A 461373-nucleotide genomic window follows, 5' to 3' on the forward strand; every position below is an offset into this window, starting at 1 on the left:
CGCAGGCCGGCATCCAGCCTCCCACCGTGCGACCTTGGAGCAGCGGACCTTAGCTCGGCTCACGGGCAGATGGATCCCGGATCAAGTCCGGGATGACAAGCGAGGTTGAATTCACCTTCGTCGTCATGCCGGCGAAGGCCGGCATCCAGCCTCCCACCGTGCGACCTTGGAGCAGCGGAGCTTAGCTCGGCTCAGGGGCAGATGGATCCCGGATCAAGTCCGGGATGACGGACGATGGTGGTTTCCATTGTTTCGTCATGCCGGCGCAGGCCGGCATCCAGCCTCCCACCGTGCGACCTTGGAGCAGCGGACCTTAGCTCGGCTCACGGGCAGATGGATCCCGGATCAAGTCCGGGATGACAGATGATGGTGGTTTCCATTGTTTCGTCATGCCGGCGCAGGCCGGCATCCAGCCTCCCATCGTGCGACCTTGGAGCAGCGGACCTTATCTTGGCTCACGGGCAGATGGATCCCGGATCAAGTCCGGGATGACAGGTGAGGCTGAATTCACCTTCGTCGTCATGCCGGCGCAGGCCGGCATCCAGCCCCTCGAGCTGTCAGATACCTCGCATGCGCGGGGTATTTTTTGCAATCAAGGGCGCATTATCTGCAGTTATGCTGAATCAAACAGCAGAAAGTTTGGGAATCTGCTTGTCTCCTGACCCGCCCCCTTCGATAATGTCGCTTTTCTAGTCTCGCCGCTTTCTTTTAAGTTGGCTCAGCCCGGGGAGGCCTGTAGGCCCTGCTAAATAATCATGTCCGAACATTCACTGCCGCAAATTCCGGGAATCCGTCTCGCCAGCGTGCCCGCTAGGATCAAGAACTGGGAGCGGGACGACCTGCTGCTGGTTGCGATCGATGAGGGCGCCAGCGTTTCTGCCACCTTTACCCAGAATGCCTTCTGCGCGGCACCGGTCACGGTGGCGAAGGAGCACATCGGGGCCGGCGGAGTCCGCGCTTTGCTGGTGAATGCCGGCAATGCCAACGCGGCCACCGGTGAGCGAGGGATAGAGGATGCGAGGGCATGCTGCGAGGCTGTCGCCACGGCATTGAACATTCAACCCAAACAGGTGCTGCCATTCAGCACCGGCGTGATCGGCGAGCATCTGCCCCTGCAGCGGCTTCTGGATGGCGTGCCAAGGGCCGCCGAGCAGTTGCGCGGTGATGGCTGGGCGGCGGCTGCCAAAGCCATCATGACCACCGATACCAGGCCCAAGACCGCCAGCCGCTCTGTGGCAGTGGCGGGGCAGCAGGTCCGTATCTGCGGCATCGCCAAGGGAGCCGGCATGATCCAGCCCAATATGGCGACGATGCTGGCATATGTCGCCACGGATGCAGCGGTTCCGCAGCCGCTGCTGGATACGCTGGTGCAGGAGGCCGTTGCGGCTTCCTTCAACCGCATCAGTGTCGATGGTGATACCTCCACCAATGACGCCTGCGTGCTAATCGCGACCGGGGCCACCGGCCCCACGATTGCAGATACCCAGAGCGAAGACTTCCTGAATCTCAAGCAGGCCATTGTGGATGTCCACATCGAGTTGGCCCAGGCGATCGTCAAGGACGGCGAGGGCGCGAGTAAGTTTGTGACGGTGCAGGTCACCGGAGCAGCCAGCAGTGAAGAAGCATTGAAAGTCGCGTTTGAGGTGGGTGAGTCCCCGCTGGTGAAAACCGCCCTCTACGCTTCCGATCCCAACTGGGGGCGCCTGGTGATGGCGGTGGGTAATGCCGGGATCGAGGGCCTGGATCCGGGCAAGGTGAATATTTTCCTGGATGATGTACAGGTGGTGGAAGCTGGCGGCCGCGCGGCAACTTACACGGAAGCGCAGGGAGACAAGGTTTTCGCCAAGCCTGAATTCACCATCACGGTGGATCTCGGTCGCGGCGATAGCTGCGAGCATATCTGGACCTGCGACTTCTCCCACGACTACGTGACCATCAACGCGGAATACCGCACCTGATTCGACCATTCGGCTCCGCTCACGAATCCGTGTGCAGGCTGGCCGGGCGCCGGCGCGCCAACAATGGTCCCTATGGGCAGCCTGCACTGCATGGCTTTAGCAGCTATACCTATCAGTGAGGTCTCCACCCGCCAAACAGGAGCCAACCTGATGATGAAATTTGTCTGGGCGATTCTGATCGTGATGGCGATCCTGATGTTCGGGCGCTTTCTGGTCAATACCGTCGATACCCATGACGAGCCGATCGAGACGCACCCGCCGCAAGAAGAGCAGTCCCCCTGAGAAGATGGGCAGCAGCGTTTGTCTCCTCCCTGATAGGCCAAGGGGCGCCTGATAGCGGATTGCCACCGCAGCATTGGAGCCTGCGCCCTCGTGATCGCTTCCTAGGCGGCGATGCCGTCATCGGCGTCCTGCCTACCTCACTGTCTTGAGAAATCACCGCCGGAGCCGTATAACGTTGCCTTCCTGAACAAGGCACAGAGGTTTCCGTGAGCAAAGTCATTCACGTCGCCGTCGGCGTTATCCTTGGCCGCGACGGCCGCATCCTGATCGCCCGCCGTCCGGACCACCTGCATATGGGCGGCCGCTGGGAGTTCCCCGGTGGCAAGGTAGAGGCCGGTGAGAGTGTGCAGGAAGCGCTGACCCGGGAGTTGCGCGAGGAGATCGCCATCGACGTAGAGGCCATCCAACCGCTCACGGAGATTCGCCACGAATACCCGGAAAAAACCGTGCTGCTGGACACCTGGTGGGTGACCGCATTCAGCGGTGAGCCACGTGGCCTGGAAGGGCAGGAGACCCGTTGGGTTGCCCGCGATGAGCTGGACCATTATCAGTTCCCGGATGCCAACCAGGCGATTATCGAAGCCATCCAGCACAGTAAAGTCACCGGCTAGGCCACAGCCTAGAATCTCGAGCCGAAAAAGTGGCCTTCACCACTATCGTCATGCCGGCGCAGGCCGGCATCCCCAAAAACCACAGAAGCCTAGCCCCAGCGATAGACCGCTATCTCAGGCCTATGGCCAATGAAATCCCGGATCATCCGGGCTGAAGCGAGAGCGCGGTTCCTCCCCCCGTCGTCATGCCGGCGCAGGCCGGCATCCAGAAAACCACAGAAGCCCAGCCCCAGCGATAGACTGCTATCACAGGCCTATGGCCAATGAAATACCCGGTCATCCGGGTTGAAGCGAGAGCGCGGTTCCTCCCCCCGTCGTCATGCCGGCGCAGGCCGGCATCCAGAAAACCACAGAAGCCCAGCCACAGCGATAGGCTGCTATCACAGGCCTATGGCCAATGAAATACCGGGTCATCCGGGTTGAAGCGAGAGCGCGGTTCCTCCCCCCCGTCGTCATGCCGGCGCAGGCCGGCATCCAGAGGCCACAGAACCAGAGTCTGGCAGGAAAAGGGGATCAGAGAAGAGAGCTTGAGGAGGCTCAGAAAGGGCATCCAAGCCGGCAAAGACTCAGTGTCGGGTCTTATCGGGATCCAGATCCTCACTCAGCACATCGTCATAAACCGGCTGACCCGGAATCTTGTGCCCCTCACTGGCCCACTCCCCCAGATCGATCAACTTGCAACGCTCGCTGCAGAACGGACGAAAAGGGGAATCCGCACTCCATTCAACCAGCTTCTTGCAGGTAGGGCACGGCACTGAGGGTTTGTCGGATGCGGTTTTCTTACTGCTCATAATGCTTCAATCGTGTTTATTTGCCAGCTGCAGGTAGTGCTCGTGCAGCGTGTGCACCTGGGCTCGCAGGCTGGCCAGGTCGCCGGAATTATCCAGCACATCATCGGCACGCTTCAACCGCTCCATACGCGGCAACTGGGCGTCCATAATCTGGCGAATCTGCTCGGGATCGTTGCGGTCGCGGGAGCTGGCCCGTGCGATCTGCATCTCCTCTGGCACATCCACCACACACACGCGCTCTACCAGTGTATCTTGTCCGGACTCGATGAGCAGCGGGGACTCCAGGATCGCGTAAGGGCTGGAGGCGGACTGCAGGGCCTGAACAATTTCCTCGCGGATCAGCGGGTGCAAAAGCCCCTCAAGCCAGCGGCGCTCCGTCTCACTCTCGAAAACCAGCTGCCGCAGCCTTGCCCGGTCCAGCTCACCGCTCTCCAGCAATACGTCGGCCCCAAAATGCTCGGCAATCTGTTCCAGCGCCGGCCGCCCAGGCTGCACAACAACCCGCGCAGCCCAGTCGGCATCCACGACCGTGATGCCATGCTCCCGAAACCCATCCGCCGCGGCGGACTTACCACTGCCGATGCCACCGGTAAGGCCCACGATATAGTTAGCCATGAAGAGATTCTTCCATCGTCATCCCGGCGAAGGCCGGGATCCAGTGAACCACTGGGGTGGAGTTTAGCGGCGGACCACAAAGCCAGCCTGCGGGCCAATGGATCCCAGACCAAGTTCGGGATGATGATTCAGCACACTCACCACGCGCTCGTCACCCCGGGGCAGAGCCCGTACTGGACTTGATCCGGCACCGGGATCCAGAAACCAGCGAGCCTGAATTCTGCCAGTGGCCTACGATCCCAGCCCGGAATAAGCCAGATACCACCCCACAATCTGCTCACCCCACAGCATGGCAATCCAGCCCGCACCTGCCAGATAGGGGCCAAACGCAATCGGCAAGTTCTTGTCCCGCCCCGCGATTGCGCTCCAGGTCAAACCGGCCACCGCACCTACGGCAGCGGAGAGCAGAATAATCAGCGGCAGCATCTGCCAGCCAAACCAGGCACCGATGGCCGCCAGGATCTTGAAGTCCCCGGCCCCCATGCCCTCCTTGCCGGTCACCAGCTTGAAAACATGGTAGACAGCCCAAAGTGCCAAGTACCCGGCCACTGCGCCGATCACCGCATCCTGAAGCGGCACAAACACGCCCCAGATATTGATCACCAGTCCCGCCCATAGCAGCGGCAGCGTGATCTGGTCCGGCAGGAGTTGCTTGTCAAAATCGATCCCGGTCAGCGCGATAAGCGCCCAGGTAAACACGCAGCCCGCCAGCGCCTGCCAGGTAAAGCCCAGCTGCCAGACCACCATCACGGTCAGCAGACCGGTCACCAGCTCCACTAGCGGATAGCGCTTGGAAATCTTCGTCCCGCAGAAACCGCATTTACCTCCAAGGAGCAGGTAGCTCACAACCGGAATGTTATGCCAGGGTCTGATCTCAGCATCGCAGTTGGGGCAATGCGAGTGGGGCAGTATAAGGTTGAAGGTTTCGTCGAGCGCCTTCTTCTCACTGGGATCGGGCTTCTGGTCGAAGTAACTGTAGAAATCTCGCTTGTACTCTCGCTCCATCATAATGGGGAGGCGGTAAATAACTACATTTAGGAAACTGCCAATCAGTAGCCCCAAAAGAAAAGCGCTGCCTATGAGCAGCGCTTGGTGCGAAAGTATTGAATCAAGCATTATTACTTCTTTTAGATAACTTGGCCAAGTTGGAAGATAGGCAGGTACATAGCCACCATCAGGCCGCCAACGAGAATGCCCAGCACTGCCATAATCATGGGTTCCAGCAGGGTCGTGAGGTTGTCGACCATATTGTCGACAGCTTCCTCATAGAAGTCCGCGGCTTTACTCAGCATGTCATCCAATGCGCCGGACTCTTCACCGATAGCGGCCATCTGGATCAGCATTGTGGGATAGAGTCCGGAGCTTCGTAGTGCGGTATTGAGTGGAATACCAGTTGCCACTGAGTCGCGAATCTTGAGAGTTGCCTCCTCATAGACGCTATTACCGGTAGCCCCGGCCACAGATTTCAGCGCATCAATTAGCGGTACACCCGCAGCAAACGTGGTTGAAAGGGTGCGGGCAAAACGGGCCGCAATGGAGTTGTATGTAATTGTACCGAGAATAGGCAGCTTCAAGACAAGCCGATCAAAGAAGTGAGCTACATTCTTGTTGCGCTTCTTTGCTTCGATTGTGCCGCCAACAATGATGACAACGGTGATGAGAGCATAGAACCAGTTGGCCTGCATCCACTCGGACATACCGACTACCATCTGGGTAAAGGCAGGCAGGTCGGCGCCAAAGCTCGAGAAAGTCTCGGCAAACTGGGGCACCACCTTGATCAACAGGATAGAGGTCACGATGATCGCCACCACAATCACGGCTATCGGATAGGTCATCGCCTTCTTGATTTTGGCCTTAAGTGACTCAGTCTTCTCCTTATAAGTTGCGATGCGGTCGAGCATGGTTTCCAGTGCGCCGGACTGTTCACCTGAGGCGACCAAGTTACAGAAAAGATCATCGAAATAAACTGGGTGCTTCCGTAATGCTTCAGCGAAGGACGTACCGGAGGCGACATCATCCCTGATTTTGAAAATCAGCTCTTTGACGCCCTGATTGTCCAGACCGTCGGCAACAATCTCGAAGCTTTGAACCAGTGGGACACCGGCTTTCATCATCGTAGCCATCTGGCGAGTGAAGAGGGCTATATCGGCAGGCTTGACTTTTTTGTTACCGCCAAATAATGGCTTTGGCTTCTTCTGCACCTTGTTCGCGATAATTCCCTGTTTGCGCAGCTGTGCCTTAATCAGCGCAGGATTGGTGCCGTTGATCTCTCCCTCGACCTTGTTGCCTTTATTGTCCACGCCCTTGTAGACATAAGCGACTGCGGTGGCATTGGCCATGGTTTCGTTCCTGTTGTTATTCTGCTGCCGCATTGCCGCGGCTTATCGCCAGTAATCGTCGTATAGTCATTCCGGCGCAGGCCGGAATCCAGTGTTCAGAGCTGATTTAGTCCTGCGTCACTCGGTTAGCCTCTTCAAGGCTGGTCACACCCATCACAACCTTCCGCAACGCAGAGGTGCGCAGGTTGTTGAAGCCCTCCTTGCGTGCCTGGTCGGCAATTTGGATAGAGTTTCCCCCCTCCATGATAATTCGGGAGATACCATCGGTGATGCGAACCACTTCATACACGCCCACCCGGCCCTTGTAGCCCTTGGAGCAGTGTTCACAGCCCACCGGCTGGTAGATCTTCCATTCATTGGTAGGGATAGTTACCGAGTCAAAGCCCTCTTCTTTCAACACTTCCTCGGGCAGGTTGGCCGGCTTCTTACACTCGCCACAGAGCCGGCGAGCGAGCCGCTGGGCAATGATCAGACTCACCGAGGTGGCGATGTTGAAGGTCGGGACACCCATATTCATCAGGCGCGTCAGGGTCTCCGGGGCTGAGTTGGTATGCAGGGTGGAGAGCACCAAGTGCCCGGTCTGGGCGGCCTTGATGGCAATCTCCGCTGTTTCGAGGTCCCGGATTTCCCCCACCATCACGATATCCGGATCCTGACGCAGGAACGACCGCAAAGCATCGGCAAAGTTAAGACCCACTTTGGCATTGACGTTGACCTGGTTAATCCCTTCCAGGTTGATCTCCACCGGGTCCTCTGCGGTGGAGATATTGCTCTCCGCTGTATTGAGGATATTTAGGCCTGTATACAGAGAAACCGTCTTGCCGGAACCGGTGGGGCCCGTAACAAGGATCATGCCTTGGGGCTGGGCCAGGGCGTCCAGGTACATTTTCTTCTGGTCCTCCTCGTAACCGAGCGCATCGATACCGAGCTTGGCAGAGGAGGGGTCCAGGATCCGCAGTACGATCTTTTCACCCCACAGGGTTGGAAGACTGTTGACCCGGAAGTCGATGGCCTTGGTCTTCGATAGCTTCATCTTTATCCGGCCGTCTTGGGGCACTCGCCGCTCAGAGATATCCATCTTGGACATTACTTTAAGACGAGCGGAGATCCGGGGAGCCAGTTGAATCGGCGGCTTGGCGATCTCATGCAAAACGCCATCAGTACGGAAGCGCACCCGGTAAGCCTTTTCGTAAGGCTCAAAATGGATATCAGATGCACCGGTTCGAATGGCATCCAAAAGAACTTTGTTCACAAATCGAACAACCGGTGCTTCATCGCCACCCGGGTCATCATCTTGCGCCTGGTCCGGCTGCCCGCCCTCTACGTCGAGGGCATCCAGTTCCTCATCGTCCATGCCCTCCAGGCCTGCGCCCATATCAGAACTATTGGAAAGGTAGCTCTCGATGGCCTTGGCCAGCTTGTCGGCCTCAACCAGTACGGCATCAGTGTTGAGACCAGTATTGAAGTTGATCTCATCCAGGGCCGCGAGGTTGGTGGGGTCCGCAACCGCGACAAAAAGCCGGTTTCCTCGCTTATACAGAGGAAGAGCAAAGTGCTTGCTGATCAGGCGTTCGTCGACAATGTCTTTGGGGATGAGGTCAAAATTGTAGCCACCAAGGTCAAAGAGGGGGGAGCCGAAGGCATTGGCAGCAATAGTGGCCAGTTCACGGCTCTTGATCAGCTTGGCCTCTACGGCGTGCTGGGCGAAGGTCTGGCTTTCGCGCTTGGCTGCCTTGGTGGCAGAGGCGGCGGTTGCTTCGTCCAGTTTCTGGTCTGCTACCAGGCGCTTGGCCAGGCCGCTGAGGGGAATACTGCTCATGATTTACCGTGCTGACACTCGGTGAGGGCAGCGCTCGCTAGCGCTGACTGTTCATTTTTTATGCGATTGAGGCGCTCGATAATCTCCTTGGGACCAATAATAGGATGTAATTAGAGGAGAGCGCGTCAAGGGCCTCAATATAGCGAATTCAGTGCCTTAGGCCAATCATGTGAGGTGATGGCTGAGAGATCTATGCATTCGCTCTATCAAGCTGCCTTCTGTTGAGAGTGGGCTCGTCATACCGGCGCGGGCCGGTATCCAGAAACTGATGAGATGTAGGGCGACCGATGTAAGGGGTTACAAGTAAAGAGCGCTCAAATTCTGAGCAGAAACAGTCTATGAGTGCCCCTCTGGGCAACGAAGTGACAATTTATGTCAGAACCTTCATGTCCTCAGCAAAATTAAAAAAAATTGCTTAGAAAATGGGCTAAAAAAGTGAACTTTTGTGACATTCGCACGGTTGCGCGTATTGGCACAAACCTTGTATTGTTTAGCCCGACTTCCTCACGGGATTTCACTCGAACCACAAAATGTCTGTATGGAGACGGTTACAATGAAAAAACAACAGGGTTTTACTTTGATTGAATTGATGATCGTGGTTGCGATCATCGGTATTCTGGCTGCCGTTGCGCTGCCGGCTTACTCTGACTACACCAAGCGTGCCAAGATGAGCGAAGCGCTGGGTTTTGCTGCACAAGCTAAAGCTGCCGTGGCTGAGTCTATCCAGGCTTCTGGTACTGTACCGGCGAACAACACTGCAGCAGGTCTGGATGCTACTCCGGCCAACATTACCTCCACCTATGTTGAGTCCGTGACCGTAAACAACGGTGTAATCACAGTTGCGATTCAAGGGACCAATGACAACGCCCTTGACAACGGAAGCATTGTACTGACACCGACACAAGATGACGGCACAACTGCAGTTGCCGCTGGTTATGATGGTTCGGTAATTTGGACCTGTACCGTGAGCTCTGATGCAATCGCCAAATACTTCCCGTCTTCTTGTCGTTCTACCTGATGCTTTCAGGTATTCACGTGTAGTGTGAAAAGGCGGGCTTGGCCCGCCTTTTTTATGTGTTCTAGAAACTATTAGAAAATAATTCTTAACAGTCCCCCTTGATGCAAGGAGCTAGGGGTGCTATGGGGATGTGGTGATTAAAGGTGGGAGCGAGTAAAGTGGTGCAAAGTTATATCGCTGGGAGATTTCCCCTTTTAAGTTGGGTCAGCGCGACTGTAGCTTTGTTGTGGTTTTTCTTTAGTTTTAACCCGACGGATTTGACTCTCCCATTTAGTCCCTATGATCACAAGCGAGTTGTTCAGGTCGGATTTGTGTGTCTTGCGGTACTTATGTTTTGCTCAAAAAGCTACCGCTTGGAGCTTGGTGAGATAGTTAATGAGAGAATTTTAATTACAGTATGGGCTTGCTCACTTTTATTAATTTTCACTTCCAGTGTTGTTTCTGATAATCCCATTCACTCATTGTTTGCCAGTCTGCACTGGTTTTTGCTCTCCAGTATTCTCTGTTTTGGCTTCTATATTGCCCGTAGAGAGCTTGTCCATGTTCTACTGGCCGGCCTGTTAATATTGCAAAGCCTGATGGTGTTGAAGGCACTTCTGTTTTTACTGTTCGAGGTCGCGCTTGGAGACTCCCTCAGGGCGGCATTGCTATACCCTGGTGTGGAACACCACCGTTTCTTCAATCAAGTGCAGGTATTTATCGTTCCTCTGCTTTACCTTTGGGCGGTGCAAACGCGTTTCAGGAAGTTTGCCTATTTTTTCCTCTTTGCCAACTTGTTACTCGCATTTTCTGGTGGCGCAAGAGGTCTACTGGTAGGACTGATTGGTGGTGCTGTAATCGCGGGCTTCTTGCTTCCTCATCTGCGCCGTGAGGTGTTGAATGCGGGTGTGGTGACCTTGTTCGCGGCGCTGGCTTATCTTGGGTTGAGTCTTTGGGTGGAATTGGGAAAAAATGCCGATGTTTTACGAGCGCATACTTCCGGGCGTCTAGTCATCTGGCAGCGATTAATCGAAGCCTTGGAGCCCTCCCACTTTGTTTTAGGACAAGGCACAGAATCTTTTTCTTATCACTCCTTTAACCGCATTGAAGGGCACCCTCATAACAGCGTCTTACAGTTTCTCTATGAATGGGGCCTGTTGGCTACTCTGGGTATGATTGCAGCAGTTGGACGGATTCTCTGGCTGGGCTGGCAGAAAGCAAGGTGCGCAGTTGATGATCGAAGCCACATGGTTGTTACTGCCTCTCTGCTTGTTGCGCTGGTCTCAGCAGCCATCTATTCGCTTTTCAGTGGTGTGGTGGTTATGCCGATCCCACAAACGTTGTTTTTCCTATTCCTGGGGTTGCTTTGGGGGGCAGTTAAATATGATGCGGCTGAGGTGCCTGAAAAAAAGCCTGTCCAGATAGAAAAGGGGCTTTTCCGACCGGAGGCCATATCTACGTCTGTAATAACTGGTGTTGGCTTAGGTGCAGTGCTCGTAGTTTATGTACACTTTTGTGGTGCCTATCTGGCACAGCAGGCAGGGGCGCAGGAGGAGTTTCGAGCTCCACGATTCTGGGCTCAAGGGGCACAGTTTCGGGGCCTCGGCTAGACTCGTAATGGAAACATGCTCGGGGGCGCCATAACATTACTGTGGCTAAAAATTATCAGTTAATTCATCTTTTCTTCCTGGTTGATATCTGACCTTCTACTAGACTAAACGCGGGTTAAGGCATAGTGCCTTGAACTATTGAGTTAGAGCCTGGAAGAATTTTCATGAATGCTTACCGCGGCTACACGTTAATTGAATTGATGATCGTGGTTGCCATTGTCGGCATTCTCGCCGCTGTGGCTCTTCCCGTTTATTCAGACTATGCAAAACGCTCGAAGATGAGTGAAGTGCTCGCTTTTTCCGCCAAAGCCAAGTCGGCGGTCGTGGAGTCGTTCCAGTCAGCAGGTATTCTACCTGCCGATAATAATGCCGCGGGGCTCTATGCATTGGCGACGGATACAACTTCAAAATTCGTGGAATCACTATCGGTAGCTGATGGAGTAATTACCGTTGAGATCCAGAACTCGGGGGATGCTGATCTCAATCTCGAGAGTGTTGTCCTGAGTCCGATGGAGAGGGATGGTGTGACGCCTGTTGCGCCTGGCTATTCAGGTGTGATTGTGTGGGTCTGTCAGGTGAGTGATATTTCAATCGCGGAATATTTCCCGCCTAACTGCCGGTCTGCATTGTGATTGGAGTCTTTGCAATAAAGTAACTAGTGAAAGCTTCTGACCTCCTGAATTTTTGACCATTCGATCGATACTACCTTTTTTGCAATAACATGGATTGGCGTGGCAGAGTCGTATTCCCCGCCTTTCTGGATTGATCCGTTGACCTTTAATACCTTACCCCGTGTTAGCTCTGCTCGATATAGCTGCTGGGTATTCTCCCACACTACTAAATTCATCGCTCCTGTCTCATCCTCAAGGGTAAGAAACATCACCCCTGAGGCGCTTCCTGGGCGCTGGCGGCATGTGACCAATCCTATAACTGTAACCTGGTGGCCATCTTTGAGTTTCGGGAGTTCACTGGCCTTGAGGGCGTGGTGATACTCCTTTCGCTTGCGTAACAAGGCAATGGGGTGCTCCCTCAGGCTGAGGCCGGTACTGGAATAGTCGCTGTATGTGTCATCCTCCAGAGTGTGGGGTGGGCTGTGAAGCTCTACTGCGAAGTTTGTCGACTCTAGGCTGAGGGAGCGCCAAGCATTGTTATAGCGGTTTTCCTCCAGGCTATGGAAGGCATTGGCACTGGCTAGTAGGGTGATCTGGTCGCGGGGAAGGTTAGTTGTCTGGCGAAAGTGGGCCAGAGAATTGAAAGTTGTTTTCCCGCGGGTGGTTGCAATGGCTTCCGCGCTTTGCTGGTCGAGGCCTTTGATCAGGCGCATCCCGAGGCGCAGGCCCGCAGCCTTATCCTCCTTGGTAGTTATGGATCCCGGCCTGCGCGGGGATGACGAGATCCGGGCCTGAGAGGGTTGCTTATTGGTTACCGTGGGGCCCGGTAATTCCAGTCTGTGGTCCCACTGGCTGTAAAGCACATTGATTGGAAGTACTTTCACATTGTGTCGCTGGGCGTCATAAACTAGCTGGGCGGGGGCATAGAATCCCATCGGCTGGCTGTTTAGAAGGCCGCAGTAGAAAGCGGCCGGGTGGTGGTGTTTGATCCAGGCAGAAAAGTAGGCGAGCAGAGCGAAGCTGGCAGAGTGGGATTCGGGAAAGCCGTAAGCGCCGAAGCCTTTCATCTGCTGGAACAGCTGCTCGGCGAAGTCGGCGCGGTAGCTGTTGGCTTGCATGCCCTGAATCAGTTTGTCTTTGAAGGTATTGAGGTTGCCGTTCTTGCCCCAGCTGGCCATGGCTCGGCGCAGCTGGTCGGCCTCGCCGCCGTTGAAGCCGGCGGCGACCATTGAGAGCTTGATGACCTGCTCCTGGAAGATGGGTACCCCCAGGGTGCGCTCCAGTACTGGACGCAGGTTTTCATGCGGATAGGTGACGGGCTCCAGGCCCTGTTTACGCTTGAGGTAAGGGTGGACCATGCCACCCTGTATGGGGCCCGGGCGGACGATGGCGATCTCGATGGTGAGTTCGTAAAAATTGCGTGGCTGCAGGCGCGGCAGCATGCTCATCTGGGCGCGGGACTCGATCTGGAACACGCCCACGGTGTCGGCGCGACACATCATTTCATAGACCGCCGGGTCCTCCGGCGGGATATCTTGCAGGCGCAGCTTGGGCCCGTAGAGGCCGATATAAGTCAGTGACTTGCGCAGGGCGGTGAGCATGCCCAGGGCCAGAATATCCACCTTCATCAGTTTCAGGTCTTCGATATCTTCCTTGTCCCACTGCACGATGGTGCGATCGTCCATGGCGGCGTTCTCAATGGGCACCAGGGTATGCAGGGGCTGTTCTGTAATCACGAAGCCGCCCACATGCTGGGACAGGTGACGGGGGAAACCGTAAATCTGCCCCATCAATTCCGGCAGCATCCGCCCGGTAGCGCTGTTTGGATCGATTCCCACTTTCTGCATCTGCCTGGGGAAGTCGTCCATGGTGTCCCACCAGGCGCGCTCAGCGATGAGCTGCTCGATGGTAGCGCTGCCGATACCCAGTGCCTTGCCGATATCACGTAATGCGCTCTTGAAACGATAGGTAGTCTTGCTGGCGGCCAGGCCAGCGCGGTGGCGGCCGTACTTCTGGTAGATGTACTGGATGATTTCCTCGCGCCGTTCGTGCTCGAAGTCCACGTCAATATCTGGCGGCTCGTTACGCTCACGGGAAATAAAGCGCTCGAACAACAGGCCGATACGGTGGGGGTCGATCTCGGTGATAAACAGGCAGTAACAGACCACCGAGTTCGCCGCGGAGCCACGCCCCTGGTAAAGGATGTGTTGGCTGCGGGCGTACTGGACGATGTCATAGATGGTGAGGAAGTAGTGCTCGTATTCCAGTTCCGCGATCAGTGCGAGTTCTGTTTCTATCTGCTCGGCAATATGGGCTGCGGGTCCGTTGGGCCAACGCACTTTCTCACCGGTCTCCACCAGTTCCCGCAGATGGCTACTGGCACTTTTCCCCTTCGGTATGACTTCTGAAGGGTATTGATAGCGCAGTTCACTCAGGCAAAAGTGGCATTGCTCCGCAATCTGGATTGTATTGTCGATAGATTCTCTGGGGAAAAGTGTCGCAATGTCTTCTAGCGTACGCAGGTACCGTTCGGCGTTCTGTTCCAGCCGGTAGCCCAGCTTATCCAGAGTACAGTGATGGAAATTGGCATTGAGTACATCCTGCAGTGGCTTGCGGCTGCTGCTGTGCATCAATACGGCATTGGTGGCTACCAGGGGAAGTTCACTTTGGCGGGCAAAGTCGAGCAGTTGGTGGTTCTTCAGGTTTTGTTGACCAAGCAGCTGATTGCTAAACGCCAGGTAGAGGCGTTCCTTGAAGTGGTCCTTGATCGCACCAGGTACTTCTAGTTTCTCAGAAGGCAGCCAGATAGCGATGCACTCGTGACAGATTTCCAATAGGTCGTTCTGGTAGGTGATGTAGCGCCCTTTTTCTGCGCGCAGGCGTGAAGTCGAGATTAACTGGCAGAGTTCGCTGTAGGCAGTTCGGGTTGGGGCTATTAGGACGATTTTCTGGCAGTTCCCTTCTGCTTCGTCCCCTGGCTGTCTGGCTTTGGTAACTCTGTCCTGAGCGGCGTTGCTCTCAGATTGAAGTTTAAACAGGCTGCCACAGATTAGTTTCAGTGGTTTTTCTGGATCCCGGCCTTCGCCGGGGTGACGATGGGGATTATGGTTTGCAGTCTGGGGAGCTGGAGGCCTGTCTTCGCCGTGATCACGGCGGTTTTGGGTGAGTTGTTTGAGTTCGGCATAGGCTCGCACCACACCGGAGAGGGAACATTCGTCAGTCAGCGCGAGGGTGCTGTAACCCAGTTCGTGGGCAGTGCGAGCGAGTTCCTGTGGGTGTGAGGCACCCTGTAGGAAAGAGAAGTTGCTTTGGCAGATGAGTTCGGCGTACTGCATGGTGGGATGGTTTTGCTACTTCGTGTGGTTTAAGGGCCGTGCTACCTGGTAATTCGAGGAAGCCTGGATCCCGGCCTCCGCCGGGATGACGACAGTAGGGTTGTCATTGCCTTAGCTTCTCTATATCGGTTGGTAATGGGGTGATGGTTGTAGTTTTCGTTAGCTCGATTTGATTAGTGAGTGTTTTCCCTAAATCTCGTCATGCCGGCGCAGGCCGGCATCCAGGTTCTCAGGGGTGAGGGATTGTTGATGGCTTAGAGAATCTCTTGGTAGAGATCCCGCCACTCCGGATTGGACTCCTTAATCAATCGTATCTTCCAGGCCCTTTTCCAGTTCTTGATCAACTTCTCGCTAGTGATTGCAGTTTCCATGGTGCTGTGTTGCTCAAACCAAACCAGCGTTTTTACGCTGTATTTCTTAGTGAATCCTTCTGCAAGTTCTTCCCGGTGTTGCCAGACTCTTTTCACCAGGTCGGATGTCACGCCGGTGTAGAGTGTGCCGTTGCCTTTGCTGGCAAGAATGTAGACGGTTGGTTGTCTTTTCATTGCCCTTGAGTCCGGTGGTTTCTGGATCCCGGCCTGCGCCGGGATGACGATAATGGTTGAATTCACTTTTCTCGATTTTTGAGTCCCGAGATTCGCCGGAATGACGATGTCATGACTTGTTTGTTCAAGCGTAGATACCCTGCAGATACCACTCATCCGATGTCAGGTCCTGGTAGACCCAGTAAAGGCTGCCTTCCTCGCCGCGGGCGATGTAGTAGTCGCGGGCGTGGCGGTGGTGTTGCCACCAGTAGCCATCGATGCGTTCCGGGCCTTGTAGCAGCTGGATTTCACCGCGGTAAAAAAGCTTGTTGTCCCGCGCCTTGATGGGATCGGGGCGGGACAGGAGCCAGCTTGGCCGTGGTGCGTTCACGGGTTTTAGCTGATGTCCGCTCTGGCGGCGGCCGCTGTGGAGTACCAGGGTATCCGCGCTCTGCCAGGCCTGTTCCGGCAGGTGGCTCTCGCGCAGGGTGACGCCGGACATGGCTTCGTGACCGAGGCGCGCCTTGAGTTTGTCCAGTAGCTGGTGGCTGCACTTGAGATGGCTGTTGCCGCCGAAGAGGTCCTCATCCAGCGCATCTTCTGCCAGTGGCAGTAATTGACCGCAGGTAAGGTGCAGGGCCTGCACTTCCTGTTCCAGCTGGAAGCGCTCCAGCTGCAATTTGGTCAGCGCAATCAGGCGCTGCGGGTCCAGCTGCGGGCGGGAGATTTCTACACTCACCACCTTGCAGCCCCGCTGGCCGAAATCCAGTTTCCAGCGCAGCTGCTGGGCATACAGCTGGCGGCGCTGTAGTTGCTGGCAGAGTTCCCGCACCAGGCGGCCCGCCGGGAAAAGCAGTTGCTCGCTGTTATCCAGTGGGCTGGGGAAAAACAGTTCGCTGTGAAATTGCGGCGGTGGCTGGTAGCTGGGCACCGGATCGTGGCGGGTACCATTCAGCCGCGCCAGGTAATTGACGAAATCGCGGCCGAAACGGCTGCCCACTTCCGACAGGGGGATGGCCAGTAGTTGGCTGACCCGCTTGATTCCACAGGCATAGAGCTTGGCGATGGTCTTGTGGTCGCAATCCAGCAGTTTGGAGGGGCTGAAACTGATCCACTGACGCCACTGTTGAGCACTGGGTGGTGACTTGGCTTCCCGCAGCCACTGGCGGTGCTCTGGCAATTGGCTGAGCATATGCGCGGCACTGGGGCTATGGCCCAGCCCCATCAGTGCGCTGATGCGCATTTGTTTGAGTTCGCGCTGCAGTTGCTGGAGTAGTGGCTGCAGCCCGCCGCTGGCGCGCAGGCAGCCACTCAATTCCAGATAGAGACAGGCGGGGCGGCTCTCACCCTTGTCCATGGGCCCCGCAGCCTGCGGAGACACCACGGGCGTGAAGCTGTAACCCCACTGGGCCAGCTCTTCCAGCAGCTGTGCCTCTCTTTCATTGTCGCGGGGCAGTAATTCAAGGTCTGCACTCAGTGCACAGGCGGTGGCGATAGTGAGGCCACACTCGATACCCCTCTGGGTAGCGACCGGATTGGCATCGACGATGGACTGTTGCTCGGCCACGGCAAGGGGGCGGTCATCGTCAGCCCTGGGCTGTGCGCGGGTCAGGGCCTGCAGGGGCAGGCTGGGAAACTGGATACAGAGCCAGAGCATGGGACACTCCTGCACTTTATCGTGTGCAATTACTTCAGGTGATACCACTTCCTGTTTTGGTTTTGTTCTTTGGTTTTTTCGGTTCCGGGGTTTCTACCCATGTCCGCCTCTATTGCTGCGGTAACTACCGATCAGTGCAGCGGCTGGTCACGACGGACAAGATCGGCATTGCGGGCAAGGTGCAGGCGCTGCCCGGACGGGCCACCCAGTTGCTTGAGCAGTTGCAGGGCTAGCTGTTCACCGTTGCTCTTCAGCTGAAGTCGCAGGGCGGCCGGTGAGGGACTGGCGGCGCAGGAGCTGGGGCGAAAGTGGAAGTGCATACCGTTACCCTCGCGGGCGGCGATCTGCAGCCGGCGCAGATCCTTGTCGGCCGGAGGCGGACCGCTTTGCCAGCTGAGCAGGGCCCCACAGCAGCCGGATTGCAGGGCTTGTTCCATGGCCCAGAGCTGGTCTCGCTGGCCACGGGGGTGCAGGATCAGAAGCTTTTCCAGCCGCACACCTGCCGCCGCCAGTGCCGGCGCATAGGGAATGAAAGGCGGGTTCACCAGCACCACCATCTGCTCGCGCTGGGTCATCTCCGCCAGAGCGGGCAGCAACAGGGACAGCTCGCCGATGCCGGACTGGTCCACCAGTAGCTCTGTGGTGGCGCTACGGGGCCAGCCGTGTCCTGCCAGCAGGGCATCCAGGCCCGGGTAACCGGTGGCAATACCGTTTCTGGAGCGCTGCTGCTCATTGGCGGCTTGCCAGATATCCGCTCGCGCCAGCAGACGGTTGAGGCGCTGGCGCCTGGAGCCATGATCTAACTGTTTGTTTTCAATAACGTTTTCGGCATTGCTCACGATCTGTGCCCTCTCTTTCAGCGCCCTGCTTTAGGATTGCTGTATGGGTGTACAGTATTTACTGGCAATTTATACAGTAGTTGTTTCGGGGTCACAAGTGGCGCATGGGTGCGGTGGCGTCAATTGCCGCAGGTTCAGTGATCAGTACTGTCGGAGGGCCCGATGCGGATGCTTGTTGGGCCGGTGAAGCCATAGAACACGCTGCGAATGCGGGCCGCATACTGAACAGGCAGTAGGGCAGGTAGAGCAGGGCGGATACGCCAAGCATGGCGGCCAGGCGGGAGAGATTCTGCAGGGCCAGGGTGACCAGTGGGGTCAGGGCGTCCGCTATACGAGGCTTATGGGGTGGTTGATCTGCTCATTGTGGGATCCGCCACTGCCAGACCGCCTGGGACCAGGCGTTGTCAGGTCTTCTGGCGGCTATCTCCCCCAATAGGTGCTGACGGAAAGTGGCTGGTGGGTTCCCTCTGCAGTTGGCACTTTTTTGCACAGTTCAAACCGGCTATGATTCCGCCTCTTCGACAGACCAGAACACGCAAAGCGACGGGGGCGGTAGTGAGTATCAAATCCGACAAGTGGATCCGCAGGATGGCCGAGCAGGAGGGCATGATCGAGCCTTTTGAGCCGGGCCAGGTGCGCAAGAACGGCAATGGCGAGCGGCTGATCTCCTATGGCACCTCCAGCTATGGCTACGACGTGCGCTGCTCCAGCGAGTTCAAGATCTTCACCAACGTGCACTCCGCCACCGTGGATCCGAAGACCTTTGACGAGAACAGCTTTGTCGATGTGGAGGGGGATTCCTGCATTATCCCGCCCAACTCCTTTGCGCTGGCGCGCACTGTGGAGTACTTCCGCATTCCGCGCTCTGTGCTGACCATCTGCCTGGGCAAATCCACCTATGCCCGCTGCGGTATCATCGTCAATGTGACGCCGCTGGAGCCGGAGTGGGAAGGACACGTGACCCTCGAGTTCTCGAACACCACCAACCTGCCGGCCAAGATCTATGCCCACGAGGGCGTGGCGCAGATGCTGTTCTTCGAATCCGACGAAGTCTGTGACGTGTCTTACAAGGACCGTGGCGGCAAGTACCAGGGCCAGCGCGGCGTGACCCTGCCGCGGGCCTGATTTACTTCTGACGCCCTGAATGACTGTGTGGCGTCAAAGCGACGGGGGCGCGGATTCCGAAAACGCATGAACACGTCCCTGTGGCTCCTTCCGCACCGTCCCTGGTGCGGAAGGTTTCGGAACCCGCGCCCCCGCCCCTTCGACTTCTCCCTTACCCCACTCGCATCCGTTAGCCTTTTGCCATGAATGATCTCCCCCAACAGATCGATGTCCTGATCATCGGTGCCGGCGCCGCGGGCCTGATGTGTGCGGCTGTGGCCGGTCAGCGGGGGCGCAGCGTGCTGGTGCTGGACCATGCCAACAAGGTGGGCAAGAAGATCCTGATGTCCGGTGGAGGCCGCTGCAACTTCACCAACATGTACACCTCGCCGGAAAACTTCTACAGCGAAAACCCGCACTTCTGTAAGTCGGCGCTGGCGCGCTATACCCAGTGGGATTTTATTGCGCTGGTGGAGAAGCACGGTATTCCGTATCACGAGAAGACCCTCGGCCAGTTGTTCTGTGACAACAAGTCCAAGGACATCGTCGATCTACTGTTAGCCGAGTGCCGGGCGGCGAAAGCCCAGATTCGCACCCGTTGCAGTATCGAATCGGTACAGCCTCAGGATACGGGCTATCTGGTAGAAACCAGTCTCGGAACTGTGCGGTGCAAGTCGCTGGTGATCGCCACCGGTGGCCTGTCGATTCCCACCATGGGCGCCACCGGGTTTGGCTACGATGTCGCCCGCCAGTTTGGCCTGCGCATTGTGCCCACTCGTGCGGCGCTGGTGCCTTTCACCCAGCACAAGCGCCAGCTGCAGCGGCAGCAGGACTTGCCCGGCAGTGCACTGCCGGTGACCGCCAGTTGCGGCGAGGGCAGCTTTCACGAGCAGATGCTGTTCACCCACCGTGGCCTGAGTGGGCCGGCGGTGCTGCAGGTTTCCAGTCACTGGCGCGAGGGCGAGGCTGTCTCTTTTGATCTGGCGCCGGACCGGGACCTGGCCGAATGGCTTGCCCAGCAACGCACTGAAAAGCCGGATGCACATCTGCACACGGTACTCTGCGGGCTGTGGAGCAAGAAACTCGTTCACCACTTCCTCACCGACAAGGGCATCGAGAGTCGGCCCCTCAAGCAGTTCAGCTCACCTGAGCTGGCCGAAATCGGTGCAAAGCTTCAGACCTGGGAACTGGTGCCCGCCGGCACAGAGGGTTACCGCACCGCGGAAGTCACCCTCGGTGGTGTCGATACGGATGCAATCTCTTCCCGCACCATGGAGTGTAAGACCCACCCCGGGCTGTACTTTATCGGCGAGGTCCTGGATGTAACCGGCTGGCTGGGCGGTTACAACTTTCAATGGGCCTGGTCCTCTGCCCACGCCGCCGGCGAAGTGGTTTAAACTACCCCCATCCCAATTCAACGGTCTGGGCTAAACCGGACAGGAGGCGAGCATCCATGGGTGATGTGATTCCCTTCAAGCGCAAAACCGCCTGGCAGAAGCATAAGGGCAGCAGCCTTTGTCGTGATGGCTTCCACAAGTGGCAGGTGGTATCCGAGCGCAAGTTTGACGTGAAGCAGGGCAAGCTGGTGACGGAGTACCGCTGTGAGCGGTGTGGCAAGACCAAGACCAAATTGCTGTAGGCGCGGATCGACTATTCCCAATCACACCCGGCTCTCCAAACCGTCTTCATGCCTGCCGCGATGGTTTGTTCGAGTCGTCATGCCGGCACAGGCCGGCTTCAATATTCCTTAAAACCCTGTCAATACTCTGGATCCCGGCCTGCGCCGGGATGACGAGGGAGTAGTTGTTAGCGTCGTCGTGCCGGCGCACGCCGGCATCCATATTCCTTAAAATCCCATCAATACCCTGGATCCCTTCTGCGCCGGGATGACGAGGGAGTAGTTGTTAGCGTCGTCATGCCGGTGCAGTCCGGTATCTATGTTCCTCAAAGCTTCATCAATACTCTGGATCCCGGCCTGCGCCGGGATGACGAGGGAGTAGTTGTTAGCGTCGTCATGTCGGTGCAGTCCGGTATCTATGTTCCTCAAAGCTTCATCAAAACCCTGGATCCCGGCCTGCTCCGGGATGACGAGGGAGTAGTTGTTAGCTTCGTCGTGCCGGTGCAGGGCCGGTATCCATATTCCTGAAGGGCCATCAAAACCCTGGATCCCGGCCTGCGCCGGGATGACGAGGGAGTAGTTGTTAGGATCCTTATGCCAGTGCAGGGCCGGTATTCATATTCCTGAGGGGCCATCAAAACCCTGGATCCCGGCCTGCGCCGGGGTGACAAGGGGAGTAGTTGTTAGTGTCGTCATGCCGGCGCAGGCCGGTATCCATGCTCCTCAAAGCGCCATCAAGACCCTGGACGTCGGCTTGCGTCGGGGTGATGGGACATGCCTCTCGTATTTCAGCGGGCATAAAAAAACCGGCGCGAGCGCCGGTTTTTTCCCTGGATAGGTGTCAATCAGTTTTCTGATTTTTCGGCTTCTGAATCAGCCGCCACACCCATTTCTTCCAGCAGGTTATGGGCTCCGTCGACTTTCTCCATGACCCACAGCATATAGGCCACATCCACGTGGATGGCGCGAGTGTTGTCGTTGAAGTCCCAGTCGGCGTTGATGCTGTCGTAGGTGCCGTCAAATACCAGGCCGATCAGCTCACCCTTGCCGTTCATGGTGGCGGAGCCGGAGTTACCGCCAGTGATATCCACGGTGCTGAGGAAATTCACCGGAACAGAGTCGATCTCTCCCTTGTAGAAGCGACCGTAGTCCTCGTTCTCGATGGCGTCCAGCAGTGCCTGCGGTGCATCGAAGGGATCCTCGCCGGTGTACTTCTGCTTGATACCACGCAGGGTGGTAAACGGTACGAAGCTGTCCTTGCCATCATTGCCGTCCGCGGCTCCTTTGATGGTGCCTTCCGGCGGGGTGTAACCCTTGACCAGGCCGTAGGTCAGGCGCAGGGAGCTGTTGGCATCCGGGTAGACCGGCTTGCCCTGTTCCTTGTTATAGGCGATCAGCAGGTCCATGTATTTGGGGCGCAGCTCCGCAAAACGGCCGGTCATGGCCTTGTCCCGCTGCTCCATCGCGTAGGTGTCGTCATACATGGCCACCGCCAGCTGGATAAACGGATCTTCGCTGTTGCGGAAGTCTTGCGGGGATTTCTCCATCCACGCCAGGCGCGCGTCAGTCTCGGTGAGATCCGTGTTTTCGTACATGGCTGACAGCTTTTCCTGCAGGGCTTCACCGCTGGCGGCATCGCCGAGGAACTCGTCAAAGCTGTCGATACGCTGCTCTTCCGGCAGCTGGTTGTAGCGCTGGATAAAGTAGGTCCAGATAGCCTGATCCACCTGCGGGTGGAAGTTGCGCTCGATGCGCTTCATGCTTTCGGTGAAGCGGGTCATGTCGCGCTCCTGGTAACCCGGTTCGCGCTCCATGTTCGGCTTTTCATTTTCCAGGCTGAGGCGATACAGGCGCTGGGCTGCGCTCAGCATGGCGGAACGGCCCATATAGCGCATGACCAGATCGCGTTCCTGGGTAGACTGCTGCTCGGCGATCAGCGCCTGCAGGTCTGCAATCACGGAGGCGTACTTCTCCTTGGATTCCGGATTGGCTTCAATCCACGCCTGCAGGTCTTTTTCCAGCTGCTGCTTGCGCTCCAGCAGGTCGCTGCGTTCGTAGCCTTCCAGCATGCCGGTGAAGTTCTTGGCGTAGTTGTTCAGGCCGGCAACCAGGCTGGCATATTTCAGCTGCGCATCCTTGTTGCCCTCGCTGGCTTCACCGATCACTTCGGACCACTCCGCCAGCACTTTCTGCATGGTGGGGTAATACCAGTTGAAGTTGTTGTCCACTTCCACCGCGGTGCGATAGCGGTTGGTGCTGCCCGGGTAGCCGGCCACCATCACGTAATCGCCCTCATCGGGGCCTTTGGTGGCGACTTTCAGGTGATGCTTGGGCTTATAGGGGACGTTGTCCTCGGCATAATCCGCCGGCTTGCCGTCCGGGCCAACGTAGGCGCGCAGGAAGGAGTAATCGCCGGTGTGACGCGGCCACATCCAGTTGTCGATATCGCCACCGAACTTGCCGACGGAAGAAGCCGGTGCGTGCACCAGGCGCACATCGCGAATCGCCAGCTGTTTGATCAGGTAATAGGTGGCGCCGCCGTAGTAGCTGTAAACCTCACAGCGGTGACCCGGGTCGGACTCACAATCGGCAACCAGCGCTTTCTCTGCGTTTTCGATGGCCTTGAAGCGCTCGGCGCCGTCCATGTCATCGCTGAGCTTGCTCTTGATCTTGTCCGTAACCTCCTGCATATCCACGGTGACGTAGACACGGGAACCGGGGGCTGCGGGCACTTCTTCTTCCAGACTCTCGGCCAGGAAGCCATTGGCCAGCAGGTCGTTGTCCTCGGTGGAGTTGTAGGAGATGGAGCCGTAGGCGCAGTGATGGTTGGTGGCAACCAGGCCCTTGGGGGACACGAAGGACGCGGAACAGCCGCCGAGGCTGATGATGGCGTTCATGGGGAACTGGGTCAGGTCCGTCATGGTTTCCGGATCCAGTTCCAGCCCCAGACTCTTGAGCTTGTCGCCCAGAAGCGGCAGCTGGCTGGGCATCCACATTCCCTCGGTGGAGACAGAGGTTTCAGGGCCTTGCTGGGCTGTTTCCTGTTTGGTTTCAGTGACCGGTTTTGTCGTCTGGTCGGTCTCGGTGGGCTTGCCGTCGCAGGCGGCCAGCAGTGTCGCGGCCAGGGAGAGCCCCAGCACAGTCGATAACTTGGTTCTTTTCACGACTCATCCTTAGGATTATTGCTTATTGTGTGAACACTCTATGCGGCCGCAGCAGGCGGTCGCGAACGCCACATAATCCCACAATTGGCGGTTGGGTAAAACGCAAAAGCCGGTAACCTCGATTCAGGTTGCCGGCTTCTCTCGTCAGGTCTGGGAACTTCTGTTAAGTCCTGGAGGGGGCAATCAGCGACGGCGTTTCCACCTGCGCTCGTTGCGATCATAAATCCAGCCGCCGGCGGCACCGATGGCTGCCCCTGTCGCGACGCCGCGGGTATCTCCGCGGATGATCGCACCGGTAGCGGCACCAATGCCTGCGCCGGTAGTAACGCGCCGTTGGGAGTCGCTCATATTGGCGCAGCCGACACTGCCAAGGCTCGCCGCCAAAATGATGGCGAGACCACAATTTTGCACCGTACCTGTTCGCATCACGACCTCACATATTCTTCCTGCGAAAAACGTCGCTAGTGTAATGTGGCGGCCAGCCGGTGACGATGCGGGCTGGCCCCGATGGGCTCCCCGGGCAGCGAGGAGGCGAGCATCCCCTTACAGGTGCTACTGGAGCACCGCCCGGCTAGCGGCGGTATACGCGCCGGCCGTTACGGTCGTAGTAGTAATGGCGTTTTTTCTCGCGGTCGTAGAGCCAGCCTGCACCCGCACCGAGTACAGCGCCAGCGGCCGTGCCACCGGGGCGTCCGCCGGAGATCAGGGCGCCGGTTACCGCACCGATACCGACACCGGTGCCAATGCGTCGGTCGGTATCACTCATGTTGGCGCAGCCGGTTGTCAGGCTGCCAGCAAGCACGGTCGCAGAGACCAGGGATGTCAATCCCGCGCGCTTCAGAGAAAGATTCATCATCATTGCTCCTGATTTTTCGGTCACTGGAAACCGATTCAGAGGTGATAGAGGTAGACTTCCGGTTTGACGGAAGATAAGCGCAGGGCAGCAACCCGCGCAGACAGAAATGAGTGTATGGTTGTGCTCCGGTATTCCCCACTGCCGGCTCACAGGGTGGGGTTCACCAGTGGATGAGCGCCCAAAGCCTGGACATGACCCCGTACCCCCATGGCTTTGACGTTCAGAGATGGTGCTTTTTTGTTGAGAGTTGTTTGTGTTTGAAAAGAGAGACTTGATTGACATTGCCCGCATGCCAATGCCCTTTGGCAAGTATGCCGGTCGTGCGCTGATCGACTTGCCGGAGGAGTACCTGCTCTGGTTCCAGAAAAAAGAATTCCCCTCCGGACGGCTCGGTTACCTGATGGCCCTGACGCTGGAAATCAAAATTGAGGGATTGGAGGGGTTGATCCGGCCGTTAAAAGACGCCCGGTCGGCTGGTGGAGGGGATTAGGGCGCTGGCTGGCGATTTCTTGTAAGGCCTGATTAAAGCATCTAAAAAATCGGGCTGACCTTGGGCGGCCGTCGATGATCACGATTTGGGATGCCAGCGATCATCGTCCCCTTTCTCGTACTTTTCCTTTACCGCGGACCAGGCGACAGCATGGGCCGTTTCCTCCCGTGAGGAATCACCCCGGCGGTCCTCCGGATCTGCGTATTGCTCCCAGGCACTGTTGAACGCTTCCTTGTAAATCGATTGGGCATGCGGGGGCAGTACGCCTTTTACATTGTCCGGCAGTTCTTCACGACTTTTGTAGGGCATGGTGACTCCAGAAAAGTGGTTTTCCAGCAGTGTAGCTGTTGTCATATGAAGTTTGGGTAGGCGGCTCCCAACACTAAACTACGTAGTGCCTAGGTAAGAAGCTTCGTCACTGTTTGTAGTGCGAAGCGGCAAGAAGAAGCGGTCCGCAACGGAGCCCGGACAAGACCGTAAATAGGCCCACAGCGGGTGACCACTGGTCTGAGATGACTTCAGCGAGTGAACATGCGGTACTAACGTTCGGACAGCTTAAAGAGAGGGAGCGGTCGAAATGAATTCGGCCGCTATTCTCTTTTCTGGGGAAAACAAATTTTCAAAATGCTCAGCCTTTCAAGGCGGGATTGTCTGGCATTCTCATTCTCACCCGTTCCCAAATACGATCCTTCAGTGCTCCAGCTGTTCTTGTTCTTCTTATCCTGCATCTTGCTTCCCGGGGCTACGCCCCATGACCCCGGGTGCGGCGCTTTATTCGTCCGGACCTGGTGGAAAATAATGCGCTAACTGCAGAATAGGGCGACGGATCTGTGAATGTTGTAGCAGTTTTGTGCCGGATGGCTGGCCGCTGATGCCTCAATCTTCTAGTTTGGAATGGTAATGACATCGCTGTCATGGCTCTGCAAATAAATGACAGCGGTGTCATTTCCCGGGGTAATTGTGTGGAAACTGCCGCGCAGCCGCGCTTTAGCCGCCCCGGAAAACAATAAAAACGTTCAAGGTGAATCTCTATGAATCCCATAACCAATCCCAGCCCATGGCGTCGCGCCCTGCTGGCACTCGGCCTGATCAGCGGGCCCGCTTTCGCGGCCCCGGGGGCGCCCCAGATCGAATGGATGGAAACCAGCTTTGCCCTGGTGGAAGTGGACGATACGACCACGGCCTATGAGCAATTAGTTACCCGCCGCGACTATGCCGAGGTGCCGGTGTCCTGGACCAAGTGGTCCGGTGATGATGGCAATACCGTCCAGTATCTGCTGAATGGCGAGGTTGTACTGGAGCAGGCTGCCACCGGTAGTGGCAGCCAGAGTGGCTCTGCCACCTTGCAAGTAGACAAGGGTGGCCAGTACGACCTGCAGGTGGCGCTGTGTGATGACAGCGGCTGCAGCGCTTCCGCGGTGACCGAGATCGTGGTTGCCGATACCGACGGCAGCGGCCTGGCCCCTCTCGAGCTTACCGCTGGGGAGAACAACCAGCCCTATGCCAACACCAGTAACTCCGTGGTGGGTACCTACTTTGTGGAGTGGGGTGTTTACGGGCGTAAATTTCCGGTGGACAAGATCCCGGCATACAACCTGACCCATATTCTCTACGGCTTCATTCCAATCTGTGGTGGCGACGGTATCAATGACAGCCTGAAGTCAATTTCCGGTAGCTTTGAAGCCCTGCAGAAATCCTGCTCCGGCCGCGAGGATTTCAAAGTCAGTATCCACGATCCGTATGCGGCGGCCCAGAAGACCCAGGCCGGGCAAGATTTTTCGAGCCCTTATAAGGGCAATTTCGGTCAGTTGATGGCGCTGAAGCAAGCCTATCCGGATCTGAAAGTCCTGCCCTCCATTGGCGGCTGGACTCTGTCCGATCCTTTCTACTTCTTTGGTGATGCGGCGAAGCGCCAGACCTTCGTCGACTCGGTCGAGGAGTTCCTGCGCACCTGGAAGTTTTTCGATGGTGTGGATATCGACTGGGAATATCCCGGCGGTGGCGGTGCCAATGCCGCCCTGGGTGCCTCCGCGGATGGCGAAACCTATCGCCTGCTGATGCGAGACCTGCGCGCCATGCTCGACGGGCTCGAGCAGGAAACCGGGCGTGAATACCAGCTGACTTCTGCGGTGGGCGCCGATCCGGTCAAGGTGGCCCGTATCGATTACGGCGCTGTCGACCAGTATATGGATTACATCTTCCTGATGACCTACGACTTCTATGGCGCCTGGAGCAATGAGGTGTTGGGCCACCAGACCGCACTCTACGCCCCCAGCTGGGACCCCAGCGATGACTTCAATGTCACCAGTGGTGCCGAAGCGGTACTGAATGCCGGCCTGTCCCCGGGCAAGCTGGTGATCGGTGCTGCCATGTACGGCCGCGGTTGGACCGGCGTATCCGGCTGGAATGGTGGCGATCACATGACTGGCACAGCAACCGGTCCGGTGGCCGGCACCTGGGAAGCGGGTGTGGTCGACTACCGCGATGTTGCCGAGCGGCTGGCCAGTGGCAGCTACGAATACCATTACGACAGCACCGCGCAGGGTGCCTATATCTTCAATCCCACCAATGGCGACCTGATCACCTACGATGATGAAAATTCCGTCGCAGCCAAGGGCGCCTACGTGCGCAGCAATGGTTTTGCGGGGCTCTTCTCCTGGGAGATCGATGCGGACAACGGCGATATTCTCAACGCCATGCACGAGAGCCTCGGTCATGGCGGCGGCACCAACAACCGGGCTCCGGTTGCCAACGCCGGTGCCGACCAGGTAGTGGCTGGTGGGGATGCGGTGTCTCTGGACGGCAGCGCTTCTTATGACCTGGATGGGGATGTGCTGGTCTACGACTGGGTGCAGACCGGCGGAACCAGCGTGCAACTACAGGGCGCGGCCGGTGCCAATGCCAGTTTCGTGGCACCGCAGGTGAGTGAAGATACCTTGCTGGTATTCCAGCTCACGGTCCGTGATGCAGAGCCACTGAGCAGCAGCGATACCATCGAAGTGCTGGTGCAGGCTCCGCAGCCAAACCGGGCACCCGATGCCGACGCCGGAGCGGATCAGTCTGTGGTGACTCCTGCCAGCGTGACGCTCAACGGTAGTGCCTCGAGCGATGCAGACGGAGACAGCCTGACCTTCAGCTGGACCCAGGTCAGTGGCAGTGCGGTGTCATTGCAGAATGCCGCTCAGGCCAGCGCCAGCTTTGACGCTGCCGAGGTGAGTAACCAGGAGAGCCTCGTGTTCGAGTTGGCGGTCAGTGATGGTGTTGAGACCGATATCGATCAGGTGACCATTACCCTGTTGCCACCGCAGTCCAACACCGCCCCCGAGGTTTCTGTGCCGGCGAGCGTCACTGTGGCCGAGGGTGAGTCAGTCCAGATCACAGCCACTGGCAGCGACGCTGATGGTGACGTGCTGACATATAGCTGGAGTGCCCCCGCGTTCAATATCAGTGGTGGCGACAGCGCGACTGTGACCCTGACCGCACCCCAGGTTGGTGCCGACACGGTGCACACCGCGACAGTAACCGTCAGCGATGGTATCGACAGCGCTTCGGCCAGCGTCAGCGTTACGGTTACCAATTCCAGTGGTGGCGGTGAGCAGTGCGAACTGTCTGACCCCAATGCTTCGAGCTATCCGGCCTGGACCTCTGGTGCTACCTATACCGGCGGCGATCTGGTCAGCCACCTGGACCTGGTCTGGGAGGCAAACTACTGGACCCAGAGCGAACCGGGTTTCGACTCCGCGGATTGGTCACTCTTCAGTGACGTGGAGGTGCCCTGGAGCGCGAGCAAGGCCTATAACGGCGGTGACGAAGTCAACCACGAAGGGCTGCGCTACCGCGCCAAGTGGTGGACCCAGGGCGAAGAGCCCGGCGTCGCCGATGTCTGGGAAGAGATCGGTCCGGCGACCTGTAACTGAACACTCTCACAGGTGGTTGAAGTGGTAACGGTGGGGCGCTTCGGCGCCCTTACTGTTTATCGCCAGATTCAAGGCAATAAAAAACCCGGCACTGTGGCCGGGTTTTTTTGTCACGGGTGTGCGCCTTACTTGCGCTTGTCCGCAGGCACGTAGTCGCGCTGGGTGTAGCCGGTGTACAGCTGGCGCGGACGGCCGATCTTGTAGGGGTTGGAGATCATCTCGTTCCAGTGTGCGATCCAGCCGGCGGTGCGGCCGGTGGCAAAGATCACGGTGAACATATCGGTGGGGATACCGATCGCCTTCATGATAATACCGGAGTAGAAGTCCACGTTCGGGTACAGCTTCTTCTCGACGAAGTACTCATCTTCCAGTGCGATCTTTTCCAGCTTCTTGGCGATACGCAGCAGCGGGTCGTTCTCGGCACCCATGGCACCCAGGACTTCGTCGCAGATGCCCTGCATCACACGGGAGCGCGGGTCGAAGTTCTTGTAGACGCGGTGGCCGAAGCCCATCAGGCGGAACGGATCGTTCTTGTCCTTGGCGCGCTTGACGAACTCGTCGATGCGGCTCTCGTCGCCGATCTCCTGCAGCATGTTCAGTACCGCTTCGTTGGCACCACCGTGAGCCGGTCCCCACAGGGCCGCGATGCCGGAGGAAATACAGGCGAAGGGGTTGGCGCCGGAGGAGCCAGCCAGACGCACGGTGGAAGTAGAGGCGTTCTGCTCGTGGTCGGCGTGCAGCAGGAAGATGATGTCCATGGCCTTGGCGACCACCGGGTCGATCTTGCTGGTCTCGCAGGGATTGCCAAACATCATGTGCAGGAAGTTCTCGGCGTAGCCGAGGTTGTTGTCCGGATACATGAAGGGCTGGCCCTTGGAGTGCTTGTAGCACATGGCGGCCAGGGTCGGCATCTTGGCGATCAGGCGATGGGCGGAGATTCTGCGGTGCTCCGGATCGTTGATATCCAGGGAGTCATGGTAGAAAGAGGCGAGGGCGCCGACCACGCCGCACATCATGGCCATCGGGTGCGCGTCGTAGCGGAAGCCCTTGAAGAAGTTGACGATCGACTCATGCACCATGGTGTGGTTCATGATGGTCTCGACGTACCCTTTCTTCTCTTCTGCGCTCGGCAGCTCGCCGTTCATCAGCAGGTAGCAGGTTTCCAGGTAGTCGGATTGCTCAGCGAGCTGCTCGATGGGGTAACCGCGGTGCAGCAGCTGGCCCTTGGCGCCATCGATATAGGTGATCTTGGATTCGCAGGCGGCGGTGGACACAAAGCCCGGGTCGTAGGTAAACAAGCCCTTGCCGGTGAGGCTGCCAACGTCGACAACGTCGGGGCCGAGTGTGCCGGAGAGCACAGGCATCTCAATAGTGCCGTCGATACCATCGACCTTAAGTTGCGCTTTTTTATCGGACATTGCGGACTCCTAAAACTGTTCTTATGCCGCCTGATTCCCTGTCACTGTGGGCAGTAGCGGGCTTTTGAGCGGGGCCAAACTTAAGTGGCGCGCCCCCAATTGTCAAACTGAAACGGCCGAAACCGGCCCCTGCAAACGGCAGAATATGCGGTCACCCTTCTGTGAAGGAGAGGAATTGCCTGAATAACCCCGTTTTTTGTCCAAGTATCTTCGGTGCTGACCTCCCGCCCCGTGGAGGTTTTCAGTCACCGGGCGGTAGAGGCAGGCGCCCCGGGGCGGCCGCAGTTTCATTGTCTTTTGAGCGCCAAATGCCTATAATCCGCGCGGCCTGCGCCGAGGTACGGCCATTTTGTACAAGCCTTCATCAGGTCGAGTGCAAAGTGAGCAGCAGGCGATTCGCCCCTCCATTGAAAGCTAACGGGCGCCCGGTCGTTCAGGGCAACAAGGTGTTTTTCCTGTGAACAAAAGCAGACCTGTCAATCTAGACATTTCCACTATCAAGCTCCCCGCTGCCGCACTGGTTTCCATTCTTCACCGTATTTCCGGTGTTGTGCTCTTCGCCGTGATGGCGTTGCTGCTGTGGATGCTGGGTACCAGTCTCGAGTCCGAGCAGGGCTTCGCAAGTGTAGCCGAGACTTTCAGCAGCATCCCCGCGAAGATCATTCTGTGGGCCTCTCTCGCTGCCCTCATCTATCACCTGGTGGCTGGCGTACGTCATTTATTCATGGACCTCGGGATCGGTGAATCCCTGGAAGGCGGCCGTCGCGGCGCCGTGATGGTGTTGGTCCTGAGCGTTATTCTGATTCTGGCAGTGGGGGTATGGTTATGGTAACCACCGTTACAAGTTTCGGTCGCAGCGGTACTTTTGACTGGCTGTACCAGCGTATCACCGCGGTCATTCTCGCGGCCTATACCCTCTTTATTGTGGGTTACATCTTCCTGACTGATGACTTCGGTTATCAGTCCTGGTCTGCACTGTTCCAGAACTTCTGGGTGCGGGTCTTCAGCCTTGTGGCGCTGCTCTCAATGGTAGCGCATGCCTGGATCGGTCTCTGGTCTGTTGTGACCGACTACCTCACCAATCGCATGATGGGTCCCAAAGCGACAGTCTTTCGGGTCCTGGCTCAGATGGTACTGGGCGCGGTAGCCGTGATTTACACGGTGTGGGGCATTCAAATTTTGTGGGGTGTGTAATTTATGGCGAACATGCGAACCATTTCCTTTGACGGGATCGTAATTGGCGGTGGCGGCGCGGGTATGCGCGCTGCACTGCAGATGGCCCAATCCGGCTTCAAGACCGCGGTCATCACCAAAGTCTTTCCCACCCGTTCGCACACTGTGTCCGCCCAGGGGGGGATCACCTGTGCAATTGCCAGTGCCGACCCGCAGGACGACTGGCGCTGGCACATGTACGACACCGTCAAGGGCTCCGACTATATCGGTGACCAGGACGCGATCGAGTACATGTGTTCCACCGGCCCAGAGGCCGTGTTCGAGCTGGAACACATGGGCCTGCCATTCTCCCGTACCGAAAACGGCCGCATCTACCAGCGTCCGTTCGGCGGCCAGTCCAAGGACTTTGGTCGCGGCGGCCAGGCGGCGCGTACCTGTGCTGCGGCAGACCGTACCGGCCACGCCCTGCTGCACACCCTGTACCAGAACAACGTCAAGAACGAGACCGTCTTCCTGAACGAGTGGTTTGCCGTTGACCTGGTAAAGAACCAGGATGGCGCCGTGGTGGGTGTGATTGCCCTGTGCATCGAAGATGGCGAAGTGGTCTTCATCAAGTCCAAGGCCACCGTGCTGGCCACTGGCGGTGCCGGCCGTATCTACGCTTCCACCACCAACGCCCACATCAATACCGGTGACGGCATCGGCATGGCCCTGCGCGCCGGTTTCCCGGTGCAGGACATGGAGATGTGGCAGTTCCACCCCACCGGTATCCACGGTGCGGGTACCCTGGTGACCGAGGGTTGCCGCGGTGAAGGTGGCTACCTGATCAACAAGGATGGCGAGCGCTTCATGGAGCGTTATGCCCCCAACGCCAAGGATCTGGCCGGCCGCGACGTGGTTGCGCGTTCCATGGTGCTGGAAATCCTCGATGGTCGCGGCTGCGGCCCCAATGGCGACCATGTTTACCTGAAGCTCGACCACCTGGGTGAGGAAGTGCTGAACAGCCGCCTGCCGGGTATCTGTGAGCTGGCCAAGACCTTTGCCCACGTGGATCCGGTCAAGACCCCGATCCCTGTGGTGCCTACCTGCCATTACATGATGGGCGGTATCCCGACCAATGTGCATGGCCAGGCCCTGACCCAGGATGCCTCCGGCAACGACCAGGTTATCGACGGCTTCTACGCCTGTGGTGAGGCGGCTTGCGTGTCCGTACATGGTGCCAACCGCCTGGGCGGCAACTCGCTGCTGGACCTGGTGGTATTCGGTCGCGCTTCCGGCCTGTTTATCGAGCAGTCCCTGCGCGAGGGCATCGAGCACCGCGAGGCTTCCGAGTCGGACCTCGAGGCCGCCATGTCGCGCCTGAACAACCTCGAGCACAAGAACGACGGCGAGAAGGCATCTGATCTCCGTCGCGAGCTGCAGAACGTGATGCAGAACCAGTTCGGTGTATTCCGCCGCGGCGACTATATGGCCGAGGGCGTGAAGAAGCTGGAAGACCTGCGTGCGCGTATCGAGAACGTCCGCCTGGACGACAAGAGCCGCACCTTCAACACCGCCCGAATCGAGGCGCTGGAGCTGCAGAACCTGCTGGAAGTGGCCGAGTCCACCGCCATCGCCGCGGAGACCCGTGTCGAGAGCCGCGGTGCCCACGCCCGCGAGGACTTCCAGGAGCGCGACGACGAAAACTGGCTGTGCCACTCCATGTTCTTCCCGACCGAGAAGCGTGTCGGCAAGCGCGCGGTGAATTTCGCACCGAACACCATGGAGGCGTTCGAGCCCAAGGCCCGTACCTACTAAGAGTTTGCAGGGCGCGCGAACGCGCCCTTCATTCGGAAGCTGACATATGTTGAAAGTAAGCATTTACCGTTACAACCCGGAGACCGACAAGGCTCCCTACATGCAGGACTACGAGTTCGACACCCAGGGCAAGGACCTGATGGTGCTGGACGTGCTCGAAGCGCTGAAGGCCCAGGACTCCAGCCTGTCTTTCCGTCGCTCCTGCCGTGAAGGTGTGTGCGGTTCCGACGGCATGAATATTTCCGGCCGCAATGGCCTGGCCTGCACCACGCCGCTGTCCGAGGCAGCGCCCAAGGGCAAGCTGGTCCTGCGTCCGCTGCCGGGCCTGCCGGTGATCCGCGACCTGGTTGTGGATATGGAGCAGTTCTACGAGCAGTACAAAAAGATCGAGCCCTACCTGCAGAACGACACCCCGGCTCCGGCCATCGAGCGTCTGCAGAGCCCGGAAGATCGCGAGAAGCTGGACGGTCTGTACGAGTGCATTCTGTGCGCATGCTGTTCCACTGCCTGTCCGTCCTTCTGGTGGAACCCGGACAAGTTCATCGGGCCGGCCGGCCTCTTGCAGGCTTATCGCTTCCTGGCGGACAGCCGCGATACGGCCACCGAGGAGCGTCTGTCCAACCTGGATGACCCCTTCAGCGTTTTCCGTTGTCACGGTATCCAGAACTGCGTGAACGTGTGTCCGAAGGGCTTGAACCCGACCCGGGCTATCGGCCATATCCGCAATATGCTGCTGACCCGCGCCGTCTGATTCGGCGCCGGTGTCTCAGGGGCGGATTTCCTCCGGCTTTGCCCGGTAGGGAATACAGCAATCAGTGACGGCGCCTGAGCCGCTGCCAGAATAAAAAGGGGAGGTGACTACGGCACCTCCCCTTTTGTGAGTTGGCCAGAGGGTCGATTCGAGGGCAGTGGCAACAGGCGTTTTGTTGCAATCAGGCTTTGGCGCCGGCTGGAAGGGCGCTGGTGCCGCAGCGATGGAACCCGCTGCGGCAGGCAGGAACTTTGAGAATCGCAGTGTCGACGGGCACTGCAATGAGGTAGGCATAAACATGCACGAAAGCACCATGGAGCAGCTGTGGCGTAGCTCCCATATCTCCGGGGGCAACGCCGCCTACGTGGAGGACCTCTACGAAACCTATCTGCACGACCCGAGTGGCGTGCCGGAGGAGTGGCGCAATTACTTTGACAGCCTCCCGCGGGTGCCGGGTGGTGATGTCTCCCACGAGGCCATCCGTGCGCACTTCGAACTGCTGGGCAAGAACCGCACCCGCCCGCTGTCCGCACCCGGTGCCGGTGCCATCAATGTCGAACACGAGCGCAAGCAGGTTCGCGTCCTCCAGCTGATCAACTCTTACCGTCACCGGGGCCACAAAAAGGCCACCCTCGACCCGCTCGGCCTGATGGCCCGCGAGCAGGTGCCGGATCTGCAGTTGAACTACCACGGCCTCACCGAGGGCGACTTCGATACCACTTTCCAGACCGGCGACCTGTTCTTCGGGCAGGGCGAAGCGACGCTGCGGGAAATTGTAGAGGGCCTCGAGCGCACCTACTGCGGCAATCTCGGCGCGGAAATCATGCATCTGTCGAATCTCGACGAGCAGCAGTGGTTCCAGCAGCGTCTCGAGCGCAGCCAGGCGCGCCCCAACTTCGGCGCGGATATCCGCAAGGAAATCCTGCAGCGCCTCTCTGCTGCAGAGGGCCTGGAGCGCCATCTGGATTCCAAATACCCGGGCACCAAGCGTTTCGGTGTAGAGGGCGGTGAGAGCCTGATCCCCCTGATGGATGCCCTGATTCGCCGCTCCGGCACCTACGGTGTCAAGGAAGTGGTGATGGGCATGGCCCACCGCGGTCGCCTCAATACCCTGGTGAATATTCTCGGCAAGAATCCGTCGGACCTGTTCGAGGAGTTCGAGGGCAAGAAAACCCTGGATACCTCCGGTGATGTGAAATACCACCAGGGTTTCTCCTCCAACGTGATGACACCGGGCGGCGAAGTACATCTGGCGCTGGCCTTTAACCCGTCGCACCTGGAGATCTGTGCACCGGTGGTGGTCGGCTCCGTGCGCGCCCGCCAGGATCGCCGCAGTGACAACACCGGCGAAAAGGTCATGCCGATCAATATCCACGGTGATGCCGCGTTTGCCGCGCAGGGTGTGGTGCAGGAAACCCTGCAGATGTCCCAGACCCGCGGCTACTACACCGGCGGCAGCGTGCATATCGTGCTGAACAACCAGGTGGGCTTCACCACGAGCAAGCGCGAGGACGCCCGCTCCACCGAGTACTGCACCGACGTTGCCAAGATGATCGATGCCCCGGTGCTGCACGTGAATGGCGACGACCCGGAAATGGTCGTGCTGGCGGCACTGCTGGCGGTGGACTACCGCTACGAATTCAAGAAAGACATCGTCATCGACCTGGTGTGCTACCGCCGTCGCGGCCACAACGAGACCGATGATCCGTCCGGCACCCAGCCGTTGATGTACCAGGCGATCCGCAAACACAAGACCACCCGCACCCTGTATGCGGAAAAGCTGGTGGATGAGGGCGTGCTGGACAAGTCTGAGGCTGACAAGCTGGCCAGCGATTACCGCGACAAGCTGGATCGGGGTGAAGACGTTGCCACCGGCCTGGTCAAGGAGCCCGACGAGTCCATGTTCGTGGACTGGAGCCCCTACCTGGATCACGACTGGCAGACCCCGGGAGACACCAGTTACGCGTTGCCGAAACTGAAAGACGTGGCCACCCGCATGACCACCGTCCCGGACGGTGTCGTGCTGCAGCGCCAGGTCTCCAAGATCTATGAAGACCGCCGCAAGATGGCCGGCGGTGCATTGCCGCTGAACTGGGGCATGGCCGAGACCCTGGCCTACGGTACGCTGCTGGAGCAGGGCTACATGATACGCCTCACCGGTGAGGACGTGGGCCGCGGCACCTTCTCCCACCGCCACGCGGTGATTCACAGCCAGAAGGACGGCCAGTCCTACGTGCCACTGCAGAACATGCAGGAAGGTCAGCCGCCGTTCTACATCTACGACTCCCTGCTCTCGGAAGAGGGTGTGCTGGCTTTCGAATACGGTTATGCCACCACCACGCCCAAGTCCCTGATTATCTGGGAAGCGCAGTTTGGCGATTTTGCCAATGGTGCCCAGGTGGTGATCGACCAGTTCATCACTTCCGGTGAGCACAAGTGGGGCCGTATGTGCGGCCTGGTGATGCTGCTGCCGCACGGCTACGAGGGGCAGGGCCCGGAGCACTCCTCCGCGCGCCTTGAGCGCTTCATGCAGTTGTGTGCCGAGCACAATATCCAGGTGTGTAACGCCACCACGCCGGCCCAGATCTTCCACCTGTTGCGTCGCCAAGCCATTCGCCCGATGCGTCGCCCGCTGGTGATCATGAGCCCGAAGTGGATCCTGCGTCACAAGCTGGCCACCTCCAGCCTGGACGAACTGGCCAATGGCCAATTCCACAATGTGATCCAGGACGGGGGCGTCGATCCGGCCAAGGTAAAACGCCTGATCATCTGCTCCGGCAAGGTCTACTACCATTTGCTCGAAGCACGCATGGAGCGGGAGCAGGACGATGTCGCGCTGGTGCGCATCGAGCAGCTCTATCCCTTCCCGGATGAAGAGTTCCTGGACGCGGTTTCCGCTTTCAAGAACATCAAGAGCGTGGCCTGGTGCCAGGAAGAGCCCATGAACCAGGGGGCCTGGTATCACAGTCAGCATCACATGCGTCGCCTGCTGGCGGAAACGCATCCGAAGCTGGATCTGGAATACGTGGGCCGTCCGGCCTCTGCAGCTCCGGCTGCGGGGTATATGTCCACACACCTGGAAGAACAGAACAAGTTCATCAACGAGGCGCTGACCGTCAAGTAAATCGGCGGCAGTAATTAGTGAATAGGGCGTTACCAACACGATTCGCCCAAGAGTCAATCTCAGGAAACAGGAACAATGACGATCGAGATTAAAGCGCCAACTTTCCCGGAATCCGTTCAGGATGGCACCGTGGCCACCTGGCACAAGAAGCCCGGTGAGGCCGTCTCCCGCGATGAACTGATCGTGGACATCGAAACCGACAAGGTTGTCCTGGAAGTGGTGGCACCGGCCGACGGTGCCCTCAGCGAAATCATCAAGGACGAGGGCGATACCGTCCTCTCCAACGAGGTGATCGCCAAGTTCGAGGAAGGTGCCGGTGGCGGCGCGGCCAAGGACGAAGGCGAGGGCGAGAAGAAAGAAGCCAAGGAAGAGCCCAAGAAGGAGGAAGCCGAAGCCTCCAAAGGCGGCGAGGACCAGCTGGTAAATCCGGCTGCGCGCAAGCTGGCTGAGGAAAAGGGTGTCGACCTGAGCAAGGTCCAGGGCTCCGGTAAAGGCGGTCGCATCACCAAGGAAGATGTGCAGAAAGCCGAGAAGGCACCGGCAGCAGCCCCGTCAGCGGCGGCAGCAGAAATACCGGTTGCCGCTGGCGAGCGCGTTGAGAAGCGCGTGCCCATGACCCGCATGCGCAAGCGCATCGCCGAGCGCCTGCTCGACGCCTCCCAGTCCACCGCCATGCTCACCACCTTCAATGAGGTGAACATGAAGCCGGTCATGGACCTGCGCAAAAACTACAAAGAGCTGTTCGAGAAGATGCATAACGGCACCCGTCTCGGCTTTATGGGCTTCTTCGTGAAGGCCGCTGTTGAAGCGCTGAAGCGCTACCCGGCAGTCAACGCCTCTATCGACGGTGACGATATTGTCTACCACGGCTACCAGGATATCGGTGTGGCGGTTTCCTCACCGAAAGGTCTGGTGGTGCCGATCCTGCGCAATGCCGAGAACATGGGCCTGGCGGACATGGAAAACAATATCCGTGACCTGGGCCTGCGTGCTCGCGACGGCAAGCTGTCCATCGAGGAAATGACCGGCGGTACCTTCACCATCACCAACGGTGGTGTGTTTGGTTCCCTGCTGTCCACCCCGATCCTGAACCCGCCGCAGACCGCCATTCTCGGTATGCACAAAATCCAGGAACGCCCGATGGCCGTCGACGGCAAGGTTGAAATCCTGCCGATGATGTACCTGGCGTTGTCCTACGACCACCGCCTGATCGATGGCAAAGAAGCTGTTGGTTTCCTGGTGGCGATCAAGGAAATGATCGAGGATCCCGCGCGCATCCTGCTGGAAGTTTAAGCGCGCGAAGTAACTCGTCCTGCGGGAGCCACTGCTCCCGCGGAAACCCTGAACACACGAATATCTGGAACTGACCATGTCGGAAAAATTTGACGTAATCGTTATTGGCTCCGGTCCGGGGGGATACGTCGCGGCCATTCGCGCAGCCCAGCTCGGCCTGAAAACTGCCTGTGTGGAAAAGTGGAAGAACAAAGAAGGCAAGGGCGTTAACGGCGGTACCTGCCTGAACGTTGGTTGTATTCCCTCCAAGGCGCTGCTGGACAGCTCCTGGAAGTACCACGAGGCCAAAGACGACTTCGACATCCACGGCATCGAGACCAAGAGCGTCAAGATGGACGTGCCGAAAATGCTCGAGCGCAAGGACGATATCGTCAAGAAACTGACCGGTGGTGTATCCGGCCTGTTTACCGCCAACAAGGTGACTTCCATCTGGGGCAGCGGCAAGCTGCTGGCCAACAAGAAAGTGGAAGTGACTGACGACGAGGGCAAGACCACCGTCTACGAGGCCGAGAACATCATCCTGGCTTCCGGTTCAGTGCCGGTGAACATTCCTCCGGCCCCGGTGGACAACAAGGTGATCGTCGACTCCACCGGCGCGCTGGAATTCCCGAAAGTACCGAAGCGCCTGGGCGTGATCGGTGCTGGCGTGATCGGCCTGGAACTGGGCTCTGTCTGGAGCCGCTTGGGTTCCGACGTTGTTGTTCTGGAAGCTCTGGACGATTTCCTGTCCATCTGGGACAAGCAGATCGCCAAGGAAGCCCAGAAGACCTTCAAGAAGCAGGGCCTCGATGTGCGTCTGTCCTGCCGTGTGACCGGCTCCGACGTCAAGAAAGACGAAGTGGTTGTCACCTATGAAGACAAAGACGGCAACGAGCAGCAGGAAACCTTTGATCGGCTGATCGTATGCGTGGGCCGTCGCCCCTACACCGAGGGGCTGCTGTCTGAAGACGCGGGCGTCAAGCTGGACGAGCGTGGCTTCATCTACGTCAATGACCTCTGCATGACTTCCGCTCCCGGTGTCTGGGCTGTGGGTGACGTGGTACGCGGACCGATGCTGGCCCACAAAGCCTCCGAGGAAGGTGTCGTGGTTGCCGAACGCATCGCCGGCCAGAAACCGATGATGAACTATGACGTCATCCCCAACGTGATTTACACCCACCCGGAAATCGCCTCCGTGGGTCGCACCGAAGAACAGGTGAAAGCCGAAGGTGAGCCCTACAATGTAGGCGTCTTTCCGTTTGCCGCTTCCGGTCGCGCCATGGCTGCGAACGACACGGGTGGCATGGTCAAGATCATCGCCCACGCGGAGACTGATCGTGTGCTGGGTGCACACATCATTGGCCCGTCTGCTGCCGATCTGGTACAGCAGGTGGCGATTGCCATGGAGTTCGGCTCCAGCGCGGAAGATATCGGTATGACCGTCTTCGGTCACCCGACTCTGTCCGAGGCAGTGAAGGAAGCTGCGCTTGCAGTAAACGGCCACGCGATCCATATCGCCAACCGCAAAAAGCGCAAGTAAAAATCAGGAAGTAGGGGCGGACCACGTGTTCGCCCCGTTTAGTTCGGGCGAACAGTCCGGCGAATAGAAAGGCAGGAGCCATTCCGGTGGACCTGCCTTTACACCATTCGCGGCAATCGTTCGCCCATCATGGATGCGGGAAACGGAATACCCGACCTCTAATTTTTCAAAAGTGAATTGGTATCAACTATGAACTTGCATGAGTATCAGGGCAAACAACTGTTTGCAGCATACGGATTGCCGGTTTCCAAAGGCATTGCAGCGGAAACCCCGGCAGCGGCAGCAGCAGCGGCAGATGAAATCGGCGGCGACAAGTGGGTGGTAAAAGCCCAGGTACACGCTGGCGGCCGCGGCAAGGCCGGCGGTGTAAAGCTGGTGGATTCCAAGGCGGAGATTGAAGAGTTCGCCAAGAAGTGGCTGGGCGAGCGCCTGGTAACTTATCAGACAGACGAAAACGGTCAGCCGGTTTCCCGGATCCTCGTTGAGAGCTGCACCGACATCGACCAGGAGCTGTACCTGGGCGCGGTTGTCGACCGCTCTACCCGTCGCATTGTATTCATGGCCTCCACCGAGGGCGGTGTTGAGATCGAGAAAGTTGCGGAAGAAACCCCGGAAAAAATCCTCAAGGCCACTATCGATCCGCTGGTTGGCGCACAGCCGTACCAGGCGCGCGAGCTGGCTTTCAAGCTGGGCCTGAACCCGACCCAGGTGAAGCAGTTCACCAAGATCTTCCTCGGCCTCGCCAAGATGTTCGAAGAAAAAGATCTGGCCCTGCTGGAGATCAACCCGCTGGTGATCACCGACGAAGGCAATCTGCACTGCCTGGACGCCAAAGTCGTGATCGACAGCAACGCGCTGTACCGCCACGCTGACCTGCGTGAGATGCACGACCCGAGCCAGGAAGATGCCCGTGAAGCGCACGCGGCCAAGTGGGACCTGAACTATGTCGCCCTCGATGGCAACATCGGCTGCATGGTAAACGGTGCCGGTCTGGCCATGGGTACCATGGACATCGTTAACCTGCACGGCGGCAAGCCGGCCAACTTCCTGGACGTCGGTGGCGGCGCAACCAAGGAGCGCGTGGTCGAGGCGTTCAAGATCATCTTGTCCGATGAGAACGTAAAGGCCGTACTGATCAACATCTTCGGCGGCATCGTGCGTTGCGACATGATCGCAGAGGGTGTAATCGGCGCCGTGAAAGAAGTGGGCGTGAAAATTCCCGTTGTGGTACGCCTGGAAGGCAACAACGCAGACCTGGGTGCCAAGGTACTGAGCGAAAGTGGTCTGAACATTATCGCAGCCACCAGCCTGACCGACGCGGCTCAGCAAGTGGTCAAAGCGGCGGAGGGTAAATAATCATGTCCGTACTGATTAACAAAGATACCAAGGTCATCTGTCAGGGCTTCACCGGCTCCCAGGGCACCTTCCACTCCGAACAGGCTATCGCTTACGGCACCAAGATGGTCGGCGGTGTAACCCCGGGCAAGGGCGGCCAGGAGCACCTGGGCCTGCCGGTCTTCGACACCGTGAAAGAAGCGGTGGAAGCTACCGGTGCAGAAGCCTCCGTAATCTATGTTCCGGCGCCTTTCTGTAAGGATTCCATCCTGGAAGCGGCCAACGGCGGCATCAAGCTGATCGTGTGCATCACTGAAGGCATCCCGACACTGGACATGCTGGACGCCAAGGTTAAGTGTGACGAGCTGGGCGTGCGCCTGATCGGCCCGAACTGCCCGGGCGTGATCACTCCCGGTGAGTGCAAGATCGGCATCATGCCGGGTCACATCCACAAGCCGGGTAAAGTGGGCATCGTTTCCCGTTCCGGTACCCTGACCTACGAAGCGGTCAAGCAGACCACCGACCACGGCTTCGGCCAGTCCACCTGTGTGGGCATCGGCGGCGACCCCATCCCGGGTTCCAACTTCATCGACATCCTGGAGATGTTCGAGAAGGATCCGCAGACCGAAGCGATCGTGATGATCGGTGAGATCGGCGGTACCGCGGAAGAAGAGGCGGCAGCCTACATCAAGGAAAACGTCACCAAGCCGGTGGTTTCCTACATCGCTGGTGTAACTGCTCCTCCCGGAAAGCGCATGGGCCATGCCGGCGCGATCATCTCCGGCGGTAAGGGCACTGCAGACGAGAAATTCGCTGCGCTGGAAGACGCCGGTGTAAAAACCGTGCGCTCCCTGGCCGATATCGGCGACGCACTGAAGGAAGCAGCCGGCTGGTAATCAGCTGATTGCATTCTTTTGCGAAAGAGGCTGCCTTCGGGCGGCCTTTTTTGTAGGTCGCTGGAACTTCGCTGGAACAAGGGTGGGTGAGCTGGCCTGGACTTGTCAGGCCTGGATTATTGCTCGTAGAGCTCCAGCGGGAGCCCATCCGGGTCGCTGAAAAAGGTAAACCGCTTGCCCGTGTATTCATCGACGCGCACGGGCTCCACATCGATACCAGAATTGAGCAGTTGCTCTATCACCGGCTCAAGCGTCGAGACCCGAAAAGCTAGGTGACGCAGCCCCCGGCCTTCCGGGTAGCTGGGTCTTTCCGGCGCATTGGGGAAAGAGAACAGCTCCACCTGGCTGCCGTCAGGCAAAGCCAGATCCAGCTTCCAGGAATCCCTTTCGGGTCGATAATTCTCTGCCAAGATCCCGAGCCCGAGAATCTCCGTATAGAAGTTTTTGGACCGGGCGTAATCCGAGCAGATGATGGCGGCGTGGTGGATACCGTTAAGCATGGGGTTCCGAAACCATGAAGAAACTGTTTGAGGTCGGTGCAGCGGGGGCGCAAGATAGCCTGATCGGTGCCGGCTGGCAAACCGGACATCATTCTTACCCTGCGGCCGCCCAGGGCGGTGTAAGAATTCCACCGCAGAGACGACCAAAACGCGTAAAGCAATCGATTTTCTCTCCAGAAGATCATGGGGCTCGATTCAGGGGAGTCCGTGTGTGGGTTCGCATCTCCCCGGTTCCAGAGCGTATCGTTGTAGTTGACCGGCATTGACGGGATAAACGGGAATAGATTTTGACCAAAAAATTGTTACTGATTGCCGGGATCTCGGCGCTCGTTGTGGCTTTTTTCTTATTCGATCTCAACGAGTGGCTGACGCTGGATCGCCTCAAGCAGGGGCAGAACCAGTTTGCCGCCTGGCAGGCCGAATCGCCGTTGCTGGTGGGGTTACTTTTTACGCTGCTGTATATCCTGGTGACGGGGCTCTCGTTGCCGGGTGCGGCCATTATGTCACTGGCCGCCGGAGCACTGTTCGGACTCCTGTGGGGAACGGTGATTGTGTCCTTTGCTTCGAGTATTGGTGCCACATTGGCATTTCTTGTGGCGCGCTACCTCCTGCACGACTGGGTGCAGACTCGCTTCGCTGACCGGCTGCAGGCGATCAATCGGGGAGTAGAACAGGAAGGCGCTTTCTACCTGTTCGCGCTACGGTTAGTGCCGGTATTTCCGTTTTTCATCATCAATATTCTTATGGGCCTGACCCGTATCCGCACCTGGACATTTTACTGGGTCAGCCAGGTCGGCATGCTGCCCGCCACGGTGGTCTACGTGAATGCCGGCACACAGCTGGCGCATATCGAGAGCCTGGGCGATATCCTCTCTCCGGGCCTGGTTTTTTCCTTTGTCCTGCTTGGCACTTTCCCGCTGCTGGCCAAGTGGGCACTCAAGGCCATCAAACGCCTCAAAGCAAAAGGGGAGCATTGAACCACCATGCAGAAACCCAAGCAGTTTGACCGCAACCTCATCGTTATCGGCGCCGGTGCCGCAGGCCTGGTCAGCGCCTATATTGCGGCGGCGGTAAAGGCCAAAGTGACCCTGATCGAAGCGGGTGAGATGGGGGGCGACTGCCTCAACACGGGCTGCGTGCCCAGCAAGGCATTGATCAAGTGCGCCCGCGTTGCCCAGCAGGCCCGGGATGCCGGTCAGTTTGGTGTCAGCGTGGGGGATCCGGAGATCGACTTTCCCGCGGTGATGGCTCACGTGCGCCAGTCGATCGAGATGATTGAGCCTCACGACAGTGTCGAGCGCTACACCGGGTTGGGTGTGGAGGTGCTGCAGGGCTACGCCAAGTTGCAGGACCCCTGGACCGTACAGGTAAAAATGCACGATGGAAGTGAGCAGACACTGACGGGGCGTGCCATCGTGGTGGCCACCGGTGCGTCTCCTGTGGTCCCGCCCCTGCCGGGACTGGACCAGGTGGGTTATGTCACCAGTGAAACGCTGTGGGACCGTTTCGCAGGACTGGAGCGTGCCCCGGAGAGACTTCTGGTGTTGGGTGGCGGTGCTATCGGCTGTGAGCTGGCCCAGGCATTTGCCCGACTGGGTGTCAAAGTGATGCTGGTGGAGAAGGCCTCGCGCCTGCTGCCGGCGGAAGATGAAGCTGTTTCAGAAGTCGTCGCCGAAGCTCTTACCGGCGACGGCGTTACCGTGCTCACCGGCACCGAGGCACAGCGGTTCGAAGTGTCTGCGGCACAGGGCGCTGCCGGCAAGGCGGTGGTAAAAACTTCAGAGGGTGAGCAAACCCTCGCTTTCGATCAGCTGTTGCTGGCCCTCGGGCGCCGTCCGCGGGTACAGGGCTTCGGTCTCGAGGAGTTGGGCCTGTTAGAGGATGGCAGGCTGAAAACCGACGCTTTCCTGCGTACGGATCGTCAACACATACTGGCGGCCGGAGACCTGGTGGGGCCCTATCAGTTCACCCATATGGCCTCGCACCAGGCCTGGTACGCGGCGGTGAACGGCCTGTTCGGCGACCTGAAGAAATTCCGCGTCGACTATTCCGTGGTGCCCAGGGCCGTGTTCGTGGATCCGGAGGTGGCCAGTGTGGGCATCACCGAGCGCCAGGCCCAAGAGCAGGGAGTGGCCTACGAGGTGACCCGCTATGACCTGGAGCAACTGGATCGTGCCATCGTCGAGGGCAGCCGGCGCGGCTTCGTCAAAGTGTTGACGGCGCGGGGTAAGGACAGAATTCTCGGGGCCGCGATCGTGGGCGAGAATGCCGCAGAGCTGATCGCCGAGTTTGTGCTGGCGATGAAGCATGGTCTCGGGATGAACAAGCTGCTGGGCACCATTCATGTCTACCCCACCATGATGGAGGCCAACCGCTTCGCTGCCGGCGACTGGAAGCGGGCCAATGCCCCGAAGAAGGCGTTACAGCTGCTGGAATGGTTCCATCGCTGGCGCCGTGGCTGATAGGGCGTCCGCACAGTCAGGTAACAGTTCGCTTCGTCGCTTCGACAAATCGTCCGGCTCTTCATTGAGAAAGCCTGAAATAGCGCTGCTATTCCGGCGCTTTCTCTCCTTGCGTTGAATGGTTTGGCTGTGCTCCATTTTTACCGTGCTTCACTGGCGACACACAAAAGGCGGCCATGCATTCTTGGGCTGAGAAGCTGGCTGCCGAGTGAGATGGGTGAGGGACTGAGACGGCGACACGGTGAGATAGCACAGTGAAGCCGTTGAGGTCGGCTTCACCTGGGAGCAGGGGGGAATCGGTCAGAGTGCGGAAGCCGCAGAGGCCTCCGCCGGGGGCTTGTTCTCGGCCAGCGCTTCCTCGGCGCGGCGCTCGGCCTCCGCCTCGGCGAGGCGCTGCTCCTCAATACGGCTGCTCCAGCTCAGCAGCGCCTGGTAATGGCGAATGTTCTGTACGTAGGTGACCGGTTCCCAGCCGCGCGCGTAACCGTGCTTGGTCTGCTTGTAGTACTGGCGTTTGGCCAGCAGGGGCAGCCGCTCGCGCACATCGGTCCAGCGGTCCGGGTTACCACCGGTCTTCTCAGTCAGTACCCGTGCATCCTCAAGGTGGCCGTAGCCGACGTTGTAGGCGGCCAGAGCCATCCAGGTGCGGTCCGGCTCGCGGATGCGCTCTGGCAGTTTGGCTCGGATCTTGACGATATACCGGGCTCCACCCTCGATGCTTTCTCTTGGATCGAGCCGGTTGACGCCCAGTTCCTTCGCGGTAGTGCGGGTCAGCATCATCAGGCCGCGCACACCGGTACGAGATTTGGCGCGGGGGTTCCAGTGGGATTCCTGGTAGCTGAGCGCCGCGAGAAGGTGCCAGTCCAGCTCGTGCTGTTCGGCCACTTCCTGCATCACCTCGCGCCACTGGGGCAGGCGCTCGCGGGTGCTTCTGGCAAACGCCTTGGCCCCACCGGGGTTCAGTTGGCTGACGTGGCCGAAGAATTTTTCACGTAGTTCAGCCACCAGGCCACTGGTGTTGGCCCGCACCATGAAGCGTCGCGCGGCCACATACAGGGTGTCGTCGTTGCCCTTGGGGAAGGCCCAGGCGACCGGTTGAAACTGGGTCAGGTCGAAAGCCACATGGGTGTTGGCGAACAGACCGCGATGGACGGCGTAGGCGTTGGAATCCACTACCGCGTAGTCGAACTCGCCCTGGTCCACTTTTTCCATCAGCTCCACGGCATCCACGTCGCTGATTTCCTCCCAGCGCAGGCCGGGATAGCGCCGTGCCAGACGCTTGAACTCCTCGGCATGGGCGCTGCCGGCGACCACCGCCACGGTTTTGCCTTCCAGGTCCTCAATCGCGCGGGGGCGGGTCTCGCCGAGTCGATAGATCACCTGCTGGCGGATTTCAAAGTAAGACGGGGTAAAGCGCACCTGCTCGCGACGTGCCTGTGTCACGGTGAGGCCCGCGGCTGCCAGGTGCGCTCCTTCTTCGGGATCGGTCAGGCGGCCGAACATCTGGTCGAGGTCATGCACATCGCGGATCTTGAGCTTCACGCCCAGCTCGTCGGCAAAGGCTTTCAGCATGCCGTACTCGAAGCCGGTGTGGTTGCCGCTGGCATCCTCGTAATAGGTGGTGGGGCCGTTCTGGGACAATACGACCAGCTTGCCGGAGGCCTTGATGCGCTCCAGGGTCGTGGGCGCCTTGCTGGCCACCAGCAGCGACGCACAGCAAGCCAGCGCCAGGCCCTTGGCCAGGCGACGGCTGTAGCGCAGCATGCGGCTTTTCATGATCATACGCGTCCCCTCTAGTCCCTTAGTTGTTACTTTTATGCCTGCGATCTAGCGCGGCGGGGACCGGTGCGGGCTCATCCTGAGCAAGTTTCCCCCGGGTTCATGGAGGGGGCACCGGTCAAAAGGTGGCCAATTCTACCTCAAGGGGCCCGGCCTGCCTAATTGGCGGCCCACCCCGGCGAACTGACCCGACACTGATAGATGTGAGGGCTCTTGTCCCTAGATCAAGTTTAGCTGGGCCCGCTAGACTGATCGGGTGACAGCATGAAATACACGCCAGTTTCGCCAGTTTCCTCGCCGGCGGGCCTGTCGAAAAATTAACCGCGCCCCGGGGGCGCGGGGCAGTGTTGGAGCGGCGTGGCTTCGGGTACAATTGCGCCCTCTCCAATTCCCGGGGTCTGCACAATACTTCTGCGGTGCAGTCTCCCCAAATTCAGACAAGAGGCAAACTCCCGCGATGCTAGTTCTGCGTGGTGCTCCCGCACTGTCGAAATTCCGCCATCAAAAGCTTCTCAGCCAGCTGCGCGCCCTGCAGCCAGCCATCGAAGATGTCTACGCCGAGTTCGTGCATTTCGCCGACAGCGACAAGCTCGGTGAGAAAGAGCACGCGCTGCTGGAGCGGCTGTTGCAGTACGGCCCCACCGAGGAGAAGCACGAGCCCCAGGGCGAGCTGCTGCTGGTGGTGCCGCGTCCGGGCACTATTTCCCCCTGGTCCTCCAAAGCGACCGACATCGCGCACAACGCCGGTCTCACGCAGATCCACCGCCTGGAGCGCGGGGTTGCCTACTACCTTACCGGCGTCGAATTAACCGAAGCTGAACGCCGGGACCTGGCCTCCCAGCTGCACGACCGCATGGTGGAGAGTGTCTTCTCTGACCTGAATGAAGCCGAGCAGCTCTTCGTGGAGGAAAAAGCACGGCAGATGACCTCCGTGGATGTGCTCGAAGGCGGCCGCACCGCGCTGGAAGAGGCCAATGTGAGCCTCGGCCTGGCACTGGCAGACGATGAGATCGACTATCTGCTGACAAGCTTTGAGGAGCTGGAGCGCAACCCCACCGATGTGGAGTTGATGATGTTCGCCCAGGCGAACTCCGAGCATTGCCGCCACAAGATCTTCAACGCCAGCTGGACCATTGATGGCGAGGACCAGGACCTGTCGCTGTTCGGCATGATCCGCAACACCTACCAGAAGGGTGGCGACAACGTGCTGTCGGCCTACTCGGACAACGCCGCCGTGGTGGTGGGCTCCGAGGCCGGCCGTTTCTATCCGGACCCGGAAACCAGGGAATACGGCTTCAGCCAGGAGCCGATTCATCTGCTGATGAAGGTTGAGACTCACAACCATCCCACCGCCATCGCCCCGTTTCCGGGTGCCGGTACCGGCGCCGGTGGTGAGATCCGTGACGAGGGCGCAGTGGGCCGCGGCTCCAAGCCCAAGGTGGGCCTGACCGGTTTCACCGTCTCCAACCTGCAGATCCCGAATTACCTGCAGCCGTGGGAAGTGAACTACGGCAAGCCGGAGCGCATCGTGACTGCGCTCGACATCATGATCGAGGGCCCCATCGGCGGTGCCGCCTTCAACAACGAGTTCGGACGCCCGAACATCTGCGGTTATTTCCGCACCTTCGAAGAGGACTTCAACGGCGAGCGCCGCGGCTACCACAAACCGATCATGATCGCCGGCGGCTACGGCAATATCCGTGAGGAGCATATCGACAAGCCGGAATTCAAGCCCGGCGCCAAGCTTGTGGTGCTCGGTGGCCCGGCCATGTTGATTGGCCTCGGTGGCGGTGCCGCCTCCAGTATGGCCAGCGGTACCAGCTCCGAGGATCTGGACTTCGCCTCCGTGCAGCGCCAGAACCCGGAAATCGAGCGCCGCTGCCAGGAGGTCATCGATCAGTGCTGGCAGCTGGGTGGCAACAACCCCATCGCATTTATCCACGACGTGGGCGCCGGCGGCCTGTCCAACGCTTTCCCGGAGCTGGTGAAAGACGGCGGTACCGGCGGCAACTTCGAACTGCGTAATGTGCCCTCGGACGAGCCGGGCATGAGCCCGCTGGAAATCTGGTGTAACGAGTCCCAGGAACGCTACGTGCTGGCGGTGATGCCGGACGATCTGGAGCGCTTCGAGAAAATCTGTGCCCGTGAGCGCTGCCCCTTTGCCGTGGTGGGTGAGGCCACCGAAGACAAGCACCTGCTGCTGAATGACAAGAAGTTCGATAGCAAGCCGGTGGACCTGCCCATGTCGGTGCTGTTCGGCAAGCCGCCGAAAATGCACCGCGTCGCCGAAAAGCGCGAGGTGGAAACCAGCGAATTCAAGACCGCGGATATCGATCTCAGTGAGGCCGTGGAGCGGGTACTGCGCCTGCCCACCGTGGCCAGCAAAAACTTCCTGATCACCATTGGCGATCGCACCGTGACCGGCATGGTTTCCCGCGACCAGATGGTGGGCCCGTGGCAGGTGCCGGTGGCTGACTGTGCCGTGACCACCGTGGCCTATGACAGCTACGCCGGTGAGGCGATGGCGATGGGCGAGCGCACGCCGGTAGCCCTGCTGGACGCGCCCGCTTCCGGTCGCCTGGCCGTCGGCGAGGCGATTACCAACATTGCCAGTACCCGCATTCGCCAGCTGTCCGATATCAAGCTGTCCGCCAACTGGATGTGTGCCGCGGGCCACCCTGGCGAAGAGGAAAAGCTCTACCGGACGGTGGAAGCCGTCGGCATGGATCTGTGTCCGGAGCTGGATATCACCATCCCGGTGGGCAAGGACTCCATGTCCATGCGTACTGCCTGGGACGACAGCGGCCTGGAGAAGTCCGTCACCGCTCCGCTGTCGCTGATCATTTCCGCTTTCTCCCCGGTCACCGATGTACGCAAGACCGTGACGCCGCAGCTGAAGCCGGGCATGGACAGTGAACTGATTCTTGTCGACCTGGGTGCGGGCAAGAACCGCCTGGGTGGCTCCTGCCTGGCGCAGGTGTACAACCAGCTGGGTGACAAGCCGGCGGACCTGGACGACGCCAAGCGCCTGCGCGGCTTCTTCGAAGTGATCCAGAACGCTCTGGAAGAGGACATTATCCTCGCCTACCACGACCGCTCCGACGGCGGCCTGTTCGTGACCCTGGCGGAGATGTGCTTTGCCGGCCGCGTGGGTGTGGATGTCGATATCTACGAGCTGGGTGACGACCCCATCGCCGCGCTGTTCAGTGAGGAACTGGGTGCGGTGCTGCAGGTGCCGGTCAACGAAGCCGAGATGCTGGTGCAGCGCCTGGGCGAAATGGGCGTGCCGGCACACCAGATCGGTTACCTGAATCGTGAAGAGACCTTGCGCATTACCCGCGAGGGCAATGCACTGTTCAGTCGCTCCCGCGCCGAGCTGCAGCAGATCTGGTCCGAGACCAGCTACCGCATTCAGGCGCAACGGGACAACGCCGATTGCGCGGCGCAGGAATTTGCGGCTATCACGAAGAAGGATCCGGGCCTGTCCGTGAACCTGACTTACGACATCAACGAGGACATCGCCGCGCCCTACATCAAGAAGGGCGAGCGCCCCAAGGTGGCGATCCTGCGGGAGCAGGGCGTTAACAGCCAGGTGGAGATGGCGCATTCCTTCCACCGTGCCGGCTTCAACGCCGTCGATGTGCACATGAGCGATATTCTTGCCGGCCGCGTGACCCTCGATGAATTCAAGGGCCTGGTGGGCTGTGGCGGCTTCTCTTACGGCGACGTACTGGGCGCCGGTGAGGGCTGGGCCAAGACGATCCTGTTCAATGACCGCGCCCGCGACCAGTTCGAAGGGTTCTTCAATCGCAAGGACACCTTCGGTCTCGGTGTGTGTAATGGCTGTCAGATGTTCTCCGTGATCAAGGAGCTGATCCCGGGCGCCGGCCACTGGCCGCGCTTCGTCCGCAACCTGTCCGAGCAGTATGAGGCCCGCTTTGCGCTGGTCGGCGTCGAAGACTCGCCGTCCGTGCTGTTCAAGGGTATGGCCGGATCCTGGATGCCGGTGGCTGTGGCCCACGGTGAAGGGCGCGTGGAGTTTGCTGATCAGCAGGCACTGGAGACCTGCGAGCAGTCCGGTACCATCGCCATGCGCTACCTCAACAATCAGCAGCAGATTACCGAGACTTACCCGGCCAACCCCAACGGCTCGGTCAACGGTATTACCTCGCTGTGTTCCGAGGACGGCCGCGTGACGATCATGATGCCGCATCCGGAACGGGTCGCCCGTGCCGTCAGCAACAGCTGGCATCCGGACGACTGGCAGGAGGATTCCGGCTGGATGCGCCTGTTCCGCAACGCGCGTGTGTTTGTGGACTGAGCCCGACCGCTCCCGGTAGTGAAAAGCCCGCACACTGTTGCGGGCTTTTTTGTTTCAGGGCGATGGAACGCGCCCACACTTACGGAAGAGAGACCGGCTGGAGGGTTACACGACACAGCTTACAGTCAGCTAACTGCCCTCGTTCATGTCAGGTGGCTTACGCCGACAAATCCCGGTCCGGCAGCAAACTCGGGGGCTGGTACGGACGTATTCTTTAGGAAGTATTGGATAGGACAGTGAGGCAGTGATGACTGACAGGAAATTGGATCAGGTAAAGCCCGAGGGTGAAAGCCCGGATCTATGTTGTTCGCGCCGGCAGTGGTTGAAAGGCACTCTCGGGATGGGGGCCTTGAGTGTTGCTAGTGGTGTAGGGCTGGCCGGATTCTCCGGCTTGAGCTTTGCCGAAGCGCTCACCAAGGAAGAGCGTGACAAGATGTCACCGGATGATGTGGTCAAGAGTCTGCAGACCGGTAACAAGCGTTTTCGGGAAGGAAAAATGGAGGATCACGATTTCCTCGCGCAAAAACGTGCCAGTGCTTCCGGTCAGTATCCCGCTGCGGCGATTCTGAGTTGTATTGATTCCCGGACACCTGCAGAGATCCTGTTGGACCAGGGACTCGGTGAGGTCTTCAATGCCCGGGTAGCCGGCAATATCGTCAACGATGACATTGTCGGTAGTCTCGAATTTGCCTGCGCTGCCGCCGGCTCCAAGGTCATTCTGGTGATGGGGCACACAGCCTGTGGGGCGGTAAAAGGCGCCATTGATGGTGTCGAGATGGGTGAGCTGACAGGCTTGCTCGAGAAAATCGAACCGGCAATCGAGGCCACCAAATACGAAGGCGATCGCAGCAGCAAGAATGCCGAATTCGTCAATATGGTGGCTGCCACGAATGTGCGCCGCACCATGGATGAGATTCGAGAGAGCAGCAAGGTACTGTCGGGAATGGAAAAAGAGGGCAAGATCAAGATCGTGGGCTCGCTCTACCACCTGAGTGACGGTCGGCTGGAGATACTCGGTTGAAGCCGTCTCACTAGTTGAAATAACCATTGCAAAGCGCGGCGCCCGTCGCGCTTTTTCGTTTGCGGAGGTCCCGATTGTGCCAGTGCGGTGATCAGCCCCCGAGATGTACGCAACACTGTTCTACCTGCGGCAGCAAACTGCAGAATTCCTGCTACACTGAAAGATGGACTGACAATAAAATTTAGCGCATGGTGCAGGTCAAAGAAATCATCGACGATTACACCAGTTCACTGGCCCCGCTGAGGCGGGAGCGTGTGAAGGCCCTGCACCAATTCATCCTCACGCAATACCCCGACACACAGGTCTCCCTGCAATACCGCATGCCCACCTACCATCGGGGCAGCGGCTGGGTATCGGTAGCCAGTCAGAAGCATCATATCTCGCTCTACACCTGTGATCGGCAGCATATCCAGCCCTATATTGATCGCCACCCGGAAGTGAAGTGTGGCAAGGGCTGTCTGAATTTTCGCGATAACGATGAGATGGACTGGGCCGCACTGAATCCGGTGCTGCACTCTGCTTTCAGCAAGAACCACTAGCAAGGACCAATCAAAGGAGGTTGCTATGGCTTACAACGAAGAACTGGTCGAGAAGGTACGAGAACTACTACAGGAGAGTGATGGCCTGACGGAGAAGCAGATGTTTGGCGGTCTTGCCTTCATGCTGAACGGCAATATGGCCTGTGGCGTAGTGGGTGAGGAATTAATGGTTCGTGTAGGGCCGGATAATTATCAGGAAGCCCTGGGCGAACGCTATACCCGTCCCATGGACTACACCGGGCGGCCATTGAAAGGCATGGTATATGTCGAAGAAGACGCCATCGCTGCAGACCTCGATGAGTGGGTCAACCGCGGTGTCGAGTTCGCGGGCTCACTGCCGCCCAAGTAAAAGCACGCACGAGGGCGGCAACACAACTTACAGGCATCACTGTGAGAGCCCGGCGGTTTGCGTTCAGGCACCGCCGGGGCGAACGGATTCTTAAGACTCTCCATTTACCAGCGGTAACCTTCCCCTTTCCTCTGGCCCGCATGGCCACTCCAGGTCGAGCCGCGGGGGCAGCTAACTTGGTTCGATTACGACCGGGTCAGGCTGATTCCTGCGGATAAAAAGCTTGTCACTGTAATACCTGGTTTCGCTCCTGGCCGCTTCGGTTTCAATCGATTGTCACTTGGCTATGCTTACCGAAACTGGAGCGAGGACCCCCGTATTGCCAGCGCACTGGGAGCATTTCAGTCACGAGGCGGATATGGGGGTGCGCGGGGTGGGTGATTCGCTGGCCGAGGCGTTTGCGCAGGTCGCTCTGGCCATGACGGCAATCATTACTGATCCGTCAATGGTGAGACACACAGAGCGCGTTGACATCCACTGTGCATGTCCGGATCGGGAGCTGCTGTTGGTGGACTGGCTGAATGCGCTGGTCTACGAAATGGCCTGCCGCAATATGCTGTTTTCACGTTTTCAAATACAGATCGAGGACGGCAGTCTGTCGGCCGCTGCCTGGGGTGAGCCTGTGGAGCGCAAGCGCCACCGTCCCATTGTTGAGGTAAAAGGGGCCACCTACACCGCGCTGCGGGTAAATCAACAGAAAGACGGCAGCTGGATCGCCCAGTGCGTTGTCGACGTGTGAAAGCCGATGCCGAGTGAGTATCCCCTGAAACGACAGTCGGAATTCAGCTGGCGGATCGATCCGTTCGGCAAGATGCGGGTGCCCGGCATTGTCTACGCCGATGAGCAGTTGATCGAGGCCATGGACGACAAGGTGTTCGAACAGCTGTGCAATGTGGCCACACTGCCAGGCATTGTCCAGGCAGCTTACGCCATGCCCGATGCCCACTGGGGCTACGGCTTTCCCATCGGTGGTGTGGCTGCCTTCGACGCTGACCAGGGCGGCGTTGTCTCCGCCGGGGGTGTGGGCTTTGATATCTCCTGCGGCGTGCGCGCCCTGCGCACCGGTCTCACTGTCGATGAGATCGAGTCCCGCAGAACAGCGCTGGCGGATGCGCTCTACCGGCATGTCCCCGTGGGCGTCGGTAGCACCGGCCGCATTCATCTGAATGAAAAGGGGATGAATGCGATGCTGCTGGGAGGGGCGCGCTGGGCAGTGGAACAGGGCTACGGCGAGCCCGCGGACCTGGAGCATATCGAGGAGCGTGGCTGCATGCAGGGCGCCGACCCGGGCGAAATCTCTGCCCGTGCCCGCAAGCGCCAGCAGGACGAGATGGGGACGCTGGGTTCCGGTAACCACTATCTGGAAGTGCAACGGGTGGCAGAGATCTACGACCCGGAGATCGCCACCGCTTTCGGCCTGAGGGAAAATGACGCGGTGGTGTTTATCCACTGCGGCTCCCGCGGCCTGGGACACCAGATCGGCACCGAATTCCTGAAATACATGGTACTCGCCGCCAGCAGTCACCATATCGAGTTGCCGGATCGGGAACTGGCCTGTGCGCCTATCAATTCCGAGTTGGGGCAGGCCTATCTGGGCGCCATGCGCGCGGCCATCAACTGCGCTTTCGCCAACCGGCAGATCATCACCCATCTCACCCGGCAGGTTTTTGCCGAGGTGTTGCCACAGGCGGATCTCACGCTGCTGTTCGACGTCTCCCACAACACCTGCAAACTGGAAACCCATACGGTCGAGGGGCGCAAGCGCAAGCTGTATGTCCACCGTAAGGGCGCCACCCGGGCCTTCGGCCCCGGTCACCCGGATATTCCGGAAACTCTGCGGGCCGTGGGGCAGCCGGTGTTGATCGGCGGTTCCATGGGAACCGAATCCCACATCCTTGCCGGGTCGAGCCAGGGTGAGGAGCTGTCGTTCAATTCCGCCTGTCACGGTGCAGGACGAGCCATGAGCCGCCATCAGGCCACCAAGCGCTGGCGAGGGCGCTCAGTGGTGGATGAGCTGGGGGCCCGGGGCATCGTCATTCGCAGCCCGTCCATGCGTGGCGTAGCGGAAGAGGCCCCCGGGGCCTACAAGGATGTGCGGGCCGTGGTCGATGCGGCGCAGTCTGCCGGCCTGGCACGCAAAGTGGCCCGCGTCGAACCACTGGTGTGTATCAAGGGCTGATGAGGGAAGGCTCGACCAGCGGCGGCTCTACAATGAGAAACAGATGATCGCGTATCACCGGCGCGGATAACGTAACTGTGCCGGGGAGAAAAAAGCAGACGGAGCCAGTAATGACCACAGTGACGTTAAACAACGGCGTTGAAATTCCGCAGATCGGTTTTGGCACCGCTGCCATTGGTGAATGGCAGCAGGACGACAGTTTTGTCACCGACACCATTCTCAAGGCAATGGCCATTGGCTACCGTCACTTCGACACTGCCTCCGTGTATGGCAACGAACGCGCTTTGGGGCGCGCAATTCTCGAGTCGGGTATCCCCCGCCAGGAGCTGTTTGTCACCAGCAAAGTCTGGGATACCGAGCAGGGCTCAAAAACGAAGGAGGCCCTCGAGCGTAGCCTGGAGCGGCTGCAGCTGGAGTATCTGGATCTCTATCTCGTGCACTGGCCGGTGCCTGCCTACACCCGGGAGACCTGGGAGGTAATGGAGTCTCTCTGTGATGACAGGAAAATCCGTGCGTTGGGGCTCTCCAATTTTCGCAAGTCGGATATCGAGCAGATCGCCACCTTTGCTCGCATCAAGCCCACCTATAACCAGCTGGAGGTGCACCCGTACCTGACCCAGCAGGAGCTGGTGGACTACTGCCAGTTCCACAAGATTGCAGTGTCATGCTGGTCGCCGCTGGGCTCGGGCAGTTGGAGTGGGGTGGAGACCAAAGAGAAGCCCATCGTCGATCCCGTGATCATCGCCCTGGCAGACAAGTATGGTGTGAGTGCCGGTCAGATTATTCTCAAGTGGGATATCCAGCAGGGGCGGATTGTGATCCCGAAAGCCGAGAAGCTGGAGCACATTACCGCCAACTTCTCGCTGTGGGACTTTGAGTTGACCGATGAGGACATCGAGTCGATCAATGCCCTGAACCGCGATCACCGGTTCGGGGCGGATCCGGACAGCGCCCACGAGGGCAACAGGAAAGTTGCCGTGCCCGATTGAGGCTTAGTAAGACCGCCAGGCCAGATTTCCGGAGAGCCGTTACTCAGCCGCGCAGTGTGCCGGCGCCTCTGGCCAGAAGCTGGCCGAGTCGGATTCCCAGGGCAACCGCAATCCCGACACAAACACCACTGGCGACACCCCAGAAGTGTGTTTCGAATATCACCGCCACACCCGTCCAGCGCTCCACGACCGAGCCCATGGTGCCGAACCATTCCGAGTACACCTTGACGGAAAGCAGCAACAGCAGGAAGAGGCCCCGCCAGCGCGAGGAGCGTTCGAAGATTTCCACCGTCGCACCCAGTGCCAGCAGCGCATGAATCAAACCGGACAATCCGAGAAAGTCATCCAGCCGGTCTGCGAAGATAAAGAGAGAGAGTCCAGTCAGGAGGCTCAGCGTGACCAGCCCTATCAACACATGGTGCTGGGGCTGGCGGTTGGTGAACAGTGTCCAGCACAGCACCAGCGCCAGGCAGTTCACCAGCAGGTGGTTGAGATTGGCATGCACGAAGTGCCCGCTGACAAGCCGCCAATAGTCCCCATCGAGAATCAGCGCCCGCTCATAGCGGAACAGCTCCTCCAGATTGTAAGGGGCAAAGAAAACGGCACATGCCAGGGCGACGGTCAGGCTTGGTACGGCCCAGTGGCTGATGGTGTTCCTCAGGGTTTGAAACATTGTGAGTTCGCTCTTTTTATTCTTTTGTTCTCAGCCATTACCTGCTCAATTCAGGTTGAGACAGCGGCCGGCTTCCTCGGGAAGCTTGCTGAATGTCCATCCGGGCTGGAGGGAGTGCCATGTTCAAGCGCTCCGCGGCGCGCAAGCTGTACCAGTGAGGGCTCCCGTTCTGCCTTCTGGTTTTGCACCCGCAAGGCTTCGCGGTAGACCTTGTCGGACACGATATATTCCTCGGCCAGCTGGTTGATCTCGCTGTAGCGGGCATTCAGCTCCGCAATCTTCATCGACAGGTGTTCGAGGTCCAGTATGCCATCAAAATACAGGGCGATGAGACGCTCGCACTCACGGGCAATGGCCAGATATTCATTGCCCACCTCCCGGTGCCCCTCGTAGTTTTTCTTGAAGTTGAAAAAGGTCTGGACACCACCGAGCAGCGCAGTCAGCAGTGCCAGTGCGGCCCCGGCCCATTTGGTCCAGTCCGGCAGTTCCGCATTGATCAGGGAGAAAAACAGTGAGCCCAGGAACAGGTTGATCACCACAATTGGCACCCCGCAAAGCACATGCAGGTTGCGGCCCCGCATGGATGCGCGGAAGTGGCTGTGCTTGCACAGGTGGGCGTTCCAGCGGAGCTTGTCCAGCACCTCAACCGTATTGGGGATAGCGTTTGGTGCTTTTTCAGAAGCAGAAGCGGGGGCGGAAGGTGGATAGGTCGCCATCAATCTACCGGGTCCTTTTGGCTGCAGGCGGAAAGGCCCATTGTGCCTGCTTGCCGGGCAACTTTCAGCAGGGAGCGCAGGGGGGCTGCAGTTGGGGGGAGCGGACTGCCCGAGTCGGCAGTCCGCCCGCTTAACCGCAGCAGGTCAAGAGGTTCCGTTTCGGCCGCCGTCCCGGGGATTGGGGCACTGCGCCACGGTCTCAGGAACATGGCCACCAGCGCCGTTATCCCGAGTAGCCAGCAGTATTGAATACTGGCCACCTGCCTCAGCGACGAGGATTCAGTCCAGGGTGCAGTTTTGATATGCAGACAGATTGAGAAGGGAGGTTGTAAAGAGCCGCAGGAAGTTGACCAATAATTCTCCGGTCGGACGTCAGGGCTCTTGGCTATATCTCACTATGTGGTCTGGCCGGGGCCTCCACGTTCATTGCCCTGATTTGGGGTTACAGCGCATTTCCTCCGCCCCAAATCCCCAGGTTATCCGCACCCCTTCCCGGTTCTCCCATAAGCTCTCATTGCGGCCCTGGTACCGGGTGCCGCTGGCGCTGGGCTGGCGGTACATGAGTGAGACTCTGTCTCCGCGCTCGGCAATCAGGGTGGGTGGGTCCGTCTCGAAATAAGTCACTACCAGTTCGTTGGCCGGGTTGCCGTCACAGGCAAAGAACACAGGCCCTTTTGACGGCACCAGGCGGTAGCGGGCCTGCAGCTCGGCGATTCGCTGGTGGTAACTCTCCTCCACACAGGCTCGCCTGTTGTCGCTCTTCCAGCACTCGTTGCGGCCCTTGATCCAGCCCCGCTGTTCGGCTTTCAGCGTCGGCGGATGTTCATTGGTTGCCTTCTTGCTCGCAGCGGCGTACACCTCGGCCAGCTTGCGATCCAGGGCGGAGAGTTGCTGGTCTGCGCAGACCAGGGCCTCCATGCTGCCGCGCTGCGCCTGGCTGCAGTCGAAGGAGGGGCCGGACCTCTCCGCGGCGAGACCAGCGGTCGCAGCGACCGCACAAGAGGCCATGAGGAGGCGACAAATACCGGCGGCTACTGGGGTGGGCTTCATGGAGGGAATCCTGTAGTCAGTCCTTATTGGCAAGAATAGACGTCCCGGTGAGGGAAAAGGCGGAACCTCAAGGTCATGACCCTGCGGGTGATACCGGGCATGCCGATCGCGGCATAACTCTCATAGTGTTTTGCGGTACCCTATCCGGCTGAGAGTAGAGGATGCCCGGTTCACCAGGGCATGCCGGTCGCTCTCGCGATGAGAATGATCACAAGCATAAGAAGGCCGGTTTGCACGGCCAAAGGTAGGAACTTTCCATGGCGTTTTCGCGGCAGCACTTTATTGTCCTGGGCCCGCTTCTGGCCGTTGCCTTTTTCGCATTGCTCAATGCCATGGGTATGTCCTACCTGCCTGCGGTCACGGCTGCCATCACCCTGCTGACGGTGATCTGGTGGGTCACCGAGGCGTTGCCAATACCGGCAACTTCGCTGGTGCCTTTTGTGCTGTTGCCGCTGTTCGGGGTGGCGGACCACAAGCTGGTGGCCTCGTCACTGGGCAGCCATGTGATCCTGTTGCTGATGGGAGCCTTTATGCTCTCCAAGGCCCTCGAGAGGAGCGGTGCCCACGAGCGGCTGGCTCTTTACATGTTGCGCCTGGTGGGGGTGTCCAGTGGGCGCCGGCTGGTGCTGGGCTTTATGCTGGCGGCGGGCCTGCTCAGCATGTGGATCTCCAATACCGCCACCACCCTGATGATGCTGCCCATTGCGCTCGCCATTCTGTCCCGGATTGAAAACCGCAAGCTTACCGTGGCACTGGTGCTGGGTATTGCCTATGCCGCCAGCCTCGGTGGCGTGGGCAGCCCCATCGGCACCCCGCCCAATGTGATTTTTATGGGGATTTATGAGGAGGTCACCGGGCGCGGCTTCAGTTTCCTGGAGTGGTTATTCATCGGTTTACCGGTGGTGCTGGTGACCCTGCCTCTCATGGCCCTCTGGCTAACCCGTGGTGTAAAGCTGGAAAGCCCCATCGAACCGCCCACCATCGGGGCCTGGCGGCCGGAAGAAGTGCGCACGCTGGCAGTATTCGGCATCGCTATTCTGGCCTGGGTAACCCGCAGTGAGCCCTTCGGTGGCTGGAGCGGCCTGCTCGGCATCGAAAGCGCTGGTGACAGCACTGTTGCCCTGGCTGCCGTGGTGCTGCTGTTTATTGTGCCGGATGGCCGGGGCGGGCGCCTGATGGACTGGCAGACGGCAGAGAATATTCCCTGGGGCATGCTGCTGTTGTTTGCCGGTGGGATCGCCATTGCCAAGGGCTTCGCCGCATCCGGTCTCAGTGACATGCTGGGCAACGGCCTGTCATTCCTCACGGCCATGCCCCTGTGGCTGATGCTGGTCTTGCTGTGCCTGTCGGTGACCTTCCTCACCGAGATCACCAGCAATACCGCCACCGCCACGCTGCTGATGCCGATTCTCGCCGTTGCTGCCGAGTCCGCAGGCTTCGATCCCATGGTACTGATGATTCCCGCGGCTATGTGCGCCAGCTGCGCCTTTATGCTGCCGGTCGCCACTGCGCCGAACGCCATCGCCTACGGTACCGGTGTGATCAGGATGCAGGATATGGTGCGGGAGGGTGCGGTGCTCAGTGTGCTGGCATCGCTGATTGTCGCGGGGATGAGTTGGTTACTACTGGTTTGAAACTGGCTGTTTGATTTTTCGCGCTATGGCCCCTCGGTTGGGTAAGTTCGTTGCCGAACCGAGCAGTGAACTGACGAGGGCTCGCGTGTTAAACGGAGACCCGTGGGGGAACACATGCAGAAAAAAATATATGAAGACCTGAAAGATCAACTCCTGGCTATGCAGAGTGAGCTTTCAGTAACGGATGTCCCAGACCAGACGGCTACTGTCGAGCTGGACCAGAGCCGTGTCGGACGCCTTTCACGTATCGATGCGCTCCAGTCCCAGCAGCTTGCCATGGAGGCTGAACGGCGCCGACAGCGTCTGCGGCTTGCCGTTGATGCCGCGCTGCTGCGAATGGAGGAGGGAGACTGTGGCCTCTGTTGTCACTGTGGCGATGAAATCGCCATCCAGCGACTGCAGTTCGATCCCACAATCACCGGCTGTATCAATTGTGCTGCTTAGTGCCCCGTTGCTGGCCGCAGCTGGCCCATTTTCTCGCCAATGATCATCTTCAAATCCATCTATCCTGACCGGCTTTTGATAAGCGCACAGAAACTCCGGGGCTGATCGCCCAGTTCAATCTTCTCTCCCATCGGGGCGCCAGAGGCCTCTCAATCCCGAGGGCCGGAACTAGGCTTGCGGGTGCAGCACAGCGCAACCGAGGAAGCCGATGGGCACGTTCCTGAAAGTTGGCCCGAATACCCGTGGCAGGGACTTTGTCGTGGGGGATGTACACGGTCACTTCTCCCAACTGCAACGACAGCTGGATTCCCTTGCATTCGATACTCAGGCGGACAGGCTGTTCTGCGTAGGTGACGTCGTTGATCGCGGGGCTGAGAGCGAGGCCATGCTCGCCATGGTGGATCAAAGCTCCTGTTTCAGTGTTCTGGGTAACCATGAGGCGATGATGATCGCCGGGTTCGAGGACCCGGACAGTGCGGGTCTCCATCTCTCGAACGGTGGAGACTGGTTTTATCGCCTGCCTGAACCTCAGCGGCAGCTATATGCGGAGCAGGCGAGGGCCTGGCCCTGGGCGATAGAGATCGACACCGGTGGCGGCAGGGTCGGGCTGGTGCACGCCAATGTTCCCCGGGGTAGCTGGGGCGAGGTCACCATTCAGCTACAGAACATGGCGGCGGATTGGCAGTCAGGCGCCTCCCTGACCAGCCATGCAGTGGAGTATGCCGCCCAGAACCTGCTCTGGAACCGTACCCTGGTACTACGCCTCTATCGGGAGTTCCTTGAGGTGGAGACCAACAAACAGAAAATATTTGCCCACCAAAAAGCGTCGGGGGCCAGAGAATGGGTGGCAGAGGGAGCCCCGGACCAGCTGGCGCCATTTGAGATTGAGCAAATTGACGGCGTGTATATGGGGCACACCTATGTGCCGGTGCCGATCCAGGTGGGAAGGTGCCATTTTCTTGATACCTATCGGGGTGAACCGGGTGAGGCGTTGAGCATTGTCTGCATCAACGCCCCTCAATGAACCGATTAGCGTAGCGACAGGCCGGTCAGGCGCCAATCAGCCCCTGGCCGCACACGCGAATGGTGTTGCCATTGACGCCGACAGCGCCCGGTGAGGAGAGAAAGCCGATCAGCTCCGCCACATCCCGGGGCTGGCCGCCCTGTTTGAGTGAGTTGAGCCGCCGGCCCGCCTCGCGGGTGAAAAACGGCATGGCGTCGGTCATCGCGGTTTCGATAAACCCTGGCGCAACGGCGTTGGCGCAGATTCCCCGCTCTGAAAGTGTCGACCCCAGTGCAGCGACATACCCTATCAGCGCCGCTTTGGTAGTGGCGTAGTTGGTCTGGCCGAAGTTACCGGCCACTCCGCTCATGGAGGAGAGGTAGACCAGTCGCCCGCAATCCCGAATCAATTGTGCGTTCAGAAGCGCTTCGTCGATGGCGATGATGGCCGCCAGGTTGACCTGCATCACCTGCTGCCAGAAGTGTTCTGGCATTTTGCCCAGTGTCTTGTCGCGGGTAATGCCAGCGTTGTGCACCAGAATATCGAGGCCACCAAAATTCTCCTGGATAAATTTCACCAGTCTTTGCGGTGCATCGCTCGCAGAGATATCCAGAGCCAGTGGGGTTGCCCCCAGGTCTTTACAAACCCTCTGCAACTCTTCATCAGCGGCGGGAATATCGAGGCCAATTACTGTGGCGCCTTCCTGATGCAAGCGCCGGGCAGTGGCGAGACCGATACCGCGTGCGGCACCGGTCACCAGGGCGACCTTGCCCGCCAGCAGTTGCTCGCGCGGCAGTACCCCCGGTGTCCTGGTTTTGGCCGTCACGGTGATGGTCTGGCCGGAGACATAGGCAGTCTGGGGGCCGCAGAAAAAGCGCAGCACCATGTCCAGCCTGTCTGCTGCATCGGGAGCCACATAAGCGAGGTTGACGGTGATGCCCCTGGGGCCCAGCTCCTTGCCCAGCGAGCGGCTGAATCCTTCCAATCCGCGGGCAACGCCGCTGGCGACAACGCTTTCTGCTTGTTCGGGTGGTGGCGCCAGCATCAGGACCCGGCCATTCACGGCAATGCGTCGCACCAGTGGCTGCAACTGTTCATAGATAAGCGTGTAGTCCTCCACCGACTGCAGGCCAGTGGCATCTACCACCAGAATTTCCGGGCGCTGCGCTTCCCCGAGCTCGCCAGTCAGCTTGATAGTGGCACCGGCCTGCTCAAGTGTCGTGCGGACGCTCTCCTGCACATAGCCGCCGCTGCTGGTGGCCAGCACCGCGGTCTTGCCTTGAAAAAGCTCAGCCGTGTAGGCGCCTTCCTCGCGCAGCAGGGTCACGGGGTTGGGCAACCCCAGAGTTTTGGCCAGCCAGCCGGTCAGGGGGTTGCTGTTTAATTGCTTCAACAGGTCAGACATAAACTGTGATATCGCTTTCTCGTTATTTTTCCAGAATGGCGGTTACCGCCTGGCCGCCGGCGGCACACACGGAGATCAGCCCACGGCCGGAGCCTTTTTCATTGAGTATTTTTGCCAGGGTGCCGACGATACGCCCGCCGGTGGCAGCAAAGGGGTGTCCGGTGGCGATTGAGCTGCCTTTTATATTGAGCCTGCTGTGGTCGATGCTGCCCAGGGCCTGATCGAGCCCCAGTTTCTCGCGGCAGAATTCATCGGATTCCAGTGCGGCAAGTGTGCACAACACCACTGCGGCAAAGGCCTCGTGAATCTCGTAGAAATCAAAGTCCTGAAGTGTCAGGCCGCGCTTGGCCAGCATGCGCGGAATGGCATAGGCTCCGCCCATCAGCAGGCCCTCGCTGCCGTCCACGTAGTCCACGGCCGCAGCTTCCCCCGAAGTGATATACGCGAGAATCGGTAGGTTTCTCGTCTTGGCCCACTCCTCAGTTGCCAGAAGCACGGCAGAGGCGCCATCGGTGAAGGGGGTGGCGTTGGCGGCCGTAATGGTGCCATTGTCGCGGTCGAACGCGGGTTTCAGCTTCGCCATTCGCTCCAGCGTCGAATCTGCCCGCAGATTGTTGTCCCGTTTGAGGCCGTGATAGGGCATCACCAGATCGTCGAAGAAGCCCTGATCATAGGCTTTGGCCAGGTTCTGGTGGCTGGCCAGCGCCAGTTCGTCTTGTGCCTCGCGGCTGATACCAAATTTCCGGGCGGTAATCTGGGCATGCTGCCCCATGGTCTTCCCGGTACGCGGCTCCGCCCCAGTGGGCATCTCCGGCACCAGGTGTTTGGGGTTTAGCAGTTTGACGGCCGCCTTGAGCCGATCCCCGGTATCCCGTGCGGCGTTGAGCTTCACCAGCGCGCGACGGAGGTCGTGATTGGCCCCCATGGGAATATCCGAGGTGGTGTCGGTACCGCAAGCAATACCGCAGTCGATCTGCCCCAGGGCAATCTTATTGGCCACCAGAATAGTGGCCTCGAGACTGGTGCCGCAGGCCTGCTGGATATCATATGCCGGTGTGTGCGGATCGAGCCCGGAGCCGAGTACGGATTCACGCACCAGGTTCCAGTCGCTGGCATGCTTCTGCACCGCGCCGCCGGCGACTTCGCCGAGCTTCTCGCCTTTCAGGCCGCACTTGTCGATGAGCCCCCGCAGGGTATCGGTGAGCATGGTCTGGTTGCTGAGGTCTGCATAGGCCGTGTTGGAACGGGCGAAAGGAGTACGGTTGGCGGCGACGATAGCGACGCGACGGGGTTCACCGATCAGCATGGGCGTTTCCCTCTGATGAGTAGTTGCTGTGCTCTGTTTCAGCTTAGGGTATACGTTGCCGTGACCAGGGGGCAGGTTAAAGTGAGACAGGCCTGCTGGCGGATTCTCTCAACGCTACCCGGTTCGTTTGCTCCGCTTGTGTCTGTGGAGTCCGCACCGGTGCAAGCCGTGGACGCGGGGGCATCTCAGGACGGCATTTGCGGCATAATTGCCATCGTGACAGAGGAGTAAGCAACCGTGCGTCAATTCAATGACATAGAAGCCCCTGTGATCGAGCGCTTTGGCGGCCGCAAAGCGCTACAAGCGCAGCTGACCAGGCCCAGTTCACCCTCCACCCTGCGCAAGATACCGGATGACCGCTGGTTGTCAGAGGCGTCCCGTGCGGTCATGCAGGCGGGCTTCAACTGGACCGTGGTGAGGAACAAATGGCCACGTATCGAAGAGATCTTCCACGGGTTTGATCTGCACCATTGTGCCTTCATGCCCGATGAGGGACTGGAAGAGGTAATGAAGCAGGATGGCATGATTCGTCACTGGGCAAAAACCAAGGCCATCCGTGACAACGCCATATTTTTTCTTGAGCTGTCACGGGCCCACAATGGCCTCGGCAACTATTTTTCCGGCTGGGATCCGGCCAGCTATACAGACAACCTTCGTGCATTGCAGAAAGGCGGGTCGCGCCTCGGGGGGCGGACCGGGCAAGTTTTCCTGCGGCGCATGGGGGTGGATACACCAATATTTTCTCCCGATATGGTCCGGGCACTGGTGCGCGAGGATGTGGTGCTGAAGGCACCCACTTCGAAGCGGGACCTGGCCGCGGTTCAGGCGGCACTATCCCGGTGGCAGGAAGAATCCAAACGCAGCCTCAATGAAATCAGCCAGATCCTGGCTTACTCCGTCGGCTAGTAGAGAGCGACTTAACCTTCTTGATGGTTGCTTACCTGGACTTATCCTTAACCGGCCGGGACTTCGCCAGCAGCGCACGGAACGGCGCCTGAACGGTTAACGGATAACGGCTAGAGAGCAGGGCAGTCACTGGCGTGACTGTCCTGCTCACCATGGGACTGCCCCATCGGCGAATACGATAAATCCTATCTACCGCTCTCAGCCTGTCTACTGATAGGCTTTTCCCTAGTGCCTAGTTTTAGCTGAACCCAAACGCTTCTATCGCTTTCAGGGAACCCATGAACAATTCACTTCGCCTGGCCGCACTGCTAGTTAGCCTTTTTACCAGCTTTCAGGCCGTCGCATTTTCTGACATCAGCGCGTGTGGTGGGGCATTGCCTCCAACCCGCATAGTCGATGAGCAACGAGAATTTACCTTCGACAAGGGAGAGGGACGCTACCGGGTGGAGTTCAACTACACCGGGGAAAACTGGACGCATGCTGATGTGGCGGCGATCAAGGTGGATACCGACAAGCCGATTGCCATACTGCCCATGCAGTACACCAAGCCCGGCCGTATGATGCCTGGGGCGACAGTCGGTGGTGAATCCATCGGGCAGCAGTGGAACCTGATCACCCAGGCCGAGCTGGCAAAGCGGCTGTGTAAACTGGGGTTCGTGGTCTTTACCCCTTCGATCAGCGACTACGGTGAGTACCTGGATGGCTACCAGGCCTTTGAGCACTTTATTGCCGGCCTGCACAAAGGCAACCGCAATATCCAGACCATATTGCTGACCGCTGACGCCCATAATCCCAATGCCCAGAACCCCCTGCCCGGGGCCCAGATGCTGGTCACCGGCACCAACCCGCGCAACAAGGCCTGGGAGTCGCTTATCCAGCGCCATATCGCGCCCTTTTATGAGCAGGTAAACCTCGGCAACCGGGGTGCGCGGGTGCGCGGTGGTCACTCTGATGTCGAGGGCTCTTCGGCGGCCTGGCATCCGTTGATCGAGCGTGCGGCGGAGTACGGCCCCACTGTCAGCATCATGGAAGTGTCCCGGGCCATCGATATCGTCGAACAGGCGGGTTCCATAGAAGCCGGTCGGGAATGGGCGGCACCGCTGTTTGATGCGATCGCATTGGCGATGAAGGAATACGCCTGTCAGGATGAATCGGTTTCTTGCGACTAAGATCCTGAACTACTGGAAACTGCGGAGGGGGATCACGCTCTTCGCAGGATGTTTGCACCGGCTATCTTTCCGGGCGAATCCAGGCAGGCCGATTAGTCATACTTGATCATGACTTCATTCCTGCGTAAGAACGGCAGTGTCCAGGGCGGGTTATAGCGGGCCAGTTCCGGTTGGCCGGTGGGCTCGAGTCCTTTCTCATCCATCCACTCGATCAGCTCAGCGGTTTTCCGTGCGATTTTGTCTTCCCCGGCCAACCCGGAAAAACGGATCACTGCATAATTGGTTTCGGGAATCTCGCGTAGCGTCACTGCCTGGTTGTTGGGGCGGGGCAGTGTTTCCATGGTGTACTGGCTGGGCATCACGAAAGAGACGCGCCACTGGCCGCCCGATTGTTCCATGCTGACCGGAGCGGTCATGCTGATCTTCTCCGATTCCGGCTCCATGCCCACCGGCGCGGTCATCGCTATTTTCTCGTTACCACCGGTACGGGCGGTGTTATTGCCGAAGATATAATCGGCCAGCAGCTTGAAGCCCCTACCTGATGCCTCATCCATCGAGCCGGTTACCTGCACTTCCGCAACAATCTTTGGCTGATAAGCGCGCAGCTCAAACGGCTTGGACTGCTCGATAACCGCATATTCCGGCTCCTCGATCGCCATGGCAATACCTGTACACAGTGATAGTAGTAATCCCAGTAAAACTCGCATAAACATTGTGCTCCATTTTCACCGGTGTTACGCAGAGTATAGGTAGCGGGGATCATTGTTCGATGCAGATTTTATGGCGTTGAACCACTGGTTCGCCATTCAAGGCGGGAGGGCGGATACAGGCCCGTCATGCGAACCCCGCCGTGAACCGGTAGCTTCAGTGAAAGCGTTGGTGGTTGAGCGTTCAGGGAAAAGGGCGCCGTTCTCTTTCGTCAGATCACCAGGTAAATGAGACGCTCAGGGCAAACGTCTTTGAGTCAAGGCCGGTCTCGCGCTGTGTGCGTGAGCCAAGGTATGAAGCTTTGAGCCCCAGTGTCGGGGTGAGTGGGTGAGCATAACTCAGCTTCCAGCCAATGTTCTCCTGCATGTCATCTTGAACAATGCCATTCACCCGGTTTTCACCACCATAGTCGTAGCCGAGGCTGATCGATGCCCATCGACCGGCAGAGAATGAGTAGACCAGGTGGGTGTGAAGGATGTAGAGCGGTTTTTGCTCAAGTGAGTTGAAGCGAATAAATTCATCATTCTTGCCGTGCAGCGCAATTTCACCAGTGAACTCGACGGACCACTGCCTTCTGGAATGTACGAGGCCCAGTTGAGGTCTCAACACAAACCGGTTCTGTCCCAGATTTAGCAGTCTGTCTTTCTGGTAGTGTCCGGTGGGAAGGCGAGCATTCAGTGCGACCCCGACAATGGTTTCACTGGTTGTGCTGGCGCGATACTCCCTGAATGCCTCTCCCCGCAATGGCGGTGCTCCATAGAGGTTCATAGCCATACGGACAAAGGTGTCCGAGGCTCCCTCCCGGGCTGTTGACGCCTCAATACCGTCCAGCCGGCCGGCCCACTTTGCACTCTGGTAACCCTGCAGCAGCTCAATTCGAGAGGACTTGTTCATCCACTCAAAAGTACGGACATATTGCACCGCCTGCGTGTCCAGATGCTGTTCAACATCCTCCAATAACAAGGTGGGGTTGAAATAGATATCTGCGTTGGTTTTCGCCAGTGCCAACGTAAGATAGTTTTCATCGATTGGCAGATGGCTCCACCGCCTGGGCTCAGGGTCCAGGGCATGGCAGGGCAGCGGTGCCAGCAAAGCGGTCAGCGCAACGACAAGAGGGAACAGCTTGCTCTGCGGAAGGGCTGTGTAGTCCTGATTGTTGGCGGATAGTCCTTGGATATTCATTTCAGCAGGCGCAGCCGCGGTGGATAGTTACAGGGTAGCTGCGGTGCTGGCTTTGTGGCTTTGCTGGGAGGCTTCCCAGAGTGCACATAAGCGGGGCCGTGAAGCGGCCCCGGGGCAACAAGGGGTAATTACTTCCGATAATCCAGCGGCGGCTCGCGATCGCCGAGCAGCGGGACGTATTTGAAATCGTCACCGCGCTTCCGCTCGAACTCCCGCTGGGCCTCTTCCACCAGAGCCGGATCCCGCAGTAGCTGGATACCTGCCAGGGTCAGGGTCTCGGCAGCCAACAGCATGCCCTTGTGGCCGATGCTGGTGCCGCCCGCAGCCACCGCCTGCCAGGTATGGGCGGAGGTGCCGGGCACCCAGGTGGCGGTACCGAAACCACCGGTAGCCACATTCCAGCTGACATCCCCCACGTCAGTGGAGCCGGACAGGGGCGCCTCGCTGGGATCGTATTCGACGATGGTTTGCTGGTCGCCGATCTCGTGACCCGGGCGGTTGGCGAGGCCATCAAGGCTCTTGGCGAATTCCAGCTCGTCGGGGGAATACTCGATACCGCCGAACTGGCGCATGCTGGCATCCAGCAGGCGGTTCAGGGTCTGGTTGGGCAGCAGGCTGTGATTGCCGTGAATCACCTCCCATTCCACGCTTGTGCCGGTGCCCTGTGCTGCAGCCATGGCGATCTGCTCCACGCGTTCCCATACCGGCTCAAGGTCTGCCGCTGTATTGTCCCGCACGTAGTAGAACACTTCGGCATCGGCGGGCACTACGTTGGGCGCACCGCCACCGTCAGTGATCACGTAATGGATGCGGGTGCTGTCCGGAACGTGCTCCCGCAGCATATTCACCATGAAGTTCATCGCCTCCACCCCGTCAAGCGCCGAACGGCCGCGCTCCGGTGCTGCGGCGGCATGGCTGGCCACGCCCTTGAAGCGGAACTTGGCCGAGCGGTTGGCCAGGGTGGACTGGGGCAGGGCCTCGTTGCGGTCGCTCGGGTGCCACTGCAGCACGGTGTCGGTACCTTCGAAAGCACCGGCGCGCACCATATAAACTTTGCCGGAGCCCCCTTCCTCTGCCGGCGTGCCGTACAGGCGGATCTCCCCGGGGGTGTCGGTTTCCTCGAGCCAGCGGCTGAGCATGATCGCCGCGGCGGTGGAGCCGGCCCCGAACAGGTGGTGGCCACAGGCATGACCCGCCGCCTGCCCCTCAATGGGGCTATGCTCGGGTACCGCGGCCTGGGAAACACCGGGCAGGGCATCCATCTCGGCCAACAGACCAATGACCGGACCACCGCGACCCTGCCGGTAGCTGGCAACAAAGGCGGTGGGGATATCGGCAATGCCGGTCTCAATCTCGAAGCCTGCCTCTGTCAGGTGGTCCTGAATCGCCGCACTGCTGCGGGTCTCCTGATAGCCCATCTCTGCCAGGTTCCAGAGATTGTCGGCCAAGCCGGTAGCCCGGGGTGTGATGCGCTCGGACTGGGTACTGACCCAGGCGGCGTCCCTGGCCAGGGAGGAGTTGTCGAGAGATGAGTCGTCGAGGGCCTGGGCCGAGTACATGGCACCAGCCAGCGCCATAATGGCCAGGGCGGCCAAACGGGGGACAGTGACGAGAGAGGCGCGAGGGCTTCGGATCATGGCGATTCCTGTTCTTATGTTATTTGTGGTCGGCGCACTTTGCTGACAAAGTAATCGTCTGCCCCATTGTGCCGAATGTTCAGCCCGGTTTCACGGCTGCAGCAAACTGACGGGACAGCCCGGTGAATGAGTGGCTGAACCGGGCAACGTGCCTCCACGTACCAGATGCAAGTAAATCTCTGCAGGGGGTCTCCAGCATGTGTGATGAACTGACCAGCAAGGAAGCAGAAGCGTATTTTCTCAAGCGGGGCCTGAGCCGTCGTGATTTCGGCCGGCTAGGCGTGGGTGCCGTACTGGCCAGCATGTTGCCGGTGACGGCCAATGCACTGGCTGTGAAGGAATCGAATGTCACTGTCCAGACGCCGGATGGTGAGGCCAATGCCTACTTCGTGCACCCCGGGAAAGGGCGACATCCCGCCGTCATCCTGTGGCCGGATATTTTCGGCCTGCGCCCCGCGTTCCGGCAGATGGGTAAGCGACTGGCGGAATCCGGTTACGCAGTGCTGGTGGTCAATCCCTACTACCGCACCATGAAAGGACAGCTGGTGCCGGATGATGCGCAGGTGATCGGCCCGGAATTACGCAAGGCCATCTGGCCCAAGGCCCGCGAGCAGGCCTCGACGCTGTCGCCGGAGACCGCCGTTACCGACGGACGCGCATTTATTCAATTCCTCGACCAGCAGCCCTCTGTGGATACCTCCAAGCCTGCCGGCACACTGGGCTATTGTATGACCGGCTCCTATGCATTCCGCCTGGCTGCGGATATGCCCGAGCGCATCGGCGCCGGGGCTTCTTTTCATGGGGGCCGGCTGGTGACCGATAAAGAAAACAGTCCGCACCGCCTGGTGCCGCAAATTCAGGCCGGCTTCCTGGTGGCGATTGCAGAGAACGATGACGAGCGTGACCCGGAAGCCAAAGTGGAGCTGCGTAAGGCATTTGATGAGGCAGGGGTGCCCGCCGAAATCGAAGTGTACAAGGGCACATTGCACGGCTGGTGCCCGCCGGATTCCATGGCCCACAATCCGAAGCAGGCGGAGCGGGCCTGGCGTGAGCTGTTGGTCCTGTTTGAGCGGAACCTCATCTGAGCCTTCCTGGCTGAGGACATTCCGGCGAGGGAAAATTACGCAGATCGACCCCGCTGTTTGTGGCCGGCCCCAGCAAGCGAGGGCCCGACTGATGCTATATCACATCTCTGATAGAGCGCGAGTGTTTCCATTCGGAGAGTAAAGGTAGTCGGCTTAACCGGGTAGCAGTGGGTATTTGAAACTTTCGAATCCATCTCCGGCGCTAACCGTCGTACCGTTAATACAGTTGGCCTCATCACTGGCCAGAAAGGCAATGACATCGGCGATCTCTTCCGGCTGGGTAAATTCGTTCCGCATCTGCTCGCGTTTGATATGGTCCCAGAGACCGATGTCTTTGTACTGGTGGAGCATCGGTGTATCCACTCGCCCGGGAGCTACCGCACATACTCGAATTTTCTGGGGGCCGTATTCCAGGGCGGCGCATTTGGTCATCATGTCTACGGCTGCTTTGCTGACGTTGTAAGTGAAGCTCAGCTCGGAAGCCATGGTGCCGTACACGGAAGAAGTGTTGATGATGACGCCGCCGCGCCCCTGTTTCTTCATGGCTTTGCCAGCGGCGAGAATGCCGTGATAGACGCCTTTCTGGTTGACGGCAGTGATGCCGTCAAAGTCCTTATCCGGATCGTGCTCAAGCAGTGGCTTGGGTGAGGCAATGCCGGCATTGTTGATGAGGATATCCACCTGCCCGAAATGGTCGACGGCCTTCTGGATCATGGCCTCCACCTGGTCGTATCTGGTTACGTCAGCGGCCACCGTAACGACCTCATCGCCGTAATCCTTTTGCAGTTTGTCGAGGGATTCCTGCGATAGGTCGACTGCGACGACGCGCGCTCCCTCGTTGACGAGCTTTCTGACGATGGAGAGCCCGATCCCTCCACAGACTCCGGTTGCTACGGCGACTTTTCCCTGTAAACGCATGACCTTGCCCCTTTGTTTATCTTGATATTGAGAGTAGATTCTCAACACAAAGGGTTGTGATTTTTGCTGCCAGTTACAGCTATTTCTGCTTGAGCCATGAATACCCCAAACAGCAGTAGGAGGCAGTCAATATACGCCCTGCGCTTTGCGGGGCTTCTCCCCAGGCAGAGCCCGCGTGCTATGCATCTTTCTGTTGGCGTGTGATTGCGTAGCTGGCAATAGCGCAGGCGGTGACCACATTCATTGACGCGTTGATCCCCCGCATCGGGATATGTACCACCTCATCGGCCATCTCCAGCAATTCAGTCGCCACGCCTTCCCGCTCTGAGCCGAGGATCAGGCAGGCCTTCTCGGAGGGGGAGATTTCCAACGCATCCAGCTCAATACTGTCGGTGCCGACTTCCAGGCATATGAGCCTGTAGCCCTGCTCACGTAACTCAGCGGCCATTGCTATCGGGCTCTCCCAATACGCGAACGGAACCGACTGCTCTGTAGAGCGCGAGAGCCTCTTGAGCTTGGGATTGGGCGGGGTGATGGAAGTGCCAGTCAGGTAAATCTTCTCGATCCCCAGCGCATCGGCAAGTCGGAAGAGTGCTCCCACGTTGGATGGGGTTCTGAAGTCCACTGCCAGATAGCACAAGGGAAAGATGTTCACTGTCGGGTAGTACTCTAAAGGCCTGACTTGAGCTATCAGGGTTCGCAAGCAGTCGGGATCGATTGCTTGAGGATTTCCAATTTAACCACAGAGTTTTCAGGGTGATAGGTACGACAGCGTCGTATTGTGTCTTTTAGCATAAGTCCATAGCCACTCATTGAGAGTTTTTGAGGGGGGTTATTCTTTTGCGCATCTTGTGCGTCAGGTTTATGAGATAGCCTTGGGACTTTAAAATTCATATATATCAATTAGATACATTTCTTTCTTGTCAAAAAATTTACCCCGATAACCGGTAGTTTTGGCACGAAAGGGTAAAACGCTCGTCTTTCTGTTTGTCTTCCTGATGCCGAAAAACGGTTTTTGACCTGATTGTGACCCATCTCGCTGCAGTTGATTGTCGTGGTGCAAATTTGTATAAATTTCCCGGCCTTACAAAATAAAAGATCTCAAACGCCCTTCCCGATAACGCCAAGCATGGATTTGCCTGATCCATATTGATTTGGGACTGACTGTAGCTAGAGCAGGGCATCAACCACTTCAGGGGATATCAATGACCAAGTTTAAGGGATGTTCCAGTCGGTCTATTCTCGCTATAGCTATTTGTAGCTGTCTCAGCCTCGGGGCAGCAGCCGTGTCTGCCGAAGAGGTGACAATTATCCAGCCCGGTGCACCAGGTGAACCCATACGGGAATTGACTGCTGAAGAAGCCATTCAAGTTGCCGTCACCAGCTACTCACCCGATGACGTGCGGTTTATGCAGGATATGATCCCCCATCATCACCAGGCGCTGCAGATGGCAGAGCTTGTCAGTGAGCGCACCAACACCCCGGAAATCGTCGACCTGGCCGGACGTATCAATGCGTCACAAAAGGATGAAATCCAGTTTATGCAGGACTGGTTGCGTGAGCGTGGCAAAAATGTGCCCAATCCCGAGCACCACCATCATATGCAGATGGACCATAAAATGGCCGGCATGGCCACGCCGGAACAGATGGAAGCGCTGGCAGAATCAGAATCTATTGCTTTCGATCGCCTCTTCCTGGAGCTGATGATTGCCCACCACGAGGGGGCGGTGACCATGGTGGAGGAACTGCAGGAGCAGCCGGGCTCGGCTTATGATCCAGTGCTGTTTGAGTTCATCTCGGATGTCACCAATGACCAGACGGCGGAAGTGGAGCGCATGGGCAAGCTTTTGGCCGGGCTTTCGGATGATCCCCGTGCGACGCTGGCCGCCGGCTACCACGACGCCGGTGCCGCGATCCTCAATCTCAATCACGAGGGGCTGCTGCCCAAACCGGCAGGCTTCTTCGATCCGGACAACATAGCTGGTCTGCCGCCGGAGATGCCGAGCGAGGATGAGAACGAGGGTGAGCAGAAGGTCGCCACAGGTCAAAGTGAGGATGAAGATCCCGAGAAGGAGTGGGAGCGCTCTCCGTTCATGGACTTTGCCAATACGGATATCGCCTTCTCTGGCGATGTAATGGTTGCAGGCAGCTACCACGGCTTCAATATCTATCGTTTGCAGGATAATGACTTACCGCAACAGCTGAGCTCGGTGGTGTGCCCCGGCGGGCAGGGGGATGTCTCCGTGGTCGGTGACCTGCTGATCATGTCCGTCGAGCAGACCCGCGCCCGTCTGGATTGCGGGTTGCAGGGTGTCAGCGAGGATGTCAGCCCGGAGCGCTTCCGCGGTCTGCGCATTTTCGATATCAGCGACTTGAAACGACCGATACAGGTAGGCGCCGTGCAGACCTGCCGCGGCTCGCACACCCATTCGGTGGTTTCCGGGCCGGATGAGGGCGGCAAGATTATTGTCTATAACTCCGGTACCGCGCCTATTCGGGATGCGGAGGAAATGCCGGCTTGTGTGGACGATACCCCGGGGGACAACCGCACTGCGCTGTTCCGCATCGACGTGATCGAAATCCCCGTGGCGGAGCCCTCCAAGGCGCGCATTGTGGATAGCCCCGCAGTGTTTGCCGATACAGAAAGTGGTGTGGTCGCTGGCCTCTGGCGTGGCGGGGACCACGGCGATGACACGCAGGAAACCAACCGCACCGATCACTGCCACGATATTACCGTGTACCCGGAGCGCAAAATTGCCGCTGGCGCCTGCTCGGGTAACGGTATCCTGTTCGATATCTCCGATCCCCTGAAACCGCAGCGTATCGATGCAGTGAAGGATGCCGGCTTTGCCTACTGGCATTCGGCCACCTTCAATAATGACGGTACCAAGGTGATCTTCACTGACGAGTGGGGCGGTGGTGGCCGCCCGCGCTGCCGTGCGCACGACCCGCTGGACTGGGGTGGCAATGCCATCTACGACATCGTGGACGGCAAGCTGGAATTCCGCAGTCACTACAAGCTGCCCGCGCCCCAGAGTGAACAGGAGAATTGTGTCGCCCACAACGGCTCGATTGTGCCGGTTCCGGGGCGGGATATATTCGTGCAGGCCTGGTACCAGGGCGGGCTATCGCTGATGGACTTTACCGATTCCGCCAACCCGGTGGAGATCGGTTACTTTGACCGCGGCCCGATCGATGAAGAGCACATGGTGCTGGGCGGCTACTGGTCGGTGTATTGGTACAACGGCAAGCTTTACGGCACGGAAATCGCCCGAGGTATTGATGTTTTTTCCCTGCAGCCGAGTCAGTACCTGACTGCCAACGAGGTGGGCGCAGCAGGGGTGGCCGATATGGGTGACCTGTTCAATCCGCAACAGCAATTCCCGGTGCGCTGGCCGGCAAAGCCGGTGGTGGCCAAAGCCTACCTGGACCAGCTGTCCCGCAGGGATGCCATCCCCGAGACGATGGCCGCGGAGTTGTACCAGGCACTGGAGAGTTCCGATTCACTGCTTGAGCAGCAGATTAAGGACAAGAAGGTTGCCGGTAAGCTGATCATGCTGGCTTCACTGGCCAGGCTGAGCAACGAAGATGAGCAGGTGGAAGAAAAGACCCGGGTGTTCACTGAGTCACTGAAGGAGATTGCCAGAGACCTGCGCTGAGCAGGTCCCTGTCGAGAGATAGGGCTGGAGAATGTGGCGTTAAAAGCGGGAGAGCTCTTCCCGCAGATCTTTTTCCAGCTCTCCCGCTTCCGTAATCCACACGCTCTTGTCGGCGCCCGGCAGGACGCCGACCTCAATGCCGTCCCGGTCCAGGCCGGCGAGCCACTTCTTCAGGAACTGGGGCAGGGCGATGCTCCTTGGGCTCAGGTCGGTGTCATCACTGGCATAAGCGGTGGCAAAGTCGGCACTGGGCCACACGGGCAAGTACTCGATGCCGCCGTGCTCGTCGGAGTGCAGCTTGAGGAAGTGCTCGTCGTTGTTGATCAGAATCCAGACCTCTCTCTCTTCCCCGACCATGTCCAGAAAGTAGTCGTAGCGGTCTTCACAGCTCAGGTCGAGGATGGCCTGCATATCGTCATTGTTCATCGTTGGGTTCAATCTTGTTGCTGAGTTGTTGCCGGGGCGTGGCGCCCGGTCCCGGGCGGAGGCCACATCATTGAAAGCGAGGCATTGCTGCGGGGCTATTTGCCCATGGAGGCGGAATGTGCATCCAGTGCCACCCTTCGGGCATGCCAGTATCTGTCCCTCCAATAGTAATCGGTCAGCCGCGAGATTGTTACGCCCTTGGACGTGGAGGCATGGAAAAACTTGCCGTCCTCGATGTAGATACCCACATGCCGGACCTTGCGGCCGGTCTTGAAGAACACCAGGTCGCCCGGGCGCAGGTCACTGCGCCGGATGGTTCTGCCCACCTGCACCTGGTATTGCGTAGAGCGGGGTATTTCGATGCCGAGACGGTCGCGAAAGGTGGCGTAAACCAGTCCGGAGCAGTCTATGCCGCCCTTGCTCAGGCCGCCCAACCGGTAGCGGGTGCCTTTCCATTCCCGATGCTGGGCGTAGAGTTCTTCTTTCACCGTCCGCGGGTCTGGCTTGATCTGGTTCTGGGCGCTGGGTGGGCGGGTTTCCTGCGGCGGCTGGCGGTACGGCGAAACGCTACAGCCGGTTGCCGTGGTAACTGCAAAAAAAGTCAGGATCAGCAGCAGTTTGTTATTCATACGATATTCCCTGGCAAGCACAAATTAGCCCTGTCCTGTGGGAGCTGGCACCTCCCAGGCTCCAGTCACCAATAAATAGCACCAGAGTACAACTTCGGCCTGAATGTTTACTGAACGGCGCCATTCAGGCGTATGGATCCCTTGCCTGTCAGTCTCGTCTTCACGGCTGCCTGATAAGATTTAGCCGCCGAAAATGACTGCATCCGGGATCTCATAGCGTTCTTCACCAACGTGGATCATATGCAGGTCCTTTTCCTTGCTGGCACGGAACTCGGGGTAGCCATCGGCCTGGCTGGTATCGGCACCGATGGCCTTACCCAAGCGGAAGAAGATGGCCCGGCTTGGGCCCGAGGGCTGCTGGATCACCACCGTGGCGTAGCCTCCGCCCGCGCGTGCGACGCCGAATTCACACTGGTTCATCGGTTGACCGGCAACCTCTGCACAGGGGATCTTGCCGCTGGCGTCGAATTCTCCTTGGCCTGCGCGCAGGGCCGAGTCATTCGGCCCTGTGGCGACTGAGCCATCCGGTGAGACGGCGGGTTTCAGGTGTTCTGCTGCGACAAAGCCCCGTGGGCCGCCCCCCAGCGGTTGCACATCACACCAGATGCGTTGTTCCTGCTGCCGGCACCCAAGGTTGTCGAGGATGGTGCCAGGGGCAAATGTGGTAGCGACCGGTGCTTCGGCTGACGGTTGTGCGCGAAGGTTGACCTCCCCTGACGCACTACTGACTTCCCAGTTACGGGCACCGCCTTCTTCCGGTGATCTTGGTATGTCGGTGCCGCTTTGCGCCAGTGCGCAGGGAGTGCACAGGCAGATGAGGACAAAACTCATGGTGATTCGCAAGGCCGGCATTTCTGCTCCCCGGAGGTATCAACAGGTGTTCCGCTCAGTGGCCTCCACATGCTGGCTGGCGTGTTCCTGCTCATCTGCCCGTTGCCAACATAGCCGCTGTAATAAATGTAGTGACTTTTCAGGGTGCCACAGAGTGAACCCCGGGTGGCGAAAACTAGTGCGTCGCTGCGGCGTGGATGCCATAGATACCGCCGCCTGCATGCTCGAACAGAAATATGTGGGGCGGGAAAAAAGTGAAGAGCGGGAAGGCCAGCAGGAAAAAAATGACCCCTGCGCGGCTGGATAGTTTCCAGAAACCTGCCGGGGAAGGGTGGAGCAGGAACCGATAGCTGACAAACTGGCCGGCGACGATTGCCGCCACAAATGTCAGGATATCCAGCGTCAAGTCGTTAGTGCCGAGGATGCTGGTATAGGTATAAAAGAGCAGGACGATAGCGGCCGGCATAATGCACAGGCCGAGGCATTTCGCCGTGACAAAATCACGGGTCTGTTTTGCCAGGTAGCGGTACTCCATAAGAGAAAATGCCAGTCCGGGCCAGAAAACCAGTTTGAGGTGTTCCCATACGCTCTCGTTGACGGGGACCAGCGCCGCCACTGCGCGAGAATTGCCACTCCACTCAAACGTAAAGTGCAACAGGCTGCCGGTGATGAGTATCCATACGGCGCCAAGGAGCTCCCAGGCCAGAATCAGTTGCTTGCGGCTTTTGGCAGGGCCCATGCTGGCCGAATGGGTCTGCTTCATATGCAGTCTCGCGCCGACCCGGCTCGCCATATTTGCTGGTTGCCGGGTTTCGGTTGAGAACCCCTGCTTCCGCGAGTCAGCGCCCCGCGCGCCCGGGTCCGGCGAAGAACCAGACAATCAGGCCGATCACTGGTAGCAACAGCACGACCAGAACCCAGATAAGTTTCTTGAGCCCGGAAGCCGAACTTTGCAGGATTTTGATGATGGCGTAGATATCCGCAATCAATATCAGTATGCCGAGGATGCCTTCCATGATTAGGTCGCTCTCCAAAAGGTGGGATGTGGTGTGTGCGCAAGTATAGATGTAGGTGACTGGTCTCAAGATCCGTGTGGCAGGAGGATGATGTGCATGGCGACAAAACGGAGTGGATTACAACCAGCCACACTGACATGCCAGGCATCACCCTACGGAACTGCGCGGGTAATGCTGGCAAGCAGTGCTGCAGAGCGCACCTAGGCGCACATCAAATTATGCCCTCGCGGCTTCCAGCTTCGCCGGGGAATACTTTTTGTAACAGTAGGCAATGCATATCCAGGCGAACAATATGGGATAAACAACCGTCTGTTCCAGCGTCAGGCCAATATTGATGCCCAGTCTGATTACAGCCATTGCTGTGAACGTGAATGCCAGGATCATGCGGATCATATGTCGACGAATCCAGTAGGATCTTTCGCGATACCGGTTTTTCAACAGGGCGAGATCCTGATACAGGATAAACCCAAAAGTAGATGCCAGCAGTATGGGACCTACGGTCGGTGCTTCCTCGATCGCCAGGAAGCGGATAAATTGCATTGCGGTAAATACGAACAGTAGCAGGGGGATAAGAGTCAGCAACTTATCCCAGAGGGCGGCCATCTTCTTATCATGATTGATCGAGTTGATAGCGCTGGGAATCAGGTAGAGCACAGCGACGGTCATCACCACCGCAAGTGGTAGAAAATCATTTGTCATGAAAACGACGGTTGATATTGCCACCAGAATCATTAGATAGGAAAAAACTTTTCCCGCCTTGATATGAAGGTCTGTTCCTTTCTTGGTTGCCAGTGCAGCAATACCAGCCGCGAATGCAATGGTGCCAAATATTACATGGATAAAATAACTGAACGGGTCAAATGGATCCCAGATCATTTCCTCCCCTCCTAATTTTTGTTTGAGCAATCTAAATTAGCGATTGGTAGGCTGGTATTCAATCAGGCTGACGCCTTAAATGGGGGATAAGAGTCAAGTTATTTATAACTGGTTTCAGTTTGGCGCTAATTCCAACCCGGTATTGATACGAACTTTTTGTTGTCTCCAGAAAAGACCGAGAGCGATAGAACAATGAGTGTGAGCAATAAGCTGATATGGATGGCGGTGAGCGTTGGGAGCCCACTCTGCAGATTGTCCAATGTCTCGATGATGGCTATCGCCATTGCCAAACCTGTGGATTCGAGCCAAGAGCCGCCGCTTATTGCAAGCGGTGGCTTTTGGGACTGCGGATGAGGAAGTGGGATCTGCGAAGTTAGCTGGAGAAGACAACACTCTGCCTGAACTCGTCACGCCCCACCCGAGTCTTATTGGCAGGTACGTCGGTGTCTTCGTAGCCGAAGGAGATACCCAGCAGGATATTGATATCGTCACCAATCTCGAAAGTCTCGCGCACCAGATCCGGGTAGTAACGCAGGGCACCCTGCGCACAGCTGGCGACCCCATGTGCTGTCATGGCTAGTATCAGGTTCTGCACGTACATACCCACGTCCAGCGCCACCGACGCCCCAAAGCGCTTATCCATACCGATAAAACAGACATGGGGCGCATCGAACAGCTCGAAGTTGCGTAGCGACGCACGCATGCGTCCCTCTTTATCATCCCGCGCAATGCCCATGTTGCTGTAGAGCTCTACGGCGCACTCCACCTGGCGCCGGCGGTAGTCGCCATCGAACTTGCCGGGATACTCGTAATCCGCGTTAAATGGCACGCCGCTGACAACCTTTTCCACCAGTTGCTCGCGGAGATGGTTCTTGAGTGCACCTGAGGCGATCCATACCTTCCATGGTTGGATATTGCAGTTGGAGGGGGCGTGCTGGGCCAAGCTGAAAACGCTTTCCAAAACCGCCTGCGGGACCGGCTGATCCAGAAAACCACGCACTGAGCGACGTTCTTTGATTGCCGTTTCCAGGCTCATCGAGCTTGCCGAGGCCGTCATAGCCGGACTGGATTTGTCGATTACAGCATCCATGGTGTCACCTCTTGTTATCTTTGCTGAGAGAGCAGGGCTACGTTGGTGGCGGCTGTGTCAGAGCATGCAAGAACACAGCGCCCGTCCAAATGTTTCATACGTTGAGCAACAGGTGCTCCCGTTCCCACGGCGAGATTTCCCGGTGGAACTGGCGCAGCTCTTCCTTTTTGACTTCTGCGTACAACTGACAGAAGTCGCCGCCAAGTACCTGGTGAACTGCCTCCGCCCCTTCGAAGATACGCAAGGCCTCGTCGAAGGTGGTGGGGATATAGGACTGGGCCTGCTGCTCGTCATCCAGCTCACCCTCTGCCGGCGCCCCCGGTTCAATTTTGTTGACCATTCCCAGGTAGCCGCAGGCCAGGCTCGCGGCAATCGACAGGTAGGGGTTGGTGTCCACACCAATCACACGGTTCTCCAGACGACGATCCTGGGCACCGGAGTGGGGCACCCGCAATCCGGTGGCGCGGTTGTCGTAGCCCCAGGCAGTGTTGGTGGGCGCGCTGGAGTTGGCCTCTGACTCGAAGCGGCGGTAAGAATTGACGTTGGGTGCAATCAACGGCATCACCTCGATCAGATGTCTTTGTGTTCCGCCGATATAGTGGCGGAAAAGGTCGGTCGCGTTGCCCTTGTCATCAGAAAAGATATTGTTGCCGCTGGCGATATCCACCACGCTCTGGTGCACATGCATGGCACTGCCGGGCTGGTCACGCATGGGTTTGGCCATAAAGGTGGCGAACATGCCATTGTTCAGTGCCGCCTCTTTGATAATGCGCTTGAAGTAGAAAACCTGGTCCGCCAGTAACAGCGGGTCGCCATGGGTGAGGTTAAATTCCACCTGGCCCGCACCATCTTCCTGAATCACCGAGTCGATATGCAGGCCGGCGGCCTCGGCATAATCATAAATAGCGTCGATCACCGGGCCGTATTCATCCACGGCGGTCATCGAGTAGGACTGCAGCGCTGTACCAGAGCGCCCGCTGCGACCCACCGGCGGCTGGATCGGCTCATTGGGATCGATGTTCGGCCGGGTCAGGTAAAACTCCAGCTCTGGTGCCACCACCGGTTTCCAGCCATGTTGTTCATATAGTCCGATCACATGCTTGAGGATATTCCTCGGTGCACAGAAAATCGGCTTGCCATCGAAACCTTGCAGGTCGTGAATGATCTGCAGCGTCGGTTGCTTGGCCCAGGGAACAGCCATAGCCGTGGACATATCCGGCACCAGCACCATATCGCTCTCCGCCCACTGGTTGGCGATATCCATTTCCACATCCTGACCGGTGATGGTCTGGTAAAAAATAGAAATCGGCAGGAAGATCGGCTTGTCCGGCGAGAAGTTTTTCAGGGGCATCGCCTTGCCGCGGGACATGCCATTCAGGTCGGGGATAATGCACTCCACCTCATCCAGTCTGCGCCCATTGCGGTAGGCCTGGAAGGCGGGGGGTAAATCGTCCAGCCAGGAACGACTAGTAGGCTGACTCATGATGACTCCGGTAAAAAATGGCTGATGGCCACAGTGGCGTGCAAAGCACTGTTCGGTGAGAGCAGCTTACCGGGTATTGGCACCTGCGCCCATGACAATGTCTCCCTTTCCCCAATTCTGGTCAGAGGTGCCTGGCAGCAGCACCCAACACTTCCGCTTCGAAGCGCTTGCGAAGGGTGTCTTCGTTGAGCGTCTCGTGCCAGAGGGCAGTCTTGTGCCCATTGTCGTAGGCGATTTCGCCGATTCTGCCGGGGTTGTATGTCAATACGCTGGAGGTGGAGTAATTGGCGATCTCGTCGGTATAGGCCTCTTCCGGTGAGATGATCGACCAACCCTTTGCCCGCAGTGTATCGGCGAGATCGCCGACAAACAGGGCTGTGATGTCCATTTCATGCATCAGCAGTACATGTTTGGGCGAGCGGCCGAGGTGGGTAATGGACAGTTGATCGTAATATTCGATGCCGGCAATCATCACATCGAGGTAGAAGTGTCGCAGCTTGGCCAGGTCCACCTCTATCCCCCTGGCTACAGCCTCCTGAAACAGTGCTTCGATATACCAGTCGTAGTTATTCAGCGTGATGTAGGCGTTCAAGTAGCCCTGCTCATCCAGGTAGTGGCGCATACCGTCGCGCTTGGCAGGAGTGTTCCCCTCCCGCAGATAGGGAAAGCGGAACCATTTTTTGAAAGTGGGGAAGATTCCCAGGGCTTGATCAGCCGCGTGTACATCATCGATATAGGCCTGTAACGCTTCCCCGTTAAAGTTCGGATGGGTATGGCTGTGGTTGGCGATAATATGGCCGGCATCGCCGTAGGCCTTCAGCCGTTGCAGCCTCTCGCCCTCCAGTTGGCTGGTGTTGGCGAAGAAGGCCACTTTACCCACCTGGTGGTCCTCCAGTTCCTGCAGCAGCTTTTGTGCCCGCGTGGGCCCGTCGTAAAAACCCGAGGCTTTTCTCGGCGCATCGTCGAAAGTGAAAGCCACCTCCCTGGCGTGACTCAGGGTACTGGCAACCACGAGCAGGGCGGTCAGTAGATGTCGCATGGCGCGGGGTCCGTTTCATTGAATTTCGGGAACGATCCGCTAACTTAACATTGCGCGCTTAACTACACATCGCAATCGGCCAGTCATCCCTATGGAACAGATCCTCTCGAACCCGATGGCCCTGCTGGTGATAGTGGGCATCGTCTCGATTGCGTGCCAGTACCTGGCGTATATGCTCAAATTACCAGCGATCCTGCCCCTGCTGCTGGCCGGCCTTGTGCTGGGGCCGATCACTGGCGTGCTCGATCCGGATGCCCTGTTCGGCGATTTACTTTTTCCCCTCGTTTCGCTGGCGGTCGCGATTATCCTCTTCGAGGGGGCCCTGACTCTCAAGTTCTCCGACCTCGCCGGGCACGGCACCATGGTGCGCAACCTGTGCACGCTGGGTGCACTGGTGACCTGGTTGATCGCCACGCCCGCTGCCTACTATTTCCTCGGTATGCCCCTGCAGCTGGCCGCGCTCTTTGGTGCCATCGTCACGGTTACCGGGCCGACGGTCATCGTGCCCATGCTGCGCACAGTGCGCCCCAATGCCCGTATCTCCAACATCCTGCGCTGGGAGGGCATTGTGATCGACCCCATCGGCGCACTGCTGGCGGTACTGGTGTACGAGTACGTAGTTGCCGCACAGGGTGCCTTCGAGCACACATTGCTGATTTTCCTGAAGGTGGTGGCGATCGGATTCGGGCTTGGCTCGCTGGTGGGGTATGGCCTTGGCGCGCTGCTCAGGAAGAACTGGATTCCGCACTACCTGCGCAATACCGCCGTACTCACCCTGATGCTCGGTGCCTACGCCGCTTCGGATCTGATGAGCCATGAATCCGGCCTGCTGACGGTGACGGTGATGGGGATCTGGATGGCCAACATGAAGGGCCTGGATGTCGATGACATTCTCGAATTCAAGGAAACCCTCAGTGTGCTGCTGATCTCCGCGCTGTTCATCCTGCTGGCGGCGCGGGTGGAGCTGTTCACGCTGACTCAGTTGGGCTGGGGTGCGCTGCTGGTGCTGGCGGCGATCATGTTTGTCGCCCGACCGCTTTCTGTGTTCCTGTCCTCACCCGGATCGGGATTGAGCTGGCGCGAGCTGGCCATGTTGAGCTGGATCGCGCCACGGGGCATCGTGGCCGCTGCGGTTTCGGCGCTGTTTGCCCTGAAGCTGGATACGTTCGGACTGCCAAAATCTGAACTGCTGGTGCCGATGGTGTTCCTGGTGATCATCGCAACCGTCGTCCTGCAGAGCCTGACCTCCAAGCCCATTGCCAAGCTGCTGGGGGTCCGCGCACGCTACCCCAACGGTTACCTGATCTTTGGTGGCAGCAAGTTTGCGCGCATGCTGGGCAAAGACCTGCTGGACAAGGACGTTCCCGTCATCATTGCCGATACCAACTGGGACGCCATCCGCGAGGCCCGTATGGAAGGTATCCCCACCTATTACGGTAATCCGATTTCTGAACACGCCAGCCTGACCCTGGACCTTTCCACTGTGGGCAAGGTGCTGGTGCTGTCCCCCTATAAGCAGCTCAATCCTCTGGTGACCTATCACTTTGAACATGTACTGGGCCAGGGCACGGTACTCGGCCTGAGCCACGGCACACAGGAGGGGCGGGCCAGCCACCAGGTTTCGGAGGAGTATGCAAAAAAGCTGGAGTTGTTCTCAGAGAACGCCACTTACAGCCGCCTGGCCAGTCTGGTCGGCAGGGGCGCAACCATTCGCACCACGCGCCTGACGGAAACTTTTACCCTCGACGACTACCGGGAAACTTACGGTAATCGCGCCACACGACTCTATGTCATAGACCCGCAGGGCAGGGTGCATATCAATACGGTTTCCCATGAATATGCCCTCAAGGAAGACTGGCAGGTTGTCAGCCTGATTGCGCCGGAGCAAATCGCAGAAAAGCCTGCAGAGGGCACATCTCTGCCGGATGGCGATATGTCGATGGGTTAGAGTGTCGATGGGTTAGAGTGTCGATGGGTGAGGGCATCGATGGGTTAGGGAAATACTAATTCCATTTCCCCAATGCATCGGCACTCTTTGGAAGTATTTTCAGGGTCTCGGCGCCCGTGAATGGACACTCAGCAGCACCACCGTGCACAGTATCAGCAGGATGCCCACGACCTGTGTGGTCGCCAGGCTCTCACCTAAAACCACCACACCGAACAGCGCCGCGGTGACCGGTTCGATCATCGCCACAATCGAGGCCACTGTGGGCGTAACCTGTTTTATGCCGATCACATAAAGCGCAAACGACAGCCCCGCACCCAGCACACCCAGCAAAATTAACAACGGCCACTCTGATGCGCCCGGCATGGCAATCGCCGGATCTGTGCCAGCAATCCGGGGTAGGAGGGTGAGGGGCACCACAGCGAAGGCAATGGAGAGAACAGCCTGCGGGCTGCCGTGGGGCGCTGCATACTTGAAGCCGAAAAGAAATACCGCATAGCAGAGCCCCGCTAGCAACCCGGTGGTCAAACCCAGCAGGGTGATGCCATCGGGGCGGGTGTGGTAAACCTGTGTCAGCAGCAGAATGCCGAGCATCACCAGGGCGATGGCGATCAGCTTACCCCGAGTGGGGCTTTCGAGCCCGCAGACAAATGATACGAGATACACAATAACCGGGGCGCTATACATCAATGTCACCGCAACGGCGACGCTGCCCTCGGCGATGCTGATGAAATAGAATGCAAAGTTACCGGCGACACCGAGGCCGGCCAGCAGGGACCAGCACCACAGCCGGGCATTGCGCAGCCCACTGTCGCGTGAACGCAGGCACAGCCAGGCAAGTACGAGTAGGAATCCGACTGCCCCCCGATAGAAGGCAATAACAAACGGGTCCCTGCCGCCGTCTATCAGCACGGCAGCGATACCGCCGGACAGGCCCCAGCACAGTGCTGCCAGGGCCACGAGTGCTGGACTGGCGCCAGCCATCTGGGTTCCCCTCGAAGACACCGTCGGTCAACAGGGTTTGCAATACAATCCGCTATGCCCGGTCAAGCTATTCCCTCTGCTTAATTCAGGTGCAACGGCTGGTGATTGCCCAGCATATAGCGGATGACATCCGTGGCATCCGTGAGCAGGCTGGCACCCGCGATCACCAGGTAGATAAAGACGTAAACGCGGAAAGGACCGGAATACTCGTCTCGCCAGAATTTTCCCAGCAGCCAGAAGTAAACGGGTGTCCAGAAAAGCAGGTGTGTCACCCCGAGTAGCCGGACATAACCCACCCAGTCATAGAGCCAGTTCATGGTGACGCCGGAAGCCACAAACGCCGCCAGGATCGCCAGGGCCTCGGGCCTGGCAGTGAAACCGCCCGTCGGCTTCTTCTTTAGGATAAAGAAAACCGCTGCCAGGTTGGTCAGGATCATCACCCGAAACCACAGGCGCAGCCACTCGGCTTCTGTTGCCGCGGCTGCAATCAGGTCCGGGGGCATGGTTTCATTCATGGGCCGTTACCTTGGTGGTTTACCGCAGTAAAGCACACTGACTGCTACTGTCGTGACCAGCCCGAACGGTCGGGCGCCCGATCACTCCCCGGTTGTACCCTGCCGATGACTATGCCGGCGCTGTCGTGGTGGCGATGACCCGGTTGATGGCGGCAGCCAGCTCGCCGGGCACCTCCTCCTGCAGAAAGTGCCCGGCCTGCGTCTCGGTCACCCGGGCATTGGGAAACAGCTCCTGGTTGCCATGCAGGGCGCGGCCGAGAATGGGATCGCGACAACCCCATACCAGTTCCACCGGACCGGCGAAGTTCCTCGCCCAGCGGTCCACCAGTGCCAGTTGTGCGATCGTCGGGTGCTCGAGCCGGGTGGGCACCATGCGCGCCAGTGCCAATGGCGCGGTCCGGTCGCGCAAATGGCGAAGGGGATACCGGTAGGCGCGCATTTCCGCTGGCCCGAGGCTGGCCGGGTTACCCTGTACTTTCGGCAGCATGGGCATCGGGAAATTGAACAGGCGAAAGGCCAGGTCGGAGATCACCGGGCGGTTGGCAAAGCGGTGGAAGGGCGTCACCCGCGGCGGTTTCGTCGGCAGCCGCAGGGAGGTGTTGGCAAAAACAGCTCCGGCAATACGTCCCGGGTTCAGCGCCGCGGCCAGGCCACTGATCGGCCCGCCCCAGTCCTGGCCCACGATCGTGATGTCCTGCAGGTCCAGTGCGCGGATCAGTTCCGAGAGCTGGTGCCCGTGAAATTCCAGGGTGTGAATGGCGGGGTCGCGCGGCTTGTCACTGAAGCCCATGCCGATCAGGTCCGGTGCGATGACCCGCACCGGCTGTTGCAGTAACTCCTGCATCACCTTGCGCCACAGGAAGCACCACATTGGATTACCGTGCTGCATCAGTACCGCGGGGCCGCAGCCCTCATCGATAAAGTGCATGCGGTAGTTGCCGCTGCTGAATATGCGGCGGCGGTAGGGCAGTTGCTCCGCCAGCCAGGCGGGCAGGGGCGGCGCTTCCGAAAACGGGGGCTGTTCCATCGCCGGACTCCTTGAGGGGCTCGTTGTCACTGTTATGCCGTCAGTGAGTCAAGCTAGCACGGTACAGGCGGCAGGTAGTTGACCGAATCGACGCCAGTGATAGACAAACAGGAATGCACCCCGGGTATGGGGTTGTATCCTTGTAATAGCCGCGAGGGCCCGCGAGCGCGCCGGTTAACTCCGGTCACTGCGCTCTTGCAGCAGGGCTAACAGCTTTGCAGTTCGGTCGGGGTCACCACCCGGGTGCGCTCGGGAAAGGGCAGTCAGTACGCTATGGCACACCACCGGGCAGTCCGGCAGCCAGCCAGCAGACCGTGCATCAACCTCTGCTGACGGTTAATTGTGTGGGTCTCTTGAGCCCTTTTGCGACGTCCTCACACCGCTCATGCCACTCACCACCGGGGTGGGGCTTTGTGCTACATTGCTCGCCCTGTTCCCACCGCCACACAGCGAGCACTCGCCATGAAACCCTGGATCGAACTCGGTACTGCCCAGATTCCCAATGGCGGCGGTGTGCTCACGCTGCGCCAGCGGGACCAGGAGTTCTCCATCTCCCTGTCCAGCCCCCGCGGCGAACTGATGAACAGCCGTCGCTTTAACAGCGAGCGCGAACTGTCGCTACTGGGCTGCACCCACCTGAAGCAACACAAGAACGCCCGTGTGGTGGTGGGCGGCATGGGCATGGGCTACACCCTCTCCGCCGCCCTGGAGGTACTGCCGGCCGATGCCGAGGTCATCGTCGCTGACCTGATTCCCGAGGTGGTGGAGTGGAACCGCGGCCCTCTGGGCGCCTGCGCCGGCCGGCCACTGGACGACAACCGCGTCGTTGTCCATATCGGCGACGTGACAGAGCTGCTGGAGAAGGGCGACAGCGACTATGATGCGGTGCTGCTGGATGTGGATAACGGCCCGGAGGGGTTGACCCAGAATGATAACAACTGGCTGTATTCCCTCGAGGGCACCAGCCGTATCTACGAGAGCCTGCGGCCGGGTGGCATGTTGGCGGTTTGGTCGGCGGGGCCAGATACCCACTACGTCAATAGACTCAGGAAGGCTGGCTTTGAGGTTGATGTGAAGACTGTACGCGAGCGCCCCGGCAAGGGGGCGCGACATACGATTTTCTTGGCAAAGAGAACATTGGCTTGATCCCCAAGGGCCAAAGAAGCTGCCGCCCTTTCTGGCGGCCTATCCGTACGGTTAGCTTTTCTTGCTTCTGCGGATATCCCTCACTAGGTAGGACTTGCCTAGGCCCCGCTTCAGCTCAAACAGGTCGATGGCCCGGAACAGGCTGCTCAGGTTCTTAAAACCGTAGTTGCGGCAGTCGAAGGACGTCCGGTTGGAGATGTTGGAGCCGACGGCGCCGAGTTCCGCCCAGCCCTCATCGTCCTCGGTGGCCTCGATGGCATGCCGCAGCAGGGTGATCAGCTTGGTGTCCGATTTGATGTTCTTGCGTTTCTCGCCGCTCTTTTCCTTGACCGCTTCGGGTTCGTCGAGGAAGAGAAACTTTGAACAGGCGTTCACGAAAGGTGGCGGTGCCTTGCGCTCGCCAAAGCCGAGAACCACCTTGCCTTCGGCCAGTGCTCTGGTCACCATCGGGGTAAAGTCACAGTCCGATGAAATGAAGCACATCACATCGATATCCTTGGTGTACATCACATCCATCGCATCGATCACCAGGGCGATATCGGAGGCGTTCTTGCCCTTGGTCAGATCGTATTGCTGCACCGGCTGGATGGCGTGTTCATGGAGCAAATCCTCCCAGGGTCGGAGCGTCGGTGACTTCCAGTTACCGTAGGCCTTGCGAATAGTGACCACGCCGTATTTGGCCACCTCGCTCAACACATCCTCGAACTTGCCTGCCGGGGCGTTATCCGCATCGATGAATAGCGCAATCTTCTGTTTGATTTCTTCCATTTTGAATCCATCGATGTATAAAGTTTAGGGGCGTTGTGCACGAACTCTCCCGGTTGTGCCTGGAGCAGGATCACGCTTCTCCATTGGCCCTGGCAATGATCCCGGGTACCAAATCAGCAGGAAACAGCGACTTGGACAAGTACTGCCGGCCGCCGGATTTGGCCACCAGAATGAGCCCCAGCTCGGTTTCAATGACGCGCTCTATATCAGGCCACGATAGCGCTGTTTGCGTATGCGCGCTCTGGGTGCGGATGCCGTCATCATCGACAGTTAACTTCACTTCACCGCCTGCACCCTTGCCCCACATCTGCCGTGCCAGCCACCAGGCGCGCCGGAATCGAATATGCAGCAGCTCCAGAATCGCCAAAGCGATCAGCAGGTAACTGGCGACCCTCGGCTGCTCGGTGAACGTTAGTAAGCCCGCCCCGGCAGAGAACAGTAATAGCGGGAACAGGTAGTTGGGCCTGGCGCCTTTACCGTGGGGTAAAGACTGGTCGAAACACTCGGCAAGGTATTCGCGGGAGAGCGTAAACTGGGTATTGAATGGTTGCACGGTAGCCACGGGTTGTTTTGGGTCGCCTGTCATGTCGGAAGTTATACCTTGCCGCAAGGATTGTCGAAAGATGTTTTGGGACCACTCCAATCTTGGCGGGCGGCTTTGATATCAAAAGTTTACCCTGACCCCAACGCTATCATTGATAGATGCCTGTACCCATGACAACGTCCATTTGGTCTTCACCCGCTCCCATGGAGAGGGGGATGGTTACCTGGATGTTGGACAGGCCCGCGTCCCTGAAGTGGCAGCGATATCCTCGCGGGTAAATCCGGTATCTTCGCCACCGCCTTCCTTCAGCCAGTCCCACTGCACCAGGTGACCACCTCTATTCAGCAGTCCAGCCAACAGCCCTACTGTTTCACGGCAGTTCGGGACAAATGCCAGGGCGGAGGAGGCGACTATGAGATCGAATCCCTCCTGGAGCTGCCGGTTCTGGTCGATCAGCTCCCGGGTCAGGCTGGAATGTATGGTATCGACATTGCCCAGTTGCTTGGCATCCAGTACGGCCAGCATTTTCCTTGAGGGATCGAGGGCGACGATACTGCCTGCCAGGGGAGAGAGGCGTTCAGTCAGCAGGCCCGTGCCGCAGCCGAAATCCAGGATCCGGGCGCCTTTGTAATCCAGGGTTTCGGTCAGGGACCGGAAAGCGCGCTCTGAATAGCTGATGACATCGCTATTGCTGTCCCATCCCTCGGCATAACTATCCCAGCTGTTGTCGGTCATTGCGGGCTGCTTCTCCAGTGATCAATGCGGGCGGAAGGGCGTTGCCAGTCGGTAAGGTGGGCAGAGGTAAAGCTATTGACAAATAGCTGTCATGGGCGGTGCTATGTGAAAGTTGCATCTGCCCCCGGTTATTCACCGTATTTTGCTGCCTCACTCAAGACATCCTCAAATTTGCCCACCGGGGCATTATCCGCGTCGGTGAAAAGTGCAATCCTCTGTCTGTTTATTCCATCCTGTATCCTCGATTATCCTGAAAAGGCGGGAGTGGTCTTTTTCGTATTTAGGTTTTTACTCTCTTGTCATATTTCCGGACAGCTAGTGCATAGGATTCTTCCAGGAGTGGGAGCAGGTTGTCGAAAGATTCCCGGTCAGGATTGAGAATGCATACCCATGACATCCAACCATAGACAGGGTGGGGCATGAGAGTGTTTAACTGTCGGAAGTTATGCCCGGTCTTAACCACACCGCCTGCTGCAGGCCTGGATGGTTTCGGGCCCAAAACAGATTCAAAGGTTGGCTTGGTGACTCCAAAGTTGAAGCGGTATACGCCCTTCCGGTCAAGACCTGAAGCCTGATCGTTTTCACCATCCTTTGCCTTGAGTGTGGCAAAGTAAACACCCCGGGGTAGATTTCTCTCCGGGTTGTAGAAGAATGACTGCTCGCCCCAGGCGTCAACGCTGATCACGCCACGATAATGATGGGAGATGTAGTTGGCAATCTCGTCTTTTTGCATGGTCTCGCAGTTTCTTGTGTTTGTTATCCGGGGCCTGTCTGTGGTTGCAGGTTCTGATTCAACCCTGAGACTTTAGGTTTGACGTCAGGCGCTTGGCATATCCTATTGTCCACTTATAAAAAAAGCGGGCATAACGCCCGCTTTCAAAACATCTCTTCCTGTGAGCGACTACTTTGTTGTAGTTGTCCTTACTTTCTTACTTCTTGGTTGTTCCCGTTACCACTGCAGCGCACCGCCGGTCTGGTATTCGATAACCCGCGTTTCGAAGAAGTTCTTCTCCTTGCGCAGGTCCATGATCTCGGACATCCACGGGAACGGGTTCTGGGCGCCGGGGAAGTGTTCCTTCAGGCCCAGCTGGCTCAGGCGGCGGTTGGCGATGAAGTGCAGGTATTCCTCCATCATGTTGGCGTTCATGCCCAGTACGCCGCGCGGCATGGTGTCGCGGGCGTAGGCCACTTCCAGTTCCATGCCTTCCAGGACCATCTGGGTCACTTCCTGCTGGAACTCTTCGGTCCACAGGTGCGGGTTTTCCAGCTTGATCTGGTTGATGACGTCGATGCCGAAGTTCAGGTGCATGGACTCGTCGCGCAGGATGTACTGGAACTGCTCAGCAACGCCGGTCATCTTGTTGCGACGGCCCATGGACAGGATCTGGGTGAAGCCACAGTAGAAGAAGATACCTTCGGTGACGGCGTAGAAGGCGATCAGGTTGCGCAGCAATTCCTGGTCGGTCTCCGGGGTGCCGGTCTTGAAGTTCGGGTCACTGATGGAGCCGGTGTGCGCGAGGCTCCATGCGGCCTTCTTGGCCACGCTAGGCACTTCGCGGTACATGTTGAACACTTCACCTTCGTCCATGCCCAGGGACTCCACGCAGTACTGGTAGGCGTGGGTGTGGATGGCTTCCTCGAAGGACTGGCGCAGGATGTACTGGCGGCACTCCGGGTTGGTGATGTGGCGGTAGATGGCCAGCACGAGGTTGTTCGCCACCAGGGAGTCGGCGGTGGAGAAGTAACCCAGGGAGTATTCCACGATGCGACGCTCGTCCTCGGTCAGACCCTCGGGGTCTTTCCACATGGACACGTCTTTGTTCATGTTCACTTCCTGCGGCATCCAGTGGTTGGCGCAGCCGTCCAGGTATTTCTGCCAGGCCCAGTCGTACTTGAACGGTACCAGCTGGTTCAGGTCGGCGCGGCAGTTGATGATGCGTTTTTCGTCCACCTGGATACGGGCGGCACCCATCTCCAGTTCCTCCAGACCCGGGGCGGGGTCCAGGTCGGCTACGGCGGCCCGTGCTGCTGCCACGGCGTCGGTTGCCGGCGCGGTGGACACAGTGGATTGGGCCGCGGGCGACGCCGGTGCGCTGTGGCTCTCGTAAGAGACAGCCGGTTCGGATACTTCTTGTTGCAGCGTTTCCGGCGCCGGTCGCGGTTCGGCGCTTTTCTTCGGTTGTTGTGACGGTTGTTCGAAGTCGTCCCAGCTAAGCATATTGTTGCCTTCCGTCTTTGAAACGTAAGAACGTTTTGTGTGTGTTCGAATGTGTTTTCGCTGCCCTCTGTGGGGCGCGATCCCCGAAATCTCTTGAGCACCTGAGCCAGTCCGCTGGCGCAACGCGCCAGCTTTCCGGTTCCTGTGAGAGGATTCTTTCTCATTTCGGCGCGGTAACTTCTGCGCCAGATCAATTGTGTGTTTTTCTTTTTGTTTCTTCTTAATTTTTCCGGCGCATGAGGTGCACCCGCACCCCGGTCTTTCTGTTCCCACCTTCGCTCCCCAGAGCAGGGCGGGGGACCGGGGCCGGTGCTGGTCTTGGCCGCTTACACGGTCTTGACGCTCTCCCCCGAGAGTTTTACTGACAGGCTTCGCAGTCCGGATCGTCCAGGGAGCAGGCCTGGGGCACTGCTGCCGGGGCCGGCTCTGCCGCCGGTGCGGCTGCTGCAGCGCTCGCACCGTTGCCACCGCTCGCACTTACCGCGTTCAGGGTGCCGCCGTTCACGGTGGATTTTTCCGTGGTGGTGGCAGCCAGGGCGCGCAGGTAGTAAGTGGTCTTCAGACCGCGGTACCAGGCCATGCGATAGGTCAGGTCCAGTTTGCGGCCGTCGGCGCCGGCGATGTACAGGTTCAGGGACTGCGCCTGGTCGATCCACTTCTGGCGACGGCTGGCGGCGTCCACGATCCAGCGCGGCTCCACTTCAAATGCGGTGGCGTACTTGGCTTTCAGGTCGGCCGGAACGCGGTCGATCTTCTGCACAGAACCCTCGTAGTACTTCAGGTCGTTGACCATCACCTTGTCCCAGAGGCCGCGATCTTTCAGATCGTGTACCAGGTACGGGTTCACCACGGTGAACTCGCCGGACAGGTTCGATTTCACGTACAGGTTCTGGTACGTGGGCTCGATGGACTGGGAAACCCCGGTGATGTTGGCGATGGTCGCGGTCGGAGCAATCGCCATCACGTTGGAGTTGCGCATGCCCTGCTTGGCTACTTTGCCGCGCAGGCTGTCCCAGTCCAGGGTGGAGCTGGTGTCCTGCTCGATAAACTGCTCGCCGCGGTTCTCCGCCAGGATCTTGATGGAGTCCAGCGGCAGGATGCCCTTGCTCCACAGGGAGCCATCGTAGCTCTGGTACTTGCCGCGCTCGGCTGCCAGGTCGCTGGAAGCGGAGATGGCTTCAAAGCTGATGGCCTCCATGGAGGTATCGGCAAACTTCACCGCTTCGTCGCTGGCATAGGAGATGCCGGCCTTGTACAGCGCGTCCTGGAAGCCCATCAGCCCCAGGCCCACCGGGCGGTGACGCATGTTGGACTGGCGCGCGGTTTCCACGGAGTAGTAATTGATGTCGATGACATTATCGAGCATGCGCACCGCGGTCTTCACGGTCTTGGCCAGCTTGGCCTGGTCCAGCTTGCCGTCTTCACCGATGTGCTGCGCCAGGTTGACGGAGCCCAGGTTACACACCGCGATCTCTTCATTCGCCTTGGTGTTCAGGGTGATCTCGGTGCACAGGTTAGAACTGTGAACCACACCGGCGTGCTGCTGCGGGCTGCGCAGGTTGCAGCTGTCCTTGAAGGTGATCCAGGGGTGGCCGGTTTCGAACAGCATGCCCAGCATCTTGCGCCACAGGTCTACCGCGCGGACTTTCTTGTGCAGCTTCAACTTGCCTTCGGCGGCCAGCTTCTCGTAGTGCTCGTAGCGCTCTTCAAAGGCGGTGCCGAACAGGTCGTGCAGGTCCGGGCAGGTGGCCGGGGAGAACAGGGTCCACTCCTTGTCCTCGAATACACGCTTCATGAACAGGTCCGGTACCCAGTTGGCGGTGTTCATGTCGTGGGTGCGGCGGCGATCGTCACCGGTGTTCTTGCGCAGCTCGAGGAATTCCTCGACGTCCAGGTGCCAGGTTTCCAGGTAGGCACAGACAGCACCCTTGCGCTTGCCGCCCTGGTTCACCGCCACCGCGGTGTCGTTGGCCACTTTCAGGAAGGGCACGACGCCCTGGGACTTGCCGTTGGTGCCCTTGATGTAGGAACCCAGGCTGCGCACCGGGGTCCAGTCGTTACCCAGGCCGCCGGCCCACTTGGACAGCATGGCGTTGTCCTGGATGGCGCCGTAGATACCGTGCAGGTCGTCCGGCACCGTGGTCAGGTAGCAGGAGGACAGCTGCGGGCGCAGGGTGCCGGCGTTGAACAGGGTCGGCGTGGAGCTCATGTAGTCGAAGGAGCTCAGCAGGTTGTAGAACTCGATCGCACGCTCGTTTTTGTTTTCTTCATTGTTGGCGAGGCCCATGGCGACGCGCATGAAGAAGATCTGCGGCAGCTCGAAACGGATGTCGTCGCTGTGCAGGAAGTAGCGGTCGTACAGGGTCTGCAGGCCGAGGTAGGTGAACTGGTGATCGCGCTCGCCCTTGATGGCCGCGCCCAGTTGTTCCAGGTCGAAGGTGGCCAGCGCCGGGTCCAGCAGTTCCAGCTCGATACCCTTTTCCACATAGGCGGGCAGGGCGGTGGCGTAGAGTTCTGCCATCTCGTGGGCGGTGGCGCGCTCGGCGACGCCCAGGAAGCGCAGTGCCTCGGAACGCAGCTTGTCCAGCAGCAGGCTGGCGGTGGCGTAGGTGTAGTTGGGCTCCTGCTCCACCAGGGTGCGGGCAGTGATCACCAGCGCGGTGTTGATGTCGTTCTCGGAAACGCCGTCGTAGAGGTTCTTCAGGGCTTCGTCGAGGATGGCTTCGCCGTTCACGTCCTTCAGGCCCTCGCAGGCCTCGCTGACGATGGTGCGCAGGCGCTCCATGTCCAGCGGGATCAGTGTGCCGTCTTCCTGCTTCACACGGATGCTGGGGTGGGCGTCGGCCGGTTGGGCGGCAGCGGCTTTCTGCTGCTCTTTCTCGGCGCGCAGGCGGGCGTGCTCCTCACGGTAGAGGACGTAGTCGCGGGCGATCTTCTGTTCACCGGCGCGCATCAGGGCCAGTTCCACCTGGTCCTGGATTTCCTCGATGTGGATGGTGCCACCGGAGGGCATGCGGCGGTTGAAGGTGGCGGAGATCTGGCCCACCAGCTCCTGCACTTTCTCGTGGATGCGGCTGGAGGCCGCGGCGGTGCCACCCTCGACGGCGAGGAATGCCTTGGTGACAGCGACGGAGATCTTGCTGTCGTCGTAAGGCACAACGGTGCCGTTGCGCTTGATGACGCGAATCTGGCCCGGTGCCGTGGCAGTCAATGAGGTGTTGCCGGCCTGTTCCTTGGTAGTGCCCTGTTTTTCTGTAGGCACGGACTGAGAGCGCCCTGTCTCTGTGTGCATGAAGATCTCCGCAAAAAAGATATGTACTGTTGTTGTTCCGCTGCTGCCCCTGTGGACAGCGCCCCCCGAACGGCGGCCGATGTTTGCGGCACGGGTCCGTCGTTTTGCCAGTGACGCCGCGGCGTAGCCGGAAGCCACTGGTATACAGGCCGCCTGATGGCCGGATTTCCCCCCGAAGGTCTACCGGCCTGTGCCTGCGGCGGAGAATCCTTTCCGCCTGTTTACCTCTGAAATCGCTTGGATAAGCTGCGTCTGACTGTTGGCGCCAACTGCCGGGTGAGAGACCCGAGACTGTGCAGTGCGCCAGGCCGGATTGTGTGCCACCAGCGTTGGGGCTGTTTCCGGCTCGCACCCCAATATATTGGGGTAGCTGCTCGACTGGGCAACAAGATAATGCGGTAAGGGGCCTAATTCAAGGCGAATAAGTCTGTGGTTTTTTGTGGATAACTTGTGGGGATTTGGTGAACGTCAGTAGTTACTCGGGCGCCAGCGCCCGCCGTTACTGGGGGTGGTTAAACCCTGTACAGGCTGTTAACAGCCGTCGGGATTTCTAAGAATTTTTTTTAATAGTTACGGCCCCTTAAATTAACCAGAGCAATAACCATTTTGCTCTGTACAGTCCTTGAGCAAAGGGGCGTCAAAATGGCGCCAAAGTACAATAAAAAATGCGCACTGCTTAATTTGTGAGCGGCGCGCATTTTTGTTGGCCTGGTTAAAAAATCAGCGACTGTTTTCCTGCAGGAACTCCATCAGTGCCTTCTGCGCGTGCAGGCGGTTTTCCGCCTCGTCCCAGACCACGGAAATGTTCTCGTCTTCCAGCAGCTCACCGCTCACTTCCTCGCCGCGGTGAGCGGGCAGGCAGTGCATGAATACGGCGCGTTCGTTGGCGTGGCTCATCAGTTCGTGATCCACGAGGAAGCCCTCGAAGGCCTTCATGCGCACCGCCTGTTCCGTCTCCTGGCCCATGGAGGCCCAGACGTCGGTTGCCACCCAGTCGGCGCCGCGCACGGCGTCCACCGGCTTGCGCACGATGGTGACGCGATCACCGGCGGCGGCGAGGACGTTCTCGTCGGGCTCATAGCCTTCCGGGCAGGCAATACGCAGCTCGAAGTCGCACTGGCGGGCGGCATTGATATAGGAGTTACACATATTGTTGCCGTCGCCCACCCACGCCACCACCTTGCCGGCGGGGCTGCCGCGGTGCTCGACATAGGTCTGGATATCCGCCAGCAGCTGACAGGGGTGAAAGCTGTCGGACAGGGCATTGATCACCGGCACCCGCGAGTAAGCGGCGAAGCGCTCCAGCACGTTGTGGCCGAAGGTGCGGATCATCACCATGTCCACCATGCGGGAAATCACCCGGGCGCTGTCCTCGATCGGCTCGCCGCGACCCAGCTGGGTGTCACGGGGGGAGAGGAACAAAGCGCTGCCGCCCATCTGCGCCATACCCGCCTCGAAGGAGACCCGGGTACGGGTGGAGGACTTCTCGAAGATCATGCCCAGCACCTTGTCGCGGAAGGGCTCGGTGGCGATGCCCTGGTTGCGCAGGGCCTTGAGTTCGATGGCGCGTTCAATCACAGCGTCCAGTTCTTCCCTGGACAGGTCCATCAGACTGAGAAAATGTCTTGTGGCCATGGTGTTTCCCCTTAATTCAGGCCGTTTCCCTAGTAAATTGTTGAATCAGTGCACTGACGGTTGCGGTAATCTCCGCACACTCTTCATCAGTGATGGTCAGTGGCGGTAACAGGCGGACCACACTACCGGCAGTAACATTGATGAGCAGGCCGGCCTCCCGGGCCCGCTCCACCAGCACCCCGCAGGGGCGGTCGAGTTCGATACCGATCAGCAGGCCGAGGCCGCGGATTTCTTTTACCGCGGCACAACCGGTCAGCGCCTCGCGCAACTGTACCAGTAGTTGCTCGCCGAGTGTTGCCGCGCGTTCAATCAGTTGTTCCTGTTCCAGCGTTTCCAGTACCGCGAGCCCGGCGCGACAGGCCAGGGGGTTGCCGCCAAACGTGGAGCCGTGGGTGCCGGCGGTAAACAGCTGTGCTGCTTTTCCCCGCGCCAGGCAGGCGCCGATCGGCACACCGTTGCCGAGGCCCTTGGCGGTGGTGACCACGTCCGGTAACAGGCCATTGTGCTGGTAGGCGAAGAGCGCGCCGCTGCGGCCGTTGCCGGTCTGGATTTCGTCCAGCATCAGCAGCCAGTCGCGGTTGTCACAGATTTCCCGCAGACGCTTGAGATAGCCCGGGGCGGGTACGCGGATACCGCCCTCGCCCTGTACCGGTTCCACCAGTATGGCGACGATATCGTCGTGGGCCACGGCCATTTTCTCGATGGCGGCCACATCGTCGAAGGGCACACGCAGGAAACCCTCCGGCAGCGGGGCAAAGCCGGCCTGCACCTTTTCATTGCCGGTTGCCGTCAGGGTGGCGAGGGTGCGGCCGTGGAAGGCGTTCTCCATCACCAGGATTTTCGGTACCGGAAATCCGCGCTCGTTGCCCAGCCGCCGGGCCAGCTTGATGGCTGCTTCATTGGCTTCGGCACCGGAGTTGGAGAAGAACACATTGTCCATGCCGGACTGGGAGACCAGCTTTTCCGCCAGCTGTTCCTGAGCGGGAATGTTGTACAGGTTGGAGACATGCAGCAGGGTGCCCGCCTGGTCCTGGATCGCACCGGTTACAGCAGGGTGGCAGTGGCCGAGTCCGCACACGGCGATACCGGAGAGCGCGTCCAGGTATCGTCGGCCGGCGTCGTCCCACACATAGCTTCCCTCTCCGCGGACCAGCGTCAGGGTCCGCTCTCCATAGTTGTGCATCAGTGCGGGCGTGGCCACGGTACGTCTCCTCTATCAGAACGGGCCTGGACGATCGGGGCCGCAGAAAGTGCGGAATGGGCGCTGTTGTCCAGCAGTTTCCCCGGCAAAGCGGGCAATACTAGCATAAGGTGAGTGTCAGGCCAGCGAATGCTGCTGGTGAGGGCCCGGCTTTCGTACCCGGCTACACACTAGGGTACAATGCCGCCCTGCGCGCAGCTGCCCAGCGCCGGTGCCGCGCCCGAACGCATCTAACGGTCCCATTACCCGAGGTTAGTCTTCCCTATGGATACACTGGAGAACATCAAGCAGCAGATCGCCGACAACGCCATTCTGCTCTATATGAAGGGCAGCCCCAACGCACCCCAGTGCGGCTTTTCCATGCGCGCCTCCCAGGCATTGATGGCCTGCGGCAAGCGTTTTGCCTATGTGGACGTGCTGTCCAACCCGGATATCCGCACCGAGCTCCCCAAGTTCGCCAACTGGCCGACCTTCCCGCAGCTGTGGGTGAAAGGCGAGCTGGTCGGTGGCTGTGACATCATCATGGAAATGTATGAGAACGGCGAGCTGAAGACCCTGGTCGACGAGGCGGCAGCTGAGAGCGAGGGCGACGCGGAGTAACGCGAAAGCGCCGAACGCCGAAACAAAAAAACCGCGGTCATACCGCGGTTTTTTTATGGCCGGAATCTGTTGTATTCAACGGCTCCCGGGGACTGCAAAAAACTTATTCGTCGGAAGCTTTTTCCATCTGCGTCTGCAGGTAGTTCTGCAGGCCCACCTTGTCGATCAGGCTCAGCTGGGTCTCCAGCCAGTCTACGTGCTCTTCCTCGGAATCGAGAATTTTCTCCAGCAGTTCGCGGCTGCCGTAGTCCCGCACAGATTCACAGTAGGCGATGCCGTCACGCAGATCTGGAATGGCCTTGGTTTCCAGTTTCAGGTCACACTCGAGCATTTCCTGGGTGTTTTCACCGATGTACAGCTTGCCCAGGTGCTGCAGGTTGGGAATGCCCTCGAGGAACAGGATGCGCTCGATCAGCCAGTCGGCGTGCTTCATCTCGTCGATGGACTCTTCGTACTCCTTGTCCGCCAGTTCCTTCAGGCCCCAGTCCTTGAACATGCGCGAGTGCAGGAAATACTGGTTGATGGCTACCAGCTCGTTGCCCAGTGCTTTGTTCAGGTGTTCGATGACTTTGGGATCGCCTTTCATAGCTGTTGCTCCTTTGGGCCCGGGAGAAGCTGCAGGTTTGCAGAGACTACGCCGGAATTTTCTGTGCTTCTGTTTTTGAGAATCGGTCTCGGGGATTGCGCTTAACTGGTCCTGAAATAATAGGGCCGGAGTCGCTTTGACGGTCGAGTTTGCGGTGACGTCCCGGCCAAGTCAAGCGTGGATGAAAACAACAGCAGGGCCATGAAAGTGCAGTTTTTTACGGGAATTTTCCCGGTAAAAACAACGAGAACGATTGTTGTTTAGATTGGTTGGCTTTGCGATCTCTTGTGTGGCCCGGGCGCGACAGGTGGCTCAATGTTGGGAGAGCCGGTAGCGAATCGAGGTGATTTTCTCTTCGGCGGCCGTGCGATCAAATTTGTCCTCGACGCTGATGGCCATATCTTCTCCGAGCCGGTCCAGGTAGGCATTGAACGCGCGGATGTCGTTTTCCCGGGTGCAGACATTGGCGAGGTCACTGAGCGCATTCAGCAGGTGAAGCATGACCACGCCGCTTTCGCGGCCGTACTCGCGGATCTCATCAAAGGCGGCATCCAGCAGGTCGGCAAAGTGCAACACTGTGGTGACAAGGCGCAGCACGCCTTTCTCATCGTGGAAACAATTGGGCAGCTCAGGGCGTTGCAACACTTTGCCGAGACCATCCACCAGCCGGTCGATACAGGAGTAGGCGGTGAACGGGTCGTTGATCCCGGGGGACAGGGCGCGCACGGCGATCTGTGCCAGTTGGTGCACGGAAAAAACCACATCCTGTTCGGCGGTGGGTAATGCGCCAAGGCTCATGCTGTCGTTGATGGCGGCGCTGATTTCGTCGCTATCCAGCCGCCGGGGCGGTTCATAGATCCGCGCGACCCGCGACCAGTGATTGATAAAGCTGCCCGGGTGCCAGTCCATGCGAATGCAGCAGTCGTGCTTTTCAGCCCAGTTCACCAGGGCGGACTTATCCATGGCCAGCAGGTAGCCGCTCTCCCGGGTAAAGACACTGAGAAAGTTGTCCCCCAGTCGTAGTTTTTCCGGCGGATAACACTGCACCCGTTTGTCGAATTTACGTTCGCTGGGATAGTGCTCATCGATGGCGGCACTGAATTCCCTGTTGATATGGAAGGTGACATTGTCCACCTGGATGGACAGGGCCACGTTGTGGATGAAATAGATCAGGAAGCCGATGCTGATCACCGAGAGCACCACGGCAGTGTGCACGGCGAGATCGTGGTTTCGGCCTTCGTCGGTGATGGCATTGATGCCGCGCAGCACCATCAGTGCATAGATAAAGGTGGCCAGGAAAATACCCAGTGCGGCCTGGGTGCCGCGGTCCCGCATAAAGTTGCGCACCAGCCGCGGCCCAAACTGGTTGGATGCCAGGGTCAGTGCGACAACAGTGATGGAGAACACGGTGCCGGCCACGGTAATGGTGGAGGCGGCGATGGTGGTGAGCAGGGAGCGGGCGCTGTCCGGGTCCTGCAGACCCATCCAGCCCAAACCGGGTAGGGTGCTGAGTGTTGTTACCTTGTCGAGGTACAGCATCAGCTGCGCCAGTCCCATGGCACCGGCGATCATCAGCGCCGGAATCATCCAGAAGCTGCCGCGCATCCGCTCGCCGATGATCAATAGCTTGTGGTGCATGCCAGCCCTCGTCGAATGCCGGGCCCGGAGTGCAGTCGGAGCAGAGGCCCATTGCAGGGTAAAGATCAGGGCTTAAAGATAGGCCAGCGCAGTTGGCTTTGCGCGCGTTAAGCGAAAGGGCAGGGGATTCAGTGCGATCGGGGCTGAGGGGGATAGGGCGCCGATCATCTCGGCGCCGGACAGGCACATCCGGCCCTGGATCAGGACGCGGAGTAGAAGAGGCCGTTGTTGCTGGCTGTCATCATGCCGGCACCCATGGTCTCTTCGATGATTTCCTGGGTCAGCTCGGCACAGCGGCCACATTGCGAGGACACGCCCAGCTGGCGGCGCAGAGCACGCACGGAAGTGGAACCGTCGTACACGGCTTCCTTGATCTGGCGGTCAGTGATGCCTTTGCAGATACATACGTACATCTTCTTCTACTCAACCTTGGCGCTGGATCGCCCAAAACATGACTTACATGGATCGTATTGAAATTGAGAATGATTGTCAACAAGATTCGCTGCGGTCACTAAATAGTCTAGGCGGGTAGATGCTGACTTGCAGGTCAGTGCTGCCGATGAGGTTTCTGGCGGCGCAACCAGCGATCGAGAGACAGTTGAAGACCCGGGGGGAGGAGTGCCAGCATTGCGCTCCGTTGTGCTTTAGCGGGTTGGCGATTCTGGCTTGTAGGCCGGTTCGCGGAGCGAAGTGGCAATGACCGGCTACTATCGACCCGATATAAAAATTTAATGGGACTCATCTGAGGCCCTGTGTATCATAGCGGACCACTATTGCACCTGATTTTGCTCATAGCGATTGTATATAAAGTAATCGCTATGGCATCTGTTTGATTAACCCATCATTGGAACGAGGAGGTTCTCATGGCAGTTCTGGTAGGTAAGCCGGCACCGGACTTCACCGCTGCAGCGGTACTGGGCAACGGCGAGATCGTTGAAAACTTCAACCTGAAAGAAGCCATCAAGGGCAAGAAAGCGGTTATTTTCTTCTACCCGCTGGACTTCACCTTTGTGTGCCCGTCTGAGCTGATCGCTTTTGATCACCGCTTTGAAGAGTTCAAGAAGCGTGGCGTAGAGGTGATCGGTGTTTCCATCGATTCTCAGTTCTCCCACAACGCCTGGCGTAACACCCCGGTGAACGAGGGCGGTATCGGCCCGGTTCAATACTCTCTGGTTGCCGACGTGAAGCACGAAATCTGCCAGGCTTACGACGTTGAGTCCGAAGGCGGTGTTGCTTTCCGTGGTTCCTTCCTGATCGACGAGGAAGGCGTTGTTCGTCACCAGGTAGTCAACGATCTGCCGCTGGGCCGTAACGTAGACGAGATGCTGCGCATGGTTGACGCCCTGGCGTTCCACCAGGAGCACGGCGAAGTTTGCCCGGCAGGCTGGCAGGAAGGCGACAAGGGTATGAACGCTTCCCCGGAAGGCGTTGCCGCTTACCTGAGCGAAAACTCCGACAAGCTGTAAGTCGTCTGCGGCCATCCGGTCGCCGATGGCGGCGGGGCATTTTGCCCCGCCTCAGCAGAAACCGCCGCAAGGCGGTTTTTTTGTTTCTGCCTTTTGCGTCCGGGGGTTGGGTGCCAGTCGCACGGGTGCAGTGCGCTGGCGCGAGTTTGCACTTACAATGTGAACTGGTAACGATGCGGGTGGCGGGAGAATTTTTCGGCGGCCTGCTAGTCTTAGTACATTACAGTGTGTTGCCATGGCGGCGCGAAGTACGGCATGAAGACTCTATCTTTCCTCACCTTGATCGCAACCGGACGCCTGACAGGCACCCGGTACTGCACCCTGATTCTGGCGCTCTTCTGTGTCTGGACGCCCGTGCGCGCGGCGGATGTGCAGTCCAAGGCCAAACAGTTCGATCGCTACTTCCGCCAGTTGCTGAAGGAAAAGGAGATTCCGGGCGGTGCCTATGTGATTGTTGACGGGAACCAGGTGGTCGCCATGGACACCTACGGCGTCCGGCTCCGCGGCAAGAAGGCCAAGGTGGATGCGCATACGGTGTTCCGGCTGGCGTCGGTCTCCAAGACTTTTGCCGGCAGCATGGCGGCGGTGCTCGCACATGAGCAAGAGTTTGACTGGCGCGACCGCGTGGTCAACTTTGTCCCGGACCTGCGTTTCAAGACCCCGGCACTGTCGAAGGAGCTGAAAGTAGAGCATCTGCTCAGCCACTCCTCGGGCCTGACACCCAATGCGTACGACAACTACCTTGAGGACGACAAGCCCCTCAGCAAGATCCTGCCCAAGTTCGCCAACATCGATCCCCGCTGCAAGCCCGGCAAGTGCTATGGCTACCAGAATGTGCTGTTCAGCCTGATCGAGGACGTGATCCTGCAGACCACCGGTGTGAGCTACGATCGACAGCTCAAGGATCGCTTTTTTGCTCCGCTGAAGATGGAAGATGCCTCTGTGGGCTGGGAAAGCTTTATGGCATCTGACAACCGCGCTGCCCCGCACGTGCAGACAGGCCGGGGCTGGCGGGCGGTCAAGGTGGAGCGCGAATACTATTACGCGGCGCCCGCTGCCGGGGTGAATGCCAGCATCTCCGACATGGCCCAGTGGCTGAAGGCACAAATGGGCTACTACCCGAAAGTCCTTTCTCCAAAGGTGATCCAGGACATCACCACCGAGCGGGTGGCGACCAAGCGCCATATGCGCCACCGTATCTGGCGTGACCACCTGTCCCACGCCGGTTATGGCCTGGGCTGGCGGCTGTACACCATGGGGGATGATCGCATCATCTACCACGGTGGCTGGGTCGCAGGTTTCCGCGCTGCGGTAGCCTATTCCGAGAAGCAGAAGATTGGTATCGCCATCCTGATGAACGCGGAATCCCGCGCGATCGCCGACCTTACCGCCAACTTCGTGATTGATATCACTGGCAACGGCAAGCTAGCCACGGCGATGGCCAACAAATAAGTCCCGGCATTCGTGTACCCGGCTCACCCTTGTGCTCGTTGGCTGACTGTTGGGCGGCCGGCTACCGGGGCTGGGGCTTCAAAACCGCATGAATACCTCCCTGTAGCTCTGTCGATGCCGTCCCTAGCATCGACAGTTTTGAATCCCCAGCCCCGGTAGCCGGCCTTCACCATGTGGTCAGGAACGGTTTTTCGCCGTGAATCCATCTGGCTTCCCATCGTCTCAACGCCAGTGCGGACCCTCCGCTGAGGCACGGTGGCCGGTGCGCGCTTTCGAAACCGTCCGCGCCAGGGACGGCGCGGCCGGAGCTACAGGGATGTATCCATGCGTTTTCGAAAGCGCGCACCGGGTGCCGTGCCGCCCCGGAGCGGGATAGAAGCATCCCAGTGCTCGAGAGCAGCCCTTGAAACCCCGCAAGCGGCCCCTATATCTGGTCCCTGTTCCGAATGAAGTGTATGGGGAGACCAATTTATGACCGTTGAGGCCCACAAAGAGAGCCACGGTTTCCAGACGGAAGCCAAGCAGCTGCTGCACCTGATGATCCACTCGCTCTACTCCAACAAGGAGATCTTCCTGCGCGAGCTGGTATCCAATGCCTCCGACGCCGCTGACAAGCTGCGCTTCGAAGCCCTCTCCAAGCCCGAATTGCTGGAAGAAGATCCCGATCTGCGCATCCGCATCGAGTTCGACAAGGATGAGGGCACCATCAGCATTACCGACAACGGCATCGGTATGAGCCGCGATGAGGTGATCGAGAACCTGGGCACCATCGCCCGTTCCGGCACCGCCAGTTTCATGCAGAACCTGACCGGCGACCAGAAGAAGGACGCGCACCTGATCGGTCAGTTCGGCGTCGGCTTCTATTCCGCCTTCATCGTGGCCGATCGGGTCGAGGTATTTACCCGTCGTGCGGGCGCCGATGCCGATCAGGGCGTGCACTGGGAGTGCAGCGGCGAGGCCGAGTACACCGTGGAAAACGTCGAGTGGCCCAAGCGCGGCACCCGCGTGGTGCTGCACCTGAAGGACGACGCCAAAGAATTTGCCGATGGCTGGCGCCTGCGCTCCATCATCAAGAAATACTCCGACCACATCGCCATTCCGGTCGAGATGCTCAAAGAAGAAGCGCCGGTGGCTGAAGGAGAAGAGGAAAAGGAGAGCAAGGCGCCTGAATTCGAGGCAGTCAACGCCGCGCAGGCCCTGTGGACCCGCTCCCGCAGCGACATCAAGTCCGAGGAGTACAGGGAGTTTTACAAGCACATCGCCCACGACTTCGACGATCCGCTGACCTGGAGTCACAACCGCGTCGAGGGCAAGCTGGATTACACCAGCCTGCTGTACATCCCCAGCCGCGCACCGTTCGACCTCTACCAGCGCGATGCCGCCCGCGGCCTGAAGCTGTATGTGCAGCGCACCTTCATCATGGACGATGCCGAGCAGTTCCTGCCGCTGTACCTGCGTTTCGTAAAGGGCGTGCTCGACTCCAATGACCTGCCCCTGAACGTTTCCCGCGAGATTCTGCAGAAGGACCGCAATACCGACGCCATCAAGAGCGCACTGACCAAGCGTGTGCTGGACATGCTGGGCAAACTGGCGAGCAAAGACGCTGATGAATACCAGAAGTTCTGGGACCTGTTCGGCAATGTGATCAAGGAAGGCCCCGCAGAGGATTTCTCGAACAAGGAAAAGATCGCCAAACTGCTGCGTTTCTCCTCCACGCACACCGATGAGCCGAAGCAGGACCAGTCCCTCGAGGATTACGTGGGTCGCATGCAGGAAGGGCAGAAGTACATCTACTACGTCTGCGCCGACAACTTTGCCACTGCCAAGTCCAGCCCCTACCTGGAGGTTTTCCGTAAAAAGGGCATCGAGGTGCTGCTGCTCACCGATCAGATCGACGAGTGGTTCGTCGGCCATATGACCGAGTTCGACGGCAAGCCGTTCCAGGACGTGGCTAAGGGCGCCCTGGACCTGGGTGAGGCCGAGAGTGACGAGGACAAGGCCGAGCGCGAAAAGGTGGAGGAGCAGGCCGGCGCCCTGGTGGAGCGGGTCAAGGAAGTGCTCAAGAATCGTGTCGAGGAGGTGCGTGCCACCACCCGGCTGGTGGACTCGCCCGCGTGCCTGGTGGTCAGTGAGCAGGACATGGGGCCGCAGATGCGCCGGATTCTCGAGCAGGCCGGTCAGGCACTGCCGGAAGCCAAGCCCATCTTCGAGGTCAACCCGTCCCACCCGCTGGTGCAGCGACTGGACCAGGAGCAGGACGAGGACCGCTTTGCGGATCTCACCAACATCCTCATGGACCAGGCCAACCTGGCGGCGGGCAACCAGCTGGCAGACCCGGCGGACTATGTCCGTCGACTCAACGCACTGCTGCTGGAGCTGAACAGCTGAATGCAGTGAGCAGTAGTGAGGGCGGCCACGGGCCGCCCTTTTTTTGTCCGTCAGATCACCAGCGGATCCATTGGTGAAAATTTACGCGAACGTCCGGGAAAAGCCGGGCTGCTGATCGGGAAATGAGCGAAGTTCGCACTTTTTTCGTTGGTTCATTGGGCTGCCCGGCGGGGAGCTCTATAATCCGCCCAACAACGACAACTTTCCCCTGACTTACCCTGGGCCTCTATGACACAGACGGAAACTTCATCGCCCGTTTCTATTGCCGTACTGGGCGGCGGCAGTTTCGGTACCGCCATTGCCAATATTGTTGCCGGTAACGGACACGACACCCGCCAGTGGATGCGCGACCCGGAAAAGGCCGCCAGCTGCCGCAAGCTGCGTGAGAACACCTTTTACCTGCCGGGGGTCCCCCTGCATCCGGAATTGAACATCACCAGCGATCTCGAGCAGGCGGTCAGCGGCTGTGGCATCGTAATTGTGGCGATTCCCAGTAAATCCTTTCGGCAGGTGGTCAAGACGGTAGCGCCGATGCTGGCGCCGGGCACCATGCTGATCTCCACCACCAAGGGCATCGAGCACGACAGCTTCCACCTGATGAGCGACATTCTGCTGGAAGAGACCAGCGATATGCGGGTGGGGGTGCTGAGTGGCCCGAATTTTGCCAAAGAGATTGTCGAGGGGCATTACACGGCCACGGTGATCGCCAGTGAGCATGAGGAGCTCTGCAAAACCATCCAGAGTGTGCTGCACTCCGAGACTTTCCGCGTTTACTCCAGCAATGATGTGTTTGGCGTGGAGCTGGCGGGGGCGCTGAAGAATATCTATGCCATCGTCACCGGCATGGCCAAGGCTCTGGGGCGGGGCGGTAACACCACCAGCCTGCTGATTACCCGCGCGCTGGCGGAGATGATGCGCTTTGCCGAGGCGATGGGGGCGGATCCCATGACATTTATCGGCCTCGCCGGTGTCGGTGACCTGATCCTTACCTGTTCCTCAGACCTGAGCCGCAATTACCGGGTCGGATACCTGGTGGGTAAAGGTATGCCGCTGGAACAGGCTATCGCAGAAATCGGTCAGGTCGCCGAAGGTGTCAACACTGTCAGGCTGATCAAGCGCAAGGCGGATGAGCTGGGAGTCTACATGCCCTTGGTTTCGGCAATTCACGCCATATTATTTGAAGAGCGCCCAATTCCCGAGGTAATCAGGGACCTGATGTCCGGCGCGCAAACTTTTGACGTGGCCTACTCGGCCAAATCTTGATGGTGATCACACATGGATAATGAAGAACTGAAGAAAAATATCTCCTCCGGCAACCAGTGGATGCGTCTGCTCTACATGGTGCTTTTTGTCATTCTGCTGGAGATTGCCGGCGTGGTCATGCTGGCGGTGATCGTGCTGCAGTTCCTGTTCGCACTGCTCACTGGCAGTGCCAATGACAACCTGCGCCGGCTGGGGGACCAGATTGCTTCTTACGTGTACCAGACTCTGCAGTTTTTGATCTACAACTCTGAGGAAAAACCTTTTCCGTTTTCCGAGTGGCCCGAGTCTGAGGTAGAGGACCTGTCCGGCTACGAGAGCGCCGAGGAAGTGGAAGGTGAAGTCGTTGCCGAGGCTGAGGCCGACGAGAGCAAGGCTGGTAATAAGGACGACGACAAGAAAGCCAAGGGCGCTGGCGCCTACGTGCCGGTCGAGCTAGACGCCGAGGAGGTGGAGAAGGCCGCCGAGGACGTTGAAAAGGAAAGCGACAGCAAGAAAGCGGGCAAAAAGTCGGGCAAGAAGGACGAGTCTGGCGACAGCGACAAGGGCTGACTGACATCCCGACTGGAGGTAAATGTGAAGCTAATGATTTTGCGCCACGGTCAAGCGGAACCGCATCGTGGTGACGATGCCTCCCGGGAGCTTACCGAGCGCGGTCGCGAGCAGGTTGCTGCCGTGTGCCGCGCCCGCGCCACCGAATTGTCTGAAGTGCGCGCGATCTGGGCGAGTCCGTTTGTGCGCACTCAGCAGACGGCTGAAATTGCGTCAAAGCAACTGGGGCTGCCCGTCAGGACCGAATCCATTCTGGTGGGGGATACGCCGCCGGGCGAGGTGCTTGATGCGCTGGCTTCCGCTGATGATTTCCCGATCCTGCTGGTCAGCCACCAGCCGCTGGTAGGCAGCCTGGTCAACGGGTTGTGTGGTAGCGGCAACCAGCATCCAATGGGCACTTCCTCCCTGGCCTGCCTCAGCGCCGAGGTGTGGGCCGATAACTGTGCCGAGCTGGAGTGGCTGCAGCACGCCCAGTAACAACCGGGTTCTCCTTTTTTTCCGGCCCCTTTAGACCAACACCGCTGAGCAGACCGGTCATTGTGGGTCCGCAGCACCGCTGGCAGCATGGCGGTTCCCTGTTGCGAGCCGTTTAGTCATGTCTGAGATTTTCCGGGAAATCACCCTCGAGTTTGATGGTCGCACCATCGCCGCCCGTCGCTATGGCAGCGAGGGTGGTGAGCCGGTGCTGGCGCTGCACGGCTGGCTGGATAATTGCGCCAGCTTCGCCCGTCTGGCGCCGCTACTGGACGGACTCGACCTTGTTGCCGTGGATATGGCCGGACACGGCCGCAGCTACCACCGTTCCGGAGATGCCAACTACAACATCTGGGAAGAGGTCGAGGATGTGATTGGCATCACCCATGCACTGGGCTGGCGTCGTTTCTCCCTGCTTGCACACTCTCGCGGTGCTGTCGCTGCCATGCTGACAGCCGGTGCCTTTCCGGACCGGATCTGTCGCCTGGCCCTGATCGACGGGCTGGTGCCGCCACCGGCAAAAGGGCAGGAGGCGCCGGAGATCCTGGCGCGGGCTATCGCCCAGCGGGCCCGCTACGGGCACCGCAAGCCGCGGGAGTTCGCCTCGCTGGACGATGCGGTGGAAGCGCGCAAAAACGGCATGTTCCGCCTGTCGACCCACGCCGCCCTGCTGCTGGTGCAGCGGGGCACCCGCGACCAGGGGCAGAGTCTCACCTGGAGCAGCGATCCGCGCCTGATGGCCACCTCCACCGCCAAACTCACCAATTCGCAGGTGCGGGCCTTCCTCGACCGCGTCACCATGCCTGTGCGGCTGGTGCTGGCCACCGATGGGATTCCGGACATGGTCGAGCGGATGGAACCGCTGCTGGCGGGGCGTGACAATATTGCGGTGCGGGAAATGGAGGGTGGCCACCATCTGCACATGGAGGAGGGGGCCTCTGAAATTGCAGAGTGGTTCGGGCCTTTCCTGCGCGGAGGTGAGTCCGGGGCGAATTAGAACGGCAGGCGTTTTGAATAGCAGCCGGAGTCGATCTCCCGGACTTCAACTGTCACTGCCGGGACGCCCTCGGCAAATTGGCACAATGTATTGAAGACGGTGGAACTGAGTGTCTCCCGGTCGCGCTCGCTGCGGCCCTCGAACAGGCGCACTTCCGCGTGGATAAAACTGCCGCCTTTTTCACCGGCGATAAAGTGGCGATACGGCATGGCGCGGGTCTTGATTGTGTGGGGCGCGAACAGGCCGGAGCGATGCATGGCTTCTTGCGCAGCGCTTACCAGGGCGGGGATGGAAATCGATTCCTCTAGGTTTTCGGCGTATTCGATAACCAGGTGGGGCATTGTCGTCAATCCTTGAAAAAGAGGCTCTCTGGCGGCGCATCCCTGTGCCGTAGTTTCCAAGCTTAGACCTCAGCGGATCAGAGAGAGGAACTCTGTGCGGGTGGCCTGCTGATCGCGGAAGGAACCCAGCATGGCGGAGGTTTTCATGACGGAATTCTGTTTCTCCACGCCGCGCATCATCATGCACATGTGCTTGGCTTCGATGATCACGCCAACACCGGCGGCGCCGGTGACGCGCTGGATGGTCTCGGCGACCTGGACGGTCAGTTGTTCCTGGATCTGCAGCCGGCGGGCGAACATATCCACAATGCGCGCTACCTTTGAGAGCCCCAGAACCTTGCCATCGGGAATATAGGCTACGTGCGCCTTGCCGATAAAGGGCAGCATGTGGTGCTCACACAGGGAGTAGAGTTCGATGTCCTTGACCAGTACCATCTCGCTGCAATCGGAGGGGAACAGGGCTTCGTTGACGACACTCTCCACTGTCTGCTCGTAACCTCTGGTGAGGTAGGCCATGGCCTTGGCGGCGCGCTCGGGGGTGTCCTTCAGGCCCGGGCGTTGCAGATCCTCGCCCATTGCTTCAATAATTCGCGCGTAATGTTCTTTCATCTGGTCCTGCTTTCAACTATCTCGGCCCGAGGGGCGGGTGCGCTACCCTAAGCGTTTGTCACCTTTGAGTAAAGATCCGGTGCGTTGGCGCCGGCGCTCCAGGACTGTTTTACTTCGCGCCACCGTCGGCGGATCACGGGACGGGGCCGCTGCGGGTCCAAGGACCCGCGCTCTACAAGGATAGAGTCAATGACCGAATTACGAGAATCGACTCCGGGATGCCCGGAAGATCTGCGGGACCTCTGCACCCTGCTGGATTTTGTGCGCTGGGGGGCCAGCCGTTTCAATGAGGCTGGCCTCTGGTTCGGCCACGGCACCGATAATGCCTGGGACGAGGCCCTGGTGCTGGTGATGCACACGCTGCACCTGCCCATGGACAGCAAGCCGGAGGTGCTCAGTGCCCGGCTCACCATGAGCGAGCGACGGGAGGTGATGGCAATCCTGAAGCAGAGGGTGGACGAGCGCCTCCCCGCAGCCTACCTCACCCACGAAGCCCATTTCTGCGATATGACGTTCTATGTCGACAGCCGGGTGCTGGTGCCGCGCTCGCCAATTGCCGAACTGATTCGCCAGGAGTTCCAGCCGTGGCTGGCCACGGAGCCATTGGCGCTCCTCGATCTGTGCTGTGGCAGCGGCTGTATTGGCATTGCCTGCGCAGAGGCCTTCCCGGAAGCGCGGGTGGACCTGAGTGACATCTCTTCCGGTGCGGTTGACGTGGCACAGATCAATATCAACCGCCATCAGCTGAACGAGCGGGTACGGGCGGTGCAGTCCGACATGTTCTCCGGCCTCGAAGGGTGCAGTTACGACCTGATTGTCTGTAACCCGCCCTATGTGGATGCCCGCGATCTCGCCGAGATGCCGGCGGAGTACCAGGCAGAGCCGGAGATCGCACTGGGTTCCGGCGACGACGGCCTCGACTTTACCCGCCGCCTGTTGCGGGAGGCTGCCAACCATCTGCAGCCGGAGGGCATCCTGGTTTGTGAGGTGGGCAACAGCTGGGAAGCGCTGGAAAGTGCCTTCCCCGAGGTGCCCTTCTTATGGCCGGAGTTCGAAGACGGCGGCCACGGGGTTTTCGTCATCAGCCGCGAAGAGCTGCTCGCCTACCAAGGCCACTTCGCAGACGAGTAATTCCTCTTCCTGCCGGCGGGGTGGGCGCAGTGTTCTGTGCTTTTTCATCCCGGCGCGGCCCTGCCGGCGTTGAATCCTCTATAATGCGCGGCTTTCAACGATAAAAAACCAGCAACGATAAAAATCCAGCAGGCGGAGATCCTCGCATATGTCGGGCAATACCTTTGGCAAGCTCTTCTGTGTCACCAGCTTTGGTGAAAGCCACGGTCCGGCACTGGGCTGTATCGTCGATGGCTGTCCGCCCGGACTGGAGATCTCACCTGAAGATCTGCAACGCGACCTGGACCGCCGCAAGCCCGGCACCTCCCGCTACACCACCCAGCGCCGCGAGGCGGATGAGGTGAAGATTCTCTCCGGCGTTTTCGAGGGCAAGACCACCGGTACCCCGATCGGCCTGCTGATCGAAAACACTGACCAGCGCTCCAAGGACTACTCCAATATCGCCGAGCAGGTGCGCCCGGCCCATGCCGATTACACCTACTGGCAGAAGTACGGGATTCGCGATTACCGTGGCGGCGGCCGCTCTTCAGCCCGCGAGACCGCCATGCGCGTTGCCGCCGGTGCCATCGCCAAGAAGTGGCTGCGCGAGCAGCTGGGTATCGAGGTGCGTGGTTACCTTTCCCAGCTGGGCCCCATCAAGGTGGAAAAGCTGGATTGGGACCAGGTGGAGCAGAATCCTTTTTTCTGCCCGGATGCGGACAAGGTGCCAGAGATGGAGGCCTATATGCAGGCGCTGATCAAGGAGGGCGACTCCATCGGCGCGCGTATCTCGGTCCACGCATCGGGCGTACCCGCCGGCCTCGGTGAGCCGATCTTTGACCGCCTGGATGCGGACCTGGCGCATGCGCTGATGAGTATCAACGCGGTCAAAGGCGTTGAGATCGGCGCGGGTTTTGGTTGCGTGGAGCAGAAGGGTACCGAGCACAGGGACGAGATTACTCCGGAGGGCTTCCTCTCCAACCATGCCGGCGGTGTGCTGGGCGGTATTTCCAGCGGCCAGGAACTCATCGCCCACATCGCCCTGAAGCCCACCTCCAGCCTGCGTATTCCCGGCAAGAGCATTGATACCCATGGCAATCCCATCGAGGTGGTGACCAAGGGCCGTCACGACCCCTGCGTGGGCATCCGCGCGACACCGATCGCCGAGGCGATGATGGCGCTGGTGCTGATGGATCATGTGCTGCGCCAGCGGGCGCAGAACGGGGATGTGAAGCCGGGTGTGGTGTCGGTTGGTGGCTGATCGTCGGTAGCATTCATCTCTGCGTAGTCAGATGCAAAGTCCGAAGCTCGCGAGCGTTTTGGGCGCCGGGGCAACCGGTGCGGCATTTTGAAAACGCGCAAGTACATCCCTGTAAGCTCCATCGGCGCCGTCCCTGGCGCCGACGGTTTCAAAATCCCGCACCGGCCACCCCGGCTTCGCATGTCGCTTTCATCTAACGTCCAGAACACGTGATCTTAGAATCGGGTCACGCCTTAACTTGCAGAGCCGGCATGGTGTTGGAATTGAAGGCAAATCGCTGGGACGAGTATTTCGAACCGTCGGCGCCAGGGAGGGCGCCGCCGGAGCGTACAGGGATGTATTAACAGCGATTCGAAATACTTGTCCCAGTGGTTTGCCGCCACCGTTGCAACAATGGGCTGAGTGGCAAACGGATGTACTGACGCCCAAAAAATAAGGCGGCCAATGGCCGCCTTTCTTGTCTGTGCCGCAAGCCGGTGAAAGCTTACAGGTGCAGGTTCAGGCCCAGGTACGGACCCTTGATTTCCAGGTCGCTTTGCAGCTCGTCCAGCTCCTGCAGGTCCAGGGACATGCTGCGATAGCCGGCCTCGATGGCGAAGTCCAGTGCCGGCACGAAGTCCCAGCGAACCTTGGCGGTGAAGTCGGTGATGGTGTCACCCTTGTAGCCGGTGCCGTTGCCCTGGGCCACGATAGACCAGCCGGTGAAGGGCAGGTCGAAGCGGGCCATACCGTAGGCCATGGGCAGGTAGCCGGACAGCTCCACATTTTCGGCCTGCAGTGCGCTGGAGACGTTCAGTTCGCCGGCATACTGTCGCGCGGTCAGGCCTATGTCCAGGTTCACCCAGTTATCCAGGATTTCGTAATAGAAAGTGGCATCGGTGTGAGTCAGGTCCAGGTCGGCGTTGACCTCGCTGCCGATCAGGAAGGTCTCGTCACCGAAGGTCACAAATTCTTCCAGCTGCGCCATACCATCGGTCTCGATGCTGCTGTGGGCAACCATGATGTTCGGAATCAGCGGGATCGGGTGTTCCAGTGCCGCCTGGATAAAGGTGATGTTGTCCTCAGCCGGATCGAACTGCTCAATGTCGAAACCGTCAGTACCAACGCCGCCGGTGTAGGAGGGCATCCATACGCCCGCGCTGGCATCAAAACCGAGGATTGTGTCCGCGCTGGCGGTGCCGCTGGCGAGGGCGACCGCGAGGGCCAGGGTTATTTTTTTCATGGTTCTCACTCCGTGTCAGATGTGGCCGGATCTTGTTGTGGCGCGCAGTTTACTAATTTTTTCGCGACAGCGCGGGGTTTAGTGCACAGATTCAGCTAATTCCGTGATCAGCTACCGGTTTCGGGCGCTTGCTGGTGGCGAGCGGTATCCAGCAGCATCTGCTGCAGGGCACTGGCGGCGTTGCTGAGGGTGCGGGCCCGGTGGTTGATGACCCCCAGGTTGCGCACCACGTTGAGCTGGGGCACTGGCAGCTCAGCGAGACTCTCGTCCACCAGGGTGCGCGGTAGCACGCTCCAGCCCAGCCCCACACCAGCCATCATCTTGATGGTCTCGAGGAAGTTGGTGGCCAGCTTGGCGTTGAGTTTGAGCCCCTGGGCATCGAATTCCCGCTTGATCAGGCGGCCGGTATAGGTGTTGAGGTCCGGCAGAATCGCCGGGTAGCGGGCCAGGTCGGGCAGGTCCAGTGTCGCCATCTGGGCCAGGGGGTGATCCGGCGCCGCCACCACGACACAGGGGTCGGGCCAGACTACCTGGGCCTCCAGGTTCGGGTATTCCTTCAGGGCCAGTGTGACCACCGCCAGTTCATATTCCCCCGCCATCAGTGCCTCATAGGCCTGTTCGGAGTCGACGAAGTCGATATCCAGGGCCACTTCCGGGTAGCGATTGCTGTACTCCTTCAGCACCGGCGGCAGGTGGTGGAGCCCGACGTGGTGGCTGGTGGCAATGCGCAGGCTGCCGCTCACATCGCCGCCGAGGCTGCGCAGCTCCCGCTCGGCATCGCTCACTTCATTGAGAATATGCCGGGCCCGGGGCAGCAGCGCGCGGCCGGCGTCGGTGAGCTGGAGTTTGCGGCCGATCCGGTCGAATAGCGGTGTGCCGAGCTGTTGCTCCAGGGCCGCCAGGCGCTTGCTCACCGCGGGCTGGGTGAGGTGCAGGTACTCTGCCGCCTCGGAGACCGAGCCCTGCTCGGCGATGCTGAGGAAGGCCTTGAGCCACTGAATTTCCATGCTGGTCGGTCTCCGGTTTCGGGTTGTGCGCCGCCTGATGGCGACGAGGGGTGGCGGGAGCTTTTCTATTCCCTTTAAGACTGCTCTTTATAATAAATATAAATTGATGTTATTCAATGCCTGCCCTTAGACTGCTCCAATCCAAAAAAGAGGAGAAACGGCCATGGCCGGGCAGACGCTCTACGACAAACTCTGGCAGGACCATCTGGTCAAGAGCCGCGAAGACGGCACCGCACTGATTTATATCGACCGTCACCTGATCCACGAGGTGACCTCCCCGCAGGCGTTTGAAGGCCTGCGCCTGGCCGGGCGCAAGCCCTGGCGCAAGGACTCCCTGGTGGCGACCCCGGACCACAATGTCCCGTCCGAGGCAGGTGAGCGCGCAGGGGGTGTGGAAGGTATCCGCGACCAGGTTTCCCGCATCCAGGTGCAGACCCTGGACGAGAACTGTCGCGACTTCGACGTGGTGCAGTTCGGCATCAACGAGCCGGGGCAGGGCATTGTGCATGTGATTGGCCCGGAAACCGGTGCCACCCTGCCGGGCATGACGGTGGTCTGCGGTGACTCCCATACCTCCACTCACGGTGCGCTGGGCGCGCTGGCCCACGGTATCGGCACCTCCGAGGTCGAGCACGTGATGGCCACCCAGTGCCTGATCCAGAAAAAAATGAAGAACATGCTGGTGCGTGTGGACGGGGAGCTTGGCCCGGGTGTCACGGCCAAGGATGTGGTACTGGCCATCATCGGCAAGATCGGCACCGCTGGTGGCACCGGCTATGCCATCGAGTTTGGCGGCTCGGCGATCCGCAGCCTGTCCATGGAAGGCCGCATGACCGTTTGTAACATGGCCATCGAAGCTGGCGCGCGCGCCGGAATGGTGGCGGTGGATCAGGTTACCCTCGACTATGTGAAGGACAAGCCCTACGCCCCGAAAGGCGCACAGTGGGACAAGGCTGTGGAAGCCTGGAGCCAGCTGCACTCCGACGACGATGCCGTGTTCGATGCAGTGGTCGAACTGCGGGCGGAAGAAATTGAGCCTCAGGTGAGCTGGGGCACTTCCCCGGAAATGGTGGCACCTGTGAGCGCCAACGTGCCGGATCCCGCTGCAGAAACCGATACGACCAAGCGCACGGGCATCGAGCGCGCGCTGGAATACATGGGCCTTACCGCTGGCCAGAAGATTACGGATATCCAACTGGACCGCGTCTTTATCGGTTCCTGCACCAACTCCCGTATCGAGGATCTCCGTGCGGCAGCGGCGGTGGCCAAGGGTCACAAGAAGGCGGAAAGTGTCAAGCAGGTGCTGATCGTTCCCGGTTCACAGGCGGTCAAGGCGCAGGCTGAAAAAGAGGGCTTGCACAAAGTCTTCATCGAAGCCGGTTTTGAGTGGCGTGAGCCTTCCTGCTCCATGTGCCTGGCCATGAATGCGGACAAGCTGGGGGCCGGCGAGCACTGTGCTTCCACTTCCAACCGCAATTTCGAAGGCCGCCAGGGCTACGGTGGTCGCACGCACCTGGTCAGCCCGAGCATGGCGGCAGCGGCGGCCATTGCCGGTCATTTCGTGGATGTGCGGGAATTGCAACGGGATGCCGCCCTGACTGCAGAGGAGATGCAACAATGAAAGCCTTTACTCAGCACAAAGGCCTCGCTGCGCCGATGGATCGCGCCAATGTTGACACGGATCTGATCATTCCAAAGCAGTTCCTGAAGTCCATCAAGCGCACCGGGTTTGGCCCGAACCTGTTCGACGAGCTGCGCTACCTGGACGAGGGTTTCCCCGGTCAGGACTGTTCCGATCGTCCACTGAACCCGGAATTTCCGTTGAACCTGCCTCACTACCAGGGAGCTTCTGTCCTGCTGGCCCGCGAGAATTTCGGCTGTGGTTCCAGTCGCGAGCATGCGCCCTGGGCGCTGGATGATTTTGGTTTCCGCGCTGTGATCGCACCGAGCTTTGCCGATATCTTCTTCAACAACTGCTTCAAGAACGGCCTGCTGCCGATCGTGCTTGAAGAGGAAGTGGTGGACCAGCTGTTTGAGGAAATGTATGCGCAGCAAGGCTACGAGCTGACCATCGATCTGGAAAAGCAGCAGGTCATCAAGCCGAACGGCGAAACGATCGGTTTCGAAGTGGATGCCTTCCGCAAACACTGCCTGCTGAACGGCCTCGATGATATCGGCCTGACACTGGAAGATGCCGACGATATCCGCGCCTATGAAGCCAAGCGCCGCGAGCAGGCACCGTGGTTGTTTGATGCGGTGAAGTGAAGTTGATAGGACATTGGCGGCTGCGGTACTGGTGAGGCTTTGCGCGACACGAGCTAGGCGCTCCCCCCTAACCCATCCATGGGGGCTTGTCGGCGAGGTCCCTCTCGCCGACAGTCTCGCAAAGCCTCATCAGCACCGCAGCCTTCGCCTTTGGTTGAAGCGCTTCGAATCGCGAAGCCTCGAAACGGCACTGAACTGAAATGCGAAGGCGCTGCTGCCGATAGTTGTTTGCGGTACCGTACGCGGCCTGGATGGCCGCGTCCGAGCCCCCAGGGATGGGTATACGGCGTGTACCGGAAACAACTATCGGCGGTAGCTCCGCCACAATATCCAGTTGCAGGGCACCACGGGATGCCCGCAGCGCAGAAAGCAGGAATAGATAGATGAGCAAGAAAATCATGATCCTCCCGGGCGATGGTATCGGCCCGGAAATCGTTGAACAGGCGGTGGCCGTACTGGAAGCCGCGGACAAGAAATTCAACCTGGGGCTCAGCTTCGAGCATGGCCTGATCGGCGGTGCTTCAATTGATGCCCACGGCGAACCGCTCACCGATGCGCAGCTGGAAGCCGCGGGTGCGTGCGACGCAGTACTGCTGGGGGCCGTTGGTGGTCCCAAGTGGGACAAGCTGGAGCGGGACATTCGCCCGGAAAAGGGGCTGCTGAAAATCCGTAGCAAGCTGGGCCTCTACGCCAACCTGCGTCCGGCAATCCTCTACCCGCAACTGGCCGAGGCTTCGTCCCTGAAGCCGGAAGTCGTGTCCGGGCTGGATATCCTGATCGTCCGTGAGCTGACCGGTGGAATCTATTTCGGTGAGCCCCGCGGCATTCGCACGCTGGAAAACGGCGAGAAGCAAGGCTTCAATACCTACGTATATAGTGAGTCCGAAATCGAACGCATTGCCCGCACGGCTTTCGAGGCCGCGCGCAAGCGTAATGGCAAGCTATGCTCAGTGGACAAGGCCAATGTGCTGGAAGTGACAGTGCTGTGGCGCGAGGTGCTGGACCGTCTTGCTCCGGAGTATCCGGAGGTGGAGCTGTCCCACATGTATGTGGACAACGCGGCCATGCAGCTGGTGCGCGCGCCGAAGCAGTTTGACGTAATGGTGACCGGCAACATGTTCGGCGACATCCTCTCCGATGCCGCTGCCATGCTCACTGGTTCCATTGGCATGTTGCCGTCGGCATCCCTGAACGAGAGCGGTTTCGGACTGTACGAGCCCTGCCACGGCTCGGCACCGGACATTGCCGGGCAGGGTGTGGCCAATCCTCTGGCGACGATTCTGTCCGCGGCGATGATGCTGCGTTACTCACTGGATATGGGCGAGGCGGCGGACGCAATCGAAAACGCCGTCAGCAAGGTTCTCGACGAAGGACTGCGCACTGCGGACATCGTTACCGATGGTGCCAGCACGGTCTCTACCGCAGAGATGGGCGCAGCAGTGGTGGCCGCTTTCTGATATTCCCGTTTCTTCTCAGAGCGCTCGACGCACTCGCGGCCCGGTCAGGCCGGGCGCAAACGAACACAGAAAGAACAGGATACTGCAATGCATAAAGTAGGTTTTATTGGATGGCGCGGCATGGTCGGCTCGGTACTCATGGAGCGCATGCTCGCCGAGGACGATTTCGCCCACATCGCCGAACCGGTTTTCTTTTCCACCTCCAACGCCGGTGGTAAGGCGCCGGACATCGGTCGTGAGGTCGCGCCTCTGGGTGATGCCTACGATCTGGATGCGCTGGCTGAGCTGGATGCCATCGTCAGCTGCCAGGGCGGCGACTACACCAAAGAGGTGTTTGGCAAGCTGCGCGAAAAGGGCTGGAAGGGCTACTGGATCGACGCGGCCTCCAGCCTGCGCATGGACGACGACGCCATCATCGTCCTCGACCCGGTTAACCGCGAGGTGATCGACAAGGGTATCGACGGCGGCGTGAAGAACTTCATTGGTGGTAACTGCACCGTGAGCTTGATGCTGATGGCCCTGGGCGGCCTGTACAAGGCCGGGCTGGTAGAGTGGATTTCCGCAATGACCTATCAGGCCGCCAGTGGCTCCGGTGCCAAGAACATGCGCGAGCTGATCTCGCAGATGGGTACTATCCGCGACAGCGTCGCCGATGAGCTGGCCAATCCCGCTTCCGCCATTCTCGAGATCGATCGCAAGGTGGCGGACACCATGCGCTCCGGTGACTTCCCCACCGCGGAATTCGGCGCACCGCTGGCCGGTAGCCTGCTGCCGTGGATCGACACCCAGGTGGAAACCGGCCAGAGTCGCGAGGAGTGGAAGGCCGAGGTGGAGTCCAACAAGATTCTCGGCACGGACAGCACCATTCCGGTGGACGGTACCTGTGTGCGGATCGGCGCCATGCGCTGCCACAGCCAGGCGTTTACCGTGAAGCTGAAGAAAGACGTGCCCATGGACGAAATCGAGCGCCTGATCGATGGTGCCAACGACTGGGTTTCCGTGGTGCCGAACGAGCGTGAGGCAACTCTGGAAAAACTCACGCCGACCGCCGTCACCGGCAAGCTGGATATCCCGGTTGGCCGCCTGCGCAAGCTGAGCATGGGGCCGGAATATCTGTCTGCCTTCACCGTCGGCGACCAGCTGCTGTGGGGTGCTGCCGAGCCCCTGCGCCGTGTCCTGCTGATCCTGCTGGGCAAGCTCTGAGCCCAACCGGGGCGATCGTCACGCTTTGACTAGCGCGGCGGTCTGCCCTAGCTTTGCGGTATCGTGTGCGCAACGGAGTGCGCACCGTAACCGGAGAGCTCTCCCATGAAACGCCTTGTCTGGTTTTTATCCCTTCCCCTTGCCCTGCTCCTGGGCGCATACGGCGTCGCCCTGATCATCAATCTGGAAGATGCCGAGCCTTCGCCCATTGCTGAGCGAATGCGGACCCTGATCGCCCAACAGCCGGAAGTCAAAGATGCCGAGAACGCCTACGTCTTTGCGCTTGGGTTTGACGGTGGAAAAGGCGCATCGGCGCTGGAATGGGGGCGGAAAAAACTGGAGTGGCTGGAGGCGGCCATCGAAGGCCCAGGCGAGGCGGAACTCAGTGATCCGCCGGGAAGCACCTGGTCTGCCTCCCGCGATCGCGCGTCCCGCTTTCGCCAGTTTGCTGCCAGCCCTGACGCCTTTCTGTCTACAGACGATGTGTTGCTGGCGGACTGGGTGGCGGATGAGAGCTGGTTGTTGGAGCGCTATCTGGAGCTGACAGAATTCCCCCACTGGCGCAGTGGGATACCGCGCAATGCGGCGGAACCCTTCGTCCCCTTCAGTGACGTGATGGAGGGGCAGAAGCTGCTGATGGGCAAGGCCCTGCTCGCTGCCGCCGAGGGAGAAGGGGAGTCGGTCAAAGCGCTGCTGGAGCGCGACCTGCGCTTCTGGCGGTTGCTGCTGGCGGAATCTGACCTTTTGATCGCCAAAATGATTGCCAGTGCAGCCGTTCAGCGCCACTTTGAACTGGGTAATCAGGTATTGCGGCGCCTGTCGGAGTCCGGCGAGTCCAGCGCGGCTGGTGTGCCTGGCTCCTGGCGTGCGCCTCTGACCCCGGAAGAGCGCTCCCTGGAGAAGGTGATGGCCGGTGAATGGCTCTATGGTAACCGCATACTCAGGGACATCATCGAGAGCGGGGAGCACGACCCGATACTCTGGCCCCTGATGAAACCGCTGTTTCAGCCGCAGGATCTCGAGAATCGCCGCGCTGAAACCCTGGTTCAGTGGGGGGCGCCGTTGGAGGTTCCCCTGGACAAGCTCTCTGCAGCGCTGGAGTCGACACGGAAAGAACTGTCGGACAAGCGCACCGGATTGAGTCTTTACAATCTGTCGGGGCGTTTGTTGTTCGAGGACGGCATGCCCTTTCCCGCCTATGGTGAGTATGTTGCCAGAGTGGCGGACCTGGAGGGCGTGCGTCGCGCCGCCGTCCTCGCTGCACGGTTGCGGGACGGTGATTCCGACAATACCGCCGAGCTGGTCAATCCGTATACAGGGGATCCATTGCCGCTGGAGAATGGCAGCGTGGTGCGCTTCACCGGTTTGACCAAGGGCGCGCGTGGCCAGCACGACTTTCCCCTCTAGGTTTGATATCGAAATTCCCAATGATTTCCCGATTGACTGTTCACGTAACAGTCAATCGGTATAATCGCCCCGCCTTATTTCCTGCCGCAATTGATGAAGTGAAGATTTATGTCGGAAGCAAACCGCGAACTGATCCTTGTCGGAGTCGACAACGCCGCATTCCCGCCCCTGCTCGAGGTGCTCGAGGAGCGCGAAATCATCGAGGCGGGCCAGCTGCGACTCCTGGATGAGGAGGAATCGGAGGTAGATCCGCAGGTCTTTGCCAACCGCAATGTGCCGGTGGAGTCCCTGGAGAAGTTTCGCTTCGAGCCGGAGCACGTAGTGGTATTGCTGAAAAGTGGCGCTGCCGCCCAGGCTGCGCTGGCGGCAGCGGAAACAGCCGGCGCCTGGGTAGTCGATGCGGCGGACAATACCCGTGGCGACGAGTCTGTGATCCTGGTGCACCCCCTGCTGAATACGGCAGATATTGCCGCAGCGGAGCGGCGGGTGCTGGCGATGCCCGGGGCCGGTGCCGCCATGGTGGCCGAGGCCCTGCTGCCATTGCGAGATCAGCTGCAGGGAGTGGAAGTAACACTGAACCAGCCGGTCTCGGCACTGGGAAAGTCTGCCGTGGATGCCATGGCTGCCCAGACCGCCCGTATGTTCAATGGACAGGAGGCGGAGATCGATCCTGCTATCGGGCATCGCCTGGCTTTCAATCATCTGAGCTCCGCGGAGGCACCGCTGGCCAGCGGTCACAACCTGGGTGAGCTGGCACTCATTCACGACCTGCGCCGGTTGCTCGGTGAGCAGATTGCCATGGATGCGACCATCAACACGGCTTCCGTGTTTCATGGCCAACTGGCCAATCTGCGCGTGGTGATGAAAGAAGAGACCGAGGCGGAGAAGGTCTCGGCCAGGCTTCGCAATGGCGCGCGGCTGAAAATGACAGAGCGGCCGTCTGCACAGCAGGCTGTGGGCGGGGAAGAAACCCTGGTGGGGCGATTGCGACAGAGCCTGCTGAGCCCGAAGCAGGTTAATTTTTGTGCAGCTTCCGACAATTTACGTCGGGATCTTGCAATGAATTGCGCCCAGGTAGCGCACTTGTTGCTAAAAAACTACTGATAATTAATACTTAGCCGCCATAGTGAAGGTTTAACCTTAACTTTATAAGTTCTTGGGGTGGCGACTTTTTAAACAGTCGTCAGCGATGAGTTTTGCGGCAATCGTGCTGCTGAACGTTTACTGTACAGTGATGGGGTTTTCTGAAGGCGCGTCTGTTTCGGAAACACCCGGTTGATTCTAACAATAAAGGGAATCGGTTATGCGTGTGCGAAAGCTGGCACTTGCGGTGGGTCTGGTCAGCGCACTGGGTGGCAACGCGGCTCTGGCGCTCGGCTTGGGTGAAGTCAAGCTGAACTCGGCTCTCAATCAGCCGCTCGATGCTGAGATCAGTTTGCTGCAGACCCGCGGCCTCGGCGATGGCGAGATCAAAGTGCGCCTGGCCAGCCCCGACGATTTCGAAAGAGCGGGTGTCGATCGCTCCTACCTGCTGACCGAATTGCGCTTCGATGTGGATTATTCCGGGCGCGAGCCTGTTGTCCGTATCAGCAGTCGCGTGCCCATTCGCGAACCCTTCCTGAACTTCCTGGTTGAGACCCGCTGGCCCAGCGGCCGCCTGCTGCGGGAATACACCCTGTTGATGGATCTGCCCGCCTTCTCTGAAACGGCGGCCAGACAGCCCGTGCGTGCCGCCGAGCGCGAGCGCCAGCAGGTTCAGCGACAGGCACCGCAACCCGCCCCGCGCCCGCAACCGGTACAGCCAGCCCAGCCTGAACCCGCAGTGGAACAGCAGCCGGCCCAGCCCGCCCAGCCGGAGGCCCGCCCCGAGCCGGTGGCTGAAGAACCGGTGGTGGAAGAACCTGTTGAGTTGCGCAGTGAGCCTGCCGCCGGTGAGCAGAGCCAGGTTTACGGTCCGGTTTCAGCCAATGAGACCCTGTGGGAAATCGCGCTGCGTAACCGTGCCAGTGGCGACTTCTCTGTCCACCAGAATATGCTGGCGATTCAGCGCCTGAACCCCGATGCGTTCATCAACGACAATATCAACCTGTTGAAGCGGGGCGCCGTACTGCGGTTGCCGAACGCCGATCAGGTTCGACAGCTGAGTCTGTCGGAGGCGGTCGCTGAAGTGGCCGCGCAGAATGATTCCTGGCGGGAGCGCACTGGTGCGCCGGAAGCCACGGGGGCGCCACTGGATGCCCGTGCTGCGTCGGAAGAAAGCACTGCCGGTGAGGCCGTCGAGGGCCGTGTGAGCCTGGCAGCGCCCGGAGACAACGAGGCCGTGCTTTCCGGGTCCGGCAGTGGCTCCGGTGAAAGTGATGCCCTGGCGGGCGAGCTGGCCGTGACGGAGGAAGAGCTCGATAAGTCACGCCTGGAAAATGAAGAACTTCAGGAGCGGATCTCCGAACTCGACGAGCAGATCGATACCATGGAGCGCCTTGTAGAGGTCTCCAATGAGGAGCTGCAGGCGGTGCAGGATGCTTCCAGCCAGGCTGAACCCTCTGCGGACCCGCTGTCCGTTTCGGATGCAGCAGGCGAGGCTGACACTGCCGAAGCGCTCGCTACCGAGGAAGCGGTTGAGCCGCTTGGAGATACTGCTGTCGAGGAGTCCGCGCAAACCGAAATTGCCGAAGACCAGCGTAACCGCGTTGTTGTCCAGACCGCGAAGGAGCCGACTCTGGTCGAGCGTCTGATGGACAATATCCAGCTGGTCGGTATCGGTATCGGCGGCCTGCTGATTGCCCTGGCAGGTTTCATCACCTGGCGCCGTCGCAAGGAGGATGAAGAGGCGATGCGCCGTGTTGAGGCCGAAATGGCTGCGGAACGCGCGCTCGCCGACGCCCCCGCCGAGTCGGCTTCCGACGATGAGTTCTCCGTCGGCAGCGGCTCTGAGATGGAAGATAACTTTGATCTCGGTGAGCTGGATGGCGTGGGCACTGACGACCCGATTTCCGAGGCTGAGATTCACCTGTCCCTGGGCCAGTACGGCGAAGCCGAGAGCAAGTTGGTGGCCGGCCTGGAACAGTCGCCGCAGAATGTTGATGCCCGCCTGATGCTACTCGAGGTGTATGCGCACCAGCAGGATGCCGACAAGTTTGACCAGCACTACCGGAAGCTGCTCGAGGTGAGTGACGGGCCTGCCGCAGACCGCGCGGCGCGCCTTCGTGAGAGCATTGCCGGTGCGGGAACCTTCGAGGCGCCGTCCTCCATGGATTTCTCCAGTGAGTCACTGGAAGCCGCGCAGCTGGACGATATCAGCGGTTCTCTCGACGACGACTTCTCTGCCGACGCATCCGTTGGGCAGGAGGACTCGTCGCTTCTCGATGATTTGACCGCTGACTTCTCCTCTGACACCGGTTCCGGCAGCGAGAGCGCTGCTGGCGATGACTTCTCTCTCGACCTGGATTCCGATTTCAGTATCGATAGCGAGTTTGACGGTCAGGAGCAGGCTGGTGAGCAGTCGAAAGCGGCCGAGCCGGGCGAGAGCGAGGACTTCAATCTCGATGACCTGGTCTCCGCTGACCTGGAGCTGGACAGCCTGGATCTCGATCTGGGTAGCGAGGAGAGCTCGGAGCACAGCGCGGAAACTGGCGGCAGTGCCGCAGGCGACGACTTCAGCTCCCTGGATCTCGACCTGGACCTGGACAGCCCCGCCGAACAGCCAGAAACTCCAGCCGGTGAAACACAGCAGCCGGTGGAGGACGACGGCGGTCTCGACTTCGATCTGGACCTGACGCCTGTGGATGGTGATAGCGGCACCGATGAGCCCGCCGCTACCGGCTCCGGGGATGATTCTGATAACGACGGTTTCGAAGACTTCAGCGATCTCGGTGGTGAGCTTGATCTGGACTCTGTCGACCTGGATGACATCAGTTCCGACCTGGGTGCGGACGAGCCTGTCAGTGAGAACCCGCAGGACTCTATCACCTCAGTTGCGACTACATCCGCAGCGACCACTGAAAGCGAGCAGCCTGCCACGGCCGAGAGCAATGAGGCGGACTTCGAGGATCTGGGTTTCGATCTGGAAAATGATCTGGATTCCGAGTTGAACCTGCTCGATGGCAGCGACGAAGTCGGTACCAAGCTCGAGCTGGCCCAGGCCTATATGGATATGGGGGACAGCGATGGTGCGCGGGATATTCTCAACGAAGTTGTTGAGGAAGGGCAGGACGAGCACCGCGACCGGGCCCGGCAGATGCTGGAACGTATGACGTAAGAGCGGCCCCGGAGTAAAAAACCTCGCACTGGCTGCGGGGTTTTTTTATGTTTGTCATTCAGGTGAGGCAGGAGCGCTAGCGTCCAATGCGTGGTGAATACCATTACAAACCCAATGGCGAGGTCCCGCCGGGGGAGGCTCTCCCGGAGGGGGTCCGTCGCGTGGCGCTCGGTATCGAGTATTGTGGGGCCAAGCTGCACGGCTTTCAGAAGCAGAAATCTGCCGCCGATACCGTTCAGGCCTGGTTGGAAAAAGCGTTGTCCAACATTGCCGCCGAGCCGGTCACCCTGGTCTGTGCCGGGCGCACCGATGCGGGTGTTCACGCCACCAACCAGGTCATCCATTTTGATACCCGTGCCCAGCGGCCCGGCAGGGCCTGGGTGCAGGGCGTCAATACCAAATTGCCTGACGAGATCCGTGTGCGCTGGGCGCGCGAGGTCCCGGCCCAGTTTCACGCCCGGTTTTCTGCCCGGGCCCGGAGTTATCGCTACCTGATTCACAGTGCGCCGACCCGCTCCGCCCATTGTGCATCGGGGGTCACCTGGACACAGCACCGGCTGGACCTGGGTGCCATGCGCGCCGGTGCGGCCCATCTGGTGGGGCGGCATGATTTCACCAGCTTTCGCGCCAGTCAGTGCCAGGCCAAGAGCCCGGTGCGGGAGCTGACGCGGTTGGATATTGCCCCTGTGGGGCAGCTGATTGTGCTGGAGGTGAGCGCCAATGCCTTCCTTCACCACATGGTGCGCAACATCACCGGTGCGCTGATGGCGGTGGGTCGCGGTGAACGCTCCCCCGCGTGGATTCGCGAGGTGCTCGAAGCGCGCGACCGCACCGTCGCAGGCGTTACTGCGCCGCCCTTTGGACTTTACCTGGTGGATGTCCAGTACCCCGGGGAGTTTCAGCTTCCTGGCAGCGAGCCGGGCCCCCTGCTTGTGCCACTGCCGCTGGGCAGCCTGCCGACCTGACTCATTTCGCGCCCGGCGTCGATCTGCTAGTATCGCCAGTTCCCTTTCCTCTGAACCACCGGTCGAGCGCGGATACAGCGATGCGAGTAAAAATCTGCGGCATTACCTGTGCCGGGGACGCCGAAATGGCGGCCGCCGCCGGTGCCGATGCACTGGGGCTGGTGTTCTACGCAAAAAGCCCCCGTCACGTCACCACTGAGCAGGCGGCGGAAATTGCCCGCAGCGTGCCCCCCTTTGTGCCGCTGGTGGGGCTGTTCGTCAATACGCCGCCGCAAGAGGTCAACGACATTCTTGCGGCAGTGCCGCTAAACCTGCTCCAGTTTCACGGCGAGGAAACTGCCCCATACTGCGAACAGTTCAGGCGTCCGTATATCAAGGCGCTGCGTATGAAACCGGAGATGGACGTTGTTGCGGCCATGGCCGCCCACCCGCGGGCGCGCGGCTTTTTGCTCGACGCCTACCGGCCCGGGGTACCAGGGGGTACCGGTGAGTCCTTCGACTGGCAGCGGGTGCCCAGGGATACTGGCCAACACATCATCCTTGCCGGCGGTCTGACGCCGGACAACGTATCGGAGGCGATTCGGGTTGCCGTTCCCGGGGCGGTGGATGTGAGTGGCGGTGTCGAAATGGCGCCTGGCAGGAAGGATCCCCAGCGAGTGGCGGCCTTTGTACGGGCAGCCCGAGAGACCCAAAATATGACGAGCGCCGGCGCTGGTGAGCGCGCGGGCGCAGGCAAGTGTGAAGGAGTAGAGAAGTGAGCGATCGCAAGCCTGTAGATTTTGCCGCATTTCCCGACAATCAGGGGCACTTCGGTCCCTACGGCGGCCGTTTTGTTTCCGAGACGTTGATCGATGCGCTGGATCATCTTCAGGAGATGTACGCCCGCCTGAAGGAGGACCCGGAGTTCCAGGCCGCCTTTGACTACGACCTGGCCCATTACGTGGGCAGGCCCTCACCTCTCTACCTGGCCGAGCGCCTGACCGAGCGCGCCGGTGGCGCGCGTATCTGGCTGAAACGCGAAGACCTCAATCACACCGGCGCCCACAAGGTAAATAATACGGTGGGCCAGGCGCTGCTGGCGAAGCATAGTGGCAAGCGCCGTGTGATCGCGGAAACCGGTGCTGGCCAGCACGGTGTGGCTACGGCTACCGTGGCGGCTCGGCTTGGCTTGGAGTGCGCTGTGTACATGGGCGCCGAGGACGTAAAACGCCAGTCGCCCAATGTCTACCGAATGAAGCTGCTGGGGGCTGAAGTGATCCCGGTGGAGTCTGGTTCCAAGACGCTCAAGGATGCCATGAACGAGGCGATGCGGGACTGGGTCACTAACGTGGACGACACCTTCTACATCATCGGCACCGTTGCCGGCCCGCACCCTTACCCGCAGCTGGTACGGGACTTCAACTCTGTGATCGGCCGCGAAGCGCGCGCGCAGAGCCTGGAGGAATTCGGTCAGTTGCCGGACGCGCTGGTTGCCTGTGTCGGTGGCGGCTCCAATGCGATGGGCCTGTTCCACCCGTTCCTGAATGATTCGGATGTGAAAATGTACGGCGTCGAAGCCGGTGGGGATGGCATCGACACCGGTCGCCATGCGGCGCCGCTCAGTGCCGGTATCCCCGGTGTGCTGCACGGTAACCGCACCTACCTGATGGAAGATGAGGATGGGCAGATCATCGAAACCCACTCAGTCTCCGCGGGCCTGGATTACCCGGGTGTCGGACCGGAACACGCCTGGCTGAAGGATATTGGCCGCGTCCAGTACGTGGCCGCGAACGATTCCGAGGCGCTGGATGCTTTCCGTGCCCTGACTCGCACTGAGGGGATCCTGCCGGCGCTGGAGTCGAGCCACGCCGTGGCCTACGCCCTGAAACTGGCGGCCACCTTGAGCCCGGAGCAGAACATCGTCGTCAACCTGTCCGGGCGCGGCGACAAAGATATCTTTACCGTAGCCGCCATTGACGGCATCGAGGTCTGAGGGGAAAAGATTGAGCGAGCAAGCAGAAAACCGTATTGACCGTCGCTTTGCCAAATTGCGCGCCGAGGGGCGCAAGGCGCTGGTGACCTATATCGTGGCCGGCGACGGCGGCATCGAAAACACCGTGCCGTTGATGCACCAGCTGGTGGCCTCCGGATCGGACCTGATTGAGCTGGGTGTGCCATTTTCCGATCCCATGGCCGAAGGCCCGGTGATTCAGAAAGGCCACGAGCGGGCGCTGGCCCACAAGGCCTCGCTGCGCCGCTGCCTAGAGATGGTGGCGGATTTCCGACGCGACGACGGGGATACCCCGGTGATCCTGATGGGTTATGCCAATCCCATTGAGAGAATGGGCGGCGAGGCTTTTGCCGAGGCGGCACAGCAGGCGGGCGTAGATGGTGCCCTGACTGTGGACTTGCCGGCGGAGGAAGCCGGCCCGCTGAGCGGGCTGCTGGCAGAGCGGAACTTGCGCAACATCTTCCTGCTGACACCCACCACCAGTGAGGAGCGCATCCGCGCGATTACCGAGCTGGCCAGTGGATTTATCTACTACGTTTCCCTCAAGGGGGTGACCGGGGCCGGCAACCTGGACCTGGATTCGGTGCACGAGAACCTGGGGCGCATCCGCCAGCACACGGATCTGCCGCTGTGCGTCGGCTTCGGTATCAAGGACGGGGCATCGGCCCGCGCGGTGAGCGCTGATGGCGACGGAGCGGTAGTTGGCAGCGTGCTGGTCTCTGCGGTTGGCGAGGCCGGCGATGCTGCCCAGGCGCGGGATCGCGTGGCTGAACTGGTTGCTGAAATTCGCGGCGAACTGGACCGCTGAGGTAGAATCGTGACCTAAGGGTTTCGGCCTGGCCAGAAAGCCAAAAATTGCGGCTGAACTGGCCAAGTGCAGAGCGGCGGTAAGTGTTTTAATTCTCTCCTTTCGAGCCATCCGGCGACAGGCAGGAATTGGCCAACACAGGATCGGGATTGGGTAACGAGATGAGCTGGTTAGAGAAAATTGTTCCCGCAGTGATTCGCACCGAGCGCCGTCCGGGCGCCAGCAAGGTGCCGGAAGGTGTCTGGAAGAAATGCGTCAAGTGTGACGCCATGCTCTACCGCCCTGAGCTGGAGCGCAACCTGGATGTGTGCCCGAAATGCGACCACCATATGCGCATCGGTGCGCGGCGGCGCCTGGACATCTTCCTTGATGACGAAGGCCGCGAGGAACTGGCTACCGATGTAGTGCCGGTGGATCGCCTCAAATTCAAGGACGTGAAGAAATACAAAGACCGTCTCACCCAGGCCCAGAAAGCCACCGGTGAGAAGGATGCGTTGATCGCCATGCGCGGCACCCTGCAGGGCAAGCCGGTAGTGGCGGTGGCCTTCGAGTTTGCTTTTCACGGTGGCTCCATGGGTTATGTGGTGGGCGAGCGCTTCACCCGCGCGGCTCAGCGCGCACTTGAAGAGCGCATCCCGCTGGTCTGCTTCTCCGCCACCGGCGGCGCGCGGATGCAGGAGGCATTGATCTCGCTGATGCAGATGGCCAAGACTTCGGCGGTGCTGGAAAAGATGAAGATGGCCGGCGTGCCCTATATCTCCGTGATGACGGACCCGGTTTACGGTGGCGTTTCCGCGTCGCTGGCACTGCTGGGTGACATCAATGCCGCCGAGCCCGGTGCTCGCGCGGGCTTTGCTGGCCCGAACATCATTGAGCAGACCATTCGCCAGAAGCTGCCCAAGGGCTTCCAGCGCAGTGAGTTCCTGCTGGACCATGGTGCCATCGACATGATTATTCCCCGCACAGAAATGCGCGACACGCTGGGGCGCTTGCTGGGTAAATTGATGAACGACTGATTTGTCAGCTCCTGCTGCCTGCCGGTTGCGTGCAGGCCGGGGGGTAACTGGTATTCGAAGAACGGGGCTCATTGAGCCCCGTTTTTCTTTGTTGCCACCGGACCCTGGCGGAGTGGTGTGGTGAGTGTTATCCGCTGGCGCAGCCGGGGAATTCTCGGGTAGGCTTTCCCACATTCCATCTGTTAGCAGAGTTGTTGCAATGAGTGAACTGCAAACCTGGCTTGAGCGCCTCGAGCGCTTGCACCCGACGGAAATTGAACTCGGCCTCAGCCGGGTCGCCGCAGTGGCCGACACGCTCGGTGTGCAGAAGCCGGCCCCGAAGGTAATCACCGTGGCGGGTACCAACGGCAAGGGTTCCTGTGTAGCGACCATGGAGGCGCTGTTGCTGGCCGGCGATCGCAGAGTCGGTGCCTACAGTTCCCCCCACCTGCTGCGCTTCAATGAGCGCATCCGTATCGACGGACAGGAGGCCAGCGATGCTGCGCTGGTGGAGGCGTTTGAGGCGGTGGAGGCGGCGAGGGGTGCAACCAGCCTGACCTATTTCGAGTTCACGACCCTGGCGGCGCTGTGGCTGTTCCAGCGCGCCGGTGTGGAGTTTGCGCTACTCGAAGTGGGGCTGGGCGGTCGCCTGGATGCGGTCAACCTGGTGGATGCCGATATTGCCGTGATCACCAGTGTGGCCATCGACCACGAGGCCTGGCTCGGCAGCGACCGCGAGGTGATCGGCCGTGAAAAGGCGGGCATCCTGCGTCCGGGCAGTCCCTTTGTCTGTGCCGACCCGGAACCTCCGCTGTCTGTATCTTCGGCGGCGGCGAGCCTGGGGGCACCGTCCCAGTTCATCGGCCGTGACTTCACTGTGGAGGGAGACCGTTACCGCTTCGGTGAGCTGGAAGTGCGGCTTCCGCCAGTCAGCCTGCCGCGACCCAGTATCGCCGGGGCGATTACCGCGCTGAGTCTGCTCGAGGGCCTCCCTGCCGGGGGGGCAGAGGGTATCCGTGCGGCGATCGAGCGCATTCAGCTGCCGGGCCGCTGCCAGCAGCTGACATGGAGGGGGCGCGAGCTGCTCCTGGATGTGGGCCACAATCCCGCTGCCGCAGCCTATCTGGCGCGGTGGCTGGCCGATCATCCGGTGTCCGGCAAGACCATCGCCCTGGTGGCCGCCATGGGCGACAAGGACCTGGAGGGCCTGTTCCGGCCATTGGTGGGGCAGGTGGTGCACTGGCAGCCGGCGGCACTGCCCGGTAATGACCGGGCGGCCGATCCCCAGAAACTGCGTGACGCCCTGCGGCAGGTAGGGGTACCGCCGACTGCTGTGGATAGCCGCAGTCCGGCGGTGGCGGAGGGGGCCGCTGCCCTGGTTGCAGACATGGGGCAGGAAGACAGGTTGCTTGTCTTCGGTTCTTTCTTTACCGTTGCGGAAGTTTTACAGCGCGTGAGAGAACACGGCGATGGCGAGTCGGAAAAATGACCTGAGCTCCACGGGGCGACTGAACGATGGCTTCAAGCAGCGCATCGTGGGTGCCCTGGTGCTTGTGGCGCTGGCCGTGATCTTCCTGCCGAGCCTGTTTGACCGCGAGGGCACGCGCTATATCGATATCACCAGTCAGATCCCGCCAGCACCGGACATCGAGCCCATCGAGATTGCCGCACCCCAGCCGGTGGAGGGGGTAGCCCCCGCGCCGGAACCGGAGGATGTATTCCAGCCCGAGCCGGTGTCCGAGCAGGCGCAGTCCACAGCATCGCAGAGCAATCCAGAAACGGCCCGTGAAGCCGCCGCCACGGCGAAATCTGGGGACGCTTCCCCCGAGTCCAAACCATCTTCCAGGCCCGCGCCCCCGGTGAGTGAGCCGGTGCTGGATGAGCGGGGCTTGCCCCGTTCCTGGGTCGTCCAGGTGGCTTCTTATCGGGAGCAATCGCGGGCGGACCGTCTGCGCGATCGCCTGCTGGGAGAGGGCTTCAAGGCCTATACGCGCTCTGCGAGTACTGACAGGGGCACTTTTGTTCGTGTTTTCGTGGGGCCCAAAGTGGACCGCGCTGATGCGGAGGCCTCCAAACAGGAGCTCGATCAGCTGCTCTCGGCACAGACGCTGGTAATGCGCCTGAAATAATGGGCCCGGCGCTGCGCCCCGGACTGCTGGCGCTGACCGCCGGTTCACTTTGTCGCCGCAGACACCACTGGTCAGGGGCCATTACTCTGTTAGAATGCGCGCTCTTCGCGGCAGCCGCCAAGCGGCAGGTAAGGTGGAATGAACTGGGCTGACTGGACCATTCTGGCAATTGTGGCCATCTCGACCCTGATCGGCCTCAGCCGGGGCTTCGTGCGCGAAGTGCTGTCCATGCTCACCTGGGTTGCCGCCTTCATCGTCGCCACCATGTTTCGTGACGAACTGGCCCCGCTGCTGTCCAATCTTGTGGATACACCGTCCCTTCAGGTCATCGCCGCCTTTGCGATTCTTTTTATCTTCACCTTGCTGGCAGGTGCCGGCCTCAATATGACGCTGTCGGCTTTTGTCGAGGCCACTGGTCTATCCGGTACAGACCGGGTGTTGGGTATGGTGTTTGGCCTTCTGCGTGGTGCTGTGGTGGTGATGGCGCTGCTGATTCTGGCTCCGGCCCTGGTGCCGGTAGAAGAGGATGGCTGGTGGCAGCAGTCGGCGCTTATTCCGCACTTTCTGGAATTTGAGGACCGCGCGCGGGATCTCGCAACGACGATCAAGGATTTGTTCGTGGAAAGTGCTTCCGGCTGAGCCGGGGCGAAAAGGGAGAGAGCCGGCGTTCGCGCCGGGCCGGTAAGATTCCGGTAGCGATGGGATGGCTGCCGGTTCGTTGAATGAATATTTTCCCGGGGTGCACCGCACTCCGCTCGACCAGTAGGGCTGAAACTATGTGTGGTATTGTCGGTATCGTCGGTAAGAGTGACGTCAATCTGCAACTCTACGATGCGCTTACCCTGTTGCAACACCGCGGACAGGATGCCGCAGGCATCGTCACTTGCGACCGTGACCGCCTCAACCAGCAGAAAGCCAACGGCCTGGTTCGCGACGTATTTCGTGCGCGGCACATGGAGCGCCTGAAGGGTAATTTTGGCATCGGCCACGTGCGCTATCCCACTGCCGGCAGTTCCGGTCCGGCCTTGGCGCAACCCTTTTACGTCAATTCCCCCTACGGCATCGCCATGGCGCACAACGGCAACCTCACCAATATGAAAGAGGTGGTCGAGGAGATCTTCCAGCAGGACCTGCGCCATATTAATACCGACTCCGACTCCGAGGTGCTGCTGAATGTGTTTGCCCACGAGCTGCACAAGCTGGGCAAGCTGCAGCCGAAGGCCGAGGATATCTTTACGGCCATGCGCGCGGTGCACAAGCGGGTTCGCGGCGGTTATGCCTGTGTCGCCCTGATCGTGGGTTACGGCATCGTTGCCTTCCGCGATCCGAACGGAATCCGTCCGCTGGTGTATGGCAAGCGCGAGACCGACAAGGGCACCGAGTACATGGTCGCCTCCGAATCCGTTGCCCTCGATGTACAGGGCTACACCGTGGTGCGGGATGTGGCTCCGGGTGAAGCCATTTACATCGAGCTCGATGGCACCGTGCACGCGCAGGATTGCGCGGAAAACTCCAGCCTGACCCCCTGTATCTTCGAGCATGTTTACTTTGCCCGCCCGGACTCCATCATGGACGGTGTGTCCGTGCACAAGGCGCGCCTGCGCCAGGGCGAGCACCTCGCCGACAAGATCCTGCGGGAGCGCCCGGACCACGATATCGATGTGGTAATTCCGATCCCGGATTCCTCCCGCTCCGCCGGCCAGATGGTGGCGCATCGGCTGGGGGTCAAGTTCCGCGAGGGCCTGGTGAAGAACCGCTATATCGGCCGTACCTTCATCATGCCGGGACAGAAGCAGCGCAAGAAGTCCGTGCGCCAGAAGCTGAACGCGATCGAGCTGGAGTTCCGCGGCAAGAATGTGCTGCTGGTGGACGATTCCATTGTGCGCGGCACCACCTGCAAGCAGATTATCCAGATGGCCCGTGAAGCCGGTGCAAACAAGGTTTACTTCGCGTCCGCGGCGCCGGCAGTGAAGTACCCGAACGTATACGGTATCGACATGCCGTCCTCGGAAGAGCTGGTGGCCCACGGCCGTACCACTGAAGAGGTGTGTGAAGTCATCGGTGCGGACTGGCTGATCTACCAGGAGCTTGAAGACCTGATCGAGAGTTCCGGCGAGGGTAACAGTGCGATCGAGAAGTTCGATTGTTCCGTATTCAATGGTGACTACGTCACCGGCGACGTGAACGAGCAATACCTGGAGCGGCTGCACGCAGAGCGCAATGACAATGCGAAAAAGAGCAAGGGCAACCACAGCCCGCTCTGATCACGCGCTATTTCGGATCGTTCAAAAAGCCCGCGCCCAGTGCGCGGGCTTTTTCGTTTGTGCGGTTTTCCCTGCAATTGTCAGGGTGTGGCGGCAATATCGTTTACAATCGGCGTCTTTGCAGTAGTCTGTAGCAAACGATAACCCGGGACGGTGCACGAATGTTTGAAGACGACGGTTACTCTCTGGATACGCTGGCGGTGCGCGCCGGCCAGACCCGCTCCGATGAGGGTGAACACTCGGAGGCGATCTACCTGACCTCCAGCTACGTATTCCCCTCCGCCGCTGAAGCGGCCGCGCGGTTTTCCGGTGAGAGCCCGGGCAATGTGTATTCCCGCTATACCAACCCCACTGTGCGCACCTTCGAACAGCGGATCGCCGCGCTGGAGCAGGGCGAGGCCGCAGTGGCCACTTCCAGTGGTATGGCGGCGATCCTGAGCCTGTGTATGGCCCTGCTGAAAAGCGGTGACAAGGTAATCTGCTCGCGCAGTGTGTTCGGCACCACGACCGCACTGTTCACCCGCTATATGGAAAAGTTCGGTGTGCGCGTCACCTTTGTTGACCTGACGGATATGCAGGCGTGGCGTGATGCCCTGGACGGGGATACCAGGCTGCTGTTCATGGAAACCCCATCCAATCCGCTGTGTGAGGTGGCGGATATCCGCGCTCTGGCCGACATGGCGCACAGCGCCGGCGCGCAGCTGGTGGTAGATAACTGTTTCTGTACCCCGGCGCTGCAGCGGCCGCTGACCCTCGGTGCCGACATGGTGGTGCACTCTGCCACCAAATACCTGGATGGTCAGGGCCGCTGTGTGGGCGGTGTGGTGGTCGGCAAGAAAGAGGTGATGGACGAGCTGGTGATCTTCCTGCGCACCGCCGGCCCGAGCATGAGTCCGTTCAATGCCTGGGTGTTTCTCAAGGGGCTGGAAACCCTCAATCTGCGTATGCAGGCACACTCGCGCAATGCGCTGGCCCTGGCCTGGTGGCTGGATGAGCAGCCCGCCGTGGAGAAAGTCAATTACACCGGTCTGCCCAAACATGCCGGCCACCTGCTGGCGGCCAGCCAGCAGTCCGCCTTCGGCGGTGTGCTCAGCTTCACCGTGCGTGGCGGCCGCGAGGAGGCCTGGAAGGTGATCGATGCCTGCAAGATTTTTTCGGTGACCGCTAACCTGGGTGACGCCAAAAGTACGATAGTGCACCCGGCCACCACGACCCATGGTCGCCTCAGTGAGGAGGAGAAAGCCCGGGCCGGGATTACCGAAAACCTGATTCGTGTCTCGGTGGGGCTCGAGGATGTCGAGGACCTGCAGCGGGACCTGGCGCTGGGATTGACGCAGCTGGTCAAATAGCGAGCGATAGGCGCCGATTGTGGCGGTCCCGGCAAAGTCAGGGGGGCCGCCACCTATGATTAAAGGTGGTGTTTGGTGTCTGGTTTTTCCACGGGATGACACACGTTGATTCCGGGAAGAGGCCGAACAGGGCAAGACGCCACCGCAATAAAAAACTGAGCAGTAATGGATTAGCCGTGCAAAAGATTATTTCCGCCATCGTCACTGATATCGGCAAAGTGCTGTTGGGCAAGGAGCACCAGGTGAAGCTGGCGCTGGCCTGCCTGCTCTCTCGCGGGCACCTGCTGATCGAGGATCTCCCTGGCATGGGCAAGACCACCCTGGCCCATGCCCTGGCCCGGGTGCTGGGTCTCTCCTACAACCGGGTGCAGTTCACCAGCGATATGCTGCCGGCAGATATCCTCGGTGTGTCGATCTTTGAGCGCGACAGTGGCAGCTTCCGCTTCCATGAGGGGCCGGTGTTCAGCCAGTTGCTGCTGGCGGACGAGATTAATCGCTCGTCCCCCAAGACCCAGAGCGCGCTGCTGGAGGCCATGGAGGAGCGCCAGGTCAGTGTCGACGGGGAAACCCGTGCGCTGCCGGAGCCCTTCTTCGTGATTGCCACCCAGAACCCGCTGCACCAGTCCGGTACCTTTGCCCTGCCGGAGTCCCAGCTGGACCGGTTTCTGATGCGCGTCAGCCTCGGTTATCCGACGCGCGAGGCCGAGCGGGCGCTCTTCCAGGGGGTGGATCCGCGGGCCGAGCTGCGCCGCCTGAAGCCGCGCATCGATGCCTCTGCCCTCAATCGACTCCAGGCGCTGGTGGGCCAGGTGAAAGCCTCGGAGAGTGTGCTCGATTACCTGGAGAGGCTTGTCTCGTTTACCCGCCAGAGCCCCGATTGTGCAGTGGGCCTGTCCCCCCGTGGCGCCCTGGCATTGCTGCACGCCGCCCGCGCCTGGGCGCTGATCGACGGTCGCGGCCACCTGTTGCCGGAGGATATCCAGGCGGTGCTGCCGTCAGTGGCTGGCCATCGCCTGCACAGTGAAAGTGGTGACGGCACCCAGCTGGTGGAGCGCCTGATGCACCAGGTTGACGTGATTGCCGCCTAGATGGGTACCGCCGAACATCCCCGGGGAACCTCCCTCCGTGGCCTGCAAGCGCGCTGGCGGGCGTTGACCACCCGCTGGCTGGAACGCCGGTCACCGGCGGCGCGCCAGGTCACCCTGAGCCACCGCAAACTCTTCATTCTGCCCTCCCGGGCCGGTCTCGGGCTCCTGCTGGTTATCCTGCTGCTGTGGTTGCTGGGCACCAATTACGAAAACAACCTGGTTTTCGCCATGGCGTTTCTGATGGCGAGCCTCTTCGCGGTGCTGCCGGTGCACACCTTTGCCAACCTCTCGGGCCTGAACCTGCGTCTGCTGTCGGCGCCACCGGCGTTCGCCGGGGACTTTGCGCGGGTGCGGATTGCTGCCGGCCGCATTGGTCGCCGCCAGCGCGAACATATCGAGATCTGCTGGCCACCGGAGGAGGGCGCGCAATTCGATCTGGTGGATACCGAGAGCAGGGAGATCGATGTCGCCCTGCCGGTAAACCGGCGCGGCCGGATTCGCGCCCCCAGATTGAGAGTGCAAAGCCGCTATCCCCTCGGGCTCTTCCGCTGCTGGAGTCATGTGGATCTCGATATCGAGATCCTGGTCTACCCGGCTCCCAGAGACCTGGGGCCGCTGCCTTTGGGAGCAGCGCCGGGTGAGGGGGACAGCCCGGAGCGCCGCCGCGGTGGCGATGACTTCGCCGGACTGCGGCCGTACCAGCCGGGCCATTCCCTCAGGCATGTTGCGTGGAAGCATTTTGCCGGTGGGCGGGACCTGCATAGCAAGGACTACGACAGTGGTGCCGATACACGGTTATGGCTCGACTGGGACCTGCTCGCCGGCAGGGATGTGGAGACGCGCCTCAGCGGCCTCTGTCACTGGGTGCTCGAGGCAGAGCGGGCGCAGATTCCCTACGGATTGCGCTTGCCGGGCAGCAACCTGTCTCCGTCATTGGGGGAGTCCCATCGGCAGCGGGCGCTGGCAGCATTGGCGGAATTTCCGCTGCAGGAGGTGTGAGTGACCCGCCCTGATTCTCTGTTACCCCGGGAAAGCCTGCTATGGATTTTTGCCGCCCAGTTCACCGTACTGTTACCGCACTTTACGCGCCTGCCACTGTGGATCATTTTCGGTTGGGCGCTGGCGGTACTGTGGCGTGTTGAGGTTTACCGGGGGCGCCGCGAGTTTCCGGGAAGGCTGGTGAAGTTACTGGCAGTTTCCGTGGCTTTGCTGGGGCTGGTTCTTTCCTATCGACGCTGGTTCGCGCTGGAGCCTATGGTGGCACTGCTGGCCGTCTCGTTTGCGCTAAAGAACCTTGAGCTGTTGAGCCGTCGCGACGCTTTCCTGAGCCTGCTGCTGGCCTATTTTGTCGCTGCCACCCTGTTCGTGTTCGAGCAGACCATCCCCTACGCGCTGTACGGCGTGCTCGCTGCGGTGGTGGTGACCGCAGCACTGTCCGCGCAGCTGGGCGGATTCAGCGCCCGCCCGCGCCGCGCCCTCGGGCTTTCCCTGCGCCTGTTGGCCCAGTCGGCCCCGCTGATGCTGTTGTTGTTTATGGTCATACCGCGGCTCGGGCCCCTCTGGGCGGTGCCGCAGAACAGTGGTGGTGCCAGTACCGGTATCAGCGACTCCATGACACCCGGCGACTTTACCCGCCTTTCCAAGTCCGACCAGCCCGCCCTGCGCATTGCCTTTGATGGACCGGTACCCGCACCGGAGCAGCGTTACTGGCGCGGACTGGTCTATTCCCACTTTGACGGGCGCCGCTGGAGCCAGGGCTTCGGTGTCGACCCGAGAGAGGGCGCGCCGGTGTCCTGGCGGAAGACTGAAAACCCCCTCCCCGAGGTGGGGCCCCGCTACCGCTACCGGGTTATCCAGGAGCCCACCCGCAATCAGTGGCTGTTCGCTATGGCGCGCCCGCATTCCGAGACGCGCGGTGTGGGCGAAACCCGCGATGACAGACTGGTGCGCTCGGTGCCGGTGTACAGTCGTTTCGCCTATGACGTGCGCTCCTGGCCCCGCAGCAGTCTTGTCCAGCGACCCGAGCTCGGTGACTTTGAGCGCCGGCGCAATCTGCAGTTGCCGGCTGAGGGCAATCCCAGGGCGAGGGCCTGGGCTCAAAACCTGGCGCAGGAGCACCAGGACGGGGCAGCGATTTCCGCAGCGGTACTCGAGTTCTTCCACCGTCGTTTTACCTATACCCTGAAGCCGCCGGCACTGGGGCAGGATTCAGTCGATGAGTTTCTGTTTGGCAGTCAGCAGGGTTTCTGCGAGCACTTTGCCGGCAGCTACGTCTTCATGATGCGCGCCGCCGGCGTGCCCGCACGGGTGGTGGCCGGTTACCAGGGCGGCGAGTGGGTCGATCAGGAAGAATATCTGCTGGTACGGCAGTATGATGCCCACGCCTGGGCGGAAATCTGGACGCCATCGCGGGGCTGGCAGCGAGTCGATCCCACAGCGGCGGTTTCCCCGGAACGCATCCGTGACGGCTTGCAGAGTGCCGCGGCAGAGGAGTTCATGGAGGATTCCCTGTTGCCGTTGCACCGCTTTTCGCTGTTGAATCGCCTGCGCCTGCAGTGGGACATGATCAACTACCGCTGGTATCAGACGGTGGTCAGCTTCGACAGTGACAGCCAGCAGAACCTGCTTAAACGGCTGCTGGGAGAGGTCTCGCCATTGCGGCTGGCTGCATTCCTGCTGATCCCGGCGGCAATCGGCCTCTGCCTGTTACTGCTCTGGCTGTGGTGGGGCGGGCGCGGCCAGCAGCTGCCCAGAGCCCAGCGCCTGTATCTCAAGTTTTGCCGACGGATGGCCGGAGTTGGTGTTCCGCGCCGGAGCGGCGAGGCGCCGCGGGATTATGCCCGGCGGATTGCTACCGAGGCGCCGCGGCTGGCTGCCATGGCGTCGGCGGTGACAGCCGCTTATGAGCGTGCGGCTTATGCCGATGACCCGAGTGCCGAGCGGCAGCTTGGCCGCCTGCTGCGCCAGTGGCGGCTCGGGGCGATGCTGGCGAACGTTGCCCCCCGGCGACACCAGGCCCAGGCCTGAACAAGGCAGCGTGATTTCCCGAACCCACTGGACCCGGTTACCGACAGGCACTATGGCGGCAAGATTGACCAGATTCCTCCTCGGCTACAGCGGCACAGCACTGGCGACCGGCCTGCAGGTGATCCTGCTGCCGTGGATTGCCGTCGCCGTGGCGGATCTGCCGGCATTGCACCTGGGGTGGGTACAGGCATCGGTATTACTGCCCAACCTGGTCTTCCTGCTGTTTGGCGGTGTGCTCGCCGACCGCCGTGATTCGGCGCTGGTGGCCGGGCTGGCTTGCCTCGGGCTCGCGGCCTGTCACGGGGGGTTGCTGCTGTATTTTTCCTATCAGATACCGGATCTGTCCGTGCTGCTGGTTTATGGCATCAGTCTGGGGGTGTGCACTGCATTCCTGCAGCCGGCGCGGGATAACCTGGTGCATCGCAGCGCCCACCGCTCGGAGGCCCGGGCCGGGCACAGCGGAGTGCAATACACCGTGACCTGGATGATGCTGGCCCAGTATGGTGGCCAGGCGGTGGGAATGTTGCTGGCCAGCCGATTTGACCAGTGGGGGCTGGAAATACTGCTGACGATCCAGGTGTCGGTGCTGCTGGTTGCTGCCGTGCTGTTATTTTCCCTGCGCCGCCGCAGCCGCGAGGTACGGCGTCAACGGCAGTTGCCCTTTGCCCTGATCCGTGAGGGCGTGGCGCAGGCATGGCAGCGTCCGGCGCTGCGGGAGTTGATCGGGCTGGTGGCCTTTAACGGCTTCGTGCATATCGGTGTGTTTCTGGTGGTATTGCCTCTGCTGGCCGAGGACTACGGGCGGGGAGCGAGCTACTACGCCACGCTGCAACTGGCTTTTATTGCCGGCACTGTGGCGGCGACGGTGATGATGTTACGCCGTGGCCAGGGGCAGGAGCCGGGCCGGGGCATTCTGATGTGTCTGCTATACAGCGCAGCCCTGCTGGTGGCGATCAGCTTCGGTCCCACTCCCCTGGGGCTGTTGATGTTGTGTGCCCTCTGGGGCGCGGTTGCGGCGGCCTCTGCGGCACTGGGGCGCGCGGTGGTGCAGATTCTGGCTCCGGAGGAATACCGCAGCCGCATTATCTCCATCTACCAGTTGGCCCTGTTCGGCTCGGCGGCAATCGGGGCCCTGGCCGCCGGGGTCGTCAGCGAGTACGCAGCGCCCCTGATGACGTTGCGCTGGGCGGGGGTTGCCAGCCTGGTGGCTTTTGTCGGGCTCCTGTTCAGCGGTGACCTGCGTCGCTACCGGGTCGAGAGTCACGATTAAACCCCGTGCGGGCTACCGCGCTTACCAGCGGTTGGTAATCCACAGGGTCTGGTAGGGCGCCAGGGTGATTTCCCCCATCATATCCTCGAATACCTGGCCGCTGATCAGGTCTTTCCACTGGTCGATTCCGATGAGATTCAGGCTCGACAGCAGGACCAGCTGCTCGCTGTCGGAAATGTTGTTGAGGCAGAAAACACTCTGGCGGCGGTCCAGGCTCTGGCGCCAGAAGCCGAAGATCTGCTCACCCAGGTGCAGGGTAAATTGCGTGGCATTGGGGTGGAAGGCCGCCTGGTCCCGGCGCAGTTGAATCAGTTCCCGCAGCCGGTAAAACACCTGGTGATGGTGGCTGTCCTTGTCTGCGAGCCGCTCGTTGAGCTCCTCTTCCTGCCAGTGACGCCGGTTGATGGCGCGGTTGTGGCCATGCTCTTCCATTCGCGCATAGTCGTTGGTGGTTCCCACCAGGCTGTGGATATAGAAAGCCGGTACGCCTTCCAGTGCCAGCATAATGGCGTGGGCGCAGATAAACCGCTCCAACTGCCACTGGTCTTCGCCGGCGGTGGTGCCGCGCAGGGCGTCATACAGAGCAATATTGATCTCGTAGGGCTTTGCACTGCCGTCGTCCAGCGCTCGCCAGGAAATTCTGCCGCCGAAGTTCTCCATGGTCTGGATCAGGGCTTCCTGCTCCTCATCGCTCAGCAGCCCCTCAACTGGTCTCAACCCGATACCGTCGTGGGAGGCGATAAAATTGAAATACGTCGTGCCGTTTTGTGCCGGCGGCATGCTCATCAACCAGTTCTTCAGGTGGTGGCAGTCGCCACTCACCAGGGTATGCACCAACAGGGGCGGCAGGGAGAAATTGTAAATCAGGTGTGCTTCGTTGGCGTTGCCGAAATAGGAGAGGTTTTCCCGGTTGGGAATATTGGTTTCGGTGATGATGATCGCATTCGGGTCGGCATGCTCGATCAGGGTGCGCAGCAGTCGCACGATCTCATGGGTTTCCTCCAGGTTGATACAGCTGGTGCCGATCTTTTTCCACAGAAACGCCACCGCATCCAGGCGGAAAATCCGCACACCCATGTCCAGGTAGAGACGGATGATATCCACCATTTCCTGGAGTACCCTGGGATTGCGGAAATCCAGGTCAATCTGGTCGTGGCCGAAAGTGCACCAGACACAGCGGGTCTCGTCACCGTTTTGCACTGACCGCAGCAGCGGCGTTGTGCGGGGTCTCACCACGCCACTCAGATCCTCGTTGGGGTGTACGGTGAAGAAGTAGTCCCTGCCCGGGTCCCTGTCCTGTTGGAAATTGAGAAACCACTGGTGCTGGGAGGAGCAGTGGTTGATCACCAGATCTGCCATCAGGTGAAAGTCAGTACTGATACGCAGGATATCATTCCAGTCCCCCAGGCTTGGATCCACTTGCCGGTAGTCGATGACCGCAAAGCCGTCATCACTGGAATAGGGAAAGAACGGCAATATATGCACGCTGTTGATCAGCATGGTGAAGTGGGTTTTCAGGAAGTGATGCAGTGTCTTCAGCGGGTGCTGGTTGTCGCTCTGAATAGTATTGCCGTAGGTGATGACGACTACGTCCGTTTCGTCCCAGAGATTTTTATGGGGCAGTGGCGTCTGGCAGTCCTCATCGAGGCGCATGACTTCAACAAACTCTCGCGCAAGGCCGCAGTCCGTCAGCTGCGGGTAGATCACTTTCAGGTGGTCGCACACCTTCTGCAGCAGCAGCTCTCTGATCGGGAGTTCGGTGCTCTGTTGACTACTCATGGACATCCTTTGCTCAGGGGCTGTATTCCTCGAAATCCGCTTCCACGGCCTCATTGAGCTCCATCAAGAACTCCGGTGCAGCACTGGTGATACGGCTCCAGCTGGGGATAAACGGCGTTTCCATCGGGTTTTCCAGAAAAGTCTGGCCAGCCTTCATCAGGTTACGGGCGAACAGCTCCACGGTCTGCTCCTCCTTGTGAATGTCAAAGTCCAGCCCATTCATGATGGCGTCGTTACGGTAGGTCTCGACAAAATCCAGCGCGATGCGGAAATAGGTGGCCTTGATACTGCGGAAGATTTCCGAGGAGAAAACGATGCCCTGGGTGGCAAGCTTGCGAAACAGCGACTTGGAAATATCGATCGACATTTTCGACAAGCCACCCTGGTCATCGTGGAATGAGACATTCTGATGCTTGTGGTCGTAGCTGTGGGCGATATCCACCTGGCACAGGCGGTTGGTGGAATAGTTGCGGTACATTTCCGACAGTACACCGATTTCCAGCCCCCAGTCACTGGGGATGCGCAGGTCGTTGATGACATCGCGGCGGAAGGAAAACTCCCCTGCGAGGGCGTAGCGGAAGCTGTCCATATAATTCAGGTAGTCGGTGTGGCCGTAAATTTTCTTCAGTGTGCGGATCAGCGGAGTGACTAGCAGACGGCAGACGCGACCGTTGATCTTTCCCGAGGCCACCCGGGAATAGAAACCCTTGCAGAACTCGTAATTGAAGTTGGGGTTGGCGATCGGGTAGAAGAGCCGCGCCAGCATGGAGCGATCATAGGTGACAATATCGCAATCGTGCAGCGCCACCGCTTCACCCCGGCGGGAGGAAAGTATGTAGCCGAGACAGTACCAGACGTTGCGCCCCTTTCCCGGTTCCAGCGGTGCCAGGCCGCGCTCCTGCAATTTTGCATCCAGGTTCCTGAGGCGGGGGCCGTCGTTCCAGAGTACCCGCACATGCTGCGGCAACTTGGTGAAATGCTGCAAGGCGTCGCGATACTGGGCCTCGTCGGCGCGGTCCAGGCCGATGACAATTTCAGAAAGATAGGGAACACGAGACAGCTCTGCGAGAATTTTCGGCAGGGCCTCCCCCTCCAGCTCGGAATACAGGGAGGGCAGGAGCAGGGACATGGGACGCTGACGGGAAAACTCGATCAGCTCCCGTTCCATTTCCTCCAGTGGGCGGCGGGATAAGTTGTGGAGAGTGGTAATACTGCCATTCTGGAAAAAGTCGGTCACAGGGCGCTCCTGGTTCTTGTACTTGCGGTGTCTCAAGCCGTTTTCTTGCCGGCAGTGCAGATACCTTGGTTTTCTCTCGTCGTTCTCTTTGTTGCTCTAGCTGGCTGTTATCTTTCTTCGTTGGAGGGGAATACCAGTTCGCCGATGACTTCCCGCCAGCCAAGCGGCCCCTCGGCAGTACTGGTGATCACCTGTCGCGTTGGTGTTACCTGCAGCTCTGGCGCGGCACGATCCACGGCGCGGATAATGACAGCCACGTCTGCGACCGCCAGCATGTCCAGGTCATTTTCGCTGTCACCGGCGCAGATCAGGGAGAGGTTTTCCCGCCCGGCCTGCTGGTAACAGCGGCGCAGGGTCTCTGTTGCCTGTCCCTTGTCTGTCGGGCCCTGCAGATGCAGAAAGCGACCTCCTTGCAGGGTAGCAAGGCCGGCTTCTCGGGCCCGCTCGCGGAAGGCGACCTTTTCGGCATCAGTACCGCGCCACAGCAGCGGCTCGGAATAGCGTCTCTGCTGGGCCAGTTCCGCCTGCTTGGTGGTCAGTCCAGTGGCCTCGACGATCTCAGCGGTGGAGGCCTGGGAGAATGCGAGGTAGGGTGCACCGTGCTTGATGGCGTCTGCCTGAAGATAGTGCACCAGGGTATCGCGGGGCGTGCCGGTTTCCAGAATCAGGAAATCACCGCTGTCTTTCGCAGAGTGAGCACCCTGCGGAATTTTGGCAAAGTAGTCCCGCGGGATCACAATGGCGGAACCATTTTCACAGATAAAAGGATGCCGGTTTTTGAGCTCGCGCCGGAGGGCGAGCATTTCGCTGCTGGTTTTGCTGCTGTTCAGCACCACGGGGATGTCAGCGGTCTCCAATGCCGCAAGCAGAGTGTCCACCGGATCATGGGAATAGTCGAAGTGATCGAGCAGGGTTCCGTCAAGATCACTCACGATCATCCAGGCGTCATTGGCCTTTTGCTTCAATCCATCACCCTGTTGCTTGTCTCGGAGTGTTGCTGTCATCACTGCCCTGTCGCTGTGCGTCAAATACAGTAATCCAAATTTAGTGCCAGAACGGCTCAGCGCCTGGAAATAGTCCTTTGATGTCGTGTCCTGCCACGAATCAGTTCCGTCAGTGACATTCGCCGTGCATCAGCCCTCTGGACTTGATGGTGAGTGCACCGGCTTGGTGAGGCAATTCCATTTTAAAAACCTGGCTGCCCCGAAGTGGGGCGCTGGTTCGAACTTGTCTGGGTAACGTTGAACATGGCGCCATTTTCCCGGTTCGCTGTTCTGTGACGGGCATTCTCCAGAGCGGGCACTTTTGCGCGACCAGTGGTTGCCTTATATTCACGCTCGCAGAGGTTATTCGCGTCAGGTGGGTCACCACCCAGCTGACAGTAGATGTGTAATCAAATAGTTCAGGGAGGAATTCAATGAGTTGGAGTAAGGCCAATATGGCTGCCGGTGCGTGCTGGGGGATTCTTGCGCACCACGAAGTGGGGCAGTTGCATCCCGAATTGCATCCCTTTGCCGGGGCTGGAGCACTATCCCTGGCCATGCTGCACTATTACAACCCCCATGCCTCGGCACTGCACCGGGAATTGCGGGCGGCCGGTTTGGCTGAGCAGTTCGTGGCCTATGTATTTCATTTTTACCGTCCCGGTTTTGAGCGTCAGTCAGACGACGGCAACCGGCAGGAACGTTTGAAAGGCCTGCAGGAGAAGCTCTATCGACTCTTTCTGCAGCCGGAGGGTAAAACCCTGGATGACCTGGCCCGTTTACTGGACGAGGAACTGGTTTTCGCCGATGAGCTAACCGGGGTGGAAGCATGATTTCGTTCAAGAACTCCGCGCGCTACGGCTTCGCCATACTGGCCGCACTGGGCTCCGCACATGGGTTGGCCGACACCGCCGATGCTGCCGGTCACAAGTCGTTTGAGTTGGTGACCCTGACCAGTGAAGAGGCGGGGCGCACTGCGCTGGGGGTAGACTTCGAAATTGATCGCATCGAGCTGGGGCCGGTGCAGTTCTCTGCCCAGGGTGTTTATTCTTTTGATGATGCGGTGCGCTCCCAGGATATGCTGAGCTTCGACTTCAGCCGTGAGTTTGCCTCAGTACAGCAGTGCTACCAGGTTGGTATGGATACCGGTGCGGATAACGACGATGCACCGGTGGTGATCGAGCCGGGAACCCTGCCTGACGGTCCGGGGCCGGTGAATAGTTGCCCCTGGGGGCGCTGGAGTTTTGGCGGCTCGGCCAGTCACGAGACCGACCAGGACTTTGACGATGGGCAGACGGTGCTGGCGTTGACCACTGCGCTGGAGATGCCCGCCGCCCATGACAATGCCACTTTTGCGCAGTTCTACGCCCTGCTGGACTTTGTACCGGGATTGCTGCGTGCGGCGAGTGGTTATCCCGCGGACCACGAGCTGGGTAGCGCGTTGCGGCCAATTGTCTCCCTTGCGCTCGGTGAAGTGGATCCCCAGCAGGATGCGCAGCGGGAGCAGCTACTGGGTGGACTGGATCGCTACTACCGGGCGGAGGGGGAGATTTCCCTCAGCACGCCGGTGGCGTTGTTCGATGGCAAACCGGTCCTGCTTGCCTACGATTACCGGTATTTCAGGGAGCTGGATGCGGATGCGGTGATTGAGGGTGCAAATCTGCATCGTAGCCGGTTACTGCAGTTTTCCCTGCGCATGCCCAGTGCAGACGATCGGGGTTATGCATTCGTAGGTTACTCATCCGGCAGGTTGCCGTTCGGCATCGAGGATGAAGTACTGGAAGTGGGCTGGAGTTACAGTCTCTGACTGCCCGGCTCCATGGTTGCTGTGAAGCAGACCGGCCCTTCCACGGGCCGGCCTGCCATTGGAACGCTTATCAGAGCGACTGTATCCAGGTGCCATCCGGCTGACGGCAGGCGGTGCCCCGGGTCGACTGCGGATTGCCACCACTGAAAACCTCAGCGGTATACGAACGACAGTATTGATCACCCTGCTGGCGCACCGGGCCCGGGGTTACCGCGTATTGCTGCTGCCCCTGGTCACCCCAGGTAATCCGCTGTCCCTCAGGAGCGAATTCCAGCGCCTGAGCCACACAAGCCTGGTTGCGGGCATCCATGCGTCGACCTACCTCGCCACCGATCAGGACTCCGGCGATAGCACCACCGATGGTAGCGGCGGTGTTTCCACGACCGTCACCGATCTGGTGGCCCAGCACGCCGCCGATCAGTCCTCCGAGTACGCTGCCCACCTTCTGGCTGTTACAGCGTGTGGTCGTGGGACGCGGGGCGGGCCGCCACTCCGGGCGATATTCGGGCTCGGGGGCGCGATCGTCAAACCAGGGCGGCAGCACGACGACGGCTGGCTGGCGATGGTAACGGACTGGGCGACATTCGCGTTCCTCCTCGTAGCTTCCGTCGCTGTACCACTCGCGCTCTACTTTGCAGTTGCCATCCCAGAACTCTTCCTCGGCGACGCGACGCTCGTGCTTGTGGTGTTTGTGCTTGTGCTTGTGTTTCTTCCAGCCACGCCCCTCGGGTGGCTCGGCCACTGCCGCAACAGCCAGCACGCAGGACAGCAGCGCAGCAGCCAGTCTGGTAACTATCTTCATGACTTCCTCGATTCTTCTGGTTCGGTCTGGCGATCTCGGTCGGCATCTGCCGGTCGGAGGCGAGGCGCACAGTTTAACAACCTGGCCAATAGTGACAGCTTCTCGATTGAGAAGTTGCGAGGGGGATCACTTAAGATGTGCGGCGTGTATCCAGGTGAGCCCGGTGATGCCCTGGCCCACCTGGCCAGTCAGGGCGCCTGACAGGGCAGGCAGCGGGCGTAGATGGCGCGGGGGTCCCGGTAACTCTGCAGTTCGGCCAGGGGTTCCAGCGCTGGCTGGAGACTGCTGAGCCAGGCGCCCAGCGGCAGGTTGGACTGGATTTCGGCGCTGACGCTGGCGCCGATATTGTCCGAGAGCGCGCGCATGAAGCGTTCACCGGGAGTCAGTTCGCGCTTGATCTCGACCAGCTCGTATTCCTCCAGTTCCGCCAGCTTGGCAGCGCCGGCGATGGCATCATTCAGGTTGCCGAGCTCGTCCACCAGGCCCAGCTGCTGGGCGGTGCGTCCGGTCCAGACCTGGCCCTGGGCAATCTTGTGCACCTCGTCGGGGGTGCTGCCCCGGGCCTCGGCGACGATACGCAGGAAGCGGTCGTAGGTGTTCTCCACACCGAGCTGCAGGACCTCGGCCGCCGGTTCGGGCAGTGCCCGATCGAGCCGCATGGTGCCCGCCAGTTCCGAGGTGCCAATGCCGTCGTTATATATGCCGATGGACTCCAGGGACTCCTCGAAAGTGGGGAAAGCGCCGAAAACGCCGATCGAACCGGTGATGGTGGAAGGCGTCGCCCAGATCTGGTCGCCGCCGGTGGCGATCCAGTAGCCGCCGGAAGCCGCCACGCTGCCCATGGAGACCACGACGGGAATATTGGCTTCCCTTGTGGCCAGCAGTTCCTGCCGGATCGCCTCTGACGCAAATGCCGAGCCGCCACCGCTGTCGACCCGTAACACCAGGGCCGCGACTTCTTTCTCCCGCGCCTGGGCGATCAGTTTGCCCAGGCTGACGCTGCCGATCTGGCCCGCCGGGGCTTCGCCATCGACAATGGTCCCGGACGCGGAGATCAGGGCGACTTTGCGGCTGCCTGGCGTGGGGGCCAGGTGCGTCAGGCGCTGGTTGCGCAGGTAGGGCAGGGCATCGATGGCTTTGTAGGTCTGGTCGTCGTCGCCGACCCCGATTTTCTCCTGCAGTGCCTTGACGGCTACCCGGCGGCTGGCCAAGTGATCCACAAGCTGGTTGGCGAGCGCAGCATCGGCCCAGCTGCCATTGTGGTCGCGCAGGTTTTGCGGCAACTCTTCGATGAAAATATCGATAGCCTGGGGCGGCAGGTTGCGCAACCCTGTTACCTGTTCGGTGTACTCGCTCCAGAGCTCGTGCAGCCAGCGCTGGTTGTTTTCGCGGGAGGCGGGGGACATATCGTCGCGGGTGTAGGGCTCGATGAAGTCCTTGTAGTCACCGACCCGGAAAACGTGGAAGTTGACCTTGAGTTTGTCGAGGGCACTCTTGAAGTAATTGCGGTAGGCACCGAAGCCGGTCAGCAGCACGGAGCCCATCGGGTTCAGGTAGACCTCGTCGGCGTGACTTGCGAGGAAATACTGGGCCTGGGTGAAGTTGTCCCCCACTGCGTAGACCGGCTTGTCAGCAGACTTGAAGCGCTGCAGGGCAGCGCCGACTTCCTCCAGCTTGCTGATGCCGCCACCCATCAGGTAGTCCAGCTCCAGCACAATAGAGGAAATGCGCTTGTCTTTTGCGGCGAAATCAATCGCGTCCACCAGGTCCTTGACCCGGGTTTCAACCGGGCCGGGCGGGCCACCCAGGAAGGCCGGCAGTCCGCGGGGTGGGGAGCGCTCGTCCACAAGGAAACCGGTCGGGGCCAGTTTCAGGGCCGCGCCCTGGGGCACAGTCAGGCGCTCTTCTTTGCCGAAAATTGCAGCGAAAATAAACAGCAGTAGCAAGAGGAACAGCAGGTTGGTGAATACCCGCCGTAACCAGGTGATGGCCCCGCCAATTGCCCCGAAGAAGCGGCGGATAAATCCCTTTCTATGGGTTGTCTCAGTCAAACCTCATCACTCCTTAGCGCATGTGGTCCCGGACCAGTGGCGCGTTGCTGCAAATTCGGCACCTTGCACTAACCTCTATGGCGAAAAGCCGCGACAGGGATAGTGAGTAACACTAATGCCGCTGTCCAAAGGGTCGCAGGTGTCCTGTTTATTGTTGTGCCGCCTGCCAGCGGCTGGTCATCATGGCCGAAAGGAATAGAGTAAGGCTCAGAACCAGCAGGACGCCATGCTGCCAGCCGCGTCCAGGCATCATTACGTCGACAACCGCGGCGCAGATGTACATCAGCAGGATAAAGCAAAGCCACAGCAAACTGCGTGAGCGCCCTTTCAATAAGCCCGGCAACACCAACAGCAGCGGCACGGTTTGCAGAATCCAGAGCTTGATGGAGCCACCCGGCAGGAACAGGTTCCAGGCTGCGAACAGCAGCATCATGCCCACATAACAAATCCAGTTGAGTCGCCAGCCGATGGCCACCTTGCGTTGCAGTTCTTCGCTCACTGTCCATCCTCCAGTCGTTGGGCCAGGTGTCCAATCCGCTTGCCCAGCGCACGGCACAGGCTGCGTTCCTCTTCACTCAGCTCGGCTCCGCCGGCGCCTGACCAGTGGGAGGCGCCATAGGGCGTACCGCCGGTCCGGGTGTGCATCAATTCGGCTTCGGAGTAGGGGATGCCGGCGATCACCATACCCTGGTGGAGAAGCGGCAACATCATCGACAACAGGGTGGTTTCCTGGCCACCGTGCAAGCTGCCAGTGGATGTGAAAACTCCAGCGGGCTTGCCGGCCAGGCTGCCGTCGAGCCACATATCTCCGGTCTGGTCGAGAAAGTGCCGCAGCGGGGCGGCCATGTTGCCAAACCGGGTCGGGCTGCCCAGCAGCAGGCCGGCGCAGTGCCGCAATTCCTCATTGGTACAGTACGGAGCCCCTTCATCGGGAACCGGAGGCTGGCTGGCCTCAGTATCCGGGGAGACCGGCGGAACGGTGCGCAGCCTGGCGGCGATACCGGATGACTCCACGCCCCTGGCGATCTCGGCTGCCATCCGGGCGGTGGAACCGGTGCGGCTGTAATAGAGGACGAGAACGTAGGCTTCGCCTCCCGCGGCGCTGTCGGCCATCAGAGCAACTCCAGCGCATTTTCAGGGGGGCGGCCCAGAACGGCTCTGTCGTCGTGAACGACGATCGGGCGCTGGATCAATTTCGGGTTGGCGACCATGGCCTCGATCAGTTGCGCGTCCGTCAGCTCCATGTTCTTGAGCTTTAGTTCTTTGTAGGCGGTTTCGCCGGTGCGCAGCAGATCGCGGGCGCCGATCCCCAGCTTTTTCAGCAGATCGGACAGGGTGCCGGCGTCCGGTGGGGTTTCCAGGTAAAGAACCACTTCCGGTTCAACGCCATTATCCTGCAGCAACTGAAGAGTCTGGCGGGATTTTGAACAGCGCGGATTGTGGTAAATCGTCCACATAGCAACGGTATCCTGTTAAGGTTTGCCGTATTCTAACCGAATAGCCGCGGCGAGTTCTAAGCTCTTCAGCATCGAGCCCGCAGTGATGCAACCGGCCCTGCAGGCCAACGCCAGCCGATGACGTTGGCGACCGATGGGCACCGGTGACGAGAACAGGGATTAAATGGCCGGCCAGGGTTTCGGGCTGAGGTACCGCACCGCACTCCGGCGGCCCTGGACAGGGCAAAAAAACGGAAAACACCATGACGGAAACGGTGCAACGCTGGCGACGCTTTCTCCTGTCGCTGTGGTCGCTCTACGGTGAAAAGAACTGCCGGCAGAGTGCCGCCGCCCTCACCTATATGACACTGTTCGCGATCGTCCCGCTGGTGACGGTCAGCTACGCAATGCTGTCCCTGTTCCCGGACTTTGCCGGACTGGAGGACAAGCTTCAGCAGCAGATCTTCTCCCACTTTGTGCCGGAGAGCGGGCGTGAGGTGCAGGAGTACATCAGCAACTTTTCTGACCAGGCCCAGCGCCTCACCGGGCCCGGTATCGCGATCCTGCTGGTGACCGCGGGCCTGATGCTGCGAAATATTGAAGATACGTTCAATGCAATCTGGGATATCCCCCGTGGGCGCAGTGGCGTATCGAGTTTTCTGCTGTACTGGGCCGTGCTCAGCCTGGGTCCGATCCTGTTGGGCGCCGGACTGGCAGCAACCACCTACCTGTTCTCGCAGCGGGTGTTCCTGTCTGAGAATGACAGCCTCGGGCTGATGCCCATTGTCCTGGGAGTATTGCCCCTGGCCTTTAACGCCGTCGCCTTCACTTTGCTGTTTATCGCGGTTCCCAATTGCCGGGTGCCGCTCAAACACGGGATTGCCGGTGGTGTCATCACCGCTTTCGCCTTCGAGCTGGCGAAGAACCTGTTCGGCATTATGGTGGCCCGCAGCTCTGTGCAGGCGATCTACGGCGCCTTTGCCTTCGTACCACTGTTCCTGATCTGGATTTACCTGATTTGGATGATCGTCCTGGCGGGATGTGTGCTGGTGCGGACCCTGTCGGTCTATCACGCGGCAAGCCAGGGGCGGCAGTATTCCGATGTGATGGCTTCCCTCGTGTTGCTGTGGGAAACATTCAAGCGCTACCAGCGCGGACAGCCGCTGCGGGATTCCGACGTTTCGCGGGCAGGGGTGAAGCCCTCGCAGTGGCGGCGTATTCGCAAGGTGCTGCAGGACAAGAAAGTCATTACCCAAACCGAGCGCAATGACTATGTCCTGCTTCGGGACCTGGACTCGATAGAACTTATGGATCTGGCGAACTGGCTGCATCCGAGCCCGATCTCCGGCCGCAGCCACCGGGATTTTCACGGTCAGCCCTGGTACGACGTGGTTGAGGCGCGGTTTACCGAGTCCCAGGACTATGCCGACGAAAAACTCTCTGTGAGCCTGGGCGACGTTTTTCGCGATGCCTGGGAGCAAGATGGTGACGATTCACCCGGCACGCCTCCGGAGCCTGGCCCTGGAAAGAAAACGAATGAGACCAAGACAAAAAAGACCGGTAGTAAACGTGGAGGAAGCAGTGGGAAATCGAAGTCTGATCCGGATTCGGTGGGCAGCCTGTCTGTTGTTAGCCGTCGCAATAAGCGGTTGTGAGCGCAATGCCGCACCGGCATTTCACACTATCAGCGGTGAAGCAGTGGAAACTTCCGGGAAAATCCTGCTGGTCAATTACTGGGCTGAGTGGTGCAAGCCCTGTCGGGAAGAGATACCCGAGCTCAATGCCTTCGCTGCCGAGCATGACAATGTCCTCGTGCTGGGGGTCAATTACGATCCGCTTCCGGCAGAGGAAATCGCCGAGCAGGCCGAGAGACTCGGTATCGAGTTCCCGGTGCTCGTCGACGATCCGGCCAGCCGCTGGCAGCGCCCGCGACCGCAAGTGCTGCCCAGCACTTTCGTGATCGGGCCGGACAATCGCTGGCGTGCGACTCTCGTCGGGCCGCAAACTGCCGACACACTGGCATCCGCACTGGACCTCAAGCCCGCATCGCACTGAGCGACTGGCCGCATAAAGCTATAACCAATGTGTATTAAGGGGTTCTCCCCGTCACTGTTAGCATGCCCGCCAAAATAAGTCTGACACCCTCGTGGATTCACCGGCGGATTGGAACTCTATGCATATCAGCTCATTGCTCCTGCTGACTGCTTTCTTCGGGGCACTATGGCCGCTCTATCGATGGCACCGCAGCCGGCAAAGCCTGGCTCCTGCAGTTTTCGCCGGCCTGTTGCTGGGTGTTTTATTCGGTGCGCTGGTGCAGCTCTCGCGAGATTGGGGGGTGCGGCCGGAGGAGCTGTTGCCCTGGATTGAGCTGGTGGGAGAGGGTTACGTCAAACTGCTCTACCTGCTGGTGATGCCCCTGGTGCTCGTGTCCATCCTCGGTGCGGTGGTCAAGATGCACCGCACGGAGTCACTGGGCAAGATCAGTTTGTCCGTGCTGGCGGTGCTGCTAGGCACCACCGCAATTGCAGCCCTGCTGGGCGTGGTGATGGCGGAGCTGTTCAACCTGTCAGCGGCTGGACTGGTGGAGGGCTCCCGCGAGGCGGCCCGCGCAGAGCTCTTGAGCGAGCGCATGGGGCGTGTCGAGGGCCTCGGCCTACCCGAGATCCTGCTGAACTTTATCCCGGAGAATATTTTTCTCGACCTGACCGGCGCCAGGGATACCTCAGTGATTGCGGTAGTGATTTTTGCCGTGCTGCTGGGGGTGGCAGCGCTGGCGGTGCGCCGGGAAAACCCGGAGCAGGGCAAAGCCATCGAGCACTTCGTCGGCCTGGCCCAGGTGTGGATCATGAAGCTGGTAAGACTGGTGATGGCGTTCACTCCCTACGGTGTCATGGCACTGGTGGCAGCTCTGATCGCCGAGTCCAGCTGGGCGGATATCATTAACCTGTTCAGTTTTGTGCTGGCCTCATTTGTGGCCATCGCCCTCATGTTTGTGGTTCACGGGGCGCTCCTGCTGGTCAATGGCATCAGTCCGTTGCACTACTTTGCCCGCGTATGGCCGGTGCTGGTATTTGCATTCAGTTCCCGCTCCAGCGCGGCTACGATTCCTCTGAATGTTGAGACCCAGATCGACAAGCTGGGCAACAGTCCCGCTATTGCCAATTTCTCGGCGTCTTTCGGTGCGACTATCGGGCAGAACGGCTGTGCGGGGATTTATCCGGCCATGCTTGCGGTGATGGTGGCGGTGCCCCTTGGGATCGATGTGATGGATCCGTTGTGGCTGCTGACCCTGGTGGCCGTTGTCGTGATCAGCTCCTTTGGAATCGCCGGTGTGGGTGGTGGCGCGACCTTTGCCGCCCTGGTAGTGCTGCCCACCATGGGGCTGCCGGTGACCATTGCCGCGTTGCTGATTTCCGTTGAGCCCCTGATTGATATGGCGCGCACTGCACTGAACGTAAACGGAGCAATGACCGCGGGGACCCTTACCCAGCGCTGGCTGGGAGCATCGGTCCCGGCTTCCGATAACCTGGCCCGCTCCAGCTAGAGCCGGCTTCCGCGACCGGGGTCGGATTTTTTCAGGCAGGGAGCGCGTATCGTAAACGCGGGAGAGAGACGATGGCAGCCCTACTCTATATGATCCCCGGCACCATGTGTGACGAGCGACTGTGGCAGGGGCTTCTCCGGCAGCTCCCCGATGTCACAACACAACACTTGGCGATTCCCGCCGGTGACACCGTAGCAGCGCTAGTGACGGGGCTGGCAGCGCGGTTGCCGGAGCAGCCGGTGGACCTGTTTGGTTTTTCCCTCGGCGGCTACCTTGCAGCAGCCCTTGCCACCACCCATCCCGATCGGATCCGCCGATTGTTCATCTGTTCCAATACCCCCTGTGCTCTGCCGGAAGATGAACTGAAACAGCGCCGCCAGTTACTCCATTGGGTAAAAAGCCACGGCTACAGTGGTATCAGCGATCGCAAGATCGCCGCCATGCTCGGGCCGGCCAGCCGCGGTCGCGCCGATATTGCAGAGACCATGCGCGCCATGGACGCCAGTCTGGGTGAGGCGGCGCTGCTCTCGCAGCTGGGGAGCACCTCTGAGCGCGAGGATTTGGCCGATGCCATCGCCGTGCTATCGCTGCCAGTGACCCTCTGCTTCGGGGAGTACGATGCGCTGGTGACCCGTTCCTGGATAGAGGCACTGCAGCGCCAGAGGGCGGACCTGCGTGTGCGGGAAATTCCTGAAGCGGGTCATATGCTGCCACTGGAGCGACCAGACCGGCTCGCGGCTGAAGTGCAGGCCTGGCTCGCTACCCCCAGCGATGCCCCCTGATTTGGTGCCCCTCGTCCATCTCCGCAACCTATTTGTTGCCTCTCTGCTGCCCCTTTCGCCGCTTTCCAATTTTTTTTGACCAATCCTGTCAACCGATTATGCGGTTGCGCGTTATCTACTCGTGTCATTACAGAAAACGGGCCCTAACGCCCACCGGAAAAGGAAAGTGATAATGAAAAACTGGAAGCAGGGTATGATTCTTCTCTCAGCGATGCTGCTGGCGGTCCCGGCAACGGCGGACGACGCCCAACAGGATGCTGCGGAGCAGCTGGACCGCCGTGGTGATCGGGTTGAAAACCGATTGGACCTCAAGGGGGACCGGGTGGAAAACCGATTGGACCGCAAGGGGGACCGGGTGGAGAATCGCCTCGATCGCAAGGGTGACCGTGTCGACAACCAGCTTGATCGCGCTTCTGACCGCGCGGCTGAGGCCGGGCGGGACAAGGCCGCCGGCTTCCTGGATCGCAAGGGCGACCGCATCGATCGAAAGCTGGATCGAAAAGGGGCAAAAATCGATCGAAAGCTCGACCGCAAGGGCGCCAGAGCGGATCGTCGACTTGACCGGAAGGGCAAGCGTGTCGATGGCAGGTTGGGTCGTCGTGCCGGGCGTGTTGGTAGCTGATAGTAAAAAATAAACAGAAACTGGGCCGGGTATGGTCCTGCACTGTGCATCTCACGGGATGCCATGGCCGGGTTGCTCGGACAACGGGTGGCCCGGTGTCATTTTTGAGGGGGCAGATGGTGATCAGTCAGGTATCGGTTGTCACGACAGAGCCAGCGCATCGCATTTCACGCTTTCCGCAGCGAGCCGGGCGGCGGTGAATCAGTTTCTGGCCTCTGTCCAGCGGCGCGCGTTCAACATGGCGAGGATGGCCGTGGGCTGCCCCGATGACGCCCTCGATATCGTGCAGGATGCCATGCTGGCGCTGGTCCGGCATTACGGAAAACGTGATCGCTCTGAATGGCGGCCGCTGTTTTTTTCAATTCTGCAAAATCGCATCACCGACTGGCACCGCCGCCACAACCGTGTTTCCCGCTGGCAGCTATTCAACGAGCGTTTCGCCTCGGCAGATGACGAGATTGCCGATCCCGGTGACCTGCCCGATCTGAACGGGGAGCGACCGGAGGAGGCCTGGGCATCGGAGCGTAGGTTGGTCACCATCGAGCGGGCACTGGAGCAGTTGCCGTTCCGCCAGCAGCAGGCTTTTCTGCTGCGCAGTGTGGAGGGCTTTTCCGTGGCGGAGACCGCACGCATCATGAAATGTAGTGAGGGCAGTGTGAAGACTCATCTTTCTCGCGCACTGAGAGCGCTTCGCAACCAGCTGGAGAATGAACAATGAATGAAGCCGACAAGCGTCATCACCGCGAGCCATCAGAGCGGGAGCTGGCCGCGCTGGCTGGCAGGGCCATGGCCCGTCGGGACGAGGAAATCGATGGCGCAATCCTGTCCCGCCTGGGGCGTGCCCGTGCTGCCGCATTGGAAGCTCGGCAGCCCGTCCTGCCGATCTGGCTGCCGGCGGGTGCTGCCGTGGCTGCAAGTCTGTTGCTGGCAATATTTCTGGTGCTGAAGCCGGCACCGGCGCTCGAAGGGGATAGTGAAGTGCTGTTTGCCGACGGCTTCCCCTTTATGTCTGCAGAAGAGTTCGATATCGATCTTCTCGAGGAGGCAGATTTTTACCAATGGCTCGCTGAGGAAGGGCTTGATGACCACTCCTGACTGGTACCGGCTGACTGCAATATCGCTATTGTTTGGTTGTCCCGCAGCGATCGCGGCGGAACCCGCTGCAAAGCCTCTGGATGCCGAATTTCTGCTGTTTCTGGAAGAGTGGGTGAATGAAGAGGGCGAGTTTGTTTCTCCGGAGGAATTCGAACGTGGTGATCGGGAATCTGAGGGTGCGCCTGGCACGCGGGAGAAACCGCTACTTGAATCGCAGCCTGGCAATGACCGCAAAACCGGCATTTCCGCAGAGCATGAACTGACGGAGTGGAGAAGTAGCCATGACTGAATACAGAAGATTTATCCGCTGTGTGCTGGCTCTCACGCTCTGTCTGGCAGGCCTGCCGGCAATGGCTGCAGACTGGCAAGAACTGGGTGAAGAGGAGCGGCGCTTGCTCCAGCACTTCGAGGGGCGCTGGGAGAACCTACCTGTTGAACAGCGTGAGCGTCTTGTCAAAGGTGCCCGCCGCTGGAGTGAGATGTCGCCGGAGCAGCGCCAGCAGGCCCGGAATGCGTTCCGTAAATGGCGCCAAATGCCACCGGAGCGGCGGGCCCGCCTGCGCAAAGCCTACCGCCGCTTTCAGGCCCTGCCCCCGGAACAGCAGCAGAAAATTCGCGAGGCGCGCAAGCGCTTCCGCGAATTGCCGCCTGAGCGCCGGGAGGCCCTGCGTGATCGCTGGCGTCAATTGACCCCGGAACAACGGCGCAACCTGCGCCAGCGATTACGTCGCGAACAGCAGTAGGGCGACAGTTCAGCTTCGATTCAGTGACTCCCCCCTAAAGTGCTCCCATCAAGACTCATATCGAGAGCCATAGGGAGATCACCTGATGCAACTGCACCGTAAATTGGCCGTGGCCGCGCTGCTGGCGGCGCTCGCCAGCGCCGGAGCCCAGGCGGGCGGCAGCGGCTATGGCGGCTACGGCGGCGACGGATACGACTTTGCCCGGGTCACCGACGTGACGCCCATCTACCGGGATATTCAGGTACGCCGGCCGCGGACGGAATGCTGGGAGGAGACCGTTGCCTATCCCGGGCCGGGTTCTGCCGCCGGCACCGTGATCGGTGGCCTGATCGGCGCAGCGATCGGTCGTGAGGTGGGTCACCACCGCAGGGGGCGCAATGGGCGAACCCTGGCAGGTGCTGCCGTAGGGGCTGCCATTGGCCACGAAGTCAGTCGTGCCGGCAGGACCAGGTATGGCACCGAGCGACGCTGCCAGGTGGTGGACGAATTTATCATGGAACGGGAGCTGGTCGGATACGATGTTCGCTATCGCTATAATGGGCGACATTATCTGACTCGCACTGACCAGCACCCGGGGGATAGAATCCGGGTCAGGGTCGACGTCACGCCGGCCTGGTAGCCCGGAAACGAGGCCTGGAAACGAGGCCGGTAAACGAGAAAGTTGTCTTGACCACGGATTACAGAGTGCCCCCTGGGAGCAAGATTGTGAAATTGAATCGCAAGCCCATACACACCGTTGCCGCAATGGCCTTCGCATTGGTGTGTGCCGCTGGTTCCGGCGCACTGCCGGCGCAGGCGACTGTCTGGCAGCCGGCGGTGGATACGGTGCGACCGGCGGCACTGCAACGGTGGAAACCGGCGCAGAGAGGGCAGGTTTCCCGGGATGAGGCCGCGGCGATCGTGAAGCGCCGTTTCGGCGGCAAGATTCTCGCGGTTTCAGAAGTGGAAAAAAACGGACGCCCCATGTACCGGGTCAAAGGGCTCTCGGAGAAAAGCCAGGTATATGTGGTCTACGTGGATAAGCGGAGCGGACGTATCGTTCGCTAACGACCGATCGCCGGGGGGAAGCATGCGCGCACTGTTGGTTGAAGACGAGGAACTGTTACGGCATCAGGTGGCGGCATCGCTGCGTGAGGCCGGCTATACGGTGGACGAGGCACCGGATGGGGAAGAGGCCCTCTATTTAGGCCGAGAGTTTTCCTACGATGTGGCGGTCATGGACCTGGGCCTGCCAAAAATCGATGGGATCCAGGTGATCAAAACCTTGCGGGGAGAGGAAAAGCATTTTCCGATCCTGATCCTGACTGCCCGGGGCCACTGGCAGGAGCGTGTCAGCGGGCTGGAAGCTGGTGGTGACGACTATCTGGTAAAACCTTTTCACACCGAAGAGCTCATTGCTCGCCTCAACGCCCTGGTGCGTCGCTCCGCTGGCTTTTCCTCGCCAGTGGTGAAGGCGGGCCCGATTTCCCTGGATACCAGTTCCCACCGCGTGACCGTCGGTGAAGCTGAGCTGGACCTCACATCCTTCGAATACAAGGTGCTGGAATACCTGATGCTGCACCCGGACGAAGTGGTATCCAAAACGGTGCTGACAGAGCATATCTACGAACAGGACTGCGACCGCGACAGCAACGTGATCGAAGTGTTCATCGGTCGCCTGCGCAAGAAATTTGACGCGGCGGGCGGGATCAAGCCGATTGAGACACTGCGCGGACGCGGCTATCGCTTCGTCGCCCCGGCCTGATCAGCGGCGGTCAGGGTCTTGGATTTTTCCGGCTGGTTGCACTCCCTCAAGGGCCGTCTCTCCCTGTTGACCACCGCAGTGCTGGTGGTTTTCCTGCTGTTGATTTCCGGTGTGCTGGAGCACGCGTTTCGCACTTCGCTTGATGCCGCGAAGCAGCGCGAGCTGCAATTGCATATCTATACCCTCCTGGTCGTGGCGGAGCCTGATGGTGATTCGCTGCGGTTTCCGCCGGTGTTGCCGGAACAGCGTTTCAACCAGCCGGACTCGGGGCTCATTGGAGCGGTGACCGATGCCCGCGGCCGGGTGATCTGGCGTTCGGAATCAGCTCTGACACTGCCCCAGTTACCCACACATCCACTGCCCCAGGGGCGCGAGGCCTTCGGCACTGTGGCCATTCCCGGGGTCGGGGACTATATGAGTTTGCGCCAGGGTATTGCCTGGGGACTCGACAACGAGCTGCAGTTTACATTCGTGGTGCTGGAAGATGCGGAACCGCTGCGGGCCCAGGTGGCCCAGTTTCGCGCAACCCTGTGGCGCTGGCTGGGGCTGGGCGCGCTGCTGTTGATCCTGAGCCAGTGGCTGGTTTTGCGCTGGGGGCTGGCGCCGCTGCGCCAGGTGGCGATGTCATTGAAGGAAATGCAGCAGGGGGGCAGTGACCGCCTGGAGGGGCGCTTCCCCAGAGAGCTGAAGCCGCTCACTGACAACCTCAACCTGTTGATCGAAAACGAGCGGCGCCAGCGGGAGAAGACCCGGCACACCCTCGCCGACCTGGCACACAGCCTGAAAACCCCTCTGGCGGTGCTGAAAGGGTTGAACTTCACCAGTGATCACCGCGCTGCTTACAGAGCGTTGATCGAACAGGTGCAGCGCATGGACAGCATCATCAGCTATCAGCTGCAGCGGGCGGTGACCAGTTCCCCCAAGTCTATTCTGCGGGGCGTCCCCGTCGCGCCAATACTGCAGAAAATTCTCGACGCCCTGGAAAAAGTGTACCGGGCGAGTCCGGTCGAGGTGGAAGTACAGTGCGAGAATGAGCCGCTGTTTTACGGCGATGAAGGCGACCTGATGGAGTTGCTCGGCAACCTGCTGGACAACGCGCACAAATACGGCAACGGCAGGATTCGCGTCCATATCGCCAATGGTGAAGATGGCCGGCGGCTGCATGTGCAGGTCGCCGATAATGGCCCGGGTATCGATACCGATGCCTGGCAGTCCATAACGCGCCGGGGCGTGCGGGCAGATCAGCAACAGCCCGGGCAGGGCATCGGGCTCGCCGTGGTGGTGGATATCGTCTCCAGCTACGAGGGTGAAATCGAGGTCAGCGCTTCCGACCTCGGCGGGGCAAAGATCTCTGTCACGGTCTGAGTGACGCACGCATTCCGCTATCCCGGGCGCTGGTGGAGAACGCCCGGTTTCAGAACCAGGCGTCCTCCATCTCGTAAGGGGTACTGTTGCCTTCCGACAGCAGCGTCAGCTGGGGCCCGGCCTGGGGCAGCTCCCATTCGCTGAAATAGCGCGCCGCCTGCAGCTTGCCGCGATAGAAGTGGCGCTCCGTGTCCGAGTCAGCGTCGGCAAGGCCGCGTTCTGCCGCCAGCGCCTGGCGCAGCCAGATCCAGGCCACCACCACGCGCCCAAAGGCGTCCAGATACAGAGTGGCATTGGCGAGTCCCCGATCGGGGTCCGCCTGTAACTGGCCCATCAGCTTTAACGTGGTTTCATCCAGTTGCTGCAGTGTTTTTTCCAGCGCCCCGGCCTGGCCGGCCAGTGACGAGCAATCCCTGGCCTCCATGACTGTCTGGCGGATGGCGCCCTGTAGCAGTTGGTATCCTGCCAGCCCCTCAGCCGGCACTTTGCGGGCGAGCAGGTCGAGCCCCTGAATTCCCTCAGTGCCCTCGTGGATGGGATTCAAGCGATTGTCCCGATAGAGCTGTTCCAGAGGGTATTCCCGGATATATCCCGCGCCGCCCAATACCTGGATGGCGATGTCATTGGCGACCACACCGTAGCGGGAGGGCCAGGACTTGATCACTGGAGTCAGCAGGTCCAGCAGCTGTGCCGCGTTGCTGCGCCCTTCGGCACCGGGTGCCGTCCGCTGGTCTTCGTGCAGGGAAGAGGCATAGAGGCACAGGGCCAGGGCGCCTTCGACATAGGCTTTCTGTGCCAGCAGCATACGGCGCACATCCCCGTGGCGAATAATCGGCACCTGCGGGGAGCGGGCATCGCGACTGGAGGGCAGGCGTCCCTGGGGGCGGGATCGCGCATACTCGAGGGCGTGGTTGTACCCCTGGTAACCGAGCACCGTCGCGCCCATCCCCACGCCGATACGCGCTTCGTTCATCATCTGGAACATATAGCCGAGACCGCGGTGCGGCTCGCCCACCAGATAGCCCACAGCGCCATCGCCCTCGCCGAAACTCAGCACCGTGGAGGTGGTATTGCGGTAGCCCATCTTGTGCAGCAGGCCCGCCAGCTGCACGTCGTTGCGTTCACCGACGTTGCCCTTGTCGTCGACCAGATTTCTGGGCACCAGGAACAGGGAGATGCCCCTGACGCCGGCGGGGGCGCCCTCGATGCGCGCCAGCACCATGTGCACGATGTTGTCGGTGAGCGAATGGTCGCCACCGGAGATATACATCTTCTGCCCGCGAATGCGGTAGCTGCCATCCCCCGCGGCCGTGGCAGTGGTGCGCAGGTCGCCCAGTGCCGAGCCCTGGTCCGGCTCTGTCAGGGCCATGGTGCCGGAAAAGCGCCCGTCCAGCATCGGCGGCAGGAAGCGGGCCTTGAGGTCATCGCTGGCGAAAGAGCGAATCAGGTTGGCGGCACCAATGGTCAGGAAGGGGTAAGCGGCGGAGGCCACATTGGCGGCGCTGACATAGGCCAGCGCGGTGCGCAGTATCACCTCCGGCAACTGCAGGCCGCCTTCCTCCTCGTCACAGTGCGCGGCGAGGAAACCTGCCTCGGCGAACGCATCCCAGGCTTGTTTGGTCTCGGGTATCAGGTGAACCCGCTCGCCATCGAAATGGGGTTCATTGGCATCCCCCTTGGCGTTGTGGTTGGCGAAGTGTTTCTCTGCGACTGTGCGTGCCGACTGCAACGTTGCATTGAAAATTTCCCGCGAGTGCTCCCGGTAACGGGGTCGCTGCAGCAGTGATTCGGTGTCGAGGAGTTCGTAGAGTAGGAAGTCGATATCCCGTTCATTGAGGAGTGGCGTATCCATAATTTGCTCTGCCTTGTTCGCCAGTGTGCAGTTTGTTACCCCACGCCCGGTGGGATGGATCATGACAGGACAGTAACGGGCGGGCGAAGAGCTGGGCAATGATGATTCAGGCCAGCCGGCAGGGCGGATAAAGACAGGCGGGCGCGGGGCCCGCCGTAGGAGATCAGTCCAGGGCCGTCTCGACAGGCGCACTGTTGTCGGCGCTGCGGCCGGGCACCACCTGCTCCCAGAGACCCTCAGCCAGCTCGTCGGCAGGCTGCTGACGCCCTGTAGCCAGCCACTGGGCGATGCTGCCGGCCACATCCGGCCAGTCGATACGCACCCCGACGGGCTGCTTGTCCAGCCAGGCACCGATGGACTGTGCATCGATCTTGGCTACCACCCTGGCCAGTTGCAGTTCGCTCAGGGCGCGGGCATTGGCCTCCTGTTCAAACTGGCCGCTCAGGGGTCGGGTCAGGATGGGCTTGCCCAGTGTCAGGGTTTCAGCGATCAGTTCGAAGCCGCTGTTGCAGATTACCGCTCGGGCATCGGCAACATCCTGTTGGAAGCCGTCGATGGAGGGAGCCTTCAGCTCCACATTGTTCGCCGTAGGCAGGTCAATTGGGGCTCCGTACACGATGAAGTGATGGGGCAGTTTGGCGAGCTCCCGGACCAGTACCTCGTGATGTTCGAAGGGCAGGTACACCAGTATGTGCTCGCCGTCACTGGCGGTTGCGTGGGGCCGGGCGATGGGGGGCAGAATCGGGTGGCCGAAATGGTACCAGTGCATTCCCAGGCTGCTCTTTGCCGGGGCGAATGCGCGCATGATGGCACGGGCCATCCAGTTGAAGCGCGGTGCCGGAATGGCGTAGTTGAATGCGTACTGGTGGCCGAGGCCGAGGCTGGCGACGCCCACGCGCTTGGCGGCCCACGCCGTTACTGGCTCAAAATCCGTGATGACCAGGTCGAAATCGTTTACCGGCAGCTCCCGCACATCACGAAGCAGTCGGCGAGGGCTGAGTTGGCGCGCCGTAGCCAGCTGATCGATCCTGCCACCGCGATGCACGAAAGTCAGACCCTCGCGCCACCAGTAGTCGCCGAAAGGTTCCATGCTGAACAGCTTTTCCGGGCTGCGGCCGGAAAACAGCCACTGTACTTCCAGTTGCGGGTGCGCTTGCAGTGCTCTGGCCATGGCCCGCGCACGGGAGATATGACCGTTGCCAGTCCCCTGAACACCGTAGAGAATTTTCAAAGCATTGCTCCGCTGATTAACAGGCCGACACTGGTGCCAAGGGCGGCACCGGCACAGACGTCGGTAGGGAAATGCACGCCCAGTCCCACTCTCGAAGCGCCCACGCCAGCCGCCCAAAAATAGCCCACCAGCCAGAGGGGGGTCAGTAATTGGGAGAGCAGGGTGACGAACAGGAAGGCCCCGGAGGTGTGCCCGGACGGCAGGCTGAACCGATCACTGGCGATAACCACTGAACGCAGGCCGGGAATTGCCTGCGGCGGCCGCAGGCGCCGGGTGGTGTTCTTGATTGTCCAGTACAGGGAGCGCTCCACGGCGAAGGCGGTTCCGCAGACCGTAAAGAATTGCACTGCCGCTGAAGCGGTGTTGACGAGCGCCAGAAGAAGCGGCGAGATCAGGTACAGCCAACCGTCCGCAGACCTGGACAGCCACAGGTAGCGCTGCCGGGAGGCGGGGCGCGCGGCTCGCTGTGCCATGTGCAGTACCAGTGACACATCGAACGCTTTCAGAGTGACAGGTAAGCTTTTCATGCCGCCAAGTTACGAACGCAATATTGCGCTGACTTGACCGATTTATGTCAGGAACATGAAATCTGGCGGTATTTACTGCGGCAGTCGCACTGCGCGAGTCGCACTGCGGCAGTCGCACTGCGGCAGTCGCACTGTGGGTTATGAGTTGGCCCGGGTTCGTGAGCCCTGCAGAAAGGGATGGGCGGAGGCCCGGCCGGATTACAACAATCAGCGCCCCGGCACCGGACCAGGCTGGATGTCAGTCGATGCCGATCTTGATCAGGCTGGAGCCGGGAAGCTGCTCGACCAGTTCGAAGCCGCACAGTTTTGACGGGGTGAAATAACCGCCCTCGCCCTGATAATCCAGCAGGAACTCCATCACCGCCAGGGAGCCGTGGACGGTCACGTCGTAGCCATTGGCGGTCTGCACCCGCCCGATCTTGCGCTCGCCACGGCGGTCGTTGCGGATTTCTCCCCACACCCAGGTTTTCTGTTCCGAGCGCTTGTCCTCGCTGGGCCCCTTGACGGACTTGTCGACCTTTTCCTTCATCCAGTTCTGGACCCAGGATAGTTTCAGCAACCAGCGGAAAGCGTTGAGGCGCTTCAGTTTCTTTGCCCGGCGGGGGCTCATGGGAATGTAGACTTCGATGTTGGGGATATTGGTGGAGTAATAGGCGGTGGCCACATCCCCCCAGGGGATCGCGACGGCAAATTTCTCGCCGCGCCCGAAATCGATAGTACGGGTCAGTTCCCCGTGGCCAATGATCTCGATGGAGCCATTGCGCCGCACGGCACCGCCGACGCCGAGGCTCTCGATGGAGGTCTTGGCGGTGCCCGGGCTGAGGCCGGAGTCAGAATCAAAGCCGAGGGTGAGGTGCGTGGCGGTGGGGATGGCCCGGTGCAATGCCGCCGCCAGACAATCGGTCGGGATCACGTCAAAGCCGGTGCCCGGGCAGAGAACGATACCGGCGGCCTTGGCCTCTTCGTGCATCGTGTGCGCGCGCTGATACACCTGCATTTCACCGGTGATGTCCTGGTAATGGGTGCCCGCGGCAATACAGGCGCGCATCATCGGCTCGGCGGTGGCGGAGAATGGCCCGGCACAGTGAATCACCACATCCATATCCCGCAGGGTGCGTTCCAGCGTCTCGCTCGCATCCAGGGGCATCGCCATCGCGGGCATGCCCAGTTCCTCTGACAGTGGCTGCAGTTTTTCCGCGCTGCGCCCGGCCAGAATCGGATGGTAACCACGGGCAACGGCCTCCCGGGCAATCAGTTCGCCCGTATAACCGTAGGCGCCGTAAATCATTATCTTTTTATTCTTCACCGGGGGACCCTGTGTGCTGGTTCGGATGGGGGTGGAAAATGGTGACGCAACCTTACTGGCGAGTCAGCGATTTAGTCAAATACCTGTAACAGAACGAAGCGGCCTTCTGTGACGCCGTTATGCTCTACTGTCTCCGTGAACATCGACAGCGGTCGTGCCCAGACACCGTAATCGCCATAGAGAGCCCGATAAACCACCAGCTGCTCTCCGCTCTCCGAATGGCGTGCTACCTCGAGCACTTCGTAGAGCTGACCCTTGTAGTGGCGGTAGATACCCCGTGGGCAGGGGTTGGTATTGGCCATGGGGCGGTCTTCAGGCCAGATGATGGGGGGACAGCTGCATCTGCGTAATGCGCTGGCCGTGCAGGGTTGCTATACCGCTATAACGGCGCTCGCCGGTGGAGGCGAACTCGAACTCGTAGTTGCGCTGCAGGCGAAACTGACCGCGGTTATCCCTGCGCAGGCGCGTGCGCACCAGCACGACGGTGTCATCCAGCAGCTGCACGCCCAGTTGCGCACAGTGTTTGGCGGCCGCCCGTCGCACCAGTTCCTTGGCGGCCATACCGCTCCAGAGATACCAGCCTCCCAGCGCCAGCAGAAAGATCCAGACAAGATCGCTCAGAGAGTAAACCATCGACATTCAGTTGTTCTGTATGATTGAGGGCACGAGAGTAACATGAAGGAGCTGTCATGCCGGGAACCATTCTGATAACCGGGTGCAATCGCGGCCTCGGCCTCGAGCTGACCCGCCAGTTTGCAGCAGATGACTGGAAGGTGGTGGCCACGTGCCGGGATCTGGATCGCGCCGAGGAATTGAAAGCGCTGGAGCGGCAGTACCGCAAGCTGCAGGTCTACACCCTGGATGTGACGGACTACCAGCAGATGGCTCAGCTGGCGGAGCGGTTACAGGGGCAACCCATCGACATACTGCTCAGCAATGCGGGCTACTACGGCCCCAAGGGCACCCTGTTTGGACGCGTTGACCGGGATGAATGGCGCAAGGTGTTGGAGGCCAATACCATCGCCCCCTATATGCTCGCGGAAACCTTCTGTGCCAATGTGGCGGCAAGCGAGCGCAAACTGATCGCAGTAATCAGCAGCAAAGTAGGCAGTATCGCCGACAACAGCTCCGGCGGTGGTTACATCTACCGGACCTCGAAGACGGCGGTCAACCAGGTGGTGAAAAGCCTCTCCGTTGATCTGGCCGAGCGGGGTATCACCGTGGTCGCACTGCATCCGGGCTGGGTGCAGACGGATATGGGCGGCCCCAGGGCGTTGATATCCCCGGAGGAGAGTGTCAGCGGCCTGAAGGAGGTACTGCTCCATGTAACGCCGGAAAAGAGTGGCTCATTTCTCAACTACGATGGCAGTGCCATCCCCTGGTAGGGCTGGGTCAGAGGCGAGGCGTAACAAAGGCAGTGCAACACTGTAATAAATCCCCCCGGAGCAGCGACAGAACGGTATGAGTCGGCAGAAGGTGCTCGACCCGTACAGTTATGGGAATGCGATGCTGTCTGCCGGGCGCTCCGGTGGGGGAGACATGAGGCCATGACGGGGCCAAAACCGGAGGAAATATCAGTGGGCGAGTACTCGGGCGGTAAAGCGGCCCCCGGCCGGAGCGATAGAGGTGGCGAGCCAGCGGTGGATGCCGTGGCCCACCTGCAGGACCCGGTCTACCTCGAGGGGCTGCGAACACAGATGCAGCGATTTGCCGTCATGCAGCTGGGAGATCGGGGCCTGGCTGAAGATGCGGTGCAGGAGGCGCTGCTGGGAGCGCTGAAGAGTGTGCGCAGCTTCAATGGCCGGGCGGCACTGAAGACCTGGATGTTCGCCATTTTGAAAAACAAAATCGCCGATCTGCTACGGGCCCGCGGTCGGCAGGTGGAAGTCCAGAGTTTGCTGCGGACTGATGAGGAACACCGGGATCTGGATGAATTGTTCAATGACCGCGGACACTGGCGTCGGGACGAACGCCCGGCGCACTGGGCGGACCCGGAGTCCGCGATCCACGACCGGCATTTCTGGCAGGTTTTCGAGGCCTGTCTCGACCGGCTGCCCGGTCAGCAGGCGCGACTGTTCATGATGCGGGAGTTCATCGAGCTTGAAACCCCGGAGATCTGTGCAGCCGCCGATGTCACAGTGAGCAACCTCAATGTCACCCTGCACCGTGCGCGCATGCGCTTGCGGGAATGTCTGGAGAACAACTGGTTTCAGGCCGGCGAGGCCGTGGAGGAAGCGTGAGAAATTGTCGTGAAATCACCCAGCTTGTGTCCGAGGCCCAGGAGCGGGAGCTCGGCCTCTCCGAGCGTATGGGGCTGCGTATGCACCTGGCGATGTGCCGGGCTTGCCGCAACTTCTCCCAGCAGATGGAAACACTGCGCAAGATCTGCCGGAGCTATGCCCGCCGGGATGTTGACGGCCGGGATGACGAGAGCCTGGAAAACGACTGACTTTTCGGGATCCCTGTTTCTCGCCTAAGCCGTCTCAGTCATCGCCTGCTGCAGTTCTATCTCGCCACGCACCAGAGCCTCTTTTTTCGCTTTTCCCCACTTTTTGATCCTCGCCTCCGCCACCAGGGCGGAAGACTTGTCGGGCAACCCTTGCTGGAATACCAGGGTCAGGGGGCCTCGACCGCGCAACGCCTTGGCGGCTTTCACTCCGCCTGCGCTGTGCTCCGCAAAACGTCGCTCCACGTCCCGGGTGATACCGGTATACAGCGCACCTCGCGCCGTGCGGACCAGGTAGATGAACCAGTTATTCAAGGGCATTTCCTCCGTTGCCGTATTGTCCGTGAATAACGGCGCATTTGAAAACCGTGCCCGACGCCGTTGCGGGCAAGCGGTAATTTTCGCAGGAGCGGGGGGGGTGAGAGGACAAGTCACTGAAAGAGTGATTGCTGTTCACCCGCGCACGGGGGCGGCGCAAAACGGCTGCAATCCAGTGACTGGCGGCGCCTGTTCAGGTCCAGCTTGCGACAGGCGATTCGAAACCGCTGTTGCAGTAACTGGGCGAAAACTCCGGTGCCGGTCTGTCGCTGGGCAAAATTGCTGTCGTAATCACGCCCACCGCGACTCTGTCGAACCAGGCTCATTACATGTGACAGTCGGTCCGGGTAATGTTCCTGTAACCACTGGCGAAAGAGCGGTGCGACCTCGTGAGGCAGGCGCAGGAGAATATAGGCGGCCTGGTCTGCCCCGGCGTCCCGGGCGGCCGCCAGGATGGCCTCCAGCTCACTGTCATTGATTGCCGGGATCATGGGGGCTGCCATCACTGCCACTGGAATGCCGGCGTCGCTCAGGGCTTCTATGGTATGCAGTCGCGCTGCCGGACCCGCCGTGCGGGGCTCAAGCTGCCGCTTCAGGGCATTGTCGAGGGTGGTGACGCTGATGGCCACCTGGCAGAGGTTGTCCCGTGCCATTTCCGCCAGCAGTGGCAGGTCGTCCAGAATCAGCTGGCTCTTGGTGACAATGGTGACCGGCTGCTGGAAACGGTGCATGACTTCCAGCAGCTGTCGGGTAATCCGCTTTTGCCGCTCCAGTGGCTGGTAGGGATCGGTATTGGAGCCGAGCGCAATCGGTTTGCAGTCGTAGCCGGGCTTGCGCAGCGCCTGTTCCAGCAAAGCCGGGCCGTCGGGTTTGAAAAACAACCGGGTCTCGAAGTCCAGACCCGGGGATAAATCAACGTAGGCGTGAGCTGGTCGCGCGTAGCAATAGATACACCCGTGCTCGCAGCCCCGGTAGGGGTTGATGGATTGGTCAAAGGGGATGTCAGGCGAGCGGTTGCTGGCGATAATGCTCTTGGCCCGTTCCGGCAGTGCTTCTGTCCGCAGCCGCCGCTGCGGTGTTTCCTCCAGCTCCCAGCCATCGCTTTCGCAGGTACTGATGTTGGTGGCAAACCGTCCGGCCAGATTGCTGACAGCGCCGCGGCCCCGGTGCTTTTGAAGGGGGTTGTCGGGGTGGTCGTTGGCCAAGGTCAATTCATTCGATAGCTGTATGAATGTACAGTTTAGGCGCCCCGGCACCATTGGTGCAAGCCCGCTGCCCGACACATACAATAGGGGCTGATCTGACGAGGGAGTGGCGGTATGGACTTGGAGGCGGTGGCGTCGATCCGCGGGTTTGCAATTCAGGTGCTGCAGGTGTTTGGGCTGATATTCGCCTTTGCACTGGTGGTGCTGGTGCTCTATGTGCTCTACATGTACCTGTCGGATGTCAGCCAGACCAAGCAGGCCATCCGGCGCAACTTTCCGGTGCTGGGGCGCTTCCGCTACAAGTTTGAGCATCTGGGAGAGTTTTTCCGCCAGTACTTTTTTGCCCTGGATCGGGAGGAGCTGCCCTTCAACCGGGCCCAGCGCAGCTGGGTCTACCGCGCAGCCAAGAACGTGGACTCTACCTCGGCATTTGGTTCCACCCGCCCGCTGAACCAGCCAGGTGACGTGCTTTTCCTCAACCACCCGTTTCCCACGCTCAAAAAGGACGCCGCCCCGCCACGGGAGGTCACAGTTGGCGAGGGCCACGCCGAGCACCCGTATACCACCAGTGCTATCGTCAATATCTCCGGCATGAGCTTCGGCGCACTGTCGGTGCCGGCGGTGACTGCCCTCTCGCACGGTGCTGCCAGGGCGGGTATCTGGCTCAATACCGGGGAGGGCGGGCTTTCCGACCACCACCTCAGCGGTGGCTGCGATATCGTCTTCCAGATTGGGACCGCCAAGTACGGCGTGCGTGATGCGCAGGGCAACCTCAGCGACGAGAAGCTGCGCCAGGTGGCTGAGAAACGCCAGGTAAGGATGTTCGAGCTGAAATTGTCCCAGGGGGCAAAGCCCGGCAAGGGCGGGATTCTTCCAGGCATCAAGGTGACCCGGGAGATTGCCCGGGTGCGGGGCATTCCGGTGGGGGAGGATTCCATCAGTCCCAACGGCCATCCCGAATTCCACACGGTCGATGGCCTGCTGGACATGGTCCACCATATCCGCACGGTCACCGGCAAGCCCACCGGTTTCAAGTGTGTCATCGGGTCCAGTGACTGGTTGCATGAAATGTGCGAGCGCATCCAGCTGCGGGGGCCCGAGTATGCGCCGGACTTCGTCACCATCGACAGCGCCGACGGTGGAAGTGGCGCCGCGCCCCAGAGCCTGATGGATTACATGGGGCTGCCCATTAACCGCAGCCTGCCGCTGGTGGTGGATCTGCTGGCCCAGTACGGTCTGCGCGAGCGAATCAAGGTCATCGCTTCCGGCAAGTTGCTGACGCCCTCGATGGTGGCCTGGGCACTGGCGATGGGCGCGGATTTCGTCAATTGCGGTCGCGGATTCATGTTTGCACTGGGTTGCATTCAGGCCATGCAGTGCAACAAGAATACCTGCCCCACCGGCGTCACCACCCACAATCCGGACCTGCAGCAGGGCTTGGATCCGGTGAACAAAGCGGAACGTGTCGCCAATTATGCCCGCAACCTGTCCTATGAAGTGGGCACCATTGCACACTCCTGCGGCGTGCGAGAGCCACGGCAGCTTCGGCGCCATCACGTGGAAGTGATCAACGAGCGCGGCCTGGCAACGCCGCTGCCGGAGCTGGTGCCGGAAGTGAAGCCCAAGTCAGTGATTGCCTCGGACAGGGGTGTCGATTGACCCGGTACAAGGAACGGCAAGCCCGGCCAGAATAAGTCGGGCTGGAACTGGTCAGGCAAAGTCAGGCCAAGTAAAAAGGAAGCATGGCAATGGAATCTGCCGATAATGTCATCACCCTGGTGGGGCAGGGGCTGTATATGGCGGTTGCGGCCGTAGTTGGCCTGGCCCTCGCCCGCATCCTGCGCACTGACAATACCCTCGGCTGCCTGATCGCCGGCGTACTCGCGGGTATGCTGCTGCCCGCTATTGATTTTGATACCGGCCTGCGCGCGCACAACATGCAGGCACTGGTCTTTTTCGTCATCCTGCCGGTGCTGATCTTTGAGGCTGCCTGGCAGATCGAGCCTGCGGTATTGAAGCGCTGGCTGGGTCCGGTTCTGCTGTTCTCTACCGTCGGTGTCCTGCTTTCAGCCGTTCTGATCGGGCTTCTGACCTACTACGGCATGGATCATGCGGAAGGGTTTCCGTGGATCGCTGCTTTTCTTACCGGCGTCATCCTTGCGGCAACCGACCCGGTCTCGGTGGTCAACAAACTTCGCACGGGGCATTCCGGCGAGGACCTGATTACGCTGGTGGAGGGGGAAAGTCTCTTCAACGATGCTGCGGCGATCGTTTTATACAGCCTGACACTGGGGGTGGCACTGCACACCGTGATGGAGGGCAGTGTCGGTACTGGCGAGGCGCTGGAAGGGGCGGGCGCGGTAACCGTATATTTCCTTGCGACTTTCTTCGGTGGACTGGCGGTGGGGTTGCTGTGTGGCCTGGTCACGGCCATTGCGGTGCTGTTCCTGCGCTCAGCCGGCGCGTCCCTGGTGGTGCTGTTACTGGCTGCGTTCGGCAGCTTTTATCTGGCAGAGCATGTGGTGCACGTCTCTGGCATCCTCGCCGTGATGACCTGTGGCATCGTTGCCCGCGCCTGCCTGCGGGAGCAGCGGGAGACTTACCTGATCCATGCGGAGCCCACCTGGGAGTGGCTCAACCTCATGTTCAGCGCACTGATTTTTGTGATCATGGGGTTGGTCATTACCTGGGAAATGTTTACCGAGCGCTGGCTGGCCATGATTATTGCCATCGCCGCGGCTGTGGGGGCGAGGGCGCTGACCATTTTCCTGCTGGCGCCGGTGGCGCGCTTTATCGGTCCGCCAATTCCCAAGGAGTGGCGGCTGGTGATGGGCTGGGGTGGATTGCGTGGGGTGGTCGCCGTCGCGCTTGTGCTGTCCCTGCCGGTTGAACTGCCTTATTGGTGGACAGTTCAGGCCATGGTGTTCGGCGTGGTGCTGTTTTCACTGCTGGTGCAGGGCACTACTTGTAAATGGTTGCTCAGCAAACCCCAGGCCACCGCCAGCAGCGAGTCCGCTAGAGACTGAGGGTAATCACCAGTTCGTCCCCCTGCACCTCGACCCGGCGCAGGACCATGCGCGCAGCCCGCTGGCGGATATCGCCAGGTTTCAGTTCGTACAGGGGCTGCAGGGCAAAATATTCCTGCAGGGCTAGTTGCAGAACTGCGCGGACCCGCTCCAGTGTCTTGCCTTCCAGGCTGCCGAGTTCCAGTTGCTCGATCTCCGCTTCCGAAAGATAGAACCTGCCCGAACTGGCGTCGTAGCGTACCAGCCCCGCGACATCCAGCTTACCGCGGTATTCCCGTCTTTTCCCCGTACTGCGCAGTTCCACCAGGATGTCCATACCGGCGCCGATGCGCCCACTCTCCTCACGCAGTTGCACACGCGGATTATCCAGCGTCACATCAAAGACCCTGAGGTAGGTCCGTGTCTGCGGCATGCGCTGTTGCAGCCTCTGTTGCAGCTGTTCCTCGGGAATACGCAGCTGGTGTTCCCTGTTGCTGTAAAACAGGTAGCCGACCACTGCCAGAAGCAGCAGGGCGATACACAAAGTGGCCAGAAATGCTTTCATTGCATCGCTATCCAGTATCCCGGTGAGTTTTCCAGCGTTGCAGTTCCCCTCGCAGCATAGTCATTGTGGACGATTGATGCGCCGGACAGTCAATAATGTGCGCAGCTTCCAATAAAAACCCGCCATCTACGACTTTAGTCTGATTCCCCCGGTCGCCCGCCCATGTCAATTCTGGTGGCGGATGGGGGTCGCTATGCAGTTTCTCCGATGGCCATCCGCAAAAGTAAAATCCGGCAGCCGGGTTCAGGGCTGTGCGGCAAAAAAATAATGAGAGAAAACACAAGGAAGACACCATGTTACACCGTCCTCTGCCGGCGCGCGCAGCCGGTACCGTCGCATTGCTTTTTTCCTGGTTCCTGGCCGCGGGTAGTTACGGCGCCTGTAACGACAACGTCGTATTGGTGCACGGCAATAGCGGCTCGCCCTCCGATTGGGACAATACGGTACAGGAACTCTATTCGCAGGGTTATTCAAGCAGCCAGATTTACCTGCCGAACTGGGGTTCGAAGTCCTGTGCTGCCTGCAACAATCACAATGGCTCTGAGGAGACACCGGTGCGTAATGCCATTGAGAGTGCCATCGCCAGTTCGTGTACCGGCAAAATCGACGTAATTGGCCACTCTATGGGAGTCACTCTGGGCGCCCAGCAGATCATCAAGGCGGGGGTGAAAAACAACGTCGATGCGTTTGTGGGAGTTGCGGGTGCCTACCGCGGACTCTGGACGTGTGGCACATACCCGTTCAATGTCTACAACAGTACCTGCGGTTACTACGGACTGTCGGTTTCCAGCCCGTTCCTGGACTGGCTGTACGGCAAGTCGATAGCTGCCCGTGTCTATTCCATCAAGAGCTGGTCGGACCAGATTGTCTGCGCCACCGGCGTGTGTACGGTGGGTGGTGTGCACTCAAGCCGGATCGCCGGGGAACGTGCGAGCTATACCTATCCGTATGGTCACTTCGGCCTGCAGTCATACACCTATGAGCGCCAGGTGTCCCTGATCCGCTAAACGGCAAACGGCATACGGAAAGGCGCCGGTATCACATGGACCGGCGCCTTTCCGACCGCCTTTGAGGGGTCAAGATCGCGCCGGTGAAACCAGCCCCAGATCCTCGCTTGGCTGGGTTTTCAGGCGCTCTCCCTTGGTGCACTGCTGGATTGTGCCGGCCAGAGCGAGCAGAACCAGGGCGACCAGCACCGGGATTACTATCCGTTTCACCCCTGGCTCCTCAGCGGATCACGCCGCAGGCTACCCGTGCTCCACCACCGCCAAGGGGTTTGGGCTGGTCGGAATAGTTGTCGCCGCCAGCGTGAATCATCAGGGAGCGCCCCTTGAGGTCGGACAGCTTCAGTCGCGGCGCCAGCACCGGGCTGTTGGCATTGCCCTTCATGTCGACGTAGATGGCCGGCAGGTCTCCGAGGTGACCGGTGCCCCAGGGAAAGCTGTGTCGGTTGGTCTTTTTCGGGTCATAGTGACTGCCCGCAGCCAGTGCCGGCACGACCTTGCCGTTTTTTTCCGCGGGCTCGCAGCTGGGATTTTCGTGCACATGAAATCCGTGCAGAGTGCCCCGCTCCGGGAGCCCCTCCAGAATGGGCGTGAAGACGACGCCATGTTTCGATTGGGTGGCCACGACCTTGCCGACACTCTTGCCTACGCCGTCTTTACTGACCGCGTGCATTTCGATCACGACGTCCGCGTGTGCAAACGCGGCCAGGGAAAGCGCCGCAGCGCCCAACAGTACTCGACAGCTCATTCTCATGGTCTGCTCCTCCGTGCCACCTGCCTGCGGGTATGCCGCAACGGCGTCTGGCGCGTAAATTGGTGTGATTAGTCTGTCCCCTGAGTCTAGAAGGTGTTGGGCAAAGTTGCCCGATTCAGGCGGAACTGGCGGTCACTGGACCAGGATGGAGGCGCAGGGTGGGAAAAGTCACCGGTCCGGCCTGTCGGCCGGCACCGGGCGGCAGAGCTTACTGCCAGTTGAGAATGACCTTGCCGGATTCGCCGGAGGCCATGGTATCGAAGCCTGTCTGGAAGTCATCGATACTGAATTGATGGGTGATGATTGGATCCAGGTTAAGGCCGGACTGGATCAGGCTCGCCATCTTGTACCAGGTCTCGAACATTTCGCGACCGTAGATGCCTTTGATGATCAGGCCCTTGAAGATCACCTGGCTCCAGTCGATGGCCATCTCGCCGGCGGGAATGCCCAGCATGGCGATCTTGCCTCCGTGATTCATGGCGGCGAGCATATCGCGGAAAGCCACCGGTACCCCGGACATCTCCAGGCCCACGTCGAAGCCTTCGCTCATGCCCAGTTCGTTCATGACGTCGGTGAGCTTCTCGCGACTGACGTTCACCGCCCGGGTTGCGCCCATTTTTTGAGCCAGCTCCAGCCGGTAATCGTTGATGTCGGTGATGACCACATGGCGGGCACCGACATGGCGAGCCACCGCGGCAGCCATGATGCCAATGGGGCCGGCGCCGGTAATCAGTACATCTTCACCTACCAGGTCGAAGGACAGCGCCGTGTGCACGGCATTGCCGAACGGATCGAAGATCGAGGCCAGTTCGTCGGAAATATTTTCCGGAATCTTGAAGGCGTTCAGGGCGGGTATCACCAGGTACTCGGCGAAGGCACCCTGGCGATCGACGCCGACGCCGTAGGTGTTGCGGCACAGGTGGCGACGGCCCGCGCGGCAGTTGCGGCAGTGTCCACAGGTAATGTGGCCCTCGCCGGAAACCCGGTCGCCGATCTCGAACCCCGCTACTTCCTGGCCCATGCCGACCACTTCACCCACATACTCGTGGCCGACCACCATGGGGACCGGAATGGTCTTCTGGGACCACTCATCCCAGTGAAAGATGTGCATGTCGGTGCCGCAAATCGCGGTCTTGCGGATCTTGATCAGCAGGTCGTTGTGGCCCGGTTCCGGTACTTCCACATCCGTGAGCCAGATGCCCGGCTCGGCCTTCAGTTTTGACAGTGCTTTCATGCGTTATCCCGTTTCTGGCGGTGATGGACCGCCAGCACAAGGCCCGGACACCGCTTGTGACGGAGTCCGGGCCGCGGTGAGTGAATCGGTTAAATGATATTGAGCTCTTTGCCCACTTCCACGAAGGCGTCGATACAGCGGTCCAGCTGTTCGCGGGTGTGAGCGGCAGACATCTGGGTGCGGATACGGGCCTGCCCCTTCGGCACCACCGGGTAGAAGAAGCCCACTACATAGATACCGCGCTCGAGCATCTTGTCGGCCATCTTCTGGGCCAGGGTGGCATCGCCGACCATGACCGGAATGATCGGGTGATCGGCACCGGCGAGGGTGAAGCCGGCCTCGGTCATGCGGCGGCGGAAGTAGGCGGAGTTCTGTTCTAACTGTTCCCGCAATTCGCCGCCTTCCATTAGCATATCCAGCACTTTCAGCGATGCGGTCACGATCGCCGGGGCGACGGAGTTGGAGAACAGGTAGGGGCGCGAGCGCTGGCGCAGCAGGTCGATGATTTCCTTGCGCCCGGAGGTATAGCCGCCGGACGCACCACCGAGGGCCTTGCCCAGGGTGCCGGTGATGATGTCGACACGGTTGATTACATCGCAGTATTCGTGGGTCCCGCGGCCGTGTTCGCCGAGAAAGCCCACCGCGTGGGAGTCGTCCACCATCACCAGGGCATCGTACTTGTCGGCCAGGTCGCAGAGCGCCTTCAGGTCGGCAATGACACCGTCCATGGAGAAAACGCCGTCGGTGGCGATCAGCTTGGTGCGGGCGCCGGCAGCGTCCGCCTCTTTCAGCTTCTCTTCCAGGTCCGCCATATCGTTGTTGGCATAGCGGAAACGCTTGGCCTTGCACAGACGCACGCCATCGATGATCGATGCGTGGTTGAGGGCATCGGAAATGATGGCGTCCTCCGGCCCCAGCAGGGTCTCGAACAGGCCGCCGTTGGCGTCGAAGCACGACGTGTAGAGGATGGTGTCCTCGGTGCGCAGAAATTCCGACAGGCGGGATTCCAGCGCCTTGTGAATATCCTGGGTGCCGCAGATAAAGCGTACTGATGCCATGCCGAAGCCGTACTGCTCGAGCCCTTCCTTCGCCGCGGCGATCAGGTCCGGGTGATTGGCCAGGCCCAGGTAATTGTTGGCGCAGAAGTTCAGCACCGGCAACTCGTTGTTGACCTGGACCTCGGCTGCCTGCTGCGAAGTGATGATGCGCTCGCGCTTGTACAGGCCATCGGCCTCGATCTGCTTCAGCTCATCACGCAGATGCTGGAAGAATTGCTCTGACTTGGACATGGTGTTCTTGTTGGCTCCTCAGATATGCGCTTGTGGCGCCCGGTAGCGGTAGCGCGGATCGCGCGCCACCACGGCCGAATACACAAGGTTAGCGTTTAACCCGCCATCTCACAGGCCTTGTGGGCCGTGACCGGACTGTCACTGGTGCGGCAGGTGGTTGCGAATTCTAACGCTTCCTCGGCAGTCTCGAACAGCAGCTGCCACAGCAGTTGGCGATCGTCCTGGCGCACGGCCCTGACCGCGGTGCGGTTGCGCTGGTTGGCGATCTCTATTTCGATGAATGCTTTGCTGGAATTCAGTGATTCGGACATGGTCCCTCCAAGTTAAAAGCTTTGGAGGGCTGACGTGGAAGCGGCGAAACACGTTTCGCGATTCCGGTTGGATTACCCGAAGTTTTCTGTTGGAAAACCGAGTCCCATCCCCTCTCCCCGTTTATCTGCGGTGAGAGAGCAACCACCTTGCCCCGGTCGGCAGGTTGGCGTTGGCGTCAGCCACTCTCTTGATGTCGGGGGGAAAGATAGCGGGGCGGGAATGGACAGTCAATATGGCTGCCCCCCGGGCGGGGGCAGCGCAGAGGTTTATGCCGGCATCTGCACGGATTTCAGTTCGATAAACTCGTCGAGGCCGGCTTCGCCGAACTCGCGGCCGTTGCCGGACCGCTTGAAACCGCCGAAGGGTGCATCGTAGTTGAACTCACCGCCGTTGACGAAGCACAGGCCCGCCTCCAGGCGACGCACTACCGGCAGCGCGCTCTCGGCATCCCTGGCCCACACGCCGCTGGAAAGGCCGTACTCACTGTCATTGGCAATGGCGATGGCCTCGTCCAGGTCCTTGTAGGGGATCAGGCAGGTCACCGGGCCAAAGATTTCCTCGCGGGCGATGGTCATGTCATTGGTGACATCGGCAAACACGGTGGGTTTTACGTAGAAGCCCTTCGGGAAGTCCGCGGGGGCTTCGGAACCGCCCGCCACAAGGCGCGCGCCCTCATCGATGCCCTTGTCGATATAGCTGCGCACGATATCTCGCTGGCGCGCGGAAGAGAGCGGGCCCATAAAGGCGTCTCCGCCCTTGCCGAGTTTGACCTCTTCCGCCACTCGCTTGGCAATCTCCACCGCTTCTTCGTAGCGATCCGCCGGCACCAGCATCCGTGTCAGGGCGGTACAGGTCTGCCCGGTGTTGATAAACACATCCTCACAACCCCAGCGCACTGCGGCCTCGAGATCCGCATCGGGAGTGACGATAAAGGGCGACTTGCCACCCAGTTCCTGGCATACACGCTTGACCGTTGGCGCGGCCGCGCGGGCCACTTCCACCCCGGCGCGGGTGGAGCCGGTGAAGGAAACCATGTCGATGTCCGGGTGAGCGGACAGGGCGGCGCCGACGATGGGCCCGGCACCCGGTACCAAGTTGAAAACCCCTGCCGGCAGGCCGACGGAATCGATGATTTCCGCCATCACGTAGTCCTGCAGTGGCGTCATCTCGGACGGCTTGGCGATCATGGTGCAACCGGCGGCAATGGCCGGGGCCACCTTGCCCACGAACTGGTGCAGCGGGTAGTTCCACGGGGTGATAAAACCGCACACACCCACGGGTTCGCGCATGATCAGGGAGTGCCCGGCCTTTTCGGTTTTTTCCATCAGCTGCGCGCGCTCTGCGTAGTAGCGGACGGAGTAAATCGGACCATCCACATGCAGCCACTCGGTGATGTGTGGCGGGCAACCCAGAGCCACGGAAACCGCCTCAATCAGCTCTTCCTTGCGGGCCTCCATGCCATCGGCAATGGCATTCAGGAAAGCGGCGCGCTCTGCAGCGGTGGTGGTGCGCCAGGACTTGAAGGCATCGCGGGCTGCCCTGACGGCTTCGTCGACATCCTCGGCAGTGCCCTGGATAACGTCACAGATCTTCTCTTCGGTCGCCGGGCAAATCACCGCGTGCAGGTCGCCGCCGCTGGAGTCCTGCCACTGGCCATTGATATACAACTTGTTGGTATGCAGTTTGCTCAAATCAGTCATAACACCATTCCGTCTGCGGCCACTCAGGGCGCGGTGATTTCAATAAAGGTCGGTGTGTTGCGGCGCAGGGCTTCGGCGATTGCCGGCCCCAGTTGCTCCGGCTGGTCGATCAGGCAGCCCTCGGCGCCAAAGGATTTTGCCAGCGCCACGAAGTCAGGCGTGCGCAGGTTGACGCCCTCCTGGGGCACTTCGGCATCATCCATGAAATCGCGGATCTCGCCATAGCCGGAGTTGTTCCACACCAGGATCGGCAGCGGCAGTTTCTGTTCCACTGCCACGGCCAGTTCCCCGAGAGTAAACATCAGACCGCCATCGCCGATCAATGCCACCACATCCCGCTCCGTGGACAGGCGCGCGCCGATCGCTGCCGGCAGGGCAAAACCCAGGGTGCCGTAGCCGGTGGTGCAGGTCACATGGCTGCGGGCCTGGTACAGCGGCAGTGCGTGGTTGGTGTTGTAGGCCAGCTGGGTGGAGTCGGTGACCAGGATGCCGTCCTCCGGCAGGGCGTCGCGCAGTGCCTGGACCCAGGCAAAGCGCTCTTCGGAACCGGGCCACCACTCTTTGCGGCAGGCCTTCAGGATCGCCGCCAACTCTTCAGCCACCGCATTCTGCCGCTCGCTATCACCCTCGGGCAGGGCGCGGTTCAGCTGGGCCAGGGTCTCGCCCGCATCCGCGCAGATAGCCAGGTCCGGGTTGCCGTTGCAGACCAGTTGCCCCGGGTCGATATCGACACGGATCAGCTTGCCCTTGAAGGCATAGTTCTCGCGCACCAGGTTGCGGTCGGTTTCCGCCAGTTCGGTGGCCACGGCCAGTACGACATCGGCATTCTCCACCCGCTCGCGCACTACATCGAAGCTCAGGTTGGCGCCGCCGCAGAGGGGGTGGCGCTCGTCGACGATGCCCTTGGCGGCGAGGGATTCGAACACCGGCGCCGCCAGTTTTTCCGCCAGCGCAGTGGCGTCGGCACCGCAAGCCTGGGCGCCACCGCCCAACAGGATCACCGGACGCTTGGCGTTTTGCAGCCACTCCACAGCGGTGTCTACGGCTGTGATGCCGGCAGCGGGCAGGGCGGGGGCCGGCGCTGCGCGATAGTCGTCGATGGCGCCGGGCATGGGCGCCGGGAACAGGTCAATGGGGATTTCGATATGCACCGGTCCGGGGCGACTGGAAGAGAGCAGCTGGAAGGCGCGGTTGATCACTTCCGGCAGCTGCTCCGCCTGGGTCAGCGTGTGCTGCCACAGGCAGTAGCCGCGGCTGACATCGCTCTGGCGCGGCAACTCGTGCAGGCGTCCCCGGCCCATACCCAGGTCCTCGCGGCGATTGACCGCAGAAATCACCAGCATGGGGATGGAATCGGAATAGGCCTGGGCCATGGCGGTGGCCGCATTGGTCAGGCCCGGGCCTGTGATCAGAAAGCAGACACCCACCTTGCCACTGGCGCGTGCGTAGCCATCTGCCATAAACGCGGCGCCCTGCTCGTGGCGGGGCGTCACATGCTGGAGATCACTGCCGGGGAGGCCGCGATACAGTTCAATGGTGTGGACGCCGGGGATACCGAAGACCTTTTCAACCTGGTATTCGCGCAGCAGGCGCATCAACACCTGGGCACAAGTGGGTGCGGAAGACATAACTGCTCTTATTCCCTGTTTGTTGCTTGTTCAGGAGCGCCGAGCCTAGCCGTCCCGCAGGAAGCGCGCAAGCGCCCGCAGACTCTGCATTTGCGGCGGGAAATTCACCGGAAAATATCGAATCCCCCGGTGCATGGACAGAAAACTTGGGGCGGCAAGCCGGCTGGGAAAATATCCCGGAGGCAGTACACTTACGGCAAACTCAGAGAGGATGGAGTTATATGGAAATCGATCAGTGGCGCCGTGAGTACCTGCGCGGTGGCCTCAACCGCGGGGACCTGAAGGACGATCCCATTGAGCAGTTCGAGCAGTGGCTGCAGGAGGTGGTGGAAACAGACCTCTCCGACCCCAGCTGCATGAGCCTGGCTACCGTCGACAGCGAGGGCCAGCCTTCCCAGCGCATCGTATTGCTCAAGGGCTATGACCAGCGCGGCTTTGCCTTCTATACCAACCTGAAAAGCCACAAGGCGCGGGAGATCGAGCAAAACCAGAGGGTTTCCCTGTTGTTCCCCTGGCAGTCCGTCGAGCGCCAGGTCATTGTCTACGGTCACGCCGAGGGGATGACCCGGGGAGAAGCGGAGGCCTATTTCCGCACCCGCCCGCGGGAGAGCCAGCTGGCGGCCTGGGCTTCGCATCAGAGTGACGCCATCGAGTCCCGCGAGAAGCTTGAAGCACTCTTTGAGGAGATGAAAAACCGCTTCGGTGAAGGGGAGATCCCGCTGCCGGAATTCTGGGGCGGTTACCGGGTAGTGCACCATGCGGTTGAGTTCTGGCAGGGGCGGGCGAGCCGACTGCACGATCGCTTTATCTACCGGCGGCAGGATGACGGCAGCTGGCAGGTGGCGCGACTGTCGCCGTGACCCGTATCGACGCAAACGCGCTCAGTCTCGACTGGGCGCGGCGCGGTTTCTCCTGTGATCTTTGGACCGATCCCCCGGGCCAGTGCTGGGAGGGATTCGTGCACGACGTGGATGAGCTGTTCATGCCCGCAGAGGGCACACTGGAAATCGAAATCGATGGCGCACTCAGCCGGCCGGGTATCGGCGAGGAGTTATTGATTCCCGCCGGCGCCAGCCATTCAGTGCGCAACATCGGCGCCACCACCGCCCGCTGGTATTACGGTTACCGCTCCTCCTGAGCGGTTTTCCTCTGCTGATCGGGTAATTCCCTGTTTTTTGCCTCTATACAGTCGAGTTCTTCGGCTGCCTTCTGATGTTGCCCCGTCGACTGCCCCGGAAGCGGTCGTGCACCAGGGTTGTGCGCAAGGGTAGGTAAGTCAGTCGTGGCAGGCGGCAAATCCGGTAGGAGGGATTTGCCGTAGAAAAAACTGCACGAATCGAGCTTATTTTCCGACGAATTATCTTCCGCTGGTCACGTGGTGGGGGTAATCTTGAAAGGGTCGACAGAAAGTCGATGGTTTTCAGCGCGGTCACTGGTCGGAGCCCCGACAAAAACAATAAACGGGGCAATGCAGTACCGATCGCGGTGAGTCCGTTGCTGCCAATAAAAATTTTTAGATGGCAATGGAGAGAGAACTATGGGACGTCAATTCAACAGCGGCAGCGCTTCCGTGATGTTGTCCACCTGTTCGGTGGCGGCACTCTGGCTGGCAAGCGGCATTGGCGCGGCTCACGCAGCCGAGGGTGCCGTGGGCACCATTATGGAAGAGGTAGAGGTCACCGCCCGCAAGCGCGCCGAAGCAGAGCGTCTGCAGGAAGTGCCTGTTGCGGCCAGCGCATTCTCCGGTGACCAGCTTGAGGCGCTGCAGACCAAGGACCTGCAGAGCCTGTCCTTCAAGATGCCGAACGTACAGCTCGACGATATCGGTACGGTAAAAAACACCGCCAACTTCACGGTCCGCGGCCTCGGCGTGAACAGCTCCATTCCCTCCATCGATCCCACCGTCGGTGTGTTTGTGGACGGTATGTACATGGGCATCAACGCCGGTGTGGTAACCGACCTGTTCGACCTGGAGGGCATCGAGATCCTGCGCGGTCCCCAGGGATTGTTGTTCGGTCGCAATGTGACCGGTGGTGCGGTGGTGATCAGAACCGCGCGTCCGACCGAGGAATTCTCCAGCAAGTTCAAGGTGTCGACCACCGACAACCTGGACTCCATCGCAGCAGCCAGTATCAATGGCGCCATTACCGATACCGTCAATGGTCGTCTCACCGCGTACTACAACAACGACCAGGGCTGGTTTGAAAACGTCTACACGGGTAACGATGAGGCTGGTGCTTCCGATACCTGGTTTATCCGCCCGAGTTTCAGTGTTGAACTGAGTGAGTCCGCCGAGCTGCTGGTGCGTATGGAGCACGGCCGCATGGATTCTGACGGGGTGGTGGCGCAGAACCGCGGTGCTCTGGCGGTGAATTTCCCGGCCTACCCTCTGTTTGGTGTCGATGTCTCCGGCTGGGATAACAGTGATGATTCCTTCGAGGTAGCCCAGAACGAGGAGGGCTTCCAGGAAGACGAGTGGTCCCAGGTGATCACCGAGTTCAACCAGGACGTGGCTTTCGGCAACGGTACCATTACCAATATTCTCGCCTGGCGTGAGTACGATGCGGTTGGCCTGGGTGATATCGACTCCCTGCCGATTACCGCCTTCCACGCCAATACAAAGGTGGAGCAGAGCCAGCTTTCCAACGAGCTGCGCTATGCCGGCCGCTTTGGCGCTACGGCACTCACGACCGGCGTCTACTGGTTCGATCAGGACCTGGTGTATCTCGAAAACCGGATTCTGCCGCTCTCGGCTCCCGGCGGGCTTAACTGGACCGGTGGCGGTAACCAGGATCACGAAGCGATGGGTGTCTTCGCCCAGGCGGATATCGACCTGAATGAATCCTGGATCCTGACGCTCGGTGGCCGCTACTCCATCGAGGAAAAAGATGCCCAGATCGCCACGATCCCGGTGAACCTGTGTACGCTGGATGGCTGTGCCGCCTATGACTTCGAGGACAGCGAATCCTGGAATGCGTTTACACCCAAGGTCGGCCTGCAGTGGAACCTGGCGGACAACGCGCAGATCTATTCGTTCTGGACCAAGGGTTTCCGCAGCGGCGGCTACAACATGCGGAATACGGGGCCGGGTGAATTGCCGGGACCGACCGATCAGGAAGAGCAGACCAGCTTCGAGATTGGCGGCAAGGCGGAGTGGCTTGACGGCCGCCTGCGCACCAACTTTGCCCTGTTCCACAACACCATCGAAGACATGCAGCGTGAGGAGAACCTGAGCAACCCGATCGTGGGTGTTGTGCAGATTATCCGCAACACTGCCGACGCCACGATCCGCGGTGCGGAGTTCGAGGCCATGGCCGTGGCCAGTGACAACCTGCTGTTTACCTTGAACGCCGGTTACGTCGATGGTGATTACGACCAAGTCCTCGGTGATATCAGTGGTGACGGTCTCGTCAATGACGTGGATCTCGGGCTGGATATTCCGCGCCTCGCGCCCTGGACTTACGGCGTCGGTCTTGTCCACGACCTTTCGCTTGGCTCTGCCGGCACCGTGACGTCGCGGATCAACTTCAACCATCGCGATGCATCGCCGTACACGGATAACAACCGCGGGCTGCTCTCCGCAGCGGATATGCTGGACTTCAGCATCGGCTATACCCCCGATGCCGGCAATTACCAGCTGGCATTCTTCGGTCGCAACATGCTGGATGAGGTCACCGAGGGCAACAATACACAGTTGCCGGTCAACCTCGGTGGTCCCGGCGCGAGTTTCACGCCGCTCAACAAGGGCAGGGTAATGGGTGTCGAGTTGACCTACGACCTGTAATCCCCCCTAAAATGAAAGCCCGGCATTGCCGGGCTTTTTTTATTTGTGAGCCCAGCTCAAACAACTTTCGGAATCTCTATGCGCTATATCGATCTGCCGCAATACGGTGAAGCGGATGTCATGCGGGTTGCTGAAATGGATGCGCCGCAGCCCGGTGACGGGGAAGTGTTGATTCGGGTGGGGGCCGCCGGTGTCAACCGGCCCGATATTGTCCAGCGTCAGGGGCTTTATCCACCGCCCCCGGGCGCCTCCCCGATCCTGGGGCTGGAGGTGGCCGGCGAGGTTGCCGCACTGGGAGACGGTGTCGAGCGCTGGCGGGTTGGCGACATGGTTTGCGCGCTGACCAATGGCGGTGGCTATGCGGAATACGTGGCGGTGCCAGCCAGCCAGTGTCTTCCCGTTCCGGATGGCCTCAGTATGGCGGAAGCCGCAGCATTGCCCGAGACGCTGTTTACCGTCTGGAGTAATGTCTTTGACCGCGCTCAGTTGCGGGCCGGGGAGGTACTGCTTGTCCATGGTGGCTCTTCCGGTATCGGTACCACCGCAATCCAGCTGGCCAGCAACCTGGGAGCCCGGGTTTTCGCCACGGCGGGGTCCGACGAGAAATGCACAGCCTGCGAGGCCCTCGGGGCTGAGAGAGCGATCAACTACCGTAAGCAGGATTTTGTCGATGTCATAGCAGAAGCCACGGACGGCCATGGAGCCGATGTGATCCTCGATATGGTCGGCGGCGACTACGTCGAGCGCAACATCCGCGTTGCGGCCAAAGACGGCCGCATTGTGAATATTGCTTTTTTACAGGGCGCGAAAGTTCAGGTGAATATGCTGCCCGTCATGGTGAAGCGCCTGACTCTGACGGGTTCCACCCTGCGCCCCCAGCCGCCTGAGGTGAAAGCGGCGATTGCCAGGGCCCTTGAGGAGACTGTCTGGCCGCTGATTGAAGCGGGCAAGCTGCGCCCCCAGATTGCGGCAACTTTTTCCATTGAGGATGTGCCAGCGGCGCACAGACTGATGGAGTCCAGCAATCATATCGGCAAGATTGTCCTGACACTGTAAAAGTGCCCGCCGGCGCTGTCTGTGCAATATCCCCCGTTGCCACGTTGGTGTAGGCCACGTACAGCTTGCTGATTTTGCGCACATAGGCGACGGGTTCGGAACCCCGTGCGTAACCGTAGCGGGCTTTCTCGAAGTAGCGTGGCTCCGACAGTTTCAGCATGGCTACTTCGACATTGTCGAACCATTTTTCCGGGTCCAGTCCGAGCTCTGCTGCCAGTCGCTGGGCGTCGTAAACATGGCCCAGGCCGGCGTTGTAGGAAGCGAGGGTGAACCAGAGTTTTTCGCTCAGCGGAATTGGATCCTTGAAGCGATTGCGGATCCACTCCATGTATTTAACACCTGCCTCAATGTTGCGGTCCGGCTCGAACAGCGGCGGGGGAAAGCCCATATCGGCGCCGGTACGGGGCATAACCTGGAGAAGCCCCTGGGCGCCTACAGGTGACACGGCTTTGGGGTTGAAGTTGCTCTCCTGCCACATCTGTGCAGTGATGAGTCGCCAGTCAAAGTCGCGTTTGAGCGAATTTTTCTTCACCAGTTCATCAAACGGTGACAGATCCTCTCCGGGGACCGCCCTTGCACTGACACGCTGTACCAGGTGTTTGTCCGGTTTGAAATACGCCGCCACGAGCCTGTCAAATTCCTTCCCGCGACTGAAACGGCGCATAAAACGGTCGACCTGCTTGAGTAGATCGCTGTTACCCTTTTTGACCATCCAGGCCTGGGGCAGTGGGTCACTGACTTGCAAGCCAATCTGCAGATCGGGCCGCAGTGCAGCCTGCATCTCAGCGATATAGCCGTCTTCGATGGTGGCGTCATACTCGCCTGCAGCCACCTTATTCAGGACCTCGGCAAACGATTCCTCGGGGGGCGCAATCTGGATTTCCACGTCCAGGCCGTTTTCCTTCAGTGTCCGGGCTGTTTCGATAAAGGACGAATACGCACGTAGAACAATCGTTCGACCGGCAAGGTCACCCAGTGCGGCGATCTGCGGTTGTTTGCGGTTACTGATAATGTTCTGCGGCGTTTCAATAAAAGGCTCGCTGAAGTCGACACCTTTCTTGCGGCGTTGTTCGGTAATGGTTGTGGATGCACCGCCGATATCCGCTTTGCCCTGGGCTACCCAATCCACCAGGTCTTCTTCATAGGGCACGACGATGACCTGGAGCTCCAGCTTGTGCTTATCGGCAAATGCCTTGGCCATCGCATAGTCGAAGCCACGCAGCGTCCCTCGCCAGATGTAGTAGCTGGTCGGGCCGTTGTAAGTGGCGAACCGCAGCACGCCGGACTTTTTGATTGCATGCCAATGGGTGGTCCGCTCGGGTATTTCGGTAACGATTGTGCGGGTGAGGAAGTTGTTGACGCGGGTCTTGAGCCTTTTTGCATCCAGCCGCATCGCCCAGGCAATATCTTCCGGCTCGCTGACTACGGCGCCCATTTTCAGGTCGTGCCGGTATTGCAGAGTGTCCTCGGCAATACCCTCATGTAGAACGGTGACCGCATTGTCGACTTTACTGACCATATCGAACAGGGTATCGCGCTCGGCATTCAGGTAAACTTCCCGCACGGTCAGGTTGGCATCCGGGTTTTCCTCAACCAGTCTCCTGGCCGTCTCTGCATAAGTGCTACCGGCGAGGACAATAAACTCGGTCCCCTTGAGGTTTTTGACATCAGTGATGTCTGGTCCGTTGACACCGGTTACCAACACGTCGGAGGCCTGCCTGATCGGCTGGCTGAAGGCAACAAGCTCTCTCCTCTCTTCGGTATCGGTCAGGTTTTCTGCCACGATATCTGCGCGCCCCTCCTGCACCATCGCAATCGCCTGCTCGGGTGTTTCGGCGATCAGCCAGCGGGGTTCCAGCTTGAGTCGCTGTGCCAGTCTCTCGGCAAGCTCCCGATGACTCTGGGTGACGATGGCTTTACGGGGCAGGTAGCCCTCATTGTCCCCGGTGAGGCTGACGAAGCGGATAATTCCGTGCTCTCGTAGCGCGCTGAGGTCCCCTGTTTCAATGTATTCGGTTTTTTGGACGGGCTCTTCTTCTGCTGGGTTCTCCTCGTAGAACTTTTCCGTATCCTCTACGGCCTCTTCGGCGATCTTTTCCGGGGTAGTCGTTGTTGCTCGTGGCGCGCTCAGGGTCGGGCCCTCAGCAGTGCTCTGCGGTGCAGGTTCCGGAGTCGAAGACTCTCTCGGCCCACCGTCACATGCACCGAGAAAGAGAGCGAGCAGCACGGCCATAAAGAGCACAATGCTGCGTTGAGACTGCGAGTAATCAGCTTTTCTACCAGTTACCATACTGCACTCCGGTAACTTCCACGGGCTGTATTTTAGGGTGACCCGAAGCAAGCCAGTGAGAGAATTGACTTTTCCGTCTTAGCGTCGAAGAGATGGCTGGCCGCAGGTTTTATTAGCGACCAATCCTGCGGTGCAGAGTCACAGAGTGGGCGGGATGCGAAGATGGTTGTCAGGATGAAGTCATCTGTCTTCTTGCGGGCCACCTCGCCGGAGGCCAGATCGGTATACGCGCGATACAGGTCCCTGATGTTGCGCACATACAGGACGGGCTCCTCACCGCGCGCGTAGCCGTAGCGGGCTTTCTCAAAGTAGCGTGGTTCCGATAGTTTGAGCATGGCGACTTCCACGTTGTCAAACCACTTGTCCGGATCCAGGTTGAGCTGCTCGGCCAGTGCCCGGGCGTCCCGCAGGTGTCCGATCCCGGCATTGTATGCGGCCAGCGCGAACCACAATCGCTCATCGGCCGGCAGTTCCTCGTCGAGACGCTCCCTTACCCAGTTGAGGTACTTGGTGCCCGCCTGCAGGGAGTCCTCCGGGTCAAACAGGGGCGGCTGGAAGCCCATTTCTTGAGCAGTCCTTGGCATGACCTGCATCAATCCCTGGGCACCCACCTGTGATTCGGCCCCGGGATCGAAATTACTTTCTTGCCACATCTGCGCGACGACCAGGCGCCAGTCAAGGTTATGCTCGAGGGCATATTTTTTTACCAGCTCATCGTAGGGAGATAGTGGATCACCCGGTTGTATCCGGGTCTTTGCTGCCTTGAGAAGTCGCGGGTTGGGTTTGAAATAATTGTTGACCATAGCCCGGTTTTCTTCGCTGGCGAGAAACGATTCCAGGAAGCTGTTGACCTGCTGGAGCAAACTGGTGTTGCCCTGAGCAACCATCCAGCCCTGGGGGAGAGGGTCAGACACGACCACACCAGCGACGAGATCAGGATAGAGTGCAGACTGCACCTCGGCGAGGTTGCTGTCTTCAAGCGTGGCATCGAATTTACCATTGGCGACGGCGCCGATGATATCTCCGAAAGAAAATTCCTCAGGCGCGGTTTTTATATCGACATCAATGCCCTGTTTTCGCAGCTGGCGAGCGGTATCGATGAAGGCGGAATTGACTTGCAAAGTCAGCTTCCTGCCATCCAGGTCCCTCAGGCTGTTGATTGGAGGGGAATCCTTGTGGCTCAGGACACGCTGTGAGGTTTCCAGAATCGGGATCGTAAACTCCACACCCTCCTTGCGACGGCGCTCTGTAATCGTTGTCACTGCCCCGGCCATGTCCACTTGGCCCGACTCGACCATCTCGGTCAGGTCTGTTGACTCCGGCACGACAATGACTTGCAGCTCGACGTCATTCTCATCGGCAAAACGCCGTACCAGTTCATAGTCCAGGCCATGGAGCGAACCTTTCCAAAGGAGATAGCCGGGGCCATTGTGGGTAGCGAAGCGCAGGATCCCCGACTCCTTGATTGACTCCCAGTCGGAATCCCGGTCCGGTACCTCGGTCACCAGGGTTTTGGTCAGGAAATTATTGATCCGGGTCTTTAATTTCTTTGCGTCTTTTCTCACAGCCCAAACCACCGGGACCGGTTCGCCAATACGGGCACCGATCTTGATTTTGTCACGAAGCCTGGCCAGGGCTTCTGCCCCGGTGCGGGGGACCAGGGCGATGACTGGCTCTTTCTTATCGATCGAGTTCAACAGTAGGGGCCAGAGTTTGGGTAAGGGCAGCTCCCGGACGCTGATATTTGCGGCCGGATTGTCGGCAGCAAAGCGCTGGATTGTCTCAGCTGGCAGGCTGCCCGCAAGTACGGTGACCTCCATGTTTTGCAGCTGGTCGGGGTCACTGATATCGGGGCCATTCTTACCTGTGATCAGCACATGCTCGTCTTCCATCAACGGCTCGGTCAGGCCAAGAATCTCACCGCGCTCCTTGGTGGCGCCAAAATTGTCAGCGATGACATCCGCTTTGCCACTGACAACCATATCCATGGCTTGCTGGGGTGTTTCGACGACCAGGAAATTTGCCTTGACCCCGAGCCTTTCCGCCAGGCGTCTGGCCAGCTCGATATTGCTCTGGCTGACAATCTGGTTTCTCGGCAGCACACCAAGGGAGTCCTCTTCAAAGCGCACAAAGTGAATCACGCCACGCTTCTGGATCTCGGCCAGGTCTTCTCCGCCAGCACCGCTGTCTGGGCGTCTCTGTGAAGTCGCATCATCGGGCCCGGTGTCACCGCACGCCGTGATGCCGGCCACAATCAATATCGTCAATATTGCCCCAAGCCAGTGGCGGAGGAGCGTGCCCGGGCGGGTATTCGCATCGACATTGACCATGGTCACCTCCCGCGCCCAGACACCCACAGCGGGCGTCTCGGGTACGGTGTTGGGAATGGCGGCGGGTGCTCGGGTGAGCAGTTGGGGGCTATTCCCGCATCCTGTGAACGCGCAGATGGTCCAAGCGGGATCGCCTGCTTACCGCCCTTTTGTCAGTGGGAAGGCTAGCGTGGCGGATGCATTGCGGCGAACCTGAGTGGGGGAGGGCTTCCCGGCCGTGGCTCAGTCTACGATCGCAGACAGTTCCCCGTCGGCCAGTCGCGCGTGGATTCGCTGGCCAGGGCGGACAGAACTCGCCCGCTTGATAACCTGCTGTTTGTCGTCGCGCACAATGGCATAACCGCGGTCCAGCACGTTGAGCGGGCTAACGTTATGCAGAAGCTGGGATTGTTGTGCCAATCGCTCCCTGCGACGCTCGAGCTGCAGGCAGATATCCCGATGCAGGCGTTCACTGAGCGCTGCCAGCTGCTGCTGGCGGTCGCGCAGTTCCCGCTCAGGGTGCAAGTGGGCAAAGGCGCTGGTGACCAGCTGTAATTGCCGTTGGCGGTCCTGCAGGTCCTGCCTGATGGCGCCCTTCAGGCGCAGCTCCAGGTGGTCCAGGCGCTGGGCGCGGTTCTGCAGCTGTTCCCGTGGGTGGCGGATGCGGTTTCCGGTCAGTTGCGCCTGCTGGCGCAGGTGGCGAAGTTGCAACTGGATTGCGCGCTGCAGGCGCTGGCGGGTGTCGGTGAAGGTTTGCAGCAACTCTGCGGCATTGGCGCTGGCGATCTCAGCCGCCGCCGATGGGGTTGGCGCACGCAGGTCCGCCGCCAGGTCGGCGATGGTGGTGTCGGTCTCGTGTCCAACCGCGGAGATGGTCGGGATAGGGCATTCCGCCAGGGCGCGGGCGACGATCTCCTCATTGAATGGCCACAGGTCTTCGAGAGAGCCACCACCGCGGCCGACGATCAGCAGGTCGTGGCGGCCCAGCTGGCCGGCGCGGCGTATTGCGGACGCAATCTGCTCTGCCGCACCCTGTCCCTGCACCTGCACCGGCCACAATTCGATCTTGGCGGCGGGGTAGCGCCTGCCCAGCACCTGGATCATGTCGCGCACGGCGGCGCCGGTGGGGGAGGTGACAATGCCGATATTGGCGGGCAGGTAAGGGAGTGGCTTCTTGCGGGCCGGGTCGAACAGGCCCTCCGCCTGTAATCTGGCTTTCAGGGCCTCCAGCTGGCGCATCAACGCTCCAAAGCCGGCTTCCTCCATATGCTCGACGATGAGCTGGTATTCGCCGCGGCCCTCGTAGAGGCTGACCCGGGCGCGAATCAGCACCTCGCGGCCGTTCTCCGGGCGAAAGCGCACACTGCGATTGCGGCCGCGGAACATGGCACAGCGGACCTGGGCCCGGGCGTCCTTGAGGGTGAAGTACCAGTGCCCGGAGCTGGGGGCGGCAAAATTGGAGATCTCCCCGCTGACCCACAGCAGCGGCACGCTGCTTTCCAGCAGGTGCTTGACCTCGCGGTTGAGGTCACTGACCGAGAGGACACTGCGTTTCGGGCCGGAGCTGGGCGGGGTCGATAGCATTTCTGACTCGCGAGGGTGAATTGGGTGGGCCAATATTGCAGTATCGGGAAACCAGGTAAAGTGCTTTGCCAACCCCGACGCCAAACCCGGTTGCAATGGTGCAAAAATGGGCTTTCGTTGCCCGGGAACTTGCGGCTATAATCGCGCCGATACCCAATCCCGCACTTTCGAGGTTTGAGTGTCCATGTCTGAATCTGGTCTGCGCATTGCGCGCGAAGCTCTCACATTTGACGATGTCCTGCTGGTACCCGGCTATTCCGAGGTGACCGCCAAGGATGTCTCCCTGAAGACCAAGCTGTCTCGCAACATCTCCCTGAATATGCCCCTCGTATCCGCCGCGATGGACACGGTGACTGAGTCGCGCCTGGCCATTGCCCTGGCCCAGGAAGGCGGTATCGGCATCATCCACAAAAGCATGTCCATCGAGGACCAGGCCCTGGCGGTCCGTGCGGTCAAGAAATTCGAAGCGGGTGTGGTCAAGGATCCGATCACCATCGAGTCCAATGCCACAGTGCGCGAACTGATTGCCCTGACCACCCACCACAACATCTCCGGCGTACCGGTGATGGAGAAGGGCAACCTGGTGGGGATCGTCACCAGCCGCGACGTGCGTTTCCAGACCGACCTGGATGCTACCGTCGCCAGCATCATGACGCCCAGCGAGCGACTGGTAACGGTTGAAGAGGGCGCCGCGCCCCAGAAAGTCCAGGAGTTGTTGCACAAGCACCGCATCGAGAAGGTGCTGGTGGTCAACAACGACCTCGAGCTGCGCGGCCTGATCACCGTCAAGGATTTCAACAAGGCGGAACAGTACCCCAATTCCTGCAAGGACGCCGATGGCCGCCTGCGTGTAGGCGCGTCTGTTGGCACCAGCCCGGATACCGACGACCGCGTCGCCGCACTGGTGGAGGCCGGTGTGGACGTGCTGGTGGTGGACACCGCCCACGGTCACTCCCGCAATGTGATCGAGCGCGTACGCCGTATCAAGCAGATGCACCCGCAGGTTGATGTGATCGGCGGCAACATCGCCACGGCTGAAGCGGCCAAAGCGTTGCTGGAGGCGGGCGCAGATGCAGTGAAAGTGGGTATTGGCCCGGGCTCCATCTGTACCACCCGCATCGTCAGTGGTGTGGGCGTGCCGCAGATCAGTGCCATTGCCGAAGTGGCGAAGGCGCTGGAAGGCACTGACGTCCCCCTGATTGCCGATGGCGGCATCCGCTTCTCCGGTGATATCGCCAAGGCCATCGTCGCCGGTGCCCACTCCGTGATGATGGGCTCCATGTTCGCCGGTACCGAGGAGGCGCCGGGCGAGGTGGAGTTGTATCAGGGCCGTACCTATAAATCCTACCGCGGTATGGGCTCCCTGGGCGCCATGTCACGCACCCAGGGGTCTTCCGACCGCTACTTCCAGGACGCCAGCAAGGGCGCCGAGAAGCTGGTGCCGGAGGGTATCGAGGGTCGTGTACCCTACAAAGGGCCCATCGCTGCCATCGTGCACCAGATGATGGGCGGCCTGCGCTCCGCCATGGGCTACACCGGCAGCGCGAGCATTGAAACCATGCGTACCCGCCCCGAGTTCGTGCGGGTAACCTCGGCGGGCATGGGCGAGTCCCACGTCCATGATGTGACCATCACCAAGGAAGCGCCCAACTACCCGGTGGGCGGCCGTTGATGGCAGCTGTGCCGCGATAGCGATATCGCGGCAACATCTATTCTTTTTCCAAGGTGAGCGGACCCCGTCGGGTCCGTTCGCAGTTTCTGGGTATAACCCCTGATCGACCGAGTAAGCCATGTCTCAAGATATTCATGCCAGCCGAATTCTGATTCTCGACTTCGGCTCCCAGTACACCCAGCTGATTGCCCGCCGCGTGCGCGAACTGGGCGTCTTCTCTGAAATCCGCGCCTTCGACATGAGCGAGGAAGAGATCCGCGAGTACAACCCGCAGGGCATTATCCTTGCCGGTGGCCCGGAGTCGGTGCCGGAGGAAGGCTCCCCCCGCGCGCCAGAGGTGGTGTACGAACTGGGTGTGCCGGTGCTGGGGATCTGCTACGGCATGCAGACCATGGCGCATCAGCTGGGCGGCGCCGTGCAGGGCAGTGATATCCGTGAATTTGGTTACGCCCAGGTAAAAGTGGAAGGCAGTTCTGCCCTGCTGCACGACATCAAAGACCACCTGGATGGCGATGGCCATGCGCTCCTCGACGTGTGGATGAGCCATGGTGACAAAGTCGTCGGCATGCCCGAGGGCTTTGAACTGATGGCGTCCACCGGATCCTGCCCCATAGCCGGCATGTACCATGCGGAGAAGAACTTCTTCGGTGTGCAGTTCCACCCGGAGGTGACCCACACCCTGCAGGGCAAGCGCATCTACGAGCACTTCGTGATCGAGATCTGTGGCTGCCAGAAGCTGTGGACGCCGGCCAATATTATCGAAGACTCCATCGCCAGGGTGCGCGAGCAGGTAGGCAGCGGCAAGGTGCTGCTGGGCCTCTCCGGCGGCGTGGACAGTTCCGTGGTGGCCGCGCTCCTGCACAAGGCCATTGGCGACCAGCTTACCTGTGTATTTGTGGACAACGGCCTGCTGCGCAAGAACGAGGGCGATCAGGTCATGGAAATGTTCGCCGAGAACATGGGCGTGAAAGTGATCCGTGCCGATGCCGAGGACCTGTTCCTGTCCCGGCTCGCGGGTGAGGATGAACCGGAAGCCAAGCGCAAGATCATCGGCAATACCTTTATCGAGATCTTTGACGAGGAAGCCGCCAAGCTCAAGGATGTGAACTACCTGGCCCAGGGCACCATCTATCCGGACGTAATTGAGTCCGCTGCTGCCAAGACCGGCAAGGCCCACGTGATCAAATCTCACCACAATGTGGGTGGTCTGCCGGAAGACATGAAGATGGAGCTGGTGGAGCCGCTGCGGGAGCTGTTCAAGGATGAAGTCCGCAAGATCGGCCTGGAGCTGGGCCTGCCCTACGACATGGTCTACCGCCATCCCTTCCCCGGGCCGGGCCTGGGTGTGCGTATTCTCGGTGAGGTGAAGAAGAACTACGCCGATATCCTGCGCGAGGCGGATGCGATCTTTATCGAGGAGCTGCACAACGCGGACTGGTACCACAAGACCAGCCAGGCGTTTGCCGTATTCCTGCCGGTGAAGTCGGTCGGCGTCGTTGGCGACGGCCGTCGTTACGAATACGTCATTGCCCTGCGTGCGGTTGAGACCGTGGATTTCATGACCGCCCGCTGGGCGCACCTGCCCTACGAGCTGATCGAGAAGGTGTCCAACCGCATCATCAACGAGATCGAGCATGTCTCGCGAGTGACCTACGACGTCTCCAGCAAGCCCCCCGCTACGATCGAGTGGGAGTAGGGCGCAGATATTCGCTCCCGGGACACCCGGGAGCGAGCTTTGAATCCCGGTTCGACTCCCCGTTCCTGTACTCCCCAGAGGACGCTTCACGGTCTGTTTTTTGATCTGAAATCGCAGCAAAGCTGTTGCCGGCTTCTTGCTGTGGACTCAAGTCAGCGACCCCTCTCTCCAGTCACGATAGTTTGCGCCGAGAAGCACCTGAGATGGTCGCCGGGCATTGACTTTCGCGAGTGACACCAACAAGCCTTTCCACAGCAAAGCGCCAGCCTGTCAAGAGCTGAATTTAGCTTCAAATGTTGTCAAGCCTGTTTTAGAGGGCTGCGTAACCTATTGATTTTTAAGCGGATATTGCCTTGATTAAATTTTCTTCACATTGAGGTTACAACGGTGTCATGGGGGCTGGCGGGGATTTCCCGGTATTTGCGCACAGAGATATCCACAGATTCTGTGGACGGCGTAGACGACGCTTCTCCATCTGTCGAATAAAAAAGCAAAGCCGGCGCGGAATTCCTCTAGCAGTCAAAAAAGATGAGTTTGGCGGCAAAAAAATACCCGGCCTGGGGCCGGGTATTGGATAGGCGTGAATGTCTGAATTGACGGGTTTGACTAGCGGAAGCGCATCTCCACGCGGCGGTTCGCAGCGCGGCCTTCCGCTGTGTCGTTGGTCGCCACCGGTTGTGTCTCTCCATAGCCGTTGGCGGACAGCTGTTCGGCGGCGACACCATTGCGAATCAGGTAGGCGCGCACGCTGTTGGCCCGCTGCTGGGACAGGCGAAGATTGAAGTTGTCGTTACCCTGGCTGTCGGTGTGGCCGGCAATTTCCACAAGGGTATCCGGCTGGCTGCGCAGTGCCTGCGACACGTTGAGCAGGGCTTCCTGCGCTGCCGGCTTCAGGTTGGCGGAGCCGGTCTCGAAGTGAATATCCGCCAGTGTGATGGTCTGGTTGGCGATCACGCAGCCATCGCTATCGACCCGGGCGCCGGGCAGGGTATCCGGACAACGGTCGTCCCGATCCATCACCCCGTCACCATCGGAGTCCCTCAGGTTGACCTCCACCGGTCCCCGGTCAACGGGCTCCGGTGCTTTTGCATAGACGGGCGGTGGTGGGCAGCGCAGTGGAATGCTGATGCCGAAGCCAAATTGCCAGTCGTTCATTCCATTCTCAAAGAAATCGTGCAGGTAGCGAACCTCTGCCCGCAGGCGGATACCACGGCGGGAGATTTCCTGGGTGGTGATACCCGCTGCCAGGTTGATAAAGGCATTGGTCTCGTCGTCTTCGTCGGGAAGGACGTCGTCATAGACGGCCCCAAAGCCGGCGAGCACGTACGGGGTATACCAATCCCGGTCCCCGAACTGGTAAGTGGTGTCAAAGCCGATGCCTGCCATATAGAAATCGGACTGGTCGGTAAACTCATCGGTTTCGAAGACATCTTCCGTTTCGAGGATTGCCCCGAACACCTGCACCTCGGAGTACCAGGGACCAGTCCAGCCCCAGCCGTAGGCAGCGCGGAGGCCGCCGTTCTGTAGTTCGGTATTGCGGTCGCGGTCGACCCGGGTGAAGTACGGCATCAGGTCCAGGTAACCATCCTCTGGGCCTTCCGCCAGGGCGGGAGCCGCAGCGGCGATGGCGGTGGAAAGCGCTAGCAAGTGGGCGAAAAATCGACGCATGGGATCATCCTTGTTGTCTCTGTTATTGCTTCCTGGCGTCAGGGCGCGAAAAATTTCCCTGAATGACTTTTTTGTTGGGACAGGTTTTCCTGAGTTATTTAGACCAATAAGGCGACAGCGCCAAGGGGCTGGCGCGGAAAATGTGTTCTTTGGCGGAATTTGCGTTGGAATGGGGTGCCTCGCCCGCCAGCTGTCCTGCGCGGGCAGTATCGAGAGAATTTACAGTTGGTGGCGGAAACTGATCAGGGCGGCGGTCACGGCGACGTTCAGGCTCTCGACGTCATTCTTCATTGGTATGCGGACGAGACGGGAGCACTGCTTGGTGACTCCTTCGCTCACCCCGCGGGTCTCATTGCCGAGCACAAAAATGGTCGGCCTGTCGCCGGGAACCGCAGAGAGTGTGTCTTGCGCATGGGATGAAAGCCCGCAGACCTCTGCACCGGAGGCGCGGAACTGTTCCAGTGTCGGCGCGAGGGAATCACAGCGGAGTATGCGGGTCTTGAACAGGGTGCCGGTACTGGCCTTGATGACCAGTGGATCGATCTGCGCACAGCCCTTGCGGGGCAGCAGAATGCCATCGATGCCACCGGCGCAGGCGGAGCGGATGATCATGCCGAGGTTCTGCGGGTTGGTGATGCCATCCAGTGCCAGAAGCTCGTAGTTTTCATGCTTTTCTTCGAGAAAGCGGGCCGAGGTACCGTAATGGGGGAGCGCCAGGTCCAGCGCGACCCCCTGATCCTGTCGGGCGTTCTTTGAGATCCGCGACAGGCCCTTCCGGTCCCAGTGGGCTATATCAATTCGGCGCTCTGTAGCCAATTGCTCCATGCGTGCGATCAGCTGGTCGCGGCGGTTGCTGTTGGCCAGGTGCAGTTTGTGCACTGGTAGAGACAGGTCCTCCAGTGCCTCCAGCACCGGCTTGCGCCCATAGATGGTCAACAGGCTGTCGTAGAAGGCCCGCTTCTGCAGGTATTCGGGGGAGTCTTTCACTGCGCGCTTCCGTTCAAGAGGGCGTTGAGTTCTTCAGCCGCATCCTTGGGCAGGTTGCCGCGGCGAGCCAACTCTACACAGGCGAGCCCGAGATGGCGATAGTTCGCCGCCAGGAGGGGCGAGGTTTGCGCCAGGGCCTCGAGCTGCTTTGCCACCGTGCCGGCATCGCCCCGGGCAATGGGGCCGGTCAGGGAAGCTGCTGGCCCCAGCTCCATATTGTTGCGGGCGGTCTGCAGGACAATCGGTTGCAGCAGTGCCCGGGCTTCTTTTTCATCAATGCCCGCGACGGCAAAACACTGCAGGCTGAGATCCATTAGGGCTGTCAGGTAGTTACAGGCAAACACCGAGCCGGCGTGGTAAAGGGTTTTGTGCTCGGAGGCGATGGTGAGGGTCCGGCAATCCAGCGCGTTGAATGCGGCACTCAATTCCGCCTGGGCCGCGGCCTCACCCTCGATAGCTACCGACGTACCGGCGAGTGTTTCCAGCGAGCGCGCCGGTTCGGCGAAACTGTGCACCGGATGTGCGCTGGCCAGGGTGGCGGAGCGGCAGGATGCCAGTACCTGTGAATCCAGTGCCCCGCTGCAGTGAAAAACGAGCGGCCGGGGGGCATCGATGGGCGATGCCGATAAAGTTTCCAGGTGAACTGAGAGCTCTTCCGCAAGGCTGCCGATCTGGGCATCACCGGAGGCAATCAGCCAGCAGTCCGCGGCGGGCATCTCGCCAATCGAGCTGGCCGCTTTGCCCGCGCCAATAAAACGCACTGCGGCAAGGGCGCTCTTCAGTGAGCGGTTGCACACCGCCCCTACCTGAAAAACCCCCCGATCCTGCCACAGGCGGCCGAGGGTGCGGCCGAGCTTGCCGGCGCCGATGATGTTGAGGGTTTTCATGCAGGCATTTTCCCTGTGTTCTGCGCGTCGCCGAATGGCCAGACAGAACCCCGTGGCGATTGCACTGCGGGGTCGTTCGCTAGTCGAGCTGCAAGAACGGGTACGGCGAGCGCTGCCCGCCGGCAGTCAGTTGCCGCCCAGGCAGTTGAGGTAGGCCGAAACCGCGTTGGCGAGGCCCATATTCAGGGCATCCACCGTCAGGGCATGGCCGATGGAGACCTCCTGCAGGCCCGGCAGGGTGCGGTAGCGGGGCAGGTTGATCAGGTTGAGGTCGTGGCCGGCGTTGATGCCGAGCCCCAGGGTTCGTGCATGCTCCGCTGCGGCGCAGTGAGCGGCAAAGATCGAGTCGAGCTGGTCGCTCTGTCGTGCCACTGCTTCGGCGTAGGGGCCGGTGTAGAGCTCGATCCTGTCTGCGCCCACTTCCCGCGCCAGGCTGATCTGCTCGAGGTCCGGGTCCATAAACAGGCTGACGCGGATATTGGCAGACTTCAGTTGTTCGATGATCGGCTCCAGCCGGGCGCCGTCGCGCTTCAGGTCAAAACCGTGGTCGGAGGTGAGCTGGTCATTGCTGTCGGGGACCAGGGTGCACTGGTCGGGGGCCGTCTCCAGCACCAGCGGCATCAGTCCGGGGTAATCCCCCATGGGGCCGGCGAAGGGATTGCCCTCCACATTGAATTCGATGCCATCGTGGCCGGCGCAGAGCTTGGCCAGGTTGCGCACATCACCTGGACGGATATGGCGCTGGTCTGGCCGTGGATGGACGGTGAGACCCTGGGCGCCGGTCTCCAGGCAGGTGCGGCCATGGGCCACCACATCCGGGAAGTTACCCTCGCGGGAATTGCGAATCAGGGCGATCTTGTTCAGGTTCACGCTGAGTGCTATCACGGCTCACCCCTCCTTCGACTGCGGGTTTTGTGCTGTGCCATCACGGCGCTTGGCTTCGAGGATCCGGACCGGCACGTTCGGCGCATTGGGGTAGGCCCGATACAGTCCCTGTGGCTCTGCAGCGATTTTTTCCACCACCTCCATCCCCTCAATGACCTTTCCAAACACGGTATAGCCCGGTTTGTCCTCGCTGGCATCCAGGTGGCTGTTGTTGGAGAGGTTGATAAAGAACTGCGAAGTAGCGCTGTCCGGACTGCTGTGCCGGGCCATGGCCAGGGTGCCGCGGGTGTTGGGCAGCCCGTTGGCGGACTCGTTGGCGATAGGCTCGCCGGTCTCTTTCTTCTGGAAGTCGAAGGTCAGGCCACCTGTCTGGGCCATAAAGCCCGGGATCACGCGGTGGAAGATCACACCGTTATAAAAGCCGCTGTCGACGTAGCCGAGAAAGTTTTCCACGGTGACCGGTGCCTTGTCCGCGTACAGCTCCACGCGGATGGTTCCGAGGTCGGTCTTCAAGTCTACTTTGGGGTTGGCGGCAATGGCGGGCAGGGCCAGCAATGTGGCGAGTACAAGCGCGCATAATAGACGCATGTTGTGTTCCTTTTCCTTGGACACGCCCCCCGGAGCGAGGGCGTGGGTGTCACGGGTAGACGGCCTCAGTTGGCCCACTCGGAGTTGCGGCGGCGCCGACGGAAGTGAGGCGCGATCATGGCGAGGATAGCACCGGCGGCCACAGACAAGGCACCGTACATATACCACTTGTGCTGCTCACTGGCTGAAAGGCGCTGGATTTCCGCCTCGGACATCACCTGCTTTTGCTTCAGTAGCTCATGCTGGTGCAGCAGTTTCTGGTGGCGCTGGTTCAGTGCCACGGCATCGGCCGACAGGGCCTGGATGTCCTTCAGTTCTTTCGCCAGCTGGGCAGCTTTTTCCTCTGCACTGGTCAGCTTGCCGGTCAGCTCCTGGTTCTCTGCCTCCAGACGACGAACCTCACCGCCCAGGTTGCCCTCCATTTTTTCAAAACGCTCGAGGTTGGCTTCGGCGCGCTGCAGTTTGATGTCAGCAGTGGGTTCGCTCACCAGGTATTGGCGGCGAAGCCAGCCTTCCTCGCCGGCGGGGGTGCGCACCTTGGCCCAGCCGTCAGCGGGGGCATCTTCGAGCAGAACCAGCTTGGTGCCGCTCGGCAGTCCCCGGTGCAGGATGCGGAATTCGTTGCCCTTGCCGGAGCGCAGGGGAACGTGCAGCTGGTCGGTAATATAACGATTGCCGCCGCTCTGTGCGGATGTGTTGAAGCTCGCTGCGAGCAGCGCAGCGGTGGCGAGTGCGGTCAGTGATTTCATCATTTTGATACAGCGTTTTTTATCGGTTTGCGATTCGGTAGCGATCAGGGCAGCACGGCCTTGAAGGGTTTCACGATGACGTTGGCATAGACACCTGCGGTGACATAGGGGTCGGCGTCGGCCCAGGCACGGGCGTCGTCCAGGGAGTCGAATTCTGCAACTACCAGGCTGCCGGTAAAGCCGGCTTCACCGGGATCTTCGCTGTCGATAGCGGGGTGGGGGCCCGCCACCAGCAGGCGTCCCTCATCCTTGAGGCGGTTCAGGCGCGCCAGGTGATCCGGCCGCGCCCCCTTGCGCTTGGCCAGGCTGTCGCTCACGTCTTCGCTGATAATGGCATACCACATGGTCGAATTATGCTCTTATGTAATGTGAAGGGTTTTAAGGGAATTACTGTACGACGATCACGTCTTCCAGTTTCAGGCCGGTCAGCTGGCCAATGCGGCGAAACAGGAAGAACAGTGCGGCCATCAGGATAATGGTGGCCGGCAATGCGATTACCGGGAAGCTGAGCGCAGTCATTTTGCCCAGCTCCGCGTTGAAGGCCTCGGTACCGGGCGGGCTCTGCAGCAGGATCTTGGCGAGGATATAGTTCAATGCAGAGGACAGGAAGAAGGATCCCGCGATCATCCAGGAAGCGTGCTGCAGCGTGCGCTCGAAGGCCAGCAGATTCCCCCGGCCCTCTAGGGCGCGGGCGATCTTTGCCGTATCGAGGATGCGATCGTTATAGAGGAGGGTGCGCACCAGCGGCCAGCGGGTGTACAGCGAGGCCATGGTGGCAATGCCCAGCAGGCCGGGGATAGCGGCCTCCTTGATCGCAATGTACTTGGCATCCAGCTCCAGCAGGCTGATTCCGCCAGTGAGCAGGATGCTGATAATGCCGAGCGCCGAGAAGAAGTTGACCTTGCCGGACTGGGTGAAGTCGCGCAGGCCGTAAACCAGCGGGAAGGCCAGCGCTACGACGATCGCCCACTTGGTGCCCAGCCAGTCATCTCCTGACAGTTTGGTCAGGATCAGGGTGGGAATAATGATGTTCAGCAGCAGGTTGAGGAGCAGGCTTTCCCGCTTCGGTTGCTGCACGGCGGTGGTCGCGTTGGTTTCGGTCATGCTCGGTTCCGGTGATAATGCCCGCGCTAGCGGCGACACCTGCCGGCCATTCCAGCCAGGTGGTGTCGGAATCGGCGGCCCGTGGCGCCGACAGTTGCGGGCGCAGCTATGACAGCAGATTTGCCCAATTGTTCAACGCGGATGTCCCGATCCGCTGCAGAGAAAGAGAGGCCGATGTGAAAGCCCTGCCGTCCACTGCTCACACGGGTCTGGTTGACCTGCACTGCCACAGTTCGGCGTCGGACGGTATTTTAAGTCCTGCACAGCTGGTGTCGAGGGCGAAATCCTGCGGTGTGACCCTGCTCGCGCTCACCGATCACGATACGGTAGCGGGCATCGGGGAAGCCCGCGCGGCCGCCGCCGGCACGGGGGTGACCCTGTTGCCGGGCATCGAATTCTCGTCTCGCTGGGGCAAGCAGCTTGTGCATGTCGTCGGATTGGGCGTGGACACCGAGTCACCCATACTGCGGCAGGCGATAGCGGCTCGGGATGCCCTGCGGGCGGAGCGGGCGGAACGGATCGCTGAGCGCCTCGAGAAGCGCGGCTTCACCGGCGCTCTCGAAGGCGCCAGGCGTCTGGCGGGGGCAGGGGTACTGGGTCGCCCCCACTTTGCCCGCTGGCTGGTAGAGGCCGGACACGTGCAGGACACCGCGCGCGCCTTCAAGCGCTACCTGGGTGCGGGAAAGTGCGGTGACGTGACCGTGGAGTGGCCGCAGCTGGAGCAGACGGTGGGCGAAATCCACGGCGCGGGTGGTTGCGCAGTGCTGGCCCATCCTCTGAAGTACGGCATGACCCGCACGCGACTCCTGCGTCTGATGACAGAGTTCCGGAGTGCCGCCGGCGATGCTGTGGAGGTGGTCTGCGGGCGCCAGAACCCGGTGCAGACGCGCGAGGTTACGCGGCTGGTGGCCGATGCGGCTCAGGCGACGAGTGGGGCCGGCACGCTGCTGTGCTCAGTTGGCAGTGACTTCCATCAGCCGGGGCAGCCCTGGCGCGAACTGGGATGTGCACAGTTGCCCGCGGACGTCGAGCCGGTCTGGAATCTGTGGCAAACTAGCGCCAACGAAACGGCCGCAACGCCCGACTGAGGCCGGTCCGGGCGGTTGCCGAGGAATTCTCAGGGGGTCACTTTGGCGCAGTTTTTCCAGATACATCCAGAAAACCCGCAGGCGCGGCTGATCAGGCAGGCGGCGGATATTGTCGCGTCCGGGGGTGTGATCGTCTTTCCCACCGATTCCGCCTATGCCATTGGCTGTCGAGTGGGGGAGAAGCTGGCAGTGGAGCGCATACGCGTCCTGCGCCAGTTGGACAAGCAGCACAACTTCACCCTGATGTGTCGGGACCTTTCGGAGCTGGCCAGCTATGCCAAGGTGGACAACCAGATGTTCCGCCTGCTGAAAGCCCATACGCCGGGCCCTTACACCTTTATTATGCCGGCCACGGCCGAAGTGCCGCGCCGCCTCATGCACCCGAAGCGCAAGACGATCGGGTTGCGGGTGCCCGAAAACGCCATCGTGCAGGCGTTGATCGAGGAGCTGGGTGAGCCGCTGATGAGCTGTAGCCTGATCATGCCCGGCGACACGCAACCGCTGACCGACCCCTATGAGATCCGTGATCTGCTGGAGCACCAGGTGGAGCTGATCATCGACGGCGGCTTCTGTGGCCTGGAGGCGACGACAGTTGTGGATCTCACCGGTGACGAACCGGAACTGATCCGTCAGGGATGCGGACCCATTGACGAGCTCACCAGCTGACGACTGTGGCGGGGCTGGGGTGTATAATCGCGCGTTTGCATTCGAGGGTAGGGCAGCGTGTCCAGTGAAGAGTTACTAGCCGAGGCAGAGCAGCAGATTCTCGCCGACGTGGCCGAAGCCGCCGAGCGGGCTGCCGAAGACGAGGCTGGAGAGGGCGCTGAAGAAGGCGCTGACGAGCCCGCGGGCGGCCCCCGCCAGGGTGAGATGCCCTTTGCCATGGTGCAGGGCGAAGCCTATACGGAGCTGCCCGCCGACCTGTATATCCCACCCGATGCGCTGGAAGTCATCCTGGAGGCCTTTGAGGGCCCCCTGGACCTGCTGCTATACCTGATCCGCCGCCAGAACCTCGATATCCTCGAGATCAATGTCGCTGACATCACCCGCCAGTACATGGGCTATGTGGAGATGATGACCTCCATGCGCTTCGAGCTGGCGGCCGAGTATCTGGTGATGGCGGCCATGCTGGCGGAGATCAAGTCCCGCATGCTGCTGCCGCGCCCGCCCGAAGCCGAGGAGGAGGAGGGCGAGGACCCCCGCGCTGCGCTCATCCGGCGCCTGCAGGAATACGAGCGTTTCAAGACTGCCGCCGAGGATATCGACGAGATCCCCCGCATGGGACGCGATGTCCACCAGGCCAGCGCCCAGGGCCCGGACCGCAACATCACCCGGCCCGACCCGGAAGTCTCCTTGCAGGAGATGCTGGTGGCGCTGTCCCAGGTGCTGCGCCGGGCTGACATGTTCGAGAGCCACCAGGTCGAGCGGGAAAAACTCTCCACCCGTGAGCGTATGACCCAGGTGCTGGATCGTATCCGCCACCGCCAGTTCGTTCCCTTTGTCAGCCTGTTCAAGGTCGAGGAAGGGCGCCTGGGGGTCGTGGTGACTTTCCTGGCGGTGATGGAGCTGGTGAAGGAATCCCTGGTAGAGCTGATCCAGAACGAGCCCTTTGGCGCCATCCATGTGCGCGCTGCGGGTCAGGAGCCGGAAGGCGAGAGCGATGGCGAAGGTGAGAGCGGGGCCGATGCCGGGGAGCTTGGCGATGGGGAGAAGTACCGCGCTAGCGAGGAACTCGACGAGATCGGGGATCCCCAGCAAGAGCCCGTGACCGGGTCCGCCGGGTCGGCGGACTGATTCGCCGCGCCGGAGAGAGTGACACAATCAAGACAATTTCTGCCGCGCAACTGCGCGGCGAACCGTGAATTAGAGTGAAGCAATGACCATTGCACCGGAATTACTGCGTCGCATTGTTGAGGGCGCCCTGCTGGCCTCGGGTCAGCCTCTGTCAGAGGACCGCCTGCTGTCCCTGATCGATGAGGGTGAGCGCCCGGAGAAGTCCATACTGCGTGAGGTGCTGCAGGAAATTGCCGACAGTTGCGGCGAGCGGGGCTTCGAGCTGCGCGAAGTTGCCAGTGGCTGGCGTTTTCAGGTGCCGGAGGACCTTGCGCCCTGGGTGAACCGCCTGTGGGAGGAAAAACCGCAGAAATACTCCCGTGCGGTGCTCGAGACCCTGGCAATTATTGCCTACCGGCAGCCTATTACCCGCGGTGATATCGAAGAGATACGCGGCGTGGCGGTCAGTTCACATATCGTGAAAACCCTGTCCGAACGCGGCTGGATCAAGGTGGTGGGTCAGCGGGATGTACCCGGCCGGCCGTCCCTGTATGCCACTACCAAAGAATTCCTCGACTACTTTAATCTGCGCACGCTCGATGACCTGCCGACTCTGTCCGAGATTCGCGATATCGACAGCCTGAACCAGGCGCTGGATCTGGGGCAGCAGACCGAAGGTGCGGGTGAGGCGAGCCCGGAGGCGTCCGAGGCGGCAACTGAAGCCGGCGGAGAAGACAGTTCAACCCGGGACGGGAGCGTCTCTGAGGGTGAGGATCTGGCAGGGGGTGAAAGTCTCTCAGAGATTGATGGCACCGCCGAAAATGTCGAGAGTGAAAGCGATCTGGTGGAAAGCGATCTGGTGGAAAGCACAGAGGCGGAGTTGGCGGAAGCTGAAGCCGAGGCGGAGCCGGTAGGTGAGTCCAGTGCGGATGAGACCGCTCGCGAAGACGCCGTGGGCGAGGATGAAGCGCTTCCGGCAACCGACAGTGCAAAGGCGCCTGCAGCCGAGCAGTCAGAAACTGTGCCAACAGCCGGATCACTCTTTGCTGAGACTTCCCCGCTAGAGAGCCCCATGGTTGAAAGCGCTATGGTTGATAGCTCCATGGGTGAAAGTTCCATGGGTGAAAGTCCCATGGGTGAGAGTCCAATCGTTGGAAGTCCCGCCGAAGTGTTCGAAGAGGAACAGCTATCTTCACCTCAGGGCGAGGAATCCAGTCGTGATGGCCTCGCCGCCGTGGAAGAGGCGATCCCCGAGGCAGAAGCAAGCGACGAAAGTGTCGTTGATGATCTGGGGGAGACCGAAGCCCCGGCGGTCACTGAAAGTGCCGCCGAAATGACGGAACAGGGTCAGTCCGCTGGCGAAGAAGATGAGCGGCGGCCGCGAAATGAATTGGAACCAGCGACCTGATGAGTGAAGAGACTGCCCCCAGGGGCGAAAAATTACAGAAGGTGCTGGCGCGCGCCGGACTCGGATCCCGTCGCGAGATGGAGCGGGCGATCGAGGCCGGACGGGTGACGGTCAATGGCCAGGTAGCAGAGCTTGGCGAGCGGGTCACCACTGAGGATCACATCGAATTCGACGGCCGCCGCCTGCCGGCGGCCGAAGAGAACCGCTGTCGGGTGATTTTGTATAACAAGCCGGTTGGTGAGATCTGTTCCCGCCATGATCCCGAAGGTAGGCCGACCGTATATGACCGTCTGCCCAGACTTCGCTCCGGGCGCTGGATCTCGGTCGGTCGCCTGGATTTCAATACCAGTGGACTGCTGTTGTTTACCAACAGCGGGGAGCTGGCCAACAAGCTGATGCACCCCTCTTCGGTGATCGACCGCGAATACCTGGTGCGAATCCAGGGTTCGGTCGATGATGAAATGAAGCAGCGTCTGCTCGATGGCGTACTGCTCGAGGATGGTGTGGCGCGGTTTACCGATATCGTCGAGAGCGGCGGTGAGGGCAATAATCGCTGGTTTTACTGTGTGGTGATGGAAGGCCGCAATCGCGAGGTGCGCCGCCTGTGGGAATCCCAGGGGGTACGTGTGAGCCGGCTCAAGCGGGTGCGCTACGGCAGCGTGTTTATTCCGTCCAATGTGCGCGTGGGCCAGTGGATTGAAATGGAGCCGAAGGAGATCGACGATCTCTGCGTTACCGCCGGCATGCCCAAATTGGGGCAGCGCCCGCTGACCCAGGCTGAACGTCAGAACCTGCAGCGACAGCGGCGCAAACTGCGCAAGCCCCCGGCCCGCCGGAAACCGTCCAAAGGTTGAGTGGCCACCAGCTTCAGCAGTAGTTTGACAGCAGCCCGGATTGGGCGGCAGGCAGGGGCCGCTGGTCCCTGCCCACATTGCCGCCAGTAATACTCAGGTCGATTCTTCCTCAACCGGTTCCTCGGCTTCCTCCTCCATTATTTCGCTCTGGATGCCCGGGTCCATGTCGCCCGGGTCTGTACCGATTTCATCATCGCCCTCCGAGCCCTCCAGAGGCAGCTCGCTGTCGGAGCCGTTATCCGCCTCGAAGTCTTCCGGCATATCCACAGCCGGTGATGTCGCCTCGGATTCCACCAGGTTTTTCAGCTTCTGTAGTCCCTGCTCGTAGGATTGGCCGATCATGCGCTTGACCATGATGCCGAACCAGCGCGCGATGGGGCTGCCGCCCAAATCGGTACTGAACCACCAGGTGACGTTGGTGCCGCTGTCCTGGCGCACCAGGCGGATTTCCGACGTGGCCATGCCCTGCGCAGCGAAGTCCAGATCCATGCGCACGAGGGAATTCTGTTCGCTGGTGACAATGGTCTGCGAGCCAGTGCCAACGCTCGGGTTTTCACTCTGCCAGCTCATGGTCGCGCCGATTCCGGACTCGGGTCCGCTGTATTCATACTCGGTGGTGGGGTCCAGCTGGTACCAGGGAGACCAGCTGTTGAAGTTGCGCAGGTTGTTGACGTATTTGAACACTGCTTCGGGTGGCTTCGAGATATAGACACTGCGCTCAACGGTCACTTCCCGCGGTAGCAGGAAGCCCGCCAGGATCAGCAGGGCAATGAAAACCAGGATGTAGAGTATCCAGCGCATAACGGTTCCCTTTTATTGGTGTTCTGGCCCGAACCGCAGCCTTTTATCAATGATCAGCGATCACTTCGTAATGTGCAATGCGGCGATCAGTGCTCGTCGAGCGTGATAAGCGGCAGCGCGATTTCCACACAGAGTCCGCCCGCGGGCACATTGCGCGCGGATATCTGGCCGCCGTGGTGGCTGATGGTGCGCTGGGCGATGGCAAGTCCCAGTCCCACCCCGCCACTGTGTCGGGTGCGGGCGCTGTCGGTGCGGTAAAAGGGCCGGAAAATGGCCTCAAGCTCACTGTCCTCGACCCCGCTGCCGGAGTCGATCACCTGTATGCGGCAGGTCTTTGCGTCGCTACCGACGACCACGCTCACCGAGCTGCCGGCGGGGCTGTACTTGATGGCGTTGCGCAGAATGTTTTCCAGCGCGGCGGTGAGGGAGCTTCCCCGTGTAGCCACCAGTAGTTCCTCTTCTGCCAGTTGCAATTTGACCTGCAGGTTTTTCTCTCGCGCCTCGAGGCCCAGATCTTCTGTGAGTGCGTTCAGCAGAGCGCGGAGTTCCACCACATCGTCCAGTGGTCTCCGATCAGCACTGGCCACAGGCAGGGAAAGCACGTCGGCGATGATCTCCTCCAGGTAGTCGGCCGCTTTGCCGATTCGGTCCAACTCCCCGTCCAGCTTGCCGTCACTTTTCTGGCGCGCGATGCCCAGTGCCACCTGCAGGCGGGCGAGGGGAGAGCGCAATTCGTGGGAGACATCCTTGATCAGCCGCCGTTGCTCAGACATGGCGGACTGCAACTGCGCCGTCATGGTGTCGAAATCTTCCGCCAGCTCTGACAGTTCGTCACCGCGCTTGGCCAGCGTCGGCGCCACGCGGTAGTCCAGTTCTCCTGCAGCCACGCGGCGGGTCGCGGTGCGCAGTTTGTCCAGCGGACGGCTCAGGTAGCGCGCCAACCAATAGCAGGCAATGCCGGAAGCCAGTATTGACAGCAGCAGCATGGGCCAGAAGTTGCGCAGGATGAAGCGCAGCAGCAGTTCTTCCTTGCTGCTGCCGGCAATAAATGCCACCCGCAGGCTGTCGCCCCCGCGCTGGGGCACGAAAAAGGCGACGGTGGGTTTGTTGTTGACCAGGCCCTGATCCTCGCGGTTGCGAAAACTCAGGACCTTGAACAGCGGTGCCATCCCGCGGGGGATGGGGCGGTCGAGGATTTCGGCGCCACTGCGATCAATGGCATATATGCGATCGCGCGCCTCAACCGGCTGTCGCTCCAGCCAGAAGCGGAAGCTCTCCGGCCCGTGACGACGGGTCATGCGCAGATTGCGGGAAAGTTGGCGGAACAGTGCAGCCGATTCCCAGCGGTCTTCCAGGCGCGGATCGCCCACTTCGCGCACCTGGGTGACATAGACAGTGGCCACCACCATCACCACCGCGGTGATCCAGGCCCCGAAGAACATTTTCCAGAAGAGGGTGCGCATCAGGCCAGGTTGCCCTTGGTCAACTTGTAGCCGGCGCCGCGGATATTGATGATCAGGTCGCGGCTGGCGCCTTGCTCAGAGAGCTTCTTGCGGATATTACTCACATGCACGTCGATGGAGCGGTCGTAGGGCATCAACCTGCGGCCCAGTGCCTGCTTGGTAAGTGTCTCCTTGCTCACGACGTCTCCGGCGTGCTCCATCAGCACCTGCAGGACAGAGAATTCGGCCCCGGTGAGGGAGAGCGGCTGGTCCTGCCAGTAGCCCTGGTGCTCATCGGGAACCAGTCTCAGGGGGCCGCTACTGAGCGTGGCGCTGCTTTCCTCGACGACTTCAGTCTGGCCGCGACGCAAGACGGCCCGCAGCCTGGCGGCCAGCTCACGGGGATCGCAGGGCTTTGGCAGATAGTCGTCGGCGCCCATCTCGAGCCCTACAATCCGGTCGACAGTATCGCCCTTGGCGGTGAGCATCAGAATGGGCAGATGGCGGGAGGGGCCGTTTTCCTCCCGCAATTTGCGCAGTACGTCAAAGCCGGTGTGCACTGGCAGCATGACATCGAGCACCAGGGCGTCGAAGCTTTCCTCCTGTGCCAGCTGGAGCCCAACGCCGCCATCATTGGCCACGGTGACATCGAATCCCTCTGCGGAGAGAAATTCCCGCAACAGGTCGGTGAGTTCCATATCATCGTCGACAAGAAGAATACGGCTCATAGCTGGCTCCAGTCTGGTGTGCGCCCATTATATGCAATCAGCTGTCGGGTCATTCGACACAGGGGGCCGCTTTTACCGTTCTTAACAGTTGCTTACAGCGCTTATCCCCGCTTCACGCGCTGCCACTCTACTATGCACCTATCGAAAACAAACCACATTGAAAGAGAAGCTGAGGAGCTGGAGATGACAATGAATCGATGGAAAACGCTCACGAGTAGCGCAATTCTGGCGGGGCTGCTGGCGGCACCGATGGTGACACTGGCCGATCACCACAAGGGGCAGGGCGAGGGCTGGAAGGAGCAGCACCACGAGCGGATGCTCGAGCGCATGGCGGAAAAACTGGAGTTGACCGAGGGACAGAAAGCGCAGTTGAAAGCCAATCGTGATGCCAACCAGGAACAGCGGATGGCCCAGCGCCAGAAGATGCGCGAGCTGCGCGGGCAGATCCGCGACGCCATTGACTCCGGGGCCGACCAGGCCACCCTGGACCAATTGGGTGCAGAATTGGGCAAACTCCAGGTCAGCCAGATGCAGGAGAGGCACCGTCGCCATCAGGAGCTGGAGTCGATTCTCACAGACGAGCAAAAGGCCAAGCTTGAGCAAATGAAGACCGAGCGCAAGGCCCGCTGGCGCGAGCGTCACAAGGCCCGCAAAGGTGGTGCGGACAGCCAGTAGTTCGCCCAGCGCTTCCTGACCGGCCTCTGGAGACCCCCGCCCCGGGCTCGCTGCACGCCCCGCAATGCGGGGCTTTTTTGTCCGTAACCGCCATTTCCAGACCGATCAGTTCCGAGCTGGTCCCCCTCCGGTCTCCGCCTTGCCGCCGTCCGCCATAGCTGGGAAAATACCGCGCCGCCGATCCACGGCAGAGCGGACTGAGGAGTGATTGTGAGCAAAATCGGCTTGTTTTTTGGCAGTGACGAAGGCAACACCGAAGCGGTGGCGCAGCGGCTTGTGGCGCGGCTCGGAGAGGATCGCGTGGACGTCCACGACATCGCTGACGTTACCCAGCTGGAGATCGAGAACTACCAGCAGCTGATTTTTGGTATCCCGACCTGGGACTTTGGCCAGATCCAGTCCGACTGGGAGGAGTTCTGGGAGGATGTGCAGGAGATCGACTTCAGTGGCAAGACCGTGGCCCTCTTCGGTCTCGGCGACCAGTTTGGCTACGGGGATTATTTCCTCGACGCTATGGGCATGTTGCACGATGTGATCGTCGAGCGCGGTGCAGCGATCGTCGGTCAGTGGCCCACCGAGGGTTACGAGTTTGAGGCTTCCAAGGCGGAGATCGAAGGCGAGGGCAAGTTTGTGGGCCTCGGCATCGACGAGGACCAGCAGGAAGAGCTCACCAGTGGCCGCCTGAATCGCTGGTGCCGCCAGATCGCTGAGGAGTTTGGCCTCGCGGGTGGCGCGGGCAGCGTCACCGAGCTGGACGACTGAGCCCCATGAAATCCTCTCTGACCTTCAAGGACTTCTGGCCCTGGCTGGCCGAACACCCCAACTGCATTCTGCGCGCCGGTACTGCGGACTCGGTTGTCTACGATGACGACGACTACCACTGGCGCTTTGGCGAGGAAGACATGCGCACCCTGCTGGTTCAGGTCATGCGCGGTAAACGTCCCGTCGCCGAGCTGTTTATCGAGCCGGAGCACATCACCTCGGTCCAGGTGACACCCGGAGAGAAGGGCGAATACAACTTCGACCTGCTGGTGGAGTGGCAGGGCCAGACTCAGGTGGCCTACTTCTTCGTGCTCACCCACGGGTTCGAGGAAAATGATAAACAGCCCGAGCCTCGCCGGGGTGGCAACCCCGGCGGTCCAAGGGGGCGGTTGCACTGACCGGACTCGAGGGAGGGCACTCTCCCTCGAAAGAAAACCCTACTGCCGGCCTGCCGATCGGCCCGAGACTGTCAACCGGTCCGGCTTTTCGCTGGAGCCCACGCCGATATGCTGGTCAAGGAATTCCAGCAGCTGGCCGTATAGCTGCATATTATTTTCTTCCGCGTAAAAACCGTGCCCCTCGTTGGGTAAAATCAAGCTTTGAAAAGGTTTTCCCGCTGCCTGCAACTGCTCGATCATGGCTTCGGCGTGTTCCACCGGTGCTCGCTCATCTTTAGCGCCATGGACAATAAACACCGGCAGGTCCAGTTGGTCCACATTGTGCAGCGGGGAGTTTTCCTTCAGAAAAGCCTCATCCCGGCTGACCACTTCCTCCAGATAAGCGACCCCCCGATCCCGTCGACGGATGTCCCCTCGCTTGTACAGCATTTCCAGATCGTAAACGCCGACGTAGCCCACGGCACATTGATATAGGTCGGGATAGCGGATCGGGTTCATCAGTGCGGAATAGCCGCCGAAACTGGCACCAAAAATGCAAACCCGCTCCGGGTCTGCATATCCTTCACGCACTGCCCACTGCACTGCCTCGGCAATATCCCGCTGAATGTGATTGCCCCAGTGGCGCGTACCAGCTTCCAGGAATTGATCGCCATAGCCGGTCGAGCCGCGGAAGTTCACCTGCAGAACCAGGTAGCCGTTCTGGGAGAGAATCTGAGCGTCACGATCATAGCCCCAGTAATCTCGCGATCGCGGACCGCCGTGGGGCATGACCACCATCGGTATATTGGCTTGTCGATTACGGGGGAAGGTCAGGTATACGCCGATGTCGAGGTCGTCTGACGAAGTGAAACTTTCGGCACGCATTGGATTCAGGTCATCCGGCTTGAGCCAGTCAGCGGACGGGAGCAGGAAACTGGCTTTCTTGGAGTTCAAATCCACCAAAAAGTAGTCGCCGGGAAGTCTGTCGCCTGAGACTTTGAGCACTGCCTTGCCGCCATCGCGGGTAACGCTGGTGAAGCGAATCCGGTGCCCCTCAAATGCCTGGAGCAGGCCACGGTAAAAAGCAGCGAAGCCCTCACTTTCGTCAAAGAAATAGGTCTCCGGATAACCGGGATCGACCGTGACCCCGAGGGGGCGGTCAGAAACTGGATGGGATATCAATCGGCTGATATCCACCTCTTCATGGCGAAAAACTGGAGTGGTCTTACCGGATTTCATGTCCAGCTTGATCAGCTGCTCGGTCGCCCCGTTTCTATCAAGGACAAGGAATGCAGTGTTGGTCTCCCGGTCGAACCCAACCGGGTAAGCTTGAGAAAGCGTCTCCTCTTCGACAGGACTCCAGCCATTGTCGGTCTTGCGGAACAGTTCGTAGTTCGTTGCCCTGTCGGTTCCGTTGGCGAACACGAGATTACCAGCGCCATCGGTAAAAGCCCGGCCGCCGACCTGGGGGAGGCCAATCACCCGATGCCGAACACCGGAATAGATGTTCACACGATAGACAGATCCGTGGCTTTCGAAATCACGGGCCCAGGGACGGGTTGAAATAAGAATCTCATTATCGTTATCGACAAGAGGGTCGATGATGGTGGCGTGTGCTCGCGTGCTTTTTGCTTTTCTGATTTTTGAGCCCGTCTGCATTTCTCCGGCCCGCCAGCCAAAGATATTTTTCCCCTGTGAGCCATCGGCGTTTATTGCGTAGAGAGAGCCATAGTTCACGGGCTGCTCAAGTGCCGCCGTGCGTGCGATGACTTCTACCACCGCGCGGTCATCAGTCGCCCAGTAGAAGTTTCCCACCTCCTCTTTGCCCCGAAAGCGCAGGGCCCCAGTGACCTCCAGAGGGGAAAGAGACATGAAAACGAGAACACGCTCGCCCTCGTGAAGCTTCTGCACGGCAATATGCTTTCCGTCCGGAGAGATTTTGACCTGCTGGACTTCAGCGTGGCGAATCAAATTCTCCAGAGGGACAGTGGCTGCCGACGAAATAGTCGGTGAAAGCATAAAAATCAGGATCAGGGAAGACAGCAGAGAGGCTGGTTGGGGCACGGCAAGCTCCTTATGCGCAAAACTTGCCTTCGATTATGCCCCCGGAGGTAAGACGTATACAGGTATCGAGCGGAACTAGGTCACACTCTTAAATTACAGCAAAATACAGGACAGTATCTGCCGATACATATCTTTCAGCTGGTCCAGGTCTGCAGCACAAACACACTCATCGACCTTGTGTATCGTGGCGTTGACCGGTCCCAGCTCAACCACCTGTGCTCCCGTCGGAGCGATAAAGCGACCATCGGAAGTGCCGCCAGCGGTGGAGAGCTGCGTGGCCTCTCCGGTGACGTGGCGAATGGCAGTTTGTGCAGCTTCCACCAGCGGGCCCTCGGCGGTGAGGAAGGGCTGGCCGGAGAGCTTGAACTGGGCATCGTAGTTGAGCCCGTGCTTGTCGAGAATCGCCCGTGCCCGCTGTTCCAGCTCCTCGGCGGTGGTTTCGGTGGAGAAGCGCCAGTTGCAGACGACCTGCACCCGACCGGGGATCACGTTGGTAGCGCCGGTGCCGCCATTGATATTGGAGACCTGGAAGCTGGTGGCCGGAAAGAAGTCGTTGCCCTGATCCCACTCCTCGCTGGCGAGTTCGGCCAGTGCCGGCGCCAATCGGTGAATCGGGTTCTCCGCCAGGTGCGGGTAGGCCACATGCCCCTGAACACCGAAGACGGTGAGCTCCAGACCCAGCGAGCCCCTGCGGCCATTTTTGATGACGTCGCCAACGCGCTCGGTGCTGGAGGGCTCGCCCACCAGGCAGCAGTCGACTTTCTCGCCCTGCTCCTCCAGCCACTCCACCACCTTTACGGTGCCGTTGGTAGCGGGGCCCTCTTCATCGCTGGTGATCAGGAAGGCGATGCGACCATTGTGGTCGGGGTGTTTTTCGACGAACTCTTCACAGGCCACCACCATGGCAGCGAGAGAGCCTTTCATGTCGGCTGCACCGCGACCGAACAGATAGCCATCCTCGATAACCGGCTCAAAGGGTGGGTGCTGCCAGTTTTCTTCGGGCCCGGTGGGCACCACATCGGTATGGCCGGCAAAGGCGAACAGCGGCCCTTCGTTACTGCCTTCTCGCACTGCCCAGAAATTTTCGGTGTCGCCCCGGCGAAGGTGGGTGGTCTCAAAGCCGATATTTTCGAGGCGTTCGACCATCAGCTTCATGCAGCCGGCGTCCTCCGGGGTAACCGAGCGCAGGCGGATCAGATCGGAGGCGAGTTGTAGAGTAGGGGTCACTGCTGTTATTTCCTTGTGGCGGAATTCTGGTTGGCAAATTCAGGCAGTCTGGGGGGCTGACTATCGGCGGACCGGCGCTGCACCCCGGGCGCTCTCTAGACGGCCGTCCCTGGCCCTCGTCGAGTTCTAGCTTATTAATTGCTGTGCAGCGCTTCGTTCAGTTCAACCGCACTCTTGTTGGTCAGGCACTCCACCGCACCGTTGGTGGAATTGCGGCGGAATAGCAGGTCGGATTTGCCAGCCAGGTCGCGGGCCTTAACGTGCTCCACCAGCTTGCCATTGTCGTCCAGAAGCGCCACCTTGGTGCCGGCGGTGATATAGAGGCCCGCCTCCACAGTGCAGCGATCCCCCAGGGGAATACCGATGCCGGCATTGGCACCGAGCAGGCAGTTGTCACCGACGGAAATCACAATATTGCCACCACCGGAGAGCGTGCCCATCGTGGAGCTGCTGCCGCCGAGATCGGATCCGGCACCGACGAACACGCCGGCGGAGATGCGTCCCTCGATCATGCCCGGGCCTTGGGTACCGGCGTTAAAGTTGACGAAGCCCTCGTGCATGATGGTGGTGCCTTCGCCCAGGTAGGCGCCCAGGCGTACGCGCGCGGTGTGGGCGATGCGCACACCCGCCGGCACTACGTAATTGGTCATCTTCGGGAACTTGTCCACGCAGGCCACGTCCAGCAATTCACCTTTGAGGCGGGCCTCCAGCTGGCGCTCCGGCAGTTCTGCCAGATCGATGGCACCCTGATTGGTCCAGGCCACATTGACCAGCTTGCCGAAAATGCCATCGAGTTTCGTCTCGTGCGGCTTCACCAGGCGATGGGACAGCAGGTGCAGTTTCAGGTAGGCATCCGGCACTGATTGCGGTGCTTCGTCGGTAAACAGCAGGGTGGCCACGAGTGGCCGCTGGGACTGGCTGAACTGGCGCAGAGTTTCCGCCTGCTCGGGAGCGCCGGCGGATTGCAGCCGCTCGGCCAGGGGGGCGAGCTGGGCCGGGTCGAGGGCGATGACGGCGTTGCTGTCGCCGGCTTTCAGTACCTCGGTAACCGCGGCAACCACCGCGGCTGGTGGATTGAGCAGGGGTTTCGGGTAGTAGACTTCCAGCCACTCGCCTTTGCTGTTGCAGGTGCCCACGCCAAACCCGAGGCTATACATCGCATTCATCAGTTCGTCCCCTTCTCTAACAGTTCTGAAAATTCTTTCTCTTTGAAGCCAAAGCGTGTCTCGTCCCCACTTTCGGTTACCGGGCGCTTGATCAATGTCGGTGTCTCGGCGGCCAGGGTGAGCGCGGTGGCGTTGTCCATTGACTCTTTCTGTTCATCAGTGAGTGCCCGCCAACTGGTGGAGCGGCGATTCAGCACATTCTCCCAACCGAAACTTTTTAGCCAGCTTTCCAGCGGTACTGAGTCCATGCCATCTTCGCGGAAGTCGTGAAAGCGATATTCGACGCCGTTATTTTCGAGCCATTTGCGCGCTTTTTTGACAGTGTCACAGTTCTTGATGCCGTAGAGAGTAATCATGCCTTCTTCGTCTTTTTCGGGTGTTTGCGGGCCGGGTAACAGGTAGTGCAGATATCGCAGACGGTGCCGTCGCAGCCTCTTGCGGTGCAGTATTCACGACCGTAAAAAATAATCTGCAGGTGCAGCTTGTTCCATTTGTCCCGGGGAAATAACCGTTTCAGGTCCTTTTCGGTCTGCGCCACATTCTTGCCACTGGTCAGTCCCCAGCGCTGCGCCAGCCGATGGATATGGGTGTCTACCGGAAATGCGGGTTGGCCAAAGGCCTGGGACATTACTACGCTGGCGGTTTTGTGACCGACGCCCGGCAGGGTCTCCAGGGCAGCCATATTTTCCGGTACCTCGCCGTGGTACTCGTTGACGAGAATCTGCGACAGCTTGCTGATGGCCCTGGCTTTTTGCGGCGAGAGTCCGCAGGGGCGGATGACCTGCTGGATCTCCTCCACAGGGACACGTGCCATGTCGGCGGGATTGTCAGCCAGTTCCCACAGGGATGGAGTGACCTGGTTGACCCGCTCATCGGTGCACTGTGCAGAGAGCAGTACCGCCACCAGCAGCGTATAGGGGTCCTTGTGATCCAGTGGAACCGGGGTCTCGGGGTAGAGCTCCTCGAGGCGCTGCAGGATATACGCCACCCGCTCTTGCTTGAGGAGATTTTTTACTGCTGTCTCCACTTTGATGCTGTTCCTATGCCGTTGGTAATCGGTGGGGGATAGTAACGGGTATCAGCCGCAGAACTGCCGGATGCGGCGGGCAGCTTCTGCGCATTCTTCGCCAGTGGCTACAAGGGCCATGCGCACGTACTCGGCTCCGGGGTTTTCACCGTTTACCTGCCGGGCGAGATAACTGCCAGGAAGGACGGTGATGTTCTGCTGCCGGTACAGCTCGCGGGCGAATGCTTCTCCATCGCCAACCCGGGGCCAGAGATAAAAGCCCGCTTCAGGCCGGGCGACATCCAGACAGCCGTCGAGAATCTCGAGTACCGTTGCGAACTTCTCGCGATAGAGCGCGCGATTATGCCGCACGTGCTGCTCGTCCTGCCAGGCGGCGATAGAGGCGTACTGGGTTGGCAGCGGCATGGCGCAACCGTGATAGGTCCGGTAAAGCAGAAACTTTTCCAGTATTTCCCCATCACCGGCCACAAAGCCAGAGCGCAGTCCCGGGAGGTTCGAGCGCTTGGAGAGACTGTGGAATACCACACAGCGACGATAGTCGGTGCGGCCGAGCTCTTCGCATACCTGCAACAGGCCAACGGGCGGACGGCCTTCGTCGAAATAGAGTTCGGAGTAGCACTCGTCCGAGGCAATGGTGAAATCGTAGCGGTCTGCCAGTGCGATCAGTTTTCTCAGGTCGGCGCTGTCGAGCAGGGCACCGGTGGGATTGCCGGGGGTGCAGAGGTACAGCAGCTCGCACTCCTGCCAGACCTGGGTGGGGACCGCATCGAAGTCGGGCTTGAAGGCCTTGTCGGCGCTGCAATTGACGAAGTACGGTTCGGCCCCGGCCAGCAGGGCGGCGCCTTCGTAGATCTGGTAAAACGGATTTGGCATTACCACCTTGCTGCCCGGGGATACCGCCGCCTGGGCGAAGGCAAAGAGGGCTTCCCGGGTGCCGTTGACCGGCAGCACCTGGGTATCAGCGCAGACGTTCCCAAGCCGGAAGCGGTGGCACAGCCAGTCCGCGATGGCATTGCGCAGCGAATCCACCCCTATGGTGGCGGGGTAGGCGGCCAACTTGTCGAGGTTGGCGGTCAGGGTCTCAGCTGCGAACGCAGGGGGCGCGTGTTTGGGTTCGCCAATGGAGAGGGCGATATGGGTTTTGTCCGCCGGTGCCACATCGTTTTTCAGCGCGGCCAGCTTGGTAAAAGGGTAGGGCTGCAGCAGCTCCAGTTTATTGTTCATCGCGCGTCCGGTCCTTAGAGGCTTCAAAAATCACTCAATGCGCCTGGTCTCTGACCTGGTGGGCATCCAGTTCGCGACAGATCGCCGCTTCCAGCTCGCGGTTTTCCGCTTCCTTCAGCAATGGCTTGCCGTCGGCATCGGTGATATGAAAAACGTCTTCCACCCGTTCGCCCAGGGTGGAGATCTTCGCATTGTGGAGCCGCAGGTCGTGGGCGATAAAAATTCGTGCAATGCGCGCCAGCAGGCCGGGGCGGTCGGCGCTGATGATTTCCAGGGTGCTGTACTGGTCGCCGGGTTCGGTGGTCAGGGTGGCGCGGCTGGCGAGTTCGAACATCTTCAGGCGGCGGGGCGTGCGCCGCTGTATGACCTTGGAGTAATCCTCAACCAGCGACAGCTCCTCCTGCAGAGTGTCGCGGATCTGTTCCAGGCGACCGGGCTCATCCAGCAATGGCTGGCCGGATTCGTCCAGGACATAAAAGGTGTCCAGGGTGTAGCCGGAGGCGGAGCTATAGAGACGCGCGTCGTGAATGTTGAGGTTGAGCATGTCGAGGCCGGTCACCACCGCGGCAAAGACGTTGGCGCGGTCAGGGGTATAGACGAACACTTCCGTGGCGCCGTCGTGCTCACCGGGGCCCGAATTGCGGGTCAGTACCAGGGTGTCGTTGGGATCGCCTTTCTGGTTGGCACACTGCAGCTGGTGGATGGCGGCGGTGTGCCAGGTAATGTTGTCGGCGCTCTCGCGGACGAAGTAGTCCTCACCCATCTGCGCCCAGATCTCGTTGACGGCCTCGTCGGCGAGCCCCATGTCGAGCAGGCGGCTGAGGGCCTGGCTCTGGGTCTCCTCGATGATCTCTTCCCGGTCGATGGGGTTTTCCAGTCCCCGGCGCAGCGCGCGATGGGTGCTTTCGTAGAGCTGGCGCATCAGGCTCGCGCGCCAGCTGTTCCACAGTTCGGGGTTGGTGGCATTGATGTCTGCGACGGTCAGTGCGTAGAGGTAATCCAGGTGTTCGCGGTCGCCCACTTCGCGGGCGAAGTCGTGGACGACCTCCGGATCGGAGATATCCTGCTTCTGGGAGACAAAGCTCATCAGCAGGTGTTTCTCCACCAGCCAGCAGACCAGGCGGCGGTCCCTGGAGGGCAGCTGATGACGACGGCAGAAGGCGTCTGCGTCGATCACGCCGAGCTTGGAGTGGTCGCCGCCGCGACCCTTGGCGATATCGTGGTAGAGCCCGGCGATATACAGGATTTCCGGCTTGCGCATGCGCGCCATGATTTCCGCGGCGATGGGAAACTTCTGCCAGGCCTCGGGGCTGCGGAAGCTGCGCATGTTGCGCACCACCTGCAGGGTGTGCGCGTCCACTGTGTATATGTGGAACAGGTCGTGCTGCATCTGGCCGGTGACCCGGCCGAACTCGGGCAGGTAGCGGCCGAGAATACCGTAGCGGGTCATGCGGGTGAGCTGGGTAGACAATCCGCGGGGTGAGCGCAGCAGTTGCATGAACAGTTCGGCGTTGGCTGGCGCGTCCCGGAACTGGTCGTCGATCAGGTGGCGCTGTTCACGGATCAGGCGGATGGTGGAGGCGCGGACACCTTCGATGTTGGGGTTCTCCGCCATCAGAACGAAGATTTCCAGCAGCGCTGAGGGCTGCTCGACAAATACGTTGGTCTGGGTCACCTCGATGGTGTCATCCCGCAGCTGGAAACGTTCATTGATCGGCGTGACCGACTGCCGTTCGCCCCGTTGCAGAATGGCCTCGTCGAGGAATTGCAGCAGTACGTCGTTCAGCTCCCGCAGGGCCATGACGATGCGGTAATAGCTGTGCATGAACTGCTCCACGGCCAGCTGGGTGCCCGTGTCCTCGTATCCGAACTGCTTGGCCAGCTCCCGCTGGTAATCGAACAGCAGTCTCTCTTCGGCGCGGCCGGCCAGCAGGTGCAGGCCGTAGCGGACGCGCCAGAGGAAGTCCTCGCCGGACTGGAGGATGGCAAATTCCTCTTCGGTGAAGAATCCCTTGCCCTGGAGCTGTTTCAGGGTGCGCACGCGGAAGTAGCGCTTGGCCACCCAGCCGATGGTCTGGATGTCGCGCAGGCCGCCGGGGGCGTTCTTGATATTGGGTTCGAGGTTGTACTCTGTGTCGCGCTGGCGGCTGTGGCGCTCGCGCTGTTCGGCGGACTTTGCGGTGAAAAACGCCTCCGCCGGCCACAGGTGTTCCGGCGCCATGCGTTCCGTCAGGTGCGCACGGAGGCGCTCGTCACCGACCACTGTGCGGCACTCCATCAGGTTGGTGGCGACGGTGATGTCCTCGGCTGCCAGTTCGAGGCAGTGGTCGACCGAGCGCACCGAGTGGCCGATATCCAGGCCCAGGTCCCACAGGAACGCCACCAGACGCTCGATGTTTTCGATGGTATGTGGGGCGGAGCTGTCGTCGGTGAGGATCAGCAGGTCGATGTCGGAGTGGGGGTGCAGTTCGCCGCGGCCATAGCCGCCTACAGCCAGCAGGACGATACCTTCGGGCCAGTCATACTGGTGCCATGCGTAATGCAGCAGGCAGTCGACAAACAGCGCCCGCTCGTGCACCAGTGTGCGCACATCCTCGCCCTCGCGGAAGCGCTGCGCCATCTGGTGATCTGCAGCGCCAACAGCGTCCTTGAAGATTTCCAGCGGCGGCTTGGCACCTTCGGCCAGCGCGCGTCGGAAGCGGGCCTGGTCGAAGAAGAAGAGGGGGCGTTCGAAGTAAGGAATACTGGCCGGCTGCATTGTTTTCCTGTTGCTGTGTCCCGCACTGGCGGGTTACATGGTGGGCCGTGGCGGCGCCGCCAGCGGCAGGCTTTGCGGGACACGCTGTGAATACATCCCTGTACGCTCTTCTGCGGCCGTCCATGGCCGCAGACGGTCCCGCAAAGACCCGCCGCAGTCAGCGCCTTCGCATCTGGTACTTCCGGTGAAGGCGCGCGGATTGCCCTATCGGGGCATTAAAAGCTCTCTTCGCTGCGAGCGGTGAGGACTTCAACACCATCTTTGGTCACGGCCATGGTGTGCTCCCACTGCGCGGACAGGCGGCGGTCCTTGGTGATGGCGGTCCAGCCGTCGCCGAGAACACGGGTGCCGGCCTTGCCGGCGTTGATCATGGGCTCGATGGTGAAGGTCATGCCCTCTTCCAGGGCCTGGCCAGTGCCCGGCTTGCCGTAATGCAGTACCTGTGGGTCTTCGTGGAAGACGTCGCCGATGCCGTGGCCGCAGAAATCGCGCACTACTGAGTAGTAGTTCTTCTCGGCATGCTGCTGGATCACGTGGCCGATGTCGCCCAGAGTCGTGCCGGGGCGCACGATCTCGATGGCCTTGTACAGGCACTCCTGGGTAATGCGCACCAGTCGCTCCGCGTGCGGGGCGGGTTTGCCAACGAAGTACATCTTGCTGGTGTCGCCATACCACCCGTCCTTGATGACGGTGACGTCGATATTGATGATGTCCCCTTTCTTGAGCACCTTGCTCTCGGCGGGGATACCGTGGCACACCACTTCGTTGACGGATGTGCAGATGGATTTGGGGAAGCCGCGGTAACCCAGGCAGGCGGGGATGCCCTTCTGGACGTTGACTATATGGTCGTGGCAGCGGCGGTCCAGCTCCTCGGTGGTGACTCCGGGGACCACATACTCGCCGATCATTTCCAGCACTTCTGCGGCCAGGCGGCCCGCGGTGCGCATCTTGGCGATCTGTTCCGGTGTCTTGATGCTTGAGGTCATAGGGATCCCTGAATTGTTGCACGGCGGCGGGCGGGGCCCGCAGGGCGCGCTATTGTAACGGATTCGGCGTCGGCGGGCATTAAATGCCGGTCCCGGTCGCGCGGAACGCTTTCCGTGCGGCCCGGTATATGGTATAAAGCGCGCCGCTTCGGGCCGGTCTGGTCCGCAGCGAATGCCAAAACGTCACACACACACCGGCACATGCGCCTGGGTGTCTCTTCCCGCGTTATCGCAGGCTGGGATTGGTGCATGGGGTGTGTGGAGGATATAACCCGGGAAGCAGCCGCCAAAACAATACGGTCAGCTTCCACGATATTGAGGTTTAGTTATGCCGCAAGTCAGCATGCGCGATATGCTGCAGGCTGGTGTCCACTTTGGTCACCAGACCCGCTACTGGAACCCGAAAATGGATCAGTACATTTTCGGTGCTCGCAACAAGATTCACATCGTCAACCTGGAGCACACTGTTCCGGCTTTCAACGAAGCCCTGCAGGTGATCAAGGGAATGGCGGCACAGAAGAAGAAGATTCTGTTCGTTGGTACCAAGCGCGCCGCTTCCAAGTCCATCAAGGAGCAGGCTGAGCGCTCTGGCCAGCCCTACGTCAGCAACCGTTGGCTGGGTGGCATGCTCACCAACTACAAGACCATCCGCGCTTCGATCAAGCGCTATCGTGACCTGGAAGCCCAGTCCCAGGACGGCACCTTCGATAAGCTGACCAAGAAAGAAGCCCTGATGCGCACTCGCACCATGGACAAGCTTGAGCGCTCCATCGGTGGTATCAAAGACATGGGCGGCCTGCCGGATGCGATGTTCGTCATCGACGTCGAGCACGAGCGCATTGCGATCCAGGAAGCCAACAAGCTGGGTATCCCGGTAATCGGCGTTGTGGACACCAACAGCGATCCCGACGGTATCGATTACGTAATTCCCGGCAACGACGACGCCATCCGCGCTATCAAGCTGTACACCACTGCCGTGGCTGACGCTGTGATCGCCGGTACCGCAGAAGCGGGCGGCGCTGCTGCAAAGGATGAGTACGTCGAAGCGAACGACGACGAAGCCGCTGCGGACTCTTAATCGAGAGAATCGCAGGGCACAGCGGTGTAACAATGAATCGTTACACTGCGAACTCGAAAAGGGGCCCGAGCATCGGCCCCTTTTTTCTAATTTTCAGTGACAGAACCCCGAGGATTGAATCATGGCGATTACCGCGTCTATGGTAAAAGAACTGCGCGAGCGCACTGGCCTGCCGATGATGGAGTGCAAAAAAGCACTGACCGAGGCGGATGGCGATATCGAAAAAGCGATCGAAGATCTGCGCAAGGCCTCCGGCCTGAAGGCTGCCAAGAAAGCTGGCCGTACCGCTGCCGATGGCGTAGTTGCTGCAAAAGTGGCCGACGATGCCAGCTACGGCGTGCTGGTTGAAGTGAACTCTGAAACCGACTTCGTTGCCCGTGATGACAACTTCAAGGCATTCGTAGAGAAGGTTGTCGAGAAGGCTTTCGCCGAGCGTCAGGAAGACGTTGCAGCCCTGATGGAAGGTGAGCTGGAAAATGCTCGCGAGGCGCTGGTTCAGAAGATCGGTGAGAACATCGGTGTGCGTCGCATCCAGGTTGTTGAGGCGCCGGTCGTTGGCTCTTACGTGCACTCCAACAGTCGTATCGCTTCCCTGGTTGCCCTGAGTGGCGGCGAGGCAGAGGTTGCCCGCGATGTCGCTATGCACATTGCGGCGGTCAACCCGCAGGTGAACAAGCCGGAAGATATGCCTGCTGACGTGCTGGAAAAAGAGAAGGAAATCATCAAGGCTCAGCCGGACATGGAAGGCAAGCCTGCCGAGATCGTCGAGAAGATGATGGGCGGCCGTATCAAGAAGTTCCTGAAGGAAAACAGCCTGGTCGAGCAGCCGTTCGTTAAAAACCCGGACGTTACTGTTGGCAAGCTGGTCAAGGATGGCGGCGCTGATGTCGTTTCTTTCGTGCGCTTTGAAGTGGGCGAGGGTATCGAGAAGGAAGACGTGGACTTCGCTGCCGAGGTGGCTGCGCAGGTCAAGTCCTCTTCCTGATTGGACCGCAAGAAGCCACTGTCCCCATTTTCGGGGGCAGTCGGCACTCAGCCGCCGGGTGGGCGGCTGACCGGACGGGGTGCTTCCGGTAGGGCTCATTCAGGGCTCTGTCGGGGCACCCCTCTGTGTAAATGACCGAAATTGTTGTAATGTTCGGCGGCAGTGCCTGACTGCGCCACAGAGGAACCGAGGATGCCCGGAGTAAAAGACCGCAAGTACAAGCGAATCCTGTTGAAGCTCAGTGGAGAGGAGCTGATGGGGGATCAGGGCTTTGGGATCAGTCCCAAAGTGCTGGACAAGATGGCCCTGGAAATTGGCCAGCTGGTGGGTATCGGTGTACAGGTTGGTCTGGTGGTTGGCGGCGGCAACCTGTTCCGCGGCGCCGCGCTGCATGCAGCCGGGCTGGACCGGGTGACCGGCGACCACATGGGTATGCTGGCAACTGTGATGAACGCCCTGGCGCTGCGCGATGCGCTTGAACGCTCCAATATTTCTTCCCGGGTGATGTCGTCGATCCAGATGAGCGGAATCGTCGACCACTACGACCGCCGTGCCGCAATCCGCTACCTGGAGCGTGGCGAAGTGTTGATCTTTGCCGCGGGCACCGGTAATCCCTTCTTTACAACCGACTCTGCCGCCTGTCTGCGCGGCATTGAGATTGAGGCCGAGCTGGTGCTGAAGGCCACCAAGGTGGACGGCGTATATTCTGCCGACCCGGTGCTCGAACCAACGGCGACCCGCTATGACCGCCTCACCTTCGATGAGGTGCTGGACAAGAAGCTCGGGGTAATGGATTTAACCGCAATCTGCCTGTGCCGGGATAACAACCTGCCCGTGCGGGTGTTCCGTATGAACAAGGCCGGCGCGCTGCTCAATATCGTAGTGGGCGGCGAAGAGGGCACGCTAATCGAAGAGGAAGTGAAACAGTGATCGAAGATATCAAAAAAGACGCTAAGACTCGCATGAGCAAGGCGCTTGACGCCCTGGGTAGCAACTTCAACAAAATTCGCACAGGCCGCGCACACCCCAGCATTCTCGATGGTGTTCGCGTGTCTTACTACGGTTCCGACACGCCGTTGTCCCAGGTTGCCAATATCAACGTCGAAGATGCGCGCACGCTCTCCGTTACGCCCTGGGAAAAGAATCTTGTGCCGGAAATCGAGAAGGCCATCATGAAGTCGGACCTGGGCCTGAACCCCAGCACTGCCGGCGCTGTGATCCGCATCCCGATGCCGATGCTCACGGAAGAAACCCGCAAGAACTTTATCCGTGAAGCCAAGGGTGAAGCGGAGACCGCACGGGTCTCCATTCGCAACATCCGCCGTGACGCCCTCGCTGAGGTCAAGGCACTGGAGAAGGAAAAGGAGATTTCTGAAGACGAGGAGCGTCGTGCTTCTGAGGAAATCCAGAAAATCACCGACAAGTTTGTGGCCGATGTAGACCAGGCGCTGGCGGCCAAAGAAAAAGACCTGATGGAAATTTGATGTCTTCCAGAGGTACCGGGGATAGGGCAGCGGCGGGGCCGAGCCATATTGCGATCATCATGGATGGCAATGGCCGCTGGGCTGCGCGCCGCGGTCTGTCCCCCTCCGCCGGCCACAAGGCCGGTGTCGAGCGCATCCGCGACCTGTTGACCGCTTGTCGGGAGCGGGGCGTGGAGGTGCTTACGCTGTTCGCGTTTTCCAGCGAGAACTGGCAGCGCCCACCCAAAGAGGTGGAGCTGCTGATGAGCCTCTTCCACTCCTACCTGGGGCGCGAAGCGCGCCGGATGAAAGAGGAGGGCGTGCGCCTGCGGGTCATCGGGCGGCGCGATCGGTTCTCCCCGCGCCTGCAAAAAGCCATTGCCGAAGCCGAGTCGGCGACGGCCGGCGGTGAGCGCGGCACACTGGTGATTGCCGCTGATTACGGTGGCCGCTGGGATATCGCCGAGGCCGCCCGCCAGATGGCGGAAGAGGTGGCAGCGGGAAGCCGTTCCCCGGACTCCATCACCGAAGAGTCGCTCGGCGGCTACATGGCGCTGGCGGACTTGCCCCCGGTGGATCTGTTGATCCGCTCCAGTGGGGAGCAGCGCATCAGCAACTTTATTTTATGGCAGTCGGCCTACAGTGAATTCTATTTCACGGATACACTGTGGCCTGACTTCGGTACGGCTGAGCTGGACGAGGCCATCCAGGCCTACCAGCGCCGGGATCGCCGCTATGGCGGTCGCAGTGACGGCGGGTTGGCAGCACAGGCCTGACGCCGGGAGAATCAGAAGAAAAGGGTTTGACGGTGCTAAAACAAAGAATAATTACCGCGCTGGTGTTGGTGGCTCTGTTTCTCGGAGCGTTGTTTTTCCTTCCCATCCAGTGGTTCACGGTGGCGACCGTGGTGGTTATCCTCCTTGGTGGGTGGGAGTGGGCCAACCTCTCTAACCTGAACCGGGCGCTGCGGTTCGTCTTCCTCGCTGCGCTGGGTGCCGCTCTCATTGGTGTGGCCCAATATGTATTTGCCATGGACTTTGCGAACCCGGACACGTCCCGGGCCCAGGAAGTCCTGGCGGTGGCCTGTGGCTGGTGGGCACTGGCGTTTCTCTGGGTGCAGAGTTACCCGGCCAGCGCCATGCTCTGGGGTAACCGCTGGGTACGCGGGCTGATCGGCCTGGTGGTGCTGGTGCCGGCCTGGCTTTCAATGGTCATCCTGCGCGGTCAGGATCATGGCGCCTGGTTGGTGCTGTTCGTGGTGGCCGTGGTGGTTGCGGCAGACGTGGGCGCCTACTTTGTCGGTCGCCGGTACGGCAAGCACAAACTGGCCCGTGAGGTCAGCCCGGGTAAGTCCTGGGAGGGTTTCTTTGGTGGCCTGGGAGCCTGCCTGATTCTGGCGATTGGTGTTTCCTTTGCCCTGTCACTGCCGCTCAAGAACAGCCTGCTGTTTTCCTTTGGCATCCTTGTCACCGCCGTGGCCTCAGTGATTGGTGATCTGGTGGAGAGCATGTTGAAGCGCCACCGGGGCATCAAAGACAGCAGCCATATGCTGCCGGGGCACGGTGGTATCCTCGATCGGCTGGACAGCCTTTCTGCGGCGCTGCCGGTGTTCACCATGGCCGCGCTCGCCAGCGAACTGCCGAAATACCTGTAACGACTTCCGCAACCCGTAGCAAGGGTCCGGATGACAGAGGCCCGAGAGGTACTGAACGAGCCTATGCCAGCTTCGCAGCAACAATCCGTCACTGTCCTCGGGTCCACCGGGTCCATCGGCGTCAGCACTCTGGATGTGCTGGCGCGCTATCCCCAGCGCTACTCCGTCTTTGCCCTGACTGCCCGCGAGCGTATTGCCGAGCTCGCCCAGCAATGCCGGCGCCTGAAGCCGCGCTATGCCGTGGTGCCAGAGGCCCGCGCGGCGGAGCTCCGGGATATGCTCTCGATTGATGGGCTCACCACGGAAGTACTCACGGGTGTTGAGGGGCTCTGCAGCGTCGCTTCGGCCACGGAGGTCGATGCGGTAATGGCGGCGATTGTGGGTGCCGCCGGGCTGCAGCCGACACTCGCCGCGGTCAAGGCCGGTAAAAAGGTCCTGCTTGCCAACAAAGAGTCTCTGGTGATGGCGGGCCCTCTGTTTATGGAGGCGCTGGCCGACAGCGATGCTGAGCTCCTCCCTATCGACAGCGAGCACAACGCAATCTTCCAGTGTTTGCCACACCCCTGTGGCGACCTGGAGGCGGCGGGTGTAGAGCGGATTCTCCTCACCGGCTCCGGCGGCCCGTTTCGCGAGCATGCACCGGACGCCCTTCACCAGGTGTCCCCGGAGGAGGCTTGTGCCCACCCGAACTGGTCGATGGGGCGCAAAATCTCCGTGGATTCCGCCACCATGATGAACAAGGGGCTCGAATTCATCGAGGCCTGCTACATGTTCAACGCGCGCCCCGAGCAGATCGAGGTGGTGGTGCACCCGCAGAGCATTGTGCACTCCATGGTGCAGTACCGGGACGGCTCCCTGCTGGCGCAGATGGGTAACCCGGATATGCGTACGCCAATCGCCCACGCCCTGGCCTTTCCGGAGCGTATCGACAGTGGCGTTGCAGCGCTGGACCTGATCAAGCAGGGCCGGCTGGATTTCGAGGCGCCCGACCCCGGGCGTTTCCCCTGTCTGCGCCTGGCCCGGGAGGCCATTGATGCGGGTGGCAGTGCTCCAACAGTGCTGAATGCCGCCAATGAGGTGGCTGTCGAGGCCTTCCTCGAGGGGCGGCTCTCCTTTACCGGCATCCCCCGATTGATCGAGCGCGTCATGAAAAACTCCCCGATCGTTGAACTGACCGGTCTGGAAGCAGTCGAAACTGCGGATCGGGAAGCCCGCGCGCTGGCGCGCGACTTTCTCGGGTCGGCCTGAGCACGCGAGGGTCCGCGAGTGCGTTATGATGTGCGCCCCGGCTGGCAGTGGTCGCCGACTCCAAGAGTGAATTAGTAGTCAAACTATGGACTTTATTCAGACAGTAATCTGGGCCCTAGTGGCTCTCGGCGTACTGGTTGCCTTCCACGAGGCGGGCCACTTCCTGGTGGCGCGCCTGTGCGGTGTGAAAGTGTTGCGCTTTTCCATCGGTTTCGGCCGCCGCCTGCTGTCCCGCTACGATCGCCACGGCACCGAGTTCACGGTATCCGCCATTCCGCTTGGCGGCTACGTGAAGATGCTGGATGAGCGCGAGGGGCCAGTGCCGGCCGAGGAGCTGGATCAGGCTTTCAACCGGAAGAGCGTGTGGGCCCGTATCGCCATTGCGGCCGCCGGGCCGCTTGCCAATTTCCTGCTCGCGATCCTGCTTTTCTGGGGTGTGTTTATGGGCGGCACAGCCGGCCCCGTCCCGATCGTGGAAGAGGTTGAGCCCGGCAGCATAGCCGCGCGCGCCGGCCTCGAGGCCGAGCAAGAGATCATCGCCGTCGACGGCGAGCCGACCCCCACCTGGCAGGCGCTGAACTGGCGTCTCGCCAATCGTCTCGGCGATACCGGAACCATCGACTTTACCGTGCGTTACCCCGACTCGGAGCTGGAGTATCACTCCTCTGTGGATATCGAACGCTGGTTGGCGGGCCGCGAAATCCCCGACCCGCTGGCCGAGATTGGCCTGACCCTGTGGACTCCTTCCGTCACCCTTACCCTGTCCCGCGTCACCGAGGGCAGTGCTGCAGAGCGGGCAGGCTTGCGTGCCGGCGATGCCGTGCTGGCCACCGACGGCCAGTCCTTTGATACCTGGGAGGACTGGACCGAGTATGTGCGCACAAGGGCCGGGCAGTCGATGCAGGTGGAGGTCGAGCGCGATGGTGAGCGCCTGTTACTGGCGGTTACCCCGGAAGCCGTGACTCTGGAGAGCGGTGAGGAAATAGGCCGCATCGGCGTGTTGCCGGTGGTGGAAACCTGGCCGGAAGAGCGGGTGCGCACTTACCATTACAGCTTTGCCGGCGCCGCCCTGAAAGGCCTGCAGGAGACCTGGGACAAGACCAAATTTACTCTCAGCAGCCTGAAGAAGTTGATCTTCGGAGATCTCTCGACCAAGAACTTGAGTGGCCCAATCACCATTGCTAAAGTGGCCGGCACCTCGGCGGAAGCCGGTTGGCAGTCGTTCCTGTCGCTGCTGGCACTGCTCAGTATCAGCCTCGGGGTGCTCAACCTGTTGCCTATCCCCGTACTCGATGGGGGACATCTCCTTTACTACGGTATTGAGGCGATCAAGGGCTCGCCCGTCTCGGAGCGGGTGCAGATGATCGGGCTGCAGGTGGGGATGATTCTGGTGCTCGGCATCATGGGCCTCGCCCTGTACAACGATATCCTGCGTCTATAGCGGCGTCCCGTGCCGGAGCGATCCGGTCACCCAACTGGAATTGCGAATAAGAAACTCGGATTTAGTCAATGAAAGATTTCCTCAAAGCGGCCTCGCTGGGCCTGGCCCTTCCCATCAGTGCCGTTGCCCAGTCGTTTGTGGTCAACGACATCCGCGTGGAGGGCCTGCAGCGGGTTTCCGCCGGCACTGTATTCGCAGCCTTGCCGGTACGCGTGGGTGATCAGATCGAGAGCCTCGAAATTCAGAGCGCGACCCGTGCCCTTTTCCGCACCGGCTACTTTCAGGATATCCAGATTGGCCGCGAAAACGGTGTACTGGTTATCACTGTGCGCGAACGCCCGGCGATTTCTAAGATCGAGATCACCGGTAACAAGGCCATCAAGACCGAAGACCTGCTGCAGGGCATGCAGGAAAACGGCCTGGCTGAGGGGCAGATTTTCAAGCGCGCCACCCTGGAAGGCCTCGCCCAGGAGCTGCAGCGCCAATACGTGGCCCAAGGCCGCTACGGCGCCAGCGTCACCACTGAAGTCAACGAGCTGCCCCGCAACCAGGTGGAGCTGAAAGTGGTGGTGGACGAGGGTTCCGTCGCCGCGATCAAGCACATCAACATCGTCGGCAACCGCGCATTTTCCGATGATGAACTGGCGGAAATCTTCGAACTGCAGACCACCGGCTGGCTCTCCTGGCTGCGCAGTGACGACAAATATTCCCGCGAGAAACTGACCGGCGACCTGGAGCGGCTGGAATCCTATTACCTCGACCGGGGTTACCTGGAGTTCCGGATTGACTCTACCCAGGTATCCCTGAGCCCCGACAAGCGCAGCGTTTTCATCACAGTCAATGTCACTGAGGGTGATGTGTACACCGTGAGCGAGGTTGACCTGGCTGGCGACCCGGTAGTGCCGGAAGAGGAAATCGAGCGTCTTTTGCTGGTGCGGGAAGGGCAGACCTTCTCCCAGGTATTGATGACGACCACCTCCGATTACATTACCAAGCGCCTGGGCAATGAGGGTTACACCTTTGCCGAGGTGAACGGCATGCCGGAGCCCAATGAGGAAGACAAGACGGTAAAAGTTACCTTCTTTATCGACCCGGGCAAGCGCGCTTACGTCCGTCGTATCAACTTCCGCGGCAACACCCGCACCTCGGATGAGGTGTTGCGCCGCGAGATGCGCCAGATGGAAGCAGCTTCCGCTTCCTCGGCCCGCATCGAGCAGTCCAAGGTACGCCTGGAGCGACTGGGTTACTTCAAGGAAGTGCAGGTGGAAACCTCTGAAGTGCCCGGCACTTCCGACCAGATCGACGTGGAATATACCGTTGAGGAACAGCCCTCCGGTACCATCGGCGGCACCGTGGGCTATGCCCAGGGCAGTGGTCTGGTGCTGGGCGCCAACGTGCAGGAAAACAACTGGCTGGGTACCGGCAAATCCGTCGGTGTGGCAGTCAACACTTCCCGCTACCAGACTGTGGCCAACTTCTCCTACACCGACCCCTATTTCACCCCGGACGGTGTCAGCCGCGGTTTCAATGTTTTTTACCAGGAGCGGGATTATTCCGAGATCAACCTGGCCAGCTATAACACCACCACGTATGGTGCCGGCCTGAGCTTTGGTTACCCGATCTCCGAGATCTCCCGGGTGGGCCTCAACTTCGGTTTCTCACACCTGGAGCTTGGCAACAGCAACAACTCGGTGAAGGAAATCAGTGAAACGCCGCGGCCGATCGAAGGGGTCGATAGTGTTGTCGTCGCTTCGGATCTCACCACTATCAATGAGGAGCTCGCTGCTGCCATTGAGGCCGGTGAAGCCCTGGACCTGAGTGAGCCTCTGGACCCGGAGCTGCTGAACACCGACCTGAACGGTTTCGTCGATGTTTATGGCGATACCTTTGATTCCTTCTCCATCACGACCTCTTATGCCCGCTCTACGCTGAACCGCGGTATCCTCGCGACCCGCGGTGCGTCACAGCGTGCATCTCTCGAGGTCGCGGTGCCCGGTGGTGACCTGGAGTATTCCAAGTTCATCTACACGGCGCAGTACTTCCGCCCGTTGACCAAGAACCTGACCCTGCGCCTGCGCACGCGTCTCGGTTATGCCGATGGCTTTGGCGATACCCCGGAGCTGCCATTCTTCGAGAACTTCTACGGTGGTGGTTTCGGCTCTGTGCGCGGTTTCGAGCGCAATACCCTGGGTCCGCGTTCGACGCCGCCTACGCCCTATAACACTACAGCATGTGCCGTGACCGCGGACGGTTTCGTCTCTCAGCAGTGTTATGTGCTAAACGAAGAGACGGGTGCGCTTGAAACTTTTGATAACCCCCGTGAGCCACAGCCTTTCGGCGGCAATATCCTTGTCGAGGGCAGCGCGGAAGTGATTTTCCCGCTTCCTTTCGTCAAAGATCAGCGCTCCATGCAGTCGACCTTCTTTGTCGATGCGGGTAATGTCTTTGACAGCAGTTGTGGCGAGACGCAGCTCAACTGTTTCGATGTCGACCTCGATTATCTGAATGTATCCGCAGGCATCGGCCTGACCTGGATCACCGGCTTTGGTCCGCTGCAGTTCTCTGTGGCAAAAGCGTTGCAGAAGAACGACGAGGACGAAGTGGAAGTATTCCAGTTTACGCTGGGTAACAGCTTCTAAAATGCAGATGCGCCTCGGGCGCATCGTTCACGAACGTGCAAAACAAACGATAAATAGAGCAAAACGGAGAATTCGACGTGCTTAAAACTTTAAAGATCACCGCAGTACTGCTCGCCGGCATCCTGGCCTCTGCTTCCGCACTGGCCCAGACCAAGGTGGCAGTCTTTAACCTGCAGGCGGCCATCATGAGCACCGAAGCTGCCAAGTCGAAGGTCAATGCCCTCAAGACCAGCTCCGAGTACTCCAAACTGCAGAGCAGCGCCGAGTCTATCCGCGCCGAGGTGCAGAAGCTGGCCGAGGACGCGCAGAAAAATGGCGTAACCTGGTCCGAGGAGCAGAAGGCCGAGCACCAGCGCAAAATGAACTTCAAGCGCTCTGACTTCGAAACCGCGGTGAAGAAACTGCGCGCGATGGAGGCTCAGGTCGGACAGGACATCCAGAAGACCATGGGTCCGAAGGCCAAGACGGCACTCGAGACTGTCATCAAGGAGCAGCAGCTGGATCTGGTTCTGGACGCCAACTCCGCCTACTTTGCCGGCCCCAAGGTCGACCTGACCGCGCTGGTCGTCGAGCGCATGAACGCCGACAATTAAGCGTCAATATACCCCTTCATGAACGACAATCTGACGCTCGCCCAGTTGGCTGAACAGCTGGGCGCTGATCTCAGGATGGCTCCGGGTACTTCCCCGGAGCTGGTCCTCACCGGTCTGAACACCCTGCAGGACGCAGGTCCCACCGAGCTGAGTTTTCTCGCCAGTGCCAACTACCGCCGCTTTCTTGTCGACACCCGCGCCGCTGCGGTGCTGGTGACCGAGGAGATGGCTGAAGCCTGTCCGGTCTCGGCGCTGGTGGTGCCTAACCCCTATCACGCCTTTGCACTGGCGACAGCCGTGTACGACCGCACGCCCACAGTGCCGGTCGGTGTCCATCCTGCGGCCACAGTGCATCCGGATGCCGTCGTGGATCCCAAGGCCAGTATCGCCGCTGGTGCGGTGATCGAGGCGCACGCGCGGATCGACGCGGGAGCCGTTGTCGGCCCCAACTCCGTAGTGGGTGAGGGCAGTCTCATCGGCGCGGGAACACGCCTGCACGCCAATGTGACTGTCTACCATGGTTGCGCTATCGGCAGTGACTGCATCCTCCACAGTCATGCGGTCATTGGCGCGGACGGCTTCGGCTTCGCGCCCCGGGGTGGCCAGTGGACCAAGATCCATCAGCTCGGCGGGGTGGAGATTGGTGATGAGGTTGAGGTGGGTGCCTGCACCTGCATCGACCGCGGAGCACTGGGTAACACGGTCATCGGGCGTGGTGTGAAGATCGACAACCAGGTGCAAATCGCGCACAATGTCCAAATTGGTGACTACTCAGCCATTGCTGCCTGCTCGGCGGTGGCGGGCAGCGCCACGATCGGCAAGCACTGCACTATTGCTGGGGGCGCCGGGGTGGTTGGCCACGTGACGGTGGCCGACAAAACCCATGTAACCGCCATGACGCTGGTAACCAAGTCCATCGACACGGCCGGGTCCTACTCCAGTGGTACGCCCTTCTCTGACAGTCGCAGCTGGCGCCGCAGTGCGGTGCGCTTTGCGCAACTGGACGACATGGCACGGCGCTTGCGGGATCTCGAGAAGCAGTTGGCCAATGCGACCACCGGTTCTGGTGAGAGCGACTGACCCGGCCAGCGGCAAAGTTACTATCTTTACGAGTTATCTTTTCGGGGCGAGAGTCCTGTCTCCTGTTTAAGTCATTTAATCGAGAGACAGTATCTTTCGCCCCGAAAGTGTTTCTGGGGACTTTTCAAATGATGGACGTTCGTGAGATTCGTCAATACCTGCCGCACCGCTATCCTTTCCTGCTGGTAGACCGCGTGGTTGAACTGGAAGAGGGTAAGTACATCAAGGGCTACAAGAATATCTCCGTCAATGAGGAGGTATTCAACGGGCACTTTCCCGAGGTGCCGATTTTCCCTGGCGTGATGATCGTCGAGGCGTTGGCGCAGGTTTCCGGAATCCTCGGTTTCAAGACATTGGGGCGCAAGCCAGAAGATGGCTATCTTTATCTTTTCGGTGGCATTGATGATGTGCGCTTCAAGCGCCAGGTGGTCCCGGGAGACCAGCTGACCCTGGAATCAGAAGTGGTTTCCGAGCGTCGCGGGATCTGGAAGTTTGCCTGCAAGGCGACAGTGGACGGTGAGCTGGCGACCACCGCCAATGTGCTCTGTGCGGTAAAGCAGGTCTGACCCCAGCTCCCGGCGGTCCTGAATGAGAGGGGCAAGAGGGGCGCTACGGGACCCCCAGATCCGTGACCGATCGGGTTCCTTTATTTTCAAACTGGGTTTAAAGTAGCCGCATTTTTCAGTTTCGAGGAACGGGACGCAGTATGCAGACAGAAATTCACCCCACGGCGATTGTCGACGAATCGGCAGTGATTGGTTCCGGGGTGCGTATTGGTCCCTACAGCATCATCGGTCCGAAGGTGGTGATCGGCGATGGCTGTGAAATCGCCTCCCACGTGGTGCTCACTGGCCCCACCACCCTGGGTCGCAATAACCGGATTTATCAGTTTTCCTCGGTCGGCCAGGACACACCTGACAAGAAGTACCAGGGCGAAGACACCACCCTGGTGGTGGGCGACAACAATGTCATCCGTGAAGGGGTCACCATTCACCGCGGTACCGTGCAGGACCGTGGCGAGACCACTATCGGCGATGACAACCTGATCATGGCTTATGCCCACGTGGGCCACGACAGTGTCATCTGCAACAATACGATTCTGGTCAACAATGTCGCCCTGGCGGGCCATGTAGAGGTGCGCGACTGGGCCATTCTCAGTGGTTTCAGCCTCGTCCACCAGCACTGCACCATCGGTGAACATGCATTTACCGGTATGGGCGCTGCGATCGGCAAAGATGTTCCCGCTTATGTCATGGTTGCGGGGAATCCCGCTGAAGCGAAAACCATCAACGCCGAGGGGTTGCGCCGTCGCGGATTTTCCCGCGAGGATATCGCGCTGATCAACAAGGCCTACAAGATTGTCTACCGCCGGGGGCTGACCCTGCAGGAGGCGCTGGAGGCGCTGGTAGAACTGCGGGAGCAGTCGCCGGTAGTGCAACCCTGGATCGATTCGCTCAAGTCCTCGAGCCGCGGCATCACTCGCTGACGGTCGCAACTACTCCTGTCCGGATTCAAGCCCCTCTATGAGTGCAAACAAGACCAGCCTGCGAATCGGCATTGTGGCCGGAGAGGCCTCTGGCGATATTCTCGGTGCCGGCCTGGTAGCCGCGCTGCAGGAGCGTTTCGATGAAGTGAAGGTCGAGGGAATTGCCGGTCCGCGCATGCAGGCTCTGGGGGCCGAATCCCTCTGCCCGATGGAGCGCCTGTCGGTGATGGGGCTGGTGGAGCCGCTGAAGCGGCTGCCGGAATTGCTTGGCATTCGTAAACGCCTGCGGCAGCAGTTTCTCGACAACCCCCCGGATGTATTTATTGGCATCGACTCTCCCGACTTCAATCTGGGGCTGGAGGAATCCCTCAAAGCCGCCGGCATTCCCACTGTGCATTATGTCAGCCCATCCGTCTGGGCCTGGCGGCGGGGGCGGATCAAGAAAATCGCCCGGGCAGTGGACCATATGCTGACGCTGCTGCCTTTCGAGGCGGACTTCTATAACGAGCACGGCGTGCCGGTGACTTTCGTGGGTCACCCGCTGGCGGATGACCTGCCTCTCTCTCCGGATGTCGCTGCTGCCCGCGATGCACTGGGTTTTGCTGGCAGCGACCAAATCGTGGCCCTGTTGCCGGGCAGCCGCGGGGGTGAGGTGCGCTACCTGGGGCCTCTGTTCCTGCAGGCGGCGCGCTGGTGCCACCAGCGTCAGCCGGACCTGAAGTTTGTGCTGCCCGCGGCCAACGAGGCGCGCCTGAGGGAGCTTCAAGACCTGCTTCAGGGGTTCCCGGAGCTGCCACTGACACTACTGGACGGGCGCTCCCACGAGGCTCTCGCTGCCAGTGACGCCGTTCTGATAGCCTCCGGGACGGCGACGCTGGAAACCCTGCTGTTGAAAAAGCCCATGGTGGTCTCCTATAAAATGGGCGCCATGTCCTATGCCATTTTCTCCCGCATGTTGCAGACCCCGTGGGTGTCATTGCCCAACTTGTTGGCGCGCCGGGAGTTGGTGCCGGAGATTCTCCAGGACGATGCAACTCCCGAGAACCTCGGTGCCGAGTTGCTGAAGTTCTTCCAGGATCCGCTGCTGTGCGATCAACTGCAGCGGGAATTTGACGATATTCACCAGCAACTGCGCCGCAACGCCTCCGCACGGGCAGCGGAGGCAGTCTGCACTCTGATTCAGGCGAAGCAATGAGCAAAACCGAATTGCCCCCCTATGTCTGTACCTACCAGGGCGATCTGCTCGCGGGTGTGGATGAGGTGGGTCGGGGGCCTTTGGCCGGCGATGTGGTGGCGGCGGCGGTCATTCTCGACCCGGCCCGTCCCATCGAGGGACTGGCTGATTCCAAGAAGCTGAGCGAGAAGAAGCGCGAGCGCCTGTTTGATGAGATTCGCGAGCGGGCCCTGTCTTTTGCCATTGCCCGCGCCACCGTGGATGAGATCGATCGCCTCAATATCCTCCACGCGAGCCTGCTGGCCATGCGCCGCGCCGTGGAGCAGCTCTCTATACAGCCGGAATTCGTGCTGGTGGATGGCAACCGCAAGCCGGAGTGGTCTTATGTCTGCGATACGGTCGTCAAGGGGGATGGTCGGGTAGCCGCCATTGGCGCTGCGTCAATTCTGGCCAAGGTCACCCGGGATCGGGAGATGGTGGCGCTGGATAGCGTCTACCCCGGGTACGGGCTGGCGGGGCACAAAGGTTATCCGACCAAAGTGCACATGGAAGCACTGGAGCGGCTCGGCCCCACACCCATACACCGCCAGAGCTTTGCTCCGGTCAAACAGCTGGCGATGGATCTGGTCTAGGCGTCGGCCTGGCGCAGTCTCTCAGTGCCGCTGGTGGCGGCGCCTGACTGGGCTATTTGCCTGCCCGGCGCACCCGGGCCCGGGTGATCATCTTGTCCGAGACTTCCACGATTTCCACCAGGTAGTCCAGGATGTAAAAACTGATATTGCCGTCGGGAATACTCTCCAGATGCTCCATGGCCAGGCCATTGAACGTCTTGGGGCCGTCGGTCGGAAGCTCCCACTGCAGGGTACGGTTGATATCCCGGATGGAGGTGCCCCCCTCGATCAGGTACCAGCCGTCGCCGAGTGCGATGATCTCCTCGTCTTCACTGGGCACCGGGCTGGCAGTAAAGTCGCCTACGATCTCTTCCAGCAGGTCCTCCAGGGTGACGATGCCCATCACCTCCCCGTACTCGTCCACCACCAGCCCCATGCGGCGCTTCTGCTTCTGGAAGTTCATCAATAGCGTGGGTAGCGGGGTGGCCTCAGGGACAAAGTAGGGCTCGTCGGTATAGGCCTTCAGTTGCTCGGAGCTGAAGGCTTCCGGTCCATCCCTGAGGATCTGTGCGGCCCGGCGCAGGTGCAGGATGCCCACCACGCGGTTGATGTCCCCCTGGAACACCGGCAGCCGGGTGTAACTGCTCTCTGCCAGCTGCTGCAGTATCTCGTCACCGCTACTTTCCAGGTCAACGCCCACCACCTCGTTGCGGGGGATCATGATGTCTTCCACGGTGGCCTGGTCCAGGTCGAGCACATTCAGCAGCATGCCCTTGTGCTTGCTGGGAAGCAGGGCTCCGGATTCGAACACCACTGTGCGCAGTTCCTCGGGGGCCAGGTGCTCCGCATCGGAGCCGGCGGTGGCCTCGACGCCCACGAGGCGGGCGAGACCGTTGGAGATGCTGCCAACCAGCCAGACCACCGGAGCCAGAAGCCACAGCAGGGGTTTCAGGATGACCGAGGCGGGAAAGGCGATTTTTTCCGGGTGCAGGGCGGCAATGGTTTTGGGCGTGACCTCGGCAAAAATCAGAATCACCAGGGTCAGGATGATACCGGCGTAAGCCAGGCCGGCATCGCCGTACAGGCGGGTGGCGATAGCGCCGGCAATCATGGATGCGAGCACGTTGACCAGGTTGTTGCCGATCAGGATCACACCGATCAGTTTGTCCGGGCGCGACAGCAGTTCCATTGCCCGCTTGGCACCGCGGTGTCCGCTCTTGGCCTGGTGGCGCAGGCGGTAACGGTTCAGCGACATCATGCTGGTTTCGGAGCTGGAGAAGAAGGCGGAAATGGCAATGAGCAGGGCCAGCAGGCCAAACACCAGACCGGGCGGTATCTCGTTCAAGTTGGAACTCTATTTATTGGCGAACGGGGATAGTGAAACAGAATTCCGGCAGCCGCAAGTCCAGGGCTGCCGGGCCTGTCTAGCTGCGCTGGAGGATGACTTCGAGCACTACTTTGCTGCCGAAGTAGGCCAGCATCAACGCAGCAAACGCAGCGAGCGTCCAGCGCACGGCGGTGTTGCCGCGCCAGCCCCACTTCCAGTGCCCCCACAGCAGAATGCTGTACAGCAGCCAGGCCAGTATGGAGAGCGCGGTTTTGTGTACGAGGTGCTGCGCGAACAGGTCATCCAGGAACAGGAAGCCGGTGATCAGGGAAGCGGTCAGCAGCAATTGCCCGAAGCCGATGAGGCCAAACAGCAGGGACTCCATGGTCTGTAACGGGGGCAGGAAGCGGCTGATGGCGCCCGGGCGGTGATTGTGCAGCTGTTGATTCTGGTAAAACAGATAGATGGCCTGCAGGGTGGCCAGCGTCAGCAGTGAGTAAGCGGCAATGGATAGCAGCGCGTGTACTGCCACGCCGGTAGAGAGCTGTTCCCGGACTACCGCCTCGCCCCAGTCGTGCAGTGCCGCGAACTCGGCCAGCGCACCCAGGGGGGCTAGGATCAGGATGAGCAGGTGCAGGGGGCGCTTGATCGCCAGCAGGAGAATCAACAGGTTCACGGTCCAGGCCACCAGCGAGAACATAGCCGTGAGGTCAAAACGGTAGCCGGCCGGTGAGATCAGGGTGTTCAGGAGTGATGCGCCGTGCGTCAGCAGGGCGCCGGCGAGCAAGCCGAGCAGCAGGGCGTTGTTCGGCTGTCGACGGTTGGACAGGGCCAGCGCGGCCACGACTGTGGTCGCCAGGTAAAGAATGATTGCCGTCCAGTGGGCCAGAGCCGCCATCGATAAGTCCGTCTCTCGTTTGCGATAGGGCGGCAGTGTGTCACAGGCCGCGGTGGCAGGAAAGCCCGCCCCGCGGGAGTTTCTGCTGCAGCCGCTCCTGAGCTATACTGCCGCGCCTCAGAGACCGCTCCGACGGCACCACAGGCTGCCGTCACCAGAAATACCGAGACGTATCTATGTTTGACAATCTCAGTGACCGCCTCTCGTCGGCGCTCAAGAAAGTCACCGGCAAGGCCCGCCTCACGGATGACAACATCCGCGATACCCTGCGGGAAGTGCGCAAAGCACTGCTGGAGGCCGATGTGGCGCTGCCAGTGGTCAAGGCCTTCGTTCAGCAGGTGCGAACCGCTGCGGTGGGCCAGAAGGTCAGTAAGGCACTGAACCCGGGCCAGCAGTTCGTCAAGATCGTCCAGGACGAGCTGGTCAAGGTCATGGGGGAGGCGGCGACGCCGCTGAACCTGGCCGTACAGCCGCCGGCCGTGATCCTGATGGCCGGCCTCCAGGGTGCAGGTAAGACAACCAGTGTGGCCAAGCTGGCCAAGTACCTGCAGACCCGCGAGAAAAAGAAAGTGATGGTGGTGAGTGCGGACGTCTACCGCCCCGCAGCCATCAAGCAGCTGGAGACGCTGGCGGGAGAGGTGGACGCACTGTTCCATCCCTCGACACCGGAACAGAAGCCGCTGGACATCGCCAAGAGTGCCATGGATGCGGCGCGGAAGCAGTTTGCCGACGTCCTCATCGTCGATACTGCCGGTCGCCTGCATATCGATGATCAGCTGATGGACGAGATCCGCGACCTGCACGGTGCCCTCGATCCAGCCGAGACGCTGTTTGTGATCGACGCCATGATCGGTCAGGACGCGGTGAACACCGCCAAGGCCTTCGATGAGGCCCTGCCGCTGACCGGTGTAATTCTCACCAAGGCCGACGGCGATGCCCGCGGTGGTGCCGCACTGTCCGTGCGCCATGTGACTGGCAAGCCGATCAAGTTTATTGGTGTCGGCGAGAAGACCGATGCCCTGGAAACCTTCCACCCGGACCGGATTGCTTCGCGCATTCTCGGTATGGGCGACCTGCTGTCGCTGATCGAGGAGGCGGAGCAGAAGATCGACAAGACCAAGGCTGAAAAGCTGGTCAAAAAGGTGCAGAAGGGCAAGGGCTTCGATCTCGAGGACCTGCGCGACCAGCTGCAGCAGATGCAGAACATGGGCGGCTTCGGTTCGCTGCTGGAGAAGATGCCGGGTATGGGCAATATGGCCCAGATGGCGCAGCAGGCCGACATGGGCAAGGAATTCAAGCGCATGGACGCCATCATCAGCTCCATGACCCCGGCTGAGCGCCGCAACCCGGATATCCTCAACGGTTCCCGCAAACGCCGTATTACCGCCGGTTCCGGTACCCAGATCCAGGACCTGAACCGCCTGCTCAAGCAGCACAAGCAGATGGGCAAGATGATGAAAAAGCTCAAAGGCGGTGGAATGAGCAAGCTGATGCGCGGCATGGGCGGTATGCCCGGTATGGGTGGCGGCGACATGGGTGGCATGGGCGGAGTGCCCGGTGGCCTGCCCCCGGGTTTCCGCAAGAAATGAGCCGTTGAAAAACCGGCCAATTACCCGCTATACAAAGTACGGGCGGTACATTAGAATACGCCGCCTTTCAGCCGGGTGAGCTACCGGCAGAGTTGTTGTAGGGGGTCGCCAATTGCGACCACCCAGTGTTGAAACTACAGGAAAGCTACATGGTAACCATTCGTTTGGCTCGTGGCGGTGCAAAGAAGCGCCCGTTTTATCACCTGACTGTCACCGACAGCCGCAAATCCCGCGACGGTCGTTTCATCGAGCGCGTTGGCTTCTTCAACCCGGTTGCCCGCGGTCAGGAAGAGCGTCTGCGCATCGATCGTGAGCGTGTCGACTACTGGGTGAGCCAGGGCGCGCAGGTTTCCGATCGCGTCAGCAAGCTGCTGAAAGAATCCGCCTAAGTTATTGACCCTGCAAGCGAGTGCCCCCGTGGCTGATTCCATTTCCGAATCTGGAGAGCTGGTCACTGTCGGGCGCATTACGGCTGTGTACGGGGTCCGTGGTTGGGTAAAGGTCCACTCCTTTACCGACCCTATGGACAATATCCTGCAGTTCCAGCAGTGGTGGCTGCAGGGTGAGAAAGGCTGGGAGCCCCTGACCATCGATGGCGGTAAGCGCCATGGAAAAGGGCTCATCGTTCATATCAAGGATGTGGACGACCGCGACGTCGCGGCCCGCTTCTGTCAGCGAGATGTCGCCATCTCCAGGGGGGAAATGCCCACCTTGCAGGAAGGCGAGTACTACTGGCACCAGCTGGAAGGTCTGCGCGTGGTCAGCCAGTTTGGTGGCGCCGAGTATGACTTTGGCAGTGTGGTGCGGTTGATGGAGACCGGTGCCAATGATGTGCTGGTGGTACGCGGCGGTGCAGACGGGCGCGAGCGCCTGATCCCCTACATTCCCGGGGAATACGTCACCGATATTGACCTGGAAGCCGGTGTGCTCACCGTCGACTGGGATCCGGAATTTTGAGCTGATGGCCGCCAAGCGAATCGCGCTTGTGACCATCTTTCCGGAGATGTTCACCGCACTGACCGACTATGGCATCAGCGGGCGGGCGGTGAAGGAAGGATTGCTGGAGGTGCGCTGCTGGAATCCGCGTGATTTCACCAGCGACCGGCACCGCACCGTGGACGATCGCCCTTACGGCGGCGGCCCGGGGATGGTGATGCTGGCAGAACCTCTGTACCAGGCCCTGACCGAGGCGCGAGCCTGGGCGGAAGAGGGTGGTGCAGCAGCCCGTTCCATCTACCTGTCTCCCCAGGGGCGACAGCTGGATCAAGGCGGTGTTGAGGCGCTGTCGGATGCCGGCAACCTGGTGCTGCTGGCGGGCCGCTACGAAGGCGTGGATGAGCGCTTGATCGAGATGCTCATCGACGAAGAGTGGTCCATCGGCGACTATGTTTTAAGTGGTGGCGAACTGGCCGCCATGGTGATGGTGGATGCGATCACGCGGCTGATCCCCGGTGCGCTGGGGCACGATCAGTCGGCTGTAGAGGACTCCTTTGCCCAGGGGTTGCTGGATTGCGCACACTACACTCGCCCGGAGGAATACCGGGGGCGGGTAGTGCCGGAAGTACTGCTGTCCGGCAATCACGAGAGAATCCGTCGCTGGCGCCTCAAGCAGGCGCTGGCGCGAACGCAGGAGCGACGGCCCGACCTGTTGGAAGGGTTGGCGCTCAGCGAGGAGCAGGCGCAACTGCTGGAGGAAATCCGGCAGGAGCGCAACTCCGAAGAAACTTGATGCCGGATTCGCCGGGAGGCGTAAGTAGTTCGGTGAACTAGCTGTGAAGCTACACAAACGTAGGGACAGGCAAAAATTGTAGCGAGCGGGTGGCTGGTGATGGCCGCCGGAGCGGAGCAAGCGGAGTGTACGCTGTACATGAGCATTGCGAGCACCGCCGGACGGTATCAGGCGCACGCGCAGTCAATTTTTGCAGGCCCGCTATTTGGGAGTATTCCAAATGACCAACAAGATCATTCAGCAGCTGGAACAGGAACAGCTGAAAAGCGAAGTTCCGGCCTTTGCCCCGGGCGACACCGTGGTTGTTCAGGTAAAGGTAAAGGAAGGTAACCGCGAGCGTCTGCAGGCGTTCGAAGGTGTGGTGATCGGCAAGCGTAACCGCGGCCTGAACTCCTCCTTCACCGTGCGCAAGATCTCCCACGGCGTGGGCGTAGAGCGTACTTTCCAGACCCACAGCCCGCTGGTTGACAGCATTGCGGTCAAGCGTCGCGGTGACGTGCGTCAGGCCAAGCTGTACTACCTGCGCAATCTGACTGGTAAAGCGGCGCGTATTAAAGAGAAACTCAGCTAAGTTTCTCCCGCGCTATGCGAAAAAGCCGGAGCCTAATCGCTCCGGCTTTTTTTTGTCCCGCAAAAAGTGCTTGCGGATGGCGTTGCCACCGATGTTGTCATCAGGGGATGTGGTTAAATAAGCCCATGCAGGATTTACAGCGACAGGAAGAGACGATCGGCCGCTGGCTGGACATGCTCTGGGCCGAGCGCGGCGCCAGTGAACACACCCGCGCGGCCTATGGCCGAGACCTCCGGGCCTTTGCCCTGTTTTGCGCCGAGAGTGGGGCGGAGCTGCTGGCGGTTGGGCGGGAACATATCCAGGGATTCCTCGCCGAACGCCACCGCCAGGGTATATCTGCCCGCTCCACCGCCCGGGCCCTCGCGGCATTGCGCGGCTTCTACCAGTACTGTCTGCGACAGGGATGGGTACAGGAGGACCCCGTCGCCCTGGTGGAAAACCCGAAATTACCCAAGCCGCTGCCGAAATCCCTGTCGGAGGCGGATGTCGAGGCACTGCTGGATGCGCCGGACCTCGACACTGAGCTGGGCATGAGAGACCGCACCATGCTGGAGCTGCTCTATGCCTGTGGCCTGCGGGTGACGGAGCTGGTGGACCTGAGGGTTTCCCAGGTCAATCTGCGCCAGGGGGTGGTCCGGGTCACCGGTAAGGGGCGCAAGGAGCGGCTCGTCCCTATGGGTGAGGCTGCACAGTCCTGGTTGCAGCGCTATCTGGGAGAAGTGCGCCCGCTGCTGCTGCCGGCGGGGCAGAGCGATGTCTGTTTCCCCGGCCGGGCAGGGCAATCCATGACCCGCCAGACCTTCTGGTACCGGATCAAGCACTGGGCCAGGGTCGCCGGTATCGAAAAGCCACTGTCGCCGCACACTTTGCGGCACGCTTTTGCCACCCACCTGCTGAATCACGGTGCCGACCTGCGCGTGGTCCAGCTCTTGTTGGGGCACACGGATCTGTCCACTACCCAGATCTACACCCAGGTCGCCAGGGCCAGGCTCAAGTCCCTGCATCAGCAGCATCATCCCAGGGGATGAGGGCACAACTGCACAGTGTGGGGAGTTCGGCGACAGCGGCGACAAGGGGCGCCGTTTGATGCCATACTCGCGGGAACTGTCTGCCGGCGGTAACGTCGAAGCCATGAATCGATAGAGGAGCTATCCAGAATGAAGTATGTGAGCAAACCGCTGATGCTGGTCGGTGCGATGCTGGCCCTGCTCGGCGGTGCCGTCCACGCGCAGGTCGACGCGGAAACCGCCAAAACCATCAAGGCGCGACTGAAGGAAGGTAATCCCAAGGCCACCTACGGCGAAGTGCGCCAGAGCCCGATGAAGGGGGTTTACGAGGTGGAAGTGGACGGCGGTAACACCCTGTTCGTTTCCGAGGACGGCAAACACTTCATTTTTGGCGATCTCTATCAGGTGAAGGCCGGCAATCTGGTGAATGTTTCCGAGCAGCGCCGTGCCGGGCAGCGCGCCCAGGTAATGGCTGCGCAGGACTTGGGTGAAATGATTGTGTTCTCCCCAAAGGGTGAGAAGAAGGCACATATTTATGTTTTCACCGATGTGGATTGTGGCTACTGCCGCAAACTGCATGACGATGTGCCGGAGCTGAACAAGCGCGGTATCGAGGTGCGTTACCTGGCCTTCCCGCGAGCCGGGCTTAACTCCCTGGGCTACCGCAAAGTGGCCACCGCCTGGTGTGCCGATGATCCGAACAAGACCCTGACTGCGCTCAAAAATCGCGAGAACGTTCCGTTGAAGGTCTGTAAGAAGAATCCGGTTGCCGCCCAGTACAAACTGGGTAATGAGGCGATTGATGTCCGCGGAACACCCACCATCGTGATGGAAGATGGCACTGTGGTGCCCGGTTACCTGCCGCCGGAAACTCTGGTGAAAGCCCTGGGTATCTGATGGCTCTGCCGGGTGGTGGTTGCCGCCCGGTCCCTCCCCCCTTCTCAGCCCGGCGACACTCGCCGGGCTCCCCCAGCAGCGGGACTCGGCGCGGACGCACGTGTTTGCCTTGCGTGCGCAATTTTATTGACATTTTGCCCCCTCAGTCAGTAAGGTTGACGTCCTTTTACTGTTTTTAAAATCATTTATTGCGCTGTAACCAGGCTGTAATCCCGGTCCTGGGCTCTGTTGTTATGGGGGAGTCCTGCGGGAGAGGTAAGCCGTTTGCGCGGGGAGAAGTTGTGAGCGCAACCGTCGAAGAAACCATCCAATACGCACCTCAAAAGAGTCCGGACAAGCAGAGACGCACTGTGCGCGTTGGTATCTGCGGCCTGGGCACCGTCGGCAGCGGCACGGTCAACGTCATGAGCCGCAACGCTGCAGAGATTGCCGCCCGTTGCGGCCGCCCGGTAGAGATCGTGCAGATCGGCGCGAGACGCGATAACCCCGCCTGTGATACGAGCCAGATCAACGTCTCGCGGGAAATCTTCGATGTGGCCTCCAACCCTGAAGTCGATATTCTGGTTGAGCTGATTGGCGGCACCACCGTCGCCCGCGAACTGATCCTGGCCGCCATTGCCAATGGCAAGCATATTGTCACTGCCAACAAGGCGCTGATTGCCGAGCACGGCAATGAATTGTTCGCGGCCGCAGCTGAGAAAGGTGTCAGCATTGCCTACGAGGGCGCCGTCGCCGGTGGTATCCCGATCATCAAATCCCTGCGCGAGGGCCTGGTGGGTAACCGCATCCAGTGGTTGGCGGGCATCATCAATGGTACCGGCAACTATATCCTGACCGAGATGCGGGAAAAGGGCCGCACCTTTGAGCAGGCTCTGGAACAGGCGCAGGCGCTCGGCTATGCCGAGGCAGATCCTACCTTCGATGTGGAAGGCATCGATGCAGCTCACAAGCTGGTGATTATGGCTTCGCTGGCATTCCGTATTCCGCTGGCATTCGACAAGGTCTACACCGAGGGGATCAGCGGCATTTCCATCGAGGACATCCGCTATGCGGACGAGCTGGGTTACCGTATCAAGCACCTGGGTATCGCCCGCGGCACCGAGCACGGGGTGGAACTGCGGGTGCACCCCACACTGATCCCCCAGCGCCGCCTGATTGCCAGCGTGAATGGTGTCATGAATGCCGTCCTGGTGAACGGTGATGCGGTGGGGCCCACCCTCTACTATGGCGCTGGTGCGGGAGACGAGGCGACAGCTTCGGCAGTGATCGCGGATATCGTCGATGTGGCCCGCACACTCGAGGCAACGCCGGATCAGCGAGTGCCGTTGGCAGGTGTAGCTGCCGGCAGCCAGGGGGAGACCCAGGTGCTGCCCATGGACGAAGTCGTGACCAGTTACTACCTGCGTATTTCCGCCCAGGATAAGCCCGGCGTAATGTCGCAGGTGGCGAAAATCTGCAGTGACGAGGGCATCAGTATCGAGGCCCTGATCCAGCACGAACCAGCTGAGGGCGAAGCCCTGGTGCCGGTAGTGATCCTCACCAGCCGCGCCAAAGAAGCGCGCTTGCGCGAGGCTGTCTCGCAGATCGAGGCGCTGGATACCGTCGAGGGTGAAGTCGTACGCATCCGGGTGGAGCCGCTGGGCTGAGCCGAGCGGCCTGAAGTGGGGCAGGTGTCGCATTGCGGGCCTGCCGTGCCCCTGACCTCGCCAAGAATCTTATTCCCTGTTCCATCTATTAAGCGGAAGCACCGTGAAATTTATCAGTACCCGCGGCCGTGCGCCGTCGCTCTCTTTTTCCGACACTGTCCTTGCGGGACTCGCCAGTGACGGGGGCCTCTATGTGCCCGAGTCCCTGCCGAGTTTTTCCACCGAGGAAATCCGTGCGATGTCGGGCCTCGACTATCGCGAGCTGGCATTCCGGATCATCCAGCCTTTTGTGGGGGGAGAACTGACCGACGAGGAGCTGCGCGGCATTATTGAGCGGGCCTATCGCAACTTCCGGCACGGTGCCATTGCGCCACTGGTTCAGACCGGCAGCAACGAGTGGATCCTGGAGTTGTTCCAGGGGCCGACACTGGCATTCAAGGACTTCGCGCTGCAGTTCCTCGGCCAGCTGTTCGACCACCTGCTGAAAAAGCGCGGTGAGCGCGTGGTGGTGATGGGGGCGACCTCCGGGGATACCGGTTCCGCGGCCATTGAAGGCTGCAGGCACTGTGACAATATCGATATCTTCATCCTGCACCCGCACAACCGGGTATCCGACGTGCAGCGGCGGCAGATGACCACTGTGCTGTCGGATAATGTGTTCAATATCGCCCTCGAGGGTAATTTCGACGATTGCCAGAATATGGTGAAGGCCAGCTTCGCCGACCAGTCCTTCCTCCCGGATGGGCGTCGGCTGGTTGCGGTCAACTCCATCAACTGGGCCCGGATCATGGCCCAGATCGTTTATTACTTTTACGCGGCGGTCAGCCTGGGGGCGCCCGAGCGGACGGTGAACTTCTCTGTGCCGACCGGTAATTTTGGTGATATTTTCGCCGGCTACCTGGCGCGTCAGATGGGATTGCCAATCGACCAGCTGGTGATCGCCACCAATGCGAACGACATCCTGCACCGCTGCATCAGCGGCAATGACCATACCCCTCGCGAGCTGGTACACAGCCTGTCCCCGAGTATGGATATCATGGTGTCGAGCAACTTCGAGCGCCTGCTATTCGATCTTTACGGCCGTGACGGCGCTGTAGTGGCCGACCTGTTGGCCGACCGCTCTGCGCCCATGCACCTGAGCCAGGATGCCCTGAGCAAGGCGCGGGAGGTCTTCTCCTCCTGGACTGTCGATGATCAGCGCACGGTGGCGGTCATCCGTGAGCTGTATGATTCGTGCGGCTATATCCTCGACCCCCACACCGCGATCGGTGTGGAGGCCGCGCGGCAGGTGCGCCGCTCCACGGTTGAGCCAATGGTTTGCTTATCGACCGCGCACCCGGCAAAATTCCCTGACGCGGTGGCCCGCGCGCTGCCCACTGAGCAAATTCCCCTGCCGGCCCATATGCAGGACCTGTTTGAGCGCGAGGAGCGCATGAAGGTGCTCCCCAACGATCTGGGCAAGGTCCACGACTTTATGGCAACGGCTCTCGGGGCCGTGTGACTGTCTCCCGATAGCTCGGGGGGCGGAATGCCCCGGGGAAGCTCGCGCAACATCGACGCAACCTCCGATTAGCTGAGCGAGAATGAACAAGACAATTCAGCGACGGCCAGTGGACTTGTCCACTGGCCGTTTTGCTTCTGACACACCGGAAATTCTGCAGCGCGTATTGCTGGGACGCGGCGTCACCAGTGAGGAGGCGCTCGATCACCGGCTCAACCGGCTGCATGCGCCGGAGGCCATGCGTGGCCTGCCGGAGGCAGTACGTATCCTTGAACAGTCCATCCGCGCCGGTGAGAAAATCCTGATCGTCGGTGACTTCGATGCGGACGGAGCCACCAGCAGCACGCTGGCCATGCTTGCCCTCGGTGCCATGGGGGCGGCCGGTGTCGACTTCCTGGTGCCGAACCGTTTCGATTTCGGTTACGGCCTCACACCTGAAATTGTCGAGGTGGCGAAGGACCATGGGCCGCACCTGCTGATCACCGTGGATAACGGGATCTCTAGCATCGATGGCGTGGCCGCGGCCCGCGCTGCGGGTATGAAGGTGGTTGTAACCGATCACCACCTGCCGGGCTGCGAGCTGCCGGACGCGGATGCGATCGTCAACCCCAACCAGCCCGACTGCGATTTCCCCAGTAAGAACCTGGCCGGTGTGGGCGTTATTTTTTACCTGCTCAGCCGCGTGAAAACCGCGCTGGAGCAGGGCGGGTGGTTTGCAGATTCCGGTATCGCACCGCCCAATATGGCGGAATATCTGGATCTCGTGGCCCTGGGCACCGTGGCCGACCTGGTGCCCCTGGATCACAACAACCGCATCCTGGTGCATCAGGGCATCGCCCGTATTCGCGCCGGTCGCTGCAGGCCGGGTATCGAGGCGCTGCTCGATGTTGCGGGGCGCGATCGGCGCCGGCTGTCCACCACCGATATCGGCTTTATCCTCGGCCCGCGCATCAACGCCGCCGGTCGCCTGGACGATATCGGTACCGGGATTCGCTGCCTCCTGACCCGCGACCCGGCGGAGGCGAGGGAGCTGGCGGCGGAGCTGGATGCACTGAACCGGGACCGCAAGGCCATCGAACAGGGCATGCAGCGCGAGGCAATGGCGGCGCTGGAGAAGCTGCAACTGGAGGGTGAGATTCCCTGGAGCCTGTGCCTCTACGACAAGCAATGGCATCAGGGTGTGGTGGGTATCCTCGCCAGCCGCATCAAGGAGAAATTTCACCGGCCGGTGATCGCCTTTGCCGATGGCGACAACGGCCTGATCAAGGGCTCGGCCCGCTCCATTCCCGGGCTGCATATCCGCGATGCCCTGAGCGATGTGGCTGCGACTCATCCGAATCTGATTTCCAAGTTTGGTGGCCATGCCATGGCGGCGGGGCTCAGTTTGCCCCGGGAAAATCTGCCGGCTTTCACCGGGGCCTTCGAGGCCGCAGTGCGCGCGCGCCTGACGGAGGCACAGCTGCAGGCGGTGATTGATTCCGACGGTGCGCTGCAGTCCGGTGATTTCACCCTGCAGACGGCGGCGGCGCTGAGGGCACTGGCGCCCTGGGGGCAGGCATTTCCCGAGCCGATGTTCGACGGCGATTTTCTGTTGCTGCAGCAACGCATCGTCGGCGAGCGGCACCTGAAAATGGTGGTGGCGCCGGAGGCCAGCCCGCAGCTGGCCCTGGATGCCATTGCCTTCAATGTGGATACAGACCAGTGGCCGCAGCCGACAGATCGTGTGCGTCTGGCCTACAAGCTGGATATCAACGAGTTCCGGGGGCGGGAGTCGCTGCAGCTGCTGGTGAGCTATCTGGAACCGGTTTGAGTTTCAAAACCCGGGCGGCGCGAGCAGTTGATCGCGCTACTGCGGGGGCTGTCACGAAAGCTGCCGGATTCGGCGGGGCAACTCTGCTCGGGACCGTCGGAGGCAGGGGCGCCGACGCCGAGCGTGCAGGGATGCATTCACAGCGTGTCCCGAGCAGAGTTGCCCCGTCGGATCCTCGCTCTCAGCTGCGGGGCCCCATCTCGCGGAGATGATCCGGTGGCTCGATAGCGACGGTTGTATTTGTACCTTCTTTCAAGGATTTATTGGTAATGAAAGCAGAACAGGCAAGAGCGGAACTGCTTCTGTTGCTGGCGGCATTTTTCTGGGGCCTGGCGTTTGTGCCGCAGAAGATCGCCATGGAGCATATGCCACCGCTGGCCTTCAATGCCTGGCGTTTTATCCTCGGCGGGCTGATTCTGATTCCCGTTGTCTACTGGCTGTCCTCGCGTCGCGATGTGGCGACCCCGCAACCGGGCGTACCCATCCGCAGTCGCTGGCGCGACTGCCTGGGGCCCGGCGCCATTCTCGGATTCTGGCTGTTTCTCGGTGCGGCACTGCAGCAGGGTGGCCTGGTTTACACCAGTGCCGGTCGTGCCGGTTTTATCTCCGGCATGGAAATGCTGCTGGTATCGGTGATTGGTTTGTCTCTGGGTAAGCCCACCAACCGCTGGACCTGGGCCGGCATTGGCATCGCCCTGATGGGGCTCTATTGGCTGAGTGATTTTTCCGAAGAGACGCAGCTGATCGGGGACCTGCTGGTATTTGCCGGCGCTTTCGCCTTCGCCATCCAGGTGCTGACGGCCGATCGCCTGGTGCGGGGCTTCCATGCCCTGCGCCTGGCAGTGGTACAGTTCCTCAGCTGTGGAATTCTGTCCGCCATCGCCTCGTTGACCGTGGAGGACGCCACCCTGCAGGGCGCCGTCGATGCGGCCTGGCCCATCGCCTACATGATGATCTTTTCCACCGCGCTCGCCTTTACTTTCCAGCTGCTCGGGCTGCGCCATGCGGTTACCTCCCACGCCACGGTGATCATGAGTCTCGAGGCGGTATTCGCGCTGATCACCGGTTGGTTGATCCTCAATGAAGTGCTGGCACTGCGCGAGCTCATCGGCTGTAGCCTGATGCTGGCGGGCATGTTGCTCAGCCGCTATGGTGCCCACGCGGGGAGTCATCACTGATGCTGGGCGTGATCGATCTCTCCGTTCTGGCACTGTTCGTGCCCACCTTTTTCTTCGTGTCCATTACCCCGGGTATGTGCATGACCCTGGCCCTGACCCTGGGTATGACCGTGGGGGTGCGACGCACCGGTTGGATGATGCTGGGTGAACTTGCCGGCGTGGCACTGGTGGCAGTGTCCGCGGTGCTGGGCATTGCGGCGCTGATGCTTCAACACCCGCAAGCCTTCCAGTGGTTCAAGTATGCCGGTGGTGCCTACCTGGCCTGGCTGGGGGTGCAGATGTGGCGCGCCCGCGGGCGGATGGTCATGGTGGCGCCGGCCGAGCGCGCCAAGGGGGCGCCGCCGGCTCGTTCTGCGCTGGCGCTGCAGGGGTTCCTGACTGCTGTCGCCAACCCCAAGGGCTGGGCTTTCTTTATTGCGCTGTTACCGCCGTTTATTAGTGATGGGCGCCCCCTGGCGCCACAGCTTGCGGTGCTGGTTGCTATCATTCTGCTATTGGAAACCCTGTGCATGCTGATCTACGCCACCGGTGGTCGTACCCTCAGCCGCCTGTTGGAGCGGGGTGAAAACGTTCGCCTGATCAATCGCATCGCCGGCACGCTGATGCTGTCCGTAGGTGGGTGGCTGGCCTTCGGCTGAGTCGTCCTCAGCCAGGTGCGGCGCGCGCCGAAATTCTCAAGGAGGAGAACTGATGAGTTCGAGATACCTTTGCCTGTTGTTGGCGGCAATCCTGTTGAGCGCCTGTGGCCCCAGAGAGGGGGTGGAACCGGCTCCCGAGGAGCAGGCGACAAAGCCGGAAGAGGAGAAAGAGGAGTCGCCCCCCGCCAGCGCGGAGCAGTTGATCTGGGTGTTCGAGAGTCGCGGCAGCCTGCAGTGTGAGGGGGGCGGTACCACGCTCTCCGAGAGCCAGGATCGCTTGTCCGGGCAGGGAGTCACGGTGCAGGAATCCCGCTGCGGCGTCCGTACGGACCGGATGTATCCCGCGGTCTGTGGAGGCCAGACCGGGGATATTCTCCTCCACCTGATCGACAAGAGGTCCCTCGATGCGGCCCTGCAGCTGGGCTTCGACCCTGCCCAGCAGGCTCAATACGAGCACCGGGACTGCCCCTCCGACAACGGCTGACATTATGGGGTGTGGCCCCGCACCCCGGATTCACTTGTCTGTTCAGCAGGTGGATGTACCCGCCCTCTATTGCCCCTACTGGCCGTACCCCGGCGCGCTACGGTAGAATGCGCGCCGCTTTTAATTTGCCCGGAATCCGAGAGATTATGGAAATCAACCCTCTCCTGAATCACCTGAAAGACCTCGAAGAGCGCACCGACGTTCTTAGGGGGTACCTTTGACTATGCCAGCAAGAAAGAACGGCTGACCGAAGTCGAACTGGAACTGGCAGAGCCCTCCGTCTGGGATAACCCGGACCGCGCCCAGGAACTGGGCCGCGAACGCGCCTCGCTCGAAACCGTCGTCACCACTATCGAGAGCCTGGAATCCGGTATCGCCGACTGTCGCGAGCTACTGGATATGGCCGTCGAGGAGAACGACGAGGACTCTGTCAGCGAGGTGGCTGCTGAGATCGAGGGGCTGCAGAAGCAGCTGGGCGTGCTGGAGTTCCGCCGCATGTTCTCCGGCGAGAACGACCCCAACAACGCCTACCTGGAAATTCAGGCGGGTTCAGGCGGCACCGAGGCCCAGGACTGGGCGGAGATGCTGTTGCGTATGTACCTGCGCTGGGGCGAGGCGCACGGCTTCAAGACCACCCTCGAGGAAGCTTCGGCCGGGGAAGTGGCCGGCATCAAGAGTGCCACCATCCACTTCCAGGGCGACCACGCCTTTGGCTGGCTGCGCACCGAGACCGGTGTTCACCGCCTGGTGCGCAAGTCGCCGTTTGACTCCGGCAACCGACGCCACACCTCCTTTACGTCAGTCTTCGTCTCCCCGGAAATCGATGACAACATCGAGATCGAGGTGGACAAGTCCCAGGTCCGCGAAGATACCTACCGCGCCTCTGGCGCCGGCGGCCAGCACGTAAACAAGACGGACTCCGCTGTGCGTCTGACCCATGTGCCGTCCGGGATCGTGGTCGCCTGCCAGAGTGAGCGCTCGCAGCACCAGAACCGGGACAAGGCGTGGAAAATGCTGCGCGCCAAACTCTACGAGCAGGAGATGCTGAAGCGCAACGCCGAAAAGCAGGCCATGGAAGACAGCAAGGCCGATATCGGCTGGGGCAGCCAGATCCGCTCGTATGTACTCGACGACCAGCGCATCAAGGACCTGCGCACCAGCGTCCAGACCAGCAACTGCCAGGCGGTGCTGGACGGGGATCTGGACCAGTTTATCGAGGCCAGTCTCAAGGCAGGGCTCTGATCCATTTGCGCGGGCCGCGGGCCGACCGGATCACGCCGGCCCCGCAAACCTGATTTTCGCCTACACCATTTAATATTCCGTATTGGAAGTTCCCATGACCGACATGCAGCACGACGAAAACAAGCTGATTGCCGAGCGCCGCGCGAAACTGAGCGCATTGCGTGAAAAAGGCGACGCTTTCCCGAACAGTTTCCGCCGCGAGAACCTGGCCGCTGACCTGCAGCAGTCCTTCGGTGAGAAGAGCAAGGAAGAACTCGAAGAGCTGGGCAACTCCGCCTGTGTGGCGGGCCGCATTCTCGCCAAACGCGGTCCGTTCATGGTGATTCAGGATGTTTCCGGGCGCATCCAGCTGTACGCGGACAAGGCCACACAGAAAGAGCTCAAGGAGCGTTTTGGCGGCTGGGATATCGGTGACATCGTCGGCGTGCAGGGTACCCTGCACAAGTCAGGCAAGGGCGATCTGTACGTCAACTGCGAGAAGTACACGCTTCTGACCAAGGCCCTGCGCCCATTGCCGGAAAAATTCCACGGCATCGCCGACCAGGAGCTGCGTTATCGCCAGCGTTACGTGGACCTGATTGCCACGCCGGAGTCCCGCGAGGTGTTCCGTATTCGCTCGCAGGTGATCGACTACATCCGTCGTTTCCTCAACGGCCACCACTTTATGGAAGTGGAAACGCCGATGCTGCAGGTGATCCCCGGCGGCGCCACTGCGCGCCCGTTTATCACTCACCACAACGCGCTGGATATCGACATGTACCTGCGCGTGGCGCCGGAGCTGTACCTGAAGCGCCTGGTAGTCGGCGGTTTCGAGCGGGTCTATGAGATCAACCGCAACTTCCGCAACGAGGGTCTGTCTACCCGGCACAACCCTGAGTTCACCATGCTGGAGTTCTACCAGGCCTACGCCGATTACAACGACCTGATGGACCTCACCGAAGAGATGCTGCGCGGTATCTGCTCTGACGTGCTGGGCTCCACTACCGTGACTTACCAGGACAGCACCTACGACTTTGCCAAGCCGTTCACGCGCCTGTCCGTGTTCGACTCCATCCTGCGTTATAACCCGGGGCTTGCACACACTGACATCGACAATATCGATGGTGCCCGCAAAGTGGCTGAGTCCCTGGATATCCCGCTGAAGGACAGCTGGGGCCTGGGCAAGGTACAGATCGAGATCTTCGAGAAGACCGTCGAGCACCGCCTGGACCAGCCGACTTTCATCACCGAGTACCCGACCGAAGTTTCTCCGCTGGCACGGCGCAACGACGACAATCCGTTTGTCACCGACCGCTTCGAGTTCTTCGTCGGCGGCCGCGAGATCGCCAACGGCTTCTCGGAGCTGAACGACGCCGAAGACCAAGCGGAGCGCTTTAAAGCCCAGGTCGCGGAAAAAGATGCCGGCGACGACGAGGCCATGCATTACGACGCGGACTATATCCGCGCGCTGGAATACGGTCTGCCACCGACCGCGGGTGAGGGTATCGGTATCGACCGCCTGGTGATGCTGCTGACCAACTCACCGTCGATTCGCGACGTGCTGCTGTTCCCGCATATGCGCCCCGAGGTCAGCGGCGAATAACAAGAGCCAGAGTCGGGAGGAGGCGGATGAAAATCTAGCGTCCCCCGGCGCTGCTTACTCCATCTCTCTCCCTTCTGGGTCAGCGGTCAGGGGTTGTCCCCGGTCGAATCCTGCCGGAGAAAGCGTGGACTGAACAAGGTCTGCACGCCCAGCGGCCCGGCTGACACATAGACTGTCAACTCGCTATTAGGCTTCAGACGCCTGATCACCACTGGCACTTTGCTACCTGGTGTCGCCTGATCCAGTAGAGACCGCATGGTGCGTGCATCCGTGACGGGCGAGCCATTGTAGGACAGCAGCTGATCTCCCGGACGTATTCCGGCATTTGCGGCGTTGGACCCGTCCAGTACCGCGGTGATCACTATCTTTTCTCCGGGTGTTATCGCCTCCCGATAGCGCTCGTATTCCCACGGGCTAAGCTCACTACCGACGATTTCTTCAATGTTGTCGTAGCGCTCCAGGTTTCCCGCAATCTTGGCGGCCTCATCTGTCGACTGATCTTCCAGGTGCTTATACCGGTGGCGGAGCTGTTGCTGTTCGTAGCGGAGTTCCCACTCCCGCGCCAGAATCCTATCGACCCTGTTCTGACTGATGCCGGCCTGTACCAGCCGCTCGCGACGGGAAGTGGCAAAGCGGCTCACTGGGCGGGCTTGCTGGGGTGGCTCCCGGAGACTGCCGTTCGTGGTTGTGACATTTTCCCGGGGGGCGGAGATGGGCCGCGTTTCCACCTGCTGCCCGTGTATTTCCCCGACCAATGCCAACAGGCGCTCCTGAATCTGCATGGCTTTTGCCAGCGAGTTCTCGAGTTTTGTAATCCGATTTTCCAGTTCCGGAGTCGACGTTTCGATAGCCCCGCTCGGGCTTGAAGTTTTTGTTAAGAGCATGGGGATGCTGACAAGAAAGCCTGTCATGGCGGCGACCAGCAGCATGATTGGTGCTGGTATCGAGCGTGGCTGCGCAGAACGCATGGCGGCTCCATGAGTTTCTTATTGTTTCATCTTCCGAAAGTGATCGCCTCGGGCAGACTCCGGACGATCAGTTGACAGCTGTTATAACTTGGATCCTCTGAATGCCGTGGTGGTTCTGTTGAGGTGTGGTCTTCGGCGACAAAAGTATTCCCTAGCGCCGGGTAATTCGTGGGTAAGAATTAAGGTGTACATGCAACTGTTCCGCAACTCAGGAAATAAAAGGCGAGGCCAATCTGGTTGCCCAAAAAAGGGGAGGTGATTTATCCCTGTATGCCCAGCGGCCCACTGGGCACATAAATGGTTTCCCGGTTATTGCTGCCGGCCCGCTGTACTTCGACGGCAACCGTTTCTCCCGGTGGTACCCGGTATACCTGCTGGCGCAGGTCGCCCATGTGGAAAATACGCTCACCGTTGTAAGAAATGATGCGGTCTCCCGCTCGTAAGCCTGCGTTCTGCGCCGGTGTGTCGGGCACAACGCGGTTGATATTGATCTCCTGCCGGCCGCCATTGGCTTCCAGGTACAGTTCGAACTCTTCGGCGCTCAGCAGGTGGGAGAACATCCGGCGGGGATTGCTGTGTATTTCCAGCTGCTGTCGTAATGCCCGGGCTTCTTCGGAAGATTTGTCTGCCATATGGCGATACTGGTATGAAAGCCGGGTGTGCTCGAACTGAAATCGCTCTGTTTTTTCCAGCACGAACTGTGCCCGGCCTGGATCCATGCCCGCGTCGAGCAGACGCTGCATCTGCGATTGCCGGTGCTGCTGCAGGCGCTGTCTGCGGCCCATTGCCCGAGGCCGCTCACTGACGCCGCTCTGGCCCACTCGGCTGCTGGCAGGGCGGGCTTCCCCTGCAGGCTGGCCCATATCCCCCTCGATGGACTGGCGCAGTTCCTCCACCAGCTCGAGGAGTTGTCGCTGTATCTGGGCAGATTCCCGCAGCTCCTGTTCCAGTAGTTCCACACGCTCACGCAGGGGGCGCTCGTTCTGTTGAAGACCTGCAGTAGCGGCAGGATTGGCCGCCTGTCTGTCAGCTGGCCACAGGGAAGCCGCTCCGGCTGTGATTGTCACGATTGTCGCTGCGGCGATCAGCACGCCTGTTATTCGACTGTTCACTGTTTTCTGCTCCCGCATGCCCAAAGCCTGCTATTCGAGGATGACCAGGTGATCTGCCAGCTCGTTTTTGACCTTAGTTTGCGGCGCCACTTCTGCGAGGAGGTCACCACAGCGTTCGACGCAGTGCACAAAGGCTTCACCGGTCTTTCCGCGCTTCACTTCGCCGATAAAATGCTCGACGACTTCACGCCAGGTCTCATCGGTAATATGTTCGGCGAGTCCGCGATCCGCGAGGATTTCCACGTAGTGCTCGGCTTCCGAAACAAAAATCAGCAGGCCAAGCCGTCCCTGGGTGCTGTGCAGCTCCTGCTCCAGGAATTCCCGCCGCGCGACGTTTGCGGCGCGCCAGTACTTCACCCGTTTTGGGACCAGCCGCATGGTGATCGGTCGCCAGCGGAACAGCAGCGCCAGCAGGATGAACAGGAGCCACTGCAGGGTAAAGGCCTGGTTGTATTCGATCCACCAGGGCAGGAACTGCATCAGTGGCGCCAGCAACAGGGCCAGGAAAGCTGCCCACAATGTGGAAATATAAAGGTAGTTGTCCGATTCACGGGCGAGCACGGTGACCAGCTCGGCATCCGTGCGCGACTCCGCTTCCTTGATGGCGTCAGATACCCGCCTGCGTTGTTCGCTGGTAAGCATTACCATCCCCCCGAAGCGCCTCCGCCGCCGAAACCACCGCCGCCGCCACCGAAGCCGCCGCCGAAACCACCTCCGCCAAATCCGCCACCGAAACCGCCGCCACCGTAGTAGCCGCCATAGCGTCCGCGGCGATAGGTGCCACGGCTGGAGGGCGGGCCAAGCAATGAACCGCCAAACAGCTGCAGCATGATCAGCAGTAAGAAAAGCCCCACCAGTATGGCCATCCGCCGGTCAGTTTCCGTCTCGGTGGGCTCGGCGACATACTCGTTTCTGATCGCGGCGAGGATCGACTCCGCACCGGCGATAACACCTCCATCGAAGTCCCCGTTGCGAAAGCGGGGCAGGATTTTGGTGTGAATGATGTTGGCGGAGAGGGCATCGGTCAGCACGCCCTCGAGGCCATAACCCACTTCAATCCTCACCTGCCGCTCACTCGGCGCCACGATCAACAACACGCCGTTGTCCTTGCCTTCCTGGCCGATGCCCCAGTGCCGGCCCAGCTGGTAGCCATATTCGGCGATGGTCTGTCCCTGCAGATCCGGCACAGTCACCACGACAACCTGGTTGCTGGTCTCCTTTTCGTGGGCCTGTGCCAGTTCCGTCAACCGATACTCGGTGGCCGGGCTGAGCAGGTTGGCGTCGTCCACCACCCGTCCCGACAGTGTTGGGAACTGGAGGTCGGCGAGCGCGATCGCCACACAGAGTGCTGCGAGGAGCCCGAGAATGGCGGCGGTGATGCGGCGCGGCATGATCGCTGCTTCTGCTCTGGGTTATTGAAAGTCGACTTCTGGCGGCTCTTCGGCGTTCTCCCTGGTCGCTTCGAAAGTGGGGCGTAGAGGCATATCACTGTAGAGCACCATGTGCCAGATCCGCCCCGGGAAGGTACGGATCTCCGTGTTGTAGCCCTGCACCGCAGAGATATAATCGCGCCGGGCAACACTGATGCGGTTTTCCGTGCCTTCCAGCTGCGATTGCAGAGCGAGGAAGTTCTGGTTGGACTTGAGGTCCGGGTAGCGCTCTACCACGACCATCAAGCGTGACAGCGCGCCGCTCAACTGCTGTTGGGCCTGCTCGAACTGCTGCAGCTTGGCCGGGTCGTTGATGATGTTTTCATCCACCTGCATGGAGTTGACCTTGGCTCTGGCCTCGGTGACCGCCTGCAGGGTCTCCCGCTCCTGGTCGGCGTAGGCCTTGACGGTCTTCACCAGGTTGGGAATAAGATCGGCTCGCCGCTGGTACTGGTTTTCCACCTGCGCCCAGGCGGCTTTCACCTGCTCGTCCATGGTGGGGATGTTGTTGATGCCGCAGCCGCTGGCTGAGACAACAAAAAGTGCCAGTAGTGGCCAGTAAATAAGGCGCCAATGCAGTGAGCCTTTGCCGCTGAGTATTCCTGAAGACATTGCTGTTACCCGCTTTTTGCAAATAAGCCCGACAATAATAGCCCCCCGATATCGGGTGGCTGCCGCGCCCAGAGAAAGAGAAACCGAATGGCACTGAAAGCTACGATATTCAAGGCTCACTTACAGATTGCGGACATGGATCGCGAATACTACGGGGCCCACAGCCTCACCCTGGCGCGCCATCCGTCAGAGACCGATGAGCGGATGATGGTGCGACTGCTGGCATTTGCCCTGAATGCCACTGAACGGCTGGAATTTACCCGCGGGCTCTCCTCAGACGATGAGGCAGATCTCTGGCAGTGGAGCCTCGGTGGGGAGCTGGAGACCTGGATCGAGGTGGGGCTGCCATCAGAGGAGCGGATTCGGAAAGCCTGCGCCCGGGCCCGGCGGGTCTTGGTGTACAGTTACGGTCGCCGCACAGCGCCGGTATGGTGGCAGAAACTGGAAGGGACCCTATCGCGCTTCGATAACCTGCATGTTTTCCAGTTGCCTGCCGACGCCTGCGAGGCGCTCGCCGGGTTGGCGGACCGCAATATGGAGTTGCAGGTGACCATCCAGGATGGCCATATTTGGATAGGCTCTGACGCCGAGAGTGTCGAAGTCGTGCCCGAAAACCTGAAATAAACCGCCCGTAAAGTAAGAGAGAACGGAGAAGCCAATGCCTTCCTTTGACATTGTGTCTGAAGTGGACAAACACCAACTCACCAACGCCGTAGATCAGGTGAACCGCACTGTGGGAAACCGCTTTGACTTCAAGGGTGTGGATGCCGAGGTGGAGATGAATGAATTCTCCCTGGTCATCCGTGCGGAAGCGGAAATGCAGGTGACGCAGATGGTGGACATGCTGCGCGGTTCGCTGATCAAGTGCGACATCGATCCCCAGGCCATGGAAATCGGTGAGATGGAGCAGTCCGGCAAGGTGGTCAAGCAGGCTATCACCATGAAGAACGGCCTCGACAAAGAGCTGGCAAAAAAAATCGTCAAGCTGATCAAGGACGAGAAGATGAAGGTACAGGCCTCCATCCAGGGCGACCAGGTTCGCGTGACCGGCAAAAAGCGCGATGACCTGCAGCAGGTGATTGCCCTGTTGCGGGGCAAGGAGCTTGGTCAGCCATTACAGTTCGAAAACTTCCGCGACTGAGTCTGCCGATGCCCAAGCTGTCCCGTCTGTTTCTCGCTGGCATCATGTTCGGCTGGAGCCTGGTCTGCACAGCGGAGACGGTGCGCACGGCAAAACTGCTGGGCGCCTGGTGGCTGGAGGGCAGTGCGGGGTTGGATATTTCCGGGCTCAGTTTCTGTGACGGCGAGCTGCTCGCGGTTTCAGACAAGCGCGATGACCGTCTCTATCGCATCCGCCTGCCGAACCGGCCGGATGTGAGAACAGCAGCGCTGGATATCCGCAGCCAGTTCCAATCGCCAGAAGCGCCGGATCACGAGAGTCTGGTCAACCGCCTGGCCGCGCTGGTGCGCCCCGGTGCGCAAATGGACTTTGAGGGCGTCACCTGCGACGCAGATCACCGTTTTGTTGTCAGTGAGCGCCACGACCGCATTGCCCGTATCAGCGCGAGCGAAACGGGAGATGTTCAACTTAATTGGTTGCCATTCCGTTGGCGAGAGGCGGCCCGCTTCCAAGGCTATTTGCAGGTCTTCAACGCGGGCAGCGAGGGGATTACCCGTTCCGGAACCGCAGAACGGCCGGAGTTCTGGATTGCGCTGGAGCGCCAGCCCCGCGGTCTGTTACGCCTGAAGGGGGCAACGGAGCAAGCGGGACAGGGCGCTGACCTGGAATTCCGGCAGTTGCCGCCGGTGGCCGGGCTGGATTTTTACGGCCGCGCTGAGGACGTCACCGGGCTGGATATTTTCCGCGGCGGCCTCTATACCCTCGAGCGCAACGCGTTTGCCGTTTGCCGTCGCTCTTTGCAGACGCTGGAGGCGAGTTGGTGCATCGACTATCGAGCAGTCGAGGAGGCCCCGATATTTGTCTATGCGGATACCCGCTTTGGCAAAGCCGAGGGCCTGGCCGTCAGCGAAAATGGTATATACGTGGTGCTCGACAACAACAATGTGGCGCGCGCCGCTGACCCCTCGGATCAGCGGGCGCTGCTGATGCATCTAGCGCATCCCGATCACCCGTGAGCAAGCTGATTCCGCTGCTGGAGGAAGTGCGTAAGTGCCGCCTCTGTGAGGATGAATTGCCGCTGGGAGCGAATCCGGTCCTGCGCGCCTCGCCGACGGCGCGGTTGCTGGTGATCGGGCAGGCGCCGGGAACCAGGGTGCATGAGACCGGCATCCCCTGGAATGATCCCTCCGGCGACCGGCTGCGGCAGTGGCTGGATATGGACCGGCAGACTTTCTATGATGAATCCCGCATTGCCATCATCCCCATGGGCTTCTGTTACCCGGGCCGCGGCAAGGGCGGCGACCTGCCGCCGAGAAAAGAGTGTGCACCGACCTGGCATGCACAGTTGCTGGAACAGCTGCCAAACCTGAAACTCACCCTTCTGATTGGCCAGTATGCGCAACGCTATTACCTGCCGCACTGGTATGGCAGCATTACCGAAAACGTGCGCCACTTTCGCAATGCCTTGCCTGCCGGCTTTTTCCCCCTGCCGCACCCGAGCCCGCGCAATACGCTGTGGCTGAAACAGCGCCCCTGGTTTGAGAGCGAAGTCGTGCCCGCGCTGCAAAAAGAAATAAAAAGAATCTTTCGGAAATAACCATGACCGCAGATCAGAACATTAAAATCGATCCGTCCTGGCGCAAGGTGCTCGACGGTGAGTTCCGCAAACCCTACATGGCCCAGCTGCGGCAATTCCTGCGGGCGGAAAAGCAGGCTGGCAAGTGTATCTATCCGCCCGGACCGCAAATTTTTAACGCCTTTAATTCCACGCCGTTCGATAAAGTAAAGGTGGTGATTCTGGGGCAGGACCCCTACCACGGCGCGGGGCAGGCGCACGGCCTCTGTTTTTCCGTGATGCCCGGAGTTCGCATTCCGCCGTCGCTGAAAAATATCTACAAGGAATTACATTCGGACCTGGGTATCGAACCCGCCCACCACGGCTGCCTGCAGCCATGGGCGGAGCAGGGGGTATTGTTGCTGAACGCCACGCTCACCGTGGAAGACAGCAAGGCCGGTGCCCACCAGGGGCAGGGCTGGGAACAGTTTACCGATGCCGCGATTCACGCCCTGGCGGAGCAGCGGGATGGGCTGGTGTTTATTCTCTGGGGCAGCTACGCGCAGAAGAAGGGCGCCTTTATCGATGGTAACCGGCACCTGGTCTTGAAAGGGCCGCACCCGTCGCCGCTCTCCGCCCATCGTGGCTTCTTTGGCACCAGGCCTTTTTCCCAGGCCAACTCCTGGTTGCAGCAACATGGACAGGCGCCCATTGAGTGGGCGCTGCCGGAGGCCTCCGCGCTGCAGCGGGTGGCGGTGGAAATCTGATTCGGGCCAACCGTTTGCAGGGTGACTGGATGCGGGCCAGGACCGGGCTCAAGAGCGCCCGGTGGCGGTGGAGTGCCGGTGCTCAGTCCGTCAGCGGATCCGCATCGGCATCGTAGGGCAGTTCCAGCAGTTCCAGGGTGCGGCCGTCTTCCAGCTGCAGGCCTGTGCCGCTGGCAACACTGCTATTAGCGAGTACCGCCAGCAGGTCGATGCCGTGCTCGCTGCGTTCGGCAATCACTACATCGCCACAATTCTTGCTGCCACCGGCTTCCATGATCGAAAGCCCGGGTGCAGGGAGGTCGCCGGCTTCGCAGCGGGCCCGGTACATGCGCCGCTTTGTTTGTCCCAGGTACTGCAAACGGGCAACCACTTCCTGCCCGGTATAACAGCCTTTCTTGAAACTCACGCCGCCCAGCAGGTGCAGATTCACCATCTGTGGGATAAAGATACCGCTGGTCTCTGCGTGCAGCTGCGGCAGGCCATGGGTAATCTGGCGCAGCTGCCAGTGGCAGAAGCTCGCCGGAGTGGCACCGGTTGCAAGTTTTTTCCACAGCGCGGCTGCGGCATCGACCGGCACCAGGATGGCGACCTGCTCCCGGTTGTGTACATGGGCGATGGCCCCGGCACCCTCAAAGGAAAAGTGTTTCGCCGCCCCGGATTCCAGGTGCGCGAGTTCCGGCACTGACAGGAGTTCCGCCGCGCGAGTAACCGCGTCTGCGCCCTGCAGGCCGAGCCAGTGGTGGCTGTCATTGAGTTCCTTGAGGTCCGCCTTGAAAAACACCGCGTACTTGGCCAGTGCGGCCAGGGCGATGGGGGCCAGGTCGCGGGGCAGGCTCAGGACAACATCGTCCTGCGCGCCCTTGAGGGCATGGAAGGCGCTGATCATGCGGCCCTTGGGATTACAGTGGGCCCCCTGGGTTGCGTGGCCGTCGGGGAGGTTTACCAGGTCGCAGGTGATCTGGCCCTGCAGGAATTTCTGGCTGTCCGGGCCGTGCACGGACACAGCGCCGAGCGGGCTCAGGTCGATCAGGTGCAGATCCGCTTCGCTATCGGGGAAGTGGGCCCGGTCTCCCTCCCATTTGGCGCCCTCACCGGAGAGGAAGTCCTGCCACTCTTGTCGATCCATAGTCATAGCCCGCTCGCTGTTCCGTACTGCTGGTGGAGGTGAGTATCTTGGGTTGCCGGGGGCATTTTCAAGCGTGAATGGGTGCCTCCCGGCATATACGTCACTGCTGCTCCCGGTTGCCGCTCGGCTATTCACGGGGTAAGGCGCCGGTTATACTGCGCGCGAATGACAGACTGAAGCAGACAGCGACGCGTCAGCGCGTCGTCGCCGGCGACCCGCCGGCCGCCGATATCGGGATTTGAAGTATGGATCGTAACCGACTGTTCTGGGCCAGCCGCCGCGGTATGCTGGAGCTTGACCTGGTCCTGTTGCCGTTTCTCGACAACGTTTATGACACCCTCGACCCTGAGGACCAGCAGCGCTTTGTCGAGTTGCTGAACAACGAGGATCAGGATCTCTTTGCCTGGTTCATGCGCCGCGAAGACCCCTCCGATCCGGAGTTGCTGCGCATCGTGCAGATTATCCGTGACAACACCGGGCTCCAGGAATAACACCGGCTCGGTCGAGCCTCTGGTCGTGGGGCGCAGTGCCCGGCTGCGCTGCCCCGTATCCCCCTCCCGACTGCTTTTCCTCCTGCTTCTCCTTATTTCCCTGCAGGCACTGACAGTGCTCTGGTTTGCCGGTTTTGCCGTCACCTTGCTGGCGCCTGCCGTTCTGCTGGTGATCGCCCTGGGGCTGCGTGAGGCGCGGCGCCTGACCGGTTATCGTGGTGAAATCTCAACTATGGACAGGCGCTGGTTCTGGCGTGCAACCGGGGGAGAGCCGGAGGAGATTACCCTGAGTGGCGAACTGGTGCTGTGGCCCTGGTTGATCGTGATCAATGGCCGGGATCAGGGCGGCCAGCACCGGCGCCTGGTGCTGGCGCGCGACAGCGTCACTGCGGAGGACTGGCGGCGCCTGCAGGTGGCGCTGCGCTATTCCCGTTGAAACTGCCGAACCGCGGCGGTCAGACGAATTGGCGCTGGTCGGCGAAGTTCTCCGGTACCAGGATGGTGTCCATGGCCATCTCTCGAAGGCTCTCGTAGTCAAGCGAGTAGTGCAGGCCGCGGCTTTCACGCCGGTCTAGGGCCGAGCGAATGATCAGTTCGGAAACCAGCGCCAGGTTGCGCAGTTCGATCAGGTCGCTGGTAATTCTGTAGTTGGCGTAGAACTCGCGGATTTCTCCCTGCAGCATCTTCACCCGGTGTTGCGCCCGCAACAGGCGCTTGCGGGTGCGCACGATGCCCACGTAGTCCCACATAAAGCGCCGCAGTTCATCCCAGTTGTGCGAGATTACGACATCCTCGTCGGAATCGGTGACGCGGGAGGCGTCCCAGGCCGCTGCCGGTCTCGGCGGTTGCACTTCTTCCAGGGTGGCGTCGATATGCAGTGCCGCAGCGCGGGCATAGACCAGGCACTCCAGCAATGAATTGCTGGCGAGCCGGTTGGCGCCGTGCAGGCCGGTGAAGGTGGTCTCGCCGATGGCATACAGCTGGTCCAGGTCCGTGCGACCGTGTTCATCCACCATGACACCGCCACAGGTGTAGTGGGCTGCCGGTACCACCGGAATCGGCTCTTTGGTGATGTCGATGCCGTACTGCAAACAGTTCTGGTAGACGGTGGGGAAGTGCTCGCGGACGAATTTGGAATCCTTGTGGGAGATGTCCAGGTAAAGGCAGTCTGCACCCAGTCGTTTCATCTCGTGGTCGATGGCGCGGGCCACGATGTCCCGGGGAGCCAACTCGCCCCGCTTGTCGAAACGATCCATAAAGCGCTGGCCGTCCGGCAGCTTCAACTGTGCGCCCTCGCCGCGCAGCGCTTCGGTGACCAGCATTGCTTTAGCCTTCGGGTGATAGAGGCAGGTGGGGTGGAACTGGTTGAATTCCATATTCGCCACCCGGCAACCGGCGCGCCAGGCCATGGCAATGCCGTCACCACTGGCACCGTCCGGATTACTGGTATAGAGGTAGGCCTTGCTCGCGCCGCCTGTTGCCAGCACCACGGAGCGGCCTTGGAACAGCTCCACCTCCTCGGTTTCCTTGTTGTAGACGTAGGCCCCGGCACAGCGGAAGCGGCCCCGCTGCGGATCCGGTTGGCGAATCAGGTCCAGGGCAATGTGATGCTCGAAGCAGTCGATGTTCTCTGCGGCGCGGACCTGCTGGATTAAGGTACTGTGGACCGCCATGCCCGTGGCATCGGCACTGTGGATGATGCGTCGGTGGCTGTGGCCGCCCTCTTTGGTCAGATGGTAATCACCGTCTTCGCGGGTAAAATCCACTCCCTGGTCGATCAGCCACTGAATGGCAGCAGCCCCGTTCTCCACCGTGTGGCGCACCGCGTCCGGGTGGCACAGGCCAGCCCCCGCGTCTAAGGTGTCAGCGATATGCGATTCCACGGAATCTGCGTCATCCAGCACGGCGGCGATACCGCCCTGCGCAAACCAGGTGGAACCGTCGCGCAGGCGCTGCTTCGACAGCAGGGCGACCCGGTAGCGATTTGCCAGATGCAGGGCCAGGGTGAGGCCAGCCGCGCCACTGCCGATCACCAGAACATCGTAATTTGCCTGAGCGTTCATAATTTTCATTGTTAAAAGGGGTGGCGTAGTATAGCGCCTACTTCAAATACGTCGATTTGGCACGGAACTTATGTCCTATCGCCAGTGTCTTGGACACATTACAAATTACGCTTGCGCCGTCCGCTCCGGATTTTCCCGGGCCATCTCCCGCGGTGCAGTTGGTAACGGGGGTAGGGGATGACATCGCAACAGGCGTCACCAAGTGATCGCCAGCTGGTGGAGCGTGTCCAGAAGGGCGACAAGCGCGCCTTCGACCTTCTGGTACTGAAATACCAGCACAAGATCCTCGCCGTGGTGAGCCGTTTTATCAAGGACCACGCAGAGGTCCAGGACGTTACCCAGGAAGCTTTCATAAAGGCCTATCGCGCTTTGGCGAACTTCCGTGGTGAGAGTGCTTTCTACACCTGGATGTACCGTATCGCCATCAACACGGCAAAGAATCACCTGGTCTCCCGCGGGCGGCGCCCGCCGTCCTCTGATGTGGACCTGGAGGACGCCGAATTCTATTCCGGTGCCGATCTGCTGCGGGACAACGAGACGCCCGAAAACCAGCTTTTTCGCGATCAGTTGGAAACCGCAGTGCACGAGGCCATACGGGCGCTACCCGAGGACCTGCGCGCGGCGGTTACCCTCAGGGAGATGGAGGGCCTCAGCTATGAGGAGATCGCCGAAGTGATGGACTGCCCGGTGGGCACGGTGCGCTCGCGGATTTTTCGCGCTCGTGAGGCTATCGACCGGACGGTTCAGGCGGTCCTGGCCGGGGAACCAGAGCCCCTGGGGGATCGAAACTGAGTCCGGCGCCTGCGTTGCGATAATTGACGCAATTTTTTACCCGCGGCGCGAAACAAATTCCCAAGCGCCCGGTCAGAAGTGTTAACCGGCGTTAAGCAGTGTTAACCATCGCCGCAGAAACAGACCGTGAACGGAATAGCGTGCTGCGGTCGCAAAACCATATGTTACAGAGAGGATTGGCCCGTATGTCTCACGGGAATCATCAGGATCGGCTGAACGAGTCCCTGTCCGCGCTGATGGATGGGGAGGCGAATGAGCTGGAGCTGCAACGGTTGCTGAAATCCGGTTCCGCCGGGTCCGAGGCCGGGCAGCGCTGGTCGCGTTACCAGCTGGCTGCCAGCGTCATGCGCGGCGAAACCGTGGCCAGGACGGACACCGATCTGGCCGCCCGTATCTCCGCTGCGGTTGCCCGCGAGGAACCGCTGCAGCAGTCGGCATCCGAATCCGGAGCAGCTGCCAATGACGCCGGTCACCGCTGGCGCCAGATGCTTTCTCGTGGTGCGGTGGCGGCGACGGTGGCTTTTGCAGCCATCCTCGGTGTCCAGCAGGTCTCACAAGTCTCTGAGCCGGTACCGACTCCGCAGCTGGCTGCCGAGACGGAACGACCGGCGCAGCAGCCGGCCGTGCAGCCCGCGCAACAGCCCAGCAGCATCTATGTGCCCGGACCGAGCACTCGCGCCGTGAGCACCGCGGGTCCCCGCCTGGTGCCCGCGCCCAAGAGCGGCGTGCCGGGACAGGCGGCTTTGCAACCGCAGGTGCCGACGCCGGAATTGATGCGTCACCTCAACCGGGTAATGATTCAGCATTCTGAGCAGGCCGCCCACGTGGGTAGCCAGGGTATGGTGCCTTTCGCCCGTGCCACCTATGGCGAACAAGACGGTCAATAGCCTTGCGTATTACTGATATCTCCAGTGTTTACGTAAAAGCCAACAGCATGCTGTTGGCTTTGTTCTTGTGGGGCACAACATCCGTGGCGTCGGCACAGACCGCAGTGGTGCCGGAGCCCGAGCCCGCGCAAGAACCGGCCAACCAGCGGCAAAGCCTGCAGCAGTCGCAGCCGCCCATGCCCGTGGAAAGCCCGCAGGCCGGCTCTAACGGTGCGAGTGCACGCGCCTGGCTGGAAAAGCTGGGTCGGGCGGTCAATGAGCTGGAGTATTCCGGGCTGGTGACATTCGAGCACGCAGGCATGCTGGAGACGCTCCAGGTGGTGCACGCGGTACGCGATGGCCAGCAGGTGGAGCGGGTGCGCTATCTCAGCGGCGATCCCAGGGAACTGGTCAGCCACGGCGTCACCCGTGCCTGTGAAGGCACCGGCGGGCCCTTCAATCGGGCCGCGCTGCTGAGCGCTGCCGGTCAGGAGCGCCTGCAGCAGGCCTACCAGTTCGTCGTGCGGGGCGAGGAGCGGATTGCCGATCGTCCCACGGTGATCATCGAAGCGCGCCCACTGGATCGCCATCGTCTCGGTATGCTGGTCAACCTGGACCGTGAGACCGGTCTGCCCCTGAGGTCTATGCTGATTGGCCCACAGGGCAAAGTACTGGAGCGCTACCAGTTCGTGAAACTGGATCTGGCCCCGGTGGAGGACAGCGATCTGCAGCCCCAGTCAGCAGCTGCCCGACGCATCGACAACAGTACACCCTGCATTGCCGCCCAGAGCCGCTGGCGCATGGGATGGCTGCCGGACGGATATCGCCCGGTAGCGGTACGGACCCTGACCGATGGCGACATGCTGGTGTTCAGTGATGGTCTCAGCGTGTTTACTGTCTTCGTGCAGCGCCTGGGTCCCGAGCTCAACTTCAAGGGTTCCGCCATTCGCGGTGCGACAGTCGCCTATATGGACAAGGTAGAGGCGGACGGAATCAATTACACCGTAACCGTGGTCGGGGAGATCCCCGATAGCACCGCGCAGTTGCTGGCGCGGGCCGTGACCACCGGAGGCTGATCCAGTGGTGGAGGAGCGCGGCCGCATCGTCGCCGTTGAGGCGGATGCCATCTGGGTAGAAACCATTCAGCGCAGCGGTTGCCACGGCTGTGCAGCCAAGTCCGGTTGCGGTACCGGTCTGCTCGGGGATTACTGGGCCAGCGCGTCACGGATTCGGGTGGCCCTCAACAGCTGGGATCCCGACCGTGTGCGGCTGAACGATATCGCCGTGATTGGCATTGCCGAACACACCCTTACGACGGCCGCGCTGCTGGTGTACCTGGTCCCCCTGTTGGCCCTGCTGGCGCTGGCCTATGCTGGCAACCTGCTTGCGGGTGAGCCCGGTGCGATCGCTGGTGCCATTGTCGGCCTCGCCCTGGGCGCTGTTGCCGTGCGCTGGTTCAGCCGGCGCCACGCTTCCGACCCGAATTATTCCCCCCTACTGCTTCGCATAGAGTCCCCGTAAGCCGGTCAAATGCCGCCCAGCGCCTAAACTGGAGGGCAGGGACCGTACTCGCGGTGCCCCAATCGCCCGGAGACCTCCATGCGCGCTCGCTGCTATGCGGAAAAATGGCCCCTGCGCACCAGCTTCGTCATTTCCCGTGGCGTCCGCACCCATGCGGAAGTGGTGGTAGTGGAGCTGGCTGCTGAAGGCCGCCACGGTGTGGGTGAGTGCACACCTTATCCCCGTTACGGCGAGAGCGTTGACTCAGTGCTGGCCCAGCTTCAGCCGGTGCTCGAGGAAGTTGAAGCCGGCCTGGATCGCCGGCAGCTGCAGTCTCGAATGCCCGCCGGTGCCGCACGCAACGCGCTCGATTGCGCGCTGGCTGACTGGGAGGCGGCTGCTGGTGGCGGTCCGGTGGGGGACCCCGTCTCCCTGGCCACTGTCCAGACGCTCGTGATCGATTCGCCCGAGGGGATGGCCCGGGCCGCACAGGAGGCAGTCGCCGGGGGCGTCAGCGTGCTCAAGCTCAAGCTCGACGACCAGCAGGTGGGGGAGAGAGTGGCCGCGGTACGTGAGGCCGTTCCGGGGGCGCAACTGGTGATCGATGCCAACGAAGCCTGGTCGCGGAGTACGCTGATCGAGCGCTGCCATGAAATCGCCGGGCTCGGTGTCGCCATGCTGGAGCAGCCGCTGCCCGCGGATGACGACGAGTTCCTCGCCAGTTTTTCCCACCCCCTGCCGATCTGTGCCGACGAAAGCTGTCATACGCGGAAGGATTTGACCCGCCTGCAGGGGCGCTACGAGATGATCAACATCAAGCTGGACAAGACCGGTGGCATCACCGAGGCGCTGGCCCTGGCGCAGGAGGGCGGGTCGATGGGTTTCGAGCTGATGCTGGGCTGCATGCTGTGCACCTCCCGCGCCATCCGCGCAGCCTGGCCGCTGGGAGGCAAGGTGCGCTTTCGCGATCTGGACGGCCCCACCTGGCTGGCCCGGGATGTGGATCCGCCGCTGCGTTTTGCCGGTGGCCGGGTTTACTGGGATTGATCTGCCGCCTAACCGGCGTCGTAGGTGAGCAGGTCAAACAGCGTGGGCAGGTAGTCCTCGCTGGCGACATCCGCCGAGATGGGTGGGAATTCCACGGTAATACACGGCAAGTCGCGTTCGGCACACCAGGTGCCAAATGACCCGGGGGTCGGGTAACCCAGTTCCGTGACCAGGGGGAGCTTGAGCCTCTCTGAGAGCCAGGTACCAAGCGGGCTCTCGTCTGGGTCCTCGATACAGGCCAGAGGTTCGTGGATGGTGACCACCCAGGCCGGGTCAAGCTGCTCAATCAGCTGGCACAGCGCCTCGGTTTCAGGTTCCGAGCCACCGCTGGTGCCAGTCTTGAGGCGGACATCGCGCTCCTCCGCCTGACTGTTCCAGCGATAGACGCTGCCCTCGGCAGTCCAGTTGCTGGTGGCAAAGTTGCGGTTCAGGTCCACGCCGTTGGCATTGGCCCTCAGCCCCAGCTGGCAGCCATCCGGGTTTACCGCCAGTACCACATGGTGGTTCAGGAGTTCTGGCGGTAAAGAGCGTAGCGCGCAGGACAGTGCGATCACTGCTGCGGTCTCGTCGCCGTGGGTGCCGGCAATGATCAGTCCCGGCTGCTTGCCGCGCTGGGCGGGGAAGTAGACCAATGGGGCGCCCATCACGGACTTGCCATAGGTTTCTCGGGGGTGGGTGAACTGGCCGCGATCGGGCCGGGGGCGCATGGAGGGCATAGCTTGTTCCGGGAAATAGCTGCTTTGGTGTTCAGTGAATCATTACACTGCTTTACACTAAAGAAGCGAACTTTCGCGGCCAAAACGCCACTAAATGGTTACCGAAAACCCGTGGCTCACCGCGGTAAACCCGCACCACACAGAGGGTACGCCGTGGATGAGGTCGATTTCTCGACACTTCGATTGGATAGTAGATGGGATAACGAAAGGTAACAAACCGATGCTAAAGCGCGTTACGCAATCCTTTTTCATTCTCTGCCTGATGATCTCGGCATCTGCCTGTGCCCGGGGTCTGCCCGAACTGACGGACCTGATCGAGCAGAATTCGCCGGCCGTCGTAAAGATCAACACTGTAGAGCGAGCCCGCGCGACCCGCGGTGTCCCGCCCCAGTACCAGCAGCAGATCCCGGATATCTTCCGGCACCTGCTCGAGCCCCGTGGCCGGGAGCGGCGACCGGCGGCCAGCATGGGCTCCGGTTTCATCATTTCCGACGATGGCTACGTAGTAACGAACAACCATGTGGTCGATGGCGCTGACCAGGTGGTCGTGACCCTGACTGACCGTCGCGAGTATGACGCCCAGGTGATCGGTACCGACGCGCGTTCCGATCTGGCGCTGCTGAAGATCGAAGCGGATGACCTGCCGACCGTTCGCTGGGGGGAATCCGATGAGCTGCAAGTCGGTGAGTGGGTGGTGGCCATCGGCTCCCCGTTCGGGCTCGACTATTCCGCCAGCGCCGGCATCGTCAGTGCGATGGGGCGCAGCATTCCCAACGAAAGCCGTGAGAACTACGTGCCGTTCATCCAGACAGATGTGGCGATCAACCCGGGTAACTCCGGCGGCCCGCTGTTCAACCTGGACGGTGAAGTTGTCGGTATCAACAGCCAGATCTACACCCGCAGCGGAGGCTCCATCGGCCTGTCTTTCGCCATCCCGGCCCGCCTGGCCCAGGATGTCGTGGCGCAGCTGCGTGACAAGGGCCGGGTAGACCGCGGCTGGTTGGGTGTGGGTATCCAGGATGTGGACCGCGATATGGCCAAGGCCATGGGGCTGGCCCGTCCCTCCGGCGCCCTGGTGGCACAAGTCGAATCCGGTGCCCCGGCAGACGAGGCTGGCATCCTGGCGGGCGACATCATCACCCGTTTCAACGGTGAGCGAATCGTGGAGCAGGGGGACCTTCCTCATGTGGTTGGGCAGACCCGCCCGGGTGCTGAGGTACCGGTGGACCTGATGCGCAAGGGCAAGAGTGTGCGTCTCCAGGTCACCGTCGGTGCCCTGCCTGGCGAAGAGGAGCCCGCCCAGCAGGCCTCGGTTGATCCATCCAACGACATTGGCGGTCGCCTCGGCCTGGTGGTCGAGGAAATCCCGGCAGCGGTCAAGCAGCGCTGGGGCGTCGAGAGCGGTGTGATCGTGAAACAGGTGGTGCCCGGCAAGCCGGGAGCGAGAGCGGGCCTGCGCAGCGGTGACGTTGTCGCACAGCTTGGCTTCGAGGAGGTCAAGGATCTCGAGGACTTCCGCCGGGTTGCCAAGTCGCTGCCCAGCGATGAGTTGCTGCCGATCCGCTTCTTCCGCGGCGGCCAGCCGACATTCCGCACCATCCAGATTGACGAGTGACCGTAAACCGGCGGGCGGTGCCCGCCGCTGGCTCGGTAGCAGTGCCGCAAAGTCGGCACGCTACCGGGCACTCACTACTGATCCCCAGTTCTGATAGACTTGCGCCACGCAACCGGTGTCATTCCCGGCTAACATTCTGATTTTTATAGGGTTTCTACTCCGCAGTGGCCACAGATCTCTCCCATATCCGCAATTTCTCCATCATTGCCCATATCGACCATGGCAAATCCACCCTGGCGGACCGGTTTATCCAGGTCTGCGGAGGCCTGAGCGACCGGGAGATGGCCGCGCAGGTGCTGGACAGCATGGACCTGGAGCGCGAGCGGGGTATTACCATCAAGGCCCAGAGCGTGACCCTCGATTACACGGCGCGCGATGGCAAGACCTACCAACTGAACTTCATCGACACCCCCGGGCACGTGGATTTCTCCTACGAGGTATCCCGCTCCCTGGCCGCCTGTGAGGGCGCGCTGCTGGTGGTGGACGCTGCCCAGGGCGTGGAGGCCCAGTCGGTGGCCAATTGCTACACCGCCATCGAGCAGGGGCTCGAGGTGATTCCGGTACTGAACAAGATGGATCTGCCGCAGGCCGATCCGGACAAGGTGGCGGAAGAGATCGAGGACATTATCGGCATCGATGCCACCGAGGCGACCCGCTGCAGTGCCAAATCCGGTCTCGGTGTCGAGGACGTGCTCGAAGATCTGGTGCGCCTGGTGCCGCCGCCGGAAGGCGATGTGGACGGCCCGCTGCAGGCGCTGATCATCGACTCCTGGTTTGACAGCTACCTGGGGGTGGTGTCCCTGGTGCGCGTGGTGCAGGGCACCCTGAAGACCAAAGACAAGATTGTCACCAAGTCCCTCAACCGTGCCCATGTGGTGGACAGCGTCGGTATCTTTACCCCCAAGCGCAAGGAGACCGGCGTGTTGCGCGCGGGCGAAGTGGGCTTTGTGGTGGCGGGTATCAAGGACATTCATGGTGCGCCGGTGGGCGATACCCTGACTCATGCCAAGGGTGCTGAAGAGGTTTCCATGCTGCCGGGCTTCCAGAAGGTGAAGCCCCAGGTTTATGCCGGCTTGTTCCCGGTCAGCTCCGACGATTATGAAAACTTCCGTGACGCGCTGGAAAAACTGTCGCTGAACGATGCCTCCCTGTTCTTCGAACCGGAGGTCTCCGACGCCCTCGGCTTCGGCTTCCGCTGCGGTTTCCTCGGCATGCTGCACATGGAGATCATCCAGGAGCGGCTCGAGCGGGAATACGACCTGGACCTGATTACCACCGCGCCGACTGTGGTCTACGAGGTCGTGCAGACAGACGGCACCGTGGTGATGGTCGATAACCCCTCCCGGTTGCCGGAGGTGGGCTCGATCGAGGAGATGCGCGAGCCGATTGCGGAGGTCAACATCCTGGTTCCGCAGGAATACCTGGGTAACGTCATTACCCTGTGTGTCGAGAAGCGCGGTGTCCAGAAGGATATGCAGTACGTGGGCAGCCAGGTTTCCCTGCGCTATGAGCTGCCCATGAACGAGGTGGTGATGGACTTCTTCGACCGCCTCAAGTCGGTGAGCCGCGGCTTCGCCTCGCTGGATTACAGTTTTGCACGCTTCGAGGCGGCAAAGCTGGTGCGCCTTGATATCCTCATCAACGGTGACCGTGTCGATGCGCTGGCGCTCATTGTCCATCGCGACCACGCCCAGCAGAAAGGGCGTGCCATGGCCGAGAAAATGAAGGAGCTGATTCCGCGGCAGATGTTCGATGTGGCGATCCAGGCGGCCATTGGCGGCCAGGTCGTGGCCCGCACCACGGTCAAGGCGTTGCGCAAGAACGTAACGGCCAAGTGTTACGGTGGTGACGTGACCCGTAAGAAGAAGCTGCTCGAAAAACAGAAGGCCGGTAAACGCCGGATGAAACAGCTGGGTCGGGTGGAAGTGCCGCAGGAGGCGTTTCTGGCGGTCCTGAAGGTGGACCAGTAGAATCCACCAGAACAACAAGAGAACAATGAATGGATATTAATTTTCCGCTGATCCTGCTCTGGCTGGTGGTCATCACCGGTGCGATCTGGCTGGTGGACAGCCTGTTTTTTGCCCGCCGCCGTCAGCAGGACGCCGAGGAGCCGGTGCTGGTGGAGTACGCCAAGTCGTTCTTTCCGGTGCTGGCGATCGTGTTCATCCTGCGCTCCTTTGTCGTGGAGCCGTTCCAGATTCCCAGCCGCTCCATGGTACCGACCCTGCAGGTGGGTGACTTTATTCTGGTGAACAAATACGCCTACGGCCTGCGCCTGCCCATTTCCCGCAAGAAAGTGTTGGATATCGGCGAGCCGGAACGCGGCGATGTGATGGTGTTCTTCCCGCCGCACATGAACGAGACCTACTATATCAAGCGGGTAATCGGCCTCCCCGGTGATGAGATCCGTATCGAGGACAATGTGCTCTATATCAACGGTGAGCGGGCCTCGCAGGAACTGATCCAGGCGCTGCCGCCGGCCAACCCCCAGGTCGAAGTGATGTGGGAGGAGATCGATGGGGAGCGACACCTGATGGCCCGGCATATTGAGCCGAGCCGCTTCGCCAATTTCAGTGGCGTGGTCCCGGAAGGGCATTATTTCATGGTGGGAGACAATCGAGACAACAGCCTGGATAGCCGCGAATGGGGCTTCGTGCCCGAGCGGGATATCGTAGGCAAGGCGTTTGCCATCTGGATGCACTGGGAGGATCTGTTCAGCCTGCCGAGTTTCGAGCGGGTAGGCTCGATCCAGTAGACCCGTTCGCGAATGGAATCGGATACTAGTCGACAATAACAAAATCGAGGGCTTTTCCATGTCTGGGCAACTGCAAAATTCCCTGCGCGGCCAGCGCGGCATGAGTTACTGGGGCTGGCTGATGGTGGTGGCCGTATTCGGCTTCGTGCTTACCTGTGTTTCCAAGATGGGGCCGGCCTATATCGACGCCTATTACGTCGATGAAGGGCTACGCAAACTGGCGGATAACCCGACCCTGCGGGATATGACACGCAGTGAAATCAAGCGCGAGCTGGACCGCTTCTTCCTGATTAACAATGTGCGCGGCGAGCCCACCAAGGCGGTGCAGGTGATCCGCGGCGCGGACAGCATGCTGGTGAGTGTCGATTACGAGCTGCGCCAGCCGCTGATCTATAACGTCGATGTGATAATGAAGTTCAACAAGCAGCTCAACACCTCCAAGGCGGAACTCTGCTGTGAACCGCTGGTAGACCTGGAACAATTCCGTAAACGTGACTGATATTCTCCTCGAGCGCCTTTGCCTGCGGCTCGGCCACCAATTTTCCCGGCCCGATCTGCTGCAACTGGCGCTGACCCACCGCTCTGCCGGCAGCCGTAACAACGAACGGCTCGAATTCCTCGGCGACTCCATCCTTGGCTTTACCATCGGTGCGGCCCTTTTCGACAAGTTCCCCGAGGGGCGCGAAGGGCAGCTGAGTCGCCTGCGTGCACAGCTGGTGAGCGGTGAGACGCTGGCCAAGCTGGCGCGAGAGATGGAGATCGGCGATTGCCTGCGCCTGGGCGAGGGCGAAATGAAAAGCGGTGGCTTCCGCCGCGCCTCCATCCTGGCGGATGCCGTGGAGGCTCTGATCGGCGCGATCTACCTGGATGCTGGTCTCGAGGCAGCCCGGGAGCGGGTGCTGGCCTGGTTTGCCAGCCGCCTGGAAAACCTTTCCCTCGAAACCGCCAAAGACCCCAAGACCCGCCTGCAGGAGTGGTTGCAGGCGCGTCAGCGTCCGCTACCTGAATACACCGTGGTGGACGTGTCCGGTGCCGAGCACGCGCAGCGCTTCGTGGTGGAGTGTCGTGTAAAGGGCCTCAGTGCTCCGGTTCGGGGCGAGGCGAGCAGCCGCCGCAGCGCGGAGAAGCTCGCAGCCACCGAGGCGTACAAGCGCCTTGTCGGTGAAAATTGACCTTACACTCTTATTGATTGCCCTCCGGGCCTGATTCGCGACTGTGGCCCACTGGGGCTGCGGATGCGGAGCCGCCGTGCGGCGGTGAATTATTGGAGAATACCTTGACTGAACAATCCTCCCGCTGCGGTTATGTGGCCATCGTAGGCCGTCCAAACGTGGGCAAGTCCACGCTGCTGAACCACATGCTGGGGCAGAAGCTGGCGATCACCTCACGCAAGCCGCAGACGACCCGCCACAACATGCTCGGTATCAAGACCGACGGCACCAACCAGATTATCTTTGTCGATACTCCGGGGCTGCACGCGGACGCGGACAAGGCGATCAACCGCTACATGAACCGTGCCGCCAGCAGCGCAGCCCGGGACGTGGATGTGGTGGTCTTTGTGGTGGAGAGAACCCGCTGGACCGAGGGCGACCAGCTGGTGGCAGACAAGCTGCGCGGGCTGAAGTGCCCGTTGATCATTGCCGTCAACAAGGTGGACCAGCTGGAGGACAAGGGCGAGCTGCTGCCGCAGCTGCAGGCCCTGGCGGAGCAGCACCCGAACGCGGAGATAGTGCCGATTTCTGCCCTGCGTGGTGTCAACCTGGATACGCTGGAGCAGGTCATCGTCGATCGGCTGCCCCAGGGTCTGCATTTTTTCCCCGAGGACCAGATCACCGACCGCAGCTCCCGCTTCCTGGCGGCGGAGATCGTGCGCGAGAAAGTCATGCGCCAGCTGGGGGCCGAAGTGCCTTACCAGGTCACTGTTGAGGTGGAAGAATTCAGCCAGGACGGCCCGATCCTGCATATCAGTGCAGCCATTCTCGTCGAACGCTCGGGCCAGAAGCGCATCATCATTGGCAACAAGGGTGAGCGTATCAAGCAGATTGGCAGCCAGGCGCGCCAGGATATGGAGCGCCTGTTTGACAGCAAGGTCATGTTGAATCTGTGGGTCAAGGTAAAGTCGGGCTGGTCTGACGACGAGCGCGCCCTGCGCAGCCTGGGTTATCGCGACGACTGACCTTTCGTTGCTGGCGGTGCACGGCGGGGGGAGATTATGCGATGCTCCTTGCCATAGAACCGCCCTTTGAACCCGGGTCGCCACCGTCATGTCGTTTCAGCAACCCCCACAACCTGCCTATATCCTGCACTCGAGGCCATTTCGTGACTCGAGCCTGATCCTCGAACTGCTCACTCCCGGGCAGGGGCGGATCGGCTGTGTGGCTCGCGGGGCGCGACGGGACAAACAGCGCCGCCAGCAGTCACTGCAGCCTTTCAGTCCATTGCTGGTGACACTGATGGGGCGGGGCGATCTCAAGACCCTGGGGCCGGTGGAAAGTGCCGGCAGTGCCTACTGGTTACGAGGGCGCGCAGTTTACGGCGGCCTTTACGTCAACGAATTATTGATGCGGCTGCTGCCGGTGGGGGAATCCCAGTACCAGGTGTTCGCCGCCTACCAGAATCTGCTGCGAGAGCTCAATGCCCTGGCGGGGGAAGAGGCCGACGAGCTGTTGGCGCCCCTGCGGCGTTTCGAGTTGGCGCTTCTTGCCGAGATGGGTAACTGCCCCTCGCTGGATTACTGTGCGGCAACTCAGGGGCCGCTGGAGCCGACCGCCGTTTATAGACTGGAGCGGGAGACAGGTTTCGTGCCGGTGCATCGACACGACGGCGCGGCCGCCAGGGCTGACGAGTTCAGCGGCCGGGAATTGCTGGAGCTTCACCGGGCGTTGCAGGGGGGTGAGCTGGCGTCGGGATTGCTCACGGCGGCACGGCGCCTGAGCAGTTTATTGCTCGCTCCGCTGCTTGGTGAAAAACCACTGCAGAGCAGGGAATTATTTAAACAGGTCTACGGTAAAAAGTGATCGTTAGTATCGGCACCGACATCTGCAGCTACACCCGCATCGAGGCGGCCTGGCGTCGCTTTGGGGACCGCTTTGTCGAGCGTGTGCTCAGTGCACCGGAGCGTGAGGCGCTCTACCAACTGGCAGTGCCCAACCGCGCCGCCTATCTTTGCAAGCGCTTTGCCGCCAAGGAGGCCCTCGGCAAGGCGCTCGGGACCGGTATCGGCGCCGGCATCTCCTGGCAGGACATCGAGGTGCGCCGTCGGCGCGGCCTGGGGCCAGAGGTCAGGCTGAGTGGCGAGGCTTTGCGGCGTGCTGAAAAGCTCGGTGTCGGTCGCATTCACCTGACGCTTTCTGACGAGAAGGATTTCGCCCTGGCTTTCGTTATCTTCGAGGCCGCCCCCCAGTCCTGACGGGTTTGCCTCAGGGGGAAAAGAGGATCAAACATCGGGTGCCGGCACTACTCACCGGCCCCCTCCAGCTCCACCAGGCCGAAAAGCACATCCAGGTCCTGCTCGGAGGCCCACTCCCGCAGGGCGCGAATCTCCCGGATCACCGCATCCACCGCGCGCTCGTCGATCGTCGTTTCCTCATCGTCCTGCAAGGGGCGGAGCAACTCCTGCAGACGTCCGGTGCTTTCCCGCAGCCGGGGCACACCGCAGTAACAGCAGCCTCCGTGTACCCGGTGCACAAGCTCGAACAGGCCGCGGTGGTCGCCGGCGGCAAACAGCCGATGCATTTCCTGCTCGTCTGCCACCAGCCCGCGAATCAGCATCTGTAGCATGTCCCTGGCGAGAGCGGCATCGTTGTTGCTCAGTTCGAGGCTCTCGCCAATGTCTACCAGTCGCGGAATGTCGAGGGCGTTTCGCTCGGGCCGCTGCGGGGCGATGATTTTCATCCAGCGCTGGATTGTGTGGCTGAGCTGGGCCTCACTCACCGGCTTGCTGAGGTAGTCGTCGAGGCCCGCTGCCAACAGGCGTGCCTTTTCCTCGGTACCGACATGGGCGGTGAGCGCGATGATGGGGGTCCGGCGATCGGCCTCTCCGGCGCGGATCTGCCGGGTGGTCTCGATACCATCCATCCCGGGCATCTGAATGTCCATCAGGATCAGGTCGAAGGGCTGCTGCCCACAGAGCTCCAGCGCTTCCTCTCCGCTGGCGGCGACAGTGGTCTCCACGCCCTGGCCCCGTAACAACTCTCCGATCAACAGGCGATTGGCCTCGTGGTCGTCGACGGCAAGCACCCTCGGGGCTTCGGGGCCAGGCAGTGCAGGATAAAGTCCGGTAGGTTTCACCGAGTTCTGTTGTGGAGCGGCACGGCGCAGTGCTCGCAGCAGGTTGTCGCGAGTCACCGGTTTGGCCAGGAACGCGAGTGCCCGTGTACGCAGGGGTTCATAGCAGCGGCGGAGCTCCACCGGGGAACCCTGCACGATAATCCGGCATTGGTAGGTGTCGGCCAGGCATTGCACGCAGCGAATGAACGGCTCGAAATCACCGCCGGCAATGCCGGTATCGATAATGACCGCATCGGGCAGGGCATCGTGCCGCCACATCTGTTCAATCGCGGGTTCCAGGGTGTCGGACTCCCCGATTTCCACCGGTTCCACTTCCCAGTGCTGCAGCAGTTGTGCCACCTGCATACGTGTCATCCGGTTGGGGTCTGCAAGCAGGATTCGGGAGCCGGGAAAGCGTTCGCGGATGGGGTTGGTGCGGTTGCGCTCCAGCTGCAGAGGCAGGCACACCCAGTAAGTCGCGCCGCTGCCAACGGCCTCGTCAACACCGATGCTGCCACCCATCTGCACGATCAGGCTTCTGGCGATAGCGAGTCCCAGCCCTGTGCTGCTGATCTGCTGGCCCTGTTCATGGGGAGAGGCCTCAAGCAGCTGGTGCAGTTCGCGCCGGGCCTGGGGCACGGCGCGGTTGCCGAGATCAGTGACACTCAGCCGCACCACCAGCTCGGAGTCCTTGCCGCTCTGGACACTCAAGCGCACCGGAATATTGCCATCGGAGGAGTGGCGCACTGCATTACTGACCAGGCTGGTAAAGATCTGTTTGATGCGCAGGGGGTCGCCAATAAGCGTGCGCGGCAGCTGGTTGTCGATCAGCGGCACCAGTTCCAGGCGCTGGTCGTAGGCAAAGGGAGCGAGAATCTGCAGGGTCTCCTCCAGCACCAGCCCAAGGTCCATGGGCGTGTGATCGAGTACCAGGTTCCCCGACTCGATGCGGGAGAAATCCATGATGTCGTTGATGGTGGTGAGCAGGTTCTCCGATGAGCGCAGTATCGTCTGCAGGTAATCCTGCTGCAGCTCGTCCAGCTCGGTCTTCAGGAGCAGGTTGGTAAAACCGATGATGCCATTGAGTGGCGTGCGGATCTCATGGCTGGTGTTGGCCAGGAACGTGGACTTGACCCGGCTCCCTTCCACCGCCTTCTTTCTCGCCAGGTCCAGCTCAATATTCTGTTCCTCCATGGCATCCAGTGACTGGCGCAGATCCTCCATGGACTGCAGGACGTTGGATTTGTACTCCTCCTGATAAACGCGAAGGTTTTCTGCCATGGAATTGATGCGGCTGGACAGGCGGTGCAGCTCGCGGTTATTCATTTCCTCGTCCCGGCTCTCGAAGTGGCCGCGACCGATAGACTCGAGTCGGTCGCCTAGCCGCTCGAATACACGGCCGAATCTCTCGGACAGGAAAGTGGCCCAGATCAGCGCCCCCAAAGTGCAGAGAATCAGTCCCAGCAGTGTGACCAGGGCCACCTGGTAGGTTCCGACAATAAAATAGGGGCGGTGGAGCTCGATGCTGATCCAGCAGGTGATCTCCTCACCTTTGAAGGGGTGAAGTACCTGCAGGCTGTCGCCCCGCTCAAAAATAAACGGTTCCCGGTGTTTCACATCCTCGGCCGTGATATCCACCTTCGGTCGCGGCCCCTGGCTGGCGAGCAGCTTCAGCCCGGTCTCCGGGTCCAGGTCGGCGCTATCTGCGGAGTAAATGTGGACCGAGCGCACCATATCCTTCTCCAGCATCAACGCCATCAGGCTCTTGTCGAGCCACTCCAGGCGCAAGTGCGTGGGGTGCTCACCGCTGAGATCGATCAGCTCGGCCAGCTGTTCGGCACTGGCGCGACCGTGGGCCAGCAGCAGCTGTCGGCGCTCATGTATCTGTTGCAGTGTGAAGAGGACCCCCAGGGTTACCGCCAGCACCAGCGAGGGAGCCAGGGTAAAGCGGAACACAAGCGCTCGCAGGGAGGGCAGGCGTTCTGGTGACTGATTTGCCTGTCCCGGTGATTGGGTTGCGGCCATGGGGGAACCCCCGATTGGTGATCGTGTTATTTTTGTTCGATTCTACCTGCTGTAGCGCGAGACTGGTAGGCGCACGGTCAGGTGCGGGGTGTCGAGGTCGCAGGTGGGGCGCCTGGAGGGTAGAATGGCGCTCCGCTCTGCGTTGGAACAAGCTCACTTATGGATTACCCCACGATTGCCGATTGTGTCGGCAATACGCCGCTCGTCAGGCTGCAGCGCCTGGCGGGGGACACCAGCAACACGATTCTTCTGAAGCTTGAGGGCAACAACCCTGCGGGCTCGGTCAAGGATCGGCCTGCCCTGTCCATGATCAGCCACGCCGAGGCGCGGGGACAGATCAAACCCGGCGATACCCTGATTGAGGCCACCAGCGGCAATACCGGTATTGCGCTGGCCATGGCGGCCGCCATCAAGGGCTACCGGATGATCCTCATCATGCCCATGACTGCCACCGACGAGCGCAAGGCGGCCATGACCGCCTATGGTGCGGAGCTGATCCTGGTATCCGGTGAGGCCGGCATGGAGGGCGCCCGGGACCTGGCCCTGGAAATGGAGCGGGAGGGCAAGGGCCTGGTGCTGAATCAGTTTGCCAATGAAGACAACCCCCGGGCACACCTCGAGGGCACTGGCCCCGAGATCTGGCGCCAGACTGGCGGCGAAGTGACTCACTTTGTCTCCTCCATGGGCACCACCGGCACTATCATGGGCTGCGGCCGTTACCTTAAGCAGCAGAATCCGGACATCCAGATTGTCGGGCTGCAACCCACCGAGGGCTCCAGTATTCCCGGCATTCGTCGCTGGCCACAGGCCTACCTGCCACAGATCTTCGTACCCGATGAGGTGGATCGGGTGATCGATATGGATCAGGCGGAGGCCGAGGAAATGGCACGGCGACTGGCGCGGGAAGAGGGCATCTTCAGCGGCGTCTCCTCGGGTGGGGCCGTTGCCGGAGCCCTGCGGATTTCCGCCGAAGTGGAAAATGCCACCATCGTTGCCATCATCTGCGACCGGGGAGACCGCTACCTGTCCTCCGGATTGTTCAGTCAGTAAGCCGGTCGCGTATTCACCATGGTTCAAGTTCGAAAGCACCACTCTATTGGCACCGATGGCGAGCTGGATCTCGAGTCCTGGCTCCGGCATGTGCAGACGCTGGCTAGCCTCGATGGGGGTGCCCTGGTGACGCTGCGCCGCGCCGCCGAGGTCAGTGCCGAGGCGGAGCAGCAGGCGATTGCCGCGGAAAATATCTGGGCCGAGGGCGCCAGCAGTTTCCTCACCGGCCTGGAGATGGCCGAGATTCTCGCCGACCTGCAGATCGACGGCGAAGCGCTGTGTGCTGCGGTGCTTTACCGGGCGGTGCGGGAAAAACGCCTGCCACTGAAAAGGGTGGAGGAAGAGTTTGGCAAGACCGTTGCCAAGCTGATCCGCGGTGTGCTGCGCATGGCGGCGATTCGCAGCCAGAGTGCGGAGACCGGCAAAAACCGGAGTCTGGCGGTCGAGGAGCATTCCGAGAATATCCGCCGCATGCTGGTGGCGTTGGTTGATGATGTGCGCGTGGCGCTGATCAAGCTTGCCGAGCGTACCTGTGCGATCCGCGCGGCCAAGAATGCCGATCCGGCCAAGCGCCGGCGTGTTGCCCGGGAAGTGGCGGATGTCTATGCGCCGCTCGCCCACCGCCTGGGTATCGGTCATATCAAATGGGAATTGGAAGATCTCTCCTTCCGCTATCTGGAACCCGACGACTACAAGCAGATCGCCAGGCTGCTGGATGAAAAGCGCCTGGCGCGGCAGAAGTACATTGATGAAGTGCTCGACTTGCTGCGCAGTGAGCTTGGCCGCGCCGATATCGAGGGCGAGGTCTACGGTCGCGCGAAGCATATTTACAGTATCTGGCGCAAAATGCGCCGCAAAAATATTGGCTTCTCGCAGGTTTACGATATCCGCGCTGTGCGCATCCTTGTGCCCACCGTGCGCGATTGCTATGCGGTTCTGGGTATCGTCCACAACCTGTGGCGCAACATTCCCAACGAGTTCGACGATTACATTGCCTCACCCAAGGAGAATGGTTACCGATCCCTGCACACTGCAGTGATTGGTCCGGAGCGCAAGGTGTTGGAAGTACAGATTCGCACCTTCGCCATGCACGAGGAGGCGGAGTACGGGGTCTGCGCCCACTGGCGTTACAAGGGTACCGACCAGAAATCCGAAGGGCAGGACGGCTACGAACAGAAGATTTCCTGGCTGCGCCAGGTGCTCGACTGGCATGAGGAAGTGGGGGGCAACCCGCTGCAGGACGACCTGCAGTCCAGCGATGTGGATACCCGCATCTACGTGTTCACCCCGGATGGCCACGTGGTGGATCTGCCCCGCGGCGCCACGCCGCTGGATTTTGCCTACAAGATTCACACCGAGATCGGTCACCGCTGCCGTGGCGCCAAGGTGGATGGCCGCATCGTTCCACTCAATCACGAGTTGCAGACGGCCAACCAGGTGGAAATCCTTACCGGCAAGCGCGAGGCGCCGAGCCGCGACTGGCTCTCACCGGGGATGGGCTATATCACCACTTCCAGGGCCCGCGCCAAGGTGATCCACTGGTTCAAGCAGCAGGCCCGCGACCAGAATATTGCCGATGGCCGCAGTATTCTCGACGGCGAGTTCAAGCAGCTGGCATTGAATGATTTCGACTTCGATAAGCTGGCGGCGAAGCTCAATATGCATTCCCTGGACGACCTCTACGCGGCCGTGGGCGCCGGTGATGTCGGTGTGGGGCAGGTCCTCAATGCCGCACAGCGGATGGTGAAAGTTGACCGTGTGGAACCCACACCCTCGCTGACCGCTTCGGTGGCACGGGGCGAGGGCATGGCCGATGTCTACATCGATGGTGTGGGTAACCTGATGACCCATATTGCCCGCTGCTGTAACCCGGTACCCGGTGACGAGATCATGGGTTACATCACCCTTGGTCGCGGCGTGTCGATCCACCGCAAGGACTGCCCCAATATGCTGCGGATGGAAGCGGACGAGCGCGAGCGTGTCCTGCAGGTGGAATGGGCGGAGAAGCCCAAGGAACTCTATGCGGTGGAAATCATGATCGAGGCTTACGATCGCCACGGACTGCTGCGGGATATCACCACCATGTTGGACAGCCAGCGGATCAACATCACCGCCATGCAGACTCGCTCGAACAAGCACAAGCACACGGTAGACATGGTACTGACGGCCGAGATCCACAACTTTGAAGAGCTGAGTAGCGTGCTGCACCGTATCAATCAGCTGCCCAACGTGGCCTCCGCCAAGCGGCGCATGCTGCACTGAGAGGCAGGGGCAGCGGAAGGATTACGGGAGCAAAGGAAACATGGATAAACACTATTCCGTCGACGACCTGCTTTACCTGATGGCGCAACTGCGGAATCCGGACGGGGGCTGTCCCTGGGATCTCAAGCAGAACTTTGCCAGCATTGTGCCCTCCACCATCGAGGAGGCCTACGAGGTGGCTGAGGCCATTGAGGCCGAAGACTTTGAGCACCTGCACGAAGAGCTGGGGGACCTCCTGTTCCAGGTGATCTTCTACGCGCAACTGGGGCGCGAGGCGGGGCATTTTGATTTCTCCCGGATCGTCGACACCCTGGTGCGCAAACTGGTGCGCCGCCATCCTCACGTTTTCCCCAGCGGCCAGCTTTACGGCGATAATCGCACCGATGCTGTCGACGAGGCCCAGGTCAAAAAAAACTGGGAGGCCATCAAGGCAGAGGAGCGTCAGGCCAAGGGCGAGGGCGGTACCCTCGATGGCGTGGCAGTGGGATTGCCGGCCCTGACCCGCGCCGCCAAGCTGCAAAAGCGCGCCTCCGGCGTCGGTTTTGACTGGCCGTCAGTGGACGGCGTGCTGGCAAAAATCGAGGAAGAGATCGCGGAGCTGCGCGCGGCGATCGCCGCAGAAGATGAGCAGCATGCGCAGGAGGAACTGGGTGATCTGCTCTTTACCTGTGTCAACGCCGCCCGCCACCTGAAGGTCGATCCTGAGGCTGCGCTACGGGGTTGCAACCGCAAGTTCGAGCGTCGCTTCAGTGCCGTCGAGCAGCAATTGCAGGCACAGGGGCGCCAGCCCTCGGATGCGTCCCTGGAAGAGCTCGATCAGCTCTGGAACCGGGCAAAGCAGCAGGACTGAGTCACTCGACCCGACAGGCAGCGCCCCCTCGCTAGCTGGAGATCAACTGGTTGGCACAGCTGCCGGTTTTTTCAAACTCCGTCACGTTCTCCAGGGTGCTCCGGGCGATATTGGTGATGGCCTCGTGGGTGAAATAGGCCTGGTGGCCCGTCACCATCACATTGTTGAAGGTAAGCAGGCGCGCAAAGGTATCGTCACTGATCACTGAGTCCGAATGATCCTCGAAAAAGAGATTTTCCTCCTCCTCGTAGACATCCAGCCCCAAGTAACCGATTTTTCCGGATTTCAGACCGCGGATAATGGCGGAGGTGTCGATCACCCCGCCGCGCGAGGTGTTGATCAGGCAGACCCGGTCCCGCATTTCCGCGACCGCCTGCTCGTCAATAAGGTGTCGGGTCTCGGGTAGCAGCGGGCAGTGCAGGGAAATAATGTCTGAATGTCGACAGAGGGATTCGAAGCTCACATAGCGCATCCCCAGGGCCCGGCAGTCTTCACTCTGTACGGGATCGTTACCGAGTAAATTGCAGCCAAAGCCGTGCATGATGCGCGCGAACACCGAGCCGATCTTGCCGGTGCCCACAACCCCCACGGTCTTCCCGTGCAGGTCATAGCCCATCAGTCCCTCCAGAGAGAAATTGCCCTCGCGAACCCGGGCCTGTGCCCGGACCAGGCGCCGGATCAGGGCCAGAATCAGCCCGACAGCATGTTCGGCGACGGCGTAGGGAGAATAGCCGGGCACGTTGGCAACAAGGATGCCCAGCTCATTGGCTGCGGCGACATCCACATGATTAAAGCCGGCAGAGCGCAGCGCCAGCATCCGGACACCCTGACGGGACATGCGCTTCAGCAGTGGGGCCGGGACCGGATCATTCACAAAAACGCAGATGGCATCGGCGTCGGTGGCGAGCACCAGCGTGGATTCGTCCAGGTGGGTGTCTACGTAGAGGAGTTCGTGGGGGTAATTGCGGTTGTAACGGTCGAAGTAGCGCTTGTCATACTCGCGCGCGTTGAAGATGGCAATTTTCATCAATAACCCCTTCTCCCGGTTACGGGGCTCTACGGGTATCGCCCCAGCACATAAAACAGCATAGCCACGGCGGTGTGACTGATTGTTCATTAATCGTATCGCCTGGCCGCGTCCCCCGGCTGACGGGGGCGGGGGCGAAGGCTGGCAGCCTTGCTCTAGTTGGGGGCACCGTGTAAGGTAGCGCTCTTTTGGCGCGGCGGGCATTTGCGCACGTCCGATATTTGGAGGCAATCTGACTATGCGAATCATTCTCTTGGGGGCGCCCGGGGCCGGTAAGGGCACTCAGGCTCAGTTCATTACAGAGAAATTCGGCATTCCGCAGATCTCCACCGGTGACATGCTGCGTGCAGCTGTGAAAGAGGGCACGCCCCTCGGTCTGGAGGCCAAGGACATCATGGCCGCCGGTAAACTGGTGTCAGATGATCTGATCATCGCTCTGGTCAAAGAGCGTATTGCCCAGCCGGACTGTGCAAATGGTTTTCTGTTCGATGGTTTTCCCCGCACGATTCCCCAGGCACAGGCCCTGCTGGATGCGGACGTGCCCATCGATCATGTTCTGGAAATTGCCGTGGATGACGAGGAAATCGTCAAGCGCCTGTCTGGCCGCCGCGTGCACGAAGGTTCTGGCCGTGTTTACCACGTTATCTACAATCCGCCGAAGGAAGAGGGTAAGGATGACGTCACCGGTGAGCCACTGGTCCAGCGCACCGATGACACGGAAGAGACTGTCCGCAACCGCCTGAAGGTGTACCACGAGCAGACGGCTCCTCTGGTCGGCTTCTACAGCGAACTTGCCGAGCGCATGCCCGACGCCGCGCCGAAGTACAGCAAGGTGAAGGGTGTAGGCTCCATGGATGACATCCGTCAGCGGGTAATGGACGCTCTTACCTGATCTGAATGACTGGCCTGTCCGTAGAAAAGCCCCCGATCGGGGGCTTTTTTGTGTCCGGCCGGCGCGCATGGGGTTAATGGTGTAGCCTTTTGCGGATTCAGTTTTCTGCCCTTACCAGTAACCGATAGGATCTGAAGCATGTCGACAGCGGTTATTCTCATGAACCTGGGGACCCCGGCGGAGCCGACCGCTCCTGCGGTGCGGAAATTCCTGCGTGATTTCCTCTCCGACCCGCGAGTTGTGGAAATTCCACGCCTGGTTTGGCTGCCCATCCTGCACGGGATTATCCTGCCGCTCAGGCCGCGCAAAATAGCGCCGGCTTATGCCGAAATCTGGAACAGCGGGCTTGACGGGGCGCCTGTGGAAGGCGCTCCCCTGCTTTACTACACCCGCCGTCAGGCGGAACTCCTGCAGGAAAGCCTGGCGGAAAAGCGCCCTGATATCCGCGTGGACTACGCCATGACTTATGGTGCACCGCAGCTTGAGGATGTGGTGGAGCGCCTGCAGCGGGAAGGCTTTGATTCCTTTATGGTTTTCCCGCTCTATCCGCAGTATTCAGCCACCACGACGGGCTCGATTTACGATCAGGTGGCGCGGATCTATCGCAGCAACCGGAATATTCCCAATATCTCAGTGGTGCACAATTATTATCAGCACCCTCTGTATGTGAAGGCCCTGGCAAACTCCGTACGTGAGCACAGGCAAAAGCATGGCGTTGCGGACAAGCTGCTTTTGTCCTTTCACGGTATTCCCAAAGCCAATGTGGATAAGGGCGATCCCTATTACCAGCAGTGCCGGGAAACCGCGGAGCACCTTGCCGCGGAGCTGGGCCTTGAAGAGGACCAGTGGCAGCTCTGCTTCCAGTCAAGATTTGGCAAGGCGGAATGGTTACAGCCTTACACTGACAAAACCCTGATCGAGTGGGGCAAAAAAGGGGTTGGCAGTGTGGATGTGATCTGCCCGGCCTTTGCAGCCGATTGCCTGGAGACGATCGAGGAAATTGCGGAGGAGAATCGCGCTAATTTCATCGAGGCTGGAGGGGGAGAATACCGTTACATTCCGACCCTGAATCTTCGCCAGGATCATATCGAGATGCTCGCAGAGATTGTCGAAGAGAAACTGCCGGCAGCCCGGAAGCACACCGGCTGAGCTGTAAAAAAATCTGATTTGTCACTCGTTTTGCGCCGCCGCGGCGGAAAATAGACAAAAAAGTAATTTTTTATTGCCTAATAACCGTTTTTTTTCCGTTTTCCCTTGCAAAGCAATTTATTTTTATTAACTTTGATAAAGCTGCATCGTTTTAAACGTTGCAGCTTGCTGTAATTCCTTCTCGGGAGGTGGGTAATAAGTCCCGGGGCAGCAAAACGGCATTACCGCCAGCACACTTTTAGACAGATTGCAGAGGTAGTTTTCTGACTCTGACAGGAGACAAGGGATGGCACGAGTAGCGAAGAAGAGAAAGCAGGCCAAGCGCCCTGCAAAGGCGAAGGCCACGGCGGCTGTTTCGCCGGTTGTCACCAAGGCTGAGAAGTCAGTCGAAACGGCGACCAAGTCCCTGGATGCCCAGATGGATCGGGTAGCCAAGGCGCGTGAGCGGGCACAGAAGACCGGCACCGCGGCTGCGAAAAAAGCCCTGACGAACGCCAATGCAAAGGCAAAAGATTTACGCGCCAAAGTCGCTTCGGCGAAGGTGGAACTTGCCAAAGCCAAGGCGATGGATTCAGTTCGCCAGGCTGAAGAGGCAGCGAAAGCAAAAATCAGCGATATGGCTGAAAAGCTTTCCGATAAGGCTGAGAAGGATCTGGCTGCAGCGGTAAAGGCATTTGAAACCCGCTGGAGAAAGACCCGCGCCAAAGCGGATGCCAAGAAAGTTAAAACAGCCGAGAAAAAGGCCCAGGCCAAGGTGAAGGCGGCGGCCAAGAAAGCGGCCACTAAAGCCAAGACCCTGGAAAAGAAAGCTGCAGCCAAAGCCAAGGCCGAAGCGAAAAAGGCAGCGAAGAAGTCAGCCAAGAAGAAGGCTGGCCGGCCCAAGAAGGCTGCTGCCAAGAAGGCTGCAACCAAGAAGAGCCCCGGCAGGCCCAAGAAGTCAGCCCGCCGTGGTCGCCCGCCAAAGGCTGCCAAGACCAAGGCTACCGCCAAGAAGACCATGGCCCGCCGCGGTCGTCCGCCCAAGAAGAAGTGATGTCTGTGTAAGGTTCTGAGCCCACTGCGGCACTGCAGTCGCGGGGGTAATACGGGACCGAGCTGGACACCTTGCCGGGTATATCGCCTGGCGAACCAAAGGCCCCGCTTAGCGGGGTCTTTGCGTTTCAGGGCCTGCCCGGAAGCGCGCGGGCTGAATTGCCCTGCCCGGGCCGATTGCCTTCCACATGACTCTCTCCTCCGACCGTGCCACAATTCGCCCCCAAAGATGTTGTCAATCGAGTCCCCCGTGAAATTACTAGCCCTGGATACCACTTCTGGCGCCTGCTCTGTCGCCCTGTATGACGATGGCCGAATCACCGAGCAGTTTGTGCAGGCGGAAAGAGACCACACGCGCCGACTTCTGCCGATGGTGGATGAAGTACTGAAGCAGGCTGGCCTGGAACTCTCGGAAGTAGATGCGCTGGCGGTCAGCCGCGGCCCCGGTTCATTCACCGGCCTGCGCATTGCCATCAGTTGCGTGCAGGGACTGGCGTTTGCCGCTGACAAGCCGGTTGTACCGGTGTCCAGCCTGGCCGCACTGGCGGCGGGTGCCCGGCGCAAACACTCGGAATGGCAGCAGGCCCCGGTGATCGCGGCACTCGACGCGCGGATGGGGCAGATCTACTGGGGTGTTTATTCTCCCAAAGCGCCCAACTGCAGCCTCCTGCCCGAGGCGGTCCAGGATCCGGAGCAGGCGGTATACGCACTGCGCGAATCCGACCTGCCGCAGGAGCGCTATGGTGCCGGACCTGGCTGGCATTACCCGGCGCTGGAGCAGGCGCCGGTAAAAGCCGTGGATAGCGAAGCCCTGATTCACGCCCGTGATATTGCCGAACTGGCGGCCCTGTTATGGGAAAATGGTGTCAGTGTGCGAGCGGAGGAGCTGGAACCCCTCTACCTGCGCGACGAGATCACCTGGCAAAAACGACAAAAAATCCGCTCGCAGTAACCATTCATGGAATTTTTTCAGATCATCATCCTGGCGCTGATCCAGGGCCTGACCGAATTTCTGCCCATCTCAAGCTCGGCACACCTGATCCTGCCAAAGGAGGTATTGGGATGGCCGGACCAGGGCCTTGCCTTCGACGTGGCGGTGCATTTTGGCTCCCTGACGGCAGTGATTATCTATTTCCGCAGCGAGGTGTGGGCACTGCTACGCGACGGCCTGGGCGGGCTGGTGAACAACCGCTTCACCGATGATGGACGCCTTGCCTGGCTGATCGTGCTGGCCACGATTCCCGCCGGCCTGGTGGGGCTGGCCTTTAAAGACTTTATCGAGACACACCTGCGTTCTGCGGCCGTGATTGCCGCTACCACGATCGGTTTTGGCCTGCTGCTGTGGTGGGCAGATGTATTTGGCAAGCGCAAGGAGACACTGGCGCAACTCAACTGGAAGAAGGCGCTGGCCATTGGCGCTGCGCAGGCGCTGGCACTGATTCCGGGCACTTCGCGCTCGGGCATCACCATGACCGCCGGGTTGATGCTGGGCATGAAACGAGAGGATGCCGCGCGCTTCTCGTTCCTGATGTCCATTCCCGTGATTGCCCTCAGCGCCATGCTCCTCACTTTCGACCTGCTGTCCCTGGAGACGGTGCCCTGGGGGGACATCCTGCTGGGCACAGTGCTGTCCGGGATCAGCGCTTACCTGTGTATTCACTTTTTCCTGCAATTTATCAGCCGTATCGGGATGGCTCCCTTTGCCATCTACCGCCTTTTGCTGGGTGCGGCTCTGATCTGGATGATTTGGGGGTAACCAATGGCGACTGTTGCATTCCTCGGCCTGGGCGTTATGGGATACCCCATGGCAGGCTTTCTTGCCCGGGCGGGCCACAAGGTGCGTGTATTCAACCGCACCGCCAGCCGAGCCCAGCAATGGCTGGGGGAATATCCGGGTGAAGCCTTTGAAACGCCGGCCGAGGCTGCCCGTGGCGCCGAGCTGGTATTTGCCTGTGTCGGCAATGACAACGATCTGCGGGAAGTGGTGACCGGTGAGCAGGGCGCCTTTGCGGGAATGCGCCAGGGCAGCTTGTTTGTGGATCACACCACCGCCTCGGCGGATGTTGCCCGGGAGTTGGCGGCTGCAGGCGCGGAGCGGGGACTGGGTTTTCTGGACGCTCCCGTCTCAGGGGGCCAGGCCGGAGCAGAAAATGGTGCGCTGACCATTATGGTGGGCGGCGCAGAGGCTGACTACCAGCGCGCGCAGCCGTTCCTGCAATGCTACGCCCGCGCCAGCAACCTGCTGGGGCCTGTGGGCAGCGGACAGCTGTGCAAGATGGTCAACCAGATTTGCATTGCCGGTGTGGTCCAGGGACTTGCCGAGGGACTCCACTTCGCAGGGGCCGCAGGCCTGGATGCAGAGCAGGTGGTAGACGTCATTTCCAAGGGGGCCGCCCAGAGCTGGCAGATGGAGAACCGCTACAAGACGATGCTGGCGGGAGAGTACGAGCATGGCTTCGCGGTGGACTGGATGCGCAAGGACCTGGCGATTGTCCTCGACGAGGCGCAACGCAACGGTGCCCTCCTGCCCGTTACCGCGCTGGTGGACCAGTTCTACAGCGAGGTGCAGGCACTGGGTGGCGGCCGCTGGGATACTTCCAGCCTGTTTGCCCGCCTGACCAATGTTCGCTCTTTCGAAGACAAGGCAGAGTAACCCGAGCCTGCCGCCATGAAAGTCCTGCTCCTGTCCGCCTATGATGCCGGTAGCCACAAACGCTGGCGGCGGGGGCTGGTGGCGGCGATCCCGGACTGGGACTGGACCGTACTCACCCTGCCGCCGCGTTATTTCAGCTGGCGGGTGCGGGGCAATAGCCTCAGCTGGGGCAGGGGAGAGCAGGCGACCATCCTGCACCAGGATTGGGACCTGATCGTCGCTACCTCCATGACGGATGTCTCCGCTCTGCGCGGGCTGGTACCGGAAATTGCCCGGGTACCCACGGCCGTGTACTTCCACGAAAACCAGTTCGCCTATCCCCGTACCCGAGACGCCTTCCAATCCGTCGAACCGCAATTGCTGAATATTTATACCGCGCTCAGCGGTGACCTGTTGCTATTCAATTCCGACTTCAATCGCCGCTCGCTGCTGAAGGGTGCGCGCCAGCTTCTGAAACGCTTCCCCGACCATGTGCCGGGGGGGATCTGCGAGGAGGTCGAGGCGAAGTCCCATGTATTGCCGGTGCCGCTGGAAGACAACCTGTTCACGAGGGAATCCCCGCTTGTGCGCCCGGCGAGTGGCCCGCTGGTGATCAGCTGGGCGGCACGCTGGGAATACGACAAGGGACCGGATCGGCTGCTGCAGATCCTTGAGGGGCTGGAGGCGCAGGGCATCGACTACCGGCTTAACCTGCTCGGTGAGTCCTTCCGCAGCAGCCCCGAGCAGTTTCAAGAGATCCGTGAGCGGTTTTCTTCGCGCCTTGGCGCGGTGGGCTTTCAGGCGTCGGCAGGGGCTTACCGCCAGGTGCTGCAGGAGAGTCATGTTTTCCTCAGCACCGCCTATCACGAGTTCCAGGGGCTGGCTGTGATGGAAGCCTGTGCACTGGGCTGCTCGCCTGTGGTGCCCGATGAGCAGGCCTATCCGGATTTGTATGCCCGTGAGTATCGGTATGGTTCCACCGATAAGGCGGTGGAGATGCTGGCTGAACTGGCCTGTGCGCGTAGAGCCGGTGAGTCCCTGCCCTCGGTGGATGTGTCGGGTTTCCGCTGGGCTGAGCTTGCACCACGATACCGGCGGAGCCTGGAAAAAATAGTCGCCATCAGGAACTGATCGAGGAGCGATTATCGGTAGGGGCTATTTCCCGTTTTTTTAAGCACAGCTCCCTTTATTGCTCATCTTCTTATTGCTCATCCTCTTATTGTTCATCTTCCTCACAGGAGGGGAATTCTTCCCAAAGTAGGCGGTGTAAAGCCGATAACTCGTCCAGCCTGTCCTGGATGGCCTCGGGGCGCGGTCGCGGGGTACGCCGGAGCAACTTCTGCTCTTCACGCATGGCTTCGTATTCCAGCCACCAGGCCTGAACGTAGCCCAGAGTCCAGCGGTCACCGATCTTTGATAGCGTCAGTCCCGTGTTTTTCCCGTTCTGGTAAGTTGCCACCCACACCTGGGCTGAGCAATCGGGACCATCTGCGCAGGGGCAGCCATCTCTGACTGCATCGATCATCACCATTGCACCCGGGATCAATCTCGTTGCCTCGCTGACAATCGCCCTGACCTCTATGTCGGTGAGGTTCTCCACACGTAACTCGCCCTTGAAGCGCCGTGGCTTGCTGGAATAAATGCTTGTAGATTTGCGAGCCAGAAGCCTGCGCTCTTTCAGCCGTTGCTGGGCCTGCTCAGAGGACTTCTTTTCAACAGGCTCGGCCGGAGCTGGTGGGGAAAACAGCCAGAGGAGAGGGAGGGCGATAGAGAGCAGTAACACTCGAGTCATTTTGAGCCTTCCTTCATGGCCTTGCGTGATTTCCCATAGTGTTTTGTGCGGCTGAAACGACCATCCGCTGATTGACTACAGACCTGGCACTAATAGGCCGAGGACGGTAGGGAGTCGCAATTCCTACTGTTGTTCAGTCTCATTTTTTCCGCCTGTCACCACCCCCTGGAAAGAGATGGTGATGGGATTAATCAGCGAGTACATCCACAGTCCCACCACGCTAAACAGCCACATGAAGGCCGAAAAGATAAAGCTCATCACGGGCCACATAATGACTGAAATTGCGAGCCCTGCGACCCCTGTAACGGGCTCTCCATCCCATTTCACGGTCTCTGCGCCAAATAAAGCCCTAATGCCGTAGAAGAGAAACAGGAAGAAGAATCCTCCCGACAGCCCCAGGAAGTAGATCTTAAACACCGAGCGCTTGCTGATTTTCCTGGCCGTGATTTCCATGGGGCGACATGATTTCCTGTGTAGTGGTGCCAGTTGGTGTTATATCACTATCCGGACTTGCTCTGCACTTGGTGCAGTTGCAAAGGGGTGCACCGCACTTATCATCCCTGAGAATGGCTTTGCTCTTGCCAGATGGTCACACTTTTTCGCGAATTGACGCGGCAGGTGCTGCCAGCGTGCTCTTGCGCTGGTTGTTTTTTGTCCGCCCATGGCTGGCCCCCATGATCAGCCCGATGCCCAGCGGTGACGACGTACAATCAAGTGTCTGAAAAGGGTATTATTCGCCCCTAACTCCCGAGAATGCAGCACGGAATTGATAGCGTTTATGAGTAAGCAGCGTGTACTGACCGGCATTACCACCACCGGTACCCCCCACCTCGGCAACTATGTGGGCGCCATTCGCCCGGCGATTGCCGCGAGCCAGGACCAGAACAATCAGTCCTTTTACTTCCTGGCGGACTACCACGCGCTGATCAAGTGTCAGGACCCGCAACAGGTGCACCAGTCCACCCTGGAGATTGCCGCCACCTGGCTGGCCCTGGGGCTGAATACCGACAATGTGGTTTTCTACCGCCAGTCCGATATCCACGAGATTCCGGAACTGACCTGGCTACTGACCTGCATGACGGCCAAAGGCCTGATGAACCGTGCCCACGCCTACAAGGCGGCAGTGGACGCCAACCGTGCCGATGGTGAGGATTCGGACTTCGGTATCACCATGGGCCTGTACAGCTACCCGATCCTGATGGCGGCGGACATCCTGATGTTCAATGCCAACAAGGTGCCGGTGGGCAAAGATCAGGTGCAGCATATCGAGATGGCGCGGGATATCGCCCAGCGCTTCAACCACCATTACGGCGAGCACTTTGCGCTGCCGGAAGCGGTGGTGGATGACCATGTAGCGGTGCTGCAGGGCCTCGACGGCCGCAAGATGAGCAAGAGCTACGGCAACACCATCCCGTTGTTTCTGACCGAGAAGCAGCTGAAGAAGCACATCAACAAGATCAAAACCAACTTGCTGGAGCCAGGTGAACCAAAGGACCCGGATACCTCCACCGTGTTCCAGGTCTGGCAGGCCTTCGCCACCCCGGAGCAGACCGCCGAAATGCGCAAGGCGTTCGAAGAGGGCATCGCCTGGGGCGAGGCCAAGAAGCAGCTGTTCGAGCTGATCAACGGCCAGATCGGTGATGCCCGCGAGCGTTACAACGAGCTGTTGGCGAACCCGGCACAGATCGAGGCCGAGTTGGAGAAGGGCGCGGAGAAGGCCAGAGCCTATTCAGCGCCCTTTATCGACAAGCTACGCCAAGCGGTCGGCATCCGCAAAATTGGCTGATATCGGCTGATATCGGCTGATATCTGGAAAGGAACGCGCAATGGCTGGCAATCAGAACAATAAAAACGAGGACAAACCAATGAGTGAATCTCCGGCGAACACTGCCGCACCCATGGAAACACCAAACGGGTCTGGCAAAGGCGGTTGGGTTGATCGCGCGCTGAACTTTATTGAAGTGGTGGGCAACAAGCTGCCGGACCCGGCGGTATTGTTCCTGGTCCTGATGGTGACGGTCTGGGTGCTGTCACTGCTGTTGTCCGGTGTCAGCTTTGATGCCATTCACCCGGCCACGGGTGAGGCGGTCCAGGTTACCAACCTGCTGTCCGGGGACAACTTTGCCTATTTCCTCTCCACCATGGTCACAACCTTTACCGGCTTCGCCCCCCTGGGTGTGGTACTGGTGGCCATGCTGGGTGTGGGTGTGGCGGAGCAGAGCGGCTTTATCAACGCCGTTTTGAAAAAGCTGCTGGGCGTGACCCCGCAAATGCTGCTGACCCCCATGCTGGTCCTGGTGGCGATTGTCAGCCACACGGCCGTGGATGCGGGTTATGTGCTGGTGATCCCCTTGGGCGGGGTGATCTTTTATGCTGCGGGCCGCCATCCACTGGCGGGGATCGCGGCGGCGTTTGCCGGTGTATCCGGCGGTTTCTCCGCCAACTTCGTACCCTCGGCCATCGATCCATTGCTGCAGGGGTTCACCCAGTCGGCGGCGCAGATCGTCAACCCCGAGCTGCAACTGAACCCGCTCAATAACTGGTTCTTTACCTCGGCGTCCTGCCTGGTGATTGTGCTGCTGGGCTGGTGGCTGACAGACAAAGTCATCGAGCCGCGACTGAAGAATGTGGCCATCGACGGCGACCCGGAGGATATGCCGGTGATGCAGGAGGTGGGCGCCCGCGAACGGCGTGCGCTGCGCCTGTCGACCCTGGTGATGGTTCTGGGTATCGGTGCCCTGGTTGCCTGGATGCTACCGGCGGATTCAGCGCTGCGGGACGATGCCGGAAACCTGGCCGCGTTCGGTGCGCCGGCAATGAAATCCATCGTGCCGCTGATTTTCCTGCTGTTCATCATTCCCGGCGTAGTGTTTGGCTACGCGGCGGGCACCTTCCAGAAGTCCAAGGACGTGATCGATGCCATGTCCAAGACGATGGGCTCCATGTCCTACTACATCGTCATGGCATTTTTCTGCGCGCTGTTCATCGCTGAATTTGGCCGTTCCGGACTGGGCACGCTGCTGGCCGTCGAGGGCGGTAACCTACTGGCCGCCATGGCGCTGCCGGGACCGGTGACGCTGATGGGCATCATCCTGCTGGTGGGCTTCGTGAACCTGTTTGTGGGCTCGGCCTCTGCCAAGTGGGCACTGCTGGCACCGATTTTTGTGCCTATGCTGATGCAGGTGGGTTTCTCGCCGGACCTGACCCAGGCCGCGTATCGGGTGGGGGATTCCTCCACCAATATCATCACGCCGCTGATGCCGTATTTCCCCCTGGTGGTGGTCTACTGTCAGCGTTACGTGAAGAGCACGGGGATCGGAACCCTGGTTTCCATGATGCTGCCTTACTCGGTGGTATTCCTGCTGTGCTGGTCGGTTTTCCTGGTGCTTTACTGGTCGCTGGGCATCCCTCTGGGGCTGCAGGCCAGCTACACCTACCCTTGAGTAGGGTTCTCAATTGATCGAGCGATGGGGGCTTTCAGGGCCCCCATTTTTTTATGCGGATGAAATAATGGCTTATCTGTATCTCGCGATTGCCATCCTGGCGGAAGTTGCCGCTACCACAGCGCTGAAGGCCTCCGAGCAGTTTACGCGACCGCTTCCCTCTGTACTGGTCGTACTGGGCTACGGGCTGGCGTTCTACATGCTGTCACTGGTGCTGCGGACTGTTCCGGTGGGCATCGCTTACGCCATCTGGGCCGGTGTCGGTATCCTGCTGGTGGCGCTGGCGGGTGCGGTTATCTATCGGGAAATCCCGGACTGGCCGGCGGTCATCGGTATGACTCTGATTGTTGCCGGGGTGGTGGTTATCAATCTGTTTTCCAAGACCGCCGTCCACTGAGGCTCAGTTGCTGGTCCTGCCCGCACCGACCCGGGCGGTGGAACACAGCTAAGGGCGGCCCGGACGCAGCATCTCGATATGGGGGATGCCATCTTCATCGTAGGGCTCGGAAACACGCTCAAATGCGAATTCACTGTAGAAGTCGGCCAGGTAAAGCTGTGCCGAGATACGAATGGCCCCGCCATCAAACTGCTCGTCGCAGAGAATCAGTGCCCGGCTCATAAGCTCCCGACCGAGCCCGGTTCCCCGCGCAGGTTGCGCGGTCAATACCCGTCCGATGGACGGCTCCGTATACTTCTGGCCAGGGTCCACTACCCGCAGGTAGGCCAGCAGCGCAGGCTCTTCCCCTTCATTGCGCCAGGCGGCCAGGTGCCAGCTGTGCTGGTCAATGCCGTCCACGTCCTGGTAGGCACAGTCCTGCTCTACTACGAAAACTTCCTGGCGGAGCTGCAGAATGGTATAGAGCTGTTGTGCGGTGAGATCCTCGAAGCGGGACCACTGCCAGTTGAGCATGGGTTGAGCGCCCCTTTGCCGCGGGAAATAGTGAAGGGATCAGAATACCGGATTATGGCGGGGGATTCTCTGGCAACGGCATGATGTTGATGCAGTGAGGGCTCTCAGCCAGGCTCAGGGCTGTCAACCAGGCTCAGGGCTGTCAAAAGCTCAGGGCTGCTTCTCGCCAAACTGTGCCTGCCAGCGGGGGCGCGTACTGCCGTCCGCGGGCGCGGGCCACCCCTCCCGCTGCCGGCTGCGATCGCCGTCGGTTTCCTCGGTCTGATCGTGGAACAGTTGCACTCTGGTCTCGTAGGGCATGTCGATACGGGCTTCATCCAGGGCCAGCTTGATTGCCCGGATAACATCCGCACCAATATGGTTGGTATCGGTCTGGCGGCTGTGGGTCCACCAGCGCACCCGAATGGTGACCCAGCTGGCCGCAAGCTCCCAGGGCAGGGCCTCTACCGCTGGCCTTTTTTGCACGCCCTCCACTTTGCTGACAGCCTTTTCCAGTACTTCACAGGCACGATCGAGACCATCCCCGTAGCCGATCCCCACATCGTACTCACTGCGCCGCAGGGGGTGTGCGGTCTTGACGATTACTGCATTGGTATAGATATCACTGTTGGGAATGACGACTCGCTGGCCGTCGAAGGTGCGGATCAGCGTTGCGCGGTTTTCGATTTTCTTAACCGTGCCCTCAAATTCGCCGACGCGGATCTGGTCGTTTACGCGGAATGGGTGCTTGATCAGAATCAGCAGCCCGGCAAGCCAGTTTTGCAGGATGTCCTTGAAGGCAAATCCAAATGCCACAGAGCCCACACCCAGGCCCGCAACCAGGTCGCCGGGCTTCAGGGTTGGCATGACGATGGTGGCGGCGAGCAGGAAGCCGATACCGGCAAAGATCCATTTGACCAGGCCTCCCAGGACTTCCCCGAGATTGGCGCGCTCCCGGCGGCTGAAGTGTCGGCAGGTGAGATAGCCGAACAGCATGCCAATCAAATACAGCATCAGCATGACGAGCAACGCCGCGATGAAATTGGGCGTGTGTTGAATAGCGTCAGCAATCCAGCCGTCGACCTTGTCGAGGGCAGTATCTACGCCCCGGTCCACCTGTTCCGGCAGTTCCTTGATTGCTTCTGAGCTTTCCTGCTGTGCCACTATCGCTGCTGTCCATTGCCGGGGAACCCCGGGCAGTTTGCGGTTCCCTCGGCAGCAGTTTAGTTCAAGGCGGGTGGCACTGACCGAAGTGTTGTCAGCGAGCGAAGACGATCAAGACGAGGGCGGACCGGGCCGATAAAAACGACCGTGTTGCAGGAAGTAAATCACCTGTTTGATGACTTCATCGTTTTGCATCATGAAAACATGAGTGACGGGCATCTGCAGGTGATCGCTCATACCGTCCAGGCGTGTGCTCGCCACCGAGACTTTGCCATCGTCTGTGGCAGGAATAATCTGTGAGAGAACCGGGTTAATGCTGCGGGTGCCGGCGATGATGCCCACCTCGAAATTGGCGGCGCCAAGCTGGTTGGGCACACTTTCCGCGCTGGTGCCCAATTGCAGGCCAGCGTCACCCAGGATGGCGTGGAAGCCGGGTACTTCGCCCAGGGCATCCACCACCTCACTGCCCTTGTTGGGCGGGCCAAGCATAACCACCCGACCGAGGTTTGGAACGGGTACCCGGCTGAGATAATGACGCACGAGTATGCCGCCCATAGAGTGGGTGACGAAGTGCACAGGAGTGCCCGGCCCGCACCGGTCCAGTGCCGGTGCAATGGCCTGGCCGGCGAGTGTCTCGATGGGGTACACGGTCGATGGGTAATCGACGTTGACGACCTGGAAATCCGCCTTTTCCAGGGCTCTTTCCAGTGACTCCATCGATCCGTCGGAACGCCCCAGGCCGTGCAGGAGAATGGCACAGGACCCTTGCGCAACCGGTGGCAGCAGCAAGGTAAGGCCGAACACTGCGGTGATGAATGTTCTCATGGCGTGGAAACTCCGGCGGTTGTGAAGGGGCGCCCTGGGGGCGCGCCTTTTACTTTACTGCCAAAGCCGAATTTTCACACCCGGTCGGTTGAAGAACTGTATTGAACCTGCGCCGATTAATTGGCGAGACGGGATTTCCGGGAGAACAGCGCCCGCAGATTGAAGCGGCTCGGTCTGGGCGCTGCACCAAGGTCCTCTTCCCGCTTGTGCTCGAAGAATTGCACCAGGGCTTCTGCCTCCCCCTCAGAGAAGCGCAATGGCTGGAAGCGGGTGTAGCCCCTGCGGCCAAGAAACTCGCGCAAGGATTGTTCCGCGGGAACATATTTCATCGACCAGTCCGCGAACATGCGTGACGGCACCGCTTTGAGGGAAAGGGTGGTCACCTGATGGTGACGACTGTCCTCACTGATTCGCCGGAAAGTTTCCGTGACCGCCTCGCGATTGCCCTCGAGGGCCTGGAAGAAGTAGCCATCGCCGAAATACAGAATACCGCCCACATCGTCGCGGTTATTGTTTTGCCGACTCTGCATCAGGATACGGGCCACGGTGGGTTCCACACCACTCTTGGCGGGCAGTGGGAAGAAGGAAGCTTTGCTGGCGTACACCAGACGAACCAGTTCGCCCATGAAGAATTCCCCTAATCCAATTTTTGTGTGATTTAGGGCACGGGTACGGTGGCAAAGCCGCCCCAGATCACTTGTGCCGGTTTTCACACGGTTATAGTTCAGGTTAGTTGAATTCTGCGCTGCTGTGCCCGCGTGAATCACAACCACTGCCAGCGAGGAAATAGGGCGGAAAGAGACCGCCATTCACGGGAATGGAAGATCTGTTCAATTGAAAACAGGCGCGCGGGTGACACTGAGGAGTGCCCGGGTGTCCTACTTATTACGCTTTTCTCAAGCAGTTCGTCCGGGGCCGGATCATTTTCCGGGTGCTGTCGCCTATCTGCTGGCGCGGGCCACCATTTCACGGGTGACGGTGCTATTGGGTTTGAGCGCCAGTCGCTCTTCCGCGAACGCCTCTGCCTGGCGCCGCTGGCCCAGGCGGATCGTTGCCTCGGCCAGCGTCCAGTCGATGATATCCCGCTGCGCGTGGCTGCCGCCAAAGGTATTGGCGATGTAACGGGCACTGTGCAGGTGGCGCACAGCGCTGGCGTAGTCCCTCTCCCAGAAGGCCGAGAACCCCTCCACCAGCGGCAGGCCGGTCTCCCAGCCCCAGCGGCAGACCTCCCGGTGGCTGTCGCGCCCGGCGCGCAGGCAATTACCGATACGCTCCAGCGCAGCAGGCCGGTTGGCGCCAAGGAACGCCATGGCGCCGTGCCAGTCGTTGAAAGGGTAGTGATGGCCATCGACATGGGGCTCCCAGCAGTCCGCCAGTTCCTGCCAGCGTTCACCGACATCTGTGCCCAGTAGCACCAGGCGCCAGAGCAGGGCTGCGGCATCCACCAGGTCCAGTGCCATGACACTGGCATCCCGGCGGATGGGGCCATCGTAGATTTCCAGGGCCTTCTCGGTCTCGCCAAGATCCAGATGGTAAAGTGCCCGGTGCCACCAGTTATGGACCTTGAAGAAATTCTCTTCCTCCGCCCAGAAGGCTTCCCGGTCGTGCATCCAGGCCACGCCCTCAGCTGGGCGCCCTTGCATTTCCAGCACGTGAGCGACAGCGTGGTGGGCCCAGCAGTCGAATGGTTCCAGTTCCAGGGCACTGTGACCAAACTGTTCAGCGCGGCCATAGTCACCGCATTCTTCCAGCCCGAAGGCATACATACCCAGCAGCAGCGAGTAACCGGGAATTTCCGCCGACCACTGGGGCAGCGCGCGGGCGATACGGTCCCGCAGGTTGCGGCTGTTGGCGCGATAAAAATCCATCAGGTGCCCGCACTGAATAGCGACCAGATCGTGTGGAAATTTGCAGCAGTGGAAATCCAGGGACTCGGCAGCAGTCGTCCAGTCACCACCGGTCAGGGACCTCAAGACCGCAACGTGGGACGCCTCCTGTTCTGACAGTGGCAGAACCTGGGTCGAAACCAGGATCTTCTGCGCAGCGATATTGGCGGCGGGCTCAGTGCTGGTGGCGTAGAGATAGGCTTTGAGGATATGCGCCATTGCAAACCCGGGGGACTCTGCAATGGCCTCTTCGAGGGGGGCAAACGGGTCGCCCCGGTAGAGGTTGAATGATTCCAGGGCGCGTTGATAGTGCTCGATGGCGGTGGGGCTGGCGCCGGAGAGGCGGTTACCCTGACGATCAAATGGCATGAAAATCCTTTAGCGGCTAGTCAATCCATCCTTCGTGGTCTTCTCAGTATGGAAGTCACCGAGCGGATTGCACAGATACCGCTTTCTCTGCTGGGGGTTCACCGGCCCGGGCCCGCCCACGAAGGCGCCACTCAGCTGCTGGCAGCCCGCGGTGAGTAGTCGCCTAGTGTCGAAAAGAGCGATAGTGATCAGCAGGAACAGGAATTCCCTCCCATACTCACCTGACTTCACAGACCGGACATCCCGGGCGCTCGGGAGCTCATTCGCTCAAACGGGTTTTGCTGGTAATGACAGCGGTTTGTTATGGCATGTGTCGGCAGTTTTTTGTGGGAAAGGGAGGACGTCATGTTGGGATTTATTACGCGGGGCTGTAGCGCGCTGCTGGCTCTCTACAGTATTGCCCTGAGTTCGGCACCGGATCTGATCGTACACAATGCTGACGTAACCACACTCGATAACCGTAAGGTGACGGCGTTCTCAGTTTCTGATGGTAAATTTGAGCAGCTGGGTACTGATGCTGAGAAGCTGCTCGCCAGCAAGGGTGATGACACAGTGGTAATTGACGCCCAGGGCCGGCGGGTGATTCCCGGCATCAACGACTCCCACTTGCATGTGGTTCGGGGAGGGCGTTTTTATAATTTAGAGACCCGGTGGGAGGGCGTCTCCTCGCTCAAGGATGCGCTGGAATTGGTGCGTGCTCAGGCCGAGCGCACTCCCGAGGGCCAATGGGTGCGGGTCGTGGGGGGCTGGAGCCCCTACCAGTTTGAAGAAAAGCGGATGCCAACCCTGGAGGAATTGAATGCGGTGGCACCGGACACCCCGGCCTTCGTTCTGCACCTCTATTCGGGAGGGCTCTTGAACAAGGCCGGCATGAAAGCGCTGGGGATTGACAAGAATTCACAGGCACCCGCTGGCAGTCGTTATGAGCGCGACGCGGATGGCAATCCCACCGGGCGGTTAATTGCCGATCCTCACCCGATGATCCTGTACAAGACCATTGCCGCGCTGCCGCAAATGTCTGCAGAGGCGCAGCTGAATTCATCGCGACAGTTTTACCGCAAGCTCCTGAGTCTCGGCGTTACCAGTGCTGTGGATGCCGGCGGTGGTGGACACCAGTTCCCCGAGGACTATCAGGCCTCCACGACCCTGGCCGAAAAAGGTGAGTTGCCCATCCGGGTTTCGAATTACCTGTTTCCACAGAAGGCCGGCGAGGAACTGGACCAGTTCAAGCGCTGGATGAGCAATTACAGGCCCGGCCAGGACAAACATATTCACTTTGACGATGGATTCGTAGTGGAAGGCGGCGGCGAGTTGCTGGTCTGGTCTGCCTCAGACTACGAGAACTTCACCTCAGAAAGACCGGACTTGAAGCCGCAGGCTGAAGAGGAACTGGAGGCAGTCTTGCGCCTTCATCTGAAGAGGGGCTGGCCTTTCCGCATTCATGCCACCTATGACGAGTCCATCGGGCGTATGCTCGACGTGTTGGAAAAGGTGAACCAGACACAGCCTGTTGCCGGGGTGCGCTGGATCATCGATCACGCCGAGACGATCAGTGATGAGAACCTGCGGCGCATCAAGGCGCTCGGTGGCGGTATCGCGGTACAGGGCCGAATGGCATTTGCCGGCGAGCACTTTCTGGATCGCTACGGCAAGGAGCAAACACGCAGAAGCCCGCCCATCCGCAGGATGCTGGAACTCGGAATCCCTGTGGGTCTCGGCACCGATGGCACACGGGTAGCAAGCTTCAATCCATGGGTGACTTTTTACTGGGCGGTGACAGGAAAGACCGTGGGCGGCACGCAACTGTACGGGGAATACAACACACTGGATCGTGAGACGGCGCTCAGACTATTCACCAAGGGGGCGGCCTGGTTCTCCGGTGAGGAAAAAGTCAAAGGTGCGATCGCCCCGGGTGAACTGGCGGACTTCGTCATACTTAATCAGGATATCTTCGAGGTGCCCGCTGAGAAGCTGCCAGAGACATCGGCAGAGATGACCGTTGTGAACGGCGAAGTTCAGTATGCCAGCGACCGCTATCCAGAATTTGCGACCCCCAAAATAAAGGCGATACCGGACTGGTCGCCTGTCAATTTTGATTGAGTGAACTGGAGCGTCTGGGCTGACCGGGAGTCAGCCCTCGCGGTTGAGTAGCGTCACGGCTCGTTGGGGCCGGTCCGGGGTAATCACCAGTGTATGTGTTGCAAAGCGCAATACGACTGCGTTTTTCTCGTCGGTGGCAAAGGCCCGATAGCGACCCAGCTTCTTGTTGCGAAACAGGCCGATAAATCCGAACAGGCCTCCATTGCCGAAGGTGCGGATAGAGCCCTGCATGGCCTCCGGATCGGCCTCTGCCTGTTGCAGTCCCTGGAGTGACAGGCGGGTTTTCCACAGTGGGCGCAGTACCAGCAGCCGGTCCCCCTCAATCACAAAGCCGCGGATGGCAAACAAAGCGCTCAAAACCAGAATCGCCACCGGCAGCCAGATGCCGATCAGGTAGATGGTTGGTGGATCTTCCGGGGCACGGTCCAGCAGGATCAATGGTAGCCCCAGCAGGAAGAGGGTAAACACAGAAGTCAGCACTTTCAGTTGGCGGCTCCACGGCGCGCTGAATTTCATTTGATTAGGCATGGGTGGGGTCCGGGTATAACAGGGCCATGGCGACACGGGCCGTGAGGCCAAACAGCGCCAGGGAGGTGAATACAAAAATCACGAAGCGTACTTCGATTTTGTTGAGCAGGGCCTGCAGCAGGCTGTGGACAACCCGGCCCCCCACGTAAATCCAGGCCAGTGCGAGGTTGAGTCCATCGCTTTCGCCCACCATTGCCAGCACCAGGCAAATGGCATAGAAGAGCGTGGGCTGCTCCATCAGGTGATTGTAGTTGTCGGCCTTCCAGCGCACGTTTGCCGGCAACTGTTGCATCAGCTGGCCCTGGGGGGCAGTGGGGTCCAGCTCAATTTGAGCTGCTCGGATCGCTGGCAGCCGGGTGGCATACATCCAGATCCACATGACCAGGGACCAGGCGACCAGTGCGACAACCGGCAACAGTATCGGGGGATAAGTTGGCATACGGATTCTGTGCTGAAAAGTGGGTTATGTGTGGGTCCGGGACCGGGAAGTCTACGACGGCGATACTCTAACTGGCGGAAACGGTTCTGTCAGCCAGCACTGGCTGTCGCAAAGCCCTGAAGATGCTCCCGTGGCGCTCTGGTCACTGGATTTGGTCGGGAAGGCGAATGTGTATGTCGGCCACCAATTATACAATTTCACACAGGATCAAACGTTCAACTGCCGTTGCAGCTTCGGAGAGTCAATGAGTCAAGACAGTGCAACCGTGCCATCGGCGCTCGTGGTCGAGGGCGGGGCGATGCGCGGTATCTTTGCCGCTGGGGTTCTCGATGCTTTTATCGAGTCCGACTTTTTGCCCTACGACTTTGCCATTGGCGTATCCGCAGGATCCTCCAACCTGATCGGGTACCTGTCGGGGGATCACGGTCGCAGTCGCTGGATCCTGCTGGACCACGCCCGCCGTGAGGACTTCATCAACTGGCGGCGCTTCCTCAAGGGCGGCCACTTTTGCGATGTTGCCTGGCTCTGGCATGCGTCTTTCGACGAAATACCACTGAATGTTCAGCGCTACTACGACAACGGTGTGCCTCTCTTTGCCGTGACCACCAGCATCGAGACCGGGCAGGCGCATTACCTGGAAGTGACTGCGGAGAATATGCACGAGGTGTTTCCCGCATCCTGCGCCATCCCCTTTGCTTACCGTGGCTTCCCCAGGGTCAACGATGAGCCGATGACCGACGGTGGCCTTGCGGATTCCATTCCGGTGATCCGGGCCTACGAGCAGGGGGCCAGGGATATCACTGTGGTTCTGTCCCGGCCACTGGGCTACCGCAAGCGGGAGACCCCTGCGCCGCACTTTATGAAGCAGCTGTTTCAGGATCACGCCAGCCTGTTCGAGTCTGTGCTGGGCAGGGCTGAGCGGTACAATCGCGCGCTGCAGTTTATCCAGTCGCCGCCAGAGGGATGCCGGGTGCGAGTGATCTCCCCACCCGCCGACTTCCCCGTTGCCCGATTTACGCTGGAGCCGGAACTGCTCGAACGCGGGTATGAGATTGGACGCGGAGCCGGCTTCGACCACCTGTCACAGCAGGCAGTGGTCGATAGCAGTGACACCTCTGGCAAGCGTCACGAAAGCGCTTGAGCTGCCGCTGTGCCGGTGGGTTCATCCGGTGCGGCTTTCCACCAGGCGCCAACCTTTCTTTAACCTTTCTTTGCGCCGCTGAAAAGATACGGGAACAGTGCACGACGCTGGTCCTGCGTCAGGTCGGTGACCCGTCGTATATTATTTTCAGGGATGGAATCCGGGTCCGGGTATTTTTGCAGAACCTCTTCGATACTGGCCTCCCGGATCAGGTGGAGAATCGGGTAGGGAGCCCGGTTGGTGAGGTTTTCTGCATCCTCCGGGGCGGTGTCCGCAAACTGGTAGTGGGGATGGAAGGTGGCGAGCTGGTAGATGCCGGTGTAGCCCTGCCGCTCGATTAGCCATTCCGCCAGATCGAGAAACTGATTGAAGTCCTCAAATCGCTGTAGGTGCGACGGCACAATCACCAGGGTGGTTTCCAGCTCCGCGGCAGAATGTTCATCCAGCCGCACCATTTCTGCGAGCAGATCGTCCATCAGCGCTTGGTCTGAGCGCGCCTCACTGATGGCGAAGCGAACCTGCCCTGCCCGCATGGGTTTACGGGCGAAGGGGCACAGATTCAGGCCCACCACTACATCGGAGAGCCACTGCTCGACCGCGCGGAGAATTCCCTCATTCTGGTTCAAAGAGGGGTTACCACATCAGGTCGTCGGGAATCTGGAATTCCGCGTAGGGATCGTCCTCGTCCGGCTGCGCGCTGTCGGCGGGGGGCTGAATCACGGCGTCGGGCTTGCGCTCACTGATCTTCTCGGCGATCACGCGGGGCACCAGCTCGAAGCTTTCGTCCAGGCCGACGATCATCAGTCGGCCCGCGGCCAGGTGATTGCGCACCGCCTCGGAAACATGGATTTTCTTGATCTTGCGCTCGAAGGTGAAGTTGTAGGCGATATCGCCACCGCCCTTGGATTGCTTGTTGCTTTCCACTAGCTGCTTGATTTGGGCTGCAATGGCCTTCTCCCGTGCGGCTGCATCCCGCTCTGCGTTCAGAGCGCGGTCACGGGCGGCCTTCTCGGCGCGGGCGCGCTCCACCGCCTCTCGGGTCTCATCGACCTGCGGTTGACCGGTCTTCTTGGCCACCTTGGTCTGCTTGCGCTTGTCCTTGTTGACCTGCTTGGCCTTCTTGGCATCGACCAGGCCGGCCTTGAGCAGTTGATCCTGAAGTGAACTCATGGATAGGGGCTCTCACGTTTACACGTAGTCGTTAAAGAGGCCGCACGCAAAGTGCGGCCTCGCAGTTTAGCCGGTTCAGTTGCCGAAGTAAGTGGCTGCGCCCGGTCCGACCGGCAAGCCGAGGGCAAATACCCAGATGAAGAACAGGGCGGTCCAGCCGACAAAGAAGAAAATGGAGTAGGGGATCATCGTGGAGATCAGCGTGCCAATGCCAAGGTCTTTCTTGTAGCGGGTGGCGAAGGATACGATCAGCCCGAAGTAACTCATCATGGGGGTAATGATGTTGGTCACCGAATCCCCGATGCGGTAGGCGGCCTGGATGACCTCCGGCGCGTAGCCGAGCAACATCAGCATCGGCACAAAGATGGGGGCGGTGACGGCCCACTGCGCCGAGGCACTGCCCAGCATCAGGTTCACGAATCCGCACATCATGATAAAGAACAGGAACAGCACCGGCCCGGTCAGGCCGATACTTTGCAGGGTGTCCGCCCCCACCACGGCGAAGATAGTGCCCAGGTTGGTGACCTTGAAGAAGGCGACGAACTGCGCCGCGAAGAACACCAGCACGATATACATACCCATGCTGCCCATGCTCTTGGACATGGCATTGATGACATCGCGGTCGTTTCTCATGGAGCCGGTCACACGGCCAAAGACAAAGCCGGGCACGGCGAAGAACACCACGATCAGCGCCACGATGCCCTTCAGGAACGGTGAACCGGCCACGGCCCCGGTTTCCGGGTGACGCAGCACGCCCCATTCGGGAACGATGGAAAGGGCCAGCACGGCGGAGACCGCCAGCACCGCGAGACCGGCAAACTTGAGGCCGCGCTTCTCGGCGTCGGTCAGGGCACCCATCTTGTCCTGTGACAGGTCCACCGATGCCTCGCTCGGGTCGTATTTGCCCAGCTTGGGCTCGACAATCGCCAGGGTGACCCAGCTACCTACCGTGGTAATGAGGAAGGTACTGACGATCATGAAGAACCAGTTTACTTCCGGCCCAACGGTATAAGTGGGGTCGATCATATGGGCGGCGGACTCGGTAATACCGGACAGCAGCGGGTCCACGGTGCCAATCAGCAGGTTGGCGCTGTAGCCGCCGGAAACCCCCGCGAAGGCCGCGGCCAGACCCGCCAGCGGATGGCGCCCGAGGGAATGGAAAATCATCGCCGCGAGCGGAATCAGGACCACGTAGCCCAGCTCCGAAGCTGTATTGGAGAGAATGCCCGCGAAGACCACGATCACGGTCACAGTGCGCTGTGACGCCTGCAACACCAGTCCCCGCACCGCGGCACTCAGTAATCCCGAGTGCTCGGCAATGCCCACGCCCAGCAGGGCTACCAGCACGGTGCCCAGGGGAGCAAAGCCGGTGAAGTTGGTGACCAGGCTGGTGACGATGTACCTGAGCCCCTCCCCGGAGAAGAGATTGAACACCTCGATGATGCCGTCCGGATCTCGCCCGGCTGCGCCCACCGGGCGCGGGTCTGCCACTGACAGGCCAAAGTAGGAGGCGATACCGCTGATGACGATGACGCCCACGGCGAACATGGCAAACAAGGTGATCGGGTGGGGCAGCAGGTTGCCCAGCCACTCCACCGTATCCAGGAAGCGGGTAAAGGCCTTCTTCTGTGTGGGCTGGCTTTGCTGTTCGCTGGAGGAGGTCGTCGTGCTCATTATCGGTACTCGATGTTTGTAGCCCTTGGCGTCTTTCGGGGCCCGCTGCAGGAAACCGCCCAGTCAGGGAATGTGGCGATATCGGGCTGGCTAAAAAATGCGCTAAAAGCCGCAAATGATACACAAAAGCGCTGTTGGGCTAAACGCCACGGAAGCGACTGCGGGGTTCCGGCCAGTCAGTCCAGCGCTGCCTTGTTCTCAGCGAGGGCTGAGCCAGCCGGTGCGGTGGAGTTGATTGAGCGGCCAGCCAGAGGAAGGCGTGGCCCGGGTGTGTCCGGCGCTGCCCAGGTCGCGTTGACCTGCCGCGATAGAAAGCGCAGCGATTGCTGCAGGGCAAGCCGACCGGCGGCAACGGTCAGGTTGAACTGGTATTCATGGGGCAGCGCGGGTGAATAGTCGTCTGGGAAAAAGAGCGTGGTGACCGGCACCCCGAGCTCGTCCAGCCTCGCCGCCATGGCCCGGGACTGTGCGAGCAGCGGGTCACCGTTGCCGCTGGAGATAAAGGTCGGCGGAAAGTCCGCGGTCAGGTACTGCCGCACGGAGAGGGTGGCGAAATCCGCGTTATCACGGAAGTTGCGGTCGCCGCTGTAGGCCCAGAGAACGCTGTGCAGGAAGTCGCCGTGGGGGCCTTCAAAGTTCAGGATCTCCAGATCATAGGCACCGCAATACAGCAGTAAACCCGACAGCTGGCGTCGTTGCAGGGGTGGCTCGATCTGCAGTGCGGCGGCGTAGGCCGGGGAGGTGATGACATTGGCCACCTGGGCGGCAATCTGCGCACCGGCGGAATCTCCAGCGAGAAATATGTGCGCGGTATCCAGTTGGAAGCGCTCCGCGTTGCGTTCGAGAAAGGCCAGCGCCTGGCTGACTTGCTGTACCGGTTTGGGATAGTGCGCGCCAGGGGCGAGCGAGTAATCCAGCGCGGCCACTGCATAGCCGTGCCCGGAGAGCAGGGCGCTGTAGTTGGCAATCGCTTCCTTGCCGCCGGCAACCCAGGCGCCACCCGGAACCCAGACCACCAGGGGCCGGCGACCACCACCGAGGTCGGGAGTGTAAAGGTCAAGCAGCGCATCGGGATCATCCCTGTCGTAGGGAATATTTTCCTGCGCCCGCACGTAGGCGGGTCGCAGCGGTGCCAGCGCCGCGTTGAGTTGAGTGGACTGCTCGTCAAAAGCCATGCGGATGATGGTGGCGGACGGGCGCGGGGAGAGTTCAAAAGCGGCAAAAACCAGGCCCACAACGGTCAGCAGCGCCAGCGTGATGATAACAATGAGCCGCGGCCCACGGGTGCGCTTGCGGCCTTCGTGCGGTTTCTCGGGATGCTGATCCCGCTCGTCTCCCGTCATGGCCTCCTGCCTCGACTGCGCGAATCGTTACTCAGTGGGCCCCGCGCCATTGATGAAAAACCAGGCCAGTAGCAGGAGCAGCAGGGCGGCCAGGATCATGGCCAGGCCACGCAGCATTAACGTCTTGGCGTACTCCGCCTCGCCGTGCAGCAGTGCGTAGGGCAGCCCGGTGAGGGGACCGAGGAAAATCGAGGGGATGCCCCACAGCCACTGCTTGTTACCCAGTGCCACGAGTGCAGCCACCAGTCCGCCAAACCAGAAAATGGCCAGCCCCACCACGAATATCAGAAATAGCGGCAGCACCAGCCATTGATTGTTGAGGTAAAACTGAATCAGGGCCTCTTCTGTCATCGATCGATATTCCTGGTAAATCTGGCTGTTTATCTTTGTGCCGGGGCCGGCTTGCTACGGCATCCAATCCCCGCAACGCTGTCACTGGCAGCGTAAATACGGTAAAACCGTGCGCTTGAGCGCAAAATTTTTTCGACGCGGGAATCAAGAATGTACAAGAAAAACGCCCTCTTTGCCCTGCTGCTGGCCACAACCGGGCTACTGGCCCAGGCAGCAGCAGCCGTCACGCACGTGAGTGCGGACCGTTTGATTGATGTGGAAACCGGTGAGGTGATCGAGTCGCCACTGGTGACCATTGATGGCAACCGCATCGTTTCGGTTGTCGCCGATGCGGCGCCCCCCGAGGGCGCCATCCGCCTGGCCGGCGCTACACTTCTGCCGGGGCTGATGGATATGCACGTGCACCTGACCGGCTCAGCAGATCAGCACGGTTACCGCCGACTGGCGCGCACCGCGGTGCGCTCTGCGATCACCGGGGTGAAGAATGCGCAGACTTCGCTGCAGGCGGGATTCACCACCATGCGCAACCTGGGCGCACACGGCTATGCGGATGTGGCCCTGCGTGACGCCATTAACGATGGGGATGTGCCCGGTCCGCGCCTGTTTGTATCCGGCCCGGCCATCGGCATCACCGGCGGTCATTGCGATAACAACCTGCTGACCCACGAATTTGCAGCCAAGGGTGGCGGTGTGGCGGATGGCCCCTGGGGCGTGCGGGCCAAGGTGCGGGAAAACCTGAAATATGGCGCCGACCTGATCAAGCTTTGCGCCACCGGCGGCGTCATGTCCAAGGGCACCGAGCCCGGGGCACAGCAGTTGGCACTGGAGGAGATGCAGGCGGCAGTGGCCGAAGCCCGTAACCGGGGTGTGATCGTTGCGGCCCATGCGCACGGCACCGAGGGCATCAAGGCGGCGATCCGCGCCGGCGTCGACTCCGTTGAGCACGCCAGTTTCCTCGATCGCGAGACGATTCGCCTGGCGAAGAAACATGGCACGGTGCTGTCCATGGATATCTATGTCACGGAGTACATCCTCTCCGAGGGCGAGAAGGCCGGTATCCTGCCGGAGAGTCTGGACAAGGAACGCCGCGTCGGCAGCCGCCAGCGGCAGAGTTTCCGCGACGCTGTCGATGCGGGGGTGAAAATGGTGTTCGGATCAGATGCTGCGGTTTATCCCCATGGCCAGAACCCGCGTCAGTTCGCGCGCATGGTGGAATTCGGCATGACGCCGCTGCAGGCATTGCAGGCTGCCACCATCAACTCTGCAGAGCTGCTGGGCCAGCAGGAGAACCTGGGCAGTATTCGCGCGGGCAAGCTGGCGGAAATGGTTGCCGTGCCGGGTAATCCGCTGGAGGACATCAGCGTGATGGAAAAAGTACAGTTTGTGATGAAAGACGGCACCATCTACAAAAACTCCGCCGTGACTTTCTGAGCGTCGCCCCCCCCTGACTGAGTGTCTGACCGTCCTGAACAGGGCGCGGGTCGCCGGTCAGGTCCCGTAGGGCCAGGTTTCCGGGGGCTCGCGCGCTTCCCAGTGTTCGGTAATATCCAGTGGTTGCAGCGCCCGGGTTTCCTCCAGGTGGAACAGGGCGTCGAACTGCTCTGCCACCGTCGCCCGGAAATAGTGGCTCTGCCCCTCGGTCTCCGGGCGGTAGATGACGCCGATGGCCCGCTCCAGCAGTGGCCGGTGCAGGGCGCAGTCTGCCACGCGGTGCAAGTCCAGGTAGAAGTCCCCCAGGCCGGTTTCGTGGAAGAGGGTCTCGACGCTGCCCTCGAGAGCCGGTCTCACCCAGCGGTGTTCGGCGGGCTCATCCCACTCCCTGGCAGCGGTGACGTGGCCGGTATAGGTGGTGAAGCCAATCAATAGCGCCTGTTCACCGAGCTTTTCCCGCACCAGCTGGCCCACGTTCACCTCATCCTGCCGGGCGGCATCGGTGGCGCGGGCGTCCCCTAAATGGGAATTGTGCGCCCAGAGGGCGATCCTCGCCGGTCGATCGCGCTGCCTGGACAGGTGCTGGCGCAGGTCCATCACCGTGTTCACCATGTGCCGGTCGCGCAGGTTCCAGGTATTTACATCGGAAAAAAACATGCCGCGGTAATAGGCCTCGGCGTGATGCACGACGCGGGCGTTGCGCTCGGCGTAAAACTCCTCGTCCTCCGCCAGCGGGCCGTCGCGCAGTAACCACTGGTTGCGACGCTCCATCATTTCCAGCAACTGCTCGACAGCCGCCTGCTGGCAGGATTCGCTGATGCCCATGGCCGCACGGTAACCATAGCGCTGGGGATCCCGGTGGTGATTCATGCAGGCGTAGCGCTCCCGCGCCCGGCCTGCGGCTTCCGGGTCGACCGTTTCCAGATACTGAACCACTGCTTCGGCAGAGCGATACATGCTGTACAGGTCCATGCCATAGATGCCGGTCTGGCGGTCGCGCTCCTGCCGGCTGTTCCATTCCCGCAGCCACTGCACAAAGGCTGCCATTTCCGTGTTGCGCCACATCCACAGGGGAAAGCGTTCGAAGTCAGCGAGGGCCTCCCGGGCGGAAGAGTCGCGATCGTGCCCGCGCACGTAGTGGTTGATGCGGGCCACGTCGGGCCAGTCGCCCTCGATAATCACGGCGTCCAGGCCCTGGTCTTCGATCAGTGCCTGCGTGATGTCGGCGCGCCGCTGGTAGAACTCGTGCGTACCGTGGCTGGCTTCGCCCAGCAATATCATTTCCCGCCCGCTGGCGAGGCGAAGCAATGGGCGGTAATCGGTCGCACTGCCGGTGAGCCGCTGTGCAGTGTCGCAAATGACATTGATGGAGGGAGAGGAGTCGCTCATGGCAGGCCCGGTGATTTTTCGTGGCTGGTAGCGGTGTAACTGGCCGCAGCACAGGGATTGTAGAGTGCGCCCGTGCGCTTCGGGGCCCGCGCTTTTTTTGCCTGACTGGCCGGTTTAGCATGGGTCTACCGGCTTCCAAGAGCGATTTCACCGTGACTGAATATCCTGTAACGACCGAGACAGATGGCGCTGTCATTACCATTCGGCTGTGCCGCCCGCAGGTTCGCAATGCGGTGGATGGCCCCACGGCCCTTTTACTGCAAGAGGCCTTTGAAGAGTTCGAGCGGCGGGATGATCTGTCGGTCGCTGTCCTCACCGGTAGTGACGGCCACTTCTGTGCCGGTGCGGACCTGGCCGCGCTGGGCGACACGGCGCGGCGCAATGCTGTAGAGCCCACCGGCAAGGGTCCGGGACCCATGGGGCCGACGCGGATGGAATTGCACAAACCGGTGATTGCCGCTGTTTCCGGTTATGCGGTGGCGGGCGGCCTGGAGCTGGCGCTGATGTGCGACCTGCGGGTGGCCGATACAACAGCGGTATTCGGTGTTTTCTGCCGGCGCTGGGGGGTGCCGCTGATCGATGGTGGCACCGTGCGCCTGCCGCGCATTGTCGGCCACGGCCGCGCCATGGACATGATTCTTACCGGTCGTCCGGTGGCGGCGGAAGAAGCGTTGCAGATGGGGCTGGTCAACCGACTGGTTGATGAGGGCAAAGTGCTTGCGGTCGCCCGGGAGCTGGCGGCACAGATTGCCCGCTTTCCCCAGCAATGCCTGCGCGCCGATCGCGCCTCTGCACTGGGTCAATGGGATCTCGATTTCAAGTCAGCGCTCGAGGCCGAGGGGCGGGGAGGCTACCCGGTGGTGTTTGAGGAAGCGATCGCCGGAGCAGCAAAGTTCACTCGAGGCGCCGGGCGCCACGGTGAATTCGAGCCCTGAGAAGGTCGGCATGCGGCATACCGCACAATATGACGCCCCAATACAGATTTCCGGTCTTTTGTTCTAAAGTTTGGGCGAGAGCCCATCGCAAGCCGGTCTGGCGCGGCATTTGACGATATTTTAGCCTCCCTAGAGGGACTTCCTGTTGCTATACTCCGCGCCCCTGACAGCAGCACCACAGTTTTCCGGAGAGATCCATGTCTGATTCATTGTGTGATATCGGCTTTATTGGCGCGGGGGTGATGGGTAAGAACCTGATCCTGAACCTGGCCGACAACGGCTACCGTGTCTGTGCCTTCGATCTGGATCACCACAAACTGGACGCCCTGCTGGAGCAGGATGCCCGCGAGCGCGGCGACCAGCCGGCCCGCATCGAAACCTGTAATTCCTATACCGAGCTGCTGTCCCGGGTGAAAGCCCCGCACCTGGTGATTCTCTCCGTACCCGCTGGCGCCCCGGTGGACGATGTCTGTAACAAGCTGCTGGATGCCGGCCTCAAGGCAGACGATATCGTGGTCGATACCGGCAACAGCCTGTGGACCGATTCCGTGGAGCGCTGCAAGCGTTACGAGGGCAAGCTGATCTTCTTTACCACCGCCGTATCCGGTGGCGAAGTGGGCGCCCGTTTTGGTGCCTCCCTGATGCCCAGCGGCGACCCCTATGCCTGGGCGCGCATCGAGCCCATCTGGCACGCCATTGCCGCCAAGGTGGACCCGAAGAGCGGCCAGCCGCTGGAGCGCTTCGAGCCCGGCAACCCGGTCACAGAAGGCGAACCCTGTGCCGCCTATATCGGCCCCATCGGCTCCGGCCATTTTGTGAAGATGGTGCACAACGGCATCGAGTACGCCGATATGCAGATGATCTGCGAGGCCTACGACGTGATGCGCAGCGCGCTGGAAATGACGCCGGCGGAAATCGCCGAGGTTTTCCGCAAATGGAACGAGGGCAAGCTGAACAGCTACCTGATCGATATCAGCGCCGAGGTGCTCGCCACGGTCGACGCCGAAACCCAGCAGCCGCTGGTGGATATTATTCTCGACCGGGCCGGGCAGAAGGGCACCGGCCTGTGGACCGCGGTGAGCAGCCTGGAAGTGGGCTGCCCGGCGCCGAGTATCGCCGAGGCGGTCTTTGCCCGCTCCCTGTCCACCCGCAAGGTGCTGCGCGGTCGCGCCGCCAAGAAACTGCATGGCCCGGATATCGGATCGGTGCCGGAAGCCGAGCGCGCAGAAGCGATCCAGCAACTGCACGACGCGCTCTACTGCGCGAAGATCTGCGTCTACGCCCAGGGTTTCGACCTGATGAAACTCGCCGCACGGGAGCAGGGCTGGAAGCTGAACTTTGCCGAGATCGCGCGTATCTGGCGCGCCGGCTGCATCATCCGCGCTGTGTTCCTGCAGTCCATCAGCGACGCCTACGAGCGCGATATCAAACTCTCCAACCTGCTGCTGGATGATTTCTTTATCGAGCAGATTGCTTCCAACCAGGGCAACTGGCGCCGGGCGGTAGCGGATGCCAGCCTGCGTGGTATTCCGGTGCCGGCCCTGTCTTCCGCGCTCAGCTACTACGATGCCTTCCGCCGTGAATCCCTGCCGGCCAACCTGCTGCAGGCTCAGCGGGACTTCTTTGGTGCGCACACTTTCTCACGGGTCGATCGCCCCGAGAACGAGAAATATCATGTGCAGTGGAGTGAGAAGGGCCGACCGATGGTGAAGGTCTGAGGCGATTTCACCAAAAGCCCCGGTTTACCGGGGCTTTTTTTGTTTCAGACTCCAAACCAAAAGTTGGTGTTTGTAAGCCTGTGCTGGAGATCAGTTCGTTTTGGGAAAGCGCCGGAATATATCGTTCACAGCCCCCGACAGGGCGGGCTGTGGATTCGTCATCATCTGTGGTGTTACCCGGCGCTCTGCCCGGCCACGCCAAACCAATTGCCGCTGTTGTACGTCCAGTACATCGATGGTGAGGCGGCCTTCGGTTACACGGTTCAGGTCCGTGGCGTGGCCGGGTGGCAACTGCCGGTAATATTCCTCGAGGAAGGGGTATCTTGCAGCGGCGGCGCCGGTGCTGCGGGTGCGCGGCGCCTGCACACGCTCCTCTGTACTCACGGCGAAGTGCACCAGCAGGTCCGGATTGCTGGATTGGGTCAGACCGCGGGCGTTCATTTGCCTCGCCACTTCAGAGCGCAGGATAGAAGCCACCTGGCTGGAGCGAACAGAGTCGCGGCCGGGTACAAAGCCAAAGGTGCGGTATTGGCCCCAGCGGCCCTCGGCGGCAGCTCCCGATGAAGTGGGCGAGCCGGCACAGGCGGCAAGAAACAAAGACATGGCCAGAGCGGCAGCGGCGGTAAAGATCCCTCTTGAACCAGCCTGAAGTCCCATCATCCCTTCTCCTACACGAATCTTGAGTGGCAGCAAATGCGACGCGGGCGTCTGTCACGCGCTTTGAGAATGCACGACACAGCTTAGTCTATCGGCCTGAAGCTCAGCGGCAGTGCATCCTCGAAGAGGGAAATGGGACTAAAGGCGAGTTAGCCGCGCTTTCATAATGGTTACGACCTCACCATGGTAGTGCTCTGTGCACAGAGGCTGCCAGCCCAGAGAGGCGTAAAGGTGTTGCTGGTCTGGAGTAAACAGATAGAGATCATCGAGCTCAAGGGTGCGACACTGATCCATCACCCGTTGGATCAAACGACTGCCCAGCCCCTGGCCGCGATACTGCGGGTGCACGTAGACATTGGCGAGCCACGGGCCCAGATCGCGGTTGGTGTCCATGTCCTGTTCCACCACTGAGGTGGAGCCCCAGACTCCCGCGTTGATACCCTCTCCATTTACCAGCACCCAGGTAGCGGGTACCGCATCCTGCCCCAGACAGCGGCGCAGGTCTTCAGCAAAGTCCTCACGGCACTGATCCGGGTAGAGGTGCTGCCACTCATCGAAATGCCAGTCAGCGAGGCGCTCGATGGCTGAGGGGTGCTGGCGCAGATCTTCTATCCGCATGGTGAGCTCTGTGGGGGCGTTAGAGCACCACCTCCTCTACCTCTGCCGCCAGCTGATCCTGCTCGGCGCGGTTGGCGCGGGCGACGATTTCTTCCACGCTGGCACCCTCGCCGGCGCCACCGAATGCGGCCACCAGATCGGTGAGCAGGGCGGAGATCTCCAGCGTCATGACCGAGAAGTCGGCATCGAAACGCTGGGCCGCGTTCTCGCTGTCGGCGCTGTCCGCCTTCTCGACCAGCTCATCACTGAACTTGACCCGCTTGAGTGACAGCTGGTGATCCACCACGAACTCTACACCGCCATTCCACACCAGCCCCAGCTTGTGTACCTGCATGCCGGCCACCAGGTGGTTGTGGATTTCCTCGGCGCACAGGTCCTGGTTCTTGCAGCGGATAACGCTGCCGGAGTCCTTGGGGTCGCGCAGCTCGCACTCGTGGCCGAACTCGAACTTGGCCGGCGCCTCCGGTGCAGTCAGCCAGTGGGTCATGGCCTGCTGGGGTAGGTTCTTGGCGGACAGCGGGATCACAGCCAGGCTGCTGAGGGCCTCGCGCAGGTGTTCCAGCAGCTCCTCGGCGGCGGATGCCGAAGAGGCATCCACCACCACCCAGCCGTCCCGGGGCGCGATATACGCGTAGTGCAGGCGGGAGCGGGCGAAAGCCTTGGGGCGCATCTCCAGCAGCACCTCGTCTTTCAGGTTCTGCTTCTCCTTGCGGCCCACCTGGCGGTGTTCTTTCTCGGAGATGGCCAGGGCCCGCTCCTCTACCTTCTCGTTGACCACACCGGCAGGGATCACCTTCTCCTGCTTCTTGGCGCAGACCATCAGGTAGCCATTGGTAGCGTGCACCAGTTCGCTGCCGTGCCGGCCCAGCGGTGGCACCCAGCCATAGCGGGCCGCATCCTGGCTGCCGCACGGTACAAACGCCTGCGGTTCCAGCAGTTCGTTCAATTTTTCAGCAGTGAGGTCAAATTCTTTGGTGAGGCGGTAAACGCGCAGATTCTTAAACCACATACATCGGGCCGTCTGTTGGGATTCTTTTCAGTGGCCGGCAATTATGCGGAATCGCAGCGGGAGGGGCTAGGGTAAACCGGGCATTCTGAATAACTGCCGGGTCAAGGGTGTGATCCCTCGGTACTGTAACCATATGAGAGGTGCGGCTGTTTAAATTACGATCAGTTGGCGGCAGGCGCCGGCATGAATCACCGAAGCGGCCAGGTCAATCGATGGGGCTGACGACACCACGCTCATGAATACCGATGACATGGGTATAGATCATGGTGGTGTTGATATCGTTGTGCCCCAGCAGCTCCTGGATATTACGGATATCGGTGCCAGACGCGAGCAGCCTCGTTGCAAACGAATGGCGAAACGTGTGGCAGCTGGCCTTTTTGCGGATGCCGGCCTCTGCCAACGCCCTGGCCACGGCACGGCGCATCTGCTGTTCGCCCAGGTGATGCCGCCGCATCACCTGGCTGCGTGGATCCATCGAGCGGTCCGGCGCCGGGAAGATGTACTGCCAACCAGGGCTGGTTGCCGCATTGGGGTACTTTTTCGCCAGTGCATAGGGAAGGTACACCGCCCCAAAACCCTCTTCCAGGTCACGCTTGTGGAGCGACAGTGCCAGTTTGATCTGTGCCTGCAGAGAGGCCGTGACAGACTTGGGTAGCAGTGTGCGCCGCCACTTGTCCCCTTTGGCCTCACGAACAAAAATGCACTGGTGGCCGAAATCCACATCCTGCACCCGCAGCCTGACCGCCTCCATCACCCGCAGCCCCGATCCGTACATCAGAGATACCAGTAGCCTGTGGTGGCCCTGCAACTTATCGATCACTGCTTTTGCTTCCGCATGGGTAAACACCACCGGAAGGCGCTGCCCCTTACTGGTTCGGTCGAAGTCGAGCTTGCCAAGCTCAATGTTCAGGAACTGGCGATACAAAAACACAATAGCGTTCAGGGCCGTCTTTTGTGTATTAACCGCGACATTCCGCTGCGACGCCAGGTGCCCCAGCCAAGCATCGACCTCGGCCTTGCCCATCTCCTCGGGCCTGCGCATCTTGTGAAATCGAATGAAGTCCCGAATCCAGCCGCAGTAGGTCTTTTCCGTCCGGTAGGCAAGCTGCCTCCCGCGCATAAAGGCACGAAGCCTGTCCATAAAACGGACCGGCTGCGCAGGAATTGGTACAGGTATGTCATCCATAATCATCCTCCTACAAAGGCTGTCTTTTTATACAGTATGGATGGCAGGTGACCAATACCGGGCTGTTATTGCAGTCTTCAAGACTCTGATCCCTGCCGGGGCGCTCCAGATCACAAAAAATACATTAAAGATCAATTAGTTATGGGCGGCATGTAACAATCGGGATAGTGGTCGTGGCGACCGTTTTTCCCAGGGGTGTAATGCTGTGTAATTCCGCGGAGCCTTGACGCCCCGGGGGTTTGCGCGCATTCTGGCGGGAAATCTATTTTGAGATATGTGTCGGTGGGGTAGTCTCCTGACGACCAAGATACAAATGTTAAGCAAAATAATGAATCACGGAAAATTTAAAAAGTTAGTTGAGAAACTCTATTCCACGGTAAGTGAGTTGGAGGAAGTGTTTCCTGGGCGTCACTTCACTCCAGATGGCCATATGGTCGGTAGTATTGGTGAATGTTTAGTTGCAGATGCCTACTCTCTTGAACTTATGACAGCTTCTAATAAGGGCTTTGACGCGATCTGCCCTAAGGGTAGGCAGGTTGAGATTAAGGCTACTCAGTCGAAGTCAGCTGCTTTTAGAAGTGAGCCAGAGCAAGCCATCGTGATAAAAATTCTTCCTACTGGAGCTTTCGAAGAGATTTATAACGGCCCTGGAAAGTACGTATGGAAGGAGTTCGAGGGTAAAAAATTACCCTCAAATGGCCAATATCAAATCTCACTGAACAAGCTGAGAGTCATAAATGAGGAGGTGCCCGATTCAGAGCGGGTGCCAAGAAATGCTTAACAAGGTGCGGCAGCCGACATCTTACTTTTTGCACTTTTTGCACTTTTTGCACTTTTTGCACCGTCGCTGCGCTCCTATTTTCATGCAAAAAGCACACAAAGTAAGTCGCCACTGCGCATGGCGTTATAGGGAAGACTTACCCACGTTTAGTAGACACCCTGTATAGTTAGGCATATTTGAAAATGACCGACTTTCGCCACATGCATGGAGTTGTGTATATTTTTGAAAACTCAGAAGCTCAGCGTGTAAAAGTTGGTATGACCATCAACGCAACAGTCAATGTCACAGAGCGCCTAAAAGACGTAAATAACATTTGGGCGGGATATAAAGCCATGTGCCAAATATGTGGCTCAAGACGCTTTATAAATAAAAAAGGACTAATCCCTAGACATGTGGTTAGCGGTAAAGATTGTCCTGGTGGAAACTCTTTACCTATTGAAGAAGACACAACACTATCTGAGTCCTACCTAACCGATATAAAAGGGCGATATGGAAATCTTTCAGGTAGTGAAAAAGGATCATTTACACGAATCATTAACAGTCTTGAAAAGCGTATAGAAAAATACCGCAAAAAAAGTAAACCCGTAGGAACTTGGAGGTTAAGAGTTGCTTATTACACTGACTGTGCTGAGGAGGTTGAGCTACTCTCACATAAATTATTAGAAGAAAGCCTTGATTTTGAGGCGCCACTAGGTGAGATATTTAGTTGTTCAGTTTTAGCAGCAAGTTTGGCAGTTGAAACTGTTTTGGAGCAACAAGGGTTATTAAATGAGGCAAGAAAAGAAGAGTATGCCTAACAAGGCGCTCGTGCGGACGCAAATTACGCTGGGCTTCGTTTGCGCCGCACAGCTTCAACGTTAAACATTGAGATCTAGGATGCGAAAAATAATATTCTGTGTGGTTCTTTTAGCATTGTGCACGGCGTGTAGCTCCTCTTATCACAACATAAATGAACATGGGGCCAATCCCTTCGGGGGTGGCTTTCAAGACCGGGAAGTTGATGAAGGGATGTACTTCATAATTGCTAAAACTAACTTCAAGCCTTGGGTTAACTATTCTGGTGCATACAAAGCCTTTAACCGTAGAGCAGTAGAGCTATGTGGCAGCGAAGATTACACAGTATTAAAAAATGAAGAGGCAGATTATGAGCATATTTCTTCGTCAGGAGAAATGGGTTACATAATTTCGCAAGTAAGTGGTTATGTATTATGTGCCTCAAGCGCGGTTACTACCGTCGAGGCGGAGAAAATTATTCTTTCTGACTCAAAGAAAATCTGGTTTGCCGATTAAGGCGCCTGATATGTTTAACAAGGCCAGGCAGATTGCTCCGGGCCTTCGGCCCTCCACGGGACAGCTTACCTTGTGCACTGGTCGCTGTGCTTCCACTTTCGCGCAAAATGCGCATAGTTATGGTATCTACTTTTTGTAGGTAAGACCAGGCAAGGAGAGCATCATTAAAAAAACAGCGCTAATTTTGTCTTTATTGTTATTAACTGCAGGTTGTGTTCTCAAAGATGAGTACCCCTCTGAGTGGGAGCCGGTAGCCTATGCTAAATCAGGAGGCTGCCAAGATATTTCTGGCTTATATAACAACCTTGGCGAAAACTCAAAGCAGAAAGAAGTATATCTATCATCAGTTTTTTTCCCTAAGGGGCAAGATCCATCATCAGTGGATTATGTGAAAATTGTCAATTCCCACGATAGCGGCTCTTTCGAGATCACATTACTTGATGACTCTAAAGCTATAAAAAGCGCTAACCTTACTTCAGAATCAGAACTTAGCTGTAAAAACGGAAGCCATGTCATAGAGCGAGTCGAATTTCTAGTCAAAGAAGGTGCTATTGGAAAGCAGTGGGTAAGGTATAGTTTCTCCAAAAGTGGAAACTCTTTGATTTTGGCTAAGAAAAACGGAGCCGTCGGGGCACTGTTTTTTATTCCTATTGTGGGCTCCGATACCGGATGGTTGAGGTTCCAGCAGACGTAACAAACAGCGGCAGATCAACAGCCAACGCTGGGTGTTAGATTGAAATGGAGGTGACATGGAAGTTTGCCCGAGATGCGGTAGCTCCAGCGAAGTTAGAACAAAGCTAATATTGTGTGGAGATTATTATCCTCCTGTAGATACAGATGCCGAGGAAAGGTACAGATGGCCAGGCATTTCTCTTGAGTGCATACAGGACAAGTTTCTCAAACGAGGCCTGCTAAGACCGTTCCTTGACGGGTATTATTGTTCGGGTTGTGATTTAGGCTTTATCCCGCTAAGTATGCTGAAGGCTTCTGCCAAGGATAGTATTTTACAATTTCGATCTAACCAGCGCCGGCACAATCGCGCACGCCGTGCGCTGGACTCGCGATAAATCGCTCGCCTGTGCGGCGGGCGTTAATTTCCCTATCAGGTTTTTTTACCCTTTAATCAAAAGCCCGTTTCTGCTGGCTGAGCAGCAGCTCCAGTGCATCGGGCTGCAAGCGCCGGTTGACAGTAATCGCATAGAAGTGCTCGAACACATCGGGCACGGTGAAGTAGATGGCCAGCTTGCCGCTGGCCAATTCATCCCTTACCACCACGCTGGGCATGACCGCGACGGCGCCGCTGTCCCGGGCCAGCAGGCGCAGCATGGCCATGTCATCCACCTCGGCCTGAATTTGCGGATCGAATTGCCACAGGCTGCAAAAGGCATCGAAGCCCTGGCGCATTTCACTGCGTCGCCCCGGTAGCAGCCAATGCAATTCTGAGAAGCCCTCCGGGAAAGCGCTGGTCGGTTTGAGGTCCGGCGGGCCGATCACCGACAGCGGCTGACTGGCGACCCGTTGCACCTGCCAGGGGCGGTGGGGGTCGTCGCCGACATTGGTGTTGGTGAGTACCAGGTCCAGTTCATGGTTGGCCAGGCCGTCGAGCAGGGCAGGCATGGTCAGGCTCTGCAGGCTGAAACGCTGCCCCGGGTCCCCCAGCAAGGGGGCGATAAACACCTCGATAAAGTTACGGGACATGGTGGCCGCCATACCAATCCGCAGGGTCTGGTGCACCGGGCTGATGCCCTGTCGCACCACGGCTTCCAGTTCTTCTCCCTTTCTGAAGATGTCGTTGGCGTAGGTGAGTACCTGCTGGCCGGCTTCGGTCAGTAGCAGCTTGCGGCCCTGGCGGTGGAACAGCGGCTGGCCGAGGCTCTCCTCGAGCTGCTTGATCTGAGTCGAGAGTGCCGATTGGGAAATGTGGAGACGGTTGGCGACCTGGGTGAGGTTGCCACCGCGCGCGACCTGCCAGAAGTAGTAGAGATGATGGTAGTTGAGCCGGCTCATAGTTCTTTTTTATAGAACGTTTATTCAATTTATATCAATTTTACCTAACTGGTCTCCCTGTGGATACTGCGCCCGTTACGACATAACCATGGGGGCGAGATGCACACAGAACTTTTGGACCTGCTGCTGACGCTGTTGGTGTCGCTTTTTCCGCTGGCGGCACTGTTGCGGGTGCGCTGGTCGGTGGCGATCGGTTTCGGCGCTGTGGCGCTGGCGGCAGCTTCTGGCAGCGCTCTGCTGCGGGCGCTCACGGGCGTGGAGCCCGGCCAATGGTTCAGCCCGCATCCCGCCAGCGCCGTAGTGGCGCTGGTTGTCACTTTCATCGGCTTCCTGGTGCTGCGCTTTTCCCGTAACTACCTCGCTGGCGAGCCGCGCCAGGATGTCTTCCTGCGGCGCGTCCTCTGGCTGCTGGGCGGCGTGGTGCTGGTGGTGACCACCAATCATGCGCTATTGCTGCTTGCCGGCTGGGTTGGTATCAGCCTGGCACTGCACAGCCTTCTGCTCTTCTACCCGGAGCGCCCGCGCGCGCAGCTGGCGGCGCACAAGAAATTCCTGCTGGCGCGGATGGCCGAGCTCTCCCTGGCGATCGCCCTGTTACTGCTTTACCTGCATCACGGCAGCCCCTGGCTGAATGATCTCTTCTCCGCCGATGGCCCCCTGTCCCTGCAGCAGCATGTGGCGATCGTCCTGATTGCGGTCGCGGCCCTGATCAAGTGTGCCCAGCTGCCGGTGCATGGCTGGCTGATTCAGGTGGTGGAGGCGCCAACACCGGTGTCGGCACTGCTGCACGCGGGGGTCATCAACCTCGGCGGTTATCTGCTGATACTGGCCGCGCCGCTGCTGGGGGCGTCGGTTGCTGCCCAGTGGCTGGTGCTCGTGGTTGCCGGTCTGTCGGTGGTGGTGGCCACCTTGGCCATGTGCCTGCAGACCAGTGTCAAGGAGCGGCTGGCCTGGTCCACCAGTGCGCAGATGGGGCTGATGTTGCTGGAATGCGCCCTCGGCCTTCACGCCCTGGCGCTGCTGCACCTGGCGGCCCATAGCTGCTACAAAGCCCACGGCTTTCTCGCCGCTGCCGACAACATGAACAAGGTGTTGGCACAGAAACTGTCCGGGCCCCCGCGCTGGCGTTACCGGTTACTGCCGGCGGCAGTGTTCAGCCTCGGTCTCTGGTTGCTGGGGGTCACCCCGGCGGCGCTGGCCCTGCTGGCACTGACTCTGGTGATGCTCGGGCCACTGGGCGGCGTACTGGTTGCCGGTGCCTACCTGGCCCAGAAAACCCTGTTCGGAACGCTGTTGCCCGCGCCATTTGTTCCGGGCTGGCCGGAGACTGTCTGGGTCTGCGCCATGGCCCTGCTGTTGCTGGCGGGCTTTATCGCCCAGGGTGACCCCAGGCGTATGCGCCTGCGGCACTGGCTGCACGCTGGCCTTTTCCTCGATCACTGGTCCACCCGCCTGACGCTGGCAGTCTGGCCAGCCCCAATTGAGCAGCTTGCGCTTCTCTCCGCTGCAAAACGTAACAAGGAGTCCTGGTCATGAGCCTTACCGCTGCCTGTGCCCGTATTGCCCCCGCATGGCCCCTGGATCAGTTGATTGCCGTCAACCCCTGGTGGCCGCTGGTCGACCAGCCGATGCCGGAAGTTGCCGCGCGGCTGGCCGCACTCGGTGGCGTGCGTTGTTTGATGAGCATCGACCACTACCGGGCACAGAACATCAGTGAGGCCGCACTGGTTGCGGCAGCGGAGGAGCATGGAGTGTCCGTCGCTGATGTGCTGGCGAGCCGTGACAATCCCGCGCCGCGGCACTGGCAGTCGCTGGCGGCAATGCATCGCCAGAGCGACGCCTTCAGCTGGCGGGATGCCATTGTTGATCAGGTCAGCCGCTGCTGTGCCATGTACTGGCAGGAGGCGGACGATCTCTACCGACACTGGCTGGCGCATACCCGCGATGAGAAGGGCCTGGCGCTGTTGATGGGCTGCCCGCAGTTGCGCCGGCTGCTGAAAGAGCTGCCCAACGATGCTGCGGCAATGCTGGAACTGGCACAGACCTCGCTGGGTATCAGCGAAGAGGATGCCTGCTCGCTGGGGCATGGCTGGTTGCTGGAGATCAATGGTTGGGCCTCGGCGGCTGCCTATCTCCACTGGCAGGCCAACCTGGCCGGAGAGGAGCGTCACTGTCTCGAGCAGCTGCTGGCGATCCGCCTTGCCTGGGAGTGGCTCACCCTGCAACTGGCTGACGAGGAATTACTGTGGAGCTGGCAGCAGCAATCTATTCCCATGTTGATCGAGGCCCACCGCTCGCACCAGCGCTTGCCCTGGGTCTGGCAGCGGGCCGCAGAGCTCGATTACCAGCGCGGCCTCGCACAACAACTGGCGCAGCCCGCCGAGTCGAAGGCGCCGGCGAAGCTGCAGGCGGTGTTCTGTATCGATGTGCGATCCGAGCCGATGCGCAGGGCCCTGGAAGCACAGGACGCGGGTATCGAGACCCGTGGCTTTGCCGGTTTCTTCGGCTTGCCGCTCGGTTATCGCCCCGGCGATGGCAAGTACCAGCGGCCGCAGCTGCCCGGGTTGCTCGCCCCGCAGATCTGGGTGCGCGAGGCCGAGCCGGTCAAGGCCGGCCCCATAAAGCTCAAACGCAAAACCTACTGGCAGCGACTGATGGGTGGCTCTCCCGGGACTTTTGGCGCGGTGGAAGCCACCGGACTGGCCTATGCCGCCCGGCTGGTAAACCGCAGCTTCTGGCCGAGCGCACCGCAGCAACCGGTCAACCGGTTGTTGAGGGAGTCCCAGGGGGAGTTTGTGCTGGAGGATGGTGATGGCCCGCTCAGTGTCGAGCGTCAGGCGGAGTTGCTGGCCGGGGTGCTCACTGCCATGGGGCTCGCCGATCCGGCACCGCTGGTGTTGCTGGTGGGTCACGGCAGCAGCACCTGCAATAACCCCCATGCCGCGGGGCTGGATTGCGGTGCCTGTGGCGGCCAGAGCGGTGAACTGAATGTGCGGGTGCTGGCCCAGCTGGCCAATGACCCGGAGGTGCGCGAGGTCCTGGCGCGCAGTCATGGCATTTTCCTGTCGCCGCAGTGCCGGTTCATTGCGGCCCTGCACGATACCACCGCGGATAATATTCACTGTTTCGATGAGGTCGGTGCAGAAGTCGAGGAATGGCTGTCGCACGCGGGTCAGCAGGCCCGCGCGGAGCGCGCGCCGCGGCTCGGTGAAACCTGCAGCGAGGCGCTCGAACGGCGCGGCTGGGACTGGTCCCAGACCCGGCCCGAATGGGGGCTGGCTGACAACGCGGCCTTTGTCATCGCGCCACGTGCCCGCACCCGCCACCTGAACCTGGGTGGGCGAGTTTTCCTGCACGACTACGACTGGCAACAGGACGATGAATACCGGCTGTTGGAAACGCTGCTGACTGCCCCGATGCTGGTCACCCACTGGATCAACATGCAGTACAACGCATCGGTCACTGATCCGCAGCGTTACGGCAGTGGTAACAAGATTTTGCACAACCTGGTGGACAACCTCGGTGTGCTGGAAGGGCAGGGCGGAGATCTCCGCATCGGTCTTTCCCGGCAGGCAGTGCACGATGGCGAGAGCTGGCAACACCGCCCGCAGCGGTTGAGTGTCGTGGTAGCCGCACCGGAGGAGCCACTGCGCGCGTTGGTCAACAAGCACGAAGTGGTCCGGCAGCTGGTGGACAACCACTGGCTGACCCTGTCGCGGCTGGACAGTGACGGTCGCTTATTCCGGTTGTACCGGGATGAATATCGGGAGGAAGCGGCTTAAAGGCCGCGCAAGGGAGAGTCTGTTCCGTGCCGAGTGCCAGCATCCGCCGGTAAAGTGGTCTGTGTATTGACGTGTGGCGCGGTGAATTTCAACTTTCAATCGTCAGCCGGAAGATCTTTCAGTAAGAATCCGGGAGGGTGTGCCCAGTGAAAACCGAGTATCTCGACAAGAGTGCCACTGACCGGGCTGCGGAATTGCTTTCCGCGGGCCAACTGGTGGCGCTGCCGACGGAAACTGTCTACGGTCTGGCGGCGGATGCCAGCAATCCCGCAGCGGTCGCTGCAACTTTTCAGGCCAAGGGGCGGCCTGCGGATCACCCGTTGATCGTGCACCTCAGCAGTGTGGAGGAGATGGCATTCTGGGCAGCATCCGTCCCTCCGGAAGCCTGGGCGCTGGCGAACAAGTTCTGGCCGGGACCGCTGACGTTGCTCCTCGAGCGGGGAAAACTTGTAGACGATGTCATTACCGGCGGGCGCGATACTGTGGCCCTGCGATTGCCGGCCCATCCCCTGTTTCTTCTGGTGCTAAAGCGATTGGGTCGCGCGGTCACGGCTCCGTCGGCCAACCGTCACAAGCGATTGAGTCCCACGTCGGCAGAGCATGTGCGCCGCGAATTGGATGGCCGGATCGGTGCTGTGCTCGACGGCGGCGACTGCGCATTTGGATTGGAATCGACCATTCTCGATCTCACCGGCACTCCGCTGATTTTACGCCCTGGCCCGATCAGCGCGACGGACATTGAAGCCTGTCTGGGGCGGCCGGTGGCGCAGCCCACAGAACATTCGGTGGCAGTGGCCGGCAACATGCGCGAGCACTATCGCCCGCAGGCGCCGGTCTGGCTGGTGCCGGCCGACTCACTCGAAACCGTCGTCGGTCAGATGCAGGCTGGGCGCTTCGGTGTGTTGCATTTGCCGGGTAACCGACCTGCCGTGGGTCAGTGCGTTGAGATGCCGCCAGCTGCACAGGATTTCGGAGCGCACCTGTACCGACAGATGCGGAACATGGATGAGAGTGGCTGCGAGGTAATTCTTATCGAGGAACCCCCGGCAGGCGCCACCTGGTCCGCGATACGCGATCGCCTGCGGCGCGCGGCTGTGTCCGTCGCGGCCGAAGCCCGGGTGATCAATGAAGCGCTGCAGTCGCAGTCGGTCAAAGCGGGTTAGAGAATGCTTTGTAATCAGGTGAAGCCAGATCGGCATGGCAAGGGAGTGTCCCGGGACAGAACTCCGTTCCGGGCTGACCTCTGATTACCGCCGGGGCCGAGAGTCCGCAGCCAGTGGGCAACGCCATCGGGTGGCCGGTACAGCTGCTCTGGAGATCAGATAACAGCAGGGGCTTGCGCGCATCGGGCACCAGGGCGCAGTGACTGCTCACGATACTCGGTTACAAAACGTTGTATGAATTGCTTTTAGGTACGTACGCGGGGAGAGACTATCGCCATCGGCCATTCTGGTAATGAAAGATGGGCAGTAGCGATAATGTGGTTCGCCTCCTCGATATCTGGGGGGCATTACCGGATAAAACGGAGCCACCGCCACAGGCTGAGAATCTCTGCCAGAGCACCTGCAAAGTAGGTCAGCGCTGCGGCCTTCAGCACCGAGCGGATCGCTGTTAGGTGCTGCTCTGGAGCATACCCTTCTCGCAGTATTGGCAGTGCCTTGTTGAAGCTCGCATCGTATTCCTCGGGGAGAATGGCGGCGTACATCAAAGCCGAGGCCAGCATCGTGATGATGCCGAGGCCAATGGCCAGGGCGAACAGGTGCGGGATCTTTACCACCAGGGCGACAGACGAGAGAAGCAGGAGAAGGCCTGTACCGATTTTCCGGATAAAAAAGGCCTTGCCCAGGTGTTTCTGTCTCAGGTGGCTGACAGGTTCGTTGCGAATGAACTGAATCGCATGGCCCACCTCGTGCGCGGCTACGGCGACCGCCGTCAGTGACTTGCCATCATGGACGCGGGGGCTAAGGGACACGATCTTCTCTGCGGGATTGTAATGATCCTGGTCAGGCTGGCCACGCTCAACAGTGACGCCCTCCAGCCCGAAGCGCTCCACGAGGTGGCGCGCCAGCTCCCCGCCGGTTCCCGGCATGTCCGGCAGCTGGCGGGCATGTCGCCACATGATGAATCGCACCCACAGGGAGGGGCCATATATCAGCAGGAGGATGAGTAGGGCGCCCGTTGCGTAAATCATTGCCTTTCCCGGTTGAAGCGCATGCGCGGGAATATTGTTGGCCAATCAGTTTACCGGACGCCGCGCCCACTATCGACATAGACATCGACAGGCAGGGAGCTGGGGCCTCAGTTGTGGCCGACAGGGGGCGGCTTACTCGGGGCTTAGCAGGGATTGTTGGATATGGAAGAGGTGCTGCTCGCCGCCGGCATCGATGGTGACAGCAACGGTGCGCGCGCCGTCGTCAGGGAGGTCGTCAATATCCAAGGCGATATAGCCCCCTTCCACAGTGCCCGGGGCTAGTGCCTCGATCTGCAGGAGGTGGCGGTATTTGGGGGTGGTGCGCAGGTAGCGTATCTCACGCACCAAGCGGTTGAACGGGTTTTCATCCAGTAAAACCACTCGCCCGCTGGCCGCGCGGGCCACGGTACCAAAAGACGTCTTGGTGGGGAGCGGCTTGCGGAGGGTGTAATCCAGGTCGTCGAGGACTTCACGGATACAGCGTGATTCTCCCAAGCTGGCATCGCCATCGGGCGCTTCGCTGAGCAGGTCGCATTCCTGCAGGCCGCGCAGGTTTAGGTGGGGGTTACTGACTGGTGTGCCCACGTGTCTGTCGTTGACGCTCAGGATCTTCCTTCGGGTGTGCTCGTCGCGCCAGTGATTGAATTCGTCTTGGGATAGCGAGCTGATCAGGGCTTTTTCTTCCCCGGCAGGCTCAGCCTCACCGTGTTCAACCATCCATGCCGAGACGCTTTCATGCCCCATTGAGAGCGGCGATTGTCCGCCGTTGTAGACCCACAGGCGCAGGAACAGCACCCCTTGTTCGTCACGGAAAGTTTCCTGGTCTATTCCCAATGCCACTAGGTGTTCACCCTCGGAAAATACCGTTGGCTGTCCGTAGATGGACTGCAGGGTTTGCCCCGTATCGGCGACAGGGCGGTTGGCAAAGGTCGCGTCACTGGCACATCCCGGCAGGCCCAGTAGGCCAGCCAGTAACAACTGTTTTATGTTTTTCATGGCGAGGTTTCGCTGCTTTTACCTGGCAAGGCTATACGCAGCGGGGCGGAGATGGATGTGCAGGGGCGCAATACCGGCGCTTGGCTCAACGCAGGGGGCCATGGATGGGATACAGATCTCACCTGACTCTCGGCAACCGGGATACCGGTCAAGTGAAGCCAAGTCCGGTTGCCCTGGCCAGTAGTCGGGGCCGGTGGGGGCCTTCCCCCTGTCCGGCCGAGGTATCAGCGTGCGGCGGGTATCGCCTGTACCACCTTCAGGAAATACTCCCAGAAATTCCCCACGCTCTCGATATGCACCCGCTCCTCCGGCGAATGCGCGCGGCGGATGGTGGGGCCGAAGGAGACCATGTCCCAGTGAGGGTAGGGCTTGGCCAGCAGGCCGCACTCCAGGCCCGCGTGGATAACTTTCACTAACGGTTCCTCGCCGGTCATGGCTTTGTAGACATCCTTCATCATCTTCAATAGTGGCGAGTGAATGTTGGGTGTCCAGCCGGGGTAGGCATTGTCCAGTGACACCTTGGCACCGGTCAGCTCAAAAGTGGCGGCGACATTCAGGCCGTGATCGTCCCGGGCGCTGTCGGACAGGCTGCGCACCAGGCACTGTATGCGTACCTGGTGCTGGCCGTCCACCAGCTCGGTAACGACGCGGGCCAGGTTGTTGGAGGTATCGGCGATGCCTTCCAGGTCGGTGCTCATGCGGGCGACGCCGTTGGGGCAGCAACGGATGGCATGAATCAGTTTCTGCTGGGTGGCCGGGTCCATCACGCCCTCGGGCCTGTCGGTCTCCTCGATGGTGATTTCCAGCTTGGCCTCGTTGTCCAGCTCCGCCTTGATGACGGCGGTTTCCTGCAGGACGATTTCCATCAGCCGCTCGGCGTGTTCAGCCGGCACTGTCACAGTGCTGAAAGACTCGCGCGGGATGGCGTTGCGCAGGCTGCCGCCGTCGAGGCTGGCAATGTGCAGGTCGGTGATTTCCCGCCGGGCAATGTCGATGATGCGATTGGCGATCTTGTTGGCGTTGCCGCGGCCCTTGTCGATGTCCAGGCCGGAGTGACCGCCGCGCAGGCCGCGCACGTTCAGTTTGAACGCCTTGTGGTCTGCCGGCATGCCGGTGGTGGAGTAGGGCAGGGTGACATTGATGTCCACGCCGCCGGCGCAACCCACGTAGAGTTCGCCCTCGTCTTCGGTATCGAGGTTCAGCAGCAATTCCGCTTCGAAATGGCCGGGCTGCAAGTGCTTGGCGCCGGTCATGCCGGCCTCCTCATCAACGGTCAGCAGTGCTTCCAGCGGCGGGTGCGGAATGTCGGTGCTCTCCAGCAGGGCGAGGATGGCGGCTACACCAATACCGTTGTCAGCGCCGAGTGTAGTGCCCTCGGCAGTGACCCACTCACCGTCGACGTAGGCCTTGATGGGATCTTTGCGAAAGTCGTGGTCGGTGTCGGCATTTTTTTGCGGCACCATGTCCACATGACTTTGCATGGCCAGCGTTTTCCGATCCTCCATGCCGGCGGTGGCAGGTTTCTTGATGATGACGTTGCCGATATGATCCAGCTTTACATCCAGGCCGCGCTCTTTGCAGAAATCGAGGATGTAAGCGACCACTTTTTCCTCGTGCTTGGACGGGCGGGGGATCTCGCACAGTTTGGCGAAATGCTTCCACAGCGGTGTTGGGTTGAGCTCGGCAATACTGGTCATTTCTGGACCCCTTGTATTTGTTGCTGGCTATTGTCTCTAGCAGTATTTCTTTTGGAAATTGCGATTACTGCCCGACTGATTGTGCCGGTCGGGCAGTCGCTGCCGGAGTCCAGAGTGACTGGATTCCGGCCTTCGCCGGAATGACGAAAGAAGGTGTTGGCGGGCACTGGCTTGCGCCAACCCGCACTCGATAGATTATTCAGCCGATGCGGTTTCGACCAGATCCAATGCGATGCGGCGCTTGTCCACGTCCACGTTGCTCACCTTGACGCTGACCGGCTGCTCCAGTCGGAAAGTCTGGCTCTTGTGGGTGATGGTCAGGTGTTTGCCGTCGAATTCCGGCGGGTTCTTTTTGTCGCCGTTCATGCGCACGAAGCCGTCGATGCCGTTATCGTCGAGGCGTACACCGATGCCTGCACCGTTGACCTGGGTCACTTTACCGGTGAACTGCTGGCCAACTTTGTCCTGCATAAACTGGCAGTAGAGCCATTGCTCGAGGGCACGGTTGGCCTGGCGACCAGAGATCAGGCTTTGCTGAAGGGCCTCAACCTGAGTGTCTTCCAGTGGCGGCAGCTGCTCGTCCTCGGCGGCGGCACGCAGCACGCGGTGGTTGTGCAGGTCGTTGTACTTGCGGATCGGTGAGGTAATGGTGGCGTAGCTGTCCAGCCCCAGACCCAGGTGGGGGCCGGGGGCGTTGGCGAACTGGCCCGGGCGCAGCATGCGCTTGAGCACCGCCAGCAGGTTCTGCATCTGCGGTTCGTCGTGGGTTTCGAGGTATTTCACCAGTGCAAGGTAGTTGTCCAGCTGGTGCAGGTCCTTCTCCGCGTGTTCCGGCAGGAATTCCTTCAGCAGGCTCTTCACCTCGCCCATGCGCTCGTCGCGGAAACCCAGGTGCACGGAGAAACATCCTTTTTCCAGTTCGGCCAGCTTCCGGCCCATGGAAATATTGGCGGCCAGCATGGCCTCCTCCACGATGCGCTGGGCGGCGTTGCGCTCCAGCTTCTCGATGCGGGCAATCTTGCGCTGCTCGTTGAGGTAAATCGCGTAGTCGGGGCGATCTTCCATCATCAGTGAATGGCTGGCACGGAAGGCGGTACGCGCCTTGGCCATGGCAGACAGGTTACGCAGGCTCTCGTGCTGCTCTGCCGGCACGGCGCTCTCGTCGCCTTCGAGCAACCTGGCCACCTGCTTGTAGCTGAGCTTATGCTGGGAGCGGATGGCAGCGAACTCGTAACTGCTGTCGCCGAGGCTGCCGTCGCTGTTGACGTCAACGTGCAGCACCAGAACCGGACGCAACTCCTCAGGCAGCAGGGAGAACTGATGCTCACACAGATCCCGGGGCAGCATGGGCAGGGTTTCGCCAGGGAGGTACTGGCTGTGGGCGCGGTTGAAAGCTTCTTTGTCCAGCGGGCTGCCCGGCTCGATCAGGCTGGAGGGATCGGCGACGGCGATATGCAGGGTCCAGCCACCATCGCGTGCGGTTACTGCCAGGGCGTCATCCATGTCGCGAGTGGATTCGGCGTCGATGGTCACAAAACCGAGGCCGGAGAGATCCTGTCGCTGGCTCACCACGGATTCCAGTTTGCCCTGGATTTCCTCCGCTTGTTTGAGCGCGTTTTTTGCAAAAGTTTCCGGCAGCCGGTGCTGGGCAACCACATAGGCGTGCTCGATGCCCGGCATATCGGGCTTGCCGATCACGGTCTCGACCTTCGCCTGGGAGCGGCCGTCCTTGAAGGGATGGCGGTTGATGGTGCAGGCGATGAAGTCGCCGGGCTGGGCCTTGCCGCGGGCGCGGGGTGGCAGGAAGATCCAGCGGGTAAAGCCGGGCATGCTCGGCTGTACGAAGTGGCCCTGGCCGCGCTGTACATACTGACCCACCAGGTACTGCAGTTCGGTTTCCTGCAGTACGTCCAGTTCGGCAGACAGTTTGCCTTTCTCTTCCTCATTGAGGCTCACCCGCACCCGGTCGCCGGGGAAGACGCGTTCCATCTCCGAAGGGGGCAGAAACGCCTCGCGACCGTCGTCCAGGGTGACAAAGCCGAATTTGCCGTTGCTGCCGCGCACCCGGCCCTCGGCAAATTCCTTGGTGGAGCGGATGTCGGTCTTCAATTGGGAGAGTTGCTTGAGGGCGTCGGCATTCAGCATTGCGAATTCTCTGCGGGTGATCTGGGGTCATTAATGGGCGCGGATTCTACCAGACCCTTGCGGTGGGACCAGTGACAGCGGGAGCTCAGCTCGCGCGGAGTGTGACCAGTCGGGCATCCTTGTTTCTATGTGACCCCTCATCCTAATAAATAGTTGATGGCGTGATGATTTCGCTCGTCTTTCGTCGGATTGTGCAAAATTTGCAAACTCTATATCCCGGCACTGGATATAATCTTATCTTCCGATAAAAACAGAAAACGGGCTGTGGTTGTTCCCCAGCTGTAGAACCGGTCTCCGGAAAGGAACACAAAATGAGTATTTTTTCCCATCCCGCCTATGACAAGCACGAACAGGTTGCTTTCTACCAGGATGCCAAAAGCGGCCTGAAGGCGATTATTGCGGTGCACAACACCAATTTGGGACCCTCATTGGGCGGCTGCCGCATGTGGCCTTACGCTGATGACGGCGAGGCCCTCAATGACGTGCTGCGCCTTTCCCGCGGTATGACCTACAAATCCGCCATGGCCGGCCTGAAGCTGGGCGGCGGCAAGGCGGTGATTATTGGCGATCCGCGCAAAGACAAGTCCCCGGAATTACTGCGCGCCATGGGTGACTTCATCAACACCCTGGGCGGCCGCTACATCACGGCGGAGGACTCCGGCACCAGCGTGGAAGACATGCACGTGATTGGCGAGCGCACCCAGTTCGTCTCCGGTGTAATCGAGGGTTCGGAGCACGGTGGTGATCCGTCCCCGTCCACCGCCTACGGCGTGTTTGTCGGCCTCAAGGCCGCGGCTGCGCACCGCTGGGGCAAGACTGACCTGAGTGGTCTCAAGGTCTCCATACAGGGTGTGGGCAATGTGGGCTTCCGCCTGGCCAAGCTGCTGAAAGAGGCGGGTGCCGAGCTGTACGTGACCGATATCTTCCAGGACAACATTGATCGCGCTGTGAATCAGCTGGGCGCCACTGCCGTGGGCGCTGAGGAGATCTTCGATCTGGACGTGGACCTGTTTGCGCCCTGCGCCATGGGTGCGATCCTGAACGATGACACCATCGCTCGCCTGAAAGTGGGCGCCATTGCCGGTGCTGCCAACAACCAGCTGGCAGAAGAGCGCCATGCAGAAGTGCTGCGCGAAAAGGGAATCCTGTACGCCCCGGATTACGTGATCAATGCCGGCGGCATTATCGACGTCTATTACCAGCAGCAGGGCATCCGTGAGCCGGGCAAGAGCTACGACCCGGCACAGGTGAAAGAGCACATCGATACCATCGGCAGCACCATGCAGGAAGTTTTCCAGCGGGCCGATGAGTCCGGTGAAACCACCGCACATGTGGCGGATCGTGTGGCCGAAGAGCGCTTTGGCCATGAAGACACCTTGAAGAACGATACGGCGGCAGCCTGATCGGTTCGCGGGCGGTCGCTGCAAGGCGGCCGGCCGCTACGGGTTTTCTCCCGGTGACGAGTGCATCGTCGCGATTCTCGTGAGGTATATGCTTGGGCGCTTTGGCGCCCATTTTTTGTCTCAACTCCCTGCGTGCCGCCATTTCCCGCCGGGCGCATTCCCTCCCGTCCGCTATACCGCTCTTCTACACTTAGCCGGCAGTTGCGATCGCCTGTAATTCCTGAATGACGGTGGCTGGCTGCTGCAATACAGGTCTACGTATTGCTGGTTTACTGGTGATCGCTCTCGAGTCGGCTTTTTCATTTAGCAAATTCCGGGTAACGACATGGCAAAACCCTCCGTCCTGTCTTCTGTTGCACTCCTTTGTGCAATGCTTGTGGGCTGTGGTGGCGAGCGCAACGGAGAGGAGACCCACCGGGCGCTGACCGTGGACCGTGAGGCGGCGGCCAGCAGCAAGGCGGCTGCCACCAGTGGTGAGGCGTTTGTGGAGGCGCCGGAGATTGAAATCCCTTTCCACAAGGAGCGTCTGGATAACGGCCTTACTGTCATCGTGCACGAGGATTCCAAAGCGCCGGTGGTGGCCATCAACATCTGGTACAAGGTGGGCTCCAAGGACGAGCAGCCCGGCAAGACCGGCTTTGCGCACCTGTTTGAGCACCTGATGTTCAACGGCACGGAAAACTATCCCGGCGAGTATTTCGAGCCTTTCCAGCGTTCCGGTGCCACCGACATGAACGGCACCACCAACAGCGATCGCACCAACTATTTCGAGACCGTCCCCAAGGGGGCCGTCGACATGGCCCTGTGGATGGAGTCGGACCGCATGGGGCACTTCAGTGGTGCCATCACCCAGGAAGTGCTGGACGAGCAGCGCGGTGTGGTGAAGAACGAAAAGCGCCAGGGAGAAAATGCGCCCTACGGCAAAGCCTTTGAAACCATCGCCCGCAGTACGTTTCCGCCCCACCACCCGTATTCCTGGACCACCATCGGCTCCATGGAAGACCTGGATAACGCCAGTCTGGAGGATGTGAAGCAGTGGTTTGCCGACTACTACCAGCCGGCCAACGCCATTCTCGTCATCGCCGGTGATATCACGGTGAATGAAGCCATGGCACTGGCGCGGAAATACTTCGGTGATATTCCCAGCACCAGCGTGCCGCCGCGAGTGCAGAACTGGGAAATTCCCATGCATATCAACAAGCGGGAGGTGATGACCGACCAGGTGCCGCAGACGCGGATCTACAGGGTGTGGAATGTGTCCGCCATCGGTAGCGACGAGGAGAACGCGCTGGACCTGATGACATCGCTGTTGGCCAACCGCAAGAACTCCCTGCTTTACCGACGCCTGGTTCGCGATGAGCAGGTGGCCACCAGTGTCAGCGCTTTTTACTACGGGCGGCAGCTGGCAGGGCAGATCATCCTGATGGTGGATGTGAAACCGGGAGTACCACTGGAGAAAGTCGAGACACTGCTTGACGAAGAGCTGCGTGAGTTTGCGCGACAGGGTGTCAGCGCCGAGGAACTGAAACGTATTAAGCAGAGCGAGTTCGCCAGCCTGGTCAAGGGTCTGGAAAAGGTCGGCGGTTTCGGGGGCAAGACCGATATCCTGGCCCGCTCCGAGTTTTATTACGGTGACCCGGGCGCACTGCTGGCGGGCCTGGATGAGTATGCCAGGGTTTCCGCTGCCGAGGTGCAGGACGTGGCCAAGCGTTGGCTCACCGAGGACAGCTATACCCTGGTCATCAAGCCCGAAGAAAAGTTTGCCGCCGCGCAGGAGGGGGCCGACCGCAGCCAGTTGCCGCCGGTGGATAAAACGGTGGAGCTGGAATTGCCGAAGCAGCAGGAATTTACGCTAAAAAACGGCCTGCGCGTCGTGCTGGCGGAACGCCACGATACCCCGGCAGTTTTCCTTAACCTGCAGTTCCGCAGTGGTGCTGCAGCGGATGGGGACCAGCCGGGGCTTGCGTCGATCACCGCGCGGATGTTGAGCGAGGGGGCCGGCGACTACGACAGCCTGGAGTTCAGTTCCCGCCAGGAAGAACTGGGGGCGACGATCAGTGCCGGCAGCGGGCTGGACTACAACACCATCGGCCTGAGCGCCCTGACCACACAGCTGAAGCCGTCACTGGAACTGTTTGCCGATGTGGTCATGCGCCCCCGTTTCCCCGAGGAGGATCTGGCGCGGGTGAAATCCAATCGTATTGACGGCATCGCACAGGAGAAGGCACGTCCCCAGGGGCTGGCCCTGCGGGAACTGCCGCCGCTGCTGTTCGGAGAGGATCACCCCTACGGCTCTCCACTGACCGGCTCCGGTACCGTAGAGGGGGTTAAATCGATCAGCCGGGATGACCTGGTGACTTTTCACGAAGCCTGGGTGCGGCCTGATAACGCTACCCTGGCGGTGGTCGGGGATGTGACTCGCGAGCAACTGGAGCCGATGCTGAACGACGTCATTGGCGACTGGCGCGCGCCCGAGGAACCGCTGGCGAAAATCGACCTGCCAGCCGTGGAGCGCCCGGAAAAGCCGCGCATTTTCCTCCTCGACCGGCCCGGCGCGGAGCAGAGTTTCATCCTGGCCGGATTAATCCTGCCTCCCTGGCAGAAAGAGGGCGCCGAGGCCTTCGATGCCATGGCATCGGTCATCGCCGGCAAATTTACATCCCGGGTCAACATGAACCTGCGGGAAGACAAGCACTGGTCCTACGGCGCGCAGGCGATGACGCTCGATACGGAGGGCAACCGGCCCTATTTGCTGTTCGCGCCGGTACAGACCGACAAGACAGGCGCAGCCCTGCAGGAGCTGTTGAAGGAATACCGGGATTTCCTGGGGGAGCGCCCCATCACGGAAGAGGAACTATCGGATTACCGGGACGACGAAGTGCTGAAACAAAGCGCTGCGTTCCAGACCAAGGGACAGCTGCTCTCCATGATTAACTGGCAGCTGGAGAAAGGCCTGTCACCGGATTACATTGCCGGCTACCCGCAGAGGGTGGCGGCTCTGAACGAAGAGCAGGTCATGGCGGCGGCCAGGGAGTTCCTCGCACCGGGGCAGTTTACCTGGGTGGTTGTGGGAGATCTCGACAAAATCCGCCCGGAAATCGAGGCTCTGGACGTCGGCCCAGTGCAGGTACTCGATCATGAACTGTGAGTAGAGCCCGGGCGTACATAAAAGCAGTGAAGATCATTCGGACTGTGGCGGGGTAATCTACTCATACGAGTATTGCCGGCGATGCACTGGTAATCTGGCGCGTAGCCATTAGGCTAGGTGCTGGAGCTGCACAAGATCCCACGTCAGCATTCGCCCTCGCCATTGCTTTGGGCCATTGTCTCGGGTCATTGCCGTGCCGGCGGAGAGCCTGTCAGTCTTCCCGCTGGTGGCGCATTGGCGCGATGACAATTGTGATAATAATGCAGTTATCCAGCGTTTTTTCAGTAGCCCCCGGCTTGGACGGTTGAGCTCTCAACGGCAATCGGAATAGTAGGTGTGGGGCGCATTCCTGTTGTGCATGGGGTCCCACTGGACTCCTGCACGGTCATTCATTCGGTCCCACAGCCCCGGCATGTGGACTGCACAATAAAAAGGTGACCCCTCATGAAGCTCGCGATCCTCTCCAGAAGCCCCGACTGTTACAGCACACAGCGTCTGACGGAAGCGGCCCGTCACCGTGGGCACGATGCGGAGGTGCTCGATACCATCAAATTTGCCATCGACCTGGAGCGAGGCGCACCCGATCTCTACTATCGGCAAAAACAGATTGAGGATTTTGATGCCGTGTTGCCGCGAATCGGTGCCTCGATCACCTATTACGGCACGGCGGTGGTGCGCCAGTTTCAGGAGATGGACGTTTTCTGTGCCAATACTGCCCATGGCATCAATAATTCCCGTGACAAATTGCGCAGCCTTCAGCTGCTGAGTCGGCACCATATCGGTATCCCACGAACCACATTCGTCCACAGCAAGCGGGACGTATTGCCCGCCATCGAGCGGGTCGGCGGTGCACCCGTGGTGATCAAGCTCATCGAGGGGACACAGGGTATCGGTGTGCTATTGGCAGAGACCGTAAAGCAGGCAGAGGCCATCATCGAGCTGCTGCAGAGCCAGAAACAGAATGTCCTCATCCAAAAATTTGTGGCGGAGAGCAAAGGAAGGGATATTCGCGCTTTTGTGGTGGGTGATCGCGTAGTCGCCGCCATGCGCCGTGTCGCCCAGGGCCAGGAGTTCCGCAGCAACGTCCACCGCGGCGGTATTGCGGAGCGTGTCGAGTTGCCGCCGGAATATGTCGAGACCGCGGTGCGCGCGACCCAGATCATGGGGCTCCAGGTGGCCGGCGTGGACATGCTGGAGAGCAACAGCGGCCCACAGATCATGGAGGTTAACTCCTCGCCGGGCCTCGAGGGTATTGAAACCTGTACCGGGCTCGATGTCGCCGGCGCGGTGATCGAATACATTGCGGCACAGGTGGACTTCCCCGAGATCGACGTGCGCCAGCGATTGACGGTGAGCAAGGGCTACGGGGTCAGCGAGATCTATATTCCGGAGGGGGCGAAATTCGTCGGCAAAACCATCCGCGAGACCCAGCTCTACGAGCACGATATCAACGTACTTACCCTCTATCGGGGCGCCAAGGTCATACCAAACCCCAAGCCCGAGCGGGAACTGGAGGCGAATGACAAGTTGCTGTGCTTTGGCAAGCTGGAGGCCATGCGGGGCATGGTGCCTGCCAAGACCCGTCGTCGCCGCCGGCCGGATATCTCCGACCTGCCGGCCGATGTGGTGCATGCCGGTGAGACCGAGACATCAGATTGAGCGTGTCTTGAAGCATCCCGTCCGCAACCACCGCCCGGATATCGGGTTGAGAGGCCTGATTGAGAGGGGGCGGCTATTCGATTGATATTTCGCGGCGGTTACAGGTCGGCTCGCGCTTGGGCGAGTCGATTCGCTTTGCTGGACGAGTAGATGGAAACCGAAGAGTTACTGGAAGAATTAAAACAAAACGTAGGCCAGGCACTCACCTCCACAGATGAGATGGAAGTGCTGGGGCAGCTGGGCATCATCTCTGTCATCTACCTGCTGGCATATGTCATTGCCCACCGGCTGGTAAAGCTTGTTCCCTGGTTCAAGCGTCCGCCGGCCCACCCGCGGCAGTCCCCGATTCACTTGCTCGTCTACCGCTGTGGGCGCCTGCTGTTTCCGTTGTTGGCCATTGTCCTCCTGCGGCTCGACCTGGCGTTTGTTCCCCAGTTCCGGGGGGAGACCTGGGTGGTGCAGGCGGCTTTCGCCATCGCCATCATTCTGCTGTTCAATGATTTTGTAAAACTGGTCATCACCCGGCCTGCCGTGGCAACCGTGTTCCGCTGGGTGGGGATGCCGATCCTGTTTCTCTATGTCATTGGAGCCCTGGATGACATCGTCCGTGTGCTGGACTCCATGGCGATCGAGCTGGGCAATATTCGTATTTCCGCCTATGGAATCGCCCGTGCACTGATTTTTGGTTCGCTGCTGTTCTGGTTGGGTCGGGTATCCAATTCCACCGGGCAGACCATCATCCGCAACCAGGAGGCCCTGGATTACCGCACGCGGGAAGTGGCGGCCAAGCTGTTTGAAATTACCCTGTTCACGCTGGTCTTCATCCTGATTTTGAACCTGATGGGGATCAACCTGACCGCACTGGCGGTTTTCGGCGGCGCAGTGGGCGTCGGTATCGGTTTTGGCCTGCAGAATATCGCCTCCAACTTTATCTCCGGGCTGATCATCATCATGGATCGCTCTGTGACCCTCGGGGACTACATCGGCCTGGAGGATGGTCGTTGCGGCACAGTGTCGAAATTGAGCTTTCGCGCTGTAACGCTGGAAACTTTTGATGGAAAAGATGTTGTTGTCCCGAACGAGAAGTTTGTCTCCGAACCTTTCGTGAACTGGACGCAGAAGAACCGCAAGCAGCGCTACCGGGTGGACTTTTCCGTTGCTTACAGCACCAATATGCGAGAGGTGGTGGAGATCATCAAAGCGGCGGTTTCAGAGCATCCCCAGGTCCTGAGCGGAGAAGACCTGCCTATTGAGGAGCGACCGGACTGCGAGATCGACAGCTTTGGCGATAACGGGGTAAATATGTTCGTGGAATTCTGGATGGTGGGGGTGGATGACGGTCGCAACCGGGTCGGCGGTGACCTGCTGCTGATCATCCTCGAGACGCTGCAGCAAAACGGTGTTGAGATTCCCTTCCCGCAGCGGGATGTACGCATTGTGGATGGAGCGACTGCCGAAACCCTGTGAGGTTGCGGCAATCGCCGGTTCAACCAGCTGTCAGGCGGAGGCGCTGGGACGGGCGCTTACCTCTTCGCGCCAGCGTATCAGGTTGGGGTGTTGCTCTGGCTCCGGGCGCAGTTTGACGGCCCGGCCGAAGTCCAGCGAGCAGAGCATGCCGATATCCGCCACCGAGAAGTAGTCGCCCACGAGGTAACGGTTTCCCTCCAGGTGTCGGTCAAGCACAGAAAAGAACTCCACTGCCTTCCTGCCGCTCTCCTCGCCAAATTCCGGAAATACCTTCATGCGGTCGGCGAAAAAACCGGTGGTGTGCTGAAAGCACATGCCCACATTGAACATCATGTTGAAGTCGCCCCGACGGGTCCACATCTCTACCAGTGCTTTCTCCTTGGCATCGCGGCCGAACAGGGGCGGCTCGGGGTTGAGTTCCTCGAAATAGCGCTGGATGGCCACGGATTCGGCTATACAGGTGCCATCGTCCAGCTCCAGAACGGGTACCTTGGCATTGGGGTCGCGGCGCCGATACTCTTCGCTGAGATTTTCTCCCTTACCGATATCTACCTGTGCATACTCGATATCGATGCCTTTTTCTGCGAGAAACATGCGCACACGGCGACAATTCGGGGCCTGGGCGAACTCGTAGATCTTCATTGGGCTTTCTCTCCGCTCCGCGATTGCGGTAGATTGTAGGGCTTTTGCCGCGCCAGCCAGGATTTCACCAGTGCGCGGCTCTGATTAACCTCTGTTGCAGAATTTATGTCACCCACAGGCCACCCACAATGACAACAAATGCCAATCGCCCCCGCCTTCGCGCCCGTCTGTTTTCACTGCTGGTCTTTACCGGCGCCTCTCTTGCAGCGGCTGCCGCTACTGCCGAAGAGATTGCCATCTATGCAGGCAAGCTCTTTGACAGCGAGCGCGGCCAGCTGTTAGAGGACCGGACGATTCATGTCGTTGACGGTCGTATCGAGTCGGTGCAGGTGGGCTTTGCCAAGCGCGAGCGGCAACAGCTGGTGGACCTGCGGGATTACACTGTCCTGCCAGGACTGATGGACATGCACACGCATCTGGCCTACGAGTTTGGTCCGCGCACTTATATGGAGACGTTTACCTGGAACGCCGCCGATTACACCCTGCGCGGCGTGGATACCGCCGGTCGAACACTGGCGGCAGGTTTTACCACCGTTCGGGACCTGGGGGACAAAGACAATGTCACCGTGAGCCTGCGCAATGCCATCAATGCCGGCACCATTGTCGGCCCGAGAATCTTCACCGCTGGCAAGTCTATTGCCACCACTGGCGGTCATGCGGATCCCACCAATGGCCATCGTCACGCGCTGATGGGCAGCCCCGGCCCGGCTGAGGGCGTTGTCAACGGTACCGACAGCGCGCGCCAGGCGGTGCGGCAGCGCTACAAGGACGGAGCGGACCTGATCAAGATTACCGCCACCGGCGGCGTGCTCAGCGTAGCCAAAAGTGGCCAGAATCCGCAGTTTATGGACGATGAGCTGGAGGCGATCGTCAAGACGGCCAAGGATTATGGTTTCACTGTCGCAGTGCATGCCCACGGCAAGGAGGGCATGGAGCGGGCGATTCGTGCTGGTGTCGATTCCATTGAGCACGGTACCTATATGGACGCGGAAACCATGGACCTGATGCGTCGCTTCAATACCTGGTATGTACCCACCATCCTGGCGGGGGAGTGGGTAACGGAGAAATCTGCCGTGGAAGGTTTCTTCCCCGATGTTGTGCGAACCAAGGCGGCCACCATCGGGCCCCTGATCCAGAACACCTTTGCCGAAGCCTACAAGCGCGGGGTCAAAATTGCGTTTGGCACTGACAGCGGCGTCAGTCGCCACGGGGACAACGGCAGGGAGTTTGTGCTGATGGTGAGAGCGGGGATGACGCCAGCGGACGCCATTCGCAGTGCCACCTGGAATGCGGCCCAGCTACTGGGTGCGGAAGATGAACTGGGCAGCATCAGCCCGGGCAAGCATGCCGATATCATTGCGGTGAAAGGAAATCCACTGGAGGATATTTCCGAGTTGCAGCGGGTGCGGTTCGTGATGAAAGGTGGCGAGGTGTTCAAGCCAGTGCGAGCTGCGGAATAATCTCTGACGCACAAAAAGAAAAGGCGCCGTGAGGCGCCTTTACTCTTTCGTTGAGCCGCTGGAGTCGCTCAGTCCTCCAGCTCAAACACCAGGTCCAGGTTGACCGATAATGTGGTCTCCCCCGGCGCCACCGGCGTGCGGGCATCTGCCGAGGCCATTTCTGCACGCATCATCGGGCGCGGCATGCCGCCACTGCCACCTTCCGACACGCTGACCAGGCGATGCACTTTCATGCCCAGGGCATCAGCATAGGTCTGTACCCGGGCCTGGGCCTTTGCCAGCGCCTGCTGGCGGGCTTCCGCCAGGGCCGGCTCGGGGTCGCCGACCTCCAGGCTGGGGCCGTGGATCTGGTTGGCGCCGGCTTCGGTCAGGGCACTCAGCACATCGCCGAGCTTGCCGATATCGCGCACTTTCAGGTTGACGGTATTTCGGGCGACGTAGCCAACCAGGGTGCGGCCGGGGCGGTTGGGACTGCCGGCGGTATTCTGCGGATATTCATAGCGTGGCGTCAGGCTGATACCCGAGGTCTGGATGTCCTTCTCCTCAATACCCGCTTTCCGGATCGCCTTGATGACTTTCTCCATCTGCTTGGCGTTGGCCTTCATGGCCGCATCGCTCTCCTCTGCCTCGGTCACCACACCCGCGCTGATGCCGGCTACATCGGGTACCCGCGTCGCTTCGCCCTGGGCAGAGATGGAGACCAGAGTGCCATGCTCCCGGGGGGCGCCGTCATTGCCACAGGCCGTCAGCATGAGGGCAAGCAGGGCAGTCAACGAGATCTTTACCATGTTCATAACATCTTCCTTTTTGTGTTCTGGCACCGGTGTCAGCGGGCCATCGAGAAAACGTATCCTAATGTTCTCAAACTGAACGGCACCTGAGTGCCGTTCATCTCAGCGGAACTCAACCAAATACCTGTTGGTAGTCCTCATTCTCGGCATGGTAGATGGCAAAGCCGAGTCGCAACAGCCGCTGGCGCCGATCGCAGAGTACCCCGCGATGGCGCAGCTCTTCCTGCAGCTGCTCGGATTTCTCCGCAGTGGTGCAGTCGAAGGTAAAGAAATGGCCATGCCCGTTGTGCAGGTCATGATGAATCAGGGTGTCGCGATTGAGCAGCGGGTGGGCGGCACTGTCCATGGTATCGAGGAAGCGCTGCTGTGCGGCCTTTACATATTGATGGATTTTTTCGACTGTTACGCCGTCGCGGGCAAACTGCTGCATGACGGCGAGGCCGCGGTACAGGGCGGAGTAATCCATGGTTGCACCGGCAAACCTGAGCCAGTTATCCGCGTAACCCACACGATCTGCGCGGTTTTCCAGCTCTGCCAGTTCGGCAAACCAGCCGGTGTTGCGGGGCCGCAGTGTGCAGTCCGCGGGAATACTCATGAAGCACAGGCCTTCGCCGGCGCCCAGGTATTTGTACGAGCCCGCGGTGTAGAACACCTTGTCAGCGACTTCGCCGAGATCGGTCGGCAACGCATAAAAGCCGTGGTAGCCGTCGATGACGAATTCCGTGCGCTCCGGCTTGTTGTCGGCGATTTCCATCAGGCGCGGGAATACCACCGCCGATCCGAAAAACACCTGGCTGGCGTAGGCGAGCTGGTAGTCCCCCCGATGAAGTTCCTGCTCAAAGCGGTCTGCCAGGGAGTCGAAGGGTTCCCGGTGGATTCGGGTGATCTCGACATTGGGCTCCTCCTCCAGCCTTTGCAGCTGGCGGGCGAAGCTGTAGAACTCGCCGTCGGTGGTGAGGATGCGCAAGGTCTTGCTCGGGTCGAAGGCGCTTACAAGCCGGTAGACCAGCTCATGGGTGTTCGGGGCGATGGCGATACGCTGTGGGTCCGGCAGGTTCAACGTCTGCGCCACAGCGCGCTGCCAGTCAGGGATTTTTTCGCCGAAGATCAGCTCCCACTTGCTATCGACGTGGGTTGCGGCGTCCTGCCAGTACTGAGACATGGCTTCCCGCGTCACGTCGGGCCAGAAGTGGTGGGAATGGCAGGCCATGTGCAGGGTAGGGTAGGCGGCATCCGGGTCAGCTGCGGTGGCCTGGAGAAATTCTCGATAGTATTTCTGATACATTTGGTGCTGGTATCCGATCCGGTGAACTCTTATTGTGCTCCGGCGATTGTAGCCTCTCTGTCGCTATAATCGCACCGCGATAGCCTTCAGCCTGCCGGCCGGCGTATTCGGCTGTTTGATCGAAGGTATGCGCACAATCGATTGGATCTGGCAGTCACCCCGCCGTTCAATGCGCTCTTTTGCCAACGTGATGAGGAGTTACTCGATGGAATATCTGCACACTATGGTCCGCGTCGCCAACCTTGAGGAGTCTCTCAAGTTCTACTGCGAAAAGCTGGGCCTGCAGGAGGTCAGCCGCATGGACCACGACAAGGGGCGCTTTACTCTCGTGTTCCTGGCGGCTCCCGGTGACGCGGAGAGCGCCAGGGAGAACAAGGCGCCGCTTCTGGAGCTGACCTACAACTGGGATCCGGAAACCTATAGCGGTGGCCGTAACTTTGGCCATCTCGCCTACCGTGTGGATAATATCTACGCCACCTGCCAGCGCCTGATGGATGAGGGAGTGACGATCAATCGCCCGCCCCGTGACGGTCATATGGCCTTTGTACGTTCTCCGGACGGTATCTCCATCGAGCTGCTGCAGAAGGGCGACTCCCTGGAGCCGCAGGAGCCCTGGGCTTCCATGGAGAACACCGGCGAGTGGTGACGGCCGGCACGGGGGCGGGGGAGGCCTCCGGCGCAGGTCATGTAATAAGAGTTAGCCAGGCGCGGAGACCGGATCGCCGCGCGGATATAGAGAGTTTCTGTGAAAAAACCAACCTGCGTTTTGTTGGCGGGGGCGAATGCTGCCCGCCGCATCCGCGAAGAAGGACTGCGCCCCGAGCAGGTCTCCACCCTGATCGGCGCCTCCGGCGGTCCCAAGTGGCTGGTGATCAGTCAGCTGGACCGGGTATTGATCGGCGAGTTTTTCCGCGGCCGGCAGGAGCCCATCGCGACCCTGGGCTCCTCTATCGGCAGCTTCCGCAACATGTGCTATGCCATGGACGAGCCCCTGGCTGCACTGGAGCGTCTGGAGCACGGTTACGTAAACCAGGTCTACGACTCTGGCAAACCCACGCCGGAGGAGATCACCGCTACCGCGGGGAAAATCCTCGAGGCGGTGCTTGCCGGAGACGGAGCCCGCCAGGTCGCTGAAAACCCGGTTTGGCACAGCCACTTCGTGACAGTGCGTGGCCGCGGCCCGCTGGCCAGTGAGCGTCGCGCCGTGCTGGCTCCGGCGCTGCTGACGTCGGCCCTGGCCAATGCGGTGAATCGCAATAGCCTCAGCGCTTTCTGGGACCGGGTCGTGTTTCACGCAGGCGCCGAGCCCCTCGTGCGCTTTCGCAACCTGCGTACCGTAGATGTGACCCTGAATGAGGAGAATGTGTGCCCTGCAGTACTGGCGAGCGGCTCCATTCCGCTGGTGATGGCGGGCATCCGCGATCCTCACGGTGCGCCCCGGGGCAACTACCGCGATGGCGGAATAACCGACTACCACTTTGACCTTGGCTTCGAGCGCCCGGGGGGGCTGGCCCTCTACCCGCATTTCTTCCCCTACATGGTGCCCGGCTGGTTCGACAAGAGCCTGACCTGGCGCTGGGTGCGCGGTGGCGCCATGGCAGATACGCTGCTGATCGCGCCTTCTCCCGGCTTTGTGGCCTCGCTGCCTTACGGAAAGATCCCGGATCGGGATGATTTCGTTCGCCTCAGTACGGATGAGCGTCTCAAATACTGGAATGCGGTGGTGAGCGCGAGCCGGCAGATAGCGGAGGATTTTTATGAACTGTGGCAGACTGGTGCGATCGCTGATCATATTATCGAGGTGGGGGCTGATGACGTCCTCCATCGACTGCCAAGGGTGAGTGCCGCATGACCGTCTCGCAGGATTTCAACGCCCCTCAGGAGGAGTATCGCACCACCCAGGAGCGAGTTTACTACCAGGTGCGCGATGCGATCCTGCGCGGAAAATTTCTCCCGGGTCACGCGATCACGATTCGCGGGCTCGCCGCAGAGCTGGACTGCAGTCCGATGCCGGTAAGGGAGGCATTGCGCCGACTGACTTCTGAGCGTGCCCTGGAGCTATCCGATACCCGCCGGGTTACTGTGCCCACCATGACACCGGACAAGCTGGCCGAGATCTGTGCCGCGCGAGTATCCCTGGAATGCCAGGCGGCGGAACAGGCGCTGCCGTTTGTAGGCCCTGCAGAGCTTGAGCAGCTGCGGAAACTCGACGAGCGGGTGACGACTGCGCTCGAGGACAAGGACATTCAGGAATATGTCACGGCCAACCTCGAGTTTCATTTCACCCTGTATCGCCTGGGCAATCCCCATATCATCCTGTCACTGATTGAAAGTCTCTGGCTGCAGACCGCGCCCCTCCAGCACCTGGTGTTCCAGCGCTTCGGGGTACAGGAATTACCGGATCGACATCAGGATCTGATTGAGGCCATCGCGTCCGGGGACCCGGCTCTGGTGCGGACAGCCGTTCGCCAGGATATCGAAGAGGGACTTGGATCCATTTCTGCTGAGGAGTTGCTCTGATGCCCGCATTCCTCGCTTGGATACTGCACCTCGGTGCCCCTCTTGTGGTGGCCCGGTATTTCTTCCGCCCGATTTGGAAGCGCGCCTTTGTGATCATGCTGGCGGCCAACCTGGTGGCGCTGGACCGACTTTTTTTTGAAGCGGCAGAGACGCCCACCAATTGCGCCATTAATGCGTATCCCCTGCACACCATGCTGCCCATTTCCCTGTACGGCGCCATGATGTTTTTACCCTGGTTGCCAGTGCGCCTGCTGGGCATTGGGCTCGTGTTGCACATGCTGGTGGATGCTCTGGGCTGTGGTCTGTAACGGACTTTTGATTCCTCGGCTTCAGAGCAGTCCAGCACAAAAACTCTCCGAAATGTTCTCCTTCCTACCGAAATTTGACTGTTTTTGACTCTGGGACGGCGGCTTCACTGTTGCCGACCATAAAGCGGTTAATCTTTGATGGCACAACAATAACCAGCCGGTGACAAAGCCGGTGATGCACATCAAGGAGCAAACATGCTGACGAGAACCGCACTGCTGTTTTCCCTCACCCTTGCAAGCCACGGAGCCCTGGCCTGTATTTCCCAGGAAACTGAGTCCAACGATGCCGAGGCTGATGCCGACGGTCCTGTCTGTTCATCACAGTCTATTAGTGGTGACATCGATAGTCGCCGGGATCAGGACTGGTATTACTTCGATGTGAATGAGGCGGCCAGCCTGACCGTTTCACTCAATCATGATGGAAGGGATGATTTTGACTGGTACCTGTATGACCCCCAGCAGCAGCTGTACGCAGCGGAAACCAGCAGCGTGCCCGAGGCGGCCAGCGTTAACGTGGACGGTGCCGGCCTCTACACACTGAAGGTTACCCGTTACCGTGGGCAGGGTGCTTATACCCTGGATGTTAACGGTATTCCCGATGGCAGTAGCGGTGGAGGAGACACGGGAGGAGGCGATACTGGAGGTGGTACCGGTGACGGAAACTGCGACCAGGGCACCCGCCCGTCCAAGCCGGGCGGTTTGACCAGCTACCTGGTGGGCAACGAAGCGGATGTCTGTGTATCCCAGGCGGACGGTGGCCTGCTGGTAATGGGCGGTGGTACCGATGTGGACAACGCCTTTACCCGACGCGTGAAGCCGCTGATCGGGGGGGGCGATGTGGTGGTGTTACGCACCTCCGGTAGCGACGGTTACAACGATTATCTGCTTAACCTGCTGGGTGCCGATTCAGTAGAGACACTGATGGTGGATCGCACCCAGCACGCGGAAAGCGAGTACGTGGCCTGGGCGGTGCGCACGGCGGAGTTCGTCTGGATTGCCGGGGGTGATCAGTCCGATTACCTGAACCAGTGGCAGGGTACGGCGCTACAGACGGCACTGGACGAGGTGCTGGCCCGGGGCGGCGTGCTGGGAGGCACCTCTGCTGGCGCGGCAGTGCAGTCCGAGTACATCTATGATCCGGATGGTGTCCTGGGCGCCTATTCTTCCGAGGCGGTGACGGACCTCTGTCACGAGAACATCAATATCTCCACCGGGTTCTTGACCACGGCAACAATGCAAAACGTGATTGTCGACACCCACTTTGCCGAGCGCGATCGTATGGGGCGCCTGATGGCCTTCATGGCCGGCCTGCCCAATGGCATCCGCGGTATCGGTGTGGATGAGGCCACCTCTATCTTCTTTACCAGCGATGGGCAGGGCGTCGTGGATGGAGTGGGAAATGTTTATGTGCTGGCTGAGGATGCGACGACCTCACGGACCCAGGCTAGCTGTGGCTCGCCGGTTATTTATGAGGATGTGCTGCGCTATCAGCTGTCCGAGTTCGACGGCTACAATATCCTGACTGGCGAGTCGACCGTCTCCCCCAAGCGCATTGGCATCGACGGACGCAACAGCAACTTCTATATCAACCAGCCGTACCAGTAACGACCTGGATCTGACGATCCGGTCATCACAGAAAGCCGGCTTGGGTAAAATTCCCAAGCCGGCTTTACTTTATGCGACAAATTTTTAATGAGCAGGTATCGATCGCCTGTTTATTTTATGTGCGACCGCAAAAGATAATTTGGTTTCAAGAGTGTGAAACCGCCGACTTCTGTGCTGTGTCAGAAAGGCTTTACAGCATTTTTTCGCCGTGATAAAAACTCAGTGAAGTTTGCTCATAAGAACATGAACCAGCCAGCTCCAAGCGCTATGAACTCAAGCACCGTGGTTACAACTGCTGCTGTCGAGCGCTGCTCTGCCAACTACTACCTCAGCGAGTGGTTTGACGAGTAGCTTCCTTTCGGCATGACCGGACGCTCTGAAGTGTTGAGCGTGCTGCCGAGCACAAGGAAGCTATAAGTCGGATTTCTGTTTCCCCGCCTTATTGCTACATCAACTACAAGCAAGATAGCTGTGTCTGTTGCACGGTGCCTTGTGCCAATTCCCGGTGAGCCGATCCCCGTCAGTCTGCATTGCCCGCGATGCGAGTAAAACTCATCAATAAAAGGCCAAAGGTCTCAACAACGAGGGAAACACAATGAATAAGAGAACCCATCTCTACCAGGCCATTCGGGTGGCACTCGGTTGTTCTCTGGTTAGCGGCAGCGTCTATGCACAGGAACTGCCACGACCCGCAGAGGAAGCCGTCGAAGAGGTAGTTGTTACCGGTACTCACATCAAGGGACTGGATACCGAGGGGGCGGTACAGGTTGTTCAGATCGACCGCGATGATATCGAAGCATCCGGTGCGACCTCCCCGATTGAACTGCTGCAGGAACTAACCCAGACCGGTGGCGGTAGCGGTACTTTCTCCACCACCACAGCAGGCCCGCTGTCCAGCAACACGCCGGTCGGCGCCGCGGGTGTCTCCCTGCGCGGCCTGGGGGCCTCCTCCACGCTGGTGCTGGTGAACGGCCGCCGGGTCTCCGTCAGCTCCTTCGCCAAGGGCCAAGAGTCCTTCGTCGATGTGAACTCCATCCCCCTGTCTGCTATCGAGCGCGTTGAAGTGCTGCCCAGCGGCGCCGCTGCAACCTACGGTGCTGACGCGGTTGCCGGTGTAGTCAACTTCGTGCTGCGTGACGACTTCGAGGGCAGCGAGATCACCCTGACACATGGCAACTCCACTGCCAGCTCCGATGAGGGTAAATACAACCTGAACTGGGTCTGGGGACACAAGGGCGAGCGCAGCCACACCATGCTGGTGGCAGACTTCTTTACCCGCAATGCGCTCTATGATCGCGACCGCGATATTACTGCCAACTCTATTCGCCCGAGCCAGCAGGGTGTCTACCCGAGCTTTAACGATCTGTTCGCAATGTTCTATGACCAGACAGAAGGTCCGGCAAGCGGTGGCTGTCCGGAGGATCAGTTTGGCTTCGGTAGCTTCGGTGAATACTGTGAGTTCAACACCAATGCCTATGTTGCTACCCAGGACGAGTACGAAAGTGCCAGCCTGGTCGGTACCTTCAACTATCAGCTGAACGATAATGTGGAGTGGTTCAACACTGCCATGGTGCAGACGAACCAGTCCCAGGGAACCGGCTCCCCGGCCAACTTCAGCCGTGCGCCATTCGACCCGGAAAGCCCGCTGTGGCCAGCGGAGCTGCAGGCTGACATGGTAGAGGAGGGCTCCTTTAGCCCTGACTTCCCTACCGACGAGTTTAGTGATTTCTATGGATATCCGATTTTCGCGTGGGGCAAGTTTCCTGATCCCCGTGCTGTAGAAGTTGAAAACCAGTCCGTGCGCCTGGTCTCGGGCCTGCGTGGTGACCTGAACGACTGGAGCTGGGAAGTGGCAGCCAATGTCGGCCGCAGCGAGTCCGAGCAACGCGGTATTTCCGGTCTTTACAACTCCGAAGCTTTCTACAATGCAGCACTGGGCAACCTGTGTACCGATGGCACTGTTGTTGACCGCTGGGATGTGGATCTGGTTCGTCCCAACGCCAGCTTTAACGGCGAAACCTGTGAGTCTCTCGGTAAAACCACAGCCTGGTATAACCCGTTCGATGGACAGGCCGAGCAGCTTGACGTAGTCAACGATTACGTGCGCACTGACGCACAGCGTGAGGGTGTTTCCAGCCTGTACGCGATCGACGGCAACCTGTCCGGTTCCTGGATCGAACTGCCCGCCGGGGCCATTCAGGTGGCCGTGGGTGCGGAGTTCCGCCGCGAAACCGTTGAGGACACCCCCTCTGGCGATGCGGTTTCCACTACCCTGAACCCGGAGCCGATCCTGGGCTTCAGCTCCACTTCCGCCGATGCCGAGCGCGATCAGTGGGCGGTTTACATGGAGCAGATGATCCCGGTTGCGGCCAATACTGAGCTGCAGTTTGCGTTGCGCTATGACTACTACGATAGCTTTGGTGGTGATACCAACCCGAAGATCGCCCTGCGCCATGCATTCAACGATGCGATCATCTTCCGCAGTAACTGGTCCACTTCCTTCCGCGCGCCGTCTCTGGCCCAGGTGGGTGCTGGCACCCTGCTGAGCAGCTACCGGGTGGATTGTTCCGTGACCCCTGGTGCCTGTGACGGTCTTGCCGATGAAGATGGTCAAGCGCTGTTGTCCGAGGAAGTGAGCAACGACGATTTGATGCCGGAGACTGCAACCACCTGGGGTGCTGGATTCCTGCTGAAACCGTTTGCTGATACCGAGCTGTCCATCGACTACTGGAACATCGAGCACGAAAACCTGGTAGGCGTCGAGGAAGACGACTTTATCCTGCGTGCACTGAATGGCGAATACCCGGTAGTGGGTGAGGGTGAGCTGGCCACGGGTCAACCGGGCCTCGAGGTGAGTAACGGTTTCGTTGTCGATGCACACTTCGAACTGACCAATCTCGGCTGGCAGAAGACCAGCGGTGTGGACATGGCGTTCACCCAGTATTTCGATACCGAGAACATGGGTAGCTTCCGCTTCGTCCTCGATGGCACCTACCTGACCGAGTTCGACAAGCTGCCCTCCGATACCCTGGGTATTGTCAGTGAAGCGGGCCAGTTCCGGTACCCGCGTTGGCTGGCCAACACCTCCCTGCGCTGGCGTTACGAGGACTGGTCTGCACAGATCGGTGCCAAGTACAGCCATAGCTATATGGATGACCCGAGCCCGCGTGTCCTCTCGGCGGTTGGCCTGGCCGATGATGCCGAAGTTGAGGTGGATGCCTGGACTGTGTTTGACCTCAGCCTGAGCCGCGACTTCAACAACGGTAGCTACGCGAGCCTGCGCGTCAACAACCTGTTGGACGAAGAGCCGCCGCTGGTGCTGGGCACTGGTGCCAATGTGGACCACTTCAACCACAGCTCCATGGGTCGCTTCGTGACCCTGCGTTACAGCTACGCCTTCTAAGCGCAGTTGTATGAAAAGGGCGGTGCCTGAGGGCGCCGCCCCGGTAGCCGGGGCAGGGCGGTGCGCAAGCCCACCCTGTTGCCCGGCTGGCTGTACAAGAAATTTCCCTCTGGTGTAACTCTATGCAAGCTTCTGCATCTGAAGTCGAACGCGAACAGCAAGGCACAGTGTCTGCAGAGCCCAAATGGGCCATGCCTGATACCTACCTGATTCTGCTGTTTGTGGCGCTGCTCGCATTTGCGCTCAATTTCATCATTCCGGCCGGTACTTACGAGACTACGGTCGTCAATGAGCGCACGGTGGTGGATCCGAGCACCTATCAACAGGTGACAGAAGAGCCCCAGGGCATGGCCGTATTTGCTGAAGGCGGCAATATTGGGCTGTTGAACTTTGCCTTCGAGGGGATGGTTTCCGGCTCCAAGTGGGGCGCTTCCATCGGTGTATTTGCATTTATCCTGCTGACCGGTGGTGCATTCGGACTGATTTTTGCCAGCGGCTCTGTGGAGCGCGGCCTTTTCCAGGTAATTGCCAAGAACCGCGAGGCGGGCAGCCTCTATCTGGCGATTCTCTGTGTCATGTTTTCTGCCGGCGGTGCCGTATTCGGCATGGGTGAGGAGGTGATTCCCTTCACCCTGATCGTGGTGCCGCTGCTGGTCACGATGGGCTACGACAGTATTACCGCGCTGTTGGTGACCTACGTGGCAACCCAGGTGGGCTTTGCTACCTCCTGGATGAACCCTTTTGGTGTCAGTATCGCCCAGGGGATTGCCGATGTGCCCCTGATGTCCGGCAGCGTGCCGCGCATGATTCTCTGGGCAATGGCTACATTACTCCTGATTGTTTTCACGTTGCGGTATGCCCAGCGTGTTCGCAAGAATCCGGAATCTTCCCTGGCTTTCAAGTCAGATGCCGTACACCGGAGCAAGCGCCAGTCGCTGGATTCCATTCAGACCATGGTGCGCGGCGATGGCTGGGTGTTACTGCTCTTTGCTGCCGGTATCGCCTGGATGATCTGGGGTGTGGTGCAGCGAGAGTATTTCCTGCCCGAGATCGCCAGCCAGTTCTTTACCATGGGCATCGTGATTGCGATCGTGGCCATCGCCTTCGGCCTCAACGGGCTCACTGCCAACAAGGCGGCCGCGGCCTTCAAAGAAGGGGCCCAGCAATTGCTGCCGGCAGCCATGGTGGTGGCCTTTGCCAAGGGTATCGTTTTACTCCTCGGTGGTGACGAGCCGACCAGCCCCAGTGTCCTGAATACCATCCTCAACTGGGCGGGGCAGGGGCTTGCCGATGTGTCCGGCACGGTGTCGGCCTGGTGCATGCTCCTTTTCCAGACCGTCTTCAATTTCTTTATTACCTCCGGGTCCGGTCAGGCCGCTCTGACAATGCCGATCATGGCGCCGCTGGCGGATGTTGTCGGTGTAACCCGCCAGACAGCGGTGCTGGCCTTCCAGTTGGGTGACGGCTTCAGCAACGTTATCGTGCCCACCTCTGCCGCCCTGATGGGCTGTCTTGGTGCCGCCCGTCTCGACTGGGGTGTCTGGATCCGTTTCGCCTTGCCGCTGATGGCCTGGCTTTTCACGCTGGCTTCTGTGGCAGTTGTTCTCGCCGCACTAACGGGATTTTGAGCAGTACTCATGTCAAGAATCGTTCTAATAAAAAATGCCCATGTATTTGCCCCGAGGGATCTCGGGTTATGCGATGTCCTGATCGCGGGCGAAAAAATCGAGAAAATCGACCAGGGCTTGAGCCTGCCTGCGGAAATTGGTGAGACCGTGGATGCTGACGGGGCCTGGTTGATTCCCGGCCTGGTGGACTCCCTGGTGCATATCAGTGGCGGCGGTGGCGAGGGCGGCTTTGCTTCCCGCACACCGGAACTTGATCCCCGCGGGGCTTTTGAGTCGGGGGTGACCACCGTGATCGGTGTGCTGGGTACGGATGCGACCACGCGGACCCTGAATGAACTTTATGGCAAGGCGCGGGCGCTCGACGCCCAGGGCCTGTCCTGTTACATGCACAGCGGTTCTTACCAGTTCCCGGTGAACACACTCACCGGCAGTGTGCGAACCGATATCATGCTGGTGCATAACATTATCGGGGTCGGTGAGCTGGCCATCTCCGATCACCGCTCTTCCCAGCCGTCTACCGCTGAGCTGGTTCGTGTCGCATCCGACGCCCGGGTGGCGGGTCTGCTGAGCGGCAAGAGCGGGGTAATCAGCATTCACGTGGGGGACTGCGATGGCCGCCTGCAGCCGCTGTTTGACGCCGTGGCCCAGTCTGATGTGCCCATCAGCCAGTTCTATCCCACTCACATCAATCGCAACGACGAGCTGCTTGCCCACGGAGTGGAATTTACCAAAGCCGGTGGTTTCATCGATTTCACCACTTCGACCACGCCGGAAATTCTGGCCACCGGCGAGCTGCGTGCCAGTGCCGCTCTGCGTGTGGCGCTGGCATCCGGCGCGCCGGCGGACCGCCTGACCATGTCATCGGACGCCCAGGGCTCGATGACAAACTTCTGTGATAACGGCACCTTGCAGGATATCGAGGTGGGCTCGGTGGCCAGTCTGTTTGATGAGTTCCGCCGCGCGGTGCGCGACGAACAGGTGGATTTCGTCAAAGCCCTGCAGTCCGTCACGGAAAATCCGGCCAAGGTACTCGGGCTGCGAAGCAAAGGGGCTGTGGCAGCCGGGCTGGATGCTGACCTGAGTCTGGTGGATCCCGAGAGTTTCGAAATTCAGCATGTCATGGCGCGTGGTCGCTGGCAGTACTTCGATCGCCAGTTGCGGTTCCGGGGGGCATTTAGCAACTAATGAGACAGGACGCCGCCACTTCCGTTGCCATTATGCTGCTGCCCGGATTTTCCATGTCCGGGCTGGGTATCTTGATGGAGCGGTTTACCCTCGCGGGCGGTGCATCTCCCCTGATCTTCAGTTGTAGCGGTGAAAAAATGATATCGGCGGAGCATGGCGTGAGGGTCCAGGCCCAGGTGCTGCCCGCCCTGCCGCTGGCAGCCCGGACACTGATTTTTTGCGGCGGGCGGCAGTACACGGCGGTTTCCCGGGAAGCCTGTGAGCAGGTAGCACGCCATACCAGGGGCGCCACTTATCGGATCGGCATTGGCAGTGGCGTGATGTTGATGGCCCAGAGCGGATTGCTTGACGGGCATCGGGTTAGCCTCGCGGAGTCGCTGGGGAGCCAGCTGCGGCAGACGGGTCGACCGGTCGTGTCCACTGGCAATTCATTTACCCGCGATGAGAATGTCTGGACCTGCACCAGTGAGGAAACACTGCCTCTGATGCTGGATACCCTGTTACCGGTCTGGAGCGGAGAGGGCGAGGACAAAACGCTGCAGTTCCAGAGTGAGGTAGAGGACCGTTCAACCCTCGCCGAGGCACAGGCCCTGATGCGCAATAACCTGGCCGAGCCCCTGGCCACCGGTGAAATCGCGGGTTATCTGGGGATATCGAGTAAAAAGCTGGAGCGGATCTTCAAGCGTTTTGTCGGGCAGTTGCCGGCGCGGTTTTACATAGGCCTCAGGCTGTCCCTGGCACGGGATCTGTTGCACCACAGCGGTCTCAGCATCGAAGAAATTGGCAAGCGCTGCGGTTTTAGCTCGCCCTCCCATTTCAGCAGGGCGTTTCGCAATCACTTCGGCTGTACACCGAGGGCAGAGCGACAGCAGTTTGTGGCCCTGTCAGAGGATGGCGGCCGTTGGGGGCTTGCTGGAGGAAATAGAACATGTATCGCAGGTTGAGAATAGCAACAATGAAATTACTGTTATCCAAGTTGGTCGTTTTTGTTTCGCTGGCGCTGGTGGCGTGTCAGGGGCATTCTGCCGGCAAGCTGATGATTGTGGGCGGCGCCCTGCGCAGCGACAACGAAGCCATCTACCGCGAATATATTGATGCAATTCCGTCGCGTTATCCCGATGTGGCCATCGTCCCGGCCGCTTCCGGGCGACCCGCCCACTATGCACAGCAGTTTGAACGGGATCTGCGTGCATTTGGTTTCGAAGGACAGGTGCACATCCTGCCGGTCGCGGTAAAGGATGACAGTTCCACCGACAAGGTGGACGAAAGCACCTGGGTGAAAGGGGCGTATGACCCGAAGGTGGCTGAAAAGCTGGCCACGGTGGGCGGTGTCTGGTTCGTCGGTGGAGATCAGACGCGGATCACCGAGACCCTGGTTCAGGATGACGGCTCCGACACACCGCTGCTGTCGGCCATTCGTCGGCAGCTGTCCAAGGGTGGGATCGTCGGTGGCACCAGTGCAGGAGCGGCCATCATGAGCGGCCCCATGATCGCAGCCGGCGATTCCCTGAGTGCGCTCACCGAGGCGCGGACAGAGGAATATGCGGGGATGCAGTCACAGGAGTCTGGGCGCCTGATGGTCAAGAAAGGCCTCGCCTTCCTCGACGGGGGCGTGGTCGACCAACACTTTGATCGCAAGAGTCGCCTGGGCCGCCTGATCCGCGCGCTGGAGCCGCCGCTGGCACCGGAGTTACGCCGTGGTTACGGCATTGATGAAGACACCGCCGTACTTGCCGATCTCGGTTCCGGGGAGATGAGAGTGCTCGGCGCGGGTACCCTGGTGCTGGTGGATGCCCGTGGGGCAGATTTTGCTGAGGACAGCCCTCGCTTTGCGGTAAAAAACCTCTCCGTGTCAGTATTGAGTGAAGGTGACCGCTACAACTGGCGCACTGGCAAAATGACACTCGAGGGTGCTGTCACCGTGGGCAAAGAAGCCTTCGGTTACACGGCGGAGCAGGGTGCCGGACTGACACTGCCCAACGGGCGTCTGGACCATCTGCTGGGTTTTTCGTTGCTGGATAACAGTGAAACGGCAGAGCTGCGCCGCTACGCCTTTGCCGAGCAGGGGCCGGGTGTGCTTTTCCGTTTCGAACAGACCGACGACAGCCAGGGCTTCTGGCGCTACGGGTCTGGCACCAAGGATCAGTACTCGATCCAGAATGTGCGCCTCTCCATTGAGCCTGTCACTGTGAGCATTCGCCAGTAACTGGGCTTTCAGGGGCGCGCGACCGCGCGCCCCTTTTCTCTGATTTACCTCAATCGGTTATAGCTATGAGTGATTCCGCCTTCTATCGTGTGGAAAAGGATCTGCTGGGCGAAAGACAGGTGCCAGCCGATGTGTATTACGGTGTGCAGACGCTGCGGGCCCTGGAAAACTTCAACATCAGCGGTATTCCCATCAGTCATTTTCCCGATCTGGTGACTGCACTGGCAATGGTGAAGCAGGCCTGCGCCCGGGCCAATCGAGACCTTGGCAAGTTGGAGTCGGCGCAGGCTGAGGCAATCAGCAAAGCCTGTGAAGAGATTATTGCGGGCGCCCTTCACGGTGAGTTCTGTGTCGATATGATTCAGGGCGGCGCCGGTACCTCTACCAATATGAACAGCAACGAGGTGATCGCGAACCGCGCGCTGGAGTTGTTGGGGTATCAGCGGGGGGAGTACGAGCAGCTGCATCCCAATGTCCATGTAAATATGTCCCAGTCCACCAACGATGTCTATCCAACGGCGTTGCGCCTGGCAATGGTCTTCGGGCTGCGGCAACTGGAGCGGGCAACCGTTGCCCTGCAACAAGCGCTTGCCGAGAAAGGACGGGAATTCAACGGAGTTCTGAAGATGGGGCGCACCCAGCTGCAGGACGCCGTGCCCATGTCGCTCGGTCAGGAATTCAATGCTTTTGCGACAACCATCGGTGAGGAGGTTTCCCGGCTGCAGGAAATGGCTTCTCTGCTGATGGAAATCAATCTCGGGGGCACGGCGATAGGTACCGGCCTGAATACCGAGGCGGACTACCGGGAGCTCGCAGTCGCGCACCTGCGGGAAATCAGTGGCACCCCGGTGACCCCTGCCGCAGACCTGGTGGAAGCCACATCGGATATGGGTGGATTCGTGCTGCTCTCTGGCATGTTGAAACGCACCGCCGTCAAGCTCTCCAAGATTTGTAACGATCTGCGATTGCTCTCATCCGGCCCCCACTGTGGCCTGAATGAGATCAACCTGCCACAGAAGCAGCCGGGGTCCTCCATCATGCCGGGCAAGGTCAACCCGGTGATCCCGGAAGCAGTGAATCAGGTGGCATTCACGGTCATTGGCAATGACACCGCTATCGCCATGGCAGCGGAGGCGGGCCAGCTGCAGCTGAACGTGATGGAGCCCCTGATCGGCTACAAACTGCTGGAGTCCATCCGCTACCTGGGGGCGGCCATGGAGTCCCTGCGCCGCGACTGTGTCGTTGGCATTACTGCCAACGAGGCGGTCTGCCGCGGCTACCTGGAGCGCAGCGTGGGGCTGGTCACCGCCTTGAACCCCTATCTCGGTTACGGCAAGACATCGGCAATTGCCCAGCGTGCCCTGCAGACAGGGCGCAGCGTGGCCGAGCTGGTGATCGAGGAGCAGCTGATGACGCCGGAGGAGCTGGAGCGGCTGCTGCGCCCGGAATCCATGCTGGGACCCATTTTGAGGGAGGCGAAAGCGCTCGCCTGACCTTAAAGTTCTCTCATCCGGCTCGATAGATCTTGCGCTTGCAGCGGGGTCGCCTCTAAAATGTGATCACAAATTTGAGGGGTGCCCCATAGAGGGCCCGTGCCGAGGCCGGGCCGATGTGGCGCGCACCTCTATATAGATAAAGCCAGGAGCGAGAGATGAACAAGAGTCAACTGCTGCAACAAGACCGCGATCACCTGCTGCACCCCTTCACCGATTTCCATGACCTCGGCAAGCAGGGTACCCGGGTGATTACCAACGCCGATGGTGCCTACATTACCGATATTGACGGCCAGCGCATGCTGGATGGCATGTCTGGCCTGTGGTGCTGTAACCTCGGCTATAGCCGCAACGAGATCGCCGACGCGATTTACGAGCAGCTGAGAACCCTGCCGTTCTATAACAGCTTCTTCCAGTGCACCACTATTCCCTCCATCGAGCTGGCTGATGCACTGTCAGAAGTGACCCCCGAGGGCATGAACAACGTCTTCTTTACCGGTTCCGGTTCCGAGGCAAACGACACCAACCTGCGTATTATCCGCCGCTACTGGGACCTGAAGGGTCAGCCGGAGAAGCGCATCGTTATCTCCCGTCAGAACGCTTACCACGGTTCCACCATCGGTGGTGCGAGCCTGGGCGGCATGAGCGGCATGCACAAGCAGTTCCAGTCCCTGGACTACATCACCCATATCCAGCAGCCGTACTGGTTTGGCGAGGGTGGCGATATGTCCCCGGAGGAGTTCGGTGTTCACGCCGCGCGCTGCCTGGATGAGAAAATTCAGGAACTGGGCCCGGATAATGTGGCCGCTTTCATTGCCGAGCCCATCCAGGGTGCCGGTGGCGTGATTATTCCGCCGGAAACCTACTGGCCGGAAGTGAAGAAAGTGTTGGCGCAGTACGACATCCTGCTGGTCATGGATGAAGTTATTTTTGGCTTCGGTCGCACCGGTGAATGGTTCGGCTCCGACTACTACGGCCTCAAGCCGGACCTGATGACCTTCGCCAAGGCTGTGACCAACGGCTACTTCCCGCTGGGCGGCACCATGGTGAGCGATCGCGTGGCTGAGGTAATCAAGTCCAAGGGTGGCGAGTTCACCCACGGCTATACCTATTCTGCGCACCCTGCGGCCTGTATGGCGGGCCTGGCAACGCTGAACATCCTGCGCAATGAAAAAATCATCGACAATGTGCGCGATACCACCGGCCCTTATCTCGCCAAGCGCTGGGCGGAGCTGGCAGATCACCCGATCGTCGGTGAGACCCGCAGCCTGGGCATGGTCGGAGCCCTGGAGCTGGTCAAGGACAAGAGCAGCCGGGCGCGCTTCGATGACGACTGCACCGCAGGTGGTGTCTGCCGCGACATGAGCATCAAGCATGGCCTGGTTATGCGGGCTACCGGAGACACCATGATCATCGCGCCGCCGCTGATCATCACCACCGAGCAGGTAGATGAGCTGGTGGAAAAAGCGCACCGGGCGCTGGATGATACTGCCAAGGCTCTGGCGTAAAATGGCTGAATGCGGGCACCGCTGGTGCCCGCATTGCGTTACGGCAACTATAAAAACCCGGGCAATCTATGTCATCACAACAAAAATTCTCCCCGTCACCTGAACTGCTCAAGGCCTCGCGGGCTTTCCTGGATGAGAACCCTGACCTCAAGTGGGTTGAAGGTTTCGTGTTCGATATCAATGGCATCCCCCGCGGCAAGTGGCTGCCGGCAGAGTCTGCGGACAAGCTGCTGGGCGGTGGTTTGCAGATGCCCCGCAGCGCAGTGAGCCTTGATGTCTGGGGGCGCGATATCGAAAACAGTCCGCTGGTGTTCGCCAGTGGCGACAGTGACGGCGTCTGCGTGCCGGTTTCCCCGCTGGCCATGGCGCCCTGGCACCAGGAGAAGACCGCCCAGCTCCATATGCAGTTGCACGAGGCAGACGGCTCGCCGCTCTATGCGGACCCGAGGGCCCAGTTGCAGCGTGTGGTCAAGCGGTTGGAAGAGCTCGGTTACCGTGCAGTGGTGGCCACTGAGCTGGAGTTCTACTTGCTGCGGGAGGATGCTGATCATCTTGCTCGTCCGCGCCCGGTCAGCGACAACGACGCTGAACTGGTCCCCTCAACGGATGTTTACGACCTGTCTGAGCTGGACGCCCAGCGGCACTTCTTTACTGATGTGCGCGAGGCCTGTGAGGCCCAGGGTGTTCCGGCGGATTCGATTTTGTCCGAGTGTGCCCCGGGCCAGTTCGAAATCAACCTCCTGCACTGCGATGATCCGTTGAAAGTGGCGGACCAGACCCTGTTGTTCAAGCATCTCCTCAAGGGGGTCGCCCGCCGCCACGGGCTGCGGGTCAGCACCATGGCCAAGCCCTTCGGGGACCAGGCCGGCAACGGTATGCACGTGCATATGAGCCTGGTCGATGCGGATGGCAACAATGTCTTCAATGACGGCTCCGAAGAGGGCTCAGAGCTGCTGCGCCAGGCCGCGGCCGGCATGCTGGCGACAGCGAACGACGCGATGGCGTTCTTCGCGCCGCACGCCAATTCCTACCGCCGTTTCCAGGAGAGCTCTCATGCGCCCCTGAACCTGTGCTGGGGCTATGACAACCGCACCACCACGCTGCGGGTTCCGGCCAGTCCGCCGGCAGCGCGACGCATCGAGCACCGTATCGCCGGGGCGGATGTGAACCCCTACTTGGTGCTGGCAGCGATCCTGAGCGGTGTCTGCTATGGTCTGGAAAACCGCCTGGAGGCGCCAGAGCCCGTGGCAGGCGATGCCTACCAGGTGGAGAGCGAGCAGCTGGTCAACACCTGGAGTGGGGCGCTCAAGCGTTTCGAGCAGAGCGCGCTGTGGCAGAAATACCTGGATCCGCGCTTTATTGAGCTGTTCCTGTTGTTGAAGCGGCAGGAGCTGCTGGAGATCGCCTCCCGGGTGACCGATGTGGAGTACCAGAGTTACCTGCATCGGGTGTGATTGCACGCGCGTCATAGCTGTGCGGCAGTCCTGAAAATCGTGTGCGATTCGAGGGCTTTCACGACAGGAGTGGGAGCGCAGAGTAAACCTCTGCTATACCTAAGGTTAAGCGCACAGGCGCTTATGACTCTCCTCCTGAAAGTGTGTTCGAGAAACCTGGCCCGCCAACTGGCGGGCATTTTTTTTGCCTATAATTTTTTTGACAGAATTTTTTCCTTTCTTTACCCCCTTCCTTAGATAAGCCTTGCTTGATCCGGAAAAAGCCTGCCTATACTGAATTAACCGCGACTGCGGCGAAGGAGCGATTTAGCGTTACAAGGAGTTACCCATGAGATTCAAGCCTCTCCTCATTCCCATGGCCGTGGCGGGTTTTGCCGGCCTCGCCGCACAAACCGCGCTGGCGGGCCCCTCAGGTTATCCAGTTGTCGAGCCGACACCCCCGGTCTGGGGTGCAGGCACCTTTGCCGTGCGGGTGGGTGCGGCCTACGTCGATCCCGATGAGGACGGGGTCGGTGGTGTATTTACCACGCTTGTGGATGATCCTGCCACTGAGGATGTGGTGGAGGAGATTCCCCTCGATGTCGGTGCTTTTGTGGACATTGATGATGATACCAGCTGGTTCATCAACGCGACTTACGTGTTCATGGATCACTGGGCGGTGGAGCTGTATCACGCAAACGACGTCAGTCTGGAGGGGAGACTGTTCTCCGATGCCTTCTTCGACGGCGACTTCATCGGTGAATTCAGCTCGGGCCTAGGTGACTTCGATTCTTATTTCACAAGCCTCTTTGTCGACTGGTATTTCCTCGATCCCACTTGCCTGTGGCAGCCCTATGTGGGGCTGGGGGTGAACTACACGGATATCGAAGAGCAGTTCATTCGCCCGGTATTCAGAAACGACAATCGCTGGGGTGCAGGTAAGATCGGATTCGGCAGTGATTTCAGCTGGACCGCCCAGGTGGGTGTCGACGTGGTGCTTGGTCGCGAGAGCAATTGGGTGATTAATGCCTCGGCCATGTATGTGGATGCCTCACCGGAGTTTTCCATTGGTTTCGATACCGAAACCGATCTGCCTGACTTCGATGACCCGGTCGTAACATCCATACGGATTCGCAATCAGGAGCTGGATCTGGATCCCTGGATTTTCAACCTGGGCATTGGCTACAAGTTCAGTTTCTAGACCCCGTCCAAATAGAGCCCAAAAGCGAGAGTACAGTTTGTGCTCTCGCTTTTTTTGATTGCGCGGTAAGGATTTTGGCAAGTGGAGCGAACGGATTTCGCCTAGCAGTCACTGTCTGGCCGGTGTATTCTTCGCTTTTACCCGCCAACGCAGAATAGTAACGACACGGGGAAGCCATGACCGCCTTGGGGAATTTTGCCGACGGTCCCACCGCCGCCGAATCGCGGCCCTTGCGTATCTGCCTGCTCGGTTATCGCAGCCATCCATACTGCGGTGGCCAGGGCGTCTACCTGCACTATCTCAGCAAAGCCCTGGTTGACGCCGGTCACCAGGTCGATGTGATTTCTGGCCAGCCCTATCCGCAGTTGGACCCCCGGGTCAAGCTGATCAAGATGCCGGGGCTCAATCTGTTTGAGTGCGAACACCCGACACGGGCGCTGCGCTGGCGGCATTTGCTCTCCTGGACGGATTTCTTTGAGTGGTGGAGCAAACTCTCTGGCGGGTTCGCTGAACCCTATACCTTTGGTCGTCGCATCGCCAGGTACCTGCGCAAGCATGGGCACCAGTATGACATCGTCCACGACAACCAGTGCCTGGCCTACGGCTTATTGGATGTCGAGCGACAGGGGCTCCCGGTTGTCGCCACCATTCACCACCCGATCACACGGGATCGCCAGCTGGCACTGGACGCAGCGCCTGACTGGCGCTACCGGCTGCTGGTTCGTCGCTGGCACAGTTTCCTGAGCATGCAGATCCGTGTCGCGCGGAGGTTGCGAAACATTGTCACCGTCTCCGAGCAGTCCCGTCGGGATATTGTCGAGCAGTTCGATGTGGCACCGGAACAGGTCACATTAGTGCACAACGGTATTGATACGGCGTTGTTTCGTCCCCTTGCAGATATCGAGCAACGGCCGTTTCGGATTATGACCACAGCCTCCGCAGACCAGCCCCTCAAGGGATTGCGCTTCCTGCTTGAGGCCGTGGCAGAGCTCCGCCAGACCTTCCCGCAGCTGGAGCTTCTGGTGGTGGGCCGCCTCAAGGAAGGGGGCGATACGGAAAAGCTGTTGCAGCAATTGAATCTGGGCGATTGCGTGCAGTTTGTCAGTGGCATTTCCAATGAAGAAATGGTGAATTATTACGCGGAGGCAGCCGTGGTTGCCTGCCCGTCTCTCTACGAGGGCTTTGGCCTTCCGGCCGGCGAGGCCATGGCCTGTGGCGTGCCGGTGGTTTCCAGCGATGGTGGGGCACTTCCCGAAGTGGTTGGCGATGCGGGCATCATTGTTCCCGCCGGTGACAGCATGGCCCTCGCCACAGCCCTGCGAAGCCTGCTGGAAGATCCCGCGCTGCGCGCCAGGCTCGGTGAGGAGGGCAGGGCCCGTATCCTGCAGCACTTCTCCTGGAGGCTAGCTGCTGAGCGGCTTGTGCGCTACTACCGGGCGCTGATCGGTCAACCCACGACACCCTCTGATGCGCGGCTGCCTGAGGGGCAGATAGACAGTGTGGAGGCCGCCTGATGATTACTGTTGATCCAGATCGTCTGCAACTGCAGCCTGGCCAGCGGGTTCTGGACCTCGGCTGCGGGGAGGGGCGTCATGCCATCCACCTGTGGTTGACGGATGCGGTGGATGTTTTCGCTGTGGACCTGAATATCGAGGACGTCGCCACAGCAAGAGAGCGAGCGCGGCCTTTTGCGGAGAGTGGTGAGGGGACTGGGCGACTGCTCCTTGGTGTCGCCAATGGTCTGTCACTGCCGTTCGCCGACAATAGTTTTGATGTGGTCATCTGCTCCGAAGTGCTGGAGCATATCGTTGATTACCAGTCTGTGCTGAAAGAAATCGACCGGGTTTTGAAACCCACCGGCATTTTTGCGGCCAGTGTGCCCAGCTATTTTCCGGAGTGGGTATGCTGGAAACTCAGCGACGAATATCACCAGGTTGAGGGTGGTCACGTGCGCATCTTCCGCGAGCGTCAGCTGCGGGGAAGTATCGAGTCCCTGGGCCACCGGTTTTTTGCCCGCCATCGGACCCATGCCCTGCATGCACCCTACTGGTGGCTGAAATGCCTGCTGTGGGAGAGGCCGCAGTCGCGACTGCTGCAGGGTTATCACCGCCTGCTGGTGTGGGACCTGATGGAAAAGCCGCGTGTTACCCGCTTGCTGGAAAGATTGTTGAATCCGTTGTTGGGCAAAAGTACGGTGCTGTATTTCGTCAAGCCGCCGGTATCCCAGACAGAAACTGAGACGGCGGTGGAGGCTGCGGCGTGACCGAATCTGCTGCCGCACAAACGGTGTCTCTGTTCCCCGATCATTTCCTGCGAACCAGCGCAGACTACATCCTTTCACAGCAGCAGCCCGACGGGATGATTCCCTGGTTTCTGGGTCACCATGCCGACCCATGGGATCATGTTGAGGCGGCCATGGGGCTCAGTATTGCCGGTGAATGGGGCGCGGCCGAGCGGGCCTATCACTGGCTGGCGGATAACCAGCTGGAAGATGGGAGCTGGTGGGCGGCCTACAAAGATGGGGCCGTACACAATCGCGAGCGACGGGAAACAAATTTTGTCGCCTATGTGGCCACTGGGGTCTGGCAGCACTACCTGATTTCCTCCAACCGCGTTTTTCTCGATGCACTCTGGCCCACGGTTGAGGCGGCCATTGAGTTCGTTTTGCGTCTGCAGACGGAAGAGGGCGAGATTCACTGGGCTGTCGATGGTGACGGCGCGCCGATGAAAGATGCGCTGGTTACCGGTTGCTCCTCGGTTTACAAGAGCCTTGAATGCGCAGTGCTGATTGCGCAGGCTCTCGGCAAGGCGCGTCCGGCCTGGCAGCAGGGGCGGCGACGGCTTGGCGAAGCGCTGCGCAGCAAGCCCTACCGTTTTGACCGCACCTGGGAGAGTAAAGCGCGATTTTCCATGGACTGGTTTTATCCGGTGCTCACCGGGGTGTTCAACGGCAGTGAGGCCCGCGCCCGGCTGGGTGCGCGCTGGGATGAGTTTATGGTGGCGGGACTGGGCTGTCGCTGTGTCAGTGACGAGCCCTGGGTGACGGTGGCCGAGTCTTGCGAGCTGACCATGGCCCTGGTGGCTGCCGGGGAGAAAAAGCGCGCGGCGAAACTCTACCGGGGATTGCATCGCTGGGCAGACAGCGACGGAGGCTACTGGACCGGTTACGTGTATCCAGACCAGGCAATCTGGCCTGAAGAGAAAACCACCTGGACTGTGGGCGCGATGCTGCTGGCTGCTGATGCGCTGGCGGACCTGACTCCGGCCAGCACGCTCTTTACCAGCGTCAGCCAGGCATTAGAGCCGGCGCAGGATGCCGAGGGTATCCACCATCTCCACGGGTTCGAACTCGCCGGAGGCCAGGGCTAGCTGGTAGATCTCGTAGGGTGCCTGGCCGCCATCGGCCGGGTTGGGGAATATATCGTGAATGGCAAGGTAGCCGCCGGGCACGATGTGCCTTGACCAGCTCCGATAGTCTGTCAGTGCCGCTTCGCGGGAGTGGCCACCATCGATAAAGACCAGGCCCAGGGGGGTATTCCAGCGGCGCGCGGCGACGGCGGAAGGGGCCACAACCGGCACGACATAATCTTCCAGTTCCGCCGCGCGCATATTGGTGCGGAAAGAGCGGAAGCTGTCCATCAGCTGGGCACCGCTATCAAATAGTGCTGGATCGTGATATTCCTCTCCCGGCTGGTGCTCTTCAGAACCGCGATGATGGTCGACGGCAAAGAGAATATTGTCGGTATCGCGGCAGGCGGTGCCGAGATAAATCGAGGATTTGCCGCAGTAACTGCCAACCTCAAGACAGGCGCCGAGGCGCCCGGCCCGATGGGCGAGGTGGAAAAGAGCCTCCCCTTCGCTGGCGGCAAGGAAACCTTTGACAGTGTCGATATCGACGGGAAGTTGAATAGACATGGAAAATCAAAATCTTGGCGAGCGTGCGGCAACAGTAAACTGCCGGTTTGGTAAAAGCAATCGGGTCTTTGCGCGCTCTCCTTTCCCTGCTGAAGTGCGCGTGGAAAAGTCTGTTGGAGCAATCCCTGATGCGTAAGGACCATCGGCCCTATTGGCTCAAACAGTGGCAGTTGCGCCTGCGCAAGTGGCGGGTACGGCATTTCCTGTTGCCGGAGTTTGATGCCATTGGCTGTGAGCCTGAGATTATGGATCCTGGCTCGGTGCGCCTTTTTGGTAAAAATATCTGCGTTGGAGATTACCCGCACCTGATTTCAACGCCGGATAATTGCATCCGCCTGACCACCCTCGGGCACCGCGGCGGTGATGCATTTATCACTATCGGTGACTATGTCCTGATCTCACCGGGTGTGCGCATTTCCGCAGCCGAGTCCATCACCATTGGTGATGCCTGCATGATCGCAGCAAATGTCTATATCTCGGATTCGGACTGGCATGGCCTGTACAACCGCACCCGGCCATTTCGCTGCACGGCCCCCATCACGCTTGGAAACAACGTGTGGATTGGTGACAGCGCCATTGTTTGCAAAGGCGTGTCGATCGGCGACAATTCCGTCGTTGGTGCCGGTAGTGTCGTCACCAAAAGCGTGCCGGCCAATACTGTGGTAGCCGGCAATCCGGCCCGGGAGATCAAGTCCATCAATCCCCGTCGCCGCATGATCACGCGCGAGGCATTGTTCGCAGATGCCTTCCGCCAGAGTCACAATATGGATGGCCTGGATCGCATGCTTCTGGAAGGTAATTCGCTGCGCGGCTGGCTGCGGTCGGTATTTTTCCCCCGTCCGGGTGACTGAGGGTTAGGCTAACGGCTACAGTCAGCCAGATGGTGTTGCATTGCAGTAAAAAGTAAGAGAAATGAAAAATAATAAAAGTATTGTCCTGATCGGCATGCCGGGTGCCGGCAAGAGCACGGTGGGCGTGTTGCTGGCGAAAGAGCTGGCGCTGGACTTTGTGGACACCGATGTTTTGATTCAAACCCGCGAGGGCAAGACCCTGCAGGAAATCATGAATGAGAGTGACTATCTCAACCTGCGGCGTATCGAAGGGGAGGTGATCGCAGAGGCCGAGCTTCCCGGTTATGTGATCGCCACTGGCGGCAGCGCCGTGTACAGCGAGGCGGGCATGGCCAACCTGGGACGCTTTGGCCCCATTGTGTTCCTGAACTGCTCGGCGGAAGAGCTGCGCCGCCGCATACACAACTATGAGAGTCGGGGTATCGCCAAGGCCCCGGGGCAGTCGTTTGCAGAGCTGTTCGAGGAGCGCCAGGCGTTGTACCGCAAGTATGCGGATATCACGGTCGAATGTGATGGCTGTGATCTGCAGCAGGTACTGGATGCTGTATTGAGAGAGCTGAAAGCACTTTGAGCACAACAGTCCAGTGAAAGGTGTGCGGCGGCCTCTCGCCGCCGGCATCGATCACGCTCAGAGTGGCAGCTGAGTGGTGTACTTAACCTGCTTCAGGGCAAAGGTGGAATTGACGGAAGCCACGTTCGGCAGGTGCACCAGGGTGCGCTTCAGTAACTGCTCGTAATGCGCAACGCTGTCTACCACGACGCGCAGCAGGTAGTCCTTGTTGCCGCTGGTGGAATAGCACTCAACCACCTCCTGAACCCCCTGTACTGCGGACTCGAAGTTGTTCAGGGATTCCTCATCGTGGTTGTGTATCGTCACGTAGCAATGTACCGTGACCCCCAGGTCGAGTTTTTGCGGGTCGAGAAGGGTTACCCGGCCACGGATGATGCCCTCTGCTTCCAGGCGTTTGATGCGGCGCCAGCAGGGTGTGTGGGAAAGTCCCACTTTGTCTCCGAGTTCCGCCATGGAATAATCGGCGTTCTCCTGCAGCGCTCGCAGAATCTTGCGGTCAAAATCGTCCAGGTCTGTCGAACGCTTCATAAAAACTCCCATCCTACATAAACTATTCTAATCGAGATGACTGTCATAATTTTACGCGCTTCTGCGTAAATAAAGCAATGCTCTATTGCCCTTAAGCATCTAGTATGAACTGACCAGCCCGTCGCGGGTGAAGGCGAGGATTATCGCTTTCTGCGACCGGCGGGGGCAAGAGAGTCGCGCCAAAGAGGGCGCTACCCGCTCCCCGGGCGTGGCAGGAAAGCCGGAAGAATAATGATCAATAGTCCGAGATCAATCGAACTAGGGAAATAACCGGAAGTAGGTATATGAGTGAAGAAGTGCGCAACGCGCAGCAGCAGGAGTCTCCGCGCAGGAAGCAGGTCTCCCTGGACGACCGTTACACCACCCTGAAGGGGCGAGTGCTCCTCTCAGGCATTCAGGCGCTGGTTCGCCTGCCCATCGACCAAATGCGCATGGATCGGGAGCGCGGTCTCAATACGGCCACTTTTATCTCCGGTTATCGCGGCTCGCCGCTGGGCGGCTACGACCAGCAGCTTACCCGGGCCAAAAAACATCTCGAAGCATTCAATATCCGCTTTCAGCCCGGCGTCAATGAAGAGCTGGCCGCCACCGCCGTCTGGGGCTCCCAGCAGGTGGGCCTGTTTGATGGCGCCGAGGTCGATGGTGTCTGCGGCATCTGGTACGGCAAGACCCCCGGTGTCGATCGCTCCGGCGATGCCTTCCGCCACGCCAACGCGGCGGGTTCTTCCCCGAAAGGTGGTGCGCTGATCATCGCCGGTGACGACCACGGCTGTAAGTCCTCGTCCTACCCCGGCCAGTCCGAGTTCGCATTCGTTGATATGCATATTCCGGTACTGAACCCGGCGACGGTGCAGGAGGTACTGGACTACGGCCATTACGGACTCGAGCTGTCACGCTTCAGCGGCTGCTGGGTGGCCATGATCACGCTGGCGGAAAATATGGACAGCTCCTCCACGGTGGAGGTAGATCCGGATCGCGTGCAGTTCACTTATCCGGAAGTGGAGCGCCCCGAGGGCGGCCTCAATATCCGCAAGCAGGACAACCCGCTCGAGCAGGAAGAGCGCCTGTGGCGCTACAAGCGCCCCGCGGCACTGGCCTTCGCCCGCGCCAACCACTTGAACAAGGTGGTGCTGGAGAACCCACAGGCGACACTGGGTATTGTCAGCACCGGCAAGGCGCACCTGGATTTGATGCAGGCCCTGGAAGACATGGGTATCGACGAGCAACAGGCTCGCGACCTGGGTATCCGTATTCTGAAGGTAGGTATGACCTACCCGCTGGATGTGCCCGGGATCCAGGAGTTTGCCCGCGGCCTGGATTACCTGCTGGTGCTGGAGGAAAAACGGAGCCTGATGGAGGTACAGCTGAAAGAAGAGCTGTACAACGTGCACCTGAAGGATCCGAACTTCCCACGCATCATCGGGAAGGTGGATGAAAACGACCAGCCGCTGATGCCCATGTACGGGGAGTTGTCCCCGGCAGTAGTGGCTCAGGTGCTGGGCAAACTGCTCGGCGACAAGCTCGATGAGCGCGCCGGCCACCGCCTGATGCGCCTCACCGCGCTGGCGGAGCGTATCTCCCGCCAGTCGGGATCCAGCGTATCCCGCCTGCCCATGTTCTGTGCCGGCTGCCCCCACAACCGCTCCACCAAAGTGCCGGAGGGCAGCCGTGCCCTGGCCGGTATCGGTTGCCACTATATGGCCCAATGGCTGGATCGCGAGACCTACACCTTTACCCAGATGGGTGGGGAAGGGGTGAGCTGGGCAGGGCAGGCTCCCTTCACCAGTGAAAAGCATGTATTCGTCAACCTGGGTGACGGCACCTATTTTCACTCCGGTATTCTCGCCATTCGCGCCTCTATTGCCGCGAAGGTAAACATCACCTACAAAATCCTTTTCAATGACGCCGTCGCCATGACCGGTGGCCAGCCCCACGACGGGGAGCTGCACCCGGACATGATCTGTCGCCAGGTACTGGCCGAGGGCGTGCAGAAAGTGGTCTTGGTGATGGACAACAAGGACAAGTATCACGGCGCCCTGTCTTTCCCCCGTGAGGTTGAGATCCGCCACCGGGACGAAATGCCTCGGGTGATGGAAGAGCTGCGGGAGGTAGCGGGCTGCACTGTCATCATTTATGACCAGACCTGTGCCACCGAGCTGCGCAGAAAGCGCAAGCGCGGGCTCCTGCCCAAGGCTGAGGGGCGGCCCTTCATCAATGAGCGGGTCTGCGAGGGTTGCGGCGACTGTGTACAGCAGTCCAGCTGTATCGCGGTGGAAAAAGTGGAAACCGCCCTCGGTGACAAGCGCAGGATTAACCAGACCGCCTGTAACCAGGACATGTCCTGCCTCAACGGTTTCTGCCCCTCCTTCGTTACCGTCAAGGGCGGCCGGCTCAACAAGCGCGCCGGTGTCGGCGATGTGCTGCGCACCGAGGCGGAAAAACTGGATCGGCCACAGTTGCCCGGACTCGAGCAGCCCTTCAACCTGCTGGTGACCGGCGTCGGCGGTACCGGCGTCGTGACGATTGGTGCACTGCTGGCCATGGCCGCGCATATCGAAGGCAAGGCCAGTAGCACCCTGGACCAGACCGGTCTGGCCCAGAAGGGCGGGGCGGTATACTCCCACGTGCGCTTTGGCGCCCGCCCGGAGGATCTGAAGGCGGTGCGGATCTCTGATGGCCGTGCCGATGCTCTGATGGCCTGCGACCTGATTGCCGCTGGCAACCTGCCGGCGTGCCTGGCCAAGCTCGACGAGACCCACAGTCGGGCTGTGGTAAACACGCACCTGAGTCCCACTGCGGCTTCTGTTCTCGGCCGCGAGGATAGCCACTCTCCGCAGGCGGTACTGGATACCATTTCCGATGCGGTGAGCGAGATGGAGACTGTCGAAGGGCACCGCCTCACCAGTGCGGCCCTCGGCGATACCCTGACTGCCAATATCTTTATGCTGGGCTTCGCCTGGCAGAAGGGCCTGCTGCCGCTGGAGCAGGAGTCCCTGCTGCAGGCCATCGAGCTGAACGGTGTGGCGGTGGAGGCCAACCTGCAGGGCTTTGCTGCCGGTCGCCTGGCCGCTGGCAACCGCCCGGCGCTGGACAAACTGCTCCACGCCGAAAAGCGTGGTCAGCAACTGCCTCAGGGGCTGGAAGCCCTGGTCGCACACCGCTCTACCCACCTGGCCGGGTACCAGAACGACGCTCTCGCCGTTCGTTATCGGGCACTGGTGGACCGGGTGAAATCCGCGGAGATCATCAAGGTCCCGGGCAGTGAAGCCCTGGCCGAGGTGGTTGCGCGCAACTATGCCAAGCTGCTCGCTTACAAGGACGAGTACGAAGTGGCTCGCCTGTATACGGATGGCCGTTTCATTCAGGAACTGAAAGAGAATTTCACCGGTGATTACGCCCTGGAGTTCAACCTGGCTCCGCCACTGCTGGCCCGCTTCGACAAGGGATTGGGGCGCCCGCGCAAGATGCAGTTTGGTGGCTGGATGTTCAAGGCCTTTGGCGTTCTCGCCAAGCTTAAGTTCCTGCGCGGCACGCCGCTGGATGTGTTCGGTTATACCGCCGAGCGCAAGATGGAGCGCGCGTTGATCGGGGAGTATGAAGCCCTGGTGGATCGTGTTATCGGTGGCCTAAATGCCGAGAATCATGCCGCAGCCATCGAGCTGCTGGGTTATCCGGACCTGATCCGTGGCTACGGCCCGGTCAAGGAGGAAAACCTGGTCAAGGCGCGAGCACTGCGGGACGCTGCACTGGAGCGGTTTGAAAACCCCCGTAGCGGTGCCGGCACTAGTGTGGGCAAGGTAGAGGTCTTCGACCCGGCTACCGCCCAGCAGGTTGGTTGAATACGGTATGAAACATAAAAAAACGGGGCCCTGAGCCCCGTTTTTTTATGTCGCCACTTCAAGCATGCTTTGAGGTTACCAGCTCATCTGCGCACGAATACCCAGCTGGTCGGTCCCATCACCGGTGAAATCATTGTCGCCAAACCGGAGGTTGAGCATGAAGCGCACTTTCGGGTTGTGGTAGTAATTGATCCCCACAATCCAGCTGTCTGCCTCCAGGTCGGCGATCTCATCATTCTGGATGCTTTCATAGCGCGCGGTGATCTCCCAGGCGCCCCAGGGACTGCTGGGCTTCGCTGACTTGAACACCCCTTTCTTGCTGTTATAGGGCTTGTGCTCGCCAGTGATCAGCCAGCTCCCCTGTATATACCAGGCATGCACATCCTGGTCGCCTATATAACAGCCAAAGTCCGCGTCGCATTCGAAGGTGGGCGGCGCGTCGAACAACTCTTCAAAAAACACCTCAGACAGGAAGTAGTCACCATCGTAATCGCCGTAAGCGTATTCCATCTGTGCATAGAAGGGCCCCCAGGTGCCCGCCAGTTCCAAGCCGGCAATACCCACTGAGCCCCCCTGACGTCCGAGGAAAAACTCCTCGTCGCCAAACTCACCGAAAAAGAACTCCTCATCTCCGGGGGTGAGGGCGATCAGCTGGCTGGGCCCCCGGCGACCGGCGTAGTCGGCGTCTGCCTCCAGTGGCTCGGAATCCCGGTTGGCGTTTTCATAGCTGTAGGAGAAGCCGAAATGGACGGTGCTATGTTCGTCATTGATCGGGGCCCAGGTAAAACGGCCTGCTGCCCCAACACCCTCATTCCTTGGTGTGGAGGCGTCACGTAAGTTGAATGCCATGACACCTGCGGTGTAGCAGTCCCAGTGGTTATTCCAGCCGATACCCTGTTGGAACTGGCGACCGTCGTACAACCCTGTTGGTGTGGTGAAGGGGCGCTCCAGCATGAGGATCTCGTTGGAGCTGGTGAGTTCTTCCATGGCGCGGAACGGCTTGAAGTGGCCGACCCGGATTGTGCCCCCATAGAAATCATGTCCAATCCAGACCTCGCGAAATCCTGCCCGGGTATCGCCGGACGTGAACTCCTGTTCCAGCTTGTACTGGAAGGTGTAGGCCTCTCCCTCGAGAGTGATCCGCGCGCGCCGGAATTCGGTGGCGCTGACCGGGTCTTCGATATCGGGATCGAACAGGTAGGTATCAAAATGGATGCGGCCACCGAGTTCGGCGGAGAAATTGCCGTCGTCAGAGACAATCTCGAGACGGCCTTTGGTCTTGGCCTCATCTCCCCAGCTGGATGCGCTGATGGCGGCGGCAAGAAGCACGCTGGCCGGAGTAGCGATGTTCACAAAAACCTCCCTGTATCAACCGGAGCAAATATCCCGCTTCCTGCAGGATATTGGCAGTCTAGCAGTGACTAGATCTCGGTAATGCGAAAATGGCGTTTTTCCAGCTCCTTGAGCACGCTTTTTTCCCCGACCAGATGTCCCGCTCCAACAATGACAAAGAGGGTGTCATGCAATTTGCTGGCCTCGGCAATTCCAGCTGCCATATGACGGTTTCGTTTAAAAAACATGACTTCAAACAACGAGGAAAATTCCGGGTTTTCCTCGAGTTCATCGGCAATGATGAGGCGATGCATGGCTTCCGCATCGCCACTTTTCCAGGCCGACATCATGCCGGGAATTACGGTGTCGATCTCCTCCAGCTGTTGCAGGGTCTGTTGTAGCAGGAGGTCGGGATTTTCCAGGTTATTCAAGAGAGCGAGCTGTTCCATCACCCCCTCGAGTTCGAGTACTTTTTTATCGCCCTGCCGGTGCGCTTTTTGCAGAAAGTGGCGGTCGATACCCAGCTGTGGATTCAGGCCGCGGGCCTGCAGCTCCACCATGCTGAGGGTGATCATGGCAATGGCAGGGCGCTGGCGGACGAACATGGCCTCTGGCACTTGGCGGCTGCTGAGCCAGGCCTGCAATTGCTGATAGGTTTCCGGGGACAGCTCATCGCGCAGGCTCCTTCCGTCGGTGTACAGTGACTGCTGCATGATCTGTTGCTGAAGGGCAGGATTCTGTTCGGCTTGTAAAATGTCCGCTTCCACTGCAAGTGCCTCACTCTGCTCGTAAGCCTGGAGGATGTCACCACGCAGTGGATAGAAGTCTGGCGTCGCCAGATGTACTGAACCGAGCAGGTAGATTCGCTGCCCATCCTTTTCTGCCATCCAGAAAAGGCCCCGATCCTCCGCAGTTTGTGCCGCACCGGAAAAGAGCAGGAGCAGTAACAGGGTATACGCCGTGAAGAGTTTTCTGTGGGGCGAGCAGAGGTCTATTCGAGAGTGGATCATGTTGAGGCTTCCTGCTGTTATTTGGGTCAAGTCCAGACACCCATCTTAACGGTGGACAGGCGGTGACAGCGAGTGTAAATAAACCCCTGGAATGCGACATTGTGAAAATGTGGCGCATCACTCGGCAAATTTTGCTAGTTGACGCAGAATATGCCCCGCAGGTTGTCCGTAAATAATAAGTACAAAGGTTGAACAGTATCATGCGGGTTTTACAGGCGGTTCCGCGAATAGACGATTCGCCAGAGGGGCGCGCTGCCCTCGGGTTGGGCCAGGAGCTGGTGCGCCTGGGCCATGAATCAATGGTTGTCTCTGCCGGTGGGGAATTAAAGGATCGCCTGGTGGTAAGGGGCTCCCAGCACCTGGACATGCCAATGGATCGCCGCAGTATCTGGTCGCTCAGGCTGGTGCGCCCATTGCGCCGGCTGCTTGTCGACCAGAACATAGACGTGGTGCATGCCCGTGCACCGCTACCCGCCTGGTTACTCTGGTTGGCAATCCGGGGGCTGCCTGAGACGCGGCGTCCGAGATTTATCACCTCGGCGCACCGGGTGTATGGCGGTGGCTTTTTCAACAGTATTATGGCTGCCGGCCAGCAGGTGATAGCGGTCTCCGAATTTGTCGCAGAACAGTTGCGGCGGAATTTCAGTAAGAAACTGGCAGCACCGCCGGAAATCGTGACCGGCGGCATCAACACCCGCGAGCTCGATCGGAACGCGCCGGTATCCGGACACTGGCACCAGCGGCTGCTCAATGATTTCCCACAGCTGGAGGGGCGCAACTGGCTGCTGATGCCCGCACCGCTGGCCCCGGGTAATGGACACCAGCAGTTTCTGGAGATGCTCTCTGCACTGGGCCGGGAGCGGGGCGATACGTTTGGCCTGATTGTGGGGGAAGTGCCAGCGGGAGGCGCCAGGTACGCGCGCAAGCTGGAGCGCCTCGCACTTGAGCTGGGGCTCAGCGACAAGGTGCTCTTTATGGGGCCGCGACGCGATATGCGGGAGCTCTATGCCAGCGCCCGGATTACCTACTGCCTTAACGAGAAGCCGCTGGCTTATGGTCGAATCGTGGCTGAGGCCCTGGCGATGCACTGCCCGGTTATCGCCTACCGGCTGGGAGGAGTCGCGGAGTTGCTGCAGCGATATTTCCCCCGCGGCCTGGTGGATGCCGGGGACAGGGAAGGACTTTTGCAGGCAACAGTCGACGTGCTCGATGGCCCCGCCCAGGTCGATTCCAGGGGGCTGAGCCTGGAGGATATGTCGCAGCAGGTGCTGTCGCTTTACGCGCGGGCCTGACCTGCGGCGTGTCCTGAAGGTGTGTCGTCTCCGGGGGCCGCCAGAGAGGTTGTTCAATAAGTTGTCACCCTGGTTTTTCACTCGCGTGTTTTCTCGACCCCTCCCTCACGACTCGCGTGTAGACCTCCCAGGTCGCACGCCCCATCGCATCCAGTGTCAGCTGGTCGCCAGCCCGCTCGAAGCTCCCTGTGAACTGGCTTTGCAGCAGCCCTAGGTTGCTCAGGGCCTGCTGTAGCTTCTGTTCGAGGCTAAGGGGGTGCACATTGTCCAGGATGAATTGCGGGGGAATGTACCGGTCTGCGTCGCCAGTGTTGGGTGTGATTACCGGGCAGCGGTGTAGCAGGGCCTCAATCCAGTCGAAGGGGGGATTGCCCGCGCAGCTGGTTATCACCAGCAGGTCCGTCTCCGAAAGCAGCCGGGCGGTCGATTGGCCGTCGCCGATAAATTGCACCCGCTGCGCCAGCCCCAGATCGCTGGCCAGCCGTTTCAGGGCATTGCCCTCGGGACCGTCGCCGGCAACGGTGAGTTCTGCCTCGGGGAGGCCCGGGAGCGCGTTCAGAAGGTGGTCGAGTCCGCAGAGTTTTACCAGTCGGCCTGAGAACAGCAGTTGCGGCGCTTGTCGTCGCAGGGTCCCTGCGGGGCTGAGGGGGGCGCTGGCAGTTGCGCCATTGGGAATCACGTTCCAGTCGAGGCGGGAGTTCTCCACCACCGAGTGACTGACGGCAATTCTGGCATCGAAAGCGCTGGAGAGCTTGTCCCGAGGATGGCGCAAATTGTGCCGGGTGATCACCTGTCGGGCACTGGAGTACTTCTGTACAGCTGCGAGCAGCTGGGCAGATTTGCTGCCGTGGCCGTGGGCGATCTGAAATCCGCCGCTCCTGAGGTGGCTCGTCAGCCGCCAGGCCAGGTTGGGATGGTGGCGGTTGCGATCCGTATTGAGAGCCAGGAAACGCACCGAGGGATCCAGGCTTTCCCGGTAGCGCGGATGGGCAATGACAGCGATCTCTGCCCCGGTGTTGCGCACCTGCCAGCGAGACAGCTCGGCGACATGACGAGCGAGGCCGTCGTGCTCACGGCTGGCGATGAGATGACAAATTTTATCGATCATTGGGTCAGTTCCATGCCCGGCGGTTTTTCTTCTATTGCCGGGATTATTGCGGCCGCTTTGGCGCGCTTTTTTATGGGCTGATGGTCCCAATATGCGATGACAGCTGTTTGAATGGGGGATGACTGTTTGGTGACAGACCGTTAGAAGTTGAAGTGCCAGTTTAGCGAGGCGAAATCAAAACCTGGGTTGGGGGTATTGGTGTAGGCGTTGGAGAAGTGGCTGTAGCGCACCGTGGCAACGGCCCCGTTCTGCAGGCGATAGCCCGCCGCAAAATGCAGCGCGAAGTTGCCGTGGGTCGTGAGTTCGATATCGCCAAAGTTCTTTTCGCTCAAATAGGCGGCACCGACGCCGGCTTCACCGAACAGGCCCTCCGCCCTCGGCTTGGGATACCAGCGCAGCACCGGCTTGAGTTCAACTACATTCTGCTCCTGCCGCTCGCCGAGGTGATCCAGGCGCAGGTGTGAGTAGCTGCCCTGGGCCCACCACTGCCAGAGACCGGATGTCAGCGGGAATTCAGCGAAGTTGATTGCGTAATTGATGCCGGCCATTTCTGCACTGGAAATGGAGTCTTGCTGGATCAGTGCGTCTCCCAGGCCCTTGCCTGCACTGAATATCACTTCCTGTTCCCCACGGGCATCCGGGGCTGTAACCAATAGGCAAAAAAACAGGATGGATAGCAGTCGCATGATGGGCTGTGCAGGTTGTTATCGGTTGTTGCGCAGAGAGCAAATAACAGCCTAGCTGCTTGCGCGCACTTGGCAAGCCATGAGTTCTGGCATTCAGGTTTCGGCAGGGAGCGGGGCAGGGCGCATCAGCGCCACTGCCGCCGCAGTTGTCGGATGGCATCGGAATGCAGCTGGCGGGCTCGCTCCTGGCTGAGGCCCAGCTGCTCCCCAATGACCCGGAATGAGCAGTCGCGATCAGACATCAGTCCGTAACGCAGGTTGAGCACGGTGCGCTGTCGCGGGGGTAGCCGGTCGACAGCCTCGCGCAGCCGCTGGGCCAGCTCCTGATTGGTCACCAGTTCATCGGTGTTATAAATCTCGTCCGCGGGCGCGTAGTCCAGCTTGGTGCTGCTCTGGTCTTCCGCCACCGGATCGTCGAGAGAACCGGTAGGGCCGGGCAGCTTCAGCAGGCTCTGCACCCGCTCCAGGTCCAGACCGGCCTGAACGGCAATGTGTTCATCGGTAGCTGTAGCGCCCCTGGCGCGTAACTCGCTGATGGCGCGATAAATCGCCCGCAGGTCGTCCTGCACATTCGCCGGTTGGCGCACGATGTCGTCATTGCGGCGCAGGGCCAATTGGATTTCCTGTTGTATCCACCAATAGGCGTAAGTGGAAAACCGGTAGCCCATCTGTGGCTTGAAGCGCTCGATCGCTTTCATCAAGCCGACATTGCCCTCCTGGATCAGATCGATAAAGGGCACAGCCGGATTGCGAAATCGCTTGGCGATGGCAATCACCAGGCGCAGGTTGCACTGGATGAGCTTCTTGCGCTGTTGCTGAAACCGGCGAAGTAAGCTGCGCAAGGCCGTGCGATCCCGTTGTGAAACCTTGCCTTTCTCCAGCAGGTTCTCAGCCTGGGCGATGATCAGGCCGTGGTCGTAGGCACCGGTGCTGCCTCGTTGCTCGACGCCCTCGCTGCGCAAGTCCACCAGCTCAATACCGCGTTTTTGCAGCAGCGCGATGATTTTGTCTTCCAGTTCCCGCAGCAGGCAGGTTGTGGTGTGTTCCTCCTCTGGTGTGAGCAGATCCAGCCGGTACAGATGCTTGAGATAACTCTGCATTGGCGTGCTGCCGGATTCGCCAGCCCGTTCCGCCGGCTCCTGTGTCTGTTCAGTCTCCGTAGAACCGTTATTGAGCGCCTTGTCGGGCCCGGTTCCGGAGACCAGTTCGTCTGTGTCCTTCAGCCATGCTTCATCCCTTGAGTAAGTGTTTTCTCGGGACAACTGAATACACCTTCTGTTGAGTACATCATCGCCATGCACACGGCTGCCCCTGTGCTTGGCGTCTCTTTCCTTTTGACTATAGGTGAAGGTAGAAATTCGCGCCGGGCAAATGCTGACCGACAGGTTTTCACTGAGGGGTACCGGGGGAGGACCCTGTGCTCGAATTTGCCGCCGGGGAGCTCATGTTTCCAGATTGATGCAAAAGGGTGATGGGGCGCCCCCGAATACAGGCCCGAATTTGGTCACCTGGTGCGAATATCGAAACTGAAGTCGATCCGCTCGCCGACCCGCAGGGCTCCCAGAGCAACACTGAACGGCTCTAGGCCCAGCTGTGCGTGAGAGAGGCTAAAGCTGCCGCTGGCGCGCACGCTGCCACTGCTGACGGTAACGGTTGCGGGCAACCTCAGCGGAATGATCCGCCCCCGCAGGTGAAGCCTCGCGGCGATCAGGACTTTCTGGGCGGCAGAGACATCGCTCAGCCTGGCCTTTCCGGTAAGGCGGATGGTCGGAAACCGGGAAGCCTGCAGCTGGCGCTCTCCGAGCATATTGGCACGGGTCCCGGCAATATCCTCGCTGCTCAGCTGTGACGAGAACTCGCGTCCGTAGCGGCGCCGCAGTGCGGGTGGGTCAACCTCGAGGCGCTGCAGTGGAATCTCCAATGTAAATTCGGACAATTGGGTTGCGTCACGAAGTGTGACGCTGCCGCGAATATTTGTCGCGCGAATCACATGGTTGTGTCCCAGGTGGGCCATGGGCCCGCTGCGGTACACCCGCCAGTGAATGTCCGAAGCCGCAGAGAGCGGGAGTACCTGCTCCGCCACCAGGTGGCTGGAAAACAGGCCCATGAACATTGCCAGGCTCAGGGGAAGGCCCAGGACCAGTTGGCGATAAAGGCAGGGGGGGTGACGAAGGCGAAGTAAACTGGAAACCACAGTGCGAACCTCCTGACGGCTGATGCAGCTGTGGTGTCCAGCATAGTGCGGGCTTACAGTCGGGAGTAAGCCGCAATGCAGCGAACGACCGGGTCAGCGTTCGCGCTTAACCCGGATCTTACGCCCCCCTCCAGTGGATTTCATGAAGAAAGAGCCGAACAGGCCGCGTTCCACCACGACACTGTCACCGGCATCCCACAAGATCCTGCCGCTGTCGTTCTGGCGCCAGACCTGGCCGTTGTCCAGAACGATGATGGCCTTGCCGTAAGCGCCTTTCTGGATCGCCTTCACCTGTGCTGTGATTTGCTCCGGTGCCTCTTCTACGATGCGCTTCTGTTCCTGGCCAAAAATGTCCTCCGCGCGGGCGTCGAGACTCTTGCTCAAGGCGTCGTAGCAGGCGAGCCGCTCATTATCGGACTTGATCGATGCGCAGCCTCGCATCTGGTTTGTTAGCGAGTCCGCACTGGCGCCGCAAGCCAGTACGAACAGGGAAAGAAAGAGAGTTAATCGCATATTGACAGTTGACCTGATGGTTTTCGCATAATTTTGCCTCAGGGTTGTCCGGCGGACAAATAAAAACGTGCGGGTAGTCACGTTTTTGAACCCTGTCACCATGGAACAATACTCGACTCTTATAACCATAAATTCACACTTTCAGGGGTTGGAAAATGAAAAAAATCATTATTCCCGCAATCGTGATTGCCGCAGTCGGTGGTTACCTGTACTACCAGAATATGGAACCTGCGGGCAGCGAGGCTGAGATTGCCAGTGAGGTCCAGTCCGCCGTAGAGGAAGCTGGCGCTGCGGTAGAGGAAGCGGCTGAGGAAGCGGTTGTCGCAGCCAAAGACAGCGAGATGATGCCGACCGAGGGTGATGTCTTCGCCGATGCCCCCGAGCACATGATGGAGTCCGCCGAAGACATGGCGGAAGAGGTTGCAGACTCTGCCGAAGAGGCAATGGACACTGTGGCCGCTGAATCTGAAGAAGTGGCTGAAGAGGTTGCCGACGAGGTAGAAGAGGCCATTGATCACAGCGAGGAGTAATGCCTCCGGGAGTGATCAGATACCCGGGCAGCGCCCGGGTATTTTTTTGCCTGTAATCTGGGCAGCCAGAATAGCTTACCGGGAGAGCGCCGCATGAACCTGAATCAGGTCACCCTGCCGGTCCGCGATATGGCAGAGGCCGCGGCCTTTTACCGGCGGCTGGGTTTCGTCCAGATCGTGGACACGCCTCACTACGCCCGCTTTGAGAGTACAGACGGCGGGGCCACGTTCTCACTGCAACTGAGTGATGAGAAGTTCCACAATGGTGCGGTGATTTATTTTGAGCTCGAGGCGCTGGATACGCTGGTTGAGGAGCTGCAGCATCGGGGCGTGGAGTTTGCCCAGCTGCCGCAGGATATGCGCTGGCGCTGGCGGGAAGCGGTGCTGTTCGATCCTAGTGGAAACAAGGTAAAACTCTACTGGGCGGGGGAGGATCGCCTCCACCCGCCGTGGCGCACAGAAATCCGCGACTGAGCCGGCAGGGGATGCTCAGCCCTGTGCGTTGAACTGCTTGCCACTGACCCCGCGGCTATCATCGCCCATGAGGTAGAGGTAGGTGGGCATGATATCTTCCGCGCTGGTGACCGTCCGCGGATCCTCGGCGGGATAGGCGGCGGCGCGCATATTGGTGCGGGTGGCGCCCGGGTTGATGCTGTTGACGCGGGTATTGGAAACGCCATCCAGTTCGTCCGCCAGTACCTGCATCAGTCCCTCGGTAGCGAACTTCGAGACCGCATATGCGCCCCAGAAGGCGCGTCCCTTCAGGCCGACACCGGACCCGGTAAACACGACAGAGCCCGCTTCGGACTTCTCGAGCAGAGGCAGGAGTGTTTTCGTCAGGCCGAAAGCGGCGTTGACGTTAACCCGCATCACCTGTTCCCAGGTGGCGAAATGGTAATTGGCGATGGGGGTGCGCTGACCGAGAACACCGGCGTTATGCAGCAGGCCGTCGAGCCGGCCGAACTCCTGATCCACTGCCTCGGCAAAGTGCTCGAAGGTCTCGATCTGTGCCTCGTTCAGATCCATCGGAAAAATCGCCGGCTGCGGCCCCCCCGCTTGCTCAATTTCGTCGTAAACCGCCTCGAGCTTTGCGGTGGTGCGCCCGAGCAGTATCACCGTGGCCCCATGGGCGGCAAATGTCCTGGCGGCAATCCGGCCGATACCATCGCCGGCTCCGGTCACGAGAATGACCTTGTCCTTCAGGAGGTCTGGGGCAGGGGTGTAGTTACCGATGGTCTCAGACATGGGGTTCCTTTTGCTTCGTTGTTCCGTTCATGGGGCGCTTGGGGTGATGTCGTGCCCGGCGCGGCTTCAGTTGTCAGCCATGTAGTGCTCTTGGAGCAGGGGCCAGATCTGTTCAGCACGGTCGACCAGGTGATCTGCATTCCAGTTGGCGGCGCTGTCACCGGCATCGATATAACCGTAGCTGCAGGCAATGGTTGGCATGCCCGCGGCCTTGCCTGCTTCGATATCCCGCTCGTGATCGCCCACATAAACCGCCTGTTCCGGTGTGCAACCGATATGCGAGCAGGCGAGATAAATCGGCTCCGGGTGGGGCTTGCGGTTGGTGACATCATCGGGGCAGACGATGGCGCCGGGCTTGGGAAAATGGGAGAAAGCCTGCATTAGTGGAATCGTGTAGGCGGCGGGCTTGTTGGTCACGACACCCCAGGCGATATCGTGTGCGGCCAGCTTCTTGAGCAGGTCCTCGATACCGGGGAATGGCACGGTGTGCTCTGCCAGGTGGGCGAGATAGAGATCCAGGAACCGCTGGCGCAGGCCTTCAAACACCGGGTCATCCTCGTCGCGGCCAAAGGCCAGCTTGACCATGGCCCGGGCGCCATTGGAGACCACGGCGCGGATGGCCTCCCCCGGCAGGGGTGGCAGTTGTTCCTGGTGGCGCAACTGGTTCAGCACCACGATAAAGTCGGGGGCGGTATCGAACAGAGTGCCATCGAGATCGAATAAAACTGCTTTCATGCTACTTCCGTCGGATCAGGGCGCCTTGGTGGCGTGCACCAGGTAGTTAACGTCCACATCCCGGGGGTCCAGTTTGTAGGTGCGGGTGAGCGGATTGTAGGTCATCCCGGTAATATCCCGCGTTTCCAGCCCCGCGGCCCGGATCCAGGCGCCCATCTCTGAGGGGCGGATGAATTTGCTGTATTCGTGGGTGCCCTTGGGCAGTAAACGCAGTACATACTCCGCGCCGACCACGGCAAACAGCCAACTTTTGGGCGTGCGGTTGATGGTAGAGAAAAACAGCTGCCCGCCGGGTTTGACCAGCGCCGCGCAGGCGCGGATGACAGAAGCCGGGTCTGGCACATGTTCCAGCATCTCGAGGCAGGTGACGATATCGAAGCTGGCCGGTTGCTCCTCTGCCAGGTCCTCGACGGACACCTGCCGGTAGTTGATCTGCAGCTCGCTCTCCAGCGCGTGGAGTTTTGCCACATTGAGGGGTGCCTCGCCCATATCAATACCGGAGACCTCGGCGCCTCGCTGGGCCATGGCTTCGGTGAGGATGCCGCCACCACAGCCCACGTCCAGCAGCTTCTTGCCGGCAACCGGTGCCCGCTGGTCGATATAGTTGGCGCGCAGCGGATTGATATCGTGCAGCGGCTTGAACTCGCCCGCACGGTCCCACCAGCGGCTGGCGAGTTGTTCAAACTTGGCGATTTCGGCCGGATCTACGTTGCTCATGGGATGTCCGTTTGCCCCTTGGTGGTTGCTCAAGGCCGGGAAGCGCAGTTGCGAAGGACATCCCGGCCCCTCTGGTCGACGTGTTTGCCTGTAAAGCGCTCAGGTCGACAGGCCGGCGATTCTAGCACGCCAGTCCTGCGCCCGTTGTACCAGCTCTGCCTCGTTGAGCGTGGTGAGCTGGCGCTGGTCCAGCAGTTGCCGGCCGGCGACCCACACATCGGTAACCAGGTGGCCGCTGCCGGTGTAGACCAGTTGAGAGATGGGGTCGTGCAGCGGCTGTTGCTCCAGTCCGCCCAGGTCGACGGCGGCCAGGTCCGCGTATTTGCCGGGTTCCAGGCTGCCGGTGCGATCTTCGATGCCCAGGGCCCGCGCGCCATGGATGGTGGCCATGGCCAGTGCCTGCCGGGCGGGCAGGGCGTCGGCGCGTCCGCTGACGGCCTTGGCGAGCAGGGCTGCCGTGTTGGCTTCGGCAAATAAGTCGAGGCCGTTATTGCTGGCGGCGCCGTCGGTGCCGAGGGCGACATTGATTCCTGCGTCCAGCAGATCGCTTGCAGGGCAGAACCCCGAGGCGAGCTTGAGGTTGGACCGCGGGCAGTGGGCCACGTGGGCGCCACTTTCCCGCAGCAATGCCACATCTCGATCCTCGACCGCGGTCATATGCACGCAGAGCGTTTGCGGCGAGAGGAGGCCCAGCCGATAGAGGCGCTCGGTCGGGCGCTCGCCGTGCTCATCAACTGCCCGCTCAACTTCCGCCGCCGTCTCGTGCAGGTGCATTTGCACCGGGATCTGTGCCTCGGCGGCATAGACAGCAATTTTCTCCAGCGTTTCATCTCCCACCGTATAGGGGGCGTGGGGGGCGAACACCACGTCGATGCGCTCATGGGCGCGGTAGTCGTCCCGAAGTGCCAGGCCCTTCTGCAGGGCATCCTCACCATTGCGACTCCAGGGGGTTGGCGCGTCGATGACAGGGAAGGCGATCTGGGCCCGCATACCGGTCTCCCGGGCCACCAGTGCGGTGGCCTCGGGGAAAAAGTACTGGTCGGAAAAGGTCGTGGTTCCGGAGCGGAGCATTTCTGCCACGGCGAGCCGGCTGCCGTCTGCCACAAAGGCCGGGTTCACCCATTTCTGCTCCGCCGGCCAGATATGCTGCTGCAGCCATTCCATCAATGGCCGGTCGTCGGCGTAGCCTCGCAGCAGTGTCATGGCGGCGTGAGTATGGGTATTGATCAGGCCGGGGATAAGGACGTGGTGATCCAGTTGCACGGTTTCGCCGGCCCGATAGCGCCGGGCTGCCTCTGCCGACGGCAGAATTGCCTGAATGCGTCCATCCCTGATTGCCAGTGCACAATTTTCGTACACCTTGTCGGCGGGAACGACGGGAATAATCCAGCGGGCGTGGATCAGGGTGTCCACGTAAGGGGGTTGCTCGGGTGCGGGCATAGTGCGCTCAGTGTCCGTTCTCGGGCGGTCGACTTTAGCGGCGTGCCCGGGAAGGAACAAGTCGACCTCTGGGCGTCCTCCCCGGCGCCAAGTATGGTAACATTGCGCGCTTGATCGAATCCCGGGGTTCGGCCGGTAGCGCAAGCCATTAGGCTGAGCGGGTGTGGGGGCCGCACGGGCGGTGCAGTAACCGTCATAGCCGGTTCGGTTCGGCGGTAATAACGATTCTCAAGGAATGCCGGAACATATGGCCGAGTTAGCCAAAGAAATTTCTCCGATCAATATCGAAGAAGAGCTGAAGCAGTCCTATCTAGATTACGCCATGAGCGTGATCGTCGGCCGGGCGTTGCCCGATGTGCGGGACGGTCTCAAGCCGGTGCACCGGCGCGTGCTCTTCGCCATGAACGAGCTGAAGAACGACTGGAACAAGCCGTACAAGAAGTCGGCTCGTGTCGTTGGCGATGTGATCGGTAAGTACCACCCGCATGGCGATTCCGCCGTGTATGACACCATTGTCCGTATGGCCCAGCCATTCTCCATGCGTTATACGCTGGTAGACGGCCAGGGCAACTTCGGTTCCATCGACGGCGACAGCCCGGCGGCGATGCGTTACACCGAGATCCGCATGGACAAGCTGGCCCACGAGCTGCTGTCCGATCTCGACAAGGAAACCGTCAACTTCATCGACAACTACGACGGCTCCGAGCAGATGCCGGAAGTATTGCCGTCGCGGGTGCCCAACCTGCTGGTGAATGGTTCTTCCGGTATTGCCGTCGGTATGGCGACCAATATTCCGCCCCACAACATGGGCGAAGTGGTCAACGCCTGCCTGGCGCTGATCGAAAACCCGGAGCTCAGCGTCGATGACCTGATGGAGCATGTCCCGGGGCCGGACTTCCCCACCGGCGCCATCATCAATGGCCGCGCCGGTATCCTGATGGCCTACCGCACCGGTCGCGGACGCATCTATGTGCGCGCTAAGGCCGAGGTGGTTCGCGACGACAAGACCAATCGCGAGACCATCATCATTCACGAGATCCCGTACCAGCTGAACAAAGCGCGCCTGATCGAGCGTATCGCCGAGCTGGTAAAAGAGAAGAAGATCGAGGGTATCTCCGAGCTGCGCGACGAGTCCGACAAGGACGGCCTGCGCGTGGTGATCGAGCTCAAGCGTGGCGAGCTGGGTGATGTGGTCCTGAATAACCTCTATTCCCAGACCCAGCTGGAAAGCGTGTTTGGCATCAATATGGTGGCGCTGGTCGACGGCCAGCCCAAGGTGCTCAACCTCAAGGAGCTTCTGGAGCACTTCATCCGTCACCGCCAGGAAGTGGTGACACGCCGTACGGTCTACCTGCTGCGCAAGGCGCGGGAGCGGGGGCATATCCTCGAAGGCCTGGCGATCGCCATTGCCAATATCGACCCGGTGATCGAGATGATCAAGGCCTCGGCCACGCCGGCAGATGCCCGCGAGGCCCTGTTGTCCAAGGGCTGGGCGGTTGGCGAGGTGCAGCAGTTCTTGGAGCGTGCCGGCGCCGACGCTTGTCGTCCGGACGACCTGCCGGAAGAATTCGGCATGCGCGATGGTTCCTATTACCTTTCCCCGGCACAGGCCCAGGCCATCCTGGAGTTGCGACTGCACCGCCTGACCGGCATGGAGCACGACAAGCTGCTGGGCGAATACAGCGAGCGCCTGGAGCAGATTGCCGAGTACCTGCACATCCTTGGCAGCTTCGAGCGCCTGATGGAAGTGATTCGGGAAGAGCTGGAAGTACTCACTAAAGAGTTTGGTGACGAACGTCGCACTGATATCGTGGCCTCCCGCCAGGATCTGACTGTGGAGGACCTGATCACCCCGGAAGACAAAGTGGTGACCATCTCCCACGGTGGCTATGCGAAGAGCCAGCCACTGACGGATTACCAGGCCCAGCGCCGCGGCGGTATGGGCAAGTCCGCGACCCAGGTAAAGGACGAGGATTTCGTCGAGCATCTGCTGATCGCGAATTCCCACGACACCATTCTCTGTTTCTCGAACAAGGGCAAGGTCTACTGGCTCAAGGTCTATGAAGTGCCGACTGCCGGTCGCGCGTCGCGCGGGCGGCCGATGGTCAACATGCTGCCGCTGGAAGAAGATGAGCGCATCAGCAGCATGATGCCGGTTTCCGAGTATGACGAGGATCACTTTATTTTCTTTGCCACCGCCAACGGCACGGTGAAGAAAACCCCGCTGACGGCTTTCTCCCGGCCCCGCAGTGTCGGTTTGCGTGCGATTGAGCTGGAAGAGGGCGATCGGCTGGTGGCTACGGCGATTACCGATGGTCAACGTGACGTGGTGTTGTTCACCAGTGGCGGTAAGGCCGCACGCTTCGCTGAGAGCAACGTGCGTTCCATGGGGCGTATTTCCCGTGGTGTCCGCGGTATCCGCATGCCGGAAGGCAAGTACGTTATCGCCATGGTTATCCCGGAGGAGGGCGGTGCAGTGATGACCGTCACCGAGAACGGTTACGGCAAGCGCACCCGTCTCGAGGACTTCCCCACCAAAGGCCGGGGCAACCAGGGTGTAATCGCCATGGCCGAAAGTGAGCGCAACGGCGAGCTGGTGGGTGCCTGCCAGGTACACCCGGGCGAGGAGATTATGTTGATCAGCGATCAGGGCACTCTGGTGCGTACGCGGGTCGATGAGGTCTCCGTTCTGGGCCGCAACACTCAAGGTGTTCGCGTTATCCGCCTGAAGGAGGGTGAGCATCTGGTCGGGCTGGCCCGTATCCAGGAGAGCGACGACGAGGATTCGGAAGAGGACAGCGGCGAGTGAGCTCACTATCCTAGTAACGAGAAAGGCTGCGAATATTCGCGGCCTTTTTTGACTGTGCCGCATTAAAACGTGCCTGGCAGTGTGACAGGCCTTTTGTGAATCGGGCGGTTGCGCGTCGTTTTATCTCGACTTCGTTCAATCGCTGCAAAGTTCGGTGAGCTTGCCCGTTGCTCAGGCAAGTAGCTTTTCATTTGTGGAATTTGTCTATGCGTAAGTTTAATTTCTGTGCGGGTCCAGCCGCGCTGCCCGAACCGGTGTTGCTGCAGGCGCAGCAAGAGCTGCTGGATTGGGGAGGGCGCGGTTGCTCGGTGATGGAAGTCAGCCATCGCTCACCGGAGTTTACCGAGGTGGCGGAGCGGGCTGAGCAGGACTTTCGCGATCTGCTGTCTATTCCCGATCACTACAAGGTCCTGTTCGTGCAGGGTGGTGCCACAGGACAGTTCAGTGCGATCCCCTGGAACCTGTTTGGCGGTGGGATCAAGCGCGCTGACTACATCCACACTGGCCAGTGGGCTGGCAAGGCGATCAAGGAAGCGAGTCGCTACGGTGAAGTCAATATTGTCGCGTCCAGCGAAGACCGCAATTTTTCCTATGCGCCGGCTGCAGACGCCTGGCAGGAGAGCGGGAGTTCTGCCTATTTCCACTACACGCCCAATGAAACGATCGGTGGAGTGGAGTTTAACTATGTGCCCGAAGTGAAGGCACCGCTGGTTGCGGATATGTCGTCGAATATCCTCTCGCAGCGAATTCCGGTGGAGAAGTTCGGCATGATCTATGCTGGCGCCCAGAAGAATATCGGCCCGTCCGGTATCGCCGTGGTGATCGTGCGCGAGGACCTTCTGGATCGGGCGATGCCGGATATTCCCCGCAGCCTGAACTGGAAAATCGCCGCAGAGGCGGGTTCCATGGACAACACGCCGGCCACGTTCGCCTGGTACCTCTCCGGGCTGGTATTCCAGTGGCTCAAGGCCCAGGGCGGCGTCGATAGCATGTACCAGCTCAGCCTGGAAAAGTCGGGCCTGTTGTACGATTTTCTCGACCGCAGCGATTTCTTCTCCAGTCCGGTGGACCCTGCCAGCCGCTCCCGCATGAACGTACCCTTCGTGCTGGCGGATGAGCAGCTGGATGCACGGTTCCTGCGAGAGTCTGAGGAGGCGGGGCTGCTCAACCTGAAGGGCCATCGCTCCGTGGGCGGAATGCGCGCTTCCATCTATAACGCGGTTCCGCTTGAGGCCGTCGAAGCCCTGGTGGCTTTCATGGCAGATTTTGAGAAGCGGGTTGCCTGACAACGATTTAAAAATTTGATAGTTATCCGACCGGGAGCAGTAGGCAGAGGATGTCTAAACAACAGGAAAACAGCGACCAGCAATTGGCGCAGCTTCGAGATCGCATCGATCAGATTGATGGTGATATTGCTCGCCTGATCAGCGAGCGCGCGGAGTGTGCGCTCCAGGTAGCCGAGGTCAAAAAAGCGAATGGCCAGAATGCGCTTTACTATCGCCCGGAGCGCGAAGCACAGGTGCTGCGCCGGGCGATGCAGCGCAACGAGGGGCCGCTGACCGATGAGGAAATGGCGCGCCTGTTTCGCGAGATCATGTCCGCCTGCCTGGCTCTGGAGGAGCCGGTCAAAGTGGCCTACCTGGGTCCGGAGGGAACCTTCACCCAGCAGGCCGCGCTGAAACATTTCGGCAACTCCGCCCAGAGTCGTCCACTGGCGGCCATCGATGAGGTGTTTCGCGAGGTAGAAGCCGGCGCGGTCAATTACGGTGTTGTGCCGGTGGAGAATTCCACCGAGGGCGTCATCAATCACACGCTCGATAACTTCATGAACTCGAATCTGCAGATCTGCGGCGAGGTTGAGCTGCGCATCCACCACCACCTGATGATTTCCGATGTCACCCGACCCGAGGCCATTACCCGGATTTATTCCCACGCCCAGAGCTTGGCCCAGTGCCGCAAATGGCTCGACTCGCACTACCCGAACGTGGAGCGCGTGGCAGTGGCCAGCAACGCTGAGGCGGCAAAGCGGGTGAAGGGTGAGTGGAACGCGGCTGCAATCGCCGGCGATATGGCGGCGGATTTATATGGTCTGAAGGTGCTGGCGGAAAAGATCGAGGATCGCCCTGACAACTCCACTCGCTTCCTGATTATAGGTTCCCAGGCCGTGCCGCCGAGCGGCGACGATAAAACCTCCCTGATGGTGTCCATGCGCAATGAGCCGGGGGCGCTGCACGACCTGCTGGAGCCTTTCCGTCGTCACGGTATCGATCTGACACGGGTGGAGACGCGGCCCTCCCAGTCCGGCAACTGGACCTATGTCTTCTTCATTGATTTTGTCGGCCACCGGGACACGCCCAATATCGCCGAGGCCCTCAGGGAAGTGGGTGGGGGTGTCGCGGATATGAAAGTACTGGGTTCCTACCCTCGGGGGGTGCTCTGAGTGGCTGAACCATTGATTGGCCGGCTGGTGGTGATCGGGCTTGGCCTGATCGGCGGTAGTCTGGGGGTCGCGTTGAAAGCTGCCGGGGGCTGCAGGGAGGTCATCGGTGTGGCCCGCCGTGAAGGAACCGGGCAGCAGGCGGTTGAACTGGGAATCTGCAATCGGGCGACCACCAGTCTGGAAGATGTGCTGGCAGAGCTGGAAGCCGGCGACGTGATCTTCGTCGCGGTGCCGACGCTGGCGGTCGAGTCGGTGCTCGGTGAGATGAAGGGTCGACTGCCCGCCGGAGTGACGGTGACGGATGGCGCCAGCGTCAAGGGCAGTGTGGTCGAAGCGGCCCGCGCGGTCTGGGGTGAAGTGCCGGACTTTCTCGTCCCCGGCCACCCGATTGCAGGCTCGGAAAAGAGCGGTGTCACCGCGGCCCGGGAGGATCTCTACCGGGATCATCGGATTATTCTCACACCGCTGGACAATACGGCAGAAGCCCATCTGCAGCGGGTTCGCGCCATGTGGCAGGCGGTGGGTGCCGAGGTGCTGGACATGCCGGTGGGCGAGCACGATGAGGTGCTGGCTGCCACCAGCCACCTGCCGCACGTCATTGCCTACGGTCTGGTGGATACCCTGGCGCACGACTCTGAAAACGAAAATATCTTTCGGTACGCCGCCGGAGGTTTTCGCGACTTCACCCGGATCGCGTCCAGCGACCCGGTTATGTGGCGTGACATCATGCTGGCAAACCGGGATGCGATCCTGGAGGCGATCGACCTCTACCGCGGCAACCTCGATACCCTGCGCAGCGCCATCGACCGCGGCGACGGCGAATACCTGATGGGTGTCTTTACCCGGGCCAAGGCGGCACGGGATCACTTTACAAAAATATTGGCAAAAAAAGCGTACTCAGAAATCATGCAAGCCCAGGAAGTTACCTTTATCGCGCAACCGGGTGACACCGTCAGCGGAACGCTGCGGGTCCCCGGAGACAAGTCCATGTCTCACCGTTCCATCATGCTGGGCTCCCTGGCCGAGGGTGTTACCGAGGTGGAGGGCTTTCTCGAGGGAGAGGATGCGCTCGCTACCCTGCAGGCATTCCGGGATATGGGAGTGGTGATTGAAGGGCCGGTGGATGGCCGCGTGGTGATCCACGGCGTGGGCATGCACGGCCTGCAGGCACCTCCGGGGCCCCTGTATGTGGGTAATTCAGGCACCTCGATGCGGCTTCTGGCGGGACTGCTGGCGGGCCAGGAGTTCGATGTGACGCTCACCGGAGACGAGTCGCTCTCCAAGCGCCCGATGAACAGGGTCGCGACACCGCTGCGTCAAATGGGTGCTGTGATCGAGACCGGGCCAGAAGGGCGGCCGCCGCTGCAGATCAAAGGCGGGCAGCCACTCAAGGGGATTGATTACGAACTGCCAATGGCCAGTGCCCAGGTGAAGTCCTGTGTCCTGCTTGCGGGGCTGTATGCGGAGGGGGAGACCAGCACTCTGGAGCCCGCGTCGACCCGAGATCACACCGAGCGCATGCTGGCCGGCTTCGGCTACGAAGTACAGCGGGATGGCGCCCGGGCGAGTCTGCGCAGCGGCGGTAGCCTGAGGGCGACAAAAATTGATGTGCCTGCGGATATTTCTTCGGCCACTTTCTTTATGGTCGCGGCAGCGATTGCGCCCGGTTCCGATGTGATTCTGGAGCATGTGGGCATCAACCCCACCCGGGATGGCGCTATCAACATCCTGCGCCAGATGGGTGCGGATATTGAACTGGATAATCGCCGCGAAGTGGGCGGCGAACCGGTGGCGGACATCCGGGTGCGCTACGCTCCGCTGAAGGGAATCCAGATACCGGAAGATCAGGTGCCACTGGCAATCGATGAGTTTCCGGCCATTTTTGTGGCGGCGGCCTGTGCCGAGGGTGAAACGGTGCTTACCGGTGCGGAAGAACTGCGGGTCAAGGAAAGTGACCGGATCCAGGCGATGGCGGACGGCCTGAAAATCCTGGGTGTCAACGCGGAGCCCACAGCGGACGGAATCGTCATTCATGGTGCCGGCGAGGGCGCTGTATTTGGCGGCGGCACCGTCGACAGCCTCGGCGATCATCGTATTGCCATGTCCTTTGCGGTGGCATCTCTGCGCGCAGGCGATACCATTCGCATCCTGAACTGCGCCAATGTGGCGACCTCCTTCCCCAATTTCGCCGACCTGGCAAAGCGGGCTGGACTGAAGCTACAGGTCGCCTAGGCGGCCGGAGAGAGCGGCTCGGGCAGACGCAATAATGGATAGAGGCAAAAAGATTGACTATGAGTGAGACGAGCGACCGCCCGCCGGTGATTACCATCGATGGTCCCAGTGGCTCCGGCAAGGGCACCATCGCCCGGTTGCTGGCAGGCCGGCTGAACTATGCTCTGCTGGATTCCGGTGCCCTGTATCGGCTGACGGCACTCGCGGCACTGGAGCGGGGCGCTGATTTGACCGATGAGGCGACCCTGACAGAGATTGCAGCCAACCTCGATATCAGTTTTGAGCTGCGTGACGGCGAAGTGGCCGCGATACTGGCGGGGCGCGATGTGAGTCACGATATCCGCATGGAGCGGGTCAGCATGGCGGCGTCCAAAGTGGCTGCCATGCCCGGCGTGCGGGCGGCCCTTCTGCAGCGCCAGCGTGACTTCCGCCAGTCTCCCGGTCTGGTGGCAGACGGGCGCGATATGGGCACCACGGTTTTCCCCGACGCCCCGGTCAAGGTCTTCCTGACCGCCAGCGCCGAGGAGCGTGCCCGGCGTCGGGAGGCCCAGTTGCGGGAGAAAGGGGTTTCTGTTAGCCTCCGCGACCTGCTGGAGGACATCCGCGCCCGGGACGCCCGGGATATGAACCGCGAAACCTCCCCTCTGGCACCTGCCGCGGATGCGGTGGAGCTGGACAGTACCGGTGTTGGCATCGATGAGGTCCTGCACACGGTTTTGCAGCTGGTACGTGAGCGTATCGGCCGCGCCTGAAGCGGGCGCAATACAAACTGACTTTTAACGACAGCGGCCGGGATCAGCCAGAATTGCCCGGCCGCTGTTGTAATCCGACCCGCGTACTGGCAGCGCGGTGGGGCTTGGGCTGGCGGTTGACTACACTTCAACGTTGCCACCGGCTTGAGTCCATATATATAGGTAATGTAATGAGCGAGAGCTTTGCTGATTTATTTGAAGAGAGCCTGAAAAGCGTAGAGATGGCCCCCGGTTCCATTGTGACCGGTGTGGTAATCGACGTGGACAAAGACTGGGTGACCGTTCACGCGGGCCTGAAGTCTGAAGGCGTTATCCCCGCTTCCCAGTTCCTGGATGAAAATGGGGAAGTGAACCTGCAAGTGGGCGACGAAGTACAGGTAGCCCTGGAAGCAGTTGAAGACGGTTTCGGTGAAACCCGTCTGTCCCGCGAGAAGGCCAAGCGCGCTGAAGCCTGGAAGATCCTCGACGCAGCACACGCTGCCGACGAAGTGGTCAAGGGTGTTATCAGCGGCAAGGTCAAGGGTGGCTTCACAGTCGACGTTGCCAACATCCGCGCATTCCTGCCGGGCTCCCTGGTTGATGTACGTCCGGTTCGCGACACCGCGCACCTGGAAGGCAAAGAGCTCGAGTTCAAGGTCATCAAGCTGGACGCCAAGCGCAACAACGTGGTCGTATCCCGCCGCGCTGTAATGGAAGCTGCCAACAGCGAAGAGCGCGAAGCTCTGCTGGCCAGCCTCCAGGAAGGCATGACCATCAAGGGTATCGTCAAGAACCTGACCGACTACGGTGCATTCGTAGATCTGGGTGGTATCGACGGCCTGCTGCACATCACCGATATGGCTTGGAAGCGCATCAAGCACCCGAGCGAGATCGTGAACGTTGGCGACGAGATCGACGTAAAAGTCCTGAAGTTCGACCGCGAGCGCAGCCGTGTATCCTTGGGCCTGAAGCAGCTGGGCGAGGATCCCTGGGTATCCATCAAGCAGCGTTACCCGGAGAACAGCCGCGTCAAGGCGACTGTCACCAACCTGACCGACTACGGCTGTTTCGCCGAGCTGGAAGAAGGTGTGGAAGGTCTGGTACACGTTTCCGAGATGGACTGGACCAACAAAAACATCCACCCGTCCAAGGTTGTGTCTGTTGGCGACGAGATCGAGGTAATGATCCTGGATATCGACGAAGAGCGTCGTCGTATCTCCCTGGGTATCAAGCAGTGCCAGGAAAACCCGTGGGATGCCTTCGCGCGTAAATACGCCAAGGGCGACAAGATCTCCGGTAAGATCAAGTCCATCACCGATTTCGGTATCTTCATCGGTCTGGACGGCAGCATCGATGGTCTGGTACACCTGTCCGACATCTCCTGGAACGAAGCCGGCGAAGAAGCCGTGCGCAAGTTCAAGAAGGGCGACGAGATCGAGACCGTTATCCTGGGCATCGACTCCGACCGTGAGCGTATCTCCCTGGGTATCAAGCAGCTGGAGTCCGATCCGTTCACTGACTACGTGGCCACCAACGACCGCGGTACCATCGTAACCGGTACCATCAAGGAAGTTGACGCCAAGCAGGCGGTCATCACCCTGGCGGACGAAGTGGAAGGTGTTCTGCGCGCATCCGAAATCAGCCGCGACAAGGTGGAAGACGCTCGCAATGTCCTGAAAGAAGGCGAAGAGGTCGAGGCCAAGATCACCAGCGTGGATCGCAAGAACCGCGTGATCAGCCTGTCCATCAAGTCCAAAGATCAGGAAGACGAGAAGCAGGCCATGAAGGATCACAGCAAGAAGCAGGCTGAGCAGGTTCAGCCGGCGACTATCGGTGACCTGATCAAGGCCCAGATGAACAACAAGGACTGATAGTTTTTCGTTGTTACAAGCCCCAGATTGATTGTCTGGGGTAATTCGAAAGCCGGACCGGGGTTGCCCAGTCCGGCTTTCTATTAGATGATTGCCGCTCTAATCTAGAATAATCAATGACTTACACAAGGTTGCGGGGCGCATGACCAAGTCCGAACTGATCGAAAGGATCGCGTTGAGGCTGGACCAGCTGCCAGTGAAGGATGTGGAGCTGGCCGTCAAAGTGATGTTGGATTCCATGTCCGATGTCCTCTCCCAGGGGGAGCGCATCGAGATTCGCGGCTTTGGCAGTTTTTCCCTGCATTACCGGGCACCGCGCACCGGGCGCAACCCCAAGACCGGGGATGCGGTGCAGCTGGCGGGCAAGTATGTGCCCCATTTCAAGCCGGGTAAGGAACTGCGTGACCGGGTGAACCGGAGCATGCAAGACGAGACGGTAACCGAGGTATGATGCGCCGCCTCCCGACGGCGACGACTCCGATGGCCTGCCAGAGGTTTTGGCCGGGCTAAAGTTCTGAGAGAATCACTCCTTCCTGCAGGTGGAGGTCGACCTTGTCTTTCTTACGCTGGTTATTGCGTCTTTTTTACGGCGTGCTGGCACTTCTCTGTATTGCCATTGGCGTCTACTTCGCGGTGGACAATCCTCAGCTGATCACACCCAGCTTTATCGGGCATGCCATGCCGGAGGGCAGTGTGGGCTTCTGGTTGATCGGCGCGCTGTTGGTCGGTGTGTTGCTCGGCTTTATTGTCAGTCTGCTGCCTTTCTACGGCGAGCGCCGGCGGGCTCGAGGGCTGGAGCGCCAGTTGCATCGCACTGAACAGGAACTCTACACGGTGCGTCGCAAGGTCTCCGGAGACTAACTTGGCCGATCTCACTTTCTTCTTCTTCCTGCTTGCCGCCATTGCCATTGGGTGGTTGCTCGGGCGCAGGAGTGTCAAGAAAAAGAAGCCGGACTGCAGCGAGCAGCAGCAGTCGCTGGCACGTTCTTATGCCCAGGGGCTCAACTATCTCCTCAATGAGCGTCACGGTGACGCCATCGACAAGTTTATCGATTCGCTGGAAGTCAGCAGCGCTACCTTTGACACGCACCTTGCGCTGGGGAACCTGCTGCGCAAGCGCGGCGAGCACGATCAGGCGATACGTGTGCACCAGAACCTGCTGGCGCGGCCCAGCCTGGCGCGGGCCAGCCAGCAAAAAGCCCAGCTGGAACTGGCCCGGGACTATATCGCCGCCGGCTGGCTGGATCGGGCAGAGCGGTTGCTGCAGGAGCTGGTGGAAACATCATCGGACCTGCGCAATACCAGTCTGGAGCACCTGGTCGAGGTCTACCGGGATGAGCGCGAATGGGCCAAGGCCATTCATGCAGTGAACCTCCTGCACGGCCGTCGCTTCAAGCGGCTCTCCTCTGAGTGGGCGCCGGTACAGGCGCACTTCTGCTGTGAACTGGCCGAGGAGGCAATTTCCGGCAAGGACTACCTCAGCGCCCGCAAGCATATCGACTCGGCGCTGGGTTACGACCGCAACTCGGTGCGGGCCTGCCTGCTATGGGGCAGGCTGGAGTACCAGCTCGGTCGCCCACAAGAGGCGATCAAAGTCCTGCAGAGGATTCCCAAACAGAACCCGGACTATATTCCCGAGATTCTGGATCTGCTGATTACTAGCTACGAGGCAGTCGGGGATGAGGCGGGGCTGGACACTTACCTTGAAGCCCTGTTGCGCGAGCATCCTTCCAATAGCGTGCTGATCGCTCTGACCGAGCGCATCCACCAGCAGCGCAGTGAGGCAGAGGCTGCCGCTTTTATGGGTAAACAGCTGGCCCTGCGGCCGTCATTACGTGGCCTCGGGCACTTTCTCGACCTGCATATCGATAGCACCCAGGGCAGGGCGCGGGAGAATCTCTCGCTGCTGAAGACCCTGGTAGACCAGTTGATTGCCAGTCGCCCCCACTATCGTTGCAGCAATTGCGGCTTCTCCGGCAACCAGCTCCACTGGCTCTGTCCCAGCTGCAAGAGCTGGGACACTGTGCGGTCGGTGAAAGGTGTCGAAGGCGAATAGGCACCGGTGATCGCTACCCACAGACACAACTGAATTGCTTTATCCCGCACCAGAGAGGTATCTCCTTGCAAGACAAAGTCTCATCCCCGGTCATCGTTGCACTGGATTACGATAACGCTGAAGCTGCCCTGGCGATGGCGGAAAAGCTGGATCCGGCGCTCTGTCGGGTGAAAGTTGGCAAGGAACTGTTCACGATTGCCGGCCCCGACGTCGTGCGGCAACTGGTGAGTAAAGGTTTCGAAGTTTTTCTGGATCTCAAGTTTCATGATATCCCCAACACAGTGGCCGCGGCGGTGCGCGCGGCAGCTGAGCTGGGAGTGTGGATGGTGAACGTACACGCCAGCGGGGGCTCGCGCATGATGAAGGCGGCTGGCGAGGCACTTGAGCCCTTCGGCGATCAGCGTCCACTGTTGATCGGGGTGACAGTCCTGACCAGCACGGCACCGGAGGAGCTGGCAGAGGCCGGCGTTACCCGACCGCTGCGGGAGCAGGTACAGGCGTTGGCAGCGCTGGCGAAGGCCAGTGGTCTGGACGGTGTCGTGTGCTCCGCGCAGGAGGCTGAAACCCTGCGCGCTGAGTGTGGCCAGGACTTCGCCCTGGTGACACCGGGGATTCGCCCTGAGGGATCGGCGGCGGACGATCAGCGACGGATCGTTACCCCGGCCCAGGCCCTGGAGTGGGGATCCACCTACCTGGTCATCGGCCGTCCGATTACCGCTGCCCCGGACCCGGTGGCGGCCCTGGAGAAAATCATAGCTGAGCTTGGAAGCTGATCTGACCTGTAATGGCGTGTAATCAATTGGCGCCCCAGCGGTCGCGTCAAGCTGGTAGAGTGGGCGCGTTTGGGGAAGTAGAAGCAGTCCCGACGTCACAATAACGAACCACAACGTCATTGGGAGTCAGCTTATGAAAGCCCTTCGTTTACCACTGATCGCCATCGTTACCGCATTCTTCCTCGCCCTGTCGGGCGCCGGCGCTTTCGCAGAGGATGGCCAGGCCAAGGATGTCGAGATGGCCTCGGTCACCGTCAACCTGAATAGCGCCACCGCCGAGGAGCTGGCGGAAAAGCTTGTTGGTGTCGGCGAGGTGCGCGCCAGGGAGATTGTCCAGTATCGCGAGGAGCACGGACCGTTTTCCTCGGTGGAGCAACTGCTCGAGGTGAAGGGGGTCGGTATGGCGACCCTGGATAAGAACCGCGCCCGGATTCAGCTGTAGGGCGTAAAGCGGACACAGTCGGCAGTTCCCGGCGGAGCGGTCGGCTAGTGTCCGCATATTGGATCTGGAACTTTCAAAGTACAGAAGGGTGTATAAGACAAATGGCGCGATGGGTGGTTTTTGGCGGCACTGGGTATATTGGTTCTGCCCTCTGCAAGCAGCTCGTCGCTCAGGGGGACACCGTCATTTCTGTCTCCCGAGCCAAAAGTGGGCCCGATGGCTGTGACCATCGCACCGTGGATTTGGCTGAAGTCACCGACTTCGACGCTCTCCTCCGCCCGGGAGATAACGTCGTTTACGCAGGGGGACTCGCCAGCCGCAAAAGCTGTGAGCGTTCTCCGGAATTGGCAAAGAGGTTAAATTGCGAGTGCCCGCTGGCGATTTTGCGTGTGGCTGAAGCGGCCGCGGCCAACTCCTTTACTTATCTCTCCAGCGTGAAGGCGCTGACACCTCCTGCCGGGGTGATCGCCTGCGAAACTACTGGCCAGCCGGCGACGGATGCCTATGGTCACAGCAAATGGTGTGCCGAGCAGCATATCCTCTCAACGCGCGGTACATGCCGAGTCAACGTGATTCGGCCGGCGGTGGTCTACGGTGACGCCCAGTCTGGTGTCCAGGCAAGTAACAGCGCTGGAAAAATACATTCTCTCTTGCGGTTATTGGGCCGCAGTTTGACCGTGTTGCCGTCAAGCGGCAGACGCACGGTGGTGCACATCGACGATCTTGTGGCGGCCATCCTGGCTGTAGCAGGGAATTCTCTGTGTGATCGCCAGGTTTACATCGCTGCAGAGCCTCGTTTTTACGATGTCGGCTCGATTGCCTCAGCCCTTAGTGGTCGTCAAATCCGGACAAGTCGAAGGCTGACGCGCTGGTTGCTCTCCCCGCTGCGTCCGTTGGCTTCTTTGCCGGCTGCTCGCCGCCTTCTTGAGGTAGAGCGGTGTGAGCTCTATAGTGCAGCGCGTCTTCGAGCGGCCCTGCATTGGCGGGCCCATGCGCGCTATAGCGATTATTTACGAGGTGGAGTGTGACGGGTACAGAGGGGCTGCCCTTGGCCGACTGGGGCCTGCCGATGGTGTTGGCGGCAGCGGTGAGTCTGGGCACTATTGGGTTGCTGTTGTCCAAGCTGTTCGAATTCGCGCTGGATGTGCCCAATCACCGCTCCCTCCACTCTGCGCCGGTGCCGCGCACCGGCGGCTGGGCAATGATTGCCGGCATGGCGGCCGCTCTGGCCGCCAGCCCGCTGGCCTTTGTGCCGGCGCTTGCCGCGGCTTTTTTTCTGCTGATTGCTGTTTCCGCCGTGGATGATCTTCGCAGCGTGTCCGCCCGCGTGCGATTTGCGGTGCATTTGCTCTCGGTTTCGCTTCTGTTGCTTGCGCTTCCAGAGACGCTGAGCTGGTGGTGGTATCCATTCCTGCTGATCGGCGGGGTCTGGGTGATTAACCTGTACAATTTTATGGATGGCATGGACGGTTTCGCCGGCAGCATGACTGTTTTCGGGTTTGCGACCCTCGGTCTAGTGAGTGCTTGGCGCGGTCATGGCGAGTTGGCGGGAATCTGTGCGCTTTTGGTTGTCTGTGCACTGGTGTTCCTGCGTTACAATTGGCCGCCTGCTCGCATCTTCCTGGGGGATGCTGGTTCCACGACGCTTGGGCTGGCCGCTTTTGCTATCAGTCTGTACGGCTGGCTGGAGGGGGTTTTTGGCCTGCTGGTGCCGCTCATTGCATTTTCGCCTTTCTGGCTGGACGCAACAGTGACTCTGGCGAGGCGGGTGTTGAGTGGCCAGCGCTGGTGGGAGGCCCACCGGGAGCACTGGTACCAGCGGGCTGCGCTGCGATTTGGGGTGCGTCGTGCCTTGTTGGTGGAATTTACAGTGATGGGGTTGGCGTCAGTGATGGCGCTGTCTGCTGTAGCAGTAGGGTTGGCCTGAAAAAGGCCTGATTGAGGAGTAACTTCGCTACTGGGGGCGAAGTGAGGGATAACCAAACGGGGGATGGCTGTGAAGCGAGTCATGCGCACAGTGCATAAAAACTACAAGCCGGCGCTGATGGTGGGTTTCGACCTGCTGATGCTGACTGTTGCCTTCGTCTCCGCGATGACGATCCGGTGGAACAGTACCTCCCAGCTCATGGAGAGAGAGGTGCTGCTCTGCCTCGCGTTCACTCTTGGCTCAAGCAGTTTTATTTTCCTTCGCCTCGGCCTGTATCGCACCGTCATTCGCTATATGGGGCAGCAGGCATTGGTCGCTGTGCTCCAGGGTGTGACCGCGTCCGCGGTGGTGCTGGCGGTGGCTTCCTATCTTACCTATGCGGGTGTTCCCCGTTCGGTCCCCGTTATCTACTGGTGCTTTGCCCTGATTGCTGTCGGTGGGTCCCGCTGGCTGGTGCGGATCTATTACCAGATGGCCCTGGAAATCCACAAGACCCGGGTCGCCATCTACGGAGCCGGCACGGCGGGGCTGCAGCTGTATAAAGCACTGGTGCACGGGGAGGTCTACAAGCCGGTAGCTTTCTTCGACGACAATGCCTCCAAGCAGAACACCCTGATTGACGGCGTGCTGGTCTACAACCCGGGCGATATCCTCGATATCGTCGCAGAGCGCGATATCTCCGAGATCCTCCTTGCCATGCCGGCTGTGCCCAAGCGGCGGCGCCGGGAAATTACCAAGGGGCTGCGCGACAGAGGGCTGGTGGTCAAGGTAATCCCGGGGCTGGAGGAGCTGGTCGATGGAGCGGGGCGGGGCACCGCCGATGTTTCGCAGATTTACGAAAACGTTTTGGGGCGGGCGCCGGTGGAACCGGAGAGATCGCTGGTTGCGTCCTCCATCAGTGGCAAGACCGTACTGGTGACGGGTGCGGGCGGCTCCATTGGTTCCGAGCTGTGTCGGCAGATTGTCCAGTGGGCGCCGGTCCACCTCGTTCTGGTGGAGTCCTCCGAATATGCGATCTATCAGATCGAGCGTGAGCTTTACCAGATCCAGCAGGACGAAGGATTGCAGGTCCCTGTGACGACGCTGCTGGGTGATGTGCGGGATCGCGCGCGGATGGCAGAGATTATCGAGAGCTTCTCGGTCCAGACCATTTACCATGCCGCGGCCTATAAACACGTGCCCCTCGTTGAGCAGAATGTCGTCCTCGGAGCGGAGAACAATATCCTCGGTACCCTGGCGGTGCTGGAGGCGGCCGAGGCATTTGGGGTGGAGCAATTTGTGCTCATCTCCACTGATAAGGCGGTGCGCCCCACCAATGTCATGGGGGCGACCAAGCGCTTTGCGGAGCTGATCTGCCAGGATTTCGGTCGGCGTTTTGGCCGCACGCGGGTCTGTATGGTGCGGTTCGGCAACGTACTGGGCTCCTCGGGCTCGGTGATTCCGCTGTTTACGGACCAGATTAATGCGGGTGGGCCGGTTACTGTCACCCATCCCAAAGTCACCCGCTACTTTATGACTATTCCCGAGGCTGCCCAGCTGGTGCTCCAGGCGGGCAGTATGGGGCGCAATGGCGAGGTGTTTGTGCTGGACATGGGCGAGCCGGTGCGTATCTATGACCTGGCCCGCCGCCTGATTCAGATTATGGGGCATACGGTCCGGGACGAGGAGAACCCTGAGGGGGACATCGAGATCCAGGTCACGGGTCTGCGCCCGGGTGAAAAGCTCTATGAGGAGTTGCTGCTGGGAGACAGTGTTGCTGGCACTGATCACCCCATGATTATGCGAGCCGAGGAAGAGCGGCTCACTAGCGAGCGGTTGCAGGTACTGGTTGGTGAGCTGCGAGAGGCCTGTGTCAGGCACGACTGTGAGGAGGTGCACCGGGTTCTGCGGGAGGCGGTCCAGGATTATGCGCCGAAGCAACATTTGGTGGACGCAGTCTGGGCTCAGCAGCGACAGCCGAAAGCACTGCCGCGCACGGGCCAGGTTGAGCGCCTGCCGACAGCGCGGGACACCGAAACAGGATGAGCTCCAGTTTGATCCCCCCCCTCAAATAAAAAGGCCCCTCAGCTCTCGTTGGGGGGCCTTTTTGCTATCTGGTTTCTCCGTTCACCAACCATAGATTGTTGGCGTTGGGCTGAACACTGGATGTGCCGTCGAAGGTGTTTGCTTTATCCGGTCAGTGGGACCGCAAACAAAAAAGCCCCTAGCTTTAGCTAGGGGCTTTCGTATTTGGCTCCGCCTGCTGGGCTCGAACCAGCGACCCAATGATTAACAGTCATTTGCTCTACCAACTGAGCTAAGGCGGAATTTCTTAGCGGCGGGCTTGTGTGCCGTGCCGTTCAGATGGCGCGTATATTATAGGCGGCCCCCGGGGTCGTCAACCCCTTTTTTGCACTTTAACTTATTGATTTGTCAGGCATTACTTTTTTTGACCGACTTGATCAAAAAGGCGCCCAATTCAACGTGGACGGTACGGTCGCCGGGGTCGCAGTGATTTGTGGGGGGCGAGGGCAGGGCCTACAATCCCGGATTGCCCAAGGATCACAAGCGGTGGAAGTTTATGGAGTCGCGCCCTTTCAAGGTGGCCAGTAAGTACAAACCGGCAGGCGACCAGCCGTCTGCAATCGAGGCGCTGGTGGAGGGGGTCGAGGATGGTTTGAGCCACCAGACCCTGCTGGGTGTGACCGGGTCCGGTAAAACCTTCACCATGGCCAACATCGTCGAGCGCCTGCAGCGGCCCGCGATCGTGATGGCTCACAACAAGACCCTGGCGGCCCAGCTTTACGGTGAGTTCAAGGAGTTCTTCCCCAAGAACGCCGTCGAGTACTTTGTCTCTTACTACGACTACTACCAGCCGGAAGCTTACGTTCCCTCGTCCGATACCTTCATCGAGAAGGATGCCTCGGTCAACGAGCATATCGAGCAAATGCGGCTCTCGGCCACCAAGGCGCTGATTGAACGGCGGGATGTCATTGTGGTGGCCACTGTTTCCGCCATCTACGGTCTGGGCGATCCGGATAAGTACCTGAAAATGGTGCTGCATCTGGATCGCGGCGATCTGGTGGATCAGCGCACCATCCTGCGTCGCCTGGCGGAACTGCAGTACACCCGCAATGATACGGATTTTCGTCGCGCTACCTATCGGGTGCGCGGGGACGTGATCGACATCTACCCGGCGGACTCCGACCTGGAGGCGGTGCGGGTGTCGCTCTTCGACGAGGAGATCGAAGAACTAACCCTGTTTGACCCGCTGACCGGGGAAGTGCTGAGAAAAGTACCGCGCATTACCATCTTCCCCAAGTCGCACTACGTGACGCCGCGGGAGACGGTGGTGAGCGCAATCGACCAGATCAAGGAGGAGTTGCGCGAGCGCCTCAAGCAGTTGCGTGACAACGACAAGCTGGTCGAGGCCCAGCGCCTGGAGCAGCGCACCAAGTACGATCTGGAGATGATGCAGGAGCTGGGCTACTGCAACGGCGTCGAGAACTATTCCCGTTACCTGTCCGGGCGCGGGGCCGGGCAGCCGCCCCCCACGCTGTTCGATTATTTTCCCCACGACGCGTTGCTCTTTATCGACGAGAGCCATGTGACTGTGCCCCAGATCGGCGGCATGTATCGCGGCGACCGCTCGCGAAAGGAGACACTGGTGGAATACGGCTTCCGCCTGCCGTCGGCTCTGGATAACCGACCGCTCAAGTTTGAGGAGTGGGAGAGGCTGGCGCCGCAGACGATTTTTGTTTCCGCCACGCCGGGCCCTTACGAAGAGGAGCATGCCGGAGCCGTAGTGGAGCAGGTGGTGCGCCCGACAGGGTTGGTGGACCCGGTGGTGGAAGTGCGACCCGCTTCCACCCAGGTGGACGACTGTCTGTCGGAAATTCACCGCTGTGTCGAGGCCGAGCAGCGCGTTCTTATTACCGTGCTCACCAAGCGCATGGCCGAAGATCTCACCGAGTACCTCAGCGAGAGCGGCGTAAGGGTTCGCTATCTGCATTCGGATATCGACACCGTGGAGCGCGTGGAAATCATCCGGGACCTGCGTATCGGTGAGTTCGATGTGCTGGTGGGCATCAACCTCCTCCGTGAGGGGCTGGATATGCCGGAGGTGGCCCTGGTTGCCATTTTCGATGCGGACAAGGAGGGCTTCCTGCGCTCGGATCGTTCGCTCATCCAGACCATCGGTCGGGCGGCCCGTAACCTGGAGGGGCGCGCGATCCTCTATGCTGACAAGGTGACGAACTCCATGCGCCGGGCGCTGGATGAAACCCAGCGCCGTCGTGATAAACAGCTGGAGCACAACCGGGAGCACGGCATCACCCCGAAGGGTATTCGCAAGAGCGTGGCGGATATCATGGAGGGCGCGATTGCCCCGGGGGTTCCCGTCAAGGGGCGGCGCAAGGTGGCTGAGGGGCAGGGCGCTTACAAGGCTCAGCCGGAGCCGCTATCCGACAAGGAGCGCTGGGCGAAAGTCGAGGCGCTGGAAGAGCAGATGTATAACCACGCCAAGAACCTGGAGTTCGAGGAGGCGGCCAAGTTGCGCGATGAAATCACCCGCCTGAAAGAGGGGCCGCAATAGCCGCGACTGGAGGCTGTCAGCTCCCTGAGGTTGGCGCGAATTTTTTTGGTTTTGGGTTTCACTAAGTTGTTGAAAACACTGAAAACGGGTGCTAAAGTTCGCGTCCTCTGCAGCAGGGTGCTCCCGCTGCAAGCCTCCAGACCCGTAGCTCAGTTGGTTAGAGCGCTGCCTTGACATGGCAGAGGTCAGCAGTTCAAATCTGCTCGGGTCTACCAGATTCTTGCCCGGCGCATCGCGCCGGGTTTTTTCTGGCCCATAGACTGGGCCACTGCCCGCAAGGCAGACTCTCCTTCGGGCAGTTAATCACGCGGTCTTTCGTAGGGATCGCCACTGATAGAAGGACAGACAATGCCTGTTGTTACTCTCCCCGATGGTTCTCATCGCGTCTTTTCCGAAGCTGTTAGCGTTCACGATGTGGCTGCCGATATCGGTCCCGGCCTGGCCAAGGCTGCGCTTGGCGGTGTGGTGGACGGCAAAGAAGTCGACACCAGCTACCTGATCGACAAAGATGCCCAGCTGGCAATCATCACCGACCGCCAGCCGGAAGGACTGGAAATCATCCGTCATTCTGCCGCGCACCTGCTGGCCCAGGCGGTCAAGCAGCTGTACCCGGGTGCCCAGGTCACTATCGGCCCCGTGATCGAGGACGGCTTCTACTACGATTTCGCTTATGAGCGCCAGTTTACGCCGGAAGATCTGGAGAAGATCGAAAAGCGCATGGAGGAGCTGGCCAAGGAAGATATCCCCGTCAGTCGCCGCCTGATGCCGCGTAAAGAGGCGGTGCAATACTTCCGCGATATGGGCGAGGAGTACAAGGCGCAGATCATCGCCGATATCCCTACTGAAGAGGATATCTCCCTCTATCGCCAGGGGGATTTCGAGGATCTCTGCCGCGGCCCGCACGTGCCGTCCACCGGCCGCCTGAAGGCGTTCAAGCTGACCAAAGTGGCCGGCGCTTATTGGCGCGGTGATGCCAGCAACGAGATGCTGACCCGTGTTTACGGCACCGCCTGGGGTAACAAGAAAGATCTCAAGGCCTACCTGCGCCGCATCGAAGAGGCGGAAAAGCGCGATCACCGCAAGCTGGCCAAGAAGTTCGACCTGTTCCATATTCAGGAAGAGGCGCCGGGCATGGTGTTCTGGCACCCGAATGGCTGGACTATCTACAGCACCATCGAGCAGTACATGCGCGATCGCCAGCGCAAGGCCGGCTACAGGGAGATCAAGACACCACAGCTGGTGGACTTCACCCTGTGGGAGAAGTCCGGACATGCGGACAAGTTTGGCGACGACATGTTCTCGCTGACTAGTGAGGAGCGCCAGTTCGCCATCAAGCCCATGAACTGCCCCTGCCACGTGCAGGTATTCAACCAGGGCCTGCGCAGCTACCGCGATCTGCCCCTGCGCCTGGCGGAATTCGGTTCCTGCCACCGCAGTGAGCCCTCCGGCTCCCTGCACGGCCTGATGCGTGTGCGTGGCTTTGTGCAGGATGATGGTCACATCTTCTGTACCGAAGACCAGATTCAGTCGGAAGTGTCCGACTTCATGGACCTGCTGCACGCGGTCTACAAGGATTTCGGTTTTGAGGAGGTGATCTACCGCCTCTCGACCCGCCCGGAGCAGCGGGTAGGGTCCGATGAGAGCTGGGACAAGGCCGAGAAGGCCCTGGCCGACGCCCTGGATGCCGCCGGTCTGCCCTGGGAGGAGCTGCCGGGCGAGGGTGCCTTCTACGGGCCCAAGATCGAGTTCTCCCTCAAGGATTGTCTGGGGCGCGTATGGCAGTGCGGCACCATTCAGGTGGATTTCTCCATGCCGGGCCGCCTGGACGCCCAGTTTGTGGCCGAAGATGGCTCCCGTCAGACCCCGGTGATGCTGCATCGCGCGGCTCTGGGCTCTTTTGAGCGCTTCATCGGCATCCTCATCGAGAACTACGAGGGTGCCTTCCCCACCTGGCTGGCACCCCAGCAGGTGGCGGTACTGAACATCACCGATCGCCAGGCGGACTACTGCCGCAATCTGGAGCAGCATCTCGGGGCGCTGAACTACCGCGCTGCAGCCGACTTGAGAAACGAGAAGATCGGCTTTAAAATCCGCGAGCACACGCTTCAGCGTGTCCCTTATCTGCTGGTCATCGGCGATAAGGAAGTAGAGAACCAGACGGTCGCCGTGCGGACACGTAGCGGAGAGGACCTCGGAACCATGACTTTCGAGTCGTTCCTGGAGATCCTTGAGCAGGATGTCAGCCGTCGCGGCCGTACTGCTATTGAAGATTCTCGCGATTGATTATTGGTAACTGGAGACGATAGCTATTAAACGAGACAGCAAGGGACGGTCCAAGAAGGCCCGCATTAATGATCAGATTGAGGCATCACAGGTACGCCTGATCGGCGCCGACGGCGAACAGGTGGGGATTGTTTCCCTGGATGAAGCGCTTGATCTCGCTCAGCAGGCCAGTCTGGATCTCGTTGAAATCGCGCCGGATTCAGATCCGATAGTCTGTAAGATCATGGACTACGGAAAGCACATTTTTGAAGCCAAGAAGGCCAAAAATGCTGCCAAGAAGAAGCAGAAGCAGCAGCAAATCAAAGAGATGAAGTTCCGCCCCGGTACCGATATCGGGGACTACAACATCAAGCTGCGCAACCTGACCCGCTTCCTCGAAGCCGGGGACAAGGCCAAGATTTCCCTGCGCTTCCGTGGCCGTGAGATGGCCCACCAGGAGCTGGGGATGGAAATGATGCAGCGCATCGAGAAAGATCTCGAGGAGCTGGGTACGGTGGAGCAGCGGCCGAAGATGGAAGGCCGCCAGATGATCATGGTCATCGCGCCCACCAAAAAGAAGAAGTAAGGCTTCGGGAAGCGATTTCCGGGTCTGCTCAGGGAAGTGATTGGGCGACGGCTGCCTCCTCACTCCCTTAATGCCGCCGCCAAGCCGGCGGCCAATACCGACCGGGCACCTGCCAGCAGGTGACCTTAATCAAAACTGGAGTACAAAATGCCGACCAAAGCAAAGACTCACAGCGGCGCTGCCAAGCGCTTCAAGAAGACGGCTGCAGGCTACAAGCACAAGCACGCTAACAAGAGCCACATCCTCACCAAGATGACCACCAAGCGTAAGCGTCAGCTGCGCGGCACCACGACTATGAACAAGTCTGATGCCACCCTGGTCGATCGTATGCTGCGCGCCAAGTAATTGGCTCCAATCGCAAAGAGTTAAGAGGATAGAGTTATGGCCCGTGTAAAACGTGGTGTAGAGGCGCGTCGTCGTCACAAGAAGATTCTGAAGCAGGCCAAAGGCTACTACGGTGCGCGTTCCCGCGTATTCCGCGTTGCCAAGCAGGCTGTTATCAAAGCTGGTCAGTACGCTTACCGCGACCGTCGTGTCAAGAAGCGTAACTTCCGTCAGCTGTGGATCACCCGCATCAACGCACAGTCCCGCGCTGAAGGCCTGAGTTACAGCCGCCTGATCGCTGGTCTGAAGAAAGCCGACATCGCCCTGGACCGTCGTGTCCTGGCCGACCTGGCTGTGTACGATAAAGCCGCTTTTGCTGCCGTAGTGGAAAAAGCCAAGGCAGCCCTGGCAGCTTAAGTCGTCTTTCAGTTGAAAGACTGAGCGCTATTAAAGATAGGGAAGGGCTGTAAAGTCCTTCCCTATTTTTTTATAGGATTTCCGGTGCCGCTCAGAATTAGTGGCGCCGAGGTGCCCCGGAAATGAAGCCCGGGCGATTCGCTAAAAAGAACGCATTTATTCAGACGGAAACGACTCCATGCAAGATTTGCATTCCCTCACTGAACAGGCCCTCGAGCTGGTGGAGCAGGCGGACGGCCTGCCGGCACTGGATCAGGTGCGCGTGGACTACCTGGGCAAGAAAGGCCATCTCACCGCACTGCTGAAAGGTCTGGGCAAGCTCTCCGCGGAAGAGCGCCCCGCCGCCGGTGCCAAGATCAACGAAGCCAAACAGCAGGTACAGGAAAAGATCAACGCGCGCCGCGCCGAGATGGAAGAGGCTGCCATTGCCGCCAAGCTGGCCGAGGAAACCATCGACGTAACCCTGCCGGGCCGTGGTGAGGAGCAGGGCAGTGCGCACCCCGTTACCCGCACCCTGCGCCGTATCGAAAAGCTGTTCGTGCGCCTTGGTTTCTCCGTAGAAGAAGGGCCGGAGATCGAAGACGATTACCACAACTTCGAAGCGCTCAATATCCCTGCGCATCACCCGGCGCGGGCGATGCACGATACTTTCTACATCGATCCGTCCACTGTTCTGCGCACGCACACTTCCCCGGTGCAGATCCGCACCATGGAGAAGACCGCTCCGCCGATCCGGATTATCTGCCCGGGGCGCGTCTACCGCTGTGATTCCGATGTGACCCACTCCCCCATGTTCCATCAGGTAGAAGGCCTGGTGGTGGACAAGGGCGTGAGCTTTGCACACCTGAAAGGCTGTGTAGACCAGTTCCTGAAGGCCTTTTTCGAGGCCGACGTGCCGGTGCGTTTCCGCCCGTCCTATTTCCCGTTCACCGAGCCGTCTGCTGAAGTGGATATCCAGTGCACCGCTTGCGGTGGTGAGGGTTGCCGCGTGTGTTCCGGCACCGGCTGGCTGGAAGTAATGGGTTGCGGCATGGTGCATCCCAATGTATTCGCCTCCTGTGATATCGACAGCGAAACCTATTCCGGATTTGCGTTTGGTATGGGCGTCGAGCGCCTGGCGATGCTCCGTTACGGCGTCAACGACCTGCGCCTGTTTTTCGATAACGACCTGCGTTTCCTCAAGCAGTTTTAACGCCCGGAAACAGAGACCAATGCTGATGCGCAGCCCCGAAATAACCGGGCAGCGCGGCGCCAGAAGATTGAATACCTGGTGCTCAAGGAAATAAGAGAAAGAGATCGATTATGAAATTCAGTAATGCCTGGCTGCGGGAATGGGTCAGCCCGCAACTGACCGCACAGGAACTGGCCGACCAGATCACCATGGCCGGACTGGAAGTGGATGGTATTGAAAAGGTCGCCGGGGAATTCTCCGGCGTGGTAGTGGGTGAGATTCTCGCCTGCGAGCAGCACCCCGATGCGGACAAGCTGCGCGTCTGTAAAGTTGCCGGTCACCCGGAAGGTGAGATGCAGGTCGTCTGCGGTGCGCCCAATGCCCGCGTCGGTATCAAAATTCCTTTTGCACTGGTCGGCGCCAAGCTGCCCGGTGATTTCAAGATCAAGAAGGCCAAGCTCCGCGGTGTCGAGAGCTTCGGCATGCTCTGCGCCCAGACCGAGCTGGAGCTGGGTGAAGACAGCGACGGTATCTGGGAACTACCCAGCGATGCGTCCACCGGCCAGGACCTGCGTGAATACCTGCAGCTGGAAGACGAGGCCGTTGAGGTGGACCTGACCCCGAACCGCTCCGATTGCCTCGGCATCGCCGGTATTGCGCGCGAAGTAGGCGTACTCAATCGCTGCCCGGTACAGGGTCCGGAGATGGCGCCGGTGGCGGCCAAGCTGGATGACAGCGTACCTGTTTCCCTGATGGCCGGCGACGCCTGCCCGCGTTATGTGGGCCGTGTGATTCGCAACATCGATGTAAAGGCGGAAACACCCCTGTGGATGCAGGAGCGCCTGCGTCGCAGCGGCCTGCGCAGCATCGATCCGGTCGTGGACGTGACCAACTACGTTCTGCTGGAGCTGGGTCAGCCCATGCACGCCTTCGACCTGGCCAAGCTGGATGGCGGCATCAAGGTGCGCTTTGCCGAGAGCGGTGAGAAGCTCACTCTGCTGGACGGTCAGGAAGTGGAGCTGAAAGAGGGCACCCTGCTGATTGCCGATGAGAAAAAGCCTCTCGCCATGGCCGGCATCATGGGCGGTGAAGAGTCTGCAGTTTCAGAACAGACCCGCGACATTTTCCTGGAGAGCGCCTTCTTCAATCCGCTGGCCATCGCCGGCAAGGCCCGCTCCTATGGTCTGCACACCGATTCCTCCCACCGCTTCGAGCGCGGTGTCGATTATCGCCTGCAGGAGCAGGCGGTCGAGCGCGCCACCCAGTTGCTCCTGGATATCGTCGGTGGTGAGCCCGGCCCCGTGCACCTGCGGGAGCTGGAAGAAGCCATGCCGGCCGAGCGCCACATCAACTTGCGCAGCGCGCGGGTTGCCGCTGCCCTGGGCATACAGATCGCCGATGACGAGATCGTCGATATCCTGACCCGTCTCGGCCTGCAGAAAATCGGTGAGGAGGCTGACAGCTGGACTTTCCTCGTGCCGAGCTTCCGCTTTGACCTGGCCATTGAGGCCGACCTGCTGGAAGAGCTGGCCCGCGTCTACGGCTACAACCGTATCCCCAGCGAAAGCTTTACCGCAGCCCTGGATATCGTGCCGCAGGAGGAATCCCAGGTAGACCTGGAAGCCCTGGAGCAGACTCTGCTGGCCCGCGGTTACCACGAGGCGATCACCTTCAGCTTTATCGACCGCGATTCCGCCGCACTCTTCGACCCGAAGGCAGAGCCGGTAGCCCTGCAGAACCCCATCAGCGCTGATCTGGCGGTGATGCGTACCAGCCTGATGCCGGGCCTGTGCAAGGCGCTGCAGTACAACCTTAATCGCCAGCAGAGCCGTGTGCGTCTGTTCGAAACCGGCCTGCGGTTTGTTCCGGGCGGCGTTCCGTCTGGTGAGGAGCTGCGTCAGGAGCCCATGATCGCCGGTGTGATCTACGGAGGTCGTCAGGGCGAGAGCTGGGCCGGTGGTAAGGACCTTGTCGACTTCTACGATATCAAGGGTGACGTAGAGGCCCTGTTGGCGCACTTCGGCGAGGTGGAATTCCAGTTCCAGGCCGGCGAGCACAGTGCCTTGCACCCGGGCCAGACCGCGAGCATTACCCGCGATGGTCGCGATCTGGGCGTTGTCGGCGCACTGCACCCGCAGCTGCAAAAGAAGCTGGAGCTGCCAAAGACCGCGTACCTTTTTGAGCTGAGTCTCGAGGCCCTCGGCGAGGCCGCTCTGCCGGCATTCCAGCCGTTGTCGCGCTTCCCGGAGGTGCGTCGCGACCTGGCCCTGCTGATCGACGCCGATGTTCCGGCCGCCAGCATGGTGGAGACCGCGGCTGAAGCCGCCGGCGAAACTTTGACGGACCTCAAGATTTTTGACGTCTATCAGGGCAAAGGTATTGATTTCAATAGAAAAAGTGTTGCGATGGGCTTGACCTTTCAGCATCCGTCGCGCACCCTTAACGACGACGAAATCAATGCCGCCGTTGATGCGGTAGTCAAACAACTAGAACAAAAATACAACGCCAGCTTGCGCTGATCCGGCATTAACGCTCCGGGGTGCAGGTTGCATGGCACCCCGAGAGCGTCTGCTACCGGGTTGAAAGCCGCCGCGGTTTGGGCCGCTTCCGATCTGGAGTCGACGCCTCTGAATTTATTGGTAGGAACCAATGACAGAGGCACTGACCAAGGCCGGGCTCGCCGAAAAGCTGTACGAAGAGCTGGGCTTCAACAAGCGTGAAGCTAAGGAGATCGTCGAATTTTTCTTCGAGGAAATCCGCAATGCGTTGGAAAACAACGAACAGGTGAAGCTGTCCGGTTTCGGCAATTTCGACCTGCGGGATAAAAGCCAGCGGCCTGGCCGCAATCCCAAAACCGGCGAAGAGATCCCGATCTCCGCACGGCGCGTGGTGACGTTCAAACCGGGACAAAAACTCAAGGCGCGAGTAGAAGAGCATGCTGGAAGCGAGCAATAACAGCGAACTGCCAACCATTCCTGGCAAGCGCTACTTCACCATTGGCGAGGTCAGTGAGCTCTGCGCAGTGAAGCCCCACGTACTGCGCTACTGGGAGCAGGAATTCCCCCAGCTTAGCCCGGTCAAGCGCCGCGGTAACCGCCGCTACTACCAGCACCAGGACGTTATCCTGATCCGCCAGATTCGCGCACTCCTGTACGAGGAGGGCTACACCATCGGTGGTGCCCGCCTGCAGATGGAGACAGGCACCGAGAAGGTCCAGACCGTGCAGCTGCAGCAGGTTCTGCCGCAGATGATCGCTGAATTGGAAGGTGTACTGGCCCTGCTGGAGACCCCCAACTAAAGTTTCGGAACGGCACAAATCCGGGCTTGCATTCCCTGCCCACTGATGTATGATTTGCGCCTCATCGCAATGCGATGCCTTAAAAATCAAGCACTTAGCAATGTTTTAGGCGCTTGATTCCCCTTCGTCGGAGTGTAGCGCAGCCTGGTAGCGCACCACACTGGGGGTGTGGTGGTCGTCGGTTCAAATCCGGCCACTCCGACCATTTTCAGAAGAAGCCCGCTTTTAAGCGGGCTTTTTTGTGTCTGAGACTTAAGTCCATATGTGGTCCAGAAGTTTGATCAGGCTTTGACTGGTGTTGTAAGTCACGATTGTTACTTTTAAGTGAGTTGGTGATTGTGCGAATCGGTTTGTTGGGTGGATGGTGGAGGCGGGGCACTCGCAAACTAGGGCGTTAGCTTGCTCGACTGTCTCGTTCCGAGATTCGTGGTCAGCTTTCGCAGTTCACCGGTCGATTTTGTTCTTTGCCTCAGCAGTCGCGGGATGTCAGTTGTTCCAGTTTCGACAGCTTTCCTGATTTCACTTTCGAATCGATTCTCTGTTATCGCCCTGGTTCTTGGCAATTTGTAACGGTTGCGCGGAGTGTCTTTGTCCTGCTCTAGCTTCGTCTTCGTCTCATCTGGGGCTTGGTGCCAGCACACAGAGGCGTCAGTGGCGGCGATAATGGGAATGCAACAGACTCTTTGCGGCAAGCGGGGCCTGATCGCCGGGACGCTGCTGGGCAAGTCGGCTCCTGACGTTCGCTGGGCCCGGGTTTTGGAATAAGATTAGCAAGATTGACTTCGAATGCAAAATCCGCTTTGATAGCCGCCAAGCGATTGCCAATAAGATGTGTGAACAAGGGCAGGACAGAATGAAAGGTTTCCAAGCTGAGAAAACACTGGTTCGCAAGTTCTTCGCGGAGATGGAGGCGGCGCCGGTGGATGGCGTTTCCGAAGTCTTGGGGCGCTATACCAGCGACGACTACCATCTTTACGGTGTCTACCCCTACAACGAGCTGGCCGGAGCCTCCGAGGTGGCGGAGCAGGTGTGGGCACCGCTCAAGCACTCGCTCGCGCGCATGCAGCGCCGCGAGGACGTGTTCATGGCCGGTGACAGCGAGATCGATGGTGACCGTTGGGTGATGAGTATGGGCCACTTCATGGGCCTGTTCGATGCGGACTGGTTGGGCATCCGCGCCACCCGCAAGCTGGCGATGTTGCGCTATGCCGAGTTCAACTGTGTGAAGGGCGGCAAGATTACCCGTTCCGGCCTTTGGATCGACATTATCGGCTTCATGCAGCAAGTCGGGGTCAATCCGCTGCCGCCGTCCACCGGCAATTACTTTGTCTACCCGGGCCCCCGCAACCACGACGGCATTCTGCTCGACGAGTGCCCGCCCGAAGAGGCCACCCGGACCCTGGAGGTACTAAACCTGATGATCGAGGACCTCAGTGGCCTCAACGTCTCGGGCAACGACCGCTGCCCACCGGATCTGCTGGCCAAGCGCTGGAGCGAGGACATGGTGTGGTACGGCCCTGCCGGTATCGGTGCATCCTATACTATCCCGCGGTACCAGGAGCAGCATCAGTACCCGTTTCGTGAGGGGCTAAAAGACAAGGTGTTCAACGGCCATGTGTGCCGCTTTGCCGAAGGCAACTTTGCCTGCTTCTTCGGTTGGCCGAACCTGTCCAATACGCCTACCGGGGGCTTCCTCGGCCTGCCCGGCGGCGAGTTGCGCGGTGACATGCGCGTAGTGGATGTGTACCGCCGGGAGGGCGGCAAGCTGGTGGAGAACTGGGTGCTGATCGATATCCCATATTGGCTGAAACAGCAGGGTCTGGATATCCTAGAGCGCACCCGATCAATCGCCAATCCCTAGCGAATTCCCGATTTGCTCCCACGGGCTCCTCAGTGCGCGCCCTAGCGGCGCGCCTTATTAAATTCCCGCAGGCGGGCGAAAACGTCTACGCCCAGTTGGTGGTAAACATCCAATAGGTCCACCAGAACCCAGTTTTCCCGAATCATGCCGTTTTCACAGCGCCAAAAATCCAGGCTGCGCATGGTGATTTCCCGGCCTGAAGGCGCGATACCGAGCCAGCCATCTCCGCTCACAGACATCTGCATGCCCGGCCAGGCTGTAAAACCGACATAGTCCCCATCGGCAAAGATATGGCCTTCCCCTGCATCTCCTACACGGTCGGGAAGGCCGTTGAGGAACGGGATTTGATGCCAGTTGCGAAAACCCTGGATCCCCCGACCTGTGCCGATGCCTGAGGGGCCGTACCAGCTGCACCGGGGGTGCCAATACTTATCTAGTTGCATCGCCTCCACGCCGCCAGTCGCATAGTTACCGAGGGCATCACACATGCTGTGGACCAGTTTCTGGCTGCGAGCTGCCCGGGCGGTGTCTTTTGAGTCGATGGCGAGCCCATCCTGAGTTGCTGGGCCGGGGACATGCCACTCACGCCCCAGACTTGGAGTCATCGGCCAAGCCTTCGCCTGCATCATTACTTCAGGGATGTCCCACAGCGCTTGCACTTCGATTACCCGGCCGTTTTCAAACCGGTAGAATTCGTGAAAGCGCATGGCAACCTGATGGCCTGTGGCGGGAATGTCGAGCCAAGGTTTTTCAAAGGAACCCGTGTAATAGCCACAGCAGCCGACCCAGTCTGCGCCAGCAGGTGTCTGACCTGCCATCACAATGGTGTCCCGGCGCTCAAGGTCGGGGATTGACTGAGCCAGGGGGCTGAGCGCTCTTTCAAACAGCTCGGCAGGGCCGGATAAGGTTTCAAAAGGATAAGCTAGCTGCACCAGAGCATCCATGGTCAGCAGTGCATCTAGCTGCTTTCTGACCTCCCTTGGCTCATAGTCGTATAGGGCAGCCCGGAGAGGGGCAAGCAGGGCCTTGTTATGTGTGTGGATGTTAGTGGGCATGTTGAAGCTCCCAATTGAATTCGAATGCAGAGGTGCTAGGATCATACCCGCTGGAGCGTCAGGGGAAAACCTTGTGAGGTTACGAATAATCGGGGAGGCGAGTGAGTGCGATGCTGGCGTTTAAAGGATGGGGCCCACTACTGGTGGGACTGCTTTATATTGTGAGTGCGCAAAGCGCACACGCTGCCGGTGAGGGTTTCTCCCTGAGTGAAAGGGAGCCCTCAGTCTCTGGTTTTCAGCGGCAGGTGGCAACATTTTCAGTGGATGGGTTACAGCAGCACGCGCTGTTGCTGTGGCCTGCCGGCGACGTTCCTTCCAGCGGGCACCCAGTTGTTCTTTTTGCGCATGGCTATCACCCTGATCCACCGAATTACGGGAGAATTGGGAGCGGAGAGACCTCGCGACCGGGAGATTATTATCGGGGTTTGGTGGGCGCCTACGCAGCCGCTGGCTATGTGGTTGTGGTGCCGGATTATCGCGGTCACAACGAGTCTGCGGGCTTTGAATTCACCGAGCGATTTCTTGCCCCGCACTGGTATGCCCGGGACCTTCTGGGCGCGCTGAACGGGCTGCTCTCTCTCCAGGAAGTTGACGCTGACAGAGTGTTTGCGGTCGGCCATTCGATGGGGAGTACCGTGCTCCAGCTGGCGGCACCGCACATGGACGCGCGAGTGCGGGCGGTTTCTCTGTGGTCGACGGCCCGCCTGGATTATCGGGCCCGAATTCTGGCAAATGCTGTCAAGGCCCAGGGCGGGATGGACCGTCACTCATTGGGTAAGCCTGATCTGCGCCGCTTTGAGGAAGAGCTGCGGGCAGTGAAACCAATCGATTCCCGGGAGTTTGCTGAGCTCCAAGTGCCGGTGCTTATGCACCATGCAGAGGATGACCAGGTCACTCCGTTGGAAAATTCGCTTGTTATAGCAATGGACCGCTATTTGGCCGGTACTCCATACACGCTCCACACTTATGACTCCGACGCTCATCTCCTAAAGGGAGAGCAATTCGAGCAGGCTGTTTCTCGCGACCTGGATTTCTTCAGCGGCCTCTCTGATTAGTATGGAGAGGCCGCAGATCGAACTTGCAACTACTGCGCGGTCCAGCCTCCGTCGACTTTAATACTGTCACCAGTGGTCAGACTGGATAAATCACTGGCAAGGTAAGTTACGGCGTTTGCGACTTCTTCTGTGTTTCCTACCCGCGCCAGCGGGATTTTACTGATTACTTCAGCGTAAAACTCTGGGTTCTCAAACATGGGGGCGGTGAGAGGTGTGCTGATAAAGGTTGGTGCGACGGAATTCACGCGGATACCGTGGGGGGCCAGTTCAACAGCCATGGCTTTGGTTAGCCCTTCGATGGCGTGCTTGGTCATGCAGTAAACTGTGCGGTTGGCTGCACCGATATGACCCATCTGTGATGTGATGTTGATGATTGAGCCTGCGCCGGCACGCTGCATGACTTCTGCTGCCGCTTGTGCTGACAGGAAGGCTGCACGCACGTTCAGATTGAGCATCAGGTCAAGGGTGTCTTCGCTAACCTCCGTAATTGGCATCGGCTTGTTGGTGCCGACATTGTTGACCAGGATGTCGAGGCACTTCAGGTCTCGAATGCGACGAAGGAATTCCGGATTCGTGACGTCCATGGCCCAAGGCTCGATCCTGCCTCCGCTTTCTGCGACCAGCGTATCAAGGTCCCCTTTACTCCGCGCGACAGTGATCACATGGGCGTGACAGCTGGCCAGTGAGAGGGCGCAAGCTTTGCCGATGCCCTTGCTGGCACCGGTCACCAGTGCAGTTTTTCCGCGCAGGTCCAGAGAGGGGGCTTGGGGGTGACTCATGGGGTTGCCTCCGTTTTTTCCACTTGTTTAAAGTCTTTGCAGTTGCGCGCGTCAGGCCTATCGCCGTTGAACAAAAGTGCATCTCTGGCCAGGGCGCAGGCGACGCCTGGCTGGGTTCCCGCAGGAGAGAACCAGTCATGTTGGCTCACCTTCAGGGAGTGTGTTGTTCCCGGGTACTCAAATGCATAGGCCATGCCGCCAGCTTTCAGGATGTTGTTCTGTAAGCGCTGATTCCACGCGGGGAGCGAATAGTAGTCCCGGTCAGAGAAGTGCAGGGCGAGCGGTACGGAGATGTGCTTTGCCGCGGGGTAGGCACTTACGGACGCCAGTGCGGTCGCGATCCTCGGGTCATGATCAATCTGCAGTTGGCCATTGTCGTCTCGGCTGATGGTGAAGGTCGCATCATCGATGTTGAGAACGTAGCGATTAATGGTCTCATACATCTGGCGGTATTTATCTGTGAGTGCCTTTAGCACTGTGCCCGTCGACCAGGTTTGCCGCTGCCAGGTCCACTCCGCTGGGTGCGGTGTGCCGATCCAGTCCGGCGGGAAGCCAAACACAAAGTCGGCATTGGTGTGGCCGTTCCCGTCTGTGGCGGTGCCGTTCCAGCTGCCGTCGCCGGCGAGGAAGGCCTGTGGGCTGGCGCCCATGGGGCCAAAGGTATTGGCCTGGGTGAGCTTGTCAGGGATGTTGCCGGACCAGATGGAGGCAGCGTGGAATTGGCCGGTATTGGGATTGTCGCCGGTGATGGCAAGCGCGGTCAGCGCTGCGTCCCCGCCCTGGGAGTGGCCCAGCAGGTTGACCCGGTCGAGGTCGAGACGCGGCGTTTCGATACTGTAACTGGCCCATTCCAGAGCTGCGTAGCCGCGTAGTGCCGCCAGCAAGTTGACCAGGTCGATGGCGTAGAAGCTCGGCGACAGGTAGCTGCCGTTGTCCCAAACCTGCATGAATTCGTGGCCCTCAGCGGGGACCCCACCCACCGTGCCGTGGCCACGAAAACCCGGGCTCAGAACCGCGAAACCGGCGCCTGTCAGCGCGGCAACGATTTCGCCGTAGAAGGAGTCGTGGTTGAGGCCAAACTGGTAACCGGGCGCGGCCTCGATGCCCACCCAGCCATGGCTGAAGATAGCAAGCGGGAAGCCTCCCTGGGGCGGTGTGCCGTGGGGGATGTCGATGCGCGTGTAGATCCTCAGACCGTCCGAATCATAACTGGCGAGCAGGGTGTCGGCGTGGGGCAGGGGGGCAGGTGCGGGCCGCTCGAGCAGTGCGAGTTTGCTCTGGTATGGGCGCGCACGCAGGCTATCGATACTGAGGTCTGCGAGGTCATCGATACACACGGCCGGGTTGCTGTGCGGACATTGGTCGTTGGCACTTGCGTCTGGCCGCTCGCTGCGGCTGCTGTCGCCGGTGCCGCCGCAGCCGGCAGCGATCAGTACGATCACTGTCAGGAAAGCGTACTTCATCTTATGGCCCGTTATTCTCGTTGAAATCTCTCCGCCTGCCGGGCGGTGCCCACGTTACTTCGGGGCATCATATCGCAGTGCCCGGCGAGCAGCCGACTTTGAAACAAAATGATTTCGAAGTCAATTTGTGCTGGATCCGCCTGCAGCGGGCCCTGACGGCAGGGGCGGAATGAGTCGCAATTCTTTCCACAATGAATATTGCATTCGAAGTCATTCAGGGTTTACCATCCGGTTTTCCCACATAAAAAGCACAATTCCGAGAGGCGAGTTATGGCGAAGTACCTGAAACATGGCATGGATGCGGAAACCGTACAGACGAACGACACCAAGGTGCGCGAGATCGTCGAGGGCATCCTGGGTGATATCGAAAAGCGTGGTGATGCCGCGGTGCGCGACTATTCCGGCCAGTTCGACAAGTGGGTGCCGGAGAGCTTCCGTCTGAGCGAGGAACAGATCAAGGCGTGCTACGAGCGCCTGGACAAATCCACCTTGGCGGACATCCGTTTCGCCCAGGATCAGGTACGCAACTTCGCTCAGATCCAGCGCGACTCCATGCTGGATGTCGAGCAGGAGACCCTGCCGGGCGTATTTCTGGGGCACAAGCACATTCCCATGAACAGCGTTGGCTGCTACGTTCCGGGCGGCAAGTACCCGCTGGTGGCCTCCGCGCACATGAGTGTTGCCACCGCCAAAGTTGCAGGTGTGAAGCGAGTGATCGCTGCGGCACCGCCGTTCAATGGCGAGCCGAACCCGGCCATCGTTGTCGCCATGGATATGGCCGGCGCCGATGAAATCTATTGCTTCGGCGGCGTGCAGGCGATCGGTGCCATGGCGATCGGTACCGAAACCATTGCCCCGGTAGACATGCTGGTTGGCCCGGGCAACGCGTTTGTGGCCGAAGCCAAGCGCCAGCTGTTCGGCCGGGTAGGTATTGACCTGTTTGCTGGTCCTACCGAAACCCTGGTTATTGCCGATGACACTGTTGACGGCGAGCTGTGTGCCACTGACTTGCTTGGCCAGGCCGAGCACGGTGTCAATTCCCCGGCGGTGCTGCTGACCAACTCCGAGAAGCTGGCACAGGATACGCTGGTGGAAATTGAGAAGCAGCTGCAGACCCTGCCTACCGCAGAAGTGGCCGGCAAGGCATGGGAAGATTATGGGCAGATCATCCTTTGTGACTCCTACGAAGAGATGGTGCAGGTGGCCGACGAGATCGCTTCCGAGCACGTACAGGTCATGACCCGCGACCCGAACTACTTTCTCGAAAATATGACCAATTACGGGGCGCTCTTCCTGGGTGCGGAGACTAATGTCTCCTACGGTGACAAGGTGATCGGCACGAACCACACTTTGCCAACGAAGAAAGCAGCGAGATATACTGGCGGTCTTTGGGTTGGCAAGTTCATCAAGACCTGCACCTACCAGCGCGTAACCCCTGAAGCTTCAGCCATGGTCGGTGAATACTGCTCCCGCCTGTGTGCCCTCGAAGGGTTTGCTGGCCACAAGGCGCAGGCAGACATCCGTGTTCGCCGTTATGGTAAAAAAGAAATCTCCGAATAAAGCATCTTCCCTGCAGGAAGCAGGTGCACATCGTGCGCGCGTGACGTCCTATGATGTTGCGGCGCACGCGGGTGTTTCCCAATCGGCGGTTTCCCGCTGTTTCAAACCTGGTGCGAGTGTGTCGAAAAAGATGCGCGACCGGGTGATGAAGGCAGTGCAGGAGCTCGGCTACCGCCCCAATGCCATTGCACGCGGCCTGATTACAAGGCGCTCCAACATGGTCGGGGTGGTGGTTTCCAACCTGAATTTCTACCCGGAAGTCCTGTCCGAACTCAACAAACGCTTTATTGCCCGCGGTGTACACGTGCTGCTGTTCTCCCTCGACCAGGAGAGCGATGTAGGCAGCATTCTCGAGCAGATGTGGCAGTACCCCCTCGACGGCGTAATCGCCGCGGCGCACTTGGCGCCGGAGCAGATCGCCATGTTTGAAGAGCGCGGGGTGCCGCTGATTTTCTACAACCGTTCCTACCAGGATGTCCCGGTCAGCTCAGTGTGCTGTGACCAGACCGAGGGCGAGCGCATGCTGGTAAGCCAGCTGGCAGCCAGTAGCACGCACAAGCTGTACGGTATCGTTGCCGGTCCTAAGGATTCCGTGGTGAGTATGCAGCGTACCGAAGGAGCCAAGCAGCGACTGGCCGAGCTCGGCGTCACCGACGTGCAGGTCGTGCCAGGTGATTACACCTACGAATCCGGCCGCCGGGCGGTGTCCCGACTGGTGGAGGTGTGCGGGCGAGTTCCTGATGCCATCGTATGTGCCAATGACATGATGGCGATGGGCTGCATGGACGAATTGCGCTTCAAGCACGACCTGGATGTGCCTGGGGATGTGTCAGTGGTGGGCTTCGACGGTGTCAAGGCGGCGAGCTGGGCGAGCTTCAACCTCACCACTGTGGCGCAGCCGGTGGAGAGCATGGCCGAAGCGGTGGTGACCATGCTGCTGGAGCGGGTGGACAATCCGGAGATGCCCCCGGAGAAGCGCACCTTTTCCGGCGTACTGCGCGCGGGCGGTTCCATCCGGCGTTGATCGGTACCAACAGCGGTAAAAAAATTATGAACGAATGCATTCGAAGTACATTTGCCGGGCGCCCAGGCGGCGGGCTGCCGGTAGTGTTGCTGCCGGGCACCCTCTGTGACGGGCGTATGTGGAGGTACCAGCGCGCGGCGCTGGGTCAGCTGGCGCCGGTGCTGGTGGGCAGTATGACCGGGGCGGATTCCATGCGGGCCCTGGCCCGCGACCTGCTGGCGGAACTACCGCCGCGCTTTGCTCTGGCCGGCTTTTCCATGGGGGGGATGGTGGCGTTGGAGGTACTGCGCCAGGCCCCGGAGCGTATCGCCGGCCTCGCACTGCTCGACACCAATTACTGGGAAGACCTGCCAGAGCGTGCCGCTGCCCGCGAGGTTCAGGTAGCGGGCGCATTGTCTGGCGGGCTCGCGAGGTTGGTGCGCGAGCAGTTGCTGCCGAATTACTTTGCTGCAGCCAATCGCGACAATCCCGCCCTCGCGCAGGAGGTGGTGGACATGGCGGAGGCAGTGGGTGAGCTGGCGTTCGCGCGTCAGGCGCGCGCGCTCGGTACCCGTAGCGAGAGCCTGGGCCTGCTGGGGGGCTTTGCCAGGCCGGCGCTGGTGCTTTGTGGGGAAGAGGATGTCCTGTGCCCGCCGCCGGCGCACGAGGCCATGGCTGAGGCGTTGCCAAGCGCGGAGCTGGTGGTGGTTCCGGATGCCGCCCACATGGCGCCCATGGAGCAGCCGCAGGTGGTGGCCGACGCCCTGTGCCGCTGGCTGGAACAAGTTTTACAAAGTGAGGTGGCGTCGTGAGCCCACAACAGAATTTCAAGGAGCGGCTGGCGAGCAAGGCGCTGGTTGTCGGTACTTTCCAGAAAACCCCGTCTTCCATGGTGAGCGAGGTCCTCGGCCTGACGGACCTGGACGTAGTGTGCCTGGATGCGGAGCACTCGCCGTTTGACCGCATGGCCGTCGACCAGTGCGTGTTCGCGCTGCGTGGCGCCGGCAAGCCGTCACTGGTGCGGGTGCCGTCGACGCAGCCAGAGCACCTGCTGAACGCGCTTGATTGCGGCGCCACCGGGGTGGTGGTGCCCCACGTGACTTCTGCCGACATGGCCCGAGAGGTGGTGGCGACTAGCCACTTCGGCGCTGGCGGCCGCGGTTATGCGGGCTCCACCCGGGCAGCGGGCTATACCACCAAGCCGATGCCGGCGCACAAGCGCGATAGCGCGGCGCAAACAGTGGTGTTCGCGCAGATCGAGGATATCGAGGCGGTGGAGTGCATTGATGAGATCGCTGCGGTTCAGGGCATCGACTGCCTGTTCGTGGGGCGTATCGATCTGACTGTGGCCTACGGGGCGGCGTCGCCGAAAGACGACGTTGTGCTCGAAGCGGTCGAGCGCATCTGTGCGGCCGGCGCCAGGCATGGCTGCCCGGTGGGCATGTTTGTCGGCGACCTGTCTGAAATTCCGCACTGGCGCGAGCGCGGCGCCAGCGTTTTCCTGCTGTCGTCCGACCACAACTTTATGCTGTCCGGGGCGGCGGCGCTGCGGGACAAAGTTGCAGGGGGCTGATCGCCCTCCGTGTTCTGCAGGCAGCTGGCCGCGGTGCCGTGATCAACGCTCAGTGATCGATACGGTAAAAGTGAGCGGCGTTGTCGAACAGCATCTGCTGGCGCGCGGTGTCACTGGTGTGCTCCAGCAAGCTGAAGTATGCCTGCCACAGTTCGGTGTAACTGCGGTACAGCTTGTCCACCGGGAAATTGGAGCCGAACATCACCCGCTGCTGGCCAAAGCAGTCGATGACATGACGGGTGATCGGGCGCAGGCTCTCAACAGTCCAGTCCGGTTTGAACATGCCCAGCCCGGAGATCTTGCAAACCACGTTGGGCAGCAGCGCCAGCTCACGCAGTCCCGTCTTCCAAGCCTCCCAGCCACTGCCGCTTTGCTCCCAGGGGGAGCCCGCATGGCACAAGGCCACCGGTAGTTGCGGCAGGCGGCGCAGCACTCGCAGTAGAGCCGGCATCTGCTGTGGCACCATCTGCAGGTCAAAGCTGAGCCCCATTTCCATCAATGCGCCAAGGTTCTGCTGCCAGCGCGGGCTGTCCAGCAGCTGCCCGCTGCCGTTGCGAGCATCCTCGGAGCTGTGACGCCCGACAATCTGGCGGATTCCGCGCATACCGGTGAACTGCCGCTGCGCCTCGAGCTGCGCGGGCGCATCGTCCGCATCGAGATCGCAAAAGGCGATCAGTGCGGCGGGTTGTTGCGGCAGTCGGTTGAGCCAGCGGCTTTCGGCCAGCCCATCCGCCGCGCCCACCTGCACATGCACCGAGTGGGTGGGACGGAAGCGCGCCGACTCGCCGAGGAAATCCTCCATCAGGTAGTTTTTCTGGATAGGGGTCGGATCGCCGAAAAAGCGTTGCTCGCCGCGGGCCATCAGCCAGGGGTAGTGCACCGCCTGCAAGTCCCAGAGGTGATGGTGGGCATCGATGAATTTCGGGTTATCTAGGGTCACGGGGCCTCCGTCGCAATTCCTGAGGCGCAGCTTAGCGGATTACAAAAACATCTTGTATCAATTTTGCATTCGAAGTACATTTTGCCCTGACGCAATCAGAACTGTGCGGAGACAGGCTTCGCCGCCAGAAAAATAAGATGGAGTGAACAGACGATGACGAACGTTTGGACAGTGGAAAAAATGGCCGCGGAGCGGCTGGTGCGCTACCAGGAGCTGAAGCCCTGCCGCAACGCCTTCGTGGACACCTACACTCCGGGCAGCGATCAGAAAGAGAATTTCACCATCATCGGCCCCGGTGTGGCCGAGCATCCGGACCAGCACGTGCATATCGCCGAGCCTCACGGCTTTAACATTGGCGGCGCGCGCCAGCCGAACGGCTGCCTTAACTCCCAGCACAGCCACGAGACCGAGGAAGTGTTTATCGTGCACAGTGGCCGCTGGGCGTTCCGCTGGGGCGAGTACAGTCAGGACGGTGAGGCGGTGCTCGAGGCCGGTGACTGCATCAGCATCCCGCCGCGTGTGTTCCGCGGTTTTGAAAACGTCGGCGACGGCACCGGCTACCTGTTCGCGGTGCTGGGCCGCGATGACCCGGGCCGCGTGACCTGGGCCCCGGACGTGTTCGAAAAGGCCAGGGACTACGGTCTGGTGCTGCTGGAGGATGGCCGTCTGGTGGACACTACCAAGGGTGAGAAGGTCCCGGCCGGCGTGCAGGCGATGAAGCCAACCGACCAGGAGATGATCGACGCGCACCGCCGCATGACGCTGGTGGAAATGTCCAGCTGCGTGGTGCCCTATGCGGAGCAGACCCGCTTTGCCGGCTCCGACTTGGCCGCGCAGGGTGAGGGTATGAGCGAGAGCCCGCTGATCGGCATGTCCAACCCGGAAGAGGGCATTGCAGCACCCAAGCTGGCCTGGCGTCACGGCTTTGCCCTGCGCCGTTTCGATTTTGCTCAGGGCGGCAGCACTCCGACCTATAGCCGCGCGGAAGAAGAAGTGATCTACCTGTTCCGCGGCTCCCTGACGTTTGTCTGGGATGGTGGCGAACTGGCGCTGGAAGAGGGCGATGTGCTGACCGTGCCCAAGGGGCTGGCGCGCTCCCTGGCGAGCCCGGACTGCGAGTCGGTGGCTTATATTGTGCGCGGTGCGGATTACCCCGCAGCGGCGGCACTGCTGCCGGTTGAAGCCGAGGCCTCGGTGGCCTGATCCAAGTCCCAGACTCGCGATGTACAGACAATGCATACAACAATAACGAAATTGTACGGGGCCGCGGCAGCGGCCGCTTCCAATAATGGTGATCTCGCCAACGCGATTGTCCCGCTGCTTACCGAGGAAGCGATCTTCTGCGCGGCTCACCCGATCAATGACCTGCAGGGGCCGGTGCAGGTGGCCGAGTACTTCTTCTCGCCGCTGCTGGCAGCCATGCCGGATCTCGAGCGAAAGGAGTACATTGCGGTCCCCGGTGAGTTCCAGGGGCAGCAGTGGGTGAACGGTACTGGCTACCTCGTGGGTACCTTCGCCGCGGACCTGTTCGGTATCCCCGCCAGTGAGGCGCCGGCTTACCTTCGCTATACCGAGATGGTGCGTTTCGAGGGCGAACGGATCGCTGAATACTATGTGATCCTCGATTTCCTCGACCTGATGGTTCAGGTGGGTGTGAATCCGCTGCGCCCGGGACTCGGTTTTGCCGGCTTGGTGCCGCCGCCCACTGATAGCAGCCTTGGACTGGTGCCGGGGTCGGAGGAAGAGGGCCGGGCCAGTATCGAGCTCATCGAGGCGATGCTCGACTGCCTCGGCGGGTATGACGGCAAGTCCCTGCACAGCATGGAGCTGTCCGAGTACTGGACACCCGACTTTATGTGGTACGGGCCGGCCGGTATCGGCACCACCCGCGGCATCGACGGTTTTCGTCGCCAGCACCAGGGACCGTTTCTGCGAGCCTTCCCCGATCGGGTCGTCGATCGCAAACAGAATCTGGTCGGCTGTGGCAGCTACGCCTCCACCGGCGGCTGGCCACACATGACCGCGACGCACAGTGGCGAGGGCTGGCTGGGCCTCGCGCCCACCGGGCGCACCATCAAGCTGCGCGTGATGGATATCTGGCGTCGCGAGGGCAGCCTGCTCAAGGAAAACTGGGTGGGGATCGATATTATTCACATGCTCAAGCAGCTGGGGCTGGATGTTTTTGAGCAGGTGAGCCAGCTGCAGGAGCGGGGGCAGCGCTATGTCTGAATTTGGTTTACTCAACTGGGTAGTGCTTAGTGCCTACCTTGCGGTCAGCATCGGCATCGGTGCCGCGATGGGCCGCAAAGTGCATTCTTCGCAGGAGTTCTTCCTCGGTGACCGCAGCATCCCCTGGTGGGCGATTGGCATCTCCGTGGTCAGCACTTACGTCAGCGCCCTTACATTCCTCGGCGGGCCGGCCTGGGCCTACACCGATGGCCTGTCGGTGATGGCGATTCACCTGAACTACCCGCTGGTCATTTTCCTCGTGATCTGTTTCTTCCTGCCGTTTTTCTACAACAGCGGCGTGGCCTCTATTTACGAGTATCAGGAAAAGCGCTTTGGGCCCGCTTCCCGCTGTGTCATGGCGGGTGTATTCCTGATTTCGCAGACCCTGACCACTGCAGCGGTGCTCTATGCGACTTCGCTGGTGCTGGAGTTCATCACCGGCGTGCCGGTGGAGACCTGCATCGTGATTGTTACAGTGGCAGCGCTGCTCTATACCATGATGGGCGGTATCGCGGCGGTGATCTGGACCGATGTGCTGCAGGCCGCGATCCTGTTTATCGGCGCTTTCATCATTGTGTTTCAGCTGTTGGACGAGATGCCGGTGCCCCTGACTACCGCGCTGTTCGAGCTGAAAGGGCAGGGGATGACCAATGCCATCGTCACCGATCTGGATTTCTCCAACGTGACCACGGTCTGGTCCGGTGTGATTGCCATGACACTGTTCCACGTGACCATCTACGGTGCCAACCAGATGATGGTGCAGCGCACCCTGGCGGCGAAGAACATCGGTGATGCCAAGAAGTCGTTCATGATGATGGGCTACGGTGCCTTCTTCATCTACTTCCTGTTTATCTCCCTCGGTGTGTTGTTCTACTTTTTTTACCAGGGCAGGGAATTCGAGAACGGCAACACCATCATCCTGCAGTTTGCGGCGGAGTATGGTTTTCCTGGCTTGATGGGCCTGATTGCGGCGGCAGTGCTGGCAGCCAGCATGTCGAGCCTCGACTCGGCGCTGAACTCCATGTCGACGGTTTCCACGCTGGATTTCTACAAGCGCTTTTTCCGCAAGGATGCGGACGATCGGCACTATCTGGTGGTGTCGCGCCTGTTTACCATTTTCTGGGCGGCGCTGATCATCATTCCGGCGATGATGTTTGCCTCGAGCAGCGGCAGTATCCTCGAGATTTTGAGTAAACTCGGCTCCTACTTCGTGGGTGCCAAGCTCAGTATGTTTGCCCTGGGCTTCTTCACCAAGAACACCACCGAACGCGGCCTACTGGTGGGCGTTGCGGTGGGCTTCGCGGTGCTGATCTACGTGGCCAACTTTACCGACGTGGCCTGGCCCTGGTATGCCGCTATTGGTGGGGTGGTGAACATGGTGGTTTCCTATGTGGCCAGCCGCGTCCTCGATGGCACCCAGGCGGAATACTCTGAGTACACCATCGCCGGCCAGAAGAAACTGTTCGCCGAGAGCGGCCGCGCGGAAAAAGAAGGCAACTGGTATGTACTGCCAGGGAGGGTCGACCGCCAGGCATACGGGTTGCTGGTGTTCTTCGCCCTTTCGGTCGCCTTCCTAGTGTTGTTTAACCAGGCCATTTCCTGAAATTGATTTTGCGGGGGCACCCGGTGGTGTACCCGCTTTTGTGGAGTTCGTTCAAGCCATGAAAGACTATTTTGACAATGCGCCCGCCAAGGGGCCCGAAGGCGACCTACGTGGATTCGACCCGGAATTCACCGACATCGTCGATTACATCCTGCGTATTACCTACCGTATCTGGGAGGGCAAGCAGGTTGGCCTGTGCCACGACTACTACTCGGAAGACTGCCCGGTATATACCCTGGGCGGTTATGTGGAGGGCGCCGAGGCAGTGATGCAGAACACCCTCAAGACCCTGTCTGGTTACCCGGATCGCACTTTGCACGCGGACAACATCATCTGGGGTGGCGACGATGAGACCGGGTACCACTCCTCGCACCTGATCTGCTCTAACATGACCAATTTGGGACCGAACGAATTCGGCCCGGCCACTGGCAAGCGGGTGCAAATCCAGGTGATCGCGCACTGCGTGTGCAAAGGCAACAAGATTGTCGAGGAGTGGTTGGTGCGCGATAACTATTCACTGGCTGAACAGCTGGGCTACGAGCCATTGGAAGTGGCCAGCGAACTGGCGCAGAAGCCGCTGGACCCATCCGGTAAGTTTGCCAAGTGGCTGGTCAGCGAGCACAAGCGCGTTTCCGCTAGCGGCCGCGAGCGTGTGGCCTATCCGTCCGTGGCGGAGGACCGCGCCGCCTTCATCGAGACTGCGCTGCACAATATCTGGAATGCGCGCATGCTCGGTGACTGCAATCTCGTGTATGCGGAGAATGCTCGCCTGCACGCCTCGGCCCGCGATGACCTCGAGGGCGTGACCAATATCTCCCGTTTCTACATGGAAATCCTCGGTGCCATGCCGGATGCGAAGATTTCTGCGGATTACAGTTGTGTGAATTCCATGAACGACAGCGACCCGCACGCGGCGGTGCGATGGGTGATCGCCGGCCACCACACCGGCAACGGCCGCTGGGGCGAGGCAACTGGTACGCCGCTGGTGATCCTGGGAGAGAGCCACTATCGCTTCGAGGATGGCAAGGTGGTCGAGGAGTGGCTGGTATTCGACGAGCTTGCAGTCCTGACCCAGGTGCAGCGCGCGCGCTTGGCGCAGGCGGCAAGCCAGGAATAACACCTGGACCCCCTTGCGGTGGATGGGGTGTCCGCGTGCCGCAGGCAGGGAGCCAGCGGCGCAGATCGGTCGGCAGGTCGTCAGGATGGGGCCGGACTGGCAGGTCGTCTTCTGCAAAAAGTTTTGATTACTTTTTGCATTCGAAGTACAAGGTGCATGGAAATATGGTGGTGATATATTGCACAGCCTCTGAATTCCACGCGACGCAGGATGGGTTGCGCTTTGCACGTTGGAGTAGATCGTGTCTTTGATAATAAAGAGAGCAAAGCTATGTACAACGATAACAACCGCGTCTTTCGCCGCAATGTGCTGGCGGCGTCTATCGTGGCGACCGCTGCCGGCAGCCCGGTGGCTTTCGCGCAGGACCAGGAACAGAGCCGCACCGTCGAGGAGGTGATTGTCACCGCGACCAAGCGAGAAACCAGCTTGCAGGACACGCCGGTGGCAGTGACTGCGGTGTCTGGCGAAATGCTCACCGAACTGGGTATCCAGAGCAGTATTGACCTGGTCAAAGTGGCGCCGGGTCTGAAGGTGTCCTGGCAGGGCCCCTGGCCCAGCTTCAAGATGCGCGGCGGCGGTGTGGCCGGCCTGAACGGCCCAGCAGTTCCCTTATACACCAATGGTCTGGCCGGTGGCACCAGCTGGGCTGGCTGGCTGGATGTGGAGCGCGTGGAGGTGATGCGCGGCCCGCAGGGCACCCTGTACGGCGCCAACACCCTGGGCGGCCTAGTGAACATCATCCATAAGAAGCCCGATACCGAGGCCTTTGACTACGGTGTCACGGTAACCGCCGGTGATTACAACCTGCTGAAGCAGGAGGGTTTTGTAAACCTGCCGCTGTCCGACAAGCTGGCCGTGCGCCTGACTGCCAGCAACACCGACCAGGATCCGCTGATTGAGAACAAGGGCAACCCGGAAGGCGGCCTGCGCGACGAAAACAACAACTATGTACGCGCTCAGCTGTTCTTTGCGCCCACCGACACTGTGGACATGAACCTGTCATACAGCAAGTGGCATAACGACTCCATGGGTAACGCCAACTACGGCTACCACTACGTGGGCATCCCCATCAATTCCGACACCGGCCGTGCGTCACCCTTCGGTGATGTGCTGGATCCGCGTAAGGGTACGATAGCGGGCAATGAGGCTGCTGGTGGGCGCACCTACCACAACGGCAACCCAGCCACCAACCCCACTGGCTATTATGAAGTGGATGGTGATTTCGAGAACACCTGGCAGAACGACACCGAGACACTGGAGTTCGAACTGAACTGGGACGTCGGCTTCGCTGACCTGACCCTGCGTGCGCGCCACAGTGAAACCGAGAACCTGAATGTCTGGGATGTGGACCAGAGTGACGCAATCGATCCCGCCCTCTGGGACCCGCGCACCTTCGCCGACTCCGGCTGGGTCAGCGGTCGCCGCTGGACTGGTGTGATCGACGGTAACACCGGCGTGAGCGAAGGTGATCAGGTGGATGTGGTGCTGAACTCCAATTCCGACGGTGCTTTCCGCTGGGGTCTGGGTTTCTACTGGGCTGACGCTTCTGATCCGGATAAAAACAACGGTACATACGTCTGGGCCTATAACGACGCCAATGACATGAGCGCCAACTACGTGCCCTCGTGGACCTACTGGGACTTCTACGGCAGCAAGTCGCGCGCCATATACGCCAATGCGGAATACGATCTCACCGAGGATCTGACCGTCTCTGCCGGTGTTCGCCGCCAGGAAGACTCCGGTTTTGGTTACCGCAATTACAGCGCCGACCCCGACTGGTGCTGGTGCTACTACGCCCCGGCCTCCTACGTGAAGCCGGTTTCCGGCTACACCGATGCCAGTTACTACACAGAAACGGCGGAGTGGTCCCGCAACGAGTACAACGACGTCGGCCACACCGACTACAAGCTGGCGTTCAACTACGTCCTGAATGATGAAATCAACTTTTACGGCAGCTTCTCCACCGGTTACATTCCCGGCGGTGCCTCGGGTACCCAGATCCTGGACCCCAATGAACTGGATGCCTTCGAGTTTGGTATGAAGTCAGACCTTCTCGACAGCCTGCGCCTGAACATGGCGCTGTATCACAGTGAGTACACCGGGCTTTCCTACACCGTGTACGAGCAGACGGCAAACACGATTCTGTCTCGCCAGGAGTCCGGCGGTAGCCTGACTTCCCAGGGCCTGGAGGTGGAATTGCTGTGGCTGCCCACCGATGCACTGAGCATCAATGCGGGCCTGGTGTTGGATGACACCACCCTGGACGAGTATGCCCTGACCGAGTCGCGCTTTTTTGAGGGGCCCTACAATGAGGAGGGTGGTTACTACCCGGTCAGGGTCGGCCGCAGCGGCTGGTTCGCCGACGGTGACACCGATCGCCCGGTTGCGCCCCCGACCTATATCCTGGACGGAAAAGAGGCCGCTTTCTCGCCGGGTTACATCGTGAACCTTGATGTGGCTTACATGGTGGACCTCGGCGATATGGGTACCCTTACTCCGGGTATCACCCTGTACCATCAGGCTGACTACAAGACCATGAACGAGGACTTCCCGTTCAGCCGCCAGGACGGTTACACGACCGTCGACCTGCGCGCCACCTGGGAGACGCCGGTTGAAAACCTGGCTGTGAAGGCCTATGTCAATAACGCCACCGATGAGTTGTACAAGGTTTCGCAGAACGTGTTCAGCAACGGTCGCATCATGGCAGACTATGGTCGCCAGCGCACCGCAGGAATCCGTGTAGGCTACAACTTCTAAGGGGGCTTTCCCTCTCGGCCAGGGATGGCTGTTAAATTGAAAAGCCACGTCACTATGCGTGGCTTTTTTCTTGGCCCTTTCCCGACTCACTTGTTGGCGCACAACGTTCGATCACCATGCAATTTCAAGATTTACTGAAATCCGGACTTTCATTCTACCGCCAGGGCCAACAGGCTGAGGCTGAGCAAAAATTCCGCGCGGTTCTGGCGCAGGATCCCAGTCACGTGGCGGCACTCAACCTGCTGGGGATGCTGTGCGTGAACAGCGGCCGGGCGGAAGAGGCGGTTACGCACATATCCAGGGCGCTGGAAGTCCGGCCGCAGGATCATCAGGCGCTTAGTAATCTCGGCCTCGCCTATCGCAAAAGCGGGCAGCTCGAGCAAGCGGAGAAAAGCCTTCGCAGTGCGTTAAATATCAATGCGGAAAATCCGCCAGCATGGAACAACCTAGGCAGCGTGTTCAAGGACACAGGCCGATTCCAGGAGGCGATCAAGTGCTTTGAACAAGCATTAAAAAGAAACCCCAATTTCCCACTCTGCTGGAGCAACCTGGCGCACGCATTCACCGAGCTGGATCGATTGGAAGATGCTAAGCGGGCCGCAGAGCGCGCACTGCAGCTCGATCCTGCCTTGGCAGAGGCGCACTACAATCGCGGCGAAATCTGCCGTCGGGCATCGCAATATAGCGAGGCCGCCAAGGCCTACGGAACCGCCTTGCAATACAACCCTGACTTTTACGAAGCTCTGCTCGGTCTGGCCACCGCACAACGGGAGGTAGAGGACACGCAGGCGGCCCTGGACACCCTGCAGCACCTGCTACAACGCAAGCCCGACCACGCCCAGGCCCATTGCAGTCTGGGGGTCATTTATGAACAGGCCGGCGACAAGCCTCGCGCTGTGGAATGCTTCAAAGAGGCTATCCGGCTGGCTCCCGACGTCATTACGCCCCACTATCACTTGGCGCAAATGAAGGGTCGCACCAGCACGCCAGAGGAGTTGACGCACATGGAGCAGCTGCGTTCCCGGCCGGGTATTGAAGACGATGAGGCCGATGCTGCGTATCTGTATTTTGGCCTGGCGGAAGCCTACGATAAAAATGGCAAAGTCGATAAAGCCTTTGCCGCGTGGGATAAGGCCAACAACTTCCGGGCCAGGCGGTTTCCCTACGATGAACAAAAGAGAACGGCAGACAAAGATGCACTCCTGGCGAGCGCCAGACGATTCAAAACACTGGCGGATACCTTCGTCGTCCCGGGAGTCTCTCCCCATATGCTCTTTGTCATCGGCATGCCCCGCTCGGGTACTTCCCTGACCGATCAGATACTAGCATCGCATTCTGCAATTGGTAGCCTGGGCGAGGTGAGCCTGGCTTACGACATGACAAACCGGGTCAAAGAGCTCACCGGGACCGCCTATCCGGCAGGGATGGGCCAATTGACTGAACAACAGCTGGCGCAGCTCGCCGGCGAATATCGACAACGCATTCCGCGCAAATTGGCAAGTTCGTGCATTGTGCTGGATAAAACGCCGATGAATTACCAGTGTCTCGGATTGCTCGCGGAAGCTTTTCCCGATGCCCAGTTCATTCATTGTAAGCGCAATCCCATTGACAACTGTTTCTCGATATTCAAGCTGCCCTTTGCTCACAACCAGGAATACTCCCACAGCCTGGCGGCGCTGGCGCATCACTACCGGCTGTATGAAGACATGATGGGCTGCTGGAGAGATCTTTATCCCGACCGGATCCTCGATGTCCGCTATGAGGACACCGTTGCCGACTTGGAGTCGCAGGCACGACGCATGGCGGCCTTTATTGGTATCGACTTTGAGCAGGACATGCTGTCTTTCTATGAGGCGAAACGGCAGGTCCGCACACCCAGTGCCAGCCAGGTGCGTCAACCTATCTACAAGAGTGCAGTCGGAGCCTGGCGTCCCTATCAGAAACACTTGCAGACACTGATTGATGCACTGGGCGAAAAATAGCTTCGGACGCCTGGTCCGTGGCGATCTATTGGCTTCGCGGTCCAGTTCGGTCTTGCCGGCGTGAGCCAAACCTGAACCGAACTTGCTGATATCAGGACGCCTTCAGGCCGCTCTGCAAGTGTTCCGCCAGGCGCACCGCCGCCTGAGAAGGGCGCCGGCTCTTAAAGTGGAGCCCGATAGCGATTTCACCGAGCTTGGGCAGGTTGCGCGAGGGGCGGAGTACACGCAATGATTCCGGCACGGTACTACGAGTGAGGGCAGTGATGCCGAGTCCCGCCTCGAGTGCTGATTGAATGCCACTCAGATCAGGTATCGTAAAGATGTTTCTTGACTCAATCCCGGCTGATTTCAGTACCGACTCCGCGCGTTTCCGGTAAACGCAGCCTTTGGGGGCGAGAACCAGCGGCAAAGGCTTGAGCAGCTGGGCTGAATGCTTGTGGCTCGCCACCCAGACGAGGTCATCCTTGATCACTAGTTTACCGTCGGTCTCCTGCGATTCTTCCTGTAGCGCCAAAATAAGGTCAAAGCTGTCACGACGTCCTTTAGCGAGCAGGTTACGGCTGAGGTCACTGGTGATCTCCAGTGACACATCTGGATAGCTTTGGGAAAAATTCCCGATAATTCGCGGTAGCAGTGCGCTGGCGAACTCACTGGGGATGCCAAGGTGCAATTTCCCGGTGACAGAGTTACCGCTGAATTCGAAGACCAGCTCATCATTCAGGGCGAGTATCTTCCGGGCCTGCTCAAAAACCCGTAATCCGCTTTCGGTCAGGTTGAGGCTTCGTCCGGAACGCAGGAGCAACTGTCGTCCAAGTCTTTCCTCCAGTTCCTTCACCTGGCGGCTGATGGCTGGTTGGGTGCGCGCAAGCAGCTCAGCAGCCTGACTGAAGCTTCCACTATCGACTACGGTGACAAGCGTCCTCAGCCACTCTGTCGGAATATTCTTGTGAGATAGTTGCATAAGAAAATGTTATATAAATATTAAAACTATAAACTTAAAAAATTCTATCAGTGCGGATAGCATCGCTCAATAAATAATAATCAAGGAGCGGTAAATGGATCCCGTTGAGACTTTTCTAAAGACAACTGACTCAGAAATATTTCAGGCGATTGAGGCTGAGCGCGAGCGTCAGGAAGCGCATATCGAGCTGATAGCTTCAGAGAACTACGCCAGTAAAGCCGTAATGGCTGCACAGGGATCGGTCCTTACCAACAAATATGCGGAGGGATATCCGGGCAAGCGCTATTACGGTGGCTGTGAGCATGTTGATGTGGTCGAGAGCTTGGCCATTGATCGGGCGAGAGCACTATTCAATGCTGAGTATGCCAATGTCCAACCTCATTCTGGTTCCCAGGCCAATGCGGCGGTCTACATGGCCCTGCTCAAGCCTGGTGATACTTTTCTGGGCTTGTCTCTCGATCATGGTGGCCATCTAACCCATGGGGCGAAACCCAATTTCTCCGGCCGGATCTACAACGCCGTCCAGTATGGACTAAACGAACAAACGGGAGAGGTGGATTACGGCGAGGTTGAGCGGCTGGCGCTGGAGCACCAGCCCAAAATGATCGTGGCTGGCTTCTCTGCCTATTCACAGGTGATGGACTGGGCTCGTTTCAGGCAGATTGCTGACAGGGTGGGAGCCTACCTCTTCGTGGACATGGCTCATGTGGCTGGCCTGGTTGCAGCGGGGCTGTACCCCAACCCTGTACCGATTGCAGATGTGGTGACGACCACTACGCATAAGACCCTTCGCGGTCCACGCGGTGGGCTGATTCTGTCCCGCGATGCAGAAGGATTGGGCAAGAAGTTCAACTCATTGATCTTTCCGGGTATTCAGGGCGGTCCGCTTACGCAGGTGATTGCCGCCAAGGCAGTTGCGTTTCGCGAAGCCCTGTCTCCTGATTTCTCGGCTTATCAGCAGCGAGTCATCGCCAATGCCAAAGCAATGGCATCGGTATTGATGGCCCGCGGTTTTGACATCGTCTCCGGCGGCACGGAAAACCATCTGATGTTGATCGATCTGAGTAAACGTGGCTTTACCGGAAAGGCAGCTGATGCGGCGCTTGGTGCCGCTAATATCACGGTCAACAAGAACACTGTTCCCAATGATCCTCAGTCCCCGTTCGTGACCAGTGGTGTCCGCATCGGGACTCCGGCAATCACGAGTCGAGGCATGGGTACCGCTGAAGCTGAACTGTTGGCCACCTGGATATGTGACATCCTCGAAAATCTTGACGAATCCGAGAAGCTGCAAGCCGAGCAGGATCGGATTCGCGTGGCAGTGAAAGCGCTGTGTGCGCGTTTCCCGGTTTACGGTTCTTGTGGCGAGGCCTGAATATGTCTCTGAGTGTTTTTGATCTTTTCAAGATTGGTATCGGTCCATCGAGCTCCCACACGGTCGGGCCCATGAAGGCAGCGAGTGAATTTCTGAAGCTGCTGGATGCGGCAGGCCGCTTCAACGACGTTGCCCGAGTGACTGCCCATATGTTTGGTTCTCTTGGTGCCACAGGTGTTGGGCATGGAACCACCAAGGCTGTGATGCTTGGATTGGAGGGCGAGAACCCAGAGACGGTTGACACAACCACTGTTGATGAGCGTGTGGCTGCTATTAAGCAGCAATCCACTCTAGCTCTGGGTGGGCGACGGAGAATCGCTTTTGATGAAGAGCAGGATTTGCTCTTGATTGGTGAAGAGGAGCTCCCCCTGCACGCCAATGGGATGCGCTTCAGCGCCCATGACACCAATGGCAGGTTGATTATTGAGGAAGTTTATTACTCTATCGGCGGCGGTTTTGTGGTGACCGAGAAAGAGGCAGGTGCGGAAAATGCCCTTGAGCAGACCCGCTCGGTTCGCTACGAGTTTCAAACGGCAGAGGAACTGCTGGATATTTGCGATCGTGAGGGTATGAATATCAGCGACGTGATGCTGGCGAATGAGGCTGCATGGCGGTCTGAGCCGGAAACCCGCGCTGGCTTGATGAAAATCTGGCAGGTGATGCAGGGCTGCGTTGCCAATGGCATCGAAAACGAGGGGACTCTGCCGGGCGGACTCAGTGTTAAGCGCAGGGCTGCCGACTTGTACCGGCAACTGCGTGGCCGGCCGGAAGCATGCCTCTCAGATCCCCTGGCAGCACTCGACTGGGTCACCCTTTACGCCCTTGCTGTCAATGAAGAGAACGCTGCGGGTGGCCGGATCGTGACAGCGCCCACCAATGGTGCTGCAGGAATCATACCGGCGGTCCTCCATTACTTCATGCGCTTTTCCAAGCGTCCTACCGATGATGATGTGATCTGTTTTCTGCTGACGGCGGCTGCTGTGGGAATACTCTTTAAGAAAAATGCTTCCATCAGTGGTGCAGAAGTCGGTTGCCAGGGTGAGGTGGGCTCGGCCTGCTCTATGGCTGCTGCTGGCCTTGCTGAGGTGCTCGGAGGCACCCCCCGGCAGGTGGAAAATGCCGCGGAAATCGCCATGGAGCACAACCTGGGGCTTACCTGTGATCCGGTGGGTGGCCTGGTTCAGGTCCCCTGCATCGAGCGTAATGCCATGGCCTCGGTCAAGGCGATCAGTGCTGCTCGTATGGCGTTACGTGGTGATGGCGAGCATCTTGTATCGCTCGACAAGGTCATACGCACCATGCGTGATACGGGCCGCGATATGCAGGACAAGTATAAGGAAACCGCCCGTGGTGGCCTGGCAGTCAATGTGATCGATCTCCCGGTGAGTGTTATCGAATGTTAAACGGACAGCAAAATATGAATAACGAATTGCGCAAGACCCCCCTGTACGATCTGCACACCGAGCTTGGTGGAAAACTGGTGCCATTTGCGGGGTACGCCATGCCGGTCCAATACCAGTCGGGCATCGTGCACGAGCACCTGCATACCCGTGAAGCAGTGGGGGTATTTGATGTTTCGCATATGGGGCAGTTGGTCGTGCGCGGCAGTGGAGCTGCGGCAGGGTTGGAAGAGCTTCTGCCCATCGACATCGATGCCCTTGAGATCAATCAACAATGTTATGCGGTGATGACGACAGAAGATGGCGGCATCCTCGATGACCTCATCATCACCCGCTGGGCTGAGGATGAGTTTTTCCTGGTTGTGAATGCAGCTACCGCAGCTGCGGACATTGCTCACCTGCAGAAGCGCCTTCGCGGAAGTGATATCCGCGTGCTTGGTCAGCAGGCATTGCTCGCGGTCCAGGGCCCGATGGCGGGTGAAATCCTCGGTGAACTGTCCCCGGCTATCCGTGCGCTGACATTTATGCATGGTATGCGAACAGAACTCCTTGGTGAGGAGTGCTATATCACCCGATCTGGCTACACCGGAGAGGATGGCTTTGAGATATCAATTCCTGCACAGGTTGTGGATACGTTTACCCGCAAGCTGCTCGAAGATGGTCGCATACAGATGATTGGCCTCGGTGCCCGTGACACCCTGCGTCTTGAGGCCGGTCTGTGTCTTTACGGCGCTGATATGGACCGTACAACCTCGCCAGTCGAAGCCGGCTTGCTCTGGAGTATTGGTAAATGCCGCCGACCAGGTGGGACAAAGGTCGGTGGCTTCCTCGGCGCTGACATCGTGCTTGCACATATTGTCGAGGGGGTGTCACGCAGGCGTGTTGGTTTTACGGTGCAAGGCAGGATACCAGTGCGGACCGGCACAGACCTTGTCGATGAGGCAGGAAATGTCGTTGGCAGGGTTACCAGTGGCGGCTACGGGCCGACACTTGGCGCGGGCATTGGTATGGGGTATGTGGATCGGGGCTACGAGAAAGCCGGAACAGAGCTGCAGGCACTGGTAAGAGGAAAGATCATCCCGATTACCGTGGCGAAGACACCATTTGTCCCCCAGCGCTATTACCGCGGCTGAGCCGCTGACTGGAGAAAAGCATTTAAAATAATGAGTATAGAGATTATGAAAAACGTCAGGTTTTCCGATAGCCATGAGTGGTTTGCTGCTGAGGGTGACGTGGTGACTGTGGGTATTACGGATTATGCCCAGTCCCAACTGGGGGATGTGGTTTATGTAGAGTTGCCTGAGGAGGGCGCGGAGCTAACAGCAGGCGATGAGGTTGCGGTGATTGAATCGGTCAAGGCCGCCGGAGATATTTCCATTCCGTTTGATGCCACTGTATTGGCAGTTAACGACGCGCTGGAGGGGGACCCTGAGCTCGTAAACCGCGATCCGATGGGAGAGGGCTGGTTCATGCGAGTCCGCCTTGCCAAGGAGGGTGATCTGGAAACGCTGCTGAACGCCGGGGCTTATGCCGATCTGGTGGGTGGCTAAAAACTGGAGACTGGAAGCGATGCTGCAAGCCAAGAAAACCATCCGCGACCTTGAAGGTCGCGACGAGTTCACCCATCGTCATATCGGTCCGGGTGAGCGAGATGTTGTTGAGATGCTCGACAAGCTGGGGCACAGTAGTCTGGCGGATTTTATCAACGAGGTAGTGCCGGACGGTATCCGGATGTCCTCAGAGTTAGCGCTTGCGGAGGGGCTGCCGGAACATGAGGCGCTTGAGATGCTGCGGGGATTGGCGGCCCAGAATCAGACCTTCCGCTCATTTATCGGCCAGGGGTATTACGGAACCCGCACGCCTAATGTGGTGTTGAGAAATATTCTCGAAAATCCCGCCTGGTACACCGCATACACCCCATATCAGCCAGAAATTTCCCAGGGGCGGCTGGAGGCCCTGTTCAATTTCCAGACGATGGTCAGTGACCTCACCGGTATGGATCTTGCGAATGCATCCATGCTGGATGAGGCTACAGCTGCCGCAGAGGCAATGACACTGTGTCAACGCATGTCGAAGTCCAGGGCACGCACTTTTTTCGTGGACAGGGATTGCCTGCCGCAGACCATCCGGGTACTGCAAACCCGCGCAGAGCCATTGGGCATTGAGCTGATCGTTGGGGACCCTTCTTCCGAGCTGGAGGCCAGCGAGGTTTTTGGTGCGCTGCTGCAGTACCCAGGGGCAAGCGGAGAGGTGCGGGATTATCGCGCAGTAATAGACACGGTTCACGAGCACCGTGGCCTGGTCGCGATGGCCGCAGATATTCTCAGCCTGGTGATGCTTACCCCGCCGGGGCAGTTGGGTGCGGATGTGGCTGTGGGGTCCACTCAGCGGTTTGGTGTGCCCATGGGCTTTGGTGGCCCCCATGCGGCCTATATGGCGACCCGCGAATCCTACAAGCGTTCCCTGCCGGGTCGCCTCGTGGGCCAGTCCGTCGACGGCGCTGGCAGGGCTGCCTACCGGCTTGCGCTACAGACCCGCGAGCAGCATATCCGCCGGGAAAAGGCCACCTCTAACATCTGTACAGCCCAGGTGTTGCTGGCGGTCATGGCTGCGATGTATGCGGTGTATCATGGCCCGCAGGGCCTGCGGATGATCGCCGGTCGGGTCCATTGCTTGACCACTGTACTGGCGCTTGGCCTGGAGGAGCTTGGTGTAGAGGTGGAGAACGAAACATGGTTCGACACCCTTACCGTATCCACCCCTGGTGGCGCTGAGCACGTTCATGCCGCAGCCCACCGCGTCGGCATGAATCTGCGAAAGATTGATGATGGTAGAGTAGGGATTTCGCTGGATGAAACGGCGACCACTACAGATATTGAAAATCTCTGGCGTCTGTTTGACGCCGGGTGTGGCCTCGATTTTTCCGAGATCGAGACCAGAGCGGAGCCAGTTTTGCCCTCTGCACTGGTCCGCTCCGGTACGTTTCTTAGCCAGCAAGTATTCAGCCGCTACCAGTCTGAAACAGAAATGCTGCGCTATCTCCGCGCACTGGCAGACCGGGATATCGCCCTCGACCGTTCAATGATTCCGCTGGGCTCCTGTACCATGAAGCTGAATGCGACGGCGGAAATGCTCCCGGTTACATGGCCCGAATTTGCCAATGTACACCCCCTCGCCCCGGCCGAACAGGTCACGGGTTACGCGACTCTGGTTAGTGAGCTCGAGGCCATGCTGTGTGAGATCACCGGCTACGATGCTGTATCCCTTCAGCCGAACGCGGGCTCACAGGGTGAATATGCCGGGCTGCTGGCGATTCGCGCTTATCACGCCAGTCGCGGCGAGGGGCAGCGCGATATCTGCCTAATTCCAAGCTCCGCCCATGGCACCAACCCGGCGTCGGCGCAGATGTGTGGCATGCGAGTGGTCGTGGTGCAATGTGATACAAACGGTAATGTGTGCCTGGACGACCTGCGCGAAAAGGCCAGTGAGCATGCGGAACGGCTCGCGGCCATCATGGTGACATACCCTTCTACTCACGGGGTATTCGAGGAAGGGATCGGCGAAATTGCAAATATCGTGCACCGTCACGGTGGCCAGGTATATATCGATGGCGCCAATCTGAATGCAATGGTCGGGCTTTGCCAGCCGGGTCAATTTGGCGGTGACGTTTCGCACCTGAACCTGCACAAGACTTTCTGTATTCCCCATGGAGGTGGCGGCCCGGGCGTCGGCCCGGTTGCGGTCCGGGAGCACCTGTCAGAATTTCTTCCGGGCGCTGTAGCAATGGAGGGAAGAGTGGATGCCCAAAGTGATCGTCATGGCCCGCCAGTATCGGCGGCGACGGCGGGCAGCGCCAGTATCCTGCCGATCACCTGGATGTATATCCGCATGATGGGAAGGGAGGGGCTGCCCAAGGCCACCGAACTGGCGATTCTGAATGCCAATTATATTGCTGCACGCCTCGAAGATAGCTACCCAATCCTCTACCGGGGGAAAAGTGGCCGCGTTGCGCATGAGTGCATAGTTGATCTCCGTCCACTGAAGGAAGTGAGTGGGATTTCCGTGGAGGACGTTGCCAAGCGCTTGATTGACTACGGTTTCCATGCGCCAACCATGTCATTTCCAGTGGCTGGGACCCTGATGATCGAGCCAACTGAAAGCGAGTCACGAGCCGAGCTGGATCGTTTCTGCGATGCGATGATTCAGATACGGGAAGAGGTCGCACGTGTGGAGCGCGGCGAGTGGCCTGTAGACAACAACCCCCTTGTTAACGCCCCCCATACAGCTGAGATATTGACCCTGGAGAATTGGCCTCACCCTTACAGTCGCACCGAAGCGGTTTATCCGTTGGAGTGCCTCCGTGAGAAAAAGTACTGGCCGCCGGTTGGTCGGGTCGACAATGTGTATGGGGATAAAAATCTCGTCTGTTCCTGCCCCTCTATTGCAGACTACATCGAGGGTTGACTGCCGCTAGCCAATTGCGCGCGCCGCTACTCCGCAGCGGTGCGCAGGCGGGCACGATGTTCTCGTTCCACGCCCTCCAGGGCTTTGATCAGTGGGGCTAGGGCATCCTGGTACTGTTGCCATCGCCCCAGCCCCTGGCTATTGATCGGACGTCGCACCTGTGCGGCGCTCGGGGTTCTCACCGGCCGCCGTGTTTGGTGTGGTGACAGGCATGGCTCGGCAAAAGGCAGTGTCAGGGCATCGAGCATTTCACGAATCGTGCCCTTTGCATCCCTGACCAGATCCTCATAGAGCAGTGGTATGCATTGACCAGGGTAGCACCTCTGCCAGTGACGCTGGAGGCGTGTAAAGTTGTTGAGGCGTTGCTCAAGATGCTCGAAGCAGTGTGCGTAATCGTGCTCTCGGGAGAGCGGGTGTTGCAGTAGTGACACAGCGGTATCGAGCGGCGAGCGCTGGCAGAGGACAAACCTTGCGGTGGGTAGCAGCTCTGCCAGCATGCCCAGAAACTGGTGGTTACCCGGGGTGGTCTCGACGATGACCTTCTTGCCGCCCGTCACAGTTTTTGCCTGAAGAGACTGCACTAGCTGGTTGCGCATGTTCTCCTTAGCCGCTGCGCCGAGGGCATGGAATTCGAGTTGGGATTCTGTCGAGTCACCCTCACGGAACCTGCCCAAGACTTTTCCCACAGCACCGCTTTCACCCAGCGCTTCAATATCCGGATGGCTCGCCAGTATCTGCTCCACTAGGCTCGTACCGGAGCGGGGCATCCCAACCACAAAGATGATTTTTGGGGGTTCCCCTGGGGCACCAATTCTTTGCTCATGCAGCGGATGGCAGCGGATCATTAAGTCGGTATGCCTGCAATCAGCCTCAGGGCAATATCTGGATGAGGGGGCCAGTAGTTGCCGGGCAGTCAGCACTTCACGAATGCTCTTGTGAGGTTGCTTTTGCTGCTCGTATAAACGGCCGAGGGCAAAATGCAGGCGAATGCGTTCCTGCTCGTCATTTGCTTGCTGTAATGCCTGGTGAATACGGCACTCGTCTTCTGCAGACAAAACCGTACTTTTCAGAAATGTGAGATGGAACAGGGCATCTGAGGAGTGCGGGTGATGTTGTAACACTTTCCTGAGCTGCTCCTCAGCTTCCTGCAGCTCGCCGAGCTGTTCCAGTTGCACCGCGAGGTTGACCCTGGCCATACAGTGATCCGGCGCGTATCGAAGTGCGGAGCGGAAAGCGGCTACGGCATCGTTGGATTTATGCTGGCGGACTCTCGCGATGGCGAGGCAATTCATCAGCTCGGCATCACCGGGAAATTGTTGCAGGGCGGACCTGGCCAGCTGCTCAGCCTTTTCAGCGGCATTCAATCCCAATAATGACTCCACCATCCCGCGAGCCACGCTGGTGCTGCGATTGCCCGCTGCGAAAGCGGCTTCAAAGTGTGCCAGGGCAAGCTTCGGACTGGAGTTGACCGCCAGCCAGCCCAAGTTTTCTCGCACACCCGGGTGCCGGGGGGCCACGGAACAGGCGCGTTCCAGCATCTCCAGGGCCTCCGCTTTACTTCCCTGTAGCCGGAGGCTGTTACCGACAGCATTAAGGTAGTCGGGGTTTTCAGGTTCTGCATCCAGGCAGCGATTAAATTGCTCCAGTGCTTCCGGAAGGTAGCCTTGCTGTGCCTTGGCAGCGCCAAGGTTGAAGCGGCAAAAAAGACTGCTGGGGGCAAGCCTAAGCGCCCTTTCCAGTAGTGACTCTGCTTCTTGCCATCGCCCCTGGCGGAGAAGGATCTCACTGGCGATCTCGAAGGCGGCAAGGGGAGGGGTGGGTGAGAGCAATGCCTCGCGGCAACTGGCGAGAGCGGCGTCCAACTGTCCCTGGCGATAGTAAGCAATGGCTTGTAGTGGCGTGTTCATAGGTTGAATTACGCCCTCTCGTGATTCCGAAGTCAATTTTGGGGGCGATAGGCGCCAATTCAACAGATTTGTGATGGTTACTGATAGTCCTTGTAACTAATTGATTTATATCACTTTATTTCTGTTGGGTGAGTTTGTGGTGGGTTTTTCAAGGGGTGTAATCGATGCTTCTAAGGACTCTTGTTTGACAGAATTTTGAATTCGAAGTACAAATTGGATCGTGCTGCAGCGGTTTTTTGCAGATAAGAATAAATAGCGCGACTCAGGAGAGCACAATGTTACCAATGAGAAATGCCCTTTATTTGGGGATAAGCCTGGCAATTTCCGGCAGCGTGGTAGCGCAGGAACCGGCCGATGCTAATGGCGAAAAACAGAGTAAGTCCAATGGCGCAGTCGAGGAGGTAATCGTTACCGCGACCAAGCGGGAAGCCAGTGTGCAGGATGTCTCTGTATCAGTGACTGCTCTTGGTGAGGAAGCCCTGAAGCTCGGTGGTATTGAGGATGTCACTCGTCTTGAAAATGTGGTGCCGGGCATGCAGTTCGGTCAGTCCGGTAGTGAGGTCCGGTTAGCCATCCGTGGTACGCGTACCAACAATGTCGGTTCCGAAGCAGAGCAGGTAGTTGGTATTTTTGAGGACGGCGTCTATGTCGCCACCACGACCCAGGCGATGGGGGCCTACGTGGATGTCGACCGAGTCGAGGTATTGCGAGGGCCGCAGGGAACACTTTATGGCCGGAATACCTTCGGCGGTACCATCAATATTCATACTCGAGCGCCGGACTTTGAGTCCGTCAGTGGATACGTGTCCGCACTGGGTGGTTCCTATAACCGCCGTAAGTTGGAAGGCGCTGTGAACCTGCCGATCAGTGAAGATATGGCAGTCCGTTTTGCAATGATGGACGAAGCGCACGACGGCTACATCGAGAACACTTTCAAAGACGGTGCCAGCGATGACCTCAATGATAAGGACATCAGCTATTTGCGCAGCAGCTTCCGCTGGCAGCCGACAGATCAACTGGATATTACTCTTCGTGCGGGCAGCTCAGAGCAGACGGGTAACGGCTCAGCCATCTGGGGTTACCAGCAGATCGGGGCCTATAGCGATGGGGTTTACCTGGACGGCCACCAGTGGGCGCCTGAAGACGCTTCCGGAAACTTCGACCAGGGGCCGTGGAAAGTCTCCCGCAATATGGCGTCCAGTGTCGACCTGAAATCGAATTTCGGTACCTTGAATGTCGACTACGATCTCGGCTTTGCGTCTGTGAAGTACACGGCCAACTATACCGACTTTGATGGAGAGCAGACCTACGACCCGGACTACACCGATGGTGGTGATGGCATTACCAGCGGTTTTGTAGGCTGGATTTCCTCCCAGGAAACGCAGTCTCATGAGGTACAGCTGAGTTCCAATGGTGATGGCGCATTGGAATGGATGCTCGGAGCCTATTACTTTGAGCAGGCGAGTGGATGGAACTGGCTGGAGCGTAATGCAGGCAGCCCGGAGATTCCCCACTGGGATAATCAGGGTGATTACACCAGTGATTCGACCGGCTATTTTGGCCACGCTACCTATCATGCCACCGACGATACACGCCTAGTGGCCGGTGTGCGCTATGCGGAAGACAGCAAGCAGCAGCGCGACCCGCTAGACTGGAGCACCTGGCGCTGGGATCCCGAAGCCGGGGAGCCCGTAGTCGACGCCCTCGAAGGGCAGGGGGTTCCTGGCGAGTGGAGCGATGTCCTGTGGAAAGCCGCAGTCGAACACGACCTGTCGGATGATGTGATGGTCTATGCACAGGCCTCTACTGGCTACCGTGCCGGTGGCATCAACTTTGTCCTCGACGGTGTTCCCCTGACCTATGACCCTGAAACTGTCACAGCGTGGGAAGCGGGCTATAAAAGCAGCTGGTTCGATAATTCGCTGGTGCTAAACCTGGCGACTTATCTCAACCAGTATCGCAACATGCAGGCCCAATCCTTCGTGGTATTGAATGGCACTGCCAGTGAGTTTACCGAGAACGGTGGTGAGCTGGACTCCGCAGGCCTTGAGGTGGAGGCTACCTGGATTCCCAGTGAAAACTGGCGAATCTCAGCATCAGCCTCCTTTATGAATGCCGAGTTCGACCAGTACGAAGTATCGAAGGTTGCTGGACTGGGTAGCCTGGACGGACGCCAGGATTTGGATGACCCGAACGAACCGTTGCTTAATCTTGAGGGGTACAGGCCCGCACTGGCCCCGGAAATGACGCTGGGGCTGCAGGTTAGCTATGACTTCATACTCGATAACGGCAGCCGCGTTCGTCCATATCTGCAGACCTATTACTCTTCTGACTACTATGCCTATGACATCAACGTGGAAGGTGCGAAACAGGAGGCTTACACCAAAACGGACCTGCGCCTGATCTGGGAGTCGCCCTCCGCATCTACGGAAGTGCAGGCCTTTGTTCTCAATATGGAAGACGAGGCAGTACTCAATCGGGTTGTGGTATTCAATCCAAGCGCGAATCCAGAGATTGCCTCTCTGCAGGCAAACTGGGGCAATCCCCGCACCTGGGGGATGAACATTTCGTACAATTTCTGACCTCTCCTCTCCACGATTTCTCGTGACATTGATGCCCGGCTTGGCCGGGCTTTTTTGCTGACGTCAGAGGGACTTACTGGGAGAAAGGCAGTACCTATACCTGATACAGCTAGATGTTTTACTCCAGTATAAATGGGGTTTTGTAACGCTCGATTAATGGTCATTCGGTGCTCGCCCGGGCGCCACTGTTCTTAGGGTGATCTGGGACTGCAATATTCACGTGATAACTCGGCAAGGTTGATCTATTTTTAACCATATGTTGCTCTGTTCATTGTTGTTAGACCTTTCACGGCACATGTTACGGGATCTAGTTGATAATGTTCGTGGCTGATGGAGATACATCAATGGGTTTTCTTTGCAGGCTTTACGTGGCCATTCCGACCATTTTCAGAAGAAGCCCGCTTTTAAGTGGGCTTTTTTGTGCTGATGATTCAAGTGGGCGTAGCACCGAGCGGTGGCGATTGATGCCAGGGAGTGCCTTCGGTTTCAGCATCCGCGCTGGTGTTGAGCGGATTACTTGGTCATGCAGAATGAGCGGAAATTTTTTAATTTTTACAAGACAAGAGCAGAAGCTCCGCTTTCGTCCTCTATTCCTATTCCTATTCCTCTCCCTCTCCCTATCACGCAGCACTGATAAAGAAGGGCTTCACATCCGAAGCAATACAGTAATTCTCCACTAGCCCTCCTTCAACTCTCGATACTCCGACAGTGCTTCGGGGTCTTCGTAAAGGAATCCACGCAGGAAACGGTCAATAGCCTGTCCGATGTCGGGGTGCGTCCAATTGGTGTGTAAGGGTGGCTCCAAATGTCCACGCCTACAGGTTTGATCCGGTGGGGAAGATAATGAGAAGTGATTGGCGTCTGTTAGTAGGAGGAGGGTATCGTTGTCCTTGCATTCCGGCATGGCCTTATGGAATGTCTGCTCGATAGGGCAGTTGTCGAGGTATTTGAACCGTTGCAGTTCCGCTGTGGGCGATGCAGCCGTCCTTTTCGCCTCCGATCATGAGGAGAAGGACTCCGGGGCTGATCGGCAGCAGGGTCTCTTCCGGCCAGTCCAAGGCAGTAGGGGCGCCGGTGCGGGCGCCGTAGGCAAAGACGGCGCGCAGGGCCGGGAACCAATCAGGGTTGGCGTTGAGCAGCGCCATAGTGCCGCCGGCGCTGTGGCCAGCGAAAGCCAGCCGACCCAGGTCGAGCTAGCCGGCCAATAAGCCCTCGCCATTCAGACGCTGGAGCATGGCTAAGAGTGCCGGCAAGGCGAGGACAGACAGGCGATGACTTAATTGCTCTGGTGTGAGTCGGTCCAGGTCGATACCCGATGTTGCGGCCGTGTGCCCGGTCATCTCCTCGGAAACCAGCTGGTTGGTCGCAGTAACGACACCGGTAGGAGCCACTGTTTCCGCCATCCAGCGATAGCCGCTGGGATCGACATTGATGCCATTGAAAAGGATGAGCACCGGGTCAGCAGCAAAGGTCCCGTACAGGGGGGTTGCGTCGCTATCGTGCTCTTCAAACGCGTCCCGGTATTTAGGCGCTTAGTAGATTCTGGCAATGCCTCCATTTCAACCGGTTCTCAATGCAATCAATGATAAGCGCGCACGGGAGTCCAGTTTTGGGTACCTCTGTGCTGAGCGTTACTCTCTTGCTAAGAAGAATATGCCCTGCCACCCAGGCGAATGCAGGTAGGGATCAGTATCGGGCACTGGTGTTTTCAGCCTGCCCGGGGATGAGACAGCAAAAAGGACGCCATATTGCCGGTGTGCACTATTTGTTCGTTGCTTATTCAGAAGCAGGCGCTAGAATTCCTGCATTGTCCAAGGAGAACACCGTGACCAGGTTATCAAGCTACCTCGACCGAATAGGCCATGCCGCCCCACAAGGGGCGCGGGCGTGGACTATTTGCGTCGAGAAAAAACTCTGTTAACGGCCTCCTGAATCCCGGGAGGCGCGAGCCTTCTGGAGTCGGCCCCCGTAGCCCCCGTAGGTTCGCCTTCGGGGGTTTTTTGTTTTCAGGGCTCATAGCTCATCCGGTAAGAGCTCTCGCCTCGTAAGCGAGGGGAGGGGGTTCGAGTCCCCCGGGGCCCACCAGTTGGATGGAAAGAGCATGCTCCATATCGACGCGCGAGAAGGGGCCAAAAGAGGGATGGCAACTTGCCTGCAGCTCGGATTGACACTGTAGAAATCGAGTACCGTGTCAGCGATGTAGAGAACAGTAAGTTGCTGAACGGCAAGTTCTTTTGAGAGGGAAAATGTTGAGAAGAATTCTGAGAACGGGACAGCACTAAGCGTATGAAATCACGCTTCGACCGGCACTCATGCCCAAAATTTAATGCTGAAGTTGCGGCAGGAATTCGCTCGCTTATTTTATGCGTAACCTATTGAAAAATATGGTAAAAATGTAAATTTATGGGTTGCAAAACAACTTTTTCGTGATAGCTTTAAAAAGAACATGAGGCATCCGATATTGCTCTGCCTCCAAAGTTTTCTGCCGCGAAGCGGCGCTCATAACTGGTGACTCAAGTGTTATCAAGACTGCAATGCCATAAGACCATGCTCGGGACGGCCCAGAATCTGGGACGGGACCAGTATGCCTGTGCATTGCCCAGCAGTTTTGTGCGTTGGCCATCAATGAATCCGTCGAAAGGTGCAGAGATTGATTTTGGTGACCGCATGAAAGCGTAGTTCGACCTGTCCGGTCGGCTGCGCGCCAACCGGATTTTTGAACACGACGTGTGAAAAACCCGGTTGGCGAATCCCGCCATCCGGGTTTTTTTATGGCGGGTAAAAGTGCGCTGGCACTGACACCCAGCACGTTTGTTTAACAATCTGGTCGCTTTTTCTGATGCGGTGTAGCTCAGCGGTAGAGCAAGCCCCCGATAAGGGTCAGGTCGGCAGTTCGAATCTGTCCGCCGCAACCAGAATACATTGTCCCCATCGTCTAACTGGTCGAGGACAGTTGCCTTTCAAGCAGCAGATACGGGTTCGAGTCCCGTTGGGGATACCAATTTCAGATTCCATCGTTGGCGTATGGTAGAGCGGTGATACACCGGCCTTTTAAGCCGGCATACGCGGGTTCGAATCCCGCTGCGCCAACCATGGGTTTTGATTGGGTCAGTAACTCAACTGGCAGAGTGCCGGTCTCCAAAACCGGTCGTTGCAGGTTCGATCCCTGCCTGGCCCGCCAATCCTTTGCGGAGTAGAGCAGTGGTAGCTCGGCGCCCTCATGAGGCGTAGGTCCCCAGTTCGAGCCTGGGCTCCGCAATCATTCTGCATTGTTAGCTCAGTGGGTAGAGTACCTGGTTGAAGCCCAGGGCGCGCAAGTTCGACTCTTGCACGATGCACCGGTCATTGGCGAGTAGCAAAGTGGTAATGCACCCGGCTGTTAACCGGGAGACTCGCGGGTTCGACCCCCGCCTCGCCAGCCAAACAGAGGGCCGCGTCTCTTCAACGCGGATCAGGCGATCAGGATTACCTGTTCACCTGGTGGCAGCGTGCCAGGCAGGTCCCGATCTGGGTACGGAATCAGTGCCCTGACGGTTTCACGCTGTGATCGCCCTGATGGCGGCCGTGGCAGAGCGGCTATGCGCGAGGATGTGGCCCTCGTACACACCGGTTCGAATCCGGTCGGTCGCCCCAAAGTTGAATGCACCCGTGGCCAAACTGGATTGAAGGCATCGGCCTACGAAGCCGGGGATTGCAGGTTCGAATCCTGCCGGGTGCGCCAGTCAAGCAGCGGTCAAATCCTTCTCCCGAATCGTTGCATGGGGGGCTGCCACAGGGTAGTCATGTTCACCGCGTTGGTGGGGCGGTGAAAGGTTTCGGAGGGTCGACCCGAGTGCGCAGAGGCCCTGGCCCGCAATGCTGACACGAAGATTTCTCGCGCTCGAATCCTCTGTCCGGGACCAATCGATGGAGACATGGCAGAGTGGTTGATTGCGCCGGACTGCTAATCCGGGGGCCCCCGGGGGCCGCGGAGGTTCGAATCCTCCTGTCTCCGCCAAAGATGAGTTCCGGTGTGGCCGGGCTCAGTGACTCTCCTGCCAGATGATTGGGAAGGAGAAATTTTTTCAGGAAGGTTGGCAGAGTGGCAATGCTCCGGTCTCGAAAGCCGGTGGCCCGTTAACGGGACGCAGGTTCGATTCCTGTACCTTCCGCCAGACACGTTCATCATGCGCCGGTGGTGGATGGGTAGACGCGGCAGGTTTAAACCCTGCTTTATTGCGGGTTCGAAGCCCGCCCGGCGCACCAGTTATTGCCCCGTTGGTGGAATAGGCAGACACGCCTGGTTTAGGCCCAGGTCATTGGGGGTTCGACTCCCTCACGGGGTACCAGACAGAAGAGTCAGGCTGGCGAAATTGGTAGACGCGCGTGCTTCAAACGTAGATCCATTCCCGGTTCAAGTCCGGTGCCGGGCACCAGCTGTTTGATCCTGTCCGTAAGTGAAATCTTTTTTACAACCAATAGGGGGTCTCTGTGATAAAAGCGCAGAAGAATCGCAATTTTGTGGCCAAATACGCACGGCAGTTCAACCGCGCATCTGTCCACCGCAACCGAAAAGCCGATCTCAAGGCAGGTCGTAATCAGAAACACAAAGGGCGCTATTGACCGGCACCCTTATCAGGTACGGAGCAATCGCTGCACGGTAACAATTGGCCGTTGTGAGTAATTGGCAACTCGCAAGATTCTGAGTCTTGAGTTCCCGGTTCGAATCCGGGACGGCCTGCCATCTTTGCCGGCTTGCCGGCAGCAGTTTTGGTGCCGGAAAACCGGTACCGGGGGTCCGCCCCCGATAACCTAGTGTGAGCTGGGGAAAGCGGTGCCTACCTTGCGGGGCCGCGCCGGACTACCGGTCAGTGCGGAAAAGCCGAGACGCTAAGTCATTCTCCTCGGGGGTGACAGCCGTGACGATGTGTGTGTTTGAGGGGCAGGCGATGCTGGCTCCGAAGGTAACGGGTGGTGCTGACCTGCATACAACCAGAACATTGAGCGGTGGCGACAAAGGGTAGGGATGTCAGTTTGAGGCGGCAGCCGAGGGCGCATTCCAGAGACAACGGTTCCGAGTTGACGGGATCGGGAATTTCAGTGTGGTAGCCGGCAGGTGAAACACAGGCGGAGCGTAGCATTTCGCGGTTCAAAAGACCGTGAAACTACCGGGCACGCGCTTCGTGGCAGGGTAAGCATTTAGCTCAGATGGTAGAGCGTTGATCCTATAGTCAATGGCGCTGGTTCGATTCCGGCAATGTTTCTAAAAATGCAAAGACGTGTCCAGGTCTTGTCGAAAATGGCTTAATGCCGCGGTCCGCAGGGATAACGCGGCCAGGGGGAGAGCCGCAAGCTCGACCCTTGTTGAATCAGAAACGCACGGTGGTGTTAGCACACCTTGATTGCCCGCAAGGCAGACGGTAGTGGAAGATTCGAGTAGGCAGGATTGATACGGGATTCGCCACCCGTCAAAAAAGGCAGCCATGCAACCTACTGTCTTGCGCCCATTGGCGGATGCAGTGGATACGGGATTAACGGCAGCCCGCAAGCATGCCGGTAAGGTCCTCAAAGGGTTGTGTCAGTGGCTATAGTCTCAGGCCACCATATTGTCCCGTTGGCCGAGTGCGATAGGCGGCGGTCTGCAACACCGCACAGGGCGGTTCAAATCCGCCACGGGACTCCAGTTTTAAAAAGATCGCAGAGTCAGCAACGTGACTGCATAGCAGGCAGTCGTTATTTGCATACAGCTGGCTCCATCAATTGCCAGTATTTTGCCCTGTTAGCATAGCGGTCCAATGCACTCGCCTGTCGAGCGATAGATCACTGGTTCGAATCCGGTACAGGGCGCCACTTCATCGGCGTATAGCTCAGCCTGAGTAGAGCGCTACCTTTGGGAGGTAGATGTCGCAGGTTCGAATCCTGCTGCGCCGACCAGATTGGATCAGCGTGCTGTTCCGGCAGAAGGCAAAATATCCTTCTCCAATCAACCGCCCTCCGGGTCGATCCCCGTTCCCCACGTGAAATATGCGGCCATGGCTGAGTGGCGAGGTGCCGGCCTTCCAAGCCCAGGACGCGGGTTCGAATCCCGCTGGCCGCTCCAACTTGTAGACCGACTATCGATTCATTGCGGTGGTCGCAGATGCCCCAGTGTTGGCAATGACACAGGACACATATTTCGCCCGCGTAGCTCAGTTGGTCAGAGCGCCTGCCTTGTAAGCAGGAAGTCGAAGGTTCAAATCCGTTCCGTGGGCACCAATTCCACAAACATGATCCCGTAGCTCAACTGGAACAGAGCTCAGGCCTCCGAAGCCTGTGGTTGCCGGTTCGAGTCCGGCCGGGATCGCCAACCATCGCGAGGAGACAATATGCGACTCATCATTGGGGCTCGCGATCATGGCGCGGGCCTGGCCACAACAAACTATGTCAGCGCCAAGCGCATCATGCGCGAATTCCCAGTTTCCATCCTACAGGTCGTGCAACCGCTACCGAGTCGGGAAAACCTGATCGGTTTTCTGTCCTGGTGCAATGGTCGGCACTGTCTACCGCTGCGGGTAGTGCTGAATCAGGTGTCCCCTGAGGATCGCCGCCTGGCTATGCAGTACCTCATTGCCCGGGGATACCGTACTGCAGATCGTGTGACATTCATGAAGCTCTAAGGCGCCCGTAGCTCAATTGGCAGAGCAGGACCCTTCTAAGGTCTCGGTTGGGGGTTCGAATCCCTCCGGGCGTGCCAGAAAAAGCGACCAGTTTTTACTCTAAGGAAAGAACAATGGCTCGAGTACTGTATCTAGATGCTGGTGGTAGACCTATTCGTTGGATAAATCTCCAGCGCGCTGCCTATCTCTACGCAAAAGATCAGGTTTTGTGGGATCTGGGCACATTCAAGATAACGCTGCGCGGCGGTTACAGAAGGTGCGGTGTTCGCTCGATGCTTTCGATTGCGCCGGTGATCGCTGGACGCAGTATCAACCGCGTGGGTTCAAAGCTTCGCCCTGCTCTTACGAACCAGAGCCTTTTCGCCCGTGACCAGTTCACGTGCCTCTACTGTGGTGTGACCTTTTCCTTCTCTCAGCTGACGAGGGATCATGTAATGCCGGTTTCCCGTGGCGGCGCTGATAGTTGGGAGAATGTAGTGGCCGCCTGCAAGGGCTGCAACAACCGAAAGGGTGCGATGACACCGGATGAGGCGGGTATGCCGCTGCTGGCGGTGCCGTTCACGCCCAATCCCTACGAGGCGATCATGCTGCAGGCGCATCAGATACTGGCGGATCAGATGGAGTATCTGAGTTCCGGATTTAGCGACAGGCGCAACTGGAAATCGGCATAAGTGGTTGCGGGGAATAGTGAAACTTGAGTGATTAATGGTTGTACGCCAAGCAGGCATGTGACCAAAGGGTGAAAGAGATGTTGAGTACTAAAGTGATTATCAAATGGACCTTGTCTTTTCTGAAAGAGGACTGGGGAATCAGGGATTATCCGGTAAGAATTCGAGAGCAGATCAGGGCCGAGCAGACTAAAGAAGGGCTTTATATGCCGCGATTTATCGCCCAGATCGAGAACTGGTGGCAAATCTCAGGTATTGGAGAAACCCGAGAAGAGGCCCTGATGGACCTTGGTAGGTCACTCGCAACCGTAAAGGAGAGACGGGGATGGCTCCCAAGGCCTGGAACGGGACTGCCGATAGAATTTGCACCCAGTGATGAAATCGAGCGCTACTGGGGGGTTGTTAGCCGGATCATAACCGAGGTGCTGGAATATGACCCCGATGACATTTTTATCACAGATGGCTCTTCGCTCTGGGACTTCTCCTAGGAAGGAGACTCCATCGAAACTTTAAGAGAACGCGTT

412 protein-coding genes, 24 tRNA genes and 3 pseudogenes are annotated in these 461373 nt (G+C 59.9%); 278 read left to right on the forward strand and 161 right to left on the reverse strand.

Going from position 1 to position 461373, the window contains the following annotated elements:
- Nucleotides 1-356: 356 nt before the first annotated feature.
- The 4 genes from AWR36_RS16020 (at nucleotide 357) to mutT (ending at nucleotide 2851) form a co-directional block, all read left to right on the forward strand.
- Nucleotides 357-662, forward strand: a complete 306-nt coding sequence (locus AWR36_RS16020) for a hypothetical protein (RefSeq protein WP_141398441.1) — start codon at nucleotides 357-359, stop codon at nucleotides 660-662.
- Between the two features lie 87 nt (nucleotides 663-749).
- On the forward strand, nucleotides 750-1958 hold the full coding sequence (gene argJ, locus AWR36_RS00005) for a bifunctional glutamate N-acetyltransferase/amino-acid acetyltransferase ArgJ (RefSeq protein ID WP_369814729.1): 1209 nt from the start codon (nucleotides 750-752) through the stop codon (nucleotides 1956-1958).
- A gap of 150 nt (nucleotides 1959-2108) precedes the next feature.
- Nucleotides 2109-2240 carry a hypothetical protein gene (locus tag AWR36_RS16420; protein ID WP_255353957.1) on the forward strand — a complete coding sequence of 44 codons (132 nt, stop codon included), beginning with the start codon at nucleotides 2109-2111 and terminating at the stop codon, nucleotides 2238-2240.
- Nucleotides 2241-2446: 206 nt separating this feature from the next.
- Nucleotides 2447-2851: an 8-oxo-dGTP diphosphatase MutT gene (gene mutT / locus AWR36_RS00015; RefSeq protein WP_067079505.1), complete on the forward strand. Its 405-nt coding sequence runs from the start codon at nucleotides 2447-2449 to the stop codon at nucleotides 2849-2851.
- A 566-nt stretch (nucleotides 2852-3417) separates the two neighbouring features.
- Here the strand turns inward: mutT and yacG are convergent.
- From yacG to pilB, 5 genes are all read right to left on the reverse strand, one after another.
- Nucleotides 3418-3642: a DNA gyrase inhibitor YacG gene (gene yacG, locus AWR36_RS00020; RefSeq protein ID WP_067079510.1), complete on the reverse strand. Its 225-nt coding sequence runs from the start codon at nucleotides 3640-3642 to the stop codon at nucleotides 3418-3420.
- Between the two features lie 6 nt (nucleotides 3643-3648).
- Nucleotides 3649-4257, reverse strand: a complete 609-nt coding sequence (coaE, locus tag AWR36_RS00025) for a dephospho-CoA kinase (protein ID WP_067079512.1) — start codon at nucleotides 4255-4257, stop codon at nucleotides 3649-3651.
- A 231-nt stretch (nucleotides 4258-4488) separates the two neighbouring features.
- Complete coding sequence (locus AWR36_RS00030) at nucleotides 4489-5373, reverse strand: prepilin peptidase (RefSeq protein ID WP_067079514.1); 885 nt, start codon at nucleotides 5371-5373, stop codon at nucleotides 4489-4491.
- A gap of 11 nt (nucleotides 5374-5384) precedes the next feature.
- A complete protein-coding gene (locus AWR36_RS00035; protein WP_067079515.1) occupies nucleotides 5385-6596 on the reverse strand; it encodes a type II secretion system F family protein in 1212 nt (403 codons plus the stop codon).
- Between the two features lie 106 nt (nucleotides 6597-6702).
- Nucleotides 6703-8415, reverse strand: coding sequence for a type IV-A pilus assembly ATPase PilB (pilB, locus tag AWR36_RS00040; protein WP_067079517.1), 1713 nt, complete (start codon nucleotides 8413-8415; stop codon nucleotides 6703-6705).
- 553 nt (nucleotides 8416-8968) lie between these two features.
- Here pilB and AWR36_RS00045 point away from each other — a divergent pair.
- The 3 genes from AWR36_RS00045 to AWR36_RS00055 all read left to right on the forward strand — a co-directional run bounded on the left by AWR36_RS00045 (nucleotide 8969) and on the right by AWR36_RS00055 (nucleotide 11654).
- Nucleotides 8969-9433 (forward strand): pilin, encoded by a 465-nt coding sequence (locus AWR36_RS00045; RefSeq protein ID WP_067079518.1) that lies wholly within the window; start codon nucleotides 8969-8971, stop codon nucleotides 9431-9433.
- Between the two features lie 143 nt (nucleotides 9434-9576).
- A complete protein-coding gene (locus AWR36_RS00050) occupies nucleotides 9577-11022 on the forward strand; it encodes an O-antigen ligase family protein (protein ID WP_176491076.1) in 1446 nt (481 codons plus the stop codon).
- A 164-nt stretch (nucleotides 11023-11186) separates the two neighbouring features.
- Nucleotides 11187-11654: a pilin gene (locus AWR36_RS00055; protein WP_067079522.1), complete on the forward strand. Its 468-nt coding sequence runs from the start codon at nucleotides 11187-11189 to the stop codon at nucleotides 11652-11654.
- A 23-nt stretch (nucleotides 11655-11677) separates the two neighbouring features.
- Here AWR36_RS00055 and AWR36_RS00060 read toward each other — a convergent pair whose 3' ends face one another.
- From AWR36_RS00060 to imuA, 4 genes are all read right to left on the reverse strand, one after another.
- Nucleotides 11678-14968, reverse strand: coding sequence for an error-prone DNA polymerase (locus AWR36_RS00060; RefSeq protein ID WP_067079526.1), 3291 nt, complete (start codon nucleotides 14966-14968; stop codon nucleotides 11678-11680).
- Nucleotides 14969-15222: 254 nt separating this feature from the next.
- Nucleotides 15223-15669 (reverse strand): GIY-YIG nuclease family protein, encoded by a 447-nt coding sequence (locus tag AWR36_RS00065; protein WP_231745194.1) that lies wholly within the window; start codon nucleotides 15667-15669, stop codon nucleotides 15223-15225.
- The gene (locus AWR36_RS00070) at nucleotides 15638-17149 is read right to left on the reverse strand and encodes a Y-family DNA polymerase (protein WP_067079528.1); all 1512 of its coding nucleotides are present in this window, start codon (nucleotides 17147-17149) and stop codon (nucleotides 15638-15640) included. Before AWR36_RS00070 ends, AWR36_RS00065 begins: the two co-directional genes overlap by 32 nt.
- 131 nt (nucleotides 17150-17280) lie before the next feature.
- The gene (imuA, locus tag AWR36_RS00075; RefSeq protein WP_067079529.1) at nucleotides 17281-17988 is read right to left on the reverse strand and encodes a translesion DNA synthesis-associated protein ImuA; all 708 of its coding nucleotides are present in this window, start codon (nucleotides 17986-17988) and stop codon (nucleotides 17281-17283) included.
- 555 nt (nucleotides 17989-18543) lie between these two features.
- Here imuA and dcd point away from each other — a divergent pair.
- The 4 genes from dcd (at nucleotide 18544) to AWR36_RS00095 (ending at nucleotide 21238) form a co-directional block, all read left to right on the forward strand.
- Nucleotides 18544-19113, forward strand: a complete 570-nt coding sequence (gene dcd, locus AWR36_RS00080) for a dCTP deaminase (protein ID WP_067079530.1) — start codon at nucleotides 18544-18546, stop codon at nucleotides 19111-19113.
- Nucleotides 19114-19295: 182 nt separating this feature from the next.
- On the forward strand, nucleotides 19296-20489 hold the full coding sequence (locus AWR36_RS00085; protein ID WP_067079532.1) for a BaiN/RdsA family NAD(P)/FAD-dependent oxidoreductase: 1194 nt from the start codon (nucleotides 19296-19298) through the stop codon (nucleotides 20487-20489).
- Nucleotides 20490-20545: 56 nt separating this feature from the next.
- Nucleotides 20546-20731 carry an ABC transporter permease gene (locus AWR36_RS00090; RefSeq protein ID WP_067079533.1) on the forward strand — a complete coding sequence of 62 codons (186 nt, stop codon included), beginning with the start codon at nucleotides 20546-20548 and terminating at the stop codon, nucleotides 20729-20731.
- 276 nt (nucleotides 20732-21007) lie between these two features.
- Entirely contained in the window at nucleotides 21008-21238 is a 231-nt protein-coding gene (locus tag AWR36_RS00095) for a hypothetical protein (protein ID WP_067079534.1), read from the forward strand.
- 317 nt (nucleotides 21239-21555) lie between these two features.
- On the opposite strand, the gene AWR36_RS00100 is transcribed toward AWR36_RS00095, so the two are convergent.
- From AWR36_RS00100 to AWR36_RS00110, 3 genes are all read right to left on the reverse strand, one after another.
- A complete protein-coding gene (locus AWR36_RS00100) occupies nucleotides 21556-23874 on the reverse strand; it encodes a S46 family peptidase (protein ID WP_096866602.1) in 2319 nt (772 codons plus the stop codon).
- A gap of 183 nt (nucleotides 23875-24057) precedes the next feature.
- Entirely contained in the window at nucleotides 24058-24300 is a 243-nt protein-coding gene (locus AWR36_RS00105) for a YMGG-like glycine zipper-containing protein (RefSeq protein WP_067079538.1), read from the reverse strand.
- Between the two features lie 145 nt (nucleotides 24301-24445).
- Nucleotides 24446-24730 carry a hypothetical protein gene (locus tag AWR36_RS00110; RefSeq protein ID WP_067079540.1) on the reverse strand — a complete coding sequence of 95 codons (285 nt, stop codon included), beginning with the start codon at nucleotides 24728-24730 and terminating at the stop codon, nucleotides 24446-24448.
- 253 nt (nucleotides 24731-24983) lie between these two features.
- Between AWR36_RS00110 and AWR36_RS00115 the strand changes: the two genes are divergently transcribed.
- Entirely contained in the window at nucleotides 24984-25220 is a 237-nt protein-coding gene (locus AWR36_RS00115) for a DUF3820 family protein (protein ID WP_082679383.1), read from the forward strand.
- Nucleotides 25221-25298: 78 nt separating this feature from the next.
- Here the strand turns inward: AWR36_RS00115 and chaB are convergent, their stop codons facing one another.
- Nucleotides 25299-25529 (reverse strand): putative cation transport regulator ChaB, encoded by a 231-nt coding sequence (chaB, locus tag AWR36_RS00120; RefSeq protein WP_067079541.1) that lies wholly within the window; start codon nucleotides 25527-25529, stop codon nucleotides 25299-25301.
- Between the two features lie 722 nt (nucleotides 25530-26251).
- Here chaB and AWR36_RS00125 point away from each other — a divergent pair.
- The gene (locus tag AWR36_RS00125) at nucleotides 26252-29137 is read left to right on the forward strand and encodes a glycosyl hydrolase family 18 protein (protein WP_067079543.1); all 2886 of its coding nucleotides are present in this window, start codon (nucleotides 26252-26254) and stop codon (nucleotides 29135-29137) included.
- Between the two features lie 125 nt (nucleotides 29138-29262).
- On the opposite strand, the gene gltA is transcribed toward AWR36_RS00125, so the two are convergent.
- Nucleotides 29263-30555: a citrate synthase gene (gene gltA, locus AWR36_RS00130; protein ID WP_067079544.1), complete on the reverse strand. Its 1293-nt coding sequence runs from the start codon at nucleotides 30553-30555 to the stop codon at nucleotides 29263-29265.
- Nucleotides 30556-31012: 457 nt separating this feature from the next.
- Here gltA and sdhC point away from each other — a divergent pair, with 457 nt between their 5' ends.
- The 9 genes from sdhC to sucD all read left to right on the forward strand — a co-directional run bounded on the left by sdhC (nucleotide 31013) and on the right by sucD (nucleotide 42443).
- The gene (sdhC, locus tag AWR36_RS00135) at nucleotides 31013-31387 is read left to right on the forward strand and encodes a succinate dehydrogenase, cytochrome b556 subunit (protein WP_067079546.1); all 375 of its coding nucleotides are present in this window, start codon (nucleotides 31013-31015) and stop codon (nucleotides 31385-31387) included.
- Nucleotides 31381-31749, forward strand: a complete 369-nt coding sequence (gene sdhD / locus AWR36_RS00140; protein ID WP_067079548.1) for a succinate dehydrogenase, hydrophobic membrane anchor protein — start codon at nucleotides 31381-31383, stop codon at nucleotides 31747-31749. The genes sdhC and sdhD overlap by 7 nt, the downstream gene beginning before the upstream one ends.
- 3 nt (nucleotides 31750-31752) lie before the next feature.
- The gene (gene sdhA, locus AWR36_RS00145) at nucleotides 31753-33525 is read left to right on the forward strand and encodes a succinate dehydrogenase flavoprotein subunit (RefSeq protein WP_067079550.1); all 1773 of its coding nucleotides are present in this window, start codon (nucleotides 31753-31755) and stop codon (nucleotides 33523-33525) included.
- Nucleotides 33526-33571: 46 nt separating this feature from the next.
- On the forward strand, nucleotides 33572-34276 hold the full coding sequence (locus AWR36_RS00150) for a succinate dehydrogenase iron-sulfur subunit (protein ID WP_067079552.1): 705 nt from the start codon (nucleotides 33572-33574) through the stop codon (nucleotides 34274-34276).
- A gap of 298 nt (nucleotides 34277-34574) precedes the next feature.
- On the forward strand, nucleotides 34575-37400 hold the full coding sequence (locus AWR36_RS00155) for a 2-oxoglutarate dehydrogenase E1 component (protein WP_067081687.1): 2826 nt from the start codon (nucleotides 34575-34577) through the stop codon (nucleotides 37398-37400).
- Nucleotides 37401-37475: 75 nt separating this feature from the next.
- Nucleotides 37476-38693: a 2-oxoglutarate dehydrogenase complex dihydrolipoyllysine-residue succinyltransferase gene (gene odhB, locus AWR36_RS00160; RefSeq protein ID WP_067079554.1), complete on the forward strand. Its 1218-nt coding sequence runs from the start codon at nucleotides 37476-37478 to the stop codon at nucleotides 38691-38693.
- Between the two features lie 76 nt (nucleotides 38694-38769).
- A complete protein-coding gene (gene lpdA, locus AWR36_RS00165) occupies nucleotides 38770-40212 on the forward strand; it encodes a dihydrolipoyl dehydrogenase (RefSeq protein WP_067079556.1) in 1443 nt (480 codons plus the stop codon).
- A 189-nt stretch (nucleotides 40213-40401) separates the two neighbouring features.
- On the forward strand, nucleotides 40402-41568 hold the full coding sequence (sucC, locus tag AWR36_RS00170) for an ADP-forming succinate--CoA ligase subunit beta (RefSeq protein WP_067079557.1): 1167 nt from the start codon (nucleotides 40402-40404) through the stop codon (nucleotides 41566-41568).
- A 2-nt stretch (nucleotides 41569-41570) separates the two neighbouring features.
- Nucleotides 41571-42443 (forward strand): succinate--CoA ligase subunit alpha, encoded by an 873-nt coding sequence (sucD, locus tag AWR36_RS00175; protein ID WP_067079558.1) that lies wholly within the window; start codon nucleotides 41571-41573, stop codon nucleotides 42441-42443.
- Nucleotides 42444-42559: 116 nt separating this feature from the next.
- On the opposite strand, the gene gloA2 is transcribed toward sucD, so the two are convergent.
- Nucleotides 42560-42943 carry an SMU1112c/YaeR family gloxylase I-like metalloprotein gene (gene gloA2, locus AWR36_RS00180; RefSeq protein WP_067079560.1) on the reverse strand — a complete coding sequence of 128 codons (384 nt, stop codon included), beginning with the start codon at nucleotides 42941-42943 and terminating at the stop codon, nucleotides 42560-42562.
- Between the two features lie 287 nt (nucleotides 42944-43230).
- Between gloA2 and AWR36_RS16425 the strand changes: the two genes are divergently transcribed.
- Together AWR36_RS16425 and AWR36_RS00185 are read left to right on the forward strand one after the other, a co-directional pair.
- A complete protein-coding gene (locus AWR36_RS16425) occupies nucleotides 43231-43920 on the forward strand; it encodes a TVP38/TMEM64 family protein (protein ID WP_067079562.1) in 690 nt (229 codons plus the stop codon).
- Nucleotides 43921-43926: 6 nt separating this feature from the next.
- Nucleotides 43927-45405 (forward strand): dihydrolipoyl dehydrogenase family protein, encoded by a 1479-nt coding sequence (locus AWR36_RS00185; RefSeq protein ID WP_067079564.1) that lies wholly within the window; start codon nucleotides 43927-43929, stop codon nucleotides 45403-45405.
- Between the two features lie 300 nt (nucleotides 45406-45705).
- On the opposite strand, the gene mltF is transcribed toward AWR36_RS00185, so the two are convergent.
- A complete protein-coding gene (gene mltF / locus AWR36_RS00190) occupies nucleotides 45706-47187 on the reverse strand; it encodes a membrane-bound lytic murein transglycosylase MltF (RefSeq protein WP_067079566.1) in 1482 nt (493 codons plus the stop codon).
- 454 nt (nucleotides 47188-47641) lie between these two features.
- On the opposite strand from mltF, the gene purL reads away from it, so the two are divergent.
- The 7 genes from purL to AWR36_RS00225 all read left to right on the forward strand — a co-directional run bounded on the left by purL (nucleotide 47642) and on the right by AWR36_RS00225 (nucleotide 56582).
- Nucleotides 47642-51505, forward strand: a complete 3864-nt coding sequence (gene purL / locus AWR36_RS00195; protein ID WP_082679302.1) for a phosphoribosylformylglycinamidine synthase — start codon at nucleotides 47642-47644, stop codon at nucleotides 51503-51505.
- A 247-nt stretch (nucleotides 51506-51752) separates the two neighbouring features.
- Nucleotides 51753-52526, forward strand: a complete 774-nt coding sequence (locus tag AWR36_RS00200) for a carbonic anhydrase family protein (RefSeq protein WP_082679303.1) — start codon at nucleotides 51753-51755, stop codon at nucleotides 52524-52526.
- Between the two features lie 188 nt (nucleotides 52527-52714).
- Entirely contained in the window at nucleotides 52715-53065 is a 351-nt protein-coding gene (locus tag AWR36_RS00205; RefSeq protein ID WP_067079572.1) for an iron chaperone, read from the forward strand.
- A 25-nt stretch (nucleotides 53066-53090) separates the two neighbouring features.
- Nucleotides 53091-53414: a TfoX/Sxy family protein gene (locus tag AWR36_RS00210; protein ID WP_067079574.1), complete on the forward strand. Its 324-nt coding sequence runs from the start codon at nucleotides 53091-53093 to the stop codon at nucleotides 53412-53414.
- A 319-nt stretch (nucleotides 53415-53733) separates the two neighbouring features.
- Nucleotides 53734-54153: an archease gene (locus AWR36_RS00215; RefSeq protein ID WP_197409204.1), complete on the forward strand. Its 420-nt coding sequence runs from the start codon at nucleotides 53734-53736 to the stop codon at nucleotides 54151-54153.
- Nucleotides 54154-54159: 6 nt separating this feature from the next.
- Nucleotides 54160-55593, forward strand: a complete 1434-nt coding sequence (locus tag AWR36_RS00220; protein ID WP_067079578.1) for an RtcB family protein — start codon at nucleotides 54160-54162, stop codon at nucleotides 55591-55593.
- 110 nt (nucleotides 55594-55703) lie between these two features.
- On the forward strand, nucleotides 55704-56582 hold the full coding sequence (locus AWR36_RS00225; RefSeq protein ID WP_067079579.1) for an aldo/keto reductase: 879 nt from the start codon (nucleotides 55704-55706) through the stop codon (nucleotides 56580-56582).
- A 43-nt stretch (nucleotides 56583-56625) separates the two neighbouring features.
- Here AWR36_RS00225 and rrtA read toward each other — a convergent pair whose 3' ends face one another.
- From rrtA to AWR36_RS00240, 3 genes are all read right to left on the reverse strand, one after another.
- Nucleotides 56626-57255 (reverse strand): rhombosortase, encoded by a 630-nt coding sequence (gene rrtA, locus AWR36_RS00230; RefSeq protein WP_067079580.1) that lies wholly within the window; start codon nucleotides 57253-57255, stop codon nucleotides 56626-56628.
- A gap of 50 nt (nucleotides 57256-57305) precedes the next feature.
- On the reverse strand, nucleotides 57306-57971 hold the full coding sequence (locus AWR36_RS00235; protein WP_141398443.1) for a DUF4231 domain-containing protein: 666 nt from the start codon (nucleotides 57969-57971) through the stop codon (nucleotides 57306-57308).
- Between the two features lie 423 nt (nucleotides 57972-58394).
- Nucleotides 58395-59021, reverse strand: coding sequence for an MliC family protein (locus AWR36_RS00240; RefSeq protein ID WP_067079583.1), 627 nt, complete (start codon nucleotides 59019-59021; stop codon nucleotides 58395-58397).
- A gap of 257 nt (nucleotides 59022-59278) precedes the next feature.
- On the opposite strand from AWR36_RS00240, the gene AWR36_RS00245 reads away from it, so the two are divergent.
- The 3 genes from AWR36_RS00245 to AWR36_RS00255 all read left to right on the forward strand — a co-directional run bounded on the left by AWR36_RS00245 (nucleotide 59279) and on the right by AWR36_RS00255 (nucleotide 62123).
- A complete protein-coding gene (locus tag AWR36_RS00245; RefSeq protein WP_067079585.1) occupies nucleotides 59279-60655 on the forward strand; it encodes an SLC13 family permease in 1377 nt (458 codons plus the stop codon).
- Between the two features lie 114 nt (nucleotides 60656-60769).
- Nucleotides 60770-61099 (forward strand): TraR/DksA family transcriptional regulator, encoded by a 330-nt coding sequence (locus tag AWR36_RS00250; protein WP_067079587.1) that lies wholly within the window; start codon nucleotides 60770-60772, stop codon nucleotides 61097-61099.
- 208 nt (nucleotides 61100-61307) lie between these two features.
- A complete protein-coding gene (locus AWR36_RS00255) occupies nucleotides 61308-62123 on the forward strand; it encodes a metallophosphoesterase (RefSeq protein WP_067079590.1) in 816 nt (271 codons plus the stop codon).
- Between the two features lie 25 nt (nucleotides 62124-62148).
- On the opposite strand, the gene AWR36_RS00260 is transcribed toward AWR36_RS00255, so the two are convergent.
- Nucleotides 62149-63507: a 3-oxoacyl-ACP reductase gene (locus tag AWR36_RS00260; RefSeq protein WP_067079591.1), complete on the reverse strand. Its 1359-nt coding sequence runs from the start codon at nucleotides 63505-63507 to the stop codon at nucleotides 62149-62151.
- A gap of 22 nt (nucleotides 63508-63529) precedes the next feature.
- Nucleotides 63530-64813: an acetyl-CoA C-acetyltransferase gene (locus AWR36_RS00265; protein ID WP_067079592.1), complete on the reverse strand. Its 1284-nt coding sequence runs from the start codon at nucleotides 64811-64813 to the stop codon at nucleotides 63530-63532.
- A gap of 237 nt (nucleotides 64814-65050) precedes the next feature.
- Here AWR36_RS00265 and AWR36_RS00270 point away from each other — a divergent pair, with 237 nt between their 5' ends.
- Both AWR36_RS00270 and AWR36_RS00275 read left to right on the forward strand, forming a co-directional pair.
- On the forward strand, nucleotides 65051-65719 hold the full coding sequence (locus AWR36_RS00270; RefSeq protein WP_067104387.1) for a DNA-3-methyladenine glycosylase I: 669 nt from the start codon (nucleotides 65051-65053) through the stop codon (nucleotides 65717-65719).
- 278 nt (nucleotides 65720-65997) lie between these two features.
- The gene (locus AWR36_RS00275) at nucleotides 65998-66888 is read left to right on the forward strand and encodes a hypothetical protein (protein ID WP_067079595.1); all 891 of its coding nucleotides are present in this window, start codon (nucleotides 65998-66000) and stop codon (nucleotides 66886-66888) included.
- Between the two features lie 92 nt (nucleotides 66889-66980).
- Here AWR36_RS00275 and AWR36_RS00280 read toward each other — a convergent pair whose 3' ends face one another.
- From AWR36_RS00280 to AWR36_RS00290, 3 genes are all read right to left on the reverse strand, one after another.
- On the reverse strand, nucleotides 66981-67595 hold the full coding sequence (locus AWR36_RS00280) for an SOUL family heme-binding protein (protein WP_067104472.1): 615 nt from the start codon (nucleotides 67593-67595) through the stop codon (nucleotides 66981-66983).
- Nucleotides 67596-67812: 217 nt separating this feature from the next.
- A complete protein-coding gene (locus AWR36_RS00285) occupies nucleotides 67813-68778 on the reverse strand; it encodes a transporter (RefSeq protein WP_067079599.1) in 966 nt (321 codons plus the stop codon).
- 128 nt (nucleotides 68779-68906) lie between these two features.
- Complete coding sequence (locus tag AWR36_RS00290) at nucleotides 68907-70415, reverse strand: amidohydrolase (protein WP_231745196.1); 1509 nt, start codon at nucleotides 70413-70415, stop codon at nucleotides 68907-68909.
- Between the two features lie 197 nt (nucleotides 70416-70612).
- Between AWR36_RS00290 and AWR36_RS00295 the strand changes: the two genes are divergently transcribed.
- On the forward strand, nucleotides 70613-71500 hold the full coding sequence (locus AWR36_RS00295; protein ID WP_067079602.1) for a dienelactone hydrolase family protein: 888 nt from the start codon (nucleotides 70613-70615) through the stop codon (nucleotides 71498-71500).
- A 153-nt stretch (nucleotides 71501-71653) separates the two neighbouring features.
- Here the strand turns inward: AWR36_RS00295 and AWR36_RS00300 are convergent, their stop codons facing one another.
- Together AWR36_RS00300 and AWR36_RS00305 are read right to left on the reverse strand one after the other, a co-directional pair.
- Nucleotides 71654-72418 (reverse strand): SDR family NAD(P)-dependent oxidoreductase, encoded by a 765-nt coding sequence (locus AWR36_RS00300; protein WP_067079604.1) that lies wholly within the window; start codon nucleotides 72416-72418, stop codon nucleotides 71654-71656.
- Nucleotides 72419-72596: 178 nt separating this feature from the next.
- Nucleotides 72597-73073, reverse strand: a complete 477-nt coding sequence (locus AWR36_RS00305; RefSeq protein WP_231745197.1) for a TrmH family RNA methyltransferase — start codon at nucleotides 73071-73073, stop codon at nucleotides 72597-72599.
- Nucleotides 73074-73764: 691 nt separating this feature from the next.
- Here AWR36_RS00305 and AWR36_RS00310 point away from each other — a divergent pair.
- Nucleotides 73765-76077, forward strand: a complete 2313-nt coding sequence (locus AWR36_RS00310) for a DUF305 domain-containing protein (RefSeq protein ID WP_231745198.1) — start codon at nucleotides 73765-73767, stop codon at nucleotides 76075-76077.
- A 39-nt stretch (nucleotides 76078-76116) separates the two neighbouring features.
- On the opposite strand, the gene AWR36_RS00315 is transcribed toward AWR36_RS00310, so the two are convergent.
- From AWR36_RS00315 to AWR36_RS00355, 9 genes are all read right to left on the reverse strand, one after another.
- Nucleotides 76117-76503 carry a DUF2750 domain-containing protein gene (locus AWR36_RS00315; protein ID WP_067079609.1) on the reverse strand — a complete coding sequence of 129 codons (387 nt, stop codon included), beginning with the start codon at nucleotides 76501-76503 and terminating at the stop codon, nucleotides 76117-76119.
- A gap of 95 nt (nucleotides 76504-76598) precedes the next feature.
- Entirely contained in the window at nucleotides 76599-77132 is a 534-nt protein-coding gene (locus tag AWR36_RS00320) for an NlpC/P60 family protein (protein WP_067079610.1), read from the reverse strand.
- A gap of 180 nt (nucleotides 77133-77312) precedes the next feature.
- The gene (locus AWR36_RS00325) at nucleotides 77313-77984 is read right to left on the reverse strand and encodes an SH3 domain-containing protein (protein ID WP_067079612.1); all 672 of its coding nucleotides are present in this window, start codon (nucleotides 77982-77984) and stop codon (nucleotides 77313-77315) included.
- 154 nt (nucleotides 77985-78138) lie between these two features.
- Complete coding sequence (locus AWR36_RS00330; protein ID WP_067079613.1) at nucleotides 78139-78726, reverse strand: DUF6512 family protein; 588 nt, start codon at nucleotides 78724-78726, stop codon at nucleotides 78139-78141.
- A gap of 76 nt (nucleotides 78727-78802) precedes the next feature.
- Nucleotides 78803-78979, reverse strand: coding sequence for a PLDc N-terminal domain-containing protein (locus AWR36_RS00335; protein ID WP_082679306.1), 177 nt, complete (start codon nucleotides 78977-78979; stop codon nucleotides 78803-78805).
- 216 nt (nucleotides 78980-79195) lie between these two features.
- The gene (locus AWR36_RS00340; protein WP_067079615.1) at nucleotides 79196-79855 is read right to left on the reverse strand and encodes a hypothetical protein; all 660 of its coding nucleotides are present in this window, start codon (nucleotides 79853-79855) and stop codon (nucleotides 79196-79198) included.
- A 373-nt stretch (nucleotides 79856-80228) separates the two neighbouring features.
- Complete coding sequence (locus AWR36_RS00345; RefSeq protein WP_231745199.1) at nucleotides 80229-80945, reverse strand: nitroreductase; 717 nt, start codon at nucleotides 80943-80945, stop codon at nucleotides 80229-80231.
- 94 nt (nucleotides 80946-81039) lie between these two features.
- A complete protein-coding gene (locus AWR36_RS00350; protein WP_067079617.1) occupies nucleotides 81040-82428 on the reverse strand; it encodes a glutamine synthetase family protein in 1389 nt (462 codons plus the stop codon).
- A 121-nt stretch (nucleotides 82429-82549) separates the two neighbouring features.
- On the reverse strand, nucleotides 82550-83467 hold the full coding sequence (locus AWR36_RS00355; RefSeq protein WP_067079618.1) for a polysaccharide deacetylase family protein: 918 nt from the start codon (nucleotides 83465-83467) through the stop codon (nucleotides 82550-82552).
- A gap of 91 nt (nucleotides 83468-83558) precedes the next feature.
- Here AWR36_RS00355 and AWR36_RS00360 point away from each other — a divergent pair, with 91 nt between their 5' ends.
- Nucleotides 83559-85415, forward strand: coding sequence for a cation:proton antiporter (locus AWR36_RS00360; RefSeq protein WP_067079620.1), 1857 nt, complete (start codon nucleotides 83559-83561; stop codon nucleotides 85413-85415).
- A gap of 99 nt (nucleotides 85416-85514) precedes the next feature.
- Here the strand turns inward: AWR36_RS00360 and AWR36_RS00365 are convergent, their stop codons facing one another.
- The 3 genes from AWR36_RS00365 to AWR36_RS00375 all read right to left on the reverse strand — a co-directional run bounded on the left by AWR36_RS00365 (nucleotide 85515) and on the right by AWR36_RS00375 (nucleotide 87938).
- Nucleotides 85515-86396, reverse strand: a complete 882-nt coding sequence (locus AWR36_RS00365; protein ID WP_067079622.1) for a DMT family transporter — start codon at nucleotides 86394-86396, stop codon at nucleotides 85515-85517.
- Between the two features lie 80 nt (nucleotides 86397-86476).
- Nucleotides 86477-86911 (reverse strand): hypothetical protein, encoded by a 435-nt coding sequence (locus AWR36_RS00370; RefSeq protein WP_141398444.1) that lies wholly within the window; start codon nucleotides 86909-86911, stop codon nucleotides 86477-86479.
- Between the two features lie 109 nt (nucleotides 86912-87020).
- A complete protein-coding gene (locus tag AWR36_RS00375) occupies nucleotides 87021-87938 on the reverse strand; it encodes an alpha/beta fold hydrolase (RefSeq protein ID WP_067079624.1) in 918 nt (305 codons plus the stop codon).
- A 462-nt stretch (nucleotides 87939-88400) separates the two neighbouring features.
- Here AWR36_RS00375 and AWR36_RS00380 point away from each other — a divergent pair, with 462 nt between their 5' ends.
- Nucleotides 88401-89084: a spermine/spermidine synthase domain-containing protein gene (locus tag AWR36_RS00380; RefSeq protein ID WP_067079625.1), complete on the forward strand. Its 684-nt coding sequence runs from the start codon at nucleotides 88401-88403 to the stop codon at nucleotides 89082-89084.
- A gap of 51 nt (nucleotides 89085-89135) precedes the next feature.
- Here the strand turns inward: AWR36_RS00380 and AWR36_RS00385 are convergent, their stop codons facing one another.
- From AWR36_RS00385 to AWR36_RS00420, 8 genes are all read right to left on the reverse strand, one after another.
- Nucleotides 89136-89852 carry an NYN domain-containing protein gene (locus AWR36_RS00385; protein ID WP_067079626.1) on the reverse strand — a complete coding sequence of 239 codons (717 nt, stop codon included), beginning with the start codon at nucleotides 89850-89852 and terminating at the stop codon, nucleotides 89136-89138.
- Between the two features lie 70 nt (nucleotides 89853-89922).
- On the reverse strand, nucleotides 89923-90438 hold the full coding sequence (locus AWR36_RS00390) for a YcxB family protein (RefSeq protein ID WP_231745200.1): 516 nt from the start codon (nucleotides 90436-90438) through the stop codon (nucleotides 89923-89925).
- Between the two features lie 177 nt (nucleotides 90439-90615).
- Nucleotides 90616-91131: a class I SAM-dependent DNA methyltransferase gene (locus AWR36_RS00395; protein WP_197409205.1), complete on the reverse strand. Its 516-nt coding sequence runs from the start codon at nucleotides 91129-91131 to the stop codon at nucleotides 90616-90618.
- A gap of 280 nt (nucleotides 91132-91411) precedes the next feature.
- On the reverse strand, nucleotides 91412-91864 hold the full coding sequence (locus AWR36_RS00400) for a DUF6194 family protein (RefSeq protein WP_067079627.1): 453 nt from the start codon (nucleotides 91862-91864) through the stop codon (nucleotides 91412-91414).
- Between the two features lie 216 nt (nucleotides 91865-92080).
- A complete protein-coding gene (locus AWR36_RS00405) occupies nucleotides 92081-93349 on the reverse strand; it encodes a ribonucleotide-diphosphate reductase subunit beta (protein WP_067079629.1) in 1269 nt (422 codons plus the stop codon).
- A 358-nt stretch (nucleotides 93350-93707) separates the two neighbouring features.
- A complete protein-coding gene (locus AWR36_RS00410; RefSeq protein ID WP_231745201.1) occupies nucleotides 93708-96641 on the reverse strand; it encodes a ribonucleoside-diphosphate reductase subunit alpha in 2934 nt (977 codons plus the stop codon).
- Between the two features lie 720 nt (nucleotides 96642-97361).
- Nucleotides 97362-98276, reverse strand: a complete 915-nt coding sequence (gene argF / locus AWR36_RS00415; RefSeq protein WP_067079630.1) for an ornithine carbamoyltransferase — start codon at nucleotides 98274-98276, stop codon at nucleotides 97362-97364.
- 16 nt (nucleotides 98277-98292) lie between these two features.
- Entirely contained in the window at nucleotides 98293-99477 is a 1185-nt protein-coding gene (locus tag AWR36_RS00420; RefSeq protein WP_176491078.1) for an acetylornithine transaminase, read from the reverse strand.
- 264 nt (nucleotides 99478-99741) lie between these two features.
- On the opposite strand from AWR36_RS00420, the gene grxD reads away from it, so the two are divergent.
- Complete coding sequence (gene grxD / locus AWR36_RS00425; RefSeq protein WP_067079632.1) at nucleotides 99742-100077, forward strand: Grx4 family monothiol glutaredoxin; 336 nt, start codon at nucleotides 99742-99744, stop codon at nucleotides 100075-100077.
- 103 nt (nucleotides 100078-100180) lie between these two features.
- Here grxD and bfr read toward each other — a convergent pair whose 3' ends face one another.
- From bfr to AWR36_RS00440, 3 genes are all read right to left on the reverse strand, one after another.
- Nucleotides 100181-100663 carry a bacterioferritin gene (gene bfr, locus AWR36_RS00430; RefSeq protein WP_067079634.1) on the reverse strand — a complete coding sequence of 161 codons (483 nt, stop codon included), beginning with the start codon at nucleotides 100661-100663 and terminating at the stop codon, nucleotides 100181-100183.
- Between the two features lie 312 nt (nucleotides 100664-100975).
- Nucleotides 100976-102301, reverse strand: coding sequence for a DUF2254 domain-containing protein (locus AWR36_RS00435; protein ID WP_067079635.1), 1326 nt, complete (start codon nucleotides 102299-102301; stop codon nucleotides 100976-100978).
- Nucleotides 102302-102501: 200 nt separating this feature from the next.
- Nucleotides 102502-102714, reverse strand: a complete 213-nt coding sequence (locus AWR36_RS00440) for a bacterioferritin-associated ferredoxin (protein WP_067079637.1) — start codon at nucleotides 102712-102714, stop codon at nucleotides 102502-102504.
- 450 nt (nucleotides 102715-103164) lie between these two features.
- On the opposite strand from AWR36_RS00440, the gene AWR36_RS00445 reads away from it, so the two are divergent.
- From AWR36_RS00445 to AWR36_RS00475, 7 genes are all read left to right on the forward strand, one after another.
- Entirely contained in the window at nucleotides 103165-103767 is a 603-nt protein-coding gene (locus AWR36_RS00445) for a peroxiredoxin (RefSeq protein ID WP_067079639.1), read from the forward strand.
- 255 nt (nucleotides 103768-104022) lie between these two features.
- On the forward strand, nucleotides 104023-105219 hold the full coding sequence (locus tag AWR36_RS00450) for a serine hydrolase domain-containing protein (protein WP_082679307.1): 1197 nt from the start codon (nucleotides 104023-104025) through the stop codon (nucleotides 105217-105219).
- A gap of 471 nt (nucleotides 105220-105690) precedes the next feature.
- Nucleotides 105691-107607: a molecular chaperone HtpG gene (gene htpG, locus AWR36_RS00455; RefSeq protein WP_067079640.1), complete on the forward strand. Its 1917-nt coding sequence runs from the start codon at nucleotides 105691-105693 to the stop codon at nucleotides 107605-107607.
- A 228-nt stretch (nucleotides 107608-107835) separates the two neighbouring features.
- Nucleotides 107836-108870: an NAD(P)H-dependent glycerol-3-phosphate dehydrogenase gene (locus AWR36_RS00460; protein ID WP_067079642.1), complete on the forward strand. Its 1035-nt coding sequence runs from the start codon at nucleotides 107836-107838 to the stop codon at nucleotides 108868-108870.
- A gap of 12 nt (nucleotides 108871-108882) precedes the next feature.
- The gene (locus AWR36_RS00465; protein ID WP_067079644.1) at nucleotides 108883-109419 is read left to right on the forward strand and encodes a DUF4389 domain-containing protein; all 537 of its coding nucleotides are present in this window, start codon (nucleotides 108883-108885) and stop codon (nucleotides 109417-109419) included.
- Nucleotides 109420-109452: 33 nt separating this feature from the next.
- Complete coding sequence (locus AWR36_RS00470; RefSeq protein WP_067104388.1) at nucleotides 109453-109896, forward strand: SixA phosphatase family protein; 444 nt, start codon at nucleotides 109453-109455, stop codon at nucleotides 109894-109896.
- Nucleotides 109897-110014: 118 nt separating this feature from the next.
- On the forward strand, nucleotides 110015-110890 hold the full coding sequence (locus tag AWR36_RS00475; protein WP_067079648.1) for an alpha/beta fold hydrolase: 876 nt from the start codon (nucleotides 110015-110017) through the stop codon (nucleotides 110888-110890).
- Here the strand turns inward: AWR36_RS00475 and AWR36_RS00480 are convergent.
- Entirely contained in the window at nucleotides 110887-111231 is a 345-nt protein-coding gene (locus tag AWR36_RS00480) for a 5-carboxymethyl-2-hydroxymuconate Delta-isomerase (protein ID WP_067079650.1), read from the reverse strand. The two genes, AWR36_RS00475 and AWR36_RS00480, sit on opposite strands and share 4 nt — an antisense overlap.
- A 69-nt stretch (nucleotides 111232-111300) precedes the next feature.
- Nucleotides 111301-111840 (reverse strand): GTP cyclohydrolase I FolE, encoded by a 540-nt coding sequence (folE, locus tag AWR36_RS00485; RefSeq protein WP_067079651.1) that lies wholly within the window; start codon nucleotides 111838-111840, stop codon nucleotides 111301-111303.
- A 189-nt stretch (nucleotides 111841-112029) separates the two neighbouring features.
- On the opposite strand from folE, the gene prmB reads away from it, so the two are divergent.
- Nucleotides 112030-112971 (forward strand): 50S ribosomal protein L3 N(5)-glutamine methyltransferase, encoded by a 942-nt coding sequence (gene prmB, locus AWR36_RS00490; RefSeq protein WP_067079653.1) that lies wholly within the window; start codon nucleotides 112030-112032, stop codon nucleotides 112969-112971.
- Between the two features lie 148 nt (nucleotides 112972-113119).
- Nucleotides 113120-114211, forward strand: a complete 1092-nt coding sequence (gene aroC, locus AWR36_RS00495; RefSeq protein ID WP_067079655.1) for a chorismate synthase — start codon at nucleotides 113120-113122, stop codon at nucleotides 114209-114211.
- Between the two features lie 484 nt (nucleotides 114212-114695).
- Here the strand turns inward: aroC and AWR36_RS00500 are convergent, their stop codons facing one another.
- Together AWR36_RS00500 and AWR36_RS00505 are read right to left on the reverse strand one after the other, a co-directional pair.
- Nucleotides 114696-115433: a TIGR04219 family outer membrane beta-barrel protein gene (locus AWR36_RS00500; RefSeq protein ID WP_067079656.1), complete on the reverse strand. Its 738-nt coding sequence runs from the start codon at nucleotides 115431-115433 to the stop codon at nucleotides 114696-114698.
- Between the two features lie 107 nt (nucleotides 115434-115540).
- Nucleotides 115541-116440, reverse strand: a complete 900-nt coding sequence (locus AWR36_RS00505) for a LysR family transcriptional regulator (RefSeq protein WP_067079658.1) — start codon at nucleotides 116438-116440, stop codon at nucleotides 115541-115543.
- Between the two features lie 163 nt (nucleotides 116441-116603).
- Between AWR36_RS00505 and leuC the strand changes: the two genes are divergently transcribed.
- Both leuC and leuD read left to right on the forward strand, forming a co-directional pair.
- Entirely contained in the window at nucleotides 116604-118061 is a 1458-nt protein-coding gene (gene leuC / locus AWR36_RS00510) for a 3-isopropylmalate dehydratase large subunit (RefSeq protein WP_067079660.1), read from the forward strand.
- The gene (leuD, locus tag AWR36_RS00515) at nucleotides 118058-118705 is read left to right on the forward strand and encodes a 3-isopropylmalate dehydratase small subunit (protein ID WP_067079662.1); all 648 of its coding nucleotides are present in this window, start codon (nucleotides 118058-118060) and stop codon (nucleotides 118703-118705) included. The genes leuC and leuD overlap by 4 nt, the downstream gene beginning before the upstream one ends.
- A gap of 67 nt (nucleotides 118706-118772) precedes the next feature.
- Here leuD and AWR36_RS00520 read toward each other — a convergent pair whose 3' ends face one another.
- On the reverse strand, nucleotides 118773-119105 hold the full coding sequence (locus tag AWR36_RS00520; protein WP_141398445.1) for a hypothetical protein: 333 nt from the start codon (nucleotides 119103-119105) through the stop codon (nucleotides 118773-118775).
- Between AWR36_RS00520 and leuB the strand changes: the two genes are divergently transcribed.
- The 19 genes from leuB to AWR36_RS00615 all read left to right on the forward strand — a co-directional run bounded on the left by leuB (nucleotide 119089) and on the right by AWR36_RS00615 (nucleotide 142912).
- Nucleotides 119089-120162 carry a 3-isopropylmalate dehydrogenase gene (leuB, locus tag AWR36_RS00525; protein WP_067079666.1) on the forward strand — a complete coding sequence of 358 codons (1074 nt, stop codon included), beginning with the start codon at nucleotides 119089-119091 and terminating at the stop codon, nucleotides 120160-120162. The genes AWR36_RS00520 and leuB overlap by 17 nt on opposite strands.
- Nucleotides 120163-120249: 87 nt before the next feature.
- Nucleotides 120250-121365, forward strand: coding sequence for an aspartate-semialdehyde dehydrogenase (asd, locus tag AWR36_RS00530; RefSeq protein ID WP_067079668.1), 1116 nt, complete (start codon nucleotides 120250-120252; stop codon nucleotides 121363-121365).
- A gap of 105 nt (nucleotides 121366-121470) precedes the next feature.
- Complete coding sequence (locus tag AWR36_RS00535) at nucleotides 121471-122772, forward strand: hypothetical protein (protein WP_067079670.1); 1302 nt, start codon at nucleotides 121471-121473, stop codon at nucleotides 122770-122772.
- A gap of 108 nt (nucleotides 122773-122880) precedes the next feature.
- A complete protein-coding gene (locus AWR36_RS00540) occupies nucleotides 122881-123876 on the forward strand; it encodes an Asd/ArgC dimerization domain-containing protein (RefSeq protein ID WP_067079672.1) in 996 nt (331 codons plus the stop codon).
- Between the two features lie 199 nt (nucleotides 123877-124075).
- Nucleotides 124076-127027 (forward strand): FimV/HubP family polar landmark protein, encoded by a 2952-nt coding sequence (locus AWR36_RS00545; RefSeq protein WP_067079674.1) that lies wholly within the window; start codon nucleotides 124076-124078, stop codon nucleotides 127025-127027.
- A gap of 86 nt (nucleotides 127028-127113) precedes the next feature.
- Nucleotides 127114-127992: a tRNA pseudouridine(38-40) synthase TruA gene (gene truA, locus AWR36_RS00550; RefSeq protein WP_067079676.1), complete on the forward strand. Its 879-nt coding sequence runs from the start codon at nucleotides 127114-127116 to the stop codon at nucleotides 127990-127992.
- An 80-nt stretch (nucleotides 127993-128072) separates the two neighbouring features.
- Entirely contained in the window at nucleotides 128073-128750 is a 678-nt protein-coding gene (locus AWR36_RS00555) for a phosphoribosylanthranilate isomerase (RefSeq protein WP_067079678.1), read from the forward strand.
- A complete protein-coding gene (trpB, locus tag AWR36_RS00560) occupies nucleotides 128747-129964 on the forward strand; it encodes a tryptophan synthase subunit beta (protein ID WP_067079680.1) in 1218 nt (405 codons plus the stop codon). Before AWR36_RS00555 ends, trpB begins: the two co-directional genes overlap by 4 nt.
- Nucleotides 129965-129974: 10 nt before the next feature.
- Nucleotides 129975-130790, forward strand: coding sequence for a tryptophan synthase subunit alpha (gene trpA / locus AWR36_RS00565; RefSeq protein ID WP_067079682.1), 816 nt, complete (start codon nucleotides 129975-129977; stop codon nucleotides 130788-130790).
- 161 nt (nucleotides 130791-130951) lie between these two features.
- Entirely contained in the window at nucleotides 130952-131806 is an 855-nt protein-coding gene (gene accD, locus AWR36_RS00570) for an acetyl-CoA carboxylase, carboxyltransferase subunit beta (RefSeq protein WP_067079684.1), read from the forward strand.
- A gap of 199 nt (nucleotides 131807-132005) precedes the next feature.
- The gene (gene folC / locus AWR36_RS00575; RefSeq protein WP_067079686.1) at nucleotides 132006-133274 is read left to right on the forward strand and encodes a bifunctional tetrahydrofolate synthase/dihydrofolate synthase; all 1269 of its coding nucleotides are present in this window, start codon (nucleotides 132006-132008) and stop codon (nucleotides 133272-133274) included.
- On the forward strand, nucleotides 133255-133914 hold the full coding sequence (locus AWR36_RS00580) for an SPOR domain-containing protein (protein WP_067079688.1): 660 nt from the start codon (nucleotides 133255-133257) through the stop codon (nucleotides 133912-133914). Before folC ends, AWR36_RS00580 begins: the two co-directional genes overlap by 20 nt.
- A 138-nt stretch (nucleotides 133915-134052) precedes the next feature.
- Nucleotides 134053-134553, forward strand: a complete 501-nt coding sequence (locus AWR36_RS00585) for a CvpA family protein (RefSeq protein WP_067079689.1) — start codon at nucleotides 134053-134055, stop codon at nucleotides 134551-134553.
- 137 nt (nucleotides 134554-134690) lie between these two features.
- Nucleotides 134691-136178, forward strand: coding sequence for an amidophosphoribosyltransferase (gene purF, locus AWR36_RS00590; protein ID WP_067079690.1), 1488 nt, complete (start codon nucleotides 134691-134693; stop codon nucleotides 136176-136178).
- Nucleotides 136179-136339: 161 nt separating this feature from the next.
- Nucleotides 136340-137527 carry an O-succinylhomoserine sulfhydrylase gene (locus tag AWR36_RS00595; RefSeq protein ID WP_067079691.1) on the forward strand — a complete coding sequence of 396 codons (1188 nt, stop codon included), beginning with the start codon at nucleotides 136340-136342 and terminating at the stop codon, nucleotides 137525-137527.
- 176 nt (nucleotides 137528-137703) lie between these two features.
- A complete protein-coding gene (locus AWR36_RS00600; protein WP_067079693.1) occupies nucleotides 137704-138615 on the forward strand; it encodes an AAA family ATPase in 912 nt (303 codons plus the stop codon).
- On the forward strand, nucleotides 138616-139614 hold the full coding sequence (locus AWR36_RS00605) for a DUF58 domain-containing protein (RefSeq protein ID WP_082679308.1): 999 nt from the start codon (nucleotides 138616-138618) through the stop codon (nucleotides 139612-139614).
- Complete coding sequence (locus AWR36_RS00610) at nucleotides 139615-141642, forward strand: transglutaminase TgpA family protein (protein WP_067079695.1); 2028 nt, start codon at nucleotides 139615-139617, stop codon at nucleotides 141640-141642.
- Nucleotides 141643-141706: 64 nt separating this feature from the next.
- Entirely contained in the window at nucleotides 141707-142912 is a 1206-nt protein-coding gene (locus tag AWR36_RS00615; RefSeq protein ID WP_231745202.1) for an MFS transporter, read from the forward strand.
- A 21-nt stretch (nucleotides 142913-142933) separates the two neighbouring features.
- On the opposite strand, the gene AWR36_RS00620 is transcribed toward AWR36_RS00615, so the two are convergent.
- The 3 genes from AWR36_RS00620 to AWR36_RS00630 form a co-directional block, all read right to left on the reverse strand.
- Nucleotides 142934-144691 (reverse strand): sugar phosphorylase, encoded by a 1758-nt coding sequence (locus tag AWR36_RS00620; RefSeq protein ID WP_176491079.1) that lies wholly within the window; start codon nucleotides 144689-144691, stop codon nucleotides 142934-142936.
- A gap of 13 nt (nucleotides 144692-144704) precedes the next feature.
- The gene (locus AWR36_RS00625; protein WP_067081707.1) at nucleotides 144705-145928 is read right to left on the reverse strand and encodes a glycosyltransferase family protein; all 1224 of its coding nucleotides are present in this window, start codon (nucleotides 145926-145928) and stop codon (nucleotides 144705-144707) included.
- Between the two features lie 107 nt (nucleotides 145929-146035).
- Nucleotides 146036-146932, reverse strand: a complete 897-nt coding sequence (locus AWR36_RS00630; RefSeq protein WP_082679309.1) for an HAD-IIB family hydrolase — start codon at nucleotides 146930-146932, stop codon at nucleotides 146036-146038.
- A 413-nt stretch (nucleotides 146933-147345) separates the two neighbouring features.
- Between AWR36_RS00630 and AWR36_RS00635 the strand changes: the two genes are divergently transcribed.
- Both AWR36_RS00635 and AWR36_RS00640 read left to right on the forward strand, forming a co-directional pair.
- Entirely contained in the window at nucleotides 147346-147744 is a 399-nt protein-coding gene (locus AWR36_RS00635) for a hypothetical protein (protein WP_067079701.1), read from the forward strand.
- Nucleotides 147741-148718, forward strand: a complete 978-nt coding sequence (locus AWR36_RS00640) for a hypothetical protein (protein ID WP_067079703.1) — start codon at nucleotides 147741-147743, stop codon at nucleotides 148716-148718. The genes AWR36_RS00635 and AWR36_RS00640 overlap by 4 nt, the downstream gene beginning before the upstream one ends.
- Nucleotides 148719-148788: 70 nt before the next feature.
- Here the strand turns inward: AWR36_RS00640 and AWR36_RS16290 are convergent, their stop codons facing one another.
- The 5 genes from AWR36_RS16290 to arsC all read right to left on the reverse strand — a co-directional run bounded on the left by AWR36_RS16290 (nucleotide 148789) and on the right by arsC (nucleotide 153028).
- On the reverse strand, nucleotides 148789-149520 hold the full coding sequence (locus AWR36_RS16290) for a glycine zipper 2TM domain-containing protein (protein ID WP_067079705.1): 732 nt from the start codon (nucleotides 149518-149520) through the stop codon (nucleotides 148789-148791).
- Between the two features lie 188 nt (nucleotides 149521-149708).
- Entirely contained in the window at nucleotides 149709-151571 is a 1863-nt protein-coding gene (sppA, locus tag AWR36_RS00650; protein WP_067079707.1) for a signal peptide peptidase SppA, read from the reverse strand.
- Between the two features lie 148 nt (nucleotides 151572-151719).
- On the reverse strand, nucleotides 151720-152070 hold the full coding sequence (locus AWR36_RS00655) for a DUF2069 domain-containing protein (RefSeq protein WP_067079709.1): 351 nt from the start codon (nucleotides 152068-152070) through the stop codon (nucleotides 151720-151722).
- Nucleotides 152067-152684, reverse strand: coding sequence for an NAD(P)H:quinone oxidoreductase (gene wrbA / locus AWR36_RS00660; protein WP_067079711.1), 618 nt, complete (start codon nucleotides 152682-152684; stop codon nucleotides 152067-152069). Before wrbA ends, AWR36_RS00655 begins: the two co-directional genes overlap by 4 nt.
- Nucleotides 152684-153028 (reverse strand): arsenate reductase (glutaredoxin), encoded by a 345-nt coding sequence (gene arsC, locus AWR36_RS00665; RefSeq protein WP_067079713.1) that lies wholly within the window; start codon nucleotides 153026-153028, stop codon nucleotides 152684-152686. The genes wrbA and arsC overlap by 1 nt, the downstream gene beginning before the upstream one ends.
- Nucleotides 153029-153270: 242 nt before the next feature.
- Here arsC and AWR36_RS00670 point away from each other — a divergent pair, with 242 nt between their 5' ends.
- The 13 genes from AWR36_RS00670 to AWR36_RS00730 all read left to right on the forward strand — a co-directional run bounded on the left by AWR36_RS00670 (nucleotide 153271) and on the right by AWR36_RS00730 (nucleotide 162902).
- Nucleotides 153271-154662: a YihY family inner membrane protein gene (locus tag AWR36_RS00670; RefSeq protein ID WP_067079715.1), complete on the forward strand. Its 1392-nt coding sequence runs from the start codon at nucleotides 153271-153273 to the stop codon at nucleotides 154660-154662.
- A gap of 43 nt (nucleotides 154663-154705) precedes the next feature.
- Nucleotides 154706-155062 (forward strand): TlpA family protein disulfide reductase, encoded by a 357-nt coding sequence (locus AWR36_RS00675; RefSeq protein WP_067079717.1) that lies wholly within the window; start codon nucleotides 154706-154708, stop codon nucleotides 155060-155062.
- A gap of 118 nt (nucleotides 155063-155180) precedes the next feature.
- Nucleotides 155181-156551, forward strand: coding sequence for an L-cystine transporter (locus AWR36_RS00680; protein WP_067079719.1), 1371 nt, complete (start codon nucleotides 155181-155183; stop codon nucleotides 156549-156551).
- A 71-nt stretch (nucleotides 156552-156622) separates the two neighbouring features.
- A complete protein-coding gene (locus AWR36_RS00685) occupies nucleotides 156623-157333 on the forward strand; it encodes an alpha/beta fold hydrolase (protein WP_067079721.1) in 711 nt (236 codons plus the stop codon).
- 172 nt (nucleotides 157334-157505) lie between these two features.
- Nucleotides 157506-157955 carry a hypothetical protein gene (locus tag AWR36_RS00690; RefSeq protein ID WP_067104390.1) on the forward strand — a complete coding sequence of 150 codons (450 nt, stop codon included), beginning with the start codon at nucleotides 157506-157508 and terminating at the stop codon, nucleotides 157953-157955.
- A gap of 58 nt (nucleotides 157956-158013) precedes the next feature.
- Nucleotides 158014-158673: an RNA polymerase sigma factor gene (locus AWR36_RS00695; protein WP_082679385.1), complete on the forward strand. Its 660-nt coding sequence runs from the start codon at nucleotides 158014-158016 to the stop codon at nucleotides 158671-158673.
- Complete coding sequence (locus AWR36_RS00700) at nucleotides 158670-159050, forward strand: hypothetical protein (protein WP_067079725.1); 381 nt, start codon at nucleotides 158670-158672, stop codon at nucleotides 159048-159050. Before AWR36_RS00695 ends, AWR36_RS00700 begins: the two co-directional genes overlap by 4 nt.
- The gene (locus tag AWR36_RS00705) at nucleotides 159037-159339 is read left to right on the forward strand and encodes a hypothetical protein (protein WP_141398447.1); all 303 of its coding nucleotides are present in this window, start codon (nucleotides 159037-159039) and stop codon (nucleotides 159337-159339) included. The genes AWR36_RS00700 and AWR36_RS00705 overlap by 14 nt, the downstream gene beginning before the upstream one ends.
- Entirely contained in the window at nucleotides 159332-159793 is a 462-nt protein-coding gene (locus AWR36_RS00710) for a DUF3106 domain-containing protein (protein WP_067079729.1), read from the forward strand. The genes AWR36_RS00705 and AWR36_RS00710 overlap by 8 nt, the downstream gene beginning before the upstream one ends.
- Nucleotides 159794-159878: 85 nt before the next feature.
- Nucleotides 159879-160412 carry a glycine zipper 2TM domain-containing protein gene (locus AWR36_RS00715; RefSeq protein WP_067079731.1) on the forward strand — a complete coding sequence of 178 codons (534 nt, stop codon included), beginning with the start codon at nucleotides 159879-159881 and terminating at the stop codon, nucleotides 160410-160412.
- An 86-nt stretch (nucleotides 160413-160498) separates the two neighbouring features.
- Entirely contained in the window at nucleotides 160499-160840 is a 342-nt protein-coding gene (locus tag AWR36_RS00720; RefSeq protein ID WP_141398448.1) for a PepSY domain-containing protein, read from the forward strand.
- A 22-nt stretch (nucleotides 160841-160862) separates the two neighbouring features.
- Complete coding sequence (locus AWR36_RS00725) at nucleotides 160863-161537, forward strand: response regulator transcription factor (RefSeq protein ID WP_067079735.1); 675 nt, start codon at nucleotides 160863-160865, stop codon at nucleotides 161535-161537.
- A gap of 36 nt (nucleotides 161538-161573) precedes the next feature.
- Entirely contained in the window at nucleotides 161574-162902 is a 1329-nt protein-coding gene (locus AWR36_RS00730) for an ATP-binding protein (protein ID WP_067081713.1), read from the forward strand.
- A 49-nt stretch (nucleotides 162903-162951) separates the two neighbouring features.
- On the opposite strand, the gene AWR36_RS00735 is transcribed toward AWR36_RS00730, so the two are convergent.
- The 6 genes from AWR36_RS00735 to AWR36_RS00760 form a co-directional block, all read right to left on the reverse strand.
- Nucleotides 162952-164754, reverse strand: coding sequence for an acyl-CoA dehydrogenase (locus AWR36_RS00735; RefSeq protein WP_067079737.1), 1803 nt, complete (start codon nucleotides 164752-164754; stop codon nucleotides 162952-162954).
- 163 nt (nucleotides 164755-164917) lie between these two features.
- The gene (locus tag AWR36_RS00740) at nucleotides 164918-165985 is read right to left on the reverse strand and encodes an MJ1255/VC2487 family glycosyltransferase (protein WP_067079739.1); all 1068 of its coding nucleotides are present in this window, start codon (nucleotides 165983-165985) and stop codon (nucleotides 164918-164920) included.
- Nucleotides 165982-166512, reverse strand: coding sequence for a phosphatase PAP2 family protein (locus tag AWR36_RS00745; protein ID WP_067079740.1), 531 nt, complete (start codon nucleotides 166510-166512; stop codon nucleotides 165982-165984). The genes AWR36_RS00740 and AWR36_RS00745 overlap by 4 nt, the downstream gene beginning before the upstream one ends.
- A gap of 238 nt (nucleotides 166513-166750) precedes the next feature.
- Complete coding sequence (locus AWR36_RS00750) at nucleotides 166751-167818, reverse strand: saccharopine dehydrogenase family protein (protein ID WP_082679312.1); 1068 nt, start codon at nucleotides 167816-167818, stop codon at nucleotides 166751-166753.
- Nucleotides 167819-167889: 71 nt separating this feature from the next.
- Nucleotides 167890-168120 (reverse strand): DUF1653 domain-containing protein, encoded by a 231-nt coding sequence (locus AWR36_RS00755; protein WP_067079746.1) that lies wholly within the window; start codon nucleotides 168118-168120, stop codon nucleotides 167890-167892.
- 10 nt (nucleotides 168121-168130) lie between these two features.
- Nucleotides 168131-168457: a DUF3301 domain-containing protein gene (locus AWR36_RS00760; protein ID WP_231745203.1), complete on the reverse strand. Its 327-nt coding sequence runs from the start codon at nucleotides 168455-168457 to the stop codon at nucleotides 168131-168133.
- Between the two features lie 50 nt (nucleotides 168458-168507).
- Here AWR36_RS00760 and AWR36_RS00765 point away from each other — a divergent pair, with 50 nt between their 5' ends.
- From AWR36_RS00765 to AWR36_RS00775, 3 genes are all read left to right on the forward strand, one after another.
- Nucleotides 168508-169203: an SDR family oxidoreductase gene (locus tag AWR36_RS00765; protein WP_067079749.1), complete on the forward strand. Its 696-nt coding sequence runs from the start codon at nucleotides 168508-168510 to the stop codon at nucleotides 169201-169203.
- A 162-nt stretch (nucleotides 169204-169365) separates the two neighbouring features.
- Nucleotides 169366-170058: an RNA polymerase factor sigma-70 gene (locus AWR36_RS00770; RefSeq protein WP_082679313.1), complete on the forward strand. Its 693-nt coding sequence runs from the start codon at nucleotides 169366-169368 to the stop codon at nucleotides 170056-170058.
- Nucleotides 170055-170267: a zf-HC2 domain-containing protein gene (locus AWR36_RS00775; RefSeq protein WP_067079750.1), complete on the forward strand. Its 213-nt coding sequence runs from the start codon at nucleotides 170055-170057 to the stop codon at nucleotides 170265-170267. The genes AWR36_RS00770 and AWR36_RS00775 overlap by 4 nt, the downstream gene beginning before the upstream one ends.
- A gap of 24 nt (nucleotides 170268-170291) precedes the next feature.
- On the opposite strand, the gene AWR36_RS00780 is transcribed toward AWR36_RS00775, so the two are convergent.
- The gene (locus AWR36_RS00780; protein ID WP_082679314.1) at nucleotides 170292-170579 is read right to left on the reverse strand and encodes a GIY-YIG nuclease family protein; all 288 of its coding nucleotides are present in this window, start codon (nucleotides 170577-170579) and stop codon (nucleotides 170292-170294) included.
- A 116-nt stretch (nucleotides 170580-170695) separates the two neighbouring features.
- Nucleotides 170696-171787, reverse strand: coding sequence for a PA0069 family radical SAM protein (locus AWR36_RS00785; RefSeq protein WP_067079754.1), 1092 nt, complete (start codon nucleotides 171785-171787; stop codon nucleotides 170696-170698).
- Between the two features lie 114 nt (nucleotides 171788-171901).
- Between AWR36_RS00785 and AWR36_RS00790 the strand changes: the two genes are divergently transcribed.
- Together AWR36_RS00790 and AWR36_RS00795 are read left to right on the forward strand one after the other, a co-directional pair.
- Complete coding sequence (locus AWR36_RS00790; protein ID WP_067104394.1) at nucleotides 171902-173446, forward strand: FMN-binding glutamate synthase family protein; 1545 nt, start codon at nucleotides 171902-171904, stop codon at nucleotides 173444-173446.
- Nucleotides 173447-173535: 89 nt separating this feature from the next.
- Complete coding sequence (locus AWR36_RS00795; RefSeq protein ID WP_067079756.1) at nucleotides 173536-174813, forward strand: cation:proton antiporter; 1278 nt, start codon at nucleotides 173536-173538, stop codon at nucleotides 174811-174813.
- On the opposite strand, the gene AWR36_RS00800 is transcribed toward AWR36_RS00795, so the two are convergent.
- Nucleotides 174803-175357 carry a DUF1439 domain-containing protein gene (locus AWR36_RS00800; protein WP_067079758.1) on the reverse strand — a complete coding sequence of 185 codons (555 nt, stop codon included), beginning with the start codon at nucleotides 175355-175357 and terminating at the stop codon, nucleotides 174803-174805. The genes AWR36_RS00795 and AWR36_RS00800 overlap by 11 nt on opposite strands.
- A gap of 293 nt (nucleotides 175358-175650) precedes the next feature.
- Here AWR36_RS00800 and AWR36_RS00805 point away from each other — a divergent pair, with 293 nt between their 5' ends.
- Nucleotides 175651-176364, forward strand: a complete 714-nt coding sequence (locus AWR36_RS00805) for an alpha/beta fold hydrolase (RefSeq protein WP_067079760.1) — start codon at nucleotides 175651-175653, stop codon at nucleotides 176362-176364.
- A gap of 69 nt (nucleotides 176365-176433) precedes the next feature.
- Here the strand turns inward: AWR36_RS00805 and AWR36_RS16175 are convergent, their stop codons facing one another.
- The 7 genes from AWR36_RS16175 to AWR36_RS00835 form a co-directional block, all read right to left on the reverse strand.
- Nucleotides 176434-176574 carry a hypothetical protein gene (locus tag AWR36_RS16175; protein WP_156417392.1) on the reverse strand — a complete coding sequence of 47 codons (141 nt, stop codon included), beginning with the start codon at nucleotides 176572-176574 and terminating at the stop codon, nucleotides 176434-176436.
- 10 nt (nucleotides 176575-176584) lie between these two features.
- Nucleotides 176585-177115, reverse strand: a complete 531-nt coding sequence (gene sodC / locus AWR36_RS00810; protein ID WP_067079762.1) for a superoxide dismutase family protein — start codon at nucleotides 177113-177115, stop codon at nucleotides 176585-176587.
- Between the two features lie 208 nt (nucleotides 177116-177323).
- The gene (gene tdh, locus AWR36_RS00815) at nucleotides 177324-178349 is read right to left on the reverse strand and encodes an L-threonine 3-dehydrogenase (protein WP_067079764.1); all 1026 of its coding nucleotides are present in this window, start codon (nucleotides 178347-178349) and stop codon (nucleotides 177324-177326) included.
- An 89-nt stretch (nucleotides 178350-178438) separates the two neighbouring features.
- On the reverse strand, nucleotides 178439-179638 hold the full coding sequence (locus AWR36_RS00820; protein WP_067079766.1) for a glycine C-acetyltransferase: 1200 nt from the start codon (nucleotides 179636-179638) through the stop codon (nucleotides 178439-178441).
- A gap of 95 nt (nucleotides 179639-179733) precedes the next feature.
- On the reverse strand, nucleotides 179734-179949 hold the full coding sequence (locus AWR36_RS00825) for a hypothetical protein (protein ID WP_067079768.1): 216 nt from the start codon (nucleotides 179947-179949) through the stop codon (nucleotides 179734-179736).
- A 267-nt stretch (nucleotides 179950-180216) separates the two neighbouring features.
- Nucleotides 180217-181650 carry an aldehyde dehydrogenase family protein gene (locus AWR36_RS00830; RefSeq protein WP_067079770.1) on the reverse strand — a complete coding sequence of 478 codons (1434 nt, stop codon included), beginning with the start codon at nucleotides 181648-181650 and terminating at the stop codon, nucleotides 180217-180219.
- Between the two features lie 23 nt (nucleotides 181651-181673).
- Nucleotides 181674-183278 carry a 5-guanidino-2-oxopentanoate decarboxylase gene (locus AWR36_RS00835; RefSeq protein WP_067079772.1) on the reverse strand — a complete coding sequence of 535 codons (1605 nt, stop codon included), beginning with the start codon at nucleotides 183276-183278 and terminating at the stop codon, nucleotides 181674-181676.
- 221 nt (nucleotides 183279-183499) lie between these two features.
- On the opposite strand from AWR36_RS00835, the gene pdxH reads away from it, so the two are divergent.
- From pdxH to AWR36_RS16325, 4 genes are all read left to right on the forward strand, one after another.
- Nucleotides 183500-184138: a pyridoxamine 5'-phosphate oxidase gene (pdxH, locus tag AWR36_RS00840; protein WP_067079774.1), complete on the forward strand. Its 639-nt coding sequence runs from the start codon at nucleotides 183500-183502 to the stop codon at nucleotides 184136-184138.
- Nucleotides 184135-184416: a cupin domain-containing protein gene (locus tag AWR36_RS00845; RefSeq protein WP_197409206.1), complete on the forward strand. Its 282-nt coding sequence runs from the start codon at nucleotides 184135-184137 to the stop codon at nucleotides 184414-184416. Before pdxH ends, AWR36_RS00845 begins: the two co-directional genes overlap by 4 nt.
- Before the next feature lie 399 nt (nucleotides 184417-184815).
- The gene (locus tag AWR36_RS00850; protein WP_067079776.1) at nucleotides 184816-187062 is read left to right on the forward strand and encodes a TonB-dependent receptor; all 2247 of its coding nucleotides are present in this window, start codon (nucleotides 184816-184818) and stop codon (nucleotides 187060-187062) included.
- A 78-nt stretch (nucleotides 187063-187140) separates the two neighbouring features.
- Entirely contained in the window at nucleotides 187141-188118 is a 978-nt protein-coding gene (locus tag AWR36_RS16325; protein WP_082679316.1) for an NAD(P)H-quinone oxidoreductase, read from the forward strand.
- Nucleotides 188119-188338: 220 nt separating this feature from the next.
- Here AWR36_RS16325 and AWR36_RS00860 read toward each other — a convergent pair.
- The 3 genes and pseudogenes from AWR36_RS00860 to xseA form a co-directional block, all read right to left on the reverse strand.
- Nucleotides 188339-190408 (reverse strand): annotated as a pseudogene (locus tag AWR36_RS00860) (transporter substrate-binding domain-containing protein); the annotation flags it as partial.
- A 32-nt stretch (nucleotides 190409-190440) separates the two neighbouring features.
- Nucleotides 190441-192738 (reverse strand): MltF family protein, encoded by a 2298-nt coding sequence (locus AWR36_RS00865; RefSeq protein ID WP_082679318.1) that lies wholly within the window; start codon nucleotides 192736-192738, stop codon nucleotides 190441-190443.
- A gap of 222 nt (nucleotides 192739-192960) precedes the next feature.
- Nucleotides 192961-194301 (reverse strand): exodeoxyribonuclease VII large subunit, encoded by a 1341-nt coding sequence (gene xseA / locus AWR36_RS00870; protein ID WP_067079783.1) that lies wholly within the window; start codon nucleotides 194299-194301, stop codon nucleotides 192961-192963.
- 184 nt (nucleotides 194302-194485) lie between these two features.
- Between xseA and guaB the strand changes: the two genes are divergently transcribed.
- A complete protein-coding gene (gene guaB / locus AWR36_RS00875) occupies nucleotides 194486-195973 on the forward strand; it encodes an IMP dehydrogenase (RefSeq protein WP_067079785.1) in 1488 nt (495 codons plus the stop codon).
- 118 nt (nucleotides 195974-196091) lie between these two features.
- The gene (guaA, locus tag AWR36_RS00880) at nucleotides 196092-197669 is read left to right on the forward strand and encodes a glutamine-hydrolyzing GMP synthase (protein ID WP_067079786.1); all 1578 of its coding nucleotides are present in this window, start codon (nucleotides 196092-196094) and stop codon (nucleotides 197667-197669) included.
- A gap of 606 nt (nucleotides 197670-198275) precedes the next feature.
- Here the strand turns inward: guaA and AWR36_RS00885 are convergent.
- The 8 genes from AWR36_RS00885 to AWR36_RS00920 form a co-directional block, all read right to left on the reverse strand.
- Nucleotides 198276-199337 carry an OmpA family protein gene (locus tag AWR36_RS00885; RefSeq protein ID WP_067079788.1) on the reverse strand — a complete coding sequence of 354 codons (1062 nt, stop codon included), beginning with the start codon at nucleotides 199335-199337 and terminating at the stop codon, nucleotides 198276-198278.
- 219 nt (nucleotides 199338-199556) lie between these two features.
- A complete protein-coding gene (locus AWR36_RS00890; protein WP_067079790.1) occupies nucleotides 199557-200324 on the reverse strand; it encodes a TrmH family RNA methyltransferase in 768 nt (255 codons plus the stop codon).
- Nucleotides 200321-201211 carry a Rossmann-like and DUF2520 domain-containing protein gene (locus tag AWR36_RS00895; protein WP_067079791.1) on the reverse strand — a complete coding sequence of 297 codons (891 nt, stop codon included), beginning with the start codon at nucleotides 201209-201211 and terminating at the stop codon, nucleotides 200321-200323. Before AWR36_RS00895 ends, AWR36_RS00890 begins: the two co-directional genes overlap by 4 nt.
- A 126-nt stretch (nucleotides 201212-201337) precedes the next feature.
- Nucleotides 201338-202096, reverse strand: coding sequence for a pyridoxine 5'-phosphate synthase (locus tag AWR36_RS00900; protein WP_067079793.1), 759 nt, complete (start codon nucleotides 202094-202096; stop codon nucleotides 201338-201340).
- A gap of 3 nt (nucleotides 202097-202099) precedes the next feature.
- A complete protein-coding gene (locus AWR36_RS00905; protein ID WP_067079795.1) occupies nucleotides 202100-202684 on the reverse strand; it encodes a peptidylprolyl isomerase in 585 nt (194 codons plus the stop codon).
- Between the two features lie 65 nt (nucleotides 202685-202749).
- Entirely contained in the window at nucleotides 202750-203436 is a 687-nt protein-coding gene (locus AWR36_RS00910) for a TIGR04211 family SH3 domain-containing protein (RefSeq protein ID WP_067079799.1), read from the reverse strand.
- A gap of 41 nt (nucleotides 203437-203477) precedes the next feature.
- Nucleotides 203478-203777: a YciI family protein gene (locus tag AWR36_RS00915; protein WP_067079800.1), complete on the reverse strand. Its 300-nt coding sequence runs from the start codon at nucleotides 203775-203777 to the stop codon at nucleotides 203478-203480.
- 43 nt (nucleotides 203778-203820) lie between these two features.
- Nucleotides 203821-204537, reverse strand: a complete 717-nt coding sequence (locus AWR36_RS00920; protein WP_067079802.1) for a VC0807 family protein — start codon at nucleotides 204535-204537, stop codon at nucleotides 203821-203823.
- A gap of 176 nt (nucleotides 204538-204713) precedes the next feature.
- On the opposite strand from AWR36_RS00920, the gene AWR36_RS00925 reads away from it, so the two are divergent.
- The 5 genes and pseudogenes from AWR36_RS00925 (at nucleotide 204714) to rluB (ending at nucleotide 209660) form a co-directional block, all read left to right on the forward strand.
- On the forward strand, nucleotides 204714-205625 hold the full coding sequence (locus AWR36_RS00925; RefSeq protein WP_231745204.1) for a PHP domain-containing protein: 912 nt from the start codon (nucleotides 204714-204716) through the stop codon (nucleotides 205623-205625).
- 42 nt (nucleotides 205626-205667) lie between these two features.
- Nucleotides 205668-206291 carry an L-threonylcarbamoyladenylate synthase gene (locus AWR36_RS00930; protein WP_067079804.1) on the forward strand — a complete coding sequence of 208 codons (624 nt, stop codon included), beginning with the start codon at nucleotides 205668-205670 and terminating at the stop codon, nucleotides 206289-206291.
- A 57-nt stretch (nucleotides 206292-206348) separates the two neighbouring features.
- Nucleotides 206349-207266 (forward strand): annotated as a pseudogene (locus AWR36_RS00935) (segregation and condensation protein A); the annotation flags it as partial.
- A 235-nt stretch (nucleotides 207267-207501) separates the two neighbouring features.
- Complete coding sequence (gene scpB, locus AWR36_RS00940; RefSeq protein ID WP_067104398.1) at nucleotides 207502-208806, forward strand: SMC-Scp complex subunit ScpB; 1305 nt, start codon at nucleotides 207502-207504, stop codon at nucleotides 208804-208806.
- Nucleotides 208806-209660: a 23S rRNA pseudouridine(2605) synthase RluB gene (gene rluB, locus AWR36_RS00945; RefSeq protein WP_067079805.1), complete on the forward strand. Its 855-nt coding sequence runs from the start codon at nucleotides 208806-208808 to the stop codon at nucleotides 209658-209660. The genes scpB and rluB overlap by 1 nt, the downstream gene beginning before the upstream one ends.
- Nucleotides 209661-209753: 93 nt before the next feature.
- Here rluB and AWR36_RS00950 read toward each other — a convergent pair whose 3' ends face one another.
- From AWR36_RS00950 to AWR36_RS00960, 3 genes are all read right to left on the reverse strand, one after another.
- The gene (locus AWR36_RS00950) at nucleotides 209754-210461 is read right to left on the reverse strand and encodes an SRPBCC family protein (RefSeq protein ID WP_067079807.1); all 708 of its coding nucleotides are present in this window, start codon (nucleotides 210459-210461) and stop codon (nucleotides 209754-209756) included.
- A gap of 86 nt (nucleotides 210462-210547) precedes the next feature.
- Nucleotides 210548-211924 (reverse strand): ATP-binding protein, encoded by a 1377-nt coding sequence (locus AWR36_RS00955; protein ID WP_067079809.1) that lies wholly within the window; start codon nucleotides 211922-211924, stop codon nucleotides 210548-210550.
- The gene (locus AWR36_RS00960; RefSeq protein ID WP_067079811.1) at nucleotides 211924-212631 is read right to left on the reverse strand and encodes a response regulator transcription factor; all 708 of its coding nucleotides are present in this window, start codon (nucleotides 212629-212631) and stop codon (nucleotides 211924-211926) included. The genes AWR36_RS00955 and AWR36_RS00960 overlap by 1 nt, the downstream gene beginning before the upstream one ends.
- Before the next feature lie 189 nt (nucleotides 212632-212820).
- On the opposite strand from AWR36_RS00960, the gene AWR36_RS00965 reads away from it, so the two are divergent.
- From AWR36_RS00965 to AWR36_RS00975, 3 genes are all read left to right on the forward strand, one after another.
- Entirely contained in the window at nucleotides 212821-213306 is a 486-nt protein-coding gene (locus tag AWR36_RS00965) for a Spy/CpxP family protein refolding chaperone (RefSeq protein WP_067079813.1), read from the forward strand.
- A gap of 210 nt (nucleotides 213307-213516) precedes the next feature.
- A complete protein-coding gene (locus AWR36_RS00970) occupies nucleotides 213517-214068 on the forward strand; it encodes a flavodoxin (protein WP_067081729.1) in 552 nt (183 codons plus the stop codon).
- 5 nt (nucleotides 214069-214073) lie between these two features.
- Nucleotides 214074-214466: a hypothetical protein gene (locus AWR36_RS00975; RefSeq protein ID WP_067079815.1), complete on the forward strand. Its 393-nt coding sequence runs from the start codon at nucleotides 214074-214076 to the stop codon at nucleotides 214464-214466.
- Nucleotides 214467-214505: 39 nt separating this feature from the next.
- Here AWR36_RS00975 and AWR36_RS00980 read toward each other — a convergent pair whose 3' ends face one another.
- The 8 genes from AWR36_RS00980 to map form a co-directional block, all read right to left on the reverse strand.
- On the reverse strand, nucleotides 214506-216509 hold the full coding sequence (locus tag AWR36_RS00980; protein WP_067079817.1) for an alpha/beta hydrolase family protein: 2004 nt from the start codon (nucleotides 216507-216509) through the stop codon (nucleotides 214506-214508).
- Nucleotides 216510-216602: 93 nt separating this feature from the next.
- Nucleotides 216603-217736 carry a succinyl-diaminopimelate desuccinylase gene (gene dapE / locus AWR36_RS00985; RefSeq protein WP_067079818.1) on the reverse strand — a complete coding sequence of 378 codons (1134 nt, stop codon included), beginning with the start codon at nucleotides 217734-217736 and terminating at the stop codon, nucleotides 216603-216605.
- 134 nt (nucleotides 217737-217870) lie between these two features.
- On the reverse strand, nucleotides 217871-218902 hold the full coding sequence (dapD, locus tag AWR36_RS00990; RefSeq protein ID WP_197409207.1) for a 2,3,4,5-tetrahydropyridine-2,6-dicarboxylate N-succinyltransferase: 1032 nt from the start codon (nucleotides 218900-218902) through the stop codon (nucleotides 217871-217873).
- Nucleotides 218902-219258 (reverse strand): ArsC family reductase, encoded by a 357-nt coding sequence (locus tag AWR36_RS00995; protein WP_067079822.1) that lies wholly within the window; start codon nucleotides 219256-219258, stop codon nucleotides 218902-218904. The genes dapD and AWR36_RS00995 overlap by 1 nt, the downstream gene beginning before the upstream one ends.
- Nucleotides 219255-219929: an endonuclease III gene (gene nth, locus AWR36_RS01000; RefSeq protein ID WP_067079824.1), complete on the reverse strand. Its 675-nt coding sequence runs from the start codon at nucleotides 219927-219929 to the stop codon at nucleotides 219255-219257. The genes AWR36_RS00995 and nth overlap by 4 nt, the downstream gene beginning before the upstream one ends.
- Nucleotides 219930-219980: 51 nt before the next feature.
- Nucleotides 219981-221153, reverse strand: coding sequence for a succinyldiaminopimelate transaminase (dapC, locus tag AWR36_RS01005; protein ID WP_067079825.1), 1173 nt, complete (start codon nucleotides 221151-221153; stop codon nucleotides 219981-219983).
- A 34-nt stretch (nucleotides 221154-221187) separates the two neighbouring features.
- Complete coding sequence (locus AWR36_RS01010) at nucleotides 221188-223911, reverse strand: [protein-PII] uridylyltransferase (RefSeq protein ID WP_067079827.1); 2724 nt, start codon at nucleotides 223909-223911, stop codon at nucleotides 221188-221190.
- Between the two features lie 215 nt (nucleotides 223912-224126).
- Nucleotides 224127-224897, reverse strand: coding sequence for a type I methionyl aminopeptidase (gene map, locus AWR36_RS01015; RefSeq protein WP_067079829.1), 771 nt, complete (start codon nucleotides 224895-224897; stop codon nucleotides 224127-224129).
- 328 nt (nucleotides 224898-225225) lie between these two features.
- Here map and rpsB point away from each other — a divergent pair, with 328 nt between their 5' ends.
- The 15 genes from rpsB (at nucleotide 225226) to rnhB (ending at nucleotide 240370) form a co-directional block, all read left to right on the forward strand.
- Complete coding sequence (rpsB, locus tag AWR36_RS01020) at nucleotides 225226-225975, forward strand: 30S ribosomal protein S2 (RefSeq protein ID WP_067079834.1); 750 nt, start codon at nucleotides 225226-225228, stop codon at nucleotides 225973-225975.
- Nucleotides 225976-226096: 121 nt separating this feature from the next.
- A complete protein-coding gene (gene tsf / locus AWR36_RS01025; RefSeq protein ID WP_067079835.1) occupies nucleotides 226097-226960 on the forward strand; it encodes a translation elongation factor Ts in 864 nt (287 codons plus the stop codon).
- Nucleotides 226961-227152: 192 nt separating this feature from the next.
- Nucleotides 227153-227890 (forward strand): UMP kinase, encoded by a 738-nt coding sequence (pyrH, locus tag AWR36_RS01030; protein ID WP_067079836.1) that lies wholly within the window; start codon nucleotides 227153-227155, stop codon nucleotides 227888-227890.
- The gene (gene frr, locus AWR36_RS01035; RefSeq protein ID WP_067079837.1) at nucleotides 227887-228444 is read left to right on the forward strand and encodes a ribosome recycling factor; all 558 of its coding nucleotides are present in this window, start codon (nucleotides 227887-227889) and stop codon (nucleotides 228442-228444) included. Before pyrH ends, frr begins: the two co-directional genes overlap by 4 nt.
- Nucleotides 228444-229199 (forward strand): polyprenyl diphosphate synthase, encoded by a 756-nt coding sequence (uppS, locus tag AWR36_RS01040; RefSeq protein WP_067079838.1) that lies wholly within the window; start codon nucleotides 228444-228446, stop codon nucleotides 229197-229199. Before frr ends, uppS begins: the two co-directional genes overlap by 1 nt.
- Nucleotides 229200-229231: 32 nt before the next feature.
- On the forward strand, nucleotides 229232-230077 hold the full coding sequence (locus tag AWR36_RS01045; RefSeq protein ID WP_067081731.1) for a phosphatidate cytidylyltransferase: 846 nt from the start codon (nucleotides 229232-229234) through the stop codon (nucleotides 230075-230077).
- 30 nt (nucleotides 230078-230107) lie between these two features.
- The gene (gene ispC / locus AWR36_RS01050; RefSeq protein WP_231745206.1) at nucleotides 230108-231325 is read left to right on the forward strand and encodes a 1-deoxy-D-xylulose-5-phosphate reductoisomerase; all 1218 of its coding nucleotides are present in this window, start codon (nucleotides 230108-230110) and stop codon (nucleotides 231323-231325) included.
- Between the two features lie 85 nt (nucleotides 231326-231410).
- Complete coding sequence (gene rseP / locus AWR36_RS01055) at nucleotides 231411-232766, forward strand: RIP metalloprotease RseP (protein ID WP_067079840.1); 1356 nt, start codon at nucleotides 231411-231413, stop codon at nucleotides 232764-232766.
- Nucleotides 232767-232834: 68 nt separating this feature from the next.
- On the forward strand, nucleotides 232835-235405 hold the full coding sequence (gene bamA / locus AWR36_RS01060; RefSeq protein WP_067079842.1) for an outer membrane protein assembly factor BamA: 2571 nt from the start codon (nucleotides 232835-232837) through the stop codon (nucleotides 235403-235405).
- A 77-nt stretch (nucleotides 235406-235482) separates the two neighbouring features.
- Nucleotides 235483-235998: an OmpH family outer membrane protein gene (locus tag AWR36_RS01065; protein WP_067079843.1), complete on the forward strand. Its 516-nt coding sequence runs from the start codon at nucleotides 235483-235485 to the stop codon at nucleotides 235996-235998.
- A gap of 18 nt (nucleotides 235999-236016) precedes the next feature.
- Complete coding sequence (gene lpxD / locus AWR36_RS01070) at nucleotides 236017-237078, forward strand: UDP-3-O-(3-hydroxymyristoyl)glucosamine N-acyltransferase (RefSeq protein ID WP_067079845.1); 1062 nt, start codon at nucleotides 236017-236019, stop codon at nucleotides 237076-237078.
- A gap of 128 nt (nucleotides 237079-237206) precedes the next feature.
- Nucleotides 237207-237644: a 3-hydroxyacyl-ACP dehydratase FabZ gene (fabZ, locus tag AWR36_RS01075; RefSeq protein WP_067079849.1), complete on the forward strand. Its 438-nt coding sequence runs from the start codon at nucleotides 237207-237209 to the stop codon at nucleotides 237642-237644.
- Between the two features lie 140 nt (nucleotides 237645-237784).
- Nucleotides 237785-238564, forward strand: coding sequence for an acyl-ACP--UDP-N-acetylglucosamine O-acyltransferase (gene lpxA, locus AWR36_RS01080; RefSeq protein WP_067079854.1), 780 nt, complete (start codon nucleotides 237785-237787; stop codon nucleotides 238562-238564).
- Between the two features lie 37 nt (nucleotides 238565-238601).
- Complete coding sequence (gene lpxB / locus AWR36_RS01085; protein ID WP_067079855.1) at nucleotides 238602-239759, forward strand: lipid-A-disaccharide synthase; 1158 nt, start codon at nucleotides 238602-238604, stop codon at nucleotides 239757-239759.
- Nucleotides 239756-240370, forward strand: a complete 615-nt coding sequence (gene rnhB, locus AWR36_RS01090; RefSeq protein ID WP_067079857.1) for a ribonuclease HII — start codon at nucleotides 239756-239758, stop codon at nucleotides 240368-240370. The genes lpxB and rnhB overlap by 4 nt, the downstream gene beginning before the upstream one ends.
- A gap of 52 nt (nucleotides 240371-240422) precedes the next feature.
- Here rnhB and AWR36_RS01095 read toward each other — a convergent pair whose 3' ends face one another.
- Entirely contained in the window at nucleotides 240423-241694 is a 1272-nt protein-coding gene (locus tag AWR36_RS01095) for an HlyC/CorC family transporter (RefSeq protein ID WP_067079859.1), read from the reverse strand.
- A gap of 79 nt (nucleotides 241695-241773) precedes the next feature.
- Nucleotides 241774-242574, reverse strand: a complete 801-nt coding sequence (locus AWR36_RS01100; protein WP_067079861.1) for a cytochrome C assembly family protein — start codon at nucleotides 242572-242574, stop codon at nucleotides 241774-241776.
- A gap of 176 nt (nucleotides 242575-242750) precedes the next feature.
- On the opposite strand from AWR36_RS01100, the gene ffh reads away from it, so the two are divergent.
- The 15 genes from ffh to lysS all read left to right on the forward strand — a co-directional run bounded on the left by ffh (nucleotide 242751) and on the right by lysS (nucleotide 258448).
- Nucleotides 242751-244163, forward strand: a complete 1413-nt coding sequence (ffh, locus tag AWR36_RS01105) for a signal recognition particle protein (RefSeq protein ID WP_067079863.1) — start codon at nucleotides 242751-242753, stop codon at nucleotides 244161-244163.
- A 149-nt stretch (nucleotides 244164-244312) separates the two neighbouring features.
- The gene (gene rpsP / locus AWR36_RS01110) at nucleotides 244313-244552 is read left to right on the forward strand and encodes a 30S ribosomal protein S16 (protein WP_067079865.1); all 240 of its coding nucleotides are present in this window, start codon (nucleotides 244313-244315) and stop codon (nucleotides 244550-244552) included.
- Between the two features lie 28 nt (nucleotides 244553-244580).
- Nucleotides 244581-245120, forward strand: coding sequence for a ribosome maturation factor RimM (gene rimM, locus AWR36_RS01115; protein ID WP_067081737.1), 540 nt, complete (start codon nucleotides 244581-244583; stop codon nucleotides 245118-245120).
- Between the two features lie 4 nt (nucleotides 245121-245124).
- Nucleotides 245125-245892 (forward strand): tRNA (guanosine(37)-N1)-methyltransferase TrmD, encoded by a 768-nt coding sequence (gene trmD, locus AWR36_RS01120; RefSeq protein ID WP_067079867.1) that lies wholly within the window; start codon nucleotides 245125-245127, stop codon nucleotides 245890-245892.
- A gap of 220 nt (nucleotides 245893-246112) precedes the next feature.
- On the forward strand, nucleotides 246113-246463 hold the full coding sequence (gene rplS / locus AWR36_RS01125) for a 50S ribosomal protein L19 (RefSeq protein WP_067079869.1): 351 nt from the start codon (nucleotides 246113-246115) through the stop codon (nucleotides 246461-246463).
- Nucleotides 246464-246588: 125 nt separating this feature from the next.
- Nucleotides 246589-247491, forward strand: coding sequence for a site-specific tyrosine recombinase XerD (gene xerD / locus AWR36_RS01130; RefSeq protein ID WP_067079871.1), 903 nt, complete (start codon nucleotides 246589-246591; stop codon nucleotides 247489-247491).
- A gap of 129 nt (nucleotides 247492-247620) precedes the next feature.
- The gene (locus AWR36_RS01135) at nucleotides 247621-248367 is read left to right on the forward strand and encodes a thioredoxin fold domain-containing protein (protein WP_067079873.1); all 747 of its coding nucleotides are present in this window, start codon (nucleotides 247621-247623) and stop codon (nucleotides 248365-248367) included.
- A 281-nt stretch (nucleotides 248368-248648) separates the two neighbouring features.
- Complete coding sequence (locus AWR36_RS01140; RefSeq protein ID WP_231745207.1) at nucleotides 248649-250013, forward strand: homoserine dehydrogenase; 1365 nt, start codon at nucleotides 248649-248651, stop codon at nucleotides 250011-250013.
- A 103-nt stretch (nucleotides 250014-250116) separates the two neighbouring features.
- On the forward strand, nucleotides 250117-251514 hold the full coding sequence (thrC, locus tag AWR36_RS01145; RefSeq protein ID WP_067079875.1) for a threonine synthase: 1398 nt from the start codon (nucleotides 250117-250119) through the stop codon (nucleotides 251512-251514).
- Between the two features lie 82 nt (nucleotides 251515-251596).
- The gene (gene recJ / locus AWR36_RS01150; RefSeq protein WP_067079877.1) at nucleotides 251597-253324 is read left to right on the forward strand and encodes a single-stranded-DNA-specific exonuclease RecJ; all 1728 of its coding nucleotides are present in this window, start codon (nucleotides 251597-251599) and stop codon (nucleotides 253322-253324) included.
- 269 nt (nucleotides 253325-253593) lie between these two features.
- Nucleotides 253594-254502, forward strand: a complete 909-nt coding sequence (locus AWR36_RS01155) for a DMT family transporter (protein WP_067079879.1) — start codon at nucleotides 253594-253596, stop codon at nucleotides 254500-254502.
- A complete protein-coding gene (locus AWR36_RS01160) occupies nucleotides 254502-255140 on the forward strand; it encodes a LysE family translocator (RefSeq protein ID WP_067079881.1) in 639 nt (212 codons plus the stop codon). The genes AWR36_RS01155 and AWR36_RS01160 overlap by 1 nt, the downstream gene beginning before the upstream one ends.
- A gap of 52 nt (nucleotides 255141-255192) precedes the next feature.
- Nucleotides 255193-255624: a hypothetical protein gene (locus AWR36_RS01165; RefSeq protein WP_067079883.1), complete on the forward strand. Its 432-nt coding sequence runs from the start codon at nucleotides 255193-255195 to the stop codon at nucleotides 255622-255624.
- A gap of 146 nt (nucleotides 255625-255770) precedes the next feature.
- Nucleotides 255771-256866 (forward strand): peptide chain release factor 2 gene (prfB, locus tag AWR36_RS01170; protein ID WP_096866603.1). Its coding sequence is split into 2 segments (ribosomal slippage): nucleotides 255771-255842 and nucleotides 255844-256866, totalling 1095 coding nucleotides; the frame shifts between segments, so codons are not numbered across the junction.
- 94 nt (nucleotides 256867-256960) lie between these two features.
- Entirely contained in the window at nucleotides 256961-258448 is a 1488-nt protein-coding gene (gene lysS / locus AWR36_RS01175; RefSeq protein WP_067079887.1) for a lysine--tRNA ligase, read from the forward strand.
- Nucleotides 258449-258534: 86 nt separating this feature from the next.
- On the opposite strand, the gene AWR36_RS01180 is transcribed toward lysS, so the two are convergent.
- The 5 genes from AWR36_RS01180 to AWR36_RS01200 all read right to left on the reverse strand — a co-directional run bounded on the left by AWR36_RS01180 (nucleotide 258535) and on the right by AWR36_RS01200 (nucleotide 262570).
- Nucleotides 258535-259416 (reverse strand): PDZ domain-containing protein, encoded by an 882-nt coding sequence (locus tag AWR36_RS01180; RefSeq protein ID WP_082679323.1) that lies wholly within the window; start codon nucleotides 259414-259416, stop codon nucleotides 258535-258537.
- A 260-nt stretch (nucleotides 259417-259676) separates the two neighbouring features.
- The gene (locus AWR36_RS01185; RefSeq protein WP_197409208.1) at nucleotides 259677-260528 is read right to left on the reverse strand and encodes a PDZ domain-containing protein; all 852 of its coding nucleotides are present in this window, start codon (nucleotides 260526-260528) and stop codon (nucleotides 259677-259679) included.
- Nucleotides 260529-260558: 30 nt separating this feature from the next.
- Nucleotides 260559-261170: a TPM domain-containing protein gene (locus tag AWR36_RS01190; RefSeq protein ID WP_231745208.1), complete on the reverse strand. Its 612-nt coding sequence runs from the start codon at nucleotides 261168-261170 to the stop codon at nucleotides 260559-260561.
- Nucleotides 261170-261919 (reverse strand): TPM domain-containing protein, encoded by a 750-nt coding sequence (locus AWR36_RS01195; protein ID WP_067079897.1) that lies wholly within the window; start codon nucleotides 261917-261919, stop codon nucleotides 261170-261172. The genes AWR36_RS01190 and AWR36_RS01195 overlap by 1 nt, the downstream gene beginning before the upstream one ends.
- Nucleotides 261920-261940: 21 nt before the next feature.
- A complete protein-coding gene (locus AWR36_RS01200; RefSeq protein ID WP_067079899.1) occupies nucleotides 261941-262570 on the reverse strand; it encodes a LemA family protein in 630 nt (209 codons plus the stop codon).
- A gap of 87 nt (nucleotides 262571-262657) precedes the next feature.
- On the opposite strand from AWR36_RS01200, the gene AWR36_RS01205 reads away from it, so the two are divergent.
- The 5 genes from AWR36_RS01205 to ung are packed head-to-tail and all read left to right on the forward strand — an operon-like array spanning nucleotide 262658 to nucleotide 266012.
- Nucleotides 262658-263194, forward strand: coding sequence for a YaeQ family protein (locus AWR36_RS01205; RefSeq protein ID WP_067079901.1), 537 nt, complete (start codon nucleotides 262658-262660; stop codon nucleotides 263192-263194).
- Between the two features lie 34 nt (nucleotides 263195-263228).
- Entirely contained in the window at nucleotides 263229-263711 is a 483-nt protein-coding gene (locus AWR36_RS01210; protein ID WP_067079904.1) for a YajQ family cyclic di-GMP-binding protein, read from the forward strand.
- Between the two features lie 8 nt (nucleotides 263712-263719).
- Nucleotides 263720-264706 (forward strand): esterase-like activity of phytase family protein, encoded by a 987-nt coding sequence (locus tag AWR36_RS01215; RefSeq protein WP_067079906.1) that lies wholly within the window; start codon nucleotides 263720-263722, stop codon nucleotides 264704-264706.
- A complete protein-coding gene (locus AWR36_RS01220; protein ID WP_067079908.1) occupies nucleotides 264703-265287 on the forward strand; it encodes a uracil-DNA glycosylase family protein in 585 nt (194 codons plus the stop codon). The genes AWR36_RS01215 and AWR36_RS01220 overlap by 4 nt, the downstream gene beginning before the upstream one ends.
- Before the next feature lie 2 nt (nucleotides 265288-265289).
- Nucleotides 265290-266012 carry a uracil-DNA glycosylase gene (gene ung / locus AWR36_RS01225; RefSeq protein WP_067079910.1) on the forward strand — a complete coding sequence of 241 codons (723 nt, stop codon included), beginning with the start codon at nucleotides 265290-265292 and terminating at the stop codon, nucleotides 266010-266012.
- Between the two features lie 82 nt (nucleotides 266013-266094).
- On the opposite strand, the gene ygfZ is transcribed toward ung, so the two are convergent.
- On the reverse strand, nucleotides 266095-267138 hold the full coding sequence (gene ygfZ, locus AWR36_RS01230; protein WP_067079912.1) for a CAF17-like 4Fe-4S cluster assembly/insertion protein YgfZ: 1044 nt from the start codon (nucleotides 267136-267138) through the stop codon (nucleotides 266095-266097).
- A gap of 245 nt (nucleotides 267139-267383) precedes the next feature.
- Here ygfZ and AWR36_RS01235 point away from each other — a divergent pair, with 245 nt between their 5' ends.
- On the forward strand, nucleotides 267384-267629 hold the full coding sequence (locus AWR36_RS01235; protein ID WP_067079914.1) for an FAD assembly factor SdhE: 246 nt from the start codon (nucleotides 267384-267386) through the stop codon (nucleotides 267627-267629).
- Entirely contained in the window at nucleotides 267604-268065 is a 462-nt protein-coding gene (locus AWR36_RS01240; protein WP_176491080.1) for a protein YgfX, read from the forward strand. Before AWR36_RS01235 ends, AWR36_RS01240 begins: the two co-directional genes overlap by 26 nt.
- A 19-nt stretch (nucleotides 268066-268084) precedes the next feature.
- Here the strand turns inward: AWR36_RS01240 and nadB are convergent, their stop codons facing one another.
- Nucleotides 268085-269692 (reverse strand): L-aspartate oxidase, encoded by a 1608-nt coding sequence (nadB, locus tag AWR36_RS01245; protein ID WP_067079918.1) that lies wholly within the window; start codon nucleotides 269690-269692, stop codon nucleotides 268085-268087.
- A gap of 177 nt (nucleotides 269693-269869) precedes the next feature.
- Between nadB and rpoE the strand changes: the two genes are divergently transcribed.
- The 5 genes from rpoE to ycjG all read left to right on the forward strand — a co-directional run bounded on the left by rpoE (nucleotide 269870) and on the right by ycjG (nucleotide 273897).
- A complete protein-coding gene (gene rpoE, locus AWR36_RS01250) occupies nucleotides 269870-270484 on the forward strand; it encodes an RNA polymerase sigma factor RpoE (protein ID WP_067079920.1) in 615 nt (204 codons plus the stop codon).
- Between the two features lie 185 nt (nucleotides 270485-270669).
- Entirely contained in the window at nucleotides 270670-271371 is a 702-nt protein-coding gene (locus tag AWR36_RS01255) for a sigma-E factor negative regulatory protein (RefSeq protein WP_082679326.1), read from the forward strand.
- A 2-nt stretch (nucleotides 271372-271373) separates the two neighbouring features.
- Nucleotides 271374-272426 (forward strand): MucB/RseB C-terminal domain-containing protein, encoded by a 1053-nt coding sequence (locus tag AWR36_RS01260; RefSeq protein ID WP_067079921.1) that lies wholly within the window; start codon nucleotides 271374-271376, stop codon nucleotides 272424-272426.
- A 4-nt stretch (nucleotides 272427-272430) separates the two neighbouring features.
- On the forward strand, nucleotides 272431-272871 hold the full coding sequence (locus tag AWR36_RS01265) for a SoxR reducing system RseC family protein (protein ID WP_067079922.1): 441 nt from the start codon (nucleotides 272431-272433) through the stop codon (nucleotides 272869-272871).
- 78 nt (nucleotides 272872-272949) lie between these two features.
- Entirely contained in the window at nucleotides 272950-273897 is a 948-nt protein-coding gene (gene ycjG / locus AWR36_RS01270; protein WP_067079923.1) for an L-Ala-D/L-Glu epimerase, read from the forward strand.
- Between the two features lie 8 nt (nucleotides 273898-273905).
- Here ycjG and mpaA read toward each other — a convergent pair whose 3' ends face one another.
- A complete protein-coding gene (gene mpaA / locus AWR36_RS01275) occupies nucleotides 273906-274613 on the reverse strand; it encodes a murein tripeptide amidase MpaA (protein WP_067079925.1) in 708 nt (235 codons plus the stop codon).
- Nucleotides 274614-274833: 220 nt separating this feature from the next.
- Here mpaA and AWR36_RS01280 point away from each other — a divergent pair, with 220 nt between their 5' ends.
- The 8 genes from AWR36_RS01280 to acpS all read left to right on the forward strand — a co-directional run bounded on the left by AWR36_RS01280 (nucleotide 274834) and on the right by acpS (nucleotide 282392).
- The gene (locus AWR36_RS01280; protein WP_067079927.1) at nucleotides 274834-276228 is read left to right on the forward strand and encodes a Do family serine endopeptidase; all 1395 of its coding nucleotides are present in this window, start codon (nucleotides 274834-274836) and stop codon (nucleotides 276226-276228) included.
- Nucleotides 276229-276392: 164 nt separating this feature from the next.
- Complete coding sequence (lepA, locus tag AWR36_RS01285) at nucleotides 276393-278198, forward strand: translation elongation factor 4 (RefSeq protein WP_067079929.1); 1806 nt, start codon at nucleotides 276393-276395, stop codon at nucleotides 278196-278198.
- Between the two features lie 29 nt (nucleotides 278199-278227).
- Nucleotides 278228-278983, forward strand: coding sequence for a signal peptidase I (gene lepB / locus AWR36_RS01290; protein ID WP_067079931.1), 756 nt, complete (start codon nucleotides 278228-278230; stop codon nucleotides 278981-278983).
- Nucleotides 278984-279041: 58 nt separating this feature from the next.
- Entirely contained in the window at nucleotides 279042-279482 is a 441-nt protein-coding gene (locus AWR36_RS01295) for a DUF4845 domain-containing protein (RefSeq protein ID WP_067079933.1), read from the forward strand.
- Entirely contained in the window at nucleotides 279475-280155 is a 681-nt protein-coding gene (rnc, locus tag AWR36_RS01300) for a ribonuclease III (protein WP_082679327.1), read from the forward strand. The genes AWR36_RS01295 and rnc overlap by 8 nt, the downstream gene beginning before the upstream one ends.
- Nucleotides 280156-280259: 104 nt before the next feature.
- On the forward strand, nucleotides 280260-281159 hold the full coding sequence (era, locus tag AWR36_RS01305) for a GTPase Era (protein WP_067079935.1): 900 nt from the start codon (nucleotides 280260-280262) through the stop codon (nucleotides 281157-281159).
- Nucleotides 281160-281247: 88 nt separating this feature from the next.
- Nucleotides 281248-282000 (forward strand): DNA repair protein RecO, encoded by a 753-nt coding sequence (recO, locus tag AWR36_RS01310; protein WP_067079937.1) that lies wholly within the window; start codon nucleotides 281248-281250, stop codon nucleotides 281998-282000.
- Entirely contained in the window at nucleotides 281997-282392 is a 396-nt protein-coding gene (gene acpS / locus AWR36_RS01315) for a holo-ACP synthase (protein ID WP_067079940.1), read from the forward strand. The genes recO and acpS overlap by 4 nt, the downstream gene beginning before the upstream one ends.
- A gap of 47 nt (nucleotides 282393-282439) precedes the next feature.
- Here the strand turns inward: acpS and AWR36_RS01320 are convergent, their stop codons facing one another.
- A complete protein-coding gene (locus tag AWR36_RS01320) occupies nucleotides 282440-285277 on the reverse strand; it encodes a response regulator (protein ID WP_067079942.1) in 2838 nt (945 codons plus the stop codon).
- A gap of 159 nt (nucleotides 285278-285436) precedes the next feature.
- Here AWR36_RS01320 and cysM point away from each other — a divergent pair, with 159 nt between their 5' ends.
- The 3 genes from cysM to mazG are packed head-to-tail and all read left to right on the forward strand — an operon-like array spanning nucleotide 285437 to nucleotide 289439.
- Entirely contained in the window at nucleotides 285437-286327 is an 891-nt protein-coding gene (gene cysM / locus AWR36_RS01325; protein ID WP_067079944.1) for a cysteine synthase CysM, read from the forward strand.
- Between the two features lie 18 nt (nucleotides 286328-286345).
- On the forward strand, nucleotides 286346-288589 hold the full coding sequence (relA, locus tag AWR36_RS01330) for a GTP diphosphokinase (protein ID WP_067079946.1): 2244 nt from the start codon (nucleotides 286346-286348) through the stop codon (nucleotides 288587-288589).
- A 40-nt stretch (nucleotides 288590-288629) separates the two neighbouring features.
- Nucleotides 288630-289439 (forward strand): nucleoside triphosphate pyrophosphohydrolase, encoded by an 810-nt coding sequence (mazG, locus tag AWR36_RS01335; protein ID WP_067079949.1) that lies wholly within the window; start codon nucleotides 288630-288632, stop codon nucleotides 289437-289439.
- Nucleotides 289440-289470: 31 nt separating this feature from the next.
- On the opposite strand, the gene AWR36_RS01340 is transcribed toward mazG, so the two are convergent.
- Nucleotides 289471-290466 carry a 2-hydroxyacid dehydrogenase gene (locus AWR36_RS01340; protein ID WP_067079951.1) on the reverse strand — a complete coding sequence of 332 codons (996 nt, stop codon included), beginning with the start codon at nucleotides 290464-290466 and terminating at the stop codon, nucleotides 289471-289473.
- Nucleotides 290467-290704: 238 nt separating this feature from the next.
- Here AWR36_RS01340 and adk point away from each other — a divergent pair, with 238 nt between their 5' ends.
- The 7 genes from adk to AWR36_RS01375 all read left to right on the forward strand — a co-directional run bounded on the left by adk (nucleotide 290705) and on the right by AWR36_RS01375 (nucleotide 297302).
- Complete coding sequence (adk, locus tag AWR36_RS01345; RefSeq protein ID WP_067079953.1) at nucleotides 290705-291358, forward strand: adenylate kinase; 654 nt, start codon at nucleotides 290705-290707, stop codon at nucleotides 291356-291358.
- 138 nt (nucleotides 291359-291496) lie between these two features.
- Nucleotides 291497-292507: a ferrochelatase gene (gene hemH, locus AWR36_RS01350; RefSeq protein ID WP_067079955.1), complete on the forward strand. Its 1011-nt coding sequence runs from the start codon at nucleotides 291497-291499 to the stop codon at nucleotides 292505-292507.
- A 286-nt stretch (nucleotides 292508-292793) separates the two neighbouring features.
- The gene (locus tag AWR36_RS01355) at nucleotides 292794-293540 is read left to right on the forward strand and encodes a hypothetical protein (protein WP_067079958.1); all 747 of its coding nucleotides are present in this window, start codon (nucleotides 292794-292796) and stop codon (nucleotides 293538-293540) included.
- A 249-nt stretch (nucleotides 293541-293789) separates the two neighbouring features.
- On the forward strand, nucleotides 293790-294491 hold the full coding sequence (gene tsaB, locus AWR36_RS01360) for a tRNA (adenosine(37)-N6)-threonylcarbamoyltransferase complex dimerization subunit type 1 TsaB (protein WP_067081749.1): 702 nt from the start codon (nucleotides 293790-293792) through the stop codon (nucleotides 294489-294491).
- A gap of 6 nt (nucleotides 294492-294497) precedes the next feature.
- Nucleotides 294498-295295 carry an undecaprenyl-diphosphate phosphatase gene (locus tag AWR36_RS01365; protein ID WP_067079959.1) on the forward strand — a complete coding sequence of 266 codons (798 nt, stop codon included), beginning with the start codon at nucleotides 294498-294500 and terminating at the stop codon, nucleotides 295293-295295.
- Between the two features lie 3 nt (nucleotides 295296-295298).
- Complete coding sequence (locus AWR36_RS01370) at nucleotides 295299-296192, forward strand: NAD(P)-dependent oxidoreductase (protein WP_067079960.1); 894 nt, start codon at nucleotides 295299-295301, stop codon at nucleotides 296190-296192.
- Between the two features lie 15 nt (nucleotides 296193-296207).
- Nucleotides 296208-297302 (forward strand): tRNA-queuosine alpha-mannosyltransferase domain-containing protein, encoded by a 1095-nt coding sequence (locus AWR36_RS01375; RefSeq protein WP_067079961.1) that lies wholly within the window; start codon nucleotides 296208-296210, stop codon nucleotides 297300-297302.
- Between the two features lie 85 nt (nucleotides 297303-297387).
- Here AWR36_RS01375 and AWR36_RS01380 read toward each other — a convergent pair whose 3' ends face one another.
- Together AWR36_RS01380 and AWR36_RS01385 are read right to left on the reverse strand one after the other, a co-directional pair.
- Nucleotides 297388-297963 (reverse strand): hypothetical protein, encoded by a 576-nt coding sequence (locus tag AWR36_RS01380; RefSeq protein ID WP_067079962.1) that lies wholly within the window; start codon nucleotides 297961-297963, stop codon nucleotides 297388-297390.
- 123 nt (nucleotides 297964-298086) lie between these two features.
- Nucleotides 298087-298416, reverse strand: coding sequence for a hypothetical protein (locus tag AWR36_RS01385; RefSeq protein ID WP_067079964.1), 330 nt, complete (start codon nucleotides 298414-298416; stop codon nucleotides 298087-298089).
- A 325-nt stretch (nucleotides 298417-298741) separates the two neighbouring features.
- Between AWR36_RS01385 and AWR36_RS01390 the strand changes: the two genes are divergently transcribed.
- The 3 genes from AWR36_RS01390 to AWR36_RS01400 all read left to right on the forward strand — a co-directional run bounded on the left by AWR36_RS01390 (nucleotide 298742) and on the right by AWR36_RS01400 (nucleotide 301803).
- Nucleotides 298742-299749: a tryptophan--tRNA ligase gene (locus AWR36_RS01390; protein WP_067079966.1), complete on the forward strand. Its 1008-nt coding sequence runs from the start codon at nucleotides 298742-298744 to the stop codon at nucleotides 299747-299749.
- 79 nt (nucleotides 299750-299828) lie between these two features.
- Nucleotides 299829-301406, forward strand: a complete 1578-nt coding sequence (locus tag AWR36_RS01395) for an AbgT family transporter (protein WP_197409209.1) — start codon at nucleotides 299829-299831, stop codon at nucleotides 301404-301406.
- Between the two features lie 67 nt (nucleotides 301407-301473).
- Entirely contained in the window at nucleotides 301474-301803 is a 330-nt protein-coding gene (locus tag AWR36_RS01400; RefSeq protein WP_067079968.1) for a DMT family transporter, read from the forward strand.
- A gap of 48 nt (nucleotides 301804-301851) precedes the next feature.
- Here the strand turns inward: AWR36_RS01400 and AWR36_RS01405 are convergent, their stop codons facing one another.
- The 5 genes from AWR36_RS01405 to AWR36_RS01425 form a co-directional block, all read right to left on the reverse strand.
- Nucleotides 301852-302316: a GNAT family N-acetyltransferase gene (locus AWR36_RS01405; RefSeq protein WP_067079970.1), complete on the reverse strand. Its 465-nt coding sequence runs from the start codon at nucleotides 302314-302316 to the stop codon at nucleotides 301852-301854.
- 150 nt (nucleotides 302317-302466) lie between these two features.
- Complete coding sequence (locus AWR36_RS01410; RefSeq protein WP_067079972.1) at nucleotides 302467-303459, reverse strand: mechanosensitive ion channel family protein; 993 nt, start codon at nucleotides 303457-303459, stop codon at nucleotides 302467-302469.
- Between the two features lie 111 nt (nucleotides 303460-303570).
- Entirely contained in the window at nucleotides 303571-304284 is a 714-nt protein-coding gene (locus AWR36_RS01415; protein ID WP_067079975.1) for an esterase/lipase family protein, read from the reverse strand.
- Between the two features lie 116 nt (nucleotides 304285-304400).
- Complete coding sequence (locus AWR36_RS01420) at nucleotides 304401-304910, reverse strand: BLUF domain-containing protein (protein ID WP_067079977.1); 510 nt, start codon at nucleotides 304908-304910, stop codon at nucleotides 304401-304403.
- Between the two features lie 315 nt (nucleotides 304911-305225).
- The gene (locus tag AWR36_RS01425; protein ID WP_067079979.1) at nucleotides 305226-306539 is read right to left on the reverse strand and encodes a tetratricopeptide repeat protein; all 1314 of its coding nucleotides are present in this window, start codon (nucleotides 306537-306539) and stop codon (nucleotides 305226-305228) included.
- A 345-nt stretch (nucleotides 306540-306884) separates the two neighbouring features.
- On the opposite strand from AWR36_RS01425, the gene AWR36_RS01435 reads away from it, so the two are divergent.
- The gene (locus AWR36_RS01435) at nucleotides 306885-308639 is read left to right on the forward strand and encodes an amidohydrolase (protein ID WP_067079984.1); all 1755 of its coding nucleotides are present in this window, start codon (nucleotides 306885-306887) and stop codon (nucleotides 308637-308639) included.
- A 30-nt stretch (nucleotides 308640-308669) separates the two neighbouring features.
- Here the strand turns inward: AWR36_RS01435 and AWR36_RS01440 are convergent, their stop codons facing one another.
- Together AWR36_RS01440 and AWR36_RS01445 are read right to left on the reverse strand one after the other, a co-directional pair.
- The gene (locus tag AWR36_RS01440; RefSeq protein ID WP_067104403.1) at nucleotides 308670-309167 is read right to left on the reverse strand and encodes a PH domain-containing protein; all 498 of its coding nucleotides are present in this window, start codon (nucleotides 309165-309167) and stop codon (nucleotides 308670-308672) included.
- Complete coding sequence (locus AWR36_RS01445) at nucleotides 309160-309606, reverse strand: MAPEG family protein (protein WP_067079988.1); 447 nt, start codon at nucleotides 309604-309606, stop codon at nucleotides 309160-309162. The genes AWR36_RS01440 and AWR36_RS01445 overlap by 8 nt, the downstream gene beginning before the upstream one ends.
- Before the next feature lie 244 nt (nucleotides 309607-309850).
- Here AWR36_RS01445 and AWR36_RS01450 point away from each other — a divergent pair, with 244 nt between their 5' ends.
- The gene (locus AWR36_RS01450) at nucleotides 309851-310747 is read left to right on the forward strand and encodes a patatin-like phospholipase family protein (RefSeq protein WP_067079991.1); all 897 of its coding nucleotides are present in this window, start codon (nucleotides 309851-309853) and stop codon (nucleotides 310745-310747) included.
- Nucleotides 310748-310806: 59 nt separating this feature from the next.
- Here the strand turns inward: AWR36_RS01450 and AWR36_RS01455 are convergent, their stop codons facing one another.
- From AWR36_RS01455 to AWR36_RS01475, 5 genes are all read right to left on the reverse strand, one after another.
- Nucleotides 310807-311373: a DUF1415 domain-containing protein gene (locus tag AWR36_RS01455; protein WP_067079993.1), complete on the reverse strand. Its 567-nt coding sequence runs from the start codon at nucleotides 311371-311373 to the stop codon at nucleotides 310807-310809.
- Nucleotides 311374-311380: 7 nt separating this feature from the next.
- Entirely contained in the window at nucleotides 311381-311917 is a 537-nt protein-coding gene (locus AWR36_RS01460; protein ID WP_067079995.1) for a DUF2058 domain-containing protein, read from the reverse strand.
- 75 nt (nucleotides 311918-311992) lie between these two features.
- The gene (locus tag AWR36_RS01465) at nucleotides 311993-313591 is read right to left on the reverse strand and encodes an AbgT family transporter (RefSeq protein ID WP_067079997.1); all 1599 of its coding nucleotides are present in this window, start codon (nucleotides 313589-313591) and stop codon (nucleotides 311993-311995) included.
- 176 nt (nucleotides 313592-313767) lie between these two features.
- Nucleotides 313768-314934 carry an alpha/beta hydrolase gene (locus AWR36_RS01470; RefSeq protein ID WP_067079999.1) on the reverse strand — a complete coding sequence of 389 codons (1167 nt, stop codon included), beginning with the start codon at nucleotides 314932-314934 and terminating at the stop codon, nucleotides 313768-313770.
- A 27-nt stretch (nucleotides 314935-314961) separates the two neighbouring features.
- Nucleotides 314962-315285 carry a hypothetical protein gene (locus AWR36_RS01475; protein ID WP_067080001.1) on the reverse strand — a complete coding sequence of 108 codons (324 nt, stop codon included), beginning with the start codon at nucleotides 315283-315285 and terminating at the stop codon, nucleotides 314962-314964.
- A gap of 150 nt (nucleotides 315286-315435) precedes the next feature.
- Here AWR36_RS01475 and AWR36_RS01480 point away from each other — a divergent pair, with 150 nt between their 5' ends.
- Complete coding sequence (locus AWR36_RS01480; RefSeq protein WP_067080003.1) at nucleotides 315436-316716, forward strand: Xaa-Pro dipeptidase; 1281 nt, start codon at nucleotides 315436-315438, stop codon at nucleotides 316714-316716.
- A 57-nt stretch (nucleotides 316717-316773) separates the two neighbouring features.
- Here AWR36_RS01480 and AWR36_RS01485 read toward each other — a convergent pair whose 3' ends face one another.
- The gene (locus tag AWR36_RS01485) at nucleotides 316774-318105 is read right to left on the reverse strand and encodes an erythromycin esterase family protein (protein WP_067080005.1); all 1332 of its coding nucleotides are present in this window, start codon (nucleotides 318103-318105) and stop codon (nucleotides 316774-316776) included.
- A gap of 152 nt (nucleotides 318106-318257) precedes the next feature.
- On the opposite strand from AWR36_RS01485, the gene AWR36_RS01490 reads away from it, so the two are divergent.
- Nucleotides 318258-319040, forward strand: coding sequence for a crotonase/enoyl-CoA hydratase family protein (locus AWR36_RS01490; RefSeq protein WP_067081755.1), 783 nt, complete (start codon nucleotides 318258-318260; stop codon nucleotides 319038-319040).
- Nucleotides 319041-319237: 197 nt separating this feature from the next.
- The gene (gene gndA, locus AWR36_RS01495; protein ID WP_067080007.1) at nucleotides 319238-320758 is read left to right on the forward strand and encodes an NADP-dependent phosphogluconate dehydrogenase; all 1521 of its coding nucleotides are present in this window, start codon (nucleotides 319238-319240) and stop codon (nucleotides 320756-320758) included.
- Between the two features lie 90 nt (nucleotides 320759-320848).
- On the opposite strand, the gene AWR36_RS01500 is transcribed toward gndA, so the two are convergent.
- From AWR36_RS01500 to AWR36_RS01515, 4 genes are all read right to left on the reverse strand, one after another.
- Nucleotides 320849-321418 (reverse strand): DUF4136 domain-containing protein, encoded by a 570-nt coding sequence (locus tag AWR36_RS01500; RefSeq protein ID WP_082679329.1) that lies wholly within the window; start codon nucleotides 321416-321418, stop codon nucleotides 320849-320851.
- Nucleotides 321419-321553: 135 nt separating this feature from the next.
- A complete protein-coding gene (locus tag AWR36_RS01505; RefSeq protein ID WP_067080011.1) occupies nucleotides 321554-322033 on the reverse strand; it encodes a GNAT family N-acetyltransferase in 480 nt (159 codons plus the stop codon).
- A 19-nt stretch (nucleotides 322034-322052) separates the two neighbouring features.
- Complete coding sequence (gene rdgC / locus AWR36_RS01510; protein ID WP_067080013.1) at nucleotides 322053-323042, reverse strand: recombination-associated protein RdgC; 990 nt, start codon at nucleotides 323040-323042, stop codon at nucleotides 322053-322055.
- A gap of 205 nt (nucleotides 323043-323247) precedes the next feature.
- Nucleotides 323248-324228, reverse strand: coding sequence for an integron integrase (locus tag AWR36_RS01515; protein ID WP_067080016.1), 981 nt, complete (start codon nucleotides 324226-324228; stop codon nucleotides 323248-323250).
- Between the two features lie 328 nt (nucleotides 324229-324556).
- Here AWR36_RS01515 and AWR36_RS01520 point away from each other — a divergent pair, with 328 nt between their 5' ends.
- The 4 genes from AWR36_RS01520 to AWR36_RS16035 all read left to right on the forward strand — a co-directional run bounded on the left by AWR36_RS01520 (nucleotide 324557) and on the right by AWR36_RS16035 (nucleotide 326993).
- Nucleotides 324557-325009 (forward strand): DUF6998 domain-containing protein, encoded by a 453-nt coding sequence (locus AWR36_RS01520; RefSeq protein ID WP_067081758.1) that lies wholly within the window; start codon nucleotides 324557-324559, stop codon nucleotides 325007-325009.
- Nucleotides 325010-325191: 182 nt separating this feature from the next.
- On the forward strand, nucleotides 325192-325806 hold the full coding sequence (locus tag AWR36_RS01525; RefSeq protein ID WP_197409210.1) for a hypothetical protein: 615 nt from the start codon (nucleotides 325192-325194) through the stop codon (nucleotides 325804-325806).
- 79 nt (nucleotides 325807-325885) lie between these two features.
- The gene (locus AWR36_RS16030; RefSeq protein ID WP_141398449.1) at nucleotides 325886-326299 is read left to right on the forward strand and encodes a hypothetical protein; all 414 of its coding nucleotides are present in this window, start codon (nucleotides 325886-325888) and stop codon (nucleotides 326297-326299) included.
- A 184-nt stretch (nucleotides 326300-326483) separates the two neighbouring features.
- Nucleotides 326484-326993, forward strand: a complete 510-nt coding sequence (locus AWR36_RS16035; RefSeq protein WP_141398450.1) for a hypothetical protein — start codon at nucleotides 326484-326486, stop codon at nucleotides 326991-326993.
- 425 nt (nucleotides 326994-327418) lie between these two features.
- Here the strand turns inward: AWR36_RS16035 and AWR36_RS01530 are convergent, their stop codons facing one another.
- On the reverse strand, nucleotides 327419-328306 hold the full coding sequence (locus tag AWR36_RS01530; protein ID WP_067080019.1) for a LysR family transcriptional regulator: 888 nt from the start codon (nucleotides 328304-328306) through the stop codon (nucleotides 327419-327421).
- A gap of 99 nt (nucleotides 328307-328405) precedes the next feature.
- On the opposite strand from AWR36_RS01530, the gene AWR36_RS01535 reads away from it, so the two are divergent.
- From AWR36_RS01535 to AWR36_RS01545, 3 genes are all read left to right on the forward strand, one after another.
- The gene (locus tag AWR36_RS01535; protein ID WP_067104406.1) at nucleotides 328406-329842 is read left to right on the forward strand and encodes an NADH-quinone oxidoreductase subunit L; all 1437 of its coding nucleotides are present in this window, start codon (nucleotides 328406-328408) and stop codon (nucleotides 329840-329842) included.
- Nucleotides 329839-332088, forward strand: coding sequence for a YbcC family protein (locus tag AWR36_RS01540; protein ID WP_067080021.1), 2250 nt, complete (start codon nucleotides 329839-329841; stop codon nucleotides 332086-332088). The genes AWR36_RS01535 and AWR36_RS01540 overlap by 4 nt, the downstream gene beginning before the upstream one ends.
- Before the next feature lie 146 nt (nucleotides 332089-332234).
- Entirely contained in the window at nucleotides 332235-333251 is a 1017-nt protein-coding gene (locus tag AWR36_RS01545; RefSeq protein ID WP_067104408.1) for an L-threonylcarbamoyladenylate synthase, read from the forward strand.
- Between the two features lie 347 nt (nucleotides 333252-333598).
- On the opposite strand, the gene AWR36_RS01550 is transcribed toward AWR36_RS01545, so the two are convergent.
- The 4 genes from AWR36_RS01550 to AWR36_RS01565 all read right to left on the reverse strand — a co-directional run bounded on the left by AWR36_RS01550 (nucleotide 333599) and on the right by AWR36_RS01565 (nucleotide 339117).
- A complete protein-coding gene (locus tag AWR36_RS01550) occupies nucleotides 333599-334279 on the reverse strand; it encodes a zinc metallopeptidase (RefSeq protein WP_067080023.1) in 681 nt (226 codons plus the stop codon).
- A gap of 132 nt (nucleotides 334280-334411) precedes the next feature.
- Nucleotides 334412-335275 (reverse strand): hypothetical protein, encoded by an 864-nt coding sequence (locus AWR36_RS01555; RefSeq protein ID WP_067080025.1) that lies wholly within the window; start codon nucleotides 335273-335275, stop codon nucleotides 334412-334414.
- Between the two features lie 224 nt (nucleotides 335276-335499).
- Nucleotides 335500-336972, reverse strand: a complete 1473-nt coding sequence (locus tag AWR36_RS01560; RefSeq protein WP_067080027.1) for an aminoacyl-histidine dipeptidase — start codon at nucleotides 336970-336972, stop codon at nucleotides 335500-335502.
- A gap of 195 nt (nucleotides 336973-337167) precedes the next feature.
- Nucleotides 337168-339117: a VacB/RNase II family 3'-5' exoribonuclease gene (locus AWR36_RS01565; RefSeq protein WP_067080030.1), complete on the reverse strand. Its 1950-nt coding sequence runs from the start codon at nucleotides 339115-339117 to the stop codon at nucleotides 337168-337170.
- A gap of 311 nt (nucleotides 339118-339428) precedes the next feature.
- On the opposite strand from AWR36_RS01565, the gene AWR36_RS01570 reads away from it, so the two are divergent.
- From AWR36_RS01570 to AWR36_RS01585, 5 genes and pseudogenes are all read left to right on the forward strand, one after another.
- Nucleotides 339429-340520, forward strand: a complete 1092-nt coding sequence (locus AWR36_RS01570; protein WP_067080032.1) for a Glu/Leu/Phe/Val dehydrogenase dimerization domain-containing protein — start codon at nucleotides 339429-339431, stop codon at nucleotides 340518-340520.
- A 325-nt stretch (nucleotides 340521-340845) separates the two neighbouring features.
- Nucleotides 340846-343668, forward strand: coding sequence for a M16 family metallopeptidase (locus AWR36_RS01575; protein ID WP_067080034.1), 2823 nt, complete (start codon nucleotides 340846-340848; stop codon nucleotides 343666-343668).
- Between the two features lie 444 nt (nucleotides 343669-344112).
- Nucleotides 344113-345036 (forward strand): annotated as a pseudogene (rimK, locus tag AWR36_RS01580) (30S ribosomal protein S6--L-glutamate ligase); the annotation flags it as partial.
- Nucleotides 345019-345327: a cation:proton antiporter regulatory subunit gene (locus tag AWR36_RS16330; RefSeq protein ID WP_231745245.1), complete on the forward strand. Its 309-nt coding sequence runs from the start codon at nucleotides 345019-345021 to the stop codon at nucleotides 345325-345327. The pseudogene rimK and the gene AWR36_RS16330, both read left to right, overlap by 18 nt.
- Nucleotides 345328-345477: 150 nt before the next feature.
- Nucleotides 345478-346794: a mechanosensitive ion channel family protein gene (locus AWR36_RS01585; RefSeq protein WP_067080039.1), complete on the forward strand. Its 1317-nt coding sequence runs from the start codon at nucleotides 345478-345480 to the stop codon at nucleotides 346792-346794.
- 30 nt (nucleotides 346795-346824) lie between these two features.
- Here the strand turns inward: AWR36_RS01585 and AWR36_RS01590 are convergent, their stop codons facing one another.
- Nucleotides 346825-347436: a glutathione S-transferase family protein gene (locus tag AWR36_RS01590; protein ID WP_067080042.1), complete on the reverse strand. Its 612-nt coding sequence runs from the start codon at nucleotides 347434-347436 to the stop codon at nucleotides 346825-346827.
- A gap of 128 nt (nucleotides 347437-347564) precedes the next feature.
- On the opposite strand from AWR36_RS01590, the gene AWR36_RS01595 reads away from it, so the two are divergent.
- Nucleotides 347565-348896, forward strand: a complete 1332-nt coding sequence (locus AWR36_RS01595) for a metal-dependent hydrolase family protein (protein ID WP_067080044.1) — start codon at nucleotides 347565-347567, stop codon at nucleotides 348894-348896.
- A 68-nt stretch (nucleotides 348897-348964) separates the two neighbouring features.
- Here the strand turns inward: AWR36_RS01595 and AWR36_RS01600 are convergent, their stop codons facing one another.
- On the reverse strand, nucleotides 348965-349690 hold the full coding sequence (locus tag AWR36_RS01600) for an SIMPL domain-containing protein (RefSeq protein ID WP_067080046.1): 726 nt from the start codon (nucleotides 349688-349690) through the stop codon (nucleotides 348965-348967).
- 109 nt (nucleotides 349691-349799) lie between these two features.
- Nucleotides 349800-350972, reverse strand: coding sequence for a hypothetical protein (locus AWR36_RS01605; RefSeq protein WP_067080048.1), 1173 nt, complete (start codon nucleotides 350970-350972; stop codon nucleotides 349800-349802).
- A 205-nt stretch (nucleotides 350973-351177) separates the two neighbouring features.
- On the opposite strand from AWR36_RS01605, the gene AWR36_RS01610 reads away from it, so the two are divergent.
- From AWR36_RS01610 to AWR36_RS01690, 17 genes are all read left to right on the forward strand, one after another.
- Nucleotides 351178-351618: a VOC family protein gene (locus AWR36_RS01610; RefSeq protein ID WP_067080050.1), complete on the forward strand. Its 441-nt coding sequence runs from the start codon at nucleotides 351178-351180 to the stop codon at nucleotides 351616-351618.
- Between the two features lie 99 nt (nucleotides 351619-351717).
- The gene (locus AWR36_RS01615) at nucleotides 351718-352824 is read left to right on the forward strand and encodes a hypothetical protein (RefSeq protein ID WP_067080051.1); all 1107 of its coding nucleotides are present in this window, start codon (nucleotides 351718-351720) and stop codon (nucleotides 352822-352824) included.
- The gene (locus AWR36_RS01620; RefSeq protein ID WP_067080053.1) at nucleotides 352821-353492 is read left to right on the forward strand and encodes a GntR family transcriptional regulator; all 672 of its coding nucleotides are present in this window, start codon (nucleotides 352821-352823) and stop codon (nucleotides 353490-353492) included. Before AWR36_RS01615 ends, AWR36_RS01620 begins: the two co-directional genes overlap by 4 nt.
- Nucleotides 353492-353800 carry a DUF6122 family protein gene (locus AWR36_RS01625; protein WP_067080055.1) on the forward strand — a complete coding sequence of 103 codons (309 nt, stop codon included), beginning with the start codon at nucleotides 353492-353494 and terminating at the stop codon, nucleotides 353798-353800. The genes AWR36_RS01620 and AWR36_RS01625 overlap by 1 nt, the downstream gene beginning before the upstream one ends.
- 195 nt (nucleotides 353801-353995) lie before the next feature.
- Nucleotides 353996-355405 carry a Type 1 glutamine amidotransferase-like domain-containing protein gene (locus AWR36_RS01630; protein WP_067080057.1) on the forward strand — a complete coding sequence of 470 codons (1410 nt, stop codon included), beginning with the start codon at nucleotides 353996-353998 and terminating at the stop codon, nucleotides 355403-355405.
- A 595-nt stretch (nucleotides 355406-356000) separates the two neighbouring features.
- On the forward strand, nucleotides 356001-358808 hold the full coding sequence (locus AWR36_RS01635) for a TonB-dependent receptor domain-containing protein (protein ID WP_067080059.1): 2808 nt from the start codon (nucleotides 356001-356003) through the stop codon (nucleotides 358806-358808).
- Nucleotides 358809-358999: 191 nt separating this feature from the next.
- Complete coding sequence (yfcC, locus tag AWR36_RS01640; RefSeq protein WP_067104490.1) at nucleotides 359000-360436, forward strand: putative basic amino acid antiporter YfcC; 1437 nt, start codon at nucleotides 359000-359002, stop codon at nucleotides 360434-360436.
- A gap of 9 nt (nucleotides 360437-360445) precedes the next feature.
- Nucleotides 360446-361621, forward strand: coding sequence for a beta-aspartyl-peptidase (iadA, locus tag AWR36_RS01645; RefSeq protein ID WP_067080061.1), 1176 nt, complete (start codon nucleotides 360446-360448; stop codon nucleotides 361619-361621).
- Entirely contained in the window at nucleotides 361621-362565 is a 945-nt protein-coding gene (locus AWR36_RS01650; protein WP_067080062.1) for a GlxA family transcriptional regulator, read from the forward strand. Before iadA ends, AWR36_RS01650 begins: the two co-directional genes overlap by 1 nt.
- A gap of 11 nt (nucleotides 362566-362576) precedes the next feature.
- Nucleotides 362577-363827, forward strand: coding sequence for a cyanophycinase (locus AWR36_RS01655; protein ID WP_067080064.1), 1251 nt, complete (start codon nucleotides 362577-362579; stop codon nucleotides 363825-363827).
- A 65-nt stretch (nucleotides 363828-363892) separates the two neighbouring features.
- Nucleotides 363893-365320: an aspartate ammonia-lyase gene (gene aspA, locus AWR36_RS01660; RefSeq protein WP_067080066.1), complete on the forward strand. Its 1428-nt coding sequence runs from the start codon at nucleotides 363893-363895 to the stop codon at nucleotides 365318-365320.
- Nucleotides 365321-365478: 158 nt separating this feature from the next.
- A complete protein-coding gene (locus tag AWR36_RS01665) occupies nucleotides 365479-366828 on the forward strand; it encodes an aspartate aminotransferase family protein (RefSeq protein ID WP_067080068.1) in 1350 nt (449 codons plus the stop codon).
- A 68-nt stretch (nucleotides 366829-366896) separates the two neighbouring features.
- Entirely contained in the window at nucleotides 366897-368282 is a 1386-nt protein-coding gene (locus tag AWR36_RS01670) for a glutamine synthetase family protein (RefSeq protein ID WP_067080070.1), read from the forward strand.
- Between the two features lie 328 nt (nucleotides 368283-368610).
- Nucleotides 368611-369462, forward strand: a complete 852-nt coding sequence (locus AWR36_RS01675) for an OmpW/AlkL family protein (protein WP_082679331.1) — start codon at nucleotides 368611-368613, stop codon at nucleotides 369460-369462.
- A 176-nt stretch (nucleotides 369463-369638) separates the two neighbouring features.
- A complete protein-coding gene (locus AWR36_RS01680) occupies nucleotides 369639-370976 on the forward strand; it encodes a glycosyltransferase family 4 protein (RefSeq protein ID WP_082679332.1) in 1338 nt (445 codons plus the stop codon).
- Complete coding sequence (locus tag AWR36_RS01685; protein WP_067080075.1) at nucleotides 370976-371725, forward strand: class I SAM-dependent methyltransferase; 750 nt, start codon at nucleotides 370976-370978, stop codon at nucleotides 371723-371725. The genes AWR36_RS01680 and AWR36_RS01685 overlap by 1 nt, the downstream gene beginning before the upstream one ends.
- Nucleotides 371722-372831 (forward strand): prenyltransferase/squalene oxidase repeat-containing protein, encoded by a 1110-nt coding sequence (locus AWR36_RS01690; RefSeq protein ID WP_067080077.1) that lies wholly within the window; start codon nucleotides 371722-371724, stop codon nucleotides 372829-372831. The genes AWR36_RS01685 and AWR36_RS01690 overlap by 4 nt, the downstream gene beginning before the upstream one ends.
- Here AWR36_RS01690 and AWR36_RS01695 read toward each other — a convergent pair.
- Complete coding sequence (locus AWR36_RS01695) at nucleotides 372760-373377, reverse strand: class I SAM-dependent methyltransferase (RefSeq protein ID WP_067080079.1); 618 nt, start codon at nucleotides 373375-373377, stop codon at nucleotides 372760-372762. The genes AWR36_RS01690 and AWR36_RS01695 overlap by 72 nt on opposite strands.
- Before the next feature lie 128 nt (nucleotides 373378-373505).
- Here AWR36_RS01695 and AWR36_RS01700 point away from each other — a divergent pair, with 128 nt between their 5' ends.
- On the forward strand, nucleotides 373506-374228 hold the full coding sequence (locus AWR36_RS01700) for an acyltransferase (RefSeq protein ID WP_067081764.1): 723 nt from the start codon (nucleotides 373506-373508) through the stop codon (nucleotides 374226-374228).
- Between the two features lie 61 nt (nucleotides 374229-374289).
- Nucleotides 374290-374799, forward strand: coding sequence for a shikimate kinase (locus AWR36_RS01705; protein WP_067080081.1), 510 nt, complete (start codon nucleotides 374290-374292; stop codon nucleotides 374797-374799).
- A gap of 57 nt (nucleotides 374800-374856) precedes the next feature.
- On the opposite strand, the gene AWR36_RS01710 is transcribed toward AWR36_RS01705, so the two are convergent.
- On the reverse strand, nucleotides 374857-375327 hold the full coding sequence (locus tag AWR36_RS01710; RefSeq protein WP_067080083.1) for an Lrp/AsnC family transcriptional regulator: 471 nt from the start codon (nucleotides 375325-375327) through the stop codon (nucleotides 374857-374859).
- Between the two features lie 284 nt (nucleotides 375328-375611).
- On the opposite strand from AWR36_RS01710, the gene AWR36_RS01715 reads away from it, so the two are divergent.
- Nucleotides 375612-379166 (forward strand): indolepyruvate ferredoxin oxidoreductase family protein, encoded by a 3555-nt coding sequence (locus tag AWR36_RS01715; RefSeq protein ID WP_067080085.1) that lies wholly within the window; start codon nucleotides 375612-375614, stop codon nucleotides 379164-379166.
- Between the two features lie 75 nt (nucleotides 379167-379241).
- Here the strand turns inward: AWR36_RS01715 and AWR36_RS01720 are convergent, their stop codons facing one another.
- On the reverse strand, nucleotides 379242-380519 hold the full coding sequence (locus AWR36_RS01720) for an OprO/OprP family phosphate-selective porin (RefSeq protein WP_067080087.1): 1278 nt from the start codon (nucleotides 380517-380519) through the stop codon (nucleotides 379242-379244).
- Between the two features lie 68 nt (nucleotides 380520-380587).
- Nucleotides 380588-381508 (reverse strand): TraB/GumN family protein, encoded by a 921-nt coding sequence (locus tag AWR36_RS01725; protein ID WP_067080089.1) that lies wholly within the window; start codon nucleotides 381506-381508, stop codon nucleotides 380588-380590.
- A gap of 200 nt (nucleotides 381509-381708) precedes the next feature.
- Here AWR36_RS01725 and AWR36_RS01730 point away from each other — a divergent pair, with 200 nt between their 5' ends.
- Nucleotides 381709-382800 (forward strand): glycosyltransferase, encoded by a 1092-nt coding sequence (locus tag AWR36_RS01730; protein WP_082679333.1) that lies wholly within the window; start codon nucleotides 381709-381711, stop codon nucleotides 382798-382800.
- A 64-nt stretch (nucleotides 382801-382864) separates the two neighbouring features.
- On the opposite strand, the gene AWR36_RS01735 is transcribed toward AWR36_RS01730, so the two are convergent.
- From AWR36_RS01735 to AWR36_RS01755, 5 genes are all read right to left on the reverse strand, one after another.
- Complete coding sequence (locus tag AWR36_RS01735) at nucleotides 382865-383908, reverse strand: glycosyltransferase family 4 protein (protein WP_067080092.1); 1044 nt, start codon at nucleotides 383906-383908, stop codon at nucleotides 382865-382867.
- A gap of 140 nt (nucleotides 383909-384048) precedes the next feature.
- Entirely contained in the window at nucleotides 384049-384525 is a 477-nt protein-coding gene (locus AWR36_RS01740) for an acyloxyacyl hydrolase (protein WP_231745209.1), read from the reverse strand.
- Between the two features lie 194 nt (nucleotides 384526-384719).
- A complete protein-coding gene (locus AWR36_RS01745) occupies nucleotides 384720-385856 on the reverse strand; it encodes a sigma-70 family RNA polymerase sigma factor (RefSeq protein ID WP_067080100.1) in 1137 nt (378 codons plus the stop codon).
- Nucleotides 385857-386098: 242 nt separating this feature from the next.
- Nucleotides 386099-386788 (reverse strand): YceI family protein, encoded by a 690-nt coding sequence (locus tag AWR36_RS01750; RefSeq protein ID WP_141398451.1) that lies wholly within the window; start codon nucleotides 386786-386788, stop codon nucleotides 386099-386101.
- 93 nt (nucleotides 386789-386881) lie between these two features.
- Nucleotides 386882-387301: a hypothetical protein gene (locus AWR36_RS01755; RefSeq protein WP_141398452.1), complete on the reverse strand. Its 420-nt coding sequence runs from the start codon at nucleotides 387299-387301 to the stop codon at nucleotides 386882-386884.
- Between the two features lie 155 nt (nucleotides 387302-387456).
- Between AWR36_RS01755 and AWR36_RS01760 the strand changes: the two genes are divergently transcribed.
- Nucleotides 387457-387831, forward strand: a complete 375-nt coding sequence (locus AWR36_RS01760; protein ID WP_067080106.1) for a hypothetical protein — start codon at nucleotides 387457-387459, stop codon at nucleotides 387829-387831.
- A gap of 93 nt (nucleotides 387832-387924) precedes the next feature.
- Entirely contained in the window at nucleotides 387925-388305 is a 381-nt protein-coding gene (locus tag AWR36_RS01765; protein ID WP_067080108.1) for a VOC family protein, read from the forward strand.
- Nucleotides 388306-388320: 15 nt separating this feature from the next.
- On the opposite strand, the gene AWR36_RS01770 is transcribed toward AWR36_RS01765, so the two are convergent.
- The 4 genes from AWR36_RS01770 to AWR36_RS01785 form a co-directional block, all read right to left on the reverse strand.
- The gene (locus AWR36_RS01770) at nucleotides 388321-389076 is read right to left on the reverse strand and encodes a YciK family oxidoreductase (protein ID WP_067080110.1); all 756 of its coding nucleotides are present in this window, start codon (nucleotides 389074-389076) and stop codon (nucleotides 388321-388323) included.
- Nucleotides 389077-389142: 66 nt separating this feature from the next.
- Entirely contained in the window at nucleotides 389143-389811 is a 669-nt protein-coding gene (locus AWR36_RS01775) for an HAD-IA family hydrolase (RefSeq protein WP_067080112.1), read from the reverse strand.
- Between the two features lie 15 nt (nucleotides 389812-389826).
- Nucleotides 389827-390528 (reverse strand): bifunctional 2-polyprenyl-6-hydroxyphenol methylase/3-demethylubiquinol 3-O-methyltransferase UbiG, encoded by a 702-nt coding sequence (gene ubiG / locus AWR36_RS01780; protein WP_067080114.1) that lies wholly within the window; start codon nucleotides 390526-390528, stop codon nucleotides 389827-389829.
- A 99-nt stretch (nucleotides 390529-390627) separates the two neighbouring features.
- On the reverse strand, nucleotides 390628-391968 hold the full coding sequence (locus tag AWR36_RS01785; protein WP_067080115.1) for a TRZ/ATZ family hydrolase: 1341 nt from the start codon (nucleotides 391966-391968) through the stop codon (nucleotides 390628-390630).
- Nucleotides 391969-392215: 247 nt separating this feature from the next.
- On the opposite strand from AWR36_RS01785, the gene gyrA reads away from it, so the two are divergent.
- The 14 genes from gyrA to AWR36_RS01855 all read left to right on the forward strand — a co-directional run bounded on the left by gyrA (nucleotide 392216) and on the right by AWR36_RS01855 (nucleotide 409274).
- The gene (gene gyrA, locus AWR36_RS01790; RefSeq protein ID WP_067080117.1) at nucleotides 392216-394777 is read left to right on the forward strand and encodes a DNA gyrase subunit A; all 2562 of its coding nucleotides are present in this window, start codon (nucleotides 392216-392218) and stop codon (nucleotides 394775-394777) included.
- A 206-nt stretch (nucleotides 394778-394983) separates the two neighbouring features.
- A complete protein-coding gene (serC, locus tag AWR36_RS01795; protein ID WP_067080119.1) occupies nucleotides 394984-396063 on the forward strand; it encodes a 3-phosphoserine/phosphohydroxythreonine transaminase in 1080 nt (359 codons plus the stop codon).
- 50 nt (nucleotides 396064-396113) lie between these two features.
- Nucleotides 396114-397217 carry a prephenate dehydratase gene (gene pheA / locus AWR36_RS01800; protein ID WP_067080121.1) on the forward strand — a complete coding sequence of 368 codons (1104 nt, stop codon included), beginning with the start codon at nucleotides 396114-396116 and terminating at the stop codon, nucleotides 397215-397217.
- Nucleotides 397218-399449: a bifunctional prephenate dehydrogenase/3-phosphoshikimate 1-carboxyvinyltransferase gene (locus tag AWR36_RS01805; RefSeq protein WP_067080123.1), complete on the forward strand. Its 2232-nt coding sequence runs from the start codon at nucleotides 397218-397220 to the stop codon at nucleotides 399447-399449.
- 59 nt (nucleotides 399450-399508) lie between these two features.
- Nucleotides 399509-400201: a (d)CMP kinase gene (cmk, locus tag AWR36_RS01810; RefSeq protein WP_067080125.1), complete on the forward strand. Its 693-nt coding sequence runs from the start codon at nucleotides 399509-399511 to the stop codon at nucleotides 400199-400201.
- Nucleotides 400202-400371: 170 nt separating this feature from the next.
- Complete coding sequence (rpsA, locus tag AWR36_RS01815) at nucleotides 400372-402051, forward strand: 30S ribosomal protein S1 (RefSeq protein WP_067080128.1); 1680 nt, start codon at nucleotides 400372-400374, stop codon at nucleotides 402049-402051.
- Nucleotides 402052-402193: 142 nt separating this feature from the next.
- Nucleotides 402194-402502, forward strand: a complete 309-nt coding sequence (gene ihfB, locus AWR36_RS01820) for an integration host factor subunit beta (protein ID WP_067080131.1) — start codon at nucleotides 402194-402196, stop codon at nucleotides 402500-402502.
- Nucleotides 402503-402603: 101 nt separating this feature from the next.
- Nucleotides 402604-402912 (forward strand): LapA family protein, encoded by a 309-nt coding sequence (locus AWR36_RS01825; protein WP_231745210.1) that lies wholly within the window; start codon nucleotides 402604-402606, stop codon nucleotides 402910-402912.
- 1 nt (nucleotide 402913) lies between these two features.
- On the forward strand, nucleotides 402914-404107 hold the full coding sequence (gene lapB / locus AWR36_RS01830) for a lipopolysaccharide assembly protein LapB (RefSeq protein WP_067080133.1): 1194 nt from the start codon (nucleotides 402914-402916) through the stop codon (nucleotides 404105-404107).
- Between the two features lie 65 nt (nucleotides 404108-404172).
- Nucleotides 404173-404880 carry an orotidine-5'-phosphate decarboxylase gene (gene pyrF / locus AWR36_RS01835; RefSeq protein ID WP_067080136.1) on the forward strand — a complete coding sequence of 236 codons (708 nt, stop codon included), beginning with the start codon at nucleotides 404173-404175 and terminating at the stop codon, nucleotides 404878-404880.
- A gap of 133 nt (nucleotides 404881-405013) precedes the next feature.
- Nucleotides 405014-405322, forward strand: a complete 309-nt coding sequence (locus AWR36_RS01840) for a ComEA family DNA-binding protein (protein ID WP_067104412.1) — start codon at nucleotides 405014-405016, stop codon at nucleotides 405320-405322.
- 101 nt (nucleotides 405323-405423) lie between these two features.
- Entirely contained in the window at nucleotides 405424-406350 is a 927-nt protein-coding gene (locus AWR36_RS01845; protein ID WP_082679335.1) for an NAD-dependent epimerase/dehydratase family protein, read from the forward strand.
- Nucleotides 406347-407249, forward strand: coding sequence for an MraY family glycosyltransferase (locus AWR36_RS01850; protein ID WP_141398453.1), 903 nt, complete (start codon nucleotides 406347-406349; stop codon nucleotides 407247-407249). The genes AWR36_RS01845 and AWR36_RS01850 overlap by 4 nt, the downstream gene beginning before the upstream one ends.
- A gap of 63 nt (nucleotides 407250-407312) precedes the next feature.
- Nucleotides 407313-409274: a polysaccharide biosynthesis protein gene (locus tag AWR36_RS01855; RefSeq protein ID WP_067080143.1), complete on the forward strand. Its 1962-nt coding sequence runs from the start codon at nucleotides 407313-407315 to the stop codon at nucleotides 409272-409274.
- A 205-nt stretch (nucleotides 409275-409479) separates the two neighbouring features.
- Here AWR36_RS01855 and AWR36_RS01860 read toward each other — a convergent pair.
- A tRNA-Asn gene (locus tag AWR36_RS01860) sits at nucleotides 409480-409555 on the reverse strand.
- A gap of 254 nt (nucleotides 409556-409809) precedes the next feature.
- Here AWR36_RS01860 and uvrB point away from each other — a divergent pair.
- From uvrB to AWR36_RS01920, 12 genes are all read left to right on the forward strand, one after another.
- Nucleotides 409810-411822 (forward strand): excinuclease ABC subunit UvrB, encoded by a 2013-nt coding sequence (uvrB, locus tag AWR36_RS01865; RefSeq protein WP_067081773.1) that lies wholly within the window; start codon nucleotides 409810-409812, stop codon nucleotides 411820-411822.
- Nucleotides 411823-411960: 138 nt separating this feature from the next.
- Nucleotides 411961-412037: transfer RNA gene (locus AWR36_RS01870), tRNA-Val, on the forward strand.
- Nucleotides 412038-412170: 133 nt separating this feature from the next.
- Complete coding sequence (gene thrS, locus AWR36_RS01875) at nucleotides 412171-414105, forward strand: threonine--tRNA ligase (protein ID WP_067080145.1); 1935 nt, start codon at nucleotides 412171-412173, stop codon at nucleotides 414103-414105.
- 25 nt (nucleotides 414106-414130) lie between these two features.
- On the forward strand, nucleotides 414131-414670 hold the full coding sequence (gene infC, locus AWR36_RS01880) for a translation initiation factor IF-3 (protein WP_231745246.1): 540 nt from the start codon (nucleotides 414131-414133) through the stop codon (nucleotides 414668-414670).
- 147 nt (nucleotides 414671-414817) lie between these two features.
- Nucleotides 414818-415015, forward strand: a complete 198-nt coding sequence (gene rpmI, locus AWR36_RS01885) for a 50S ribosomal protein L35 (protein ID WP_067080149.1) — start codon at nucleotides 414818-414820, stop codon at nucleotides 415013-415015.
- A gap of 36 nt (nucleotides 415016-415051) precedes the next feature.
- Nucleotides 415052-415411 carry a 50S ribosomal protein L20 gene (rplT, locus tag AWR36_RS01890; protein WP_067080150.1) on the forward strand — a complete coding sequence of 120 codons (360 nt, stop codon included), beginning with the start codon at nucleotides 415052-415054 and terminating at the stop codon, nucleotides 415409-415411.
- A gap of 178 nt (nucleotides 415412-415589) precedes the next feature.
- Nucleotides 415590-416603 carry a phenylalanine--tRNA ligase subunit alpha gene (gene pheS / locus AWR36_RS01895; RefSeq protein ID WP_067080152.1) on the forward strand — a complete coding sequence of 338 codons (1014 nt, stop codon included), beginning with the start codon at nucleotides 415590-415592 and terminating at the stop codon, nucleotides 416601-416603.
- 110 nt (nucleotides 416604-416713) lie between these two features.
- Nucleotides 416714-419101 carry a phenylalanine--tRNA ligase subunit beta gene (gene pheT, locus AWR36_RS01900; RefSeq protein ID WP_067080155.1) on the forward strand — a complete coding sequence of 796 codons (2388 nt, stop codon included), beginning with the start codon at nucleotides 416714-416716 and terminating at the stop codon, nucleotides 419099-419101.
- Between the two features lie 130 nt (nucleotides 419102-419231).
- Complete coding sequence (ihfA, locus tag AWR36_RS01905) at nucleotides 419232-419537, forward strand: integration host factor subunit alpha (RefSeq protein WP_067080158.1); 306 nt, start codon at nucleotides 419232-419234, stop codon at nucleotides 419535-419537.
- Nucleotides 419518-419880 (forward strand): MerR family transcriptional regulator, encoded by a 363-nt coding sequence (locus tag AWR36_RS01910; RefSeq protein WP_067080161.1) that lies wholly within the window; start codon nucleotides 419518-419520, stop codon nucleotides 419878-419880. The genes ihfA and AWR36_RS01910 overlap by 20 nt, the downstream gene beginning before the upstream one ends.
- Before the next feature lie 128 nt (nucleotides 419881-420008).
- A tRNA-Pro gene (locus AWR36_RS01915) sits at nucleotides 420009-420085 on the forward strand.
- A gap of 648 nt (nucleotides 420086-420733) precedes the next feature.
- Nucleotides 420734-421741, forward strand: a complete 1008-nt coding sequence (locus AWR36_RS01920; protein WP_067080165.1) for a nuclear transport factor 2 family protein — start codon at nucleotides 420734-420736, stop codon at nucleotides 421739-421741.
- A gap of 41 nt (nucleotides 421742-421782) precedes the next feature.
- Here AWR36_RS01920 and AWR36_RS01925 read toward each other — a convergent pair whose 3' ends face one another.
- Nucleotides 421783-422796: an ester cyclase gene (locus AWR36_RS01925; protein WP_067080168.1), complete on the reverse strand. Its 1014-nt coding sequence runs from the start codon at nucleotides 422794-422796 to the stop codon at nucleotides 421783-421785.
- Nucleotides 422797-422906: 110 nt separating this feature from the next.
- Here AWR36_RS01925 and AWR36_RS01930 point away from each other — a divergent pair, with 110 nt between their 5' ends.
- Nucleotides 422907-423851, forward strand: coding sequence for an alpha/beta hydrolase family protein (locus AWR36_RS01930; RefSeq protein ID WP_067080171.1), 945 nt, complete (start codon nucleotides 422907-422909; stop codon nucleotides 423849-423851).
- A gap of 29 nt (nucleotides 423852-423880) precedes the next feature.
- Here AWR36_RS01930 and AWR36_RS01935 read toward each other — a convergent pair whose 3' ends face one another.
- Both AWR36_RS01935 and AWR36_RS01940 read right to left on the reverse strand, forming a co-directional pair.
- Complete coding sequence (locus AWR36_RS01935) at nucleotides 423881-424630, reverse strand: SDR family NAD(P)-dependent oxidoreductase (RefSeq protein WP_067080174.1); 750 nt, start codon at nucleotides 424628-424630, stop codon at nucleotides 423881-423883.
- A complete protein-coding gene (locus AWR36_RS01940; protein WP_067080176.1) occupies nucleotides 424627-426093 on the reverse strand; it encodes an alpha/beta hydrolase family protein in 1467 nt (488 codons plus the stop codon). The genes AWR36_RS01935 and AWR36_RS01940 overlap by 4 nt, the downstream gene beginning before the upstream one ends.
- 270 nt (nucleotides 426094-426363) lie before the next feature.
- Here AWR36_RS01940 and hisD point away from each other — a divergent pair, with 270 nt between their 5' ends.
- Genes hisD through AWR36_RS01960 form a run of 4 tightly spaced genes read left to right on the forward strand, consistent with a single transcriptional unit; the run spans nucleotide 426364 to nucleotide 430229 of the window.
- Nucleotides 426364-427653, forward strand: a complete 1290-nt coding sequence (gene hisD, locus AWR36_RS01945) for a histidinol dehydrogenase (protein ID WP_067080179.1) — start codon at nucleotides 426364-426366, stop codon at nucleotides 427651-427653.
- Nucleotides 427628-428677 (forward strand): LacI family DNA-binding transcriptional regulator, encoded by a 1050-nt coding sequence (locus AWR36_RS01950; protein ID WP_067104415.1) that lies wholly within the window; start codon nucleotides 427628-427630, stop codon nucleotides 428675-428677. The genes hisD and AWR36_RS01950 overlap by 26 nt, the downstream gene beginning before the upstream one ends.
- Nucleotides 428678-428703: 26 nt before the next feature.
- The gene (locus tag AWR36_RS01955) at nucleotides 428704-429468 is read left to right on the forward strand and encodes an alpha/beta fold hydrolase (protein ID WP_067104492.1); all 765 of its coding nucleotides are present in this window, start codon (nucleotides 428704-428706) and stop codon (nucleotides 429466-429468) included.
- Nucleotides 429465-430229: an HpcH/HpaI aldolase family protein gene (locus AWR36_RS01960; RefSeq protein WP_067080189.1), complete on the forward strand. Its 765-nt coding sequence runs from the start codon at nucleotides 429465-429467 to the stop codon at nucleotides 430227-430229. Before AWR36_RS01955 ends, AWR36_RS01960 begins: the two co-directional genes overlap by 4 nt.
- A gap of 49 nt (nucleotides 430230-430278) precedes the next feature.
- Here AWR36_RS01960 and AWR36_RS01965 read toward each other — a convergent pair whose 3' ends face one another.
- Complete coding sequence (locus AWR36_RS01965) at nucleotides 430279-431169, reverse strand: amidohydrolase family protein (RefSeq protein ID WP_067104417.1); 891 nt, start codon at nucleotides 431167-431169, stop codon at nucleotides 430279-430281.
- 153 nt (nucleotides 431170-431322) lie between these two features.
- Between AWR36_RS01965 and AWR36_RS01970 the strand changes: the two genes are divergently transcribed.
- The 6 genes from AWR36_RS01970 to AWR36_RS01995 all read left to right on the forward strand — a co-directional run bounded on the left by AWR36_RS01970 (nucleotide 431323) and on the right by AWR36_RS01995 (nucleotide 440857).
- Nucleotides 431323-432372 carry a cupin domain-containing protein gene (locus AWR36_RS01970; protein ID WP_082679338.1) on the forward strand — a complete coding sequence of 350 codons (1050 nt, stop codon included), beginning with the start codon at nucleotides 431323-431325 and terminating at the stop codon, nucleotides 432370-432372.
- Between the two features lie 30 nt (nucleotides 432373-432402).
- Nucleotides 432403-433398 (forward strand): ester cyclase, encoded by a 996-nt coding sequence (locus AWR36_RS01975; protein ID WP_067080195.1) that lies wholly within the window; start codon nucleotides 432403-432405, stop codon nucleotides 433396-433398.
- Nucleotides 433391-435001 (forward strand): sodium:solute symporter, encoded by a 1611-nt coding sequence (locus AWR36_RS01980; protein ID WP_067080198.1) that lies wholly within the window; start codon nucleotides 433391-433393, stop codon nucleotides 434999-435001. The genes AWR36_RS01975 and AWR36_RS01980 overlap by 8 nt, the downstream gene beginning before the upstream one ends.
- Before the next feature lie 58 nt (nucleotides 435002-435059).
- A complete protein-coding gene (locus tag AWR36_RS01985; RefSeq protein WP_067080201.1) occupies nucleotides 435060-436118 on the forward strand; it encodes an ester cyclase in 1059 nt (352 codons plus the stop codon).
- Between the two features lie 270 nt (nucleotides 436119-436388).
- A complete protein-coding gene (locus AWR36_RS01990) occupies nucleotides 436389-438875 on the forward strand; it encodes a TonB-dependent receptor (RefSeq protein ID WP_067080204.1) in 2487 nt (828 codons plus the stop codon).
- Nucleotides 438876-438991: 116 nt separating this feature from the next.
- Complete coding sequence (locus tag AWR36_RS01995; RefSeq protein ID WP_067080207.1) at nucleotides 438992-440857, forward strand: tetratricopeptide repeat-containing sulfotransferase family protein; 1866 nt, start codon at nucleotides 438992-438994, stop codon at nucleotides 440855-440857.
- A gap of 91 nt (nucleotides 440858-440948) precedes the next feature.
- Here AWR36_RS01995 and AWR36_RS02000 read toward each other — a convergent pair whose 3' ends face one another.
- A complete protein-coding gene (locus tag AWR36_RS02000; protein WP_067104419.1) occupies nucleotides 440949-441818 on the reverse strand; it encodes a LysR family transcriptional regulator in 870 nt (289 codons plus the stop codon).
- Between the two features lie 94 nt (nucleotides 441819-441912).
- Here AWR36_RS02000 and glyA point away from each other — a divergent pair, with 94 nt between their 5' ends.
- Genes glyA through gcvP form a run of 5 tightly spaced genes read left to right on the forward strand, consistent with a single transcriptional unit; the run spans nucleotide 441913 to nucleotide 449057 of the window.
- Nucleotides 441913-443193: a serine hydroxymethyltransferase gene (gene glyA, locus AWR36_RS02005; RefSeq protein WP_067080213.1), complete on the forward strand. Its 1281-nt coding sequence runs from the start codon at nucleotides 441913-441915 to the stop codon at nucleotides 443191-443193.
- Between the two features lie 2 nt (nucleotides 443194-443195).
- The gene (locus AWR36_RS02010) at nucleotides 443196-444596 is read left to right on the forward strand and encodes an L-serine ammonia-lyase (RefSeq protein WP_067080216.1); all 1401 of its coding nucleotides are present in this window, start codon (nucleotides 443196-443198) and stop codon (nucleotides 444594-444596) included.
- A 14-nt stretch (nucleotides 444597-444610) separates the two neighbouring features.
- Nucleotides 444611-445726 (forward strand): glycine cleavage system aminomethyltransferase GcvT, encoded by a 1116-nt coding sequence (gene gcvT / locus AWR36_RS02015; RefSeq protein ID WP_067080219.1) that lies wholly within the window; start codon nucleotides 444611-444613, stop codon nucleotides 445724-445726.
- A gap of 30 nt (nucleotides 445727-445756) precedes the next feature.
- Nucleotides 445757-446143, forward strand: coding sequence for a glycine cleavage system protein GcvH (gene gcvH, locus AWR36_RS02020; RefSeq protein WP_067080222.1), 387 nt, complete (start codon nucleotides 445757-445759; stop codon nucleotides 446141-446143).
- Nucleotides 446144-446162: 19 nt separating this feature from the next.
- Entirely contained in the window at nucleotides 446163-449057 is a 2895-nt protein-coding gene (gene gcvP, locus AWR36_RS02025) for an aminomethyl-transferring glycine dehydrogenase (protein ID WP_067081779.1), read from the forward strand.
- A gap of 26 nt (nucleotides 449058-449083) precedes the next feature.
- Here gcvP and AWR36_RS02030 read toward each other — a convergent pair whose 3' ends face one another.
- Nucleotides 449084-450964 carry a tetratricopeptide repeat-containing sulfotransferase family protein gene (locus AWR36_RS02030; RefSeq protein ID WP_067080225.1) on the reverse strand — a complete coding sequence of 627 codons (1881 nt, stop codon included), beginning with the start codon at nucleotides 450962-450964 and terminating at the stop codon, nucleotides 449084-449086.
- A gap of 275 nt (nucleotides 450965-451239) precedes the next feature.
- On the opposite strand from AWR36_RS02030, the gene AWR36_RS02035 reads away from it, so the two are divergent.
- A complete protein-coding gene (locus AWR36_RS02035; protein ID WP_067104423.1) occupies nucleotides 451240-453546 on the forward strand; it encodes a TonB-dependent receptor in 2307 nt (768 codons plus the stop codon).
- Between the two features lie 908 nt (nucleotides 453547-454454).
- On the opposite strand, the gene AWR36_RS16040 is transcribed toward AWR36_RS02035, so the two are convergent.
- Together AWR36_RS16040 and AWR36_RS02045 are read right to left on the reverse strand one after the other, a co-directional pair.
- Nucleotides 454455-454691 carry a hypothetical protein gene (locus AWR36_RS16040; protein ID WP_141398455.1) on the reverse strand — a complete coding sequence of 79 codons (237 nt, stop codon included), beginning with the start codon at nucleotides 454689-454691 and terminating at the stop codon, nucleotides 454455-454457.
- Between the two features lie 48 nt (nucleotides 454692-454739).
- Nucleotides 454740-455000 carry a hypothetical protein gene (locus tag AWR36_RS02045; protein ID WP_067080234.1) on the reverse strand — a complete coding sequence of 87 codons (261 nt, stop codon included), beginning with the start codon at nucleotides 454998-455000 and terminating at the stop codon, nucleotides 454740-454742.
- A 555-nt stretch (nucleotides 455001-455555) separates the two neighbouring features.
- Between AWR36_RS02045 and AWR36_RS02050 the strand changes: the two genes are divergently transcribed.
- From AWR36_RS02050 to AWR36_RS02175, 25 genes are all read left to right on the forward strand, one after another.
- Nucleotides 455556-455631: transfer RNA gene (locus AWR36_RS02050), tRNA-Thr, on the forward strand.
- Nucleotides 455632-456386: 755 nt separating this feature from the next.
- Nucleotides 456387-456461: transfer RNA gene (locus AWR36_RS02055), tRNA-Ile, on the forward strand.
- Between the two features lie 9 nt (nucleotides 456462-456470).
- Nucleotides 456471-456547 (forward strand) — tRNA-Glu (locus AWR36_RS02060).
- Between the two features lie 17 nt (nucleotides 456548-456564).
- A tRNA-Lys gene (locus tag AWR36_RS02065) sits at nucleotides 456565-456639 on the forward strand.
- A gap of 12 nt (nucleotides 456640-456651) precedes the next feature.
- Nucleotides 456652-456727 (forward strand) — tRNA-Trp (locus AWR36_RS02070).
- 6 nt (nucleotides 456728-456733) lie between these two features.
- Nucleotides 456734-456805: transfer RNA gene (locus AWR36_RS02075), tRNA-Met, on the forward strand.
- Nucleotides 456806-456812: 7 nt separating this feature from the next.
- Nucleotides 456813-456884, forward strand: a tRNA-Phe gene (locus AWR36_RS02080).
- 8 nt (nucleotides 456885-456892) lie between these two features.
- Nucleotides 456893-456968: transfer RNA gene (locus AWR36_RS02085), tRNA-Asn, on the forward strand.
- A gap of 136 nt (nucleotides 456969-457104) precedes the next feature.
- Nucleotides 457105-457179 (forward strand) — tRNA-His (locus tag AWR36_RS02090).
- A gap of 9 nt (nucleotides 457180-457188) precedes the next feature.
- Nucleotides 457189-457267 (forward strand) — tRNA-Arg (locus AWR36_RS02095).
- A gap of 187 nt (nucleotides 457268-457454) precedes the next feature.
- Nucleotides 457455-457543 (forward strand) — tRNA-Ser (locus AWR36_RS02100).
- A gap of 70 nt (nucleotides 457544-457613) precedes the next feature.
- Nucleotides 457614-457700: transfer RNA gene (locus AWR36_RS02105), tRNA-Ser, on the forward strand.
- A 14-nt stretch (nucleotides 457701-457714) separates the two neighbouring features.
- A tRNA-Leu gene (locus AWR36_RS02110) sits at nucleotides 457715-457791 on the forward strand.
- 6 nt (nucleotides 457792-457797) lie between these two features.
- Nucleotides 457798-457874, forward strand: a tRNA-Leu gene (locus AWR36_RS02115).
- A 142-nt stretch (nucleotides 457875-458016) separates the two neighbouring features.
- Nucleotides 458017-458148 (forward strand): DUF7230 family protein, encoded by a 132-nt coding sequence (locus AWR36_RS16520; RefSeq protein WP_437176768.1) that lies wholly within the window; start codon nucleotides 458017-458019, stop codon nucleotides 458146-458148.
- A 985-nt stretch (nucleotides 458149-459133) separates the two neighbouring features.
- Nucleotides 459134-459208: transfer RNA gene (locus AWR36_RS02130), tRNA-Cys, on the forward strand.
- A gap of 90 nt (nucleotides 459209-459298) precedes the next feature.
- Nucleotides 459299-459375 (forward strand) — tRNA-Asp (locus tag AWR36_RS02135).
- A 6-nt stretch (nucleotides 459376-459381) separates the two neighbouring features.
- Nucleotides 459382-459459 (forward strand) — tRNA-Pro (locus AWR36_RS02140).
- A 92-nt stretch (nucleotides 459460-459551) separates the two neighbouring features.
- Nucleotides 459552-459625 (forward strand) — tRNA-Gly (locus AWR36_RS02145).
- A gap of 77 nt (nucleotides 459626-459702) precedes the next feature.
- Nucleotides 459703-459780: transfer RNA gene (locus AWR36_RS02150), tRNA-Thr, on the forward strand.
- Between the two features lie 13 nt (nucleotides 459781-459793).
- Nucleotides 459794-459871: transfer RNA gene (locus AWR36_RS02155), tRNA-Arg, on the forward strand.
- A 19-nt stretch (nucleotides 459872-459890) separates the two neighbouring features.
- Complete coding sequence (locus AWR36_RS02160; RefSeq protein ID WP_067080241.1) at nucleotides 459891-460181, forward strand: hypothetical protein; 291 nt, start codon at nucleotides 459891-459893, stop codon at nucleotides 460179-460181.
- Nucleotide 460182: 1 nt separating this feature from the next.
- Nucleotides 460183-460258: transfer RNA gene (locus tag AWR36_RS02165), tRNA-Arg, on the forward strand.
- Between the two features lie 36 nt (nucleotides 460259-460294).
- Nucleotides 460295-460852 carry an HNH endonuclease gene (locus tag AWR36_RS02170; protein WP_067080244.1) on the forward strand — a complete coding sequence of 186 codons (558 nt, stop codon included), beginning with the start codon at nucleotides 460295-460297 and terminating at the stop codon, nucleotides 460850-460852.
- A 77-nt stretch (nucleotides 460853-460929) separates the two neighbouring features.
- The gene (locus AWR36_RS02175) at nucleotides 460930-461337 is read left to right on the forward strand and encodes a hypothetical protein (protein WP_141398456.1); all 408 of its coding nucleotides are present in this window, start codon (nucleotides 460930-460932) and stop codon (nucleotides 461335-461337) included.
- Nucleotides 461338-461373: the final 36 nt, after the last annotated feature.

Source organism: Microbulbifer flavimaris, assembly GCF_001641755.2.
Classification (GTDB): Bacteria; Pseudomonadota; Gammaproteobacteria; order Pseudomonadales; family Cellvibrionaceae; genus Microbulbifer; species Microbulbifer flavimaris.

Coding starts and splice junctions, on each gene's coding strand:
- AWR36_RS01375 (WP_067079961.1), top strand. CDS start 296,208: ATGAAAGTCCTGCTCCTGTCCGCCTATGATGCCGGTAGCCACAAACGC.
- AWR36_RS00280 (WP_067104472.1), bottom strand. CDS start 67,595: ATGCGAGTTTTACTGGGATTACTACTATCACTGTGTACAGGTATTGCC.
- AWR36_RS01700 (WP_067081764.1), top strand. CDS start 373,506: ATGCGTAAGGACCATCGGCCCTATTGGCTCAAACAGTGGCAGTTGCGC.
- lpxD (WP_067079845.1), top strand. CDS start 236,017: ATGAACGACAATCTGACGCTCGCCCAGTTGGCTGAACAGCTGGGCGCT.
- lepB (WP_067079931.1), top strand. CDS start 278,228: ATGGATATTAATTTTCCGCTGATCCTGCTCTGGCTGGTGGTCATCACC.
- glyA (WP_067080213.1), top strand. CDS start 441,913: ATGGATCCCGTTGAGACTTTTCTAAAGACAACTGACTCAGAAATATTT.
- AWR36_RS00480 (WP_067079650.1), bottom strand. CDS start 111,231: ATGCCCCACCTGGTTATCGAATACGCCGAAAACCTAGAGGAATCGATT.
- AWR36_RS00090 (WP_067079533.1), top strand. CDS start 20,546: ATGGGTGATGTGATTCCCTTCAAGCGCAAAACCGCCTGGCAGAAGCAT.
- AWR36_RS00125 (WP_067079543.1), top strand. CDS start 26,252: ATGAATCCCATAACCAATCCCAGCCCATGGCGTCGCGCCCTGCTGGCA.
- ung (WP_067079910.1), top strand. CDS start 265,290: ATGACCGCAGATCAGAACATTAAAATCGATCCGTCCTGGCGCAAGGTG.
- AWR36_RS01135 (WP_067079873.1), top strand. CDS start 247,621: ATGAAGTATGTGAGCAAACCGCTGATGCTGGTCGGTGCGATGCTGGCC.
- AWR36_RS01390 (WP_067079966.1), top strand. CDS start 298,742: ATGAGTAAGCAGCGTGTACTGACCGGCATTACCACCACCGGTACCCCC.
- AWR36_RS01380 (WP_067079962.1), bottom strand. CDS start 297,963: ATGACTCGAGTGTTACTGCTCTCTATCGCCCTCCCTCTCCTCTGGCTG.
- AWR36_RS01620 (WP_067080053.1), top strand. CDS start 352,821: ATGACCGTCTCGCAGGATTTCAACGCCCCTCAGGAGGAGTATCGCACC.
- AWR36_RS00235 (WP_141398443.1), bottom strand. CDS start 57,971: ATGGCGACCTATCCACCTTCCGCCCCCGCTTCTGCTTCTGAAAAAGCA.
- AWR36_RS00755 (WP_067079746.1), bottom strand. CDS start 168,120: ATGGCCAATACCAACCCCTGCCCACGGGGTATCTACCGCCACTACAAG.
- pheT (WP_067080155.1), top strand. CDS start 416,714: ATGAAATTCAGTAATGCCTGGCTGCGGGAATGGGTCAGCCCGCAACTG.
- bamA (WP_067079842.1), top strand. CDS start 232,835: ATGAAAGATTTCCTCAAAGCGGCCTCGCTGGGCCTGGCCCTTCCCATC.
- AWR36_RS16040 (WP_141398455.1), bottom strand. CDS start 454,691: ATGGCGCTGCTCAACGCCAACCCTGATTGGTTCCCGGCCCTGCGCGCC.
- ispC (WP_231745206.1), top strand. CDS start 230,108: ATGACAGAGGCCCGAGAGGTACTGAACGAGCCTATGCCAGCTTCGCAG.
- xerD (WP_067079871.1), top strand. CDS start 246,589: ATGCAGGATTTACAGCGACAGGAAGAGACGATCGGCCGCTGGCTGGAC.
- aroC (WP_067079655.1), top strand. CDS start 113,120: ATGTCGGGCAATACCTTTGGCAAGCTCTTCTGTGTCACCAGCTTTGGT.
- lpxB (WP_067079855.1), top strand. CDS start 238,602: ATGAGTGCAAACAAGACCAGCCTGCGAATCGGCATTGTGGCCGGAGAG.
- AWR36_RS00110 (WP_067079540.1), bottom strand. CDS start 24,730: ATGATGAATCTTTCTCTGAAGCGCGCGGGATTGACATCCCTGGTCTCT.
- rrtA (WP_067079580.1), bottom strand. CDS start 57,255: ATGTTTCAAACCCTGAGGAACACCATCAGCCACTGGGCCGTACCAAGC.
- htpG (WP_067079640.1), top strand. CDS start 105,691: ATGACCGTTGAGGCCCACAAAGAGAGCCACGGTTTCCAGACGGAAGCC.
- AWR36_RS00210 (WP_067079574.1), top strand. CDS start 53,091: ATGGCTTACAACGAAGAACTGGTCGAGAAGGTACGAGAACTACTACAG.
- AWR36_RS00225 (WP_067079579.1), top strand. CDS start 55,704: ATGACCACAGTGACGTTAAACAACGGCGTTGAAATTCCGCAGATCGGT.
- AWR36_RS00375 (WP_067079624.1), bottom strand. CDS start 87,938: ATGGAACAGCCCCCGTTTTCGGAAGCGCCGCCCCTGCCCGCCTGGCTG.
- AWR36_RS00995 (WP_067079822.1), bottom strand. CDS start 219,258: ATGATTACTCTCTACGGCATCAAGAACTGTGACACTGTCAAAAAAGCG.
- yfcC (WP_067104490.1), top strand. CDS start 359,000: ATGCCTGATACCTACCTGATTCTGCTGTTTGTGGCGCTGCTCGCATTT.
- rpsP (WP_067079865.1), top strand. CDS start 244,313: ATGGTAACCATTCGTTTGGCTCGTGGCGGTGCAAAGAAGCGCCCGTTT.
- AWR36_RS00220 (WP_067079578.1), top strand. CDS start 54,160: ATGCCGAGTGAGTATCCCCTGAAACGACAGTCGGAATTCAGCTGGCGG.
- AWR36_RS00595 (WP_067079691.1), top strand. CDS start 136,340: ATGTTTGAAGACGACGGTTACTCTCTGGATACGCTGGCGGTGCGCGCC.
- AWR36_RS00045 (WP_067079518.1), top strand. CDS start 8,969: ATGAAAAAACAACAGGGTTTTACTTTGATTGAATTGATGATCGTGGTT.
- dapC (WP_067079825.1), bottom strand. CDS start 221,153: ATGAACAATAAACTGGAGCTGCTGCAGCCCTACCCTTTTACCAAGCTG.
- AWR36_RS00325 (WP_067079612.1), bottom strand. CDS start 77,984: ATGCCGGCCTTGCGAATCACCATGAGTTTTGTCCTCATCTGCCTGTGC.
- AWR36_RS01525 (WP_197409210.1), top strand. CDS start 325,192: ATGACCGACTTTCGCCACATGCATGGAGTTGTGTATATTTTTGAAAAC.
- AWR36_RS00200 (WP_082679303.1), top strand. CDS start 51,753: ATGACTGACAGGAAATTGGATCAGGTAAAGCCCGAGGGTGAAAGCCCG.
- truA (WP_067079676.1), top strand. CDS start 127,114: ATGCGTGGTGAATACCATTACAAACCCAATGGCGAGGTCCCGCCGGGG.
- AWR36_RS01605 (WP_067080048.1), bottom strand. CDS start 350,972: ATGTATCAGAAATACTATCGAGAATTTCTCCAGGCCACCGCAGCTGAC.
- ihfA (WP_067080158.1), top strand. CDS start 419,232: ATGACAGAGGCACTGACCAAGGCCGGGCTCGCCGAAAAGCTGTACGAA.
- pheS (WP_067080152.1), top strand. CDS start 415,590: ATGCAAGATTTGCATTCCCTCACTGAACAGGCCCTCGAGCTGGTGGAG.
- AWR36_RS00365 (WP_067079622.1), bottom strand. CDS start 86,396: ATGGCTGGCGCCAGTCCAGCACTCGTGGCCCTGGCAGCACTGTGCTGG.
- guaB (WP_067079785.1), top strand. CDS start 194,486: ATGTCTGAATCTGGTCTGCGCATTGCGCGCGAAGCTCTCACATTTGAC.
- AWR36_RS01655 (WP_067080064.1), top strand. CDS start 362,577: ATGAAATTACTGTTATCCAAGTTGGTCGTTTTTGTTTCGCTGGCGCTG.
- AWR36_RS00500 (WP_067079656.1), bottom strand. CDS start 115,433: ATGAAAAAAATAACCCTGGCCCTCGCGGTCGCCCTCGCCAGCGGCACC.
- AWR36_RS01710 (WP_067080083.1), bottom strand. CDS start 375,327: ATGAAGCGTTCGACAGACCTGGACGATTTTGACCGCAAGATTCTGCGA.
- scpB (WP_067104398.1), top strand. CDS start 207,502: ATGACCATTGCACCGGAATTACTGCGTCGCATTGTTGAGGGCGCCCTG.
- AWR36_RS00410 (WP_231745201.1), bottom strand. CDS start 96,641: ATGCACACAGAGACAGGGCGCTCTCAGTCCGTGCCTACAGAAAAACAG.
- sdhD (WP_067079548.1), top strand. CDS start 31,381: ATGGTAACCACCGTTACAAGTTTCGGTCGCAGCGGTACTTTTGACTGG.
- AWR36_RS01650 (WP_067080062.1), top strand. CDS start 361,621: ATGAGACAGGACGCCGCCACTTCCGTTGCCATTATGCTGCTGCCCGGA.
- AWR36_RS00725 (WP_067079735.1), top strand. CDS start 160,863: ATGCGCGCACTGTTGGTTGAAGACGAGGAACTGTTACGGCATCAGGTG.
- AWR36_RS01500 (WP_082679329.1), bottom strand. CDS start 321,418: ATGATGGGACTTCAGGCTGGTTCAAGAGGGATCTTTACCGCCGCTGCC.
- AWR36_RS00450 (WP_082679307.1), top strand. CDS start 104,023: ATGAAGACTCTATCTTTCCTCACCTTGATCGCAACCGGACGCCTGACA.
- AWR36_RS00290 (WP_231745196.1), bottom strand. CDS start 70,415: ATGATCCGAAGCCCTCGCGCCTCTCTCGTCACTGTCCCCCGTTTGGCC.
- yacG (WP_067079510.1), bottom strand. CDS start 3,642: ATGAGCAGTAAGAAAACCGCATCCGACAAACCCTCAGTGCCGTGCCCT.
- asd (WP_067079668.1), top strand. CDS start 120,250: ATGCATAAAGTAGGTTTTATTGGATGGCGCGGCATGGTCGGCTCGGTA.
- AWR36_RS01730 (WP_082679333.1), top strand. CDS start 381,709: ATGCGGGTTTTACAGGCGGTTCCGCGAATAGACGATTCGCCAGAGGGG.
- AWR36_RS01205 (WP_067079901.1), top strand. CDS start 262,658: ATGGCACTGAAAGCTACGATATTCAAGGCTCACTTACAGATTGCGGAC.
- AWR36_RS01480 (WP_067080003.1), top strand. CDS start 315,436: ATGTACAAGAAAAACGCCCTCTTTGCCCTGCTGCTGGCCACAACCGGG.
- AWR36_RS01625 (WP_067080055.1), top strand. CDS start 353,492: ATGCCCGCATTCCTCGCTTGGATACTGCACCTCGGTGCCCCTCTTGTG.
- AWR36_RS01950 (WP_067104415.1), top strand. CDS start 427,628: ATGGTAAAAAAGAAATCTCCGAATAAAGCATCTTCCCTGCAGGAAGCA.
- AWR36_RS00155 (WP_067081687.1), top strand. CDS start 34,575: ATGCACGAAAGCACCATGGAGCAGCTGTGGCGTAGCTCCCATATCTCC.
- AWR36_RS00350 (WP_067079617.1), bottom strand. CDS start 82,428: ATGAGTCAGCCTACTAGTCGTTCCTGGCTGGACGATTTACCCCCCGCC.
- AWR36_RS01465 (WP_067079997.1), bottom strand. CDS start 313,591: ATGAGCACGACGACCTCCTCCAGCGAACAGCAAAGCCAGCCCACACAG.
- AWR36_RS00700 (WP_067079725.1), top strand. CDS start 158,670: ATGAATGAAGCCGACAAGCGTCATCACCGCGAGCCATCAGAGCGGGAG.
- leuC (WP_067079660.1), top strand. CDS start 116,604: ATGGCCGGGCAGACGCTCTACGACAAACTCTGGCAGGACCATCTGGTC.
- AWR36_RS00395 (WP_197409205.1), bottom strand. CDS start 91,131: ATGACCGACAACAGCTGGGATAGTTATGCCGAGGGATGGGACAGCAAT.
- AWR36_RS00460 (WP_067079642.1), top strand. CDS start 107,836: ATGACACAGACGGAAACTTCATCGCCCGTTTCTATTGCCGTACTGGGC.
- AWR36_RS00745 (WP_067079740.1), bottom strand. CDS start 166,512: ATGAAAAGCTTACCTGTCACTCTGAAAGCGTTCGATGTGTCACTGGTA.
- AWR36_RS00680 (WP_067079719.1), top strand. CDS start 155,181: ATGCATATCAGCTCATTGCTCCTGCTGACTGCTTTCTTCGGGGCACTA.
- AWR36_RS01520 (WP_067081758.1), top strand. CDS start 324,557: ATGAATCACGGAAAATTTAAAAAGTTAGTTGAGAAACTCTATTCCACG.
- AWR36_RS01930 (WP_067080171.1), top strand. CDS start 422,907: ATGCTGGCGTTTAAAGGATGGGGCCCACTACTGGTGGGACTGCTTTAT.
- AWR36_RS01585 (WP_067080039.1), top strand. CDS start 345,478: ATGGAAACCGAAGAGTTACTGGAAGAATTAAAACAAAACGTAGGCCAG.
- purF (WP_067079690.1), top strand. CDS start 134,691: ATGTGTGGTATTGTCGGTATCGTCGGTAAGAGTGACGTCAATCTGCAA.
- AWR36_RS00070 (WP_067079528.1), bottom strand. CDS start 17,149: ATGCTCTGGCTCTGTATCCAGTTTCCCAGCCTGCCCCTGCAGGCCCTG.
- AWR36_RS01385 (WP_067079964.1), bottom strand. CDS start 298,416: ATGGAAATCACGGCCAGGAAAATCAGCAAGCGCTCGGTGTTTAAGATC.
- AWR36_RS01685 (WP_067080075.1), top strand. CDS start 370,976: ATGATTACTGTTGATCCAGATCGTCTGCAACTGCAGCCTGGCCAGCGG.
- ygfZ (WP_067079912.1), bottom strand. CDS start 267,138: ATGGATCGACAAGAGTGGCAGGACTTCCTCTCCGGTGAGGGCGCCAAA.
- AWR36_RS00965 (WP_067079813.1), top strand. CDS start 212,821: ATGAATCGATGGAAAACGCTCACGAGTAGCGCAATTCTGGCGGGGCTG.
- gyrA (WP_067080117.1), top strand. CDS start 392,216: ATGGCCGAGTTAGCCAAAGAAATTTCTCCGATCAATATCGAAGAAGAG.
- AWR36_RS01435 (WP_067079984.1), top strand. CDS start 306,885: ATGTTGGGATTTATTACGCGGGGCTGTAGCGCGCTGCTGGCTCTCTAC.
- AWR36_RS00950 (WP_067079807.1), bottom strand. CDS start 210,461: ATGCGCTGGATACTCTACATCCTGGTTTTCATTGCCCTGCTGATCCTG.
- gcvT (WP_067080219.1), top strand. CDS start 444,611: ATGAATAACGAATTGCGCAAGACCCCCCTGTACGATCTGCACACCGAG.
- rplT (WP_067080150.1), top strand. CDS start 415,052: ATGGCCCGTGTAAAACGTGGTGTAGAGGCGCGTCGTCGTCACAAGAAG.
- rnhB (WP_067079857.1), top strand. CDS start 239,756: ATGAGCAAAACCGAATTGCCCCCCTATGTCTGTACCTACCAGGGCGAT.
- AWR36_RS01855 (WP_067080143.1), top strand. CDS start 407,313: ATGGCTGTGAAGCGAGTCATGCGCACAGTGCATAAAAACTACAAGCCG.
- AWR36_RS00835 (WP_067079772.1), bottom strand. CDS start 183,278: ATGTCTTCCGCACCCACTTGTGCCCAGGTGTTGATGCGCCTGCTGCGC.
- AWR36_RS01555 (WP_067080025.1), bottom strand. CDS start 335,275: ATGAAAAACATAAAACAGTTGTTACTGGCTGGCCTACTGGGCCTGCCG.
- AWR36_RS01970 (WP_082679338.1), top strand. CDS start 431,323: ATGACGAACGTTTGGACAGTGGAAAAAATGGCCGCGGAGCGGCTGGTG.
- AWR36_RS01695 (WP_067080079.1), bottom strand. CDS start 373,377: ATGTCTATTCAACTTCCCGTCGATATCGACACTGTCAAAGGTTTCCTT.
- AWR36_RS01235 (WP_067079914.1), top strand. CDS start 267,384: ATGGATCGTAACCGACTGTTCTGGGCCAGCCGCCGCGGTATGCTGGAG.
- AWR36_RS01785 (WP_067080115.1), bottom strand. CDS start 391,968: ATGCCCGCACCCGAGCAACCCCCTTACGTGGACACCCTGATCCACGCC.
- AWR36_RS01675 (WP_082679331.1), top strand. CDS start 368,611: ATGAGATTCAAGCCTCTCCTCATTCCCATGGCCGTGGCGGGTTTTGCC.
- AWR36_RS00685 (WP_067079721.1), top strand. CDS start 156,623: ATGGCAGCCCTACTCTATATGATCCCCGGCACCATGTGTGACGAGCGA.
- AWR36_RS00295 (WP_067079602.1), top strand. CDS start 70,613: ATGTGTGATGAACTGACCAGCAAGGAAGCAGAAGCGTATTTTCTCAAG.
- AWR36_RS00620 (WP_176491079.1), bottom strand. CDS start 144,691: ATGAGTAGTCAACAGAGCACCGAACTCCCGATCAGAGAGCTGCTGCTG.
- folE (WP_067079651.1), bottom strand. CDS start 111,840: ATGAAAGAACATTACGCGCGAATTATTGAAGCAATGGGCGAGGATCTG.
- lpxA (WP_067079854.1), top strand. CDS start 237,785: ATGCAGACAGAAATTCACCCCACGGCGATTGTCGACGAATCGGCAGTG.
- AWR36_RS01215 (WP_067079906.1), top strand. CDS start 263,720: ATGCCCAAGCTGTCCCGTCTGTTTCTCGCTGGCATCATGTTCGGCTGG.
- AWR36_RS01460 (WP_067079995.1), bottom strand. CDS start 311,917: ATGAGTTCACTTCAGGATCAACTGCTCAAGGCCGGCCTGGTCGATGCC.
- sdhA (WP_067079550.1), top strand. CDS start 31,753: ATGGCGAACATGCGAACCATTTCCTTTGACGGGATCGTAATTGGCGGT.
- AWR36_RS00710 (WP_067079729.1), top strand. CDS start 159,332: ATGACTGAATACAGAAGATTTATCCGCTGTGTGCTGGCTCTCACGCTC.
- AWR36_RS01470 (WP_067079999.1), bottom strand. CDS start 314,934: ATGACGGGAGACGAGCGGGATCAGCATCCCGAGAAACCGCACGAAGGC.
- coaE (WP_067079512.1), bottom strand. CDS start 4,257: ATGGCTAACTATATCGTGGGCCTTACCGGTGGCATCGGCAGTGGTAAG.
- pheA (WP_067080121.1), top strand. CDS start 396,114: ATGTCTAAACAACAGGAAAACAGCGACCAGCAATTGGCGCAGCTTCGA.
- AWR36_RS00885 (WP_067079788.1), bottom strand. CDS start 199,337: ATGCGTCGATTTTTCGCCCACTTGCTAGCGCTTTCCACCGCCATCGCC.
- AWR36_RS00265 (WP_067079592.1), bottom strand. CDS start 64,813: ATGCTGATCGGTGAACCCCGTCGCGTCGCTATCGTCGCCGCCAACCGT.
- AWR36_RS01975 (WP_067080195.1), top strand. CDS start 432,403: ATGCATACAACAATAACGAAATTGTACGGGGCCGCGGCAGCGGCCGCT.
- pilB (WP_067079517.1), bottom strand. CDS start 8,415: ATGAGCAGTATTCCCCTCAGCGGCCTGGCCAAGCGCCTGGTAGCAGAC.
- mpaA (WP_067079925.1), bottom strand. CDS start 274,613: ATGCCCTCCATGCGCCCCCGGCCCGATCGCGGCCAGTTCACCCACCCC.
- AWR36_RS00695 (WP_082679385.1), top strand. CDS start 158,014: ATGCCATGGCCGGGTTGCTCGGACAACGGGTGGCCCGGTGTCATTTTT.
- AWR36_RS01990 (WP_067080204.1), top strand. CDS start 436,389: ATGTACAACGATAACAACCGCGTCTTTCGCCGCAATGTGCTGGCGGCG.
- AWR36_RS01280 (WP_067079927.1), top strand. CDS start 274,834: ATGCTAAAGCGCGTTACGCAATCCTTTTTCATTCTCTGCCTGATGATC.
- arsC (WP_067079713.1), bottom strand. CDS start 153,028: ATGTGGACGATTTACCACAATCCGCGCTGTTCAAAATCCCGCCAGACT.
- mazG (WP_067079949.1), top strand. CDS start 288,630: ATGGATAAACACTATTCCGTCGACGACCTGCTTTACCTGATGGCGCAA.
- AWR36_RS01940 (WP_067080176.1), bottom strand. CDS start 426,093: ATGAAGTACGCTTTCCTGACAGTGATCGTACTGATCGCTGCCGGCTGC.
- mltF (WP_067079566.1), bottom strand. CDS start 47,187: ATGATCATGAAAAGCCGCATGCTGCGCTACAGCCGTCGCCTGGCCAAG.
- AWR36_RS01840 (WP_067104412.1), top strand. CDS start 405,014: ATGAAAGCCCTTCGTTTACCACTGATCGCCATCGTTACCGCATTCTTC.
- AWR36_RS00285 (WP_067079599.1), bottom strand. CDS start 68,778: ATGAATATCCAAGGACTATCCGCCAACAATCAGGACTACACAGCCCTT.
- AWR36_RS00555 (WP_067079678.1), top strand. CDS start 128,073: ATGCGAGTAAAAATCTGCGGCATTACCTGTGCCGGGGACGCCGAAATG.
- aspA (WP_067080066.1), top strand. CDS start 363,893: ATGAGTGATTCCGCCTTCTATCGTGTGGAAAAGGATCTGCTGGGCGAA.
- AWR36_RS01445 (WP_067079988.1), bottom strand. CDS start 309,606: ATGCCAACTTATCCCCCGATACTGTTGCCGGTTGTCGCACTGGTCGCC.
- AWR36_RS00770 (WP_082679313.1), top strand. CDS start 169,366: ATGACGGGGCCAAAACCGGAGGAAATATCAGTGGGCGAGTACTCGGGC.
- AWR36_RS01180 (WP_082679323.1), bottom strand. CDS start 259,416: ATGCGTTCTGCGCAGCCACGCTCGATACCAGCACCAATCATGCTGCTG.
- AWR36_RS00320 (WP_067079610.1), bottom strand. CDS start 77,132: ATGAATAACAAACTGCTGCTGATCCTGACTTTTTTTGCAGTTACCACG.
- AWR36_RS00795 (WP_067079756.1), top strand. CDS start 173,536: ATGGAATCTGCCGATAATGTCATCACCCTGGTGGGGCAGGGGCTGTAT.
- uvrB (WP_067081773.1), top strand. CDS start 409,810: ATGGAGTCGCGCCCTTTCAAGGTGGCCAGTAAGTACAAACCGGCAGGC.
- AWR36_RS00820 (WP_067079766.1), bottom strand. CDS start 179,638: ATGTCCAAGTCAGAGCAATTCTTCCAGCATCTGCGTGATGAGCTGAAG.
- AWR36_RS00895 (WP_067079791.1), bottom strand. CDS start 201,211: ATGAAAACCCTCAACATCATCGGCGCCGGCAAGCTCGGCCGCACCCTC.
- odhB (WP_067079554.1), top strand. CDS start 37,476: ATGACGATCGAGATTAAAGCGCCAACTTTCCCGGAATCCGTTCAGGAT.
- AWR36_RS02010 (WP_067080216.1), top strand. CDS start 443,196: ATGTCTCTGAGTGTTTTTGATCTTTTCAAGATTGGTATCGGTCCATCG.
- AWR36_RS01565 (WP_067080030.1), bottom strand. CDS start 339,117: ATGCTGAATGCCGACGCCCTCAAGCAACTCTCCCAATTGAAGACCGAC.
- guaA (WP_067079786.1), top strand. CDS start 196,092: ATGTCTCAAGATATTCATGCCAGCCGAATTCTGATTCTCGACTTCGGC.
- AWR36_RS00255 (WP_067079590.1), top strand. CDS start 61,308: ATGGGCACGTTCCTGAAAGTTGGCCCGAATACCCGTGGCAGGGACTTT.
- AWR36_RS00330 (WP_067079613.1), bottom strand. CDS start 78,726: ATGAAGCAGACCCATTCGGCCAGCATGGGCCCTGCCAAAAGCCGCAAG.
- AWR36_RS00690 (WP_067104390.1), top strand. CDS start 157,506: ATGAAAAACTGGAAGCAGGGTATGATTCTTCTCTCAGCGATGCTGCTG.
- AWR36_RS00635 (WP_067079701.1), top strand. CDS start 147,346: ATGAGTTGGAGTAAGGCCAATATGGCTGCCGGTGCGTGCTGGGGGATT.
- AWR36_RS01600 (WP_067080046.1), bottom strand. CDS start 349,690: ATGAACATGGTAAAGATCTCGTTGACTGCCCTGCTTGCCCTCATGCTG.
- AWR36_RS00830 (WP_067079770.1), bottom strand. CDS start 181,650: ATGACTGATTTGAGCAAACTGCATACCAACAAGTTGTATATCAATGGC.
- AWR36_RS00850 (WP_067079776.1), top strand. CDS start 184,816: ATGGGACGTCAATTCAACAGCGGCAGCGCTTCCGTGATGTTGTCCACC.
- gcvH (WP_067080222.1), top strand. CDS start 445,757: ATGAGTATAGAGATTATGAAAAACGTCAGGTTTTCCGATAGCCATGAG.
- AWR36_RS01425 (WP_067079979.1), bottom strand. CDS start 306,539: ATGCCATTTGATCGTCAGGGTAACCGCCTCTCCGGCGCCAGCCCCACC.
- AWR36_RS00405 (WP_067079629.1), bottom strand. CDS start 93,349: ATGCTTAGCTGGGACGACTTCGAACAACCGTCACAACAACCGAAGAAA.
- AWR36_RS00400 (WP_067079627.1), bottom strand. CDS start 91,864: ATGCAAAAAGACGAGATTGCCAACTACATCTCCCATCATTATCGTGGC.
- iadA (WP_067080061.1), top strand. CDS start 360,446: ATGTCAAGAATCGTTCTAATAAAAAATGCCCATGTATTTGCCCCGAGG.
- AWR36_RS01705 (WP_067080081.1), top strand. CDS start 374,290: ATGAAAAATAATAAAAGTATTGTCCTGATCGGCATGCCGGGTGCCGGC.
- AWR36_RS00340 (WP_067079615.1), bottom strand. CDS start 79,855: ATGATCTGGGATCCATTTGACCCGTTCAGTTATTTTATCCATGTAATA.
- AWR36_RS00640 (WP_067079703.1), top strand. CDS start 147,741: ATGATTTCGTTCAAGAACTCCGCGCGCTACGGCTTCGCCATACTGGCC.
- AWR36_RS00715 (WP_067079731.1), top strand. CDS start 159,879: ATGCAACTGCACCGTAAATTGGCCGTGGCCGCGCTGCTGGCGGCGCTC.
- fabZ (WP_067079849.1), top strand. CDS start 237,207: ATGATGGACGTTCGTGAGATTCGTCAATACCTGCCGCACCGCTATCCT.
- sucC (WP_067079557.1), top strand. CDS start 40,402: ATGAACTTGCATGAGTATCAGGGCAAACAACTGTTTGCAGCATACGGA.
- chaB (WP_067079541.1), bottom strand. CDS start 25,529: ATGCCCTACAAAAGTCGTGAAGAACTGCCGGACAATGTAAAAGGCGTA.
- AWR36_RS00065 (WP_231745194.1), bottom strand. CDS start 15,669: ATGAGTGGTATCTGCAGGGTATCTACGCTTGAACAAACAAGTCATGAC.
- prmB (WP_067079653.1), top strand. CDS start 112,030: ATGACCGAATTACGAGAATCGACTCCGGGATGCCCGGAAGATCTGCGG.
- AWR36_RS00240 (WP_067079583.1), bottom strand. CDS start 59,021: ATGAAGCCCACCCCAGTAGCCGCCGGTATTTGTCGCCTCCTCATGGCC.
- AWR36_RS00540 (WP_067079672.1), top strand. CDS start 122,881: ATGTCGGAAGCAAACCGCGAACTGATCCTTGTCGGAGTCGACAACGCC.
- AWR36_RS01995 (WP_067080207.1), top strand. CDS start 438,992: ATGCAATTTCAAGATTTACTGAAATCCGGACTTTCATTCTACCGCCAG.
- AWR36_RS00790 (WP_067104394.1), top strand. CDS start 171,902: ATGGACTTGGAGGCGGTGGCGTCGATCCGCGGGTTTGCAATTCAGGTG.
- rplS (WP_067079869.1), top strand. CDS start 246,113: ATGACCAACAAGATCATTCAGCAGCTGGAACAGGAACAGCTGAAAAGC.
- AWR36_RS16325 (WP_082679316.1), top strand. CDS start 187,141: ATGCGCTATATCGATCTGCCGCAATACGGTGAAGCGGATGTCATGCGG.
- AWR36_RS01925 (WP_067080168.1), bottom strand. CDS start 422,796: ATGCCCACTAACATCCACACACATAACAAGGCCCTGCTTGCCCCTCTC.
- lysS (WP_067079887.1), top strand. CDS start 256,961: ATGACCGACATGCAGCACGACGAAAACAAGCTGATTGCCGAGCGCCGC.
- AWR36_RS01190 (WP_231745208.1), bottom strand. CDS start 261,170: ATGCTTACCAGCGAACAACGCAGGCGGGTATCTGACGCCATCAAGGAA.
- AWR36_RS00520 (WP_141398445.1), bottom strand. CDS start 119,105: ATGATTTTCTTGCTCATCTATCTATTCCTGCTTTCTGCGCTGCGGGCA.
- rluB (WP_067079805.1), top strand. CDS start 208,806: ATGAGTGAAGAGACTGCCCCCAGGGGCGAAAAATTACAGAAGGTGCTG.
- recO (WP_067079937.1), top strand. CDS start 281,248: ATGTCGTTTCAGCAACCCCCACAACCTGCCTATATCCTGCACTCGAGG.
- AWR36_RS01405 (WP_067079970.1), bottom strand. CDS start 302,316: ATGCTCAACTGGCAGTGGTCCCGCTTCGAGGATCTCACCGCACAACAG.
- AWR36_RS01630 (WP_067080057.1), top strand. CDS start 353,996: ATGCTGACGAGAACCGCACTGCTGTTTTCCCTCACCCTTGCAAGCCAC.
- cysM (WP_067079944.1), top strand. CDS start 285,437: ATGGATTACCCCACGATTGCCGATTGTGTCGGCAATACGCCGCTCGTC.
- AWR36_RS00105 (WP_067079538.1), bottom strand. CDS start 24,300: ATGCGAACAGGTACGGTGCAAAATTGTGGTCTCGCCATCATTTTGGCG.
- AWR36_RS16030 (WP_141398449.1), top strand. CDS start 325,886: ATGCGAAAAATAATATTCTGTGTGGTTCTTTTAGCATTGTGCACGGCG.
- AWR36_RS00380 (WP_067079625.1), top strand. CDS start 88,401: ATGAAACCCTGGATCGAACTCGGTACTGCCCAGATTCCCAATGGCGGC.
- tdh (WP_067079764.1), bottom strand. CDS start 178,349: ATGAAAGCACTGTCAAAACTGAAGGCCGAGCCGGGCATCTGGCTCACG.
- AWR36_RS01340 (WP_067079951.1), bottom strand. CDS start 290,466: ATGAAAATTGCCATCTTCAACGCGCGCGAGTATGACAAGCGCTACTTC.
- ffh (WP_067079863.1), top strand. CDS start 242,751: ATGTTTGACAATCTCAGTGACCGCCTCTCGTCGGCGCTCAAGAAAGTC.
- AWR36_RS00605 (WP_082679308.1), top strand. CDS start 138,616: ATGGGTACCGCCGAACATCCCCGGGGAACCTCCCTCCGTGGCCTGCAA.
- gcvP (WP_067081779.1), top strand. CDS start 446,163: ATGCTGCAAGCCAAGAAAACCATCCGCGACCTTGAAGGTCGCGACGAG.
- leuD (WP_067079662.1), top strand. CDS start 118,058: ATGAAAGCCTTTACTCAGCACAAAGGCCTCGCTGCGCCGATGGATCGC.
- AWR36_RS01770 (WP_067080110.1), bottom strand. CDS start 389,076: ATGTCTGAGACCATCGGTAACTACACCCCTGCCCCAGACCTCCTGAAG.
- AWR36_RS01295 (WP_067079933.1), top strand. CDS start 279,042: ATGTCTGGGCAACTGCAAAATTCCCTGCGCGGCCAGCGCGGCATGAGT.
- bfr (WP_067079634.1), bottom strand. CDS start 100,663: ATGAAAGGCGATCCCAAAGTCATCGAACACCTGAACAAAGCACTGGGC.
- uppS (WP_067079838.1), top strand. CDS start 228,444: ATGTCTTCCAGAGGTACCGGGGATAGGGCAGCGGCGGGGCCGAGCCAT.
- AWR36_RS02000 (WP_067104419.1), bottom strand. CDS start 441,818: ATGCAACTATCTCACAAGAATATTCCGACAGAGTGGCTGAGGACGCTT.
- AWR36_RS01395 (WP_197409209.1), top strand. CDS start 299,829: ATGAGTGAATCTCCGGCGAACACTGCCGCACCCATGGAAACACCAAAC.
- AWR36_RS01765 (WP_067080108.1), top strand. CDS start 387,925: ATGAACCTGAATCAGGTCACCCTGCCGGTCCGCGATATGGCAGAGGCC.
- purL (WP_082679302.1), top strand. CDS start 47,642: ATGCTAGTTCTGCGTGGTGCTCCCGCACTGTCGAAATTCCGCCATCAA.
- pdxH (WP_067079774.1), top strand. CDS start 183,500: ATGGAAATCGATCAGTGGCGCCGTGAGTACCTGCGCGGTGGCCTCAAC.
- AWR36_RS01155 (WP_067079879.1), top strand. CDS start 253,594: ATGAAAGCAGAACAGGCAAGAGCGGAACTGCTTCTGTTGCTGGCGGCA.
- AWR36_RS00440 (WP_067079637.1), bottom strand. CDS start 102,714: ATGTACGTATGTATCTGCAAAGGCATCACTGACCGCCAGATCAAGGAA.
- rpoE (WP_067079920.1), top strand. CDS start 269,870: ATGACATCGCAACAGGCGTCACCAAGTGATCGCCAGCTGGTGGAGCGT.
- folC (WP_067079686.1), top strand. CDS start 132,006: ATGAGTGAACTGCAAACCTGGCTTGAGCGCCTCGAGCGCTTGCACCCG.
- AWR36_RS01955 (WP_067104492.1), top strand. CDS start 428,704: ATGAACGAATGCATTCGAAGTACATTTGCCGGGCGCCCAGGCGGCGGG.
- AWR36_RS01255 (WP_082679326.1), top strand. CDS start 270,670: ATGTCTCACGGGAATCATCAGGATCGGCTGAACGAGTCCCTGTCCGCG.
- AWR36_RS00355 (WP_067079618.1), bottom strand. CDS start 83,467: ATGCGACATCTACTGACCGCCCTGCTCGTGGTTGCCAGTACCCTGAGT.
- AWR36_RS02160 (WP_067080241.1), top strand. CDS start 459,891: ATGCGACTCATCATTGGGGCTCGCGATCATGGCGCGGGCCTGGCCACA.
- AWR36_RS01550 (WP_067080023.1), bottom strand. CDS start 334,279: ATGATTTACGCAACGGGCGCCCTACTCATCCTCCTGCTGATATATGGC.
- AWR36_RS00705 (WP_141398447.1), top strand. CDS start 159,037: ATGACCACTCCTGACTGGTACCGGCTGACTGCAATATCGCTATTGTTT.
- AWR36_RS00920 (WP_067079802.1), bottom strand. CDS start 204,537: ATGACCGAAACCAACGCGACCACCGCCGTGCAGCAACCGAAGCGGGAA.
- AWR36_RS00805 (WP_067079760.1), top strand. CDS start 175,651: ATGTTACACCGTCCTCTGCCGGCGCGCGCAGCCGGTACCGTCGCATTG.
- AWR36_RS00670 (WP_067079715.1), top strand. CDS start 153,271: ATGACGGAAACGGTGCAACGCTGGCGACGCTTTCTCCTGTCGCTGTGG.
- AWR36_RS00800 (WP_067079758.1), bottom strand. CDS start 175,357: ATGAAAGCATTTCTGGCCACTTTGTGTATCGCCCTGCTGCTTCTGGCA.
- AWR36_RS01165 (WP_067079883.1), top strand. CDS start 255,193: ATGAGTTCGAGATACCTTTGCCTGTTGTTGGCGGCAATCCTGTTGAGC.
- AWR36_RS01440 (WP_067104403.1), bottom strand. CDS start 309,167: ATGCCTAATCAAATGAAATTCAGCGCGCCGTGGAGCCGCCAACTGAAA.
- gloA2 (WP_067079560.1), bottom strand. CDS start 42,943: ATGCTTAACGGTATCCACCACGCCGCCATCATCTGCTCGGATTACGCC.
- AWR36_RS00205 (WP_067079572.1), top strand. CDS start 52,715: ATGGTGCAGGTCAAAGAAATCATCGACGATTACACCAGTTCACTGGCC.
- AWR36_RS00095 (WP_067079534.1), top strand. CDS start 21,008: ATGCCGGTGCAGTCCGGTATCTATGTTCCTCAAAGCTTCATCAATACT.
- AWR36_RS00250 (WP_067079587.1), top strand. CDS start 60,770: ATGCAGAAAAAAATATATGAAGACCTGAAAGATCAACTCCTGGCTATG.
- accD (WP_067079684.1), top strand. CDS start 130,952: ATGAGCTGGTTAGAGAAAATTGTTCCCGCAGTGATTCGCACCGAGCGC.
- AWR36_RS00765 (WP_067079749.1), top strand. CDS start 168,508: ATGCCGGGAACCATTCTGATAACCGGGTGCAATCGCGGCCTCGGCCTC.
- AWR36_RS01355 (WP_067079958.1), top strand. CDS start 292,794: ATGGCACGAGTAGCGAAGAAGAGAAAGCAGGCCAAGCGCCCTGCAAAG.
- AWR36_RS01210 (WP_067079904.1), top strand. CDS start 263,229: ATGCCTTCCTTTGACATTGTGTCTGAAGTGGACAAACACCAACTCACC.
- AWR36_RS01670 (WP_067080070.1), top strand. CDS start 366,897: ATGTCATCACAACAAAAATTCTCCCCGTCACCTGAACTGCTCAAGGCC.
- hemH (WP_067079955.1), top strand. CDS start 291,497: ATGTCGACAGCGGTTATTCTCATGAACCTGGGGACCCCGGCGGAGCCG.
- AWR36_RS01420 (WP_067079977.1), bottom strand. CDS start 304,910: ATGGGCGAACTGGTTCGTCTGGTGTACGCCAGCAAAGCTTCCTTCTTC.
- AWR36_RS00055 (WP_067079522.1), top strand. CDS start 11,187: ATGAATGCTTACCGCGGCTACACGTTAATTGAATTGATGATCGTGGTT.
- AWR36_RS00390 (WP_231745200.1), bottom strand. CDS start 90,438: ATGACAGGCGACCCAAAACAACCCGTGGCTACCGTGCAACCATTCAAT.
- AWR36_RS02170 (WP_067080244.1), top strand. CDS start 460,295: ATGGCTCGAGTACTGTATCTAGATGCTGGTGGTAGACCTATTCGTTGG.
- AWR36_RS00185 (WP_067079564.1), top strand. CDS start 43,927: ATGCAGAAACCCAAGCAGTTTGACCGCAACCTCATCGTTATCGGCGCC.
- rpmI (WP_067080149.1), top strand. CDS start 414,818: ATGCCGACCAAAGCAAAGACTCACAGCGGCGCTGCCAAGCGCTTCAAG.
- AWR36_RS16290 (WP_067079705.1), bottom strand. CDS start 149,520: ATGAAGATAGTTACCAGACTGGCTGCTGCGCTGCTGTCCTGCGTGCTG.
- AWR36_RS01160 (WP_067079881.1), top strand. CDS start 254,502: ATGCTGGGCGTGATCGATCTCTCCGTTCTGGCACTGTTCGTGCCCACC.
- AWR36_RS01195 (WP_067079897.1), bottom strand. CDS start 261,919: ATGCCGCGCCGCATCACCGCCGCCATTCTCGGGCTCCTCGCAGCACTC.
- AWR36_RS00435 (WP_067079635.1), bottom strand. CDS start 102,301: ATGCACCACAAGCTATTGATCATCGGCGAGCGGATGCGCGGCAGCTTC.
- recJ (WP_067079877.1), top strand. CDS start 251,597: ATGAACAAGACAATTCAGCGACGGCCAGTGGACTTGTCCACTGGCCGT.
- AWR36_RS00060 (WP_067079526.1), bottom strand. CDS start 14,968: ATGCAGTACGCCGAACTCATCTGCCAAAGCAACTTCTCTTTCCTACAG.
- AWR36_RS01365 (WP_067079959.1), top strand. CDS start 294,498: ATGGAATTTTTTCAGATCATCATCCTGGCGCTGATCCAGGGCCTGACC.
- rseP (WP_067079840.1), top strand. CDS start 231,411: ATGGACTTTATTCAGACAGTAATCTGGGCCCTAGTGGCTCTCGGCGTA.
- sucD (WP_067079558.1), top strand. CDS start 41,571: ATGTCCGTACTGATTAACAAAGATACCAAGGTCATCTGTCAGGGCTTC.
- AWR36_RS00915 (WP_067079800.1), bottom strand. CDS start 203,777: ATGTGGTATGCCATTATCAGCGAAGACGTGAGCGACAGCCTGGCCAAG.
- AWR36_RS01450 (WP_067079991.1), top strand. CDS start 309,851: ATGAGTCAAGACAGTGCAACCGTGCCATCGGCGCTCGTGGTCGAGGGC.
- AWR36_RS01665 (WP_067080068.1), top strand. CDS start 365,479: ATGAACAAGAGTCAACTGCTGCAACAAGACCGCGATCACCTGCTGCAC.
- adk (WP_067079953.1), top strand. CDS start 290,705: ATGCGAATCATTCTCTTGGGGGCGCCCGGGGCCGGTAAGGGCACTCAG.
- AWR36_RS01515 (WP_067080016.1), bottom strand. CDS start 324,228: ATGGATGACATACCTGTACCAATTCCTGCGCAGCCGGTCCGTTTTATG.
- ycjG (WP_067079923.1), top strand. CDS start 272,950: ATGCGCGCTCGCTGCTATGCGGAAAAATGGCCCCTGCGCACCAGCTTC.
- AWR36_RS00960 (WP_067079811.1), bottom strand. CDS start 212,631: ATGAGCCGTATTCTTCTTGTCGACGATGATATGGAACTCACCGACCTG.
- AWR36_RS02030 (WP_067080225.1), bottom strand. CDS start 450,964: ATGAACACGCCACTACAAGCCATTGCTTACTATCGCCAGGGACAGTTG.
- AWR36_RS00825 (WP_067079768.1), bottom strand. CDS start 179,949: ATGTCCGAATCACTGAATTCCAGCAAAGCATTCATCGAAATAGAGATC.
- AWR36_RS00445 (WP_067079639.1), top strand. CDS start 103,165: ATGGCAGTTCTGGTAGGTAAGCCGGCACCGGACTTCACCGCTGCAGCG.
- gltA (WP_067079544.1), bottom strand. CDS start 30,555: ATGTCCGATAAAAAAGCGCAACTTAAGGTCGATGGTATCGACGGCACT.
- AWR36_RS00385 (WP_067079626.1), bottom strand. CDS start 89,852: ATGGAAGAAATCAAACAGAAGATTGCGCTATTCATCGATGCGGATAAC.
- AWR36_RS00955 (WP_067079809.1), bottom strand. CDS start 211,924: ATGCGCACCCTCTTCTGGAAAATGTTCTTCGGGGCCTGGATCACCGCG.
- AWR36_RS00030 (WP_067079514.1), bottom strand. CDS start 5,373: ATGCTTGATTCAATACTTTCGCACCAAGCGCTGCTCATAGGCAGCGCT.
- serC (WP_067080119.1), top strand. CDS start 394,984: ATGCGTAAGTTTAATTTCTGTGCGGGTCCAGCCGCGCTGCCCGAACCG.
- AWR36_RS00865 (WP_082679318.1), bottom strand. CDS start 192,738: ATGGTCAATGTCGATGCGAATACCCGCCCGGGCACGCTCCTCCGCCAC.
- AWR36_RS01935 (WP_067080174.1), bottom strand. CDS start 424,630: ATGAGTCACCCCCAAGCCCCCTCTCTGGACCTGCGCGGAAAAACTGCA.
- AWR36_RS01100 (WP_067079861.1), bottom strand. CDS start 242,574: ATGGCGGCTCTGGCCCACTGGACGGCAATCATTCTTTACCTGGCGACC.
- AWR36_RS00245 (WP_067079585.1), top strand. CDS start 59,279: ATGGCGTTTTCGCGGCAGCACTTTATTGTCCTGGGCCCGCTTCTGGCC.
- AWR36_RS00545 (WP_067079674.1), top strand. CDS start 124,076: ATGCGTGTGCGAAAGCTGGCACTTGCGGTGGGTCTGGTCAGCGCACTG.
- AWR36_RS01535 (WP_067104406.1), top strand. CDS start 328,406: ATGCACACAGAACTTTTGGACCTGCTGCTGACGCTGTTGGTGTCGCTT.
- AWR36_RS16420 (WP_255353957.1), top strand. CDS start 2,109: ATGATGAAATTTGTCTGGGCGATTCTGATCGTGATGGCGATCCTGATG.
- AWR36_RS00475 (WP_067079648.1), top strand. CDS start 110,015: ATGTCTGAGATTTTCCGGGAAATCACCCTCGAGTTTGATGGTCGCACC.
- AWR36_RS01715 (WP_067080085.1), top strand. CDS start 375,612: ATGAGTGAAGAAGTGCGCAACGCGCAGCAGCAGGAGTCTCCGCGCAGG.
- hisD (WP_067080179.1), top strand. CDS start 426,364: ATGGCGAAGTACCTGAAACATGGCATGGATGCGGAAACCGTACAGACG.
- AWR36_RS01635 (WP_067080059.1), top strand. CDS start 356,001: ATGAATAAGAGAACCCATCTCTACCAGGCCATTCGGGTGGCACTCGGT.
- AWR36_RS00470 (WP_067104388.1), top strand. CDS start 109,453: ATGATTTTGCGCCACGGTCAAGCGGAACCGCATCGTGGTGACGATGCC.
- AWR36_RS00275 (WP_067079595.1), top strand. CDS start 65,998: ATGAACAATTCACTTCGCCTGGCCGCACTGCTAGTTAGCCTTTTTACC.
- argF (WP_067079630.1), bottom strand. CDS start 98,276: ATGGCCACAAGACATTTTCTCAGTCTGATGGACCTGTCCAGGGAAGAA.
- AWR36_RS02175 (WP_141398456.1), top strand. CDS start 460,930: ATGTTGAGTACTAAAGTGATTATCAAATGGACCTTGTCTTTTCTGAAA.
- AWR36_RS01560 (WP_067080027.1), bottom strand. CDS start 336,972: ATGACCAGTATTGCCGAGCTCAACCCAACACCGCTGTGGAAGCATTTC.
- map (WP_067079829.1), bottom strand. CDS start 224,897: ATGACCTCAAGCATCAAGACACCGGAACAGATCGCCAAGATGCGCACC.
- AWR36_RS01980 (WP_067080198.1), top strand. CDS start 433,391: ATGTCTGAATTTGGTTTACTCAACTGGGTAGTGCTTAGTGCCTACCTT.
- AWR36_RS01735 (WP_067080092.1), bottom strand. CDS start 383,908: ATGATCGATAAAATTTGTCATCTCATCGCCAGCCGTGAGCACGACGGC.
- AWR36_RS00315 (WP_067079609.1), bottom strand. CDS start 76,503: ATGAACAATGACGATATGCAGGCCATCCTCGACCTGAGCTGTGAAGAC.
- rdgC (WP_067080013.1), bottom strand. CDS start 323,042: ATGTGGTTTAAGAATCTGCGCGTTTACCGCCTCACCAAAGAATTTGAC.
- AWR36_RS00085 (WP_067079532.1), top strand. CDS start 19,296: ATGAATGATCTCCCCCAACAGATCGATGTCCTGATCATCGGTGCCGGC.
- AWR36_RS01920 (WP_067080165.1), top strand. CDS start 420,734: ATGAAAGGTTTCCAAGCTGAGAAAACACTGGTTCGCAAGTTCTTCGCG.
- AWR36_RS01570 (WP_067080032.1), top strand. CDS start 339,429: ATGAGTATTTTTTCCCATCCCGCCTATGACAAGCACGAACAGGTTGCT.
- dapD (WP_197409207.1), bottom strand. CDS start 218,902: ATGAATGCGATGTATAGCCTCGGGTTTGGCGTGGGCACCTGCAACAGC.
- AWR36_RS01505 (WP_067080011.1), bottom strand. CDS start 322,033: ATGCGGATAGAAGATCTGCGCCAGCACCCCTCAGCCATCGAGCGCCTC.
- AWR36_RS01725 (WP_067080089.1), bottom strand. CDS start 381,508: ATGATCCACTCTCGAATAGACCTCTGCTCGCCCCACAGAAAACTCTTC.
- AWR36_RS16020 (WP_141398441.1), top strand. CDS start 357: ATGACAGATGATGGTGGTTTCCATTGTTTCGTCATGCCGGCGCAGGCC.
- AWR36_RS01575 (WP_067080034.1), top strand. CDS start 340,846: ATGGCAAAACCCTCCGTCCTGTCTTCTGTTGCACTCCTTTGTGCAATG.
- AWR36_RS01200 (WP_067079899.1), bottom strand. CDS start 262,570: ATGTCTTCAGGAATACTCAGCGGCAAAGGCTCACTGCATTGGCGCCTT.
- AWR36_RS01985 (WP_067080201.1), top strand. CDS start 435,060: ATGAAAGACTATTTTGACAATGCGCCCGCCAAGGGGCCCGAAGGCGAC.
- ihfB (WP_067080131.1), top strand. CDS start 402,194: ATGACCAAGTCCGAACTGATCGAAAGGATCGCGTTGAGGCTGGACCAG.
- AWR36_RS01370 (WP_067079960.1), top strand. CDS start 295,299: ATGGCGACTGTTGCATTCCTCGGCCTGGGCGTTATGGGATACCCCATG.
- AWR36_RS01485 (WP_067080005.1), bottom strand. CDS start 318,105: ATGAGCGACTCCTCTCCCTCCATCAATGTCATTTGCGACACTGCACAG.
- sodC (WP_067079762.1), bottom strand. CDS start 177,115: ATGAGAATGAGCTGTCGAGTACTGTTGGGCGCTGCGGCGCTTTCCCTG.
- AWR36_RS01320 (WP_067079942.1), bottom strand. CDS start 285,277: ATGGCCGCAACCCAATCACCGGGACAGGCAAATCAGTCACCAGAACGC.
- AWR36_RS00910 (WP_067079799.1), bottom strand. CDS start 203,436: ATGATGAAATCACTGACCGCACTCGCCACCGCTGCGCTGCTCGCAGCG.
- AWR36_RS00360 (WP_067079620.1), top strand. CDS start 83,559: ATGGAACAGATCCTCTCGAACCCGATGGCCCTGCTGGTGATAGTGGGC.
- AWR36_RS00505 (WP_067079658.1), bottom strand. CDS start 116,440: ATGGAAATTCAGTGGCTCAAGGCCTTCCTCAGCATCGCCGAGCAGGGC.
- AWR36_RS01400 (WP_067079968.1), top strand. CDS start 301,474: ATGGCTTATCTGTATCTCGCGATTGCCATCCTGGCGGAAGTTGCCGCT.
- wrbA (WP_067079711.1), bottom strand. CDS start 152,684: ATGGCCGACAGCGCCGCGGGAGGCGAAGCCTACGTTCTCGTCCTCTAT.
- AWR36_RS00535 (WP_067079670.1), top strand. CDS start 121,471: ATGAAACGCCTTGTCTGGTTTTTATCCCTTCCCCTTGCCCTGCTCCTG.
- AWR36_RS00035 (WP_067079515.1), bottom strand. CDS start 6,596: ATGGCCAATGCCACCGCAGTCGCTTATGTCTACAAGGGCGTGGACAAT.
- AWR36_RS01010 (WP_067079827.1), bottom strand. CDS start 223,911: ATGCAGCCGGCCAGTATTCCTTACTTCGAACGCCCCCTCTTCTTCTTC.
- AWR36_RS00335 (WP_082679306.1), bottom strand. CDS start 78,979: ATGGAAGGCATCCTCGGCATACTGATATTGATTGCGGATATCTACGCC.
- AWR36_RS00300 (WP_067079604.1), bottom strand. CDS start 72,418: ATGCGTTTACAGGGAAAAGTCGCCGTAGCAACCGGAGTCTGTGGAGGG.
- leuB (WP_067079666.1), top strand. CDS start 119,089: ATGAGCAAGAAAATCATGATCCTCCCGGGCGATGGTATCGGCCCGGAA.
- AWR36_RS01540 (WP_067080021.1), top strand. CDS start 329,839: ATGAGCCTTACCGCTGCCTGTGCCCGTATTGCCCCCGCATGGCCCCTG.
- lpdA (WP_067079556.1), top strand. CDS start 38,770: ATGTCGGAAAAATTTGACGTAATCGTTATTGGCTCCGGTCCGGGGGGA.
- gndA (WP_067080007.1), top strand. CDS start 319,238: ATGTCTGATTCATTGTGTGATATCGGCTTTATTGGCGCGGGGGTGATG.
- nadB (WP_067079918.1), bottom strand. CDS start 269,692: ATGAACGCTCAGGCAAATTACGATGTTCTGGTGATCGGCAGTGGCGCG.
- AWR36_RS00975 (WP_067079815.1), top strand. CDS start 214,074: ATGAAATCCTCTCTGACCTTCAAGGACTTCTGGCCCTGGCTGGCCGAA.
- AWR36_RS00585 (WP_067079689.1), top strand. CDS start 134,053: ATGAACTGGGCTGACTGGACCATTCTGGCAATTGTGGCCATCTCGACC.
- AWR36_RS01755 (WP_141398452.1), bottom strand. CDS start 387,301: ATGCGATTAACTCTCTTTCTTTCCCTGTTCGTACTGGCTTGCGGCGCC.
- AWR36_RS00760 (WP_231745203.1), bottom strand. CDS start 168,457: ATGTCGATGGTTTACTCTCTGAGCGATCTTGTCTGGATCTTTCTGCTG.
- AWR36_RS01610 (WP_067080050.1), top strand. CDS start 351,178: ATGGAATATCTGCACACTATGGTCCGCGTCGCCAACCTTGAGGAGTCT.
- relA (WP_067079946.1), top strand. CDS start 286,346: ATGGTTCAAGTTCGAAAGCACCACTCTATTGGCACCGATGGCGAGCTG.
- AWR36_RS00905 (WP_067079795.1), bottom strand. CDS start 202,684: ATGCGTCTATTATGCGCGCTTGTACTCGCCACATTGCTGGCCCTGCCC.
- AWR36_RS00260 (WP_067079591.1), bottom strand. CDS start 63,507: ATGTCTGACCTGTTGAAGCAATTAAACAGCAACCCCCTGACCGGCTGG.
- AWR36_RS01590 (WP_067080042.1), bottom strand. CDS start 347,436: ATGAAGATCTACGAGTTCGCCCAGGCCCCGAATTGTCGCCGTGTGCGC.
- AWR36_RS01760 (WP_067080106.1), top strand. CDS start 387,457: ATGAAAAAAATCATTATTCCCGCAATCGTGATTGCCGCAGTCGGTGGT.
- AWR36_RS01910 (WP_067080161.1), top strand. CDS start 419,518: ATGCTGGAAGCGAGCAATAACAGCGAACTGCCAACCATTCCTGGCAAG.
- AWR36_RS00370 (WP_141398444.1), bottom strand. CDS start 86,911: ATGAATGAAACCATGCCCCCGGACCTGATTGCAGCCGCGGCAACAGAA.
- AWR36_RS00345 (WP_231745199.1), bottom strand. CDS start 80,945: ATGGATGCTGTAATCGACAAATCCAGTCCGGCTATGACGGCCTCGGCA.
- rpsA (WP_067080128.1), top strand. CDS start 400,372: ATGAGCGAGAGCTTTGCTGATTTATTTGAAGAGAGCCTGAAAAGCGTA.
- trmD (WP_067079867.1), top strand. CDS start 245,125: ATGGCCGCCAAGCGAATCGCGCTTGTGACCATCTTTCCGGAGATGTTC.
- AWR36_RS02035 (WP_067104423.1), top strand. CDS start 451,240: ATGTTACCAATGAGAAATGCCCTTTATTTGGGGATAAGCCTGGCAATT.
- AWR36_RS00580 (WP_067079688.1), top strand. CDS start 133,255: ATGGCGAGTCGGAAAAATGACCTGAGCTCCACGGGGCGACTGAACGAT.
- pyrH (WP_067079836.1), top strand. CDS start 227,153: ATGCCCGGAGTAAAAGACCGCAAGTACAAGCGAATCCTGTTGAAGCTC.
- AWR36_RS00465 (WP_067079644.1), top strand. CDS start 108,883: ATGGATAATGAAGAACTGAAGAAAAATATCTCCTCCGGCAACCAGTGG.
- AWR36_RS01475 (WP_067080001.1), bottom strand. CDS start 315,285: ATGACAGAAGAGGCCCTGATTCAGTTTTACCTCAACAATCAATGGCTG.
- tsf (WP_067079835.1), top strand. CDS start 226,097: ATGGCGATTACCGCGTCTATGGTAAAAGAACTGCGCGAGCGCACTGGC.
- cmk (WP_067080125.1), top strand. CDS start 399,509: ATGAGTGAGACGAGCGACCGCCCGCCGGTGATTACCATCGATGGTCCC.
- AWR36_RS00735 (WP_067079737.1), bottom strand. CDS start 164,754: ATGGATACGCCACTCCTCAATGAACGGGATATCGACTTCCTACTCTAC.
- AWR36_RS00150 (WP_067079552.1), top strand. CDS start 33,572: ATGTTGAAAGTAAGCATTTACCGTTACAACCCGGAGACCGACAAGGCT.
- xseA (WP_067079783.1), bottom strand. CDS start 194,301: ATGCTATCGACCCCGCCCAGCTCCGGCCCGAAACGCAGTGTCCTCTCG.
- AWR36_RS01680 (WP_082679332.1), top strand. CDS start 369,639: ATGACCGCCTTGGGGAATTTTGCCGACGGTCCCACCGCCGCCGAATCG.
- grxD (WP_067079632.1), top strand. CDS start 99,742: ATGGATACACTGGAGAACATCAAGCAGCAGATCGCCGACAACGCCATT.
- thrS (WP_067080145.1), top strand. CDS start 412,171: ATGCCTGTTGTTACTCTCCCCGATGGTTCTCATCGCGTCTTTTCCGAA.
- ubiG (WP_067080114.1), bottom strand. CDS start 390,528: ATGAGCAACGTAGATCCGGCCGAAATCGCCAAGTTTGAACAACTCGCC.
- AWR36_RS01595 (WP_067080044.1), top strand. CDS start 347,565: ATGACAACAAATGCCAATCGCCCCCGCCTTCGCGCCCGTCTGTTTTCA.
- AWR36_RS01845 (WP_082679335.1), top strand. CDS start 405,424: ATGGCGCGATGGGTGGTTTTTGGCGGCACTGGGTATATTGGTTCTGCC.
- rpsB (WP_067079834.1), top strand. CDS start 225,226: ATGCCGCAAGTCAGCATGCGCGATATGCTGCAGGCTGGTGTCCACTTT.
- AWR36_RS01415 (WP_067079975.1), bottom strand. CDS start 304,284: ATGAGAACATTCATCACCGCAGTGTTCGGCCTTACCTTGCTGCTGCCA.
- AWR36_RS01775 (WP_067080112.1), bottom strand. CDS start 389,811: ATGAAAGCAGTTTTATTCGATCTCGATGGCACTCTGTTCGATACCGCC.
- AWR36_RS00630 (WP_082679309.1), bottom strand. CDS start 146,932: ATGACAGCAACACTCCGAGACAAGCAACAGGGTGATGGATTGAAGCAA.
- AWR36_RS01530 (WP_067080019.1), bottom strand. CDS start 328,306: ATGAGCCGGCTCAACTACCATCATCTCTACTACTTCTGGCAGGTCGCG.